The 450,460-nt window shown below is 60.2% G+C and carries 402 protein-coding genes, 2 tRNA genes, 6 rRNA genes and 10 pseudogenes (2 of these 420 cut by a window edge); 209 read left to right on the top strand and 211 right to left on the bottom strand.

Translation table 11 applies throughout. The features are described 5' to 3' along the window. From ACEN8Q_RS11470 to ACEN8Q_RS11440, 7 genes are all read left to right on the top strand, one after another. On the top strand, positions 1-764 hold the 3' portion of the coding sequence (locus tag ACEN8Q_RS11470; protein WP_413421313.1) for a TIM barrel protein. 58 nt of this gene lie to the left of the window's left edge; only the last 764 of its 822 coding nucleotides appear in the window; its start codon lies beyond the left edge, outside the window; it ends in the stop codon at positions 762-764. Positions 765-917: 153 nt separating this feature from the next. Next, positions 918-2,849 (top strand): 3D-(3,5/4)-trihydroxycyclohexane-1,2-dione acylhydrolase (decyclizing), encoded by a 1,932-nt coding sequence (iolD, locus tag ACEN8Q_RS11465; RefSeq protein WP_413421315.1) that lies wholly within the window; start codon positions 918-920, stop codon positions 2,847-2,849. 39 nt (positions 2,850-2,888) lie between these two features. Next, complete coding sequence (locus ACEN8Q_RS11460; protein ID WP_413705199.1) at positions 2,889-3,899, top strand: Gfo/Idh/MocA family protein; 1,011 nt, start codon at positions 2,889-2,891, stop codon at positions 3,897-3,899. Positions 3,900-4,030: 131 nt separating this feature from the next. Then, positions 4,031-5,068, top strand: coding sequence for a Gfo/Idh/MocA family protein (locus ACEN8Q_RS11455; RefSeq protein WP_413705198.1), 1,038 nt, complete (start codon positions 4,031-4,033; stop codon positions 5,066-5,068). A gap of 172 nt (positions 5,069-5,240) precedes the next feature. Next, positions 5,241-6,167: a sugar ABC transporter substrate-binding protein gene (locus tag ACEN8Q_RS11450; protein ID WP_007994285.1), complete on the top strand. Its 927-nt coding sequence runs from the start codon at positions 5,241-5,243 to the stop codon at positions 6,165-6,167. Between the two features lie 70 nt (positions 6,168-6,237). Next, positions 6,238-7,803 (top strand): sugar ABC transporter ATP-binding protein, encoded by a 1,566-nt coding sequence (locus ACEN8Q_RS11445; protein WP_413705197.1) that lies wholly within the window; start codon positions 6,238-6,240, stop codon positions 7,801-7,803. Between the two features lie 56 nt (positions 7,804-7,859). Then, positions 7,860-8,882 (top strand): ABC transporter permease, encoded by a 1,023-nt coding sequence (locus tag ACEN8Q_RS11440; RefSeq protein WP_057396421.1) that lies wholly within the window; start codon positions 7,860-7,862, stop codon positions 8,880-8,882. 106 nt (positions 8,883-8,988) lie between these two features. Here the strand turns inward: ACEN8Q_RS11440 and ACEN8Q_RS11435 are convergent, their stop codons facing one another. The 3 genes from ACEN8Q_RS11435 to ACEN8Q_RS11425 are packed head-to-tail and all read right to left on the bottom strand — an operon-like array spanning position 8,989 to position 10,969. Further along, positions 8,989-9,474, bottom strand: coding sequence for a MaoC family dehydratase (locus tag ACEN8Q_RS11435; protein ID WP_413705196.1), 486 nt, complete (start codon positions 9,472-9,474; stop codon positions 8,989-8,991). A 13-nt stretch (positions 9,475-9,487) separates the two neighbouring features. Further along, positions 9,488-10,330, bottom strand: a complete 843-nt coding sequence (gene panB, locus ACEN8Q_RS11430; RefSeq protein ID WP_413421326.1) for a 3-methyl-2-oxobutanoate hydroxymethyltransferase — start codon at positions 10,328-10,330, stop codon at positions 9,488-9,490. A gap of 21 nt (positions 10,331-10,351) precedes the next feature. After that, positions 10,352-10,969, bottom strand: a complete 618-nt coding sequence (locus ACEN8Q_RS11425) for a LysE family translocator (protein WP_413421328.1) — start codon at positions 10,967-10,969, stop codon at positions 10,352-10,354. A gap of 189 nt (positions 10,970-11,158) precedes the next feature. Here ACEN8Q_RS11425 and ACEN8Q_RS11420 point away from each other — a divergent pair, with 189 nt between their 5' ends. Next, on the top strand, positions 11,159-11,611 hold the full coding sequence (locus ACEN8Q_RS11420; protein ID WP_413421330.1) for an Lrp/AsnC family transcriptional regulator: 453 nt from the start codon (positions 11,159-11,161) through the stop codon (positions 11,609-11,611). 158 nt (positions 11,612-11,769) lie between these two features. Here ACEN8Q_RS11420 and ACEN8Q_RS11415 read toward each other — a convergent pair whose 3' ends face one another. Continuing rightward, positions 11,770-11,982: a hypothetical protein gene (locus ACEN8Q_RS11415; RefSeq protein WP_008021224.1), complete on the bottom strand. Its 213-nt coding sequence runs from the start codon at positions 11,980-11,982 to the stop codon at positions 11,770-11,772. Between the two features lie 396 nt (positions 11,983-12,378). Between ACEN8Q_RS11415 and ACEN8Q_RS11410 the strand changes: the two genes are divergently transcribed. Then, entirely contained in the window at positions 12,379-12,900 is a 522-nt protein-coding gene (locus tag ACEN8Q_RS11410) for a DUF3016 domain-containing protein (protein ID WP_413421332.1), read from the top strand. Between the two features lie 199 nt (positions 12,901-13,099). Here the strand turns inward: ACEN8Q_RS11410 and ACEN8Q_RS11405 are convergent, their stop codons facing one another. The 10 genes and pseudogenes from ACEN8Q_RS11405 to ACEN8Q_RS11360 form a co-directional block, all read right to left on the bottom strand. Next, positions 13,100-14,254, bottom strand: coding sequence for an alginate O-acetyltransferase AlgX-related protein (locus ACEN8Q_RS11405; RefSeq protein ID WP_413705195.1), 1,155 nt, complete (start codon positions 14,252-14,254; stop codon positions 13,100-13,102). After that, a complete protein-coding gene (locus ACEN8Q_RS11400; RefSeq protein ID WP_413705194.1) occupies positions 14,254-15,663 on the bottom strand; it encodes an MBOAT family O-acyltransferase in 1,410 nt (469 codons plus the stop codon). Before ACEN8Q_RS11400 ends, ACEN8Q_RS11405 begins: the two co-directional genes overlap by 1 nt. A gap of 18 nt (positions 15,664-15,681) precedes the next feature. Then, positions 15,682-16,356, bottom strand: a complete 675-nt coding sequence (locus tag ACEN8Q_RS11395; protein WP_413421338.1) for an alginate O-acetyltransferase AlgF — start codon at positions 16,354-16,356, stop codon at positions 15,682-15,684. Then, positions 16,353-17,021 (bottom strand): SGNH/GDSL hydrolase family protein, encoded by a 669-nt coding sequence (locus tag ACEN8Q_RS11390; protein WP_111282033.1) that lies wholly within the window; start codon positions 17,019-17,021, stop codon positions 16,353-16,355. Before ACEN8Q_RS11390 ends, ACEN8Q_RS11395 begins: the two co-directional genes overlap by 4 nt. A 17-nt stretch (positions 17,022-17,038) precedes the next feature. Continuing rightward, the gene (locus ACEN8Q_RS11385) at positions 17,039-20,902 is read right to left on the bottom strand and encodes a cellulose synthase subunit BcsC-related outer membrane protein (RefSeq protein ID WP_413705193.1); all 3,864 of its coding nucleotides are present in this window, start codon (positions 20,900-20,902) and stop codon (positions 17,039-17,041) included. Next, positions 20,878-22,104 (bottom strand): cellulose synthase complex periplasmic endoglucanase BcsZ, encoded by a 1,227-nt coding sequence (gene bcsZ, locus ACEN8Q_RS11380; RefSeq protein WP_413421342.1) that lies wholly within the window; start codon positions 22,102-22,104, stop codon positions 20,878-20,880. The genes ACEN8Q_RS11385 and bcsZ overlap by 25 nt, the downstream gene beginning before the upstream one ends. Before the next feature lie 22 nt (positions 22,105-22,126). Continuing rightward, positions 22,127-24,385 carry a cellulose biosynthesis cyclic di-GMP-binding regulatory protein BcsB gene (gene bcsB, locus ACEN8Q_RS11375; protein ID WP_413421364.1) on the bottom strand — a complete coding sequence of 753 codons (2,259 nt, stop codon included), beginning with the start codon at positions 24,383-24,385 and terminating at the stop codon, positions 22,127-22,129. Between the two features lie 41 nt (positions 24,386-24,426). Next, on the bottom strand, positions 24,427-26,658 hold the full coding sequence (gene bcsA / locus ACEN8Q_RS11370; protein WP_413705192.1) for a UDP-forming cellulose synthase catalytic subunit: 2,232 nt from the start codon (positions 26,656-26,658) through the stop codon (positions 24,427-24,429). Then, positions 26,655-27,821, bottom strand: a complete 1,167-nt coding sequence (bcsQ, locus tag ACEN8Q_RS11365) for a cellulose biosynthesis protein BcsQ (RefSeq protein WP_413421346.1) — start codon at positions 27,819-27,821, stop codon at positions 26,655-26,657. Before bcsQ ends, bcsA begins: the two co-directional genes overlap by 4 nt. A gap of 846 nt (positions 27,822-28,667) precedes the next feature. Beyond that, positions 28,668-28,760: pseudogene (locus tag ACEN8Q_RS11360) on the bottom strand (hypothetical protein); the annotation flags it as partial. A gap of 485 nt (positions 28,761-29,245) precedes the next feature. On the opposite strand from ACEN8Q_RS11360, the gene ACEN8Q_RS11355 reads away from it, so the two are divergent. Further along, positions 29,246-29,476 carry a hypothetical protein gene (locus ACEN8Q_RS11355; protein ID WP_413421348.1) on the top strand — a complete coding sequence of 77 codons (231 nt, stop codon included), beginning with the start codon at positions 29,246-29,248 and terminating at the stop codon, positions 29,474-29,476. A gap of 64 nt (positions 29,477-29,540) precedes the next feature. On the opposite strand, the gene ACEN8Q_RS11350 is transcribed toward ACEN8Q_RS11355, so the two are convergent. Continuing rightward, on the bottom strand, positions 29,541-30,932 hold the full coding sequence (locus ACEN8Q_RS11350; RefSeq protein ID WP_413705191.1) for an aldehyde dehydrogenase family protein: 1,392 nt from the start codon (positions 30,930-30,932) through the stop codon (positions 29,541-29,543). A 100-nt stretch (positions 30,933-31,032) separates the two neighbouring features. Here ACEN8Q_RS11350 and ptrR point away from each other — a divergent pair, with 100 nt between their 5' ends. The 7 genes from ptrR to rrf (ACEN8Q_RS11315) all read left to right on the top strand — a co-directional run bounded on the left by ptrR (position 31,033) and on the right by rrf (ACEN8Q_RS11315) (position 40,114). After that, a complete protein-coding gene (gene ptrR, locus ACEN8Q_RS11345) occupies positions 31,033-31,911 on the top strand; it encodes a putrescine utilization regulator PtrR (protein ID WP_413705190.1) in 879 nt (292 codons plus the stop codon). Between the two features lie 77 nt (positions 31,912-31,988). Then, complete coding sequence (locus ACEN8Q_RS11340) at positions 31,989-34,193, top strand: OsmC domain/YcaO domain-containing protein (protein WP_413705189.1); 2,205 nt, start codon at positions 31,989-31,991, stop codon at positions 34,191-34,193. Between the two features lie 698 nt (positions 34,194-34,891). Beyond that, a 16S ribosomal RNA gene (locus ACEN8Q_RS11335) occupies positions 34,892-36,428 on the top strand. Between the two features lie 121 nt (positions 36,429-36,549). After that, a tRNA-Ile gene (locus tag ACEN8Q_RS11330) sits at positions 36,550-36,626 on the top strand. 9 nt (positions 36,627-36,635) lie between these two features. Then, positions 36,636-36,711: transfer RNA gene (locus ACEN8Q_RS11325), tRNA-Ala, on the top strand. Between the two features lie 240 nt (positions 36,712-36,951). Further along, a 23S ribosomal RNA gene (locus tag ACEN8Q_RS11320) occupies positions 36,952-39,843 on the top strand. A 155-nt stretch (positions 39,844-39,998) separates the two neighbouring features. Beyond that, positions 39,999-40,114: ribosomal RNA gene (gene rrf / locus ACEN8Q_RS11315) — 5S ribosomal RNA — on the top strand. Together the 16S, 23S and 5S rRNA genes with 2 tRNA genes alongside form the textbook arrangement of a ribosomal RNA operon. Positions 40,115-40,273: 159 nt before the next feature. On the opposite strand, the gene ACEN8Q_RS11310 is transcribed toward rrf (ACEN8Q_RS11315), so the two are convergent. The 3 genes from ACEN8Q_RS11310 to ACEN8Q_RS11300 all read right to left on the bottom strand — a co-directional run bounded on the left by ACEN8Q_RS11310 (position 40,274) and on the right by ACEN8Q_RS11300 (position 42,277). After that, positions 40,274-40,690, bottom strand: a complete 417-nt coding sequence (locus tag ACEN8Q_RS11310) for a VOC family protein (protein WP_413428753.1) — start codon at positions 40,688-40,690, stop codon at positions 40,274-40,276. Between the two features lie 89 nt (positions 40,691-40,779). Further along, entirely contained in the window at positions 40,780-41,439 is a 660-nt protein-coding gene (locus ACEN8Q_RS11305) for a TetR/AcrR family transcriptional regulator (protein WP_413428752.1), read from the bottom strand. Then, on the bottom strand, positions 41,426-42,277 hold the full coding sequence (locus ACEN8Q_RS11300) for a 3-hydroxybutyryl-CoA dehydrogenase (RefSeq protein ID WP_413428751.1): 852 nt from the start codon (positions 42,275-42,277) through the stop codon (positions 41,426-41,428). Before ACEN8Q_RS11300 ends, ACEN8Q_RS11305 begins: the two co-directional genes overlap by 14 nt. 163 nt (positions 42,278-42,440) lie before the next feature. Here ACEN8Q_RS11300 and ACEN8Q_RS11295 point away from each other — a divergent pair, with 163 nt between their 5' ends. Then, positions 42,441-43,493, top strand: coding sequence for an AraC family transcriptional regulator (locus ACEN8Q_RS11295; protein ID WP_413705188.1), 1,053 nt, complete (start codon positions 42,441-42,443; stop codon positions 43,491-43,493). Here the strand turns inward: ACEN8Q_RS11295 and ACEN8Q_RS11290 are convergent. The 3 genes from ACEN8Q_RS11290 to ACEN8Q_RS11280 form a co-directional block, all read right to left on the bottom strand. Next, complete coding sequence (locus tag ACEN8Q_RS11290) at positions 43,472-44,428, bottom strand: alpha/beta hydrolase (protein ID WP_413705187.1); 957 nt, start codon at positions 44,426-44,428, stop codon at positions 43,472-43,474. The genes ACEN8Q_RS11295 and ACEN8Q_RS11290 overlap by 22 nt on opposite strands. Positions 44,429-44,551: 123 nt before the next feature. Next, positions 44,552-45,550, bottom strand: a complete 999-nt coding sequence (locus ACEN8Q_RS11285; protein WP_413428748.1) for an NAD(P)H-quinone oxidoreductase — start codon at positions 45,548-45,550, stop codon at positions 44,552-44,554. Position 45,551: 1 nt separating this feature from the next. Next, positions 45,552-46,778 carry a YbfB/YjiJ family MFS transporter gene (locus tag ACEN8Q_RS11280; protein ID WP_413705186.1) on the bottom strand — a complete coding sequence of 409 codons (1,227 nt, stop codon included), beginning with the start codon at positions 46,776-46,778 and terminating at the stop codon, positions 45,552-45,554. Positions 46,779-46,890: 112 nt separating this feature from the next. Between ACEN8Q_RS11280 and ACEN8Q_RS11275 the strand changes: the two genes are divergently transcribed. Continuing rightward, positions 46,891-47,766, top strand: coding sequence for a LysR family transcriptional regulator (locus ACEN8Q_RS11275; RefSeq protein ID WP_413705185.1), 876 nt, complete (start codon positions 46,891-46,893; stop codon positions 47,764-47,766). A gap of 131 nt (positions 47,767-47,897) precedes the next feature. On the opposite strand, the gene ACEN8Q_RS11270 is transcribed toward ACEN8Q_RS11275, so the two are convergent. Together ACEN8Q_RS11270 and ACEN8Q_RS11265 are read right to left on the bottom strand one after the other, a co-directional pair. After that, positions 47,898-48,620 (bottom strand): pirin family protein, encoded by a 723-nt coding sequence (locus tag ACEN8Q_RS11270; RefSeq protein ID WP_413705184.1) that lies wholly within the window; start codon positions 48,618-48,620, stop codon positions 47,898-47,900. Positions 48,621-48,686: 66 nt separating this feature from the next. Beyond that, positions 48,687-48,905: a hypothetical protein gene (locus ACEN8Q_RS11265; protein WP_413705183.1), complete on the bottom strand. Its 219-nt coding sequence runs from the start codon at positions 48,903-48,905 to the stop codon at positions 48,687-48,689. A 34-nt stretch (positions 48,906-48,939) separates the two neighbouring features. Between ACEN8Q_RS11265 and ACEN8Q_RS11260 the strand changes: the two genes are divergently transcribed. Together ACEN8Q_RS11260 and ACEN8Q_RS11255 are read left to right on the top strand one after the other, a co-directional pair. After that, on the top strand, positions 48,940-49,890 hold the full coding sequence (locus ACEN8Q_RS11260) for a GlxA family transcriptional regulator (protein WP_413705182.1): 951 nt from the start codon (positions 48,940-48,942) through the stop codon (positions 49,888-49,890). A 152-nt stretch (positions 49,891-50,042) separates the two neighbouring features. Then, positions 50,043-51,527, top strand: coding sequence for an ATP-binding protein (locus ACEN8Q_RS11255; RefSeq protein ID WP_413705181.1), 1,485 nt, complete (start codon positions 50,043-50,045; stop codon positions 51,525-51,527). On the opposite strand, the gene ACEN8Q_RS11250 is transcribed toward ACEN8Q_RS11255, so the two are convergent. Further along, on the bottom strand, positions 51,492-54,296 hold the full coding sequence (locus ACEN8Q_RS11250) for an ATP-binding protein (protein ID WP_413705180.1): 2,805 nt from the start codon (positions 54,294-54,296) through the stop codon (positions 51,492-51,494). The two genes, ACEN8Q_RS11255 and ACEN8Q_RS11250, sit on opposite strands and share 36 nt — an antisense overlap. A gap of 380 nt (positions 54,297-54,676) precedes the next feature. On the opposite strand from ACEN8Q_RS11250, the gene ACEN8Q_RS11245 reads away from it, so the two are divergent. Together ACEN8Q_RS11245 and ACEN8Q_RS11240 are read left to right on the top strand one after the other, a co-directional pair. After that, on the top strand, positions 54,677-55,252 hold the full coding sequence (locus ACEN8Q_RS11245; protein WP_413428585.1) for a flavodoxin family protein: 576 nt from the start codon (positions 54,677-54,679) through the stop codon (positions 55,250-55,252). A gap of 35 nt (positions 55,253-55,287) precedes the next feature. Further along, complete coding sequence (locus ACEN8Q_RS11240) at positions 55,288-56,112, top strand: alpha/beta fold hydrolase (protein ID WP_413428586.1); 825 nt, start codon at positions 55,288-55,290, stop codon at positions 56,110-56,112. Here the strand turns inward: ACEN8Q_RS11240 and ACEN8Q_RS11235 are convergent. Then, positions 56,102-56,563, bottom strand: coding sequence for a helix-turn-helix domain-containing protein (locus tag ACEN8Q_RS11235; protein ID WP_413705179.1), 462 nt, complete (start codon positions 56,561-56,563; stop codon positions 56,102-56,104). The genes ACEN8Q_RS11240 and ACEN8Q_RS11235 overlap by 11 nt on opposite strands. A 265-nt stretch (positions 56,564-56,828) precedes the next feature. On the opposite strand from ACEN8Q_RS11235, the pseudogene ACEN8Q_RS11230 reads away from it, so the two are divergent. From ACEN8Q_RS11230 to ACEN8Q_RS11200, 7 genes and pseudogenes are all read left to right on the top strand, one after another. Next, a pseudogene (locus tag ACEN8Q_RS11230) lies at positions 56,829-57,815 on the top strand (MBL fold metallo-hydrolase); the annotation flags it as partial. A 953-nt stretch (positions 57,816-58,768) separates the two neighbouring features. After that, positions 58,769-58,945 (top strand): annotated as a pseudogene (locus ACEN8Q_RS11225) (LysR family transcriptional regulator); the annotation flags it as partial. A gap of 1,009 nt (positions 58,946-59,954) precedes the next feature. Continuing rightward, positions 59,955-60,371, top strand: a complete 417-nt coding sequence (locus ACEN8Q_RS11220; protein ID WP_413428847.1) for a DoxX family protein — start codon at positions 59,955-59,957, stop codon at positions 60,369-60,371. After that, positions 60,364-60,972 (top strand): antibiotic biosynthesis monooxygenase, encoded by a 609-nt coding sequence (locus tag ACEN8Q_RS11215; protein WP_413705178.1) that lies wholly within the window; start codon positions 60,364-60,366, stop codon positions 60,970-60,972. Before ACEN8Q_RS11220 ends, ACEN8Q_RS11215 begins: the two co-directional genes overlap by 8 nt. Then, positions 60,972-62,810: an amidohydrolase gene (locus ACEN8Q_RS11210; protein ID WP_413428849.1), complete on the top strand. Its 1,839-nt coding sequence runs from the start codon at positions 60,972-60,974 to the stop codon at positions 62,808-62,810. Before ACEN8Q_RS11215 ends, ACEN8Q_RS11210 begins: the two co-directional genes overlap by 1 nt. Positions 62,811-62,874: 64 nt before the next feature. Continuing rightward, entirely contained in the window at positions 62,875-63,501 is a 627-nt protein-coding gene (gene ycaC / locus ACEN8Q_RS11205) for an isochorismate family cysteine hydrolase YcaC (RefSeq protein ID WP_007991021.1), read from the top strand. Positions 63,502-63,808: 307 nt separating this feature from the next. Beyond that, positions 63,809-64,705, top strand: coding sequence for a LysR family transcriptional regulator (locus tag ACEN8Q_RS11200; RefSeq protein WP_413428850.1), 897 nt, complete (start codon positions 63,809-63,811; stop codon positions 64,703-64,705). 164 nt (positions 64,706-64,869) lie between these two features. Here ACEN8Q_RS11200 and ACEN8Q_RS11195 read toward each other — a convergent pair whose 3' ends face one another. From ACEN8Q_RS11195 to gspG, 3 genes are all read right to left on the bottom strand, one after another. Continuing rightward, positions 64,870-65,424 carry a hypothetical protein gene (locus tag ACEN8Q_RS11195; RefSeq protein ID WP_413705177.1) on the bottom strand — a complete coding sequence of 185 codons (555 nt, stop codon included), beginning with the start codon at positions 65,422-65,424 and terminating at the stop codon, positions 64,870-64,872. A gap of 154 nt (positions 65,425-65,578) precedes the next feature. Beyond that, positions 65,579-66,766, bottom strand: coding sequence for a type II secretion system F family protein (locus tag ACEN8Q_RS11190; RefSeq protein WP_413428311.1), 1,188 nt, complete (start codon positions 66,764-66,766; stop codon positions 65,579-65,581). 14 nt (positions 66,767-66,780) lie between these two features. Beyond that, positions 66,781-67,215, bottom strand: a complete 435-nt coding sequence (gene gspG, locus ACEN8Q_RS11185; protein ID WP_085718840.1) for a type II secretion system major pseudopilin GspG — start codon at positions 67,213-67,215, stop codon at positions 66,781-66,783. Positions 67,216-67,410: 195 nt separating this feature from the next. On the opposite strand from gspG, the gene ACEN8Q_RS11180 reads away from it, so the two are divergent. The 15 genes and pseudogenes from ACEN8Q_RS11180 (at position 67,411) to ACEN8Q_RS11110 (ending at position 80,088) form a co-directional block, all read left to right on the top strand. Then, the gene (locus ACEN8Q_RS11180) at positions 67,411-68,019 is read left to right on the top strand and encodes a lytic transglycosylase domain-containing protein (RefSeq protein ID WP_057397278.1); all 609 of its coding nucleotides are present in this window, start codon (positions 67,411-67,413) and stop codon (positions 68,017-68,019) included. 462 nt (positions 68,020-68,481) lie between these two features. After that, positions 68,482-69,135, top strand: a complete 654-nt coding sequence (locus ACEN8Q_RS11175) for an SCO family protein (RefSeq protein WP_413428312.1) — start codon at positions 68,482-68,484, stop codon at positions 69,133-69,135. 11 nt (positions 69,136-69,146) lie between these two features. Next, a pseudogene (locus ACEN8Q_RS11170) lies at positions 69,147-69,419 on the top strand (SCO family protein); the annotation flags it as partial. Positions 69,420-69,455: 36 nt separating this feature from the next. Continuing rightward, entirely contained in the window at positions 69,456-71,006 is a 1,551-nt protein-coding gene (locus tag ACEN8Q_RS11165) for an ABC transporter substrate-binding protein (protein WP_413428310.1), read from the top strand. Between the two features lie 13 nt (positions 71,007-71,019). Continuing rightward, positions 71,020-71,958: a peptidylprolyl isomerase gene (locus ACEN8Q_RS11160; protein WP_413705176.1), complete on the top strand. Its 939-nt coding sequence runs from the start codon at positions 71,020-71,022 to the stop codon at positions 71,956-71,958. A gap of 223 nt (positions 71,959-72,181) precedes the next feature. Further along, the gene (locus ACEN8Q_RS11155) at positions 72,182-72,715 is read left to right on the top strand and encodes a response regulator (RefSeq protein WP_413428308.1); all 534 of its coding nucleotides are present in this window, start codon (positions 72,182-72,184) and stop codon (positions 72,713-72,715) included. Positions 72,716-72,799: 84 nt separating this feature from the next. Beyond that, positions 72,800-74,506 (top strand): GspE/PulE family protein, encoded by a 1,707-nt coding sequence (locus ACEN8Q_RS11150; RefSeq protein ID WP_413428307.1) that lies wholly within the window; start codon positions 72,800-72,802, stop codon positions 74,504-74,506. Then, the gene (locus tag ACEN8Q_RS11145) at positions 74,487-75,290 is read left to right on the top strand and encodes a hypothetical protein (RefSeq protein WP_413705175.1); all 804 of its coding nucleotides are present in this window, start codon (positions 74,487-74,489) and stop codon (positions 75,288-75,290) included. The genes ACEN8Q_RS11150 and ACEN8Q_RS11145 overlap by 20 nt, the downstream gene beginning before the upstream one ends. A gap of 1 nt (position 75,291) precedes the next feature. Beyond that, positions 75,292-75,837, top strand: coding sequence for a PilN domain-containing protein (locus ACEN8Q_RS11140; RefSeq protein WP_413705174.1), 546 nt, complete (start codon positions 75,292-75,294; stop codon positions 75,835-75,837). Continuing rightward, positions 75,824-76,372 carry a GspMb/PilO family protein gene (locus ACEN8Q_RS11135; RefSeq protein WP_413428304.1) on the top strand — a complete coding sequence of 183 codons (549 nt, stop codon included), beginning with the start codon at positions 75,824-75,826 and terminating at the stop codon, positions 76,370-76,372. The genes ACEN8Q_RS11140 and ACEN8Q_RS11135 overlap by 14 nt, the downstream gene beginning before the upstream one ends. Further along, the gene (locus ACEN8Q_RS11130; RefSeq protein WP_413428303.1) at positions 76,372-76,896 is read left to right on the top strand and encodes a hypothetical protein; all 525 of its coding nucleotides are present in this window, start codon (positions 76,372-76,374) and stop codon (positions 76,894-76,896) included. The genes ACEN8Q_RS11135 and ACEN8Q_RS11130 overlap by 1 nt, the downstream gene beginning before the upstream one ends. After that, positions 76,893-78,719: a secretin N-terminal domain-containing protein gene (locus tag ACEN8Q_RS11125; protein ID WP_413428302.1), complete on the top strand. Its 1,827-nt coding sequence runs from the start codon at positions 76,893-76,895 to the stop codon at positions 78,717-78,719. The genes ACEN8Q_RS11130 and ACEN8Q_RS11125 overlap by 4 nt, the downstream gene beginning before the upstream one ends. 2 nt (positions 78,720-78,721) lie before the next feature. Then, positions 78,722-79,195, top strand: a complete 474-nt coding sequence (locus tag ACEN8Q_RS11120) for a type II secretion system protein (protein ID WP_413428301.1) — start codon at positions 78,722-78,724, stop codon at positions 79,193-79,195. 4 nt (positions 79,196-79,199) lie between these two features. Then, positions 79,200-79,574, top strand: a complete 375-nt coding sequence (locus tag ACEN8Q_RS11115; RefSeq protein WP_057397270.1) for a type II secretion system protein — start codon at positions 79,200-79,202, stop codon at positions 79,572-79,574. Further along, complete coding sequence (locus ACEN8Q_RS11110) at positions 79,549-80,088, top strand: type II secretion system protein (RefSeq protein ID WP_413428300.1); 540 nt, start codon at positions 79,549-79,551, stop codon at positions 80,086-80,088. The genes ACEN8Q_RS11115 and ACEN8Q_RS11110 overlap by 26 nt, the downstream gene beginning before the upstream one ends. Positions 80,089-82,227: 2,139 nt before the next feature. Here the strand turns inward: ACEN8Q_RS11110 and ACEN8Q_RS11105 are convergent. Then, a complete protein-coding gene (locus tag ACEN8Q_RS11105; protein WP_413705173.1) occupies positions 82,228-82,668 on the bottom strand; it encodes an NUDIX hydrolase in 441 nt (146 codons plus the stop codon). An 89-nt stretch (positions 82,669-82,757) separates the two neighbouring features. Continuing rightward, positions 82,758-84,131, bottom strand: coding sequence for a nucleotide 5'-monophosphate nucleosidase PpnN (gene ppnN / locus ACEN8Q_RS11100; protein ID WP_413428298.1), 1,374 nt, complete (start codon positions 84,129-84,131; stop codon positions 82,758-82,760). Between the two features lie 234 nt (positions 84,132-84,365). On the opposite strand from ppnN, the gene ACEN8Q_RS11095 reads away from it, so the two are divergent. Both ACEN8Q_RS11095 and ACEN8Q_RS11090 read left to right on the top strand, forming a co-directional pair. Then, complete coding sequence (locus ACEN8Q_RS11095) at positions 84,366-84,893, top strand: DUF3087 domain-containing protein (protein ID WP_413428297.1); 528 nt, start codon at positions 84,366-84,368, stop codon at positions 84,891-84,893. 84 nt (positions 84,894-84,977) lie between these two features. After that, positions 84,978-86,522, top strand: a complete 1,545-nt coding sequence (locus ACEN8Q_RS11090) for a diguanylate cyclase (RefSeq protein WP_413705172.1) — start codon at positions 84,978-84,980, stop codon at positions 86,520-86,522. A 10-nt stretch (positions 86,523-86,532) separates the two neighbouring features. Here the strand turns inward: ACEN8Q_RS11090 and ACEN8Q_RS11085 are convergent, their stop codons facing one another. The 4 genes from ACEN8Q_RS11085 to ACEN8Q_RS11070 form a co-directional block, all read right to left on the bottom strand. Next, entirely contained in the window at positions 86,533-87,450 is a 918-nt protein-coding gene (locus tag ACEN8Q_RS11085; RefSeq protein ID WP_413705171.1) for a LysR family transcriptional regulator, read from the bottom strand. Between the two features lie 30 nt (positions 87,451-87,480). Beyond that, positions 87,481-87,843, bottom strand: a complete 363-nt coding sequence (locus tag ACEN8Q_RS11080; protein WP_413705170.1) for a DUF2784 domain-containing protein — start codon at positions 87,841-87,843, stop codon at positions 87,481-87,483. Positions 87,844-87,903: 60 nt separating this feature from the next. After that, the gene (dapA, locus tag ACEN8Q_RS11075; RefSeq protein ID WP_413705169.1) at positions 87,904-88,779 is read right to left on the bottom strand and encodes a 4-hydroxy-tetrahydrodipicolinate synthase; all 876 of its coding nucleotides are present in this window, start codon (positions 88,777-88,779) and stop codon (positions 87,904-87,906) included. A 285-nt stretch (positions 88,780-89,064) separates the two neighbouring features. Further along, positions 89,065-90,000 (bottom strand): GGDEF domain-containing protein, encoded by a 936-nt coding sequence (locus ACEN8Q_RS11070; protein WP_413705168.1) that lies wholly within the window; start codon positions 89,998-90,000, stop codon positions 89,065-89,067. Between the two features lie 168 nt (positions 90,001-90,168). Between ACEN8Q_RS11070 and ACEN8Q_RS11065 the strand changes: the two genes are divergently transcribed. From ACEN8Q_RS11065 to ACEN8Q_RS11055, 3 genes are all read left to right on the top strand, one after another. After that, on the top strand, positions 90,169-90,867 hold the full coding sequence (locus tag ACEN8Q_RS11065) for an AzlC family ABC transporter permease (protein ID WP_008021878.1): 699 nt from the start codon (positions 90,169-90,171) through the stop codon (positions 90,865-90,867). After that, positions 90,867-91,178, top strand: coding sequence for an AzlD domain-containing protein (locus tag ACEN8Q_RS11060; protein ID WP_178076748.1), 312 nt, complete (start codon positions 90,867-90,869; stop codon positions 91,176-91,178). The genes ACEN8Q_RS11065 and ACEN8Q_RS11060 overlap by 1 nt, the downstream gene beginning before the upstream one ends. A gap of 66 nt (positions 91,179-91,244) precedes the next feature. Continuing rightward, positions 91,245-91,391, top strand: coding sequence for a hypothetical protein (locus ACEN8Q_RS11055; RefSeq protein WP_413428291.1), 147 nt, complete (start codon positions 91,245-91,247; stop codon positions 91,389-91,391). Between the two features lie 228 nt (positions 91,392-91,619). Here the strand turns inward: ACEN8Q_RS11055 and ACEN8Q_RS11050 are convergent, their stop codons facing one another. Then, the gene (locus ACEN8Q_RS11050) at positions 91,620-92,300 is read right to left on the bottom strand and encodes an SOS response-associated peptidase family protein (RefSeq protein WP_413428290.1); all 681 of its coding nucleotides are present in this window, start codon (positions 92,298-92,300) and stop codon (positions 91,620-91,622) included. A gap of 197 nt (positions 92,301-92,497) precedes the next feature. On the opposite strand from ACEN8Q_RS11050, the gene ACEN8Q_RS11045 reads away from it, so the two are divergent. Further along, entirely contained in the window at positions 92,498-93,397 is a 900-nt protein-coding gene (locus ACEN8Q_RS11045) for a polysaccharide deacetylase family protein (protein WP_413428289.1), read from the top strand. A gap of 85 nt (positions 93,398-93,482) precedes the next feature. On the opposite strand, the gene ACEN8Q_RS11040 is transcribed toward ACEN8Q_RS11045, so the two are convergent. After that, a complete protein-coding gene (locus tag ACEN8Q_RS11040; protein ID WP_413705167.1) occupies positions 93,483-94,370 on the bottom strand; it encodes a LysR family transcriptional regulator in 888 nt (295 codons plus the stop codon). 124 nt (positions 94,371-94,494) lie between these two features. Between ACEN8Q_RS11040 and ACEN8Q_RS11035 the strand changes: the two genes are divergently transcribed. The 10 genes from ACEN8Q_RS11035 to ACEN8Q_RS10990 all read left to right on the top strand — a co-directional run bounded on the left by ACEN8Q_RS11035 (position 94,495) and on the right by ACEN8Q_RS10990 (position 103,325). Beyond that, entirely contained in the window at positions 94,495-95,634 is a 1,140-nt protein-coding gene (locus ACEN8Q_RS11035; protein WP_413705166.1) for a muconate cycloisomerase family protein, read from the top strand. 10 nt (positions 95,635-95,644) lie between these two features. Continuing rightward, positions 95,645-95,935 (top strand): muconolactone Delta-isomerase, encoded by a 291-nt coding sequence (gene catC, locus ACEN8Q_RS11030; RefSeq protein WP_007978984.1) that lies wholly within the window; start codon positions 95,645-95,647, stop codon positions 95,933-95,935. Positions 95,936-95,990: 55 nt separating this feature from the next. Beyond that, positions 95,991-96,920: a catechol 1,2-dioxygenase gene (gene catA / locus ACEN8Q_RS11025; RefSeq protein ID WP_413428285.1), complete on the top strand. Its 930-nt coding sequence runs from the start codon at positions 95,991-95,993 to the stop codon at positions 96,918-96,920. Between the two features lie 171 nt (positions 96,921-97,091). After that, complete coding sequence (locus ACEN8Q_RS11020) at positions 97,092-98,051, top strand: AraC family transcriptional regulator (RefSeq protein ID WP_413428284.1); 960 nt, start codon at positions 97,092-97,094, stop codon at positions 98,049-98,051. 288 nt (positions 98,052-98,339) lie between these two features. After that, positions 98,340-99,704, top strand: a complete 1,365-nt coding sequence (gene benA, locus ACEN8Q_RS11015; protein WP_413428884.1) for a benzoate 1,2-dioxygenase large subunit — start codon at positions 98,340-98,342, stop codon at positions 99,702-99,704. Further along, positions 99,701-100,189, top strand: a complete 489-nt coding sequence (gene benB / locus ACEN8Q_RS11010) for a benzoate 1,2-dioxygenase small subunit (RefSeq protein ID WP_413428883.1) — start codon at positions 99,701-99,703, stop codon at positions 100,187-100,189. The genes benA and benB overlap by 4 nt, the downstream gene beginning before the upstream one ends. Before the next feature lie 10 nt (positions 100,190-100,199). Next, positions 100,200-101,213 carry a benzoate 1,2-dioxygenase electron transfer component BenC gene (gene benC, locus ACEN8Q_RS11005; protein WP_413428882.1) on the top strand — a complete coding sequence of 338 codons (1,014 nt, stop codon included), beginning with the start codon at positions 100,200-100,202 and terminating at the stop codon, positions 101,211-101,213. Between the two features lie 279 nt (positions 101,214-101,492). Further along, a complete protein-coding gene (locus tag ACEN8Q_RS11000) occupies positions 101,493-102,266 on the top strand; it encodes a 1,6-dihydroxycyclohexa-2,4-diene-1-carboxylate dehydrogenase (protein ID WP_413428106.1) in 774 nt (257 codons plus the stop codon). A 42-nt stretch (positions 102,267-102,308) separates the two neighbouring features. After that, the gene (locus tag ACEN8Q_RS10995) at positions 102,309-103,007 is read left to right on the top strand and encodes an alpha/beta hydrolase (protein ID WP_413428105.1); all 699 of its coding nucleotides are present in this window, start codon (positions 102,309-102,311) and stop codon (positions 103,005-103,007) included. A gap of 117 nt (positions 103,008-103,124) precedes the next feature. Then, positions 103,125-103,325, top strand: a complete 201-nt coding sequence (locus tag ACEN8Q_RS10990; RefSeq protein WP_413428104.1) for an SPOR domain-containing protein — start codon at positions 103,125-103,127, stop codon at positions 103,323-103,325. A 151-nt stretch (positions 103,326-103,476) separates the two neighbouring features. Here ACEN8Q_RS10990 and osmE read toward each other — a convergent pair whose 3' ends face one another. Both osmE and ACEN8Q_RS10980 read right to left on the bottom strand, forming a co-directional pair. Beyond that, on the bottom strand, positions 103,477-103,827 hold the full coding sequence (osmE, locus tag ACEN8Q_RS10985) for an osmotically-inducible lipoprotein OsmE (protein WP_413428103.1): 351 nt from the start codon (positions 103,825-103,827) through the stop codon (positions 103,477-103,479). Positions 103,828-103,840: 13 nt separating this feature from the next. After that, the gene (locus tag ACEN8Q_RS10980) at positions 103,841-104,080 is read right to left on the bottom strand and encodes a hypothetical protein (RefSeq protein WP_085718877.1); all 240 of its coding nucleotides are present in this window, start codon (positions 104,078-104,080) and stop codon (positions 103,841-103,843) included. Positions 104,081-104,275: 195 nt separating this feature from the next. On the opposite strand from ACEN8Q_RS10980, the gene ACEN8Q_RS10975 reads away from it, so the two are divergent. Continuing rightward, the gene (locus ACEN8Q_RS10975) at positions 104,276-104,611 is read left to right on the top strand and encodes a hypothetical protein (RefSeq protein ID WP_413428102.1); all 336 of its coding nucleotides are present in this window, start codon (positions 104,276-104,278) and stop codon (positions 104,609-104,611) included. A gap of 56 nt (positions 104,612-104,667) precedes the next feature. On the opposite strand, the gene ACEN8Q_RS10970 is transcribed toward ACEN8Q_RS10975, so the two are convergent. Then, entirely contained in the window at positions 104,668-105,228 is a 561-nt protein-coding gene (locus ACEN8Q_RS10970; protein ID WP_413428101.1) for an RrF2 family transcriptional regulator, read from the bottom strand. 319 nt (positions 105,229-105,547) lie between these two features. On the opposite strand from ACEN8Q_RS10970, the gene ACEN8Q_RS10965 reads away from it, so the two are divergent. The 4 genes from ACEN8Q_RS10965 to ACEN8Q_RS10950 all read left to right on the top strand — a co-directional run bounded on the left by ACEN8Q_RS10965 (position 105,548) and on the right by ACEN8Q_RS10950 (position 110,121). Further along, the gene (locus ACEN8Q_RS10965) at positions 105,548-106,750 is read left to right on the top strand and encodes an NAD(P)/FAD-dependent oxidoreductase (protein WP_413428100.1); all 1,203 of its coding nucleotides are present in this window, start codon (positions 105,548-105,550) and stop codon (positions 106,748-106,750) included. 134 nt (positions 106,751-106,884) lie between these two features. Continuing rightward, positions 106,885-108,174 carry an NAD(P)/FAD-dependent oxidoreductase gene (locus ACEN8Q_RS10960; RefSeq protein WP_413705165.1) on the top strand — a complete coding sequence of 430 codons (1,290 nt, stop codon included), beginning with the start codon at positions 106,885-106,887 and terminating at the stop codon, positions 108,172-108,174. Between the two features lie 25 nt (positions 108,175-108,199). Beyond that, positions 108,200-108,754, top strand: a complete 555-nt coding sequence (locus tag ACEN8Q_RS10955; RefSeq protein ID WP_008021279.1) for a helix-turn-helix domain-containing protein — start codon at positions 108,200-108,202, stop codon at positions 108,752-108,754. 20 nt (positions 108,755-108,774) lie between these two features. Beyond that, complete coding sequence (locus ACEN8Q_RS10950) at positions 108,775-110,121, top strand: glutamine synthetase family protein (protein WP_413705164.1); 1,347 nt, start codon at positions 108,775-108,777, stop codon at positions 110,119-110,121. A gap of 183 nt (positions 110,122-110,304) precedes the next feature. Here ACEN8Q_RS10950 and ACEN8Q_RS10945 read toward each other — a convergent pair whose 3' ends face one another. The 5 genes from ACEN8Q_RS10945 to ACEN8Q_RS10925 form a co-directional block, all read right to left on the bottom strand. Further along, on the bottom strand, positions 110,305-111,669 hold the full coding sequence (locus ACEN8Q_RS10945) for a purine-cytosine permease family protein (protein ID WP_413428097.1): 1,365 nt from the start codon (positions 111,667-111,669) through the stop codon (positions 110,305-110,307). 5 nt (positions 111,670-111,674) lie between these two features. Further along, a complete protein-coding gene (locus tag ACEN8Q_RS10940; RefSeq protein ID WP_413705163.1) occupies positions 111,675-112,352 on the bottom strand; it encodes an isochorismatase family cysteine hydrolase in 678 nt (225 codons plus the stop codon). Between the two features lie 91 nt (positions 112,353-112,443). After that, the gene (locus tag ACEN8Q_RS10935; RefSeq protein ID WP_008021288.1) at positions 112,444-112,596 is read right to left on the bottom strand and encodes a hypothetical protein; all 153 of its coding nucleotides are present in this window, start codon (positions 112,594-112,596) and stop codon (positions 112,444-112,446) included. Between the two features lie 165 nt (positions 112,597-112,761). Then, positions 112,762-113,805 carry an LLM class flavin-dependent oxidoreductase gene (locus ACEN8Q_RS10930; protein ID WP_413428094.1) on the bottom strand — a complete coding sequence of 348 codons (1,044 nt, stop codon included), beginning with the start codon at positions 113,803-113,805 and terminating at the stop codon, positions 112,762-112,764. A gap of 231 nt (positions 113,806-114,036) precedes the next feature. Then, entirely contained in the window at positions 114,037-114,522 is a 486-nt protein-coding gene (locus ACEN8Q_RS10925) for a flavin reductase family protein (RefSeq protein ID WP_008000480.1), read from the bottom strand. A gap of 324 nt (positions 114,523-114,846) precedes the next feature. Between ACEN8Q_RS10925 and ACEN8Q_RS10920 the strand changes: the two genes are divergently transcribed. Further along, the gene (locus ACEN8Q_RS10920; RefSeq protein ID WP_413705162.1) at positions 114,847-116,253 is read left to right on the top strand and encodes a purine-cytosine permease family protein; all 1,407 of its coding nucleotides are present in this window, start codon (positions 114,847-114,849) and stop codon (positions 116,251-116,253) included. A 162-nt stretch (positions 116,254-116,415) separates the two neighbouring features. Here the strand turns inward: ACEN8Q_RS10920 and ACEN8Q_RS10915 are convergent, their stop codons facing one another. Together ACEN8Q_RS10915 and ACEN8Q_RS10910 are read right to left on the bottom strand one after the other, a co-directional pair. Further along, entirely contained in the window at positions 116,416-117,036 is a 621-nt protein-coding gene (locus tag ACEN8Q_RS10915) for a glutathione S-transferase family protein (RefSeq protein ID WP_413705161.1), read from the bottom strand. Then, complete coding sequence (locus tag ACEN8Q_RS10910; protein WP_413705160.1) at positions 117,033-117,281, bottom strand: hypothetical protein; 249 nt, start codon at positions 117,279-117,281, stop codon at positions 117,033-117,035. Before ACEN8Q_RS10910 ends, ACEN8Q_RS10915 begins: the two co-directional genes overlap by 4 nt. Positions 117,282-117,392: 111 nt before the next feature. Between ACEN8Q_RS10910 and ACEN8Q_RS10905 the strand changes: the two genes are divergently transcribed. Together ACEN8Q_RS10905 and ACEN8Q_RS10900 are read left to right on the top strand one after the other, a co-directional pair. Beyond that, positions 117,393-118,718, top strand: a complete 1,326-nt coding sequence (locus ACEN8Q_RS10905; RefSeq protein WP_413705159.1) for an OprD family porin — start codon at positions 117,393-117,395, stop codon at positions 118,716-118,718. Positions 118,719-119,033: 315 nt separating this feature from the next. Next, positions 119,034-120,134 carry a polyamine ABC transporter substrate-binding protein gene (locus tag ACEN8Q_RS10900; RefSeq protein ID WP_413428090.1) on the top strand — a complete coding sequence of 367 codons (1,101 nt, stop codon included), beginning with the start codon at positions 119,034-119,036 and terminating at the stop codon, positions 120,132-120,134. 252 nt (positions 120,135-120,386) lie between these two features. Here ACEN8Q_RS10900 and ACEN8Q_RS10895 read toward each other — a convergent pair whose 3' ends face one another. Next, a complete protein-coding gene (locus tag ACEN8Q_RS10895; RefSeq protein ID WP_413428152.1) occupies positions 120,387-121,175 on the bottom strand; it encodes an AraC family transcriptional regulator in 789 nt (262 codons plus the stop codon). An 85-nt stretch (positions 121,176-121,260) separates the two neighbouring features. Between ACEN8Q_RS10895 and ACEN8Q_RS10890 the strand changes: the two genes are divergently transcribed. Then, positions 121,261-122,259, top strand: coding sequence for a bile acid:sodium symporter family protein (locus ACEN8Q_RS10890; RefSeq protein WP_413705158.1), 999 nt, complete (start codon positions 121,261-121,263; stop codon positions 122,257-122,259). A 145-nt stretch (positions 122,260-122,404) separates the two neighbouring features. On the opposite strand, the gene ACEN8Q_RS10885 is transcribed toward ACEN8Q_RS10890, so the two are convergent. The 6 genes from ACEN8Q_RS10885 to ribBA form a co-directional block, all read right to left on the bottom strand. After that, positions 122,405-124,120 (bottom strand): amidase, encoded by a 1,716-nt coding sequence (locus ACEN8Q_RS10885; RefSeq protein ID WP_413428150.1) that lies wholly within the window; start codon positions 124,118-124,120, stop codon positions 122,405-122,407. Between the two features lie 481 nt (positions 124,121-124,601). Next, positions 124,602-125,756, bottom strand: a complete 1,155-nt coding sequence (locus ACEN8Q_RS10880; RefSeq protein ID WP_413705157.1) for an ABC transporter ATP-binding protein — start codon at positions 125,754-125,756, stop codon at positions 124,602-124,604. 16 nt (positions 125,757-125,772) lie between these two features. Continuing rightward, positions 125,773-126,582: an ABC transporter permease gene (locus ACEN8Q_RS10875; RefSeq protein WP_007976227.1), complete on the bottom strand. Its 810-nt coding sequence runs from the start codon at positions 126,580-126,582 to the stop codon at positions 125,773-125,775. A gap of 6 nt (positions 126,583-126,588) precedes the next feature. Continuing rightward, complete coding sequence (locus tag ACEN8Q_RS10870; RefSeq protein ID WP_413428148.1) at positions 126,589-127,533, bottom strand: ABC transporter permease; 945 nt, start codon at positions 127,531-127,533, stop codon at positions 126,589-126,591. Then, positions 127,530-128,555 carry an ABC transporter substrate-binding protein gene (locus ACEN8Q_RS10865; protein WP_413705156.1) on the bottom strand — a complete coding sequence of 342 codons (1,026 nt, stop codon included), beginning with the start codon at positions 128,553-128,555 and terminating at the stop codon, positions 127,530-127,532. Before ACEN8Q_RS10865 ends, ACEN8Q_RS10870 begins: the two co-directional genes overlap by 4 nt. 293 nt (positions 128,556-128,848) lie before the next feature. Continuing rightward, positions 128,849-129,958 carry a bifunctional 3,4-dihydroxy-2-butanone-4-phosphate synthase/GTP cyclohydrolase II gene (ribBA, locus tag ACEN8Q_RS10860; RefSeq protein WP_413428147.1) on the bottom strand — a complete coding sequence of 370 codons (1,110 nt, stop codon included), beginning with the start codon at positions 129,956-129,958 and terminating at the stop codon, positions 128,849-128,851. 70 nt (positions 129,959-130,028) lie between these two features. On the opposite strand from ribBA, the gene ACEN8Q_RS10855 reads away from it, so the two are divergent. After that, complete coding sequence (locus ACEN8Q_RS10855) at positions 130,029-130,322, top strand: DUF1330 domain-containing protein (RefSeq protein ID WP_413428146.1); 294 nt, start codon at positions 130,029-130,031, stop codon at positions 130,320-130,322. Positions 130,323-131,047: 725 nt separating this feature from the next. Here the strand turns inward: ACEN8Q_RS10855 and ACEN8Q_RS10850 are convergent. Continuing rightward, positions 131,048-131,983: a DMT family transporter gene (locus ACEN8Q_RS10850; protein ID WP_413428145.1), complete on the bottom strand. Its 936-nt coding sequence runs from the start codon at positions 131,981-131,983 to the stop codon at positions 131,048-131,050. A gap of 84 nt (positions 131,984-132,067) precedes the next feature. Here ACEN8Q_RS10850 and ACEN8Q_RS10845 point away from each other — a divergent pair, with 84 nt between their 5' ends. Together ACEN8Q_RS10845 and ACEN8Q_RS10840 are read left to right on the top strand one after the other, a co-directional pair. After that, positions 132,068-132,631: a helix-turn-helix domain-containing protein gene (locus ACEN8Q_RS10845; RefSeq protein ID WP_057399748.1), complete on the top strand. Its 564-nt coding sequence runs from the start codon at positions 132,068-132,070 to the stop codon at positions 132,629-132,631. 14 nt (positions 132,632-132,645) lie between these two features. Further along, on the top strand, positions 132,646-134,052 hold the full coding sequence (locus ACEN8Q_RS10840) for an FAD/NAD(P)-binding protein (protein WP_413428143.1): 1,407 nt from the start codon (positions 132,646-132,648) through the stop codon (positions 134,050-134,052). A 657-nt stretch (positions 134,053-134,709) separates the two neighbouring features. Here the strand turns inward: ACEN8Q_RS10840 and ACEN8Q_RS10835 are convergent. Beyond that, positions 134,710-136,959: an Ig-like domain-containing protein gene (locus ACEN8Q_RS10835; RefSeq protein ID WP_413705155.1), complete on the bottom strand. Its 2,250-nt coding sequence runs from the start codon at positions 136,957-136,959 to the stop codon at positions 134,710-134,712. A gap of 35 nt (positions 136,960-136,994) precedes the next feature. After that, complete coding sequence (locus tag ACEN8Q_RS10830; RefSeq protein ID WP_413428141.1) at positions 136,995-138,341, bottom strand: hypothetical protein; 1,347 nt, start codon at positions 138,339-138,341, stop codon at positions 136,995-136,997. A 283-nt stretch (positions 138,342-138,624) separates the two neighbouring features. Here ACEN8Q_RS10830 and ACEN8Q_RS10825 point away from each other — a divergent pair, with 283 nt between their 5' ends. The 4 genes from ACEN8Q_RS10825 to ACEN8Q_RS10810 all read left to right on the top strand — a co-directional run bounded on the left by ACEN8Q_RS10825 (position 138,625) and on the right by ACEN8Q_RS10810 (position 144,391). After that, the gene (locus tag ACEN8Q_RS10825) at positions 138,625-140,070 is read left to right on the top strand and encodes a sensor histidine kinase (protein ID WP_413705154.1); all 1,446 of its coding nucleotides are present in this window, start codon (positions 138,625-138,627) and stop codon (positions 140,068-140,070) included. 174 nt (positions 140,071-140,244) lie between these two features. After that, entirely contained in the window at positions 140,245-141,393 is a 1,149-nt protein-coding gene (locus ACEN8Q_RS10820) for an SCO family protein (RefSeq protein WP_413705153.1), read from the top strand. Positions 141,394-141,495: 102 nt separating this feature from the next. After that, complete coding sequence (locus ACEN8Q_RS10815) at positions 141,496-142,989, top strand: sensor histidine kinase (RefSeq protein WP_413428758.1); 1,494 nt, start codon at positions 141,496-141,498, stop codon at positions 142,987-142,989. Further along, complete coding sequence (locus ACEN8Q_RS10810) at positions 142,958-144,391, top strand: sigma-54-dependent transcriptional regulator (RefSeq protein WP_413428759.1); 1,434 nt, start codon at positions 142,958-142,960, stop codon at positions 144,389-144,391. The genes ACEN8Q_RS10815 and ACEN8Q_RS10810 overlap by 32 nt, the downstream gene beginning before the upstream one ends. A 29-nt stretch (positions 144,392-144,420) precedes the next feature. Here the strand turns inward: ACEN8Q_RS10810 and ACEN8Q_RS10805 are convergent, their stop codons facing one another. Then, positions 144,421-144,801, bottom strand: coding sequence for a hypothetical protein (locus ACEN8Q_RS10805; RefSeq protein WP_413428760.1), 381 nt, complete (start codon positions 144,799-144,801; stop codon positions 144,421-144,423). 171 nt (positions 144,802-144,972) lie between these two features. Between ACEN8Q_RS10805 and ACEN8Q_RS10800 the strand changes: the two genes are divergently transcribed. After that, positions 144,973-145,779 carry a class I SAM-dependent methyltransferase gene (locus ACEN8Q_RS10800; protein ID WP_413428761.1) on the top strand — a complete coding sequence of 269 codons (807 nt, stop codon included), beginning with the start codon at positions 144,973-144,975 and terminating at the stop codon, positions 145,777-145,779. Between the two features lie 881 nt (positions 145,780-146,660). Here ACEN8Q_RS10800 and ACEN8Q_RS10795 read toward each other — a convergent pair. The 15 genes from ACEN8Q_RS10795 to ACEN8Q_RS10725 form a co-directional block, all read right to left on the bottom strand. Beyond that, a complete protein-coding gene (locus ACEN8Q_RS10795; RefSeq protein ID WP_413705152.1) occupies positions 146,661-147,455 on the bottom strand; it encodes a ChbG/HpnK family deacetylase in 795 nt (264 codons plus the stop codon). Further along, positions 147,427-148,641, bottom strand: a complete 1,215-nt coding sequence (locus ACEN8Q_RS10790; RefSeq protein WP_413428875.1) for a GNAT family N-acetyltransferase — start codon at positions 148,639-148,641, stop codon at positions 147,427-147,429. The genes ACEN8Q_RS10795 and ACEN8Q_RS10790 overlap by 29 nt, the downstream gene beginning before the upstream one ends. A gap of 4 nt (positions 148,642-148,645) precedes the next feature. After that, positions 148,646-149,332, bottom strand: coding sequence for an N-acetyltransferase (locus tag ACEN8Q_RS10785; RefSeq protein WP_413428874.1), 687 nt, complete (start codon positions 149,330-149,332; stop codon positions 148,646-148,648). 83 nt (positions 149,333-149,415) lie between these two features. After that, entirely contained in the window at positions 149,416-151,335 is a 1,920-nt protein-coding gene (locus ACEN8Q_RS10780) for a hypothetical protein (protein ID WP_413705151.1), read from the bottom strand. Next, positions 151,332-152,636, bottom strand: coding sequence for a lipopolysaccharide biosynthesis protein (locus ACEN8Q_RS10775; protein ID WP_413705150.1), 1,305 nt, complete (start codon positions 152,634-152,636; stop codon positions 151,332-151,334). The genes ACEN8Q_RS10780 and ACEN8Q_RS10775 overlap by 4 nt, the downstream gene beginning before the upstream one ends. Next, positions 152,633-153,634, bottom strand: coding sequence for a polysaccharide deacetylase family protein (locus ACEN8Q_RS10770; RefSeq protein WP_413428429.1), 1,002 nt, complete (start codon positions 153,632-153,634; stop codon positions 152,633-152,635). Before ACEN8Q_RS10770 ends, ACEN8Q_RS10775 begins: the two co-directional genes overlap by 4 nt. A gap of 12 nt (positions 153,635-153,646) precedes the next feature. Beyond that, complete coding sequence (locus ACEN8Q_RS10765; RefSeq protein ID WP_413705149.1) at positions 153,647-154,783, bottom strand: glycosyltransferase; 1,137 nt, start codon at positions 154,781-154,783, stop codon at positions 153,647-153,649. Then, the gene (locus ACEN8Q_RS10760) at positions 154,776-155,744 is read right to left on the bottom strand and encodes a glycosyltransferase family 2 protein (protein WP_413705148.1); all 969 of its coding nucleotides are present in this window, start codon (positions 155,742-155,744) and stop codon (positions 154,776-154,778) included. Before ACEN8Q_RS10760 ends, ACEN8Q_RS10765 begins: the two co-directional genes overlap by 8 nt. Beyond that, the gene (locus tag ACEN8Q_RS10755) at positions 155,741-157,108 is read right to left on the bottom strand and encodes an O-antigen ligase family protein (RefSeq protein ID WP_413428432.1); all 1,368 of its coding nucleotides are present in this window, start codon (positions 157,106-157,108) and stop codon (positions 155,741-155,743) included. Before ACEN8Q_RS10755 ends, ACEN8Q_RS10760 begins: the two co-directional genes overlap by 4 nt. Beyond that, complete coding sequence (locus ACEN8Q_RS10750; RefSeq protein ID WP_413705147.1) at positions 157,105-158,199, bottom strand: glycosyltransferase family 4 protein; 1,095 nt, start codon at positions 158,197-158,199, stop codon at positions 157,105-157,107. Before ACEN8Q_RS10750 ends, ACEN8Q_RS10755 begins: the two co-directional genes overlap by 4 nt. Then, positions 158,196-159,788 carry a GumC family protein gene (locus ACEN8Q_RS10745; protein ID WP_413428434.1) on the bottom strand — a complete coding sequence of 531 codons (1,593 nt, stop codon included), beginning with the start codon at positions 159,786-159,788 and terminating at the stop codon, positions 158,196-158,198. Before ACEN8Q_RS10745 ends, ACEN8Q_RS10750 begins: the two co-directional genes overlap by 4 nt. Before the next feature lie 14 nt (positions 159,789-159,802). Next, on the bottom strand, positions 159,803-160,840 hold the full coding sequence (locus ACEN8Q_RS10740) for a polysaccharide biosynthesis/export family protein (protein WP_413428435.1): 1,038 nt from the start codon (positions 160,838-160,840) through the stop codon (positions 159,803-159,805). A 22-nt stretch (positions 160,841-160,862) separates the two neighbouring features. After that, positions 160,863-161,510 (bottom strand): CpsD/CapB family tyrosine-protein kinase, encoded by a 648-nt coding sequence (locus tag ACEN8Q_RS10735; protein ID WP_413428436.1) that lies wholly within the window; start codon positions 161,508-161,510, stop codon positions 160,863-160,865. Continuing rightward, positions 161,511-162,257 carry a sugar transferase gene (locus ACEN8Q_RS10730; protein ID WP_413705146.1) on the bottom strand — a complete coding sequence of 249 codons (747 nt, stop codon included), beginning with the start codon at positions 162,255-162,257 and terminating at the stop codon, positions 161,511-161,513. Positions 162,258-162,398: 141 nt separating this feature from the next. After that, positions 162,399-163,751 (bottom strand): UDP-glucose dehydrogenase family protein, encoded by a 1,353-nt coding sequence (locus ACEN8Q_RS10725; RefSeq protein ID WP_413428438.1) that lies wholly within the window; start codon positions 163,749-163,751, stop codon positions 162,399-162,401. Positions 163,752-164,607: 856 nt separating this feature from the next. Between ACEN8Q_RS10725 and ACEN8Q_RS10720 the strand changes: the two genes are divergently transcribed. The 4 genes from ACEN8Q_RS10720 to ACEN8Q_RS10705 all read left to right on the top strand — a co-directional run bounded on the left by ACEN8Q_RS10720 (position 164,608) and on the right by ACEN8Q_RS10705 (position 169,521). Then, positions 164,608-165,276 carry an ABC transporter ATP-binding protein gene (locus tag ACEN8Q_RS10720; RefSeq protein ID WP_413705145.1) on the top strand — a complete coding sequence of 223 codons (669 nt, stop codon included), beginning with the start codon at positions 164,608-164,610 and terminating at the stop codon, positions 165,274-165,276. A gap of 1 nt (position 165,277) precedes the next feature. Next, positions 165,278-167,749: an ABC transporter permease gene (locus tag ACEN8Q_RS10715; protein ID WP_413705144.1), complete on the top strand. Its 2,472-nt coding sequence runs from the start codon at positions 165,278-165,280 to the stop codon at positions 167,747-167,749. Then, positions 167,739-168,812, top strand: coding sequence for a lipocalin-like domain-containing protein (locus tag ACEN8Q_RS10710; protein WP_413705143.1), 1,074 nt, complete (start codon positions 167,739-167,741; stop codon positions 168,810-168,812). Before ACEN8Q_RS10715 ends, ACEN8Q_RS10710 begins: the two co-directional genes overlap by 11 nt. Positions 168,813-168,942: 130 nt before the next feature. After that, on the top strand, positions 168,943-169,521 hold the full coding sequence (locus tag ACEN8Q_RS10705; protein ID WP_413428041.1) for a hypothetical protein: 579 nt from the start codon (positions 168,943-168,945) through the stop codon (positions 169,519-169,521). Between the two features lie 366 nt (positions 169,522-169,887). On the opposite strand, the gene ACEN8Q_RS10700 is transcribed toward ACEN8Q_RS10705, so the two are convergent. The 3 genes from ACEN8Q_RS10700 to ACEN8Q_RS10690 form a co-directional block, all read right to left on the bottom strand. After that, the gene (locus tag ACEN8Q_RS10700; protein WP_413705142.1) at positions 169,888-171,294 is read right to left on the bottom strand and encodes a VOC family protein; all 1,407 of its coding nucleotides are present in this window, start codon (positions 171,292-171,294) and stop codon (positions 169,888-169,890) included. A gap of 373 nt (positions 171,295-171,667) precedes the next feature. Next, on the bottom strand, positions 171,668-172,624 hold the full coding sequence (locus ACEN8Q_RS10695) for an alpha/beta fold hydrolase (RefSeq protein ID WP_413705491.1): 957 nt from the start codon (positions 172,622-172,624) through the stop codon (positions 171,668-171,670). 22 nt (positions 172,625-172,646) lie between these two features. Continuing rightward, the gene (locus ACEN8Q_RS10690; RefSeq protein ID WP_413428043.1) at positions 172,647-174,101 is read right to left on the bottom strand and encodes a flavin-containing monooxygenase; all 1,455 of its coding nucleotides are present in this window, start codon (positions 174,099-174,101) and stop codon (positions 172,647-172,649) included. Positions 174,102-174,300: 199 nt separating this feature from the next. On the opposite strand from ACEN8Q_RS10690, the gene ACEN8Q_RS10685 reads away from it, so the two are divergent. Beyond that, positions 174,301-175,374: a diguanylate cyclase gene (locus tag ACEN8Q_RS10685; protein WP_413705141.1), complete on the top strand. Its 1,074-nt coding sequence runs from the start codon at positions 174,301-174,303 to the stop codon at positions 175,372-175,374. Between the two features lie 212 nt (positions 175,375-175,586). On the opposite strand, the gene ACEN8Q_RS10680 is transcribed toward ACEN8Q_RS10685, so the two are convergent. The 3 genes from ACEN8Q_RS10680 to ACEN8Q_RS10670 form a co-directional block, all read right to left on the bottom strand. Further along, the gene (locus tag ACEN8Q_RS10680; RefSeq protein WP_413428045.1) at positions 175,587-176,456 is read right to left on the bottom strand and encodes an isocitrate lyase/PEP mutase family protein; all 870 of its coding nucleotides are present in this window, start codon (positions 176,454-176,456) and stop codon (positions 175,587-175,589) included. 142 nt (positions 176,457-176,598) lie between these two features. Beyond that, the gene (gene astA, locus ACEN8Q_RS10675; protein WP_413428046.1) at positions 176,599-177,633 is read right to left on the bottom strand and encodes an arginine N-succinyltransferase; all 1,035 of its coding nucleotides are present in this window, start codon (positions 177,631-177,633) and stop codon (positions 176,599-176,601) included. Positions 177,634-177,688: 55 nt separating this feature from the next. Beyond that, positions 177,689-178,705, bottom strand: coding sequence for an arginine N-succinyltransferase (locus ACEN8Q_RS10670; RefSeq protein WP_413428047.1), 1,017 nt, complete (start codon positions 178,703-178,705; stop codon positions 177,689-177,691). A 565-nt stretch (positions 178,706-179,270) separates the two neighbouring features. On the opposite strand from ACEN8Q_RS10670, the gene ACEN8Q_RS10665 reads away from it, so the two are divergent. Both ACEN8Q_RS10665 and cobF read left to right on the top strand, forming a co-directional pair. Next, positions 179,271-179,843, top strand: a complete 573-nt coding sequence (locus ACEN8Q_RS10665; protein WP_413428048.1) for a histidine phosphatase family protein — start codon at positions 179,271-179,273, stop codon at positions 179,841-179,843. Beyond that, entirely contained in the window at positions 179,843-180,598 is a 756-nt protein-coding gene (gene cobF, locus ACEN8Q_RS10660) for a precorrin-6A synthase (deacetylating) (protein WP_413705490.1), read from the top strand. Before ACEN8Q_RS10665 ends, cobF begins: the two co-directional genes overlap by 1 nt. 108 nt (positions 180,599-180,706) lie before the next feature. Here cobF and ftrA read toward each other — a convergent pair whose 3' ends face one another. Continuing rightward, complete coding sequence (ftrA, locus tag ACEN8Q_RS10655) at positions 180,707-181,681, bottom strand: transcriptional regulator FtrA (RefSeq protein ID WP_413705140.1); 975 nt, start codon at positions 181,679-181,681, stop codon at positions 180,707-180,709. A 101-nt stretch (positions 181,682-181,782) separates the two neighbouring features. On the opposite strand from ftrA, the gene ACEN8Q_RS10650 reads away from it, so the two are divergent. Beyond that, positions 181,783-182,217: a rhodanese-like domain-containing protein gene (locus ACEN8Q_RS10650; RefSeq protein WP_413428050.1), complete on the top strand. Its 435-nt coding sequence runs from the start codon at positions 181,783-181,785 to the stop codon at positions 182,215-182,217. A gap of 17 nt (positions 182,218-182,234) precedes the next feature. Here the strand turns inward: ACEN8Q_RS10650 and ACEN8Q_RS10645 are convergent, their stop codons facing one another. After that, positions 182,235-182,876, bottom strand: coding sequence for a type 1 glutamine amidotransferase (locus ACEN8Q_RS10645; protein WP_413705139.1), 642 nt, complete (start codon positions 182,874-182,876; stop codon positions 182,235-182,237). A gap of 330 nt (positions 182,877-183,206) precedes the next feature. On the opposite strand from ACEN8Q_RS10645, the gene ACEN8Q_RS10640 reads away from it, so the two are divergent. The 3 genes from ACEN8Q_RS10640 (at position 183,207) to ACEN8Q_RS10630 (ending at position 186,222) form a co-directional block, all read left to right on the top strand. Continuing rightward, on the top strand, positions 183,207-183,986 hold the full coding sequence (locus tag ACEN8Q_RS10640; protein ID WP_413428052.1) for an ABC transporter substrate-binding protein: 780 nt from the start codon (positions 183,207-183,209) through the stop codon (positions 183,984-183,986). Between the two features lie 195 nt (positions 183,987-184,181). Next, positions 184,182-185,294: a succinylglutamate desuccinylase/aspartoacylase family protein gene (locus tag ACEN8Q_RS10635; protein ID WP_413428405.1), complete on the top strand. Its 1,113-nt coding sequence runs from the start codon at positions 184,182-184,184 to the stop codon at positions 185,292-185,294. 211 nt (positions 185,295-185,505) lie between these two features. Further along, on the top strand, positions 185,506-186,222 hold the full coding sequence (locus ACEN8Q_RS10630) for an alpha/beta hydrolase (RefSeq protein ID WP_413428406.1): 717 nt from the start codon (positions 185,506-185,508) through the stop codon (positions 186,220-186,222). A gap of 3 nt (positions 186,223-186,225) precedes the next feature. On the opposite strand, the gene ACEN8Q_RS10625 is transcribed toward ACEN8Q_RS10630, so the two are convergent. The 3 genes from ACEN8Q_RS10625 to ACEN8Q_RS10615 form a co-directional block, all read right to left on the bottom strand. Further along, positions 186,226-186,795 (bottom strand): hypothetical protein, encoded by a 570-nt coding sequence (locus ACEN8Q_RS10625; protein WP_413705138.1) that lies wholly within the window; start codon positions 186,793-186,795, stop codon positions 186,226-186,228. Positions 186,796-186,889: 94 nt separating this feature from the next. Next, positions 186,890-187,561, bottom strand: a complete 672-nt coding sequence (locus tag ACEN8Q_RS10620; protein WP_413705137.1) for a glutathione S-transferase family protein — start codon at positions 187,559-187,561, stop codon at positions 186,890-186,892. Between the two features lie 97 nt (positions 187,562-187,658). After that, positions 187,659-188,465, bottom strand: coding sequence for a hypothetical protein (locus ACEN8Q_RS10615; protein WP_413705489.1), 807 nt, complete (start codon positions 188,463-188,465; stop codon positions 187,659-187,661). A gap of 168 nt (positions 188,466-188,633) precedes the next feature. Here ACEN8Q_RS10615 and ACEN8Q_RS10610 point away from each other — a divergent pair, with 168 nt between their 5' ends. After that, on the top strand, positions 188,634-189,164 hold the full coding sequence (locus ACEN8Q_RS10610) for a chalcone isomerase family protein (protein ID WP_413428409.1): 531 nt from the start codon (positions 188,634-188,636) through the stop codon (positions 189,162-189,164). Positions 189,165-189,359: 195 nt separating this feature from the next. On the opposite strand, the gene ACEN8Q_RS10605 is transcribed toward ACEN8Q_RS10610, so the two are convergent. Genes ACEN8Q_RS10605 through ACEN8Q_RS10595 form a run of 3 tightly spaced genes read right to left on the bottom strand, consistent with a single transcriptional unit; the run spans position 189,360 to position 191,953 of the window. Then, the gene (locus ACEN8Q_RS10605; RefSeq protein WP_413705136.1) at positions 189,360-190,541 is read right to left on the bottom strand and encodes an acetyl-CoA C-acetyltransferase; all 1,182 of its coding nucleotides are present in this window, start codon (positions 190,539-190,541) and stop codon (positions 189,360-189,362) included. 11 nt (positions 190,542-190,552) lie between these two features. After that, positions 190,553-191,218 (bottom strand): CoA transferase subunit B, encoded by a 666-nt coding sequence (locus tag ACEN8Q_RS10600; protein ID WP_057399619.1) that lies wholly within the window; start codon positions 191,216-191,218, stop codon positions 190,553-190,555. A gap of 36 nt (positions 191,219-191,254) precedes the next feature. Then, a complete protein-coding gene (locus ACEN8Q_RS10595) occupies positions 191,255-191,953 on the bottom strand; it encodes a CoA transferase subunit A (protein WP_046816298.1) in 699 nt (232 codons plus the stop codon). 174 nt (positions 191,954-192,127) lie between these two features. Between ACEN8Q_RS10595 and ACEN8Q_RS10590 the strand changes: the two genes are divergently transcribed. After that, positions 192,128-193,024, top strand: coding sequence for a LysR substrate-binding domain-containing protein (locus ACEN8Q_RS10590; RefSeq protein ID WP_413705135.1), 897 nt, complete (start codon positions 192,128-192,130; stop codon positions 193,022-193,024). 120 nt (positions 193,025-193,144) lie between these two features. Here ACEN8Q_RS10590 and ACEN8Q_RS10585 read toward each other — a convergent pair whose 3' ends face one another. Both ACEN8Q_RS10585 and ACEN8Q_RS10580 read right to left on the bottom strand, forming a co-directional pair. Continuing rightward, on the bottom strand, positions 193,145-193,987 hold the full coding sequence (locus ACEN8Q_RS10585) for an NAD-dependent protein deacetylase (protein ID WP_413705134.1): 843 nt from the start codon (positions 193,985-193,987) through the stop codon (positions 193,145-193,147). Positions 193,988-194,121: 134 nt separating this feature from the next. After that, the gene (locus tag ACEN8Q_RS10580) at positions 194,122-195,168 is read right to left on the bottom strand and encodes a class I SAM-dependent methyltransferase (protein WP_413428415.1); all 1,047 of its coding nucleotides are present in this window, start codon (positions 195,166-195,168) and stop codon (positions 194,122-194,124) included. Positions 195,169-195,578: 410 nt separating this feature from the next. On the opposite strand from ACEN8Q_RS10580, the gene ACEN8Q_RS10575 reads away from it, so the two are divergent. The 3 genes from ACEN8Q_RS10575 (at position 195,579) to ACEN8Q_RS10565 (ending at position 198,674) form a co-directional block, all read left to right on the top strand. Then, entirely contained in the window at positions 195,579-196,913 is a 1,335-nt protein-coding gene (locus ACEN8Q_RS10575) for an acetamidase/formamidase family protein (RefSeq protein ID WP_413705133.1), read from the top strand. A gap of 170 nt (positions 196,914-197,083) precedes the next feature. Continuing rightward, a complete protein-coding gene (locus ACEN8Q_RS10570) occupies positions 197,084-197,926 on the top strand; it encodes a DUF692 domain-containing protein (protein ID WP_413428417.1) in 843 nt (280 codons plus the stop codon). Next, on the top strand, positions 197,919-198,674 hold the full coding sequence (locus ACEN8Q_RS10565; RefSeq protein WP_413705132.1) for a DUF2063 domain-containing protein: 756 nt from the start codon (positions 197,919-197,921) through the stop codon (positions 198,672-198,674). Before ACEN8Q_RS10570 ends, ACEN8Q_RS10565 begins: the two co-directional genes overlap by 8 nt. Before the next feature lie 932 nt (positions 198,675-199,606). Here ACEN8Q_RS10565 and ACEN8Q_RS10560 read toward each other — a convergent pair. Both ACEN8Q_RS10560 and ACEN8Q_RS10555 read right to left on the bottom strand, forming a co-directional pair. Further along, positions 199,607-200,923, bottom strand: coding sequence for an ATP-binding protein (locus ACEN8Q_RS10560; protein WP_413428489.1), 1,317 nt, complete (start codon positions 200,921-200,923; stop codon positions 199,607-199,609). Then, entirely contained in the window at positions 200,920-201,660 is a 741-nt protein-coding gene (locus ACEN8Q_RS10555) for a response regulator (RefSeq protein WP_008023822.1), read from the bottom strand. The genes ACEN8Q_RS10560 and ACEN8Q_RS10555 overlap by 4 nt, the downstream gene beginning before the upstream one ends. A gap of 306 nt (positions 201,661-201,966) precedes the next feature. Between ACEN8Q_RS10555 and ACEN8Q_RS10550 the strand changes: the two genes are divergently transcribed. From ACEN8Q_RS10550 to ACEN8Q_RS10540, 3 genes are all read left to right on the top strand, one after another. Next, complete coding sequence (locus ACEN8Q_RS10550; RefSeq protein ID WP_008050460.1) at positions 201,967-202,230, top strand: DUF2790 domain-containing protein; 264 nt, start codon at positions 201,967-201,969, stop codon at positions 202,228-202,230. Positions 202,231-202,278: 48 nt separating this feature from the next. Next, positions 202,279-202,533 (top strand): hypothetical protein, encoded by a 255-nt coding sequence (locus ACEN8Q_RS10545; RefSeq protein ID WP_413428490.1) that lies wholly within the window; start codon positions 202,279-202,281, stop codon positions 202,531-202,533. 147 nt (positions 202,534-202,680) lie between these two features. Next, positions 202,681-203,898, top strand: a complete 1,218-nt coding sequence (locus ACEN8Q_RS10540; RefSeq protein WP_413705131.1) for a cytochrome c biogenesis protein DipZ — start codon at positions 202,681-202,683, stop codon at positions 203,896-203,898. 17 nt (positions 203,899-203,915) lie between these two features. Here the strand turns inward: ACEN8Q_RS10540 and ACEN8Q_RS10535 are convergent, their stop codons facing one another. Continuing rightward, positions 203,916-204,377: a GNAT family N-acetyltransferase gene (locus ACEN8Q_RS10535; protein WP_413428492.1), complete on the bottom strand. Its 462-nt coding sequence runs from the start codon at positions 204,375-204,377 to the stop codon at positions 203,916-203,918. A gap of 76 nt (positions 204,378-204,453) precedes the next feature. Beyond that, a complete protein-coding gene (locus tag ACEN8Q_RS10530; RefSeq protein ID WP_413428493.1) occupies positions 204,454-205,431 on the bottom strand; it encodes an AraC family transcriptional regulator in 978 nt (325 codons plus the stop codon). Positions 205,432-205,611: 180 nt separating this feature from the next. Between ACEN8Q_RS10530 and ACEN8Q_RS10525 the strand changes: the two genes are divergently transcribed. Next, positions 205,612-205,881, top strand: coding sequence for a DUF4242 domain-containing protein (locus ACEN8Q_RS10525; RefSeq protein WP_218484132.1), 270 nt, complete (start codon positions 205,612-205,614; stop codon positions 205,879-205,881). 44 nt (positions 205,882-205,925) lie between these two features. Further along, positions 205,926-206,738, top strand: a complete 813-nt coding sequence (locus ACEN8Q_RS10520; RefSeq protein ID WP_413705130.1) for a class I SAM-dependent methyltransferase — start codon at positions 205,926-205,928, stop codon at positions 206,736-206,738. A 126-nt stretch (positions 206,739-206,864) separates the two neighbouring features. On the opposite strand, the gene ACEN8Q_RS10515 is transcribed toward ACEN8Q_RS10520, so the two are convergent. Together ACEN8Q_RS10515 and pcsA are read right to left on the bottom strand one after the other, a co-directional pair. Further along, entirely contained in the window at positions 206,865-207,251 is a 387-nt protein-coding gene (locus ACEN8Q_RS10515) for a DUF488 domain-containing protein (protein WP_413705129.1), read from the bottom strand. Between the two features lie 2 nt (positions 207,252-207,253). Next, the gene (gene pcsA / locus ACEN8Q_RS10510) at positions 207,254-207,976 is read right to left on the bottom strand and encodes a phosphatidylcholine synthase (protein ID WP_413428501.1); all 723 of its coding nucleotides are present in this window, start codon (positions 207,974-207,976) and stop codon (positions 207,254-207,256) included. A 259-nt stretch (positions 207,977-208,235) separates the two neighbouring features. Here pcsA and ACEN8Q_RS10505 point away from each other — a divergent pair, with 259 nt between their 5' ends. Beyond that, positions 208,236-208,958 (top strand): tellurite resistance TerB family protein, encoded by a 723-nt coding sequence (locus tag ACEN8Q_RS10505; RefSeq protein ID WP_413705128.1) that lies wholly within the window; start codon positions 208,236-208,238, stop codon positions 208,956-208,958. 99 nt (positions 208,959-209,057) lie between these two features. Here ACEN8Q_RS10505 and ACEN8Q_RS10500 read toward each other — a convergent pair whose 3' ends face one another. The 8 genes from ACEN8Q_RS10500 to potE form a co-directional block, all read right to left on the bottom strand. Then, on the bottom strand, positions 209,058-209,732 hold the full coding sequence (locus ACEN8Q_RS10500) for a DUF3313 domain-containing protein (protein WP_413427632.1): 675 nt from the start codon (positions 209,730-209,732) through the stop codon (positions 209,058-209,060). Between the two features lie 50 nt (positions 209,733-209,782). Next, positions 209,783-211,051: an OmpP1/FadL family transporter gene (locus tag ACEN8Q_RS10495; protein WP_413427631.1), complete on the bottom strand. Its 1,269-nt coding sequence runs from the start codon at positions 211,049-211,051 to the stop codon at positions 209,783-209,785. Between the two features lie 68 nt (positions 211,052-211,119). Beyond that, positions 211,120-211,242, bottom strand: a complete 123-nt coding sequence (locus ACEN8Q_RS10490) for a hypothetical protein (RefSeq protein WP_413705533.1) — start codon at positions 211,240-211,242, stop codon at positions 211,120-211,122. A 159-nt stretch (positions 211,243-211,401) separates the two neighbouring features. Beyond that, positions 211,402-211,680 (bottom strand): DUF3303 domain-containing protein, encoded by a 279-nt coding sequence (locus tag ACEN8Q_RS10485; protein WP_413427630.1) that lies wholly within the window; start codon positions 211,678-211,680, stop codon positions 211,402-211,404. Positions 211,681-211,884: 204 nt separating this feature from the next. After that, positions 211,885-212,424, bottom strand: coding sequence for an HD domain-containing protein (locus ACEN8Q_RS10480; protein ID WP_413427629.1), 540 nt, complete (start codon positions 212,422-212,424; stop codon positions 211,885-211,887). Further along, positions 212,424-212,825, bottom strand: a complete 402-nt coding sequence (locus ACEN8Q_RS10475) for a hypothetical protein (protein WP_413427628.1) — start codon at positions 212,823-212,825, stop codon at positions 212,424-212,426. The genes ACEN8Q_RS10480 and ACEN8Q_RS10475 overlap by 1 nt, the downstream gene beginning before the upstream one ends. Before the next feature lie 184 nt (positions 212,826-213,009). Further along, positions 213,010-215,295 carry an Orn/Lys/Arg decarboxylase N-terminal domain-containing protein gene (locus ACEN8Q_RS10470; RefSeq protein WP_413427627.1) on the bottom strand — a complete coding sequence of 762 codons (2,286 nt, stop codon included), beginning with the start codon at positions 215,293-215,295 and terminating at the stop codon, positions 213,010-213,012. Beyond that, positions 215,292-216,701, bottom strand: a complete 1,410-nt coding sequence (potE, locus tag ACEN8Q_RS10465) for a putrescine-ornithine antiporter (protein ID WP_413427626.1) — start codon at positions 216,699-216,701, stop codon at positions 215,292-215,294. The genes ACEN8Q_RS10470 and potE overlap by 4 nt, the downstream gene beginning before the upstream one ends. A gap of 182 nt (positions 216,702-216,883) precedes the next feature. On the opposite strand from potE, the gene ACEN8Q_RS10460 reads away from it, so the two are divergent. Together ACEN8Q_RS10460 and ACEN8Q_RS10455 are read left to right on the top strand one after the other, a co-directional pair. Continuing rightward, complete coding sequence (locus ACEN8Q_RS10460) at positions 216,884-217,213, top strand: hypothetical protein (RefSeq protein WP_413427625.1); 330 nt, start codon at positions 216,884-216,886, stop codon at positions 217,211-217,213. A gap of 124 nt (positions 217,214-217,337) precedes the next feature. Beyond that, positions 217,338-217,754 (top strand): organic hydroperoxide resistance protein, encoded by a 417-nt coding sequence (locus ACEN8Q_RS10455; RefSeq protein ID WP_413427624.1) that lies wholly within the window; start codon positions 217,338-217,340, stop codon positions 217,752-217,754. Positions 217,755-218,622: 868 nt separating this feature from the next. Here ACEN8Q_RS10455 and ACEN8Q_RS10450 read toward each other — a convergent pair. The 6 genes and pseudogenes from ACEN8Q_RS10450 to ACEN8Q_RS10425 form a co-directional block, all read right to left on the bottom strand. Beyond that, positions 218,623-219,132, bottom strand: coding sequence for a copper chaperone PCu(A)C (locus ACEN8Q_RS10450; RefSeq protein WP_413705127.1), 510 nt, complete (start codon positions 219,130-219,132; stop codon positions 218,623-218,625). A 1-nt stretch (position 219,133) separates the two neighbouring features. Next, positions 219,134-219,739: an SCO family protein gene (locus ACEN8Q_RS10445; RefSeq protein ID WP_057398495.1), complete on the bottom strand. Its 606-nt coding sequence runs from the start codon at positions 219,737-219,739 to the stop codon at positions 219,134-219,136. 189 nt (positions 219,740-219,928) lie between these two features. Continuing rightward, positions 219,929-220,816 (bottom strand): ChaN family lipoprotein, encoded by an 888-nt coding sequence (locus tag ACEN8Q_RS10440; RefSeq protein ID WP_413427622.1) that lies wholly within the window; start codon positions 220,814-220,816, stop codon positions 219,929-219,931. Between the two features lie 52 nt (positions 220,817-220,868). Further along, entirely contained in the window at positions 220,869-221,636 is a 768-nt protein-coding gene (locus ACEN8Q_RS10435) for a heme ABC transporter ATP-binding protein (protein WP_413427621.1), read from the bottom strand. Next, positions 221,636-222,619, bottom strand: coding sequence for a FecCD family ABC transporter permease (locus ACEN8Q_RS10430; RefSeq protein ID WP_413427634.1), 984 nt, complete (start codon positions 222,617-222,619; stop codon positions 221,636-221,638). The genes ACEN8Q_RS10435 and ACEN8Q_RS10430 overlap by 1 nt, the downstream gene beginning before the upstream one ends. A 143-nt stretch (positions 222,620-222,762) precedes the next feature. Further along, positions 222,763-222,957, bottom strand: a pseudogene (locus ACEN8Q_RS10425) (hemin-degrading factor); the annotation flags it as partial. Positions 222,958-223,081: 124 nt separating this feature from the next. Here ACEN8Q_RS10425 and ACEN8Q_RS10420 point away from each other — a divergent pair. After that, a complete protein-coding gene (locus ACEN8Q_RS10420; RefSeq protein ID WP_413427620.1) occupies positions 223,082-223,453 on the top strand; it encodes a nuclear transport factor 2 family protein in 372 nt (123 codons plus the stop codon). A gap of 142 nt (positions 223,454-223,595) precedes the next feature. Next, positions 223,596-225,884: a 5-methyltetrahydropteroyltriglutamate--homocysteine S-methyltransferase gene (metE, locus tag ACEN8Q_RS10415; RefSeq protein WP_413705126.1), complete on the top strand. Its 2,289-nt coding sequence runs from the start codon at positions 223,596-223,598 to the stop codon at positions 225,882-225,884. Positions 225,885-226,122: 238 nt separating this feature from the next. Here metE and ACEN8Q_RS10410 read toward each other — a convergent pair whose 3' ends face one another. The 8 genes from ACEN8Q_RS10410 to ACEN8Q_RS10375 form a co-directional block, all read right to left on the bottom strand. Beyond that, the gene (locus ACEN8Q_RS10410; RefSeq protein ID WP_413705125.1) at positions 226,123-226,794 is read right to left on the bottom strand and encodes a class I SAM-dependent methyltransferase; all 672 of its coding nucleotides are present in this window, start codon (positions 226,792-226,794) and stop codon (positions 226,123-226,125) included. A 123-nt stretch (positions 226,795-226,917) separates the two neighbouring features. Continuing rightward, a complete protein-coding gene (locus ACEN8Q_RS10405; protein ID WP_413427617.1) occupies positions 226,918-227,136 on the bottom strand; it encodes a DUF4287 domain-containing protein in 219 nt (72 codons plus the stop codon). A 116-nt stretch (positions 227,137-227,252) separates the two neighbouring features. Then, positions 227,253-227,774, bottom strand: a complete 522-nt coding sequence (locus tag ACEN8Q_RS10400) for a cytochrome C (RefSeq protein ID WP_413705124.1) — start codon at positions 227,772-227,774, stop codon at positions 227,253-227,255. 224 nt (positions 227,775-227,998) lie between these two features. Continuing rightward, positions 227,999-228,520 carry a methylamine dehydrogenase light chain gene (locus tag ACEN8Q_RS10395; protein WP_413427615.1) on the bottom strand — a complete coding sequence of 174 codons (522 nt, stop codon included), beginning with the start codon at positions 228,518-228,520 and terminating at the stop codon, positions 227,999-228,001. A gap of 18 nt (positions 228,521-228,538) precedes the next feature. Next, positions 228,539-229,165, bottom strand: a complete 627-nt coding sequence (gene mauD / locus ACEN8Q_RS10390) for a methylamine dehydrogenase accessory protein MauD (protein ID WP_413705123.1) — start codon at positions 229,163-229,165, stop codon at positions 228,539-228,541. A gap of 5 nt (positions 229,166-229,170) precedes the next feature. Next, a complete protein-coding gene (locus ACEN8Q_RS10385; protein WP_413427613.1) occupies positions 229,171-229,710 on the bottom strand; it encodes a MauE/DoxX family redox-associated membrane protein in 540 nt (179 codons plus the stop codon). A gap of 11 nt (positions 229,711-229,721) precedes the next feature. Beyond that, positions 229,722-230,870 carry an amine dehydrogenase large subunit gene (locus tag ACEN8Q_RS10380; protein ID WP_413705122.1) on the bottom strand — a complete coding sequence of 383 codons (1,149 nt, stop codon included), beginning with the start codon at positions 230,868-230,870 and terminating at the stop codon, positions 229,722-229,724. Between the two features lie 242 nt (positions 230,871-231,112). Next, entirely contained in the window at positions 231,113-232,603 is a 1,491-nt protein-coding gene (locus ACEN8Q_RS10375) for a sensor histidine kinase (protein ID WP_413705121.1), read from the bottom strand. 338 nt (positions 232,604-232,941) lie between these two features. Between ACEN8Q_RS10375 and ACEN8Q_RS10370 the strand changes: the two genes are divergently transcribed. The 9 genes from ACEN8Q_RS10370 to feaR all read left to right on the top strand — a co-directional run bounded on the left by ACEN8Q_RS10370 (position 232,942) and on the right by feaR (position 240,900). Further along, positions 232,942-234,111 (top strand): acyl-CoA dehydrogenase family protein, encoded by a 1,170-nt coding sequence (locus tag ACEN8Q_RS10370; RefSeq protein WP_413705120.1) that lies wholly within the window; start codon positions 232,942-232,944, stop codon positions 234,109-234,111. Positions 234,112-234,142: 31 nt separating this feature from the next. After that, a complete protein-coding gene (locus ACEN8Q_RS10365) occupies positions 234,143-234,514 on the top strand; it encodes a hypothetical protein (protein ID WP_413705119.1) in 372 nt (123 codons plus the stop codon). 3 nt (positions 234,515-234,517) lie between these two features. After that, complete coding sequence (locus tag ACEN8Q_RS10360) at positions 234,518-235,003, top strand: nuclear transport factor 2 family protein (protein ID WP_413705118.1); 486 nt, start codon at positions 234,518-234,520, stop codon at positions 235,001-235,003. Next, the gene (locus ACEN8Q_RS10355) at positions 235,000-236,121 is read left to right on the top strand and encodes an amidase (RefSeq protein WP_413705117.1); all 1,122 of its coding nucleotides are present in this window, start codon (positions 235,000-235,002) and stop codon (positions 236,119-236,121) included. The genes ACEN8Q_RS10360 and ACEN8Q_RS10355 overlap by 4 nt, the downstream gene beginning before the upstream one ends. Before the next feature lie 50 nt (positions 236,122-236,171). Then, a complete protein-coding gene (locus tag ACEN8Q_RS10350; protein WP_413705116.1) occupies positions 236,172-237,455 on the top strand; it encodes an aromatic ring-hydroxylating oxygenase subunit alpha in 1,284 nt (427 codons plus the stop codon). Continuing rightward, on the top strand, positions 237,452-237,952 hold the full coding sequence (locus ACEN8Q_RS10345; RefSeq protein WP_413705115.1) for an aromatic-ring-hydroxylating dioxygenase subunit beta: 501 nt from the start codon (positions 237,452-237,454) through the stop codon (positions 237,950-237,952). The genes ACEN8Q_RS10350 and ACEN8Q_RS10345 overlap by 4 nt, the downstream gene beginning before the upstream one ends. A 10-nt stretch (positions 237,953-237,962) precedes the next feature. Further along, complete coding sequence (locus ACEN8Q_RS10340; protein ID WP_413705114.1) at positions 237,963-238,703, top strand: SDR family NAD(P)-dependent oxidoreductase; 741 nt, start codon at positions 237,963-237,965, stop codon at positions 238,701-238,703. Between the two features lie 173 nt (positions 238,704-238,876). Further along, positions 238,877-239,827, top strand: a complete 951-nt coding sequence (locus tag ACEN8Q_RS10335; RefSeq protein ID WP_413427136.1) for a PDR/VanB family oxidoreductase — start codon at positions 238,877-238,879, stop codon at positions 239,825-239,827. 152 nt (positions 239,828-239,979) lie between these two features. Next, complete coding sequence (gene feaR, locus ACEN8Q_RS10330) at positions 239,980-240,900, top strand: transcriptional regulator FeaR (RefSeq protein ID WP_413427134.1); 921 nt, start codon at positions 239,980-239,982, stop codon at positions 240,898-240,900. Positions 240,901-241,021: 121 nt separating this feature from the next. On the opposite strand, the gene ACEN8Q_RS10325 is transcribed toward feaR, so the two are convergent. Next, positions 241,022-241,651 carry a response regulator transcription factor gene (locus tag ACEN8Q_RS10325; protein ID WP_413427132.1) on the bottom strand — a complete coding sequence of 210 codons (630 nt, stop codon included), beginning with the start codon at positions 241,649-241,651 and terminating at the stop codon, positions 241,022-241,024. A 259-nt stretch (positions 241,652-241,910) separates the two neighbouring features. On the opposite strand from ACEN8Q_RS10325, the gene hpaC reads away from it, so the two are divergent. Both hpaC and ACEN8Q_RS10315 read left to right on the top strand, forming a co-directional pair. After that, a complete protein-coding gene (hpaC, locus tag ACEN8Q_RS10320) occupies positions 241,911-242,420 on the top strand; it encodes a 4-hydroxyphenylacetate 3-monooxygenase, reductase component (protein ID WP_413427130.1) in 510 nt (169 codons plus the stop codon). 473 nt (positions 242,421-242,893) lie between these two features. Beyond that, positions 242,894-243,187 carry a DUF6124 family protein gene (locus ACEN8Q_RS10315; RefSeq protein WP_413427128.1) on the top strand — a complete coding sequence of 98 codons (294 nt, stop codon included), beginning with the start codon at positions 242,894-242,896 and terminating at the stop codon, positions 243,185-243,187. 168 nt (positions 243,188-243,355) lie between these two features. On the opposite strand, the gene ACEN8Q_RS10310 is transcribed toward ACEN8Q_RS10315, so the two are convergent. Genes ACEN8Q_RS10310 through ACEN8Q_RS10300 form a run of 3 tightly spaced genes read right to left on the bottom strand, consistent with a single transcriptional unit; the run spans position 243,356 to position 246,968 of the window. Then, a complete protein-coding gene (locus ACEN8Q_RS10310; protein ID WP_413705113.1) occupies positions 243,356-244,372 on the bottom strand; it encodes a phosphotransferase enzyme family protein in 1,017 nt (338 codons plus the stop codon). Between the two features lie 9 nt (positions 244,373-244,381). Further along, positions 244,382-245,662, bottom strand: coding sequence for an aspartate aminotransferase family protein (locus ACEN8Q_RS10305; RefSeq protein WP_413427124.1), 1,281 nt, complete (start codon positions 245,660-245,662; stop codon positions 244,382-244,384). Further along, on the bottom strand, positions 245,655-246,968 hold the full coding sequence (locus tag ACEN8Q_RS10300) for an amino acid permease (protein ID WP_413705112.1): 1,314 nt from the start codon (positions 246,966-246,968) through the stop codon (positions 245,655-245,657). Before ACEN8Q_RS10300 ends, ACEN8Q_RS10305 begins: the two co-directional genes overlap by 8 nt. A gap of 361 nt (positions 246,969-247,329) precedes the next feature. Between ACEN8Q_RS10300 and ACEN8Q_RS10295 the strand changes: the two genes are divergently transcribed. After that, positions 247,330-248,481, top strand: a complete 1,152-nt coding sequence (locus tag ACEN8Q_RS10295) for a hypothetical protein (RefSeq protein ID WP_413705111.1) — start codon at positions 247,330-247,332, stop codon at positions 248,479-248,481. Positions 248,482-248,628: 147 nt separating this feature from the next. Here ACEN8Q_RS10295 and ACEN8Q_RS10290 read toward each other — a convergent pair whose 3' ends face one another. From ACEN8Q_RS10290 to ACEN8Q_RS10280, 3 genes and pseudogenes are all read right to left on the bottom strand, one after another. After that, a complete protein-coding gene (locus ACEN8Q_RS10290) occupies positions 248,629-249,882 on the bottom strand; it encodes a methyl-accepting chemotaxis protein (RefSeq protein ID WP_413705488.1) in 1,254 nt (417 codons plus the stop codon). Between the two features lie 144 nt (positions 249,883-250,026). Beyond that, positions 250,027-250,536, bottom strand: a pseudogene (locus ACEN8Q_RS10285) (cache domain-containing protein); the annotation flags it as partial. Positions 250,537-250,809: 273 nt separating this feature from the next. Then, on the bottom strand, positions 250,810-252,132 hold the full coding sequence (locus tag ACEN8Q_RS10280; RefSeq protein ID WP_413705110.1) for a hypothetical protein: 1,323 nt from the start codon (positions 252,130-252,132) through the stop codon (positions 250,810-250,812). A gap of 281 nt (positions 252,133-252,413) precedes the next feature. On the opposite strand from ACEN8Q_RS10280, the gene ACEN8Q_RS10275 reads away from it, so the two are divergent. Both ACEN8Q_RS10275 and ACEN8Q_RS10270 read left to right on the top strand, forming a co-directional pair. Further along, positions 252,414-252,803 carry a c-type cytochrome gene (locus ACEN8Q_RS10275; protein ID WP_413705109.1) on the top strand — a complete coding sequence of 130 codons (390 nt, stop codon included), beginning with the start codon at positions 252,414-252,416 and terminating at the stop codon, positions 252,801-252,803. 48 nt (positions 252,804-252,851) lie between these two features. Further along, positions 252,852-254,342: an aldehyde dehydrogenase family protein gene (locus ACEN8Q_RS10270; RefSeq protein WP_413427114.1), complete on the top strand. Its 1,491-nt coding sequence runs from the start codon at positions 252,852-252,854 to the stop codon at positions 254,340-254,342. Between the two features lie 30 nt (positions 254,343-254,372). Here ACEN8Q_RS10270 and ACEN8Q_RS10265 read toward each other — a convergent pair whose 3' ends face one another. The 4 genes from ACEN8Q_RS10265 to ACEN8Q_RS10250 all read right to left on the bottom strand — a co-directional run bounded on the left by ACEN8Q_RS10265 (position 254,373) and on the right by ACEN8Q_RS10250 (position 259,318). Then, positions 254,373-256,676 (bottom strand): DUF3772 domain-containing protein, encoded by a 2,304-nt coding sequence (locus ACEN8Q_RS10265; protein WP_413427112.1) that lies wholly within the window; start codon positions 256,674-256,676, stop codon positions 254,373-254,375. 189 nt (positions 256,677-256,865) lie between these two features. Next, on the bottom strand, positions 256,866-258,296 hold the full coding sequence (locus ACEN8Q_RS10260; RefSeq protein ID WP_413427110.1) for a heavy metal sensor histidine kinase: 1,431 nt from the start codon (positions 258,294-258,296) through the stop codon (positions 256,866-256,868). Between the two features lie 8 nt (positions 258,297-258,304). Then, a complete protein-coding gene (locus ACEN8Q_RS10255; protein ID WP_046040381.1) occupies positions 258,305-258,976 on the bottom strand; it encodes a heavy metal response regulator transcription factor in 672 nt (223 codons plus the stop codon). 84 nt (positions 258,977-259,060) lie between these two features. Then, complete coding sequence (locus ACEN8Q_RS10250) at positions 259,061-259,318, bottom strand: DUF2790 domain-containing protein (RefSeq protein ID WP_413427108.1); 258 nt, start codon at positions 259,316-259,318, stop codon at positions 259,061-259,063. A 378-nt stretch (positions 259,319-259,696) separates the two neighbouring features. Here ACEN8Q_RS10250 and ACEN8Q_RS10245 point away from each other — a divergent pair, with 378 nt between their 5' ends. Genes ACEN8Q_RS10245 through ACEN8Q_RS10235 form a run of 3 tightly spaced genes read left to right on the top strand, consistent with a single transcriptional unit; the run spans position 259,697 to position 262,670 of the window. Further along, positions 259,697-260,662, top strand: a complete 966-nt coding sequence (locus ACEN8Q_RS10245; RefSeq protein WP_413427106.1) for a Bug family tripartite tricarboxylate transporter substrate binding protein — start codon at positions 259,697-259,699, stop codon at positions 260,660-260,662. Between the two features lies 1 nt (position 260,663). Then, positions 260,664-261,146: a tripartite tricarboxylate transporter TctB family protein gene (locus ACEN8Q_RS10240; protein WP_413705108.1), complete on the top strand. Its 483-nt coding sequence runs from the start codon at positions 260,664-260,666 to the stop codon at positions 261,144-261,146. 15 nt (positions 261,147-261,161) lie between these two features. Beyond that, positions 261,162-262,670, top strand: coding sequence for a tripartite tricarboxylate transporter permease (locus tag ACEN8Q_RS10235; RefSeq protein ID WP_413705107.1), 1,509 nt, complete (start codon positions 261,162-261,164; stop codon positions 262,668-262,670). 125 nt (positions 262,671-262,795) lie between these two features. On the opposite strand, the gene ACEN8Q_RS10230 is transcribed toward ACEN8Q_RS10235, so the two are convergent. Then, the gene (locus tag ACEN8Q_RS10230) at positions 262,796-263,683 is read right to left on the bottom strand and encodes a LysR substrate-binding domain-containing protein (RefSeq protein WP_413427101.1); all 888 of its coding nucleotides are present in this window, start codon (positions 263,681-263,683) and stop codon (positions 262,796-262,798) included. Between the two features lie 163 nt (positions 263,684-263,846). Here ACEN8Q_RS10230 and ACEN8Q_RS10225 point away from each other — a divergent pair, with 163 nt between their 5' ends. Both ACEN8Q_RS10225 and ACEN8Q_RS10220 read left to right on the top strand, forming a co-directional pair. Next, positions 263,847-265,148 carry an NAD(P)/FAD-dependent oxidoreductase gene (locus ACEN8Q_RS10225; RefSeq protein ID WP_413427099.1) on the top strand — a complete coding sequence of 434 codons (1,302 nt, stop codon included), beginning with the start codon at positions 263,847-263,849 and terminating at the stop codon, positions 265,146-265,148. 54 nt (positions 265,149-265,202) lie between these two features. Further along, positions 265,203-266,291, top strand: coding sequence for a polyamine ABC transporter substrate-binding protein (locus tag ACEN8Q_RS10220; protein WP_413705106.1), 1,089 nt, complete (start codon positions 265,203-265,205; stop codon positions 266,289-266,291). Positions 266,292-266,296: 5 nt separating this feature from the next. Here the strand turns inward: ACEN8Q_RS10220 and grxC are convergent, their stop codons facing one another. Together grxC and ACEN8Q_RS10210 are read right to left on the bottom strand one after the other, a co-directional pair. Then, complete coding sequence (gene grxC / locus ACEN8Q_RS10215) at positions 266,297-266,548, bottom strand: glutaredoxin 3 (protein WP_413427095.1); 252 nt, start codon at positions 266,546-266,548, stop codon at positions 266,297-266,299. A gap of 26 nt (positions 266,549-266,574) precedes the next feature. Further along, entirely contained in the window at positions 266,575-267,093 is a 519-nt protein-coding gene (locus ACEN8Q_RS10210) for a carboxymuconolactone decarboxylase family protein (protein WP_413705105.1), read from the bottom strand. Positions 267,094-267,227: 134 nt separating this feature from the next. Between ACEN8Q_RS10210 and ACEN8Q_RS10205 the strand changes: the two genes are divergently transcribed. Beyond that, entirely contained in the window at positions 267,228-268,043 is an 816-nt protein-coding gene (locus ACEN8Q_RS10205) for a cupin domain-containing protein (RefSeq protein WP_413427091.1), read from the top strand. A gap of 538 nt (positions 268,044-268,581) precedes the next feature. Here ACEN8Q_RS10205 and ACEN8Q_RS10200 read toward each other — a convergent pair. Then, positions 268,582-269,013, bottom strand: a complete 432-nt coding sequence (locus ACEN8Q_RS10200) for a nuclear transport factor 2 family protein (RefSeq protein ID WP_413427089.1) — start codon at positions 269,011-269,013, stop codon at positions 268,582-268,584. A gap of 157 nt (positions 269,014-269,170) precedes the next feature. On the opposite strand from ACEN8Q_RS10200, the gene ACEN8Q_RS10195 reads away from it, so the two are divergent. From ACEN8Q_RS10195 to ACEN8Q_RS10185, 3 genes and pseudogenes are all read left to right on the top strand, one after another. Then, the gene (locus ACEN8Q_RS10195; protein ID WP_413705104.1) at positions 269,171-269,845 is read left to right on the top strand and encodes a DUF2238 domain-containing protein; all 675 of its coding nucleotides are present in this window, start codon (positions 269,171-269,173) and stop codon (positions 269,843-269,845) included. Between the two features lie 76 nt (positions 269,846-269,921). Next, a pseudogene (locus ACEN8Q_RS10190) lies at positions 269,922-270,698 on the top strand (MCP four helix bundle domain-containing protein); the annotation flags it as partial. Next, positions 270,693-271,556 carry a methyl-accepting chemotaxis protein gene (locus ACEN8Q_RS10185; RefSeq protein ID WP_413427146.1) on the top strand — a complete coding sequence of 288 codons (864 nt, stop codon included), beginning with the start codon at positions 270,693-270,695 and terminating at the stop codon, positions 271,554-271,556. The pseudogene ACEN8Q_RS10190 and the gene ACEN8Q_RS10185, both read left to right, overlap by 6 nt. Positions 271,557-271,676: 120 nt before the next feature. Here ACEN8Q_RS10185 and ilvD read toward each other — a convergent pair whose 3' ends face one another. Beyond that, complete coding sequence (gene ilvD, locus ACEN8Q_RS10180; RefSeq protein WP_413705103.1) at positions 271,677-273,359, bottom strand: dihydroxy-acid dehydratase; 1,683 nt, start codon at positions 273,357-273,359, stop codon at positions 271,677-271,679. 459 nt (positions 273,360-273,818) lie between these two features. Here ilvD and mqo point away from each other — a divergent pair, with 459 nt between their 5' ends. The 3 genes from mqo to ACEN8Q_RS10165 all read left to right on the top strand — a co-directional run bounded on the left by mqo (position 273,819) and on the right by ACEN8Q_RS10165 (position 278,729). Beyond that, entirely contained in the window at positions 273,819-275,465 is a 1,647-nt protein-coding gene (mqo, locus tag ACEN8Q_RS10175) for a malate dehydrogenase (quinone) (RefSeq protein WP_413427083.1), read from the top strand. A 1,349-nt stretch (positions 275,466-276,814) separates the two neighbouring features. Beyond that, a complete protein-coding gene (locus tag ACEN8Q_RS10170) occupies positions 276,815-278,074 on the top strand; it encodes a molybdopterin-dependent oxidoreductase (RefSeq protein ID WP_413705102.1) in 1,260 nt (419 codons plus the stop codon). A 10-nt stretch (positions 278,075-278,084) separates the two neighbouring features. Then, complete coding sequence (locus tag ACEN8Q_RS10165) at positions 278,085-278,729, top strand: c-type cytochrome (RefSeq protein WP_413705101.1); 645 nt, start codon at positions 278,085-278,087, stop codon at positions 278,727-278,729. Positions 278,730-278,802: 73 nt separating this feature from the next. On the opposite strand, the gene ACEN8Q_RS10160 is transcribed toward ACEN8Q_RS10165, so the two are convergent. Both ACEN8Q_RS10160 and ACEN8Q_RS10155 read right to left on the bottom strand, forming a co-directional pair. Beyond that, a complete protein-coding gene (locus tag ACEN8Q_RS10160) occupies positions 278,803-279,609 on the bottom strand; it encodes a glycosyltransferase family 2 protein (RefSeq protein ID WP_413705100.1) in 807 nt (268 codons plus the stop codon). A gap of 127 nt (positions 279,610-279,736) precedes the next feature. Next, a complete protein-coding gene (locus ACEN8Q_RS10155) occupies positions 279,737-280,369 on the bottom strand; it encodes a dihydrofolate reductase family protein (RefSeq protein ID WP_413705099.1) in 633 nt (210 codons plus the stop codon). Between the two features lie 323 nt (positions 280,370-280,692). On the opposite strand from ACEN8Q_RS10155, the gene ACEN8Q_RS10150 reads away from it, so the two are divergent. Beyond that, on the top strand, positions 280,693-281,667 hold the full coding sequence (locus ACEN8Q_RS10150; protein WP_413705487.1) for a quinone oxidoreductase family protein: 975 nt from the start codon (positions 280,693-280,695) through the stop codon (positions 281,665-281,667). Beyond that, positions 281,664-282,590 (top strand): LysR family transcriptional regulator, encoded by a 927-nt coding sequence (locus ACEN8Q_RS10145; protein ID WP_413705098.1) that lies wholly within the window; start codon positions 281,664-281,666, stop codon positions 282,588-282,590. The genes ACEN8Q_RS10150 and ACEN8Q_RS10145 overlap by 4 nt, the downstream gene beginning before the upstream one ends. Before the next feature lie 154 nt (positions 282,591-282,744). Here ACEN8Q_RS10145 and ACEN8Q_RS10140 read toward each other — a convergent pair whose 3' ends face one another. Continuing rightward, positions 282,745-284,028, bottom strand: a complete 1,284-nt coding sequence (locus ACEN8Q_RS10140; RefSeq protein ID WP_413705097.1) for an MFS transporter — start codon at positions 284,026-284,028, stop codon at positions 282,745-282,747. 136 nt (positions 284,029-284,164) lie between these two features. Here ACEN8Q_RS10140 and ACEN8Q_RS10135 point away from each other — a divergent pair, with 136 nt between their 5' ends. The 4 genes from ACEN8Q_RS10135 (at position 284,165) to rrf (ACEN8Q_RS10120) (ending at position 290,095) form a co-directional block, all read left to right on the top strand. After that, positions 284,165-284,623 (top strand): winged helix-turn-helix transcriptional regulator, encoded by a 459-nt coding sequence (locus ACEN8Q_RS10135; RefSeq protein ID WP_413705486.1) that lies wholly within the window; start codon positions 284,165-284,167, stop codon positions 284,621-284,623. A gap of 460 nt (positions 284,624-285,083) precedes the next feature. Next, positions 285,084-286,620 (top strand): 16S ribosomal RNA (locus tag ACEN8Q_RS10130). 311 nt (positions 286,621-286,931) lie between these two features. Next, a 23S ribosomal RNA gene (locus tag ACEN8Q_RS10125) occupies positions 286,932-289,823 on the top strand. A gap of 156 nt (positions 289,824-289,979) precedes the next feature. Beyond that, a 5S ribosomal RNA gene (rrf, locus tag ACEN8Q_RS10120) occupies positions 289,980-290,095 on the top strand. A gap of 176 nt (positions 290,096-290,271) precedes the next feature. On the opposite strand, the gene ACEN8Q_RS10115 is transcribed toward rrf (ACEN8Q_RS10120), so the two are convergent. After that, positions 290,272-290,937: a LuxR C-terminal-related transcriptional regulator gene (locus ACEN8Q_RS10115; RefSeq protein ID WP_413705096.1), complete on the bottom strand. Its 666-nt coding sequence runs from the start codon at positions 290,935-290,937 to the stop codon at positions 290,272-290,274. A 202-nt stretch (positions 290,938-291,139) separates the two neighbouring features. Here ACEN8Q_RS10115 and ACEN8Q_RS10110 point away from each other — a divergent pair, with 202 nt between their 5' ends. Further along, the gene (locus ACEN8Q_RS10110) at positions 291,140-291,427 is read left to right on the top strand and encodes a PilZ domain-containing protein (protein WP_413428837.1); all 288 of its coding nucleotides are present in this window, start codon (positions 291,140-291,142) and stop codon (positions 291,425-291,427) included. Positions 291,428-291,516: 89 nt separating this feature from the next. Next, complete coding sequence (locus ACEN8Q_RS10105) at positions 291,517-302,283, top strand: beta strand repeat-containing protein (RefSeq protein WP_413705095.1); 10,767 nt, start codon at positions 291,517-291,519, stop codon at positions 302,281-302,283. A 138-nt stretch (positions 302,284-302,421) separates the two neighbouring features. Here ACEN8Q_RS10105 and pcaG read toward each other — a convergent pair whose 3' ends face one another. The 4 genes from pcaG to ACEN8Q_RS10085 form a co-directional block, all read right to left on the bottom strand. Then, positions 302,422-303,024: a protocatechuate 3,4-dioxygenase subunit alpha gene (pcaG, locus tag ACEN8Q_RS10100; RefSeq protein ID WP_413705094.1), complete on the bottom strand. Its 603-nt coding sequence runs from the start codon at positions 303,022-303,024 to the stop codon at positions 302,422-302,424. 12 nt (positions 303,025-303,036) lie between these two features. Then, positions 303,037-303,756, bottom strand: a complete 720-nt coding sequence (pcaH, locus tag ACEN8Q_RS10095; protein ID WP_413422443.1) for a protocatechuate 3,4-dioxygenase subunit beta — start codon at positions 303,754-303,756, stop codon at positions 303,037-303,039. A 126-nt stretch (positions 303,757-303,882) separates the two neighbouring features. Beyond that, the gene (gene pcaQ, locus ACEN8Q_RS10090; protein ID WP_413705093.1) at positions 303,883-304,812 is read right to left on the bottom strand and encodes a pca operon transcription factor PcaQ; all 930 of its coding nucleotides are present in this window, start codon (positions 304,810-304,812) and stop codon (positions 303,883-303,885) included. Between the two features lie 20 nt (positions 304,813-304,832). Continuing rightward, positions 304,833-305,789: a LysR family transcriptional regulator gene (locus ACEN8Q_RS10085; protein WP_413422439.1), complete on the bottom strand. Its 957-nt coding sequence runs from the start codon at positions 305,787-305,789 to the stop codon at positions 304,833-304,835. A gap of 149 nt (positions 305,790-305,938) precedes the next feature. On the opposite strand from ACEN8Q_RS10085, the gene ACEN8Q_RS10080 reads away from it, so the two are divergent. From ACEN8Q_RS10080 to ACEN8Q_RS10065, 4 genes are read left to right on the top strand one after another with little or no spacing between them, the layout of a single operon-like run. Then, on the top strand, positions 305,939-306,772 hold the full coding sequence (locus ACEN8Q_RS10080) for an amidohydrolase family protein (protein ID WP_413422437.1): 834 nt from the start codon (positions 305,939-305,941) through the stop codon (positions 306,770-306,772). A gap of 59 nt (positions 306,773-306,831) precedes the next feature. Further along, positions 306,832-308,178, top strand: a complete 1,347-nt coding sequence (locus ACEN8Q_RS10075; protein ID WP_413705092.1) for an MFS transporter — start codon at positions 306,832-306,834, stop codon at positions 308,176-308,178. Next, complete coding sequence (locus ACEN8Q_RS10070) at positions 308,178-308,918, top strand: SDR family NAD(P)-dependent oxidoreductase (RefSeq protein ID WP_413705091.1); 741 nt, start codon at positions 308,178-308,180, stop codon at positions 308,916-308,918. Before ACEN8Q_RS10075 ends, ACEN8Q_RS10070 begins: the two co-directional genes overlap by 1 nt. After that, positions 308,915-309,709, top strand: coding sequence for a sugar phosphate isomerase/epimerase family protein (locus ACEN8Q_RS10065; protein ID WP_413705090.1), 795 nt, complete (start codon positions 308,915-308,917; stop codon positions 309,707-309,709). Before ACEN8Q_RS10070 ends, ACEN8Q_RS10065 begins: the two co-directional genes overlap by 4 nt. A gap of 24 nt (positions 309,710-309,733) precedes the next feature. On the opposite strand, the gene ACEN8Q_RS10060 is transcribed toward ACEN8Q_RS10065, so the two are convergent. Further along, on the bottom strand, positions 309,734-310,375 hold the full coding sequence (locus tag ACEN8Q_RS10060) for a TetR/AcrR family transcriptional regulator (protein ID WP_413705485.1): 642 nt from the start codon (positions 310,373-310,375) through the stop codon (positions 309,734-309,736). A gap of 173 nt (positions 310,376-310,548) precedes the next feature. Between ACEN8Q_RS10060 and ACEN8Q_RS10055 the strand changes: the two genes are divergently transcribed. After that, on the top strand, positions 310,549-311,214 hold the full coding sequence (locus ACEN8Q_RS10055) for a M24 family metallopeptidase (RefSeq protein ID WP_413422428.1): 666 nt from the start codon (positions 310,549-310,551) through the stop codon (positions 311,212-311,214). A 17-nt stretch (positions 311,215-311,231) separates the two neighbouring features. Continuing rightward, positions 311,232-311,351, top strand: a pseudogene (locus tag ACEN8Q_RS10050) (gamma-glutamylcyclotransferase); the annotation flags it as partial. A gap of 33 nt (positions 311,352-311,384) precedes the next feature. On the opposite strand, the gene ACEN8Q_RS10045 reads toward ACEN8Q_RS10050, so the two are convergent. Beyond that, entirely contained in the window at positions 311,385-312,389 is a 1,005-nt protein-coding gene (locus ACEN8Q_RS10045) for an amidohydrolase family protein (protein ID WP_413705089.1), read from the bottom strand. A gap of 339 nt (positions 312,390-312,728) precedes the next feature. On the opposite strand from ACEN8Q_RS10045, the gene ACEN8Q_RS10040 reads away from it, so the two are divergent. From ACEN8Q_RS10040 to ACEN8Q_RS10030, 3 genes are all read left to right on the top strand, one after another. Further along, a complete protein-coding gene (locus tag ACEN8Q_RS10040) occupies positions 312,729-314,066 on the top strand; it encodes an MFS transporter (protein ID WP_413422424.1) in 1,338 nt (445 codons plus the stop codon). Between the two features lie 25 nt (positions 314,067-314,091). Beyond that, positions 314,092-315,354 carry a gallate dioxygenase gene (locus ACEN8Q_RS10035; protein WP_413422422.1) on the top strand — a complete coding sequence of 421 codons (1,263 nt, stop codon included), beginning with the start codon at positions 314,092-314,094 and terminating at the stop codon, positions 315,352-315,354. Between the two features lie 137 nt (positions 315,355-315,491). Further along, the gene (locus ACEN8Q_RS10030; RefSeq protein WP_413422420.1) at positions 315,492-316,739 is read left to right on the top strand and encodes an OprD family porin; all 1,248 of its coding nucleotides are present in this window, start codon (positions 315,492-315,494) and stop codon (positions 316,737-316,739) included. 304 nt (positions 316,740-317,043) lie between these two features. Here the strand turns inward: ACEN8Q_RS10030 and ACEN8Q_RS10025 are convergent, their stop codons facing one another. Then, the gene (locus ACEN8Q_RS10025) at positions 317,044-318,261 is read right to left on the bottom strand and encodes a LysR family transcriptional regulator (protein WP_413705088.1); all 1,218 of its coding nucleotides are present in this window, start codon (positions 318,259-318,261) and stop codon (positions 317,044-317,046) included. A 158-nt stretch (positions 318,262-318,419) separates the two neighbouring features. Between ACEN8Q_RS10025 and galB the strand changes: the two genes are divergently transcribed. The 3 genes from galB to ACEN8Q_RS10010 are packed head-to-tail and all read left to right on the top strand — an operon-like array spanning position 318,420 to position 320,958. Next, complete coding sequence (gene galB, locus ACEN8Q_RS10020) at positions 318,420-319,154, top strand: 4-oxalmesaconate hydratase (protein ID WP_413422415.1); 735 nt, start codon at positions 318,420-318,422, stop codon at positions 319,152-319,154. Then, positions 319,151-319,867: a 4-carboxy-4-hydroxy-2-oxoadipate aldolase/oxaloacetate decarboxylase gene (locus ACEN8Q_RS10015; protein ID WP_413422413.1), complete on the top strand. Its 717-nt coding sequence runs from the start codon at positions 319,151-319,153 to the stop codon at positions 319,865-319,867. The genes galB and ACEN8Q_RS10015 overlap by 4 nt, the downstream gene beginning before the upstream one ends. Before the next feature lie 2 nt (positions 319,868-319,869). Further along, positions 319,870-320,958 (top strand): 4-oxalomesaconate tautomerase, encoded by a 1,089-nt coding sequence (locus ACEN8Q_RS10010; RefSeq protein WP_413422409.1) that lies wholly within the window; start codon positions 319,870-319,872, stop codon positions 320,956-320,958. A 110-nt stretch (positions 320,959-321,068) separates the two neighbouring features. Here the strand turns inward: ACEN8Q_RS10010 and ACEN8Q_RS10005 are convergent, their stop codons facing one another. Further along, positions 321,069-321,980 carry a LysR family transcriptional regulator gene (locus ACEN8Q_RS10005; protein ID WP_413422407.1) on the bottom strand — a complete coding sequence of 304 codons (912 nt, stop codon included), beginning with the start codon at positions 321,978-321,980 and terminating at the stop codon, positions 321,069-321,071. Positions 321,981-322,089: 109 nt separating this feature from the next. On the opposite strand from ACEN8Q_RS10005, the gene ACEN8Q_RS10000 reads away from it, so the two are divergent. The 9 genes from ACEN8Q_RS10000 to ACEN8Q_RS09960 all read left to right on the top strand — a co-directional run bounded on the left by ACEN8Q_RS10000 (position 322,090) and on the right by ACEN8Q_RS09960 (position 331,335). Next, the gene (locus ACEN8Q_RS10000) at positions 322,090-322,929 is read left to right on the top strand and encodes a hypothetical protein (RefSeq protein WP_413705087.1); all 840 of its coding nucleotides are present in this window, start codon (positions 322,090-322,092) and stop codon (positions 322,927-322,929) included. A gap of 155 nt (positions 322,930-323,084) precedes the next feature. Beyond that, a complete protein-coding gene (locus ACEN8Q_RS09995) occupies positions 323,085-324,053 on the top strand; it encodes an ABC transporter substrate-binding protein (protein ID WP_413705086.1) in 969 nt (322 codons plus the stop codon). A 108-nt stretch (positions 324,054-324,161) separates the two neighbouring features. Next, positions 324,162-325,280 (top strand): S-(hydroxymethyl)glutathione dehydrogenase/class III alcohol dehydrogenase, encoded by a 1,119-nt coding sequence (locus ACEN8Q_RS09990; RefSeq protein ID WP_413422401.1) that lies wholly within the window; start codon positions 324,162-324,164, stop codon positions 325,278-325,280. A gap of 92 nt (positions 325,281-325,372) precedes the next feature. Continuing rightward, the gene (locus tag ACEN8Q_RS09985; protein WP_102669643.1) at positions 325,373-325,756 is read left to right on the top strand and encodes a VOC family protein; all 384 of its coding nucleotides are present in this window, start codon (positions 325,373-325,375) and stop codon (positions 325,754-325,756) included. A 277-nt stretch (positions 325,757-326,033) separates the two neighbouring features. Further along, a complete protein-coding gene (locus ACEN8Q_RS09980) occupies positions 326,034-327,248 on the top strand; it encodes an SfnB family sulfur acquisition oxidoreductase (protein WP_413705085.1) in 1,215 nt (404 codons plus the stop codon). A 10-nt stretch (positions 327,249-327,258) separates the two neighbouring features. Next, positions 327,259-328,632, top strand: a complete 1,374-nt coding sequence (locus ACEN8Q_RS09975; RefSeq protein ID WP_413422397.1) for an LLM class flavin-dependent oxidoreductase — start codon at positions 327,259-327,261, stop codon at positions 328,630-328,632. Next, a complete protein-coding gene (locus ACEN8Q_RS09970) occupies positions 328,629-329,294 on the top strand; it encodes a methionine ABC transporter permease (RefSeq protein WP_413422395.1) in 666 nt (221 codons plus the stop codon). The genes ACEN8Q_RS09975 and ACEN8Q_RS09970 overlap by 4 nt, the downstream gene beginning before the upstream one ends. A gap of 98 nt (positions 329,295-329,392) precedes the next feature. Then, positions 329,393-330,163, top strand: coding sequence for a MetQ/NlpA family ABC transporter substrate-binding protein (locus tag ACEN8Q_RS09965; RefSeq protein WP_413422393.1), 771 nt, complete (start codon positions 329,393-329,395; stop codon positions 330,161-330,163). A gap of 110 nt (positions 330,164-330,273) precedes the next feature. Continuing rightward, on the top strand, positions 330,274-331,335 hold the full coding sequence (locus tag ACEN8Q_RS09960; RefSeq protein WP_413705084.1) for a methionine ABC transporter ATP-binding protein: 1,062 nt from the start codon (positions 330,274-330,276) through the stop codon (positions 331,333-331,335). Between the two features lie 31 nt (positions 331,336-331,366). On the opposite strand, the gene ACEN8Q_RS09955 is transcribed toward ACEN8Q_RS09960, so the two are convergent. The 5 genes from ACEN8Q_RS09955 to ACEN8Q_RS09935 all read right to left on the bottom strand — a co-directional run bounded on the left by ACEN8Q_RS09955 (position 331,367) and on the right by ACEN8Q_RS09935 (position 336,248). After that, on the bottom strand, positions 331,367-332,470 hold the full coding sequence (locus ACEN8Q_RS09955; protein WP_413705083.1) for a sigma-54 interaction domain-containing protein: 1,104 nt from the start codon (positions 332,468-332,470) through the stop codon (positions 331,367-331,369). A 12-nt stretch (positions 332,471-332,482) separates the two neighbouring features. After that, positions 332,483-333,718, bottom strand: coding sequence for an acyl-CoA dehydrogenase family protein (locus tag ACEN8Q_RS09950; protein ID WP_413422387.1), 1,236 nt, complete (start codon positions 333,716-333,718; stop codon positions 332,483-332,485). Further along, entirely contained in the window at positions 333,715-334,860 is a 1,146-nt protein-coding gene (gene ssuD, locus ACEN8Q_RS09945; RefSeq protein ID WP_413705082.1) for an FMNH2-dependent alkanesulfonate monooxygenase, read from the bottom strand. The genes ACEN8Q_RS09950 and ssuD overlap by 4 nt, the downstream gene beginning before the upstream one ends. A gap of 11 nt (positions 334,861-334,871) precedes the next feature. Next, positions 334,872-335,432, bottom strand: a complete 561-nt coding sequence (msuE, locus tag ACEN8Q_RS09940) for an FMN reductase (protein WP_413422383.1) — start codon at positions 335,430-335,432, stop codon at positions 334,872-334,874. 330 nt (positions 335,433-335,762) lie between these two features. Then, positions 335,763-336,248 carry an adenosine-specific kinase gene (locus ACEN8Q_RS09935; protein ID WP_413422381.1) on the bottom strand — a complete coding sequence of 162 codons (486 nt, stop codon included), beginning with the start codon at positions 336,246-336,248 and terminating at the stop codon, positions 335,763-335,765. A gap of 261 nt (positions 336,249-336,509) precedes the next feature. Between ACEN8Q_RS09935 and ACEN8Q_RS09930 the strand changes: the two genes are divergently transcribed. From ACEN8Q_RS09930 to ACEN8Q_RS09900, 7 genes are all read left to right on the top strand, one after another. After that, the gene (locus ACEN8Q_RS09930; RefSeq protein WP_413705081.1) at positions 336,510-338,168 is read left to right on the top strand and encodes a bifunctional 3-(3-hydroxy-phenyl)propionate/3-hydroxycinnamic acid hydroxylase; all 1,659 of its coding nucleotides are present in this window, start codon (positions 336,510-336,512) and stop codon (positions 338,166-338,168) included. Positions 338,169-338,170: 2 nt separating this feature from the next. Further along, positions 338,171-338,818 carry a TetR/AcrR family transcriptional regulator gene (locus ACEN8Q_RS09925; RefSeq protein ID WP_413705080.1) on the top strand — a complete coding sequence of 216 codons (648 nt, stop codon included), beginning with the start codon at positions 338,171-338,173 and terminating at the stop codon, positions 338,816-338,818. A 276-nt stretch (positions 338,819-339,094) separates the two neighbouring features. Then, the gene (locus ACEN8Q_RS09920) at positions 339,095-339,709 is read left to right on the top strand and encodes a TetR/AcrR family transcriptional regulator (RefSeq protein WP_413422375.1); all 615 of its coding nucleotides are present in this window, start codon (positions 339,095-339,097) and stop codon (positions 339,707-339,709) included. An 86-nt stretch (positions 339,710-339,795) separates the two neighbouring features. Next, positions 339,796-340,887, top strand: a complete 1,092-nt coding sequence (locus tag ACEN8Q_RS09915; RefSeq protein ID WP_413422373.1) for a VOC family protein — start codon at positions 339,796-339,798, stop codon at positions 340,885-340,887. 140 nt (positions 340,888-341,027) lie between these two features. Then, positions 341,028-341,984, top strand: a complete 957-nt coding sequence (locus ACEN8Q_RS09910) for a fumarylacetoacetate hydrolase family protein (RefSeq protein WP_413705079.1) — start codon at positions 341,028-341,030, stop codon at positions 341,982-341,984. Positions 341,985-341,986: 2 nt separating this feature from the next. Beyond that, a complete protein-coding gene (locus ACEN8Q_RS09905; protein WP_413705078.1) occupies positions 341,987-343,888 on the top strand; it encodes an acyl-CoA synthetase in 1,902 nt (633 codons plus the stop codon). A gap of 158 nt (positions 343,889-344,046) precedes the next feature. Then, entirely contained in the window at positions 344,047-345,366 is a 1,320-nt protein-coding gene (locus tag ACEN8Q_RS09900; RefSeq protein WP_413422367.1) for an outer membrane protein transport protein, read from the top strand. Positions 345,367-345,991: 625 nt separating this feature from the next. On the opposite strand, the gene ACEN8Q_RS09895 is transcribed toward ACEN8Q_RS09900, so the two are convergent. Next, the gene (locus tag ACEN8Q_RS09895) at positions 345,992-347,380 is read right to left on the bottom strand and encodes an amino acid permease (protein WP_413422365.1); all 1,389 of its coding nucleotides are present in this window, start codon (positions 347,378-347,380) and stop codon (positions 345,992-345,994) included. A gap of 267 nt (positions 347,381-347,647) precedes the next feature. Between ACEN8Q_RS09895 and ACEN8Q_RS09890 the strand changes: the two genes are divergently transcribed. The 4 genes from ACEN8Q_RS09890 (at position 347,648) to ACEN8Q_RS09875 (ending at position 349,840) form a co-directional block, all read left to right on the top strand. Continuing rightward, a complete protein-coding gene (locus ACEN8Q_RS09890; protein ID WP_413422363.1) occupies positions 347,648-348,106 on the top strand; it encodes an Lrp/AsnC family transcriptional regulator in 459 nt (152 codons plus the stop codon). A 304-nt stretch (positions 348,107-348,410) separates the two neighbouring features. Then, positions 348,411-349,310: a DMT family transporter gene (locus tag ACEN8Q_RS09885; RefSeq protein ID WP_413422361.1), complete on the top strand. Its 900-nt coding sequence runs from the start codon at positions 348,411-348,413 to the stop codon at positions 349,308-349,310. A gap of 142 nt (positions 349,311-349,452) precedes the next feature. Continuing rightward, positions 349,453-349,680 carry a hypothetical protein gene (locus tag ACEN8Q_RS09880; protein WP_413422359.1) on the top strand — a complete coding sequence of 76 codons (228 nt, stop codon included), beginning with the start codon at positions 349,453-349,455 and terminating at the stop codon, positions 349,678-349,680. Positions 349,681-349,687: 7 nt separating this feature from the next. After that, positions 349,688-349,840: a hypothetical protein gene (locus ACEN8Q_RS09875; protein ID WP_413705077.1), complete on the top strand. Its 153-nt coding sequence runs from the start codon at positions 349,688-349,690 to the stop codon at positions 349,838-349,840. Between the two features lie 285 nt (positions 349,841-350,125). Here the strand turns inward: ACEN8Q_RS09875 and ACEN8Q_RS09870 are convergent, their stop codons facing one another. The 9 genes from ACEN8Q_RS09870 to ACEN8Q_RS09830 form a co-directional block, all read right to left on the bottom strand. After that, a complete protein-coding gene (locus ACEN8Q_RS09870) occupies positions 350,126-352,249 on the bottom strand; it encodes a TonB-dependent receptor (protein ID WP_413705076.1) in 2,124 nt (707 codons plus the stop codon). A gap of 239 nt (positions 352,250-352,488) precedes the next feature. Further along, on the bottom strand, positions 352,489-352,941 hold the full coding sequence (locus ACEN8Q_RS09865) for a thiol-disulfide oxidoreductase DCC family protein (protein WP_413422353.1): 453 nt from the start codon (positions 352,939-352,941) through the stop codon (positions 352,489-352,491). 111 nt (positions 352,942-353,052) lie between these two features. Next, positions 353,053-353,259 (bottom strand): co-regulatory protein PtrA N-terminal domain-containing protein, encoded by a 207-nt coding sequence (locus ACEN8Q_RS09860; protein WP_413422351.1) that lies wholly within the window; start codon positions 353,257-353,259, stop codon positions 353,053-353,055. Positions 353,260-353,383: 124 nt separating this feature from the next. Then, complete coding sequence (locus tag ACEN8Q_RS09855) at positions 353,384-354,031, bottom strand: hypothetical protein (protein WP_413422349.1); 648 nt, start codon at positions 354,029-354,031, stop codon at positions 353,384-353,386. A gap of 276 nt (positions 354,032-354,307) precedes the next feature. Beyond that, entirely contained in the window at positions 354,308-354,586 is a 279-nt protein-coding gene (locus ACEN8Q_RS09850; protein ID WP_413422347.1) for a DUF2790 domain-containing protein, read from the bottom strand. Between the two features lie 424 nt (positions 354,587-355,010). Continuing rightward, positions 355,011-355,784 carry a DeoR/GlpR family DNA-binding transcription regulator gene (locus tag ACEN8Q_RS09845; protein ID WP_413422345.1) on the bottom strand — a complete coding sequence of 258 codons (774 nt, stop codon included), beginning with the start codon at positions 355,782-355,784 and terminating at the stop codon, positions 355,011-355,013. 56 nt (positions 355,785-355,840) lie between these two features. Further along, positions 355,841-356,842 carry a 4-hydroxythreonine-4-phosphate dehydrogenase PdxA gene (gene pdxA, locus ACEN8Q_RS09840; RefSeq protein ID WP_413422343.1) on the bottom strand — a complete coding sequence of 334 codons (1,002 nt, stop codon included), beginning with the start codon at positions 356,840-356,842 and terminating at the stop codon, positions 355,841-355,843. A 5-nt stretch (positions 356,843-356,847) separates the two neighbouring features. Then, entirely contained in the window at positions 356,848-358,128 is a 1,281-nt protein-coding gene (locus ACEN8Q_RS09835) for a four-carbon acid sugar kinase family protein (protein WP_413705075.1), read from the bottom strand. Next, positions 358,125-359,138 (bottom strand): 2-keto-3-deoxygluconate permease, encoded by a 1,014-nt coding sequence (locus tag ACEN8Q_RS09830; RefSeq protein WP_413422339.1) that lies wholly within the window; start codon positions 359,136-359,138, stop codon positions 358,125-358,127. The genes ACEN8Q_RS09835 and ACEN8Q_RS09830 overlap by 4 nt, the downstream gene beginning before the upstream one ends. A 448-nt stretch (positions 359,139-359,586) precedes the next feature. On the opposite strand from ACEN8Q_RS09830, the gene ACEN8Q_RS09825 reads away from it, so the two are divergent. The 9 genes from ACEN8Q_RS09825 to ACEN8Q_RS09785 all read left to right on the top strand — a co-directional run bounded on the left by ACEN8Q_RS09825 (position 359,587) and on the right by ACEN8Q_RS09785 (position 369,248). Next, entirely contained in the window at positions 359,587-360,360 is a 774-nt protein-coding gene (locus tag ACEN8Q_RS09825) for a ParA family protein (RefSeq protein ID WP_413422337.1), read from the top strand. Positions 360,361-360,473: 113 nt separating this feature from the next. Continuing rightward, positions 360,474-360,689: a hypothetical protein gene (locus tag ACEN8Q_RS09820; RefSeq protein WP_413422335.1), complete on the top strand. Its 216-nt coding sequence runs from the start codon at positions 360,474-360,476 to the stop codon at positions 360,687-360,689. Between the two features lie 256 nt (positions 360,690-360,945). Next, positions 360,946-361,287: a hypothetical protein gene (locus ACEN8Q_RS09815; RefSeq protein ID WP_413422333.1), complete on the top strand. Its 342-nt coding sequence runs from the start codon at positions 360,946-360,948 to the stop codon at positions 361,285-361,287. Positions 361,288-361,386: 99 nt separating this feature from the next. Next, positions 361,387-362,643: a TolC family protein gene (locus ACEN8Q_RS09810; RefSeq protein WP_413705074.1), complete on the top strand. Its 1,257-nt coding sequence runs from the start codon at positions 361,387-361,389 to the stop codon at positions 362,641-362,643. Then, positions 362,640-364,124, top strand: coding sequence for an efflux RND transporter periplasmic adaptor subunit (locus tag ACEN8Q_RS09805; protein WP_413705073.1), 1,485 nt, complete (start codon positions 362,640-362,642; stop codon positions 364,122-364,124). The genes ACEN8Q_RS09810 and ACEN8Q_RS09805 overlap by 4 nt, the downstream gene beginning before the upstream one ends. Further along, on the top strand, positions 364,121-367,279 hold the full coding sequence (locus tag ACEN8Q_RS09800) for an efflux RND transporter permease subunit (protein ID WP_413705072.1): 3,159 nt from the start codon (positions 364,121-364,123) through the stop codon (positions 367,277-367,279). The genes ACEN8Q_RS09805 and ACEN8Q_RS09800 overlap by 4 nt, the downstream gene beginning before the upstream one ends. After that, positions 367,276-367,626, top strand: coding sequence for a copper-binding protein (locus ACEN8Q_RS09795; protein WP_413705071.1), 351 nt, complete (start codon positions 367,276-367,278; stop codon positions 367,624-367,626). The genes ACEN8Q_RS09800 and ACEN8Q_RS09795 overlap by 4 nt, the downstream gene beginning before the upstream one ends. 221 nt (positions 367,627-367,847) lie before the next feature. Then, positions 367,848-368,183, top strand: coding sequence for a DUF190 domain-containing protein (locus ACEN8Q_RS09790; protein WP_413705070.1), 336 nt, complete (start codon positions 367,848-367,850; stop codon positions 368,181-368,183). 261 nt (positions 368,184-368,444) lie between these two features. Next, positions 368,445-369,248 (top strand): alpha/beta fold hydrolase, encoded by an 804-nt coding sequence (locus ACEN8Q_RS09785; protein WP_413705069.1) that lies wholly within the window; start codon positions 368,445-368,447, stop codon positions 369,246-369,248. Positions 369,249-369,388: 140 nt separating this feature from the next. On the opposite strand, the gene ACEN8Q_RS09780 is transcribed toward ACEN8Q_RS09785, so the two are convergent. Next, a complete protein-coding gene (locus ACEN8Q_RS09780; protein ID WP_413705068.1) occupies positions 369,389-370,444 on the bottom strand; it encodes an alpha/beta hydrolase family protein in 1,056 nt (351 codons plus the stop codon). A gap of 264 nt (positions 370,445-370,708) precedes the next feature. Between ACEN8Q_RS09780 and ACEN8Q_RS09775 the strand changes: the two genes are divergently transcribed. After that, positions 370,709-371,278: a DJ-1/PfpI family protein gene (locus ACEN8Q_RS09775; RefSeq protein ID WP_413705067.1), complete on the top strand. Its 570-nt coding sequence runs from the start codon at positions 370,709-370,711 to the stop codon at positions 371,276-371,278. A 141-nt stretch (positions 371,279-371,419) separates the two neighbouring features. On the opposite strand, the gene ACEN8Q_RS09770 is transcribed toward ACEN8Q_RS09775, so the two are convergent. Then, a complete protein-coding gene (locus tag ACEN8Q_RS09770) occupies positions 371,420-372,043 on the bottom strand; it encodes a DUF4157 domain-containing protein (RefSeq protein ID WP_413422315.1) in 624 nt (207 codons plus the stop codon). Positions 372,044-372,246: 203 nt separating this feature from the next. Further along, positions 372,247-373,326 carry a saccharopine dehydrogenase family protein gene (locus ACEN8Q_RS09765; protein WP_413705066.1) on the bottom strand — a complete coding sequence of 360 codons (1,080 nt, stop codon included), beginning with the start codon at positions 373,324-373,326 and terminating at the stop codon, positions 372,247-372,249. A 195-nt stretch (positions 373,327-373,521) separates the two neighbouring features. Between ACEN8Q_RS09765 and ACEN8Q_RS09760 the strand changes: the two genes are divergently transcribed. Then, positions 373,522-374,325 (top strand): type 1 glutamine amidotransferase domain-containing protein, encoded by an 804-nt coding sequence (locus tag ACEN8Q_RS09760; protein ID WP_413705065.1) that lies wholly within the window; start codon positions 373,522-373,524, stop codon positions 374,323-374,325. A gap of 153 nt (positions 374,326-374,478) precedes the next feature. Continuing rightward, entirely contained in the window at positions 374,479-375,483 is a 1,005-nt protein-coding gene (locus tag ACEN8Q_RS09755; RefSeq protein WP_413422309.1) for an acetoacetate decarboxylase (ADC), read from the top strand. A 54-nt stretch (positions 375,484-375,537) separates the two neighbouring features. Here ACEN8Q_RS09755 and ACEN8Q_RS09750 read toward each other — a convergent pair whose 3' ends face one another. Beyond that, positions 375,538-375,987 (bottom strand): MerR family transcriptional regulator, encoded by a 450-nt coding sequence (locus ACEN8Q_RS09750; RefSeq protein WP_413422307.1) that lies wholly within the window; start codon positions 375,985-375,987, stop codon positions 375,538-375,540. Between the two features lie 251 nt (positions 375,988-376,238). Here ACEN8Q_RS09750 and ACEN8Q_RS09745 point away from each other — a divergent pair, with 251 nt between their 5' ends. Continuing rightward, a complete protein-coding gene (locus ACEN8Q_RS09745) occupies positions 376,239-377,069 on the top strand; it encodes an alpha/beta fold hydrolase (RefSeq protein WP_413422305.1) in 831 nt (276 codons plus the stop codon). A 169-nt stretch (positions 377,070-377,238) separates the two neighbouring features. Here the strand turns inward: ACEN8Q_RS09745 and ACEN8Q_RS09740 are convergent, their stop codons facing one another. The 4 genes from ACEN8Q_RS09740 to ACEN8Q_RS09725 form a co-directional block, all read right to left on the bottom strand. Then, entirely contained in the window at positions 377,239-377,664 is a 426-nt protein-coding gene (locus tag ACEN8Q_RS09740; protein WP_413422303.1) for a GNAT family N-acetyltransferase, read from the bottom strand. Between the two features lie 78 nt (positions 377,665-377,742). After that, entirely contained in the window at positions 377,743-378,219 is a 477-nt protein-coding gene (locus ACEN8Q_RS09735) for a DUF6130 family protein (RefSeq protein ID WP_413422301.1), read from the bottom strand. Between the two features lie 269 nt (positions 378,220-378,488). Continuing rightward, positions 378,489-379,325, bottom strand: a complete 837-nt coding sequence (locus tag ACEN8Q_RS09730; RefSeq protein ID WP_413422299.1) for a lytic transglycosylase domain-containing protein — start codon at positions 379,323-379,325, stop codon at positions 378,489-378,491. A gap of 102 nt (positions 379,326-379,427) precedes the next feature. Continuing rightward, on the bottom strand, positions 379,428-379,703 hold the full coding sequence (locus tag ACEN8Q_RS09725) for a hypothetical protein (RefSeq protein WP_413422453.1): 276 nt from the start codon (positions 379,701-379,703) through the stop codon (positions 379,428-379,430). A gap of 20 nt (positions 379,704-379,723) precedes the next feature. Between ACEN8Q_RS09725 and ACEN8Q_RS09720 the strand changes: the two are divergent. Continuing rightward, positions 379,724-379,816, top strand: a pseudogene (locus tag ACEN8Q_RS09720) (LysR family transcriptional regulator); the annotation flags it as partial. Between the two features lie 213 nt (positions 379,817-380,029). Beyond that, the gene (gene arsN2 / locus ACEN8Q_RS09715; RefSeq protein ID WP_413705064.1) at positions 380,030-380,482 is read left to right on the top strand and encodes an arsenic resistance N-acetyltransferase ArsN2; all 453 of its coding nucleotides are present in this window, start codon (positions 380,030-380,032) and stop codon (positions 380,480-380,482) included. 494 nt (positions 380,483-380,976) lie between these two features. Here arsN2 and ACEN8Q_RS09710 read toward each other — a convergent pair whose 3' ends face one another. After that, positions 380,977-381,207: a hypothetical protein gene (locus tag ACEN8Q_RS09710; RefSeq protein WP_032828974.1), complete on the bottom strand. Its 231-nt coding sequence runs from the start codon at positions 381,205-381,207 to the stop codon at positions 380,977-380,979. Positions 381,208-381,381: 174 nt separating this feature from the next. On the opposite strand from ACEN8Q_RS09710, the gene ACEN8Q_RS09705 reads away from it, so the two are divergent. After that, complete coding sequence (locus tag ACEN8Q_RS09705; RefSeq protein ID WP_413422295.1) at positions 381,382-383,043, top strand: SulP family inorganic anion transporter; 1,662 nt, start codon at positions 381,382-381,384, stop codon at positions 383,041-383,043. Between the two features lie 21 nt (positions 383,044-383,064). Here ACEN8Q_RS09705 and ACEN8Q_RS09700 read toward each other — a convergent pair whose 3' ends face one another. From ACEN8Q_RS09700 to ACEN8Q_RS09690, 3 genes are all read right to left on the bottom strand, one after another. Next, positions 383,065-383,253, bottom strand: a complete 189-nt coding sequence (locus ACEN8Q_RS09700; protein ID WP_057399463.1) for a ribbon-helix-helix protein, CopG family — start codon at positions 383,251-383,253, stop codon at positions 383,065-383,067. Positions 383,254-383,643: 390 nt separating this feature from the next. Next, the gene (locus ACEN8Q_RS09695; protein WP_413705063.1) at positions 383,644-384,549 is read right to left on the bottom strand and encodes an amino acid ABC transporter substrate-binding protein; all 906 of its coding nucleotides are present in this window, start codon (positions 384,547-384,549) and stop codon (positions 383,644-383,646) included. Positions 384,550-384,598: 49 nt separating this feature from the next. After that, on the bottom strand, positions 384,599-385,519 hold the full coding sequence (locus tag ACEN8Q_RS09690; RefSeq protein ID WP_413705484.1) for a universal stress protein: 921 nt from the start codon (positions 385,517-385,519) through the stop codon (positions 384,599-384,601). 274 nt (positions 385,520-385,793) lie between these two features. On the opposite strand from ACEN8Q_RS09690, the gene ACEN8Q_RS09685 reads away from it, so the two are divergent. The 4 genes from ACEN8Q_RS09685 to ACEN8Q_RS09670 all read left to right on the top strand — a co-directional run bounded on the left by ACEN8Q_RS09685 (position 385,794) and on the right by ACEN8Q_RS09670 (position 389,460). Beyond that, positions 385,794-386,867, top strand: a complete 1,074-nt coding sequence (locus ACEN8Q_RS09685) for an NAD(P)-dependent alcohol dehydrogenase (RefSeq protein WP_413422290.1) — start codon at positions 385,794-385,796, stop codon at positions 386,865-386,867. Positions 386,868-386,905: 38 nt separating this feature from the next. Next, the gene (locus tag ACEN8Q_RS09680) at positions 386,906-387,148 is read left to right on the top strand and encodes a hypothetical protein (protein ID WP_413422288.1); all 243 of its coding nucleotides are present in this window, start codon (positions 386,906-386,908) and stop codon (positions 387,146-387,148) included. A gap of 45 nt (positions 387,149-387,193) precedes the next feature. After that, a complete protein-coding gene (locus ACEN8Q_RS09675; protein ID WP_413705062.1) occupies positions 387,194-388,432 on the top strand; it encodes an MgtC/SapB family protein in 1,239 nt (412 codons plus the stop codon). 104 nt (positions 388,433-388,536) lie between these two features. After that, positions 388,537-389,460: a universal stress protein gene (locus tag ACEN8Q_RS09670; RefSeq protein WP_413705061.1), complete on the top strand. Its 924-nt coding sequence runs from the start codon at positions 388,537-388,539 to the stop codon at positions 389,458-389,460. 54 nt (positions 389,461-389,514) lie between these two features. Here ACEN8Q_RS09670 and ACEN8Q_RS09665 read toward each other — a convergent pair whose 3' ends face one another. Further along, positions 389,515-390,090, bottom strand: a complete 576-nt coding sequence (locus ACEN8Q_RS09665; protein ID WP_413705060.1) for an N-acetyltransferase family protein — start codon at positions 390,088-390,090, stop codon at positions 389,515-389,517. A gap of 225 nt (positions 390,091-390,315) precedes the next feature. Between ACEN8Q_RS09665 and ACEN8Q_RS09660 the strand changes: the two genes are divergently transcribed. Further along, the gene (locus ACEN8Q_RS09660) at positions 390,316-391,227 is read left to right on the top strand and encodes a universal stress protein (RefSeq protein ID WP_413422449.1); all 912 of its coding nucleotides are present in this window, start codon (positions 390,316-390,318) and stop codon (positions 391,225-391,227) included. 85 nt (positions 391,228-391,312) lie between these two features. Here the strand turns inward: ACEN8Q_RS09660 and fnr are convergent, their stop codons facing one another. Then, complete coding sequence (gene fnr / locus ACEN8Q_RS09655; RefSeq protein ID WP_413422280.1) at positions 391,313-392,056, bottom strand: fumarate/nitrate reduction transcriptional regulator Fnr; 744 nt, start codon at positions 392,054-392,056, stop codon at positions 391,313-391,315. Between the two features lie 381 nt (positions 392,057-392,437). On the opposite strand from fnr, the gene ACEN8Q_RS09650 reads away from it, so the two are divergent. Beyond that, positions 392,438-393,322, top strand: a complete 885-nt coding sequence (locus ACEN8Q_RS09650) for a universal stress protein (RefSeq protein ID WP_413705059.1) — start codon at positions 392,438-392,440, stop codon at positions 393,320-393,322. Positions 393,323-393,394: 72 nt separating this feature from the next. Here the strand turns inward: ACEN8Q_RS09650 and ACEN8Q_RS09645 are convergent, their stop codons facing one another. After that, positions 393,395-393,820 carry a potassium channel family protein gene (locus ACEN8Q_RS09645; RefSeq protein ID WP_413705058.1) on the bottom strand — a complete coding sequence of 142 codons (426 nt, stop codon included), beginning with the start codon at positions 393,818-393,820 and terminating at the stop codon, positions 393,395-393,397. A gap of 360 nt (positions 393,821-394,180) precedes the next feature. Here ACEN8Q_RS09645 and ACEN8Q_RS09640 point away from each other — a divergent pair, with 360 nt between their 5' ends. Further along, positions 394,181-395,101, top strand: a complete 921-nt coding sequence (locus tag ACEN8Q_RS09640) for a universal stress protein (RefSeq protein WP_413422274.1) — start codon at positions 394,181-394,183, stop codon at positions 395,099-395,101. 260 nt (positions 395,102-395,361) lie between these two features. On the opposite strand, the gene ACEN8Q_RS09635 is transcribed toward ACEN8Q_RS09640, so the two are convergent. Then, a complete protein-coding gene (locus tag ACEN8Q_RS09635; RefSeq protein ID WP_413422272.1) occupies positions 395,362-396,132 on the bottom strand; it encodes a DeoR/GlpR family DNA-binding transcription regulator in 771 nt (256 codons plus the stop codon). A 264-nt stretch (positions 396,133-396,396) separates the two neighbouring features. On the opposite strand from ACEN8Q_RS09635, the gene ACEN8Q_RS09630 reads away from it, so the two are divergent. Then, positions 396,397-397,677: a haloacid dehalogenase-like hydrolase gene (locus tag ACEN8Q_RS09630; protein WP_413422270.1), complete on the top strand. Its 1,281-nt coding sequence runs from the start codon at positions 396,397-396,399 to the stop codon at positions 397,675-397,677. 320 nt (positions 397,678-397,997) lie between these two features. Here ACEN8Q_RS09630 and ACEN8Q_RS09625 read toward each other — a convergent pair whose 3' ends face one another. After that, positions 397,998-398,438, bottom strand: coding sequence for a DUF2628 domain-containing protein (locus ACEN8Q_RS09625; protein WP_413705057.1), 441 nt, complete (start codon positions 398,436-398,438; stop codon positions 397,998-398,000). Between the two features lie 1,745 nt (positions 398,439-400,183). Between ACEN8Q_RS09625 and ACEN8Q_RS09620 the strand changes: the two genes are divergently transcribed. Together ACEN8Q_RS09620 and ACEN8Q_RS09615 are read left to right on the top strand one after the other, a co-directional pair. Beyond that, a complete protein-coding gene (locus tag ACEN8Q_RS09620) occupies positions 400,184-400,705 on the top strand; it encodes a hypothetical protein (RefSeq protein ID WP_413422266.1) in 522 nt (173 codons plus the stop codon). A gap of 336 nt (positions 400,706-401,041) precedes the next feature. Next, positions 401,042-401,497: a hypothetical protein gene (locus ACEN8Q_RS09615; RefSeq protein WP_413428199.1), complete on the top strand. Its 456-nt coding sequence runs from the start codon at positions 401,042-401,044 to the stop codon at positions 401,495-401,497. A 46-nt stretch (positions 401,498-401,543) separates the two neighbouring features. Here ACEN8Q_RS09615 and ACEN8Q_RS09610 read toward each other — a convergent pair whose 3' ends face one another. Further along, complete coding sequence (locus ACEN8Q_RS09610) at positions 401,544-402,926, bottom strand: purine-cytosine permease family protein (protein ID WP_413705056.1); 1,383 nt, start codon at positions 402,924-402,926, stop codon at positions 401,544-401,546. Between the two features lie 337 nt (positions 402,927-403,263). On the opposite strand from ACEN8Q_RS09610, the gene ACEN8Q_RS09605 reads away from it, so the two are divergent. Further along, on the top strand, positions 403,264-403,752 hold the full coding sequence (locus ACEN8Q_RS09605; RefSeq protein WP_413428201.1) for a GNAT family N-acetyltransferase: 489 nt from the start codon (positions 403,264-403,266) through the stop codon (positions 403,750-403,752). Positions 403,753-403,961: 209 nt separating this feature from the next. On the opposite strand, the gene ACEN8Q_RS09600 is transcribed toward ACEN8Q_RS09605, so the two are convergent. The 10 genes from ACEN8Q_RS09600 to ACEN8Q_RS09555 form a co-directional block, all read right to left on the bottom strand. Beyond that, complete coding sequence (locus ACEN8Q_RS09600; protein ID WP_413428202.1) at positions 403,962-404,657, bottom strand: TetR/AcrR family transcriptional regulator; 696 nt, start codon at positions 404,655-404,657, stop codon at positions 403,962-403,964. Positions 404,658-404,689: 32 nt separating this feature from the next. Continuing rightward, positions 404,690-406,318: a methyl-accepting chemotaxis protein gene (locus ACEN8Q_RS09595; protein ID WP_413428203.1), complete on the bottom strand. Its 1,629-nt coding sequence runs from the start codon at positions 406,316-406,318 to the stop codon at positions 404,690-404,692. 65 nt (positions 406,319-406,383) lie between these two features. Next, positions 406,384-407,535, bottom strand: coding sequence for an acyl-CoA dehydrogenase family protein (locus ACEN8Q_RS09590; RefSeq protein WP_413428204.1), 1,152 nt, complete (start codon positions 407,533-407,535; stop codon positions 406,384-406,386). An 18-nt stretch (positions 407,536-407,553) separates the two neighbouring features. Then, positions 407,554-408,642 carry an enoyl-CoA hydratase/isomerase family protein gene (locus ACEN8Q_RS09585; protein ID WP_413428205.1) on the bottom strand — a complete coding sequence of 363 codons (1,089 nt, stop codon included), beginning with the start codon at positions 408,640-408,642 and terminating at the stop codon, positions 407,554-407,556. Positions 408,643-408,644: 2 nt separating this feature from the next. Continuing rightward, positions 408,645-409,535 (bottom strand): 3-hydroxyisobutyrate dehydrogenase, encoded by an 891-nt coding sequence (mmsB, locus tag ACEN8Q_RS09580; protein ID WP_413428206.1) that lies wholly within the window; start codon positions 409,533-409,535, stop codon positions 408,645-408,647. Between the two features lie 110 nt (positions 409,536-409,645). Further along, positions 409,646-411,154 carry a CoA-acylating methylmalonate-semialdehyde dehydrogenase gene (locus ACEN8Q_RS09575; RefSeq protein ID WP_413705055.1) on the bottom strand — a complete coding sequence of 503 codons (1,509 nt, stop codon included), beginning with the start codon at positions 411,152-411,154 and terminating at the stop codon, positions 409,646-409,648. A 102-nt stretch (positions 411,155-411,256) separates the two neighbouring features. Then, positions 411,257-412,960 (bottom strand): AMP-binding protein, encoded by a 1,704-nt coding sequence (locus tag ACEN8Q_RS09570; protein ID WP_413705054.1) that lies wholly within the window; start codon positions 412,958-412,960, stop codon positions 411,257-411,259. A gap of 287 nt (positions 412,961-413,247) precedes the next feature. Beyond that, positions 413,248-414,498 carry an OprD family porin gene (locus tag ACEN8Q_RS09565; protein ID WP_413428209.1) on the bottom strand — a complete coding sequence of 417 codons (1,251 nt, stop codon included), beginning with the start codon at positions 414,496-414,498 and terminating at the stop codon, positions 413,248-413,250. Between the two features lie 172 nt (positions 414,499-414,670). Continuing rightward, positions 414,671-416,320: a cation acetate symporter gene (locus ACEN8Q_RS09560; protein ID WP_413428210.1), complete on the bottom strand. Its 1,650-nt coding sequence runs from the start codon at positions 416,318-416,320 to the stop codon at positions 414,671-414,673. Then, positions 416,317-416,646, bottom strand: coding sequence for a DUF485 domain-containing protein (locus tag ACEN8Q_RS09555; RefSeq protein WP_413428211.1), 330 nt, complete (start codon positions 416,644-416,646; stop codon positions 416,317-416,319). The genes ACEN8Q_RS09560 and ACEN8Q_RS09555 overlap by 4 nt, the downstream gene beginning before the upstream one ends. Positions 416,647-417,067: 421 nt before the next feature. On the opposite strand from ACEN8Q_RS09555, the gene ACEN8Q_RS09550 reads away from it, so the two are divergent. Beyond that, a complete protein-coding gene (locus ACEN8Q_RS09550; protein ID WP_413428212.1) occupies positions 417,068-418,018 on the top strand; it encodes a LysR family transcriptional regulator in 951 nt (316 codons plus the stop codon). Positions 418,019-418,025: 7 nt separating this feature from the next. Here the strand turns inward: ACEN8Q_RS09550 and pqqE are convergent, their stop codons facing one another. The 7 genes from pqqE to ACEN8Q_RS09515 form a co-directional block, all read right to left on the bottom strand. Continuing rightward, a complete protein-coding gene (gene pqqE / locus ACEN8Q_RS09545; protein ID WP_413705053.1) occupies positions 418,026-419,201 on the bottom strand; it encodes a pyrroloquinoline quinone biosynthesis protein PqqE in 1,176 nt (391 codons plus the stop codon). Then, positions 419,173-419,448, bottom strand: a complete 276-nt coding sequence (pqqD, locus tag ACEN8Q_RS09540; RefSeq protein ID WP_008017387.1) for a pyrroloquinoline quinone biosynthesis peptide chaperone PqqD — start codon at positions 419,446-419,448, stop codon at positions 419,173-419,175. Before pqqD ends, pqqE begins: the two co-directional genes overlap by 29 nt. Then, the gene (gene pqqC / locus ACEN8Q_RS09535; RefSeq protein ID WP_057398272.1) at positions 419,445-420,197 is read right to left on the bottom strand and encodes a pyrroloquinoline-quinone synthase PqqC; all 753 of its coding nucleotides are present in this window, start codon (positions 420,195-420,197) and stop codon (positions 419,445-419,447) included. The genes pqqD and pqqC overlap by 4 nt, the downstream gene beginning before the upstream one ends. Positions 420,198-420,349: 152 nt before the next feature. Continuing rightward, complete coding sequence (pqqB, locus tag ACEN8Q_RS09530; RefSeq protein WP_413705052.1) at positions 420,350-421,261, bottom strand: pyrroloquinoline quinone biosynthesis protein PqqB; 912 nt, start codon at positions 421,259-421,261, stop codon at positions 420,350-420,352. Between the two features lie 127 nt (positions 421,262-421,388). Next, on the bottom strand, positions 421,389-421,460 hold the full coding sequence (gene pqqA, locus ACEN8Q_RS09525) for a pyrroloquinoline quinone precursor peptide PqqA (RefSeq protein WP_008365141.1): 72 nt from the start codon (positions 421,458-421,460) through the stop codon (positions 421,389-421,391). Positions 421,461-421,578: 118 nt separating this feature from the next. After that, complete coding sequence (locus tag ACEN8Q_RS09520) at positions 421,579-423,666, bottom strand: PQQ-dependent dehydrogenase, methanol/ethanol family (RefSeq protein ID WP_413428557.1); 2,088 nt, start codon at positions 423,664-423,666, stop codon at positions 421,579-421,581. Positions 423,667-423,739: 73 nt separating this feature from the next. Continuing rightward, a complete protein-coding gene (locus tag ACEN8Q_RS09515; RefSeq protein WP_413705051.1) occupies positions 423,740-424,672 on the bottom strand; it encodes a transporter in 933 nt (310 codons plus the stop codon). 256 nt (positions 424,673-424,928) lie between these two features. Here ACEN8Q_RS09515 and ACEN8Q_RS09510 point away from each other — a divergent pair, with 256 nt between their 5' ends. After that, complete coding sequence (locus ACEN8Q_RS09510) at positions 424,929-426,830, top strand: sigma-54-dependent Fis family transcriptional regulator (protein WP_413705050.1); 1,902 nt, start codon at positions 424,929-424,931, stop codon at positions 426,828-426,830. Between the two features lie 55 nt (positions 426,831-426,885). On the opposite strand, the gene ACEN8Q_RS09505 is transcribed toward ACEN8Q_RS09510, so the two are convergent. From ACEN8Q_RS09505 to ACEN8Q_RS09490, 4 genes are all read right to left on the bottom strand, one after another. Further along, the gene (locus tag ACEN8Q_RS09505) at positions 426,886-427,158 is read right to left on the bottom strand and encodes a DUF4242 domain-containing protein (RefSeq protein ID WP_413428552.1); all 273 of its coding nucleotides are present in this window, start codon (positions 427,156-427,158) and stop codon (positions 426,886-426,888) included. Positions 427,159-427,249: 91 nt separating this feature from the next. Continuing rightward, on the bottom strand, positions 427,250-428,740 hold the full coding sequence (locus ACEN8Q_RS09500; RefSeq protein ID WP_413705049.1) for an aldehyde dehydrogenase family protein: 1,491 nt from the start codon (positions 428,738-428,740) through the stop codon (positions 427,250-427,252). A 197-nt stretch (positions 428,741-428,937) separates the two neighbouring features. After that, positions 428,938-429,468 (bottom strand): DUF3885 domain-containing protein, encoded by a 531-nt coding sequence (locus ACEN8Q_RS09495; protein ID WP_413428550.1) that lies wholly within the window; start codon positions 429,466-429,468, stop codon positions 428,938-428,940. Positions 429,469-429,541: 73 nt separating this feature from the next. Then, complete coding sequence (locus ACEN8Q_RS09490) at positions 429,542-429,751, bottom strand: hypothetical protein (protein ID WP_413428549.1); 210 nt, start codon at positions 429,749-429,751, stop codon at positions 429,542-429,544. Positions 429,752-430,204: 453 nt separating this feature from the next. Between ACEN8Q_RS09490 and ACEN8Q_RS09485 the strand changes: the two genes are divergently transcribed. Then, positions 430,205-430,774, top strand: a complete 570-nt coding sequence (locus ACEN8Q_RS09485; protein ID WP_413428548.1) for a YSC84-related protein — start codon at positions 430,205-430,207, stop codon at positions 430,772-430,774. 157 nt (positions 430,775-430,931) lie between these two features. Here ACEN8Q_RS09485 and ACEN8Q_RS09480 read toward each other — a convergent pair whose 3' ends face one another. Continuing rightward, positions 430,932-431,876: a LysR substrate-binding domain-containing protein gene (locus ACEN8Q_RS09480; protein ID WP_413705048.1), complete on the bottom strand. Its 945-nt coding sequence runs from the start codon at positions 431,874-431,876 to the stop codon at positions 430,932-430,934. A 181-nt stretch (positions 431,877-432,057) separates the two neighbouring features. Between ACEN8Q_RS09480 and ACEN8Q_RS09475 the strand changes: the two genes are divergently transcribed. From ACEN8Q_RS09475 to ACEN8Q_RS09465, 3 genes are all read left to right on the top strand, one after another. Continuing rightward, complete coding sequence (locus ACEN8Q_RS09475) at positions 432,058-433,287, top strand: CaiB/BaiF CoA transferase family protein (RefSeq protein WP_413705047.1); 1,230 nt, start codon at positions 432,058-432,060, stop codon at positions 433,285-433,287. Further along, positions 433,284-434,078, top strand: a complete 795-nt coding sequence (gene scpB / locus ACEN8Q_RS09470) for a methylmalonyl-CoA decarboxylase (RefSeq protein WP_413428571.1) — start codon at positions 433,284-433,286, stop codon at positions 434,076-434,078. Before ACEN8Q_RS09475 ends, scpB begins: the two co-directional genes overlap by 4 nt. Positions 434,079-434,246: 168 nt before the next feature. Then, positions 434,247-435,599, top strand: coding sequence for an SLC13 family permease (locus ACEN8Q_RS09465; protein WP_413705046.1), 1,353 nt, complete (start codon positions 434,247-434,249; stop codon positions 435,597-435,599). A gap of 20 nt (positions 435,600-435,619) precedes the next feature. Here ACEN8Q_RS09465 and ACEN8Q_RS09460 read toward each other — a convergent pair. Together ACEN8Q_RS09460 and ACEN8Q_RS09455 are read right to left on the bottom strand one after the other, a co-directional pair. Continuing rightward, positions 435,620-435,817 (bottom strand): annotated as a pseudogene (locus ACEN8Q_RS09460) (amidohydrolase); the annotation flags it as partial. 124 nt (positions 435,818-435,941) lie between these two features. Beyond that, positions 435,942-437,051 carry an NAD(P)/FAD-dependent oxidoreductase gene (locus ACEN8Q_RS09455; RefSeq protein WP_413428573.1) on the bottom strand — a complete coding sequence of 370 codons (1,110 nt, stop codon included), beginning with the start codon at positions 437,049-437,051 and terminating at the stop codon, positions 435,942-435,944. A 178-nt stretch (positions 437,052-437,229) separates the two neighbouring features. On the opposite strand from ACEN8Q_RS09455, the gene ACEN8Q_RS09450 reads away from it, so the two are divergent. Both ACEN8Q_RS09450 and ACEN8Q_RS09445 read left to right on the top strand, forming a co-directional pair. Continuing rightward, on the top strand, positions 437,230-437,808 hold the full coding sequence (locus ACEN8Q_RS09450) for an NAD(P)H-dependent oxidoreductase (protein ID WP_413428574.1): 579 nt from the start codon (positions 437,230-437,232) through the stop codon (positions 437,806-437,808). 135 nt (positions 437,809-437,943) lie between these two features. Beyond that, entirely contained in the window at positions 437,944-438,327 is a 384-nt protein-coding gene (locus tag ACEN8Q_RS09445) for a MerR family transcriptional regulator (RefSeq protein WP_413428575.1), read from the top strand. A 17-nt stretch (positions 438,328-438,344) separates the two neighbouring features. On the opposite strand, the gene ACEN8Q_RS09440 is transcribed toward ACEN8Q_RS09445, so the two are convergent. After that, on the bottom strand, positions 438,345-439,556 hold the full coding sequence (locus ACEN8Q_RS09440) for a patatin-like phospholipase family protein (RefSeq protein ID WP_413705045.1): 1,212 nt from the start codon (positions 439,554-439,556) through the stop codon (positions 438,345-438,347). A gap of 573 nt (positions 439,557-440,129) precedes the next feature. Here ACEN8Q_RS09440 and ACEN8Q_RS09435 point away from each other — a divergent pair. Continuing rightward, a complete protein-coding gene (locus ACEN8Q_RS09435) occupies positions 440,130-440,516 on the top strand; it encodes a YkvA family protein (RefSeq protein WP_413705044.1) in 387 nt (128 codons plus the stop codon). Positions 440,517-440,764: 248 nt separating this feature from the next. Here the strand turns inward: ACEN8Q_RS09435 and ACEN8Q_RS09430 are convergent, their stop codons facing one another. Further along, positions 440,765-440,983, bottom strand: a complete 219-nt coding sequence (locus ACEN8Q_RS09430; RefSeq protein WP_413428578.1) for a GDCCVxC domain-containing (seleno)protein — start codon at positions 440,981-440,983, stop codon at positions 440,765-440,767. A 147-nt stretch (positions 440,984-441,130) separates the two neighbouring features. Between ACEN8Q_RS09430 and merR the strand changes: the two genes are divergently transcribed. Both merR and ACEN8Q_RS09420 read left to right on the top strand, forming a co-directional pair. Then, positions 441,131-441,529: an Hg(II)-responsive transcriptional regulator gene (merR, locus tag ACEN8Q_RS09425; RefSeq protein WP_413428579.1), complete on the top strand. Its 399-nt coding sequence runs from the start codon at positions 441,131-441,133 to the stop codon at positions 441,527-441,529. A gap of 231 nt (positions 441,530-441,760) precedes the next feature. Next, on the top strand, positions 441,761-442,555 hold the full coding sequence (locus ACEN8Q_RS09420) for a hypothetical protein (RefSeq protein ID WP_413705043.1): 795 nt from the start codon (positions 441,761-441,763) through the stop codon (positions 442,553-442,555). Between the two features lie 149 nt (positions 442,556-442,704). Here ACEN8Q_RS09420 and arsH read toward each other — a convergent pair whose 3' ends face one another. Genes arsH through ACEN8Q_RS09400 form a run of 4 tightly spaced genes read right to left on the bottom strand, consistent with a single transcriptional unit; the run spans position 442,705 to position 445,566 of the window. After that, complete coding sequence (gene arsH, locus ACEN8Q_RS09415; protein WP_413428168.1) at positions 442,705-443,400, bottom strand: arsenical resistance protein ArsH; 696 nt, start codon at positions 443,398-443,400, stop codon at positions 442,705-442,707. Positions 443,401-443,411: 11 nt separating this feature from the next. Next, positions 443,412-443,882, bottom strand: a complete 471-nt coding sequence (locus tag ACEN8Q_RS09410) for an arsenate reductase ArsC (RefSeq protein ID WP_413705042.1) — start codon at positions 443,880-443,882, stop codon at positions 443,412-443,414. A 29-nt stretch (positions 443,883-443,911) separates the two neighbouring features. Continuing rightward, positions 443,912-445,195: an arsenic transporter gene (locus ACEN8Q_RS09405; protein ID WP_413428170.1), complete on the bottom strand. Its 1,284-nt coding sequence runs from the start codon at positions 445,193-445,195 to the stop codon at positions 443,912-443,914. 23 nt (positions 445,196-445,218) lie between these two features. Then, entirely contained in the window at positions 445,219-445,566 is a 348-nt protein-coding gene (locus ACEN8Q_RS09400) for a metalloregulator ArsR/SmtB family transcription factor (protein WP_413428171.1), read from the bottom strand. A gap of 159 nt (positions 445,567-445,725) precedes the next feature. On the opposite strand from ACEN8Q_RS09400, the gene ACEN8Q_RS09395 reads away from it, so the two are divergent. Beyond that, a complete protein-coding gene (locus ACEN8Q_RS09395) occupies positions 445,726-446,226 on the top strand; it encodes a GNAT family N-acetyltransferase (protein ID WP_413428172.1) in 501 nt (166 codons plus the stop codon). Between the two features lie 52 nt (positions 446,227-446,278). Here the strand turns inward: ACEN8Q_RS09395 and ACEN8Q_RS09390 are convergent, their stop codons facing one another. The 4 genes from ACEN8Q_RS09390 to ACEN8Q_RS09375 all read right to left on the bottom strand — a co-directional run. After that, positions 446,279-447,121, bottom strand: coding sequence for a DUF2950 domain-containing protein (locus ACEN8Q_RS09390; RefSeq protein WP_413428173.1), 843 nt, complete (start codon positions 447,119-447,121; stop codon positions 446,279-446,281). 80 nt (positions 447,122-447,201) lie between these two features. Further along, the gene (locus ACEN8Q_RS09385; RefSeq protein ID WP_413705041.1) at positions 447,202-448,737 is read right to left on the bottom strand and encodes a DUF3300 domain-containing protein; all 1,536 of its coding nucleotides are present in this window, start codon (positions 448,735-448,737) and stop codon (positions 447,202-447,204) included. A gap of 159 nt (positions 448,738-448,896) precedes the next feature. Beyond that, positions 448,897-450,174 (bottom strand): flavohemoglobin expression-modulating QEGLA motif protein, encoded by a 1,278-nt coding sequence (locus ACEN8Q_RS09380; RefSeq protein WP_413428175.1) that lies wholly within the window; start codon positions 450,172-450,174, stop codon positions 448,897-448,899. A gap of 71 nt (positions 450,175-450,245) precedes the next feature. Then, positions 450,246-450,460, bottom strand: the end of a protein-coding gene (locus tag ACEN8Q_RS09375) for a LysR family transcriptional regulator (protein ID WP_413428176.1). 688 nt of this gene lie beyond the right edge of the window; 215 of the gene's 903 nt are visible here — the last part of the coding sequence; the start codon falls outside the window, past its right edge — the gene reads right to left on this strand; the stop codon is at positions 450,246-450,248.

Below are 450,460 nucleotides of genomic sequence, written 5' to 3'. Positions count from 1 at the left end.
CCGCGTTCATCGAGTTGGCGGTGACCCTGAAGGCGGACGCCATCGAGATCCGCAACGACCTCAAAGGCGTCGAGATCGAGGACGGCACCGCGCCCGAGCGTGTGCGCGAGTTGTGCGCAGCCAAAGGCATCACCGTGCTGTCGATCAACGCGCTGTATCCGTTTGATGTGTGGAGTGACGAGCGCCGTGCGCAAACCTTGAAGCTCGCTGCCTATGCCAGGGACTGTGGCGCCCAAGGGCTGGTCATGTGCCCGTTGAACGATCGTGCCGACCTGCGTACCGAAGCCGAGCGCGCTTCAGGCCTGCGCACGGCATTGAGTCAGCTGGCGCCGATCCTGCGCGATCACGGCATCCTCGGTTTCATCGAGCCGCTGGGTTTCGAAGAATGTTCGCTGCGCCGCAAACGCACGGCCGTCGATGCGATCAAGGTCATCGGCGGGCTGGATGTGTTCCGCCTGGTGCATGACACCTTTCACCATCACCTGGCCAGCGAGCATGAGTTCTTTCCCGAGCTGACCGGGCTGGTGCACATCTCCGGCGTCGAGGATGCCGAGGCGCCGCTGGCGACCATTCGTGACGGCCATCGGGTGCTGGTGGGCGAGGGTGACATTCTCGGCAACGCGGCACAAATCGACACCTTGCTCAGCAGCGGCTACAGCGGCTACCTGTCGTTCGAACCCTTTGCTGACAGCGTCCATGGCCTGACAGATATCGAACGGGCGATCGGCGCGAGCATGGATCACCTGCAGAAATCTCAAGGTTGATGGAGATCCCCTGTGGGAGCGGGCTTGCCCGCGATGACGGCAGCACATTCAAGATTGATGTGTCAGGTAGATCGCTATCGCGGGCAAGCCCGCTCCCACAGTGATTGGTTTTCACCGCACACCCCGGATTCGGCCTCAAAGGAAGGTGCAAGCATGACCACAACAAGACTGACCATGGCCCAGGCCCTGGTGAAATTCCTCGACAACCAGTACATCGAGGTCGATGGGGTTCAGAGCAAGTTCGTCGCCGGGATCTTTACCATCTTCGGCCACGGCAACGTGCTGGGCCTGGGGCAGGCCCTGGAGCAAGACAGCGGTGACCTGATCGTCCATCAGGGCCGCAATGAGCAAGGCATGGCTCACGCGGCGATCGGTTTCGCCAAACAACACCTGCGGCGCAGGATCTACGCCTGTACTTCATCCGTGGGGCCAGGTGCGGCGAACATGTTGACCGCTGCCGCCACCGCGACAGCCAACCGCATTCCATTGCTTTTGTTGCCCGGTGATGTCTACGCCTGTCGCCAACCGGACCCGGTGCTGCAACAGATCGAGCAGTTCCACGACCTGAGTATCAGCACCAACGATGCATTCAAGGCTGTGAGCAAATACTGGGATCGCATCAACCGTCCCGAGCAACTGATGACGGCGGCAATCCACGCCATGCGTGTGCTCACCGATCCGGCCGAAACCGGCGCCGTGACCCTGGCCTTGCCGCAGGACGTGCAGGCCGAGGCGTACGACTATCCCGATTACTTCCTGCAAAAACGCGTGCACCGCATCGAGCGTCGTCCAGTCACCGAGGCCATGCTGGGTGATGCGCTGGCGCTGTTCAAAGGCAAGCGCAAACCGCTGGTTATTTGCGGTGGCGGGGTCAAGTACTCTGGCGCCAACAGCGCGTTGCAAGCGTTTGCCGAGCGCTTCGATATTCCCTTCGCCGAAACCCAGGCGGGCAAGAGTGCGCTGGTGTCCAGCCATCCGCTGAACGTCGGAGGCATTGGTGAAACCGGTTGCCTGGCGGCGAACCTGTTGGCCAGGGATGCTGATCTGATCATCGGTATCGGCACCCGTTACAGCGATTTCACCACCGCTTCGAAATCCTTGTTCAAACACCCCGAGGTTCAGTTCCTCAATCTTAATATCAGTCCCTGCGACGTTCTGAAACTCGACGGGGTGCAACTGCTGGCCGACGCCAAAACCGGCTTGAACGCCTTGGCTGATGCCCTGGGTGACTATCGCTCCAGTTGGGGTGATCAGCCGCGTCAGGCCAAGGCGCAACTGGATGAAGAAGTCGATCGCATCTATCAGGTGGAGTATCAGGCAAAGGATTTCGTCCCGGAAATCAACGACCACATGGACCCGGCCGTCCTGCGCGAATTCATCGAACTGACCGGTTCCTGCCTGACCCAGAGCCGCGTGCTCGGCGTGCTCAATGAAACCCTGGCGGACGACGCAGTGATCGTCGCCGCTGCCGGCAGCCTGCCTGGCGACTTGCAGCGCAGTTGGCGCAGCAAGGGTGTGAACACCTACCACGTCGAGTACGGCTATTCCTGCATGGGTTACGAGGTCAACGCCGCGTTGGGTGTGAAGCTCGCCGAGCCGGAGCGTGAGGTCTATGCGCTGGTCGGCGACGGCTCTTACATGATGCTGCACTCGGAGCTGGCGACCTCGATTCAGGAACGACGCAAGATCAACGTGGTGTTGCTCGACAACATGACCTTCGGTTGCATCAACAACCTGCAGATGGGCAACGGCATGGACAGCTTCGGCACCGAGTTCCGGTTCCGCAACCCGCAAACCGGCAAGCTCGACGGCGGGTTCGTGCCGGTGGATTTCGCCATGAGCGCAGCGGCTTATGGCTGCAAGACCTACAAGGTGACCACGGTCGAAGAACTGAAGGCGGCATTGGCCGATGCGCGCTTGCAGACGGTGTCGACGCTGATCGACATCAAGGTGCTGCCCAAAACTATGATTCACGGCTACCTGTCGTGGTGGCGGGTCGGCGTGGCGCAAGTCTCCACCAGCGCCCGCACCGAGGCGGTGGCCAAGACCCTGAATGAACGACTGGCCAAAGCCCGTCAGTACTGATTGCCCTGAACGAACAGCAACAAATCTAGGAGTCATTAAATGTCTTTGAAGCTTGGCGTCATCGGTACCGGGGCCATCGGCCAGGATCACATTCGTCGTTGCAGCCAGACCTTGCTCAATAGTCAGGTCGTCGCTGTAACCGACATCAACTTGCAGCAAGCCGCGAAGGTCGTTTCCGACCTGAAACTGACCGCCGAGGTCTATCCCGACGGCCACGCGTTGATCAAAGCGCCGGAGGTTGAAGCGATCCTCGTCACCTCCTGGGGCCCGAGCCACGAAGAGTTCGTATTGGCCGCGATTGCCGCTGGTAAGCCGGTGTTCTGCGAGAAGCCGCTGGCGGTCACCGCTGAAGGCTGCCGCAAAATCGTCGAGGCCGAAGTGGCCTACGGCAAACGCTTGGTCCAGGTCGGTTTCATGCGCCCGTATGACGAAGGTTATCGGGCACTGAAGGCCGTGATCGACAGTGGTCAGATTGGCGAGCCATTGATGTTGCACTGCGCGCACCGCAACCCGACCGTGGGTGAAAACTACAAGACCGACATGGCGATCACCGACACGCTGATCCATGAGCTGGACGTGTTGCGCTGGTTGCTCGACGACGATTACGTGTCGGTGCAAGTGGTGTTCCCACGCAAGAGCAGCAAGGCGCTCGCGCATTTGAAAGACCCGCAGATCGTGCTGCTGGAAACTGCCAAGGGCACGCGCATCGACGTGGAAGTGTTCGTTAACTGCCAGTACGGCTACGACATCCAGTGCGAAGTGGTGGGGGAGACCGGCATCGCCAAGCTGCCGGAGCCGTCCCAGGTTCAACTGCGTAGCGGGGCGAAGCTGTCCAACGCGATTCTGATGGACTGGAAGGATCGGTTCATCGCGGCGTATGACGTTGAGTTGCAGGCGTTCATCGATGGCGTGCGCGCCGGGCAGGTTGGCGGGCCTTCGGCGTGGGATGGCTTCGCAGCGGCGGTGGCGGCGGATGCGTGCATCGAGGCGCAGAACAGCGGAGCGATTGTCAAAGTTGCACTCCCTGATCGCCCCCGCTTCTACGGCTAACCGCAATACCTGTGGGAGCGGGCTTGCTCGCGAAAGCGGTCCTTCAGTCGACAAAGATGTTGCCTGACACACCGCCTTCGCGAGCAAGCCCGCTCCCACAGGGTCCGCGTTCTTTCAGGGGAAATACTTTCATGCGTATCGGACTTGTCGGTTACGGCCATGGCGGCCGGTTTTTCCATGCTCCGCTGATCAGCAGTTTGCCGGGTGCAACCTTCGTCGGTGTGGTTACCCGTTCAACGGAGCGGCGCCAGTTGCTGGCGGCAGAACACCCCGGCGTGCCGGCCTTCGACAGCATCGGCCAACTGGTCGAAGCCGAGGTTGATGTGCTGGTGGTGTCCACGCCGCTCAAAGGTCGCCCGGCGCTGGTGCTCGACGCCATCGAACACAATGTTGCGGTGGTCAGCGACAAGCCGTTCGCCGCCGACGCGCAACAGGCGCAAACCTTGATCACCATGGCCGAGCGCCAGGGTGTGCAACTGAGCGTCTACCAGAACCGGCGTTGGGACTCGGACTTTCTCACCGTGCGCAAACTCATCGAGTCCGGTGCGCTGGGCCAGGTCACCCGCTTCGAATCGCGAATCGAACGCTATTCGCCATCGTCGGTGAACAACGGCAGTGGCGGCGGTTTCCTGCGCGATCTGGGTAGCCATCTGGTGGATCAGGCGCTGCTGCTTTTCGGCCCCGTCACTCGGGTGTACGCCGAACTGGATTACGTCGAAAAAGGCCAGGTCTTCGACAACGGCTTCTTTATGTCCCTGGTTCACGTCAACGGCGTGACCTCGCACCTGGGTGGCAGTTGCCTGCAAAACACTCCCGGCCCGCGCTTTCGCGTGACCGGAACTCAGGGTTGCTACAGCGTCGATGGCCTGGACGGGCAGGAGGCGTCGGTGCTCGCCGGGCTCACACCGAAATCCGAAGGTGAACGCTGGGGCGTGGAAGAGCATCGCCGCTGGGGCTGGTTCGAACAGGGCGAAGTGCGCGAAAGGGTTTCCTCCGAGCGCGGTTGCTGGAATCAGTTCTATTTACAGCTGCAAACCGCATTGCAGAGCGGTGGCCCAATGCCTGTGGACGCCCGTGATGCACTGGCGACCACCCGTGTGCTAGACGCTGCGCGGCTGAGTGCCGAGCGCCATCAGGTGGTGCAATTGAGCCCACTCGAACGTCAATGAACAAAATCATAATAAAATTCTAAAATGAGTTGATATGGAAAATATTTTCCAATAAAGTCATTTCCAGTGAGCTGCCTCGCTCCCGGTTCCGACTCTTTTCCCGCTTGTCCGCTTACTGAAATCGTCACGCCTTATCCATAAAAACCAACAAGAATGTGGAGAAAGACTTTTCATGAAGACCAAGATCCGTTTCGCCTCACTCGCCTTGTCCCTGATGTTCGCCAGTGGTGCCGCACTCGCTGACATGAAGATCGGCGTCAGCATGTCGCAGTTCGATGACACCTGGCTGACCTACCTGCGCGAATCCATGGACACAAAAGCCAAATCCTATCCCGATGGCGTCAAGCTGCAGTTCGAAGACGCGCGCAGCGACGTGGTCCGGCAGTTGAGCCAGGTGGAAAGCTTCATCAGTCAGAAGGTCGACGCCATTGTGGTCAACCCGGTGGATACCGCCGCGACCAAGAAAATCACTGAATCGGCGGTCAAGGCCGGCATTCCGCTGGTGTACGTCAACCGCCGTCCCGATGACCTGAACCTGCCCAAAGGCGTGGTCACCGTCGCCTCCAACGACCTGGAGGCGGGGCAGATGCAGATGCAATACCTGGCCGACAAAATGGGCGGCAAGGGCGACATCGTGATTCTGCTGGGCGACCTGGCGAACAACTCCACCACCAACCGTACCAAGGGCGTCAAAGAGGTGTTGGCCAAGTACCCCAACATCAAGATCGAGCAAGAGCAAACCGGCATCTGGTTGAGGGACAAGGGCATGACCCTGGTCAACGACTGGCTGACACAGGGCCGCAAGTTCGATGCGGTCGTCTCCAACAACGACGAGATGGCCATCGGTGCCGCGATGGCTCTGCAACAGGCCGGAGTGGAAAAGGGCAGTATTCTGATCGCCGGTGTCGACGGTACGCCTGACGGTTTGAACGCCGTGAAGAAGGGGTCTCTGGTCGTCTCTGTGTTTCAGGACGCCAAGGGTCAGGCAGACGGTTCGATCGAGACAGCAGTGAAAATGGCCAAAAACGAGCCGGTCGAGCCGGCCGTATGGGTACCGTATCGCTTGATCACGCTGCAAAACGTTGACCAGTTCAAATAGTCCGTCCGTTCAATAACAACAATAAACACGCAAGGTGGCAACCGCGACCTTGCTGATGGAGTACCTGATCATGTTCGCTTCAGCGACTGCTTCGAGCACCCCGTTGATGGGGGGGCAGCCAACCGCAATACCTGTCGATGAGCCGTACCTGTTGGAGATCGTCAACGTCAGCAAGGGATTCCCCGGGGTGGTGGCCTTGTCCGACGTACAACTGCGGGTACGCCCCGGTTCCGTGCTGGCCCTGATGGGCGAGAACGGCGCTGGCAAATCCACCTTGATGAAAATCATCGCCGGCATCTACCAGCCGGACGCCGGCGAACTGCGCCTGCGGGGCAAGCCGGTGGTGTTCGAAACGCCCCTGGCGGCGCTGCAGGCCGGGATCGCGATGATCCATCAGGAGCTCAACCTGATGCCGCACATGAGCATCGCCGAGAACATCTGGATTGGCCGTGAGCAGCTCAACGCTTTCCACATGATCGACCACCGGGAAATGCACCGTTGCACGGCGAAGCTGCTTGAGCGCCTGCGCATCAACCTTGATCCGGAAGAACAGGTCGGCAACCTGAGCATCGCCGAACGGCAGATGGTCGAGATCGCCAAGGCAGTGTCCTACGATTCCGACATCCTGATCATGGACGAACCGACCTCGGCCATCACCGTCAAGGAAGTCGCCCACCTGTTTTCGATCATTGCCGACCTCAAGCGCCAGGGCAAAGGCATCATCTATATCACCCACAAAATGAATGAGGTGTTCAGCATCGCCGACGAAGTGGCAGTGTTCCGCGACGGCGCCTACATCGGCCTGCAACGGGCCGACAGCATGGACGGCGACAGCCTGATTTCGATGATGGTCGGGCGTGAACTGAGCCAGTTATTCCCGGTGCGCGAGACGCCGATCGGCGATCTGCTGCTGTCGGTACGCGACCTCAGGCTCGATGGCATTTTCAAGGACGTTTCCTTCGATCTGCATGCCGGCGAGATCCTCGGCATTGCCGGGTTGATGGGCTCGGGACGGACCAACATCGCCGAGGCGATCTTTGGCATCACCCCGAGCGACGGTGGCGAGATTCGCCTCGACGGTGAAGTGGTGCGCATTACCGATCCGCACATGGCCATCGAGAAGGGGTTCGCCCTGTTGACCGAGGATCGCAAGCTCAGCGGCCTGTTCCCGTGCCTGTCGGTGCTGGAGAATATGGAGATGGCGGTGCTGCCGCACTACGCCGGCCACGGTTTCATCCAGCAAAAAGCCCTGCGCGCCCTGTGCGAAGACATGTGCAAGAAGTTGCGGGTGAAAACCCCGTCGCTCGAGCAATGCATCGACACGCTGTCCGGCGGTAATCAGCAGAAGGCCTTGCTGGCGCGCTGGCTGATGACCAATCCACGAATCCTGATTCTCGACGAGCCGACCCGCGGCATCGATGTCGGCGCCAAGGCCGAGATCTACCGGCTTATCTCCTACCTCGCCAGCGAAGGCATGGCGGTGATCATGATTTCCTCGGAGCTGCCGGAAGTACTCGGCATGAGTGATCGGGTCATGGTCATGCATGAGGGCGACCTGATGGGCACCCTCGACCGCAGCGAAGCGACTCAGGAGCGAGTGATGCAACTGGCCTCGGGCATGTCCGTGGTTCACTAATGGATGCCGGCGCTGGCTCGGCCAGCGTCGACGATGCGATAGAAGGGTGAGTGGTTATGAACGCGATACTGGAAAACAAGCCAGCAACGGCACCGGTCAAGAGTCGTCGGCGCTTTCCGACCGAGCTGAGCATCTTCCTGGTGCTGATCGGCATCGGCCTGGTGTTCGAAATGTTCGGCTGGATCGTGCGCGACCAGAGCTTCCTGATGAACTCCCAGCGGCTGGTCTTGATGATCCTGCAAGTGTCGATCATTGGCCTGCTGGCAATTGGCGTGACCCAGGTGATCATCACCACCGGCATCGACCTGTCGTCGGGCTCGGTGCTGGCCTTATCGGCGATGATCGCTGCCAGCCTGGCGCAGACCTCGGATTTCGCTCGGGCAGTATTCCCGTCTCTGACCGACTTGCCGGTGTGGATTCCAGTGATTGTCGGGCTCGGTGTCGGGCTGCTGGCGGGGGCAATCAACGGCAGTATCATTGCGATCACCGGGATTCCACCGTTCATTGCCACCTTGGGCATGATGGTCTCGGCCCGTGGCCTGGCGCGTTACTACACCGAAGGCCAGCCGGTGAGCATGCTATCGGATTCCTACACGGCCATCGGTCACGGCGCGATGCCGGTGATCATTTTCCTGGTGGTGGCGGTGATCTTCCACATCGCGCTGCGCTACACCAAGTACGGCAAATACACCTACGCCATCGGCGGCAACATGCAGGCGGCGCGTACGTCCGGTATCAACGTCAAACGCCATCTGGTCATCGTCTACAGCATCGCCGGGTTGCTGGCGGGACTGGCGGGCGTGGTCGCTTCGGCCCGTGCTGCCACCGGGCAGGCCGGGATGGGCATGTCCTATGAACTGGATGCGATTGCCGCAGCGGTTATCGGCGGTACCAGCCTGGCGGGCGGGGTGGGGCGCATCACCGGCACCGTCATCGGTGCACTGATCCTTGGGGTGATGGCCAGCGGGTTCACTTTCGTCGGGGTCGATGCCTACATCCAGGACATCATCAAGGGCCTGATCATCGTAGTCGCGGTGGTTATCGACCAATACCGTAACAAGCGCAAACTCAAGCGCTGAATTTGACTGCAAAAACAGCGAGGGCCAGTTCTGGCTCTCGCTTTGCATTACCCCCCATCACGTATTGAAGTAAAACTGGAAACTGCTTGCCATCGATTCCAGGCTATCAACTGGGGGATCGGGCGGCACCGTTGGCGGAATCTCCCTCAGCAATCATCTGCTTGAGGCATTCACGCTCTTCAGCTCCGGGTAGCACTCCGGTCGTAGTCGCCTCCAGCACTGTGATTCCCTCTGCGTTGAGTATTCTGACCTCGGCTTTTGCGTGACCGCGTTCATCGATGTCAGTGATGAGCCAGTGGCAGGTGATCTGTTCTCCCGCATACACCGGTCGTTTGAATGCGAAAGTCATCCCGGTTGCCAGCCAACCGATTTGCCCGCCAATTTCGGTGACGAGGCTGGCTGTCAGAAGTCCGTGGGCGATGGGCTCCTTGAACCTGCATATCACGGCGTAGCGCGTATCACAGTGAACCGGATTGTAGTCTCGTGAAATCTGCGCGAATTGACGAATATCGTCATCTGAAAAGCAGCGGACTATCGTGAAGCGGTCTCTGACCTGGAGGCCTTCGGCAGCGCGTTCTCTCGGACTCTTCATAACGACTTCCTGGCTAAAAAGTGTGTTCGGGGCCAGGAAATGTTCCTGCCTCCACCTCAAGTGCAAAATCCCTTGCCGCGGTGTGAAGTACCGAACGAAGGTCGGCGTACTGTTTGACGAATCGCGGCATGCGGCCGGTGCGTAGTCCAGTCATGTCCTGCCAGACCAGAACCTGAGCGTCGCACTGGTTGCCAGCGCCAATCCCGACGGTCGGAATTGAAATCGCTTCGGTGATCGCTCGACCTACATTACCCGGCACCATTTCGATCAAGATAGCGAATGCGCCAGCTGCTTCTAACGCTTTGGCACTGTCTATCAGTCGCTGCGCGTCCTCACCCCGGCCCTGAACGCGATAGCCACCTAATTGATGCTCCTGCTGTGGTGTGAAGCCGATGTGCGCCATGACGGGTATGCCTGAACTGGCGAGTTTCTCGACTTGAGGTAGTACTTCGATCCCCCCCTCAAGTTTGACCGCATGCGCACCGGCCTCTTTCATGAATCGCACGGCAGTGTGGAAGCATTGCTCCACCGAGCCCTGGTAAGAGCCGAAAGGAAGGTCGGCAATCACCAGTGCCCGTTGAGTCGAGCGGGTGACGGCGCGAACCAGAGGGATCAGTTCGTCAACGGTGACGGATAACGTGGACTCGTTGCCATAAACGTTGTTGGAGGCCGAGTCGCCTACCAGCAGGACGGGTATTCCGGCTTCTTCGAAAATGGCTGCGCTGTACATGTCATACGCGGTGAGCATTGCCCATTTCTGGCCCTCCACTTTCATCTGTTTCAGGTGCGGTATTCGGATGCGTGTCGTCTGCCGGGCGAGAGGGGTGTTGCCATAGGGTGAAGGCTGATCGTTCATGGGAGGCTCGTTGAAGGTGAATTAACCCAGCAGTTGTTCGGCAAACAGAGCCACTGCGATGAGGATCATGGCCGCTCCAGAAAAACGACTGACCAGGCGTGCGGCGGCCGGGCGTGCCCGAAGAACAACCTGCGAGCCAAATCCGACCAGAAGGTAGATCACGCCACAACTGAAAGTGTGGACGAGCCCGAGTGCAATCATCTGCATCGGTACAGGCCAGGGTGCAGTGGCGTCGGCAAATTGAGGCAGGAGCGCCAGGAACAGCAGAAACACTTTTGGATTCAGCCCGCTGACGCAAAGCCCTTTGAGCGCCCAGCGCTTCCATGAGCCTGACGCCTGAACCTCATCCGCGTGCGGTGTGGCGGGGCGCACGAGCATGTTGATACCCAGCCAAAGCAGGTAACCCGCCCCGGTAATCGTTAGCACGGACATGGCCACGGGGTGGTTGGCGACCAGAGTGCCAACACCGCCGGCTACCACCATTGTGGCGATCAAGTGGCCGGACAACAGTCCGCCGACAGCGGGTATGACGACTCGATGCTTCAAACCGGCCGATATCGCGTAGGCCCAATCGGCTCCGGGTGTGATGACGAACAAAATCGACACCGCCCAGAAGGCAACAAAAACACTGAAGGTCATGGCGTCACCTGCGCCGGTTCATCATTCACCGCGTAATTCATCATCCCGTCTCTCACATCTAAGGCCGCCCCTCTTGTTTTCTGAAGAGGGGTACGGTTGTTAATGATCGGAGGAAGATTAATGAAATATGGTTAGAATTATCTTTCAAAGATGGTCGTTTTTAGTTTGTAGATTGGGAGATTGTTCTGCGTGGACAGAATTGACCGGAAGATTCTTGCTGAGCTGCAAAAGGATGGCCGTCTTTCGGTCACTGAGCTTGCCGAGCGAGTTGGGTTGAGCCTTTCCCCTTGCCATCGGCGAGTACGGGCACTGGAAGAGTCAGGTGTGTTGCTTGGCTACAGGGCACAGCTGGACCCAGGCGCACTCGGCCTGAATTTTTCAGCGATGGTGTTTGCCACGCTTCGTGAGGGCGACCGGCAGGCTGTCGAGGCTTTCGAGACGGCGCTCGTTGAGATCCCGCAAGTGGTCGATGCCCAGAGGTTATTTGGGGAGCCGGACTACCTGCTGCACGTCATCACTCAGGATTTGCCAGCCTTCCAACAGCTATACGATGAGAGCCTTTCGACCTTGCCCAACGTACAACGGTTGACCTCGACCCTCGTTATGAAACGGGTCATTCAGGATAGGCCGCTTCCTTTGTGATGGTGGTAAAACGCAGGTACAGGCGGCGTGTCGTCTTGACGTCGTCTAGAGAGGGCCTTACGGTTTTTTAATCGGGCCTGGCAATCACCCACCGGCTTGCCTACCACTTTCACGTCCACATGCCCATCATCCTGCTTGTTGGGAAAGCCCCGACAGAACTATCGATCATTCAACAACTCGGCGACCCCGCGCGTGATGAATTCCAGGTTTTCATCCAGCTTGGTCAGTGAGTTGCGGATTCTGGCTCCGTCTTCAGCGGGCCCATGCAGCTGTTCAATCCAAACGGACAGATCTTCCACGGCCGCAGCTATGGCGAGTTGGTTTTCGTTGAGTTTGTAGATCAGGGAAGGGACGAGGTCGTTGGTCGGCATGGCTTGATCCTCCTGTAGGAGCGAGCTTGCTCCGGGCGGCGTTCCGACGATGGTCGTTAACGATGCCGCGTGTTTACTGACTAAACGCAGCGCTCTTGAGCCATAGCTTGGCAGGCAGCAAAAAGCCCGCGCGGTGGCGGGCTTTTTGTGTGGGGTCAAGTCCTTTTGTCCGTTTAATCTGCGCTCCATTCTGTGAGCGTTTCGTGAAAAGCATGTCGCTGGAATGAAAAAAACCTGCTCAGTGGCCGCCTGTCTGCGATGTAGCACTGATCCATCAGTCGAGGTCGCCACCTGGAAGAAGGACCATGGATCATGTCAGTGCCCTGACATGCACCTCAGGCGTAAACTAAACACGGTGCAGCATGCACTGAAAAGCGCTGCACGTGGAGGTGAGCCATGCGCTCAATACCCGTTTGCACCTCGATCGCACTGGTTGCGCTGTTTATGGTGCCAATTGCCACCGCAGCGTCTTCGGTCGAAGTCGAATTCAAGAACCCCGAAAAATTCAGCGATGCCAGCCTGGATAGTCCAGGTTATGAGCGTGGTGCCGATGCTTTTGTCATGAAAGAGCTGCGCAGCTACATCCAGAAGCTTGGCGAACGGTACCTGCCAGCCGGCCAGCAGCTGCAAATTGAAATACGTAACATCGATCTGGCCGGTCGTTACGAACCCTGGAGGCTAAATGCCTATCAGGTGCGCTTCATGCGCGACATTACCTGGCCGAGCATCGATCTGCATTACGTGCTCAAACAAAACGGCCAGATCGTGAGCCAGGCCGACGCCAGGGTCATGGATCAGCTCTACCTCCAACGTCCGGGGCGCGCCAACAGAAGTGACAGACTCTACTCCGAGAAGGCCATGCTCTCGGACTGGTTCCACAGACAATTCGCCGGGCAACATCAGACCGGGTTGAATTGAACCACTCTGCATTGTGAATCACCCTTGCGACATGGGAGGCATGGGGCAGAAACGAAAAGCCCGGCACTGGCCGGGCTTTCTGTAGATGGGCCAAATCCCTTTGGCTGAGTGCATTGTGCCTGGCAGGTGTGACGAAGGTGTGACAGGGCAGATACGAAAAGCCCAGTACCGGGTGTCGGTTCGGCTGGTTGCGATTGGCCTACCGCAACGAGCGATAGGTAATGGGGTCGACGTAAGGCGTCTGCAGGTCCCGCTCCGGGATCTCCCAGATGATTTGCCTTGGCGGCGTTTCCTTGGAGGCCGGGTTGTTCAGGTAGCTGTTGGCAGCGCCAGAGAACGCTCCGCCGTCTTTGGCGAAGTTGCCTATGGGGGCGCCCAGCGCCTGCTGCAGAAACCCGGCGAAGTTGGAGTTGCGTGAGAATGAAGTGCCGATGAGCACGGTATCGGGGAGGTCGGCATCGCCAAAGAGGTCTGCCTCTGTGTCAGGGCTGGTGGCTGATGCTACGGGAAGTTCGTGGGTGCTGGTCTGGGCGACCATTTCGGGGGCGGGTTGCCATTTGAGCGGCAGCCAGTCGATGCCCGCCAGATGGACCAGATCGCCAGGTCGCACCGCGAGCGGGGCATGACTTTCGTTGAACGACCTGCGTGGCGTTGCGCTGATGCCCAGGGTCTTCAGGCGCTGCGCGATGGCCTCGGCCGCCGCCTTCGCGCCGGATTCGCTCCAGTGCGTATCGGTGCGCAACCAGGCACTGGCCCCCAGTGGCGTCAGCGCAGCGGTGAGGTCCAGATTCGACACGCCAGCCACAGCCAGCTTCGAGGTCCAGGCCTGGATGCGCCCTTCGAGAGCGGCTGGGCGGTGCAGTGCGCAACGCTGCTCAGCAGCGATGCGGCTCTTGTCTGGAACGATGACCACCAACAGGCGGATGCCACGCTGGGAGAGCTGCTGCTGCAGATCGATCACTGCCTGGACTTTGGCCTCGGCATTGCGCTGCGCGTGATGATGGACCTTGAGCTCATCGGCCAAAAACAACCAGTCAGGACAACCCGGGCGAACCCTCGGCCCGGTGTCACCGAGGAGCAGCCAACTGACACCGCGCTCCAGTTCGGCGAAGGTCGTGGGGAGTTGAGCGTTCGACAGTTCCTTGGCGATCCGATGCGTGATATCGCCATCAAAAAACTGCGGAGCCTGCACTTTATCGGCCGACAGCGAGATCTGCCCTGAAACGATCAGGCTGCCAGAGGACAGCAGTCCGACGAACAGGAATATCAGCAGCGCCACGCCTGCCAACCGACTGCTGCGTGTCGCCAGATCATCTGGCTGATTGGGGGGCGGGGTGTGCCTTGGGATCGTCATCAGAATTGGAAGTACAGGAAGGGTACGGTTTCGCGACTGGCGATCAGGGCGAACGACAGCATGAAACCGGCGATGGGCCAAAGGGTGGCGGCGAAGAGCACAAGGCCGCCCGGTCGTTTCTCACAGTAAGGGCGCAGCAGCGGTGCGACGATACCGAACACCCCCAGCAACCCCGCGAGGCCGAGTACCGGGCGCAGGGTCGCGGACAGTTCGTCACCGAGGGCGATGCCCTGCAGGCCGAACTGTCCGGCGTACAGGTTCAGCGCGCCATGAAAGTCGGGGGCGCGGAACAGTGTCCAGGCCAGGCAGACGAACAACAATGTCAGTCCATGGGACAGCACCGGCGGTACTGAGGGCAGGGTGGAACGGCTCCAGGCACGATCAACGCATAACGCCAGGCCATGGGCGCAGCCCCACAGCAGATAGTTCCAGCTGTCGCCACCGTGCCAGAGTCCGGCGATGGCCATGATCAGGAACAGGTTGCGGTAGGTTTTCCAGGTGCCGTTGCGATTGCCGCCCAGCGGAATATACAGATAGTCACGTAGCCAACTGGACAGCGACAGGTGCCAGCGGCGCCAGAAGTCCTGGATGCTGTTGGCCAGATACGGACGGTCGAAGTTCTCGGGAAAGTGAAAGCCCAGCATCAATCCCAGCCCAATGGCCATGGCGCTGTAGCCGGCGAAGTCGAAGAACAGTTGCAACGAATAGGCAAGGCAGCCAACCCAGGCGTCGAGGAAACTGGGGGCCGGCAAACTGAACGCCACATCGACCACGGGCGACAGGGTGTCGGCCACCAGGACCTTCATGCACATCCCGACCATACACCTGCGTGCGCCCAGCGAGAAATTCTGCAGGTTGAAGTAACGTTGATTCAGCTCACGCCGAACCCAGTCATAGCGAATGATGGGGCCGGCGACCGAATGGCCGAACATCGAAATATAGGTGGCGTAGTTGATGAAGCTGCGTTCAACCGGCACGGTATGGCGATGCACATCCACCAGATAGGAAATCGCCTGCAAGACGATAAACGACAGCCCGGCCGGCATGATGACCCGCTGCCAGTCCAGGGGCATGGCGCCATACCAGGTGGCGGCATCGATCAACGTGCCGGCTACGATGTTGGCGTACTTGTACCAGCACAGCACCGCCGTATTGAGCACGATCAGCGTTGCGAGCAACCGCACGCGGCCCTTGCCTTCTTCCCGCAAGGCGTCAATCAGCAAGCCGCCGACCCATGCCGTGATCGTCAGCGCCACATGCACAGCGAGGAACCGTGGGCTCAACCAGCCATAGAACAGCCAGCTGCCGATCAGTAGCGTGACGTTGCGCCAGGCGGCCGGGCACAGTGCATAGGCACACAGGAACAGCGGCAGGAACAACGTCAGAAACTCGAGAGAAGCAAAAACCATGGTGGTGGCGCGATCCGATCAGTGGGCCAGGACGTCAGTCGCGAGCAACAGGTAAGGGCCATTTGCGCCAGGCAGCAGCACAACGCTGTAGCGCTCGCCAGCCTTGAGCTGACCCAGGTCAAGCGGGGCACCGACGTTGGTTTGGGCGCAGACCAATTGAACCGACAGGCTGACCGGGTTGATTGCGCGACGTTGCACGCTGCCGTCGGCCACCTCCTTGAACAGCTCGGCGTTTTTCCCGGCAGCGCGCAAACCGGCCTGGGTGCACGCGGGATCGGCGCTGATAAACGCCAGTGAGGCTCTCAGGCTATTGAAGTCGTCGGGTTGCTCACGGATGACGACCTGGCGGATACCTTGTGCGCTGTCCGGCAAGGCGATCACGCTGGCGAACTCGCCTGCCGCCACCTGGATGTCCAGCGGCTGGCTCTTGCCGTTGCGTTCCAGGGTGCCCTTGATCGGCTGGTTGGCGGGCACGGGCAGGTAGTCGGACACGGCATTGCTGCCTTCCAGCTTGAGGCTTGCCCGCGAGCCTTCGGCCAGCAGGTGCAGGGGGCGGTCGGCGGCGTTGATAAAACGCAGGAAGGCCGAGTCCTGATCCGGGCCCGTCGGGTACAGGGCAATGTCGGCGGCCTCGGCGTGCAGGCTGAGCATCAAGGGCGCGAACAGCGCCCAGCTGAATGCGGATCGGATCATTTGCCGGCTCCCGTGCTGCTGACGCGCTCGGCGGGCAGTTTGGCCAGGGCATCACCGATTGCATTGCCCCAGGATTGATAACCGGCGACGGTGAAGTGCTGCCCGTCGGTGGTGATCCACTGCCCGGGTTTGGAGAGCGTCAGCGAATCGATATAGGTACAAGGCGCCACGTTCGCGGCCAAAAACTGCGACATCAATTGAGTGCGGGCATCATTCTTCTGGTACATGCCACCGGCTTTGCCCCAGGCCGGGCCCACCCAGGCGCAACGGGTCCCGGTGGCCGCGATGGCCTTGGCCAGGCCGGTGACGCTTTGCCACGCCCAGGCCTTCGGGAACACCGGCTTGTCATAGGACGCCATGGTGTCGCCGATGACCAGTACCACCAGGTCGGGCTTGTCGGCGGCGATCAGGTCCTGGATCGGTGTGGTGGTTGCCTCGCGCCCTTTGATCACAATCTTGTCGTTGCCTTTGCGCTCGGCACCGCAGTCGACCTTTTTGCTGATCAGCCAGTCACCGGCGCTGGCGCCGCAGGCACCGATGGAATGGACCTGGGCGCCTTGGCGAGTCAGGTTGTCGTGCAGCGGCTCCAGCAAATGGTCCGCGAGGCTCATATGGCTCTCCCCAAGGACAAGGAGAGTCAGACCGGCAAGGGCAGAAGTGGGCATCGAAAGCTCCAGAATGATCAGTTGGAATAAGGCGAGGTGTACGGGCTGACCGGCAGGCTCATGGGGCCGCCGATCTCTTCGAACTGGTAGCGCAAGGACAGGGCACCGCTGAGTTGTTGGTAGTCGCGGGCGTTGTCCAGGCCCAGATTGGCGCCCAGCAGGAAGTTTGAAGCGACCTTGTATTCAGCCGCCGCGGCGACGCTGTAGCCGATCCCGGTTTTGTTTTGCCCTGCGTAGCGCAGGCCCGAGGCCGCCTGCAGGGCTTTGTCGGTCGGGAAATAGTCGACGCTGTCCTGCTCGAAATGCTGCACGCCGACCGAGCCCTTGACTTGATACGTCAAGCGCCCGGTGCGTTGTGCCCAGGTCACCGGCACACCCAGGGCGAAGAACGTCTGCGGGCTGAAATAGCCGCCGTGGCCGTAGGTGAAAAAGTCCTGATTGTTGGCGTAGCTGATGCCGGTCATGCTCAGGCCGACGGTCAGCTTGCTGTCCGTTGCATTTTGCAGGTACCAGTACACACCGCTGCCCAGTTCACTGCGGCTGTTGGATTCGACATGGTTGCCCAATAGCTGGTGCCAGGAGGCGTAGCCATAGGCGCCGACTTCGTTGTCGTCATAGCTCAACTGGCCACGCCCGCCGTTGGCGGTCACACCGCCCCAGGACTGCCCGCTGCGTTTGTCCGTGGCGCCGGCAAACGAGGTGAGGCTGTCAGTCACCGGACGCCGGGAAACGCTCACCCCGTAGCGGACATTGGAGGCGTCGCTGATGGGGCGATCAACGCTGATGCCGCCGGTGGCGGTGGTGTATTTGAAGCCGAGCGGGGTGGTGCCGAGATCGGCTTTGAGCCCATCCGCGGGCCGTTGCATGGCGACGGAAAGGCCGACACCCTCGGCTTTCTGCGAGCCGACGCTGCCGCTCTGCGCACCGTTACCGAAACGCGACAGCGCCTCGCCGCTGGCACTGCCGGCGTTCAGCCAGACCGGCGTCACGCGCAGGGCGACGCGGCTTTCATCCAGCGGAATACTGATTTCCAGCGGTGTTTCAACATCGGTCAGTTTGCTCAACCCCGACTCACTGTTGTTGCTGCGAATGCTCACGCCCTGGGTGACGTAGGCACTGCGCTCCTGAAGGATTTTATTCAGCGCCAGTTGCGCGGGGCTGATGTCCTCGCTCACCAGTGCTGCGCGCGGCAGCTGCGACTCGAATGGATTGCTCGCCTGCTGCGGCCTTGGCGGGGCGTCGATGCCAAAAGGGCTGTGAGACCTCACGCTGCCCGGCATCTCCTGAGCCGGTGGCGGGATCGCTGCCAACAAGGTGTCGCGACTGACCTCGCTACGTGGACCCGACACCCCGGCAAAAGGGTTGGGCGCCACTGTCGAACCTGCCAGTTGGCCGCCCTGGTTTCTGCGTTTCTCGCTCTGTTCGATGGCCACTGCCTTGCGCAGCAGATCGGCGGCCATGCCGGTCTTGCCCATGTTCTGGTAGAGACGTGCGGCCTCGGTCAGCGTTTGAGGGTTACCGGATTCGGTCTTGAGCAGCTGTTGCAGCGCCTGTTCGGCAAAGGCCGTGTCATGTGCCAACACCGCCGCGTCGGCAGCACCCAGCAGCAGTTGCGGGTCGCTGGGCTGGCGCTGCAACAGCGGTTTGTAGAGTTCGAGGGCTTTTGCCGTGTCGCCGTTGGCCGAGTACATCCGCGCCAGGGCCGCGACGGCAGCGCTGTCACCGGGACGTTGCGCCAGTGCGGGCGCCAGCGTGTCATAGGCGTTGGCCAGATCGCCGCGTTCACGCAGCTGGTCAGCCTGGCGGATGCGATAGCGATACAGCAGGTCGTCGAAACGCTTGCGCGCGGGCGCGTTCAGGGGCCTGTTCTGAAGGTCGCGCAGAATCTCGTTGACCTGGGCGTCTTCTCCGGATTCAAGCAGGACAGCGGCGTATTGCAGGATGAAGTCCGCCGAGGGCGCCGTGGTGTTTTGCAACTGGCCGCGCATGAGGGCCAGTGCACGGGTCGGCTCACCGACGGCGACATAGGCCGAGGCCAGGCTCGCGGTGCGATCCGGGCTGTTGTTGGCCATCGGCTGAATACGCTCGAGCAGGGTCAGGGCTTCCTGGCGCTGTCCGCGCTTGCCCAGGTCGATCGCCTGGCTGAGTTGCAGGTTGAGGCTGACATCTGCGGCCAGCGCTTGCATGTCCGGGGTGCGCTGGTCGGGACGCACGCGTCCCAAGGTGGTCTGGGCGGCTTTCCACTCACCCATCTGGACCGACAGCAAGGCGCTGACGTAAAGCGCATCGGCATTGTCGGGGTGGGCCTGGAGCATGGCGTTGATCAGGTCCCGAGCCTTTTGCGGTTCGCCCATCGCCAGGTTCAGGCGGGCCAGGGCGAAGCGCGTCCAGATGTTGTCCGGTTCGTAGCGCAGCGCGTCTTGCAGGGCGTTGCGCGCAGCGGGCAGATCGTTGCGCTGTTCGGCGAGGGCGGCCTGTTGCGTCGCGCGCAAGGCTTGCAGGCGTGCGGACTGGCCGTTCCTGGTCTGTCCAGTGGCTGGCAGAGTGTTGATCAGTTGCAGGGCTTCATCGTTCTTGCCGCTCTTGAGCAGCACGTTGACCAGCCCTTCCTGTGCTTGCGGGTCGTCGCGGCGCAGGCTCAGCACCTGGCGATAGTTGCCCTGAGCGTCATCGAACTGGCCCGCGCTGGCCTGAATGTCCGCCAGGGCGAGGCGAGCGTCGACCCCGTTCGGGGTAAGGCGCAGCGCCTGGTTTACCAGGGCTTGTGCCTGGGCTGTCTGGCCTTTGGCCTGGGCGTCCCGAGCCTGCTGCAACGCAGACCAGTAGCGCACTTCGTTCAACGCGACTTGCCACTGGCTGCCGCCAGGTTGTCGCGTGGCCTGACCCAGGAGCTTTTCCGCTTCGGCCAATCGGTGTTGCTGCTGGCGAACAACTCCAAGGCCACCCAGCGCGTCGGCATCGTCGGGGCGGGTTTTCAGGCGCGCTTGAAAAGCCTGTTCAGCGGTGGCCTGATCACCTTCTTTGAGCGCCTTCAGGCCGCGCGCGACTTCGGCGGGCGGTTGCCATGCCTTGCTGGCCGTCGTTGCCAGCTGTTGCTTGCCCTTGTTCATCTGCGCGCGGATTTCCGCGTCATCCGGATGCGTCTTGAGGTACGCCTCGAACAATGGCACTTGTGCCGGATTGGGCGGGCCGATCCAGGTCAGCGCCAGGCGCCAGCTTTCGTCGGCATCACCGGCAATGTCGGTACGCTGGGTCAGCGCGGCCAGGGCGCGGATGCCCTCGGCACGACTGTCTTCATGGCGCACCAGATGCTTGGCGTAAAACAGCGCGACGATCGAGTCATTGGGCATCTCACGTTGCAGGCGCTGAAATCCGCCGCGTGCTTCGGCCCAGTCAGCCTGATTGAAGGCAAGGTTGTTGTAATACTCGCGGCCGATCGTACCTTGAGGCGGACGGCCATCGAACAGCGAGCGAAACAAGACGGTCGCCTTGTCACGCTCACCGGCATCGACGAGGCGCCGAGCCTCTTCCAGGCGCTGCTGGTTCTGCGGTTGTGCCAGGGCGATGTCCTGCGCCAGTTGCAATGCCTGCCGAGGCGCTGGCTGGATGGCCTGCAAGCGGGCGAGGTATTGCTGCGCCTGTTGTGGCTTGCCCTGTTGCACGCCGATCAAGCCCAGGCCATACAGTGCGTCAACCTGGACCGGGTCCAGCAACAGGACTTTCAGCCAGACTTCCGCCGCGCGTTGAGGGTTGTTGTGCAACTGCCAGTACTGCCCTTGCTCGACGAGTAATGTCTGTGGCGTCGGACTTTGAGCGTGGGCAGCAGCGGCCGTCCACGCGCTCATGACGGCGATGGCTAGCGTGCGGTGGTGCGGGTGCATGCGGTCTCCCAGGAGAGTTTCAGCGTTCCGTCTTCCCGGAATCGATATTGTTTATCGGCCCAGCCGAGCGCGAACAGGCTGAGCATCAAGTCGTAGTAACGCGGCGCACCGGCGGCGGCATCAGGCCTGGCCAGCGCTTCGCGCAGGGCGAGTTCCACGCGGCTTCGTTGTTGATCGGCCAACTTGGGTTGCCCCTTGGCCTGAAGGTAGGGAATCAGTGCGGCCCGGAATCCGAACGGGCTCTGACCCTGAACACTGCCGTGGAGAACCTGGACTGTTTCCGGGGGGGAACCCGTCGCGACAGTGCTGCGGGCCATACCGTCCAGCCGCTTGAGCAGCAGCGCTGCCAGCGGTTCGGAGGTATCACTCATGCCCAGCCAGAGGTACACGCGAATGGCGTCGTAGCTGCCCGTGTCGCCATTGACCGGATCGCTGACGAAGACACCCGATTGCGCTGAAGTGCCTTGATAACCGACCCAGTCGGCGACGAAGCCGTGGCGGCTGGATTGGGCAATCATCGTCGCGGTGTTGTGGGCAATCGCTTGCCACGGCCCGGACGGTGCTTCCTTGGCCAGCCGCCGTAACAGCGGCAGTGGCAGGTAGCTGGGGTTCAGGCGCCAGAGTGCGTCCGGCTGGACGAAACCCTGTGGTCCAGGCAATACCATCGGGCCCAGCCCGGGTAGGTTGATGACCAATTGCGCTTCGATCGTCGCCATCAGGTGCAGGGCGTCCTGGCGATAGTCCGGCCGATGCCACAGGCGTGCGGCTTCGAGCAGGGCGTAGGCGATCCACAGGTCGGCGTCGGCGGCCGAATTGGCGTCTTGCAGGCGCCACTGACCGTCCGTGCCTTGCCCCCATAACCAGCCCGGCAGGCGTGTGGCGATGTCTGCGCCGGCGAGGTTGGCCGAGGTCCAGCGCCAGAGCGTGTCGAAGCGTGGCTGATCGTTGCCGATCAGCGCAAAGAGCATGCCGTAGGACTGCCCTTCAGAGGTGCTGTGATTGCTCTTCAGGCTCGATTCGAGAACCCGGCCGTCGTCCTGGACAAAGCGCGTTGCGTAGGTTTGCCAAAGTGGCCAGGCTGGCGACTCGCAGGATTGTGCGGCCGCTATCGCCGGCGCCAGCAGGGCAAGCGCAAGCACGGCGCTCAGCCTGCGCGCGTTACCGCGCAGGCCCTGGCGAAGTGAAGTACCCCGGCTGCTCATGGACGACACAGGCCTGTGCGGCTCATTGGCCAAGACGACGTTTGGCCCGCAGGCGCAGGGCCAGGTAGGCCATCGAAGCCAGCAGCAGGACCCCGAGGAGGGTGAACAGCATGAGCGCCATTACGTTCTGCGAGAGGTACCACTGCAGATAGCGCAACGGACCCAGGCGCCCGACGTAGTAATCCTGTTCGGCGACCAGCGATTCGACATGCTTGCCCCTGACAACCACCAGGCTGCCTTGCAAATCCTGGGCATTTTCTTCGCTGCTGAGCAGGGCGTTGGTCACGTCGGCCAGGCCGCCTGGCCTTGTGCCGGCGATAAACACCACGCTGCGCCCACTCTTGAGCGGCGATTCGAATCCGGTCAGATAAGCACTGCCGTCTTCGGCACTGAACCTGAAGCTGCTGCGCGCTTCACGCAGATTGGTCTTCGTATCCGGGCTGATCCAGTTGCGCAGGCGCAAGGGCAGGTCAGACAGTTCAAAGTACTGCGCAGCATCTACGTCCCTGGCCGGCAGAAGGTTTTGCCATTGCTCCAGCAGCGGCTGATTGTTGCCCGAGGCGAGCACCAGCAAATCCCGGTCGCTTTGCTCGGCCACCTGGTCGGCGTGGACCACCTTCACGCCGGTGGCCGGATAACCGGTGGAGTCGCCGAAGCGGCCCAGCAGGGTCAGATAGGCACTCAGCTCGGCCGGGGCTGGCTCGTTGGGCAGGATCACCGATGTTTCCGACAGGTCGGCCATGCGGGTGAACGGGAAGCCACTGTCCTTGAACACCCCGAGGTTGGGCATGGCCATGAAATGCTCGTACTGGCTGAGGTCCAGGGTCGAGTCCGGGTCGATCACGCCGCGCATGTTGTCGATGATGATGTCGCGGCATTCGCCCTGTTTGATGTAGTCATACATGAAGCGAAATTGCAGGCGCGATTGCAGCGCGACTGAATTGAGTGGCAACAGCATGCGCGACGTGCGGGCCAGGCTGTCGTCGGTCTTGAGCATCGACAGCAGGCTATCGCTGTTGCCGAGTTTCTCGATCGAAGGCAGGTCGATCGACTTGATGAAGGTGTCGTTGAAACTGATCAGCAACGAAGAGTTGGTGGAGACCGGTTGCGGCGTGTAGCGGTATTTCAGGTCAAGTTGCGCACCGGGCTCACGCCAGTTGAACAGGTCGGGTGGCAGGCGTAGCGCAACCGTCATTTGTCCCGGGTTATATCCCGACACATTGAGTTCTGCGGGCTTCGCCAGTTCACCCAGGCGAACCGGGCGATCGGACGGCAGCCAGTTTGGCGCGTCGTACGGTTGGCGTGGCTTGAGCGAGTCGATCCGGTCGATCACCACGCTCTGCCCGGAAAAAGCCGAGCCGCCGAGGGCCAGCGCTGTCGCGGCGACCTTGAGATCGGCGCCATCGCGCCCGGAGACGATCAACAGTTTGCCCTGGGCATCATTCGGGTTGCTCACCAGGGTCAACGTCGGCCCCGTGGCCTCTTTGATCGGCAAGCCGCTCAAGGCCGTTGATTCGCTGCCGCTGACAAACACCACCGCGTTGCCTTTGGCCGGCAGGCTGGTGAGGCTGGCGGGGAAGGTTGCGCCACGGTAGCTGGCCAGGGCGCCAAACCAGGACGACAGGATACCGGCGGCCTCAAGCTCAGGACCGCCCGGGCGCGCGGCGAACACGAAGGGCAGTGTCAGGGGCGAGGCGTCTCGACGATCGAACAGGGGCAGCGGCAGAGCGGACAGATCGTTGGGCTGTTTAATCGACGACACCTGAAGGCTCAACTGGCTCTCGTTGCCGATCCTGGCCCAGAGGCTGGAGTGCAATGGGTCTTCACATTGCATCGTGTAGTGACCGATGAACTGCAGGCTGAGCCGGTTGAATTCGGTGATGGTCTGCGGCGGAATCTGCACGGTCCGGGTCTGCAGTTTACCGGCCTCTTCCTTCGGGAGGGGCAGGCTGGCGGCCACTTGATCGTTGATCAGCACGTTGATTTGCGAAAGGTCGGCCAGCAGTGCCGGTGAGTAGCTGTACTGCAGCGTGACCTGGGCAGCCGTGACGACTTCATCGGCGCGCACATCGAAATTCACACTGTCGGTAGCCTCCACGCCTTTAAGGGTCATCGAATAGCTTTTGCCCAGCTCCTTGAGGGTGCGGGTATAGCTGTTGCCCGGGGCATCGGCCACGGGCAACGATGCGGCCGGCAACACCGCCGGCTCTGTGGCGCTGATTTGGGTGGCAGCACTCAACGCCCAGCCGCTCCAGCCCATTAGCGAGCAGGCAATCAGCAGGAGTGAGCGACGAGGAGGAAAGGTCCGGCGAGTGGAAGGCTTCAAGATCGTTGCGTGTCCGCGGTGGAGTCGATAGGTGATGGCGCGCCCGGGCGTTTGCGCAGCAGCGCCCGGCTGTCTTTCAGGGTTGCAACAAACAGGCGCAGGATGGCGCGCAAGCCAATGCTGCTGACCTCGCGCAACGCCGACATGGGCGCGTCGAGGCGGCCGTTACCCCAGGTATTGGCCCAGGTGTCGGCCCGTGAAAAGGTCAGTCGCACCAATTCACTTTGCTGGCGCAGGGTCAAACCCTCGAATTGCACGCCCGCAACGCCATCGTTGCTGAAGATCGTTGTTGCGGGAAAGAGGCTTGAAGGCGGCGTGCGCAGAATGCACAGCCGCAGCTTCTCATCGACGCTGAGCTGAACCTGCGGTGGCAGCGCCAGACCCACGCCGTTTTGTGAGAAGTCCTGGGTTTTGCAATCGAACCAGGTGCCGTCTTCGCGGTAGACACGCAGGGGCAGGTCAGCGGGCACCCTGGGTTCGTTGCGCACCTGAGAGGACTCAGTGGCCACCGCTATGGCGGTGCTGACGATGATGATGTTGTACAGGGTCCAGGCCAGGTTGATCAGCAGGGTCGTGGCCTCGGCCGAATCACTCGCGATCAGCTTCACCACGCCAATCACCAGACCGGTCATGTTCAGGGTCAGCAGCACGATGTAAGGCCGTGCGAGCTTCCAGTCGAAATAGTCCTTTTCGATGGTGCCGCCCTTGTCAGTCACGTTGAACTTGCCCAGCGAAGGGCTGATCAGGGCCATCAGTACGGGCCGCATGATGTACCAGGCCAACACCGACTCATACACTTCGTTCCAGAAGGAATGGCGGAAACGCCCCTGGATGGCGGAGTTGGTCAGGTTGGAATGCAAAATATGCGGCAGTACATAGACCGCGACCATCAACGCCGAGGCATGGAAAATCTGCGCGTCGAAAAACAGGTAGGCCAGGGGTGCGGTCAAGAACACCAGGCGGGGCAGGCTGTAGAAAAAGTGCATCATGGCGTTGAGGTAGCAGATGCGCTGCCCCAGGTTCAGTCCTTTGCCAAACAATGGATTGTCGGTCCGGAAAATCTGCGCCATGCCCCGCGCCCAGCGTATGCGCTGGCTGATGTGTCGGGAAAGGCTTTCGGTGGCCAGGCCCGCCGCCTGTGGAATGGCGAGGTAAGCGGTATTGAAACCACGGCGATTGAGCTTGAGTGCCGTGTGCGCGTCCTCGGTCACGGTTTCGGTGGCGATGCCGCCGACTTCCAGCAAGTGAGTCCGCCGGATGACCGCGCAGGAGCCGCAGAAGAATGCCGCGTTCCACAGGTCGTTGCCGTCCTGCACCAGGCCGTAGAACAGCTCACCTTCATTGGGTACCGAGCGAAAGGTATCGAGGTTCTTTTCGAACGGATCGGGTGAATAGAAGAAGTGCGGCGTTTGCAGCAACGCCAGGTTCGGGTCCTTTAAAAACCAGCCCATGGTGATTTGCAGGAAGGAGCGGGTGGGCACGTGGTCGGCGTCGAATATGGCGATGAACTCGCCATCGGTGACCTTGAGTGCCTCGTTGAGGTTGCCGGCCTTGGCATGTTGATTGTTGTCGCGGGTGATGTAGTTGACACCAATCTGCTGACAGAAAGCCTTGAACTCCTCCCGGCGTCCGTCATCGAGCACGTGCACCCGCAGTTTGCCCTCGGGCCAGTCGATGGCCTGAGCGGCGAGCACCACCAGTTTGACGATGCCCAACGCTTCGTTATAGGTGGGAATGAAGACATCCACCGTTGGCCATTGCGCGGGCGGCTGTTGCAGAAACTGCGGTTTGCGGTGCAGCGGCCAGGCGGTCTGTACGTAACCGAAGACTAGGACGAGCAAGGCATACAGCTCGGCCAGCACCAGCCCGTAGCCAAATACGGCATCCTGCCAGTTGTCGAAGCCCAGGGTGTCGGTCAGGCGCCAGTACATGTAGCGCAGCGAAGCGATCAGCGAGAGGGTGATCAGGGTCAGGATCGCCAGACGCCCGGCTCGCTTGCGGATGATCAGGCTGGTGGCGAAACAGACGGCGGCAAACGCAGCCTGGGAATACAGGTTCAGCGGCGCAATGAGGATACCCAGCACCAACAATGCGGCGATCAGCCCGGCCGAGAGCTTCAGGCCCTGGCGCCAAAGCAGGGGCCATCGACTGACGCGAGCCTGGAAACTATCCAATAGTTCTTCCAGCCACCACGCCTTCGCGGGTGCCTGATCAAGCCGGGCGGTCATGGCGTGCCCTGCTGGCTGGAATCATCCGCGCATAGCAGCGCATGGACCGCGCCTGTCAGCGAGAGAATATCCTGGCTGCCAATGCTCCCGGGTGCGTACTGCAGCAGGTCCCGACCATAGGCAAGCGACTCGTTGAACTGGTGATCGAGGCGAATCGTGCCGATCAGGTTGGCGCCGAGCCGCCGCCGAAACAGCACGCCCATGTCCCTGCAGAACGAACGCGACTCATCCCGTTGGTTGAGCACATACCGGTGCTGCTGCGCGCGTCGCCGGCTGGTTTCCAGCCACTGGGTCATGGAGTCCAGTGCCAGGTAGGAGGCCGCGTCAGCCACCGTCATCACCAGCACCAGATCGGCGGCATCGAGTGCCTGTTGCGAATAGACGGTCGCACCCGAAGGGGTGTCCAGGATCACGGTATCGTTTTCGCTGAGGTTCATTGACGCAAGGTGCTCATTCAACCAGGCAGAATCTTCAAGCATCAACTGCTTGAGCAGTCGGCGATCGTTCACCTCGCCAGTGCCGAAGGGCAGGCACTCGCTGTCGCTGAAGCCCGGCAGGCGATGAGCGCCCCAGTCGGCGTCCTGCTCTTTGAGCTGGATCAGCCCGGGAACCTGCCGGGTGATACCCAAGTGGCTGGACAGCGCGTTCTGAGGGTCCAGATCAATCGCGATGGTTCGCCCGCCAGGGCGCCGAAGTGTTTTTGCGAGGCCGGCGGCGACGGTGCTTTTACCCACCCCACCATTCGCCGAAACGATAGCGATGACCTTCGCCCTGGTCCGCTTGCGAGTCGTTTCTGGCAGACCGTCTCGACGAACCTGGTTGAGTTCGCGCAACAGATCGCTCAATCGCTGACGGTCACCCGTAGCAGAACTTGCAGGTGGCTTGGCCAGAGGCGGGGATTTGGGCGAAGGTTGCGAGAGTGCAGCATTCTTCACAGGCTCGACCGGCGCGCCAATCAATAAAGAAGGCTGTGGCTGGTCCAGTAGAAATACAGGGGATGCTGGTGTTGGGGGAGGCAAGGCCGCCGACGGTTCTGGCTCAGCCAGCGCAGGTGTAGCCGGATCGTCTTTGAAATCTTTGTAGTTCGGTTGTATTTCCTGGTAGCTCTCCGCATTGGCGCCAAAACGTGTGAAGAGTTTCGCAATATCGTCTACATATTTCATGCGTTGTACCAGGAATGGAATAACTCAGAAACTCAGCATTCCATTAACTTTAAATCATCAACTTGAAAAGTTTATGTGTCGTCTGGATGTTGGCAGAGTGCCATTAATCTAGAGTGTCTAAATCTAAGTGTCAACGAATGTTATAAGAAGTCAGCGATGTTTGTTGCTGTGGGGTTGGGCGTTATTGGGGTGTTATATTGCTCGTGGAAAGTTTGAATGTTGGAGTGCGCTCGGTAATGACTGTTCAAAGTGGTGCAGTGTAATGATGGGTAGTGGGGGCGGGGCGATGACTTTCGGTGCGGCGGTGCGTGAATGTTGATCGGCTTTGATGGTTTTATGCCGGCTTATGTATTAAAGAGGTTGGCTGGTATTTATTAAGGAATAGTGGTGGTTTTAAAATAATACTCTTCCGTTTTTACCGGGTGTCGAGTGATGGGCGTCTGATGGCGAGAGTTTCAAGGGAAATACGCGGCCCCGGTTGGCTGGTGTTCGGTGAGGATCCGACTCCAGCGCTATTGATACCGTCAGCCTGATGAGTGCTGTTTCGATTGGTTGTAAATAGAACTTGGTGACATGGCTTGCGATCATTCCATTGCGCAGGTGTTGTGATCTTCATGTAGGGTTGGAATGATGGTGAAAATAACTATCAATTACAGTGTGTCGCCGATACCAAGAGCATGATTTGCTTTTTTTAACCGGCCTTGTCAGAGCGTTCCAAGCGTCAACTCCATCGCCAGTACAGTGGACAACGCCAGCGCAATCAACAACGCTATAAACATCAGGCTCAGCTGAGCGACATGCTTATAACGGGGTATCGGTCTATTCGTGATTCGAGCAATTGATTTATTAGTGGAAGCCATCGCCAATCCTCACTTTTCCGCGGAACACGTAATGGCTGCAGAGGGTGTACATCAGGATCACCGGCAGGATGAGCAGTGCGCGCCAGTCAGGGCGAACCGCTGACTGGTGGTGTCGCGCGTTGCATATTTCACCCCTCGCGTCATGCCGACTCTGGCAAGCCCCGCCGTCTCCATGATGTCCCGGACGGCAGCTGTTACGGGTACGAGGAGGGGGTGCAACTAATGAGCCATTTCAATAGAGCGAAAAAAGTTCAACTTAATTAATAGACTGCTTCCGGGCGTTTCGAGCTGGAGAAAGGGTGAGTGGGGAATATTCCTCAAATCAGGTGGTAAACGCCCGGTTGGGTGGGTGTATTGCCCCATTTATGGAGACAGTAGCGGCCCTGTTTCACCGACCGCTCTTGGTAGGGGCTGCTTGCCCTGAGGCAACAGTTTTGGATTGCTGGATTTCAAAAATGAATCATTGAGTTACTGAGTGGTCATAATTACGGCTGGATGCTGTCCGGATGAAATTCCCGGAGAGCGACAACCGTCCCTGTAGCCCTGACCATTTAGGACGTTCAAATGAAGCGCGCAGTAATGATGATCTTGGCCATTTCAGGTTTGCTCTTGCTGGGAGGCTGCGGTCCTCACTGGGAAGACGGAGGGAGGTACGGTCGGGATTATGATCATGATTATCGTCGTGGATACGACCAGGGGAATGACGATGATCAAGGTTATTATCGTCGACATGATCGTCGTGACTATGATCGCTACCACCGCCAGTATCGCGATCGCGACGACAGAGACGATTGATCCTCCCGCTCATTGAGCTAGCGCTGTTACTGCAGGAGCGAGCAAGCTCGCTCCTGCAGAACCCTTAACGCCGATCCAGCCAGACCGTTTGTGCGTTACAGAATTCGCGCACCCCGAAATGCGAGAGTTCCCGGCCAAAGCCACTCTTCTTCACTCCACCAAAACTGACGCGCGGATCGCTGGCGCTATAGCCATTGATGAACACGCCGCCGGTTTCAAGTTCGCCGGCCATCTGCCGCGCAAGTTCGACATTGCGCGTGTAGAGGGTGGCGGTGAGGCCGAATTCGCTGTCATTGGCCAGTTCCAGTGCATGGGCTGCGTCTCTGGCGGTGATGATTGCAGCCACAGGACCAAACAACTCCTGTTTGAATGATGTCATCTGGTCGGTCACGTCGCCGAGTACAGTGGGTTCATAGTAATTGCCGGGGCCTTCGGCCTTCTTTCCACCCATCAGCAATGTCGCGCCTTCTTCCAGCGTGTCGCGCACCTGTTGATCCAGTTCGTCGCGCAGATCGAAACGAGCCATCGGGCCGATGTAGGTGTTGGCGGCCAGTGGATCACCGACGACCAGTTGTCGGGTGGCCTCGACGAACTTGCGGGTAAATTCCCGGGCAATGCCTTGCTCGACAATCAGGCGTTTGGCGGCGGCGCAGACTTGTCCGGTGTTCTGATAGCGCCCGATCACGGCGGCTTTTACCGCCTCATCGAGGTCCGCGTCGTCGAGCACGATAAACGGGTCGGAGCCACCCAGTTCCAATACGCATTTCTTCAGTGCTGCTCCAGCCTGAGCACCGATGGCCATGCCCGCACGGACGCTACCGGTGAGGGTGACAGCTGCGATACGTGGATCGGCGATCGCCCTGGATACCCCCTCCGGCGTGACATTGATGACCTCGAAAACACCTTCGGGAAAGTCCGCTTGCTTGACGGCTTCCAGCAGCAGGTAGGCGCTGCCCATGACGTTTGGCGCGTGCTTGAGCACGTAGGTATTGCCGGCGAGCAGGGTGGGGACCGCACCGCGCAGGACTTGCCAGATGGGGAAGTTCCACGGCATGACGGCGAGAATCGGGCCGAGCGGGCGATATTCAATGCGTGCCTTGCCGCCTTCAACCAGGGTCGGTTCCGGGTTCAGCATGGCGGGGCCGTGCTCGGCGTACCATTCGCAGAGCTGCGCGCATTTTTCAATTTCACCGCGGGCCTGAGTGATCGGTTTACCCATTTCCCGGGTGATCATGTTCGCCATGGCCTCTACGTTGTTGCGCAAGGCCTGGCCGAGGTTGATCAAAAGCTGTGCGCGTTGTTCAACCGGTTTGCTGCGCCAGCTACGAAACCCGGCAGCGGCCCGCGCCAGCGTGGCCTGCAATGCTGAATCGGATTCGAAAGGGTACTGGCCGATCTGTTCGCCGGTAGTCGGGTTGATCGAAATGGCATGGGTAAGGCTGGAAACGTTGGTCATGGCACCGTCCTGCGAGGTGGGGATGGGCTCAGGTTATGGGGCTATATGTTTTATGGAAACTGAATAATACTGAGCATAACGTTCACGTTTGGAGAATGACTTGGATCTGGTTCAGCTCGAAATCTTCAAGGCTGTTGCCGAGCACGGCAGCATTAGCGTGGCCGCCCAGCATATTCATCGGGTGCCATCGAATCTCACGACCAGAATCAAGCAGCTTGAGCTGGACCTGGGGGTGGACCTGTTTATCCGCGAGAAGAGTCGCCTGCGCCTGTCGCCGGCCGGCTGGAGCTTTCTGGATTACGCTCGACGCATTCTCGACCTGGTCCAGGAGGCCCGGGCCACAGTGGCGGGTGAAGAGCCGCAAGGAGCATTCGCCCTGGGGTCGCTGGAAAGTACTGCAGCGGTACGTATCCCGGAGCTATTGGCCGCCTATAACCAGAAACACGCCAAGGTCGAACTGGACCTGTCCACCGGGCCCTCCGGGACCATGATCGATGGGGTGCTGTCAGGGCGGCTGGCCGCTGCATTTGTCGATGGCCCGGTGTTGCATCCGGCGCTGGAGGGGGTACCGGCGTTCGAGGAGGAAATGGTCTTGATCGCACCACTCAATCATGACCCGATTCATCGGGCGAAGGATGTGAATGGCGAAAACATCTATGCGTTCCGCTCCAACTGCTCCTATCGCCATCATTTCGAAAGCTGGTTCGCCAATGGCGCGGCGGTGCCCGGCAAGATTTTCGAAATGGAGTCCTATCACGGCATGCTGGCCTGCGTCAGCGCCGGTGCCGGTCTGGCGCTGATGCCCCGCAGCATGCTCGAAAGCATGCCTGGATGCACGACGGTCAGCGTCTGGCCATTGTCGGAGTCGTTCCGCTATTTACGCACCTGGCTGGTGTGGCGCAGGGGGACGGTGTCGCAGAGTCTGACGATGTTTGTGCGCTTGCTTGAGGATCGCGGGGTGGTGTTGGTCGAAAAATAGTGGAAAGTTAACGGTCTGTGCTGAAAAACCGGATAATGGCGGCCAAATCGTATAGCTCGTTATTCTGGTAAGCACGCATGGAAATCAAGGTCAACTTTCTCGACAACCTTCGACTTGAGGCCAAGTTCGACGACTTCACGGTGATTGCCGATCAACCCATTCGCTACAAGGGCGATGGCTCGGCACCGGGGCCGTTCGATTACTTCCTGGCTTCGTCGGCGTTGTGCGCGGCGTATTTCGTGAAGTTATATTGCGAAACCCGCAATATCCCCACCGAAAATATCCGCCTGTCGCAGAACAACATTGTTGATCCGGAAAACCGCTACAACCAGATTTTCAAGATTCAGGTCGAGTTGCCGGCGGACATCTCTGCCAAGGATCGGCAGGGGATCTTGCGCTCCATCGACCGTTGCACAGTAAAAAAGGTGGTGCAAACCGGGCCCGAGTTTGTGATTGAAGAGGTCGAAAACCTCGACGCCGATGCCCAGGCATTGCTGATGCCACACTCGACTGGCGTAGCGGGCACCTACATTGCGGGCAAGGACCTGCCACTGGAACAGACCATCGCCAACATGTCGGGCATCCTGGCCGACCTGGGCATGAAGATTGAAATCGCTTCGTGGCGCAACATCGTTCCCAATGTGTGGTCGCTGCACATCCGCGATGCGCACTCGCCGATGTGTTTTACCAACGGCAAAGGCGCGACCAAAGAAGGCGCGCTGGCATCGGCACTGGGCGAGTTCATCGAGCGGCTCAACTGCAACTTCTTCTATAACGATCAGTTCTGGGGCGAGGACATCGCCAATGCGGCGTTTGTGCATTACCCGGACGAGCGCTGGTTCAAGGCTGGCCCGAAGGACGAACTGCCGACCGAAATCCTCGACGAGTACTGCCTGAAGATTTACGACCGGGACGGCGAGTTGCGTGGCTCGCATCTGTACGACACCAACTCCGGCAACACCCAGCGTGGCATTTGTTCACTGCCGTTTGTGCGCCAGTCGGACAATGAGGTGGTGTACTTCCCGTCCAATCTGATCGAAAACCTGTTCCTGAGTAATGGCATGAGTGCTGGCAACACGCTAGCCGAAGCCCAGGTGCAATGCCTGTCCGAGATCTTCGAGCGTGCGGTCAAACGCGAAATCCTCGAAGGCGAAATGGCCCTGCCGGATGTGCCGCAGGAAGTGCTGGCCAAGTACCCGGGCATTCTGGCGGGTATCCAGGCCCTGGAAGAGCAGGGCTTCCCGGTGCTGGTCAAGGATGCGTCGCTGGGCGGGGAGTTCCCGGTGATGTGTGTCACCTTGATGAACCCGCGTACCGGGGGCGTGTTCGCCTCGTTCGGTGCGCACCCAAGCCTGGAAGTGGCTCTTGAGCGCAGCCTGACGGAACTGCTGCAAGGCCGCAGTTTTGAAGGCTTGAACGATCTGCCCCAGCCGACCTTCGAAGGTCAGGCGGTGACTGAGCCAAACAACTTCGTCGAGCACTTTATCGATTCCAGCGGTGTGGTCTCGTGGCGTTTCTTCAGCGCCAGGCCGGATTTCGAATTCGTTGAGTGGGATTTCTCCGGTCAAGGCGAAAACTCCAATGCTGAAGAAGCCGCAACGTTGTTCGGCATTCTCGAAGACATGGGCAAGGAAGTGTACATGGCGGTCTATGAGCACATCGGTGCCAAGGCCTGTCGCATTCTGGTGCCGGATTATTCGGAGATTTACCCGGTAGAAGATTTGATCTGGGATAACACCAACAAAGCGCTGCAGTTCCGCGCCGACATCCTCAATCTGCACAGCCTGAGCAAAGTCGGTCTGAGAACGCTGGCCAAGGGTCTGGAAAACAGCGAGCTGGATGATTACACCGACATCACCACTCTGATCGGCATCGAGTTTGACGACAACACGCCTTGGGGCAAATTGACGATCCTGGAGCTGAGGCTGCTGATTTATCTCGCCTTGCAGAAGTTTGATCAGGCGAAAGATCTGGTGGAAGCCTTTTTGCAATACAACGACAACACCGTCGAACGCGGCTTGTTTTATCAAGCCGTGAACGTCGTGCTGGAAATGCAACTGGACGATGATCTGGAGCTGAGCGATTACGAAGCCAACTTCCGCCGGATGTTCGGCAACGAGCGGATGGACGCGGCGATAGGGTCCGTGGATGGCAGCGTACGTTTCTACGGCCTGACACCGACGAGCATGAAACTGGAAGGGCTCGACAGGCACCTTCGGCTGGTCGACAGCTACAAGAAGCTGCATATGGCGCGGGCCAGGGTGGCGGCTTTATATAGCTGATGGCAGCAACAAAAAAGCACCTTGGGTGCTTTTTTGTTTTTTGGCGGCCAGCCAATCGTCTGCGCGCGTTGGCCTTGTTTTTTTGGCTATGTCAGGGGTAGTGGCTGCCTATGAGGAAGTCCTTCTATATAGAAGGAGCATTTTGGCTCCTCTATACAGGCTTCCTTTGGGCGTTCTGGTGCTTTCTGCAAGTTATTGATAGAAAAGCGGAATCAGTGCTTGACGGCAGATTCTGGAGGCCTATAATTCGCCCCACTTCCGGCGCAGTCGAAACGGAAAACTCCTTGGAAAACAAAGAGTTACCCAGGTTTCGGCAGCAGGTTGCTTCAGGTCATCGAAGCCGAAAGGAAGTTGAAAAAGAGGTGTTGACAGCAGCGTGTAACGCTGTAGAATTCGCCTCCCGCTGACGAGAGATCTGAAGCGCAAGTGGTTGAAGTTGTTAAGGATTCCTTGAAAACTTCTGAAAATAATCACTTGACAGTAAATGAGGCTGCTGTAGAATGCGCGCCTCGGTTGAGACGAAAGATCTTAACCAACCGCTCTTTAACAACTGAATCAAGCAATTCGTGTGGGTGCTTGTGGAGTCAGACTGCTAGTCAACAGATTATCAGCATCACAAGTTACTCCGCGAGAAATCAAAGATGTAACCAACGATTGCTGAGCCAAGTTTAGGGTTTTCTCAAAACCCAAAGATGTTTGAACTGAAGAGTTTGATCATGGCTCAGATTGAACGCTGGCGGCAGGCCTAACACATGCAAGTCGAGCGGATGACGGGAGCTTGCTCCCGAATTCAGCGGCGGACGGGTGAGTAATGCCTAGGAATCTGCCTGGTAGTGGGGGACAACGTCTCGAAAGGGACGCTAATACCGCATACGTCCTACGGGAGAAAGCAGGGGACCTTCGGGCCTTGCGCTATCAGATGAGCCTAGGTCGGATTAGCTAGTTGGTGAGGTAATGGCTCACCAAGGCGACGATCCGTAACTGGTCTGAGAGGATGATCAGTCACACTGGAACTGAGACACGGTCCAGACTCCTACGGGAGGCAGCAGTGGGGAATATTGGACAATGGGCGAAAGCCTGATCCAGCCATGCCGCGTGTGTGAAGAAGGTCTTCGGATTGTAAAGCACTTTAAGTTGGGAGGAAGGGCATTAACCTAATACGTTAGTGTTTTGACGTTACCGACAGAATAAGCACCGGCTAACTCTGTGCCAGCAGCCGCGGTAATACAGAGGGTGCAAGCGTTAATCGGAATTACTGGGCGTAAAGCGCGCGTAGGTGGTTTGTTAAGTTGGATGTGAAAGCCCCGGGCTCAACCTGGGAACTGCATTCAAAACTGACAAGCTAGAGTATGGTAGAGGGTGGTGGAATTTCCTGTGTAGCGGTGAAATGCGTAGATATAGGAAGGAACACCAGTGGCGAAGGCGACCACCTGGACTGATACTGACACTGAGGTGCGAAAGCGTGGGGAGCAAACAGGATTAGATACCCTGGTAGTCCACGCCGTAAACGATGTCAACTAGCCGTTGGGAGCCTTGAGCTCTTAGTGGCGCAGCTAACGCATTAAGTTGACCGCCTGGGGAGTACGGCCGCAAGGTTAAAACTCAAATGAATTGACGGGGGCCCGCACAAGCGGTGGAGCATGTGGTTTAATTCGAAGCAACGCGAAGAACCTTACCAGGCCTTGACATCCAATGAACTTTCCAGAGATGGATTGGTGCCTTCGGGAGCATTGAGACAGGTGCTGCATGGCTGTCGTCAGCTCGTGTCGTGAGATGTTGGGTTAAGTCCCGTAACGAGCGCAACCCTTGTCCTTAGTTACCAGCACGTTATGGTGGGCACTCTAAGGAGACTGCCGGTGACAAACCGGAGGAAGGTGGGGATGACGTCAAGTCATCATGGCCCTTACGGCCTGGGCTACACACGTGCTACAATGGTCGGTACAGAGGGTTGCCAAGCCGCGAGGTGGAGCTAATCCCACAAAACCGATCGTAGTCCGGATCGCAGTCTGCAACTCGACTGCGTGAAGTCGGAATCGCTAGTAATCGCGAATCAGAATGTCGCGGTGAATACGTTCCCGGGCCTTGTACACACCGCCCGTCACACCATGGGAGTGGGTTGCACCAGAAGTAGCTAGTCTAACCTTCGGGGGGACGGTTACCACGGTGTGATTCATGACTGGGGTGAAGTCGTAACAAGGTAGCCGTAGGGGAACCTGCGGCTGGATCACCTCCTTAATCGACGACTCAGCTGCTCCATAAGTTCCCACACGAATTGCTTGATTCATTGAAGAAGACGATAGAAGCAGCTTTAAGCTCCAAGCTGATAGCTCACGCTAACAGTTACAAGCTCGAAATTGGGTCTGTAGCTCAGTTGGTTAGAGCGCACCCCTGATAAGGGTGAGGTCGGCAGTTCGAATCTGCCCAGACCCACCAATTTTGTATGGGGCCATAGCTCAGCTGGGAGAGCGCCTGCCTTGCACGCAGGAGGTCAGCGGTTCGATCCCGCTTGGCTCCACCATAAACTGCTTCAACGTGTCGAAGAGTTTAGAAATGAATATTCCGCGATGAATATTGATTTCTAGTCTTTTGATTAGATCGTTCTTTAAAAATTTGGGTATGTGATAGAAAGATAGACTGAACGTTACTTTCACTGGTAACGGATCAGGCTAAGGTAAAATTTGTGAGTTGCTCTTAGAGCAAGTGCGAATTTTCGGCGAATGTCGTCTTCATAGTATAACCAGATTGCTTGGGGTTATATGGTCAAGTGAAGAAGCGCATACGGTGGATGCCTTGGCAGTCAGAGGCGATGAAAGACGCGGTAGCCTGCGAAAAGCTTCGGGGAGTCGGCAAACAGACTTTGATCCGGAGATGTCTGAATGGGGGAACCCAGCCATCATAAGATGGTTATCTTGTACTGAATACATAGGTGCAAGAGGCGAACCAGGGGAACTGAAACATCTAAGTACCCTGAGGAAAAGAAATCAACCGAGATTCCCTTAGTAGTGGCGAGCGAACGGGGACTAGCCCTTAAGTGGCTTTGAGATTAGCGGAACGCTCTGGAAAGTGCGGCCATAGTGGGTGATAGCCCTGTACGCGAAAATCTCTTATCAATGAAATCGAGTAGGACGGAGCACGAGAAACTTTGTCTGAATATGGGGGGACCATCCTCCAAGGCTAAATACTACTGACTGACCGATAGTGAACTAGTACCGTGAGGGAAAGGCGAAAAGAACCCCGGAGAGGGGAGTGAAATAGATCCTGAAACCGTATGCGTACAAGCAGTGGGAGCCCACTTTGTTGGGTGACTGCGTACCTTTTGTATAATGGGTCAGCGACTTATTTTCAGTGGCGAGCTTAACCGAATAGGGGAGGCGTAGCGAAAGCGAGTCTTAATAGGGCGTCTAGTCGCTGGGAATAGACCCGAAACCGGGCGATCTATCCATGGGCAGGTTGAAGGTTAGGTAACACTGACTGGAGGACCGAACCGACTACCGTTGAAAAGTTAGCGGATGACCTGTGGATCGGAGTGAAAGGCTAATCAAGCTCGGAGATAGCTGGTTCTCCTCGAAAGCTATTTAGGTAGCGCCTCATGTATCACTGTAGGGGGTAGAGCACTGTTTCGGCTAGGGGGTCATCCCGACTTACCAAACCGATGCAAACTCCGAATACCTACAAGTGCCGAGCATGGGAGACACACGGCGGGTGCTAACGTCCGTCGTGAAAAGGGAAACAACCCAGACCGTCAGCTAAGGTCCCAAAGTTATGGTTAAGTGGGAAACGATGTGGGAAGGCTTAGACAGCTAGGAGGTTGGCTTAGAAGCAGCCACCCTTTAAAGAAAGCGTAATAGCTCACTAGTCGAGTCGGCCTGCGCGGAAGATGTAACGGGGCTCAAACCATACACCGAAGCTACGGGTATCACGCAAGTGATGCGGTAGAGGAGCGTTCTGTAAGCCTGTGAAGGTGAGTTGAGAAGCTTGCTGGAGGTATCAGAAGTGCGAATGCTGACATGAGTAACGACAATGGGTGTGAAAAACACCCACGCCGAAAGACCAAGGTTTCCTGCGCAACGTTAATCGACGCAGGGTTAGTCGGTCCCTAAGGCGAGGCTGAAAAGCGTAGTCGATGGAAAACAGGTTAATATTCCTGTACTTCTGGTTATTGCGATGGAGGGACGGAGAAGGCTAGGCCAGCTTGGCGTTGGTTGTCCAAGTTTAAGGTGGTAGGCTGAGATCTTAGGTAAATCCGGGATCTTAAGGCCGAGAGCTGATGACGAGTTACCCTTTGGGTGACGAAGTGGTTGATGCCATGCTTCCAAGAAAAGCTTCTAAGCTTCAGGTAACCAGGAACCGTACCCCAAACCGACACAGGTGGTTGGGTAGAGAATACCAAGGCGCTTGAGAGAACTCGGGTGAAGGAACTAGGCAAAATGGCACCGTAACTTCGGGAGAAGGTGCGCCGGTGAGGGTGAAGCATTTACTGCGTAAGCCCACGCCGGTCGAAGATACCAGGCCGCTGCGACTGTTTATTAAAAACACAGCACTCTGCAAACACGAAAGTGGACGTATAGGGTGTGACGCCTGCCCGGTGCCGGAAGGTTAATTGATGGGGTTAGCTAACGCGAAGCTCTTGATCGAAGCCCCGGTAAACGGCGGCCGTAACTATAACGGTCCTAAGGTAGCGAAATTCCTTGTCGGGTAAGTTCCGACCTGCACGAATGGCGTAACGATGGCGGCGCTGTCTCCACCCGAGACTCAGTGAAATTGAAATCGCTGTGAAGATGCAGTGTATCCGCGGCTAGACGGAAAGACCCCGTGAACCTTTACTATAGCTTTGCACTGGACTTTGAATTTGCTTGTGTAGGATAGGTGGGAGGCTTTGAAGCGTGGACGCCAGTTCGCGTGGAGCCATCCTTGAAATACCACCCTGGCAACTTTGAGGTTCTAACTCAGGTCCGTTATCCGGATCGAGGACAGTGTATGGTGGGTAGTTTGACTGGGGCGGTCTCCTCCTAAAGAGTAACGGAGGAGTACGAAGGTGCGCTCAGACCGGTCGGAAATCGGTCGTAGAGTATAAAGGCAAAAGCGCGCTTGACTGCGAGACAGACACGTCGAGCAGGTACGAAAGTAGGTCTTAGTGATCCGGTGGTTCTGTATGGAAGGGCCATCGCTCAACGGATAAAAGGTACTCCGGGGATAACAGGCTGATACCGCCCAAGAGTTCATATCGACGGCGGTGTTTGGCACCTCGATGTCGGCTCATCACATCCTGGGGCTGAAGCCGGTCCCAAGGGTATGGCTGTTCGCCATTTAAAGTGGTACGCGAGCTGGGTTTAGAACGTCGTGAGACAGTTCGGTCCCTATCTGCCGTGGACGTTTGAGATTTGAGAGGGGCTGCTCCTAGTACGAGAGGACCGGAGTGGACGAACCTCTGGTGTTCCGGTTGTCACGCCAGTGGCATTGCCGGGTAGCTATGTTCGGAAAAGATAACCGCTGAAAGCATCTAAGCGGGAAACTTGCCTCAAGATGAGATCTCACTGGGACCTTGAGTCCCCTGAAGGGCCGTCGAAGACTACGACGTTGATAGGTTGGGTGTGTAAGCGCTGTGAGGCGTTGAGCTAACCAATACTAATTGCCCGTGAGGCTTGACCATATAACACCCAAGCAATTTGTGAACTCGAAAGAGGCCAGATTGCGGTGTGTGAAGACGAAAGAACCGAAAGTTCGACGCTCACAAAACACCGATTTCCATCACATACCCAATTTGCTGAAGCGAGGCCAACCGGTCACGACTCAGTACCCGAATTTCTTGACGACCATAGAGCGTTGGAACCACCTGATCCCATCCCGAACTCAGCAGTGAAACGATGCATCGCCGATGGTAGTGTGGGGTTTCCCCATGTGAGAGTAGGTCATCGTCAAGATTAAATTCCGAAACCCCTATCTGCATCTGCAGGTAGGGGTTTTGTTTTTACCCCCCCAATCCCCTGTAGGAGCGAGCTTGCTCGCGAAAAAACCGAGCGCACCGCGGGGCCTCAGGTTTCCCGCGTCATCGTTAACGTCCATCGCGAGCCAGCTCGCTCCTACAACTGATCCTTTTCGCAGTTAACCATCCACGACACACCAAAACGGTCGACCAGCATGCCGAAGCGCGCCGCCCAGAACGTGGCCTCCAGTGGCATTTGCACGGTGCCGCCGCCAGCCAGCGCATTGAAGACCCGTTCGGCCTCGGCAATGCTGTCGACGTTGAGTGAAATCGAGCAGGCGCTCATTTTATCGACGGGGCGATCAGGTGTGGTATCCGACCCCATGATGGCCTGATCGCCCACTATCAGGCGGGTATGAATGATCAGGTTGTGCAGATCCTTGGGGACATGCCCAGCGGCAGGGGTTTCACCGAAGGACAACATGGCTTCGAGCTGGCCTTGCAGGCACTGCGCATAGAACGTGAAGGCGTCTTTGCAGTCGCCGTTGAAGATAAGGTAGGGATTGATTTTCATGGTCGGCTCCAGGTGCTCAAGTGCACACATCGGTTTGGACGCCGGGATTGTCGGCGAATTCCGATTGTGTCGAGCCGACAAGCAAAGCGCTAAATCGTCGCTGGAGCCTGGGTTTCTTTAGACGTTTTTTCTATAGGCCGCGCCAGGCTTATCGCCTCCGGCGCACGCCGCGGCGCAAGCACGCGTTCGATGGCGCCGCTGACCATGCTCTCCAGCAGCTCATCACGTTCCTGCTCGTCCAGCACATGGGGCGTCAGCCAACTGGGCGCGCTGTTGAGCAGGGCGCCAATGGCATGTCCGGCGGCCAGCAGGCCTTGCTCGCTGAAACGGGACTTCGCGCCCAGCATCTTCAGCAGCGTGCGTTCGTATTGCTCGCGCAATTGCCGGACCCGAGCCTGTTGCTCTTCGTTCAGGCAACCGCTGTCGCGCTCCACCAGGCGAAAATGCCAAGGCATCTCCCGATGCAGATTCAAGTGCGCGCGGATCAGGCTGTTGAGCTTGTCGCGTTTGGCCGGCGCTTTCTGCTGAATGCGCCCCAGGGTGGCCAGCAACTCCTCGTAGAACTCCTCGATCAGGTCGAGCAGCAGATGCTGTTTGCTGGGGTAATGGTGATACAGCGAGCCTGGGGAGAGCCCCAGGCTCGTCGCGAGCTCACGCATGCCGACCTGGCCGAACCCCTTGCAGGCAAACAGCTCCAGGACCTTGTCCCGGTACTCGGCAAAGCGCGAGCAACGCTCAGGCATAGGCATGGAAGCCGCGCCCCGTTTTGCGCCCCAGGTAACCGGCCGCGACCATTTCCTTGAGCAGCGGCGCGGGGCGATATTTGCTGTCGTTGAAACCGTCATAGAAGGCTTCGAGGATCGACAACAGGGTATCCAGACCAATCAGGTCCGCCAGGGCCAACGGACCGATAGGCTGATTGCAACCCAGACGCATGCCAGCGTCGATGTCTTCGGCGCTGGCCAGGCCTTCCTGGAACACCAGGATCGCTTCGTTGATCATCGGCACCAGGATCCGGTTGACCACGAAGCCCGGACGGTTGCCGGCGGTAATCGCGGTTTTGCCAAGGGTGGTCGCCATGTCCAGCGCCAGTTTGTGGGTCGCGTCACTGGTTTGCAGGCCGCGGATGACTTCGATCAGGCCCATCACAGGCACCGGGTTGAAGAAATGCAGGCCGATGAAGCGCTCGGGCTGGCTGACACTGGCGGCGAGTTGAGTGATCGACAGCGACGAGGTATTGGAGGCAATCACGCATTCGCTGCTGACTTGCGCGGCGATCTGTTGCAGCACACGCAGTTTCAGGTCGAGATTTTCCGTCGCCGCTTCGATGACCAACTGCGCATTTTGCAGACTGCTGTAGTCGGTGCTGGTGCGGATTTTGTCGAGGGCGGCCTGTTTCTGCTCCTGCGTCAGGGTTTCCTTGGCGATCTGCCGGTCCAGGTTTTTACCGACTGTTGCGACGGCTTTTTGCAAAGCGCTTTCGGAAATGTCGAGCAAGGTCACGTTGAAACCGGCCATGGCGCAGACTTGTGCAATGCCATTGCCCATGGTGCCCGCACCAATCACCCCGATGTTTTGCAGATTCATGTTCCCATCCTTCGATCAAACCCTGCGATACCTTGGCCGCGACGGCAGCCGAAGGCGTACTATTGCCGCGAGTCTAGAGCCGGCAGGGCCGTTGTCCTATGCCAAAACTGTTCAACGGCAATGATGTTTTTTGCCATTCGGGTGATGAGAGAGAAGCGTACCAATGCGGGAAAAGGACTCGGTTGCCGCCTATTTCGTGCAGGCAATGATCCATGGGCTGAGGGATGATCCGCAGCGCGTGACGGCGATGCTCGAACAGGCGGGCATTGATCCGGCGGTCATGAACGAACCCACGGCGCGGGTGCCGGCCAATGCGTTTGCCGCCTTGTGGCTGATTCAGATCCGCGAACTCGATGACGAGTTTTTCGGGCTCGATTCCCATGGCATGCCGCCGGGCAGTTTCGCCCTGATTTGCCGAGCACTGATTCAGGAACCCGATCTGCACAAGGCCATGCGTCAGTGCCTGGCCAACTTCGGGTTGTTCCTGCGCGATTTTCGCGGCTCGCTGGCCGTACGGGGCAAGCGTGCGGTCATCAGCCTGGAAACCTGTTCGACGGACAACGACGCCAGCCGGTTTGGTGAAGAAACGTTCCTGGTGTTGATGATCAGTCTGATGTGCTGGCTGGGCGGCCGGCGCATTCCCATAGACCGCGCGGACTTCCGCCATTCGCGCCTGTCGCTTGGCGACGACCGTCTGCTTTGGGGCCCCAACCTGACCTTTGGTGCCGAGCGCACCGAAATCGAATTTGCCAGCCATTACTTGCGCCTGCCGGTGGTTCAGGATCTGGCCTCGCTGAAAGTGTTTCTGCGTACCGCGCCGCAATGGCTGGTGATCCGCTTCCGAAACCAGCATGGCCTGGCCTCGCAGGTTCATCAGCGCTTGCGCGGCAATCATTACAGTGAATGGCCGACGTTGCAGGCCTTTGCCCTGGAACAGCATCTGAGCCCCAGCACCTTCCGCCGCAAACTGGAGCGTGAAGGCTGCTCCTATCAGGAGATCAAGGACGAAGTACGGCGCGGTGTGGCCTTCGAGCAATTGCGTGAGAGCGATGCGAGCATCAGCGATATCGCCGAGCGACTGGGGTTCCAGGAACCCAGCGCCTTCCATCGGGCATTCAAGAAGTGGACCGGGGAAAGTCCGGGGCGCTATCGGGCCCGTTATCAGGGGGAGCGGGGCGCAGAAGCGACCAACCTTCAGGAGTCCTGCGAGCCCTGAACCAGCGCCTGTCCGGCCACCTGATGGGGGCTTGCCTTCAGCAAGCCATCAAGTGCCTGGCGATACTGGCTGCCACCCAGGCTCATGCTGTTGTTGTGTGTACCGCCGGGTATCAGCAGCAGGCGCTTGGGTTCATGGGCGGCATTGAACAGTTGCTGGCTGAATCGTGAGGGCATGAACGGATCAGCCAGGCCGTGCACCACCAGCAGCGGCATATCGATGTCGACGATCTTGTCGATTGAGTCGAACTTCTGCGACAACAGCCAGCGCACTGGCAACCCGCTCATCGGCAGGTTGTTGTTGGCCACCTCCGCGACCGCATCGCCCAACGAGGTGAAAGAAGACTCGATGACCAGACCGCGCACCGGCACCGGGACGTGCTGCTGCTTAGCCTGTGCAGCCAGGTCCGCCGCGAGTTCGATGGCCACTGCACTGCCCAGTGAGTGTCCGTAGATCAGACGCTTGCTGGCATCCGGTTGCATCGCGACAAAGCGTTCCCAGGCGACGTGCGCGTCTTCATACACACTGGCTTCCGAGGGCAAATCGCCTTTGCTCTGACCGAAGCCACGGTAGTCGATGGCCAGCACCGAATAGCCCATGGCCCGCAATTGCTCGATGCGAAACGCCTGGCCCGTGAGGTTCCAGCGCACGCCATGCAGGTAGAGAATTGCCGGCGCATCGCGGCGGGCGGCCGGCCACCACCAGGCATGCAGGTTTTGCCCGGCCTTGAAGCTGGCGGGCTGGATATCGAATTCCTGAACGTCCTGCGGCAAGCCGCGATACCAGCCTGCCGTGCCCGGTTCGATGCGGAACAGCAACTCGCGCTCTTTGTATTTGAGCGCCCCACAACTCACCGGCAAGCCGACGACCAGCACGGCCATGCACAGCAACGACAACCAGCGTCGGCGCAAGAGAGCGAGGAGGGGAGCAGACATCGGACGGTCCATCAGAATGGGAAGCACGGGTTTTAACAGATGAACCCGTGCACCAGGAGATTTTTCCGACCACCGTTGAGGCGCAATGGTTAAACGTCGCTGCCTGCCGAAGTTGGCACCGGCTCAGTCCACCCGCAGGACAATCTTGCCGATGTGCTCTCCCGCTTCCATCCGGGCATGGGCCTGTGCCGCTTCAGCGAGTGGGTAAACCTGGTCGATCATCGGCAGGCAGCGTCCGGCAGTCAGCACCGGCCATACGTGTTCGTGCAGTTGTCGGGCGATGGCGGCTTTTTCTTCCCCGGTTCTTGAGCGTAACAGGGAGCCGGTGACAACGGCGCGTTTGGCCATGATCGCCAGCAAGTCGACATCCCTGGCGTAAGCACCACCGAGGAAACCGAGCATCACCAGGCGACCTTCCAGGGCCAGGGCGGCCACATTGTTGTTGAGGTACGAGCCGCCCATGATGTCGAGTACCACGTTGACGCCCTGGCCCGCGGTTTTTTCCGCGATGACCTGCACAAAGTCCTGATCGCGATAGTTGATTGCCTCAGCGCCCAATTCGCAGATCGCTGCGCATTTTTCTTCACTGCCGGCGGTGGCGAATGCTTCGATGCCGAGCTCGCGGCACAGCATCAACGCGGTGGTGCCGATGCCGCTGGTGCCACCGTGGATCAACACACGCTGACCCTGGCGTGCACCGCCAAGACCGAACAGGTTGGCCCACACCGTGAAGTAGGTTTCCGGGATGGCCGCCGCCTGCAACCAGTCCATGCCTTTGGGGATCGGCAGGGCCTGACTGGCCGGGACCACGCAGTATTGCGCGTATCCGCCGCCATTGGTCAGGGCGCAGACCTTGTCACCCGGCGCAAACTCGCTGACGCCCGCGCCAATCGCCACCACTTCACCGGCCACTTCCAGTCCCGGAATCGGGTTCATGCCGGGTTTCAACGGGTATTTGCCGGCCCGTTGAAGCGCGTCCGGGCGATTGACCCCGGCGGCGTGCACGCGGATCAGAATCTCGCCGGCCGCTGCAACGGGCACAGACGCCTGGCGCGGTTGCAGGACGTCGGGGCCACCGGGTTCGGTGATTTCGATCAGGGTCATGGTCTGGGGCAGTGTCATTTCATATACCTGTATTGAGTGTTAATGATTCGGAAGAACGGCTGAGCAGTCGGCTGCCAAGTTCCAGCAACAGCGCTACAACAATGGCACCGGCGGCGATCACGAACATCAAGGCATGCTGGCCGCCACTGGCGTTGAACAGCGCCGAATAAGCGAACCCGGAGAGGGCCTGGAAGGTAGCGAACGAAACGGTGGCACGACTCCAGGCAACCTGTTGCCGGTGATGCTCCGGGATCAGCTCATGCACCCGCGCCAACGCCAGCGGCACGATGCCTGGCGGGAAGGAGCCGAGGATCACCGCCAGTACAGCCAGCGCCGCGAACGAACTGCTGATCGATAGCAGGCCAACCGCCAGCGCCTGCACCACCAGCACGATGCGGATACCCGTTTTCGCGCCCAGTTGGTCGGCCAGAAAACCGTAGCTCACCGGCCCGACAATCGCGCCCAGGCCATACATCACCCAGATCAGCGCGCCGACATGCGCCCCGGCATTGAGCCCTCGGGCGACGTAATCCACCAGGAACACCATGGCCGGTACCAGCCCGGCGGCCATGAACGCGTATTGGGCGAACAGCAGGTAAACGCTCGGGTCGGTTGGGCTCGACGACGATGTATTCGACGGCGCAGCGGCTGTCGGGTGCGTGGCGGGTGGCCAGCCAAACCAGCTGGCAGCGGTCAGAATCAGAGCCAGCACACCAAGGCCGAACCAGGTTTGCTGCAAGCCGAGGCTCAGCAGCGGCGGCACGATTGTCCCCGACCCGGCAATGCCCAAGCCGATGCCCAGGAAAATCGCGCCGCTGGCCAGGCCTTTGCGGGCCGCCGGCACGTGGGGCAATACGGTTGCCGCCACCAGTACCATGATCGCGCCACCGGCAATACCCGACAGCAGGCGCCAGCCGAAGAACCAGCTCACCGACAACGGAAAACCACAGGCGAAAAACGCCAGCGTCACTGCCAGCATCATCAGGCGCAGGGCGGTCTTGTTCGAGGTTCGGCGTGCCAGTGGATGGCCGATCAGTGCGCCGATCAGGTAACCCACCAGATTGGCGGCACCGAGGTACACCACGTCGCTGGCGGAAAACCACTGAGCCTGGATCAGCGAAGGTATCAACGGTGTATAGGCGAAACGCGCCAGGCCGATGCTGACCAGGCTGGCGCAGAGACCGGCGAAGATCGGCAGCCAGATCGAGCTGCGTGCAGGGGTAACCGGAGGCGATGAACTGTGCATGCGCATTGTCCTGTGGGGTAACTCAGGCTTTCAGCATATCGAGATTCTTCGAAGCATTAATGCAGCGATTACGCGCTATGCTGATGCGTAATTGCATCATCAGGAGAGCGGTATGAATTGGGATGACGCCCGGGTATTTCTCGCGGTTTGCCGCGAATTCACGTTGCGTGGCGCGGCGCGGGTGTTGGGGGTCGATCAGGCCACGGTCGGCCGGCGCATCACGGCGCTGGAGAAGTCATTGAGCGCGACCTTGTTCCTGCGCACCTCCGAAGGTTACGCGCTGACGGCTGTTGGCGAAGCGGCGCTCAAGGCGGTGGAGAAGATGGAACATTCGGCCCTGGAGCTGGAACGCCGGATCCAGGGCCTGGACGATCGCTTGAGTGGCACGGTACGCGTCAGTACCACCGATACCCTGGCGATTGATTTCCTGATCCCGGCGATTGCCCGCCTGCATCGACAACACCCGGATGTACGGGTGCAACTGGACGCCACCACACAGATTCTCAGCCTGGCCAAACGCGAGGCGGACATCGCCGTGCGCAACACCCGACCGGACAACCCGGACCTGATTGCCCGGCGCATCGCGCGCTGGCCGGTGGGTCTGTTTGCCTCGCAAGCCTATGTCGATGCCCACGGCGTACCGGAGCCTGGCTCGGCGTTCGCCGGGCATGATTTGGTGGTGTATCAACCGTACTTGCAGGGCAACAAAGACCTGACGCTGGTCTCTGAGCCGGTGGCGCGCGGGCGGATTGTCGCGAGCCTCAGTTCCAGCCTGCTGGTGCGCCGTTCGATTGCGGCGGGGATCGGGGTCGGGGAGGTTCCGGTGTACATGGGGGAGCGAGACGGACTGGTCAGGCTGTGGCCAGAACGCGCACGACCGTTGCCCTATGACATCTGGCTGGTGACCCACGCGGACCTGCGGCATACGGCCCGGGTCCGGGCGGTGATTGATGAGATTGTCGCGGGGTTCGCCGGGACCGGCGAATAAATCCGGGGACCACACAACCTGTGGGAGCGGGCTTGCTCGCGAAGGCGGAGTGTCAGACGACATCTCTGTTGAATGACACTGCGCCTTCGTCGGATCGCCGCCCGGAGCAAGCCCGCTCCCACAGGGTTTTGTCATGGCATTTCCGGCAATTCCTGTGGGCGCAGGTCGAAGACCAGTACTTCAGCGTCCACGCCGTTGCTCAAGGTCAGCGCCTGTTCTTCGCGGACCCGCACACCGTCGCCTTCCTGCAACAACACTCCGTTGAGTTCGACGCTACCTCGGGCCACGTGTACATAGGCGTAGCGGTTGGCGGCGAGCTCCAGGGTGGCGCTTTCCTTGCCGTCGATCAGGCCGGCATACACCCGCGCATCCTGACGCACCTTCAGCGAACCCTTGGCACCGTCCGGCGAGATGATCAGTTGCAGGCGCCCGCGTTTCTTCTGGGTGCTGAAGTGCTCTTGCTGATAGCGCGGTTTGGCGCCGCTGACGTCGGGCACGATCCAGATCTGAAGAAAGTGCACCGGCCGGGTGGTGGAGTGGTTGAACTCACTGTGGGCCACGCCGCTGCCGGCGCTCATCAGTTGCACGTCGCCGGGTCGGATCACCGAACCGGTGCCCAGGGTGTCCTTGTGTTCCAGGGCTCCTTCAAGCACGTAGGAGAAAATCTCCATGTCGCGGTGCGGGTGCTGGCCGAAGCCTTTACCGGCGGCGACGCGGTCGTCGTTGATCACCAACAGGTCAGAAAAACCCTGCTCTTTCGGGTTGCGATAGTTGGCGAAGGAAAAGGTATGGAACGACTTCAACCAGCCGTGATTGGCCAGGCCACGATCCGAGGCTTTGCGAAGAGTCAGCATGATGAAATCTCCTGTGGGGACGTGAATTCGTCCGACTGAGGAGAAGGTTAATGTTTACCTGTTGGTTCAATAAGTAGATGAAAATTGAAATACTGTCTCTGTCAGGTTGACAGTTGTTTGTAAAATGAGCCACCGGTATTTGAGGCATAATCTGCCATAAATCACGGCAACCAAACCTGTGGGAGCGGGCTTGCCCGCGATGACTGACTTCCAGTCGACATTGATGTTGGCTGACACACTGCTATCGTGGGCAAGCCCGCTCCCACAGGTTTCAATACCGGTCAATGTTTCCGCCTTTGATCCCAGTGAATTCCAATCCATGAAAACCGTGGCAATGGTGCTGTTTCCCGACTTTCTCCTGCTCGACATGGCCGGGCCCATGGAAGTGTTTTCCATCGCCAACCGTTATCTGAAACCCGAAGATCACTATGTGCTGACGACCATCGGCACCGAGCCCGGCGCACTGCGGGCGTCCAACGGAGTGAGCGTGCACGCCGACCGGCACATCGATCAGGCCTGCGAGGGTTTTGATTTGCTGCTGGTACCCGGTGGCCCCGGCGCCTACAACGAAAAGCATCCGCCATTGCTCGACTGGCTCAGGCACAACGTCAGCCGGTCCGCCGGTTATGGTTCCATCTGTACCGGGGCGTTCGTGTTGGGGCATGCCGGTTTGCTCGATGGCTATCGCGTCACCACCCACTGGCACTACACCGAGCGACTGATCAAGGCCTTTCCGAAAGCGACTGTCGAGACCGATCAGATCTTTGTTCAGGACCGTAGCCTGATCACTTCCGGCGGCGTGACTGCCGGAATCGACCTGGCGTTGTCGGTGGTGGCGCAGGACCACGGCAAGAAGGTCGCCCAGGATGTGGCCAAGGTGCTGCTGGTGGTGATGAAGCGCCAGGGCGGGCAGGCGCAGTTCAGCCCGTTGATGGCAGCGGTGGCCCCCCAGGAAACGGCGATTACCCGCGTGCAGAACCATGTGCTTGAGCACCTTGATGAAACCTACAGCATCGAGTCCATGGCCGGGCTGGCCAACATGAGCCCGCGTCATTTCGCCAGGGTGTTTGCCAGGGATGTGAACATGACGCCAATGGAGTTTCTGCAAAGCGCCCGCATCGATTGCGCCAGGAACCTGCTGGAAACCACGGAATTGCCGCTCAAGACCGTGGCGTTCAAAAGCGGCTTCGGCAGCGTGCGGCACATGCGGTTTCTGTTCAGTGAAAAACTTGGCCTGACCCCGACTCAATACCGCGAGCAGTTCAGCTAGCTGGCGCGTGTCCGTCGCGCGCACCGCAATGGCCGTGACGCTCCTCCCGTGACAGTTGTACGGTCACCGAGGCCTGCCAAGATACCGCTGAACTTATTGCAAGGAAGATGTGGAGCCAGGATACAAGCCAGGTTTCCAGCGGGTGACAGCCCATGAACAGCCTCAGAGATGTAAACAGCGAAGCGGTGCTGCGATTTGGTCCCTACGTCTTTCACCTAAGTCAGCGACTGGTGCTGGACGGCGATCGACCACTGCGCCTGGGCGGCCGTGCCCTTGATGTGTTGCAGGTGCTGGTCGAGCACGCGGGCTCGGTGGTCAGCAAGGAGGAGTTGATTGCGCAGGTCTGGCCGCGCTCGGTGGTCGAAGAGATCAACCTGCGCGTACACATTGCTGCCCTGCGCCGTGCCCTGTGCGACGGGCAGAACGGCCAGTGCTACATCGTCAACATTCCCCAGCGCGGCTACAGTTTTGTCGCCCCGGTACAGCACTCGCCAGAGCCTGCATCGTTCCCGAGCGAGACCGTACAAAAACCTGTGCACAACCTGCCGACACGGCTCACGCCGATTACCGGACGCGATGCCGTTGTCGGCAGTCTGGTGCGGCAATTACCGGTGCGGCGATTCATGACCCTGGTCGGGCCATGCGGGATTGGCAAGACCACCGTAGCCCTGCGTGTGGCCGAACTGTTGTTGCAGCACTATCGGCACGGCGTGTGGCTGGTGGACCTGGCGGCAATCGATGACCCGGCGCAAGTGACCGATCACCTCACGCGAACCCTTGAACTGAAGGTCGGCACCACGTTGGAAGCGCTGTCGCAACGGCACGCCTTGTTGGTCCTGGACAACTGCGAGCATCTGCTCGAACGCTGCCGGACGCTGATCGGGACACTGCTGCATTCGATGCCTCGACTGTCGATCCTCGCCACCAGCCGCGAGCCGCTCAAGGCGGCGGGTGAAACCGTGTTGCGTCTGCCACCGCTGGCGGTGCCGCCGGCATCAGCGCTGCGCAGTGTTGCCGAGGTCATGGGTTATACGGCGGTGCAGTTGTTTGTCAGCCGTGCCCGGGCCCGTCAGCAAGGCTTTAACCTGCGTGAACAAGACCTCAAGGTCGTGCGCGAAATCTGCTGGCGCCTGGATGGCTTGCCACTGGCGATTGAACTGGCCGCGGCGCAGATCGATGCGTTGGCGCTGGTGGGGTTGCAGGCCCAGCTCGACAACTGTTTTCAGTTGCTGACCCAGGGCCGTCGCACGGCCGTTCCCCGGCATCAGACCCTCAAGGCCGCGCTGGACTGGAGCTACGAGCGGTTGGCTGCAGTGGAACAAACCGTGTTGCAGCGCCTGGCGGTGTTCAAAATGGCGTTTACCCAGGACGCAGCGATTGGCGTGATCTGTTGCGACAGGCTGCTCGCCGCCGACTTGATCAAGGTGCTGGAAAGCCTGGCATTCAAGTCACTGCTGTCCCGGGAGCAGGTGAGTGGAGTGATCCGTTACCGCTTCCTCAACACCACCCGCACCTACGCGCTGGAAAAACTCGAACTCAGTGGTGAGTTGCGCACCCTCGAAGTGCGTTATGCCGGTTACATCAGTCAAATGCGCTGGCCTTCAGGCGGGCAGGCGGCATTGCAACTCGTCGAGTAACTGGCGAACCGTCATCAGGTCTGGCGTGGCAAAACCTTCGGTGAAGCGCTGGTAGACCGGTGCCAGCAATTGATACGCCCGTTGGGAGTGGCCCTGACGCTGCCACATCTGCGCCAGCGAGGTGGCGCTGCGCAGCTCCCAGGCCAGGGCACCCTGGGCCTTTGCCACGTCGAGTGCATTGAGCAGCACCGCTTCGGCCGTCGCGGCCTTGACCGGACAATCCGTTGCGAGCAACGTCCTGGCTTTGGCCCGCAGAATCTCTGCCGTGCTCCAGCCCGACGCACCGCTTTGCGCGCGTTCGAGCAAATCATCGTCGACGCAGGTCGGATCCAGCGTGACCATGATGTCTTTGATCAAACCGACACTTTGGCGGCCGGTTGGCCGAACATCGGTGCCGCCGATCACCTGCGCATAGTGTTGCGCCCAGTTGTAGAACAGAGGAACCGAATGTTTCTGCGCCTGTTCCAGCAGCAGGCGCAGGAGTTCGCGGGCACTGCGGGTGTCGCCGTTGTAGTAGGCGATCAGGCAGCCGGAGAGCGCCAGGGTGTAGCAGATCGACGTGCCGTGGTTGATCTGCAACGCGATGTCCAGCGCCTGCCGGGCCGTGCGCCAGGCCTGTTCCGGTTGGCCTTGCAGCCAGAGGACGCGCGCGTGGATGGTCAGCGCCGCAACGCCCTGGTCGTATTGCACGCCGAAACCATGGGTGAAACGGTTGAGATGGCCGCTGTGGGCCATGCGTTGCAGCACCTGTTCGGCATGCTCCCGAGCCTGATGCTGGTCGCCGGAGAAGTGCAGGGCCAGCACGCGCAATCGGTTCGTGCTGAGGGACATCAGGGCGTCGTCATGCAGCCCGAGCTGATCGAATTGCCCGCTCTGTTCCAGGGCCATCTGGTAATGACCGCAGCTGAGATTGACGGCCAGGTGACCGGAAATCGCCCGCAGCTGACCCGCCACATCGTCAAGTTGTCTGGCCAGGGCTCTGGCGCTGACAAAGGCGCCAACGGTTTCGGCGCTACCACCCTGAGCGTGGTAACAGGCACTGCCCAGGGCCAGCTTGAGGGCCATCTTCAAGCGCGGGCAAGGCTCGGGTGACTGATCGAGCAAGGCCAGCGCCTTGCGCACATAACCGCCATGTTCCTTGAGCAGTGACAGCTCCTGCCACAAGGGGGTGGACGCCGCGGCCAGGCGTATCGCCAGTGCCCTCGGCCCTTGCGCGTGCAAACCCCAGTCGAGGGCCGCGCGGATATCGTCCAGGGCGCGGCCATAGCGCTCGATCCACAGGCCGGTCGAGGTTTTCTCCCAGGCGTCCTGCGCCTGTTGCATCAGCGCCAGGCAGCGCTCGGCGTGCCGCTCCCGCGTGCCGGACAGGTCGGTGGTTTGCGTGAGCTTTTCCAGGGCGTAGTGGCGGGTGGTATCGAGCAAGCGGTAGTACACGTCTTCGTCGCCCACCTCCACGTTCAATAACGACTTGGCGACCAGTTGCGTGATTGAGCCGAACACCACGCGGGGTTCGATGTGTTCGCCGACAATCACTGCCGCTGCCGACTCCAGGGTGAAGCCACCGCGAAACACACTCAGTCGGCACAGGCAGGTCTTTTCGCAGGCGTTGAGCAGTTCGAAGCTCCAGTCCAGGGTTGCGCGCAAGGTCTGATGGCGCGCCAGGGGCGTCTGGCAGGGCTGGGTCAGCACCCGGAAACTGCTTTGCAACTGCGCCAGCAAGCCGTGCAATCCGAAGTTGCCCACTTGCGCCGCTGCCAGTTCGATGGCCAGTGGAATGCCGTCCAGACGGTGGCAGATGTCGATCAACAGCGGCAGCTCATCGTCCGTCAGTTCAAAGCTGTCATGGCTGGCCATGGCCCGTTCGACGAACAGTTGCACGGCGGAAAAGGTCATGGCCTGGGCGCGGTCGAGGACGGCGATGGGCGGCGGGCAGTCGAGTGACTCCAGACGCTGGACGAATTCCCCTTCGGCCCGCAGGCTCTCGCGGCTGGTGGCGAGGATGTGCACTTGCGGCGCACTGCGCAGAATGTTTTCGCTGAGCTGGGCAATGGCGTCGACCAGGTGCTCGCAATTGTCGATGACCAGCAGCATGTGGCGGTCGCGCAGGTAGTCTGCAAGCCCGCTCAGGGGTTCATCGTCGTGCAGGGCCAGTTCGAGCAATGTCGCCAGATGGCCGTCGATCATCAGCGGGCAGTTGACCGGGGCCAGGTCCAGCAGGCGAATGCCGTCCCGGTAGCGACCGATCATCTGTTCGGCGACCCGCAGGGCTACGGTGGTCTTGCCGATGCCGCCGGGACCGACGAGGGTGATGAAGCGCTGGCGTGGCAGTTGCATCATCAGATGGTCGACCAGCGTCTGCCGGCCGATCATGCGCGTACGGCGCACCGGCAGGTTATGTCGGCTCGGCGCATACGCCTCGGGCGCTGGCGGTTGCCCGGCCTGCTCCAGTGAGTGCGGTGCGACGAAACTGTACCCGCGCTGGGCCACGGTGATGATATAGCGCTGGCCGGCCTGGCCGTCGCCGAGCGCCTTGCGCAACGCGGCCATGTGCACCCGCAGGTTGATGTCTTCGACCACGCTGTCGGGCCAGACCCGGGCGATCAATTGTTGCTTGCTGACCACGTTGCCGGCGTGTTCCAGCAGGATCAACAGGATGTCCATGGCGCGCCGACCCAGGCGCAAGGGCTGGTCAGCCTCCATCACCAGGCGTTGTCCGGGGTAGACCCGGTAGGGGCCGAAATGCACAACCTGTTCGGGGGATAGGGTCAACGAGTCACTCCTGGAGCATCCGTCTGGTACGCGGTTTTCGAGCATATTCCTCAGGTTTTTCACTAAGCGCAATGCGCCGACCGGGTGACTGTCGGGTGCAGGCAATGACTCTAACGTACAGGCCCGGGACCGTCAGCCCCGAGATCATTGGGCGCGACAGATGGACAGCGATTGCCGGGGCTTTTTGCGCACCATGGAAAATTAACAACGTTTAACTCGTCCTGCGCCCGACTGCGCCCAAAACTCTCTACCTGTAGGAGCGAGCTTGCTCGCGATGGTGTGTCAGCCACATTGGTGTCGACTGATATTCCATCGTCGGAACGCCGCCCGGAGCAAGCTCGCTCCTACAAGGGAATTAAATCCATCTCAAGGACAAACCAATGAGCAACGTGGTGGTGGTCTATCACAGTGGCTACGGGCACACCCGGGTCATGGCCGAAGCTGTGGCCGGGGGCGTGGAACGGCACCTGGGCAGCACCTGCCAGTTGATACCGGTCGAGGAAGTGCACGAGCACTGGGAGCGCCTGCACAACGCCGATGCCATTATCTTCGGCGCGCCGACCTACATGGGCAGCGCCTCGGCGGCCTTCAAGGCGTTCATGGAGGCCACGGCGGCGTTCTACCTGGCCCAGCCCTGGCGCGACAAACTCGCCGCGGGGTTCACCAATTCCGGCTGCCTGTGCGGCGACAAACTCAACACCTTGCTGCAGATGGCGGTGTTCGCCGCCCAGCACTCGATGATCTGGGTCGGCCTTGACCTGTTGCCGGCGCGCTCCAGCACCGGCGCGTTCAACGGCCAACTCAATCGCTTGGGCAGCTCACTGGGCGCCATGGCCCAGTCGAATGTCGAGCAATCCCCCGACGATGCCCCTCCGCCCGAGGATCGCTGCACCGCCGCGCACCTGGGCGAGCGTGTGGCGCGCCTGGCGGATCGCATGAAGCAACTACCGGTTTGATTCCCCCCCCAACCCTCGTTTAGGAGGCATCACCCATGAGCACCTTTACCACCCGCGACGGCGTCGAGATTTACTACAAGGACTGGGGCACCGGACAGCCGATTGTCTTCAGTCACGGCTGGCCATTGAATGCTGACAGCTGGGAATCGCAGATGATCTTCCTGGCCTCCAGGGGCTACCGGGTCATCGCTCACGACCGTCGCGGTCATGGACGTTCCAGCCAGCCGTGGTCGGGCAATGACATGGACCATTACGCCGACGATCTGGCGCAGTTGATCGAGCTGCTCGATCTGCAGGACGCCGTGCTGTTCGGCTTCTCCACCGGCGGTGGCGAGGTGGCACGATACATCGGTCGCCACGGCACCGGCCGCGTGGCCAAGGCCGGGCTGATTTCCGCCGTGCCGCCGCTGATGCTCAAGACCGAAGCCAACCCCGGTGGCTTGCCGCTGGAGGTGTTCGACGGCATCCGCCAGGCCTCGCTGGCCGATCGCTCGCAGCTGTACATCGACCTCGCCAGCGGCCCGTTCTTCGGCTTCAACAAAACTGACGCAAAACCATCCCAAGGCATGATCGACTGGTTCTGGATGCAGGGCATGATGGCCGGCCACAAGAACGCCTATGACTGCATCAAGGCGTTCTCGGAAACCGACTTCACCGAAGACCTGAAGAAGTTCGACGTGCCGACCCTGGTGGTGCATGGCGACGCGGATCAGGTCGTGCCGTACGAGGCGGCGGGCGTCTCCAGCGCCAAACTGGTGAAGGGCTCGACCCTGAAGATTTACCCGGGTGCCCCTCACGGTTTGACGGACACCCATAAGGATCAGCTCAACGCGGATCTGCTGGCGTTCCTCAAGGGGTGATATCCGACTGAAAGATCGCAGGTGCAGCCTGCGATCTTTTACCGCTCGACGAGGTGCCGCGGACAAACTGACAGCGCCAGGCAAACGGGGTGATGCCTTCGCTGCGGGTGAAAATGTGGCAGAAGTGCGCCTGATCGCAGAAGCCACACTCGAGGCTGATCTGCGTAAGGCTCATGTCGGTATACTGGATCAATTGCTTGGCCAGGGTAATGCGTTGCTGGCGAATCCAGTCCTGCGGCGAGAGGCCGGTGCTGCACTTGAAAGCGCGGGAGAAGTGACTGCGCGAGAGGGCGCAGGCCTGTGCCAGATCGGTGACTTCCAGGCTGTCACCGAGGCGATCGAGGATCAGTTGCTTGACCAGTTTTTCGCGCTGCGGGCTGAGGCCGCCGGTACTGGTCTTGCGAGGCTCGCTGGCAAGTGCGCGGGTAGTGATGTGCTGTGGGTAAGCCATGGCCATTGTCCGTTCGGGGGAGGAAAAGCACTGGCGCCCGGCTTGAGCGATCAGCACCGTTACTCTGGAAAAAAAACAGTTCTGCGCTGAGGGCTTCATTGTTGGAGTTGCCCTCAGCGTCTGACGAGTTAAACGTTGTTAATTCCATCCCCCGAAGGTATGAACACAGCACATCGCTGCAAGTGTGAGCAACGGCGATGGGCACAAGATGCGCAGCATGGAGCGGGCCATCTCGGACCGCTGGCTGGCTTGAAAAGGTGAGCAGATGAAACGGACATGGCAGGGAACGCTGGGGGCCATTGGCCTGGTTCTGATATCCACCAGCGCGCTGGCCCAGGCGCCCGCGCAGGCGGGTACGCAAGTACCCGGGTACTTCCGGCTGGCGCTGGGGGATTACGAAGTGACGGCGCTGTTCGATGGTTACAACGACCTGTCGCCGAAGCTGTTGCAAGGCATGAGCCAGAGCCAGATCCGCGCTCTGCTGGCCCGTCGTTCGATTGAAACCCCGGGTGTGCAGACCGCCTTCAACGCGTTTCTGGTCAACACCGGTAAACAGCTTGTGCTGATTGATACCGGGGCAGGGCAGTGCATCGGTCCTACCGCCGGCCAGCTCCCGGCCAATCTGCAAGCGGCCGGCTACAAACCTGAGCAGGTGGACGCCATCCTGATCACTCACCTGCACCTGGATCACGTCTGCGGTCTGGTGGACGGCCAGCAACAACCGGTGTTCGCCAACGCCACGGTGTATGCGGCCAAGGCCGAAGCCGACTACTGGCTCGATCCGCAAGCATTGACCAAGGCGCCGGAAGCGGCCAAGGGCTACTTCAAGATCGCTCAGGATTCCACGGCCCCTTACGTTACCGCCGGTCGTTTCAAGACCTTCACCCCCGGTCAGTCACCACTGCCGGGTGTGGTCGAGGCGCAACTGGAAGCCGGGCACACGCCGGGCAGCACCACGTACCGTTTCACTTCCCAAGGGCAAAGCATCCTGTTCATAGGGGACCTGGTGCACAACCTCGCCGTGCAGTTCCTGCACCCTGAGGTATCGATCGGTTTCGACGTCAACAGCCAGCAAGCGATCAACAGTCGCAACCAGGTGTTCAGTGCCGCGGCCGCCAGCAAGACCTGGGTGACGGCGGCGCATCTGCCGTTCCCCGGCATCGGTCATATCAGCGCACAAGGCAAGCATTTCGAGTGGGTGCCGGTGGAGTACGGACCGTACAAACGCGCGGCGAACGTGCCGTTGATCGAGTACAAAAGTCACACACACACACACACGTGTGTGTGTGCCCGCCCCCCACACACACACACACACACACACACACACACACACACACACACACACACACACACAAAAAAAAATAAAAAATAAAAAAAAAAAATAAAAAAAAAAAAAAAAAAAAAAAAAAACAAAAAAAAAAAAAAAAAAAAAAAAAAAAAAAAAAAAAAAAAAAAAAAAAAAAAAAAAAAAAAAAAAAAAAACAAAAAAAAAAAAAAAAAACAAAAAGCAGCATTTTTACTAGCCCACACACACACAAAAAATTACAAACTTATTTCTTACATATGAGCTCTTCTTCCATCGTATGTTTGTGATAATTTTCAGCCCTGTCCTAAAGAACCCAACCACTCTTCTGGCGCTTCTTCTTTGGTGACAGCGTGAAAACGCTGCATTTTCGAACATTTGCAATCTGTTATTAAAACAATACTTTGCTGTCTTGTTGCTGTTTCTTTTGTGGATAAAGATTGCGTAGACGTCAGGCCTGGCCTTCAGCACCGTCGATCGGTTAAAATTAATCCGGCGACCAGTTGTGATATCGCTCACCGTCGACCTCGGTTGTTGAACCGAACATTTCCATCCCACCTGCGCCAGATAAAAGCTTCTTCCGTTTTCCTCGTCAATGTTGGCAGAACCAGCCCTGTAAACCATACCGTCGAGAGAGACCTGAATGAGCAACCACGCGGATACCGTAATGCCAGCACCAGACTTCGTCTCCCATGCCAGCGCGCATCGCGTCTGCCCATTGAGGTATTCAGGTAAAATTTTAACGGCCATTGCCGGTGAGCCGCTCTTCTCCGGGAACCCGTGCGACCACCAGTGAATCCAGCGAAGAATAAGATAATAATCAGCAGCGGTGAATTTGCGGCGTTCGTTGATTGTGGTGCATTGTCCATAGACTGCCAGTTGTTCTGCCGTGCCTGATTGCCGCGGCCTGTGCGTTGGTGGAGGGGTGTGGGTTGCGGGCTGAGGATCCGCCGTTCGAGATTGAGGCGGCGCAGTTGTCGATGGCCTGGAGCGGGGTGCATGACAATGATCCGGCTGAGCGGTGGTTGCGGGCGCGGATCAGTCAGTTCATGTCTGCTTCTTTGGATATTCCCTCCTGACTGCGTACATATCCGTTTTTTTGTTATGGCGGCTTATGGTTTCGCCCTTACGGCGAGTCCCTTTTGGCAAACGCCCCAAAAGGAACCAAAAGGTCTCGCCCCGAACGTCCGGCCCCTCGCTTAGGCTCGGGGTTCCTTCGCTCCGGTATTCATCCGGGGGCATTGCCCTCCGGTCGGCTGCGCGCGACCTGCATGCAATGAGTTCGACTGCGTCGAACGGCGCTGCGCGCCATTCCCCGGATGAACACCTCCGCTCAGCCTGCCGAGGGGGCGGGTGGATCAAGATCAAGAGCGGCAGGCGAGCTAACGCTCGGCCTGTTGAATGGTGAAAAGCGTGGGGGTATGCCGACCTGCTTTTGCTCTGCTCTGCTCTTCTGTAGGAGCGAGCTTGCTCGCGATGGTCGGCAACGATGACGTGGGCTGCCTGAATGCCCGCGGTGTCCTGGCGTTTTTCGCGAGCAAGCTCGCTCCTACAGGGGAAGGGCGTTCGGTTGTGGTCAGGCCGCCTCGCTTTTGCTTTTGCTTTTGCTTTTGCTTTTGCTTTGGCTTTTGATCTGCTTGCCCCCTCGAGAGGCCGAGCGCAGGTTCTGCGCAGTGGGCAACCCGGCATGGATGCCGGGTTAGCCGCGTACGGCCAGGGATGGCCGATCGCGGCGGGCCCACGGAGCAGGACCGGAGCGAGGGAATGCCGAGCCTTGGCGAGGCACCGAACGTCAGGGGCAAGAGCGTTTGGTTACTTTGCGCTTTTCAAAGTGACCCGCCGTAAGGGCGGAACCCTAAGTGGCCGTTACCGCAGCAATGGATATGTACACCCTCAAAAATCCACACCACCCAACAATCCACCATCGCGAGCAGGCTCGCTCCCACAGGGATCTGCATCGCTGGGCAGTTCTCGGCCCACATTGCAAACAGAGCACGTACATTCAATTTTTCCCCCTCCTGCCCCGGCACTATTTAACCCTGTGCCGGCGGCTGGTCGCCGGTGGTTATTCATTTGTGCGGGTAGGCCATGGACGCTTCGCGACGTGATGATCGGGCGCAAGACTGGGGGCTGCTGTTCCTGCGGGTCAGCGGCGGGTTGTTCCTGTTGTGGGTACATGGTTTGCCCAAGCTGCTTCACTACAGTGCCGAGTTGCAAAACATCGAAGACCCTTTCCATCTGGGCGCGAACCTGACGCTGGTGTTGGCGATTTTCGCCGAGGTCGTATGCCCGCTGCTGATCGTCGTCGGGTTGCTGGTGCGTCTGGCGTGTTTGCCTATTCTGTTTCTGCTGTGGGTGTCGATGTTGATTGTGCATCCGCAGTGGACACTCTTCGAAGGCCAGTTCGGCTGGCTGTTGTTGATTGTGTTCACCAGCATTTTCATCGCCGGGCCGGGACGCCTGGCACTCAATGTCCGTTTCGCCGGAGCCTTGCGTTATGTCTGAATCCAATCGCCGTGAGCCGGCAAGTCCGGGGCCTGATGAGGTGGTGACGCTGATCGTCAAACACCGGGTCAAGGCCGGTTTCGAAGTGCCTTATGCAGCCTGGCTGCGCAACATTGTCAAGGTGGCCGCGCAGAGCGACGGGCACCTGGGCGTGGATGTGGTGCGCGGCAAGAACGCCGGCCTCGACACCTACACTTGCGTGCTGCGCTTTTGCTCGACCGAGGCGATGCAGAACTGGCTCGATTCACCACAGCGCCAGGCGCTGGTCGACGAAGCTGCGCAGATGCTGGCCGATGGCGACCAGACCGAGGTCAATCCGGTCAACGAGTTCTGGTTCTCGCCCCAGGCCGAAGCCGGTACGCCACCGCCGCGCTGGAAGCAGGCGGTGGTGACGCTGCTGGTGATCCTGCCGCACACCTTGCTGGTGCCGCTGCTCTGGGGGCCGCTGCTCAAACTCAACATCTTTCTGTCCAATTACGTGGTCGCCACGTTCCTGATCACCCTGACCATCGTGGTTTCTGTGGTCTACCTGTTCATGCCCATGGCGACGCGCCTGTTCGCGCCCTGGCTGTCTCCCGCCGCTTTACACGAGGAACCGTGATGAACGCCGATCTGATTCTGTTCAATGGTCAATTCCATACCGTTGACCGCGAAAAACCGCTCGCCAGCGCCGTTGCGATCAGCGACGGGCGCTTCGTCGCGGTCGGCAACGATGCACAAGCCATGGCCCTGCGTGGCGCGAACACACAGGTGATCGACCTCAAGGGTCGTTGTGTGATCCCCGGGCTCAACGACTCGCACCTGCACCTGATCCGTGGCGGCTTGAACTACAACCTCGAACTGCGCTGGGAAGGTGTGCCGTCCCTGGCCGATGCCATGCGCATGCTCAAGGAGCAGGCCGATCGCACGCCGACGCCGCAGTGGGTGCGGGTGGTCGGTGGCTGGAACGAATTCCAGTTCGCCGAGAAGCGCATGCCGACTCTCGAAGAACTCAACCAGGCGGCACCGGACACGCCGGTGTTCGTTCTGCACCTGTACGACCGCGCCTTGCTCAACCGCGCCGCGCTGCGTGTCGCCGGTTACACCCGTGACACACCCAACCCACCAGGCGGCGAGATCGTGCGTGATGCCAACGGCAACCCGACCGGCATGCTGGTGGCGCGGCCGAACGCAATGATTCTCTACTCGACGCTGGCCAAGGGGCCGAAGCTGCCGCTGGAGTATCAGGTCAACTCGACCCGTCAGTTCATGCGCGAACTCAATCGCCTGGGCCTGACCAGCGCCATCGATGCCGGCGGCGGTTTCCAGAACTACCCGGACGATTACCAGGTCATCGAGCAACTGGCCAAGGACGAGCAACTGACCGTCCGTATCGCCTACAACCTGTTCACCCAGAAACCGAAGCAAGAGTTGACCGACTTCAAGAACTGGACCGGCAGCGTGAAGCTGCACCAGGGCGACGATTTCCTGCGGCACAACGGCGCCGGGGAAATGCTGGTGTTTTCGGCGGCGGATTTCGAAGACTTCCTCGAACCGCGCCCGGACTTGCCGCAGACCATGGAAGCCGAACTGGAGCCGGTGGTGCGCCACCTGGTCGAGCAACGCTGGCCGTTCCGTCTGCATGCGACTTACAACGAATCCATCAGCCGCATGCTCGACGTGTTCGAGAAGGTCAACCGCGACATTCCGTTCAACGGCTTGCCGTGGTTTTTCGACCATGCCGAAACCATCACCCCGCAGAACATCGAGCGGGTGAGGGCGCTGGGGGGCGGCATTGCGATTCAGGATCGCATGGCGTTCCAGGGTGAATATTTTGTCGACCGCTACGGCAAGCAGGCCGCCGAAGCCACGCCGCCGATCAAGCGCATGCTCGCCGAAGGCGTGCCGGTCGGTGCGGGTACCGACGCCACCCGAGTCTCCAGCTACAACCCATGGACATCGCTGTACTGGATGGTCAGCGGCCGTACCGTCGGCGGTCTGGCGCTGTACGAGGAAGGGTTGCCGCGCACCACGGCACTGGAGCTGTTTACCCACGGCAGCGCCTGGTTTTCGTCGGAACAGGGCAACAAAGGCCAGATCAAGGTCGGGCAACTGGCGGACCTGGCCGCACTGAGCGCGGACTTCTTCAGCGTCGAGGAAGAAGCGATCAAGTGGATCGAGTCGGTACTGACCGTGGTCGGCGGCAAGATTGTCTACGGTGCCGGCGACTTCGAAAAACTCGGGCCTGTCAGCCTGCCGGTGCTGCCGGACTGGTCGCCGGTGGCGAAGGTTCCGGGGCACTGGCGGCCGAACGCGCCGCTGCAGGCGCAGGTTCACCAGTGCAGCGGCCCGTGCGCCGTGCATACCCACAGCCATGAGAAGGCCCGTATGTCGAACGTGCCGGTGAGTGACTTCGCCGGTTTCTGGGGCGCCTTCGGCTGTTCCTGCTTCGCGTTCTGAGTCTCAACAAAGCGTCGGCCATCGTGGTCGACGCTTCACCTCACCACCCTCCGAGGAGTTTCAAATGAGCAACGTTCCTTACAAACGCCTGAACAAAGACGATGCCGTTGTGCTGCTGGTCGACCACCAGACCGGTCTGATCTCGCTGGTACAGGATTTCTCGCCCAACGAGTTCAAGAACAACGTGCTGGCGCTGGGCGACATCGCCAAGTTCTTCAAGCTGCCAACCATCCTCACCACCAGCTTCGACAGCGGCCCGAACGGCCCGATCGTGCCGGAGCTCAAGGCGCAGTTCCCGGACGCGCCGTTCATTGCACGCCCGGGCCAGATCAATGCCTGGGACAACGAAGATTTCGTCAAGGCGATCAAGGCTACCGGCCGCAAGCAACTGATCATCGCGGGTGTGGTGACCGACGTGTGCGTGGCGTTCCCGACCCTGTCGGCCATTGCCGAAGGCTTTGAGGTGTTTGTGGTGACCGACGCTTCCGGCACCTTCAACACCACCGTGCAACAAGCGGCCTGGGCGCGGATGTCGGCTGCCGGTGCTCACCTGCTGAACTGGTTCGCTGTGGCCTGCGAGCTGCAAGGCGACTGGCGCAACGACATGGAAGGCCTGGCCAACCTGCTGTCGGAACGCCTGCCGAACTACCGCAACCTGATCAACAGCTACATGAAATTTACCGCCAAGTAAGACCTGACCTGTGGGAGCGGGCTTGCTCGCGAAGAGGGAGTGTCAGTCACAGCAATGTTGCCTGACACACCGCTTTCGCGAGCAAGCCCGCTCCCACCGGGTTTTGTGTTCACAGTCGCTCAGCGACTCAGCAACCACCCCGGAAAACCACCTTTCCTGACCGCCACCGAGTGCGCCGATGACATCCTGCTACAGCCGGCCACCACAGAAAAGCCCGTCGCCACACCGCGCCTTGAACACAGATTAATAGTGTGTCTGGAAGGGAAAAACAGCTATAAAATGCTTGACTGTCAACCGGGAAGTGACAATGAACCCCTTCGAAGATATGCGCATTTTTTGCCAGGTGATGGACTCCGGCAGCTTCACTTCGGCCGCCGATCAATTGGGCCTGTCCAAGCAGTTTGTCAGCCGCCGCTTGATGCAACTTGAAGAGCGCCTGGGCGTGCGATTGCTCAATCGTTCGACCCGGCGGCTGGATGTCACGCCGCTGGGGCAAAGCTATTACGAGTCAGCCTTGCGCCTGCTCAGCGAAGTCGAACAAGTGGAACAGGGCATTGCCGGCCAGACCACCGAGCCACGGGGAACCATTCGTGTGAGTGCGCCGCTGTCGTTCGCACTGGCACATCTGGGGTGCCTGCTGCCGGTGTTTTTGCAGCGCTATCGCGACGTGACGGTGGAGATGGATTTGAGCGATCGGCCTGTGGATTTGCTGGGTGAGGGTTACGACCTGGCGTTGCGCATCGGTACGCTCGAGGACTCGACGTTGATTGCCCGGCGGATCGCGTCGATCCAGCGGGTGTATTGCGCCAGCCCGGCGTACCTGGCCGAACGCGGTACTCCGCTCAAACCTGAGGATTTGCACGGTCATGACTGTCTGCCGTACGGCCATGGTCGACAGGTGCAATGGCGTTTTGCCGGGCAGGGCAAGCCGCTGACGGTCAACGTCAGCGGGCGGATGCGGGTCAACAATGGCGAAGTACTCAAGGATGCGGCCATCGCCGGGCTGGGGATCACGTATTTGCCGACGTTCATTGTCGGTTCGGCACTGAAGGATGGACGGCTGGTGCAAGTGCTGGGGGATTTCCGGCCGGAGGCGCTGACGTTGTCTGCGGTGTATCCGCAACACCGGCAGAGTTCGCGGCCGGTGCAGGCGCTGGTTGAGTTCTTGCGCGAGCGCCTGGATCGGGTTGAGGGTGGGGTGTAAAAACGCGGAGTGCCTGACTCAAGCGAACCTGTGGGAGCGGGCTTGCTCGCGAATGCGGTGTGTCAGTCGACATCAATGTTCGATGACCCACCGCATTCGCGAGCAAGTCGGATCGCCGCACCACCGCTCCCACAGGGTTTTGTGTGTATGGGGATCAGTTGGAATCAGGTCCTTTTGTCATCGCCGGGCTCGACATGGACACCCCGTTTATCCCCTGGCTGGGCATGGACGCCACGGTCATCCCCTGGCTGGGCATGGACACCTCGGTCATCGCCGACTTCGCCGTTGGCATGAACGCCTCGGTCATCGCCGACTTCGCCGTTGGCATGAACGCCACGATCGTCGCCGACTTCACCAGCGCGATGCACGCCGCGGTCATCCCCGGGTTCATCATGGGTGCCGCTGCGTCCTGAGGACGAGGCCGATCCGGAGTGACCCGAACCGCTGTTGGCACTGCCATGGCCGCTGTTGCTGCCATGGTCGCCACCGTGGCCGCTGCCGCCACCACTGCCACCACCGCCACTTCCGCCGCCACCGCCGCTGCCTCCACCGCCGCCTCCACCGCCGCCTCCACCACCACTGCCGCCACCACCACCGCCACTACCCCCTTCCTTGGCCTGAGCACTGGATACCCCGGACAGGTGGTCCGGAATCAGTACGGTAGACGCCGACAGAACCGCGCCAATAGCTACTGCGAGTAAAAGCTTATTGATGTGCATGTCGTTCTCCGTCTCTTGTTCAGATTGGAACGTTGATGAACATTGCTACGTGCTGCTTTCTTCCCATGGGAACTTGTTAAACACCTCGCTGGACTGATTTATTCAATTGGCGGTTGAAAAAATGCAACGGGCAGCGCGACCCTGTTGCATAAGGTCAGTGGATGCTCGAGGCCAGCTCGAAAATCGGGATGTACATCAGGATCACGATCACCCCGATCAACAGGCCGATGAAGGTCATGAGCAAGGGTTCGAACAGCCGCACGAACCACTCGATCCAGCGGCTGATTTCTTCGTCGTAGAAGTCGGCGCTGCGCTCCATCATCTGCCCGAGATTGCCGGACTGTTCGCCAGCGCGCAGCAGGCGCAGCGACACGGGGGTCACCAGGTGGTTGAGTTCCAGCGCGGTAGAGAGTGACTGCCCCTCGCGTACCCGCTCGCACGCCTGGTCCAGGCGCGCGCGGGAGGCGACGGTGAGCAAGCCACGGACCATGCCCATGGCGGTGACCAGAGGAATGCCGCCTTGCAGCAGAATCCCCAGCGAACGGTAGAAGCGCGCCAGCTCATACATGAAGATGCGCTGGTGCACCGCCGGGAGCTTTTCGATCAGGCGGTCCAGCCCCCGACGAAAGGCCGGTTGGCGCTGGAGCAGGACGAGGGCGACGATGATGGCCAGCAGGCCGCCGAAGAATTCGCCCTGGTGGGAGTGAAGGAACATGCCGCTGCTCATCAGGATCTGCGACATCCATGGCAGGTTCGACCCCAGCCCCTCGAATACCAGACTGAAGCGCGGTACGACATAACCCATCAGAAACAACACCACGCCACCGCCCACCACCAGCAACAGCATGGGGTAGATCGACGCGCTTACGATCTTCTGGCGAACCTCGTCCATGCGTTGGCGATAGCTGACATACCGGCCCAGGGCATCGCCCACGGCACCGGTCTTTTCACTGGACTGCACCAGCGCAACGTACAGCGCAGGGAAAACGGCCGACAGCTGACTCAAAGCCTGGGAAAACGATTTGCCCTCGTAAAGCAAACGCACCAGCTCGCTCAAGGTTTTACGGGCCTGTGGCGCGGTTTCTTTTTCCGCCAGGCTTTCCAGCGCATCGATCAACGGCAGGCCGGCGTTGAGCAAGGTGGTCAGTTCCTGGCTGAACAACACCAGGTTGAACGTCTCGCGCCGGTGCAGGCGCAACGCGCGCCAATGTCGCTCGGCGTGCAGGCTGACGACGCGCAGGCCCTGGTCTTCGGCGATGCGCCTGGCTTCGCTGTGCCCTGGTGCCTCGACGGTCATTGACACGACACCTGCCTTGCCGACGGCTTTGAGATGAAAGCGCATGGTCGCCATTCCCGTCAGTTCCAGTTGGTGACTTCGGCGTTCTCGCCTTCACCGCCGGGTTGTCCGTCCTTGCCCATGGACAGCAGGTCGTACTCGCTGTTTTCACCCGGGTAGCGATAGGTGTAGTTGTGGCCCCAGGGGTCTAGCGGGAGTTTTTTCTGCAGGTATGGGCCGGTCCAGCGCGGTTCGTCGGCGGGGGCAGTGACCAGCGCCTGCAAACCCTGTTCGGTCGACGGGTAATGGCCGACCTCCAGGCGATAAAGGTCCAGGGCTTTGCTCAAGCCTTCTATTTGCGCCTTGGCCACTTTCACTTCGGAACGACCCAGTTGGGCGAAATACTTCGGCGCCACGATGCCAGCCAACAACCCCAGCACCACCAGCACCACCAACAGTTCGAGCAGGGTGAACCCGCTTTGGGTCCGCCGGGCATAACACAGTCGCTGATTCATGATGACCTCACACAGTCGGCGGCACAGTTGTCATGTATACGCATGCAATTGCCATGCTCACGTTTGGTGATCCTTCTGCACCCCCCGTACTACGGGCCTTCTCACTTACGGCACAGTGCTTGCGTATGGCTGTTGCACGACTGGCCATTGGGGCAATACCCCCATTTTTCGGGGCCGGAAAGGGGAGGTATAACAATGAAATCACTCACCACCGGGTTGCTGGGTCTGCTTGTGTTGACCGGCGCCGCACAGGCCGATGTGTTTGTTTCCGTGGACGCCAATGGCAGCTACGTCCTGTCCAATGTCCACCGCCCCGGACGCCACTATGAACGGGTGATCCATGAACCTGATGCGGCGGTCGTCAGCCTCGACCAGCAACCGCAGATGATCGCCGCGCAACCCTATGCCGAGCTGGTGTCGGCGGCGGCCACGGCCAACGAACTCCCGGCGGCGCTGCTGCACGCAGTGATCAAGACCGAATCCAGATACAACGCCCGCGCAACCTCACCCAGGGGCGCTCGCGGGCTGATGCAATTGATGCCCGACACCGCCCGCGAAATGGGCGTGACCAACGTCTACGACCCCAAGGCCAACATCCAGGGTGGCGCCCGTTATCTCAAGCGCCTGATGACGATGTTCGACAACGATATCCGCCTCGCCGTGGCGGCCTACAACGCCGGTCCGCAAGCGGTGCTCAGCCGGGGCAACGTGGTCCCGCCGTTCGCCGAAACCCAGCGTTATGTGCCCAGCGTGCTGAACCAGTATCGGCTTTTGCAGGGGTTGTCCGCGGATGCGCCGCTGTGATCGAAACCCCGGGGCGATTTTCCCCAATAGTGGGGAATAGTGGCCCCAGCGAGAAAGTGGGGGTTGGGTGGGGAATATCCCCCCCGGTTTATCAAGTCATTATCATAACTAGATGATTAATAACGTAATTTTTTGTGGCATGCAGATTGCTCTGGACGATTTATCGAGAAGCTCACCCCGGATGATCCGCAACGAGGCCCGAGACTATGATCGGCATATCTCGCGCCCCGTCCCTGATTGATTTGCCGTTGTTGGTGACATCGATGCCCGGCATCGGGATTGCCTGCGCAATTGCACGTTGCGAGCGCAAGCGACGGTATTCATGAAGCCCCGGTGACCCTCGACCAGAACGGTGCCTGGTACCTGCACGTGCCGGTGGCGTCCCTCGGTTCGAGTTTCGACGACAAGACCATTGCCAGCGTTCGGGTCATACCCGGCGATACCCACCAAGAGGAAGCTGACATGAACCGATTCGCACATTGCGGCCTGCTGACGTTCTGTCTGTTGGCCATCGGTATCGGCCAGGCGCTGGCTCACTCGTCGGATGAACATGACGGGCACGACATGGCCGCCGGGAAGGCCAGTCCGGAGACCACCCGGATCAAGTTTGCCGACGTGGACCTGCTGGACCAGGACGGCAAGGTCGTCAGTCTGGAAAAAGACCTGGTGAGGCACAAGATCGTGGTCATGGGCTTCATCTACACCAGTTGCACCACGGTCTGCCCGATGGTGTCCTCGATCATGGGCAAGGTGCAGAAGCAGTTGGGTGCGCGGGTCGGCACCGAGGTGCAACTGGTGTCGATCAGCATCGACCCGCAGCGTGATGATCCCCAGCGCCTGAGCGACTACGCCCGCACGTTCCAGGCTGGGCCGGGCTGGAGCTGGCTGACCGGTTCGCCGCAGTCGGTCGATGCCACCCTCAAGGGGCTCGCCTACAGCGGTGACTTCAAGAATCACTCGCCGCAGATTCTGGTGGGGGACGGCAACAACCGTTTCTGGACCCGTTACTACGGACTCACCGACCCGAAGGAGCTGGCCCGGGCCGTCGAAAAGCTCAGTGGTGAACGCAACACCCACGCCAAGCACACGGCCATCGCCTTGGAGCAGCAGCCATGAGAGCCATCGACTGGTTTGCCGACGCGCCGTTGCAGGACCAGGTGGTGCTGCGCAATGTGATTTTCACCCGTTGCAACGATGCTTGCCCGCTGATTGCCCGCAAGCTCAATAAAATACGTGAAGCGTTGGGCGACAAGGCCGACGGCATCTCCTTTATCTCCCTTACCAGTGATCCGCTGCGGGACACCCCGGCGGTACTCAAGGTTTACACCTTGAAAGAGGGCATCGATGGGCCCCACTGGTTTTTTCTTACCGGCGACAAGGCGCAAATGGACCTTGGGTTGTTGACAATGCCTGTGGCCGGTCGCTGAGCCATGGCCATGAATACTGCCCTGGTCCTTGGCCTGCTGCTCCTCGGGAGCCTTACGTTCAGCGCCCAGGCGCTGCCGCTGAGCCTCAGCGAAATTGCCGGCAAGCGGTTGTACCGCGAAGGTGTGTCGGCCAGTGGCGAGCCGATCATGGCCCGGGTTGGCGTATCCAACATGGTGCTACCGGCCACCCAACTGCCGTGCGCCAGTTGTCATGGCGACGACGGCCTCGGTCGCCCGGAAGGCAGGGTGCGACCACCGGACTTGAGCTGGTCGCGGCTGGCCAGCACTCCCGGCCAGCAGCAGGTCAACGGCCGCAGTTATCCGGCCTACAGCGACAGCACCCTGGCGCGGGCGGTACAGGAGGGGCGCGACCCCGGCAACAACCGGCTCGATCCGACAATGCCACGGTTCGTGTTGTCGACGAACGATCAACGCAACCTCACGGCGTACCTCAAGCGTCTGGCCGAAGACCGCGATCCGGGCCTGAGCCCCGACACTCTGCACCTGGGCACTTTGTTGCCGGGTGCCGGGCCATTGAGCGAGGAGGGGGCCACGGTGGCGGCGGTGCTCAACGGCTGCGTGGCGCGTATCAACGAGGCGGGCGGAATTCATGGCCGGCAGTTGCGCCTGACCATCCTTGATCCCGGCACCGACCGCGTCAGTGCCGAAAAGGCGTTGGACCGGTTGATCGATGAGGAGCAGGTGTTTGCCCTGATTGCCCCGCTGGCGCCAGCATTGGACATGGACCTTGCCGCGCGTCTGGAAGAGGCCGGCATTCCCCTGATCGGGCCGCTGTCCTTGCAGGGCACGCCCCACACCAGCCCGCAGATATTCGAACCGCTGCCGGGGCTTCGCGAGCAATTGATCGCCCTGGCCGAATACGCCGGTGCCAGCCTGCGGGTGCTTCAGGGGCCGACGCTGATCGCCTATCCGGACGAATCCGGTCAACGGCTGGCGGCGCAGGAACTTGGCCGGTACTTGCAGGGGCACGCCTGGCAGAAGGTGCGCCTGCAAGCCTATGACCCGACCGGGGATGATTTGCCCCTGGGGTCGCGCTCGGTGTTTTACCTGGGCAGCAGCAGCGGTTTCAGTCGACTGGCCGAGCGCTTGCAAACGGCGGGGCAGGTGCCTTACCTGTTCGCCACCTCGAACCAGGTGGCGGGCAATCTGACGCAGGTGCCCAGTGGATTTTCCCGGCGGGTGTTCCTGGCCTATCCGTTCGTGCCCAGCGACTGGACCCTGGCCGGGCGCCTGGCCCTGACCCAATTGCGCGAACACCAGGGCCTCGGTGGCCAGCACGCGGTGCTGCAAGTGGGGGCGTTCAGTTCGATGATGCTGCTCAGCGAAGGCATGAAGCAGGCCGGGCGGGATGCCAGCCGCGGCAAGCTGGTCAGTGCCCTGGAAGGCCTGCATGACTTCGATACCGGGCTGACGCCACTGATCAGCTTTGGTCCTGGCCGACGCCTGGGCTTGAGCGGTGCCCATATCGTCACGGTGGATCTGCCGGACCAGCGTTTTTATCTGGTCGCCCCCTATAAGCCCATTGCTGCCACGCCCTGACGGGAGGCCGATCATGAAACTCAACACTTTGCTGGTCCTGTTGACGCTGTGGGGGCCCGTGGCGTGGTGCAGCAATGGCCCGGCCGCGGCGCGGGTCAATGGCGAGGAAATTTCCCGGTTACGCCTGGAGCGCTATTTCGCCGAATACCTGGAAGACCAGGGCCGGGTGGAAGGCAGCATTGACAATCCCAAAGCCTACCGGCAACTGCGCAAGGCCGCGCTGGATGCCTTGATCGACCGCGAATTGTTGTGGCAGGAAGCCATCAAGCGCGGCGTGGTGATCAGTGATGCCGTGGTCAAGGACCGGATCGATCAGACCCGCCAGGCCATGGGCGGTGCCGAGGTGTTTGCCAGGCGTCTTGAAGATGCCGGTTACACCGAATACACCCGCCGTGAACTGGCGGCCCGGCAAGTGTTCAATGACCTCACCCAGGCCGGTGAGCCAGACGAAAAACAGGTCCGGGCGTTCTACGAAGAGCACCGTGCCGAGATGAACCGGCCCGAAGCAGTGCAGGCCCGGCATATCCTGGTCAAGGTAGGGCCCGGCGCAGACCCTTCCACTGTCGAAGCCGCGCGGCTACGCTTGATGGGAATGCGGGCGTCCATCGTTGCCGGGGCCGATTTCGCCAGCCTTGCCCGCAGCGGGTCCGAAGACGCGTCGGCCAGCGAAGGTGGCGACTTGGGCTACTTTCCCCGTGGACGGATGCTGCCGGAGTTCGAGGCTGTCGCGTTTGCCCTGGCACCGGGGGCTGTCAGCGAACCTGTGCGTACGTCGGTGGGCTGGCATTTGATTTATCTGGAAAACCACATGGAGGCGACCAATGTCCCGCAGGAGCAAGGGCTTGAAATGGTTCGGGCTTACCTCGCCCGGCAACAACAGGTTCAAGCGCGCTTGCAGGCACTGGCGCAATTGCGCTCGCGCAATCGAATCGAGCGGATTGACGATGAATAGGGGGGTTCCCCAAAAGTGGGGGAAAAACGTCAGCGACGATCCGATCGCTTCCCCCGTGTTTGGGGGGATCGAATGCCTGTACGAGAAGGCATTGTTTTTAAATTCAAGGACATGAAGACCTGACATTACCGGCGCTCAGCCTGGCATGAAGTGTGCGTAAGTCCTGTCAAGGCGCGCACTCGGCCAGGTTCAATCCCGGACCTGCGGTTTCAAGGAGTCGACCTTGTTGAACAAAGTACTGGTTGTTGATGACGAACAGTTGCTGGCGGAAAACCTCCAGGGTTACCTGCAGGCGCAAGCACTGGAAGTCCGGATTGCTCACGACGGTGCACAAGGAATCGCCGAAGCTGACGATTTCGCACCCGATGTGATGGTGTTCGATTACCGCTTGCCCGATATGGAAGGCTTTCAGGTGCTCGATGCCGTCCGCCAGAACAGGAATTGTCATTTTGTGCTGATCACTGGGCATCCAACCGCGGAAGTTTGCGAGCGGGCCCGGCAACTGGGAGTCAGCCATATCCTGTTCAAACCGTTTCCACTGGCGGAACTGGCCCGTGCAGTACTTGATCTTCTGGGCAGGAAGCGCGAACCCAGACCGGGTGTGAGCACTTGCGAAGGATTCGTCGAACGACGCCAGAGCAGGACCGAAAGTTTCCCGCTGCAGTTGTACGACGGTAGTTGGGTGCTTGCAGATCGCCGAAAAAATACATCGGCCTCCATGGCACCGGACGACGAACAATTGCTCACCGGGGAGTAGTGGCGCGACACGCCGTTCCGGCCCCCGCCGAAATTGCTCGTCGCGCCGACAGGGCTCAAAGCCCCGGGCGTTGGAGAGCATGCCATGGACCGTCTATCCCTTGTTGTAGAACCGGCGCAACAGGAATGTGTACCGACTCGATTTACCAGTGAACAACTGGCCCAGGCCCGGGCCCAGGCCACCAGTTCCGGCGAGCGGATGCTGGACACCCTCGGGGAGTTGAGTGGACTGGCTCCCATGCCTTTCATCCAGTGCCTGGGTGTAACCCTGCACTATCCGGTGCTCGACACCGACAGCCTGTTCAACTCCACCCCGGTGTTCGACCGGGTGACCCTGGCCCAATGCCTCAAGCGCGAATTCATCCTGCTGCGCCATGACGATGCGGTCATCGGTGTGTTCGCCGACCCTTTTGACAGTGCGCGCCTGGCCTGGATCGATGAATGCCTGCACGGCGCGCCGCTGTACCTGGTGCATGCCGACGACCTGAAGGCCTACCTGGCGCGGCACGAAGAAAGTTTCCATGCGGTGGAGTCGCTCAACGCCCAGGCCGAGGCCGGAACCGAAATCGACACCGTGCAAAGCCTGTCCCTGACCAGCATCAGCGAAGACTCCAGCGTGGTGGTCAAACTGGTCAACTCGACCCTGTACGACGCGCTGAAAATGCACGCCAGCGACATCCACCTCGGCACCACCGGCAGCGGCCTGGTGATCAAGTACCGGATCGACGGCGTGCTCAACAACATCAGCAAGATCCAGGGCAGCGAGTTCGCCGAGCAGGTGATTTCCCGGGTCAAGGTCATGGCCGAACTGGACATCGGCGAAAAGCGTGTGCCCCAGGATGGTCGTTTCAAAGTCGGTATCAGCGGCCGGCAGATCGACTTCCGGGTGTCGATCATGCCGAGCATCTTCGGCGAAGACGCGGTACTGCGGGTACTCGACAAACAAGACCTCGCCGACAAGGTCTGTGGCGTGCAACTGCAGGCCCTGGGCTTTGAAGACGAAACCCTGCGCCAGCTGCGCCGGCTGGCCGCCGAACCCTACGGCATGGTGCTGGTGACCGGGCCTACCGGTAGCGGCAAGACCACCACCCTGTACGCGATGATCACCGAGATCAACCATGGCGTGGACAAGATCATCACCATTGAAGACCCGGTGGAATATCAACTGCCGGGCGTGCTGCAAATCCCGGTCAACGAGAAAAAAGGCCTGACGTTCGCCCGGGGCCTGCGCTCGATCCTGCGGCATGATCCGGACAAGATCATGGTCGGTGAAATCCGCGACCCGGACACCGCACAGATCGCCGTGCAATCGGCGCTCACCGGTCACCTGGTGTTCACCACCATTCACGCCAACAACGTGTTCGACGTGATCAGCCGTTTCACCCAGATGGAAATCGACCCCTACAGCCTGGTCTCGGCGCTCAATGCCGTGCTGGCCCAGCGTTTGATCCGCCTGGTCTGTACCAGTTGCAGCGCCCCGTACAGCCCGACAGTCGAAGAGCTGGAGGTCTCGGGGCTCGATCCGCAAAAGGTCGCTCACTTCCAGTTCGTCCACGGCAAGGGCTGCGGGCATTGCCGCGGCACCGGTTATCGCGGGCGTAGCGCGATTGCCGAGCTGCTGCACCTGGACGACGAGCTGCGGCAAATGATCGTCGAGCGCCAACCCATTTCCAGAATCAAGGCCCATGCCTGCAAACATGGCTTGCGTCTGTTGCGCGAGTCGGCGCTGGAACTGGTGGAACAAGGCCGGACCACTCTCGAGGAGATCAATCGTGTCACTTTTATCTCGTGAGCAATTTGTCGCCGTGCTCGGCGCCAGCGGTGTCGGCCTGGGGCAACGGCAGGGCAGTGCAACCCACTGGCTGGGCAGCGTCGGCTACATCGACGAAGGTTTCCAGGCCTGGACGGTGGCCCTCGACACCCTCGACCGTTTGCTGGCCGAACATGCCGTTGCCAGGGCAGAACTGACCGTGGTGATCTCCGGACACTTCAGCCGCTATTGCCTGGTGCCCTGGAGCGAGCAGATCAGCAGCCCGGCCGAATTGCTCGGCTTCGCCCAACTGTGTTTCGAAGACCTCTACGGTGCCCCGGCGCAACCCTGGAGCATGGTGCTGTCGCCCGAACCCGCCGGTTACGACCGTATCGCCACCGCGCTGCCACAGGACTTGCTCGAACGCCTGCGCGCCGTGGTCAGCGCTCGCGGCCTGCGCTTGCGTTCGGTGCAGCCGTACCTGATGGCGGCGTTCAACCATTTCGATAAAAGCCTTGATGCCGGAGACTTCCTGTTCGTGGTCGCCGAACCGGTACGCAGCATTTTGCTGCTGGCCCGGGAGGGGCGCTGGACCTCGGTGCGCTCGGTGGGCAGCAGCGACAGCGATGCCGCGCTGAGCGCACTGATCGGCCGTGAAAACCAGTTGCAGGCATCCACCAGCGATCGGCCGTTGAATGTCTACCTGCATGCACCGGCGCGCATCGATTCGCCCCCTGACGTGCCCGGTGCGCATCTGCGCACCCTCGAAGAGGACCGGACAGCCGTACGCGATTGCCTGTACGTCATGTCTCGGGCGGTGGCCTGACATGCGCCCCCTGATGCTCGACTTTCAGCCGCGTCGCCGTTGCGGTCCTCTGGGCTGGAGCCTGCTGGCCGGTGGCGTGGTGCTGACACTGACTTGCCTGCTGGTGCAGCAGCACCTGAGCAACGAGGCCGAACAACAGCAAGGCCACCTGCAAACCACACAGCGGGTGCTCACTGGCGATAACGGCAGCAAGGTCAGCCTGACCCCGGCGCAAATCCGCGAGCAGGCACAGAACCTGGCTGAAATGCGCAAGGTCTCGCAGCAGCTGCGCCGCCCCTGGGAACGCTTGTTCGCCACCCTCGAAGCCATGCCGCGGGACAACATTGCCCTGCTGAGCCTGACCCCCGATGCCCGCAAGGGCCAGGTGCGGATCAGCGCCGAGGCGCTGGACCTGGACGCCATGCTCGATTTCCACCGCCGCCTCGAAGCCAGCGGCGAGCTGTCCGACGTGTCGCTGCTGGACCACGAAATTGTCGCCAACGTGCCGGAACACCCGGTGCAGTTCAACCTGTCGGCTACCTGGGAGATCGGCGATGCAAATCCATAAATTGATCGTCCACGAATACCTGCAAGGCCTGGGCGTTCCGGGGCTGGCAGGGCTGGGCATGCTGGTGCTGGCGCTGAGCTATGGCCTGGTCGGGTTGCTGCCGGACTGGGAGTCGCTGCAAAACCTCAACCAGCAGACCCGCGAAGCCACCGAGTACCTGGCCAAGGTCGAAGACGGCACCGTGGCTGCACCGGTTGTGCCGCAGCGCCAGCTCGACGACTTCCGCAGCAAGTTACCGTCCCAGCCTCAGGCCACGGTGGTCATCGACAGGATCTATGCCCTGGCCGCCCAGGAGCGCATCACCTTGTCCCGGGGTGAATACTCCCTGGGCGTGGACCCCAAGACGCACCTGGCCCGTTATCAGATCCTGCTGCCGGTACGGGGCAGCTATCCGCAACTGCGGCGTTTCCTGCACGCCTTGCTTGGCCAGTTGCCGGCGGTGGTACTGGAGGATGTGGAGTTCCAGCGCAAGAACATCGCCGAAACCGACCTGACCGGGCGAATCCGCATGACCCTTTACCTGTCGAGGTCATGATGAATACCAAACGAGTGGTGGGTTGGGTGGTGTTCTTCGGTGTAGCGGCAGCGCTCGCCTGGTTCCCCGAATACTTCAAACAGGCTGACGACAGCGAGCCCGCGGTGGCCACCGTAGCCACGCCAACCAGAGACAAGACCCCTGGCGCATCGGCGGCGGCATCGACTGCCGCTGCGGTGACGCCGATCAAGGATCTGAGCCCGGCCGGCGACCTGTTCGCCGCCCGCAGCTGGAAAGCGGCAGCGGCCCCCGGCACCGGCACCGTCACTGAACAATCGGAAATCGTTAATCCGGTGGTGCAAACCCCCACTGCACCGCCGTTGCCCTTCCAGTTTGTCGGCAGGCTGGATGACCGTTCCGATCTGCAGGTGTTCTTGCAGAACGGCGAAAAAATATACGTCGTGCGCAAAGGGGATGTAATCGACGACACCTGGCGGATCGAGCGGATTTCCGATGAGGAGCTGAGCCTGGTCTACCTGCCTCTGCGTTTAGCGCAGACCTTGCCTGTGGGGAGTACGGAATGAACAAATCCCGTTTGCTGATGAGCCTCTGCCTGTGCGCAGGGTTGGCCGCGTGCAGTTCGGCGCAGGTTGCCAGGGACGAAGCTTCGGCCCTGATGGAGTCGGGTCAGTACGAAGCCGGTCTGGCCCGCATCGAACAGGGATTGCGTGAAAACCCTCGCGATACCGATCTGCACATGGCCCTCAACAGCGGTCGGGCCCGCGCCGTGACGGCGCTGCTGACCCAGGCTGACATGGACCGGGCCCAGCGTAATTTCGCCGGGGCCCGCATGACTTACAGCCGGGTATTGACCATCGAACCGCACAACCGTCGTGCCCAGGATTCCCTGCACCAGCTCGACTACCTGCGCAGCATGGATGAGAAACTCGAACTGGCCCGTGGCGACCTGCGTCGCGGTGACATCTACGGAGCCGACCGCCAGGTCAAACAGATTCTCGAACTGGACCCGAATAACCAAGGTGCCCTGGAGCTGCAAGACAGCATCCGCCTGGTGCAGAGCCGCAATGTGGTGCAGTACCCGCAGTTGCGTACGCGCCTGGACCGGCCGGTGACCCTGGAATTTCGCGATGCCAACCTCAAGACCATTTTCGAAGTGCTGTCCCAGGTCGCCGGCCTGAACTTCATCTTCGACAAGGATCTGCGCCCGGACATGAAAGCCACGATCTTCGTACGCGACGTACGTATCGAAGACGCCGTGGAGCTGCTGCTGCAACAGAATCAGCTGCATCAGAAAGTGGTGAATGAAAACACCCTGCTGATCTACCCGGACTCGCCGCAGAAGCTCAAGGATTATCAGGAGCTGGTGATGCGCACCTTCTACCTGACCAGCATCGATGCCAACACGGCGCTGAACATGATCAAAACCATGCTCAAGACCCGCGACGTGTTCGTTGACGAGCGCCTCAACACTCTGACCATGCGCGATACCGGTGACGCGGTGCGCATGGCGGAAAAACTCCTGCAGTCCCAGGACCAGTCCAACCCGGAAGTGGTGCTGGAAGTGGAAGTGATGGAAGTCGCCCGTCAGCGCATTCTCGACCTTGGCCTGCAATGGCCCAACACCTTCGGTGTGATCAACAGCGACGGCTCGCCAGTGTCCATTCTTGACCAACTCAAGGGCATCGACTCCAGCCGGATTTCCATCTCGCCAGCGCCGCAGGCCAAGATCAATGCCCAGGACAAGGACATCAACACCCTGGCCAGCCCGGTGATTCGGGTGAGTAACCGTGAACAGGCGCGCATCCACATCGGTCAGCGTGTGCCGATCATCAGCGCCACGTCGGTGCCTTCGACCCAGGGCCCGGTGATCACCGAAAGCGTGACCTACCTCGACGTCGGTCTCAAGCTCGAAGTGCAACCGATCGTGCACCTGAACAACGAAGTGGCGATCAAGGTCGCGCTGGAAGTCAGTAACGCCACGCCGCTGGAACCGACCCGCCAGGGCACCATTCCGGTCCAGGTCGATACCCGCAACGCCCAGACCACCTTGCGTCTGCATGACGGCGAAACCCAGATCCTCGCCGGTCTGGTGCGCAACGACCATGGCGCCACCGGCAACAAGATTCCCGGCCTGGGTGACATTCCCGGCCTGGGTCGCCTGTTCGGCAGCAACAAGGATGACGTCAGCAAGTCCGAGCTGGTGCTGTCGATCACCCCGCGGATCGTGCGCAACCTGCCGTACCAGAGCCCGTCGGATATGGAATTCCCGACCGGTACCGAAACCAGCATGCACATCCAGGCACCGGACCGCTCGATGAGCACGACGGTTCAGACGAACCCCATGAGCACACCGATCGCCACCACGGTTACTGTCGGGAAGCCTTGATCATGAACGCCTCGCAACGCGGTTTCAGCCTGATCGAAGTCGTGGTGACGCTGGCCCTGGTGGGCCTGCTGGCCAGCATGGCCGCACCGCTGACCGAGACCGTGGTGCGCCGGGGCAAAGAACAGGAACTGCGGACCGCGCTGTACCAGATCCGCGACGGCATCGACGCCTACAAACGTGCCTTCGACGCCGGCTACATCGAGAAGTCGCTCGACAGCAATGGCTACCCGCCGAACCTGAAAGTGCTGGTCGACGGTGTGCGTGACGTGCGTAGCGCCAAGGGTGCCAAGTTCTATTTCCTGCGGCGCATCCCCCGTGACCCGTTGGCCACCATCAAGCGTGACGACAATGGTGGCTGGGGCCTGCGTTCCTATGACAGTTCCGCTGAGAACCCGCGGGAGGGCCAGGACGTCTTTGACGTTTACTCCAAGGCCCGGGGCAAGGGTCTCAACGGCATCGCCTACCGAGAGTGGTGAGCATATGCGTCGGCAAAAGGGTTTTACCCTCATTGAACTGATGGTGGTCCTGGCAATCATCGCGACCCTGATGACGATTGCCTTGCCACGCTACTTCAACAGTCTGGAGGCCTCGAAAGAGACCACCCTGCACCAGAGCCTGTCGTCCATGCGCGAGGCGCTGGACCACTATTACGGGGACACCGGGCGTTATCCCGACTCCATCGAACAGCTGGTCGAACTGCGCTACCTGCGTAACCAGCCGCTGGACCCGATTGTCGAGCGCAAGGACGCCTGGGTTGTGGTTGCACCACCGGATGGCGTGGCGGGCGGGGTGGCTGACATCAAGAGTGGGGCCAAAGGGAGGGCACGTGATGGCAGCCTTTATTCCGAGTGGTAAGCCATCGGACCAGGATGGCTTCACCTACCTGGGGGTGCTGTTTCTGATCGTCGTGATTGGCATGGGCCTGGCCAGTGCCGGCGAGTTGTGGGCCACCGCCGCGCGCCGGGATCGCGAAAACCAGTTGCTCTGGGTCGGTACGCAGTATGCCCAGGCGCTGCGCAGCTATTACCGAAGTTCGCCCGGTGTGGCGCAGTACCCGAAAGAACTCGCGGACCTGTTGCAGGACGAGCGTTTTCCGTCGGCCAGGCACCATATCCGGCAGTTGTACCCGGAGCCGATGACAGGTGGCGAATGGGAGCTGATTCGCGGTATCGACGGGCGTATCAGCGGTGTGTATTGCCCGTCCACGGAGAAGCCGCTCAAGCAGGTGAACTTTCCCAGCCAGTGGTCGGACTTCAACGGCATGGCCAGCTACAAGGACTGGCAGTTCGTGGCCGAGAAAGCCTCCCTCGAGGAAACCGAGGGGCCGCCGAAAGCACAGTCCACCGAGCCCCAGGCTTTGCAGCCATGAATCGTCGCTGACTGGGGGCATTTGTGTATGCCGATCTGCCTTCGCTCTGCTCTTCTGTGGGAGCGGGCTTGCTCGCGAAGGCGGCCTGACTGGGTACATATCCGTTTTTTGGGTTACGGCGACTTAGGGTTTCGCCCTTACGGCGACTCACTTTTTTACAAGCGCCTAAAAAAAGTAAGCAAAAAAACGCTCGCCCCGAACGTCCGGCCCCTCGCCAAGGCTCGGGGTTCCTTCGCTCCGGCATTCATCCGGGGGCATTGCCCTCCGGTCGGCTGCGCTCGACCTACATGCAATGAGTTCGACTGCGTCGAACGGCGCTGCGCGCCCATCCCCGGATGAACACCTCCACTCAGCCTGCCGAGGGGGCGGGTGGATCAAGATCAAGAGCGGCAGGCGAGCTAACGCTCGGCCTGTTGAATGGTGAAGAGCGTGGGCGTACGCCGATCTGCTTTTGCTCTGCTCTTCTGTAGGAGCGAGCGTGCTCGCGATGGGCGTCAACGATAACGCGGGCGGCCTGAATCCCCGCGTTGTCCTGGCGTTTTTCGCGAGCAAGCTCGCTCCTACAGGGAAACGCGTTCAATTGCGATCAGGCCGGCCAGTAGGCCGCCTCGCTTTGGCTTTTGATCTGCTTGCCCCTCGAGAGGCCGAGCGCAGGTTCTGCGCAGTGGGCAACCCGGCATGGATGCCGGGTTAGCCGCGTACGGCCATGGATGGCCGATCGCGGCGGGCCCACGGAGCAGGACCGGAGCGAGGGAATGCCGAGCCTGGGCGAGGCACCGAACGTCAGGGGCAAGAACCCTTGGTTACTTGGGGCTTTTCCAAGTAACCCGCCGTCAGGGCGGAACCCTAAGCCGCCGTTGCCGCATAAACGGATATGTACACCGGTAAAAGACACGTCACCCAACACCCCGGCATCGCGAGCAGGCTCGCTCCCACAGGGATCTTCAGTGGCCACAAGTATCGAGTAAAAACCGGGAACCCGATTGTGGGAGCGAGCCTGCTCGCGATAGCGGCCTAGCATCAACGAAAATTTTCAGGCTCACACCCGTCATGTGGCGAGGGAGCTTGCTCCCGTTCGGCTGCGCAGCAGTCGTAAAGCCGGAGCGTTTACAGTGACTTTGATCTTTGATCTTTGATCTTGGCGGCTTTCGGGCCGACCAGGCTTTTGTGGGTGAATGCGATCCCCTGTGGGAGCTAGCCTGCTCGCGAAGGCGGGCTGACTGAGTACATATCCATTATTTGGGTAGCGACGGCTGGCGGTTTCGCCCTTACGGCGACTCACTTTTTTTACAAGCGCCTAAAAAAAGTAAGCAAAAAAACGCTCGCCCCGAACGTCCGGCCCCTCGCCAGGGCTCGGGGTTCCTTCGCTCCGGCATTCATCCGGGGGCATTGCTCTACGGTTTGCTTCGCTGCACCTCCCTGCAATGTGTGCGGCTTCGCCGCACGGCGCTGCGCGCCATTCCCCGGATGAACACCTCCACTCAGCCTGCCGAGGGGGCGGGTGGATCAAGAGCTGCAGGCGAGCTAACGCTCGGCCTGTTGAGTGGTGAGGAGCGTGGGGGGACGCCGATCTGCCTTTGCTCTGCTCTTCTGTAGGAGCGAGCTTGCTCGCGATGGACGTCAACGATAACGCGGGCTGTCTGAATGCCCGCGGTGTCCTGGCGTTTTTCGCGAGCAAGCTCGCTCCTACAGGGAAACGCGTTCAATTGCGATCAGGCCGGCCAGTAGGCCGCCTCGCTTTTGCTTTTGCTTTGGCTTTTGATCTGCTTGCCCCCTCGAGAGGCTTCGTTCCGGTTCTGCGCAGTGGGCAACCCGGCATGGATGCCGGGTTAGCCGCGTACGGCCAGGGATGGCCGATCGCGGCGGGCCCACGGAGCAGGACCGGAGCGAGGGAATGCCGAGCCTTGGCGAGGCACCGAACGTCAGGGGCAAGAGCCCTTGGTTACTTGGGGCTTTTCCAAGTAACCCGCCGTAAGGGCGGAACCCTAAGTAGCCGTGACCGCAGAAACGGATATGTACACAACAAAACGTCGCCCAACACTCCGCCATCGCGAGCAGGCTACTCGCGAAGGCGGCTTGGCATCTAACGAAAATCTTCAAGCTCCCTCACCACTGAGGTTGGGGATGTCTGTACGATCTTCAGACGTTTTCCAGCATCTCGATCAACTGCTCCGGCCACACCGTTTCGCGGGTCTCCCGTAGCTCTGCCACCGACCACCATTTATGGTCCGCCATCACCCGAACCTCGTGAGCCGTCCACCCCTCACGGGACAGGCGTTCACTATCGGTATGAACCACGAAATAGCGCTCAACGGACAACACCGTTTCACCGCTTGGCAGCATCATTGGAAAACTGCGATCGGCAATGCTCGAACCTATGGTGTCGACGTGGAGGCCCGTTTCTTCAAACAGTTCACGGACCGCCGCAGCCTCAAAGGATTCACCCTGCTCGAGCCCACCACCGGGTGTCGCCCAGTGGCTTTTGCCGGCGAGGGCATCGTTTGTGTGCTGGAAGTGAAACAGCAGAACCTGTTGCGAGGGATTGATCACCAGCAGTCTGGCGGACTTGCGTTGGCGCATTTTTTTCTTTCCATAGAGTGCCGCGAACCGCAGCTTTCACTGCGGTCCGCGACGGTAAAGCTCATGTTGGCGTTGCTACACCGATTTTGTTACGCCACCACCCGATAACACGGCACATACGCCGCGCCGCCCGGCAGTTTCATGCGGTGCTGGGCGACGAAGGCCTTGAGCAGCAGGTCCAGCGGCTGCATGATCGCCGCGTCGCCACGGATCTGGTACGGCCCGTGTTCTTCGATCAGACGGATGCCCTTGTCCTTGACGTTGCCGGCGACGATGCCGGAGAACGCGCGGCGCAGGTTGGCCGCCAGTTCATGGGATGGCTGGTCGAGGCTGAGTTTCAGGTTGGCCATGTTTTCGTGGGTCGGGTCGAACGGGCGCTGGAAGCCCTCGTCGATTTTCAGCAGCCAGTTGAAGTGGAACGCATCGTTGCGCTCGCGACGGAATTGCTTGACCGCTTTGAGGCCCTGGGTCATTTGCCGCGCCACTTCGGCCGGGTTATCGATGATGATCTGGTAGTGCTGCTTGGCGGCGTCACCCAGGGTGGCGCCGACGAACGCGTCCAGTTGTTCCAGGTACGGCGCGGCATGTTTCGGCCCGGTGAGGATGACCGGGAAGGGCAGGCCTTCGTTGCCCGGGTGCATCAGGATGCCGAGCAGGTACAGGAACTCTTCGGCCGTCCCGGCGCCGCCCGGGAAGATGATGATGCCGTGGCCGACGCGGACAAAGGCTTCCAGGCGTTTTTCGATATCCGGCAGGATCACCAGTTCGTTGACGATCGGGTTCGGCGCTTCGGCGGCGATGATTCCGGGTTCGGTCAGGCCCAGGTAGCGGCCGCCGTGGATGCGTTGCTTGGCGTGGGCGATGGTCGCGCCTTTCATTGGGCCTTTCATCACGCCGGGGCCGCAACCGGTGCAGATGTCCAGGCTGCGCAGGCCCAGTTCGTGGCCGACTTTCTTGGTGTATTTGTATTCTTCGGTGTTGATCGAGTGCCCGCCCCAGCACACCACGATCTTCGGCTCGACGCCGGGGCGCAGGGTGCGGGCGTTGCGCAGCAGGTGGAAGACGTAATCGCTGATGCCCTGGGAATTGCTCAGGTCGATGCGTTGGCTGTCGAGTTCGTTTTCGGTGTAGACGATGTCACGCAGGGCGCTGAACAGCATTTCCCGGGTGCTGGCGATCATTTCGCCGTCAACGAAGGCGTCGGCCGGGGCGTTCAGCAGTTCGAGGCGTACGCCGCGGTCCTGTTGGTGAATGCGGATTTCAAAATCTTTATAGGCTTCAAGAATGGTCTTGGCGTTGTCGACATGGGCGCCGGTATTGAGGATGGCCAGGGCGCACTGGCGGAAGAGGGTGTAGGTGCTGCCGGAACCGGCTTCGCTCAACTGCTGGACTTCCCGTTGCGAGAGCGTTTCCAGGCTGCCTTTGGGGCTGACGGAGGCGTTGATAACTTGGCGTTGGGTCATTCATTGATCCTTAAAACGATGTCATTCACACAGCAACCACGAATGGCATCCGAATAATGTGTATTCATGAAAGAAGATGGCACGAACTGCACGGTCTCGCCATGTCCCCCGCTTGACGATGAAAAGATGAAAAGGAGCCCCAGCATAGCTAAATCCCTCGCAGAGGCGATAATGGCCCGCAGTCTTTTTACTTCAGACCCCTTTTTACCATTGAAGCTCAGGAAACCCGACGCAATGTTCGAAATCCAGCCGATGAACGCCGATACCTACCGGCAACAGACGCGGCGCAGCACGATCATCATTGCCCTGATCTTTCTGGCGCTGGCGATGGGCCTGTCCACGGTGGCGGTGGCTCTGTTCGGAGTGCCAGGGGGTGACAATCTGCGCTTCAACGTCGGTGGCGTGTTTGTCGCGGTGCTGGCGATGGCGGCGCTGATGCGCAAAGTGTTCTGGCACCAGGAATGGATGGCGCCGGCGGTCTACGCTTGGCAGCTCAAGCGCAGCCTGATGAGCATCACCAATGTCATGCATCATGTAACGGCGGCCGTGGAGAAGGGTGATCCGGTTGCCATGAAGCTGTTGCGTTTCTACCATCTGGGGCTGGACCAGATGCATCAACTGGACGGCAACTCCAGTGACCACAGCCAGTTGATCCGCGAAATGGACCGGCACAAGGAGCGGATGCAGGCGCTGGGCATCGATACCGGGCAGACGCGCCTGGATCCGGCGTGGCTGGAGGCGGTAAAGCCAGCGTCGCGCTAACATCATCGCGAGCCTGGACCAGGCATAGTGAGCAAAAGAGGCGATCAGGAAGATTCGCCCTGTCACAGACAATCAGGGAGCACCATGGGACATCCGTCGATCAACGATAATATTGAAATGCTCCGGCCAGCGGTGCCCCGGCTCAAGGTCCGCTCGGCGGTGATCCTGCTGCTCGCTGTGTGCCTGTCGATGGTGGTTATCGTGATCTGGGAAGCCTGGAGCTCACGCCAGTACCGTCTGCATGACAAGGAAGTGGTGATGTCCAACCTTGCGCAGACCCTGGCTTCGCAAGCGCAGGCAACAATCAAGCAGGCCGACACGCTGCTGTTCACTCTGGTCGACCGTCTGGAGCACGACGGTATGGATCAGTCCCGGCTGCCGCAATTGCTCAACGCCCAACGCAGTGAGTTGAGCCAGCTCCACGGCCTGTTCGTTTTCGACGAAAAAGGGCAGTGGATCGCCAATTCCAATGGCGTCGGCCAAACCGGCGTCAATAACTCCGACCGCGAATATTTCATCTTCCATCGCGACAACCCCAGCCGCGGGCCCCACATCGGACCGTCGATCAAGAGCCGTTCGAGCGGTGAATGGATCGTGACGGTTTCGCGCCGGGTCAATCATCCCGATGGCAGCTTTGCCGGCGTGGCACTGGCGTCGATTTACCTCAGCCATTTCCTGCAACTCTACGACAGCATCGACATGGGCAGTAACGGCGTGATCAACCTGATCGCCGACAATGCCAGCATTGTCATTCGCAGACCCTTCAAGGAGACGGATATCGGTACCAGCCTTGCCAAAAGCCCGTTGTTCACCCGGTTGTTGCCCAAGGGCGACTCGGGCACGGCCACGATCACTTCGATCGTCGACGGTGTCGAGCGGGTGACGGGGTACCACCGGGTCGAGGGTTACCCGTTAATCGTTTTTACCGCGTTGAACAAGGATGAAGTGCTGGCCGGTTGGCGCCGGGAAACCCTGCTCAGCGTCTGCATCGTCACGTTGTTGCTGAGTGTTCTCGGGGTACTGGGGTTTCGGCTCATCAAGTTGATGAAGCAGCAGAATCTGGTACAGGTCGAGTTGCTGGACACCCAGGACAAGCTCCTGGAGGTCAATCGCAACCTCGAAGGCCTGGCCCTCAAGGATGCGCTGACGGGGCTGGCCAACCGGCGTCAGCTCGATGCGTTCATCGATGCCGAAATGGGGCGTGCCCGGCGCAGCCAGACCGGATTAGCGCTGCTGATGATTGATGTCGATCATTTCAAACCGTTCAATGACCGCTACGGCCATCTGGCCGGTGATGAGTGTTTGCGCAAGGTCGGTGCGATCATCACGGACAACATCAATCACCCCGTTGACCTGGCCGCCCGTTATGGTGGCGAAGAGTTTGCCGTGGTGCTGCCCGGAACCGACTACGTGGGGGCATTTCTGATGGCGGAGAAAATCCGTCGCGCGGTGCTACAGGCCGAATTTGCCCACAGCGACAGCCCGGAAGGCAGCGTGACGGTCAGTGTCGGTGTGTGTGCCAGCAATGCCACTTCCCAGGTTCGCCCCGAAGACCTGATCGGTGCGGCAGACAAGGCGCTGTACGTGGCCAAGGCCAGCGGGCGCAACATGAGCGTGATCGCCAACTGAACGTCAGGCGTCAGGCAAACCGGTCCGTTCCCTGAACCAGCCGGGTAGCCAGGTTGGGCTTTTCAAGCTGCTCCAGCCACCAGCCCAGGGCGCGACCGTCATGGTCGCCACGCCAACCGGCGTACAGGATGTTCGGTTCGCGCGGGTCGGCCATCGGCTTTTCAACCAGCATGCCGTTTTTCAGCAGCGAGCCAACCCGGTGTCGCGGCAGCCAACCTACCCCCAGCGCATTGCACTGGGCGAGGATCTTTGCGCGCATGGTCGGCACGGCCAGCACCGGTTGCCCCCCGGTGACGCCGTAGGTGCTGCCCTCGGTGGCTCTGGAGGAATCGGCCACCACAATCGCCCGGTGCTGCGCGACCATGGCCCGGGTAATCGGGCCTTTGGCCTTGGCCAGCGGGTGTTTGGGCGACACCGCAAACACCCACTCCATTTCCCCCAGTTGCATCCAGCGCAAGGACGGGATCGCCGGAGGCTCGTTGGTGGCGCCGATGATCAGGTCCGCGCGGCCTTCGCGCAGGGCTTCCCAGACCCCTTTGAGCACTTCCTGGGTGATGCGCAGCGGTACGCCCGATTGCAGCGCATCGAATTGGTCGATCACCGGGATCAGGGTTTCGAACTCCAGCAGTTCGTCGGTCACGATCCACAAGCGACTCTCCCAGCCGTTGGCGACTTGCCGGACCCGCTGGGTCAGGCGCGAGACGTCCTGCATCAGCCGCGCCGCTTCGTTGACCAGCAACTCACCCGCCGGGGTCAGTTGCAAACGGTAGCGGCGGCGGTCGAACAGCAATGCATCGAAACGCTCCTCCAGCTGCCGAGCCGCATAGGACACGGTCGACGGCGCCTTGCCCAGGTGGGCCGCCGCCCGCGACAGACTGCCGGTTTTGCGGATGGCCTCGAGCAGTGCCAGGTCTTCGGTCGACAGCATGTGTTCAGTCCTTGGCGGGTGGTTGAAGTTTCAGGCGGCCCATTGCCGGATCAATCGAAGATAGACCAGCACGTTGATCGCCAGCACCACGGCGCCCAGGCCCAACTGAATGCCGGGTGTCAGGCCGGCGGGATAGATGACCGGCCAGAGGTAATGCTCGATGAATCCACCACCATAGCCGGATTGCCCGGCCCCGTGGCGCAGACGGTTTTCCCAGTCGGTCAGCGGGCAGGGCAAGTGGAAGAATTCCACCGCCATGCCCCACAGCGCTGCAGGCGGATGCCACCAGATCAGGTGGCGCCATTTGAGCACCAGCAACCCGCCGAACAACATAAACACAATGAACAACAGGTGAAACAGCATCAGCCCATCGGCTGCGATTCGGTACAGCATATCGGTGCCCCTGAAGGCTGAACGAATCGCTCCATGGTACTCGGACCGGTGTCGGGCGCTCTAGCGATTGTCGCGACCCAATGCGCTGAGCACGCCTTTCATACGTTCGGTCATCGATTCACTGCTGCGTTGCATCGGCGCACGCAGTTCGTCACCGATCAAGCCTTGCAGGGCCAGCGCGGTTTTCACCGGGGCCGGGTTGGGCTCCAGGAACAGGCTGTTGATCAACGGCAGCAAACGGAAAAACGTGGCGCGGCCGTCCGCCAACCGGTTGTCGCGGATCTGCCGGTGCAACTGCACGAACAGTTCGGGATGAACATGCGCCGACGCGGCAATCGCGCCTTTGGCGCCCAGGCACAGGGCATTGAAGATCTGGTTGTCCTCACCGCACAGCACGTCGACTTGGCCGCTATCGAGCAAGGCCAGGGTGTTGGAAAAATTACCGCCGCAATCCTTGATGGCGACGATGCGCTCGTGGGCGACGATGTTCAGCAGGGTCGCCTGTTCGAAGGCCACGCCGGTACGGTAGGGGATGTCGTAGAGGATCAGCGGAACGCTGGAGGCATCGGCGACCGTGCGGAAAAACGCTTCCAGGCCAGCCTGGGAAGGGCGGATGTAATACGGCGCCGGTACCAGCAGGCCAGCCACCGGGCGCTTGAGAATCTCGCTCTGGAACTGCAACAACTCGGTCAGGTTGTTACCCGCCAGACCCATGACCACCTGCTGTGCCGGCACAAGTTCGAGCACCGCATCGAGCACCGCCAGTTGCTCATGTTTGTCCATGGCGGCCGGTTCGCCGGTGGTGCCGCAAACGATGAGGCCGTCGACGCCTTTTTCCAGCAGATGGCTGACCAGCCGGCGCAAGCCGACGAAATCGATGGCGCCGTTGTGGAATGGTGTGACCAGTGGAACCCAGATACCTTGAAACGCAGACATGCACTTTCTCCTGATGGTTGACCGATTTCGTCACCGTCAGGAGCGTAGAAGGAGAGTAAGCAAGGGGAGGGTGGTCCGTCGCGCTCAATGTCCTGTCAGCTCATCTGACGGGACAGCGCGCCCCGGTCACATGAGCGACTGTTTCTTCGATTTGAGGGCGTGCGCAACGCAACCTTGCGCCTTGGCAATCAAGCCAAAGACAGAAAAGTTGAAGTTGAAGGTTGCGGACATGCTTGCTTACACCCTGAGTGAGGCGCCCAGTTTTAAAAGCCGGCGCGCTGTTTGTCAATCACGAAAATCAGCGAACTCGGCGCGCATCCGACCCTCGTGCTTGGCCTTGTAGAGCAATTGATCGACCTGGTCGACGAACTCCAGCGCCGTGGCATGGATCGAAACGGCGGTGGTGCCGACGCCCAGGCTGACGCTCAGCAGGTTCGACACGTTCGAGAATTCATGGGGGATCTGCTGCTGGCGAATCAGGTGCAGGCATTTGTGCGCCACCAGCCTGGCGGATTCGGCATCGCTTTCCGGGAGTAACCAGACGAACTCTTCGCCGCCGATCCGGGCGATGAAGTCCCGTGGCCGGTTCGCCGCCAGGGACAGGGTTTGCGCGACGCGGCGCAGGCATTCGTCGCCCTTGATGTGGCCGTAATGGTCGTTGTACTGCTTGAAGTAATCGATATCCAGCACGATCACCGACAACGGCGAGCCCGTGCGCTGGGCATTGCTCCACTCGCGTTCCAGCACAGTGTCGAACATGCGCCGGTTGGCGATGCCGGTCAGGCCGTCCTGGAAGGAATACTCTTCGAGCTGCTTTTGCAGGCGGCTCAGGTGTTCTTCGGTTTTCTTGCGCTCGCTGATATCGAACATGAAACCCACCAGCGCTTCGACTTCGCCGTCCTTGCGCACCACGTGCACCACATCGCGAATCCACACGTACTCGCCGCTGTCGGTCAGCGCCCGATAGTCAGCCTCGTGATCGAGACCGGCGCGCGATTGCGAGACGCAGAAGTCCATCACGTAGTTGCGATCATCAGGGTGCATGCGTTCGACCCAGTCGTTGACCGTGGTCCAGCTGTCCTGCTTCCAGCCCAGCAGCTCCTCGATCTGCGGCCCGATATAGCTGAAAGTCATGGTTTTCCAGTCGATGCGCCAGGGAATCGCCCGGGTTGACTCAAGCAGGGTTTTATAAACGTCGCTGTCGGTTTCGACTGAACTCATGAAGGGACTGCCTCGATGAAAATGCAGCGCCATCATGTTGTTGTCACTTTGGCGAATCAAGCGGGCAGCCGATGAATGGCACGCAGTCCTGTCAGTGAGCAAGATTGTTCAAGCCATTGGCCGCCATAGCTGGCAAAGTCTGGGGTCTTTCCCTGTCTGTAGAACGTCATGTCCAACTCAATGATGCCGCGCAGTGCCTTTCTGCGTGGCGCTGCGGCGATCATGCCGCTGTCCCTGGCCACCGCGCCCTGGGGCTTGCTGGCCGGCTCCATGGCCATCGAGGCCAACCTCACGCCCCTGCAAGGCCAGGGGCTGTCGAGCATTGTGTTTGCCGGAGCCGCGCAACTGGTGGCCATCGGCATGCTCAAGGGCGGAGCCGGGATCTTTTCGATTCTGCTCACCACGTTGCTGCTGACCTCCCAGCATCTGCTTTACGGAATGAGCATGCGTTCGGTGATTTCTCCGTTGCCGGGGCACTGGCGTGCAGGCCTGGGTTTTTTGCTCACCGATGAGTTGTTCGCCCTGACCAGCCAGCACGACAAGCAGCAATTCAACCGTTGGTACGCCTTGGGCGTGGGGTTGACGTTCTACATCGCCTGGAACCTGTTCACCTTGGCGGGCATTGTGCTTGGCAGCAGCATCCCGGGCCTCGAACACCTGGGCCTGGATTTCTCCATCGCGGCCACCTTCATTGCCCTGATCACCCCGGTGGTCCGTAACGTGCCGACCGTGGTGTGCGTGGCAGTGTCGCTGTTCTGCTCGGTGCTGTTCAGCTACTGGCAATGGGGCTCGGCGCTGGTGTTGTCGGGGCTGGCGGGCATGACCGCCGGGTTTGTCTGCAATAAATTCCATGGTGGACGCACATGATGGTCTGGGCAGTGATTGTCGGCATGGGCGTGTTGGTGTTCCTCAATCGCTATGTTTTTCTGGAGCCGCGACTGCCGGTGCGCCTGAGCAGCAATGCCCGGCAATTCCTCGGGTTTGCCGTACCGGGCATGTTGACCGCCATCTGCGGGCCGATTGTGTTCATGCCGGAAAAACAGTTGAACCTGCAATGGGACAACCCTTATCTGATCAGTTCACTGGTCGCCGTCGGCCTGGTGCTCTACACCCGCAACACCTTGCTCAGCATGCTGTTGAGCATGGGCTTCTTCTTTTTGCTGCGCTGGTGGCTGTGAGCCGGTCGACGGAAACTGTTCTACGCTTAAAGTGGATGACCGATCCCTTCAGGAAGAGAGGTGAACATGGCCAATGACCCCAAGCGTCCGGATCTGGAAGAAGAAGAGGACGAACCCACGGAAGAAGAGATTGAGCAACAGAAGCGCTCGGTACCGGACTGGAAGCATCCTGACGACGGCAAGGAACTGTCAGAGCCTGACCGCAAATTTTGAGCTGCACGCGAATACAACAAAGCCCCGCCATTGTGCGTAATGCTGCTGTAGGAGCGAGCTTGCTCGCGATGGACTCAAGAGCACCGCGTTTAGCCAGTAAACACGCGTAATCGTTAACGTCCATCGCGAGCAAGCTCGCTCCTACAGCAATTCCGCTAGTGAGCGGGGCTTTGTCATGTGATGTTGTTGAATTTCAGTTTGCATGCGCAGCTGTCGTTATTGATAAGTTCATGGAACTTCTTTAATCAGCGCGGCGCCCTGGTTCCTGACATTGCCAACCGCCTTGTCGACCTTGTACCACTCAAATACGTTACTGGCCTCGCCCTGGGACAGCGCCATTTCCTCGGCTCGTTCCTTGGGCGTGGCCGGGTCCAGCCATTCCCGCGCCAGCTCGGGCGAGAACACCACCGGGCGTCGGTCATGCACGTCAAGCATCCCGCCCGCGCTGTCGGCCGTGAGGATGACGAAACCGTCGTGCTCCCGGTGAGGGGCTCCGCCGATCGGGTACTGGCCGATGGCCGCGCAAAAAGCCGGTGCCCGGTTGCGTCGCCGAATCAGCCACGGTTGTTTGTTACCGTCACCGTCGTCGACCCATTCGAACCAGTTATCGATCGGGCAGATCGCGCGATGGGGCCAGATCGCCCGGAAGTACGGGCCGTGGGCGACTTTCTCGACCCGGGCATTGATCGGCGCCACGCGATCCGTCGCCCAGTGCGGTCGCCAACCCCAGCACACGGCGTCGGCGTGCAGCCGCTCATTCTCAAGGTGCAACAGGGCGAGTTGCGTGGTGGGCGCAGCGTTATAGTGCGCCAGGGGTTCGTTGCCGACGCGGTTGACCAGCGCATCGGGGATGCTCAGCACCGCCACGAAGTCGTGGATTCCACGGTATTGCGACAGTCGTCCGCACATGGCCTGACACTCTGGTTGAGCGTTTTTTTCAGTTTAGTCGGTGGCGACGAAATGGGCCTGGCAAGCACTGGAACCAAACTCTGTGTACCTTATCCAACCTCGGCTCGCCGTCTCGATGCGGGCTGACGACGGATGAACGGGCGAAGGATTCTTGCCAGTTGACGTATCGACCGTGATGGTCTGGCCCAAGGCAGAAGATGAAACAGTTGTTCAAATGTTTAACGGTGTGCGCTTTGGCAGTGAGTCTGCTGGGCTGTATCGCAGCACCGATTGAAATGACTCCACAGACCGAACAGCGTTTGCGTGAGCAACCCCCCGTCCGGTTTCTGCTGACCTTCGATGACGGCCCCAGCGCATCGAGCTGGTGGAATCCGACTGTCACAGTGCTTGAGAGCCTGGCGCAAAACCCGCTGCAACCGGGCATCAAAGCCGTGTTCTTCGTGCAAACACGCGCACCGCGAGCCGGCGGCAGCGAGTTGGGCCGGGACATCATGCGGCGCGAAAACGCCGAAGGTCACATTCTGGGGTTCCACACGGCGACGCCCTGGCACACCAACCATCGCTCGCTGGAGCCGCAAGAGCTGGAACAGGCCCTGACCGATGGCAGCGCCGACATCGCGGCGATCACCGGCGCCCCCCCGATCCTGCTGCGCCCGCCATTCTGGAACTACGACAAACGCACTTTCGCCGCCTATCAGCAGCATGGCCTGCATGTACTGCTGACGGACTTGAGCGCCAATGACGGCAAGATCTGGGGCTTCAACGCCAGCCCCCGCCGCCGGTCGCACATGCTGCGCTCGATGTCCGAAGTACGCGAACGCATTGCCCGTGGCGAATTGCCAGTGGTCGATGGCGTGATTCCGGTGGTGGTGACCTTCCACGACCTCAACCGGTACACCGCCCGGCATACCCGTGAGTACCTGCAGATACTGCTCGACAGCGCCCGGGAGACCGGGGTGAAAACCGCGGACAAGCCATTCTACGAGGATCAGGCCGCGTTGCTGCGGGCCGCCATGGCGCGAACCGTGCGCGACGATTCACAGCCTGTCGAGTTGCCGGGGTTCTGGAACTGGATCTGGGGCGGGAACACCCATTAGAAAACGTGCAGATAGGGCCGCTGCGCGCAGGAGCACCAGCCCGGCCCAGCGGGAGCAAGCTCCCTCGCCACAGGTATTTATTGCCTTAAATCCCTGGTGGCAGCAGTTCATCAATCATCCGCAAACAATGGTTCAACCCCGGCGACACATCGCCCACCCGTCGGCTGAGAATGATCGGCGAGGTGGCGTTGTCTTCCAGCAGCGGGGTGAAGCCGATGTCGTCGCGGTGCAGCAACTGCACCGAGGCCGGCACCAGCGTGACCCCGATTCCTGCCCCCACCAGACCGATCGCCGTTTGCAACTCGTTGGTCCATTGCGCGACGTGGATGCTCACGCCATAGGACTCAAACAGGGCAATCACATGGTCGGCGTAACTCGGCCGTGGATTGCCGGGGTACAGCACAAAGGGTTCCCTTGCCAGTTCCCGCAGGCTGATGGGGCCTGCGAGCAACGGGTGCCCGGCGGGCAGGGCGGCGACCAGGCGGTCTTCGGTGAGCACGGTCTGGATAATGGCCGGGTCGTCGATACGGATTCGGCCGAAACCGATGTCGATGCGCCCGGCCTTCAATGCCTGCACCTGTTGCAGGGTGGTCATTTCCGACAGACCCAACTCCAGCTCCAGCGGCTCGCCACTGCGTAACCGCCGGATCAGTTCCGGCAGCACGCCATACAGTGTCGATGGCGCAAAGCCGATACCCAGCCAGGTTTTCTCACCCGAGCCGATACGCCGCGTGTTGTCGCAGACCTTGCTCAGTTGTTCGAGCAGGGCAGTGGAGTGCTCGTGGAAAAACCGCCCGGCGTCAGTCAACTTCAGCGGTCGGCCGCGCTCCAGCAGCATCACCCCCAACTCGTCCTCCAGTTGCTGGATCTGCCGGCTCAACGGCGGTTGGGCAATGTGCAGGTGCTCGGCGGCGCGAGTGAAGTTGAGGGTTTGAGCCAGCACCTGAAAGTAACGCAGGTGACGCAGTTCCATGGGGCCTCCGGATTTTCAATTGAATACCTTTAAGGTATCAAGCCAGACCAATTCTATATTGGCCGCCCGGAAAAAGCCGTATGAGAATCCGACTCAGAACTTCAAGAACCTGACGGGTATCGAAATGCTAGCAACCGCCATTGAGTCGATCGAGACGATCATCGTCGATCTGCCGACCATCCGCCCGCACAAGCTGGCGATGCACACCATGCAGAACCAGACCCTGGTGATCATTCGCGTGCGTTGCGTTGACGGCATCGAAGGCATTGGCGAATCCACCACCATCGGTGGCCTGGCCTACGGCAATGAAAGCCCGGACAGCATCAAGACCAATATCGATACGCACTTCGCACCGCTGTTGATCGGCCAGGACAGTGGCAACGTCAACGCCGCCATGTTGCGCCTGGAGCGCAGCATCCGTGGCAACACCTTTGCCAAATCCGGTATCGAAACCGCGCTGCTCGACGCCCAGGGCAAACGCCTCGGCCTGCCGGTCAGCGAATTGCTCGGCGGCCGTGTTCGCGACTCGCTGCCCGTGGCCTGGACCCTGGCCAGCGGTGACACCGAAAAAGACATCGCCGAAGCGGAAAAAATGCTCGACCTGCGCCGCCATCGCATCTTCAAACTGAAGATCGGTGCCGGTGAGGTCAACCGCGACCTGGCCCATGTGATTGCCATCAAGAAAGCCCTGGGTGATCGCGCCAGCGTGCGGGTCGACGTCAACCAGGCGTGGGACGAAGCCGTCGCGATACGTGCCTGCCGAGTCCTCGGCAGCAACGGAATCGACCTGATCGAACAGCCGATCTCGCGCAACAACCGCGCTGGCATGGCCCGCCTGAACGCCATGAGCCCGGCGCCGATCATGGCCGATGAATCCATCGAAAGCGTGGAAGATGCGTTCAACCTGGCCCGCGAAGGCGCGGCTTCGGTGTTCGCCCTGAAAATCGCCAAGAACGGTGGCCCACGCGCCGTGTTGCGTACCGCCGCCATCGCTGAAGCGGCCGGCATCGCTCTGTACGGCGGCACCATGCTTGAAGGCGGCCTGGGCACCATGGCTTCGGCCCATGCCTTCGTCACCCTGAACAAACTGGCGTGGGACACCGAGCTGTTCGGCCCGTTGCTGCTGACCGAAGACATTCTCAGCGAACCGCTGGTGTATCGCGATTTTGAACTGCACGTGCCGAAAACGCCGGGCCTGGGCCTGAGCCTGGATGAAGAGCGCCTGGCGTTCTTCCGCCGCGACAAGACCATTCATCAAGCCTGAGGAGAGCATTATGCTGTTCCACGTAAAAATGACCGTGAACCTGCCGGTCGACATGAATCCTGAAGCGGCCGCCAGGCTCAAGGCTGACGAAAAAGCCCTGGCCCAGCGCCTGCAAGAGCAGGGCAAGTGGCGCCACCTGTGGCGCATCGCCGGGCACTACGCCAACTACAGCGTGTTCGATGTCGACAGCGTTCAGGAACTGCATGACCTGCTGATGCAATTGCCACTGTTCCCGTACATGGCCATCGAAATCGACGCGATGTGCCGGCATCCTTCTTCCATCCGTGACGATGACCGCTGAGCCCAGCCTGTTCAGTTCGCTACGCTAATAATTACAAGATGAGGAACCCTGCAAAATGAACGTCAAGATTTCCCACACTGCCGAAGTCCAGAAATTTCTCGAAGAGGCCAGCGGCCTGCTCAATGACGCCGGCAACCCACGGACCAAGGCGCTGGTCTACCGCATCCTGCGTGACTCGGTGAACATCATCGAAGACCTGGCGGTGACCCCGGAAGAATTCTGGAAAGCCGTCAACTACCTCAACGTGCTGGGTGCGCGCCAGGAGGCCGGGCTGGTGGTGGCCGGTCTCGGTCTGGAGCATTACCTCGACCTGCTGATGGACGCCGAAGACGAACAGGCCGGCAAGTCCGGCGGCACGCCGCGAACCATCGAAGGCCCGCTGTACGTGGCGGGCGCGCCGCTGTCGGTCGGCGAAGCGCGCCTCGACGATGGCGTCGATCCGGGTGTGACCCTGTTCATGCAAGGCCGCGTGTTCAACACCGCTGGCGAGCCCCTGGCCGGCGCCGTCGTCGACGTCTGGCACGCCAATACCGGTGGCACCTACTCGTACTTCGATACCACGCAATCGGAATTCAACCTGCGTCGCCGTATCGTGACCGACTCCGAAGGCCGCTATCGTTTGCGCAGCATCGTGCCGTCGGGCTACGGCTGCCCGCCGGACGGTCCGACCCAGCAACTGCTCGATCAACTGGGCCGTCATGGCCAGCGCCCGGCGCATGTGCACTTCTTCATTTCCGCGCCGGATCACCGCCACCTGACGACCCAGATCAACCTCGACGGTGATCAGTACCTGCACGACGATTTCGCCTACGCCACCCGTGACGAGTTGATCGCCAAAATCACCTTCAGCGACGATCAGCAGCGCGCGGCGGCCCATGGCGTGAGCGGTCGCTTTGCCGAAATCGACTTCGACTTCACCCTGCAGTCGTCCGCCCAGCCCGAGGAACAACAGCGCCACGAACGGGTCCGCGCACTCGAGGACTGATTGTCCCGATCCCCTGTAGGAGCGAGCCTGCTCGCGATGGACGTTAACGATGACGCTGGGTGCCTGATTCCCCGCGGCGTTCTCAAGTCCATCGCGAGCAAGCTCGCTCCTACAGAGGGTTCGGTTCTAGAATGGATCGACGCAACCGATAACAAAAACGAGAGTGACCCGATGATGCAAGCGCAACTGTTGAGTCAGCGCAGCGCCGTATTCGACCACGCCGACCCCTACGCGGTGTCGGGCTACGTCAATCAGCATGTCGGTAATCATTGCATCCTGATGCCCCGGGCCGGGCGCCCGCTGGCCAGCCTCAATCATCGAAAGTTCGCCAGCCTCGACCTGTGCCGCATCAGCTACGGCGGCAGCGTTCGCGTCACCTCGGGCGCGCTGGAAAGCATCTATCACTTGCAAGTGTTGTTGCAGGGCAATTGCCTGTGGCGCGGTCACGGGCAGGAGCATTACTTCGCCCCCGGCGAGTTGCTGCTGATCAACCCCGACGATCCGGTCGACCTGACGTACTCGGACGACTGCGAAAAATTCATCCTCAAAGTCCCCACTTCATTGCTCGAATCTGTCTGCAACGAGCAGCGCTGGCGATATCCGGGGCAGGGCGTACGGTTCCTGGAGAACCGTTATCAGCTCAATGAACTGGAAGGTTTTGTCGGCCTGCTGGCGATGATTTGCCAGGAGGCCGAGGCCACCGAGCAGATTCCCCGGGTGCAGGAACATTACGCGCAGATCATCGTCAGCAAGATGCTGAGCCTGATGAAAACCAACGTCAGCCGCCTCGAAATCGGCTCGCAGGCCGCCACGTTCGAAGCGATTGCCGATTACATTGCCAGGAATCTCAAGCAGGACATCGACAGCGAAGAGCTGGCGCGCCAGGCCAGCATGAGCCTGCGCTCGTTGTATGGCCTGTTCGAACGCAACGCGAGCACCACACCGAAAAACTACATCCGCCAGAAACGCCTGGAACGCGTCAACGCCTGCCTCAGCGACCCGACCTGCAACGTGCGCAACGTCACTGAAATCGCAATGGACTACGGCTTCCTGCACCTGGGGCGATTCTCCGACAGCTACCGCAAGCAGTTCGGCGAATTGCCGTCGGATACCCTCAAGCGCCGGCATTGAGTGGGGCCCTCATACGACTTGCGCAGCCGCCTCGAAAACCTGTGGGAGCGGGCTTGCTCGCGAAGGCGGTGTGTCAGGCAAGGTCAATGCCGGCTGACACTCCCTCTTCGCGAGCAAGCCCGCTCCCACAGGTTCCGAGTCTTGATGGATGTGCATGGCGGCAAACCTGGTCTCTACAAAAAATCCCCCTGCACAAAACGGATAAAGGTCTGCACCCAGCGGATATTCCAGCCTGATCCCCCGTCCTAGCATGGCCCTGCCTGAACAATAACAATGGAGGCGGCGGCCATGTCCCTGCGACCCGAATATTTGCATTCCCTGCTTGAAGACGATCCCGAGCAGGGCCTCTATCGCTGCAAGCGCGAGATGTTCACCGACCCCCGGTTGTTCGATCTGGAGATGCAGCACATCTTCGAAGGCAACTGGCTGTATCTGGCCCACGAAAGCCAGATCCCCAACATCAACGATTTCTACACCACCACCATGGGGCGTCAGTCGATCTTTATCGCACGCAACAAGGACGGTGTACTGAACGCGTTCATCAATGCCTGCAGCCATCGCGGCGCGACCCTGTGCCGGCACAAGTCCGGCAACAAAAGCTCCTACACCTGCCCGTTCCACGGCTGGACGTTCAACAACTCCGGCAAGCTGCTCAAGGTCAAGGACCCGGCGAACGCCGGCTACCCGTCGAGCTTCAACTGCGAAGGCTCCCACGACCTGACCCGCGTGGCGCGTTTCGAGTCGTATCGTGGCTTCCTGTTCGGCAGTCTCAACGCCGATGTACTGCCGCTGGTCGAGCACCTTGGCGAGTCGGCGAAGATCATCGACATGATCGTCGACCAGTCCGCCGATGGCCTGGAAGTGCTGCGCGGTTCTTCCAGCTACATCTACGAAGGCAACTGGAAGCTCACCGCCGAAAACGGCGCCGACGGCTACCACGTCAGCTCCGTGCACTGGAACTACGCCGCCACCCAGAACCAGCGCAAACAGCGCGAAGCCGGTGACGAAAACCCGACCATGAGCGCCGGCAGCTGGGCCAAGCAGGGCGGCGGTTTCTATTCCTTCGACAAGGGCCACATGTTGCTCTGGACCCGGTGGGCCAACCCCGAGGACCGCCCGCTGTACGAACGTCGCGACGAACTGGCCCAGGACTTCGGCAAGGCCCGCGCCGACTGGATGATCGAGAACTCACGCAACCTGTGCCTGTACCCCAACGTGTACCTGATGGACCAGTTCAGCTCGCAGATCCGCATCGCCCGGCCGATCTCGGTCAACCGCACGGAAATCACCATCTACTGCATCGCGCCCAAAGGCGAAAGCGACCACGCGCGGTCCAGCCGGATTCGCCAGTACGAAGACTTCTTCAACGTCAGCGGCATGGCCACGCCGGACGATCTGGAAGAGTTCCGCTCCTGCCAGACCAGCTACCAGGGCAGCGTCACCACCTGGAACGACATGTCCCGTGGCGCTGAGCACTGGATCGAAGGCGCCGACGAGGCAGCCAGGGAAATCGACCTGCATCCGCTGCTCAGTGGTGTGCGCACCGAAGACGAGGGCCTGTTCGTGCTGCAACACAAGTACTGGCAGCAGACCATGCTCAAGGCCCTGGCCGCCGAGCAGTCGAAGTTGATCGCCGTGGAGGACGTGCAATGAGCATTTCCTTTGATACCGTGCGCGACTTTCTCTACCGCGAAGCCCGTTACCTCGATGACCGGCAGTGGGACGAGTGGCTGGAGCTTTACGCCCCGGACGCAACGTTCTGGATGCCGTCCTGGGATGACAACGACGAGTTGACCGAAGACCCGCAGCGGGAAATCTCGCTGATCTGGTACGGCAACCGCACCGGCCTGGAAGACCGTATCTTCCGCATCAAGACCGAGCGCTCCAGCGCCAGCGTGCCGGACACCCGCACGTCTCACAACATCAGCAACATCGAGCTGCTCGAACAGGCCGACGGATTGTGCAAGGTGCGCTTCAACTGGCACACCCTGAGCTTTCGCTACAAGACCGTCGACAGCTATTTCGGCAGCAGTTTCTACACCCTCGACGTGCGCGGTGAAAACCCGCTGATCCTGGCCAAGAAAGTGATCCTGAAGAACGACTACGTTCGCCAGGTCATCGATGTTTACCACTTGTGAGGCGGCCGTCATGACCCATTCCATCGCGTTCAATTTTGAAGACGGCGTCACCCGTTTCATCGACGCCAATGCCGGCGAAACCGTGGCCGACGCCGCGTATCGCCAGGGCATCAACATCCCGCTGGACTGCCGCGACGGCGCCTGCGGCACCTGCAAGTGTTTTGCCGAGGCTGGCACCTATGATCTGGGCGAGGAGTACATCGAAGACGCCCTCAGCCCCGAAGAGGCCGAGCAGGGTTTTGTCCTGACCTGCCAGATGCGCGCCCGGAGTGACTGCGTGGTGCGGGTGCCGACGTCCTCGGAAGTCTGTCGTACCCGCCAGGCCAGTTACGACGCGACCATCAGCGCCGTGCGCCAGTTGTCCGACAGCACCATCGCGCTGTCGATCAAGGGTGAGTCCTTGAGCAAGCTGGCGTTCCTGCCGGGGCAATACGTGAATCTGGGGATCCCCGGCAGCGAGCAGACCCGGGCTTATTCATTCAGTTCGTTGCAGCGCGATGGCGAGGTCAGCTTCCTGATCCGCAACGTGCCGGGCGGCTTGATGAGCAGTTTCCTCACCGGCATGGCCAAGGCCGGCGACAGCATGCGCCTGGCAGGACCGTTGGGCAGTTTTTACCTGCGTGACATTCGCCGTCCATTGCTGCTGTTGGCCGGTGGCACCGGGCTGGCGCCGTTCACCGCAATGCTGGAGAAGATCGCCGAGCAGGGCAGCGATCACCCGCTGCATCTGATCTACGGCGTGACCCACGATTTCGATCTGGTGGAGCTCGATCGTCTGGCAGCCTTCGCCGCGCGCATCCCCAACTTCACCTTCAGCACCTGTGTCGCCAGCCCCGAGAGCCAACATCCGCTCAAGGGCTACGTGACCCAGCACATCGAGCCAGGGCATTTGAACGATGGCGACGTCGACGTCTACCTGTGCGGCCCGCCGCCGATGGTCGAGGCCGTCAGCAAGTACATTGGCGAGCAAGGCATCAAGCCGGCGAACTTTTACTTTGAGAAATTCGCCGCCAGCGCGGCTTGAGTCGCGCACAAATACCCAATGTGGGAGCGGGCTTGCTCGCGAAGAGGCCAGAGCATTCAACATCGATATTGCCCGTTAGACCGCTTTCGCGAGCAAGCCCGCTCCCACAGTTGGTAGTGGTCGTACACAAATGCCGTGCCCGACACAGGACGCATGTGGGAGCGGGCTTGCTCGCGAAGAGGCCGGAACATCCAACCTTGATATTGCCCGTGACACCGCTTTCGCGAGCGGGTGATTGAAACCGTACACAGATATCGGGCCCGACAAAGAGAGGTACACATGAACAGATTTCACGAAAAAGTCGCACTGATCACCGGCGCCGCCCAAGGCATCGGGCGGCGGGTGGCCGAGCGTATGGCCGCGGAAGGGGCGAAGCTGATCCTGGTGGATCGTTCCGAACTGGTGTTCGAAGTGCAGCAACACCTGGCGCCAACCGGCCAGGTTCTGGCCCTGACCGCCGACCTTGAGCAATACGAGGAATGCTGCCGGGTGATGCAAACCGCCGTCGAGCGATTCGGACGCCTCGACGTGTTGATCAACAACGTCGGCGGCACGATCTGGGCCAAGCCGTTCGAGCACTATGAAGCGTCGCAGATCGAGGCCGAGGTTCGCCGTTCGCTGTTCCCGACCTTGTGGTGTTGCCATGCGGCGCTGCCGTTCATGCTGGAGCAGGGCAGCGGGGCGATCGTCAACGTATCGTCCATCGCCACCCGCAGTCTCAACCGCGTGCCCTACGGTGCGGCAAAGGGTGGGGTGAATGCCTTGACCGCTTGTCTGGCATTCGAAACCGCCGGTCGTGGTGTGCGGGTCAACGCCACTGCACCTGGCGGCACCGAAGCACCGCCGCGACGCATACCGCGCAACGGTGCCGAGCAGAGTGAGCAGGAAAAACACTGGTACCAGCAGATCGTCGACCAGACCCTCGACAGCAGTTTGATGAAACGCTACGGCACCCTGGATGAGCAGGCGGGGGCTATTCTGTTTCTGGCCAGCGACGAAGCGTCCTATATCACCGGCATGGTCATGCCCGTGGGCGGCGGCGATCAGGGCTGACGCGAGCGACAGACAACCCCATCCGCAATCGGAGACATGATGATGAGTGTCAAACCCACGATCGTGCTGGTCCATGGTTTTTGGGGCGGCGCTGCCCACTGGAACAAGGTCATCGTCAAATTGCTCGGCCGGGGTGACACGCACATTCGTGCCGTCGAGTTGCCGCTGACGTCCCTGGCCGAGGATGCCGAGCGTACACGCAAGATGGTCGCCCAGCTGCCCGGTCCGGTGCTGCTGGTGGGGCATTCCTATGGCGGTGCGGTGATCACTGAAGCGGGTGATTTGCCGAATGTGGTTGGGCTGGTGTACATCGCCGCCTTCGCGCCGGACGCTGGTGAAAGCCCCGGTAGTATCACGGAACGGCATCTGCCTGCGGCGGCGGCCAACCTGGCTCCCGACAGCGATGGATACCTGTGGGTCAAGCCTGAGCTCTATCACGAAAGCTTCTGCCAGGACCTGCCGGCGACCGAAGGGTTGGTCATGGGGGTCACCCAGAAAGCGCCGCTGGCCAGGACCTTCGGTGACGTCATCAGCAAGGTGGCCTGGAAGAAAAAACCATCGTGGTATCAGATTTCCAGCGCAGACCGGATGATCGCGCCGCAAAACCAGCAATGGATGGCCGAGCGGCTCAACGCCCGGGAGATTCTGACCTTGAACGCCAGCCATGCGTCATTGGCGTCGATGCCCGCCGAAGTGGCGGCATTGATCGACAGGGCAGCGACGGCGTTGGCCGAGGGTTAAGGTCCAAATGCAACCGGAATGGGGAATTTCCATGGCGACATCTGGTCGGTATTTCACAGAAGGGTGGGTGTAAGGTAAGCAAGTCAACCTGAGAACACTGCCCAGGAGGAGGTGACTATGAGCGTTCCGATGTTGAACAAAATGCATATGAACGGTTACGACGTACTCAGCGTGAACAACGGCCCCTGGCGGGTATGCACCCAGGGTGACCGGCTTGGCTCGTTTGGCAGTCGGGAAGAGGCACTGGCGTTTGCCGCGTCGTTGCCCGGCTACAGGGCTCGTGCAGGCAGGCCAGCGGGCAGCCATCAAACAAAATGAACTCATGCCCGAAGCCTCGGTTCGCCGGTAATCGCCTGTAGGAGCGAGCTTGCTCGCGATGGTCGCTAACGATAACGCGTGTTTCCTGGCTAAACTCGGCGCGTTTGAGTCCATCGCGAGCAGGCTCGCTCCTACAAAATCCGTGAGGGCGCTAGTAGCCACCGCCTCCGCTGGGGCGGGAGGGTTCCCGGGCTTTTTGCTGCATGTGGCTCCATTCCGCGCAGGTCATGAAGCTCTTGTGGTCAACCATGCCACGGCCGTCGAAGCTGACGTTGTACGGCTGCTGATGGCCGGCCTGAGTCAGCCTGTAGTCAAAGCACGTACCGGGTTCGACGGTACGATCGGTGACCGCCATGGGCTGGCCGCCGATTTGCCGGACTTGCTCCTGAGTCATGCCGGTGTTGACTTTCGCAACCAGCGGCTGGTCCTGGTAGATCGAGTTGGTGCTGCAGCCTGTCAACGCCGTCAGTGCAACGACCAGCGTGAATAGAGGCCTGTTCATGGCAGCGCTCCCGCTATTGAGCCTTGTTGCGGCTAATGACCTTGGCTTTCACTTCCTCGGCATAGCCGGACAGTTTTGCTTCATCGCCCTGAAATAAAGAACACAGTCTTTTAACGGCTTGCGCGTCGGCTTCGCTCCCGAGCAGGCGCAATTGCTCCTCTATGCGCAGAAGCTCCACTGCCGACCAGCGCAAATCTGACGCAAGCCCTTGCAGATCACGCCGAAGCTGCTGTTCCGATTCGTTAAGCCACATGATGACCTCCTGAATACTACACTCCGGAATTTTAGACCCGTTTACCGGATGTTGTGTTCGTCTGAATCAGCCGGGCTTCCTTTGGTCGGGGAACTAACCGAGAGAAGCGATATCAATGACAGTCGCCGAATCGTCGGGATGGCTGTACGGCCGACGGCAAGCTACATTTTCTTATTTCGAATTCAAGGAAACAGCATGCGGATGTTGATGGGGGGAGTCGCGCTGGCATTGCTGGCCGGGTGTTCGTTGCCGGCATCGCTGGTTCCGGGCGAGCCGAATGTCAGCAAGCACAGCGCGAAGGCGCCAAAAGAGTATGCGGCGTGTGTGTTGCCTGCCTGGCAAAAGGAAGTAGCGAATACGACCCAGGTTTCGATATCCAACGGATATCGGATCACCGCGCCCAGCGTGATCACGGCCGACGAAGTGCTGGATATCGTGAAGTACAAGGATGGCAGCCGGATTTCGCTGTATCAGGGGCCACCCTGGGCCAAATCCGGCGACCTGCGCCAAATCGTCCGCGACTGTTTGTAAGCGCGCAAGAGTGAAAAAAACCGGATGCCTGGCGTGCATCCGGTTTTTTGTGTGGGTCAGTCTGAAAGATCGGTCGTCGGGATGAGTTGCTCACTGCCCTGGGCGGCACTTTTGCGCTCCCGGCGCTCGTTCATCCAGTTTTCCACCTTTACACCGAATTCCGGCGGGGCTTTGCGCCCGAGCTTCCTGGCGATGTCCAGGATGGTCTGTTGGGCGAGGGCCTCTTCCATGCGTTTTTGCGCAACCATCATTGCGCCATGGACCGCGCACGGACCGTCCAGTGCCCATTCAGGCGGGGCACCGTCAAACACGGCGCAACGGCCACGGATCTCCCGACAATCGAAAATCGACTTGCGACCGTCGATGGCGTTGACGATATCCAGCAGGGTTATTTCGTCAGCGGGCCGGGCCAGCTTGAAGCCGCCGCGCATGCCCTCGGTGGCGACCACCAGTTTGCCTTTGGCCAGTTTGGTGAAGATTTTCGCCAGATAGTCCAGGGGAACGCCTTGCAGTTCGGCAAGGTCGCGCACGCTCGCCTCGCGAGAGTCGCCGCCATTGCCTACGAGAAAAAGCAGGCAGTGGATGCCGTACTCGACACCCGCGCTGTAAAGAGACATACAGATCTCCGACTTGATTAGTCGCCAATTCTAACAGCCGAAAGCAAGCCGGGCAACGAATCGTCGCGTCCTGAATTTTCTTTTCCAGCGTGAAACGCCGGCGCCATACGCGTTCTTGAGCCTTTTCTGAGAAGGCATCGTTGCTTTCGATGCCTGTCATCAAAAAATACGGGTTGCAGAATTTAACTTGGATCAATACAGTCGTAGTTATTCGAGCGGCACAGGTGAGCGATTTTCGAACGACACCGACCTCATGCCCGCTCCCGATGAGCGTGACCCATCACGATCGACAACACTTGTTTATCCTCTGGAGTTAAAAATGAAACAGCACATTCTGGTGATCGGCGCAGGTTTCGGTGGCATGTGGACCGCTTTGAGTGCCACGCGTCTGTTCGACATTCATGGCCACAACGATGTTGAAGTGACCGTGCTGGCTCCTCAGGCCGAACTGCGTGTGCGTCCGCGCTTCTACGAGCCGAACGCCCATCAACTGGCCGCGCCGATTGGCGATCTGTTCGATGCTGTAGGGGTCAGGTTCATCAAGGGTGCGGCGCAGACCATCAACGTCGCGCAGAAGCAGATCGGCTATGTCGATGCCGCAGGGACCCCGCAAGTCTGCAGCTACGACAAACTCGTTCTGGCTACCGGCAGTCGCCTGGCTTCGTCGAACACCCCGGGCGTGGCCGAACATGCCTTCGACGTCGATCAGATCGAACAGGCCGTGCGCCTGGAAAACCACCTCAAGGCGCTGGCCAATCAGCCCGAAAGCACGGCACGCAACACGGTGGTAGTGGCCGGTGGCGGTTTCACCGGGATCGAAACCGCGACTGAAATGCCGACCCGCCTGCGGGCCATCTTCGGTGACCGTGCCGACATCAATGTGATCATCGTTGACCGCGGCGACAAGGTTGGCGGCTCGATGGGTGAGCAAATCGCAGAGTCGATCGTCGAGGCCAGCGTGGCGACCGGCGTGAAATGGCACTTGAAAGCCTCGGTCGTGTCGGTCGATGCCAACGGCGTGACCCTGTCCGACGGTGCGCGAATCGATACCAAGACCGTGGTCTGGACCACCGGCGTTCGCGCCAGCTCCCTGACCGAGCAGATTCCGGCCGAACGCGATCACCTGGGCCGCCTGCATGTCGACGCACACCTGAAAGTCATTGGCCAGGACGACATCTTCGCCACCGGCGACGTTGCCTGTGCGGCCAGTGACGAGATCGGCAACTACGCCTTGATGACCTGCCAGCACGCGATTTCCCTGGGCCGCCATGCAGGTAACAACGTCGCGGCGCAGATTCTCGGTGTCGACCCGACGCCGTACAGCCAGCCGAAATACGTGACCTGCCTCGATCTGGGCGCCTGGGGCGCGGTCTACACCGAGGGTTGGGATCGTCAGGTCAAGTTGGTCAAGCATGAAGCCAAGGCATTGAAGACGCAGATCAACACCCAGTGGATCTACCCGCCAGCGGCTGACCGTGTCACTGCATTGGCTTCGGCGGACCCGATGATTCCCGTGGCCTGATTCGAATATCGCGTCTGAAGAAAAAATCCCGCTCGGGTTCGCCTGAGCGGGATTTTTTTACGCCCTGATTGCCTGTGTGAAATTTACCGTGTATTTTTTCATGAAATTATAAATACAAAATTTCACGAGGCCGTATGTTTCAGCAATCCACCCGGCATGTCGCCAGTTACTACGCCCATTCCTGCGCCGATCGTCTGGTCGATCGAGCCGCACTGGAAGGTGAGCAAGACACTGAAGTGCTGATCATCGGGGCCGGTTTCAGCGGTTTGCACACGGCGTTGCGCCTGGCGCTGGCCGGCAAGCGCGTGACCTTGCTCGAAGCCAGCCGGGTGGCCTGGGCCGCGTCCGGGCGTAATGGCGGACAGGCGATTCTCGGCTGGTCGTGCGACATGCCACCGCTGGAAGCGGCGCTGGGATACGAACGGGCGCGACGACTGTGGGACGGCATGCGCTGGGCCGCGCGCGAACTGCGTGATTTGCCCGGTCGCCATGAATTCGATTGCGACTACCGCGCCGGCCATCTCTGGACTTCGGTGATGCCGCGGCGAGTGGGGCTGCTGACCGAGTGGCAAGACGAGGCGAGCCACAAGTGGGGCCATGACAAACTGCAATTTATCGAGCGCAGCGATTTGCCGCAGTGGGTCGCCAGCGAGCGTTATCAGGCCGGCCTGTTCGATCCCGAGGGCGGGCATTTGAACCCGCTGAAACTGGCCCTGGGCCTCGCAGATGCGATTGAGCGGGCCGGTGGCCGCATCCATGAGCAAAGCAAGGCGCTGAGCTATGGCGAGGAGGGCGACGGCTTTGTGGTGACCACCGAGCGCGGTCGCATCCGCGCCGATGTGCTGGTGCTGGCGTGCAACGCTTACCTCGATCGACTCGACCCGCAACTGGCCAGTTGCGTGTTGCCGGTCGGGACGTATCAGGTCGCGACCGCGCCGCTGACGACGGAGCAAGCCACCGCGCTGCTGCCGAGCAACGTGTGTGTGACCGACAACCAGTTCGTGCTCGACTATTTCCGGCGCACCCCGGATAACCGCCTGCTGTTCGGTGGCGGTTGCACATACCTGGGCGGGATGCCAAAGGACATCGCAGCGGCGACCCGGCCGTTCCTGGAGCGCGTGTTTCCGCAGCTCACGGGCGTCGAACTGGAGTTTGCCTGGGGCGGACACATCGACCTGACCCTCAAGCGCACACCGGATATCGGACGGCGCGGCGACCTGTACTGGATGCAGGGCTATTCCGGGCATGGCGTGCTGCCGACGCTGGCCGCGGCGCGGGCGGTGTCCGACGCGGTACTTGGTCAACCCGACGAGCTGTCCCTGTACCAGGGCCTGAACAACGGCAGTTTTCCCGGCGGCAAATACCTGGCCGCGCCGCTGGAAGCCATCGGCAAGGCCTGGTATCGACTGCGCGACAGTATTTGAAGCGACACTTTCTGGAAGCCTCAAGATGGACATGCAAGAAGAAATCTCGGCGCTGGCGATCCTGATCCAGGACCTGCGCAAACACAAGAAGTACACCCTGAAGGAACTGGCGGACAAAATCGGTCGCTCCGTCGGTTTCCTGTCCCAGGTCGAGCGCGGACTGTCGCGCCCGACGGTGGCGGACCTGACCGCCATCAGCGAAACCCTGGGCGTGCCGACCACCTATTTCTACAGCCTGCCCAAACCCATGGCCCTGTCCTGGGTCACCCGCCCGGACGAGCGCCGCACGCTGTACTACGCCGACGGCATTACCGACATCCTCGTTTCGCCAAAAATGCGCGCCTCGTTCTCGATGCTCGAAAGCCGGCTCGAGCCCGGTGCCAGCAGCGGCGACCGGCACATGAAGGACAGCTCGGAGCAGGGCGGTTACGTCCTGGAAGGCGAGTTGACCCTGTGGCTCGACGACAACCAACCGGTGACCCTGCATCCCGGCGACAGCTTTCAACTGGCCAGCCATGCGCACTGCCGCTACGGCAACCTGTCCGACCAACCGACCCGCGTGCTCTGGGTTTACACCTGATAACAACAAGGAACAAATCGATGGATGCTGTGTGCTCTGAACTGCTGGCCGAGGTTCGCAACTTCCGCCACTGCAACCCCGAAGTGCGTTACGTCGACCTGATCTCCCTGGACATTCCGGGGCATTTCTACGGCAAGCGCTACCCGATCGAGATGCTCGAAAAAGTCGCTGCCGGCAGCGTGCTCAAGCTACCGCAGAACTGCGTATTGCTCGGCACCCAGGGCGGGTTGTTCAAGATCGGTGATTACTGCTTCAACGACGGCGACCCGGATGCGCCCCGTCGCCTGGTGCCCGGCACGCTGAAACGGGTGAATTGGGAAAAACAGCCATTGGGCCAGATGCTGATCACCTCCGACGGCACGCAAAAACCGATTGTCTTCGAGCCCCGCGAGGTACTGGCGCAGGTGCTGGAGCGGCTCAAGCGCAAGGGTATTCATCCGGTGGTGGCGTTCGAACTGGAGTTCTACCTGTTCGACAGCCGCCTGAAGGACGGCTTGCCGCAATTTCCCCGTGACGAGCTGACCGGCGATGCCGATGATCAACCGAACATGCACATCGAACGCTTGTCGCGATTTGCCCCGGTGCTCGATGAAATGGTCGAGACCGCGCGTGAACAAGGCGTCGATGCCACGGTGATCACTGCCGAGCTCGGCCCGGGGCAGTTCGAAATCAACTTCGGCCATTGCGATGACGGCCTGCGCGCCGCCGATTGGGCCGCCCTGTTCTGCCGCAGCACCCGGGGCGTGGCGCTCAAGCACAACCTGCGCGCCAGCTTCATGGCCAAACCTTACTTGCAGCACCCCGGCAGCGGCATGCACGTGCATGTCAGCCTGTATGACGAGGCCGGCAACAATCTGTTGGCAGCGAACGGGCAGCGGGCGCTGCGTCATGCGGTGGCTGGTTGTCTGGATGTGTTGCCGCATTGCATGCCGATTTTTGCCCCGAACCACAATGCCATGCGCCGCCTGAGCGGCACGGTGAACGTCGCGTCGCGCGCCAGTTGGGGCTTCGAGGATCGCGATGCGTGTTTGCGCATACCGGAGTCGGACGTCAAGAACCTGCGCATTGAACACCGCCTGGCGGGCGCCGATGCCAACCCGTATCTGGCGTTGGCGGCGATTCTGGTGGGGTTGGAGCAAGGTCTGGAAGCGGAGCGCGAGCCGATTGCGCCGCTCAACGAAGACCGCAGCAGTGGCATCGACTTTCCGTTGGAAATGCTCGAAGCGGTGCAGTCCATGCAAAGTCATGCATCGCTGCGCGAAGGCTTGGGGGCGGAGTTTGTGGACGTCTATTGCGAAAACAAACGTCAGGATCATCTGGCATTTCTGCATGACATCAGCGCGCGGGAATATCGCTGGTTCCTCTAGTCAGCCTTAGAAAATATGTGGATATTTAAGGACTTGGAACGTTTATTAACTAGATAGTGAATAAAAATATCTTGTTACAGCGTGAAATATTCCGTAATATCCGCGCCGCGTTCACCACCACGGTTTATGCATTTTTAAATCCCAGGCGTCCATCAGCTGCCTGGGATTTTTTTTGCCTGGAATTTAGTCGGCTGCTGACTCCAGCATCGGTGCATGCTTGCCGAGCTTCATCAGCCAGTAATAACTCAGCGCCGGCACCAGCAGCCCGACGATCCACGCCAGGTCCACCCCGTCCAGCGCCGTGGCCACCGGGCCGACGTACAGCGTGGTGTTCATGAACGGAATTTCCAGGGCAATCGCCAGCAGGAAGCTGCCGCAGGCAATCCGGTTAACGCACCCGTAGATCCCGTTAACGTCGAAGATGTCGTCAATCCGGTACTGGCCTTTGCGCAGGCAGTAGTAGTCCACCAGGTTGATCGCCGTCCACGGGATCAGGAAGTAGCTCATGAAGAAGATGAAGTTCAGGAAGAAGTTGATGAAGTCGTCCTGACCGATGGTGCACAGGGCCGTGGCCACCAGGCTGATCAGCAGCATGAACACGCCGCGTACCCGCGGGGTCACCTTGAGTCGGGCGAAAGGTTCGATCACGGTGATGGTCGACATGAACGCGCCGTACAGGTTGAACACGTTGATCGACACCTGGCCGTAGACGATGAAGGCGAATAGCAGTACCGCGCCACTGCCGAACAGACCGGCGACATGCCCGCCGACGTTGCTGGAAAAGTCGCCGATGCCGACGCTCAGGATCGCCCCGAGAATCATCATCCACGCGCCGCCGCTGACCGTGCCCGCGTAGCTGTACCAGAACACCCGGGCGGTCGGCGTGCTGCTCGGCAGGTAGCGCGAGTAGTCGGCGACGTAAGGCGCATAGGACAGTTGCCAGGTCACGGCAATGCTCACCGCCACCAGGAACTTCGACAACGAGAAGCCGGTCGGTAGCCACTGTTCGGTCGGGATCGGCAACTGCAAGGCGAGCACCGTGGCGGCCACGAACACCACCAGCGACAGTATCGACAGCAGCTTCTGCAAGCGGTGAATCAACCGATAGCCATAGAGCGCGACGACGAAGCACAGCGCGCCGATCAGGTAGATGTTGCCGGACATCGGCAGCGGGCTGACGGACTCCAGTGCCTGGGCTGCGAGCAAGGTGTTGCTGACGAAGAAGCCCAGGTAAATCAGCATCACGAACAGCAGCGGCAACACGGCCCCCAACACGCCGAATTGCGCCCGGCTCTGGATCATTTGCGGAATGCCCAGCTTCGGTCCCTGTGCCGAGTGGGAGGCCATGAAAATCGCCCCCAGCAACGAGCCGACGATGATCGCCAGTGCGCTCCAGAACAGGTTGAGCCCCATCACCACCGGCAACACACCGGAGGCGATGGTGGTGATGTTCATGTTGGCGCCGAACCAGATGTAGAACAGCGAGCCCGGCTTGCCGTGGCGTTCGGTCTCGGGGATGAAATCGATGCTTCTTTTTTCGACTTGCATGGCGATCACTCCTGAGTCCGGACGAGGTGGGAATGCAGGCGGGCGATGGTGCCGGGCAGCTCATGGGGCTGGTGGGCAAACAGGTCCGGACGCTCGGGGATCAGGCTCAGGTAGTCGCGCTGTTCCAGGGCGCGCTGGCACTCGGTGGTGGTGAGGATTTCCAGCGAGTAGACCCAGTTGGCCATGATCAGCAGGGCCGAATAATGCCCGGCCTCGCTGGTCGTGGTGCAGGCATCACTGACCAGGCGCACGCGATAGCCCAGGGCGAAGGCATCGAACACGCTGGTCAGCACGCAGACGTCCGTCAGCACACCGCAGACGATCAGCGTATCGACCTCCAGTGCCTTGAGTCGGGCATCGAGGTCGGTGCGGTGAAAGGCACTGTAGCGGCCCTTGTCGATGATCAATTCACCGGACTGCGGCGTCAGCGACTCGATGATTTCCACTTGCCGGGTGCCGGCGCGGTAACTGCCGGGGCCACCGTCGGCGGCCAGGGGTTCACCGTGGGGCAGGTCACTGCCATCGGCCTGATTGATGTGGCGGGTATAGATGACCGGCATCCGCTGGTTGCGTGCGGTATCGAGCAGGGCGGCGGTATGGGCGACCACCCTGTCGAAGTTTTCCAGGACGAAACCGTCCTCCTGCTGCATGTCGATGATCAACAGCGCGTTGTTATTGTTCATTGGGCAAACCTGATCAAAGGCGAAACACAAGGCACCGCACACGCCATGCAATGGCGAGACGTAGGGTGCGTGATTGGCTGTTCGGGTGGGCTCAGTGAACTATTTGCCAGAAGCCGTTCTGCTTGGCCGAAACGCTGGCGCGCAGGCGCTTGAAATGCAGGTGCGAAGCGGTCCATTCACCGCGCAGGTAAGCCCGCGCGGCGCCGGAGGGAAGGGCGAGTGATGGGAGACGACCAGTCATCATTGGAATCGACCCTTGTAGGAGCGAGCTCGCTCGCGAAAAACTCTAGACAACGCAGTCATCCAGACGGCACGCATTATCGTTGGCGTCCATCGCGAGCGAGCTCGCTCCTACAGTTGAGGTGTTCTGCAACCCCGGCTTCGCGTCCGGGGGAGCAGGGTGGCGCATTCAGCGGAACGCTGGCACCACATGCTTGATGAACAGCTCCAGGGATTTTTTCTTCTCCGCGTGGGGCAGGCTGTTATCGCACCAGAAGCTGAATTCGTCGACCCCCAGTTCCTGGTAGTACTTGATGCGCGGAATGATTTCTTCCGGGGTGCCGATCATGGCGGTCTTGTGCAGGCTTTCCAGTTCGAACTCGGGGCGACCGGCGAATTTCTCTTCCGGACTCGGCGCGAGGAAGCCGTTGACCGGGGTGGTCTTGTTGCCGAACCAGGCATCGAACGTGCGGTAGAACTTCGAGATCGCCCGAGCCCCGACTTCCCAGCCTTGCGGGTCGTCGGCGGTGTGCACGTGGGTGTGACGCAGCACCATCAGTTGCGGGCGCGGCACGCCAGGATTGTTGTCCAGGGCAGCCTGGAATTTGTTCTTCAGGTCGAGGACTTCTTCGTCGCCTTTCATCAGCGGCGTGACCATGACGTTGCAGCCGTTGGCCACGGCGAAGTTGTGCGAGTCCGGGTCGCGGGCGGCGATCCACATCGGCGGGTTCGGCTGCTGGATCGGCTTGGGCACGCTGGTGGACGTCGGGAATTTCCAGATATCGCCGTCATGGGCGTAATCGCCGTTCCACAGTGCGCGCACCACCGGCACCATTTCGCGCAATGCCTGGCCGCCGGAGGAGGCTGGCATGCCGCCGGCCATGCGGTCGAATTCGATCTGGTAGGCGCCACGGGCCAGACCGACTTCCATGCGGCCATTGCTGATCACGTCGAGCAATGCGCATTCGCCGGCCACCCGCAGCGGGTGCCAGAACGGCGCGATGATGGTGCCGGCGCCCAGGTGAATGGTGGTGGTCTTGCCCGCCAGATAAGCCAGCAGTGGCATCGGGCTTGGCGAGATGGTGTATTCCATGGAGTGGTGTTCGCCAATCCACACGGTGCTGAAACCACCGGCCTCGGCCATCAGGGTCAGTTCGGTCAGGTCTTCGAACAACTGGCGGTGGCTGACGCTTTCGTCCCAACGTTCCATGTGTACGAACAGGGAAAACTTCATGACGTTTACCTCGGATCTTTTGTTATCGGCCTGTCGACTGCGGGCTCGTTGAATATTGGTATACCATAATACATATTTTCCGCAAATGACTTCTCATCGCGGCTAACGCTAACCAGTGTGGGAGCGGGCTTGCTCGCGAAGACGGAGTGTCAGTCAACACATATGCCGCCTGGCAGTTCGCTTTCGCGAGCAAGCCCGCTCCCACAGGGGTATGCGGTGATATCAGAGGGATCAGGCAAGCACCGGTAAAGCGCCCATCTTGCCGTGGCAATACACCAGTGGCCCGCTGCTCTGGCGGGGCACGATCAGGTTTTTCACGGCGCCGACCATGATGGCGTGGTCGCCACCTTCATATTCGCGCCACAGCTCACATTCGATGACCGCCGTGGCATTGGCCAGAATCGGGTTGCCCAGTTCGCTGAGCGTCCACTCGATCCCCTGGGCCTTGTCCTTGCCTTTGCGCGCGAAGGCATAGGCTTCGTTTTGCTGGCCGCCGGAGAGCACGTGGATGGCAAAACGCTTGTTCTTGATCAAGACCGGGTAGGAGTCGGAGCTGTAGTTCGGGCAGAACAGCACCAGGGCCGGGTCCATCGACAGCGAGCTGAAGGCGCTGGCGGTCAGGCCGACGATTTGCCCATCGTCATCCAGGGTGGTGATCACGGTCACTCCGGACGGGAACGAACCCATGACTTGTTTGTAGATGGCGGCATCGATCATTGGACGGTCCTCGGGTGGTGTGACGCGTTTTTTATGTGTTTGTAGGTCTGATGGTATACCGTAATACATCGATTGCAAGGTCTTTTTGGGTGAACCGATAAACGTACGTCTTTCGTCGGGAACTCAATGATTACGGGGCTTTAAGCTATCCAGAGCTGGCGTGAATCGGGCAGGATGCCGGTTCAGATGCGTGCTCAAAGACCGGTTCAGTCTTGTTTAAAGTTTGGAATACCATAATATGGTCGGCATCTGAGGGGCGGCCAGAGAGTCCCCCCGGTTTGGCTTCATACAAAGATAAGAACAGACCAACTCGAGTTCATGCACATGTCCCAGATGTCCCGGCAAGATCCGTTGATCGAGAATCACACGGTCGACTACGTTCCACTCGCAGAGCGCCACGGGAAGGCCCGCGATCTTTTCACCCTGTGGTTCAGCACCAACATCGCGCCACTGCCCATCGTCACCGGCGCCATGGTGGTCCAGGTGTTCCACCTCAATCTGTTCTGGGGCCTGCTGGCGATTGCGCTCGGGCACATGGTCGGTGGCCTGGTGATTGCGCTCGCGTCGGCCCAGGGGCCGTGCATGGGCATTCCGCAGATGGTGCAGAGTCGTGGTCAGTTCGGCCGCTATGGCGCGCTGCTGATCGTATTCTTCGCGGCGTTGATCTACATCGGGTTCTTCATTTCCAATATCGTGTTGGCCGGCAAGTCGATTGTCGGCATTGCGCCGTCGGTACCGGTACCGGCCAGCATTCTCATCGGAGCCCTCAGCGCCACGGCCATCGGGGTGATCGGTTATCGCTTCATCCACACCCTCAACCGCATCGGCACCTGGGTCATGGGCAGTGCCTTGCTGGCCGGCTTCCTCTATATCTTTGCCCATGACCTGCCGGTGGACTTCTTCACTCGTGGCGGGTTCAACCTGTCCGGCTGGCTGGCCACGGTCTCGCTGGGCATCATCTGGCAAATCAGTTTCTCGCCGTATGTGTCGGACTACTCGCGCTACCTGCCGGCGGATATCGGCATCACCCGGCCGTTCTTCGCCACCTATCTGGGGGCGACTTTGGGCACGATCCTGTCATTCACTTTCGGTGCCGTGGCGGTACTGGCTACCCCGGAAGGCACCGAGGCGATGGCAGCGGTGAAGCAGTCCACCGGTTGGCTGGGGCCGATCCTGATGGTGCTGTTCCTGCTCAACATCATCAGCCACAACGCCTTGAATCTGTATGGCGCGGTGCTGTCGATCATCACGTCGATCCAGACCTTCGCCAGCCAGTGGACGCCCAGCATCAAGGTGCGCGTGGTGTTGTCGAGCATCGTGCTGGCGGGTTGCTGCGTGGTGGCGCTGGGTGCCTCGGCGAATTTCATCTCGCAGTTCATCGGCCTGATCCTGGCGCTGTTGCTGGTGTTGGTGCCGTGGGCCTCGATCAACCTGATCGACTTTTACCTGATCAAGGGTCGTCGCTATGACATCGCGTCGATCTTCCGGGCCGACGGCGGCATCTACGGTCGCTTCAACCTGCACGCGATCATTGCCTACTTCATCGGCATCATCGTGCAGCTGCCATTCGCCAATACTTCACTGTACGTCGGCCCGTACGCCAATCTGGTAGATGGCGCGGACCTGTCGTGGCTGGTGGGGCTGGTGGTGACGTGCCCGTTGTATTACTGCCTCGCTACGCGAAGCCAGGTGCAGGAAAGTCGCTCGGTGAAACTCGGCTACGCCGACTGAGGCGAAATCGTTTCGTGTTCGTGAGAAAATGCCCGGCATATTACGTCACTGTAGGAGCGAGCTTGCTCGCGATGGACTCAAGAGCACTGCGTTTAGTCAGTAAACACGCGTAATCGTTAACGACCATCGCGAGCAAGCTCGCTCCTACAGTGACGGCGACTCTCAGGAATGGTTGAACACATTCAGGCCGCGTTGCAGCGCCGGCCTGGCTTCGACCCTGTCGAACCAGCGCGATAGCTGAGGCAGTTGCGTCCAGTCCAGTCGATCACGGAACGCGGTGGCGATGGTGAACGCCATAATGTCGGCCATGGAGAACTGCTCTCCGGCCATGAATTCGTCCGTCAAAAAACCTTCCGACCAGGTCAGTTGCTCGATCACCCGCAGATCGATGATCGCCGCCGCCTTATCCTGCCCCGCCTGGTGCAGGAAAAACGCGGCATGGCTGGGGGCGATGACATCGGTCACGAAAAAGAAATAGCGGTCGATCACCCGGATGCGCTCGGGCCCTGGCTGCGCCGGTGCCAGCCGTCCAGGCACCTTGGCATCGGCGTACTGGATGATGGCGTTGGACTGGTTGATGATCAGCATCGGCGTAGTCCCGTGATCGATCAGGGTCGGGACTTTCCCGGCCGGGTTTAGCGCCAGGAAGGCCGGCCCACGCTGCTCCTGTGCATACAGGTCCAGCTTGCGTGCCGTGTAGGCGATGCCCGACTCTTCCAGGGCAATCGCTGCCCGCAGACTGTTGCCCGTGTTGGCACCGAACAGCTCGATTTGATCGTTCATGAGTCATTGCTCTTGTCGGGACATGCAGGCAGTCGCCGAACACTGCCGATGAAATCAGTATGGTGAAAATTCGCCACACCGATATGCAAAAACAGTGACCGTCCATACCCCGGCGCGACAAGCCGTATCCCTCCACGAAAACTACTTTCGTCGCGTTTGATAATAGCCTCTCGAAATGTTTTAAGAGTTTCACAAGCCAGCCAGTCAACCCTCACCTCGAACGTCCCATGACTGATGTCACTCATCGAGCGCGCCTGATTTCGCGCCCGTGTTGAGCGCTGTTGCGTGGGCGGAAATCGGGTCCTGTCTGGCGGTGAAACCTTCAAATAACGATAAGAAACACCCAGGAGCACCGTATGTTCAAACGAGCGATTCCCACTGCAGTCCTGCTGGCCACCAGTTCGCTGTGCGTACAGGCCGCCGATAGCGCAGCCCATGGTTTTCTCGAAGACAGCAAGGCCAGCCTCTCGATGCGTACCCTGTACTTCAACAGCGACAATCGCGACGGCACGGCTGATCCTTCGAAAACCGAAGAAGCGGCCCAAGGGTTTGTGTTGCGCTATGAATCCGGGTTTACCCAGGGCGCGCTGGGGTTCGGGCTCGATGCCCAGGCATTGCTCGGCATCACACTGGACAGCGGAGCGGGGCGCCACGTCGGTAGCGGCATGATTCCTTCTGACGGCGACGGCGCGGCCGACGCCTGGAGCAGCTTCGGCCCTACGGCGAAGATGCGCCTTGCCAGGACAGAATTTCGCTACGGCACCTTGCTGCCAAAGTTGCCGATCCTTCTGGCGAACGATGCGCGTGTGTTGCCGCAATCGTTTACCGGTGCGCAGGTCACCTCGAACGACATCGATGGCCTGACGTTGACCAGCGGTGTGCTTGAACACGCGGTAGGGCGCGCCTCGACGGACCGCACAGGTTTGTCGGTCGCCGGCAGCACGCGCGAGAGCAACAAGTTCTATTACGCCGGTGGTGACTACAACCTCACCAAAACGCTTAAGACCCAGTATTACTTCGCGCAGCTGGAGGACTTCTACAACCAGAACTTCCTCGGCCTGACGCACATCCTGCCAATCGACAGCGCCAACTCACTGACCACCGACCTGCGCTACTTCCGCACCACCTCGAGCGGTGCCAACAGCTCGGCCTCCGGCCGCGCGCAAGGCTATCGGGTATCGGGCTACACCGACGACAACGACGGTGAAATCGACAACAGCACCTGGTCGGCGATGGTCACCTACACCCATGGCGGCCACGCGGTGTCGGTGGGGCATCAGCGTGTGGGCGATGGCAGCAACTTCGTCCAGCCCAACCAGGGCAGCCTGGTGGACAAAGGGGCGGGCGGCGGCAGTGTCTACCTGCCCACCGACAAGATGATCCAGAACTTTGCCCGGGCCGGCGAACAGACCAACTTCGGGCAGTACACCTACGACTTCGCGCCCTTGGGCGTGCCGGGCCTGAAAGCCTCGATCGTGTATTTGAAGGGCACGGACATCAAAGCGCAAAACGCCAGCGATCAGTCCGAGTGGGAGCGCGACATGACCCTGGACTACGTGTTGCAGTCGGGCACGTTCAAAGGGGTGGGTTTCACACTGCGTAACGCCAGGTCGAACACTGACACGGGCCGCAACGTGGATCAGAACCGGTTCATCATTAATTACACCTTGTCGCTGTTGTAGTCACATCACAACCCCAGTGGGAGCGAGCCTGCTCGCGAAGCGATGTGTCAGGCAGCACACCTAAGGTTTGCGGACCACCGCGGCGCTGATCAATACGGACACGTATTTTGGCCGTTTCGGTCTCCTTTTGGCCTGCCTCACGCTGTGAACCGGCCACGCCGTCAGCAAGAATCAGACGCGGGTTGCCGGTTCGGCAACCCCAGGTCAAATCACAACCAGACGCTTCACTTCCTTGCCCTTGGCAATTTTCAAGGCTGCTGCCGTGTACAGAACATAAAAACCATCGTACTCACGCCACACTTGGGGAAATGATCCATGGACTCAATGAAACGCATACTGGGCGCCACCGTTTGCGGGCTGTCGCTGCTGGCCAGCGCGGTGCAAGCCGAACAGCACGAATTGCGGGTGTACAACTGGGCGGACTACATCCTGCCGTCCGTGCCCAAGGATTTTGCCAAGGACACCGGGATCAAGGTGACCTGGGACACCTTCGACACCAACGAGTCCCTGGAAGCCAAGCTGCTCACCGGCAACTCGGGCTACGACCTGGTGGTGCCATCGAACCAGTTCATCGAAACCCAGATCAAGGCGGGGGTGTTCCAGAAACTCGACAAGTCCAGACTGCCGAACTGGTCGCACCAGGACCCGGCCTTGCTCAAGCTGCTGGACAAGAACGACCCCGGCAACCAGTACGGCGTGCCCTACATGTACGGCACCGTGCTGATCGGTTTCAACCCGGCCAAGGTCAAGGCGGCGCTTGGCGAGAATGCGCCGGTGGACAGCTGGGACCTGGTGTTCAAGCCCGAGAACATGGAGAAGCTCAAGGCCTGTGGCGTGGCGATGCTCGATTCGCCGTCGGAGATCCTGCCGCTGGCCCTGCATTACCTGGGGCTGGACCCGAACAGCCAGAACCCGGATGACTACGAAAAGGCCAAGGCGCTGATGCTCAAGGTTCGCCCTTACGTCACCTACTTCAACTCCGCCAAATACATGACCGACATCGCCAACGGCGATATCTGCGTGGCCATCGGTTACTCAGGCAGCTTCTATCAATTCGGCAATCGCGCCAAAGAGGCGGGCAACGGCGTGGTCGTCGACTGGCGCCTGCCCAAAGAAGGCGCGCCGATCTGGTTCGACACCTTCGCCATCCCGAAAAGCGCGAAGAACGTGGTCGAAGCCCACGAGTTCCTCAACAACCTGCTGGACCCGAAAGTCATCGCGCCGATCAGCGACTTCCTCGGTTACCCGAATGCCAACAAGGACTCGCTGGCGCTGATCGACAAGGACATCACCGGCAACCCGAACCTGACGCCGACCAGCGAGGCATTGAAGACGCTGTACGTCGTGCAGCCACTGCCGCAAAAGCTTGAGCGGGTGCGTACCCGGGTCTGGACCAGCATCAAGTCCGATCAGTAACACCAGGATCCTTGTGGGAGCGGGCTTGCTCGCGAATGCGGGGTCTCAGTCAATACATGTGTCGACTGACCCACCGCTTTCGCGAGCAAGCCCGCTCCCACATTCAATTGATGTCGAACACAAATCCCATGTCCGACAAAAAACACTGTGGGAGCGGGCTTGCTCGCGAATGCAGAGTGTCAGTCAATACATGGGGGACTGACCCACCGCTTTCGCGAGCAAGCCCGCTCCCACGGGGTTCTGTTTGAGCAGTCAGCGGAAGAACTCCCCCGGTGTTTCGCCGAACTGCTGGCGGAAGGCGGCGATGAATGCCGACGTCGAGTCATAGCCACAAGCCAATGCGACGTCGGTCACTCGTTCGCCCTGTTCCAGTGGCGTCAGGGCGCCGAGCAGGCGCAAGCGCTGTCGCCAGGCGCGAAAGGTCAGGCCGGTGTCGCGCAGGAACAGGCGACTGAGGGTTTTCTCGGTGACGCCGAATTTGTCGCTCCAGTGACTGAGCGTGGTCTGTTGCTCCGGGTGCGACTCCAGGCTCTGCGCGATCTGCCGCAATCGGCTGTCCTGGGGCAGTGGCAGCATCAAGTCGATCTGCGGCGCCTCGGCCAACTGATCCAGAATCACCTGGGCCAACCGACCGTGCGGACCGTTCTGATCGTATTCCACCGGAATCTGGCTGAAGGCACGGATCAACTCGCGCAGCAAATCGCTGACCCCCAACACATGACAGCCCGGCGACGCCCAAGTCGAGACGCTGCAGTCGATGTACAGGCTGCGCATTTCCGTACGCGGCGAACTGAACACCCGGTGCGGCATGCCCGCCGGAATCCACACCGCACGCTCCGGCGGGGCCACGAAACGCCCGGCGCCGGTCTGTATTTCGAGCACGCCCTGGATCGCATAGGACAGCTGCACCCAAGGGTGGCTGTGGCGCCGGGTCAATGCGCGATTGGGCAGCGATTCGGTCCGGCCGTAGAGTGGCCGTGGCAGGCTGGACAGCCCGGGAATACTGCGCCGGATACTTTTGTCATGTCCTTTAGGCGGCATCTGCTGGCTCATCGGCGTTAGTCGGTAATTCACAAGCACGTTAGAGTCGCTTTCACGTACTGGCAACCCCCGGATGATCAAACCCATGACTCGCCCCCGCTTGTTACCCGACAACTTCACCCTGACCCTGATCGGCGTGGTGACGCTCGCCAGCCTGCTGCCCGCCAGCGGCCAGGTTGCGGTCGGTTTTGGCTGGTTGACCAACATCGCCATCGCGCTGTTGTTTTTCCTGCATGGCGCCAAGCTGTCCCGCGAGTCGATCATTGCCGGTGCCGGGCACTGGCGCCTGCATGTGCTGGTGTTCAGCCTGACTTTCGTGGTGTTTCCGTTGCTCGGTCTGGCGCTCAAGCCGCTGCTGTCGCCGCTGATTGGCAATGACCTGTACATGGGTATGCTTTACCTGTGTGCGCTGCCCGCCACGGTGCAGTCGGCGATTGCCTTTACTTCACTGGCGCGGGGCAACATCCCGGCGGCGATTTGCAGCGCGGCGGCGTCCAGCCTGTTCGGGATTTTTCTCACGCCGTTGCTGGTGACCTTGCTGCTGAATGTGCATGGCGAAGGCTCCTCGACCCTCGACGCCATCCTCAAGATCAGCGTGCAGTTGCTGCTGCCGTTCATTGCCGGGCAAATCGCGCGGCGCTGGATTGGCAACTGGGTGGCGCGCAACAAGAGCTGGCTGAAGTTCGTCGATCAGGGCTCGATTCTGTTGGTGGTCTACGGCGCGTTCAGCGAGGCGGTGATCGAGGGCCTCTGGCATCAGATTCCATTGCTGGATCTGCTCGGGCTGGTGGTGGCGTGCTGCGTGGTCCTGGGGCTGGTGCTGGTGGCCTCGACCGTACTGGGCAAGGCATTCGGTTTCAATCAGGAAGACCGCATCACCATTCTCTTCTGCGGCTCGAAGAAAAGCCTGGCAACCGGTGTGCCGATGGCGCAGGTGTTGTTTGCCGGTAGCACCATTGGCGTGCTGATCCTGCCGCTGATGCTGTTCCACCAGATTCAACTGATGGTCTGTGCGGTGCTGGCGCAGCGTTTTGCCAATCGGCCGGAATCGATTCCGGAACTGATGGCTCAGGTTGATCCCTGATAATCCCGGGAAGCTGTAGGAGCCGGCTTGCCGGCGATGGACTCAAGTACGCCGCGTTTATCCAGCTCGAACGCGTTATCGTTAACGACCATCGCTGGCAAGCCAGCTCCTACAAGGGAGCGTCCAAACCAGTGAAAGAACCTTTTTACTGTTGGTCAGCCGCCAATGGCGGGGTACGCGGCGGGATCATGCGTTTGCTGCCGGTCGACTCGAACGCCGACGCCAGGTGCAGCAGCCTGGAGTCGTCATAGGCGCGACCGGCAAACGTCAGGCCGACCGGCATGCCGATGTCCGGCATCACGCCCATCGGCACGGTGACCGTTGGCACGCCGAGGTGACGGATGGCGAGGTTGCCGTTGGCGACCCAGACGCCGTTGCTCCAGGCGATATCTGCCGATTGCGGATCGACATCGGCATTCGCCGGGCCCACATCGGCGACCGTCGGGAACAGCACCGCGTCGAGGCCCAGGCGATCCATCCAGTCTTCCAGATCGATCTTGCGGGTCTTTTCCAGTCCGCGCAGGCCGTCCGGCACCGTGCTGATCTGGTCCCACGGGGTGATGCCGCGTTCGGCCATGCGCACGTATTCGTCCATGCCGGCGGCGAGGTCGCCCTCGCGGTTGGGCAGGGTGCCCGGGTCGTGAGGGAAGATCTGCGGGCCGTCGACATCGACGAGGCGATTCAGTTTGGGATCGCCGTTCGCTTGCAGGAAATCATCGAAGGCCCAGGCAGTCAGGTCCCACAGTTCATGGTGTAAAAATTCCTTGGAGACGATGCCGCGATTGAACACGGTCGGTGCGCCAGGGCGATCGCCTTCGCAATTGGAAACCAGCGGGAAGTCCACTTCGAGCACTTCGGCACCCGCGGCTTCGAGGGCCTTGCGCGCCTGTTCCCAGAGCCCGATCACCGAAGGACGGGTGTTGATGCGCTGGCCGGTTGGCCCGCCGATGCCCGGCGCTTCGGAAGTGCCCGCTTCAGGGTCGGCGTTGATGTACATGCGCGGAATGCCGAACTTCTTGCCTTTGAGCGCTTCGCTGTTCGCCGCCAGCGCGGCATAGGATTCAGGGCGTACCTCAGACGATTTCGGAATGGGCACCCAAGGCTGCAAGCGCCACAGGTCACCGCGGGTGTCCGGGTCATCGGCCACTACCACGTCGAGCACTTCGAGCAGGTCGGCCATGGTCCGGGCAAACGGCACGACCACGTCCATGGTCGGGGTCAACGGCCAGTTGCCGCGTACCGAGATCACCCCGCGTGAGGGGGTGTAGGCGCACAAACCATTGTTCGAGGCCGGGCCACGGCCGCTCGACCAGGTTTCTTCCGCCAGGCCGAAGGCCGAGAAACTGGCCGCGGTCGCCGTACCGGCACCGTTCGACGAGCCGGAAGCGAAAGGGGCGGTGAGGTAGTCGGCGTTGTACGGGCTTTCGGCACGGCCGTAGACACCGCGCTGCATCCCGCCGTTGGCCATCGGCGGCATGTTGGTCTTGCCCAGGCAGATCGCCCCGGCGGCGCGCAGGCGTTCGATGGTGAACGCATCGCGATAGGCGACCAGGTCCTTGAAGGCCGGGCTGCCGGAAGCGGCGGTGAGGCCCTTGACCAGATAACTGTCCTTGGCGGTGTAAGGGATGCCGTCCAGCGGCCCCAGCACCTGGCCCTTGGCGCGACGGGCGTCGGCGGCCTGTGCTTCGGCGAGGGCCTCGGGGTTGCGCACTACAACTGCGTTCAGCGCCGTGGCGGTTTCGGGGCCGTCATAGGCGTCGATTCGCGCAAGATAAGCCTGGACCAGCTCAACCGAGGTAGTCTGGCCGGATTCGAGCGCGGCGCGCAGCTCGGCAATGGAAACTTCGGTGACTTCGATCATGCTGCCACCGCCATTTGCAGGTGGAGGGTCCCAAACACTTCACTTTTCTCGAAATGGACATTCATATCGTTATTCTCGTTGCACTGTGTGGCACGACAGGGTCGGGTGTTAAAAATACTGAGCACTATTTAGCATTAAACCGGGATTTTAGGAATCCGTTGTCCAATTTATCTTACAGGCGACAGAAAAAAGGTTCTTCACTCATTCTCGGGAAACACCGATAACGCAATACCTGTAGGAGCCGGCTTGCCGGCGATGGACTCCAGTGCGCCGCGTTTATCCGGTTTACAGCGTTATCGTTAACGACCATCGCTGCGATGCGGCGACCCGACAAGCCAGCTCCTACAGGGGACCGCGTCCGAGTCGAAAATGATGTGAACTCCAAAGCCGTGAAAGAACCAGAAAAAAGGCCACCACAACCCGACGTTGTGGTGGCCCGAGGGTGACTCATTATAGTGGCCCGCACGCGCAGGCCAATGGATCAGTGAGCGCCGGCGGCCTTGTTCAGGTCGCTTTCGGCCCATTCGGTGTACACGCAGGCGTCCGCCGTGGCCCAGCGCACCCGCACCGGGTCACCGGACTTGAGCGGCATGCCGGCAGCGGACAGTGCCTTGACCGTCATCGAGGTGCCGCCAGCGGTGACCACGCTGCAGGTCTGGCTTTCGCCGAGAAACAGCACTTCCACGACCTTGGCCGAGACTTCGTTCCAGCCGGCGGCCAGCGGTTCGGCAATCGCCTGGTCATTGCTCAGGGCCAGGGCTTTTTCCGGACGCACCATCAGCAGCACGTCCTGATTGGTTTGCAGGCCGGCGGTGAGCCGGATCGACAGCGCCTGACCTTCGAACGTTGCCACCGCATTTCCCTGGGCCTTGAGCTTGAGGAAGTTCGAATTGCCGAGGAACGATGCGACAAAGGCGTTCGGCGGGTTCTGGTAAAGGTCGTAGCCGCTGCCCAGGCCGACGATCTTGCCGTGGCTGAAAATCGCGATGCGCTGGGACAGGCGCATGGCTTCTTCCTGATCGTGGGTCACGTAGACGATGGTGATGCCCAGGCGCCGATGCAGCTGACGCAGTTCATCCTGCAAGTCTTCGCGCAGTTTTTTGTCGAGTGCTCCCAGCGGTTCGTCCATCAGCAGGATGCGTGGCTCATAGACCAGTGCCCGGGCAATGGCGACCCGTTGCTGCTGGCCACCGGACAGTTGCGAAGGGCGGCGATGGGCGAATTGCTCCAGCTGCACCAGTTTGAGCATCGCGTCGACGCGCTTGTCACGTTCGGCGGCGGCGAGTTTGCGGATTGCCAGCGGGAAGGCGATGTTGTCGCGCACCGACAGATGCGGGAACAGCGAATAGCGCTGGAACACCATGCCGATGTCGCGCTTGTGCGGCGGCACGTTGACCAGCGACTGGCCGCTGACCAGGATCTCGCCGCTGCTCGGGGTTTCGAAGCCGGCAAGCATCGACAGCGTGGTGCTTTTGCCCGAGCCGCTGGAACCGAGGAAGGTGAGGAATTCACCGTCCTTGATGTCCAGCGAGATGTTGTCCACGGCGGCAAAGTCGCCGTAGTGCTTGTTCAGGTTACGCAGGCTGACCAGGGGCTTGTCATTTTGCTGCGCGGAATCTTTGATCACTGCACTCATGTCGTACTCCTGGCGCTCAGGCGCTGATTTCGTTGCGCCGGCGCAGAGCGGCGGCGATCACCATGACCAATACCGAGAGGCCGATCAGCAGCGTCGAGGCGACGGCGATCACGGGCGTCAGGTCCTGGCGCAGGGTGGTCCACATTTTCACGGGAAGGGTTTGCAGGGTCGGGCTGGCCATCATCACGCTCAGCACCACTTCATCCCACGAGACGAGGAAGGCGAAGAGGGCGCCGGCCACCATGCCCGGACGGATCGCCGGGAAGGTCACCTTGAACACCGCTTGCAGGCGCGAGGCGCCGCAGATCACCGCCGCATCCTCGATCGACTGATCGAACAGCTTCAGCGAGTTGATGATCGAGATGATGGTGAACGGCAGCGCGACGATGACGTGGCTGACCACGAAGGCGAACATGGTCCCGGTGTAGCCGAGTTTCAGGAACAGCGCGTACACCGCCACGGCAATGATCACCAGGGGCACGATCATCGGCAGGGTGAACAGGCCGTAGAGCATTTCCCGGCCGGGGAAACGGCCGCGAACCAGGGCGAACGCAGTCGGCAGGCCCAATGCGACGGCGAAGAACGTCGTCAGCACCGCGACCTTGAGGCTGGCCATCGCCGCGTTCATCCAGTCGGCATTGGAGAAGAACTGGCCGTACCATTTCAGCGTCCAGCCTGGTGGCGGGAACACCAGCCATTGTGAGGAACCGAACGACAGCAGCACGATGAACACGATCGGCAGCAGCAGGAACAGCCCGATCAGCCCGGTGGTGGCATACAGGCCGAAGCGCATGCGCCGGCTCATGGCATTGGGAGTCAGGAGCATGACGGCTTACCTCGCGTTGCTGGCGCCAACCGGGGATTCCGGCTGAAGCTTCAGGTAGAAGTAGAACAGCACCAGCGTGATCACGATCAGCAACGCGGCGCCGGCGCTGGCCAGGCCCCAGTTGAGGAACGACTGCACCTGCTGAATGATGAACTCGGGGAGCATCATGTTCTGCGCGCCGCCCAGCAAGGCCGGGGTCACGTAGTAACCGAGGGACATCACGAACACCATCAGGCCGCCGGAGAACAGCCCCGGCCGGCACAGCGGCAGGAACACCCGGAAGAAGTTGGTCCAGGGGCTGGCGCCGCAGATGGAACCTGCCTGCAGGATCATCGGGTCGATGGCCTGCATGGTCGCCTGCAACGGCAGCACGATGAACGGGATCATGATGTAGCTCATGCCTATCACCACGCCGGTGAGGTTGTGCACCATCTCCAGCGGTTGATCGATGATGCCCAGCGCCATCAGCGCCTTGTTGATCACCCCGGAGGCTTGCAGCAACACCAGCCAGGAGTAGGTGCGGGCAAGCAGGCTGGTCCACATCGATAGCAGCACGATGTTCAGGATCCAGCGACCCCAGCCGCGCGGCACCAGGGTGATCGCCCAGGCCAGCGGGAAGCCCAGCAACAGGCTGAACAACGTCACCAGGCCGGCCACCGAGAAGGTGTTCAGCAGTACCCGTGCGTAGGCCGAGTTGGCGAACAGTTGCTCGTAGTTGCCCAGGCCCGGCACCGGTTCCAGCACGCCGCGCAACAGCAGGCCAATCAGCGGCGCGAGAAAGAACAGGCCAAGAAACAGCAGCGCCGGGACCAGGTTGCTGGCGCCACGCCAACGCTGTTTCAGCGACGGCGAGGGTTGCCTGGCTAGGGGCTGGCCTGGTGCCGAACCGGCAGCGCCAGTGGCGCTCCCGGTGGCGGTGGATGGATGAGACGCGGTTGCCGTCATTTTCATTTGACCAGCCATTCGTTCCACCGTGTCGCGATGGCCGGACCGTTCTTGGCCCAGTACGCGAAATCAAGAGTGATCTGATCCTTTGCGTAAGCGGTCGGCAGGTTAGGGGCCAGCACCGAATCCAGGCGCGCCACGCTGTCGACGTTGACCGGGGCGTAGGCGGTCAGGTTGGAGAAGTCCGCCTGACCCTTGGCACTGCTGGCGTTGGCCAGGAACTTCATCGCCGCGTCCTTGTTTTTCGAACCCTTGGGAATGACCAGGATGTCGGCCATGACCAGGTTCTGCTGCCAGCTTACGCCGACCGGGGCGCCGTCTTCCTGCAGCGCATGAATCCGGCCGTTCCAGAACTGGCCCATGCTTGCTTCACCGGAGGCCAGCAGTTGCTGCGACTGCGCGCCGCCACCCCACCAGACGATGTCTTTCTTGATGGAGTCGAGTTTTTTGAACGCGCGGTCCAGGTCCAGCGGGTAGAGCTTGTCGGCCGGCACGCCATCGGCCAGCAGCGCCAGTTCGAGCACGCCAGGGCTTGGCCATTTGTACAGGGCGCGTTTGCCGGGGTAGGTCTTGGTGTCGAACAGGGCGGACCAGTTCTGAGGTTTGCTGGCGCCGAGCTTGCCTTCGTTGTAGCCGAGGACGAAGGAGAAGAAGAACGAGCCGACGCCGTGATCGGAGACAAAACGCGGGTCGATCTTGTCACGTTCGATGACTTTGAAATCGAGGGGTTCGAGCAAGCCTTCGGAGGCGGCGCGCAGGGCGAAGTCGGCTTCGACGTCAACCACGTCCCACTGCACGTTGCCGCTTTCGACCATGGCCTTGAGCTTGCCGTAGTCGGTCGGGCCATCCTGCACAACGGTGATGCCGGTGGCTTTGCTGAACGGATCGGCCCAGGCCTGCTTTTGCGCATCCTGGGTGCTGCCGCCCCAACTCACGAAGTTGACGCTTTCAGCCGCCAGCAATGCCTGGCTGGTCACACTCAGCAGTCCCGCAAAAAGAACCGCGGTCGCACGTTTGTTCAACACCATTTTCACGCCCTCATTGTTGTGTTTATGAGCGGGGCTTTTGAGTGCCCGCCTATCGGGAGCAACAGGTCCGTCAAGTCAGCTTCGACTGTCCGGTCTATGGAATATCATATTATGGTATTCCAAACTTTGTGCAAGCACTTTGCCGTACCGGCTATCAGCCAAAAACGCAATTTTCAGCGTCGACACATTCTTCCTGTGGGAGCGGGCTTGCTCGCGAAGGCGGTGTAACAGTCAACGAAGATGTTGGATGTACCGGCCTCTTCGCGAGCAAGCCCGCTCCCACAGGGGATGCGTCAACCCGCGAATGGAATACTCTCCACCACCTCCAGGTCGTAGCCGGTCAAGCCCGCATATTTCAGCGGCGGCCCAAGGTGGCGCAGCTTGCCCACGCCAAGGTTTTGCAGGATCTGCGCACCGGTGCCCACCTCCGAGTAGATCCGCGACTGCGAACGGCTGAATTGCCGGGATGACTGGGTCAATTGCGGCACACGTTCGAGCAACGCTTGCGAGGATTCGTGATTGGCCAGCACCACCACCACGCCGTGGCCTTCGGTGGCGACACGCTGCAAGGCCGCCCACAAGGTCCAGTTGCTCGGCCCGCTGTACTCGGCACCGACCAGGTCGCGCAACGGGTCAATCACATGCACGCGCACCAGCGTCGGCTCATCGCGGCGCAGATCGCCCATGACCATGGCCATGTGGACACCGCCTTCGATGCGATCCTCAAAGGTGATCAGACGAAAGGTGCCGTGTACGGTTGGCAGATCACGTTCACCGATGCGCACGATGGTGTGTTCGGTGCTGAGGCGGTAGTGGATCAGGTCGGCGATGGTGCCGATCCTGATCCCGTGCTTGCGTGCAAACACTTCCAGGTCGGGGCGGCGGGCCATGGTGCCGTCGTCGTTCATCACTTCGACGATCACCGAAGCGGGCGTGAAGCCGGCCAGGCGGGCCAGGTCGCAACCGGCCTCGGTATGACCGGCGCGGGTCAGCACGCCGCCTTCGCGGGCGCGCAACGGGAAGATATGACCGGGTTGCACGATGTCGGCGGGGCCGGCGTTGGCGGCGACGGCGGCGGCGATGGTGCAGGCACGATCTGCAGCGGAGATGCCGGTGGTCACACCGACGGCGGCCTCGATGGACACGGTGAATGCGGTGCTGAACACACTGCCATTGCTCGGCACCATCTGCTCCAGGCCCAGGCGTTTGCAGTGTTCGTCGGTCAAGGTCAGGCAGATCAGGCCGCGGGCTTCACGGGCCATGAAGCTTATCGCCTCGGGTGTGCAGCAATCGGCGGCCAGCAACAGGTCGCCTTCGTTTTCCCGGTCTTCGTCGTCGACCAGCAGGACCATTTTGCCGAGGCGGTAATCTTCGATGATTTCTTCGATGCTGTTGAAGGCCATGCTGGAGTCTCGGTTTTTGTTGGATGGATAATGTGGTATACCATAATACAAAATAAACCGAGAGGTCACTATGAAGGCGTACTGGATTGCTCATGTGGATGTCACTGATCCCGATCAATACAGCCAATACACGCAGCGCGCGCCGAAGGCGTTTGCCTTGTATGGCGGTCGGATTCTGGCGCGGGGTGGGCGTAGCGAGGCGATGGAAGGCCGATCGACGCCGCAACGCAGTGTGGTGATCGAGTTTGATTCCTATGAGCAGGCGGTGGCTTGCTATCACTCGGCGTTGTATCAGGAGGCTAGGGGGTATCGCGAAGGCGTGGCTTTGGCTGAGGTGATTATTGTCGAGGGGGTACATATCTGATTTTTTGGTAACGGCGGCTGGCGGTTTCGCCCTTACGGCGAGTCCCTTTTGGCAAACGCCCCAAAAGGAACCAAAAGGTCTCGCCCCTTACGTCCGGCCCCTCGCCTGGGCTCGGGGTTCCTTCGCTCCGGCATTCATCCGGGGGCATTGCCCTCCGGTCGGCTGCGCGCGACCTGCATGCAATGAGTTCGACTGCGTCGAACGGCGCTGCGCGCCATTCCCCGGATGAACACCTCCACTCAGCCTGCCGAGGGGGCGGGTGGATCAAGATCAAGAGCTGCAGGCGAGCTAACGCTCGGCCTGTTGAATGGTGAAAAGCGTGGGGGTATGCCGACCTACTTTTGCTCTGCTCTTCTCTCTTCTGTAGGAGCGAGCTTGCTCGCGATGGTCGTCAACGATGACGCGGGCTGTCTGAATGCCCGCGTTGTCCTGGCGTTTTTCGCGAGCTAGCTCGCTCCTACAGGAGAACGCGTTCAATTGCGATCAGGCCGGCCAGTAGGCCGCCTTGCTTTTGCTTTTGATCTTCTTGCCCCCTTGAGGCACCGAACGTCAGGGGCAAGAGCCCTTGGTTACTTGGGGCCGGGCGGTGCTCCGCTCTTCCAAGTAACCCGCCGTAAGGGCGGAACCATAAGCCGCCGTTACCGCAGAAACGGATATGTACACCTTCAAAAACCCACACCGCCTGCTCGCGAAAGTCATTCAACAGACAAAACAGAGGCTACAGCTTAACCCTGTGTTTCCTGTTCCAGCTCTTCCTCGACCGCAGCCGTCTTACCCTTGGTCTTCAACTCGCTGACAATCACCGCCGCCACAATCAATCCGGCGCCGACCAGGGCAATCGCCGGCAGGCGTTCCCCGGCGATGCGCCCGACTATCCCGGCCCATACCGGCTCACCGGCATAGATCAGGGTGGCGCGGGTCGGTGACACGCTTTTCTGTGCCCAGTTCATCGCCACCTGAATCGCCGCACTCGCGGCCCCAAGGCCCAGTGCGCTGCACAGCAGCAACCAGGAGAAGTCCGGAATCGCTTCGTTGGTCGGCACCACCATCAGGAACGACAGTACCGAAGTGACCGCCAGTTGTACCGCTGTCACCCGGCGCACATCGACCTGGCCGGCATAGGTGCTGATCAGGATGATCTCGGCCGCGATGGCCACGGCGCTGATCAAGGTGGCGATTTCACCGGGGCTGAAGTTGAACGACGCACCGGCCGGCCCGGACAACAGCATCAGCCCGGTAAAGGCCAGCATGATGCCGATGCTGGGCATCAACCCCGGACGCCGTCCCAGCACCAGCCATTGCAGCAACGGCACAAACGGGACATACAGCGCGGTAATGAACGCCGATTGGCTGCTGGGAATGCTCTGCAACCCGACCGTCTGCAAGCCGTAGCCGAGCATGATCGCCACGCCGATGAATGACCCGGCCTTGAGTTCGAACAGGGTCAGGTCGCGCAGGTGGCGCCAGGAAAACAGCGCGACAATGCTCGCGGCGGCGGCAAAGCGCAGGCCGACGAAAAACATCGGGCCGCTGACGGTCATCGCATGCTGCACCAGCAGGAAGGTACCGCCCCAGACCATCGTGATCAGCACCAGCACGCATTCGGCCTTGCTGAACCTTGTAAAACGGGAGGAAGCCTTTGGGGAATTCACCGACGTCATGACCTTGCACGCTACTGGAGGGAGACGCACAATGCGCCGAATGTTGCGCAGTATACTGCCCAACCCCACTCAGTGAGCAATATAGTGCACAAAGATTCTACCCAACGGGCATCGGTCCTCCAGCACGTCAGTCAAAACGTCCGTCGCTTGCGTCATGCCGCCGACCTGAGCCAGACCGCGCTGGCGGAAAAGTCCGGTGTCAGCCGTCGAATGCTGGTGGCGATCGAGGCGGGGGAAAAGAACGTCAGCCTGACCACCCTCGACCGGGTGGCCGAAGCCCTCGACGTTGCCTTCAGTGATTTGATCCAGGCCCCCGACGCCCGCGATCCGAGCCGTATCAATGAACTGGCCTGGACCGGCACGATTCCCGGCAGCAAGGCGGTGCTGCTTTCCAAGGCCCAGGCCAGCCGCGAAGTCGAGCAGTGGGAGTGGTGCCTGCAACCGGGCGAGGTGTATCCGTCGGAGCCGGACGCCGATGGCTGGAGCGAGCAGATTTATGTCTTTGAAGGTTGCCTGACCGTTATGCTCGGCGACCAGCCACAGCATATTGCGGCAGGTGAATTCTTCATGTTCGCCAGCAACCAGCCGCACTGTTATCGCAACGACGGCGCAGTGGCGGCGCGGTTTGTGCGAAATGTAGTGATCTGAACAGGGAGTGCACGATGGACCAGACCTTGACCAATGACGCGGACATCCTGATTGTCGGCGGCGGCCTCAGTGGCGCGATGCTGGCGGCGCAGTTGATGCGTTTGCCGGGCCAGCGCCGGGTGCTGGTGATCGAGCCCCGGGCCGAGCTGGGGCGGGGCGAAGCCTACAGCGCGGTGGAGCCGGGCCATACGCTCAACGGCAATGCGGCGCGGATGAGTGTCGACCCGGACAACGCCGACGACCTGACCCAATGGTTGACCGAGTACATCGAGGCGGGCGGCTGGCCGGAATCGGATCAGCAGCACGTACCGGTCAGCGAGCTGTTTCCACCGCGGGGCGTTTTCGGCCTGTATGCCCGGCAGCGCCTGGCGGAAGCGCAGGCGGTGGGTGCCTTGAACGGTTCGACGGTCGGGCATGTGCAGGCCGAGGTGGTCGATCTGCAAACCGATGCCGACGCCGTACGATTGACCCTGAGCGATGGCCGATGCGTGCAGGGCGCTTTTGCGGTACTGGCCACCGGGATGTTTCCCGCCGCGCGCACGCCACAAACCCGGTCCAGTGGTTTGAACGCGGCGGCCCTCGATCCGTGGGATGTGGCGGCCATGCAGCAACTCGATCCGCAATCGACGGTCATGATCATCGGCTCGGGCCTGACCATGGTCGACGCCGTGGTGTCCCTTGAACAGGCCGGACACCGTGGGCCGATCGAAGTGTTTTCCCGCCATGGACTGTTGCCCCATGTGCGGCGCCAGCCACCGGCCTGGGTGGATTTTCTCGCTGAGGACCCGAGCATCCGCACACCCCGCCAGTTGATGCGCGAGCTGCGTCGACACTGCCGGGACGCCATCGCCCAGGGCATCGATTGGCAGGCGCCACTGGACACGGTGCGAGCACACATTGGCCGCTTGTGGCATCAGGCGACGGATGAGCAGCGTCGGCAGTTCGTGCGGCATGTGCGGCCGTGGTGGGAAAGTCATCACCACCGCTCGCCACCTCTGAGCGCCGAATTGGTGGAACGCTTGTATAAAGAAGGGCGGCTACGTATTCACGCAGCCTCGTACAAGGGCCTTGAGCCTGCGATGAATGGCGGGGTGAGTATCCGCCTTCGGCGGCGCGGCGAGGCGCAGACCTGTGTGGTCAGCGGTGCCGCCCTGATCAACTCCAGCGGTATCGAATACGACTGGCGCCGGGTCGCGCGACCGTTGCCCCGGCAACTGCTTGCCCGAGGCCTGGTGCAGCCGGGGCCGTTGGCCCTGGGCATCGCGGCAGAGGTTGATGGCGCGGTCCTGAACGCCGAGGGGCAGCCGGCCCGCCGTCTGTTTGCCATGGGGCCGCCGTTGCGTGGCATGTGGTGGGAAAGTACTGCCGTCACCGATGTGGCGAGCCAGGCCAAGGCGTTGGCCGAGCGGTTGGTGCGCTAATCAGGTTGTGGGGCTGAGTGCATATCCGTTGCTTGGGTAACGGCGGCTGATGGTTTCGCCCTTACGGCGACTCACTTTTTTTGACAAACGCCTCAAAAAAAGTAAGCAAAAAAAAACGCTCGCCCCGAACGTCTGGCCCCTCGCCGGGGCTCGGGGTTCCTTCGCTCCGGCATTCATCCGGGGGCATTGCCCTCCGGTCGGCTGCGCGCGACCTGCATGCAATGAATGGTGAAAAGCGTGGGTCTACGCCGACCCATTGTAGGAGCAAGCTTGCTCGCGATGCACGTCAACGATGACGCGGTCTGCCTGAATCCCCGCGGTGTCTCGGCGTTTTTCGCGAGCAAGCACGCTCCTACAGGGGAACGCGTTCAATTGCGAACAGGCCGGCCAGCAGGCCGCCTCGCTTTTGCTTTGGCTTTTGATCTTCTTGCCCCCTCGAGAGGCCGAACGTCAGGGGCAAGAGCCCTTGGTTACTTGGGGCCGGGCGGCGCTCCGCTCTTCCAAGTAACCCGCCGTAAGGGCGGAACCATAAGCCGCCATTACCAAAGATCCGGATATGTACACCTTCAAAGCGTAAGCTGCCCCCCACCCGAGGTCGCGGTTTTCCATAGGGTTGAAGCCAGCCCCATCAGCCAGCGTGGCTGATGGGGCGCAGGCTCAGTTGGCGATCACCGGCACCGTCTGCACGGAGCCTTGGGACGAGCTGACCGTGGCGGTCGGGTTCGCTGACGGAACGACCGTGGTGGTGTTGTTCACCGTCAGCTTCCAGCGACCGTTCGCCGGTACGGCGGTGGTGCCCAGGGTGACCAGTCCGGTCGGAGTGGTGACCTTGATGGTGATGGTGTTGCCGGTGGTCACCGATGAGGTACCGGCAAAGTTCCAGGTGAAGCGGTTGTTGGAGCGGGCGCTCACCGTTGCGGTAGTCACTGCGAAGGTTTCCGCAACAGGCCGTGGCGAGACCTGCACCGTGACCGTGGCCGGCGACGTCGACTGGGCACCGAAGCTGTCCCGGGCGATGTAGGTGAAGGTCGTGGTGAAGGCCGTGGGGAAGGTGGCCGGTGGGGTGTAGGTGAGCACTGTGCCGTTACTGCTGACGATGCCGCGACCTGTCGGTGGTTGAGTGAAGCTGGCGACCGCTAGCGGCAGGTTGCCTTCCGGATCGGTGTCGTTGGCCAGCACGTTGATTGGAATCGCCACACCCAGTGTGGTGACGGCATCGGCGACTGCCACCGGTGGCCGGTTAGGCGCCACGGTGATGGTCACGGTTGCCGCCGTCGTCGAGGCCAGGCCTTTGACGTCCTGGGCCTTGTAGGTGAAGGTCGTGGTCAGCGGCGCGTTGACCACAGCGGGAGGGGTGTAGACCACCGCCGTAGTGCCGCTCAATGCTACGGTGCCCTGGCCGGCGGTCGGCGGGGTCAGCGCGGTAATGCTCAGCGGCGTATTGCCGTCCGGGTCCCTGTCGTTGGCCAGCAGGTTGAGGGTGATCGGCACGCCGAAGCTGGTGCTGCCGGTATCGGCGACGGAGATCGGTGCCTGGTTCGCGCCGGTGTCCGGTGCGGTACCGACCACTACGACCGGCTCGGTGTCACTGCCGCCGGCAGCGGATTTCACCGTAACGGTTGCAGGGGGTTGGCTCAGGTCAGCCACCGTCAGGCGTTGCAGGGTGCCGGTTTTCGATAGCCTTCCGTAGCCCTGGGCGACCATGTCCGGTACCACCACTTCGTCTGTGGAGGTGGCCTCGATCAGCAGGCTGTGGTTGCTCCAGTTGTAAAGGGCGGTCTGGATTTTCACCACGTCCGAGAGCTTGCTCGACACCGCGGTCGGGCGGGTGGTCCCTGCCGGGTTGGTGGCAGTGACCACCACGACCGGAGGCACGGTTGCGTTGGTCAGCAGATGTTGGGCGAAGAACACGCCGTTGTTATCGCTCAGCATGTTGGTCTGGCAAGGCGATACAGGCGGGCCGGGCACCAGCGCGATGCTTTCACGGAAGCACAGGGTCGAACCGTTGGCGGCTTTGGCAAACACTTCGACCCGGGTGGTGTTGCCGCCCGTGCCTGCTGTGCGGCGGTAGGTGGCTCGGGTCATGTCCACCGCGGTTTGCGCGCGGTTGTCGAGCACCTTGCCGGACAGGGTGAAGAGGTTGGTCTGGATGGTCCCGGCCGGACCCTGGATGCGCACGAAGTTGGTGTTGTTGGGGCTGCCGGTCACGGCTTCGGTGAGGTTCGGGTCGCCGACGAAGGTCTCGATGGCGCCGGTGTCCGGGTTCACCGCGGTATAGGGGCCGTTGACGCTGCGCAGGAACGGCCCGATCGCTCCGTTCACTGCACCGCTGAAAACCCCCGGTGCACCGACGCCGACGTCCCGGGTGATGTTGATCGCACGACGGCCTGGGGTGGTGACGTTGACCGTTTCCACGCCGTAGGGGTGGGTAATGGTGTAGGTCCCGGCAGTGGGAATGTTCACCCGCATACGAATCCGCGCGAAGCTGATCTGGTCGCCGTCGACCGGATTACCGCCAGCAAAGGCAGCCTCGATCCCGGCGACATAAGCGTCCATGCCATAGCCGGCGGCGTTGTTGGGGATGCTGGTCTCGGCGAGGAACCAGAAGGCTTCGTCTGGCCAGTTATCCGGGAACACCATTGGCAGGGTGTCGTCGAAAATGCCTGGTGTCGGCAACAGGGTGCACATGTAGGCCGGTGGCACACTGGCTGGCACCCGTGTGCTGACGGCTCGGGACTGGCACAGCTCCATCGACAGCTGGTTCTGGTCCTGATACCAGATCGGGAATTTCCCGGTGGCAAAGGTGTAAGGGCCGGGATCGACGGCGGCAAGTTGCGCGAAAGCACTGCCGGACAGCGATAGAGTCAGTCCCAGGGCGTTGAGCGCCAGGCGTGGCCAATTGTTCATGATGCCTCCTGATGAGGATCTGGGCATGTGAGCGTTCATTGCACGATGACCACTTCTTCGGTATCGCTGCCGCCATTGGATGACGTCACGCGAACCTGGGCTGGCGGAATCGGCGAGATGCCGGTGGCCAGGCTTTTCACTGCACCGTCGCCACTCAGGGCGCCGATGGCGAGACCGGTGCCAGTGGTAGCGGTGAGTACCGGTGGCGACGTTTCATCGCTGGTCGAGGCCGTGATGGTGATTTGCCCGGTGCTCAGGCTGTATTCGGCACGTGAGATCGTCACCAGGTCGGTCAGCGGCATGGGCAGGGTGGTCGGCGTGCTGCTGGCGATGGCCAGGTGGTTGTCGGCGGTTACCTGCAAGGTGCTCGGCAGCGTCGGATCGTTCGGTGACTGCGCATACCAGTGGCCGGTGGTGTTCGCTTCGGTGAAGTTCAGGACCGGGTTGTTGCTGGCCAGGGTCACAGTGGCCGGTGGTGGCGGGGCCAGCACGAACACGTCCTGCTGGGCCACCGGTGCACTGGTACCGGCATGCCGCGAGTAGGTGCTGCGCTCGGCGATCACCGGGGTTGGCCGGACCACCGACGACAACTTGCCGGAAACGGCAAAGAGGGTGGTGCGCAAGTCCAGGCCATTGGGGCCTTCGATGCGCACGTAGTTGGTGTTGAACGGGCTGCCGGTGACCGCTTCATTGAGGTTCGGATCGCCGACGAACTGTTCGGCCTGGCCCGTGGTCGGATTGGTCTCGGTATAGGGGCCATTGACGCTGCGCAGAAACGGCCCGACGTCGCCTTTGAGCGCACCATCGTAGGTTTTTGGCGCACCGATGCCGATGTCCCGGGTCATATTGATCGCCCGTCGGCCGGGGGTGTCGACATTGAACACTTCGACGCCGTAGGGGTGGGTGATGACATAAGTGCCGGCGGTAGGCACGTCGATGCGAATACGGATACGGGCGAAGCTGATCTGGTCGCCCTCCAGTGGATCACCGCCACTGAAGGCGGCTTCGAGCGCCGACACATAGGTCAGGTCGATGCCTCGGGCGGCATCGACGATGGTCGTTTCGCCTGTAGCCCAGAACGCTTCGTCGGGGAAATTGGTCGGGAAGACCAAAGGTTTGGTGTCATCGAAAATGCCGGGATTAGGGATCAACGAGCACATGTAAGTCGGGGCGCCTGGTGCGCTGGCAACCCTGGAACTGACAGCCTTTGATAAGCACAGGTCAAGGGTTCGGCCGTGGCTATCCTGATACCAGGCGGCGAAATTGCCATTGGCTGGCAGGTAGGGTCCGGGGTCTACGGCAAACAGCGCTGCCTGGGCAATGCCTTGGGCTAGAGCGGTAAAAACCAGGGCGGTCGCGGTTTTGCACAGTAAAGGGTGCATGAGTATTCCCTCTATCGAAGTACCTGCCCCTTGGGGATGGGTCAGTTGGCTGGGAGTTTGGCAACTTCCATACCAATCAGCGAAAACGCCCGTGATAGGCCCGAACTACAGGCGTTGGCGCAGTCGCGGGTGACAGACTGGAAAGTTCGAGATCGGGCGGTTTTCCCCAACATTGGGGGTGGATTGGGCGGCGGGGCGGATGGGGAGTCGCAGTACCCAGGTTCGGGCAAACCGCCATGGGTGGGCTATAAACCTATAGGGGGGTAAACCGGGAACCGTGTCCATGACCACAATCGCCAAAGTGCTTGCGACCGAAAGCGAAGTCCGCTTGAACACGCGCAAGCAGCCGTTCGATCTGCTGCGCTGGTTTTCGCTGGTCAGCATGGCGGTGATCGGGACTGTGGCGGTGGCGCTGGGGGCGGTATCCACGCGGTTCGTGATTACCGAAAGCGTGCAGCGCGATGCGCTATTGACCTCACAATTCATTCAGGCGATTGCGTGGGCCGAGGTGCGCCATGCACCGATTCCCAACATCCGGACCATGGGCGACTTGCTCGACCCACGAAAAGACAAGGACTTTCCAGACGTCGACCCGCTGGCCCGCGCCAGTGCCCGTGGTGATTTCCTCGACCATATCGAAAATTTGCCGGACGTGATCCTGGTCAACATCTATGCCCCCGACCGCATGGTGATCTGGTCGACCAACCCGGCCTTGACGGGCACCACGATCCAAGGCGATGAGGACCTTGAGCGGGCGTTCAGCTCGAAGCTACCTGTGTCGACCAGCTACCACGATGTCGACAAAACCCGCATGGAGCAGAAGTTCAGGGTGCCACCCAAATACCTCTTCATCGAAAACTACATTCCCCTGTTCGATGTCGATGGCCGCACCGTCACGGCGATGGTCGAGGTATACAAGGAACCGCAGGACCTGATCAACCGCATGGAGCGCGGCCTGGTGCTGATCTGGCTGGCGACCGCCCTGGGCGGCGGTCTGATTTACCTGGGCCTGTACTGGATCGTGCGGCGGGCAGCGATCCTGCTGGCGACGCAGCAGAAGCAATTGATCACCAACGAAACCTTTGTGGCCCTGGGGGAAATGTCCTCGGCGGTCGCCCACAGTCTGCGCAATCCGTTGGCGACCATCCGTTCAAGCGCCGAGCTGGCGATAGAGTTCGACAACGGTCCGGCACACGGGAATATCAACGACATCATTAGCCAGGTCGATCGCATGTCGACATGGGTCCGGGATTTGCTCCAGTCCCTGCGACCGCTCAATGACGAGGCTGAGCCCGTGAACCTGGTGGCGGCACTGCATGACAGCCTGATGGCTTTCGAGCACCAGATCAGCAAGGCCAGGGTCAACGTGGTGTTCGAGCCGGACCAGACGCCCATGGTCCTGAGCCAGCAGGTGCAACTGACCCAGATCCTCAACAGCCTGCTGTCCAACGCGGTGGAAGCCATGGACAACGGCGGTACGCTGACCATCCAGATCGAGCCGCCAGATGCGCAGCGCGTCAGCGTGAGGGTGAGCGATACCGGCAAAGGCATGAGCGAAGAACAGCGCACCATGGCCTTCCGGCCGTTCTTCACCACCAAGCAGGGCGGGCTGGGCGTCGGGCTGGTGCTGGTCAAGCGGATCATGGAGCGTTTTGGTGGTGTAGTGACCCTCGACAGTCGCGAAGGCGCGGGCACCACTGTTCGTCTGTCGTTCAAGTTGGCCCCATGAACATTCCCCGTTAGTGGGGGTCAGTCCCCGGTCATTTCCATGGTCAATGGCATATTGATTTTGATAAGTCATTGTTTTATCGAGTGTTAATGCTTTTATATAAGTCAGTCAAAAAGTTGGCGAGGTCCTTGCATCGTCACCATCACCTCCTACACGATTGCGAGGCGGCTGGTGATGGCAAAAAAAGCGCGCTACAACTTCAAGCGTTCAGGAGCGTTTACGCCTTTGAAGCTGCATTCACCACGCTCGCGGGCCTTGGGCATGCACCTGGTGCTGATGCTGGTGACCGGTTTGCTGGCCAGCCAGCTGCTGGTCGCCAGCCAGCCATTATCGACGCCCGAACCTGCTCCGGCATCCACTCCCGTACCCGCTGTCGCTGAAGCCGATACCCCGTGGGGCGGCAACTATTTCCCCAACACCCTGCTGACTGACCAGGACGGCCAGCAGCTGCGTTTTTTCGATGACATGATCAAAGGCAAGGTGGTGGTGATCAACTTCATCTTCACCTCGTGCAGTGACTCCTGCCCGCTGGAAACCGCGCGCCTGCGCCAGGTGCAGAAATTGCTGGGGGATCGGGTCGGCAAGGACATCTTCTTCTATTCCATCAGCATCGACCCTCTGAGTGATACACCCGAAGTGCTGAAGGCTTATGCGCAACGCTTCCAGGTCGGGCCGGGCTGGAAATTCCTCACCGGGGAGTTCGCCGACGTCACCGATCTGCGCAAGAAACTGGGATTGTTCATTGAAGGCATCGATAACGGGCGCAACAAGGACCACAACCTGAGCCTGATCGTCGGCAACCAGGAAACGGGCCGCTGGATGAAAGCCTCGCCGTTCGAAAACCCGTGGATGCTGGCCGACCAACTGGCCAATACCCTGCAGAACTGGAAGCAGCCCAGCGTCGAAGAAAGCTACGCCGATGCTCCGCAAATCCGCCCGCCGAGCAATGGCGAAGAGCTGTTCCGCACCCGTTGCGCGTCTTGCCACAGCCTCGGTCCGCTGGATGGACAGGGCATCGGCTTGCGCAGCATCGGCCCGGACCTCATCGGCGTGACCCATAGGCGCGAACTGGCCTGGCTCATCCGCTGGATCCGCGAACCGGATCGCATGCTCGTGGAAAAGGACCCGATTGCGATGGAACTGTTCGATAGCTACAACAGGATCCCGATGCCCAACCTGCGGCTGGATGAGCATTCCGCCCGGTCCATCATCGATTTCCTGCATGAAGAGACTGACCGTCAGCATTCGCCAGCGGCCAGTGGTAACGAGGAGCCTGAGCACCATCATTCGGTCGCGCAACCCGAGATGAGCCAGGCGCAATAGTGTCAAGAAAATTACATTGGCCAGTCAGTTGCTATCAATGCCACCTACACTGATGCAGACAGCGGCTGAACAGGCTCGATTTCAAGCATCCAGGACACCGCCATGCAGATACTGGAACAACAAAAAGTAGCTGCGCCGCAGGCTCCGGCAGCACCGCGCAAGGGGTGGCGGCCGCAGTTCAACCTGCTCCGCTGGTTCTCCCTGGCAAGCTTTTTCATCATTGCCGCGGTGGCGTTGGGGCTGGGTTACATCTCCACGCGCTTTGTGGTCGATGAAAGCATCGAGCGCGATTCAATGCTGACCGCGCAGTTCATTCAATCCATTGGCGAGGCCGAAATCCGTCATGCCGGGATTCTGCCGGGCAGAACCATGGGTGAAATGCTCGACCCGCGCCTGGACCATGCCGATCCCGACATCAACCCCGAATCCCGGGCCGCCGCGCGCGTCGAGTTTCTCGACCATGTGGAGCATCTGCCGGACATCCTGCTGGCGACGGTATATGCCCTGGACCGCACCGTGGTCTGGTCGACCAACGCCGAGTTGATCGGCGTGCGCATCGAAGACGACAGTGAGTTGGACGAGTCCTTCGAAATGAAATCGCCGGTGTCCACCAGCTACCACCAGATCGATGAGGAACGTCCCGAACAGCGTCTGCTGCGCGAACCGGAATACCTGTTCGTCGAGAACTACATTCCGATGTTCAACGCCGACAGAAGCAAAGTGATTGCCATGGTGGAGATCTACAAGGAACCGGTGGACCTGGTGGAACGCATCCAGCGTGGCTTCAAGGCGATCTGGCTGGCCACCCTGATCGGTGGGGCGGCCATTTACCTGGGGCTGTTCTGGATCGTCCGGCGCGCGGCAATACTGCTGCAGAGCCAGCAAAAACAACTGATCGCCAACGAAACCTTTGTCGCCCTGGGGGAAATGTCCTCGGCGGTGGCCCACAGCCTGCGCAATCCGCTGGCGAACATCCGTTCCAGCGCCGAACTGGCCCAGGACATCGCCAGCCAGACCGCACAGAAAAACATTGGCGACATCATCAGTCAGGTCGACCGCATGTCGCGTTGGGTCCGTGAATTGCTGGTGTCGTTGCGACCGATGAATGACGACTTCGAAACGGTCGACCTGGTACTGGCCCTGGAAGACACCTTGAGTGCCTTTGAGTCCTTGATCAAACGTTCGAACGTCGAGGTGCGCTTTTCTCCCGCCAGCGTGCCACCGGTCGTCAGCCAACAGGTGCTGCTCACGCAAATACTCAATAGCCTGTTTGCCAATGCACTGGAAGCCATGCCCAAAGGGGGCGTGCTGAAGATCGAGATCGACTCCTCGGTTCCTGGCGACGTGAGCATGATCCTGACCGACACCGGCAAGGGGATGTCCAAACAACAACAGCAAATGGTCTTCAAGCCGTTTTTCACCACCAAACAAGGCGGATTGGGCGTTGGCCTGGCCCTGGTCAAAAGAATAATGGAGCGGTTTGACGGTTCGGTCGAACTGACCAGCCGGGAGCAGGAAGGAACCCGCGTTTGTCTCAATTTCAGAGTGGCAACGGGAGGGGAGTATGGAGCACAGCATTCTGCTGGTCGAGGATGACGAAATCCTCGCCGAGAATATTCAGACTTACCTGGAGCGCAAGGACTTCGAGGTGACCGTCTGCCACTCGGCTGAAGATGCACTGGAGCAATTGGGTTCTTTCGCTCCTGACGTGGTACTGACCGACAACTCGTTGCCGGGCATGAGTGGTCACGACCTGATCCAGAAGCTGCGCATCAGTGCGCCGGATCTGAAAGTGATCATGATGACCGGCTACGGCAACGTCGAAGACGCCGTGGTGGCGATGAAAGAGGGCGCTTTTCACTACGTCACCAAGCCGGTGGCCCTGCCGGAGCTCAAACTGCTGCTGGACAAGGCCCTGGCCACCGACCGCATGGAGCGCACGCTGTCGTTTTACCAGGAGCGCGAGGCCCAGAAGTCGGGGGTGCAGGCACTGATTGGCGAGTCGGCCCCGATGGCGTACCTCAAGAGCACCATCAGCCAGTTGCTCGACGCCGAACGGCGGATGGCCAACAGCGATCTGCCGCCGGTGCTGGTGGAAGGCGAGACCGGCACCGGCAAGGAACTGGTGGCCCGGGCCTTGCATTTCGACGGCCCGCGCAGCAAGGGCCCGTTCATTGAATTCAACTGCGCTTCGATCCCGTCCAATCTGGTGGAATCAGAGCTGTTCGGCCACGAGAAGGGCGCCTTCACCGACGCCAAGGATCGTCGCATGGGGCTGGTGGAAGCGGCCGATGGCGGCACGTTGTTCCTCGACGAAATCGGTGAAATGGACCTGCTGTTGCAAGCCAAGCTGCTGAAACTGCTGGAAGACCGGACCATTCGCCGGGTCGGCTCAGTGAAGGAGCGCAAGGTCGATCTGCGGGTGATCAGCGCCACCAACTGCAATCTCGAACAAATGGTCCAGCAAGGCAAATTCCGCCGCGATCTGTTTTTCCGCCTGCGCATCATTTCGATCAAGGTGCCGCGCCTGTATGCCCGTGGCGCCGACATCCTGCTGCTGGCCCGGCACTTCCTGGCACTGCATGGCAAACGCTACGGCAAGCCGAACCTGCATTTCAGCGACCAGGCCGAAGAGTTGCTGCTCAGCTACAGCTGGCCGGGCAACGTACGCGAATTGCGCAACATGCTGGAGCAAACCGTGCTGCTGGCGCAAAGCGACACCATTGCCGCCCATCAACTCAACGTTTGTTTGAGCCTGGTGGATGAGCCACCGAAGTTTCATCATGAACCACAACACTTCAGCGAACCGCGTCCGTCCTACAACAGCAGCGAATCCATGAACCTGCCGGAAGTGGAGCGCGACATGGTGCGCAAGATGCTCGACAAGACCGACTGGAACGTCACCAAATCGGCACGCCTGCTGGGTCTGAGCCGCGACATGTTGCGCTACCGGATCGAAAAACTCGGCCTCGCCCGCCCGGACAAACGCCAGTGGTAGGGAAACTGATTGAGAACGCCCCCTGGTGCTCACTGCAACACCGGGCCCTGCCTCAGGCAGGACAGCATGCAATCGGGATTCTCGACTTCCTGGTTCACGTAGACGCCATGCTCCGGATCGTAGGAGCGGATAAACACCCGAACCGTGGCGTCGGCCACGGTCGGCAGGCGCGAATCGTAGAACACATGCTCGCTTGAAACCGGGATGAAATCCCCGGGTGCGGTCGGAATGTATGTGCCCGGCGGCACGCTGCTCATGGACGGTGGTACGGGGTGTGCGAAGGGTTGGTCGGCGCCGTAATAGTTGAATTCACTGCTGTAGTCAGTGGTGGCTGGCAAGTCGTCGGCACGGGCGACAGCGGTCGCGCTCAGGCAGACGGCGAGCAAAAGCCTCAGGTCGATTATTTTCATGGCAACACCTGCGAAATCGGTTTAACCGCATGTCCCCAAGGTCATTAACTATAGCTGTCGCCGTGGGCAGTCGTCGGCGCTGCGCGGATTACAAGTTCGCAACATCTGCCAGGATGGGGTTGATCTAGACTTCGGCCGGTCAAATCGACGACCCGAACCCTGGAGCGTGCAATGGAAATGCCGACAAAAGAACAAGCCATCGCCAGTAACCGCGAGGCCTGGAATGACTCTGCCCGTCACCACAAGGATTCCGGCGAATGGCAAGCCTTGTTGAAGGATGTGGCGCACGCGGATTTTTCCTGCCTGGATGAGACCCTGACCGCTTTGCTGACCCAGACAGGCGTCGACGGCAAGGAGGTGGTGCAACTGGGCTGCAACAACGGCCGCGAAAGCCTGTCACTGTTCGCCTTGGGCGCGCGCAGCGTGGTGGGTGTCGACCAGTCTGAAGCATTTCTCGAGCAGGCTCGGGAGCTGGCGTCCCGCTCGCCCCATGCGCCGCAATTCATCGAAGCGGACATTCACCACCTGCCTGCGCAACTGCAGGAGCGCTTTGACCTGGCGCTGATCACCATCGGGGTCTTGAACTGGATGCCTGACATCGGCGAATTCTTCCGCCATGTGGCGAGCACGCTGAAGCCGGGTGGGGCGCTGGTGGTGTACGAAACCCACCCGTTCCTGGAAATGTTCGACCCCGAGGCAACCGATCCTTTTCGCCTGGACAGTTCATATTTCCGTCGCGAACCGTTCGTGCAACACGAACCGATCGTCTACGAAGGCAGGATCGAACAGCCATCGGCGGCATCCTACTGGTTCGTCCATACCCTGAGCGACCTCTTCAGCGCCGCCATTGCGGCAGGGCTGCAGATTCGTCACTTCAAGGAATACCCGCACTCCAACCGCGAAGAACTCTATGATCGTTATCAGCAGCAGGCAGCGCAGTTGCCGTTGTGTTTTACGTGGGTGGTGGTGAAGAGCTGAGTAGCGGCTGTTGACTGTGTACATATCCGGTTTTTTGGTAACGGCGACTTGGGGTTTCGCCCTTACGGCGAGTTCCTTTTGTCAAACGACACAAAAGGAACCAAAAGGTCTCGCCCCGAACGTCCGGCCCCTCGCCAGGGCTCGGGGTTCCTTCGCTCCGGCATTCATCCGGGGGCATTGCCCTCCGGTCGGCTGCGCTCGACCTACATGCAATGGGTTCGACTGCGTCGAACGGCGCTGCGCGCCCATCCCCGGATGAACGCCTCCACTCAGCCTGCCGAGGGGGTGGGTGGATCAAGATCAAGAGCTGCAGGCGAGCTAACGCTCGGCCTGTTGAGTGGTGAGGAGCGTGGGGGGACGCCGATCTGCTTTTGCTCGGCTCTTCTGTGGGAGCGAGCTTGCTCGCGATGGACGTCAACGATGACGCGGGCTGTCTGAATGCCCGCGGTGTCCCGGCGTTTTTCGCGAGCAAGCTCGCTCCTACAGGGGCACGCGTTCATTTGTAGTCAGGTCGGCTGTCAGGCCGCCTCGCTTTTGCTTTGGCTTTGGCTTTTGATCTTCTTGCCCCCTCGAGAGGCCGAGTGGAGGTTCTGCGCAGTGGGCAACCCGGCATGGATGCCGGGTTAGCCGCGTACGGCCAGGGATGGCCGATCGCGGCGGGCCCACGGAGCAGGACCGGAGCGAGGGAATGCCGAGCCTGGGCGAGGCACCGAACGTCAGGGGCAAGAGCCCTTGGTTACTTGGGGCTTTTCCAAGTAACCCGCCGTAAAGGCGGAACCTTAAGTGGCCGTGACCGCAGCAACGGATATGTACACTATTAAAAACACGTCGCCTAATACACCGACATAGCGGGCAAGCCACACTCCCACAGGGATTGCGGATTACTCCAAAACAGCCTGCGCACGGCGAGGTGCCGCGTCGCCCGCAGCGGTATAGGCCACTCGCGGTACACCCGGCAAACGCTGTTCCAGCAACGCGCTCAAGGACTCTCCCGGTTCCAGGTAGGCATCGCCGAAGTCGGCGCCGAGCTGGTTCGGGTGGGCGACGATTTCCAGCAGTCCGTCGGCTGGCGGCTCGGCGTTGCGCAGATCCACCGGGGTGCACACGTAGTCGGCGGTGGCGCCGGCCAGGTTACTCAGGCGCCGATTGAGCAGGTCCTTGAACACGCGCTTGGGCAGGCTGAGGTTTTGTCCCAGGTTGCGCGCCAGTCGCACCGGCACCCCCTGGCGGGCGGCGAAGCGCGCGACAATCTCGCCGATCGGCCAGATGTTGTGCACGTGTTGATGGGAGTCCAGGTGACTGGGGCGCAAACCGTTGTCCAGGCAGCGCTGCCACTGGGCTTCGAGTTCTTCCAGTACGGCGTGGCGATCCCGGCGCCCGAGCCAGAGACGGGTACGGGGCAGGTTGAGGTCGAACACGCCGGCACCGTCGCAAAACGTCGGGCGCTGCACAATGCTCTGGCTCAACGGACGGCCATAGGTCAGGTTGAAGTGCAGGCCGATGCGGCCTTCGAGTAACGGATGCCGGGCCAGGACGCAGGCCGCTTCGAATGCCGGCATGTTGGCCATGGCGGTGGCGGAGCTGATGAGCCCGGCCTGGAACGCGCCAAGGATCACCGCGTTTTCGCAGGCACTGAGGCCGAAATCGTCAGCGTTGACTATCACTTGCCGAGGCATGTCCACCCTCCTTGAGTTTTTCCGTAGGCGCAGGCGTTTTGACCGCCGGTGTCGCGACAGGCGCCGGGGTTGCTGCGGTCGCCGCGCGTCGGGCGCGCCATTGCTGCAATCGGGGTTTCAAGCGTTGCCAGACCCGCAAGGCCAGCCCCAGCACCAGGCCGCCTGGACGCCAGGAGTAAAAACTCCAGCGCCAGTGTTCCAGTTGCCCGGTCATGCGTTCGTGCAGTTGATGGCTGGAGTTTTCCAGGCTGACCCGGGACGCATCGATCCAGCACCAGTTGTCTTCCAGGCCCCAGCGAATCCACTCTTCGAGCAGCACCCGGCCGCTGCCCAGGTCGGCATATTGCGGCAGGAACGCCAAATTGTAGTCGTACAGTCGACCCTGTTCCAGCAAGCCAAGGCGATAGCTGATGCAGCGCCCCTCCAGTTCCAGCACCACCACGCGCACCAGGCCTCGGGCCGCGAGGGCGGTGAAGGCGCGGTCCATCCACTGGCGATGGCGCGCATCGGAAAAGATCCCGACGCCTTCATCGCCTTTCCAGCTCACCGCTTCGACCTCACTGATTTCCTGCAACAGCGGCCCCATGGTCAGGGCGTCGGGAGTAATCCGCCGCACCTGGGCACCGCACGCGGCAATGCGTTTGCGTGCGCGGCGCAGTTTGTAGCGCGGGTCGCCGGAGACTTCCTGATGGTCGGCCTCGCTGATCAGGTGCACCGGCACTCGACAGCTCAGGCGTTGTTCGAAGGTCGAACTCAGCGCCTGCCACGGTGCCAGGGCCTGTGCCTGGGCCGTGGAACCGGCCAGTTCGTTGAGTTGCAGCACGGCATGGGGCAGGCGTTGACGGATCTGCGTCAGCGCCTTGCGTAAATTGTCACTGTCCAGCCTTGTCAGCAGTGCGAGGCGGTCGGCGAGGGGATAGCCCAAATGATGCAGGACCCGAAACGGCAAACGCGCAAAGCGCTCCATGGATGCCACCAGCGGCAGGCACAGCGCCAGTTCGTCACCCTGCCAGCCGAGCAGCACGTGCAACTGCGCGTCGGGCTTGAGTGCCAGTTCCGATGCGTACAACCAGGCCAGGGTGTTGAACGGCGTGTGGTCCGTTACGCGCTGGCGCAACGCTTCGTAAGCCGCTACCGGAAAATCGTCGGTGCACAGGGAAGTGCGCCATTCGAATCGTGCAGACATAAGGTCAGCTCGCCTCGGCCGGAACAGGAGAGGGTGCCGGTTTGCGCAAGGCATCCAGGCGTGAACCGCTGTAGCGGGTTTCGCGGAAGAAGCGCCAGCCGAACAGGTGGTAGATGTTCATGATCCGTCCTTGCTCGCGATACCCCATGCGCATGTGCAGCTTGAGCGCGGGAATGTTGTGGGACTCGCAGATATCCACCACTTTGTTGCAGCCTTGATCAGCCATGGCTTTCCACAGGTTCAGCTGGAAATCGACCGACAGCGTGGTGCCCCGGTAGGCAGGAATCTGCTCGAGAGCGAACTCGAAGAACTCGCCTGGCTTCACCGGGAACAAGCAGCCGTAGTAATGACGGTCGAGATAATCGCGTGTGCTGCCCCAGATAAAGGCCACGGCATCGCCGTTTTCATCCAGGTACATGTGCCCGGTGTACCCTTCGCACGCCAACTCGGCCATGGTGCCCACGCGATCACCGAAGTGCCTGGCGAACGCTACGGCGTTTTGTGGAGTGATGGTTTCCAGTCGCAGCGGTGAATAGGGCCGAAGCTTGTGTGGCGGTACCGGGCTCACCAGGTCGCGCTCCATCCACAACAGTTCTTCGTGGAAAAACACGTAGTGTTTCCACAACTTGCCGACGGTGGCGCGCAGGCCTTTTTGCTTGATGTGGTCGCTGAGTTTTTTCAGAACATTCATGTTTTTGACTCCTCACGGTGTTGGTCGCGAGTGGAGTGACTCAATGCACGACGAATCGTCTACACGGCAAAAATCAATGACGTTCATGTGGCGCTCCAGCTGAGGGTAAACAGGGTTTCTCCTGGCAAATCGAAGCTGATGCGACCCTCCAGGCATTTGAAAGATGCGTCGCGACTGCGGTTGTCGGCGCCGAAATAGCGCAATGATCCCAGGGTCAATGGGCATTGCGCGCCAGCCAGGCTCACACGTTGCAAGCGCGAGCCTTTGTTGACGCCAAGCAGGCTGCGTTGCTGCCCGGCAGACATGGCCAGCACGTCAACCTCGAAGGCGTCGTTATCCAGGCGCATGACATCCTGCAGCCAATGCTGGCGGATAAATTGCTGCGCCAGGCCTACGGGCTTGAGCTCGAATTCATCCTTGCCGAGCACGCGGAACATGCCCTTGGGATACTCGGGTTCGTCGTCGGCCTGGAACCAGCCGAGCATGTCGAGCAAGCCGTCCCGGGACGCATTGATGATGACCGAGGCCCACCATAACGAGGCGTAGTGAGTTTCCTGATCGTAAGGGCTGAGGCTGGCCCCGCTGGACATGTTGGTCTGGTCCAGCAACAAGGCCTTGCGCGGTCGTCCCTGGGCGTCGAGCCCCACCAGCTCTGCCGCTTTGCGTACGCTATCGCGGTAGACACGGGTCGCCAGCAGGTCGCGGACCATCCATTCGTGCCACGCCAGCGCATCGATCCTGTCGCCGGACTCGGCCAGCAGGCGTCGGGCCCAGTCGATGCCGCGCTTGTCGGCGGCATTGTCGACGAACGGGCCATTGACGAACCGGGAGCTGGCCGGCATGGCGATGCGTACGCCGGCTTTGGCGTTGTCCGGGTTGCTGCGCACTTGCCAGGCCATGCTGTTGAAGATGCGCTGGTAGCTGGCGTAGTCCGGGTAGTTGAGGTTCGGTTCGTCGGCAAAGCTGATGTAGTGCGTGCCCTTGCCGCCCAGTGCGCGCGTGGCGGCGAGCCAGGCGTCGAGGCCGGCGTTGCTGGTGGCGTCGGCGCGCAGTTTGGCCTGGCGCTGACTGCCGGCCAGCAGGGTGATGTCCTGAATGATGCCGAAGCGATCCTGATACAGGCGGCGGAACACGTCTTCGTAATGTGGCCGCGTGGCCATGATGTCGACCAGGCTGTAATAGGTTCCAGCCTGTGGTTGCAGGGCATCGAGCACGGTGAAACTGGAATCCGGCGGCCGCGCATAGGGCAGGGCGATACCCAGGTTCGGGGTCTTGCCGAGCACCTCCTGGTGCAGCGTCAGCCGGGTCTCGCCCTCGTCTTCGCGCAAGGGTTTGAGCTGTTGCGGATTCCGGGCGAACAGGTTGGCCGTGCCGTCGAGCCAGAATGCGACCTTGCCGCTGCCGAGCAGGTGCAGGCGCCAGACTTGATCGGTGGTTGCAACGGGCAACCCGACTTTGTCGAACTGCCAATAGGCGGGGTAAGGCTTCAGAGGCAGCGAAAGTTGTTGGCCGTCACTCACGCGCTGCGCTTGCAACGCGCCGACGCCGCCGTGGAATTTGCCGGCCAGCACCGCGTGTTCACCGGCCGCGACCTTGAAATACAACTCGTCACCGTCCCGGGACTCGGTGCTGAAATGCACCTTGGCCGGGGCGAACAGTGCGACGGTGCGGTCGTCGTGCTCAACGGTATAACGACGGAAGCTGTAGCCAGGAATTTCCAGTCGATAACTGGCGGCGCCCGGCGCCAGGTCCCAGCGTTGACTGCCGCGGGGCTCGTTGGCGGCAATCAGGCGTTCGCTCTGGAGTTTGCCCTGGCCGTCGAGCAAGTAGAGGTGTTCTTCGTTGGCTTCAGCCTGCCACGCCGGGGCCCAGAGCACGGTCAGGCTGTCGGGGCGGTCCGTTTGCAGGTACAGGCTGCCGTCGCGGATATCGGCCCAACGCATGGGCGCAGCTTCGGCGCTCAGCCCCAGGCCAAGACTCACCAGCAATAACAGGTGCTTCATGCCGATTTCCGTTGCAGCATCAGCAGCATCGGCGCGATGTCGCCAGGCAGGACGATGAGCGTTTGCCAGACCGGCACGTGGCTCAACCGGCAATACACCACCAACAGTGCCAGGGTCACGGCCAGGTACGCGATAGAGGACGCGGCTGCTGCGCCGACGATGCCATAGGTGGGGATCAGCAGCACATTGAGCGCCAGGTTGAGCAGGGCGCTGAGGCCCATCAACAGCGAAATCGTGCCGGGCCGGTTTTTGCCCAGCAGGTCCAGGCGCAGAATGCTCGCGTAGCACAGGCCCAACAGGCCTGGCAGCAGCGCCAGCAACGCCGGGTATGCAGGCTGATAGGCCTCGCCAAACAGCGTCACGATCAACCATTCACCGACCACTGCCATGGCCAGGCAAGCGCCGATCATCACCGTAGCGGTCAAGCGCAAGGCCAGTGGCGTGACTTTTTCGATGCCTTCCTCCTGTTGCAGCAGGCGCTTCATCAGCGGCGTGGTCACTGCTTCCGGAACGATCAGCAGCAACTCGGCGGCCGCGCTGGCCATGGCGTAGTGACCCAGTGCCGTGGTGCCGAGCAGGGCGCCGATGAACAGGTAGTCGGAGCGCAGGATCACTTGCTGGAACAGCAGGTCCGGATGGCTGCGGGCGCTGTAGCGCAGCAGTTCGTTTTGACTGGCGCGGTCCCATTGCAGGCTCAGCGGATGCACGCGCCTGAGCCAGACCCAACCGGTCAGCACCACCAGGCCGATCCCCGCCAGCCAACTGATCAACGCCGCCTCCAGGGCCGCGCTTTTCCACATCCAGAACAGGGCAAGGAACACCAGCAGCGGTGCCAGCGACTCGATCAGGCGCAAGGCATTGAAGGCGACCACGCCGCCCGAGGCGTTGTGCAGGGTCAGCAAACCGCTTTTGAGCACGGTCAGCGGCACCGCCAGCAGCAACAGCCAGGCGAGCAGGCCCAATTGCGTGGTGATTTCCAGTTCGCTGCCGAACTCGCGAGTCAGTGCCACCACCAGCAAGGTCAGCAACGCCGCCAGCAGACAACCGAACAGCAGCACCTGGCTGAGCAGCAAGCCCATTGGTCGTTGCTTGGCCGCCTGATAGCCCACCGCTGAATTCAGGCCGCCGCTGGTGGCGGCGCTGATCAGGTCGGGCAGGGCGCTGAGCAAGGCAAACAAGCCACGTTCGCTGGGGCCGAGAATCCGTGCCAGCAACACGTTACGCAGCAAGCGCAGGGCGATCATCGCCAGTTTGGTGCCCATGCTCAGGGCCAGGTGCCTGAGGTAGTTGTTGCGGCTCATGGACGTGCACCACGATAGATGCGCCAGGACAGCAACTCGGGATTGCGCGCGGTACGCTGGCTGACGCCGAAGCGTGGCAGGGCCAGTGGATCTTCGGCCCCTCGATAAATCCCGGTGCCGGTACCCAGGGCAAACGGGAAGTCATGCCTGGCCACCTGTTGGCGCACCCGCGCATCGTTGTCGCCATTGGGGTAGCAGTAAACCGGCAACGGCCGGTTGCAGCCATGGAGCAGCGCGTCGCGACTGCGGCTCAGTTCTTCATCCAGGCGTTGATCGTCGAGGCCGGTGAGGATGGCGTGGCTGGCACCGTGGGGGCCGAAGCGCACCAGGCCGGAGGCTTCCAGGTAACGCACTTGCTGCCAGTCCAGCGCCTGGGGCAACGACTCGTGCGGGCAGTCGTCGGTCAGGCGATTGAGGTCCAGCGGCGACAGGGTTTTGAGGCTCTGCAAAAAGTTCAGCAACGCCAGGCTGCGGCGTTGCGGATCCGGGTCATCGCAGCGTGTCGGCAACGGGCGCCCCAGGTGCTGCAAGCGTTCGACCAGTTTCTGCCGTGCCTGTTCGCCATGGCTGTTCCACAGGGTTTCGCCGATGCTTTCCCACCAGAACCGCTGGCGGCTACCGATGAAGTCGGTGGACAGAAAGATGCTCGCCGGCACCTGGTGTTTCTGCAGCAACGGGAAGGCGTTCAGCGCGTTGTCGCGCCAGCCGTCGTCGAAGGTCAGCGCCACTTTCGGCCGCTGCCAGCGCTGCGTATCGGGTTGCAGAATGTCCATCAGCGGCACGCAGTCGAAGTGTTTTTTCAACCACACCAGTAAATGTTCAAACGCCTTTGGCCCGACGCACAGTTCATTGCGGTGGGGCAGTTCGGCGGCCTGGTCACTGGCCAGCACCCGGTGCAGCATCAGGATCACACCGGCGCCGTGCAGTTGATTGCGCCCGACCGGGGAGTTGAGGTACAGCCAGCCACTGGTGCGTTTCAACAGTTGTTTGATCGCCACGGCACGCACCTCTCATCGATTTTGCTCGGGATTCCATTGGGCGTAACGCTGACCGCGCAGGAACTGCCACAGGCCGATGCTCATCCCGGCCAGGGTCACCAGGAGGAACGCGGCCAGGCGAAAGGGTTTGGGCAAGCGGTGTTGCGAATCCAGCAGGCCGGCAATGGCCGCCGTGTAACCGAGCAGTTGTGCGATCAGGCTCAGGCGATAAAAGCCGTGATCCTCCCACAGCCAGAAATTGCTCAGCAGCAACGGCAACAACAGGATCGGCGCCAGCCGACGGATCAGCTTGTGGCTGATCAAGGCAATCGCATACAGGCCGTGGGTCAGTGGATTCAGCAGCTCCCGGCGCTGGGCCAGGCTTTGCAGGCCGCCCACCGTGACCCGCTGACGGCGGCGGAATTGCTTGTCGGCTTCGTCCACACCCTGGTCGATTACCCGGGCCTGGGGCACGTAGACAATGCGCTTGAACGCGACCGGCGCGCAGGTGCTGATAAAAAAATCGTCGTTGACCTCAGCCGGCACGTTCTGGAACAGCTCGCGGCGCAGAGCGAGCAATGCGCCATCGGCGGAGACCATGCAGCCGGTGCGATTTTCCACGTAGCGCAGCCAGCCTTCGTAGTGCCGATACAGGCTGTCGCCAATGCTCAAACCCTTGCCGGTCACCGGGATCTCCATGTGCCCGGCGCAGCCACCGACTTGCGGGTCGTTGAGCGGCGCGAGCAAATGGCCGAGGGTGTCGGTCGACCACTGATTGTCGGCGTCGGTGAACACCAGGATCGCGCCGCAGCTGATCGCGACTCCGGCATTGAGCGTCGCCGCCTTGCCCTGGCGGGGCAGATCGAGCACGGTGATGCGCGGGTCCTCGACCCGGTGCGCGCAGGCCACTGTGTCATCGGTCGAGCCGTCGCTGGCGAGGATGATTTGCAGCGAGCGTGCCTGATAATCCTGGGCCAGCACGGTGCGCAGTTTTTCTTCGATATGCCGTGCTTCGTTGTGCGCGGCAATCACGATGCTCACGTCCATCGGTTGTGCCGGTCCATGGCGCGGTGCCGGGTAAAACGGTGCCAGCAACGTTAATAACAGGGGATAACCGAGGTAGGCGTATACCGGTAGCAACAGGCACAACCAGAAAATGAATTCAGCCACGGGCGGGCCTCCTGGCATTCCAATGACAAAGGCTGAGGATTAACCCGGCGCCCGCCAGGTGCAGGCGCACCCAGTGCAGGCCCCAGAGTTGCAGGGTCAGGAGCGTGTCGCGGTGCCTGGCGCTCTGACGCAGGCTCAATGCCAGGGCGGGCAGGACGGTCAGCAGCAGCATCAGCACGGTATGGCGGGGGAAACCGTCGAACAGGGCGGAAATGGCCATGAAGTCGATCACCCAGACGGCAATCGACAGCAGCGGAAAACGCAGCAGGCGCAGGCTCGGGCCATGGGTGCGCAGCAATTGCAGATGACTGCCCTGACGCCACAATTCCTTGCCCACCCATTCCCGCCAACTGCCTTCGTAGCCCCAATGCAGCGCCACGCTTTGGTTGACCGAGAGCAGTTTCGCGCCCGCGTCGGACAGACGCATGGTCAGGTCCTTGTCCTCGCCGGTGCGCAGTTGTTCATTGAAACCACCGACCTTGTCGAACCAGCGACGACGCATCAGCAGGTTGGAACTGGGCAGCCATTGCGCGACATGCAGCGGCTGCGTCTCGGGACGCAAGGTGCGGCGCTGCCAGGCGTCGGCGTACCACGGCGCTTCGGCGGGGGTGTGCAGGTCAAGGCCGAAGACATCGGCCTGGCCGCCGGACTCGAGGTCGAACAGCAGCTTGAGCCAGTTCTCGGGCATCTCGATGTCGGCATCGATGAAGGCCAGCCACTCGCCACTGGCGATCGCCGCTCCGCGATTGCGCAATGCGCCGATGAGCAGGCCGGGCAGGACCAGAACCTGGACGCCGAACTGTCGGGCAATGTCCGGGCCCAGGTCGTCGGAGCCGTTATCGACCACGATCAACTCGCATTCGACGTTGGCCGCCTCGGCGGCATGGCGTGCCGCGAGCAGGGTTCGGGCGATGTGCCGGGCCTCGTTGTACATCGGGATGACGATGCTGATGCGGTTCATGCCCTGACCTCCGTCAGAGGAGCTTCTTCGGCTTTAGTGCGCAGCACGCTGCTCAACGCGAGCATGATCCACAGGTACTTGTGGTTCGGCGCGCTGAGGAACGCCAGGAACAGGGTCAACGACAGAAAACTCATGCTCAGGTGGGTCATCAGATCGGCCTGATGCCCGTCTCGTCGCAACAGCCAGGCGCGGCGGGCGCGAATCAGGTTGTACAAACCCACGGCCAGCATGCCGACGAACATCAGGCCGGCGGGAATCCCCAGTTCACTGAAGATCTCCAGGTAGGTGTTGTGGGCGCGACGGTACAGGTCTTCGATCTTGCCGGTCATGGCAAAGGTCTTGGCATAACCGGTAGTGGCGTAGTGCAGCGGGAACGTGCCGGGGCCGGTGCCAAGCAAGGGGTTCTCGGCGATCATGGCGCTGCCGACCACAACGTAGGAGGCGCGACGGCCAAGTGACTGGTCCTGACTCTTGGCCCCGGAGCTGAGGATGCTCAGCGACTGGATACGCTCCACGTAACCGGCCGGCATCGCATAGAGCCCAAGCGGAATCACAATTGCCAGGCCGAGCATGGCAAAGCCCAGGTGGCGCGGACGAATGCCTGGCAACTGCGCGCGGTAATGCCACGCGCCGATCAACAGGCTGAGGAGCAACACCACCAGCCCCGAACGGGATTCGGTCTTGGTCATGCCGCCCAGCAGCAAGAGGGCACAGGCCCCCCAGAACAGCCGGTGCAACCGGTTCGGGCTGCGGACCACCAGCCACAGCGCCATGGGCACGGCGAAGGCGATCAACAGGGCAAAGTGGTTCGGGTCGTTGAGCATGCCCGACGCACGGCCATCGTCCTGGTATTTGGCAGAGAACATCGCCATGGCGCAGGTCACCGCGACACTGATGGCAACCAGTTTGGCGAACATCTCGAGGTTCAACTCACGCCCGACCAGCAGGGTGATGACAAACAGAATCAGGCCGACGCTCAATTCGCGCAGGTGGTCCAGGGAGAAGCCCATGTCGTCGGTGTTGAGCATGCTGAGCAGGTACAACGCCATGAACCCGATCAGCAAACGCCAGATATTGCTGCGCAGGCGCTCGGCCGGCAGTTGGTGAATCGCCAGTTGCAGCATCAGGATCAGCGCCAGCGAAGCCCCGAGGAACTTGGAACCCGACAAGGCGTTGTCCTTGAACAGACCTTCGAAAGGCAGGATGGCGACAATGCCCAGCAGGCCCCAGGCCGGCTTGCGGTACAGCGCCACGACGCCCACCAGGCCCAGCACCGCCCCCGGTGCCAGATACGGATAAGGGCTGGCCAGCAAACCGAGGCAGACCAGGCCAAGCAAGCTGACGATCGAGAGCGGAACAATCACGCGCGCGGCTCCCGTGCAGTCCGGATGTAAAGCTGCGACCAGCGTTCGGCCAGGGCCTTGATGTCGTAGCGATCCCGTTGCGTACGTTTTGCGTTGTCGATCAACTCGCCAGCCAGGGCCGGGTCATCCAGCAGCGCGCCGATCTGGCGGGCAAGGGCGGCACTGTCGGTGGGCGCGGCGAGCAGGCCGTTGTGGTGGTCCTGCAAGACATCGGGAATCCCGCCGACGCCGAAGGCCACAACCGGTACCCCGGCCTGCATCGCTTCGAGCAGAATCATTGGCGTGCCTTCGGTGCGCGAGCTGATCACCAGCGCATCGAGTTGCTGCCACCAGGCGCGCATGTCGGTCTGATAGCCCGGCAATGTGATGCGCGCCTGCAAGCCTGCCTCGTCGATCCGTGCCTGCAGGCTTTCGCGCTCCGGCCCATCGCCGAGCATCACTGCATCAAGTTGCGGGTACTGCTGACACAACGGGATCAGCGCATCGAGAAACAGGTCAGGGCCTTTTTCGCTACTCAGGCGCCCGACGTATCCGGCCAGCCAGCGTTGACGTTCGCCACTGTGCGGCAGCAAATCGTGGGTCGCCGGCAGGCCATTGGGGATCACTTGCAGTTTGTCCGCGCGCACATTGGCCTGACGGTGCAGCGCGGCAATGCTTTCGGCGACACACACTACCCGGTCCACCGAGGCTGTGCGGCACAGTTGCAGGCTCAGCCAGGTGTAGAACTTCTGCTTGCGACTGCGCGGGGTGAAGCCGTGCTGGGTGATCACCAGTGGCAGGCGCAACAGCGTCGCGCCGACCCAGCCGAACAACAGGCCCTTGAAGTTGTGCGTATTGATCAGTGGCCGCTGGTCCCGTCGCCGGCGCAAATGCCCCAGCAACGCGACCAGGCCTGCACAGCCGAGGCAATCGACGCCGGCCTCGCGAAAACGCGCGATCAGTTCTGGCGGCGCATCAAGAAACAGCACCTGGTGCTGCGCCGGCGTCGCCAGGCAATGATCCAGCAGCATCCGCTCGGCCCCATAGAAGCCGCCACTGCTGAGCAAATGAATGATCGGCAGGTCGTGGGTGGTGCCGAGCGGCGCGTTCAATTGCGCACCCAATGCACGAGGGCCGGCACACTCCATTTCTTGTGCGGGTTGTTCGCCAGGGTGCTTTGATCGTTGATCACCAGCAGCACCGGCAAGCCCAGTTCATGGGTGATTTGCGCAGGGTGCTTGAAGCGGTGGTCGAAGAACTCACGCACATAGACCAGGGCGATCGCCAGCAGCAAACCGGTGAACAGCCCGAACGGAATGATCAGCATCGGCTTGGGGAACGCCGCTTCGGTCGGTTCGAACGGCGGGCTGAGCACCCGTGCGTTGGACAGGTCGTTGTCCAGCGCGCGCGCCGTGCTGCTTTCGGCGAAGCGCTGGGCATAGGTGCCGAACGCCTTGTGCAGCGCGTTGATTTCGGTGTCCATCTGCCGCAGCTTGCTCCGGGTTTCCTGCAACTGGTGGATGCGGTTCTTGAACTCGGCAATGCGTGCGTTTTTCTGTTCGATGACCGAGCTGATCGTCGCCAGGTCGCTGGAGCGCTCCTGAATCCGGTTGCTGACAATCTTCAGGAATTGCCCACGGGCCCGGATGATTTGTTCGCGGGCCCTTTGCATCGGCTCACTGCCGGGCTGAAAGACCGCCAGGTCGTCCCTGTAGCGGCTGACCAGGGTCGTCAGTTGCTCACCCAGTTGCTTGATCTCGCGGTCTTCGAAAGCGACGTTGTCGACCGTGGTGGTGAAGGTGTAGGGGAAGGTGTAGTCGTTGAACCGGGCGTTGTTGGCGGTCGCCAGGTTGGTTTTCAGGTAATCGAGCCAGCGCTGGCTTTGCAGCAGTCGGTCCTGATACAGGTTGAGTGCCTGCTCCTCGGTGTTGATCGCATTGAGGCGGAACGTGATTTCTTCCTTGGGGTCGGACGAACCGATGCTTTCGAGCAAGGCCAGGCGATTGGCTTCCAGGCCATCGAGACGCACCTGGTACTGCAACTTCTTGGTTTCGTAGAAGCTCTGCGGCAGGTCGATGGATTGCATTTCCTGGCGGCCGACCAGGTAATTTTGCAGCAGGGCGCTGACGAATCGGGTGCCTTGGGCCGGGTCGGGGAACCTGTAGACGATCGAGATCACGTTGGAGCCCGACAAGGTTTCAACCTTGAGGGCAGCGGACGCTTGCTGCGTGAGGGCATCGAGCGCGGTGTCGCGTACCGGGTCGGTCTGCAGCCCGAGCAGACTGCGAACCGGGTTGATCACGTGCTCGCGGACGGGGTTGCTCACAAACCGTTTGAACGGCTGCACCAGCAGTTTGTTGAAGGCGCTCACGGGCAGCGTGTACTCACCCTTTTCGCGTAACTGGCCGATGGTCTGGCGGATCAAGGCCGGCGAACGCAGGATATTGCTCTCGGTTTCCATGTCCGCCAGCGACGGCGGAATGAAGGAAGCGTTTTCCTGGTTGAGGGTGCTGGTGGCATCCCCCTGGGAGATTTTCTTGGACTGCACTATCACCTGGGCGGTGATATCAAAGCTTTGCTTGAGCAACAGCGGCAAGACCACGGCGATCACTGCAAAGACCAGGAAGACTCGCTTCACCAACTGCTTGTTGGCGAAGAAGATCCTGAAGAACTCATGCAGGTAGTTTTCCTTTGGATTCATGGGTCACCTGAGAGTCAGTTGTTGCCGCTGCTGTCGTTTTTATTGTCGACGCGGTAGCTGAAGCTGAAGCCCACGCCCTGGAACAGCACGACGTCCGCCAGTTGCCGCGCGAGCTCACCGGCGCTGGCCAGTTTGGTCTTGGGCACGTACAGCATGTCGTCCGCTTGCAGGTAGGCGATCTGGCTGGCGTCGCCGGACAAGGCCTTTTCCACGTCGTAACGGTGCGCGACCACCTGGTTGCCGTTACGCCGCATGATCATCACCGAGTCCAGGCGTGCCTTGACGTTGGAACCGCGGGCCATGGTCAGGGCTTCGAGCACCGACACCGGGCGGCGGATCGGGTAGGAGCCCGGCTGGCCGACTTCACCCAGTACATAGATTTCGTTGCCGGCGGTGGACTTGAGCAGTACGTCCACGGTCATGCGCCCTGGCAGGGTGGCGTAGCGTTTATTGAGGTAGGCCTGCAGCTGGTTGAGGGTCATGCCTTGCAGCGGTACGGCGCCGATTTCCGGGAAACTGGCGTAGCCGTCGGTGCCCACGGTGATTTCCCGGCTCATGCCGGTGGTGGGGTGGTTGAGCACGGACTTGAGGTTCCACTCATTGGCCAGCGGGTTCACCACCATCACTGACAGCTGATTGCGGTTGGGCTGGAACAGCTGTTTGCGATCGTAGGCGCGCTGAATCTCGTCCCGTGCTTCATCGCGGGTCAGGCCCTCGATTTTCACCGTGGTATTGGCCCCCGGCAGTTCGATGGTGCCATCGGGCAGCACCAGCTGGTTGCCGTTGAACTGGCTGGCAGCGGTGAAGTTCAGCGCGATCGTGTCCCCGGACTGCACGCGATAGGCGGCCGAGCCACTGGTGCTGATGTGGAAGATCACGTCCAGCACATCCTGTGGGCGCAGGGTCTGCTCGACCTTGGGCACGTCAGTGGCCTGGGCGTTGGCCGGTGGAGCCGTGAGGATTTGCACCGGCATGCTTTGGGATTCGTCGGAGGAAGTGCTGGAGCAACCTGCAAGGGGCAGCAAAAGCAGGACAAGCATCTTGGCGTTCATGGCGTCATCCTTGTCTGATTGCTCACAGGTTTCTGTACAGCCATTCGGGCATGTAGTACTTGCGTCGGTTGAACACGCTGCCGACCAGCTTCGCGCCCGCCTGGCTCAAGCGCTGGGCGGCGGCCTGGGCCACTTCCCAGCGGGTGTCTTCCGCGCGCACGACCAGGACCACGCCGTCCACCTGGGTGCTGATGACCAGGGTGTCGGTGGCCGAATACACCGCGTCGCCGTCGATCACCACGAAGCGGTAGCGGATGCCGAGTTGATCGAGCAGCGGGCTCAGGCGCTCGGGTGTCAGGTGTTCGTTGCCACGGAAGTAGCGGCCGAATGGCAGAACGTGAAAGGGCAGGCTGGAGACGTCCACCACGCAGTCCTGCAACAAGGGCGGGCTCTGGGTGTTGAACAACAAGTCGCGAAACCCCCGTTCCTTGCTCAGCCCCAATTGTTGCGTGAGGTTGGTCGCCGACTGGCTGGCATCCACCAGCAGCACCAGGCCGCTGCTCATCTTCGCCAGTTGACTGGCCAGCGCCAGGGCGCTGGTGGTGGTGCCTGCGCCGGGGTTGGCGGCGGTCAGGAAAAGGATCCGCAGGTTCTGGTCGAGCACGGTCGATGTCAGGTTGGACTCGCTCGGGCTGGCAATGCTTAGGCTTTTGGCCGTTGAACCATCCATCTAACTCGCTCCGTGGCCGCTGAAAACCTTGAAGGGAGTTTTCAGCAGAATCTTCAAATCAAGCTGCAGGCTCTGCTGTGCGATGTAGGTGAGATCAAGCTCGACGCGCTGGTCGAAATCGATATTGCTGCGCCCGGAGATTTGCCACAGGCCGGTCATGCCGGGGTAGATGCTCAGGCGCGCGAGGTGTTTGTTCTTGTAGCGGTAGGCATTGAACGAAGTCGGCCGGGGGCCTACCAGGCGCATGTCGCCCGTCACCACGTTGATCAGGTTCGGTAGCTCGTCGAGACTGGTGCGCCGCAGGAAGCCGCCAATACCGGTGATGCGCGGGTCCTTGTCGATCTTGAAGTCGATGGCGTCGGCGCCGTGCTTGTTCAGGTGCCGCAGGGACTCCTTGAGCTCCTCGGCGTTGACCACCATGGTGCGGAATTTGTACATGCCGAACATGCGGCCGCGATAACCGGTGCGTTTCTGCACGAACATCACCGGCCCGGGGCTTGTGAGCTTGATGGCCAGCGCCAGCCCCAGCAGCACCGGGGAAATCAGCACCAGGACCAGCAGCGCGCCGAAGCAGGCCAGGACGCGGTTGGTGCGCGACAGGGTCCACGGCCGGCCACCTTCGCGACCGGTTATCCAGCCACAGCCCTGCATATGGATGGCGGCATCCATGCGCATGCGCTGCTCGGGGTCCAGGCGCTTGTCCCTGCGCATATTGGTAACAGGCACACTTTTTTCGTGTCCGGACATAAATCCTCCGCAGTGTTCAGCCGCACGCGGCGTGGGCGACGGGTAGTCAATAGTCAGTGCGGAACCAGGCAACGAAACGCCCCGGTCCCTCATCCAGTTCGATACACGGCTGGAAACCGGCCGCTGTGGTGACGAGAGTCTTCATGGACGTACGGCCTCGGGCACGATGTGACGCAAGCCAATGCCGCTGTAGTGCAGGCCGGCGGCCGCCACCTGTTCCGGGCTGTACAGGTTGCGCCCGTCCACGATCACCCGTTGACGCAGTTTGTTCGCCAACATGTCGAAGTCGACCACGCGGAAGTTCTTCCACTCGGTGCAGATCACCAGGGCGTCAGCGTCTTCGAGGGTGTCATCGCGGGTGGCGCACAGGTGCAGGTCGTCGCGGTAACCGTAAATGCGCCGGCATTCGGACATGGCTTCCGGGTCGTAGGCCTGCACGCTCGCGCCTTCGGCCCAGAGCGCTTCCATCAGGTAGCGGCTGGGTGCTTCGCGCATGTCATCGGTGTTGGGCTTGAACGCCAGGCCCCACACGGCGATGGATTTGCCAGCCAGCCCACCGGGAAATTGCGCCTTGAGTTTGCTGAACAGAATATGCCGCTGGTGGTCGTTGACGTCGGTTACGCTACGCAGCAACTTCAGGGGCATGCCGGCGTGTTCGGCGGTGTGCAACAGGGCGCGCAGGTCCTTGGGGAAACACGAACCGCCGAAGCCGCAACCGGGGTAGATGAAGTGGTAACCGATGCGCGGGTCCGAACCGATGCCTTTGCGTACGGCTTCGATATCGGCCCCCAGCAACTCGGTGAGGTTGGCCAGTTCGTTCATGAAACTGATGCGCGTGGCCAGCATCGCGTTCGCCGCGTACTTGGTCAGCTCGGCGCTGCGGTTGTCCATGAACATCAATTTGTCGTGGTTGCGGCAGAATGGCGCGTAGAGCTCGCTCATCTGAGCACGGGCGTGATCGTCACCGGTGCCGACGATGATCCGGTCCGGGCGCATGCAATCGGCCAGGGCACTGCCTTCCTTGAGAAACTCCGGGTTGGATACCACCCGTACCTTCAGCGAACCTTTGCCGCCGCGCTGCAACTCCTCAATGGCAGTAGCGCTGACCTGGTCCGCCGTACCCACCGGCACCGTAGACTTGATGATCAGGGTGCGGTCGGCCTCCATGAAACTGGCGATCTGCCGGGCCACGTTCAGCACATGGCTGAGGTCGGCTGAACCGTCTTCGTCGGCGGGCGTACCGACGGCGATGAAAATCAGCTCGGCGTGCTCCACCGCATCGCTGGCCTGGGTGGTGAAGAACAGGCGACCGGCCTTGATGTTTTCTTCAAGGGTGCCCGACAGCCCCGGCTCACTGATCGGTGGCACGGCCTGTTGCAGTTGCCGGATCTTGTTCGGATCGATGTCGACACACAGGACGCGATGTCCGACATCGGCCAGTGCAGCTGCTTGTATCAGGCCAACATAGCCTGTACCAAATACGCTCACGTCCATATTTGCGTGCCTCGTAAGACGGTGGAGATTTGCAACAAAAGACTGTCAAAAGGGGGTATAGACCAGCTTCGGCGAATCGTGTCGGCAGACCGGTATGTCAAATGGGCAAGCCCCCCCGATTTTGGTAGTTCGGCGAAAATCCCAAGAAAGCGCCAGGCGGTCGTGGGCCTTGAAATACAAGGGTTGTAGCTGAGTGTGTCAGGTTTGAGTCACCGGGTTAATAACGAATTCATCGCAAAGTCCGACAGTTTTTAACGGTGGATGGCGTAGTGCTGTTATCTAAAAGCGGCCGACAATTCATTGGCCAGTTCAGCTTGCTCGCGAAGGCGGCCTGACTGGGTACATATCCGTTTTTTGGGTGACGGCGACTGGCGGTTTCGCCCTTACGGCGACTCACTTTTTTTACAAGCGCCTAAAAAAGTAAGCAAAAAAACGCTCGCCCCGAACGTCCGGCCCCTCGCCAGGGCTCGGGGTTCCTTCGCTCCGCTCAGCCTGCCGAGGGGGCGGGTGGATCAAGATCAAGAGCGGCAGGCGAGCTAACGCTCGGCCTTGTAGGAGCGAGCTTGCTCGCGATGGACGTCAACGATGACGCGGGCTGCCTGAATGCCTGCGGTGTCCTGGCGTTTTTCGCGAGCAAGCTCGCTCCTACAGAGGGAACGCGTTCAGTTGCGATCAGGTCGGCTGTCAGGCCGCCTTGGTTTGGCTTTTGCTTTTGATCTTCTTGCCCCCTCGAGAGGCCGAACGTCAGGGGCAAGAGCCCTTGGTTACTTGGGGCCGAGCGGGGCGATGAGCGTCACCGGACAAATACCATTGCGGGCCGCTATCCTTGGGCCAAGCATATCCAACAGGTTGCCCCATGCTTGAAGTCCACGGCGTTTTCAAAAGCTACGCCACACCGCAAGGGCCGCTGCCGGTGCTGCAAGGCGTCGACCTCACGCTCGGGCCCGGCAGCAGCTTGGCGCTGATGGGCGAGTCGGGCAGTGGCAAAAGCACCTTGCTGCACTTGATCGCCGGGCTGGACAAGGTCGATCGCGGCAGCATCCGCAGTGGCGAGCATCGTCTGGAGCAGATGAATGAAGGGCAACTGGCGAACTGGCGCCGTACGGAAATCGGCCTGGTGTTCCAGCAATTCAACCTGATCGGCAGCCTGCGGGTCGAAGACAACCTGGCGATTCAGGCGCGACTGGCGGGACGCCATGACTCACGCTGGCAAGCGCATCTGGTGCGGCGCCTGGGCTTGGGCGAGTTGCTGCGGCGCTACCCGGAGCAACTGTCCGGCGGTCAGCAGCAACGGGTCGCACTGGGCCGGGCGCTGGCGTCACGCCCGCCATTGCTGCTGGCCGACGAGCCCACCGGCAGCCTCGATGAAACCACCGGCGCCGAGGTGTTGCAGTTGCTTCTGGAATTGCTCGACGACAGCCCCACCAGCCTGTTGATGGTCACCCACAGTCCCGGCGTGGCGGCGCGGCTGGCGGAAAAAGCCTTGCTGTGCGGTGGTCGCCTGGCCAGTGCGGGCGAGCGCTGACATGCGCATCTTTGGCGAAACCCTGCGCGCACTACTCAGCCACTGGCGGCAGCACCCGGTGCAGTTTTTCAGTGTGCTGACCGGGTTGTGGCTGGCCACCAGTCTGTTGACCGGCGTCCAGGCACTCAACAGCCAGGCCCGCGACAGCTATGCCCGCGCCAGTCAGTTGATCGGCGGCGAACCTCAGGCCAGCCTCGGTGCGCCCGGTGGCGGCTCCTTCCCTCAGCAATGGTTTATCGATCTGCGCCAGGCGGGGTGGCCCGTGTCACCGGTGCTGCAAGGGCGGGTCACCCTCAAGGGGCACGAAGAACAGCGCTTGCAGCTGATGGGCATCGAGCCGGTGTCGCTGCCGGCCGGCGCGGCGGTGGCCGGGCAGGCCTTGGCGATTGAGCAGGTTGTCGGCTTTTTCAGCCCGCCGGGCAGTACCTGGATCTCGTCACAGACTTTGCAGGCACTGGGTTTGCGCGAAGGTGACCGGCCCTTGAACCTGGCTGGCGTGGCACTGCCGCCGCTGCATGTGCAGGCCGATATGGCGCCTGGTGTGCTGCTGATGGACATCGGTTTTGCCCAGCAGATTCTGGGGTTGCCGGATCAACTGTCGCGACTGCTGTTACCGAAGGGTTTCACCGCGCCGCTGCCGGAAGCGTTCAAGGGACAGTTGCAACTCAAGAGCGCCGGTGAAGAAAACAACCTGACGCGCCTCACCGAAAGCTTTCACCTGAACCTCGATGCCCTGGGGGTACTGTCGTTCGTGGTCGGTCTGTTCATCGTGCACGCGGCCATCGGGTTGGCACTGGAGCAGCGGCGAAGCTTGCTCCGGACCTTGCGTGCCTGCGGTGTGAGTGCGCGGATGCTGATCGCTTGCCTCACCGTCGAACTGGGCGGATTGGCCCTGATCGGCGGTGTGGCCGGGGTGGTCAGCGGCTACCTGCTGGCCGGCATGCTGTTGCCGGATGTCGCCGCCAGCCTGCGCGGCTTGTACGGTGCCGAAGTGGCGGGGCAGTTGAGCCTCAGCCTGGCATGGTGGTTCAGCGGTATCGGCCTGAGCTTGATCGGCGCGATGCTGGCCGGGGTCAACAGTCTGCTGCGGGCAGCGCGTTTGCCCTTGTTGGCGCTGGCCGACCCGCAGGCCTGGCATCAGGCCCATGCCCGCTGGTTGCTGCGCCAGGGCGCGGTGGCGGCAATGGCCGGGGTGATTGCGCTGCTGGCGCTGATCTTCGGCGACAGCCTGGTCAGTGGCTTCGTCTTGATGGCGGCGCTGTTGATCGGCGCCGCACTGGCACTGCCGGTGGTGCTCAGTTCGCTGCTCAATTTCGGCTCGCAGCGCAGTCGCTCGGTGCTTGGCCAATGGTTTGTCGCCGATTGCCGCCAGCAATTACCGGCGCTGAGCCTGGCATTGATGGCACTGCTGTTGGCCATGGCGGCGAATATCGGGGCCGGCAGCATGACTGCCGGGTTTCGCCAGACCTTCAGCGACTGGCTCGAACAACGGCTGACGGCCGAGCTTTACCTCAACCCACAGAACCCGGCCCAGGCCCGGGAGCTGCACAGCTGGCTCAACCAGCAGCCGCAACTGGCGGCGGTGCTGCCCAACTGGCAGGTGTCGATCCAGTTGCAGGGTTGGCCGACGGACCTGTCCGGGATCATCGACCACCTGACCTATCGCCAGCACTGGCCACTGCTCGAAGCCTTGGGCGATGACCCTTGGGAGCGACTGGCCAAGGACGATGCGGTGATGCTCAGCGAACAACTGGCCCGGCGCCTGCACGTGCGACTGGGCGATCACCTGACGCTGCCGACGCCCCTGGGCTCGTGGTCGCCACGAGTCGTCGGGATCTACGCCGACTATGGCAATCCCAAGGGCCACATTCTGGTGAATATCGGCCACCTGTTGCGCGGCTGGCCGCAACTGACTCCGAACCGCTTCAACCTGCGCATCGATCCGGCGTCGATCCCGGCGTTCGTCACGGCGTTGCAGGCGCGTTTTACCCTGGACGACAGCCGTATCGTCGATCAGGCGCGGCTCAAGGGCTGGTCCACGCAAGTCTTCGAACGCACCTTCGCCGCCACCGCCGCGCTCAACAGCCTGACGCTGTGTGTGGCCGGGGTGGCGTTGTTCATCAGTCTGTTGACTCAAAGCCAGAGTCGTCTCGGGCAACTGGCGCCGCTGTGGGCGCTGGGCGTGACACGTCGGCATCTGATGTTGCTCAACCTCGGGCAGACATGGTTGCTGGCGCTGCTGACCCTGGTGCTGGCGTTGCCGTTGGGCATCGCCCTGGCGTGGTGCCTGGACACGGTGATCAACGTGCAGGCCTTTGGCTGGCGCCTGCCGCTGCGGGTGTTTCCATGGCAACTGCTGCAGTTGATGGGGCTGGCGCTGGTGGCGACGTTACTGGCCTCGGCCTGGCCGTTGTACCGTTTGTACCGCACGCAACCAGCGGATCTGCTGCGGACGTTTGCCCATGAAGATTAAGCTCGGCGTGTTGCTCCTGGCGCTGCTGGCGAGCGGTTGCGATCAACCGGCACCGGCAGAAAAGGGTTTTGCCGGGCTGGGCAACCAGGCTGCTGCGTTCACCCCGGTGGTGCCCGGTCGGGTGTTCAGCTTCCCGGCGGATCACGGCCCGCACGACGGCTTTCGCATCGAATGGTGGTACATCACGGCCAACCTCAAGGACGATCAGGGGCATGAGTTCGGCGCACAATGGACGTTGTTCCGCAGTGCCTTGAAAGCCGCCCCCGAACTGACAGGTTGGCAGAATCAAACAATCTGGCTCGGTCACGCGGCGGTGACGTCGGCGACGGCGCATCACGCGGCTGAGCGTTATGCCCGTGGCGGCGTCGGCCAGGCCGGTGTCAGCGTCGCGCCGTTCAATGCATGGATCGACGACTGGCAATTGCGCAGTCAGGCGACTGCCGACAATCCGTTGGCCGACCTGCTGCTCAGCGCTCGCGACCAGCGTTTCAGCTACCGCTTGCGGTTGACCTCGACAGGTCCGCTGGTGCTTCAGGGGGACCAGGGCTTCAGCCAGAAATCCGAACAGGGCCAAGCCTCCTATTACTACAGCCAGCCGTTTTTCCAAGCCAGCGGCACCCTGGACATCGATGGCCAAACCTATCAGGTCAGCGGCCCGGCCTGGCTCGACCGCGAATGGAGCAGCCAGCCCCTGACGGCCAACCAGAGCGGCTGGGACTGGTTCTCCCTGCACCTGGACAGCGGCGAGCAGGTGATGCTGTATCGCATGCGGCAAAAGGATGGCGCGCCTTACCTCACCGGCACCTGGATCGACGCCCGGGGCCAGACACAATTGCTCCACGCCAGCGACATCAGCCTGACGCCGCAAGACACCGCCCGCGTGGCCGGGCGCGAAATGCCCGTGCGCTGGTTGATCAAGATCCCCGCCAGACACCTTGATATCGCCATCACCGCGCTCAATCCCCAGGCCTGGATGGATTTGCGCATTCCTTACTGGGAAGGCCCGATACGTCTCAGTGGCAGCCATGCCGGGAACGGATATCTGGAAATGACCGGGTATTAGTACCCTGCGCCACGAAAGTCAGCGGCCCGCCGCGACCACTCGCTAAACAGCGTCTATGCTCATCGCACACATGGCGTTGAGCCTGTTTCAACGTCGTCTGTTGCCATCTATCACAGGGAACGTTCTGCCTATGAAACGCCACGTACTGACCAAAGCCATCACCCTCGCTACTTTGCTGTCGACCGCCAGTTTTGCCGCGGTAGCCGCCGATATCCCGTTGTCCGAAGTCGTGGTGGTTGATAAGGTTTCCACCAAAGTCGTTTCCGTAGATACCGCGAACCATTCCGTGGTCCTTAAAGGCCCGCAGGGTAATGAGTTCCCGGTGCAATTGACCGAAAAGGCGAAAAACCTCAAAAACCTCAAGGTCGGCGATACCGTCGATATCAAGGTCACCAGCGCCGTTGCAGCCTACCTCGACACTGACGTCGACAAAGGCCTGCCAGGCACCGCCGAAGCCAGTGGCGAAGTGCGCGCAGCACCCGGTAGCGCCAACCCCGGCGGCGAAGCTTACCGTCAGGTGAAAGTGCAGCTGAAAATCACCCATATTGACCTGAAGAAAAACCAGGTGACCTTCGAAAACCCGGAAGGCAAGTCCAAGACGGTTGACGTCAAGCGACCTGAAGTTCAGGCCAAACTCAAGGACCTGAAAGTCGGGCAAAGCGTGAACGTGGTTTACACCGATATATTGACGGTGACCAGCAAGCACTGAAATTGAATATTGGCTCTAAACGGGTTGATTGTTTTTGTGCGGGTTTTGTATAGGAATAATCAACTCTATTGGTCGAACTGGTGAGTTCGTTGTTCTGTGCTGGATTGGATTTAAATCGACATCTAATTAAATATGGTGTCGATAAATTTCATGTTCAGCACACGGACATATTTAGCTACTTCTACTAAAATGCTTTCCGTTCGCCCAGTGCAGGGCTCTTTACCAGTGCATGGATTGCCGAGGCCAGTGCACTGGGCGAACCCTTTGTATGCTGTATTGAAAGTTTCGGATATAAAAAAACGGGCGTCCTGCAGGTCGCCCGTTTTTTTTGCCGAGTCCTGTTTTTACACAGTTGTGAAATGTCGTTCAGTCCTGTTTTTTATTGACTTGAACAACATCGGCCAACGCGGCGAAACACTGTTCGATCGAACGCTGCTGGCTCTGGGCATACAGCCCCAGTTCATCGATCGTCGGCCGGCCCAGGGCCTTTTCGAACGCCTGCTGATTGGAGTGCACACCGTAGCGGGCCTGCGCCGCGTCCCCCAGGTTTGACTGGAAAATCCCCGCCGCGCTGACCGGCAGGAAATCTTCGTACACCAGCGGTTCAACCCGCAGGTAACCGCCGCTGAGCAGGTCTTCCAGGGCGGCGTTTTTCAGGTCGCCTGCCGCCAGGCCTTTTTCCGTCACGAAGTAGCGGAAGTAAGCCAGGTCCTGTTGGCGCATGCCTTCCCAGGTGTCGGGGAACTCGTTGAAATGCTGCGCCATCAGGGCGTTGTAGCGCGCGGCGTTGGCTTCGCTGGGGAAGTCCTTGAGTTCGTCCCGTGCGGCATTGAGCAAGCGGTCGTACAGTGCGCGGCCCTTGGGCGTGAGGGCGGCACCGCGCTGTTCGATCTCGCCGAAGCGGGCGCTGTGACTGCCGCGAGCCTCGTTTTGATCGGTGAAGGCAATCGGTTCGTCGAGGGCCTTGAAACTGGTCTGGCGCAGCAGGATCGGGCACTGGCGGCGGGGCGGGCCTTCGATCACCGCTTTGGGGGTGATGCCATGGACCGGCATTTGCGCCTGGACGATGTCAATGTCCAGGGTCCGTGGTGTCAGGTGATTGATGTGCGGTCCCTTGAACGCCACCACGTCGGCGATCAGCCGATGCTGGGCGCTGAGCTTTTGATACTGCTCGGCGGTGACAGTGGCGCTGTGGTGCCAGCGAAAGGTTTCCAGGGCCTGTTCGACGAACTCCAGGGCTTCCTGTTCGGTCAGGCCACCCCGGGTTTCGGCACGCTCGATGAGCGTGAGGGCCGTGGGGGTGAAGATCGAGCGCTGGTCGAGCATCGACTGGGCAAACGCACGCAGTTCCAGGTCTTCGATCAATTCCAGGCGCAGAAGCGAGGTGAACACCCGGAACGGGCTGACCTGCAACGACGCTTCGTGCACCGCGCGAAACGCCGTGGAATGTACCGGCACGCCGGCCGGTGTCAGGTCGTAGTAACCCACCGGTTGCATGCCCATCACCGCGAACAGGCGGGCGAGGGTCGCCAGTTCATCGGCCGTACCGACACGGATCGCCCCATGTCGCTCCAGGTCCAGGCGCTCGATTTCGCCGGTACTCGTGAGCTGCTGCAGGAGTTGCGGGTCGCTTTCCAGCGCGTGACGGTTGGTCTGTTCCACCAGTTCCATCAACGCGCCGTACAACGGCACTTCCTCGCGGTACATGTCGGACATCGCTTTGGAGAAGCGTTGGCGGATCAGGTCAGGGCTGACGAAGTTCGGGTGATTCATGAACAGGATTCCTGGCGCGGTGACGTAAAGGATGGACGAAAGATCGCAGCCTTCAGCGACGCCGACAAACGAAGTTTCTGACGAACTTCATTCTGCAAAGGACTGCAAGGGGGCGTTCTCAATTAGTTTCCCCACCGCGTTGTCGCCTTAAAGCTGGCCAGGCAAGGCGTAGGCCGCTGGGAATGGTTGTTCCCTTTCCAAGGCCTGCAACGCAGCATGGCCAGCTTTAAGGCACAACCCGAAGGGCCGGGCCTGCTGTTGTGCAGGGCTGTGTTGCTCGAAGCTGATTTGGAATGACCAAACTGCGCTTCTCGCGCCTTGCCCTGCACAACAGCAGACCCGGCGCGGTGGGGAAACTAATTGAGAACGCCCCCTAATGCTGTCGTTGATCCTGTGGGCTCTCCGAGCGCAGCGATGCCAAAAACTCGCGATACAGACGCGCCGAACCGGTGGGGGCTTCCACCATGGGCATGTGCCCGATGGCGTCCCAGATATGCACGCGCAAGTCGACGATGCCCTTGCTCCAGACCGCTACGCTGCTGACATCGATCAGCCGGTCCTTGCGCCCCCACAGCAACAGCGCCGGGGCGCTGATGTCGGACAGGTGCGGTTCCATCGGCGGGCTGGCACGGAACTCCCGGAAGATTTCTTCCAGCTCCTCGCGGGACTGTTCATAACGCTGGGCGACGGCATCGAGCACCAGCTTCGGTACCCAGGGTGGCGAAGCCATGGTCATGGCGTAGAAACGCCGGAATTCTTCCCGCGAATGAATCAGAAACGGGTTGTGGCCCTTGGCCAGATGCCGCTCGAGGTCACTGGGCTCGGGCGAGGTGACGCCGGCCGGGTCGATCAGGGCCACGGACACAATGCGCTCCGGGTAGTTGGCCGCGAGCCACGCGGCCATGTAGCCGCCCATGGAGTTGCCGATGACATGCACTTTCTCGACCCCGCACACGTCCAGCAGCTGGATCATGCGCTTGGCCTGCAGCGGGATGTCGTAGCCGCCGCCGGCCTTGAATCCGGTTTCGCCATGGCCGGCGATGTCCGGGATGATCACCCGATGGCTGCCGACAAAGTGCCGGGCGAAACGCAGCCAGAGGTTCTTGTCGGCGCTGAAGCCATGGAGCATCAGCACATTGCTGGTGGCTTCGTATGGCCCGCCTTGCCAGGTCGAGACGGTCATCTCGGGGATGGGCACGACGATTTTGTGCAACCGGTACAGCTTGGCCTCGGCCGCCATGTTCAAGTCGTAGAGCCAGTAGCCGATGGCCGGGTAGGTCAGCCAGCTCCAGGCGACGAAAACTGCGAGAACGACGAATAACAAAAGCATCATGCGTCTCCCTTCTATCTGCTCAGGACAAAATGTGATCGGCGGGTTTCAGCGCTCGGGTCAAGCGATGAAAACTGAAGCTGAACCCCGGAAACATGGCAATCACATGACCGCTCTTGCTTTGGTACCAACTGTGGCAACCACCGGACTTCCACACGGTACGTTCCATTTCCCGGTGGATCATTTCAGTGTAGGTACGTTCCGCCTCATGGCGAACTTCGATGCTGCGTAAACCTCGAGTCTTCAAGGTGCGAATGCAATCGAGGATGTAGTTCATCTGGGATTCGATGATGAACAGCGCCGAGGTGTGGCCGATGCCGGTGTTCGGCCCGGTGACGATGAACAGATTGGGGAAGTCGGGCAGGGCGGTGCCGAGGTAGGCCCGCGGGTATTGCGCCCAGACCTCTTGCAGACGGGTACCGTTTTTGCCCGTTACCGGGTAGGAAATCACCCCGTCGGTGGCGTCGTAGCCGGTGGACCAGACGATCAGGTCCAGGTCGATGTGGTGGCCATCGAGGCTAACGATGCCTGTTTCGTCGATGGACGCGATGCCTTGCTCGCGGCTGTGCAGCGTCACGTTGCGGCGGGCCAGTGCCGGGTACAGCGTGCTGGACAGGATCACCCGTTTGCAGCCGATGGTGTAGTCCGGCGTCAGTTTGCGCCGCAGTTCGGCGTCCGGTACCTGGCGTTTGAGAAAGCGCAGGGCCTGGCGCTGGACCATGTGCACCGCCGGCTTCGAATACTTGAAGGCGATCACCCGGGTTTCGAATTGCCAGTAGATTCCCCAGCGCAGCAGCTTGTAGGCGGGCTTGAGCCCCAGCAGCCAGCGCTGCAAGCGGCCGAAGCTGCGGTCAGCCCGAGGCAGTACCCAGTGAGGCGTGCGCTGGAATACATGCAAGTGCCCGACGTCCGGGGCAATCGCTGGAATGACCTGGGCCGCACTGGCACCGCTGCCGACGATGGCCACGCGTTTTTGCCGGTAGTCGCAGGTGTGATCCCAGTTGTTGGTGTGGAAAGTCTTGCCCCGAAAGCGCTCCTGTCCGTCGAAGTGCGGCACCACCGGTTGACTCAGCGGCCCGGTCGCGTTGATCAGGAACTGCGCGCAAAACGTGCCTTTGCCCGCGGTGAACACCGTCCAGCGCCTGTTGGCCTCGTCCCATTCGATGCGCACGACATTGGCGTCCAGTTCCACTTTGTCCCGCAGGCCGAAGTGTTCCACCACATGGCGGGTGTAGCGATGCAGTTCGGCCTGTCCGGCGAACATTTGCGTCCATTGATACGGGGCGAAAGACAAGGAGTACAGCGGCGAGGGCACGTCGACTGCCGCGCCGGGGTAGGTGTTCTGGCACCAGGTGCCACCGAAGAAGTCCCGTCGCTCCAGCAGGCGGAAATCGTCGATGCCGGCCTTGAGCAAATTGATTGCGGCACATTGGCCACCAAAACCGCTGCCGATGATCAATACTTGAAAGGTCTGCATGGGCCTCCTCTTATGGTCATTGATCAATCCCTTCTTTCATGTATAGCCGTTTCTGGAGACGAGGCTTTTGCTTTTATGCGAGCGTGATGCAGCGATATTCAGCCCGCAAGCCGGTGATGGCTATTTAATCTCACCCTGATAGACTCCAGAGCAGAGGCACAGGCTGTTATCGCATTCCGTCGAGTGGTACAGAGGCCCTATGGCAAAAACGGGAGGAAGGGGGGTTTCATTAGCCAGGAGGCTCTATACATCGCGAATCCTGGGGTTGGCCCTGGGATTGGTGTGCGTGAGCGCGGCGATGTATCCACTCGATCCAGCGCCTTGGGTCTGGGGTTTCATGTGGTTCAATGGCCTGGTCTGGCCGCACCTGGCATACCAATGGGCGCGCCGGGCCAGGACGCCCTATCATGCCGAACACCGCAACCTGCTGATCGATGCCTTTCTCGGTGGCTTCTGGATTGCCGCGATGCAATTCAATCCACTGCCCAGCGCGACCACCATTTCCATGATGGCCATGAACAACGTGGCCATCGGCGGCTTGCGCTTCCTGCTGGCCGGGACGGCCGCGCAAGTACTGGGCATCTGTGTCGGCCTGCAGATTTTCGCCCCGGCGTTCATTCCTGCCACCAGCCCGGTGCAGCTCTATGCCTGTTTGCCGTTGCTGTGCCTGTATCCGCTGGCGCTGGGCTGGATCTGCTTTCGTCAGGCCCATACCCTTGGCCGTCAAAAACGTGAGCTGCTGGCACTGAGCCGCACCGACAGCCTGACCGGCCTGCTGAACCATGGCGCCTGGAAGGACCAGCTGGAAGTCGAGTTCCAGCGTTGCAAACACCAGCAAAAAGGCGGGGCGATTGCCCTGATCGACATCGACCATTTCAAGGCCATCAACGACACCTGCGGCCATGTTGCCGGCGATATCGTCTTGCGCCAATTGAGCAAAATGCTCAAGCAGAACCTGCGGGCGACCGATGTGGCAGGGCGCTACGGCGGTGACGAGTTCTGCGTGATCCTTCCGGACCTGCCCCTGAACCGCGCCGCCGCCGTCATGGATGCCCTGCGTGATCGCTTCGCCACCTTGGGGTACGAGCAGAGCCCGGCGCTGAAAGTCAGCCTGAGCATTGGCCTGGCGTCATTCAATCCGGCCCATTGCGACGCGACGCTTTGGCTCAACGACGCCGATCATGCGCTATACGAAGCCAAGACCACCGGGCGTAACCGGGTGATCTGTTGCGGTGACGGGAAACCCTATCGCGAACTGCTCGACTCGGCGTGACCGCTCACCGCAAAACCTGTGGGAGCGGGCTTGCCCGCGAAGGCGGTGTGTCAGGCAGCGTGGGTGTTGGCTGTGATGGCCTCTTCGCGAGCAAGCCCGCTCCCACAAATGATCGCGGGTGGACCCAAATGATCTGCTCACCGCAAGCCCACTGTGGGAGCGGGCTTGCTCCGGGCGGCGATCCGACGAAGGCGGCGTGTCGGTTTAAAGCGTCATTCCTTCACGCTCATGAACTCCTCCGCGTAGCGGATGTATTCCTCCGGTTGCGTGTAGGTGTGCGTCAGCTCGGTCGCGCTCAGGTCCGATGTCTGGGTGAGGATCTGGCGTTGCTCGCGCAGGCTGTCGTAGGTCGCCTTGATCGCGGCGAAGTACGCGCCATGGCCGTCGATGGTTACGCGCACACCCAGTTCGGCCAGGCGCTTGTCATCGCGTAGCAGCGGGTTGCCGTAGGTCACCAGCATCAGCGGCACGCTCAGGTGCTCGGCGATCTGCTCCAGATGGTCGAAGTCCTTTACACCCACCATGCAGATGCCGTCGGCCCCGGCGCGCTGGTATTGGCGTGTGCGGCTGATGATTTCCTGAACCGGCAGGATCCCCGCGTGGGTACGGGCGATGATCGCCATTTCCTTATCGCAGCGGGCTTCCAGTGCCGCACGGATCTTGCCGACGCCTTCGGCGACCGTGATCAGGTCGGTGGATTTGCGGCCGAACTGCGCGGGCAGCAGGGTGTCTTCGATGGTCAGCGCGGCGACGCCGGCACGCTCGAGTTCGACGATGGTGCGCATGACGTTGAGCGCGTTGCCGTAGCCGTGGTCGGCGTCGGCAATCACCGGCAACTGGGCGACGCGGCCGATACGGGTGGCCTGTTCTGCGAACTCGCTGAGGGTGATCAGGGCAAAGTCAGGGGCGCCCAGCACTTGCAACGAGGCAACCGAACCACCGAGGATCCCGACTTCGAAGCCCAGGTCGGCGGCGATACGGGCCGACATCGGGTCGAAAACCGAGGCTGTGTGGTAGCAGGTGTCGGAGGCGAGCAGTTGGCGAAAATTGCGGCGCAAATCTTGATGGGAAAGCCTGGACATATGAGTTCCACCAATGGAATGGAAGGGCTTGAGCAAAAGTGTCAACGCCGAAGAAATAAAAGGCTATCACGCGCGTAGGGGGAGAATGATGACGAATTTGCCGGGTTCGGCAGATTGACGTTGCAACGATGAACCTGATGAGTCACGCCGCCACGGTCTGTTGCCGTTGGTCAAGCAACGGCACGGCGCGCACCGAGTCACCGGGTTGCAGTTGCAAGCGCTTGGCGGTCAGGCGATCAACCACCAGGCTGTTGCCCGCCTGTAGGGCCGTGGCGCAGGTAATGCGACAGTTTTCCAGGCGGCGATTGTGAATCAGCCAGATCGGCGCTTTATCGTCTGGCGAGCCGATGACCAGAGACAGCGGTTGGCTGTCGCGCACGGTGCGGATCGCGGAAACCGGGGCTTCAATGACCGGTCCGCCGTCGAAGATATCGATGTGGCCCTTATGGGCAAAGCCTTCGGCGCTGAGGATTTTCAGGGCCGGCGCGGTATTCGGGTGGGCCTTGCCGATCACCGCTTGGGCCTGTTCGGTGAGCAGGCAGGTGTACAGCGGCTGGCGTGGCATCAGTTCGGCGATGAACGATTTGTTGCCCAGCCCGGACAAGTGGTCGGCATGACTGAAATCCATCTTGAAAAAGTGCCGGCCGAGGCTGTCCCAAAACGGTGAGCCACCTCGTTCGTCGGCACTTCCGCGTAATTCGGCGATGAGCCGGTCGCCAAACAGCTGGGTAAATTCGGCCACAAACAACAAACGCCCGAGCGACAGCAAGCGACCGTTGCTTCCCTGGCGCTGATCGGGGCGCAGGTACAACGAGCAGACTTCCGATTGCCCAGTCAATTCATTGCTCAGGAACAGGGTCGGGATCTGGCGCTGGATACCCAGGTCCGGTGAAGTACTGACCGTCAGTCCGACCCGGTAGTTGTACCAGGGCTCGCGCAGGCCGACCCCACCTTTCAGGGCGCTGACGCCCACCACTTGCTGCTCGTCGTCCTCGAGCACGAACAGATAATCGGCATCGGCCCGATCGACCTGCCCGGCGAAAGTACGTTGGGCCCAGCGGATCCGATGGGCCAGGCGTTCTTCGTCGGCCGGCAGGCTGGTCAGCCCCGGAGCCGCCTGACGCACCAGTATGAGTACGGCGGGCAGGTCGGTGATCTGGACCGGACGGACAATCATGCGGCTGTTCCTTGTTCGCGTGTGCTCGGGCGTTGGCGTTGACCCTGGCGGGTATTCACAGGGCGATCAGCCTGATCGGGCTGCCCTCGGTCACCTTCAGCGCCTCACACATGGCCGCATCCAGTGTCACGGGTTGCCCGGCGGTGTAATCAAGATCGGCGACGATGGCCCGATAGTCCTTCAAGGATTCGTTGCTCACCAGAAAGCGGCCACGAGCATCGATCACCGGCCCAGGCAGCGTGACGCCGCGCTGGCTGTGGGCGATGGAACGAATACCCGACGTGCGCGCAAACAGCGTGGGGCCTCCATCGAACAGATCGATGTAGCTGTTGGTTTCGAAACCTTCACGTTCGAGGATATCGAAGGCTTCCTGGCCATCGGGATGGATGCTGCCGATGCAGTCCTGTGCCGCCTGGGGCAGCATTGGCACGTAAATCGGATAGTGTGGCATCAGTTCGGCGAGAAACGTGCGGCTCTGCAGGCCGCAAAGCCGTTCGGCCTCGACGTAGGGCAAGTCGAAGAAATGCTTGCCTACGGCATCCCAAAATGGCGAGTGGCCTTCATCACTGCTGTAGCCCACGATCTCGGTGATCACCGTTTCGGAAAAACGCCGGGCGTGGGCGGCGATGAACAACAGGCGCGCCCGCGACAGCAGCTCGGAGTGCGCGGTGCGTACCCGCGCGGCATCGATATGGAAACCCCGCAACAAGGTGTGGCCACTGAGGTCGTGACACAACGACAGGGCCGGTACGCCGTGCTCAATGTTCAGTTCCCTGGAGGCACTGGTGAAGTGTCGGTTGCGCAGGCTGTAGAACGGCTCGTTGTACCCGGCCGTGGCGAGGATTTCCGAGCAGCCGACCAGGTGTTGCGTGGTCAGGTCTTCGAGCACGAAGAAATAGTTTTCCGGGCCATGACCCTCGATGTCCTTCTCGAACGAGGCACAGGAATCAAGGATTTTTCCGCGTAATCGTTCGCTATCGTCGGGCAGGGATGTGACGCCTACGAGGCTTTCACGAGCCAGCTTCTGCAACTGGGGCAGGTCGGCCAACTCGACTGGACGCAAGACCAGCATGGAGACACTCCTGTATCAAACGATTCGGCGGTTTGAGCCGAACCTGACTATCACTGTCGGTTTTTCCACACATCAAATCGGTGGTCGTCTGAACGTAGTCAGGCGCCACTGTTATTCTTGTCAGATGTTCTTGAGAGGGGCCGAGTTAAACAAGGATCGGGCGCTTCGGCCGGATGCGATACCTGGCCAGGCGCGTTGATCGGGGGTTCGAGAAAGGGCATCCGGGCTCCTGCTGGATGAGTGTGGCTCATGTTTTAACAGTCCGTTGAAAGGAGTATTTAATTATCGCGCACTGCCTGTCTAGTTAATTTTCGCAGGGTCTGGCCGTGCCCGAAAAAGCGGCGAAGTGCCTATACCAAGGGACTACAGCGATCTCGTAAAGTCTTGTAGGTGATTGCCTCTATTGCAGTCAGCCATCACAGAAAACCTGGCAGGATTTGACTGAACGAATCCGTTTCATGCAGGAATATTAAACACCCCCCCAAGGCGTGCTTTCTTGCGGCACAATTGCGCAATGGCGCTCACCTGACGCCGTCGTTCCTTTCCATCCATGGAGTGATTGCCGGTGCAGGCAACCCGTTTAACCCTGATTTGTCACGCTCGAACCGTCGCCCAGAAATTGGCGCGCTTTCCATTGGACGAGCCTCTGGAGATGGATTGGCACGCGTTCAGGCTTTCCCGTTGCAATCAGTTCAAGGGCGCCGCGCGTCTTGTCTGCGGCCCGGAATTGCGCACCCGGCAAACCGCTGAACTGTTCGGCAGTGCGCCGCAGATTGTCGATGCGTTGAAGGACTGCGATTTCGGGCGCTGGGGCGGTGAGCGCATCGGCGACCTGCAAAAAAACGACCCGGAGGCGCTCCAGCATTGGCTGGGGGATCCCGCTTCAGCACCCCACGGTGGCGAGTCGCTGGTGCAACTGGGCGAGCGAGTGGGCGCCTGGTTGACAGCGTTGCAGTCGACGCCAGGGCACATCGTTGCCATTACACATCCCTTTGTCATCCGCGCCGCGCTGACGCAGGTGTTGCAGGGTGGATCGTCCAGCCTGATCGACGTCGAGCCCCTGTCGGCGCTCGAGTTGAGGTTTCATGGTCGCTGGCGCCTGCGCTTGCCGGGCACTGATGCCGAGGAGCTGCCATGATGAAAAAACTCCTGGTCATCGGCATCGGTGCCGGCAATCCCGACTACATCACGATGCAAGCGGTGAAGGCGCTGAATCGGGTCGATGTTTTTTTTCTCATGGACAAGGGCCAGAGCAAGGACAAACTCATCGATCTGCGGCGCGAAATCTGCGAACGCTACATCACCGACCACGATTACCGTTTTGTCGAAGCCCACAGCCCTGAGCGCGAGCGCGGTGAGGTGGACTACAAGACCAGTGTCGACGACTTGAACCTGGCCAGGCAGCAGACCTTCGAACGGCTGATCAATGAAGAAGTGTCCGATGGCCAGTGTGGTGGTTTTCTGGTGTGGGGCGACCCTGCGTTGTACGACAGCACCATTCGCATCCTGCAGGCCATCCAGGCTTCCGCTGCCTGCACGTTCGAGTTCGAGGTGGTCCCCGGCATTACCAGCGTCCAGGCGTTGGCGGCACAGCACAGGGTGCCGCTCAACCAGATTGGCCGCTCCGTTGAAATCACCACGGGCCGGCGCCTGGCGGCAGGGCAGGTGAGCGATGCCGACAGCCTGGTGGTGATGCTCGATGCTCAGGATGCTTACTGTCAGGTGGTGGATCAGGACACCGAGATTTACTGGGGGGCGTACCTGGGGACGCCAGATGAAATCCTGATCAGTGGCAAGCTCAAGGATGTGGCGGATGAAATCGAACGGGTGCGCAAGGCCGCGCGGCTGGCCAATGGCTGGATCATGGATACCTATCTGCTGCGAAAACCCTGAGGTTTGTGGTAGCCAGACCGACGTCTTCGCGAGCAAGCCCGCTCCCACATTTGAAATGCATTTCCCAGTGGGAGCGGGCTTGCTCGCGAAGAGGTCCTCGAGAACACCTCAAGAAGCAGCATTACCCCCACGCCCAAACCGCTCCCGATACACCGACGGCGGCACGCCGACCACCGTGCGAAACGCCACCCGGAAGCTTTCCACCGAGCGATAACCACAACGCTCGGCAATCTGCTCGGTGTTCTGGTCGCTGCTTTCCAGCAGTTCGCGGGCTCGGCCCAAACGTTCATGCTGCAACCAGGTTTTCGGCGACTGCCCACTGGCTTCGCTGAAGCGGCGCAGGAACGTGCGTTCGCTCATTGCAGCTTCGCAGGCCAGGTCGCGCACCTCCAGCGGTTCGTGCAAACGCTCACGTGCCCATTGCATGACGCGGGAAAGATCGCTGCGCGGTGTGGGGCTGACAGGCGTCGGAATGAATTGTGCCTGGCCACCGCTGCGTTGCGGCGACATGACCAGGCGCCGGGCCACGGAATTGGCCACCTGCGTGCCGAAATCCCGTGCCACCAGATGCAGGCAGGCATCGATGCCCGCCGCGCTGCCGGCGGAAGTGATCAATTGGCCGGAATCGACATACAGCACGTCCGGGTCCACCAGGATGCCGGGAAACCGCTCGGCCAGTTCCGAGGTGTAGCGCCAGTGCGTGGTCGCGCCGCGCCCGTCGAGCAACCCGGTGGCGGCGAGGACGAAAACACCGGAGCAGATCGACAGCAACCGCGCCCCCCGCGCATGGGCCTGGCGCAGGGCGGCGATCAACTGCGCAGGCACCGCGGCGCTACGGTCGCGCCAGCCGGGAATGATGATGGTGCGGGCATCGGCGAGCAATTCCATGCCGCCATCGGCCAGTACCTGGATGCCGCCCATGGCCCGCATCGGGCCTTGATCGACAGCGACGATACGATGCTCGTACCACGGAAAATCGAATTCAGGTCGGGGCAGGCCGAAGATCTCCACGGCAATGCCGAACTCGAACGTGCAGAGGCCGTCGTAGACCAGAATCGCCACCATTCCAGGGGTAGGGTGCATTTGGCGGAAAGTTCCCGGTGAGTGTCTTGTGCGCCACTGTAGCCGCAAGTGACGGACGGATAAAGTCTTCCCACACCCACCGCTACTTTGGAGTACAGCCCATGACCAGCCTGGTTCGCGAAATTCCCGCCGCCCCATCGGCCATCGCCCTGATGCACTTCAGCAACCGTCTGACGTTCGAAACCGATTGTTCCGACGTCCACGCCAGCCAGCAGGGCGGTGAAGTCGATTTCGTTCTGGTGGATGTTCGTGGCCCACTGGCGTTCGAACGCGGACATGTGCCGGGAGCGATCAACATTCCCGGGCGCTTGCTGAGCGCCGAAGGCTTGGCGGCTTATCCGAAAAACAGCCTGTTTGTGGTCTATTGCGCCGGGCCTCATTGCAACGGTGCCAACAAGGCAGCAGTGAAACTGGCGGCCCTGGGTTATCCGGTCAAGGAGATGATCGGCGGCGTGACCGGATGGCTGGATGAAGGGTTTGAGTTGAGTGTCGAGGTGCCACGGCCGGCGAATGCTGCGATCGGTTGCGAATGCTGATCTTCAAACGCCATTGATCAGTGTGACTTGGAGGCCGCCCACCACTCATCCAGAGTTACCTGCAACCACGCCAACACATCGGCGTAGGCAGCAGCGTCCTGCGGCCCTCGGGGCAACGGCGACTCATCGCCAAAATGCGCATTGAGCATGGCCACCGACTCGGCGTTCCACTCTGGATGAAACTGCAACCCCAGCAGCGTTGGCCCGGCGCGGTACATCTGTTGCACACAGTGTTCGCTGCTGGCCAGCAGTTGCGCGGCAGGCGGCAGGTTGATGGCGTCTTCGTGCCACTCCAGTACCTTCAGCGTTTGCCCATCGATAAATCTCACCGTGGTCCATCCGGTTTCGCTGTGCTCCATCCGCCGTACATTGCCGCCCAGACTCAATGCCAGCAACTGAGCCCCCAGGCATATGGCGAACACGGCCCCACCCAGATCCAGACTGCCTTTGAGCCATTGCCGTTCGGCCTCCAGCCAGGCCGGACCGGCATTGGATTCGTAAGGCCCGCCCAACAGGATCACCGGATCGGCGCTGACGGCCGGCAACTCACCGAGGTCGGCGCGAAACACCTTCAGCGTCAGCCCCCGGGACTCGGCCCAAAAGGCAATGGCACCCGGACCTTCGGCGGGGTGGTGCTGGATCAGGTTCAACGTGGGCATCGCGCTACTCTCGATGGGACGCAAGGGGGCTCAATGTGCCGTAAAACATCGGGTATCGCCAGTCGGTTCATTTCATTGGAATAGGCCGAAAAACCTCAGGGTCCGGGCTGAAAACGCGATATGTCTGACAGACATTTCACTGTCATTGAGGCTTAACCTCAATACCTCCGTCTTGGTGCCACTTTTCTGTAAATATTTGTCGCCTCGGCGTAATTTACCCTCCTGTAGCCGCTCTAGACTGCCGGCCACTTCGGTTCCCGCCCACAAAGCGATGACCGAACGCTGCCAATCGAAGCTGCCAATAAAAGCCTCCGCGCACAGGAGTTATAAATGAAGAAGCTAGTGATGTTCGGTGCCCTGGCACTGTCGATGTTGTCCCTGACCGCCGTGGCTGAAGACGCCAAGCCGATCCGCATCGGTATCGAAGCCGGCTACCCGCCATTCTCGATGAAAACCCCTGACGGCAAACTCACCGGTTTCGACGTGGACATCGGCGACGCCCTGTGCGAGCAGATGAAAGTGAAGTGCACCTGGGTCGAGCAAGAGTTCGACGGACTGATCCCTGCGCTCAAGGTCAAGAAAATCGACGCCATCCTGTCGTCCATGACCATCACTGACGACCGCAAGAAGAACGTCGATTTCACCATCAAGTACTACCATACCCCGGCACGCTTCGTGATGAAGGAAGGTTCCAGCATCAAGGACCCGCTGACCGAACTCAAGGGCAAGAAAGTCGGTGTGCTGCGCGCCAGTACCCACGACCGCTTCGCCACGGAAGTGCTGGTACCCGCCGGCATCGACCTGGTGCGCTACGGCTCCCAGCAGGAAGCCAACCTGGACATGGTCTCCGGCCGCATTGACGCGCTGCTGGCCGACTCGGTCAACCTGGACGACGGTTTCCTGAAAACCGACGCCGGTAAAGGTTTTGCCTTCGTCGGCCCTGAGTACAACGATCCGAAATACTTCGGTGGCGGCGCCGGCATTGCCGTGCGCAAGGGCGATACCGCCCTGGCCGAGCAATTCAACAAAGCCATCACCGACATCCGCGCCAACGGCAAGTACAAGCAAGTGCAGGACAAGTACTTCAAGTTTGACGTTTACGGCGAGTAAGCGAGCGGGTTGAAAAAATGGCAACCGTTGGCGCGGTTGCCATTTTTTTTGTGCTTTCTTTCTATTGAAACGAGAAACCTGTGGGAGCGCGAAGGCGTCGTGTCAGGCAACATCGATGTTGAATGTACCGACGCCTTCGCGAGCAAGCCCGCTCCCACAGGTGATCTCGCCGTTCTGACATCAGGAGTTCCCCCTATGCAACGCATCGACCACCAGCTTCCCTGGAGCCACCTGGGCACAGAGCGCACCCTCAGCGTGTTCCGTTATGGCGCGGGCCCGCGCAAGGTGTACATCCAGGCCAGCCTGCACGCTGACGAACTGCCGGGCATGCGCACGGCCTGGGAGTTGAAGAAACGCCTGGCCGAACTTGAACGACAGGGACAATTGAACGGTGTGATCGAACTGGTGCCGGTGGCCAATCCCATTGGCCTCGATCAGCACCTGCAAGGCAGCCACATGGGGCGTTTCGAGCTGGGCAGCGGCAAGAACTTCAACCGCTCGTTCGTTGAGCTCAGTGTGCCGGTGGCCGAGTTGATCGGTGATCGCCTCGGCAACGATGCCCAGGCCAACATCGCGCTGATTCGCCAGACCATGGGCCAGGTCCTCGGCGACTTGCCGGCAGCGACATCGCAGCTCGAAGCGATGCACCGCCTGTTGCTGCGCCATGCCTGCGACGCCGACATCACCCTCGACCTGCATTGCGATTTCATTGCTGCGATTCACCTCTACGCCTTGCCGCAGCACTGGCCACAATGGCAATCCCTGGCGGCGCGCTTGAAGGCTGGCGTGGCGTTGTTGTGCGAAGACTCCGGCGGCAGCTCGTTCGATGAGTCCTGTTCTTCGCCATGGTTGCGTCTGGCCAGGGCGTTCCCGGCGGCGGCGATTCCACCGGCGAACCTGGCGACCACGCTGGAGCTGGGCAGCATGGGTGATACCCGCGTCGACCAGGCCCAGGCCAATTGCGAGGCCATTCTCGGGTTCCTCGCCGAGCAGGGCTTCATCTCCGGCAGCTGGCCGGCGGCACCGGACGAATGCTGTGAAGGCATGCCGTTCGAAGGCACCCAATACCTGTTCGCACCGCACCACGGCGTGGTCAGTTTCTTGCGTGAAGCCGGGGAATGGGTGGAGAAGGGCGATGCGCTGTTCGAGGTGGTCGATCCGTTGAACGACAAGGTCACCACCGTGCAGGCCGGTACCAGCGGTGTGCTGTTTGCCATCGACCGTGGGCGCTACACCCAGCCCGGCACCTGGCAGGCGAAAGTCGCCGGGCGCGAGCCGATTCGGGTGGGGAAGTTGATCAACGACTGATCCGGGAATTTTTGCCGACTGTTCGGGCCTCTTCGCGAGCAAGCCCGCTCCCACACTGGATCTTCAGTGAACACAGAATAGGTGTGCAACGACGATCCAGTGTGGGAGCGGGCTTGCTCGCGAAGGCGGCATCAGACACACCCGAGATGTTCCTGTCTGATTCTCAGTGTTAGGCTCTTCCCCGAATCCTGCATTCCGTGAAGGAAGACCCATGTTGAAGATTCTCGCGCTGCTCACGCTGTTGGCATCCACTGTCGTTCACGCCCAAACCCCGCTGCAAACCGACTTGCCGCTCAAGTACCTGGAGCAGGCCAATGCCGATTCGAACCATCAACCCCTGGTGATTTTCCTCCACGGTTACGGCAGTAACGAGCAGGATCTGTTCGGCATCAAGGATGACTTGCCTGCGTCCTACACCTACCTGTCGGTGCGGGCACCTTTGGTGATGGAGGCGGGCAGCTATCAGTGGTTTCGCAAGAAGGGCGAAGGGGCCTACAACGGTGAGACCGATGATCTGAAGTCCAGTGGCCAGGTGCTGCTGGATTTTGTCGCACAGGCCACGAAGAAATATCACACCGAACCCGAGAAGGTGTTCCTGGTCGGCTTCAGCCAGGGCGCGATCATGTCCTACGAAGTGGGCCTGCGGCATCCCGAGGCGCTTGGCGGGATCGCTGCGTTGAGCGGGCGGGTTCTGCCGGTGCTCAAGGCCGAGCTCACACCGGATGAAAAACGCCAGTCGCTGGCGATTTTCATCGGTCATGGCGAGCAGGACAAACGCCTTCCCTACAGCGACGGCACGGAAGCCAACAGCCTGTTGCAGAGCGTGTCACTCGAACCCGAGTTTCACGGCTACCCCGGTGTCGGCCATAACATCAGCGCCGAGGAGATACAGGACTTGAGCGCCTGGTTGCAGCGCTTGAACCCCTGAGCCTCATTTTCCGCTGACGATCTGTTTGATCAGGGTTTCGTGGGCCGCCATGTCGCCGGGACGGGAGATCACCTGGATTACCGTCATGCGGGTGCCGGATGCCGCCATCAGCGTGGTGGTAAGGGTCATGCCGCCGCCCTGTGTGGCGGTGCCGTCGACCTGGCGCAGGCCCAATCCGCTTTTCCGGGTCAGGGACTTCTCGCTCAGTTTGTTGTAGTCGGGCAGGGATGTGTGTTGCGCCGAATCGAAGTCGGCCACGGTGCTGTCGAGGAACTGGCCGTCGTTGTCTTTGACACTGATGCCATCGGGCAGGTTGTTTTCCGCGGCTATGACCACGGTCTTGGTCGTCGCGTTGCTGTACAGGGTGCCCGTCGCACCGCCCGGGTTGGCGGGCAGCGGGTTGGCGATGAAACCCTTGGGCAGGTTGAACGTGAACTTGCCGCCGAGCATCGAGATTTGTTGGGCGGGCGCGTTATCGCTGGAAGTGGCCTTGGCGGCCTGCGCATTCAAAGCCCCCAGGCCGGTAGCCGCGGCCAGTAGCAGGACAAGGGCTTTTTTACTCAACAATGACATCGGAATCTCCAGGGATGGGCGCGCGGTGGGGCGCGATCATCCCACGGAGGTTGTGCTGCATTCCAGTGTGCGCTAACGAGCGGTCGCTTTGTGCTTACGCCTGGTTTTGCGGGAACAGGTTGCGACGGGTTTCTTCGTCGAATTCGGCCTTGAGCACCAGTTTCTCTTTCAGGCCGTGGGCGCGTCGGGCGGCCGGCCGGGCGCTGATTTCATCGTACAGGCGCTGGACGTTCGGGTACGCCGCCAGACCGCTCTCGCCGAGGATGTAGGGCGCGTAGTTGGCCCAGCCCCACAGGGCCATGTCGGCGATGCTGTAGGTGTCGCCAGCCAGGTACTGAAGCCGGGCCAGGCGCTCGTCGAGGATGCGGTAGTGGCGTTCGACTTCCTTCAAATAGCGGTTTTTCGCGTAAGGCAGATCTTCCGGTGCGTGGTGCAGGAAGTGCACCGCCTGGCCGGAGAACGGCGACAGGCCGGTGCCGATGAACATCAGCCACGAGAGCATTTCGGCCTGGCCGGCAATGGACGTGGGCAGGAAGCGCTGATGTTTCTGCGCCAGGTGCAGCAGGATCGCCTGGGAGTCGAACACGCTGGCATCGCCATCAACCAGTGCGGGTACCTTGGCGTTCGGGTTGATCGCCAGAAAGGCCGGTTGGTGTTGCTCGCCCTTGAAGGTGTCGACGCCGATCAATTCGTAAGGCGTTTGCAGCTCTTCGAGCAGCAGGGCAACTTTCATCGGGTTCGGCGAAGGGTGGAAAAAGAATTTCATGGTGCAGGCCTCAGTCGGGTAGGGGTTGGAACTGAGGCTGATGTTGAAGCAAACCCGTTCGATTGACGTGCAGGGTTATTGTTCTGGTCGTGCAAAACTATCGAACGGGTTTCGGTGCTTTGACGGTTCCTTCAGCGTCCGTCGTCGGGCCCACGGGCCGTGCCAGCAAGCGTTTGGTCACACCCAGCATGGCCACCGACACGGCGATGCCCAGGACAAAAGCGTTCATTCCCATCGTCGGCAACGCCAGCGCCAACACCAGGCAGAAGGCGGCGAACGAGTACATGCCGGTGGCGGTGGCGCGCAGCAATGCGGCGGTAAAGGCCGGGCCACGGGTTTGCTGGGAGAACACCGCCATGACGCTGCCCAATACCGGGAACACCGCCAGCAAGCCGCTCCAGCGGTCGCCGACGGTGCTGGCCAGCAGCGTCACGACCAGCGTGAGCAATGCACCGGCCACCATGCGCAGCAGGAGCTTGTCGGATTTCGGCACAGGACCACTGGGCACCGGTTGCACGGTTGGGAACAGGTAGGGTGCGGCGAGCAGCGCGCTGGCGGCGGCGCACACCGAAAACACCAGGGATGTCGGGATCAGCGACAGCACAATTGCCACCACCGCCCAGACCGACAGTGAGACCATCAACGCCAGCGGCCATCCGGCCCGTTGTGCGACCTGGGCGTAGGTCACGCAAAACGCAATCATCGCGAACATGGCCGACAGCGCAGCGGTGGCCGATTGCGCAGCGAACGCCTGGCCTTGTTCAAGGGCGAGGAACAACAGAATCGGCCCGACTACCACCGGCAACCCCGATAACCAGCCGGCCACGCTCGGCCCCCAGCGTTTGCCAGCCAGGGAAATCAGCAGCAGGAAGCCTGGGATCACCAGCAGTTTGAGAATCAACACGCGCACGTCTCCGACCTGTGTGAGGTGGCAACGGTAACATTGCGTCGGGTAGATTGCTTTATGTGTGTGCGAGTTTTGTATACAAAAATAAGGCTCGTTCGAAATTTGTACGGAAGGGTCTTTTGCGCCTACGACTTATCCGGGCATCCACAAAGAGGCCAACCCGCCATGAACCATCAACGATCGCTGCTGCGCCATGGCCTGTGGCTACTTGTTTTGCTGAGCTGTCAGGCCCTGGCCAATTGGCAGGAATCGCTGCCCGGCGCGCAAGTCCTCGGCAGTGGCGAGTTTCGCAAGTACGGCTTCGATGTCTACAGCGCGCGGCTCTGGAGTACGTCGCGGCCCTTGGCGAACGATCAGCCGTTTGCCCTGGAGTTGATCTACCAGCGCAGCATTTCCCGTGATGACCTGGTAAGCGCCAGTGTCAGGGAAATCAAGCGGCTCGCCGGTACCGCGATCAGTGCCGGGCAACTGGCGTCCTGGCAGGCGCAGATGCAACAGTCGTTCGTCGATGTGCAGGCTGGCACGCGGCTGACCTGTGTCTATCTGCCAGGGCAGGGCGCGCGGTTTTTCCTCGGCCAGCAGTTGTTGCGTGAAGTGACGGACCTGCAATTCGCCCAGGCATTTTTTGCCATCTGGCTCGATCCGCGAACCAACAACCCCGAGCTGCGCCAGCAGTTGCTGGGTGTGGTGCCCTGAGCCTGTTGATTCTGCGATTTTTGGGGTGACGGATCTGGCCCCTTCGCGGGCAAGCCCGCTCCCACAGGGGATTTGTGACCTCTGATAAACACGCGGGCAAAAAAGAACCCGGTGCAACTTGCGTCACACCGGGTGTTTTTCCAGGCGGCGACGGTTCTTCGTGGGTCCCCGTGCCGTCTGTTGAACGCTGTTGGCTTACGCCCGCTCGAGCGCCAGCGCCACGCCCTGACCACCACCGATACACAGGGTGGCGAGGCCTTTTTTGGCGTCACGCTTGAGCATTTCATGCAGCAGCGTCACCAGCACACGGCAACCCGAGGCACCGATCGGGTGACCCAAGGCGATGGCGCCGCCGTTGACGTTGACCTTGTTCAAGTCCCACTCCAGGTCCTTGGCCACGGCCAGGGATTGTGCGGCGAAGGCTTCGTTGGCTTCAACCAGCTCAAGCTGGTCGATGGACCAGCCTGCCTTGTCCAGGCAACGGCGAGTGGCCGATACCGGGCCGATGCCCATGATTGCCGGATCGACGCCCGCGTTGGCGTAAGCAGCGATTTTCGCCAGTACCGGCAGGCCGAGGGCCTTGGCTTTGTCGGCGCTCATCAGGATCACGGCGGCGGCACCGTCGTTCAGTGACGAAGCGTTGCCGGCTGTCACCGAACCATCCTTCTTGAAGGCCGGCTTGAGCTTGCCCAGGGAGTCGGCGGTAGTGCCGGTCCGTGGCTGCTCGTCGGTGGCGAAGGACAGTGGATCGCCCTTGCGCTGCGGGATCAGGATCGGTGTGATTTCGTCAACGAAACGCCCGGCTTCGATGGCGGCCACGGCTTTCTGCTGCGAGGCGGCGGCGAACGCGTCCTGCTGCTCGCGGCTCAGGCTGTATTTCTCGGCCAGGTTCTCGGCGGTGATGCCCATGTGGTAGTCGTTGAACGCATCCCACAGGCCATCGCTGATCATGGTGTCGACGATTTGCGCGTGGCCCATGCGCAGGCCGGTGCGGGCACCTGGCATGACGTAGTTGGCCAGGCTCATGTTTTCCTGGCCACCGGCGATGATCACCTCGGCATCGCCGCAGCGAATCGCCTGGGCGCCCAGGTGCAGGGCCTTGAGGCCCGAGCCGCAGACCTTGTTCAAGGTCATGGCCGGTACGGCGAAGGGCAGGCCGGCCTTGATGGCTGCCTGGCGCGCAGGGTTCTGCCCGGCGCCGGCGGTCAGCACCTGGCCCATGATCACTTCATCGACTTGCGCCGGGTCCAGGCCGGTCTGGGCCAGCAGCTGGCGGATTACCGCGGCACCCAGTTCGACGGCGGAGACATTGGCCAGGGAACCCTGGAAGCTGCCGATCGCGGTGCGCGTGGCGGCAACAATGACGACTTCTTGCATGGAATGATTCCTCACTGGGCAGCGAACTGCATTTCCGGTACATGGTCCGGCACGATCAGTTTACCGGCAGTCTTGGCGACGATCTCTTCGACGCTGACACCCGGCGCACGTTCTTTCAGGATGAACGCACCGTTTTCGATTTCCAGGTAAGCCAGGTCAGTCAGCACGCGCTTGATGCACCCGGCGCCGGTCAGCGGCAGGCTGCATTGGGACAGCAGCTTGGATTCACCGTCCTTGGACGCATGGGTCATGATGACGATGATGTTGTCTGCGCCGGCCACCAGGTCCATCGCGCCGCCCATGCCCTTGACCAGTTTGCCGGGGATCATCCACGAGGCGATGTTGCCTTGCACGTCCACTTCAAAGGCGCCCAGCACGGTCAGGTCGACATGACCGCCGCGGATCATCGCGAAGGACTCGGCCGAGGAAAAAATCGAAGCACCGATACGTGCGGTCACGGTTTGTTTGCCGGCGTTGATCATGTCGGCATCGATGGTTTCTTCAGTAGGAAAGGGACCCATGCCCAGCAGGCCGTTTTCCGACTGCAGCATGACTTCCATGCCTTCGGGGATGTAGTTGGCGACCAGGGTCGGAATGCCGATGCCCAGGTTCACGTAGAAGCCGTCCTGCATTTCGCGGGCGACGCGTTGAGCCATTTGTTCGCGGGAAAGTGCCATTGTTGTTATTCCTTCATTCGGTCCGGGGGCAGGGGATCACTTACGCACGGTGCGCTGTTCGATGCGCTTCTCGAACGTGCCGCAGATGATCCGGTCGACGTAGATGCCAGGGGTGTGGATCTGCGCCGGGTCCAGCTCGCCGGGTTCGACGATTTCTTCGACTTCGACCACGGTGATCTTGCCGGCGGTGGCGGCCAGCGGATTGAAGTTCTGCGCGGTGTGGCGATAGATCACGTTACCGAAATGGTCGGCTTTCCAGCCTTTGACGATGGCGAAGTCGCCGGTGATGGACTCTTCCATCAGGTACTTGCGGCCATGGAATTCGCGGACTTCCTTGCCTTCTGCGACCGGAGTGCCGACGCCGGTGGCGGTGAAGAAGGCCGGAATGCCGGCGCCGCCTGCGCGCATTTTTTCCGCGAGGGTGCCTTGCGGGGTCAGGATGACTTCGATTTCGCCCTTGAGCAGTTGCTCTTCGAACAGCTTGTTTTCGCCGACGTAGGAGGCCACCACCTTGCTGATCTGGCGGTCGGTCAGCAGTACGCCCAGGCCGAAACCGTCGACGCCGCAGTTGTTGGAAACTACCGTGAGGTCGCGAGTGCCCTTGCGCTTGATCTCGTTGATCAGGTTCTCCGGAATCCCGCACAGGCCGAAGCCGCCGGCGATCACGGTCATGCCGTCTTCAAGACCTGCCAGAGCTTCCTCATAGGAACTCACGCGCTTGTCGAAACCTGCCATATGCACCTCTTTTATTCTTTGTGGGCGGCTGGCTAGCCGAATGGAGTTGAGTGTCGCGCTGCTTGATTCATTTGTTAAGTTGATTTTTAAGGTTGATTGATAGATAAAACTCAACAAACCGCTGCTCTAAACTTGCAGCTTGAAGCTAGCAGCTTACAACTTGAGCGTAGCGAGATGACCATCAAGCAGATCCGCGCCTTCCTGGCCGTGGCCCAGAGCCTGAGTTTCGCCGTGGCCTGCGAGCGCCTGCACCTGTCGCAGTCGGCCCTGAGCCTGACCATCAAGGCGCTGGAGGAGGGCCTGGGCGGGCGGCTGTTCACCCGCAACACCCGTAACGTCGCGCTGACCGCCGAAGGCGAATCCCTGCTGCCGTTGGCGCGCCGGCTGATTGCTGACTGGGACAATGCCGAGGACGAGATGCGCCAGCGCTTCACCCTGCAACGCGGCCGCGTGACCCTGGCGGCCATGCCATCGTTCGCCGGCAATCTGCTGCCGCCGATCCTCAAGACATTCCGCGCCCGCTATCCGAACGTCAACGTCACGGTCAACGATGTGATCAACGAGCAGGTGCTGGAAATGGTCCGGGATCGGCAGGTGGAACTGGGGGTGGCGTTCGAGCCGACGCAGAGTTCGTCGCTGCAATTCACGCCGTTGTACATCGACCGTTTCGTCGCGGTGGTGCCCCTGGATTCGGCGCTGGCCGGGCTGGATGACATCGAATGGCAGACCCTGCTCAAGGAGCCGTTCATTACCTTGCAGCGACCTTCCACCGTGCGGGTAATGTTGGAAGAGCACTTGCAGGCCCGCGGCATGAAGCTGCCGGTGGAGTTTGAAAGCCATCAACTGGCGACGGTCGGGCGCATGGTCGCCAGTGGCCTGGGCGTAAGCGCGGTGCCGGCCTTGTGTGCCGGGCAAATGCGTGAGCTGGGCGCGCGTTGCATCACGTTGCGTGACCCGGTAGTGGAGCGGGCACTTGGGGTGCTGACATTGCCGGGGGGAGAGCTGTCGGCGGCGGCGCAGGCGATGTTTGATGTGCTGAAAGCGGAAAATTTCAGTCACCAACTTACATGAACAAATCAAAATGCCCCTGTGGGAGCGGGCTTGCTCGCGAAGGCGACGTGTCAGTCGACATCTACTAACCTGATACACCGCTTTCGCGAGCAAGCCCGCTCCCACAGGGATTGGGTCTTGTCAGTTGTTGAGTCGTTCGGCCAGCAGCGGTAAAAGCTGCTCGCACGACCCCTCGATCTTCACATCCAGCATCTCGTCTGCCCGGGTCTTGCCCAGGTTGATCGCAATCAACGGCTTGCCCTGATCCACCACCGCCCGGCACAAGCGAAACGCCGAATAGGCCATCAACGACGAGCCGACCACCAACAGCCCGGCAGCCTGCTCGACGGTGGCCATCGCCCTGGCCGCCGTGGCCTGTGCGACGTTTTCGCCAAAAAACACTACATCCGGCTTCATCCGTTCCCCGGCGCAATGCGGGCAGTGCGGGACCTGGAAGCGTGCCTCGAAAGCCGGGTCGAGCAAGGTGTCGCCGTCCGGCGCCTGTACTGCGTCGACGCCGGCCAGGTACGGGTTCTGTGTTTCCATCAAGCGCTGGATCGAATCGCGCTCGCTGCGCCGGCCGCAATCCAGGCACAACACCCGGTGCAAACTGCCGTGGAGTTCGATCACGTCATGGCTGCCGGCCTGGTCGTGCAGGGTGTCGACGTTCTGGGTGATCAACCCGCTGATCTGGCGCGTGCCTTGCAGACTGGCCAGTGTGTCGTGGGCCACGTTCGGCTGCGCCTGACGCACCCGTGGCCAGCCGAGCATCGCCCGCGCCCAATAGCGTCGCCGGGATTGCGCTGCAGAGAGAAACTCCTGGTACATCATCGGCTGCCGGCCACGGCGCACGCCCTGGTTGTCGCGATAATCCGGGATGCCCGAGGGCGTGCTGATGCCAGCCCCGGTCAGGACCGCGAACGGCGCGTCGGCCATGAGCCGGTGGAGGCGATCGAGCTGTTCGTGGATCAGGTTGTCGAACATGTTGTGCAGGCCTGTAGGAGCGAGCTCGCTCGCGATGGTCGTCAACGATAACACTGTAATCCTGACACCCCGCGGCGTGATCGCGTTTATCGCGAGCAAGCTCGCTCCTACACCTACAGAGATGGCGGGGGTGTTTATTTACGCGCCTCCAGAATCAGGTTGAACGGCGTTTCGGTGGCCCGGCGAAAGCGCGTGAAACCAGCCTCTGTAAACACTTTGCGCAACCGCGCTTCGCCGGCCTGGGCGCCGAGGCCGAGGCCGACTTCCTGGGACAGCGAGTTCGGCGTGCAAATAAACGTCGAGGCGGCGTAGAACAGGCGTCCGACCGGGTTGACGTTGTCGTCGAGCAAGTCGTTGGCGTAGGGCTCGACCAGCAGCACCGTGCCGTCGTCTTTCAGCGATTCATAAGCATGTCTGGCCGCGCCCACCGGGTCGCCCATGTCGTGCAGGCAGTCGAAGTAGCAGATCAGGTCGTAGTCGTTGCCGGGGTAGCTTTTGGCCGTGCCCTGGAAGAATCGGGCCCGACCGGACACACCGCCTTCTTCGGCCCTTTGGGTGGCGACGGTAATGGAGGGCGCGTGGTAGTCGAAGCCGACGAATCGCGAATCCGCAAACGCCTGGGCCATGATCACCGTCGAGGCGCCATGGCCGCAGCCGATGTCCGCCACTTTGGCCCCGGCTTCCAGTTTGGCCACCACGCCGTCGAGGGCCGGCAACCATTCGGCGACCAAATGGGCTTTGTAACCTGGGCGGAAGAAGCGTTCGGTTCCGCTGAACATGCACGGATGGTGTTCTCCCCAAGGCAGGGCGCCGTTGCCGCGCATGGCGTTGACCAGCTTGTCCTTGTCGTGGAAAAACGACGCGACGACACCGATGCCCCCGGCGATATAGACCGGTGAGTCTTCGATGGCCAAGGCCATGGCTTGCTCTTCGGGCAGGCGGAACTGGCCGTCGTGGTGTTCCATGTAGCCGGAGGCGGCATGGGCGCTGAGCCATTCGCGCAGCAGGCGGGTGTTGCAGCCGGTTTTCGCGGCAAGGGTTTCGGGGGTGATTGGCTGACTGTCGGCCATCGCCCGGTACAGGCCGAGCTCTTCGCCGAGGATGACGTTGGCGAGCATCGCCGCGCCGCCCATGTCGTTCACCAGTTTGCCCATGAAATCGTTGAGTCTGGCCTCGTCCATCACGTGTGCTCCTTCAACGGGATCACGGTCCAGGGGCATTATCTGGCGAGGCGCTCGCCGCTGGGCGGTGGTCGTGGGAATGTGCAGGGCACCAAGCGGGTCCTGTGTGCATACAGTTTAGTTCGGGCCTTGTACTGCGCGGTCTGGCGCGACGAAAGCGACGTTTTCCCTGCGGGCACATGACTCTGTAGGGGGGATGTATCTCACTGTATCTCACCCGCCTTTCGATACAGTCCCGCGCAACTTCAGGCACCAGCCGAACACAGACCCGATACAAACCTGCGATGAACTGTGAAGGCCGTTTTGGCGCCGCTATTGCGTGGCGGCCAAAACTCTTTCCCTGGCCGTCGCAACCGACGGTCGTACGCTCCTGACTCTGTTCCGCGCCTGATGCGGTCAAGGGGATTTCCATGACAACGCTTGTGTCTCAGCCCGATCCCAACGTCACACCCGTGGATCGCCTGCGGGTCGATCACTACACCAATGGCATCATCGGCCCAAGCCAGCCGATGCTCGGGCCATTGGCCGACGGCGGCACGCTGATCACCGGTACACCACCGGGCTGTTGGGGGCCAATGATCACGCCAGCCTTCGAGGGCGGGCATGAAGTGACGCAACCGGTGGCGATCGCCGGGGCGCAAATCGGTGATGCGGTGGCCATCAAGATCAAAAGCATGCGCGTGACGTCGCTGGCGACTTCGTCCGGGGTCATGAAATTTGTCGAGGGGCGGTACAACGGCGATCCGTTCGTCTCGAAATTCTGCTCCACCTGTGGCACCGATCATCCCGCCAGCCATGTCGAAGGCATCGGCGCCGAGGCCATTCGCTGCAACCACTGTGGTGCCGAGGTCAGCGCGTTTCGTTTCAGCCACGGTTATGTGATCGTGTTCGATGCGCAGAACCAGGTCAGTCTGACGGTCAATCAGGACATCGCCAATCGTCTGGCGGGTAACGCTTCGGAAATGTCGGCACTGCCGGAGTTCGCTGCCCAGCATTCGATCCTGTCCCTGGCCCGTGCCGACATCCCCGGCGTTGCGGCTCACATGCGGCCGTTTCTCGGCAACATCGGTACCCTGCCATCCCGGGACTTGCCCGACTCCCACAACTGCGCCGACTTCGGCCAGTACCTGATCAATGCGCCGCACCGTTTCGGCATGACCCGCGAAGAACTGCACGCGGCGAAAACCGACGGCCACATGGACACCAACTCGATCCGCGAAGGCTGCGTACTGATTTGCCCGGTGAAAGTTTCCGGTGCCGGGGTGTACATGGGTGACATGCATGCCCAGCAGGGCAACGGCGAAATCGCCGGACACGCCACCGATTGCTCCGGGGAAACCGAAGTGGTGGTGGAAGTGGTGAAGAACCTGACCCTGGAGGGGCCGATCCTGTTGCAAAACCTGGATGACTTGCCGCCGATGGCGCGGCCAATGAGCGCCGGACAAAGGGCAAAAGTCCGTGAACTGGGCGAGCGTTGGGGCCAGCACGAGATCGAACAGAGCGGGCCGATCACCTTCATCGGCAGCGGCGAGAACCTCAATCTGGCGGTGGAAAACGGCCTGCAACGCGCCGCTTCCGTCACCGGCCTGCCTTATGACGAAGTCCTCAACCGCGCCACTATCACCGGCTCGATCGACATCAGTCGCCTGCCGGGCACCGTGCGCGTGACGTTCCTGTGCCCGATGGCGGTGCTCGATCGCATGGGCATCGGCCATCTGGTGCGTGAGAAATACGATCTGGCCTGACAGCCAATGGCGGGTTTGTACCACAGTGTGTATGGACTTGCCGGCGATACAGACGCTGGCATTTTCCGGCACAAGTGAACACAGGCCCGATACACCCCTTCGATTAACTGTGTCTGACGGCGAGCATCCATACGGTGCTCGCACCCCAGACACCGTTTGAGATCGATATCATGCAGACATCCATTCCCCCTGTAGCCAAGGCCAGCGCAGGGCTTGGCCTGCGTCGCGGTTTACTCAAAGACCTCCAGGCTGCACCGACAGGCGATTTCGACTTTCTGGAAGTCGCGCCGGAAAACTGGATCGGCATCGGCGGCGCCCATGGTGCGGCGTTGCGGGCACTGGCCGAGCGTTATCCGTTGTCCTGTCACGGCCTGTCCCTGTCCCTGGGCGGACCGTCGCCGCTGGACGTCGGGTTCTTGCAGGAAGTCCGGGGTTTTCTCGATCACTACAACGTGCCGCTGTACAGCGAGCATTTGAGCTATTGCAGCGATGACGGCCACCTGTACGACCTGTTGCCGCTGCCGTTTACTGAAGAAGCGGTGCACCACGTCGCCGCGCGGATTCGTCAGTCCCAGGACATCCTGGGTCGGCGTCTGGCGGTGGAAAACGTTTCCTATTACGCCGCTCCCCGACAGGACATGGACGAGGTGACCTTCACCAATGCGGTGTTGCGTGAGGCCGATTGCGACCTGCTGCTGGACGTCAACAATGTCTACGTCAATTCGATCAACCACGGTTTCGATCCCCAGGAATTTCTCGCCGGAATCGATTCGGGGCGGGTGGTGGCCATGCACATTGCCGGGCATTTCGACGAGTCCGATACCTTGAAGATCGACACCCATGGTGCTTCGGTAAAACCGGCGGTGTGGTCGTTGCTGGCCCAGGCGTATGCCCGGTTCGGTGCGCAACCGACCTTGCTGGAGCGCGATTTCAATTTTCCGGCATTCGCCGAACTGGTGGCGGAATTGCAGACCATTCGCCGTTTGCAACAGGAGGGCGTGAGCCGTGGATAAGTCGGGTCTCTTGCATCAGCAAACCACGATGGGCCTGTACCTGCGCGACCCTGAACACAACGCGCCACCCACCGGTATGGACCCGGCGCGGGCACAGGTTTACCGCGATCTGGTGTTCGCCAACCTGTCTTCGCTGCTCAGTGGCACCTTTCCGGTGTTGGTGAAGATTATCGGCAATGAACGCTGGGGTTCGCTGGTGCGGATCTTTTTGCGGGACTACCGGGCCCGCACACCGAAATTTGGTGAAATCGCTGAGGAGTTTGTCGAGTTTCTCGCGAGCGGGCCTGAGGCATTGAGCGATGGGGCGTGGCCGCCGTTCATGGTGGAGCTGGCGCATTACGAGTGGGTGGAAATGGTGTTGCAACAGTCCGATGCGCAGCCGCTGGTTGGTGGTGATGCGGCGTTGTTGCTGGATCGGCCTTTGCAGGTGTCGCCGCTGGCCTGGCCGTTGGCGTATGCCTGGCCGGTGCAGTTGTTGGGGCCCGATTTTCAGCCGGATGCTTTGCCTGATCAGCCGACGTTTTTGTTGGTGCGTCGGGATATGGACTGGAGTGTGAGGTTTTCCGGGTTGAGTCCGTTGGCGTGGCGGTTGTTGCAGCGGATTGTTGAGTTTCCGGAGTTGACCGGGGGGGCGCAGTTGCAGGGGGTGGCGGTGGAGGCTGGGCAGGTGGGTTCTTCGGTGTTTTTCGAGGGTGGTTTGGGGTTGTTGCGGCAGATGCATGAGGAGGGGGTTGTTGGGGGTGTTTGACCTTGGCGGCCTTTGGGCCGACCAGGTTCTTGGTTGATGGCGTACATATCCGTTTTTTGGGTGATGGCGACTTAGGGTTTCGCCCTTACGGCGACTCACTTTTTTTACAAGCGCCTAAAAAAAGTAAGCAAAAAAACGCTCGCCCCGAACGTCCGGCCCCTCGCTTGGGCTCGGGGTTCCTTCGCTCCGGCATTCATCCGGGGGCATTGCCCTCCGGTCGGCTGCGCGCGACCTGCATGCAATGAGTTCGACTGCGTCGAACGGCGCTGCGCGCCTATCCCCGGATGAACGCCTCCACTCAGCCTGCCGAGGGGGCGGGTGGATCAAGATCAAGAGCGGCAGGCGAGCTAACGCTCGGCCTGTTGATTGGTGAAGAGCGTGGGGGTATGCGGCCCTGCTTTGCTCTGCTCTTCTGTGGGAGCGGGCTTGCTCGCGATGGACGTCAACGATAACGCGGGCTGTCTGAATCCCCGCGGTGTCCCGGCGTTTTTCGCGAGCCAGCTCGCTCCTACAGGGGAACGCGTTCAATTGCGATCAGGCCGGCCGGTAGGCCGCCTCGCTTTTGCTTTGGCTTTTGATCTGCTTGCCCCCTCGAGAGGCTTCGTTCCGGTTCTGCGCAGTGGGCAACCCGGCATGGATGCCGGGTTAGCCGCGTACGGCCATGGATGGCCGATCGCGGCGGGCCCACGGAGCAGGACCGGAGCGAGGGAATGCCGAGCCTTGGCGAGGCACCGAACGTCAGGGGCAAGAGCCCTTGGTTACTTGGGGCCGGGCGGCGCTCCGCTCTTCCAAGTAACCCGCCGTAAGGGCGGAACCGCCAGCGGCCTTTACCGTAGCAACGGATATGTACACCCGTAAAAAACACGTCGCTCAACATACAGCCATCGCAAGCAGGCTTGCTCGCGAAGACGCCCTGCCAGCCAACCATTTCCTTACGCCTGGCCCGGCAACCTCAGCTCCGCACACAACCCACCGCCTTCACGATTGCTCAAGGTCAACGTCCCGCCAATCGCGATCGCCAGTTGCTGGGCAATCGCCAACCCCAACCCGGTGCCGCCGGTGCTGCGGTTGCGGGAGTTTTCCACGCGGTAGAAGGGTTCCATCACTTGCTTCAGTTCGTCCTCGGCGATCCCGGGGCCGCGGTCGAGGATTTTGATCGACAGGTTGCCATCGGCCTGTTTTTCCACCCGCAATTCGGCAGCACCGGCAAACTTCAGCGCATTGTCCGTCAGATTGACCAGCACCCGGCGCAAGGCGTGGGGGCGGGTGTCGATCACGGCGGCACTCTTGCCTGTGAGCTGTACGTCCTTGCCCATGTCCTGGTAGTCGAATACCAGGCTGTCGAGGAACGAGTCGAGGTCGGTGCGGCGGCTTTCTTCGGTGGCGCCGTGGATGCTGCGGGCGTAGGCCACGCCTTCGCGTACCAGGTGTTCCATCTCGCCCAGGTCGTTCCACAGTTTGTCTTTTTCGCTGGAGTCGTCCATGAATTCGGCGCGCAGTTTCATGCGGGTGATCGGGGTTTGCAGGTCGTGGGAAATCGCCGCCAGCAATTGCATGCGTTCCTTCAAGTACGCCGCGATGCGTGCCTGCATCGAGTTGAAGGCTCTGGCGGCATGGGCGACTTCAGTCGGGCCTTTTTCGTTCAGGAGCACTGGATGGGCATTGGGGTCCAGGTTCTCGACAGCATCGGCGAGGCGGGTGAGGGGGCGGATGGCGATTCTCACCGCCAGCCAGGAGCAGGCAAGCATCAGCGCCAGTTGTCCTAGCAACACGATGGGCAGCCAGGGCGACAACGGGACCATCGCCGGGCGGACGTCGATGGTCAGCGGGCTGCCATCGGCCAGGTTCAAGTGCACTTGAAAATGTTTGTTCGGCCCGGGGATGTCGGTAAAGGTCATCGGGTAATCGTGACCGATGGCGTCCTTGATCGAGGCGATGGCGATGGGCGCATCGGGCATGTCGGTGCGTATGGGCGTGCCCGGCGAACCTTCATTGAGCAGGTAACGGTAATTGCGTCGTTCCAGTTGTTGCAGCCATCCGGCTCGCTCATTGGCGGGCAAGCGGTCGAGGATGGCAATGGACGTGGAAACGTCGGTTTCCAGATTGCCGAGCATGGTGTTTTTCGACGATTCGTAGCGCTCGTAATATTGCGCGCCGAAGGACAACGCCTGGGCGAGGATCAGGCCGATCAGGAAAATCAGCGACAGCCGTGAGGCCAGGGTGCGCGGCCAATGCAACGCCTGCGTCATGATTGATCGCCCAGGATTTCCACCGGTAGGGAAAATACATAGCCTTCGCTACGCACGGTCTTGATGTAGGCCGGTTCGCGGGCGTCGTCCAGCAGGCGCTGGCGCAGACGACTGACCAGCAGGTCGATGGAGCGGTCGAACAGGTCGGCGTCGCGGCCCTGGGTCAGGTTGAGCAATTGATCACGGTTGAGCACCCGTTGCGGATGATCGAGAAATACCCGCAGCAATCGATATTCGGCGCCGCTCAAGGCAACCATGGTGCCGTCTGCATCGAGCAGGTGACGCGCCGAGGTGTCCAGGCGCCAGCGACCGAAGGCCAACAGGCGGCTGGCTTCGGTCACCACCAGGTTCGGCGGCAGCATGCGGGTGCGCCGCAGCACCGCGTTGATCCGCGCCAGCAGTTCACGGGCCGCGAACGGCTTGACCAGGTAGTCGTCGGCGCCCATTTCCAGGCCGAGGATGCGGTCGGTTTCATCGTTGCGGGCGGTGAGCATCAGCACCGGCGTGGCCTTGTGTTTGCCGGCGCGCAATTCGCGGCACAGCAGCAGGCCATCGTCACCCGGCATCATGATGTCCAGCACGATCAGGTCCACCGGGGTGGTTTCCAGAAAAGCGCGCATCTGCCGTCCATCCGCCACGACGGTGGTGCGCAGGCCGTTCTTCTTCAGGTAGTTGCCTACCAGCTCGCGGATTTCGCGGTCATCGTCAACGATGAGGATGTGATCAACGTGATCCATTGGGCCAAACCTCTGATGAATGGGGATTGCCACACAGTCTATCGAGCCAGGGCGGAGTCGCCTGCCGCCCTTTGTATTGCAGTGTATCCGGCTTGCCTGCGGATACACACGAAGGCAAAAAAGCCGGTTTCCGGCGGTTTTGTATTGCTTTGTATCCAGGCACCGTTCTGATACGTACCGATTGATTCTCGCCGATTCCCGACACAGACGAGATACCTCGCAGGCTTTTAATAGGTTCCATCGAGGCAAAGCAGAGCGCCTCGGCCCAACGAACAGTTGACCTGTTGAAACCTTGAGGAATCCGCCATGAACACCAAAGCCATCTACGCCGCCTGCCTGTTTGCCGCACTGAACATCTGCACCTTGTCGGCCCGTGCCGAAGCCGATGTCGCCCCCAAAACCTACACCTACGGCACCCAACTTGACATCAGGAAGGTGGTGTCGCTGACCGAAGACGCTACGCCTTCCTGCGGCGTGGTGAATGCGCGGCTGACGTACCTCGACGCTCAGTCCAAAACCCAGGTGCTGGATTACCGCAAATTCGCTGACAACTGCAACTCGGAAAACTGAGTGTTGCGATCAACCACCGCTTAATCCATTTGAAACAGGAAGGACATCATGAACAACTTTTCCCGCTACCTGACCGCCATCGCCTTTACCGTCGCCGGTGCGGCAGCCCATGCCAACGCCGCTGTCGAGCAAAGCGCCTGCGCCAGCAACACCTGCTTCCAGCTCACGCCGGTAGCAGAGAAGGGCACCCAGGGCTTCCTGGCGCAAGACGGTTCCAGCCGTACGCCGCAAGGGCAGATGCTCGCCGAGAACGGCACCAGCCGCACGCCTCAGGGGCATTTGCTGGATGAGCAAACTGCTTGAGAACACCCTCAATCCACTGTGGGAGCGGGCTTGCTCGCGAAAGCGGTGTGTCAGGCAATACATATGTCGACTGACACACCGTCTTCGCGAGCAAGCCCGCTCCCACATGGGTTGTGTGTCGCCCTTTAACCTGTATCTGGTGATCCCATGTTACTCATCGCTTTCCTGGGCGGCATATTGACCGTCCTCAGCCCGTGCATCCTGCCAGTCGTGCCTTTCCTGTTCGCCGGAGCCGACCGCACACGCTCTTCGATCCTGCTCACCCTCGGCGGCATGGTCCTGACCTTTGCCCTGGTCTCCAGCCTGGCCGTGGTCAGCAGTGAGTGGGTGATTCAGGCCAGCAACACCGGCCGCCATGTAGCGCTGGCGGTGATGGTGCTGTTTGCCCTGTCGCTGATCTCCGCCCGGGTCGGTGACTGGCTGGCCCGTCCCTTCGTTTTGCTGGGCAATCGCATCGACCCGGACTCGCGCAAGATGTCCGGGCCGCTGGCTTCGATCATGATCGGTGTCGCCACCGGGCTGCTCTGGGCGCCCTGCGCCGGGCCGATCCTCGGGGTGATTCTGACCAGCGCCATGCTGCAAGGCGCGAACGCCGGCACCAGTCTGTTGTTGGTGGCCTATGGCGCGGGCAGTGCACTTTCCCTGGGTACCTTGATCTTTGCCGGTCGCGGCCTGGTCAATCGCTTGAAACCGTCGATTCCGGTCACCGGCTGGTTGCGTCGCGGCGCCGGGGTTGCGGTGCTGGCCGGTGCGGCGGTGATTGCAACGGGGGCCAATGACGTGTTGCTGGCCAACACCTCATCCGAAGGTGTCAGCCGTGTCGAGAAAGGCGTGCTGGAAACCGTGCCGAAAGTCGTCGATTACCTGGTCAGCAAGGTCAAGGCCGACAGCTCCATGGACAATGCCCAGGGCGCGATGCCGTCGCTGTCCGGCGCAGTGGACTGGCTCAACTCGCCTGCACTGACCAACGAAGCCCTGAAAGGCAAAGTGGTGCTGGTGGACTTCTGGACCTTCGACTGCATCAACTGCAAGCACACCTTGCCGTACGTGAAGGACTGGGCGAAGAAGTATGAAAAGGACGGACTGGTGGTGATCGGCGTGCACACGCCTGAATACGGCTTTGAACGCATCATCGACAACGTCAAGGCCAAGGTGAAGGAGTACGGCATCACCTACCCGGTGGCGATCGACAACAACTACGCGATCTGGCGCAACTTCGACAACCAGTACTGGCCGGCGCACTACCTGATCGACGCCAAGGGGCAGGTGCGTTACACCCACTTTGGTGAAGGCAGCTACGACACTCAGGAAAAAATCATTCAGCAGTTACTCGAGGAGGCCAAGGCCAGTGCGCCAGCGGCGTAATCCGCTCGATCAATGGCTCACAGGTCTCGCGCCATGAGCCGTTGATCTTTTTCCCACGCCTGAAAATGCTCCAGCAACACCCAGCCGCGCTTGGCGTAATAAGCGCTCTGGTCTTGGGTGTGCAGGTAGATCCTCTTCTCGCCGCCGGCTTTGGCTTGCGCGCAAATACCTTCGATCAAGCGCTCTGCCAGGCCCTTGCCGCGTGCCTCGGGGGTGATGAATACGCAAGCGAGCCACGGCCCCAGATCCGGGCGATGGGCCAGGTCGGCCCTGGCCAGTGCTGCGCCGCCCAATAGCTCGTCGTGGTCGAGGGCGATCAGGCATTTCCAGTCGCCATTGTCCTGGCCTTCGGCGAATTCCCGTTGCCAGTCGGGCAGGGGCTGTGCGGCGTATTCGTAGTGGAACTGCTGGTGGATCCACGAAGCGAATGTGTTGCTGTGTTGCATATGTCGAGCAAGCCAGTCCAGGCGGAGTGCCATGTTGTGAGTCCTTTCAGAGGTCAGTCGCTGGGTAGCGAGAGTAGCGGGCCCGAACGGTGCTGTCGCCTCCCCTGGCTCAGCGACCGTTCAACTGATTCGAGGCCGCCTGACCGCGTCGCCATGCCGCCGGCGGTGCTCCAAACTCGCGACGGAAAGCCCGGCTGAAGGCGGTATCGGTCTGGTAGCCGACTTCTTCGGCGATCCGCGTCAATGAGCTGTTGCTGCTGCGTAACAGATTGGCGGCGAGCAACATGCGCCATTGCGTCAGGTACTGCATCGGTGACATCCCCACCAGTTGCTGGAAGCGTTCGGCCAATACCGATCTTGAGGTGCTGGCGGTGCGCGCCAGTTCGTCCAGCGTCCAGGCGTGACAGGGTTTTTTGTGCAAGGCGTTGAGGGCGGCGCCGACGATGCGGTCACGTACGCCGGCCAGCCAGCCGGTGCGGCCTTCGCCTTGTTCATTCATGTACAGGCGCAGCACTTCGATGAACAGCACTTCGGCGAGTTTGGCCAATACCCCTTCGCCGCCGGGGCGGGGCGAACGGGCTTCGGCGAGGGCATAACGCACGGAGGACTCCAGCCAGACACCGGCACTCGAACCGCGCACATTGACCCGCACCGCGGCCGGCAATCCCTTGAGCAACATGCCCGCCAGCCGCGTGTCGCACGCCAGGTAGCCGCACACCAGGCGGGTGACCGCGCCACCGCCGCCATAACTCAACTGCCGGGGCCGGCGCGCCAGCACCGCATCCAGTCGCGCACCCGTGGCCGGGGGCAATCCCGGTCGGGAGCACATGCGATGGGCATCGCCCTGGGGGAAGATCACCACGTCGCCCGCGCTCAGCAGCAGCGGCGGGTCATCGCCCAGTTCGACGTAGCACTCGCCCTCGGTGATCAGGTGAAAGATCACCACCCGTTCCGCATCGGGCTCCAGAAACGGCGCCGCCGTGTCGGCACTGGGCGACTGGTAGCACCAGGGCGCGGTGAACCGGGCGTTGATGAAGATCGCGCCGACCAGGTGCACGACTCGCAGGGTCTGTGACAGGGCGTCCATTGGGGATTTCCCGTGGAAGGAGTTCTGATTGTGAGCGCCTCGGCGTGCAACGTGGAATCTCCGGACGATCGGGCAGGCTTGGGCGACGATCGGACAGGACGCGAGCGTCCGTCAGGACGATAGTTGGTTCACAGGGTCTGTACCGGCCCTGCCACCCACAACAAGAAAAGAGAGGTTGCCATGCCGAAGTTCGTGATTGAACGTGAGATCCAGGGCGCCGGAGCTCTGTCGGAAAGGGATTTGAAAGCCGCTTCGCTAAAGTCTTGCCAGGCTTTGCGTGAGCTGCCGGAGGTGCAGTGGCTGCAGAGTTATGTCACCGGTGACAAGCTCTACTGCGTGTATATCTCGCCGAGCGAGGCGCAGATCCAGGAGCACGCCAGAATCAGTGGTTTTCCCGCCAACCGCATTTCCCAGGTCATGAACATCATCGATCCGACGACGGCGGAGTAACCGCGGTCAGGCCCGATTCGTGTTTCAACCCAGAGACCGTCTCCATGAGTACACCCATTGATCTGACTGCCTTGAAAAACCGCCAGATGGCCTCCTGGGCCAGCGGCGACTACGCCGTGATCGGCACCACCCTGCAAATTGTCGGCGAGCAACTGGCCGAAGCCTGCGACCTGTTGTGCGATGAGCGCGTGCTCGACGTTGCCGCCGGCAACGGCAATGCGACCCTCGCTGCGGCGCGTCGTGGCTGCCAGGTGACGTCCACCGACTATGTCGCTGCCTTGCTCGAACGCGGCGAAGAGCGGGCCCGGGCAGAACGCCTGAACGTCGCCTTCCAGGTCGCCGATGCCGAAGCCTTGCCTTTTGCGGATGCGAGTTACGACGCCGTACTGTCGACCTTCGGCGTGATGTTCACGCCGGACCAGCCCAAAGCCGCCGCGGAGCTGGCGCGAGTCTGTCGCCCGGGTGGGCGGATCGGTCTGGCCAACTGGACGCCGGAAGGCTTCGTCGGCCAGATGTTCAAGACCCTGGGCCAACACCTGCCACCCCCGCCGGGAGCGAATCCACCCTCGCGCTGGGGCACCGAAGCCTGGCTGCACGAGCATTTTGACGAGCGCGAATTTCTGCTCCAGGTGACGCGCCGCACGTTTAATTTCCGCTATCGCTCGGCGGTGCATTTCATCGACACCTTCCGCGACTGGTACGGGCCGATGCACAAGGCCTTCGCCGCGCTGCCCGCCGACGGCGCCAAGGCCCTGGAGAAGGACCTGACCGAGCTGATCAACCGGATGAACCGGGCGGGTGAAAAGTCGCTGGTGGTGCCGAGTGAATACCTGGAGGTGGTGATTACGCGGCGTTGAGTGGCCATGCATAACCCCTTGTAGGAGCGAGCTTGCTCGCGATGGTCTTCCAGTCGCAGTTTCTGTGGCTGATACACCGCTTTCGCGAGCAAGCTCGCTCCTACAAAGGGCCCGTGTCAATGCCAGCTAAATGACCTTCGCACCACGCGCCACCAGCAACTCGCGCAACACCGACCGGTGACAATGCGCTTCATCCTCGCAATAACAGCCCACGGCCAGTGAAGTCTGATGGGACAGCGCGGCCAGCAGGTCGAGCATCTGACTGGCAGCGGGCTGGTTCATCTCGGCCTTGAACTTGCGTCTGAACACCTCCCAGGCCTTGGCATCCTGCGCAGCCTTGGCCTCGGCCACCAACTCCGTACTGGGCGACAGCAGCGGTTGCCAGACATCATAAAAATCCCGACAGGCGAATTCGGCTTTCGGAACGCCCCGGGGAGGGCGGCGTACCGTGCCCAGGCGCAATCCTTCGTCGGGGCGACGGGGTGATCCGAGTTGAACGATATGGACCGGCATGGCTACTTGAGCCGCGATTCGTCGAACCACTCCAGCGCGGTGCGCCAGAAGCAGATGCCCAGGAAATACGCCGACATCAGCAGCCACAGCCCCATCACCAACGGGTTGATCACTGGATGGTTGAGCACCAGCGACAGACTGCACAGCAGCCAGATCGCCGTCACCGCAATGTTGATCGGCATGAACCGGCGCACCCGAAACGGGTGCAGGAATTTCATCCGGGTCACGGTCAGCAGGGCCAGGCCAATGACCGTAATGAAGGTGATCCACGGCGACGGGGCAATGATGTACAGGCACAGGGCAACCACGTTCCAGGCGGCGGGGAAGCCCTGGAAGTAGTTGTCCTTGCTCTTCATGTTGACGTTGCAGAAGCAGAACAGCGACGACACCAGAATCACCGACACGCTCAGCAGCAAGGTGTAGTCCGGCAACGGGATGTAACGATAGATGAACAGTGCCGGGATAAACACATACGTCAGGTAATCGATCACCAGGTCGAGGATCGAGCCATCGAAGCTCGGCAACACCGTCTGCACGTTGACCTTGCGCGCCAGCGCACCGTCCAGTCCGTCGACGATCAGGGCGACGCCCAGCCACAGCAGGCAATGGGTCGGTTGGTTGTCCAGCAGCGACAGGGTGGCGAGGAAAGCGGTGACCACGCCAGTGGCAGTGAAACCATGGGCGCCCCATGCTTTGAGTCTGGCGATGTGCAGGGTTGAGATCACGGGGGCGTTCTCCAGTGAATGAAGCAAGCCGGTTGTCACCCCGCGAACGGGGGCGCTGGCAAAGCGGGTCGGGTTGCAGGTATCGACCGGGTATTGGGGAATAAGGTTCACCACCTATGAATCTTAGCTGCACGGCAAAAAAACACCCCGGACAAATCCGCGGTAGCACGGGCATGTCGGCCCAACGGTGCTGGTACATTCGCCTGCGAGGTCTATCGTTGCCTGACTGGATAAACCCCTTGCCAAGAGGACAAGCGTCATGAACACCAGCGATCTGCTCGAACAATTATTGCGCGCCGGCCAGGGTTCGATGGCGCAACAAGGCGGCACCTCGGCCCAAGGTGGGCTCGGCGACCTCGGTGGATTGCTCGGCGGGTTGTTGGGCGGTGGCGCAGGCGCGGGTGCTGGCGGCGGTGGCGCAGGGTTGGGCGGTTTGCTCGGTGGTTTGCTTGGCGGCGGTTCGCCGATGGGCGGTGCGCCGCAAGGCCGGTCCGGCGGCGGTACCAACTACGCGGCGCTGGCGTCCCTCGGCATGATGGCGTTCCAGGCGTACCAGGCCTGGCAGCGCAGTCAGGCGTCGGCGCCGCAAGAAGCGCCACGGACCGTGGACTTGCTGGCCGGCCCGCAAGTCGAGGAACACAGCCATGCGATCCTGCGGGCGTTGATTGCCGCGGCCAAGGCCGATGGCCGGATCGATGACGCCGAGAAGCAGATGATCAGCACTGAAATCGGGCGTCATACCGATGATCCGCAATTGCAGCAATGGCTGGACGATGAAGTTGCCAAGCCACTGGACGCCAGTGAAGTGGCGCAGTCGGCCACCGACCCTGGCATGGCTTCGGAGATGTACCTGGCCAGTGTGATGCTGGTGGACGATCAGCAGGACGCCGAGCGCAGCTATCTGGATGAACTGGCTGCGGCGTTGCAGATCGAGCCGGAACTGCAAGTGCATCTGGAGCAGCAGGCCAGGGGGACTGCCTGACGGGGTGCATCTCGGCGGGTCGGAATGAAAAAGTGATGGCTACGGTCAGGGGGGAACCCCATGTGGCGAGGGAACTTGCTCCCTCGCCACAAGAGCGTGTTACTTGAGGAACGCCTGGAAGTCGGTACCCATTTTGTCGATCGCCGCCTTGAAGTCCTTGGCGGTAACCTTCTGGCTCTCGTTTTCCAGGGCAGTGCCAAATACCTTGCGCACCACTTTGGCCACGGTCTGGTTGCTCTTTGCGTCGATGAACTCGGCTTCGATGAACAGGATGGTTTCCTGGTCACGGTGACCGGTGGCTGCCTGCGTTGCCCCGACTGCGGCCGCGATGGGGACCACTTCATACCACTTCATGCCTTCGTTTTCGGCGGTCACCCCGGTGATCGCCGCACGCATGATCAGGGGGCGGGAACCCGCCGGTGCAGCGGAGGAGTTAGGCACTACACGGTACTTCTGACCCAGCGTTGCCTTGGCCTTGCTGGTCATGTAGTTCTGAATGTCGGCCAGCGTCTGCTGGTTGACCCGCTCATTGGGTTTGGGCGCCGGGTACAGCTCCAGCTTGTTGAACACCACGGTGTCATAAGCGTTCGGGTTCCACGAAGGGCTGACCCAGCGCATCGCGGTTCCACCGCTCGGCGTCTGGACTTCCTGCAGGTTGTTGTAGTTGGACAGGAAACCTGAGTATTGCGCTTTCTCAGTCACTTTCGAGGTGCAACCGCCTAGCAACAGACTTGCCAGCGCAGCGCCGACCAGCAGTTTTCGGGACAGATTCATAGTGGTGTTTACTCCTTGGATGAAATCGTCGTTCTTTCGTTTGCAGTGCATCAGAATCGCCAGGTCATGTTCCCGGCCAAGGCTTGAATCCAGGCATTGTCGAATTGACCGGAAACTCGATTGCCCGATACGGATTTGGCCTGGTCCACCGGCATGTCGCCGAGCCAGACCATGGCCCAACTGACGTTGACATCGGTGTCCTCGTTCAGAGCATAGGTGGCTCCTGTCGCAATGCGCCAGGATTCGCTCATCGGCACGACCACGCTGCGATTGCTGTCCGAGACGGCACTGCTGTCGTAGGCCACGCCGAAGTTCCACAACCACTGCTCGGTGGCCTGGTATTGCGCGCCAAGGGAAAGATGCCAGGTGTCCTTGAAGCCGGCGTCGACGGTTTTCGATTGCGCTCCCAATGCCGTGGTGTCGACCTCTACGGCGATGTCGCCGAACCCGGACCAGTCCTGCCAGTTGGCCGAGGCCAGCAAGGCCCATTGTCGGTCCAGTTGCTGGAACAGGCTCAGGGTGACGGTCTGCGGCACCTGCATGTCGAGTTCGGTATCGGTGTTGTTGACGCGCTCGAGCAGGCGGCCGTCGCCCTTGACGTCCAGCCGGTCCTCGAAGTCCAGGTCGACCTGGCTGGTATAGGTCAGGCCGATGCGTGTGTCGGGTTGCGGGGCGTAGATCACCCCGACGTTGGCGCCATAGCCCCAGGTGTTGTCCCGGTATTTGAATTGACCGTCAGAGCGGTCGGTGAAGCCGAAAGGGGAGCGGTCGATAGCCGTGTCTGCCTTCAACATGCCGTACATGGCCTTGATGCCCAGGCCGACCGACCACTGTTCGTTGAAGCGATAAGCCACGCTCGGTACCAGCGACAAGCCGAGCAGGCTGGAGTTCTGCGCGAAATAGCGGCCCGACCAGTCGTTGTCGTAATTGACCGCCAGCCCGAAGTCGCCGTACTGGCCGAAACCGACGCTCCAGTGCTCGTCCAGTTCATGGCTGATGAAGAAGCTGCCACCTGGAATCGGATCGAGGGCATTGCCGCTGCCGCTGCCCGGGACGTTGGTGCCGGAGTCGCGGTCGAAGCTCAAATCGCCGTACAGGACCTGCAAGCCGGCAGTGATTTGCGTGCCGGGCAGGTAGCTCATGCCTGCCGGGTTGCTGGCGATGGTCGAGGGGCCCTGGGCTCGGGCGGCGGCACCGGCGTTGGCGAGGCCTGCGTTATCGGTGCCGATTTCGTACAGCATGATGCCGCCGGCCCAGGCCTGTTGACAGCACAGGGCGAGTAGCGCGCAAGCAGGCTGGGCAAGTGTTCTGGTCGGCACGTATCTACCTCGACAAATGTCCATTTCGAATACGGGTAACCTGTGCCGGCCACCCTGGATTCGGCTGTTTACCTGGCACCCGGCTGGTCGATGAAGCGGTACTTGAAGTCATCGATACGGATCGCGCCCAGGGCACTCTCTCCAAAGTAGAAGATTTCATGCCGGTTCGACGGACTTTTTCCCGTGATCATTGCCGTCCAAGTGAACCTTGAGCGTAGGTTTGAAATGAGAAATATCCAGTAATGAGTAGTCAGAAAGCGTTGATTCAAGTGCATCTAACCGAAAGAGTGCTCCGTCAAAGACACCGGCCAAATCGGGGCGGCGAGCGGAACTCGCCGCCTCAATCGCCATTACCGACCGGCAGTGGCGGCCAGCAATGGTGCGATTTGCTGATCGGTCAATGCGGCATGCACGTCCATGCTCATCAGGTCGTTCCACTCCAGCACCCATTTTTGAATCGGCACCAGATCGCTCGCCTCGGCAATGCCGAAGCCGGCCGAGCTCCCTACGGCGTGCCAGCGTCCGTGCATGGTGACGCCTTCGGGCGGCGCACCACCGGTCTTGAGAAAACGTGCGATTGCGGCATCACGGTTGTCCGGGCTGATTGTCCAACTGACGATGAATAACATTGGCCACCTCCTGTTACGGATTGGCACCGGTTTTCATGCGCGAACCTGGCTGGCGCCGGGGCCGTGGCCGCGCTTGGGTTTGCAGATCCGTGCTGGCTGGTTTGCGGCGGAATCTCCCATGGAAGGCATAGCAGCGCCCCGCGATTCATGTACGACCGCTGATCCTGTTCAGGTGGCTGTTCGAGGGGGTAACGGATGCGTGTTTCACCAGCGAAACATGGGCAGCGGCCGCAGCGGCGAGCGGATGAATTGTCGGGCTGAACGCTTTATCAGCATCGAGTGAAAACCATGGTCGGGAAAGATCGACTGTATGGTCTTGATGAAGCTTCGGGGCAAGCCGAAACGGACCAGGCCCAGGGACACATCCACCAGATCGGCCTGGCGGAAGAATTCGACGCTGTCGGCACAAGCGCCGCGATACCGGCGCACCTTGTGATGCTCAAGTATCAACGCACGGACTTCATCCTTCAGTTCCGGTCGTTGTTGGTGGTCGAGGTACTCGGTGGCCAGGGCAATGGATGGCGGCAGGTAGTCCAGGGTGTCATCGGTCCAGATACCCAGGTCGTGAAACGCCGCCGCGATCTGTACGGCATCCGAGGGCAAGCCTTCGGCACCGCTGAGGGCACTATGGAAATTCAGCACCCGGTAAATGTGGTTGCGGTAGCCCTGCAGGTCGGCACCGATGGCCAGGGCGAACGAGGTGAGGATCTCGTCGGTGCGAGGGAATTCGAGAATGGGCTTCATCAGGCGTCACGCAACAGGTCGTTGGCATTGAGCAGCTCGTAGGCTATCTCCGGGCGCTTTTCCATGGCACGGCGAATGGCTGCGGGGATGTTGGCGCGGGTCTTGCGGCACAGACCCGGCAGTTCGCCAATCTGGATACCGATGCCGCGCATGGTGCGCACTTCATTGAAGCCGGGGGCGATGTCCACGCGGATCCCCAACTGTTCGAACATGCGCCGTTGCACGTGCTCGAGATCGCTCAGGCTCTGCAGGTTCTCCAGGCGTTCGATCAGGCGTTTTTCTTCGTTGCGGGTCAGAAACAGAATGCGCAGGTCCGCCCCCGGTGTTTCCAGCAACGGGTCACGCCCGCAGTCGCAGGCACCGGGCGGGCAGGGTTGGCGAATCGGAGTGGAGACGTTCATGTGATTCAATCATAGAGCGCCGTGATCGAATTTGCCCATGGGTTTTTGGCGTGAGGGCGCTCCAAAAAAATGTGGGAGCGGGCTTGCTCGCGAAAGCGCCCTGTCAATCGACATTTGCGTCGACTGACACTACGCCTTCGCGAGCAAGCCCGCTCCCACAGGGGTTGCGGTGAACCTGCCTGACTTACTTCAGTACCAGCATCCGGTAAACGCCGTCTTCGACTTCGATCCCGTGGGTGTCATGAGTGAAGCCCGGGAAGGATTTGTCGAAGGCTTCCAGTGCCTTGAGATACGCCAGCAACGGACCGTCCGCAGGCCCTGCGTTCTCACCCGGCATGAGCAGCGGGATGCCTGGCGGGTACGGCACGATACCGGTGGCGGCCAGGCGCCCGGCAGCTTCGTTGAGGGTGACCAGTTCGATGTCGTTGCGCACCAGTTTTTCGTAGGCCTCCACCGGGCTGAATTCGGCTTTTGGCAGGGTGCCGAAGGCCTGGGACATGTTGGCGGTGGTCTTGTGTTTCTTCATGGCGGCGAAGATTTCGTCGGCCAGATCCTTCAGGCCCATGCCGGCATAGCGTTGTTGGTGGGCGTTGTACAGGTCGGGCAGGCACAGCTCGAGTTCGGCGTTGTCGTCGTAATCACGCTTGAAGTCGAGCAGGGCGTTGAGCAGCGTGCCCCACTTGCCTTTGGTGATGCCGATCGAGAACAGGAACAGGATGGTGAAGTCGGTGGTTTTCTCGACCACGATCCCCTGGCGGCCCAGGTACGCCGTGACCACGCAAGCGGGGATGCCGGACGCGAGCAGGGTGCCGTCGTCGCCCATGCCCGGGCTGAGCACCGAGACCTTGATCGGGTCGAGCATGCAGTAACCATCTTCGATGTCACCGAAACCGTGCCATACCGCGTTCGGGTGCAGGACCCAGCAGTTCGGATCGGTTTTAAGCGTAGCCGGGTCGACCTCATGGAACGGCACGGTCGCTGCGCCCACCTGTACGGTCGGTGGCTGCCAGCAGGTGAAGAACCAGTTGTCCTTGCTCAGCATCTCGTTGTGCATGCGCGAGAGCACCTGGCGGAAGCTGATGGCCTCTTCGATCGATTCGCTGGTGAGGATCTGCCCGCTCGGTGCTTCCATCATCGCCGAGCTGACGTCGCAAGACGCCATGATCGCGTAGTTCGGCGAGGTCGAGGCGTGCATCATGTACGACTCGTTGAAACGCGCATGTTCGATCGGGTTACGGCCGTCGCGTACGTGGATCATCGAGGCCTGGGACAGGGCGGCCAGCAACTTGTGGGTCGACTGGGTGGCGAACACGGTCGGCTTGGACTTGTCGTGATCGCCCGGGTCGCCGTGCATGGCATGGCGCCCGCTGTACAGCGGGTTGAAGCGCGCATAACCGTACCAGGCTTCGTCGAAGTGCAGGCGGTCAACGCTTTCGCCCAGCAGCTCTTCGACGCGGGTGACGTTGTAGGTCAGGCCGTCGTAAGTGGAGTTGGTGACAATGGCGTGCACCGGCGTCGGGTCGATGCCTGTCTTGACCAGCGGGTTGTTGGCGATGGCGGCTTTCACGCCTTCGGCGCTCAGGGTCTGCGGCAGGATCGGGCCGATGATGCCATAGCGGTTGCGGGTCGGCACCAGGTAGGTCGGAATCGCCCCGGACAGGGTCATCGCATGTTCTGCGGACTTGTGGCAATTGCGGTCGCACAGGGCGATCTGGTTGCGCGTGACGCTGGCCATGAGGATGACGCGGTTGGACATCGACGAACCGTTGGTCACATAGTACGTGCGGTGCGCGCCGAAGACCTTGGCGGCATAGCGTTCGCCCTGGCCGATGGGGCCGCTGTGATCGAGCAGGGAGCCCAGTTCGCCGACGGAGATCGACAGGTCGGAACGCAGCAGGTTCTCGCCGAAGAACTCGTAGAAGGCACGCCCGGCAGTGCTCTTGAGAAACGCCGTACCGCCGGCATGGCCGGGGGTGTGCCAGGAGTATTCATAGGTGCGGGCGAACTTCACCAGCGCGCCGAACATCGGCGGCAGGGCGGCCTGACGGTAACGTTCGATAGCGGCCAGGATGCGCCCGCTGAGGAAGCGTGAAGTGTCTTCGGGCAGCCAGATGAAGTCGTCGGCGTGTTGCATGACCAGCAGTGGAATGCTCGACGCGGTGGTGCGGTCGCTGATCAGGAACACCGGCACGCGTGTGTTGCGCTCGCGCAGCTTGACCAGCAGTTTGATGCAGTCGGCGTGGCCTTCGCTCGCGTCCATTTCCCATCGGATGAGCACGCATTGAACGGCAGGGTCCGAACGCAGGATCGAGGCGGCATCACTGAGGCTTTCCGAGGCCAGGACACTGACGCCACGTCCCTCCACGTCGTGGACCAGTTGATCCAGGGCGCGGCCGAACACCGTTCGCTTGTCCGGCGGACTGCTGACCAGTAGTGCCAGCATTCCGAGCGAGTGTTTATATTCCGTCATGATTGAACCTCCAGAATGGCTTTATTCAGATTGTTCACCGGCACTGGCTCGGCAGTGAGGTGCTGCGCGCTGACGGTTTGCGTCGGTACGCTGTTGTTGAGAGCTTCAAGGCGGATCAGGCGGTTGTTGACGAAGCCGAACAGGGTGTAGCCAAAGATGGTGGCCACGCCGCCCAGCATCAGCGCCTGCTCACCGGAGCTGTACAGCGCCAGATAGCTGTAGGCTGCCGCGACCAGGGCGATGACGTTGGTTGCCAGTGCCTTGCCTTCCGGCACGTTGGAGACTTTCTGCATGGTCATCAGCGCGGCCATGGACAGGATGTAAGGCACCAGGTTGGTGACCACTGCAAGGTTGACCAGGGTGTCGAACTGCTTGCTCAGGTCGGGACTGATGGTGAGCAGCGCCAGCGCGGTCTGTGCGGTGAGCAGTACCATCATGCCGACAATCGGCGTTCCCGCCTTGTTGGCCTTGGCGAAGATCGACAGGAAGTAACCGGTGTCAGCCGAGCTTTTGTACACCTGGGCGATGGTGAACTGCCAACCCAGCAGCGAGCCGATACAGGCGAGCACCATTGCCGCCATCACGATGTCGCCGACCATCGGGGTGAACATCTTGGCGAACACCAGGCCGAAAGGTGCGGTGGACGCGACCAGTTCTTCGTTGCCGACGATACCGAAGATGACGTTGGTGGAGACGATATAGATCACCGCAGCACCCAGGGTGCCGCCCAGCACGGCAATCGGTACGTTGCGCTCGGGGTTTTCCACCGCGTCGGTGTTGGCGCAAGCCGATTCCAGGCCGAGGAAGGCCCACAGGGTGATCGCCACCGAGGCACCTGCCGCTTCGAACCAGCTCTTGTCGTGGGGGTTCCAGCCGGCGGCGTAGACGCTGCTGTCGAACCAGAACCAGCCAACCGTGGATACCAGCACCACCGGTGCAATCACACCCCAGACCGTCACCGCGCCGATCCGGCCGGTAATTCTGGCGCCGCCAAAGTTGGCGAAGGTGGTGATCCATAACAAGGCGATGGTCGCCAGGCCTACTTGCAGGGAATCAAGCTTTATCCCGAACAACACCTGGATATAACCAACCGCAGTAATACTGATCGCCACGTTGGCAATCAACAGTGAGAGGCCGTAGGTGTAGTTGGTGATGTAGTTGCCAGCTTTACCAAACGTGTATTCGGCATAGCCGCCCATGCCGCCGGTCTTGCGGCTGAGCATCCCGCATCGCGCAAAGGCGTAGGCCAGAGCGAGGGAGCCGGTGGCCGTCACCAGCCAGGAAAGAATCGAAATTGCACCGACTTCCGCGAGTTTCGTCGGTAGCAGCACAATGCCGGAGCCCAACATGTTGACGGCAGTCAACATTGTCAGTTGCCCCACACTCATTTTCTTTGCGACTGACATTCCGTTGCCTCACTTAGTTGGCGATTGAGAGTCTTAGCTATAGCAAAGGATTGAAAACTCGCAAGAAATGGCGTCACTCATTTCGTTTTTGCACTAAATCGCAAAAAAGGCAGGATGCTGGCCCCCAAGTTTAAAAATCCTCCGCAAAATTAGTTCATTTTCAGCCAGTTAAATAGGTCAAGATGCGCAAGATATGGATCGCATTAATCCCGCTAGTTGTTGCGGGTACAGCCAATTCGGCTCACGCCAAAGAACTGGCCACCAATGATCAGTACATGTGCAGTTGGGGCGCGGGCACGGCTGCAAGGGCACAGGAACTCAAGCTTTCAGGCGTTTCTCTGTACGCCGCACGGCAAAAAATCCAGGCCTACAAGTTTGCCAAAACATGGATGCGCATGATGGCACTTGGCATTACCGAGCAAACTTATGACAGTTCGTCGCGATTGAAACCGACTGCTGTACGGCAGAGTTTTTATGAAGACTGCGTCAGGTACAAATTGGCGCGTAAGTAGAAAAGAAGCGAACGTCGGTCGGATCGACCACGGTATGGGCCTGTGACGTCTATATTGATTGACCATCCCAGCGACCGGATGGGGTGTTAAAACCGGTTTCTTACAACTCAATCAGGAGGTCACCATGAACCAGATCGATAAAGTGTTGTACACCGCCAAAACCCACACCACCGGCGGGCGTGACGGCGCCTCCCGCAGCTCCGACGGAATCCTCGATGTGAAGCTTTCGTCCCCGGGCGCGGGCGGCGGCGGAACCAATCCGGAGCAACTGTTCTCTGCCGGCTGGTCAGCCTGTTTTATCGGTGCGATGCAAGTGGCGGCCAGGGAAATGAAAGTGGCGCTGCCCAAGGATGTGGCCGTCGATGCCGAAGTCGACCTGGGCACCAACGAAGGCGGCTATCTGTTGCAGGCGCGGCTTAACGTCAGCCTGCCGGGGCTGGATCGTGAAACCGCGCAGAAAATCGTCGAGACTGGGCACCAGTACTGCCCGTACTCGAAAGCCACGCGCAACAACATCAACGTCGTGCTCAAGCTGGTTTGAGTTGACATGAAAAGGCCTTGGCGAACGACATGGGTTGTCGCCAAGGCCTGAAGTGCTTGCTGCCCCGATCCGACCTGCTCGCGAAGGCGGTGTTTCCGTCAGCCTGTCTCTTGTTGACGGTGTACATTTCCGTTGCTGCGGTAACGGCGACTTAGGGTTTCGCCCTGATGGCGACTCACTTTTTTTACAAGCGCCTAAAAAAAGTAAGCAAAAAAACGCTCGCCCCGAACGTCCGGCCCCTCGCCAAGGCTCGGGGTTCCTTCGCTCCGGTGTCCATCCGGGGGCATTGCCCTCCGGTCGGCTGCGCGCGACCTGCATGCAATGGGTTCGACCGCGTCGAACGGCGCTGCGCGCCATACCCCGGATGAACACCTCCGCTCAGCCTGCCGAGGGGGCGGGTGGATCAAGATCAAGAGCGGCAGGCGAGCTAACGCTCGGCCTGTTGAATGGTGAAAAGCGTGGGGGTATGCCGACCTGCTTTTGCTCTGCTCTTCTCTCTTCTGTAGGAGCGAGCTTGCTCGCGATGGTCGTCAACGATGACGCGGGCGGTCTGAATCCCCGCGGTGTCCTGGCGTTTTTCGCGAGCAAGCTCGCTCCTACAGGGGAACGCGTTCAATTGCGATCAGGCTGGCCAGCAGGCCGCCTCGCTTTGGCTTTTGATCTTCTTGCCCCCTCGAGAGGCCGAACGTCAGGGGCGGGTGGATCAAGATCAAGAGCGGCAGGCGAGCTAACGCTCGGCCCTGTAGGAGCGAGCCTGCTCGCGATGGACGTCAACGATGACGCGGGCTGTCTGAATCCCCGCGGTGTCCCGGCGTTTTTCGCGAGCAGGCTCGCTCCTACAGGTTCTGTGTGTTAGCTGGCGGAGCGATCAATTCATCTTGCTGTGATCATGCGTCATCGTGCTGTGATCCATGGTGCCGATCGCCTTGGCAACGGCTTCAACCTGAATCGACTCTTTCTCGCCCCTGGCGTCTTCCACGGTCAGGGTCAGCGGCACCTTGTCGCCTTCCTTGATCTGGGCCGTCAGGTTCATGAGCATGATGTGGTAGCCGTGGGGATCGAAGCTCACCGCCTCACCAGCCGGCAGCGCGACAGACTGAACCTGCTGCATTTTCATCACGTCGTCTTTCATGCTCATTTCATGAATCTGCACAAGTTTGGCAACCGGCGTTTGCACGCTCAGCAACTTGCTGTCGCCGCTCGCGGTGACGGTCATGAAGGCGCCACTCGACGGCTGGCCGGCTACGGTTGCGCGGACCCAGGCGTCTTCGACCCGGGTTTGTGCCGACACCTGAAAGGCCAGGCCGACCAGGGACAAGCCCAGCGCCAGTTGCTTGCAACGTTGCACGAAACGGTTTTTAGCCTGCGGGGCATTCATTTCAGCAAACCTCCATCACGGTGAGCAGGTCTTCTGCACACTCTTTGGCCGTCAGGGACGTGGACAGTCCCAGGCGCAGAGTGCCCCGGGAGTCGAAGACATAACTGGTCGCGGTATGGGAGAGGGTATAGGTGTCGCCGCTCGGCACTTTTTCAAAGAACACGCCGAATTCCTTGGCGGTGGCGGCGGTTTCTTCCAGGGTGCCGTACAGCGCTTCGAAACTCGGGTCGAAAGCCTTGACGTACTTGTCGAGCATCTCTGGCGTGTCGCGCTCAGGGTCCAGGGTGATGAAGATCACCTGCAGCCTTTCGCCATCGCGACCCATCAATTTCTTGGCCTGGGCCGCACGGGCCAGGGTGGTGGGGCATACGGCCGGGCACTGGGTGAAACCGAAGAACACCATCGGCATCAGGCCGCGATAGCTGCCCAGCATCCGGGTTTCGCCCTCGGCGTTCTTGAGCTTGAAGTTACGCCCCATGATCTTGTCGCTGAGGTCTTTTCCGTACTTGAACGACAGCTTGCTGCTGTCGTCGCAACCGGCGAGCAGGCCCAGGCTCAACAGGCCCATGCCTTGCAGGACGGTTCGGCGGGTATACAAGGTACTCATGAAGGAAAGCATCCTGTTGAACAGGCTGAAATGACAGCGTGATGACTGTACAGACGAAAAAATCCCGGGGATGTTAACAAACTGTGCCGGTGCCGGAGGGGGGGATACGACCATTGGACCGACGCAGAGGCGTGACATAGTGTCGCGCCGGAGCGAGGGGGCAGGACCAGCCGCCCCCTTGGGGCGAGCTTAACGACGCAGCTGCGCGCAGTGATCCTGTTCCGGTTGCGCCGCGGTGTACCAGACATAGTCCGCGCTCTCGCCAGTCACGGTCTTGCCCGCTTCGGCCAGGATCAGCACCGCATTGTCTGCACCGGCACCGAGGTCTTTCAGGTGCAGTGGCACCCCCAGGTCCTTGCGCACGTGGAAGGCACCGGCCAGCAGCAACGCTGGCGCCGGCGCGGCCATCAGGCGCTCGGCCATGCGCCGGTCGCGCTGTTGCTGCACGGCGAGCATGGCCGGCATCTGTGCTTCGGGCAGCAGGCCGCAATGGGATTGGCGGATGTCGTCCAGCAAGGTCGTCTGCACCTGTTGGGTGGTGGACGCTTCACCGGTGAGTACCGGGCGCTGTTTGTAGATCTGCATGATCTGCGCGCGGTCCAGGTTCGCCGCCAGCAGCGGATACGGTTGTCGCAGCGCGTAGGTGACGAGGGCGCCATAAACACTCCAGTCCCAATTGGCCTGCCAGGCCAGCGCCTCGAACGCATCGGCCGGTGGCTGGCCGGCGCGGGCCGCGGCTTGCGCGGCATCGACCCTGGCCTGTTGATCGGGGTTGAGCATTTCCATCAGCAGACTGCCCTGAGGGCGTTGTGCCGCCAGTTCGCGCAGCAGCCACAATTGCAGGGCGTGGTGGTCCGGGTTGTCGTGCTGTTCACCGACCAGGACACGCGGTGCAACGGCCAGGCGTTCGACCAGTTCCCGGGGCGTCAACGTGCGACCGGTCGCCAGTTCGCGGATGACTCCCAGGTCAGCGTGATCACGGCCTTGCGGAGCAATGGGCGCCGGGGGCGGTGTGACCTGATGGGTGGTTTGGCAGGCAGCCAGCAGGCTGAATGCACAGAGCAACAGAAAGCGCATCGGTTTTCCTTATTGGGCAGGTGCCCCCTCGATGACAGAGGAGGGGGCGATATCAGCGCGCGATGATCAAAGGGTGGCCGCGTTCCGGATGCTGATGAATCAGCACCTCCAGCCCATACACCGCCGCCAGTGCCTCGGCAGTCAACACGTCTGCCGGTGGGCCGTAGGCGTGGGGCAGGCCTTGTTGCAACAACAGTAGTTGATCGCAGTAACGTGCGGCCAGATTGAGGTCGTGCAGGATCACCAGTACGGCTGCCCCGCGCTCGGCGAAGTCGCGCACGGCTTGCAAAATGGTGTGTTGGTGCAGTGGATCGAGCATTGACGTCGGTTCATCGAGCAGCAGGGTCTGTCCTTCGGCCCCCGGCCAGAGTTGCGCGAGCACCCGCGCCAGATGCACGCGCTGGCGTTCACCGCCGGACAGGGCCAGGTAGCTGCGTCCGGCCAGATGAAGCGCATCGGCAGCCTTGAGCGCCTCGGCGACGATTTCGGCATCGCGCACGCGGCCGCTGGCGTGAGGCAAGCGACCCATGCCGACGACCTCATTGACCGAGAACGCAAAGTTCAGGCTCGAACTCTGCGGCAGCACGGCCAGGCGTTTGGCCCGTTCCTGACCCGGCCAGTCGGCGAGTTGACGTTCGTCGAGGCTGACCGTGCCTTCGCTGCTCGCCAGTTCGCCGCATAAAGCAGCGAGCAGGGTGCTTTTGCCGGCGCCATTGGGTCCCAGCACGCCGAGCACTTCACCGGGGCGCAATTGGATATCGATGTTCGCCAGTACCGTGCGGTTACCACGGCGAACCAGCAAGTTGTTTGCCCGCAGCATCAGGAGCGCCCTCGTACCAGCAGATAAAGAAAGAACGGAGCCCCGATCAGTGCCGTCACGATGCCGATGGGCAATTCAGCCGGCGCCAACAGCAGGCGCGCGGCCAGATCGGCCAGCAACAGCAGGCTCGCGCCGGCCAGCAACGATGCGGGCAACAACACCCGGTGATCCGGGCCGACCAGCAGGCGCATCAGATGCGGCACCACCAGGCCGATGAAACCGATCAGGCCGGCCGCCGCGACGGCTGCGCCGACGCCGAGCGCCGTGCACAGCACCAGCTCAAGCTTGATCCGCTCGATGTCGAAACCCAGGTGACGGGCCTCCGACTCACCCAGCAGCATTGCATTGAGTGCCGCCGCCCGACGTGGCAACCACAACGCCACGCCCACGGTGACGATCAGCAACGGCCACAGGCGCGGGTAGCTGGCACCGTTGAGGCTGCCCAGGTTCCAGAACGTCAGGGTGCGCAACGTTGCGTCATCGGCCAGGTAGGTGAACAGCCCCACGCCGGCACCCGCCATGGCCGTCATCGCCACACCCGCCAACAGCATGGTCGCCACGTCGGTTTGCCCGTCCCGGCGGCCGAAGCGATACACCACCGCCGTGACGATCAGGCCACCGGCGAAGGCACTGACCGACAGCAGATAAGGCTCGATGGCCGGTGGCACGCCACCGAGCAGGCTGCCGCCGACGATGGCAAGGGCGGCACCGAGTGCCGCGCCACCGGAAACGCCGACCAGACCCGGGTCCGCCAAGGGGTTGCGGAACAACCCCTGCATCGCCACGCCGGACAACGCCAGTACCGAACCCACGGCGATGCCGAGCAGGCTGCGCGGCAGACGAATCTGACCGAGGATCAGCTGCGCTTGCTGCGTGTCACCACCGTCGAGTGGCAACCCGAGCAGGCGCATCCCGGCCAGCAAGGTATCGCTCAGCGGCAGGCTGACCGGCCCGAGGGCCAGGGACAACCAGAACACCAGCACCAGCAACAGCAGCAAAAAGATCAACGTCGGACGCGGCCGGAAAATGGCCGTCATTGGCTGAGCCCGACGGTCTGCGCTTTGGCGTCCGGGTAGAGCGCCGTGGCACAGGCCAGAAGTGTTTTGATACGCATCGGGACTATTCCTTAGCCGATCAGAGCGGTGGCGGTTTCAGCCAGGGCACGCCAGTCGCCACGCTCAGGGATGCCCGGTTTGCGCACGTCGAACAACTGGATGACCAGTTCGCCTTCGGCATCGAAACCTTCGTAGCGGGTGATGATGCCATCGACGCTCGGCTTGCGCACACGCCACAGTTCGGTCACGCCAGTGGTTTTGCAGTGCCTCCGGTCGTAAAGCCGCGCAATTGAACTGGCGGTGCCTAGACTTTCAGCTTGATCAGCCTTGGGGAGACTGTCGGTCAACCTGCGCGAGCGGTGCGCGGACATGCAAACCAGAGGTTAAAACATGACTACTCAATCGATAGATACCGAACAGATCAACCAGGTGGTTCGCCATTACGTGGAAGGTATGGTCTTTGCCGATGAAGCGTTGCTGCGGCAGGCCTTTCATCCAGACTGTCGCATCATCGGTCACTTCCAAAAGGTGCTTGAATGGGCATCCCTGGATGAATTTGTCGTGGCCATCAAGGCCGAAATCCCGGCGCGTGCCGGGACGCAGCCGTTTTGGCAGGTGATCAATCTTGATGTCACCGGCGATGCCGCCGCAGTCAAGGTCATCGATGATTTCGCCGGGATACGGTTTACCGATTACCTGTCGTTGCTGAAGGTGGACGGGCGATGGGTGATCATTAACAAGCTCTACTACTACGAGGAGTAGTGCCTGGTTGCGACACATTCGACGCAAAGGCTTACGTCTATCTTCATGAAATAATCTCGTGATCATCACGATTTAAATGAGTTTGTCTCACTAAGGCTCGATTGCCGACAATGACGCCATTAACCACATGGAGTTTTTCGTCATGGCATTGGCCCATTCCCTTGGATTTCCGCGCATTGGCCGCGACCGCGAACTGAAAAAAGCCCAAGAGGCGTTCTGGAAAGGTGAATTGGACGAAGCCGGTCTGCGTGCCATTGGCCGCGACCTGCGCAAGACCCACTGGGACTTGCAGAAAAACGCCGGGATCGAACTGTTGCCGGTCGGCGACTTCGCCTGGTACGACCAGGTCCTGACCCACTCGCTGATGTTCGGTGTGATCCCGGAGCGTTTTCGCCCGCACGACGGCAAGGCCAGCCTGCAAACCCTGTTCGGCATGGCTCGCGGCGTAAGCGACAGCTGCTGCGGCGGCGCGCACGCCCAGGAAATGACCAAGTGGTTCGACACCAACTATCACTACCTCGTCCCCGAATTCAGCGCCGATCAGCAGTTTCAGCTTGGTTGGGAGCAGTTGTTCGAGGAAGTCGAGGAAGCCCGCGCACTGGGCCATAACGTCAAGCCGGTCATCATTGGCCCGCTGACTTACCTGTGGCTGGGCAAGGCCAAGGGTGTCGAGTTCGACAAGCTCGAACTGCTCGATCGCCTGCTGCCGCTGTACGGCCAGATCTTCCAGCGCCTGGCGGCACAAGGCGTTGAATGGGTACAAATCGACGAGCCGATCCTGGTTCTCGACCTGCCGCAAGCCTGGAAAAACGCCTTTGAGCGTGCCTACAACCTGATTCAGCGCGACCCGCTGAAGAAACTGATTGCCACTTACTTCGGTGGTCTGGAAGAAAACCTGGGCCTGGCCGCCAACCTGCCGGTGGACGGTCTGCACATCGATCTGGTGCGCGCCCCCGAGCAGTTCCCGACCATCCTCGATCGCCTGCCAGCCTACAAAGTGCTGTCGCTGGGCGTGGTCAACGGCCGTAATGTCTGGCGCTGCGACCTGCAAAACGCTTTGGCCACCTTGCAGCACGCAAACGAGCGTCTGGGTGATCGGCTGTGGGTCGCGCCATCCTGCTCGCTGCTGCACAGCCCGGTCGACCTGGGGCGTGAAGACCAGCTCGATAGCGAACTGAAAAGCTGGCTGGCGTTTGCCGTGCAGAAGTGTGAAGAAGTCGCGCTGCTGGCCCAGGCAGTCAACGAGCCGGAAGCGCAGAAGGTGCTTGAAGCGCTGACTCAAAGCCGTGCCGTGCAGGCCAGCCGTGCGGCATCGCCACGCATTCACAAGCCAGCCGTGCAGGCGCGTGTTGCCGCCATCACCGCCAGGGACAGCCAGCGGCACTCGCCGTTTGCCCGACGTATCGAGAAACAGCGCGCCGGCCTGAACCTGCCACTGTTCCCGACCACCACCATCGGTTCGTTCCCGCAAACCGCGTCGATCCGTCTGGCTCGCCAGTCGTTCAAGCAAGGCAAGCTGACCGAGGCCGAATACACCGAAGCGATGCACAGCGAGATCCGTCACGCCGTGCAAGTGCAGGAAAACCTGGGCCTGGACGTACTGGTGCACGGTGAGGCCGAGCGCAACGACATGGTCGAATACTTCGCCGAGCAACTCGACGGCTACGTGTTCACCCGTTTCGGCTGGGTCCAGAGCTACGGTTCGCGCTGCGTGAAACCAGCGGTGATCTTCGGCGACCTGAGCCGTCCGAAAGCCATGACTGTGGAGTGGATCCGCTATGCCCAAGGCCTCACCGACAAAGTGATGAAAGGCATGCTGACCGGTCCCGTGACCATGCTGATGTGGTCGTTCCCGCGTGAAGACGTGAGCCGCGAAGTGCAGGCCCGCCAGCTGGCCCTGGCCATTCGCGACGAAGTGGTGGACCTGGAAGCCGCCGGCATCAAGATCGTGCAGATCGACGAAGCCGCGTTCCGCGAAGGCTTGCCGTTGCGCCAGGCGCAGTGGCAGCACTACCTGGACTGGGCCACCGAAGTGTTCCGCCTGTGCGCCTCGGGGGTGCGTGACGAAACCCAGATCCACACCCACATGTGCTACAGCGAGTTCAACGATGTGATCGAGTCCATCGCCGCCATGGATGCCGACGTGATCACCATCGAAACCTCACGCTCGGACATGGAACTGCTGGATGCGTTCGAAGCCTTCGCTTACCCCAACGAAATCGGCCCGGGCGTGTACGACATCCATTCGCCACGGGTACCGGACTCCTCGGAAATGGCCAACCTGCTGCGCAAGGCAGCCAAACGCATTCCCGCCGACCGCCTGTGGGTCAACCCGGACTGTGGCCTGAAAACCCGCGGCTGGGCGGAAACCGAAGCGGCGCTGGTGCATATGGTCAATGCGGCGCGTCAACTGCGTAAAGAATGGGCCTGACGCTTTAGCAGCATGAGCAGGCCGGAGTACTTCACAGTGCTCCGGTTTCTATGTTGGCTGTGCCGACGTCTTCGCGGGCAAGCCCGCTCCCACAGTGATCGATGTCGACCACAAATATCGAGGCCGGCAAACAACCCTTGTGGGAGCGGCGGTGCGGCGATCCGACTTGCCCGCGAAAGCGGTAGGCCAGTCACCGATAATGTTGGCTGTGCAAACGCCTTCGCGGGCAAGCCCGCTCCTACAGCCGGGGCTCGGCCACCAGCAGCAACGACTGAGGTACGGGGCTTTGCGGGTGCTGTGGTTCCTGCAAGCTGGTCAGTGCAAAACCTGCCATGTCCAGTGCATTGAGCCAACTGGACAAGGTGCGGTAATACCATGGCATGGGTTGCCATTGCCCCTTGAACCCGGCGAAAGTCTCTTCCCGCCAGCCATCCTGATAGTCGCCGGCTGCAGCTGTCCACGGGTGCAGCGTCTGGATCAGCAGCGCGCCGCCAGGGGCGAGCAGGCTGTTCATGGCGGCGAGCAGGGGGATGATGTCCTGATGCAGCAGGGCGAAGTTGGCGCAGATCAGGTTGTAGCCGCGGCCGATGTCGACTTTCGCTTCTGCCAACTGTTCATGGCTCGCCAGATGCACCGGCGCAGTGCCCGCCGCCCGCGCCGCCTCCACCAGCGTCGCATCGCCATCAACACCGACTGCATCGATGCCACGTTCAGTCAGTGCACGCAATAACCAGCCTTCGCCGCAACCCAGGTCGAGCACACGCTCGGGCTGACGACCCAGAACCGCCAGCAGGATCGCCTGGTCAGTGACCTTGAGGCGGCTTTCGATGCTACCCGTGCGGATGGCGTCGATCCAGGCCTGGGCATTGTGGTGCCAGCTGTCGAGGAGGGTGGATTCGGGGGCGGGCATGGCGTTGTCCGGCGTGGTGGGTTGGATGAAAGGATAGGGCAAAGGCGCCGATCAGCCATTTCCAGTACAGATGATTTGCCGGTGGAACTGGCTCCACCGGCAGCGCAGCGAACGCCGGGCGGGCTAGCCGCTTTTGGTGGCTGCCAAATGATAGGCAACCAACGCGTTGGCGTGACCATGACCCATGCCGTGTTCGGTCTTGAGCCAGGCCACCATTTCCATGTGCTTCTTGTCGCTGACGGTCTTGAGCAGATCCAGCCAATGGGCGATCGGCTGACCATACTTCTTTTCGATTGACGGGAAATACGAAGCCGGTCCTTTGGTTTTTGTCTCTTCGGTCACGATGCAAACTCCCTTTTCGATTTTCCGGGTGTGAAAGCAGCGCCGGTTACGTTACTTATTTAACGTCAGAGAGTCCATCGTCCGGGTGGTCGAAGGTTTGTCCGGGACACCCCGCGTCAATAATTCATCCCGTCTTCGATAGCGATGCCCTGGGCACGCATGGCCTTGATCAATTCGCTTCGGGTGCCGGGCAGGTTGAGCATGGTCCTGGCGCGCAACTCCGTGACTTCCTCGGCGGTATACGGCTGATAGTCGGCCGGCAGGCTGTCGCCCGCCATGCCGTCTTTGCGCATCAGCCAGTTGAGCAAATCTGCCAGTTGCGCGTTGTTCAACGCCGACTGCGACATGCCCGGCACCCGCACGAGGAATTCGCGGCCACCGGGTACTTTCAGGAAGTTGCCGACAAAGCCTTTCATCCGCGGTGTGTCGTTGGCGGCGGAACCCGTGCCGTCGCCCAGGTGGCAACCGGCGCATTGCAATTGATAGTTCACGCCGACGCTGTACCCGGCCTGGGCAATCGGGGTTTGCAGTGATTCATTGCCCGGCGCGTGATGCTGGTTCGGGTCGGGAATGGCCCGGGCGAAAGCGAGCGGGGTGCTCAGGGCACAGACAAGACCGAGCAATATCAACCTACGCATAAAAAATCTCCGCTGATGACCGGTTTGGCACTTGTAGGTGTAGGAGCGAGCTTGCTCGCGATGGACGTCAACGATAACGCGGGCTATCTGGTTTAACGCGTCGCCCTTGCGTCCATCGCGAGCAAGCTCGCTCCTACAGGTACACATTCAAAGCAGTAAAAAAAGAACAGCAGCCACAGAAAAAAAGCCGCCGATTGCGCGAGCAACCGGCGGAAAGTGCGCGTTTATACGGCGACGCCGCGGATCACCGAAACGGTGCAGTGGTAGATGTGCGACTTGGCGGCCAGGCACCAGTTCACATCGTTGTTGTTGAACGGGCGGTAGGCCGGTTCTTCACTGTCGTTACGGGTACAGGCGCATTGCGCGCAACTCTGCTTACCGCAGCAGTCGTTGTACGAAATGATGTAGTCCTTGCCATCGGCCGGGTTGCGGCAGGTACCGATCCAGGTCACTTGCGAGGCTTCGGTGCCCGGTGGGCAGGAGGTCACCGACCCGCCGCAGCAGCTGCACAGGAAACCGTCGATGGAGCAGTAGCGCCAGTAGTCGCAGCTGTTCGGATCGCCAGGGTCGCCGGCTTTCGGGTCAGTGGCGGCCAGCGCCTTGCTGGTGCGATCCAGCGGCAGCAGTACGGGCAGAGCGGCACCGGCAACGATCAACGAGCCCATGCGTGCCAGCAGTTTGCGGCGCGAGGTAGTGTCGGCAACACGGCGCGAGGAGCGCTCGAACAACAGATCCAGCAGTTTCATAAACGTCTCCCTGCCTTATCAGTGGCTATGGCCGTGGCCGTGGCTGTGGTCGTGGGTGTGCGGTTGGGCATTGAGGTACTGCTGCAGCGTGGCGTGCTTGAGGTGCTCGACTTCGAACAGGCTGTCCAGGTGCTCGCGGGAGTTGACCAGGCCCTTGGCGCGCAGGGTGCCGGCCTTGTCGATCAGCGCGGCGTACGGCAGCTTGCCGATCTGGTAGGTCATGCCCACTTCCGGGCCGACCACATAGGTGGCGTCTTCCAGTTTGTGTTCACGGATCAGTGCTTGCTGGGCGTCCATGTCGCCATCGCTGACGAACACCACGTCAAGGCGATCAGCTTGTTCCTTGGCGATGGACTTGATCGCCGGCAGCAACGACTTGCAGATCGGGCAGGTCGGCGAGAGGAAGAACAGCAGTTGCGATTTCTCACCGGCATAACCGAAGTTCACCGGGCGACCGTTACGGTCGGCGGCGGTGATTTGCGGGGCGGCTTCGTTCACCGCCACGCCTTTGTCGACCATCAGCGCGCCAGCCGGGGCCAGGCGACCGTGCAATACGCCAATCTGCCGCACCAGACCCATGACGACAAACGCCACGGCCACCAGCAGCACCCAGAGCAGAACGTTGGAAACTATCAAGCCTTCCATTTCGATTACCTACCAATCAATTTGAGCAGAAAAGGGGAATTCGCCAGCAAGCCATCGGCGGCGGCGTAGATGAGCAGCGCGACGGCGGCGGCAGCCAGGGTCACGAAGCCATCGAATACAGTCATGTCGCGGACCACCGGTGCGACGCTTGCCAGCAGCGCCAGCGCCACCAGCACGCTGTTGCGCAGCAGCAGGACCGGGCGCAACGGTTGTGCCTGGTCGGGACCTGCGCAACCGCAGTCGATGTCCGCACGACCGCGCCACAGGTTGATGCCGATGGCGACGGCGTACAGCGCCAACAGGCTGGCGGCCCCCAGCGCGGCATAACCACGGCTGACCGGTACCAGCAAGGCGAAGGCAATGGCCAGTTCCAGCATGGGCACCAACCGTGCCGTCGGGCGCACCAGCGCTTGGGGCAGCAGTTGATAGTCCGCCAATTGCCGGGCGAAGCGGGCCGGCGCGCGCAATTTGTGGGTCGCGGCGCTGGCCAGCAACACCGCGATGGCGATGGCGTTGGCAATGATGAAGATCGGATCTGTGTGCATGGCCGAACCTCTTAGTAGCTCAGGACCTGAGTCGCGGTCTTCGCGACTTTCGGCATGCTGCCGGTGAGCTTGTTGGTCTTCAGATCGAAAATCTGCAAGCCACCTTCCACATCGGCACCGAGCAGCAGCGGCTTGTCGTCGTCGGTGGCCTGCATGCTCCAGATCGGGGCCGGGGCTTCCAGGGTGGCGATTTTCTTCTGAGTCTTGAGATCGAAGGCCCAGATCAGGGTGCTCGGGTCTTCCCACTTCATCGGTTCGTGGGCGTCATGCATCAGCACGTACAAGCGGTTCAGCTTCGGCGCGACTGCCATCAGCTGCCAGCCACCTGGAGCCCAACCCGCCTTCTTGTCTTCGTCGGAAACCAGCGACCAGCTCGGCAGGACCTTCGGTGCGTCGCCGCTGAAATCCACACCGCGTACGGTGCCGGTCGTGGTGGTGAAGTAGTAGGTGTCGCCGACGTTGACTGCGCGCTCTACCAGTTTTTCCGCGTTCGGATCAAAGAACGGCGTGCGGCTGCGCGCGGTTTCCTGGCCCTGATCGTTGAGGGTCACCACCTGCAGGCTGCCGTCGCCGCACAGCGAGGCGAAACGGCGGTTGCCGATCGGGTAGTTGAGCACGCAACCGGGGATGGAAATTTCCGTGGCAACCGCTTTGGCCTGGGTGTCGACCACGGTGACCGAAGTCGACGGGGTGAAGTTGTAGACGTAGACGAACTTGTCGTCGCCGCTCGGCTTGAGCGAGTAACGCTGGGTCAGCGACTCGGCGCGCTTGTTTGGAATCAGCACTTCCCAGGCCGGCGACAGGGTCGAACTGTCCCATGCGGTGAGCACGTCGGTGCGGGTGCCGCGGGTGCCGCGCGAATACCAGATGTCCGCACTGTAGATGGTTTTCTTGTCGTGACTGAGGGTCGACGGCGCAGCAAAGCCGGTCGGCACCATGCCGAGGATGCGCTTCTGGTCCGGATCGACCACGGTCACACGGCCTGCCACGAAGCTGTCGAACTCGACGTCGATGACGAACGCGCGGTGAGCTTCCGGGGGGAACGCCAGAACGGTCTGGCCAATCGTACCGGCGGGCAAGTCCGCGCGGGCACTGTTCAAACCTAGTACAAGCAGGCTCAGGCCAAGCGCTGACTGTACGGAGATCCTGTTTGTTCGCATAAGGGGAACTTCCTGAATTGTTGGTAACGCGGATCGCGGGTGCTTTGGCAGATTTTTACCCTTTGATTCTGCCGTGCCCCGCGATTGGGAGAATTGCCCTGCCTGCCAAGTGTTTGTGTGTCTGTGCCAGTGTCAGAAAACGCTTTATGTAGGAGCGAGCTCGCTCGCGAAAAACCCAGGGGCGCCGCTGGGCATCTGGTTTTACGCGTTATCGTTTACGACCATCGCGAGCGAGCTCGCTCCTACAGGGGGCTGGGAGAAGTAGCGAGGGGGAGGGAAAAACTGAACACGGCACCACAAGGCTCGAGGTTTTGCGCCCAGATATCGCCACGGTGGCGGCCGATGATGTTCTTGCACAACGCCAGGCCGATGCCGTTGCCGCTGACCTTTGACGAGAAGAAACCGTCGAACAGCTTCTCTTGTGCCTGGGCCTGGATGCCACGGCCGCAGTCTTCGATGCGCACTAGCGCCACGTCGTTGTCGCGGCTGGCATGGATGCGCAGCAACCGGCGTTCAGTCGGCAGGTCGGCCATTTCTTCAATCGCGTTGAACGCCAGGTTGAGGATCACCTGGCCGATCAGGACTTTCTCGCAACTGACTTGCAGCGGTTCCGGCGCGGTGACGATTTCCACGCGCACCAGGCTCGGATCGGCCCGCAGGCTGATGAAGTAGCGGGTTTCGCGCAGCAACTCGTTAAGGTCGACCAGCTCTTCGGTCTGCTCCAGCTTGACCACGTAGTCGCGCACGCTCTTGATGATCACCGACGCATGCTCGATTTGCCGCACCGCGCTCTGCAAACCCCAGGCGACGGCTTGATCGGTTTCGCCAGCACTGCCCAGGCGAATCACCGTGCCTTCGATGAAGTTGCGGGTGGCGGCCAGGGGCTGGCTCAGCTCGTGGGCGATGGCCACGGCCATTTCGCCCATGGCGTTGTAGCGCGCCAGGTACTCGAGTTTCTGCTCGCTGACCCGCCGCGCCTCTTCGGCCTGCACCTGCTCGGTCACGTCGCGGAACAGCAGCAGATGGCCGACCAGATCGTCTTCAATCTCGATGTAGCGGCAGGTTGCGTCATGCCAGCGCCATTCGCCGTCCCGGCGCTGCACCTTGTAGTGCACGCTGAAAGGCGCGTGCTCCGGCGTCTCATGGGCGAACTGTTGCAACAGGCGCTGGCGCGAAGCGTCGTCGCACCAGGCCAGGAAGTTCTTGCCCATCAGTTGGTGCACTTCGCTGTCGAGCAGGTGCGCGCCGGAGTCGCTGATAAAACCGATATCGCCCTCGGGGCCGAGCACCGCCACGCCTTCGGCCAGGTCCTGCATGAAGGCCTTGAGCCGGCTCTCGAAACGCTTGAGGTCGCGCTTGACCTTGTCCTCTTTGGAAATGTCGCGGAACTGCACCATCAACACATCGCGACCGTCCAGGTGCACCAGGGTCGCCACCGCTTCGGAAAGAATCTCCACCCCTTGCTTGGAGCGATAGCACCACTCGATGGCCCGTTGCCCGGTGCGCGCGGCCCGTTCGAGCCAGCGCAAACCTATGGAGCGCCGGTATTTCGGCGCATCGCGGGTCATGTCGGAGGCCTTCAGCGGCGTCAGTTCCTCCAGGGTAAAGCCCAGCGCCGCCAGGGCAGCGGCGTTGGCCCAGAGAATTTCCTTGGTGTGCGCGTCATGAAGAATGATGCACAGCGGCATGGCTTCGATCAGCGCATGAAAGTCGTTCGGTTTTGGCAAGTACATCGCACGGCCCTTGGCGGCAGAGTTTGCAGTATGGCGTTTTATACCTGCTCGCACAGAGGGATGCGCTCAGAGGTAACCGGCGTGGACCTAGGGGTTTTCTTTAGCGAGGGGGCTGCACGCCCCAATAGTGGTGCCCGGATGCGGTTTTTACACTGGACCTCAATGCAAGGGCAGCACCCCTTTCACTGTAGGAGCGAGCCTGCTCGCGAAAAACGCCTCGACAACGCGGTCATCCAGACAGGGCGCGTAATCGTTGGAGTCCATCGCGAGCAAGCTCGCTCCTACAGAGGTCGGTCGCGGTGTCGCCCCACTAACAATAAGCAAAACGGAGAAAGCCCATGCTGCGTTCAGCTGTCGCGCAAAAAGACCCCGTGTCCGGCCCGGTCGTGCCAATGGTCGAGAGCGAGCTATTTCAGCAGGTGCTGGATGAGGTTCGCCAACGCCGCGACGAATTCGACGCTGGCTCCCACGTGCCTCGGGACATGATCGAGCGCTTCAAGCAGGTGGGCATCTATCGCGCTGCCACGCCGAAATGCTTCGGCGGCGACGCCCTGGCACCGGCGCTGTTCCTGCAAATGATCGAGCGCATCTCCGAAGCCGACGGCTCGGCGGGCTGGGTGGCCAGCTTCGGCAGCGCCGGCGTCTACCTGGCGGCCTTGCCGCCGCAAACCCTGGCTGAAATCTACGCCGAGAGCCCCGACCTGGTGTTCGCCGGCGGGCTGTTCCCGTTGCAGCCTGCCGAAGCGGTCGAAGGCGGCTGGCAGGTCAACGGCACCTGGAAATTCGCCAGCGGCAGCAAAGGCGCGGACCTGCTGGGTGTCGGCATCGGCGTCAGCGCAGCGGGCGGCAAGCCACGCACGGCGGTGTTCCCGGCCAGTCAGGTCGAGATCGTCGAGAACTGGGACGTGGTCGGCCTCAAGGGCACCGGCAGCCACGATCTGCGCGTCACCGATAAATTCGTCGAGGACCGCTGGACGTTTATCCGGGGTGGGGCGGCAACCATTGATGAGCCGCTGTTCCGCTACCCGACGATTGCCTATGCCGCGCAAGTGCTGGCGGTGGTCAACCTCGGCCTGGCTCGTGCAGCGCTGGACGAAATCAGCCGCATGGCCGGTGCCGGCGGCATTACCGGCGCGCCGAAAATGGCCGACCGCGCCTACGTGCGCATCGAAATCGCCAAGGCCGAAGCCAGGCTCGCCGCCGCCCGCGGGTTCTTCTACAACGCCACCGAACAGGTATGGAACTCGATCCTGGCCGGCAACCCGGTGACGCCGGAGCAGACCAGCCTGCTGCGTCTGTCCGCGATTCACGTGTCCCAGGCCGGTGCCGCCGTGGTGCAGAGCGCCTACAGCCTGGCCGGGACCACCGCCATTTACCTGCGTCATCCGCTGCAACGTTACCTGCGCGACTCGATGGTGGTGACCCAGCACGCCTTCCTCAGCGAAGGCCTGTACGACGGCGCCGGCTCGGTGTTCCTCGGCGTGCCGCCGTTCCCGGGCTACATCTGAATTCCCTTCAACTTTTCAAGGATCCAGCGCCATGTCGCAAACCACTCAAGAACCGTTGCGCGTCGTCTTCTGCATCGGCATCACCCAGAACTTTTTCGACCTGCCCACCGGCGAAGGCCTGAGCGTCTGGAAAGGCTTCAGCCAGATGATGGGCTCCCTCGGCGCGATGCCCGGCATCACCGTGCTCGGCGCCATGGATGACGACCGCCTGATGGTCGGCCCGTCCACCACCTCGCCCTGGACCGTGTACATCATGGCCGACGTCGACTGCCACCAGTCGGTGATCGACGCCTGCAACCTGTTCCGCACCACCCCGGTCGGCGAATACAGCCTGTGGCGCTACGCGAAGGTCGAAGCACGCATCGGTCGTCCGCTGACCATCCCTGACGCGGCCAGGGTGTAAGCCATGGACGAGGCCTTGCTGCAGCGTCTGGCGACGCTCGAAGGGGAAAGCGCAGTGCGTCGCTTGATGGCGAGCTACATGGACCTGTGCGATGTGCCGCGGGCGGCGATTCATCTGAGCCAATTGGCGCAGTTGTTCACCGAGGATGCGATCTGGGAAGGCCTCGGCACCCAGACCGCGCAGACCTTCGGTCAGCATCACGGACGTGCGGCGGTGGCGACGTTCATCGGTGGTTACCTGCCGCCATCCGATCACTTCAAGTTGAACCTGCATTACCTCACCAGCGAGTCGATCGTGGTCGACGGCAAGGCTGCGCAGGGACAGTGGATCATGCAGCAGATCTCGACTTATGCCGATGGCCGCAACGAACTGTTCGGCACGCGCCTGAACATCGATTTCCGTTGTGTCGACGGTGTCTGGCTGATCGCGCATTTCCGCACGCAACGCTTGTTCAGCTCTCATTTATCAAAGCAGGAGCTGAGCGCATGAGTACCTTCATCAGCGAATTTCTGCTCGGTGGCAGCGGCAAACGTGTTGCCATCAAGGATTCCATCGACATCGCCGGCCACGCCACCCAATCCGGCAGCCGCGCCTTTGCCCGTGCTTTGCCAGCCCTGCGCAACGCTGAGGTGGTCGATGCGATCCTCGCGGCGGGTTGGCAGATCGTCGGCAAGACCAACATGCACGAGCTGGCGTTTGGCGTCACCGGCATCAACGACTGGACCGGCACACCGATCAACCCGCAGGCGCCGGATCGGGTGCCTGGCGGTTCGTCCAGCGGTTCGGCCGCCGCCGTTGCGGCGGGGCTGGCGGACATCGCCATCGGTTCTGACACTGGTGGTTCCGTTCGGGTACCAGCCGCCTGCTGCGGCATTGCCGGGTTGAAACCGACCTATGGTCGCGTCAGCCGAATGGGTGCACATCCGGCCGAATCCAGCCTCGATTGCGTGGGGCCATTTGCGGCCGACATGAATGACCTGATCGCTGCGATGCAAGTGATTTGTCCCGGTTTCCAGGCTCAGGGCTTGCCGTCGAGCAACGCCTCAGTCGGCTTTCTCGACGTTGCCTGCGACGCGCATTTGCAAGCGTGCCTCGGCGCTGCCGCCGACCGCGCCGGCTGGCGCCGCAGCAGCGTGCAGTTGAGTGAATTCGAAGCGGCGTTTGCCGCCGGTTTGACGGTGATCAACTTTGAAAACTGGGCCGCGTTCGGCCACCTCACCGGCCAGGGCCTGATCGGTGCGGACGTCGAGCTACGCCTGTTGGCCGCCAGCCGCACCAGCGCTGCCGATTTGGCGCAAGCCGAACAGGTCCGCACGCGCTTCAGCCAACAGGTGGATGCCGCGCTGGAGCAATTTGAAGTGCTGCTGTTGCCGACGATGCCGAGCCTGCCACCGACGCTGGTAGAAGCCCGCAGCGCAAGCAAGGCCGTGGCCGGGATGACGCCGCTGGTACGCCCCTTCAACTTGAGTGGCCACCCGGCGCTGACGGTGCCGGTGGAAATCGATTGCGGCGGCTTGAAAGTCGGCCTGCAAATCGTCGGCCGTAAAGGTCAGGACGAAGTGGTCTGCGCCTTCGGTGCGCAGCTGCAACAGAGCATGGCCCGTTAAGGGCCGGTCTCTACAACGAAATCATAAAAACAAGCCATGAGGAGAACCGCATGAGCACTTATGAATACCGGCTGATCGCAACGTCGAAAAGCCCCGAAGACCTGGTCCAGAGCGACCGCGTCGATGTCTCGCTGTACAACGATCCGGCGCTGTTCGAAGCCGAGCTGGAAAAGATTTTCTACCGCACCTGGGTATGGGTTGGCCACGAAAGCGAAGTGCGCAACAGCGGCGACTTCAAGACCGCCACCATCGGCCGTCGCCCCGTGATCGTCGTGCGCGACAAGAAGAACAACATCAACGTTCTGGAAAACCGCTGCCGGCACCGTGGCGCCACCGTGTGCGAGAAGCACAAGGGCAATGCCAGCGGTTTCACCTGCCCGTATCACAGCTGGTCCTATGGCCTGGACGGCAAGCTGCGGGCGCTGCCTTATCCGGATGGCTACGAAGGCATCCTGGAGAAATCCGAACTGCCCCTCACCAGCCTGCGCGTCGAAAGTTACGCCGGCATGGTCTTCGCCAGCTATAACGACGAGATCGAACCGCTGGAAGACTTCCTCGGCGGCGCGAAACACTGGATGGACCTGTTCATGAAGCAGGGCGCCGGCTACCCGATCAAGACCCAGGGCGAACACAAGTTCAGCTTCAAGGGCAACTGGAAGATCCAGCTGGAAAACACCACCGACGGGTACCATTTCCCGATCGTGCACAAGTCGTTCATGTCGTCGGTGGATGAAGAAACCTCGGAAATGCTCTCGTTCATGACCGACGAGCAAGCCGTGACTCACTCCTTGGGCAACGGCCACAGCGTGATGGTGATGGTGCCGGAGCACGTCGACCTCGATCACGATGACGGCACCGAGCAGTTGCAGGAGCGCTTCGCTCACGTCACTGAAGAGCTGTCGAAAAGCATGCCGGCCGATCAGGTACGTCGCATCGTGCGTTCGTTGCACGGCGCCGGGTTCAACCTGAACCTGTTCCCCAATGTGGCCATGTCGATGTCGTTCTTCCGCGTGCTGCGCCCGGTGTCGGTCACCGAAACCGAGATTCGCCACGTTGCCCTCGGCATGGATGGCGGCCCGGAAATCGCCAACCGCGAACGCATGCGCATCCACGAACACTTCCAGGGCCCGTTCGGTTTTGGCAGCCCTGACGATGCCGAAGCCTGGGACCGCGTGCAGCGCGGCTCGTATGCCGGCGTCGATGCGCCAATCCTGGTCAACCGCGGCCTGAACCGCGAAATCACCGCTGAAAACGGCGACAAGGTCAGCCACGCCACCGACGAAGGCGGCATGCGCGGAGCCTACGACATGTGGAAAAGGATGATGAGCCAATGAGCAATCACGACACCCTGAACGGTTTTGCAGGTCCCTTGGCCCAGGCCATCGAATTCATCTGGCGCGAAGCCGAACTGCTCGACCACAAGAACTACGTCGAATGGGCGACCCTGTGGAGCGAAAGCGGTAAGTACATCGTGCCGATCGACCCGGACACCGAAGATTTCGAAGCAACCCTCAACTACGCCTACGACGATGCGCGCATGCGTGATCTGCGCATCGAGCGCCTGACTGCCGGTTACTCGCCGTCGGCGGTGGATGCAGCTAAAACCATCCGCACGATTTCGCGTTTCCGTCTGGTGGAAGCGGCCGGCGACATCGTCGAAGTCAATTCGGCGCAGTTGCTGTACGCCTACAAGCGCGGCGTGCACACGCCGTTCGTGGCCGACCTGAACCACCGCATCCGTTTCACCGACGGCGTGCCGTCGCTGGAGCGAAAAGTGGTGCGCCTGATCAACTCCACCGACAGCCTGAGCGCGCTCGGCTTCCTTTTGTGAGGGCAGAATCATGAGTCGAGTAGCCCTCGTAACGGGTGCCTCGCGCGGACTGGGCGAGTGCATCGCCCGACGTCTGCACGCAGCGGGTTATCGCGTCGGCCTGGCGGATGTGCGTCTCGATGGCGTGCGGCAACTGGCCGCCGAGCTGGATGGCAGCGGCACCACTGCCGTCGCCATCGAGCTGGATGTGCGCAGCAAGGCCGACTTCCAGCGCGCCCGTGACCTGCTCGCCACGCACTGGGGCGGCACCGACATTCTGGTGAACAACGCCGGTGTGTCGAAGGTCGCGGCGCTGATGGACATCACGCCGGAAGAGTTCGACGAGTCGATGGCGATCAACCTGCGCGGCACCTTCGTGGCCTGCCAGGTATTCGGCGCACATTTTGCCGAGCGTGGCTTCGGGCGCATCGTCAACATCGCGTCCCTGGCCGGACAGAACGGTGGCACCGCAACCGGTGCGCACTATGCGGCGGCCAAGGGTGGCGTGGCGACCCTGACCAAGGTCTTTGCCCGTGAACTGGCCCCGCAAGGCGTGACGGTCAACAGCATCTCGCCAGGTCCGTTGGACTTGCCGGTGGTGCGCGAAACCGTGGCGCCTGAGCGTCTGGAACAGATCCTGAAAATGATCCCGGCCGGCACCCTTGGCGATCCGTCGTACATCGCCGACAGCGTATTGCTGATGGTCGCCGACAACGCCGCCTCCGTAACGGGCGCGTGCTGGGACATCAACGGCGGCCTGTTCATGCGCTGAGACGCAGAAAAATGCCCCCCTGTAGGAGCGAGCCTGCTCGCGATGGTCGTCAACGATGACGCTGGAAACCTGGCACCCCGTGTTGTTCTCAGGTTCATCGCGAGCAAGCTCGCTCCTACAGGGGATCGGCCCAAGTCGTACCGTTAAACAAAAACAAGTATTCAGGTGATGCAATGATGAAGGTGAAGATCGAAAGGATCGTCGACGAAGCGCTGGATATCCGTTCCTTTCGCCTCGTGCGCAGTGACGGCCAGCCGCTCGACACCTATGAGCCGGGTGCCCACGTCGACCTGACCGGGCCGACCGGGGTGACCCGCCAGTATTCGCTGTGCAGCCCGCCCCAGGATCGCCGTGCGTATCTGGTGGCGGTAAAGAAAGAAGCGCAGTCGCGCGGTGGTTCGCTGGCGTTGCATGAGCAGGTTGAAGAGGGCATGGAGCTGGAAATGGGTGCGCCGCGCAACCTGTTCCGCCTCGATGAAAGTGCCGGCGAACACGTGCTGTTCGCCGCCGGTATCGGCGTGACGCCGCTGTTGAGCATGGCTTATCGACTGGCGGAAAGCGGTCAGCCGTACCGTCTGCACTATTTCGCCCGTTCGGCGCAGTACGCTGCGTTTACCCAGCTGTTGGCGACGAATTTTGCCGATCACGTGGAGTTCCACTACGGCGTGGAGCCTGCGGATCTGGACGGCGCGCTGAGCGAATGCCTGGAGCGCGCCGGCAGCGCCGCCCATGTCTACACCTGCGGCCCGGCACCGTTCATGAACAAAGTGGTGGAGGTGGCTTCGCGCAGTCGCCCGGATGATGCCATTCACCTGGAGCATTTCGCGGCGGCCCCGGCGGCCAACAGCGCGCCGGCCGGCACGTTCGAAGTGGAACTGGCCAGTTCCGGCGTGGTGCTGCAGGTGCCCGCCAACGCCAGTCTGGTCGACGTACTGCAGGCTCACGGTTGCGACATCGACACCGAGTGCCGTGAAGGCATTTGCGGCACCTGCATCGTCGAGGTCCTGGACGGTGTGCCGGAGCACCGCGACAACTGCCTGTCGAACAAGGAAAAGGCGTCCAACAAGCAGATTTGCGCTTGTGTATCACGGGCGCTTTCCGCTCGTCTGGTATTGGACCTTTAAGACCAGGAAGGCTGGAAAGCCTGCGCCGGAGCCTGTTGAATGGGCGCCCGGCGGCCGTCGAGGGAGGCGATGGCTACAGAAACAACGGTTTTGACGAACCGCTCGATGAAGCGGTCGAAAAATAACAACAAAAAACGTGAGGCATTGCGGACATGATTACAGCATCGACGGTGCGCAACGAGGCGTTCGAAAGCTGGTTGAGCCAGGTGAACCAGGCCTGTGGGCGTTTCGATGCCCGGGCGCTGGATACCGATTTCTACGGCGAACTGGCGGAATTTCGCAGCGGTGCGATCAACCTCAGTGTGGTCGACATGGCGCACGTGCATTTGTATCGCACCAGCAAGGACGTCAGCACCAGCAGCGACGGCCACTACTACGCGGTGTTCCAGATGCGGGGCAGCTCGCAACTGGAGCAGGGCGACAACCGTGCTCAATTGGGTTGTGGTGACATCGCGCTGATCGACGCCAGCCGTCCGAGCGACATGATCTACAACGACGATTGCCGCCAGCTTTCGTTGATTCTTCCACGCCAGGTGGTCGAGCGTGGTTCGCACTTCAATGCCGTCAACTGTGCCACGCGAATCGCGGCCAGCAGCCCTCTTGCGGCGATGGCCAACAAGCTGGTGCAGGGCACCCGCCAGCAGGAAGGGCTGGACATGCAGGAGAGCGAAGCCGTGCTCGATGCCCTGGCCAGCCTGTTGCTGCCGGGCATCAGCGCCCGCGACAGTGGCGCGGACCCGCACGAGCGACAATTTCGCAAGATCATCGCCTTCATCGACGCGCACCTGAGCGACGAAGAACTGTGCCCCGAACTGATTGCCCGTGAAGTGGGGATTTCCGTGCGCGGCCTGTACCGGATGTTCTCCAAGCGTGGCCTGGTGGTGGCGCAATACATCAAGCACCGACGCCTGGACTTCTGCGCCGAAAACCTGCGCCGCGCCGATGTCGAGCAGAAGCTTTCGGCACTGTGTTATGCCTGGGGCTTTTCTGACTCCAGCTATTTTTCCTCAGCGTTCAAATCACGCTTCGGCGTGTCGCCGGGTGCTTATCGCAAGCGTTATAGCCACAATTGATGTTGGATGTGCTGGCCCCTTCGCGAGCAAGCCCGCTCCCACATTGGATCTGCGCCGTACACAGAGCCAATGTGGGAGCGGGCTTGCTCGCGAAGGCGGCCTCATGACCGCCGCAGATCACTCAGTGCCGCACCGGCTCTTCAGTCGGCAAATGCAGCACCTCGCGCACCAGCATCGCAATGCTGGTCACGCCCATCTTTTCCTTGATCTTGGTGCGGTGCACGTCAACGGTCTTCACGCTGATGTTCAGCTCCCGCGCAATCACCTTGCTGGCCTTGCCATCGATCACCAGCATCAACACTTCCCGCTCACGGCTGGTCAGCAGTGCCAGTTTGCCTTGCAGGTTCTGCCGCTGCTGCTGATCGGCCTGGGCGTGTACGGCGGTCTTCAGCGCGGCCTGGATGCGGTCGATCATCTGCTGCGGGTTGTAGGGCTTCTCGACGAAATCCAGCGCACCGTTCTTCATCGCCGTGACCGACATCGGAATATCGCCATGGGCCGAGACGAAAATGGTCGGCAAGGTGCTGCCGCGCTGGTTGAGGATTTCCTGCAGCTGGAAGCCGCTGGTCTCCGGCATGCGCACGTCGAGCACCAGGCAGGCGGGCTGCCTGGGGTCGTATTGGCTGAGGAACTCTTCGGCGCCGGCAAAGCACTGCGCCTGCACGCTGACCGACTCTAGCAACCAGGCCAGGGAAGTGCGAAGGTCCTTGTCGTCGTCAACGATATAAACAATCGGTTTACGGGTTTCCATCGGGGCTGCCACGATAATTTCTAATTATTGTTTTCGCACGCGAACGCACGGCACGCATCGGCTCATCGTTCTGGAGCCTGTATGCAGAATACCCACTGTGGCCGGCCCTTGCGATAAAGAAACCACCTAGTCGACTAGCGGAAACCCAGCCTCACCATGGGGATCGTCAGAATGGTTGTGCCGCGCCCGCAGCCGTAGTCTTGTTCCATCACCTACGGGCCGCTTTCGACGCGGTCCTCCTGAAGGAAGGGGCATCGACATGGCCGACCTGAGCCAGCAGCAAATCGACTTTCGCAACGCCATGGCGCAGCTGCCGGCGGCGGTGAACATCATCACCACCAACGGCCCGGGCGGGCGCTGCGGCATCACCGCCAGCGCCGTGTGCTCGGTGACCGACTCGCCGCCCACCGTGCTGGTGTGCGTCAACCGCAACAGCGCCACCCACGACGTATTCCGCACCAACGGCCGGTTGTGCGTCAACGTGCTGTGTGGCGAGCAGGAAGAACTGGCCCGGCACTTCGCCGGCATGACCCAGGTGCCGATGGCCGAGCGTTTCGCCTGGGACCTGTGGGACGATGGCGCGGCCGACGTGCCGGTGCTGCGCGATGCCCTGGTGCAGCTGGAAGGGCGGATCAGCGAGTGCAAGGAAGTGGGGTCGCATTCGGTGATGTTTGTCGAGCTGGAAAAGGTCGGGGTGCGGGAGCCGCGCGATAGCCTGGTGTATTTCAACCGGTTGTTTCATCGCCTTGAGCATGCCAGCGCGGCTTGATCGGGACCGCGTTATCGTTCTTCGCGAGCAAGCCCGCTCCCACAATGGTTTATGTCGTACGCAAATGTTGTGTACATCAGAGATCCCTGTGGGAGCGGGCTTGCTCGCGAAAGCGGTATCCGTTCGAAGTACATGTTTAACGGCTGTCAGATTAACTTCCTGCAAGCTACAGCGCCTTGCGTCATAGCCTACAGGTACGCCAGAATCCGCCGGCTTGTGCGCCCTGGAGGCCATCGGTAACTTGGTCCGTGTCACTGATTCCCAGTGATCGGGTTTAGCAGCCCGTGGTATTTGAAGGTCGTACGAGTGTCCGTCAGGCAGGTATTCCATACCTGCATTTGATGGTGGCTGTGCGTAGGGCGCCCTTGGGCGCGCCGGCTTTCTTCTTTTCCCCGGTCTGCTAACCTGCGTACAGCCGCCACCCCCTCGTTTAGCAGCGACGGCGTGGCTGCATCACAACGGAAAAGAACATCATGTTCAAGGTTACGCCTGATCCACCAGACAACGATTCCTGCCCCAACCCGGCCGCTCATATCATGGCCACCCCGCATAAACCCTCCACACTGTTCACCATCAACCCCGACATCGACACCGAAACCCTGCTGGCCCACGCCTGCGAGTCACTCGCTTCAGCCAGTGTCATGGCCAACGATCTGGCGGGATTTCTGCAAGGCACGCACCGCAACACCCTGCTGGGCATCGCGCAAGTGATCATGCTGGGGGAGTTGGCGGTGAACCGGGCGCTGGATCGTCTCGATCCGTCTTGAGCGTGATCCGGGTTGCCCGCGATAGGGGTGTGTCAGTCGATATGGATGTTGGATGTGAGGGCCTCTTCGCGAGCAAGCCCGCTCCCACACTTTGATCACCGTCGCACACAGGATTTGTGTTCGCTGGAGATCCAGTGTGGGAGTGGGCTTGCTCGCGAAAGCGGTATATCAGGCCTGCAAATATTCCCGAGTCAACAAGCAAGCCCGTTCAATCAGCATCGGCGCCATTTCAATCGCCGTCGGCGTGCCCTGGCGGGTGTGAATCCAGCCCAGGTAGGTGGTGCCGCGCAGCATCAGAAACAACGCCAGGGTCTTGCGATCCGTCTCGGTCAGCGGCTTGACCGCGTTGTAGCCGTCGAGCAGCGCCGCCTTGATCTGCTCATAGCGCGGGTCATCCAGGCAGAAGTACAGCGCCGTGGCCAGCTCGAACATGTGCCAGCCAAACCCGGCATCGTCGAAGTCGATCAACCGCAGACGCGGCCCTTCGATCAGCAGGTTCTCGGGCACCAGGTCGGCGTGAATCATGCCGAAGTTGCCCAGGTGCCGACCATACTGGCGCAAGTCCTTGCGCGCCCTGCGCCGGGCCTGTTGCAGCAGATCCCGCTGCTCATCGCTGAGCTGTTCCAGTTCCCAGAAACGCCCCCAGAACGGGTTGGCGCCAATCAGGCCTTCCTCGTCCCAGGCATGTCGGACAAACTCGTCTGGCTGCTGCCAGTCCGCTGAATGCAGGTGAATGCGCGCGGCAATGGCGCCGGCTTCACTGAACAGGAAATCGATTTCGGTATCGGCCTGCACCCCGTTCTCCGAGGTGCCGGCGGTCGCGCCGGGCAGCCAGGCGAGCATGTCGATGTGGCGCGGTTCGCCGATGGCCTGATGGGTGACTTCGACCAGGTGACTTTGATCTTGCGCACGGATGATCTGCGGCACGGTGATGCCGGCGCCGGCCAGCGCTTCCATCCATTGCAGCTCGGAGCGCAGCGCGGCTTCGCAGTGATAGCCATTGCGATGGATGCGCAGGGCCACCCGCTGGCCGTCGTGGCGGTGGGCGGAAAACACCGCGTTCTCGCGAAACTTCACCAGTTCGATGTCGGCGAATTCGCCGTCCCACTGTTGCAGGGCATGGCGCGCCAGTTCGTGCAGACGGGCCACTTGCTGGTCATGGGACAAGGTGTGGAATTCAGTCATGGCAGGGCCTCAAATCGCGCTGAGCGCGCTGTCCAGGGTGTCGACGAACAGGTCCGCGTGGTCGCGGCCGAACACCAGCGGTGGGCGAAGCTTGAGAATGTTGTCGCCGGCGCCGATCTTGCTGATCAGCACGCCGTTCTCGCGCATGTCGTTGACCACCTTGCGCGCCTCCAGTCCGGCCGGCTCTTTGCTTGCGTGGTCGCGCACCAGTTCCATGGCGAAGAACAGGCCCTTGCCGCGCACGTCGCCGATGATCGAGTGCTTGTCGGCCAACACTTGCAGGCGTTGCTGCACATAGGCACCGACGCTTTGTGCGTTTTTCAGCAGTTGCTGCTCTTCGATCACATCCAGTACCGCCATGCCGACCGCAGCCGCCACGGGCGAACCGCCGAAGGTGTTGAAGTACATGGCGTGGCGCCCGAAGGATTCGACCAGCGCCTTGTGGGTGATCAACCCGGCCAGTGGATAGCCGTTACCCATCGGTTTGCCGAGGGTGACGATGTCCGGCACCACGCCGTGTGCCTGGTGGCCCCACAGGTGATCGCCGGTACGGCCAAAACCCGATTGCACTTCGTCGGCGATGAACAGACCGCCAGCGGCACGGATCAGCGCCGCGGCCTTGTTGACGAAACTGGCCGGCACCCGCGGCAGGCCTTCGTTGGCGAACAGGGTATCGATCAGCAATGCGGCCGGGCGAATGCCCTGGGCCTGCATCGAGGCAATCGCCGCTGCGATGTTGGCCGCATACTCCTCGGCCAGTTGTGCCTCGGTGGTGCCGGCCGGTGCGCGGTACAGGCACGGAATCGGCACGGCGCGCGCATGGGCGGCGAAGGGCTCCGGTGAGGGCAGGGCGGTGGTGACTTCTGCCAGCGATGCCGAATTGCCGTGGTAGTTGTAGTCACTGACGATGATGCCGGTGCCGCCACTGGCGAACCGCGCCAGGCGCAGCGCCAGTTCGTTGGCTTCGCTGCCGGTGCAGGTGAACATGGCGGTGTCCAGCGGCGCGGCGAAGGTCGCGGTCAGACGTTCGGCGTAGCGCACCACGTGTTCATCCAGGTAGCGGGTGTGGATGTTCAGCGTGGTGGCCTGGCGGTGCATGGCCTCGGTCACGTGGGGGTTGCAGTGACCGACGCAGGGCACGTTGTTGTAGACGTCGAGGTAGCGCCGGCCGTCGACGTCGAACAGCCAGACACCTTCGCCGCGCACCAGGTGCAAGGGCTTGTCGTAGAACAGCGGCGAGGCGCTGCCGAGTACGCGATGACGGCGGTGCAGGAGAGAGTCTTCAGGCATGGTCTGGAACCTCGATGACGGTGGTGCGGCGGTTGCGCAGCAGGTAATTGAAAATGCACAGGGTGAAGGTCACGGCGAGGGCGATCAGCATCAGCATGTCGAGCTGGAAGCAGGCGGCGATCACCACCAGCGTCAGGGCCAGGCCCAGCCACGCAACCAGTTTGCCGCCGACCAGGGTGAACGGCCGTTGCAGGTCCGGTTGGTTGCGCTTGATGTGCAGGTACGCGCCGAAGATGAACAGGTAGCAAACGTTGAGCAGCAGCACGACCGCGAGCATCACCGTAGCCGGGTCTATTTCGGACAGCGGTAGGCCGATGGCGCCGATCAGCAACAGCGCCGGGTAGGGCGTGCCGCGTTTGCCGGTCTTGCCCAGCCATTGCGGGAACAGGCCGTCGCGGGCCATGGCGAACAGTTGCCGGGAGGCGGCGTACACCAGGGAAAAGAAGGTAGCGATCAGGCCGAACACCGCGCCGCAGCCAATCACCCTGGCCAGCCATGAACCTTCACCGAAGGCGCTGTTGCTGGACATCGCGGCATACAGCGGGTCGCCAGCCGAGCCGACCAGCTCGACACCACCGGCACCCGGTGCACACACCAGCACCACCAGCGCGGTCACCAGCAAGGTGCCAATGGCCGCCAGAATGCCGCGGGGCATGGTGCGACCGGGGTTGTGCGCCTCTTCGGCGGCCGAGCCGGTTTGCTCAACGGTGATGAACAACCAGATCGCGAATGGCACGCAGGCGAAGATGCCGCCAAGGCTGACCGGTGTTGCGACGCTGGCGGGCAACTTCAGCAAGTTGGCCAACTCGACATGGGGCGCCATGGCCACGCCAAAAGTGAGCAGGGCGACAACGGCGATCACACCGGCAATGAACGTCAGGCCCATGGCTTCACCGACGCCACGCATGTGGATGCCGATGATTACCGCGAACAGGGCAATCTTCACCGGCCAGCCACCGAGGCCGAAAATCGATTCGGTGTAAGCGCAGATAAAGGTGGCCGCCGCGCCGGTGCCGATAGTCAGTGCCAGGGCACAGGCGAAACCGACGAGGTAACCCACGAACGGCCCGAACGCACTTTGCGCATACACGAACACACCACCGGCACTCGGTAGCGCCGTGGACAGTTCCGCCACGCACAAGGCCAGGCCGCCGCAGAGCAGGGCCATCAACAATGTGGCGACCAGCATGTTCAGCCAGCCACCGGCCGCCAACCCGAAGTTCCAGCCGGAAAACTGCCCGGCCACCACCAACGCAATTCCGAGGCCGGCAATCTTTGGCCAGCCCAGCGCACTTTTCTTGAGCACAGAAGTCTCCCGCGACCCGAAGGCCGAATTATTGTTTTAGTGAGGAATGGAGGGGTTCAGCGTTGCTTTGCGCCCATGGAATGGGGCTGGTCTCGATACTACGCGCGGGGCGCGGCGCGGCATGTTTGTGCGCATGCCATGTCGTTGGTTGTGGGTGCCAGATTTGATCCCGATGGTGATCCTCTTCGGGAGCCTGCATGCGAAGGCAACACCTCGGTCCAAGACGAGCAGAGATCTGCGCATCCCACCTGCAATGTCAGACCCGCCTGTCAGTTCATTCTGATTTTTCCAGCTCTAAGGATATGCAGGCCAACGGCTGTGTACTGTGTTGGCACTGTGTTTTAAGGAGGAGAGGAAGAGCATGGACACGTCTTCAAAGAAAACCGTATCAGGAGGTGCATTCCAACAAGCCCTGCTGCAGATCGATCTAACGGAAGCTGCCACGCCGGATCACGCTGTTCGGTTATTGCTGAAGGAAATCCTTCAAAAACTGACTGAAAAAGGCTGGCCGCAAGCGCAGCTACTGACAGGGCCACGAATTGTGTCCGCTGAAGAAAACTACGGGTTACTCGGTTATGACTCGTCAGAAGTTACGCTAGGGAGTGCACACACACGCTGGGTCGACGAGTGCTCGTTGTTGCGCACGCAAACCACCAGTCAAATTCCAGCAGCACTTCAGCGTGCGGCTCAAGTACGACAACCAGGAGAGACAATATTACTGGCCGCACCCGGCATCACTTTCCGCCGCGACAGTCGGGATCGTTGGCACTGTGCGGAACCACATCAGATGGATATCTGGGTGCTGGGTGATCCCGAGTTGTCGACGCATGAACATTTGCTGCGTCTGGTTAGCGATATCCTCAAATCAGCGGTGCCTGACAAGTCCTGGATCTACAACCAAAGTCCGCATCACTACACGGAGGGTGGAATCGAAGTGAATGTGTTGAACGACCGCGCTCAGGTCGAGGTGCTGGAGTGCGGTCGAATTGCGAAATCCTTGCTGGACCGACTGAAGATAGATCCTGTGCGTCATGGCGGGTTGGCGCTCGGAATGGGATTGGATCGTCTGACCATGTTGCGCAAAGGAATCCCGGATATTCGTTTGTTACGCGACAAGAACGAACGAGTGCAGGCGCAGATGCATGATTTGAATCCGTGGAGTGTTGTATCACGGTTGCCTTCGATTACTCGTGATATTTCGTTAGCGGTAACGCCGGGTTTGAGCGAGGAAGTGTTGACCGAAAGGATGTTGCAGGCTGCTGGCGACTGTTCTGACTGGATCGAAGAAATGCAGGTCAAGGGGCGTTGGCCATTCTCGGATTTACCTATGCAGGCAATTGAGCGCCTGGGGCTTCTGCCGGGACAGGAAAATGTGCTGCTGCGCGTTGTACTGAGGGATTGTTCGCGATCCATCACTACTGCTGAGGCGAACGCCTTGTATTCGAAAATTCAGTCGGCGCTGCATGAAGGTGCACTGGGCGCGGGTTATAGGATGGATCTTCCCAATGTTTAGTCGAGATTGATGTTGGATGTGCTGGCCTCTTCGCGAGCAAGCCCGCTCCCACAGGGATTTTCAGTGAACACAGAGTTTGTGTGCGACCTGGATCAAATGTGGGAGCGGGCTTGCTCGCGAAGGCGGCAGATCAGGCAACATCAATCCTCAGATCCGAAAACTCCCCACCAACTGATTCAACCGCGCCGCCTGTTGCTCCAGCTCGGTACAAGCGCGCAATGTCGATTGCAAATTCTCCACGCCTTGCTGGTTCAGGGTGTTGATTTGCGTGATGTCGACATTCAGGGCCTCGACCACCGCGGTCTGTTCTTCGGTGGCGGCGGCGACGGACTGGTTGACGTTGTCGATTTCGCCGATGCGCTGGGTCACGCTGCCCAGGCGGGAGCCGGCGAGGTTGGCGATGGTGACGCTTTCTTCGCTGTGGCGCTGGCTCTCTGTCATGGTGGTGACCGATTCCCGCGCGCCCACTTGCAGTTCCTCGATCATCTGCTGGATCTCCAGCGCCGATGTCTGGGTGCGTCCGGCCAGGCTGCGCACTTCGTCAGCGACGACAGCAAAACCACGGCCCGCTTCACCGGCCCGCGCCGCTTCGATCGCCGCGTTGAGCGCCAGCAGGTTGGTCTGCTGGGAGATGCCCTTGATCACCTCGAGGATCTGCCCGATGTTCACGGTCTTGTCGTTGAGCACTTCGATGTTGGTGCATGACGCACTGATCTTGCCAGACAGTTCGTTCATCACCTCGATCGTGCGCTGTACCACCTGGCGCCCATCCTCGGCCTGTTGCCGGGCATTGGAGGCCTGATGCGAGGCATCGGAGGCGTTATGGGCGATCTCCTGTGCGGCCGCGCCCAACTGGTTGATTGCCGCCGCCACGCTGTTGGTGCGGGTGGATTGATCGTCGAAATTGCTCATCGACGAGTTTGACGCATCCAGTACCCGCCGCGCGCCTTCGTTCACCCCCAGCGCCGCCGATGACACCTCGCGGATCGAATGGTGGATGCGCTCGACAAAGCGGTTGAAAGCGGTCGCCAGTTGCCCGATTTCATCCCGCGATTGCACTTGCAGGCGCCGGGTCAGATCGCCTTCGCCGAGGGAAATATCCTCCATGACCCGGGTCAGTACTTGCAGCGGCCGGGTGATGCGCAGCGCCGTGTACCAGATCAGCAGCAGGCCGAGCAGGGCCGAGCCGCCACCGAGCAGCAGTTCAAGCGCAGTGCTTTGCACGCCTTGGGCATCGAGTTCGTTTTGCAGTGTGGCGACTGGTGCCAGCAACACGTCCTGCGGCACACCGACCAACACACCCCATGGCGCGGCACCGGCAATCGGCGACAGCGGCTCAAGGACCTTGATCTGCCGGGCGTCGACAAACACTTCGGGTTTGCCCTGGCGCAAGGCGTCCATGACCTCGTTGCTGTCCATCGGTTGGCCCAGGCGATTGACATCCTGGCTGTTGGCGGAGATTACCCCACGCGGGCTGACGATGCTGATCCGACCGTTGCCATCGAACAGCGCACGGGCACTGGTTTCGCTGTTTTGTTGCAGGGCGGCGAGGTTGATATCCAGTCCCACCACGGCAATGACCTTGCCGTTTTCCAGCAGCGGGAAGGCAACGCTGGTCACCAGTTTGCGGCTGCCGGAGGCTTCGTCGAAATAGGGCTCCAGCACACAGGCCTGGCGGGTGTCGCGGGCGCAGGTATAGAAGGCGTTGTACGGCGCGCCGCTCGGCCCCGGCTCGGTGTTGGCGAGCAGGCCTTCGTCGCCGATCACCGCTTGCAGTTCGCCTGGTTTGCTCTGCACCCAATACAGCGAAAAGCGTCCGGTTTCATTGCTGCCAAGTTCCGCCTGGTTGGCGAAACCGGCGTCGGCGCCATCGAGTGCACCGGGTTCAAAAATGACATAAAGCCCGAGCAGGTCGGGCTTGTCGATCAAGGCCTGGTGAAGCTGGGTGCTCAGCTCCTGGCGCAGTTGTTGGCGGGTCAGGTTGCCCTTTTGTTGCAGTTGTCGCAGGTACAACAGGTAGCGCGATAACCCCTGGCCGTATTCGTGGGTCTGCATGAAGGTGCGTTGCACTTGCATGGCCTGCACTTTGCCCAGCGCTTGCATGTGTTCCCTGGCCGCATTGGCGAGCATGTCGCCGCTGGCTTGCGCCACTTGCTCGCTGCTCTTGTGGGTCTGATAGAGCGACAAACCCATCAGCAAGCCAACGACCAGCAGCAGGCAGAGGCCGGCGAGGAGGGCGATCTTGCTCTGGATCGTCAGGAATTTTTTGTGCATTGGAAATACCTTTTTCCACACGGGCAACGACAGCGCCGTTGCCCGTGACCGACATTAGAAACCAGTGACGAACAGCAGTTGGGCGTAGACGTTCCGGTCGTTGTTACCCAGTTGCGTGCCGCCGTTGTCAGCACTCTTGTCCGGTTGGTAGAAGCCCACCAGCGGCATCACGGTCAGGTGATCATTGACGTGCCATTCGGCATACAGGTCGACTTCGTGGCCGTCGGTGTTGCCCAGGCTGCGGTCGATGGTGTCGTAGTTGAAGTACAGCGCGCCGAGGTTCAGGTTCTCCAGCGGCGAGACTTTCAGCCCGACGTTCTGGATGCGCGAGTTGGTGTTGAACGGCCCGGCGTAGTTGCCTGCCACTTCGCCCTGGAACCAGGTGCCGTAACCACGGCTCATGCCGTAGAACAAGGTGTCGTAGCCTTCCGAGAAGCGGCTGTAGCGGTAGCTGACGTTCGGCGTCCAGGCAGCGTCGGAAAAGGTCCAGCCGGCTTCCAGGTACCAGGCGTTTTCGTCGGAGGCGTGGGGCTTGTCCTGCCTGGCGTATTCGCCGGAGAGGAACAGGTCTTTCACCCCGGCATTGCCTGCCGCGCGTACGCTGTAGGTTTTCATGCCGTCGCGTTCGAGTTGCGCCGGGGAGGCGAACTGTTCGTCGATGTCGGTGGTCTTGATGTAGGTCAGGCCGACCGTGCCGGCCTCGGCCACGTGCTCCAGGGTGCCGACGTACATTTCGGTCTTGGCCTGGGCGCGGTTGTCGGACTTGAGCCACATCAGGTCGCTGCGCCAGCCTTCCTTGCCACCCAGACGCAATATGGCGGTTTCGTCGAAGGCCTTGCGCGCCGCCAGGTAGTAGGCGCCGCCACGGTTGAATTCGCCGTCGGCCAGGCCTTTTCCTATGTTCAGCGCGTCGCCATTGATCAGGAAACCATCGCCGATCATGATGTTCTGGCGACCGAATGACAGGTCGACGCCGTCCTTGCCCAACGCCCCGAACAGGTCCGCGGAACGCCAGCCGAGGTAGGCATCTTCGAACTTGGTGGTGCGTTCCGAACCGTCGCTGAAGCCGGCGGCATCGCCGTCGCCCCAGGTGCCGGAGCTGAGCAGGTTGCCCGCGCCGTAAGCCGTGCCCGCACCGCCCAGGCCCTTGTCGAAACTCAAACCGTATTTGATGTAGCCCTCGCGCCACGACGACGAACCTTCGTCGAGGCGGCCGGACAGGGCGTAGTTTTCCTGGCTGTGGAAAATGCCGAACGCCGCTTCCAGGGTGGCGTTCAGATGGCTGTCGTCATCGGCGTACAGCTCATAGGCGCTGGCCTGGCCGGCGCTGATCATCAGCGCGAGAGTCGAGAGACGAAGCAAGGGGGACTTGAGCATGGTGTGGCATCCGTTCTTGTTCTTGAGCGCAGGTTTGCGGTCTTTTTAGATACTAAGGCCCGACTTTTCCCTGCCCTTTTCCCTGTTTGCCAATAAGTTGGCTGTGCATGCCAGATTCCCCGGTTTGGCAGCCCGGCCAATACAACTGGCACGCAGGGCAAAACCTGCGGGCCGGCGACCACCGACAATCCCTGACAACCTGCCGAAGCTCCCAGCCTCGGCATTATTAGTGTTGGCGTTCGCCTGCCGGCGAGCGCGCGGATTTTCAAGGTCGGTTTCTTATGTTCACTTCGCTGCGTTTGCCCTTGATCGGTTTGCTGTCCTTCACCCTGGTTCAGGCGGTGTCCGCTGCCGAGTGCGCCACCGATACCCACCGTGGTGCCGAAGTGTTTGCCACTGAATGCAGCGTCTGCCACGCGGTGACCAAGGGCACGACCGGCATGATGGGGCCGAACCTGTTCGGTGTGTATGGACGCAAGTCCGGCTCGCTGCCGGGCTTCAGCTACTCCCAGGCCATGCGCGACAAGGACGTCGACTGGCAAGCCGAGAACATCACGCAATTGATCACCCAGCCCCAGGCCTACGTGCCGGGCACTTACATGCCGTACATGGGCCTGGCCTCCGCCGACGACCGTCAGGCAGTCGCATGCTTCCTCAAAGAACAACACTGATCAGGCCGGATCTGCGCCTGAACACATCGTCTGAATGAAAGGTGAATTATGAGCAACGTTGAAATCCTGCCCCAGGTTGCTGCATTCCTCGAACGTCGCCACGGCTGCTTCATCGATGGCCAGTGGGTGTTTGCCGAGGGCGACAGTATCGCCGTGGTCAACCCGGCCACCGGGCAAACCCTGTGCGAAACCCTGGATGCACCGCTGGAAATCGTCGAGCGCGCCGTGCAGTCGTCCCACAAGGCCTTCAAGTCTGGCGTGTGGTCGGGCCTGCGTCCGGCGGACCGTGAGCGCATCCTGCTGAACTTCACCCGTCTGGTCGAAGAGCACGCCGAAGAACTGGCGCAGCTGGAAACCTTGAGCCAGGGCAAGTCTATCAACATGGCCCGCGCGCTGGACCTGAACGCCACCGTGGAATTCATGCGCTACATGTCCGGCTGGGCGACCAAGATCGAAGGCCAGACCTTCGATGTGTCGATCCCGTTGCCACCCGGTGCGAAGTTCACTGCCTTCACCAAGCGTGAGCCGGTGGGTGTGGTGGTCGGCATCGTGCCGTGGAACTTCCCGCTGCTGATCGCGGCCTGGAAACTGATGCCGGCCCTGGCCACCGGCTGCACCGTGATCATCAAACCGGCCATGGAAACCCCGTTGACCGCCATGCGCCTGGCTGAACTGGCGCTGGAAGCGGGCATCCCGGCCGGCGTATTCAACGTGGTCACCGGGGGTGGCGCTTCCGTCGGCGGCGCGCTGACCCAGCATCCTTTGGTGAACAAAGTGTCGTTCACCGGTTCCACCGCCGTGGGCAAGAGTGTCGGCGTGGCGTGCATGGAGAACATGACGCGCTTCTCCCTGGAACTGGGTGGCAAGAACCCGATGATCGTGCTCGCCGATGCCGACATCGAGAAAGCCGTGCAAGGCGCGATCCTCGGTGGCTTGCTGAACAACGGCCAGGTCTGCGCAGCGGCCTCGCGTTTCTATGTGCACCGTTCGATCCATGACCAGTTTGTCGAAGCCCTGGCGGCCGCCGTCTCGGCGATGCCGATTGGCGCGGGCATGAACTGCGAAGCGGCGATCAACCCGCTGGTGTCGCGCAAGCAACAGCAAAGCGTACTCAAGCACATCGAACTGGCCCGCAAGGAAGGTGCGCGGGTGGTGACGGGAGGTGAGTTGCTGCAAGGCGACGGCTTCTTCGTGCAGCCGACCATCCTGGCGGACATCGACCACAGCATGGCCGTGGCCCGCGAAGAAGTATTCGGTCCGGTGCTGGGCGTGATGCCGTTCGACGACGAAGACGCCGTGATCGAATTGGCCAACGACAACCGCTACGGCCTGGCCGCCAGCCTGTGGACCAACGACCTGGGCAAGGCCATGAACCTGGTGCCACGCATCGAGGCCGGCACCGTGTGGGTCAATGCCCACGTGCTGCTCGACCCGGCGATGCCGTTCGGCGGCGTCAAGCAATCGGGCATGGGCCGCGAGTTCGGCCGTGCGGTGATCGAGGCGTACACCGAGCTCAAGTCGGTGTGCATCGCGCATTGATGTAGCGACCGCCTGCCGCGTGATCGAATATCACGCAGCAGGCGGTTTCGCCAGTTCAATGCCAGCGGCACCCAGCCGCTTGAGAATTTCAAACAGCAGCTGGCTTTTGATCGCGCCGACCGTGCGGGGACTGCCGACATAGCCGGTGATAGTCAACGTGATGCCTTCGGGTTTCAGCTGGCTGAAGCGCAAAAATGGCACCGGTTTATCCAGAATGGATTCGTGTTCGGTGAAGGTGTCGTAGAGCAGGTTCTGTACTTGCTCAGGGTCGATGTCCAGCGGGAACATCAGTTCGAGTATCACCACGCCCTGGGCGCTGCCGCCGAGGGTGACGTTGCGCAGGTTCTGCGAAATCAGATGCGAGTTAGGCACGATCATGATCGAGCGGTCGGCGAGTTGTATTTCCGTGGCCCGCACGTTGATCCGTCGTATATCGCCTTCAACACCACTGATGCTGATCAGGTCGCCGACTTTCACCGGGCGCTCGGTCAGCAGGATCAGGCCGGAGATGAAGTTCTTCACGATCTCCTGAAGGCCGAAGCCGATGCCGACCGACAAGGCACTGACGATCCAGGCCAGGTTGGTCCACTTGATCCCCAGCGACGACAGCGTCAGCAGCACCACCGATGCGTAACCGATATTGGCAAACAGGGTGCTGAGCGAGGCGCACATGCCCGGGTCCATCTCGGTTTTCGGCAGGAACTCCTTGTCCAGCCAGCGGCGTAACGTGCGGATCAGATAGACACCGATCATCAGTGTCAGGACGGCACGCATCAAGTTGTCCGGGACGATGTTCAGCGCGCGCAGCCCTTCACCGCCGAGTACGGCCACAGTGCCGGTGACCAGTTGCCCCAGTGTCGTACCGATCCCGCCGACAAACAACGCAATGAGGCCAATCAGTATCAGGATCGCGCGTCCTGCCCCGGACAATACGGTGCAGATCTGCTCCAGGCGCGGATTGCCGATGCCCAGCAGCTGTTTGATGGTCCTGCCGGTGGGTTGCCGGGCTGAAAAAAGGTAATCGCAAGTATCCTGGTAAACCTGTGTGAGCAGGTAGAAACCGGCGAAGATGATGAATATCCAGACCAGTTCATAGGTGATGAACCGGGCCATCGTCACGTAGCCGATCACCAGGGCGAACAGCGACCCCACCACGGCAGCGCCGGTAAACGCATAAATCAGGCCGGCAAAGGTTGTGACACCTTCGGGGGCTTCTCCGGCAACGATCAGGTCTCTGCGGGTCTTGCTGACGCGCAACAGGAGCGCACCGATCACCAGGGCAGCGACCAACGCCACGATGCCCCGACCGAACAACACCACTTCGGCGCTCATGCCGGTGACATTACTCATCTGCACCAGTGTCACCAGCACCAGCAGCAGGCTTGCCAGCAACCTTGGATAGGGCGCCATCGCCAGGGCCACCGGATCGGCAATATCGGGCAGGCGCCATGAGGGATGTTTGGTCGACAGCAGTGCTCGGCTCAATCCGGTGATCAGCACGCAGGTATAGGCCAGCTTTTCCAGATACTGCGCCAGATCGGCCAGCAGCGGGGTGTAGGGCAGTTGCCGGGTCCCGGCAAAGTGCAGCAATTGCAAGGCTGCGCCGGCGGTCAGCACCGTCGCCAGTACCGACGCCAATGCAAGGGAGCTGCGCCGCAACCGGCCTTCAGGCATTCGATGGATGCACAGCCACGCCAGGCCCCGCCCGGCGAACCGTCGCCCAACGGTCCAGATGGCCAGGGCCAGTATCAGCAGTGCGGCCGTGATCCCGCGTTGTCCGGGTTGCCAGGCCGCCCGGTGCGTGGCCCCGAGTTGCTCGATGAGGGCACTGAAACGCTGGCGGTCTTCTGCCGGAAAATTGAACAAAGGTGACCAGAAAACCGGGTTCAGGATACTGGTGGTTTGCTGGGTCACCTCCGCTTCCAGCAGGCTGCGGCGAATACTGGCTATCTGGGTGATCAGCTCGGCGGCACTTTTTTTCAGCGCTTCCAGGGTTTTGAGTTGGCTATCGATCCTGTTTTTCTGCTCGCCGAGGGTGTCTCGCTGGGTGGTAATGGCAGACGTCACCTGTGCATTCTCGGCGAGGGGCACGGGCCCCAGCACGTTGAGTTGCGCCTGCAACTGCGCCTGCCCGGGCAGTAGCGATGCAGACAGGCTATCAATATCCTGGATCAGTACTTGCACCTGATCCTGTGCGCTTTCCAGTTGGGTGTAATTGGTGGCCAGGGAAACCTGCTGCTTGAGGCTGTTCAACTGGTTTTGCAGCCCCAGCAGATCGTTATCGGGGATGCTGATGACCGCGGGGGTGGCGGCGGGGGTAAGGGCGTCGGCCATGGGTGTCGCCAACAGCCAGCCCGGGCTTGCCGCCAGAAGCGCGAAGGCGATGCAGATCATTGACTTGAATACGTTGCACATCGGCGTGCTCGACGGGTTGTTGATCACTTAGCCAATGAGGTTAGGCCATGACACGCACCCTCGAGCGAAGTTTTGTCGCAAGTGACCCGGGTGGTTTTCGTTCAGGCGTTACTCATGCTGTTGTCGCGCCGGGAAAAACAGCTCGAAGCAGGTGATGCCGTCGGCACTGCTGACATGGCAGGCACCGTTGTGCAGTTGCATGATCGTCGCCACGATCGACAGGCCCAGGCCATTGGACTGGGACGAGCGTTCGCGGGACTCATCGACCCGGTAGAAGCGTTCGAACAACCGTGGCAGATGGTGCGGCGCGATGGTCGGACCGTGGTTGCGCACTTGCACCTGGATGCCGTCGGCAGTCGGGTTGGCGTGGATGCACAGCTCGGAATGCGGGGCGCCGTACTTGATGGCGTTGGCGCACAGGTTGGCCAGGGCACGGCGCAGCAACATGGGCTCGGCCCAGATCAGACCGCTGCCCTGGGCATTGATGCAGATGCCAACGTCGCCCGCCGGGCCTTCGAAGTAGTCGGCCATGCGTTGCATTTCGTCGGCGGCATCCAGTTCCTGACGCTGGCGCAAGGCGCTGCGCGGATCGGTGCGGGCCAGAAACAGCATGTTGTCGAGCATGCGCGCCAGGCGTTCAAGTTCTTCGACGTTCGAGGCCAACAGTTGCTGATAGGCGTCGGTGCTGCGGTTCTGCTGCAAGGCCACCTGGGTTTCACCCAGCAGGTTGTTGATCGGCGTGCGCAGTTCGTGGGCCATGTCGGTCGACACCTGGCCCAGTTGTATGAAGCCTTTGTCCAGCCGGTCGAGCATGGCGTTGAAAGCGTCGATCATCGGCAACAGCTCCAGTGGCGCGCCCTGGCTGTCGAGGCGTTCGTTTAGGTTGCCGACGTCGATGCTCTGGGTGTGACGGGCCAGGCGCCGCACGGGCAACAGGCCACGATGCACCAGCACATAACCGGACAGCGACAGCAGAATCGCCGCGACGCTGGCGAACAGGTACACGTTGAAGCGGTAGTCGGCGAGCACGGCGGTGCGTTCGGTCATCAAGCGCCCGGTCACCACTTGCAGGCTGCCCAGATCACCCGAGTCGATGGTCGCCGCCAAGGCGGAAAACGGCACGCCATTGACGTTGGGCAAGTGCTGCACGTCATTCAGGGTCAGGCGATGATCCATCGCCACCGGGGTCAGCACCGGCATTTTCAGGTTGCCCGGGTTGACCACCAGCAACGGCGGTTGGCCTGGGGTGCCGATGGTCAGCAGGGCCTCGCGGTTGCCCATCATGTTCTGGAACAGCGCCGGCTTGGCCTTGATCAGGTCCAGGGTATTGCTGTCGTTGAGGAAGGTACGCAACTGGTCGATGCGGGTGATCAGGGCAATGTCGTCGCGACGGATCAACTCGCGCTCCAGGTCGCGGTACAGCGCGACACCCAACAGCGCCAGCGAGACAAACGCCAGCAGGGCAAACACCAGCGCCAGACGCAAGGTCAGGGAGTGACTGAGGCGGGAAGCGGATTGCAGCGGTGTCATCGCATTCATGGCGGTATTCAGGGTTGAGTGTCGAAGCGGTAGCCGATGCCGCGCACGCTGTGGATCAACTTGAGCGGGAACGGATCATCGATTTTCAGGCGCAGGCGGCGCACCGCGACATCGACGACATTGGTGTCGCTGTCGAAATTCATGTCCCAGACCCGCGAGGCGATCATCGAGCGTGACAGCACTTCGCCCTGATGCGTGGCGAACAGGTGCAGCAGGGCAAATTCCTTGTTGGTCAGGGTGATGCGATTGCCGGCGCGGCTGACGCGTCGCTTGAGCACGTCGATCTGCAGGTCGTCGACGTGCAGGTGTTCTTCTTCCCGGGTAGGGCCGCGCCGGGTCAGGGTGCGCAGGCGTGCCACCAGTTCAGCGAAGGAAAACGGTTTGATCAGGTAATCGTCGGCGCCAAGTTCCAGGCCTTTGATGCGGTCGGCGATGTCGTCCCGGGCGGTGAGGAACAACACCGGTGTGTCGGCTTCCTTGCGCAAGCGACGCAGGACTTCCCAGCCATCCATCTTCGGCATCATGACGTCCAGCACGATCACATCGAAATCGTGTTCAAGGGCCAGGTGCAAACCATCGACGCCGTCGCGCGCCAGGCTCACGGTGTATCCGAGTTCCTGCAGGCCGTTGAGCAGGTAATTGCCGGCCTTGGGTTCGTCTTCGACTACGAGGATGTTCATGAAAGTCTGCCTGATTCGGTCGGGCTACAGGGGCAAGCCAGTGGCGCAAGTGTAGCCCGATCAATCGTCAATACAGGCATCCGATCAGTTCTCGCCAATGCAATTCACGCCCTGGACCTGATAGTCCAGCTGGTGCTCGCGCCCCTGGTGGTCGAGGTAATTGAACTGCGCCGGCACGATGCCGCACTTGCCATTGAGGTCGGTCATGGACAGCACTTTGGCGACATCCACGTCCACATAAAAACCGTCCTTGTCGTGGATGACGGGTGAAGTGGATTGAGTCGCGGCAAACGCCGAACCGGTGGCGAGCAGGGCGGCAAAACCAAGGATCAACATTTTCATGACGAATCTCTCTCTACAAGGGCAGGGTGGCTGCCGGTGGTTGGCCTGACAGTGAGTTCAGGTTAACGAGGCGATCCGGACAGCCGACCAACAGCTTGATGACAAAGTTGTAATGAAAGGATGGCGGGAGCACCCGGGACCCTGTGGGAGCGGGCTTGCTCGCGAAGGCGGTGTATCAGCCAACATCAATGTTGAATGTGATGGCCTCTTCGCGAGCAAGCCCGCTCCCACAAGGGGCAGCAGCGACATTGGAAAGTGGTTTCAGCAAAACGGACCGACCCACGGATCCATGGCCTAAGCTTGTTCGCAGGCCGATGTTCATCGAGTACGTCGATGGGCAAACGGCACCTATAAAAACAATGCAATCAGGAGATGCCCATGTCCGCTTTGATCCAACGTTTGAGTCGCTGCATGGCCGCCGGTTTGACCGCTGCCGTGCTGGTCGCACCAGCCTTCGCGCTGGATACCGTGAAATTCATGGCCCCGGGCTCCGTGGGCGGTGGTTACGACCAGACCGCCCGGGTACTGGGCAAGGCCATGCTCGAAGCCAATACGGCCAAGGCCGTGACCTTCGAGAACAAGGGCGGGGCCGGTGGGACCCTGGGGCTGGCACAGTTTGCCAACAGCACCAAGGGTGACCCGAACGCATTGCTGGTGGTTGGCGCGATCATGGTCGCGGGCATCGAACAGAACAAACCGCAGATCAGCCTGAAGGATGTGACGCCGATTGCGCGCCTGTTTACCGAATACAACGTGATTGCCGTGCGCAAGGATTCGCCATACAAGACCCTCGATGACCTGATCAAGGACTTCAAGGAAAAGCCCACTAGCGTCACTTTTGGCGGTGGTTCCAAGGGGTCGATCGACCACATCGGCATCGCCGAGCTGGCGGGCAAACTGGATGTCCCGGTCAACAAGGTCAATTACATCGCCACCGGCGGTGGGGGTGAAATCGTCGCCCAGACCCTGGGCGGCCAGATCAAGGTGCTCACCGGGGGCTACGCCGAACTGGGTCAATACATCAAGGCCGGCCAGATCCGGGTGCTGGCCATCGGTGCGCCCGAGCGTGTCCCGGGGATCGATGCGCCGACCCTCAAGGAAAGCGGCTACGACGTGATCATCGGCAATTGGCGCGGTGTCTACGGTGCTGCGAACCTCACAGCCGAGCAGCGTAAAGAAGTGACCGACGCGGTCGTGGCCGCCAGCAAAAGCAAAGTCTGGCAAGAGAACATCAAAACCAATGCCTGGACCGAGAGCGTGCTGACCGGTGATGACTTCGGCAAATTCGTCGACGAAGAGCACGTGCGTCTGCGGGCGATGCTGGTCAAGGTCGGGCTGCTTTGAGATGGCCGGGTCACGCGCAATCGTGCCGACGCAATTGGCGATCGGCCTTGGACTGATCGCCCTCAGCGCCTTGCTGGCCGTGGGAGCCAACCGCTTTCCGCCCGAGATGGGCTTCGTGATTCTGCCGGCTTACGTCTATCCCTGGATCGTCGCCGGCTTTCTCGGCGTGGTGGGCCTGCTGCTGAGTTATCAGGCGCTAACCGGCGGTTTTCGCGAACTGGACAGCGGCAATGGTGTGATCCCTGGCGGAAAATCCGGGGCCGCCTGGGTCACTGGCGGGTTGGTTGGGGTGGCGGTGCTGATCAACCTCATCGGCTTTGTGCTGGCCGCCGGGCTGCTGTTCGCCTGTTCGGCGCGGGGGTTTGGCAGTCGTCATCCGGTGCGGGACCTGGCCATCGGCATTGCCTTGACCCTGCCGATCTACTGGCTGTTCAACGCCGGGCTGGGGGTTTCCCTGCCATCGCTGATCAACATCTGGCTGTGAGAGGAGATCGACACCGTGGACATTCTTTCAAGCCTGATGATGGGGTTTTCAGCGGCGCTGACGCCGATCAACCTGATGTGGGGGTTCATCGGCTGCCTGCTCGGCACCGCCATCGGCGTGTTGCCGGGGATCGGTCCGGCGCTGACGGTGGCACTGCTGTTGCCGATCACCGCCAAGGTCGACCCGACCGGTGCGCTGATCATGTTCGCCGGGATTTATTACGGCGCACAGTTCGGTGGCTCCACCACCTCGATCCTGCTCAACACCCCCGGTGAATCGTCTTCGATGGTCACGGCCCTGGAAGGCAACCTGATGGCGCGCAACGGTCGGGCGGGACCTGCGTTGGCAACGGCGGCGATAGGTTCATTCGTCGCTGGGACCATCGCGACGATTTTGCTGACGCTGTTTGCACCCATCGTCGCCAGGCTGGCACTGAATTTCGGCCCGACCGAATATTTCGCGATCCTGGTGCTGTCGTTCACCACCGTGTCGGCGGTGCTTGGCGCTTCCATGCTCCGAGGGTTTGCTTCGCTCGGCGTCGGGCTGACCATCGGGCTGATCGGCCTGGACTCGACCTCGGGCATTGCCCGCTACACCCTCGGCGTGCCCGAACTGGTGGACGGGATCGAGGTGGTGCTGGTGGCGGTCGGGTTGTTCGCGGTTGGCGAGGCCTTGTACAGCCTGCTCTATCAAGGGGAATCAAACGAAGGACGGCACCGCCTGACTTCGTTGTGGATGACCCGCGCGGACTGGAAACGCTCGGTGCCCGCATGGCTTCGGGGCACGCTGATCGGTTTCCCGTTTGGTTCGATTCCGGCCGGTGGCGCCGAGATTCCAACCTTTTTGTCCTACTCCACCGAGCGCAAGCTCAGCCGCTACCCCAAGGAGTTTTCCGCCAACAAGGGCGAGGGCGCCATCGAAGGTGTCGCCGGCCCCGAAGCGGCCAACAACGCCAGCGCGACCGGATCCCTGGTGCCGTTGCTGACCCTGGGCATCCCGACGTCCGCTACCGCTGCGATCCTGCTGGCCGCGTTCCAGAACTACAACCTGCAACCGGGGCCGATGCTGTTCGAAACCTCCGCCGACCTGGTCTGGACGCTGGTGGCCTCGCTGTACATCGGCAACGTGATCCTGCTGGTGTTGAACCTGCCGCTGGTGGGACTGTGGGTCAGACTGCTGCAAATCCCCCGGCCGTACCTGAATGCCGGCATCCTCGTGTTCGCCACCATCGGCGTGTATGGCATGCGCCACTCATCCTTCGACCTGATCCTGATGTTGGCGATTGGCTGGGGCGGGGTGCTGATGCGGCGGTTCGACTTCCCCGTCGCCCCGGTGATCGTCGGCATGCTGCTGGGGCCGATGGCCGAGAAGCAACTGCGTAACGCCTTGTCCATCAGCCAGGGCGACTGGATGGTGTTCGTCACGCAACCGATCTCGGCGTTCTTCCTCGCCCTGACGCTGTTGGTGCTGGTGGTGCCCTATGTGTTGCATAAACGCGGCATCAAGTTGCATGAGGATGATTGAGGGCGATGAATGCCTGTCAGTCGAGTGCATACCTGTGGGAGCGGGCTTGCTCGCGAAAGCGGTGTGTCAGTGAAATAAGTGTCAACTGACCCGACGCCTTCGCGAGCAAGCCCGCTCCCACAGGGTCATGTGGTGGCTTGCGCGGTGAACCACTGCATCACCGCCCCGCAGGCCGGATGCGCGGCGGCCGAGGGTTGCAGGCACAGCGAATAGATCCCCCGGGTCTTCAACGGTTCGCCGAACGGAATCACCAGTTCGCCGCGTTGAATCGATTCGCCTGCCAGGGTCATGTCGGTCATCGCCACCCCCAGGCCACGCGCAGCGGCATCGAGTGCCAGTTCGTCGAGGTTGAAGGGGATATGCCGATAGTCCTGTAGCGACAGGCCGCCGTTGGCCAACAGCCAGGCCTGCCAGTCATGCTGGTCGGAAGAGCGGTGCAACAGGGCGAACCCCGATAAATCTTCCAGCGATGACATCGGCCGACCGGCGTTGCCCAGGCCCGGCGCGCACACCGGCACCAGGGCTTCCTCGAACAGGGTCAGGCAATCGGGCGCTGTGGATGGCTCTGGCAGATAGAGAATATAGGCGTCACTGTCACTGGCCGGCTCAACCACTTCGGTGGCCACGGTTTCGATTGCCAGGGATACGTCCGGGTGATGCCGGTAGAAATCGCTCAGTCTGGGCAGCAGCCAGCGCACCGCCAGTGACACGTGCATGCGGATGCGGAACGGGCGTTCCTGCGGCGCGAGCCGCTCTTCGAGGGTCCGTAGCTGTTCAAGGATGCTGCGGGCGCTGGCCAGTACCTGTTCACCCTCCGCGGTCAGTTGAATGCTGCGGCTGCTCCTGACAAACAGCGGTACGCCGAAGTGGCTCTCCAACTGCTGGATCTGTCGGCTCACGGCGCTTTGGGTCAGGCAGAGCTTTTGCGCCGCCTGGGTGAAGCTGCCTGACCCGGCGACCTCGACCAAGGCCTGCAAGCCCTGCAACGAGGGCACGTGGCGAATTTTATCCATGCGTTTTCAGAATGCCTCGATGATTTAATAACGTTGGTTGTCCGTGTTTTGACCCTTTAGATTCTAGTCATTGCCACCGTACTCGAAAACCACTTATGCGAATCCTGCATGCAGTGTTGTTTTGGATCGAGACGGCCGGCAGAACAAGAACCTGAGGTGACGCATGGAAAATATCTGTGGCTGGATTGCACAAGCGGGGAGTTCTCCGTTGCGCGATCCGCTCAAAGGCACGCAACAAGCCGACTGGCTGGTGATCGGTGGCGGCATTACCGGCCTCAGTGCGGCGCACGCTCTGGCGCAAATGCACCCCAAGGCCCGCATTGTGGTGGTTGATCGCCAGCGGGCTGCGCAAGGGGCATCGGCGCGCAACTCCGGTTTTGTGGTGGCCCATGAGCATCCCGCTGCTGGCGAACTGGTGGGTAGTGCCGGATTCGCCGGGTATCAAGTGGATACGGCCATCGGCCGCGCAGCCGCCGACGAAGTCCGCAAGCAGATTACCCGCCACGGTATCGAGTGCGACTTCAGGGAATCGGGTTATTTCTTCGCCGTCAGCGATCCACGCAAGCTGACCCACGTCGAGGCCAAGCTGCAGACCCTGCGTGCCGTTGGCGCCAGCGCGCATTTTCTGCAGGGCCAGGCATTGATCGAGAAACTCGGCAGCCGGCACTACCGCGCCGCGATCTGGTGCGGTAACGGCAATGCGCTGCTGCAACCGGCGAAGTACGTCAGGGGCTTGCTCGAGGCCTTGCCGCAGACAGTGACGGTCTGTGAAAACACCGACATCACCGGCCTTGAGCGCCTGGGCGATGGCCGAATTCGCGCCCGTAGCCAAAACGGCTGCGTCGAGGCAAGGCAAGTACTGGTCTGTCTGAACGCCTTTGTGCCTCGGGCGGGTATCGAAGACAGCGGCACATTTGCCATGGAGCTCAGCGCCAGCCTCACGCGACCGCTCAGCGATCAAGAGTTTCAGGCCATGGGTGCGCCCGCGTCCTGGGGCGTGCTGTCGACCCGCCCGTTGGGCGCCACGGTGCGCCTGACGCCGGATCGCCGGGTGATGATCCGCAACACTGCGGAATACCGCGCCCGGGATCTGTCCCTGGGCGAATTGTCGAGCCGCCGCCAGCACCATGTGCTGGGGTTGCAGCGGCGGTTCCCGATGCTCGGTGAGCAGGACATCGAATACACCTGGACCGGCCATCTCAGCGCTTCGCGCTCCGGGCAAGCGTATTTCGCCAAGGTCGAGGAGGGCGTTTTTGCCGTGGCCGGGTGCAATGGCTCCGGCGTGGCCCGGGGCACGCTGTGGGGCCGCTTGCTGGCGGAGTGGGCCTCGGGTCGCGAATCGCCGCTGCTGCACTCGGTCATCCAACGGGCGCAGCCCGGCTGGCTGCCGCCCAAGCCGTTGCTCGATATCGGTGCCATGCTGCGTATGCGCGTGGAAGCGGTCCGGGCCAGAAGCGAAATATGAACACACCCGTTTAACGACAAGAACAAAAGCACTTCCCATCGAAGGTGATTCAACATGCGCGTCAATACGCTTTCCCTTGTGGCCCTGATCTCGACCTTTTCCGCCTCGACCTATGCAGACGAAACCGTCAACATTTCCAACTGGAACGGCTACATCGCCGACGACACCTTGCCCAGCTTCACCAAGGCAACCGGGATCAAGGCGACCTACGACATCCACGACAGCAACGAAGTGCTGGAGTCGAAGTTGATGACCGGCAACACCGGTTATGACGTGGTCAGCCCGTCGAACCACTTCCTGTCGCGCCTGATCAAGGCCGGGGCCATCCAGAAGCTCGACAAGAGTCAGTTGCCCGACTGGAAGAACCTTGACCCGGCGTTGATGAAGAAACTCGAGGTCAACGACCCGGGTAACCAGTACGGCTTCCCTTACATGTGGGGCACGGCGGGCATCGGTTATAACGTCGAGAAGATCAAGGCGATCTTCGGCAACACCGATGTCACCCATTCCTGGAGCCTGTTCTTCGACGAGAACAACATCAGGAAACTCAGCGAGTGCGGTGTGGCGATCATCGACAACCCGACGCAGATCCTGCCGATTACCCTCAATTACCTGGGCTTGCCACCCCACAGCCATGAGCCCGCCGATTACAAGAAAGCCGAGCAGGCCCTGCTGAAGATCCGCCCGTACGTGCAGTATTTCCATGCGTCCAAGTACATCAGCGACCTGGCCAACGGCAATGTCTGCGCGGTGATCGGTTTCAACGGCGACATCGTGCAGGCCGCCGCCAGCGCCAGGGAAGCCAAAAACGGGATCGATATTGCCTACTCGATCCCGGACGAAGGTTCCACGCTGTGGCTCGACATGGTGGTCATGCCCAAGAGCGCGCCCCATGAGCACAACGGCTACGCCTACATGAACTACCTGCTGCAGCCGAAGGTGATCGCCAACATCAGCAACAGCATCCACTACGCCAACCCCAACAGCGCGGCGGATGCCTATGTCGACCCGGCGGTGAAGCAGGACCTGGCGATTTACCCGCCGAAAACCGTGATGGACAAGCTGTTCACCGTCGAAGACTTGCCCGCGGCCATCGCACGTCTGAGCACGCGTTTGTGGACCAAGCTGAAAACCAATACCTGACCTGGTCAGGCCAGCATCGACATCAACCCACCCTGACGATCCAGTCTGGCCAGGTCGTCGAAACCGCCGATGTGCGTGTCGCCGATGAAAATCTGCGGCACGCTGCGGCGGTTGCTGCGGCTGAGCATTTCTTCGAACTTTCCGGGCTCGCTCTGGATGTTGATTTCTTCCATTACCGCGCCTTTGCTGGCGAGCAACGCCTTGGCGTTGCGGCAATAAGGGCAGGTGTCGGTGGTGTACAAGGTCACGGTATTCATGGTGGATTCTCCGTCGCTCAAGTCATTCAGGCGTCGATAGCCGGGAAGTCGATGTCGGTCAGCACAACGTTGTTCAGGTAGTTGGTCAGCGTCTGCGCAGCCACGTGGGCGATCACTTCAATGATCTTGCCGTCGCCGATACCGGCAGCACGGGCTGCGGCGATCTGCTCGACCGTCAGGTGGCCACGGCTTTCGGTGACCTGGCGGGCGAGGCTGGCATAGGCATTGAGTTCCCCCTGACGCGCGCTGAGGATGTCCTGGCCTGACAACCCGGCCTTGCCGGCGAACAGCGTGTGAGCCGCCAGGCAGTAGTCGCAGCCGTTGACCTGGGAAGTGGCGAGGAACACCGCTTCTTTTTCCGTGGCACTCAAGGACGTCTTGCCCAGTGCGGCGGAGTTTTGCAGGTACGAGGCCAACACCGCCGGGGCGTGGGCCAGTACCTTGAAGACGTTGGGCAAAAAGCCGATTTTCTTCTGCACGCCTTCCAGCAGCGGGCGGGTGGCGTCGGTGGCGTGTTCCAGGCTGATCGGGGCAATGCGGCTCATGGTGATACTCCGTGGTGTGAAGCGCGGAATGCGCTGGGTACGGAGCTGATGTTAGGGAGAGTGTCTGGCTTGTTGGGTGCAAATCGTCGAGGATATGCGACAGATCGTCCAGAACTGCCCTCGGGAGCCTTGTCATGGATCGCTTGTCCACGTTGCTCACACACTTTGGCGTCAATGCCGGCACGTTCCATAGCGGTACGTTTTGCGGTACCGCCGCCTTCGACGGCCAACAGGCCGGCGGTCATTTGCACCTGCTTCAGGCGGGTGAGTTGCTGCTCAGGTTGGGTGATCAGCCGGATCTGCAACTGACCGAACCGACCCTGATCTTTTTTCCTCGGCCCTATCGGCATCGCCTGCTCGCTTCAGAAGCGTCCGGCACGCAACTGGTCTGCGCGACCCTGGATTTCGACGGCGGTGCGGGCAATGCCCTGGCGGCGGCACTGCCTGATTACCTGGTGCTTAAGCTCGATGAAATCCCGGCGATGGCCGGGACCCTGGAATGGCTGTTCAACGAGGCGTTTGACGGTACATGCGGGCGTGAGGCGGTAATGGACCGGTTGTTTGAACTGCTGGTGATTCTGTTGCTGCGGCACATTCTGAGTACCGGTGGCCAGCAACCGGGCATGATGGCCGGCCTCGCCGATGCGCGCCTGGCGCGCCCTCTGAGCCTGATGCATCAAACCCCGGCCAAGGCCTGGAGCGTGGCCGAACTCTCGGTCGCCGCCAACATGTCGCGGGCCAGTTTCGCCGAACACTTTCGCCGGGTGGTCGGGCAGACGCCAGTGGATTACCTGGTGAGCTGGCGCATCAGCCTGGCGCAGAAACGCTTGCGCGAGGGCCGGCCGATTGCGCTGATTGCCGAGGAGGTTGGTTACGAGAGCCCCTCGGCACTGGCCCGGGCGTTTCGGCGCAAGACGGGATTGAGCCCGCGGGAATGGAAGGGCAGCTGACCACCGCCTATTCCCTTTGTGGGAGCGGGCTTGCCCGCGAAGAGGCCGGCGCATCCAGCAGGGAGGTTGACTGACACTCCGTCTTCGCGAGCAAGCCCGCTCCCACAGTTTGATCTCCAGTGAATGCCAATCCAGCGGCCGGCCAAAGTACCTGTGGGAGCGGGCTTGCTCGCGAAGAGGCCGGCACATCCAGCAGGGAGGTTGGCTGACACTCCGCCTTCGCGAGCAAGCCCGCTCCCACCGTTTGATCTCCAGTGCATGCCAATCCTGCGGCCGGCCAAAGTACCTGTGGGAGCGGGCTTGCCCGCGAAGAGGCCGGCACATCCAGCAGGGAGGTTGGCTGACACTGCGCCTTCGCGAGCAAGCCCGCTCCCACAGTTTGATCTCCAGTGCATGCCAATCCAGCGGCCGGCCAAAGTACCTGTGGGAGCGGGCTTGCTCGCGAAGAGGCCGGCACATCCAGCAGGGAGGTTGGCTGACACTCCGCCTTCGCGAGCAAGCCCGCTCCCACAGGTTTTGTGGTTGCCTTACGCGTGCATCAGAACTTGTACGCTTGCCGTCCCACCAACAGCCATTTGCCGTTCTGCTTTTGCCAGATCTGCAGGTTCTCGATTTCGGTTGGCACCACTTCGGTACCTTTGAGCGCTTGCGCCGAGAAGTGGTGGCGGACCAGCGCGACATCGCCCGAGACGGTGATGGTCTGGTTTTGCATCTCCAGGGTCTTGAAGGCGCTCTTGCCGGTTTCGATGTCGGCGATGAATGCCTGCTTGTCCTGGATCTTGCCGCTGGAGTGCCCGTAGGTCAGGTTCTCGGCGGTCAAGGCGTTCAGCTCCGGGATGTCTTTGTGCAGCATGGCCTGGGTCAGGTGGTCGACAGCCTGGGCGACGTCTTTGTCCGCGGCAGCCGGGGTGGCGGCGACGTAGCCGCTGAACAGGCACAGAAAACCAATCAGCACTGTTGTTTTTTTCATGGGTGTTTCCTTGTTGTTGTAGGGATGGCGCTATGACTGCTCGAGTATTCGTCAGTCATCGTACAACCTATCATGCGATGGAGGGAAAAAGCGAACTTGCCCTGCGGCCATGCCTCGAAGTTAAAAGGGCGATGCCCTGACTTCGAGGTATTGCACCATGCAGCCTGACCCGCGTTTACGGCACGACCTGACGTTGCTCATGGTGTTTCTGGTGATCGTCGTGGTGTCGGGTTTTGCTCCCCGCAGCCGGGTGGACTGGGCGCTGGAAAACCTGCTGGTGCTGTTGCTGGTGGGCACGCTGGTGGCGGTTTCGCGGCGGTTCCGTTTGTCGGCGACATCCATCACGCTGGTGTTTGCGTTTCTGTGCGTGCATGAGTTGGGTGCCCACTACACCTATTCCCTGGTGCCTTACGAACGCTGGTCTTCGGCGTGGTTGGGTTTCAGTTTCGAGCAGGCGTCAGGCGTTCACCGCAATCACTACGACCGACTGGTGCATCTGAGCTACGGACTGCTGCTGGCTTATCCGGTGCGCGAAGTGTTGTTGCGCCTGACCCCGCTACGCGGGTTCTGGCTGTTTTTCGTGACCCTGAACATCATGCTGTCGACCTCCTCCATGTATGAACTGGTGGAGTGGATCGGCGGTGCCTTTCTGGGCAATGACACGGCGAACGCCTTCGTCGGCGCACAAAACGACCCCTGGGACTCGCAAAAGGACATGGCCATCGCGCTCGCCGGTGCATTGGTCAGCCTGTTTCTGGTGTCCCTGCGCGGCATGGCGCAAAAACAGCCGCTGACGACCGCGTGTCGTAAAAAAAGCAATCTGTGGGAATAGGCTTCAACTACTGCTCGAACCCGTCGATACCCTCTTGAAGCGTGCCACCCGCGCGGGGCAAACCCCGTCGCCAAACGTGCCAGAGAGGAACCACAGAGTGTCCATAAAACTGCGTTTAATATTGTTGATCGGCACCGGATTGCTCACTGCGTTGATCATGAGCCTGGTCAGTTATCTGGGAAACACCCGGATGGCCGAGGCCGTGGACGACAACAACGTCAGCATGGCCGCGCTGCGCAATCACCTGGAAGGCGACATGATGCACGACGCGTTGCGCGCCGACGTGTTGTCGGCCATGTTGGTGGGCTTGAACAAAAGCACCAGCAGCAAGGCCGAGGTGCGCAGTTCCATCGAAGAGCACGCCCAACGCTTTCGCGAAGTGCTCGGGGAAAACCTCAAGCTGCCGGTCCACGACACCATTAAGGCCGGCCTGAACAAGATCAAGCCGAGCCTCGACACCTACATCAGTGCCGCCGAGCGCATCGCCGGGCTGGCGCTGGAAAACCCGGAAGCGGCACAACAGCAGCTGGGCACCTTCAACAACGCCTTCAGCCAGCTGGAAGACCAGATGGAGGCTCTCAGCGAGTTGATCGAAAGCAATTCGCAACAGACCAGCCAGGGTACGGCGCAAGTCATCAGCAACGCCAACCTGACCCTCGGCGGCATGCTGATCGCCGGTTTGTTGCTGCTGTTGGCCCTGGGGCGTTCGGCGATCCTGAGCATCATGGGCCCGCTGCAAACCGCCAGTCGCATTGCCCAGAGCATCGCCCATGGCAACCTCGGCGAGCCGATTGTCGAGCCCACCCGCAAGGACGAAGCCAGCGCATTGATTCGTAGCCTGGCAACCATGCAGCGGGATTTGCGCGGCATGATCGAGGTGGTGCGCAGCAACGCCCACGGTGTCAGTGGCATGAGCGCGCAACTGAGCAACGGTTGCCATGAGGTGGCCGGCAGCAGCCAGCAGCAAAGCGCGGCGGCCAGCACCATGGCCGCGGCCGCCAGCGAAATGACGGCGAGCATCGAGGAAATCACCCGGCATGCCGAGCGGGCGCTGAACATGGCCAATCAGGCCGAGGCGCTGGCCAAGGACGGTGGCCGGGTGATCCACCAAGTGGTCAGCGACATGGACGGCATCGCGCGTTCGGCGCAGCACTCGGCGCAGGTGATCCGCACGCTGGACAAAGAGTCCGAGGGGATCTTTAACATCATTCAGGTGATCAAGGGCATCGCTGACCAGACCAACCTGCTGGCCCTGAACGCCGCCATCGAAGCCGCCCGTGCCGGCGAGCAGGGCCGTGGTTTTGCCGTGGTGGCCGATGAGGTCCGCAGCCTGGCGGGGCGCACCAGCGCTTCCACCCAGGAAATCGCCAGCATGGTCGCACGCATCCAGCAAAGCACCCGCGAGGCGGTGATCAGCATGGAGGAGGGCGTGGCCCAGGTCGACAAAGGCATGGCGGTGACGGCCGATGTCGAGCGCGCCATTCGTGAAATCCTCGATGCCACGCTCAACACCACGCAACTGGTCAATGACATCAGCCGCACCATCGGCGAGCAAAGCCTGGCCAGCAACGAGATCGCCCATCAGGTGGAGATGATTGCCGGCATGTCGCAAGGCAACAGCAAGGTGATCGGGCAGACGGCTTCGACCACCGATGAGTTGTCGAGCCTGGCGGGGCAGTTGGCGCAGTCGGTGGATCGGTTCAGGCTTTGAGGTAGAGGTTGCCTGACAAGACGCCTTCGCGAGCAAGCCCGCTCCCACATTTGATCGCGGCCTAATGTGGGAGCGGGCTTGCTCGCGAAGGCGGCAGACCATACAACGCAAAACTACGGGCTACAGGTATTTGTCCGTCACAGCCCCCTCCGAAGCACTGGACACCGTCTTCGCATACTTGGCCAGCACCCCCCGTGTGTACTTGGCGGGCGGCGGCACCCAACGCGACTTGCGCTCGGCCAGCACAGCCTCGGAGACGTCCACGGTAATCTGCCGGGTTTGCGCATCGATGATGATCCTGTCGCCATTTTCGACCAGCGCAATCGGTCCGCCTTCGAAGGCTTCCGGCGTGATGTGGCCGACCACGAAACCGTGGGAGCCGCCGGAAAAACGCCCGTCGGTGATCAGCGCCACATCCTTGCCCAGGCCCTTGCCCATGACCGCCGAGGTCGGCGAGAGCATTTCGCGCATGCCCGGCCCACCCTTGGGGCCTTCGTAGCGGATCACGATCACTTCGCCGGGCTGTACCTCGCCATTGAGGATGCCGGCCAGCGCACCTTCCTCACCGTGATAGACCCGGGCCGTGCCTTCAAAACGCAGGCCTTCCTTGCCGGTGATCTTGGCCACGGCGCCGTTGGGCGAGAGGTTGCCGCGCAGAATGACCAGGTGGGAATCCTTTTTGATCGGCTGGTCGAAAGGCCGGATCACGTCCTGGCCGGCCGGGTAATCGGGCACGTTTGCCAGGTTTTCCGCCAGGGTCTGGCCGGTGACGGTCAGCACATCGCCGTGCAGCATGCCGGCATCGAGCATGCGCTTCATCAGCGGTTGAATACCGCCGATGGCCACCAGCTCGCTCATCATGTATTTGCCACTGGGGCGCAGGTCGGCGACCACCGGGGAAATCTTGCCCAGCTCGACGAAGTCATCCAGGGTCAGTTCGACATCCACCGCATTGGCCATGGCCAGCAAATGCAGCACGGCGTTGGTCGAGCCGGCGAGGGCGATCACCACGCGGATGGCATTCTCGAAGGCTTTGCGGGTCATGATGTCGCGGGGTTTGAGGTCGAGCTTGAGCAACTCCATGACCTGCTGGCCGGCCCGGTAGCTGTCCGATGCCTTGTCGGCGCCGATGGCGTCCTGGGAGCTGGAGCCGGGCAGGCTCATGCCCAATGCCTCAATGGCCGAGGCCATGGTGTTGGCGGTGTACATGCCGCCACAGGAACCGGGACCGGGAATCGCCACTTCCTCGATCTGCTTGACCTGAATCTCGTTGATGTCGCCCCGCGCGTGCTGGCCCACGGCCTCGAACACGGAAATGATGTCGGTATGACCGGCCCCCGGCTGGATGGTGCCGCCATAGACAAAGATCGACGGGCGATTCAGCCGCGCCATGCCGATCAGGCACCCCGGCATGTTCTTGTCGCAACCGCCGATGGTCACCAGGCCGTCGAAACCCTCGCAACCGGTGACCACTTCAATGGAGTCGGCGATCACCTCGCGGGACACCAGCGAATACTTCATGCCTTCGGTGCCGTTGGCGATGCCGTCGGAAATGGTAATGGTGTTGAAGATCAAGCCCTTGGCACCTGCGGCATTCGCGCCTTTTTCCGCTTCGAGCGCCAGCTTGTCGATGTGCATGTTGCAGGGGGTGACCATGGCCCAGGTCGAGGCGATGCCGACCTGCGGCTTGCTGAAGTCTGCATCGGTAAAGCCCACGGCCCGCAACATGGCGCGTGCGGGGGCGGCTTCCACGCCGTCGATCACTTGAGAGGAGTACTTGCGCAGATCGTCTTTGTCGCTCATGACTTGTCCTCACCTGCTCATCTGAAGACCACTGAGTATAGTCGCCGATCCGCCGTAACCTCGTGCACCGGAACCTGTAGGAGCCGGCTTGCCGGTGATGGCGGCCTCTGATGCGATACAACACTCAAGGCCGCCATCGCTGGCAAGCCAGCTCCTACAGAGTCGGGAACAGACGCGCGGGTAAGCCTTGTCGTGATATTCTTCGCGCCCACTTGGTTTGACCTGTTCAGTCGGCGTGTCCTCGAGACGTGCCGGCAGAATCACTGTCGCTCAAGTAGCTGAAGCCAATAAAGATAAAAAGTCAGTTCAGAAGGGACATTAAACGGGGGTCGACGCGGTTCGTCGGCCTTGTGTGCCCACCCTGCAATCCTTGAGTGCCGCACCCGTGACTGCCGTGAAACATGGGGCTGTGCGCGTGAGGATGGAAGGGCGGATGGCGTTTTATCATAGGTGCTACAGATGTTTAAGAAAGTGAACACGGCCCTGCTGGGGCTGGCGTTGTCGATGGGGATGACTTCCGTCCACGCAGAAGAGGCAAAGAAAGTCGATGTACTGCTGATTGGCGGCGGCATCATGAGCGCGACCCTGGGTGTGTGGCTCAATGAGCTGGAACCCGGCATGTCGATGGAAATGGTCGAGCGCCTCGACGGCGTCGCCCAGGAAAGCTCCAACGGCTGGAACAACGCCGGTACCGGTCACTCCGCCCTGGCCGAGCTGAACTACACCCCGGAAGACGAGAACGGCAAGGTCTCGATCCAGAAGGCCGTTGAAATCAACGAAGCGTTCCAGATCTCCCGTCAGTTCTGGGCCTGGCAGGTTCAGCAAGGCGTGCTGAAGAACCCGCGTTCGTTCATCAACTCCACTCCGCACATGAGTTTCGTGTGGGGCGATGACAACATCAAGTTCCTGAAAAAACGCTACGAAGCCCTGCAGGCGAGCCCGCTGTTCGCCGGCATGCAGTATTCCGAAGACCCGGCCGTGATCAAGCAGTGGGTACCGCTGATGATGGAAGGGCGTGACCCGAACCAGAAAATCGCGGCCACCTGGAGCCCGATCGGCACCGACATGAACTTCGGCGAAATCACGCGTCAGTTCGTTGCACACCTGCAGACCACGCCTAAATTCGACTTGAAGCTGTCCAGCGAAGTGCAGGACATCACCAGGAACGAAGACGGCAGCTGGCGCGTCAGCTACAAGAACCTGAAAGACGGCAGCAAGACCGAAACCGACGCGAAATTCGTGTTCATCGGCGCCGGCGGCGGTGCCCTGCACCTGCTGCAGAAGTCCGGCATTCCGGAAGCCAGGGAATACGCAGGCTTCCCGGTAGGCGGCTCGTTCCTGGTGACCGAGAACCCGACCATCGCCGAGCAACACCTGGCCAAGGCCTACGGCAAGGCTTCGGTAGGCGCTCCGCCGATGTCGGTTCCGCACCTGGACACCCGCGTGCTGGACGGCAAGCGCGTGATCCTGTTTGGCCCATTCGCGACCTTCAGCACCAAGTTCCTGAAAGAAGGTTCGTACCTGGACCTGCTGACCACCACGACCACGCACAACGTGTGGCCAATGACCAAGGTCGGCATCAAGGAATACCCGCTGGTCGAGTACCTTGCAGGCCAGTTGATGCTGTCTGACGAAGACCGCATGAACGCCCTGAAAGAATACTTCCCGAACGCCAAGGCTGAAGACTGGCGCCTGTGGCAAGCCGGCCAGCGCGTGCAGATCATCAAGCGTGATGAAGCGGCCGGTGGCGTGCTGAAACTGGGCACCGAGATCGTTGCTTCGCAAGACGGCAGTATTGCCGGCCTGCTGGGTGCCTCCCCAGGCGCTTCGACCGCTGCGCCGATCATGCTGACCGTGCTGCAGAAAGTGTTCAAGGACAAGGTTGCGACTCCTGACTGGCAGGCAAAACTGCACCAGATCGTGCCGAGCTACGGCACCCAGCTGAACGCCAGCCCGGAGAAAGTCGCTGAAGAGTGGGCTTATACCGCCAAGGTGCTGGAGCTGACTCCGCCACCAGCGGTGATCGCGCCGGCTGTGAAGCCAGTGACGGTCGACACGGCTGTAAAAGCGCCGAAGGCTAATGCTGCGAGTGATATGGCTCTGTGATTCGGATGTCCTGCCGTTGAGGTGGGGTGTTTGGGTTAGCTGACCCGTATAAAAGAAAGCCCGCTGAACCGGTTACGGTTGGCGGGTTTTTTTTTGCGTACATATCCGTTTCTGCGGTCACGGCCACTTAGGGTTCCGCCCTTACGGCGGGTTACTTGGAAGAGCGGAGCGCCGCCCGGCCCCAAGTAACCAAGGGCTCTTGCCCCTGACGTTCGGTGCCTCGCCAAGGCTCGGCATTCCCTCGCTCCGGTCCTGCTCCGTGGGCCCGCCGCGATCGGCCATCCCTGGCCGTACGCGGCTAACCCGGCATCCATGCCGGGTTGCCCACTGCACAGAACCTGCGCTCGGCCTCTCGAGGGGGCAAGCAGATCAAAAGCCAAAGCGAGGCGGCCTGACAGCCGACCTGACCGCGATTGAACGCGCTTCCCTGTAGGAGCGAGCCTGCTCGCGAAAAACGCCGGGACACCGCGGGGACTCAGACAGCCCACGTCATCGTTGACGACCATCGCGAGCAAGCTCGCTCCTACAGGCTGGCGTTCATCCTCTCCGGCCCTGAATGCAATTTGGCGCAGGGGATTCAATAGATGATTACCTTGGTGGCGATGTTGTTTTTGTGTGCGTATCCGTTTCTGCGGTCACGGCTACTTGTGGTTCCGCCTTTACGGCGGATTACTTGGAAGAGCGGAGCGCCGCCCGGCCCCAAGTAACCAAGGGCTCTTGCCCCTGACGTTCGGTGCCTCGCTCCGGTCCTGCTCCGTGGGCCCGCCACGATCGGCCATCCCTGGCCGTACGCGGCTAACCCGGCATCCATGCCGGGTTGCCCACTGCGCAGAACCTGCGCTCGGCCTCTCGAGGGGGCAAGCAGATCAAAAGCCAAAGCGAGGCGGCCTGCTGGCCGGCCTGATCGCAATTGAACGCTTCTCCCTGTAGGAGCGAGCTTGCTCGCGAAAAACGCCGGGACAACGCGGGCATTCAGGCAGCCTGCGTTATCGTTGACGTCCATCGCGAGCAAGCTCGCTCCTACAGGCTGGCGTTCATCCTCTCTGGCGCTGGGGATTCAACAGGCGATTGCCTTGGCGGTAGCAGGCGAGGGCAGTTTTTAGGCTAATGTGAAAAATAGCCACTGAGAGGGTGCCTCTCAATGCCGCTCCTTTCGGCTGCTCCTGTCATCAATTGCCAAGTCCCTGACGTTTAATGCGAAGCAACCCATGTGCACCTGACGATACTGGTTTGTTTATCGACATCGAACAATAAAGAGAACCCGCACTGGCACATCAAGGCTGATGCCTCTTCATCCTGACGAGGGACTGTCAGTTGCATCTCGATAAAACAATCAAGGAGAGCGTGCAATGAAGTTCAGTTTTGTAGACAGCAGCCAGCCGAGCCGGCGGCGGGTTTTACGCGATGCATTTACTCTGGCTGTGGCGGCTTCGCCGTTGGCCAATCTCGCCAGGGCAGCCGAGGAAAGCGGGGCAGCCAGTGAATCCGCCGAGGATGTGACCTTTGCCGCTGGCCCACGACCGCTGGTGCAATACCCGCAAAAGCGCCCGTTGACCCTGGTGACCACTCGGCCGCCGCATCTGGAGACGCCGTTCTCTGTCTTTAACGAAGGACCGATCACGCCCAATGACGCCTTTTTCGTGCGTTACCACCTGGCCAATTTCCCGACCAGCATCGACCCCGACACCTACCGCCTGACGATCAAGGGTGTGGTCGACACGCCGCTGTCACTGTCCCTCGCCGAGCTCAAGGCCCTCGCCGAGCCGGTGGAAGTGGTGGCCGTCAATCAGTGTTCGGGCAACAGCCGCGGCTTCTCGATGCCGCGCGTGTTCGGCGCTCAGTTGGGCAATGGCTCCATGGGCAATGCGCGTTGGCTGGGGGTGCCGCTCAAGGCGGTGCTGGAAAAGGCCGGCGTCAAGGCCGAGGCCCGGCAAGTAACTTTCCGTGGGCTGGATAAACCGGTGCTGCCGAGCACGCCGGAGTTCATCAAGGCGCTGGACATCAGCCATGCCATGGACGGCGAGCCGATGATTGCCTGGTCGATGAATGGCACCGACCTGCCATTTCTCAACGGTTATCCGATTCGTTTGGTGGTGCCTGGCTATTTCGGCACGTATTGGGTCAAGCACCTGAGCGAGATCGAAGTCGTCGACCATACCTACGACGGTTTCTTCATGGCCAAGGGTTATCGGGTTCCGGATAACGACTGCTTCTGCGTTGCTCCCGGCACTACGCCGGCGAAAACCCAGCCGATTTCAAAATTGCCGGTACGCAGTTTCATCACCAGCGTCAAGCACGGCGATGTATTGCCGCTGAACAAAAGCGTGGTGCTCAAGGGCATCGCGTTCGACGGCGGCGTCGGGGTGAACAAGGTGGAAGTGTCGATCGACGGCGGAAAAACCTGGCGCGAATCCGCCCTCGGGCAGGACCTTGGCCGTTTTTCCTTCCGCGAGTGGACGCTGCCGATCACCTTTACCAGCAAGGGTGCCACCCAGTTGATGGTGCGGGCCAGCAACAGTGCCGGCGAGACGCAACCGTTGCAAGCCGACTGGAACCCCGGTGGCTACCGCCGCCACGTCGTAGAAACCAGCCACGTCACCGTCGCCTGAGGAGGGCCGCATGAAACCAATGAAGTTCATGACTGCCTTGCTGTGTGCGGCTCAGGTCGGTCTGGCCAGCATGGCTGGCGCAGCACCACTTTCGATTACGCTGCCGCCCGAAACAGCTGCTTTGAAGCCCAGTACACTGCCTGGCTACCCATTGGCCCAGCAGAAGTGTTCCATCTGCCATTCGGCCGACTACATCAACTTCCAGCCGCCTGGCATGAGCCTGGCGCAGTGGACCGCCGAGGCGGGCAAGATGCAGCACGTGTACGGTGCGCCGATCAGCGACCAGGAGGTGAATGTCATCGGCGCCTACCTGGCGGTGACCTACGGCAGTGCCCAGGCGAGCGATGCCGATGTTCAGGCGGCCTCGAACCCGCCGGCGGATCAGCCACCGACGGTGTCGGTCGCGAAAGTCGCCTCGGCCTTGCTCAAGGACAACGCCTGCCTGTCCTGTCATGCGGTCGACCACAAGGTCGTCGGCCCGGCCTATCACGATGTGGCGACCAAATATGCCAATGACCCGCAGGCACTGGCCCGGGTCATGTCCAGCATTGAGCACGGCGGCAGCGGAAAGTGGGGGGATGTGCCCATGCCGCCTTTTGCGCAGTTGAGCTCGGACGACTTGAAAAGCCTGGCGACGTTCATCATGAGCCAGTGAGCCTGATGCAAAAAAGCCCGCTGAACCGGCGACGGTCAGTGGGCTTTTTTGTGGTCGGGTATGTGAGGTTCGTTCAAGACACCGAGGTGTTGTCCGCACTGAAGCGCTTGAGAATGTCCTGGTACATTCTGGTCCTTCGGTGATCCTGGCCATATCCGCCAGCGGCGGCGACGGTGCCGGCCTGAACGTGGTCCAGGTACTTGAATATTTTGCCCGGCGACAGAAACACTACCTTGTAGCCAAGCCCGATCACCCGATCCTGCAGTTCATAGCCGGGCACACGATCGTCGATCTGAAAATGCAGACCCTGTTGCTTCATCAGCCTGCAATTCCATAGCGTGCAAAAGCTTTTCAAGTGGGTTTCCCGGTAGGGTTTCGGTTCTTTTGATCGCAGGCCCAGCGACTGCTTCAGGCGTCGGTAATGGTGTTTGCAAAGGCGTGAACTGAAACGCCACGCGGTCCTTGGCAGTCCGCGATTGAGTTGCTCGGTGCATCCGACCGCTGCGACGTTTCGATCCTTTGTGCAGTGCTCCATCATCATCGCAAAGACATTGGCATCGAAGACGAAGGTGTCGGTGTGCATCAGGAACAGGTAGTCGGTATCGATCCTGGCCAGCGCCATATCCAGTGCCTTGCCATGGGCGATGTGCCCCGGCTCTTTGGTGGGCGCATCGCGTTCGATCAGGTTGATCCAGTCGAGTGAGCGCAAATACTCGACGCTGGCGTCCGCCGAATCGTTATCCACCACCCAGACGGCAATTCCGGCTTTTTGTACAGGCTCGCGCAAGAGGTCCAGGCAGATCCTGGTCAAATCAAGGGTTTTGTAATTAACCAGAACGATGCTGAACGGTGGTTTGGCGTTTGTATCGACACTACCCATCTGCGAAATGCTCGACGACTCAAAAGCGTCGAAGATTAAACAGGCAACCTTAGCCCAAGCTTAATTTCAGCCGGGCCGTTGGTATCGAGGCGGGTGCACGGTTTTGAGCCGTTGCCAGGGGCGCAGGCTATTGCTGCCTGACGCCCTCGAACGTACCTGTTCGCACCTCGCCGCTGCGGATGTAACGGGCGATCAGCACGCCCCCGGGCGAGCTGATCGAGCTCAGCATGGTGAAAGCCGATGCTTGGGCGTTGTCGTCGAACAGGCGCTTGCCGCGCCCCAGTAGGATCGGGTGAATCATCAGCCGCAATTCGTCCACCAGGCCGACGGCAAGCAGCTGGCGAACCAGATCGCCGCTGCCTTGTGTCAACAACCGGGGACCGTCCTGACGCTTGAGGGCGCTGATCGCGTCGACCAGGTTGCCCGGCAGCGCATGACTGTTCTGCCAGTCCAGCGAATCGGCGCGGTGCGTGGCCACATGCTTGGGCACGCCGTTGAACAGGTCGGCAATTGTTCGGTTGGTTGAGTCGGGCTGAATGCGCGGCCAGTAGGAGGCGAAGATGTCGTAGGTGCGACGCCCCAGCAACAAATCGAATGGCTGTGAGAACAGGTCCTGCACGGCCTGGCCGGTGGTTTTGTCGGCGTAGGGGACGATCCAGCCACCGAACCGGAATCCGCCAGCGCGATCCTCTTCAGGCCCGCCGGGCGCCTGCATGACACCGTCCAGACTGATGAACGCGGCAACGGTCAGTGTGCGCATGCTCTTCTCCTGATTCATCCGGGTGAAAGTGTCTATGCAGGGATATCTGCGACCCCTTGAGATCATATCCCTGTTAGATAGTCGAACCAGACGCTGCGAAATCGACACCAGGATGCGCGGTTTGTATTCAGCCCGGATAAAGTGAAGATCAAGTATCGCTACGACCCGCATTGTTCCACGCAATGACGCGTGGTATCTGTGATGTGATTGCTGCAATCTATGCACTAATGATCTGCACGCAACCCGTCTTGTTCATTGGAAGGTCAGTTCTCACACTGGCGGCATCTATGTGAAGGCAGCTTCTGACTGAAGGGGAAATGACAATGGTATCTGCGATCAGGTTTAACCAGTGCGGCAATCCTGAAGTACTGAACCTGGAGACACTGAGCGAACAATCGCCAGGGCCAGGCGAGGTCTGGCTTGAGCAGGAAGCCATTGGTGTCAACTTCCTCGACGTCACCCAGCGCAAGGGCGCGGTGCCCATTGCGTTGCCGTCCGGGCTTGGGCTGGAAGGCGCCGGGCGTGTCGCTGTTGTAGGTGCCGGTGTCAGCAATGTGCGGGTAGGGGATCGTGTCGTCTATGCCACCGGCCCCGTCGGTTCCTATGCTTGCGCCCGGCTTTATCCGGCGGAGCGCCTGGTCAGGATTCCGGATGCGCTCTCGTTCGATGATGCCGCAGCCGTCATGTTCAAGGGCATCACTGCGCAGTACCTTTTGAAAACCACCTATCCCGTAGGGCAGGGCACAACCATTCTCCTCTACGGTGTGGCTGGAGGGGTGGGGGAAATCATGGTGCCGTGGGCCAGGCACTTGGGTGCCACTGTGATTGGCGTGGTTTCAAAACAGGCCAGTGTCGAAAAGGCCAGAGCGTCGGGATGCGATGAAGTCCTGGTGTTTGATGCTGACAGCCTGGCATCGGATGTCGCACGGATCACCGGCGGGAAAAAGGTCGACGTCGTCTATGACCCGATAGGGCGTGTTTCTTTCCAGGCATCCCTGGACAGCTTGCGACCCCGTGGCCTGATGGTATCGTTCGGCGCTTCATCCGGTGCGCCGTCAGCCGTGGAGCTGTCGACACTCAACGCCAAGGGCTCGCTGTTCCTGACACGCCCCTCGTTGGCAGCCCATACGGCGAGTGTCGCGGAGTACCAGGAGCGTGCACAGGATGTTTTGGCCGCGATAGGCGCGGGAATTATCAAGCCCCGAATCCGGGCCAGCTACTCGCTGGCTGATGCAGCGTTGGCACATGCCGATCTGGAGTCGGGGCGTTCTTCGGGGGCGATCATTCTAAAACCATGAATCCTGATGTTCTGAACAATCAGCACAGTGACGAAATCGCTGCGTTTCTGGCCGTGGCCTCGCAAGGCTCATTTGTCGGTGCCGGCCGGCTATTGCAGCGACACCCCACAGTCGTTTCAAAGCGGCTCGCGGCAATGGAGAAGCGCCTTGGCGTTCGGCTCGTGGAGCGCTCGACCCGGCAGGTGCGAATCACTGAAGTCGGTGTCAGGCTGGAGCAGCGTCTTCGCTCAGCCATCGGGTTGATGAATGAAGCGCAACAGCAGGCGGCCGAAGGTGCCAGCGAAATTCGCGGTACTTTGCGAATTGCACTGCCAGCCGCCATGGGACGGCGTTGGCTCGGCCCGATGCTTCCGGAGTTTCTTGCGGCTCATCCTCATGTCTCGATCCATGCAGACTATAGCGAGCGTCTGGTGGACATCATTGATGAAGGATTTGACGCTGCAATCCGGATTGGAGAACTGGAAGACAACAGGTTGATCGCCAGGAAGCTGAGCGACCATCGCCGGATTCTGTGCGCCTCGCCTGCCTACATCAAAAAGCACGGCATGCCCGAAACCCCACAGGATCTGATCAAGCACAATTGCCTTCGCTTCAGTGGTCTTGCGTCTTTTCCCCTGTGGAGACTCCATCGCGGCAACGAACTTCAAGGGGTTTCTCCTAAAGGAAACCTGACTGCCAATGACAGCGAATCATTACTTGCCGCGGCCCGCGCCGATGCAGGAATCCTGGGGGCGGGCGACTGGTTGATGAGTCGTGATATTGCTGCCGGGAAACTGTTGCATGTGCTTCCTGACTGGCAACTGGATGCCGCAGGTGGGGTCTATCTGGTCAGGCCATCGGCCAAGTTTCCCGGTGCCGTGGTTGTCGCGTTCAAACAATGGATCGAGTCAAAGTTTATCCCTTCGCCTCCGTGGGCCATTTGACTGCTGCCATTGAGCCTGTCTGGTTTGCCGGGTCATGTTGAACCGCTGTTGAGGGTTGCAGTGGCCCTGGCCCCGGGTGAACAGATCAGGACAGAGCAGTGGATGACATGCCTTGCAATCTGGAGGGCGGTGGGTTGTTTGCGGTGCCTGACTCTCATGTTGATCTTCCTTTATTGGCCGTTGAGCAATGACGCGTGAGAAACCACAGAGTCAGGGCACTGGCGCTGATCAAGGCGCCCAGCAGGCTGACTGCCATCCAGCCCCATAGCGCATACACCTGGGTCGCGGCTGCGGCGCCCAGTGCGCTGCCAACCGAGTAGAAGCACATGTAGGCGCCGACCATGCGACTTTGAGCGTCGGGTCGTGCAGCGAAAATGATGCTCTGGTTGGTGACGTGTACTGCCTGCACCGCGAAGTCGAGCAGCACTACGCCGCAGACCAGCGCGACCAGGGATGTCTCGGCAAACATGATGGGCAGCCAGGACAACGTCAGGAGCCCCAGCGAAATACCGGTCACCCGTTGCCCCAGCCCTTGATCGGCCCAGCGACCGGCTCTTCCGGCAGCAAGCGCGCCGGCGACGCCAGCCAGGCCAAACAGGCCGATGGCCGTGTGTGAAAGCGACAGCGGCGGGGCGCTCAATGGCAGCACCATGGATGTCCATAGCACGGAGAAAGCGGCAAAGATCAGCAGGGCCAGCAGGCCCCTGACGCGCAGCGTGCGCTCGCTGATGAAGAGTTTGAAGAGCGAACCCACGAGCACCGGATAGGCGTCTTGATGCCTTGGCGACGCTGTGACAGGAACCGCTCTCCACAACACTGCCACGAGGATCAGCATCATTGCCGAGGACACAAAGTAAACGGCGCGCCAGCCAGCGATGTCCGCAATCAGGCCAGAGGTAAACCGCGCCAGCAGAATGCCCAGGACAATGCCACTGGTTACCGTCCCCACGGCCTGCCCGCGTTGTGATGGCGTTGCCAGCACCGCGGCGTATGCCACAAGCACCTGAACGACCACTGCCAGCAAGCCCATCACGATCATGGCCCCCAGCAGTGCCAGCCATTGCTGTGATGCGCCGACTGCCGCCAGCGCAATGGCAGACAGCAGTACTAGAGTCAGGATCAGCCGCTTACGGTTGACCAGATCGCCGAGCGGGACGATGAACAGCAACCCCAGCGCGTATCCAGCCTGAGTCGCAGTCACCACAACCCCGATCGTTGATGAGGCCACACCCAGACTCTGAGCCATGGAGTCGAGTAATGGTTGTGCGAAATAAACGTTGGTTACCGCAAGCGCGCAGGTGAAAGAAAACAACAACGTGAGCGACGGAGAAAGCCCCGGAGATCGCTCGGCCCTGCCGCTTTTTTCAATGTCCGCAGGCGGCAATGCCGAAGGCTGACTGGAGAAACGCGTGGTAGCTGAGTCGGCATCTGCTGTCATGTACGCCTCCATGGCGCTAAACTGGTTTCAATTCAAAACCTGTTCGATTGTTGTCGAATCTTGTTTCAAAATGCAACCACATTGTGCCGGGCCGGTGGACAGACTTGGCAAATCGAAATTCCGGAAGGTCAAAAAGATGGTCGCAGACACTTCACCGCAAAGCAGCGAATGCCCGGTAGCAAGAACACTTGAGGCCATCGGTGATCGCTGGTCGCTGATGATCATCCGCGACGCCTTTGACGACATTCGCCGCTTCAGCGAATTTCAAAAGAGCCTGGGCGTAGCCAAGAATATTCTGGCATCGCGACTGAAAACCCTGGTTGAAGTCGGGGTATTCGATGTTAGACCGGCGTCAGATGGCAGCGCCTACAAGGAGTACGTGCTGACGGAAAAAGGGCGGGAGATCTTTCCGGTTGTGGTCAGTATGAGGCAGTGGGGCGAACGTTTCCTGTTCAAGCCAGAGGAGGCGCGCTCTGTACTGCTGGATAACGAGTCCGGCCAGCCTCTGATGCCGCTTGATGTTCGTTCATCAAGCGGTCAGAAACTTGGCCCCTCTGATTGCCACAGGGTGAGACTCGTTGATGGCGGGTCTTGAGGCGACAACAGACTTGCTTCACACCTGAACGATCCTGGGGAATTCACGTCGGTATCCGTATATGAACTTGAACCAGGATGAAAACTGCAGTGGGTGCGCTGGAAGGAAAAGAATTTTTAGTGGGGGGTTGACCGCGTATTTTAATGCTGTAGTATTCGCCTCCCGCTGACGAGCAGTTTGCTGCTGGTCTGGCTTAAGTAGCTGATTTTATTAAGTAAAAACAGAAACTTTTAAGGTTGCTTTTTGAAAGAGGTGCTGTAGAATGCGCGCCTCGGTTGAGACGAAAGATCTTAACCAACCGCTCTTTAACAACTGAATCAAGCAATTCGTGTGGGTGCTTGTGGAGTCAGACTGCTAGTCAACAGATTATCAGCATCACAAGTTACTCCGCGAGAAATCAAAGATGTAACCAACGATTGCTGAGCCAAGTTTAGGGTTTTCTCAAAACCCAAAGATGTTTGAACTGAAGAGTTTGATCATGGCTCAGATTGAACGCTGGCGGCAGGCCTAACACATGCAAGTCGAGCGGATGACGGGAGCTTGCTCCCGAATTCAGCGGCGGACGGGTGAGTAATGCCTAGGAATCTGCCTGGTAGTGGGGGACAACGTCTCGAAAGGGACGCTAATACCGCATACGTCCTACGGGAGAAAGCAGGGGACCTTCGGGCCTTGCGCTATCAGATGAGCCTAGGTCGGATTAGCTAGTTGGTGAGGTAATGGCTCACCAAGGCGACGATCCGTAACTGGTCTGAGAGGATGATCAGTCACACTGGAACTGAGACACGGTCCAGACTCCTACGGGAGGCAGCAGTGGGGAATATTGGACAATGGGCGAAAGCCTGATCCAGCCATGCCGCGTGTGTGAAGAAGGTCTTCGGATTGTAAAGCACTTTAAGTTGGGAGGAAGGGCATTAACCTAATACGTTAGTGTTTTGACGTTACCGACAGAATAAGCACCGGCTAACTCTGTGCCAGCAGCCGCGGTAATACAGAGGGTGCAAGCGTTAATCGGAATTACTGGGCGTAAAGCGCGCGTAGGTGGTTTGTTAAGTTGGATGTGAAAGCCCCGGGCTCAACCTGGGAACTGCATTCAAAACTGACAAGCTAGAGTATGGTAGAGGGTGGTGGAATTTCCTGTGTAGCGGTGAAATGCGTAGATATAGGAAGGAACACCAGTGGCGAAGGCGACCACCTGGACTGATACTGACACTGAGGTGCGAAAGCGTGGGGAGCAAACAGGATTAGATACCCTGGTAGTCCACGCCGTAAACGATGTCAACTAGCCGTTGGGAGCCTTGAGCTCTTAGTGGCGCAGCTAACGCATTAAGTTGACCGCCTGGGGAGTACGGCCGCAAGGTTAAAACTCAAATGAATTGACGGGGGCCCGCACAAGCGGTGGAGCATGTGGTTTAATTCGAAGCAACGCGAAGAACCTTACCAGGCCTTGACATCCAATGAACTTTCCAGAGATGGATTGGTGCCTTCGGGAACATTGAGACAGGTGCTGCATGGCTGTCGTCAGCTCGTGTCGTGAGATGTTGGGTTAAGTCCCGTAACGAGCGCAACCCTTGTCCTTAGTTACCAGCACGTCATGGTGGGCACTCTAAGGAGACTGCCGGTGACAAACCGGAGGAAGGTGGGGATGACGTCAAGTCATCATGGCCCTTACGGCCTGGGCTACACACGTGCTACAATGGTCGGTACAGAGGGTTGCCAAGCCGCGAGGTGGAGCTAATCCCACAAAACCGATCGTAGTCCGGATCGCAGTCTGCAACTCGACTGCGTGAAGTCGGAATCGCTAGTAATCGCGAATCAGAATGTCGCGGTGAATACGTTCCCGGGCCTTGTACACACCGCCCGTCACACCATGGGAGTGGGTTGCACCAGAAGTAGCTAGTCTAACCTTCGGGAGGACGGTTACCACGGTGTGATTCATGACTGGGGTGAAGTCGTAACAAGGTAGCCGTAGGGGAACCTGCGGCTGGATCACCTCCTTAATCGACGACTCAGCTGCTCCATAAGTTCCCACACGAATTGCTTGATTCATTGAAGAAGACGAGAGACGAGCCTTTAAGGCGGTCTGTTTCGTTAGAGTTTAGAAATGAATATTCCAGTGTGAATGTTGATTTCTAGTCTTTGACTAGTTCGTTCTTTAAAAATTTGGGTATGTGATAGAAAGATAGACTGAACGTTACTTTCACTGGTAGCGGATCAGGCTAAGGTAAAATTTGTGAGTTGCTCTATGAGCAAGTGCGAATTTTCGGCGAATGTCGTCTTCATAGTATAACCAGATTGCTTGGGGTTATATGGTCAAGTGAAGAAGCGCATACGGTGGATGCCTTGGCAGTCAGAGGCGATGAAAGACGTGGTAGCCTGCGAAAAGCTTCGGGGAGTCGGCAAACAGACTTTGATCCGGAGATGTCTGAATGGGGGAACCCAGCCATCATAAGATGGTTATCTTGTACTGAATACATAGGTGCAAGAGGCGAACCAGGGGAACTGAAACATCTAAGTACCCTGAGGAAAAGAAATCAACCGAGATTCCCTTAGTAGTGGCGAGCGAACGGGGACTAGCCCTTAAGTGGCTTTGAGATTAGCGGAACGCTCTGGAAAGTGCGGCCATAGTGGGTGATAGCCCTGTACGCGAAAATCTCTTGGTCATGAAATCGAGTAGGACGGAGCACGAGAAACTTTGTCTGAATATGGGGGGACCATCCTCCAAGGCTAAATACTACTGACTGACCGATAGTGAACTAGTACCGTGAGGGAAAGGCGAAAAGAACCCCGGAGAGGGGAGTGAAATAGATCCTGAAACCGTATGCGTACAAGCAGTGGGAGCCCACTTTGTTGGGTGACTGCGTACCTTTTGTATAATGGGTCAGCGACTTATTTTCAGTGGCGAGCTTAACCGAATAGGGGAGGCGTAGCGAAAGCGAGTCTTAATAGGGCGTCTAGTCGCTGGGAATAGACCCGAAACCGGGCGATCTATCCATGGGCAGGTTGAAGGTTAGGTAACACTGACTGGAGGACCGAACCGACTACCGTTGAAAAGTTAGCGGATGACCTGTGGATCGGAGTGAAAGGCTAATCAAGCTCGGAGATAGCTGGTTCTCCTCGAAAGCTATTTAGGTAGCGCCTCATGTATCACTGTAGGGGGTAGAGCACTGTTTCGGCTAGGGGGTCATCCCGACTTACCAAACCGATGCAAACTCCGAATACCTACAAGTGCCGAGCATGGGAGACACACGGCGGGTGCTAACGTCCGTCGTGAAAAGGGAAACAACCCAGACCGTCAGCTAAGGTCCCAAAGTTATGGTTAAGTGGGAAACGATGTGGGAAGGCTTAGACAGCTAGGAGGTTGGCTTAGAAGCAGCCACCCTTTAAAGAAAGCGTAATAGCTCACTAGTCGAGTCGGCCTGCGCGGAAGATGTAACGGGGCTCAAACCATACACCGAAGCTACGGGTATCACGTAAGTGATGCGGTAGAGGAGCGTTCTGTAAGCCTGTGAAGGTGAGTTGAGAAGCTTGCTGGAGGTATCAGAAGTGCGAATGCTGACATGAGTAACGACAATGGGTGTGAAAAACACCCACGCCGAAAGACCAAGGTTTCCTGCGCAACGTTAATCGACGCAGGGTTAGTCGGTCCCTAAGGCGAGGCTGAAAAGCGTAGTCGATGGAAAACAGGTTAATATTCCTGTACTTCTGGTTATTGCGATGGAGGGACGGAGAAGGCTAGGCCAGCTTGGCGTTGGTTGTCCAAGTTTAAGGTGGTAGGCTGAGATCTTAGGTAAATCCGGGATCTTAAGGCCGAGAGCTGATGACGAGTTACCCTTTGGGTGACGAAGTGGTTGATGCCATGCTTCCAAGAAAAGCTTCTAAGCTTCAGGTAACCAGGAACCGTACCCCAAACCGACACAGGTGGTTGGGTAGAGAATACCAAGGCGCTTGAGAGAACTCGGGTGAAGGAACTAGGCAAAATGGCACCGTAACTTCGGGAGAAGGTGCGCCGGTGAGGGTGAAGCATTTACTGCGTAAGCCCACGCCGGTCGAAGATACCAGGCCGCTGCGACTGTTTATTAAAAACACAGCACTCTGCAAACACGAAAGTGGACGTATAGGGTGTGACGCCTGCCCGGTGCCGGAAGGTTAATTGATGGGGTTAGCTAACGCGAAGCTCTTGATCGAAGCCCCGGTAAACGGCGGCCGTAACTATAACGGTCCTAAGGTAGCGAAATTCCTTGTCGGGTAAGTTCCGACCTGCACGAATGGCGTAACGATGGCGGCGCTGTCTCCACCCGAGACTCAGTGAAATTGAAATCGCTGTGAAGATGCAGTGTATCCGCGGCTAGACGGAAAGACCCCGTGAACCTTTACTATAGCTTTGCACTGGACTTTGAATTTGCTTGTGTAGGATAGGTGGGAGGCTTTGAAGCGTGGACGCCAGTTCGCGTGGAGCCATCCTTGAAATACCACCCTGGCAACTTTGAGGTTCTAACTCAGGTCCGTTATCCGGATCGAGGACAGTGTATGGTGGGTAGTTTGACTGGGGCGGTCTCCTCCTAAAGAGTAACGGAGGAGTACGAAGGTGCGCTCAGACCGGTCGGAAATCGGTCGTAGAGTATAAAGGCAAAAGCGCGCTTGACTGCGAGACAGACACGTCGAGCAGGTACGAAAGTAGGTCTTAGTGATCCGGTGGTTCTGTATGGAAGGGCCATCGCTCAACGGATAAAAGGTACTCCGGGGATAACAGGCTGATACCGCCCAAGAGTTCATATCGACGGCGGTGTTTGGCACCTCGATGTCGGCTCATCACATCCTGGGGCTGAAGCCGGTCCCAAGGGTATGGCTGTTCGCCATTTAAAGTGGTACGCGAGCTGGGTTTAGAACGTCGTGAGACAGTTCGGTCCCTATCTGCCGTGGACGTTTGAGATTTGAGAGGGGCTGCTCCTAGTACGAGAGGACCGGAGTGGACGAACCTCTGGTGTTCCGGTTGTCACGCCAGTGGCATTGCCGGGTAGCTATGTTCGGAAAAGATAACCGCTGAAAGCATCTAAGCGGGAAACTTGCCTCAAGATGAGATCTCACTGGGACCTTGAGTCCCCTGAAGGGCCGTCGAAGACTACGACGTTGATAGGTTGGGTGTGTAAGCGCTGTGAGGCGTTGAGCTAACCAATACTAATTGCCCGTGAGGCTTGACCATATAACACCCAAGCAATTTGACTACTCGAAAGAGCATCAGATTGCGGTGTGTGAAGACGAAAGAACCGAAAGTTCGACGCTCACAAAACACCGATTTCCATCACATACCCAATTTGCTGAAGCGAGGCCAGCTGGCCACGACTCAGTACCCGAATTTCTTGACGACCATAGAGCGTTGGAACCACCTGATCCCATCCCGAACTCAGCAGTGAAACGATGCATCGCCGATGGTAGTGTGGGGTTTCCCCATGTGAGAGTAGGTCATCGTCAAGATTAAATTCCGAAACCCCTATCTGCATCTGCAGGTAGGGGTTTTGTTTTTGCCCCCCCAATCCCCTGTAGGAGCGAGCTTGCTCGCGAAAAACCCGAGCGCACCGCGGGGTACCAGGTTTCCCGCGCCATCGCTAACGTCCATCATCGAAACGCCGCCCGGCGTGCCACCGCAGTCCTCAGTCACTTGTGAAAAGCCCATGCTTGTGTGCGTAGGCATACAGATCCACGCGGTTCGTCAGGCCCAGCTTGCTGTAGATCGATGTCAAATGGTTGCGCAGCGTGTGCTCGCTGATGTGCAGCTTCTCGGCCACCAGCTTGCCAGGGGCTGAGGGGTCGCTGGCCAGCGATGCAATGGTCTGCTGCTCGCGACGCGTTAGCCTGGCGATTTTATGTTGCTCCGGATCTATATCCCGCTCGGCTTTCTTGCGCGCCAGTTCAAGGAAGATACGACTGGTCGCATTGCGGTCGATCCAGAGTTCGCCGTCATGCACTTTTTCTATGGCTTTGAGCAATGTTGAGGCGGATGCCGACTCCCGCTTATCCACTACACCACGTGCGCCCGCCAGCACCGCACTGTCATGTAGCGCCACGTCGCTCGACCCTGTCACTACCAGAATCTTGGCTTTGGTCTGGCTGTGCAAGTCGGCCAGCGACTCGATACAGTCCTCGCTGTCCAGGTCCAGTACCACCACATCTGGCGTGTATTGGTGCAGCGAAAGCAGGTATTGCGCCACCGACGACACCGAACCCGCCAGCATCAACCTCGGTTGAGCGCTTTCCACCAGACGCTCAAGACCCCAGGCCACGAGCGGTAGAGCAACTAGCAGGACTTGAATTGGCATGCGGTTCGCTGCCTCTTTAGGCGGGTTGTGTTAGCTGATCATGATAGCAATCGTTGCAGCCTGTAGCTTTTTTCTATAGCGCTTCGGGCAACCCCTCCCATGACATTTGTCCCGTAAAACACTGTTTTCATGGCTGATTGACTCCCAGAAAAAAGGGATAGCGCGCTCATGTAAAAAACAAGGGTCCTTTTAGACTGCAGCCATGAAAGGCACATACCGAGTTGAGCCCCGTGAACAAGTCACCCTGTCGCTGAAACTGACCGGTGGGAGCCACGGTGTCACCCGTGACATCAGCGCCTCCGGTTTGTATTTCGAAACCGATAGCGAGCAGCAACTGGGTAGCTTGATTGAATTCGAGATCGAACTCGACACTCCCGGCGGCCCCATGAAGTTCAAGGCGCAAGGACAAATCGTGCGCATTGAGCCACAGGGCGGCAGGACCGGGGCGGGCGTGAAACTGCTGACCAGCCGGCTGGTGCCGGTTGAGTGAGGTGTTCGTGGGGTGAGGAAGAATCGGCCTGTGGCTGTTAGCGGCCCACAGCGGTTTTTTGCTCAGGGTGACATTCTTGGGAGAAAGACATGGCTAGCACTACAACTACCAGCGGCGGAACCGTTACCTCGTTTTCCAACACGCCGCAGGCGAAGGATGACATCTTCAGCACCACTGAAAACCTGTTGGGGGTCGTCTATTGGGACGTCATGTCCAATGACCTCGGTGGAAACGCGAAGACACTCTGGTCACTCGACAACGCGGACAGTCTTTCTACGGCCACCAAGACTTATGCTCCGGCCGACCTCCTGACCCAGGATTCGGCGAGGGCCGAGGCGACAAGTTCTGACACCAGTTTGAATGGTGCAAAGATCTGGATCACCTCGGACGGTAAGGTCGGCTACGACGCCGCCACTTTCTCATCTGCGTTCAAGGAACAACTCCAGGCGCTTGCCACTGGCGAGCTCCTGACGGACAGCTTTACCTATGCGATTCGCCTCGGCAACGGAACGCTCAGTTGGGCTACTGCGACGGTGCAGTTTTCGGGCGTGAATAATGGTGTGACGATCAGTCTCGGCGCACAGGCCGGCACGGTGACCGAAGACGCCAACACCACTGCGAGCACGACCGACTCGCTGACGGCCAGCGGCACGATTGTCTTTAACGACGTCGACCTGAGTGACACGCACATGGTGACGTTCGCGCCGGCGGGGGGCAACGCTACTCATCTTGGTACGTTCATGCTCTCGTCGGTAAGCGAAGCCGCGAATGCTGCCAACGGTTCGGTGCAATGGACGTACAACCTGAACAATGCGGCAGCGCAGTACCTGGCCCAGGGACAGACAGTAACCGAAACTTACCTGGTCACCATCAGCGATGGTCATGGGTCGTCGGCAACGCAGAATGTGACCATCACTATTACCGGCACCAATGACGCACCGACGGTGACGGCGGCAGAAGTCGAAAGCGGGGCAGTGACCGAAGACGGCACCACGGTGGCCAGCGGCAGCTTCGCCTTCGGCGACGTCGACCTGGCTGATGATGCCCATGTGGCCAGCGTGAGTGCACCGTCCGGTGCGCTGGGTACGCTGGTGGCCAATGTCAGCGACGAGAGCACCGGCGACGCGGCGGGTAGCGTGGGCTGGACCTATACCCTGAACAACAGCGCGGCGCAGTACCTGGCCGCGGGCCAGACCAAGAGCGAAGTGTTCACGGTGACGCTGGCCGATGACTTCGGGGCGACGGTGAGCAAGAACGTGACGATCACCCTGACCGGCACCAATGATGCGCCGACAGTGACCGCGGCCGAAGTCGAAAGCGGGGCGGTGACCGAAGACGGCACCACGGTGGCCAGCGGCAGCTTTGCCTTCGGCGACGTCGATCTGGCCGATGACGCCCATGTGGCCAGCGTGAGCGCACCGTCCGGTGCGCTGGGTACGCTGGTGGCCAATGTCAGCGACGAGAGCACCGGCGACGCGGCGGGCAGCGTGGGCTGGACCTACACGCTGAGCAACAGCGCGGCGCAGTACCTGGCGGCGGGCCAGACCAAGACCGAAGTGTTCACGGTGACGCTGACCGACGACTTCGGGGCGACGGTGAGCAAGAATGTGACGATCACCCTGACCGGGACCAATGACGCGCCGACGGTGACGGCGGCAGAAGTCGAAAGCGGTGCGGTGACCGAAGACGGCACCACAGTGGCCAGTGGCAGCTTCGCCTTCGGCGACGTCGACCTGGCCGATGACGCCCATGTGGCCAGCGTGAGCACACCGGCCGGTGCGCTGGGTACGCTGGTGGCCAATGTCAGCGATGAGAGCACCGGCGACGCGGCGGGCAGCGTGGGCTGGACCTATACCCTGAACAACAGCGCGGCGCAGTACCTGGCCGCGGGCCAGACCAAGAGCGAAGTGTTCACGGTGACGCTGACCGATGACTTCGGGGCGACAGTGAGCAAGAGCGTGACGATCACGCTGACCGGGACCAACGACCGGCCAACGTTGACCATCGGCGACACGACCGGGGCGATGAGCGAAGGCAACGGTGTCGCCACCCTGAGCGACACCGGGGCACTGAGCTTCACCGACCTGGACAGCAATGACGTCGTCACGGTCAGTCAGAGTTCGAATCACGATATCGTCTGGAGCGGCGGCACCCTCGGTGCGGCGCAGGCCGCGGCGCTGGTGGCCGGCTTCTCGGTCGATCAGCACAACTGGCACTACAGCAGCAGCGAGAACCTGGACTTCCTGCGCGCTGGCGAAACCATCAGTTTCTCCTACAGCGTGGTCGCCAGCGACAACAGCGGCACGGCCAACGCCGTCTCGGCAGCGCAGACGGTGACCATCACCCTGACCGGCACCAATGACCGGCCGACGCTGAGCATCGGCGACACGAGCGGTGCGATGAACGAAGGCGACGGCGCGGCTACGCTGAGCGACAGCGGGGCGCTGAGCTTCGCCGACCTGGACAGCAATGACGTTGTCACGGTCAGTCAGAGTTCGAACCACGATATCGTCTGGAGCGGCGGCACCCTCGGTGCGGCGCAGGCTGCCGCGTTGGTCGCCGGTTTCTCGGTCGACCAGGTCAGCTGGCATTACAGCAGCAGCGAGAACCTGGATTTCCTGCGTGCCGGTGAAACCATCAGCTTCTCCTACAGCGTGGTCGCCAGCGACAACAGCGGTGCGGCCAACGCCGTATCGGCAGCGCAGACGGTGAGCATCACCCTGACCGGAACCAACGACCGGCCGACGCTGAGCATCGGCGACGCGAGCGGAGCGATGAACGAAGGCAACGGCGCCGCCACCCTGAGCGACAGCGGGGCCCTGAGCTTCGCCGACCTGGACAGCAATGACATCGTGACGGTCAGCCAGACCGCCAATAACGATCTGGTCTGGAGCGGCGGCACCCTCGGTGCGGTGCAGGCCGCCGCGCTGGTGGCCGGCTTCTCGGTCGATCAGTCCAGCTGGAGCTACAGCAGCAGCGAGAACCTGGATTTCCTGAGCGCCGGCGAAACCATCAGCTTCTCCTACAGCGTGGTGGCCAGCGACAACAGCGGCGCGGCCAACGCCGTCTCGGTAGCGCAGACGGTGACCATCACCCTGACCGGCACCAACGACCGGCCAACCCTGAGCGTCGGCGACGCGAGCGGAGCGATGAACGAAGGCAACGGCGCCGCCACGCTGAGCGACAGCGGGGTGCTGAGCTTCGCCGACCTGGACAGCAATGACGTCGTCACGGTCAGTCAGAGTTCGAACCACGATATCGTCTGGAGCGGCGGCACCCTCGGTGCGGCGCAGGCTGCGGCGCTGGTCGCCGGTTTCTCGGTCGATCAGACCAGCTGGCACTACAGCAGCAGCGAGAACCTGGATTTCCTGCGTGCCGGCGAAACCATCAGCTTCTCCTACAGCGTGGTGGCCAGCGACAACAGCGGTACGGCCAACGCAACCTCCGCGGCGCAGAGCGTCACCATCACCATTACCGGCAGCAATGACGCACCGGTACTCAGCTTCGCGACCGGCAACGATGTTGGCACCGTGCAGGAAGACACCACCCTCAGCGTCAGCGGTCAGTTCAGCTCGACCGACATCGATCACGATGCCACGACCAGCTGGACCATCAATGGCTCGCCAACTGGAACCTACGGCGCGATCGCGGTGGACAGCACCGGCCAATGGACGTACACCCTGGCCAACGGCACCGATGGCGTTGCCAGTGCGGTGCAGTCGCTGCAGGCCGGCGAGAGCCACGATGACGTGTTCAGCGTGCAGGTCAGCGATGGCCTCGGCGGGGTGGACACCCAGCTGGTGACCGTCACCGTCACCGGCAGCAACGATGCGCCAGTGCTCAGCTTCGCGACCGGCAACGATGTTGGCGCGGTGCAGGAAGACACCACGCTCAGCGTGAATGGCCAGTTCAGCTCGACCGACATCGACCACGACGCCACGGCGACCTGGAGCATTGCCGGGTCAAATACCGGCACCTTTGGCTCGATCGCCGTGGACCACACCGGCAAGTGGACTTACACCCTGGCCAACGGCAGCGACGGTGTCGCCAGTGCCGTGCAGTCGCTGCAGGCCGGCGAGAGCCATGATGACGTGTTTACCGTGCAGGTCAGCGACGGCCTCGGCGGGGTCGACACCCAGCTGGTGACCGTCACCGTCACCGGCAGCAACGATGCGCCAGTGCTCAGCTTCGCGACGGGCAATGATGCCGGCGCGGTGCAGGAAGACACCAAACTCAGCGTGAATGGCCAGTTCAGCTCGGCCGACATCGACCATGACGCCACGGCGACCTGGAGCATTGCCGGTACGGATACGGGCACCTACGGTTCGATCGCCGTGGACCACACCGGCAAGTGGACCTACACGCTGGCCAATGGCACCGACGGTGTCGCCAGCGCGGTGCAGTCGCTGCAGGCGGGCGAGAGTCACAACGAAGTGTTCAGCGTGCAGGTCAGCGACGGCCTCGGCGGGGTCGACACCCAGCTGGTGACCGTCACCGTCACCGGCAGCAACGATGCGCCAGTGCTCAGCTTCGCGACGGGCAATGATGCCGGCGCGGTGCAGGAAGACACCACGCTCAGCGTGAATGGCCAGTTCAGCTCGGCCGACATCGATCATGACGCCACGGCGACCTGGAGCATTGCGGGTACGGATACGGGCACCTACGGTTCGATCGCGGTGGACAACACCGGCAAGTGGACTTACACCCTGGCCAATGGCACCGACGGTGTCGCCAGTGCGGTGCAGTCGCTGCAGGCCGGCGAGAGCCACGATGACGTGTTCAGCGTGCAGGTCAGCGATGGCCTCGGCGGGGTCGACACCCAGCTGGTGACCGTCACCGTCACCGGCAGCAACGATGCGCCAGTGCTCAGTTTCGCGGAGGGCAATGCGGCCGGCGCGGTGCAGGAAGACACCACGCTCAGCGTCATCGGTCAGTTCAGCTCGACCGACATCGACCACGACGCCACGGCGACCTGGAGCATTGCCGGGTCAAATACCGGCACCTTTGGCTCGATCGCCGTGGACCACACCGGCAAGTGGACTTACACCCTGGCCAATGGCACCGACGGTGTCGCCAGCGCGGTGCAGTCGCTGCAGGCGGGCGAGAGTCACAACGAAGTGTTCAGCGTGCAGGTCAGCGACGGCCTCGGCGGGGTGGACACCCAGCTGGTGACCGTCACCGTCACCGGCAGCAATGACGCGCCCGTGCTCAGTTTCGCGGAGGGCAATGCGGCCGGCGCGGTGCAGGAAGACACCACGCTCAGCGTCATCGGTCAGTTCAGCTCGACCGACATCGACCACGACGCCACGGCGACCTGGAGCATTGCCGGGTCAAATACCGGCACCTTTGGCTCGATCGCCGTGGACCACACCGGCAAGTGGACTTACACCCTGGCCAACGGCAGCGACGGTGTCGCCAGTGCCGTGCAGTCGCTGCAGGCCGGCGAGAGCCATGATGACGTGTTTACCGTACAAGTCAGCGACGGCCTCGGCGGGGTCGACACCCAGCTGGTGACCGTCACCGTCACCGGCAGCAACGATGCGCCAGTGCTCAGCTTCGCGACGGGCAATGATGCCGGCGCGGTGCAGGAAGACACCAAACTCAGCGTGAATGGCCAGTTCAGCTCGGCCGACATCGATCATGACGCCACGGCGACCTGGAGCATTGCGGGTACGGATACGGGCACCTACGGTTCGATCGCGGTGGACAACACCGGCAAGTGGACTTACACCCTGGCCAATGGCACCGACGGTGTCGCCAGCGCGGTGCAGTCGCTGCAGGCGGGCGAGAGTCACAACGAAGTGTTCAGCGTGCAGGTCAGCGACGGCCTCGGCGGGGTGGACACCCAGCTGGTGACCGTCACCGTCACCGGCAGCAATGACGCGCCCGTGCTCAGTTTCGCGGAGGGCAATGCGGCCGGCGCGGTGCAGGAAGACACCACGCTCAGCGTCATCGGTCAGTTCAGCTCGACCGACATCGACCACGACGCCACGGCGACCTGGAGCATTGCCGGGTCAAATACCGGCACCTTTGGCTCGATCGCCGTGGACAACACCGGCAAGTGGACCTACACGCTGGCCAATGGCACCGACGGTGTCGCCAGCGCGGTGCAGTCGCTGCAGGCGGGCGAGAGTCACAACGAAGTGTTCAGCGTGCAGGTCAGCGATGGCCTCGGCGGGGTCGACACCCAGCTGGTGACCGTCACCGTCACCGGCAGCAACGATGCGCCAGTGCTCAGCTTCGCGACGGGCAATGATGCCGGCGCGGTGCAGGAAGACACCAAACTCAGCGTGAATGGCCAGTTCAGCTCGGCCGACATCGACCATGACGCCACGGCGACCTGGAGCATTGCCGGTACGGATACGGGCACCTACGGTTCGATCGCCGTGGACAACACCGGCAAGTGGACCTACACGCTGGCCAATGGCACCGACGGTGTCGCCAGCGCGGTGCAGTCGCTGCAGGCGGGCGAGAGTCACAACGAAGTGTTCAGCGTGCAGGTCAGCGACGGCCTCGGCGGGGTGGACACCCAGCTGGTGACCGTCACCGTCACCGGCAGCAACGATGCGCCAGTGCTCAGCTTCGCGACGGGCAATGATGCCGGCGCGGTGCAGGAAGACACCAAACTCAGCGTGAATGGCCAGTTCAGCTCGGCCGACATCGACCATGACGCCACGGCGACCTGGAGCATTGCCGGTACGGATACGGGCACCTACGGTTCGATCGCCGTGGACAACACCGGCAAGTGGACCTACACGCTGGCCAATGGCACCGACGGTGTCGCCAGCGCGGTGCAGTCGCTGCAGGCGGGCGAGAGTCACAACGAAGTGTTCAGCGTGCAGGTCAGCGACGGCCTCGGCGGCGTCGACACCCAACTGGTGACTATCACCGTCACCGGCAGCAACGACGCCGCCGTGCTGTCCTCGGCCAGCGTTACGCTGAGCGAAACCAATGCTCCGCTGACCACCGGCGGCAGCCTGACCATTAGCGATATCGACAGCCCGGAAAGCTTCCAGGCGCAGTCCAACACCGCCGGCAGCTACGGCCAGTTCTCCGTCGGCACCGGCGGTGCCTGGAGCTACGTCGCCAACTCCGCCCACAACGAGTTCGCCGCCGGTACCACCTACACCGACACCTTCGCGGTGAGCAGTGCCGATGGCACCCTCACTTCGGTCACCGTGCATATCCTCGGCACCAATGATGCGGCCGTGCTGTCCGCCAACATCGCCAACCTCACCGAGACCAATGCTGCGCTGACCACCGCCGGCACCCTGACCATCAGCGACGTCGACAGCGCCGCAACCTTCGTCGCGCAAACCAACACCGCCGGCAGCTACGGCCAGTTCTCCATCGGCACCGGCGGTGCCTGGACCTACGTCGCCAGTTCCGCCCACAACGAGTTCGCCGCCGGCACCACCTACACCGACACCTTCGCGGTGAGCAGTGCCGACGGCACCCTCACTTCGGTCACCGTGCATATCCTCGGCACCAACGATGCGGCCGTGCTGTCCGCCGACATCGCCAACCTCACCGAGACCAATACCGCCGTCGACATTTCCACCGGCGGCACCCTGACCATCAGCGACGTCGACAGCGCCGCAACCTTCGTCGCCCAAACCAACACCACCGGCAGCTACGGCCAGTTCTCCATCGGCACCGGCGGTGCCTGGACCTATGTCGCCAGTTCCGCCCACAACGAGTTCGCTGCCGGTACCACCTACACCGACACCTTCGCGGTGAGCAGTGCCGACGGCACCCTCACTTCGGTCACCGTGCATATCGCCGGCAGCAACGACTCACCGACGATCACCTCCAACGGTGGCGGTGCGACGGCTTCGATCAATGTGGCAGAGAACACCACGGCGGTCACGACGGTGGCGGCGACCGATGCTGATCTGCCGGCGCAAACGCTGGGCTACAGCATCGTCGGCGGAGCGGATGCCGCGAAGTTCTCGATCGTTTCAGGCACAGGCGTGCTGAGCTTTATCTCTGCACCCAACTTTGAAGCACCGACTGATTCGGGAACGAACAACGTTTATGACGTGATTGTGCGGGCGTCGGACGGCACGCTGTTTGACGACCAGGCGATCGCGGTAACCGTGACGGGAGTCAACGACAACTCCCCGGTGATCACCTCCAACGGTGGCGGTGCGACGGCTTCGATCAATGTGGCAGAGAACACCACGGCGGTCACGACGGTGGCGGCGACCGATGCTGATCTGCCGGCGCAAACGCTGGGCTACAGCATCGTCGGCGGAGCGGATGCCGCGAAGTTCTCGATCGTTTCAGGCACAGGCGTGCTGAGCTTTATCTCTGCACCCAACTTTGAAGCACCGACTGATTCGGGAACGAACAACGTCTATGACGTGATTGTGCGGGCGTCGGACGGCACGCTGTTTGACGACCAGGCGATCGCGGTAACCGTGACGGGCGTCAACGACAACTCACCGGTGATCAGCTCCAACGGTGGTGGTGCAACGGCTTCGGTCAACGTGGCGGAGAACACCACGGCGGTCACGACAGTGCTGGCGACCGATGCTGATCTGCCGGCGCAGACGCTGAGCTACTCGATCCTGAATACGGCCGGGACGGACTTCAGCAGGTTCTCGATCAGTTCGAGCGGGGTGCTGACGTTCACTTCGGCGCCCGATTACGAGAATCCCCAGGATATCGGTGGCACCGACGGCGACAACGCCTACGTTGTGGACGTTCAGGTGGCCGACGGCAATGGCGGAACCGACACGCAGACCATTACGGTAAACGTGCAGAACGTCGTTGAGACGCCAGTTGATACCGTGGCTCCAACAGTGACTTCCATTACTGCGTCCCCAATGTTAGAGAACAACGTAAGCGGCAAAATAACCATCACATTCAGTGAAGCTGTGATTAACTTCGATATCAGTGATTTCAGTGTCACCGCAGGCCGCGGAACCCTCAGCAACTTCTCCGGTAGCGGCACTACTTATACAGTGGATTTCACAAGAACCGGCAATGGATCTGTAAAAGCCAGCATTGCAAACACCTACACGGACTTGGCTGGTAATACGGGTGTTGCGTACACCTCTAGCGCAAATCTCCCGGCAGGTGTGGCTGGCGAACCCATCAATCTAGCCCTCAACGTTCCGTCGGCCGATATCAGCGGCCCGATAACGGTGGCCATCAGCGGTGTTCCCTCGGGCTGGAGGTTCAATGCAGGTACCGACAACGGCGACGGCACCTGGACCGTGCAAACCAGCGATCCCGGCGCATTGACTGTGACAACTCCAAGCGACTTCGCCGGTGCGTTGGTGCTCGATGTCAACATGCACTGGAGCAACAGCGATGGCAGCACCGCCAGCGCCAATGTGTTCAACAACGTCGAAGTCTATGCCCCGGGCACGCCGATCTTCGCCTTGTCCGCCGACGACAACCTGACCGGCTCGTCCGGTGCCGACACCTTCGTCTTCGCCCAGCCGATCGGCAACAACGTCATTTACAGCTTCGACGCGGCGGCGGACAAGATCGACTTGATCGGCTTCACGGGCGTCAACGATTTTGCGGATGTGAGTATCGTCAACGACGCGAACGGCAATGCCGTGCTCAGCATCAGCGCCGACCAGACGATCACGGTCAAAGGTGTGGATGCGGCGGCGTTGAGCGGGGCCAACCTGCTGTTCGATGTGGACCCGGTCACGACCAATACGGGCACCATCACCATTGCCGACGGCGCGATCATGCCGTTCGGTGGCCGCATCGACAACAGCGGCACCATAGCGCTCGGCTCCACCGGCCGCGGGACCGATCTCGAGATTCTGTTCCGTGGCGCGACGTTGACCGGTGGCGGCCAAGTGGTTCTGTCCGACAGCGCACATAACGTGATTTTTGGAGGCAGTGCAGACACGGTGCTCACCAATGCCGACAACACCATCTCGGGTGCCGGCCAGTTGGGTGCGGGGCAGATGATGCTGGTCAACTCGGGCCTGATCCTGGCCAGCGGCGTCAATGCGCTGGTGATCGATACCGGTAGCAACGCCGTCACCAACACTGGCGTGCTGCAAGCGAGCGGCAGCGGCGGATTGGTGATTGAAAGTGCGCTCGTCAACAGCGGCAGCCTGTGGGCGAACGATGGCAATATCACCATCCACGGAGATGCCACAGGCGCAGGAAACGCGACTATCAGCGGTTCGGCGATGCTGGAGTTCGGTGCTGCCTCCGATCAGCATGTGACGTTTGACAGCGGTGCGGCAGGCACGCTGAAGCTCGACATGTCGACGGCGTTCAGTGGCAGCGTCAGCGGATTTGCCGAAGGTGACAGGCTGGATTTTGGCGATATTGCGTTCGGCGCCAATACGCAGATTACCTATGCAGCGAATGACGCAGGCACCGGCGGCCTGTTGATCGTGAACGACGGCGCGCACGCGACGCAGGTCGCGCTCAATGGCCAATACGCGGCGGCGGGATTGCAGGCGAACACCGAGGGCAGCGGCAGTGAGCTCGCCTACGATGCAGCGGCGGCAAACCACACGATGCTGGGCGGCCTGGCCAACGACATTCTGGTCGGCGGTGCGGGTGACGATCTGTTCATCGGCGGGCTGGGCGACGACACGCTCAACGGCGGCCTCGGCAACGATACCTTCGCGTTTGCTGCCGCAGGCTTCGGCAACGACTCGATTCAGGGCTTCGACGTCGATCCGGCCGGAGGGCAGGACTTGCTCAACATCGCGGGGCTGGGGATCAGCAGCGAGACGTTCGCTGCCAACGTGAGCATTACGGCTGATGGGGCGGACACGCTGATCGGGATCGGAATGGACTCTATTCGCCTTGTCGGTGTTAACAGTGCGGGTATCGATCAGGCGGACTTTATCCTGTCGGCATGATGCGTTTGCTGCTGGTCGCACATTGATGCGCGGTTGCAGAGCCCATCGCGGATAAATCCGCGGTGGGCTCTGTGCGTGACGCTGGCAACTGCGCTCGCGCAAAGGCGGATCGGGTATCTCAACACGGTGCGTGCGTCGTTAGAAATCGAAGAACACCGTTTCCGATTCGCCTTGAAGGCGGATATCGAAGCGGTAGGCCAACTTCCCGTCAACCGTGCAGCGCCTGGCGATCAGGGATTCACGCCGATGTGGCTGTTCGATCAGGTTCAATACGGGATCCACTGCATTGGCCTCGGATTCGTCGTCGAAGTACATTCGCGTCTGCAAGTGAATGTTGATGCCCCGAGCGAACAGCGACACATTGATATGCGCTGCCATCGGCACACCCGAGGCGTTCTTCACCAGGCCAGGTTTCACGGTTTCGATCGTCCATTCACCGACATCCGTGGTGGCCGTACGGCCAAAGCCGTTGAATGGTTTTTCCTGATCGTAAGCGGTGTCGTAGAGGCCGTCGTGGTTCGCCTGCCAGAACTCCAGAAATGCGTCACGAATCAAATGCCCATTGCCATCGTAAACGTGACCCATCAATAGAATGTGCTCACCGGGCGCGCCCGGTTTAGCCATGACGTTCCAGATTTCCTGCTCGCGCGGCGGGTTGCCGGCCGCCTCCAGTGCCAGTCCGATATGCACATAGGGACCGGCTGTTTGCGACGGGGTTTCAGGCAGCAGTTGAACGGGCATGTGCAGGCCTCCTCAGCAGTTTTCGAAGTGAGTCTTGCGCTGGCCGCGCAGGACGATATCAAAGCGATAAGCCAGGCAATCCATAGGATTGGCCATGCTCATATCAAGCCTGGCGATCAGGCTCTGCACCGCGTCCGGATTGGCGATCGACTTGACGATCGGGCACATGGGGATGAGCGGATCACCTTCGAAATACAGCTGGGTAATCAGGCGCGTGGAAATTGACGGGCCACTGATGGAGACATGGATATGGGCCGGCCGCCAGTCGTTGGGGCCGTTGCGCCATGGATAGGGGCCGGGCTTGACCGTGCGGAAGCTGTAGTTGCCATCGCGGTCGGTCAATGCACGGCCGACGCCGCCGAAATTCGGATCAAGGGGAGCCAGATAACTGTCTTTTTTATGCCGGTAACGGCCACCGGCATTGGCTTGCCACATCTCCACCAGGGTATGGGGAATCGGCTTGCCGTACTGATCGCAAACCCGACCCGCGACAATGATGCGTTCGCCAACGGGCAAGCCGCCATGATTGAAGTTCACCAGCAGATCGTTATCGTGCCGGCCCAGTTTCAGGTGGGAAAAATCCGGACCGCTGGTTTCCGATAACGATTGAGGGATGCTCACCAGTGCCTGGCGGGGGGATCGCGGGATCGAAGTCTTGTAGTCAGGCGTCAGGGCTTTGGGGTGCCAGTTACGGTCACGAATGACGAAGCGGCTGTCATGCGCATCAGACATGTCGGTCTTCCTGTTGTCAGGGTTAGTCAGAGGCAAGCGCTACATTGGCGGCTACCTGTGGCTCAGTCTCCCTCGTTGCGCCCCAACCCGAAATTGAAAAAACCGACTTTATCCATATCCAAAAGGTTATGGATATTTCCCCTCACGATATTCTTGCCCGACCTCCCGCAGAGCCTCCACGCACCACTGCGCTGCCGGTGTCACAGGCATCGCAGGGTTTGTACATAACCCTACAGAACCGCCTGGCTCACGCATCCTCAGATCCAACTCCACCAACTCACCTTGCCGCAAGTCCTGTCGGACTGCGTCGAGAGGCGCGATCCAGATTGCCTGACTGCATTGCACGTAGCGCCGGCTCAGGGCTACCGACAGGGTTTCCAGGCGTTGGCGTGACGGGGTAATTCCGTGCTGCACAAACAGGCCGTCGGCGAATTTCCGGATCGTCGTTCCCGCCAATGGCAATACCACTGGATAGTCTTCGAGGTTTTTATGCCCCAGTGGATCGGTCAGCAGCGGATGGCCGCAACGTACCACCAGGGTCATGGATTCGCTGTAAAGGTGCTCGAACGACAAGCCGAGAATCGATGGGCTATCGGTCATTCTGCCAATCACCAGATCCAGCTCACCGACACGCAGTTGGGACAATAGGTAAGCGCTTGGCCCGGTCACGACACTGACCGTCAACGCGGGTTGTCGGTCGTGCAGACGGCAGACAACTTCAGGAACCAACAGGCTTTCGACGGTGGATAGCACGCCCAGTCGTACGGTAATCGGCTCATGTACACCGGAGCGCAGGCTGTTGACCCCTTCACGTAGCGATTGCACGCTCGGTCCCGCATAGTGCAAAAAGGCCACTCCGGCCTCGGTCAGTGTCGAGCCCTTTTTTCCCCGCTCAAACAACGTGGCAGCCAGCAGGGTTTCCAGTTCCTTCAGCGTTTTGGAGAGCGCTGGCTGGCTGATTGCCAACTTGTCGCAAGCTCGTGCCAGGCTGCCCTGGCGCGCGACCTCGAGAAAGCAGACAAGATGACGGAATTTGATTCGGGTATCGATGTTCAATCTGTGCGCTGCCTTCGTGGTTATCGGTCGACATTCGGCAGTTCGCAGCCGGGGATCACTCGTCCCAGTTTGACCGCCTGGCGATAAAGCACCTGCATGAGCTGCATGGCGGATTCGCCAAGCGGCTCAAACCGCGAGTAGACAAAGCTGATATCGAAATGAATCGCCTCAACCAGCGGTACGACGATCAGGCCACTGTCCTGGGCCACGAACTCATCAATGATGGTCAGTCCCATGCCTTGCTTGACCAGGGCGACCGCTTCGTTGGCATTGGTGAAATTCAGCATGGAGCACAGGTTCAGGCCCTGGCGTTCGATCTCGTCGGCCAGCAGCCGGCCAAAAGGCATGTCGGGGCGAAACAGCAACAACGGCTGGTCGACCAGTTCGTGCAGTGACAATGAAGATCGGTGGGCAAAGGGGTGATCAGCCGGCATTACACAGACCATGCGTGCGCGCATGAAGGCCAGCGAGTGCAGGTGGTCATGGATCAGCGGCAGCGCCGAAACAGCCAGGTCGACTTTCTTCGAGAGGATCTGGTTGGGCATGTCGCCCATCAGCGTGGTTTGCCATTCAATGTTGAGCGATGGCAATTCCCGCTTGAGTCGGGCCAGGGCGAACGGGATGACCACCGTCGACAGTGAAGCACTGCAGCAGATGCGCAGCTGACGGTGGGGGCCGTTGGCCAGGGCCAACGCACACTCATTGACGGCCAGCGCAGCCTGGTAGACACGCTCGACTTCCCGGTAAAGGGTCACGGCTTCGGCGGTGGGCACCAGGCGATTGTTGATGCGCTGGAACAGGCGGTAGACCAGCCGACTCTCGATATAGGTGATCAGCTTGCTGACTGCCGGCTGTGACACGTAGAGCATTTTTGCCGCACCGCTGATCGAGCCGGTCAGCATCACCGCCCGGAACACTTCCATGTGCCGCAGTTTGAACAGCATCGTGTTGGCGTCCGGGCCTTCGCCGTAGGGCATGGGTCATTAACCTTTGGTTATTGTTCGTGCGATCTCTGTATGAGCGCTATTGATCGCCTGGTCGTATCTTCACTGCCACGGCATCGCCCACGCGGCGAACAATAACAAAGATCAGTGAGCAGGCGCAGTGACGCTTGGCGGGAGCAGCCTTGAGCATCTACGACGAACCCAAGATCGATTGCCATAACCATCTGTTTGACCCCGCGCGCTTTGCCTATCGCGCCGACACGATTTACGCACCCGCCGGGCAGGAGGTCGCGACCCTGGAGCAGTTCGGCCGGGTCATGGGCGCCTATGGTGTGCAACACGCTTTGCTGGTGGGGCCGAGCAGTGGCTACCGCACGGACAATCGTTGCCTGCTGCATGCGCTGGGGCAAAGCGAGGGCCGCTTCAAGGGGATTGCCGTTGTCGACCATGACACCGGCCTGGATGAACTGGCCGCGCTCAAGGAACAGGGCGTGGTGGGCATTGCGTTCAATCCCGCGCTGGAAGGCGTGGACGTCATGAGTGATGCGGCCGGGCTTTTCGGGCGGCTCGCCGAACTGGACCTGTTCGCCCAGATCCAGGTCCATGGCAACCAACTGGTCGAGTTGCTGGGCTTGATTGAATCGACTGCGCCGCGGCTGCTCATCGACCACTGTGGCCGTCCCGACGTCCGCGCAGGCCTCGGTCAGCCAGGGTTCCAGGCGCTACTGGGTCTGGCCGCGAGCGGCCGGGCCTGGGTGAAAATCTCCGGCATGCAGAAGTTCGCCGCTCACGATCATCTCGATGAGCAAGCCGGTGCCTACGTGCGGGCGCTGCTCCAGGCCTTTGGCCCGGATGCGTGCGTGTGGGGTTCGGATTGGCCGTTCATTCGCGAGCAATCGCGCGTGGACTACGGGCCGCTGCTCAAACTGGCCGAGCGACTGATGCCCGATTGCAGTGTAAGGCGAAAGGTGATGTGGGACACGCCACGGCGACTGTTCGGTTTTGGCGAGCATTGAGCCGACCCAGGGCAACAGCGCTACCTGTAATACCCCCGATAACAACAAGGAACAAAACGATGACGACCGACAATAGATTTGCGGCGGCAACGCTCGCCTGTCCGACGGCGCAAACCGCCAGAACCCGCACCCGATTCATGATCCTGGCGCTGATTTCCGGTGGCACCATGATCAACTACCTGGATCGCAGCGTCATGGGTATCGCCGCCCCCAGCATCAGTGCCGACCTGGGCCTGAATGCCGTCATGATGGGGCTCATCTTCTCGGCATTTTCCTGGACCTATGCCGCCGCGCAGATTCCCGGCGGCATCCTGATCGACCGGTTGGGCACGAAGTTCACCTATTGGCTGGCGCTGACGTTATGGTCGTTGTTCACCGGCCTGCAAGGTCTCGCCCAGGGATTTCTCTCGTTGCTGGGGTTTCGCCTGTTGGTGGGCGCCAGCGAAGCACCGTGCTTTCCCACCAATAGTCGGGTGGTCGCGACCTGGTTCCCGCAGAGCGAGCGCGCTCGGGCGACCGGCATCTATACCTTTGCCGAATACGTCGGGCTGGCGTTTCTCACGCCGTTGCTGTTCTGGGTGCTGCACGCCCATGGCTGGCGCGTACTGCTGATGGCGGTGGGCATCCTGGGTGTTCTTTATGGCCTGGTGTGGTGGCGCAAGTACCACGAGCCCCATGAGTCGACCACCGCCAATCAGGCTGAGCTTGACTACATCGCCGAAGGCGGCGGGGTGGTCGATGGGGGCCAGAAGGCCACGCGGTTCTCCTGGTCGCAGATTCCTGCATTGCTCAAGCATCGCAACATGCTGGGGATCTGCCTGGGGCAGTTTGCCTGTAACTCGACGAACGTGTTCTTCCTGACCTGGTTCCCCACGTATCTGGTCACCGAGCGGCACATGCCCTGGCTCAAGGTAGGCTGGGTGGCGGTGCTGCCGTTCATCGCGGCTTCCCTGGGTACCCTGGCCGGAGGCTGGCTGTCGGACGCACTGCTGCGCCGCGGTTACTCGTTGAATGTCGCGCGCAAGTTGCCGGTGATCGCAGGTCTTTTGACCGCATCGGTGATCGTGCTGGCCAATTACGTGGACTCCGACGCACTGGTGATCGCCATTCTGTGCGTGGCCTATTTCGCCCAGGGCATGTCGGCGCTGGCCTGGATGATCGTCTCCGATATCGCCCCCAAAGGCTTGCTCGGCTTGAGCGGTGGTGTGTTCAACCTGTTCGCCAATGCCGCCGGCATCGTCACCCCGTTGACCATCGGCGTCATTGTCACAACCACGGGCTCGTTCGTCTGGGCCCTGGCTTTCGTCTCCTCGATCACTGTACTGGGGGCGCTGTGTTACCTGTTCATGGTGCGCGATCTGCGCCGCCTGCCCGAAATCCAATCCGTTCAACAAGGAGCACTTTGATGACCCGATACCTTGAAGGCCAGACGGCCATCGTTACCGGCGGCATGCGTGGCATTGGCCTGGGCATTGCCCGTCGCTTGCACACGGCTGGCGCGCAGATCGTCATCTGGGACCTGGCGGTCGATGGCTGGGACAGCGTCGCCAACGGCTTTGAACCGGTGATGCGGCAAGCCGTCAATGTCGCCTCACTGGCGTCCGTCGAGGCGGCTTTCGGCGAGGTCGTTGCCCAGCAGGGCGGCGTCAAAATCCTGGTCAACAATGCCGGTATCAATGGACCGGTAGCCCCTTGCTGGGAGTACCCGACAGCGGCCTGGGACCAGGTCATCGCCATCGACCTGACGGGCGTGTTCCATTGCTGCCGCACGGTCATCCCGCACATGCGCAAGCGCGGCTACGGGCGCATCGTCAATGTCGCCTCAATGGCCGGCAAGGACGGCGTGCAATACATCTCCGGTTATTCGGCGGCAAAGGCCGGTGTCATCGCATTTACCAAGGCAGCGGCCAAGGAGTTGGCCCAGGACGGCGTGCTGCTCAATTGCATTGCTCCGGCCATGGTGGAAACCGGGCTGATGGCGGAAATGACCCCGGAACACATTGCCGCGAGCAAGGCCAAGATTCCCATGGGGCGTTTCCTGCAAATCGAGGAGATCGCCAACATGGTGACCTGGATCGCCGGGCCCGAGTGCAGCTTCACCACAGGCTTTGTGTTCGACCTCAGTGGCGGCAGGGCCACCTATTGAGTGGCCTGGGTGTCGCGCACCTCACCGCGCTGGAGCTGGCGCCCGATGCCCTGGTACGAGAGGCGGCGCGCGCCGGTTTCAGTTCGGTCGGCCTGCGCCTGCACCCGGCCATGGCGGGTGGTGTCGCTTACCCGCTGGCGCCGGGCAGTCAGGCGCTGCAGCAGTTGAAGACGATGCTGGATAGCGAAGGCGTGGTGGTCAACGAGATCGAATTCGTCGAGCTGACGCCGCAAGTGGACGTCGCCGGGTTTGCGTCGCTGCTCGAGTCCGGGGCACAACTGGGGGCGCGTTGCCTCACTGTGTCGGGCGACGATCCGGAGCAATGCCGGCTCACGGACAATTTCGCTGCCGTGTGCGAGTTGGCTGCCGCTCATGGCCTGCGTGTGGATCTGGAATTCATGCGCTGGCGTCACATTGGCAACCTGCAACAGGCCGTCGCTTTGATCGCGGCGGCGGGGCAGGCCAACGGCGGCGTGCTGCTGGATGCGTTGCACCTGTTCCGCTCCGGCGGCAACGCCGCTGCCGTGGCTCAACTGGATCGGCGTTACATCCACGGTGTGCAGTGGTGCGATGCGCCGGCGCTGGCGCCCACGGGGGAGGGGATCATCCGCGAAGCCCGCGAGGGTCGCCTGCCGCCCGGTCAGGGACAGTTGCCCTTGGCCGAGTTGCTCGATGTCCTGCCACCCCGGCTGCACTGGAGCGTGGAAATCCCATGCCCCGCGACATTCGCACCTGAGCGGCTGGCTCAGGCTTTCTCGATCACCCGGGCCTGGTTGGCCAGCCATTCCTGATCCCCGGTGTTGGCAGGCTGTCGTTCAAGTTATAAATGCTGCGGCTTTAAATCCGTTCCCGATTTTTGGAACAACGCCGCTCAGCACCATCCGGGTAATGGTCGCCGCTGCGCACTTGTAGTCTGCGTCGTTCGGTTTTTGTGTGCCGGTAATGAGTGACATCTGCCATCCCAGATTGGTATAGGTTCGGGTTGCCGACCAAATGAAGAGCATCAAATGTTCGGGATCAGCCGGCGCGAGCAGACCACGATCAATCCAGCTGCGCAGGCAATCGACGTTGCGCTGGGCCTCCACTTGCAGCAAGTTCTTGCACTCCTCAGGTAAATGTTTTCCACCAAACAACAGTTCGTGGCTAAAGACTTTTGAACTGAGAGGGTTTTCTTGAATGATGCGAATCCGGGTGTGTATGTAGGCCTGCAAGCCAGCCACCGGGTCGTCGCTTTCTCTTAATGCCGCTGAAGCTTTGAGCAGTGGCTCGACAAAACTCAGCAGTACTTGAGCGTATAGATTCTCTTTGCTTTGAAAGTAGTAATAGAGATTGGCCTTGGGAACCCCGGCACGGGCTGCGATATCACGGGTCTGGGTTGCGTCGAAGCCAGTCGCTGAAAACTCTTCGCTGGCGGCCTTCAGGATCAGGTGCTGATTGCGCTGGCGGATGCGAGTCACTGCGGGCTTGAGAGAGTGATCCAGCGCGCTGCATTGGTCACCGGTTGCGGTGTTGGCGATTGTCATAAGGTTGGGTCGAAGCCTGGGTCATGGCTTTATCTTTGAAATCAAGTATCGCAATATACAAAACTATATAGCGCATGGCCTGCACTTTCTTACCAAGGGAATGAATGATGAGTACGTTTTTGAGCGGCAAAGAAGCGGTAGGTGAGCGTTACGAACTGGAAACGATGCGTCATGCGCAGCAGATGACCTGGAAGGCTATCGACCGGATCGCCCGTGTCATCACACCCGGTATGCGTGAATCCGAGGCGCAGTTGCGAGGCAAAGAGATTCTGGCGGAACTGGGCATGGACCGGATCTGGCACCCGTTGCTGGTTCGCTTTGGCGCCAACACGCTCAAGACTTTCAAGCAACGCTCCGATGGCGACCCCGAGCTGGGGGCCGACGACATTTTCTTCATCGACATGGGGGTGGTGTGGCAAGGGCACGAAGGCGATGCCGGCGCGACCTTCACCACCGGCACCGATCCAGAAATGCTCGCCTGTGCCGCAGCGGCCAAGGAGCTGTTCAACCGGGTCGAAAGTTTCTGGCGCAGCGAGCGTGTTTCCGGGGTGGCGCTTTATGACTTTGCGGACGCTCAGGCACAGGCCATGGGATGGAAGCTCCACCTCGACATCAAAGGCCACAGAGTCAGCGATTTTCCCCACGCGATTTACCGGGGCGGCGACCTCGGGGATCTGGATCATTACCCGAACACCGGCCTGTGGATTCTGGAAATTCAGATCACCCATCCCGAGCGTCCGTTTGGCGCGTTCCATGAAGACTTGCTGATCTGAACAACTTCGGAGCTTCCATGTTCCATCCAACCGAGCAACCGGTAATGCTTTTCTCCTATGGCACCCTGCAAGATCAAGCCCTCCAGTTGTCCACTTTCGGGTTTGAGTCAAAAGGGCGGCCGGACAGCCTGCCGGGTCAAGTCAGGCTGAGTTTTCCGTGATGTTCCGGGTCAGGCGGTAAAGCCGAACAGGCGTTTTGGGGTTTCCCAAAGAATCTGCTGGCGGTCACTGGCATTCGGGAACATCTCGCCGAAGTTTGTCAGAACGGTACCTAACTCCATGTGTTGGTGCGCGCGCAAGAACGGCCAGTCCGTGCCCCACATGCAGTTTTCGGCAGTGAACGCCCGCAAAAGTGCAAGCTGGTATGGCTGGGCATCGGCATACGGGTAGCTCTGCCTGGAGTATTGCGACAGCCCGGAGAGTTTGACGAAGGTGCGTCCGTTGCCGGCAAGAGCCAGCAGTGCCTGGAAGGCCGGCTGTTGCAAGCCGACGCTGGCATCGGGCCGGCCGGAGTGGTCGATCAGCACGCGGGGGCGTGTGCGCTGCAGCAAGGGCAACAGTGCAAGCAGTTGATCGTCTTTCACCTGGATCTGGGCGAACAGGTCCAGCTCGGCCAGGCGTCCCATCAGGGTGTCGACCTTCAGGAAACGCTCGGGACCCAGCAGTGCCGCATTGAGCGCCACGCCGACTACACCTTGTGCCTTGTACTGCGCGAGCGTCTCGCTGGAGACATCGTTCGGCACCACGACGACACCTTTATGGCGGCCCTTGTTGCGCGCCAGCGTGTCCAGCAGACAACGGTTGTCGTAGCCATAGGCGGAGGTCGGCTGCACGATCACTGAATGGCGAATGCCATAGGCCTGCATGACCTGTTCGTAATACGCCGCGGGTCCGACCTCAGGCCCTGCCGGTTGGTAGGTGGAGTCAGTGGGGTAGGGGTATTGGGCAGGGTCGATCACATGATGGTGGCAATCGATCTTGGGTTGCGACAACAGGCTCAGTAGTTGGGAATCCATGACGGTGCCTGGCAATTGATGGGGGTCTTCCTTGTTGTTGAGTGAGGTGGCCTGGCTCAGGATCGGCATGCCGAGCGCGGTGCTGGCTGTCAGCACAATGGAGCTTTTCTTGAGCAGCGAGCGGCGGGAAAAACCGCCGTCATCGAGACGCGTGGTCATGTTCAAACCCCTGTTTTATTGGTATGTGCGGCTACAGAGCGTCAATCACCGCTACCGCCGTCAAGGCAGTAGCGTCGACCTTAAGGCAAGCGTTTCCCGATCGTCGCCTGTGAAGTCATTAAGCAGTTATCGGTTTTTTTTATCGGCATTCCTGTATGGCCGCGCGGCACGCCTCAAATATCCGATAAACAAAACAGATACCCGTTTAAGGATTTCCCAGAGGCGCGGCAGGCACCTGCGGCTTTAAAGTCACGCTCAACGTTCGGCTGTCGGGCGGCCTCTGGCCTGCGCCAATCCCCAAGCCGTTCGGCATTTCTATAAAAACAACAAGGTGAAAACATGAGTCACGAAACGGTCGACATCAAAGCGTGGATCGATAACCGTCCGGTTGCCAGGTACCAGTGGCTCATCATGAGCCTGTGTTTCTTCATTGTTCTATTCGATGGCCTCGATGTGGCGGTCATGGGGTTTATCGCGCCTTCACTGATTCAGGAATGGGGGTTGTCAAAAGCCGCATTCGGCCCGGTCATGAGCGCGGGCATGGTCGGGCTCGCCATTGGTGCGTTGACGGCCGGCCCTTACGCTGATCGCTTGGGACGCAAGAAGGTGCTGCTGTTTGCGGTGACCGGATTCAGCGTGCTGAGTCTTGCCTGTGCATTCGCCCGCAACCCCTACGAACTTGCGGCCTTGCGGCTGTTGACCGGCGTGGCCCTGGGCGCCGCGATGCCGAACACCACCACGCTGCTTGCCGAATACCTGCCAGAGCGCAACCGCTCGCTGTTCATCACCATCATGTTCACCGGTTTCAACATGGGCTCGGGAATGGGCGGTTTGGTCGCCGCCTGGTTGATTCCATTGCACGGCTGGCAATCGGTGTTGCTGGTCGGCGGCATCCTGCCACTGGTGTTGCTGCCTTTCCTCTGGTTGCTGTTGCCGGAATCCGCACGTTTCCTGGCGGCCCGCAATGCACCTGCTGCACAGATCGCCAAAGTGCTGAACAAGTTGGGTGGCACCTTTTCGGCCACCACGAAATTCACCATGACCGAGCCTCAGGCACAGCATAAAGCGCCGGTGCGCATGCTGTTCACCGAGGGCTTTCGGTTCGGCACTGTCGCACTGTGGATGACCTACTTCATGGGCCTGCTGGTGATCTACCTGACCATGGGCTGGATGCCGACCCTGTTGCGCGAAGGTGGCCTGTCCATCGAGCGGGCGGCGACCATCACCGGCCTGTTCCAGATTGGCGGTACGGTCGGCGCGATTGCGGTAGGTTGGGCCATGGACCGGCGCAATCCGAACAGGGTCATCGCCACGTCCTATGCCTTGGGCGGCGTGTTTATCCTGCTGTTGGGGGCGTTCAGTCTGGAATCGAGTCTGTTGGCGTTCGGTGTAGTCGCGGCAGGTTTTTGCATGAGCGGCGCGCAGACCGGACTCAACGCTTTTGCTCCCGGTTACTACCCGACCGATTTCCGCGCCACAGGCGTGAGCTGGATGCTGGGCATCGGTCGCTTCGGCGCTATCTTTGGTTCTCTCATCGGTGGTGCGGTGCTCAGTCTCGGGTTGGGCCTGCCGTTGCTGTTCGCCCTGTTGAGCGTGCCGGCCTTCATCGCCGCACTGGCGATCCTGGCCAACGGTCATGCGCGGCGCCAGGCCAACCAGGCCTTGCTGACGCAATAATCTTCTTCGCAAAAAGGAACTCATCATGGCACGCATCATCGGTGGCCTCGCTGTATCCCATACACCCACCATCGGCTTTGCCGTCGATCACGACAAACAGAATGAGGCCGCCTGGGCGCCGATCTTCGAAGGCTTCGAACCGATCAAGCTGTGGTTGAAGGAGCAACAACCGGATGTGTTGTTCTACATCTTCAACGACCACGTGACGTCGTTTTTCTTCGATCACTATGGTGCGTTCTCCCTCGGGGTCGATGAGCGTTACGAGGTGGCGGACGAGGGCGGTAACCCCCGCTCGCTGCCAGCGGTCGGCGGGCATGCGGCGCTGTCGCGGCATATTGGCCAAAGCCTGATGGCTGACGAGTTCGACATGAGCTTCTTCCGCGACAAGCCGCTGGACCACGGTTTCTTCTCGCCGATGTCGGCGCTGCTGCCTTGCGAACCTGAATGGCCGGTGGAAATCGTGCCGCTGCAGGTCGGCGTGTTGCAGTTCCCGATCCCCAGCGCCTTGCGCTGCTACAAGCTGGGCCTGGCCTTGCGCCGGGCCATTGAAAGCTATCCCGAAGACCTGAAAGTGGCCATTGTCGCCACCGGTGGCGTGTCTCATCAGGTGCATGGCGAGCGTTGCGGTTTCAATAATTCGCAGTGGGACGAGCAGTTCATTGATCTGCTGGTCAACGACCCGGTACGGCTGACCGAGATGACCCATGCCGAGTACGCCACCCTCGGGGGCATGGAGGGTTCGGAGGTGATCACCTGGTTGATCATGCGTGGCGCCTTGTCGGCCACGGTGAAAAACCTGCATCAGGACTATTACCTGCCGTCCATGACCGGCATCGCGACACTGTTGCTGGAGAACCAGGATCGGCCGGTTCCGGCTGATGTGAACACACGCCATTTGCAGCATATGCAACACCAGTTGGTCGGTATCGAGAAACTTGAAGGGACCTATCCGTTCACCCTGGAGCGCAGTGCCAAGGGTTATCGCCTGAACAAATTCCTGCATCGCATGATCGAGCCGCAATGGCGTCAACGCTTTCTCGATGCCCCGGAGGCGCTGTTCGAGGAAGGCCGCTTGAGCGAAGAGGAACGCGAACTGCTGCGGCGCCGTGACTGGCGCGGATTGATCCAGTACGGGGCGATCTTCTTCGTATTGGAAAAGCTTGCTGCGGTACTCGGCATTCCCAACTTGCAGGTCTACGCGGCGATGCGTGGGCAGAGCCTGGACGAGTTCATGAAAACCCGGAACCAGCAGGTGCTCTACTCGGTGGCGGGTAAAGCACCGCGCTGATCATCAGGGGCGACGGCCCCGTCAGTTCTCGGCGACCCTGCCCGGGTCGCCATCACCCATTTTTCGCTTGATCTCACCGTGCCCGGCAAATAAGGGCGCAGGGCATTCCTTTACCCAAAAACCGGAAAACAATAACAATGAAAATCACCGTTAATCATCGAGTCGTTTGCTCGCTGGCAGTTGCTTGCGTGTTACCTCTGGAAGGACAGGCTTCAGGTTTTATCGAAGACGCCAGCGCCAATCTGAACCTGCGTAACTTCTACATCAACCGCAACTTCACCAACCCGGCGTACCCGCAAGGGAAAGCCGAAGAGTGGACGCAGAACTTCATCCTCGATGCTCGTTCCGGTTTCACCCAAGGCACGGTGGGATTTGGCGTGGATGTGTTGGGGCTCTATTCGGTCAAGCTTGATGGCGGGCAGGGCACGGGGGGTACGCAGCTGTTGCCACTCGATAGCGATGGGCGTCCTGCCGATGACTTTGGCCGTCTGGCGGTCGCCGGAAAAATGAAAGTGGGGAAAACCGAACTGAAGGTCGGCGAGTGGATGCCGGTGCTGCCGATCTTGCGGTCCGATGACGGCCGCTCGTTGCCGCAAACCTTTCGCGGCGGCCAGGTCACCTCGCAGGATATCGATGGCTTGACCCTGTATGGCGGCCAGTTTCGGCAGAACAGCCCGCGCAACGACTCGAGCATGGAAGACATGTTCATGCAGGGTAAAACCGCGTTCACGTCCGATCGCTTCAACTTCGTCGGCGGTGAATACAGCTTCAACGACAAGCGTACCTTGATCGGCCTGTGGAATGCCGAGCTCAAGGATATCTATCAGCAGCAATACTTGCAGCTGGTCCACAGCCAGCCACTCGGTGCCTGGACGTTGGGCGCGAACCTCGGTTACTTCTGGGGGCGCGAGGATGGCAGTGCGCGGGCCGGCGATCTGGACAACCGTACCCTCTCGGTACTTCTCTCTGCGCGCTATGGCGGCAACACCTTCTACGTCGGCCTGCAGAAACTTAGCGGTGATGATGCGTGGATGCGGGTCAACGGCACCAGCGGCGGAACACTGGCCAACGACAGCTACAACAGCAGCTACGACAACGCCCGGGAGAAATCCTGGCAACTGCGCCATGACTACAATTTCGTCGCGCTGGGCATTCCCGGCCTGACCTTGATGAACCGCTACATCAGCGGCGACAATGTGCACACGGGCAGCGTCACCGATGGCAAGGAATGGGGGCGTGAGTCCGAACTGGGCTACACGGTACAGAGCGGCACCTTCAAAAGCCTCAGCCTGCGCCTGCGCAACTCCAGTATTCGCCGCGACTACAGCAGCAACGAGTTCGACGAAAACCGCCTGATCGTCAGCTATCCCTTCAGCCTGCTGTAGGAGCGAGCTCGCTCGCGATGGACATCAACGATAACGCGTGCAGTCTGAATGAACGTGTTTTCCGGACGTTTTTCGCGAGCAGGCTCGCTCCTACAGGGGATTGGCGTTGTATTCAAACGCTGCGCACGAACAACAACCAATGTAGGAGCGAGCCTGCTCGCGATGGACATCAACGATAACGCGTGCTGTCTGAATGAACGCGTTGTCCGGACGTTTTTCGCGAGCAGTGGATTGGCGTTGTACTCAGGCCCGGTGTACGACGAATAACCATTGTAGGAGCGAGCCTGCTCGCGATGGCTGTGCGTCAGTCACAAAGCAGATTTTGCTGTTCGCGGATCACCCGGCGAATCACATCCATCAGGGCTTGCGCCACGGGCGAGTGCAGACAACCACTGCGATAAGTCAGTCCGATGGCCCGGGTGGTCTGTTTCAACTCCAGCGGCAGGATGCACAACTCGCCCGAAGCAATCTCCTGTTCCAGTTGGTGGGCGGACACTGCCGCGAGCATGTCCGAGCGCAGCAACAGCCCGCGAATGATTGCCATGTCGCCGCTTTCCACTACCGGCCGGGGCGGCGCAATGCCGAATCGGGTGAAGCACTCATCGAGCATCCGCCGGGCTGGCGAGCCGGCACGTGGCAGCACCCACTGGGCCGCGCCGAGTTCATCGTGCAAGGTCGTTTTTGAATAGAGCGGATGATCACGCCGTGCCAATACCACCATGTCTTCCGTGAGCAGCGCCTCGCCGGTAAGGTCACTGGCATAGGCTTCCGGGCGCAGGGCGCCGAAAATGAAATCAACATCGCCAGCGCGTAGATCGGTCGCCAGCAAATCAAACGGACTTTCGTTGGTGATCACCCGGATCTGTGGATGATCGGCCATCATGCGCACAATGGCCTCGGGCAATATACGGGTGCGACCCAAGGGCAGGGCACCGATATGCACCACGCCTTGCAAGACGCCGCGCAGAGCGGTGATATCGGTCTCGATATGGCGCAATTCGTTCAGCGTCCGGCGGATCGGAAAGAGGATTTCCTGGCTGGCGCGGGTTGGCTGCAATCCGCGAGGCGTGCGCTCGAACAGCGCTTGGCCGCAGCCGTTTTCCATGACCTTGATGGTCGAACTGATCGCCGGCTGGCTCAGGCCGAGCAGGCTGGCGACGGTCTGCATATGCCGGGTTTCGCAGAGTTTGACGAACACTTGCAGGCGCCGGGCCTGGAACAGGTACAGCGGCTCGACCGCTCGTTTGTCCGCGCCATCCAGCATTCGCGGCACACTGTCCAGCTCGGCCAGCACGCGACGCGCCCGAGGCAGCAAGCGCTCGCCGAAAGCGGTCAAACGCATACCGTTGGCGTGGCGTTCGAACAAAGGCACATCGAGACGGCTCTCCAGCTCGGAGATCGACCGGGTCACGACTGACTGAGCACGAAATAGCGCCACAGAGGCCCTGGAAACACTCCCGTGATCAGCCACCCGGACAAAGGCGCGTACGTGCATCAGGCTGGGCAGTTCGGTGGATTCCATGGGGCGCGGACTCTTCAAATAGTCATTTCGAGCTGGACTATGCCGCCGCCCTGATTGAGTAGCAATAAAAAAAACGCATACCTCCAACACTTCAACGCATTACTCCTGGAGCAGGTCGCGGTGCGATGCTCGTTCGAAACGCAGGAGGAGTATCCGCAATGGTCGATTCACCGAAAAACGCGCTGGTCGTCAGCGCCCACTCTGCCGATTTCGTCTGGCGCGCGGGCGGTGCCATCGCGCTGCATGCACAACAGGGTTATGCCGTGCACATCGTCTGCCTGTCCTTCGGTGAGCGCGGTGAGTCCGCCAAGCTGTGGCGCAAGGGTGAGATGAGCGAAGAGAAAGTCAAAACCGCCCGGCGCCAGGAGGCTCAGGCCGCAGCGGATATCCTCGGTGCCAGTGTCGAGTTCTTCGACATCGGCGATTACCCGATGCGTGCCGACAAGGAAACGCTGTTTCGCCTGGCGGACGTGTTTCGTCGCGTCCAGCCCGAGTTCGTCCTCAGCCACTCGCTGAAAGACCCGTACAACTACGATCACCCGTTGGCCATGAACCTGACGCAAGAGGCACGTATCGTCGCCCAGGCCGAAGGCTACAAGCCGGGTGAGAAAATCGTCGGTGCACCACCGGTCTACAGCTTCGAGCCGCACCAGCCCGAGCAATGCGAATGGCGCCCCGATGTGTTGCTGGACATCACCTCGGTCTGGGACAAAAAGTACGCCGCCATCCAGTGCATGGCCGGTCAGGAACACCTGTGGGAGTACTACACTCGTGTCGCCCTGCAACGAGGTGTGCAGGCCAAGCGCAACGTCGGCATCACCTCCAGCCGTGACATCGTTTATGGCGAGGGTTACCAGAGCATCTTCCCGCGCGTGACGGAGAATCTGGCATGAGCGAGCTGATCGGAAAAACCGGTGTCGTCGTGTGTAACATCGCCAGGGCCGAGCAGGTTTTGGTCGATGAGCTGGGGCGCTTCGGTGTCGCGACCATCCACGAGTCGCAGGGGCGAAAAGGCCTGCTGACGTCTTCGATCACACCGATTCAACGAGGGGCGGCCATCAGCGGCTCGGCGGTGACGGTGCTGGTTGCCCCGGGCGATAACTGGATGTTCCATGTGGCGGTGGAGCAGTGCCGGCCCGGCGATATTCTGGTGGTTGCTCCCAGTTCTCCGTGCACCGACGGTTACTTCGGCGACCTGCTCGCCACTTCGCTCAAGGCCCACGGCGTGCGCGCCCTGGTGATCGATGCCGGCGTGCGTGATACCCACACCCTGCGCGAGATGGGCTTCCCGGTCTGGTCCCGCGCCATCAGCGCCCAGGGCACGATCAAGGAGACCCTTGGTTCGGTCAACCTGCCGCTGGTGTGCGGCGGTCAGTTGGTCAACCCCGGCGACGTGGTGGTAGCCGATGACGATGGTGTGGTCATCGTGCGTCGCGGCGAAGTTGCGCAGGTTGTCGAAGCCAGTCGTGCGCGCGCCGACCTCGAAGAGCAGAAGGCGTTGCGTCTGGCCAAGGGCGAATTGGGGCTGGACATATACAACATGCGCCAGCGGCTCGCGGAAAAGGGCTTGCGCTATGTCGACAGCCTTGACGAACTCGGAGATTGAGCATGGGCCAGACACGTATTCCTTGCCTGTTGATGCGTGGCGGGACGTCGAAAGGCGTTTACTTCCTGGCCCGCGACTTGCCCGATGAGCAAGCGCTTCGAGATCGCGTACTGCTGGCGGTCATGGGCTCGCCGGATGCGCGACAAATCGATGGCATTGGTGGCGGCGACTCACTCACCAGTAAGGTGGCGATCATCAAACCTTCCGCGCGCGCCGAAGCCGACGTCGACTTCCTTTTCGCCCAGGTACTGGTCGATGAACCGCGTGTCGATTACGGCCAGAACTGCGGCAACATTCTCGCCGGTGTCGGGCCGTTTGCCATTGAGCGCGGACTGGTGCCCGCGGCGGGTGATGTGACCCCGGTGCGCATTTTCATGGAAAACACCGGGCAGATCGCGATTGCTCATATACCGACGCCGGAGGGTACCGTCAGCTATTCTGGCGAAGCACGTATTGACGGTGTGCCCGGCAGCGGTGCGCCGCTGGTCGTTGAGTTCAAGGACATCGCCGGCTCCAGTTGCGGCGCATTGCTACCCACCGGTAACGCTGTCGATGTGTTCGATGGTGTCGAGGTCACCTGTGTCGACAATGGCATGCCGGTCATTGTTATCCGCGCCGAAGACCTCGGGCTCAGTGGCTACGAGCACCCTGAGCAACTGGATGCCGACACCGGGTTGAAGGCCCGACTTGAATCGATCCGATTGCAGGCCGGTCCACGCATGGATCTGGGGGACGTGAGCCAGCGCAATGTGCCCAAGATGTGCCTGATTGCGCCAGCACAAGCGGGTGGGGCACTCAGCACCCGCACCTTCATTCCGCACCGATGCCATACCAGCATCGGCGTGTTCGGTGCGGTCAGTGTGGCGGTTGCCTGCCTGGTCGAGGGCAGTGTGGCGGCGGGTGTGGCGTGTGTCGTTGAGGGTGACGTCAAGCAACTCTCGGTTGAACACCCCTCGGGAGAGTTCACCGTAGAATTGCGTCCTGGGCATGATCGTCTGATGAGTTGCGGTCTGATGAGAACAGCCCGATTGCTACTGGATGGGACCGTATGTATTCCGCGGACGCTATGGCCAGGCAACCAGGGCAGTTGAGCGTTGTGTTCAAGGGGGCAGTGGGTGGACGAGCGCTTCTGGTCGGTAGCTACCTGATGCGAAAGACTGTAATTGACCCAAAGAAACGATTTTCACGCGCTAACCCGGAATTAGCCATGCCCGGTATTTCCTGCATATTTAATCCAGGTATCAAGCTCTGTAACCATTTTACTGACCTCACTATCTTCCCGTTCCGAGGGGCGAACGATTGCGTTCCAGGCGATATCCAGGCCGTCATTCAGGGCGGCCCACGCAAGCTCCCCACGCTCCAGGCTGGGGGTTACCAAATCCCGTTGTAATATGCTGATTCCGTATCCCGAACGGACCAGTTCGACGATGGCTTCGATCAACTCCACCGTGATCATGCGGCGCGGCAAGATGCTGGCGGGGGCGAAGAAACGGTCGTACTCCCAGCCACTGGCGCGATCGGTCGAATACGTCACCAGGTTGTAAGTCTTGAAGTCTTGCGCGTAGATATTTTTCCTTCCCGCAAGGGGGTGATCGGTTGCCATGATTGCAATCAGGTCGTCCCGAAAAAGCGGCAACCTGGCGACACCGCTAGGCACCATGCCGTCATCGATAATGGACACATCCAGTCTGCCTTGCATCAGGCTCGCGTAAACGTCGTTACGGGGCACGGTCACCAGTGTGATTTCGATATCTGGTCGAAGACTTGAGTAGTGCTTGATGAACTTTGGAATCCAGCGAAACGGGCCGTAGGAGGTGACACCCATACGGACAAACGCTGTGACGCCACCGGCCATGGACCGGGCCTCGGACTCAGCCTCATTGAGTATGGCGATGATGTCTTTGGCGGCCCGTTCCAGGCGCACGCCGGCAGGGCTGAGCCTGAGCTTTCCTCCCGATCTTTCCGTCAGGCTCACACCTAGCCGCCGCTCCGCTTCGCGTATGCGGTGACTGACGGCTGAAGGTGTCAGCCATAAACGTTCGGCCACCGCGGTTATCGAATCGACTTCCGACAGGGTTTGCAACATCACCAAGTGATCCAGCGTCAGTCTCATGGGAATACGACCTGAAAATAATTCACAAAATTGCGTAAAATTATGAGCGTGACTTGTTTTTGGTGCCGATGCAATCTGAATCCAGCAGAGCCAACGGAGACCAACAACAATGACTACCCTGCCTTTCACACCTGCGCTAACCCTGGGCGATCTCGTCGATCTCGAGCGTTACCCAATCACCAATCGCACCAGCCCCGCTTATCTCGCACTGGTCACTCACAGTCAGTCGTTGCTGGGACAAGAGGGCGTTGCGATCTTTCCGGGTTTTGTGCGCGATCCATCGGTTGTCGCGATGGCGCAGCAGACACTTACACTGCACTCGCGCATGTTTCATTTTCGGGAAAACCACACGGTTTATTTCAAACCCCAGGATGAAAGCGTTGATCCGCAACATCCGCTACGACGCTTGATGAACACGGCAAAAGACACGGTTGCCTATGCCGATATTCCTGCCGACCATTTGATCCGGCAGATCTATGGGTCGGACGAAGTCCTTGCTTTCATCAAAGATGTTTTGGCTCTGGACACGCTCTATCGTCATGCCGATCCATTGGCCGCCCTTAACTTGCAGGGCTTCACGGCAGGGCAGGAGTTGGGGTGGCACTTTGATCGTTCCGACTTCAGCGTCACGCTGTCCCTTCAGGCTGCAAGCGCCGGTGGGGATTTCGAGTATGTGCGGATGCTGCGCAATGAAAGCGACGATTGCTATGACGCGGTCAGGCAATTCCTCGATGACTCGCAAACACAGCAGGTAGAGGTCCTGCCTCAAGTGCCTGGCACCCTGACATTGTTCCGCGGCCGCTATTCATTGCACCGGGTCACGCCGGTGGAAGGGGACAGGCTGAGGCTCAACGCGGTGTTTGCGTACGTGGACCAGCCCGATGTCGAATTCAGTGCTTATGCGCGCCAATTGTTCTACGGGCGTACGTCTGTAGATCCATTAGCTTGAGCTTCGCCAATAACCATAAAAGCAATTGATTCACGCCTTCGCCTCACGTGTTTGCGCACGTACTTGTCCATACTGAATCTGATGGACTCGTTTGCTCCTGTGTCGCACACAACAGTTCGCCCCCCCCCAATAATAATGATTCGGAGCGTCTGATCATGAAAAACAGGAAGAGTTTGTTGGCCTCTTTGCTCACCCTTGGCTTGCTTGTCGGTAGTGCTTCAAGCCAGGCATCAGGGTGGTGTGAATCGGGCAAGTCGGTGAAATTTGCCGGTCTGAACTGGGAGAGCGGGATGCTCCTTACCGACATCATGATGATCGTGCTCAAGGATGGTTATGGCTGTGCAACGGATCAGTTGGTGGGTAACACCATCATTCTTGAAACCGCACTGGCCGGCAATGACATTCAGGTGTTTGGCGAAGAGTGGATGGAGCGCAGCGAAGTCTGGAAAAAGGCGGCGGCGGCCGGAAAGGTTGTCGGGGTTGGCGCTCCGATCATTGGTGCGACTCAGGGCTGGTATGTGCCGCGTTACGTCGTTGAAGGGGACGCTAAACGTAACCGGCCAGCGCAGGCGCCCGACCTCAGGACCGTCGCTGACCTGAGCAAGTACGCGAGTGTTTTTCACGATGCGGAGGAACCGTCCAAGGGCCGCTTCTACAACTGTCCTGCGGGCTGGATTTGTGAGCAGGACAATACCGAGATGTTGAAAGAGTATGGCCTTGAAAACACGTTCACGAATTTCCGTCCAGGCACTGGTGCCGCATTGGATGCGGCTGTCTTGTCCAGCTATAAGCGCGGTGAACCGGTACTGTTCTACTACTGGTCACCGACGCCGTTGATGGGGCAGATCGATGCGATAAGGCTGGAGGAAAAGACCGGCGCCAACAAAGACGTCATCACCATGGTTGGACTCTCCAAGGCTTTTCATGAACAGGCTCCTGAACTGGTCTCGGTACTGGAGAAGGTCAACATTCCCATCGACTTGTTGAATCAGAATCTGGCGAGGATGACCCGGGAACGCATCGAATCGCCGAAGCTGGCCAGAATGTTCCTCAAGGAACACCCGGAAATCTGGCATGCCTGGGTCGACGAAGCCGCAGCAAAAAAGATCGAGGCATCGCTCTAATCGGCCTCAAGGGCAAGGACGCCCGCCCTCTGTTACGCCCCTCTGAACACCATCTCTTGACTGTTTCTACACAGGAACGGCGTCTCTTTGCGTCCGGGAATCATGAACATGATCAAATCACGAGCGGCCGTCGCCTTCGCGGCGAACCAGCCTCTGCAAATCGTCGAAGTCGATGTGGCACCCCCGCAGGCCGGGGAAGTGCTGGTGCGGATCATCGCAACCGGCGTCTGCCATACCGATGCGTTTACGTTGTCTGGCGCCGATCCCGAAGGGATCTTCCCCGTCATTCTTGGCCACGAAGGCGGCGGTATCGTCGAAGCGGTTGGCGAGGGGGTCACTTCACTGGCGGTGGGCGACCATGTGATCCCGCTCTACACCCCGGAATGTGGCGAGTGCAAATTCTGCACATCCGGCAAGACCAATCTTTGTCAGAAGATCCGTGCCACTCAAGGCAAAGGCTTGATGCCCGATGGCACCAGTCGGTTCTCTTATGAGGGGCGCCCAATCTTCCACTACATGGGCACGTCGACTTTCTCCGAATACACCGTGCTTCCCGAAATTTCCCTGGCCAAAATCCCCAAGGATGCGCCACTGGAGAAGGTCTGCCTGCTCGGTTGTGGTGTGACCACCGGCATTGGCGCGGTGATCAATACGGCCAAGGTGGAGGAGGGAGCCAGCGTGGCAATCTTCGGTCTGGGAGGCATCGGCCTGGCAGCCATTATCGGTGCGACCATGGCCAAGGCCGGCCGGATCATCGCGATCGACATCAACCCGGCCAAGTTCGACATTGCCAGGCAACTGGGGGCTACCGATTTCATCAATCCCAAGGATCATGACAGGCCGATCCAGGACGTGATCATCGAGATGACCGAGGGCGGTGTGGACTACTCCTTCGAATGCATTGGCAACGTCCATCTGATGCGCGCCGCCCTGGAGTGCTGCCACAAGGGCTGGGGCGAGTCGGTGATCATTGGCGTCGCCGGCGCAGGACAGGAAATCAGTACCCGTCCTTTCCAGCTGGTGACCGGGCGCGTCTGGCGCGGCTCGGCATTTGGCGGTGTGAAAGGACGTAGCGAGCTACCCAGCTATGTCGAGAACGCGCAAAAGGGCGAGATTCCTCTGGACAGTTTCATTACCCACACCATGGGGCTCGAGGAGATCAACAAAGCCTTCGACCTGATGCACCAAGGCGAAAGCATCCGCACCGTTATCCATTTCGATCGCTGACTCAACAGATTGGCGAAGCCCGTCAGGGCGAGTCAAAGGCGCGAAAACCTGCAACATCAACCCACCGTATCTACACTAAAGAGAGCACAAAGATGACCATTTTCACTCATGTGACCGTCGGTACCAACGACCTGCAAAAAGCGCGCAGCTTCTATGACAATGTCCTGGGTACCCTGGGCCAAAAACGCATCGCTGATCTGGACGAGAATGGATCGATCTGGGGTGAGAGCGCCCCGTCCTTCTTCGTTCTGAAGCCGGCGAACGGCGCCCCGGCCAGCGTGGGTAACGGTGTCACCATCAGCTTCGAGGCGCCGAATCGTGCCGCCATTGACGCTTTCCACGCCGCGGCGCTGGCCAGTGGCGGCACCGACGAAGGTGCACCGGGTCCGCGAGGCTGGGCACCTGACGCCTATGCGGCTTACGCGCGGGATCTCGATGGGAACAAACTGGCTGCGTACTGTTTCAAGCCGGCCTGAGTTTCAAGACGAGGCCGCATTGGCGCAACCGTTCGCGCTGTTTTCCCGCTGAATTGGCGTAGCCGGGAATGGCCAGCCACTGTTGGATACTCAACAGTGCTTCAACAGCAAGTGTCTGGCTGGCTATTCCGGTTTCCGCTGTTTTTTATAAGATATTGATATTTAACGATTAAATGTCATGGCATGGATCGTGCTCCATCCGGGTAAGGCTCCGTACCGACAGTCATTTGCAGGACTGTGCGGCCGTTGGCGGAGCCACCGATAGAGTGAGGAATCCATGTCAGTTTCAGCCGCATACCCGATCAATCCACCTTCGGCCCATGTGATCCGTGATGATGCCGAAGCCATTCGCATTGCCCATGAAATCGCTGCGCTGTTGCAGGCTGGCGCCTCCGAGCGCGATCTGGCGCGACAGGTGCCGGCCGAGGTGGTCGATGCTTTTTCCAACAGTGGACTGTGGGGCATTACGGTGCCTCGGGAGTACGGTGGCGCGCAGGTGTCTTATGCGACCCTGGCCCGGGTCATCGCGATTGTCTCGGCGGCCGACCCATCCCTTGGCCAGATACCGCAGAACCATTACTGCCTGCTGGAAGACATCCGTTTGCAGGGCAGTCACGATCAGAAGCGGTTCTTCTTCGACCTGGCACTTGCGGGTAATCGCTTCGCCAACGCGCTGTCGGAAACCGGTGGCAAGAACGTGCAGGACATCCGTACCCGGCTGGTCGCAGAGGGCGAGGGTTATCGCATCGATGGGCGCAAGGGTTACTGCACCGGGTCGCTCTATGCCCATTGGTTGGGTGTATTGGCCCTGGACAGCGAAGACCGTGCACAACTGGCCTTCGTACCGCGCCATGCCGAGGGTTTGAACGTAGTGGACGACTGGGACAGCATCGGTCAGCGCACCACCTCCAGCGGCACCGTGCTGGTCGAGGGGCTGTGGGTGCCGGCCTTCAACCTGTTCCCGACTTACCGCTCCTATGAACGCCCGACCCTGGCCGGGCCCTTTGCGCAGATCACCACGGCGGCCATTGATGCGGGCATTGCCCGTGCGGCAATGCACGACACCATCGGCTTTGTGCGTGAGCAGGCGCGGCCATGGATCGATGCCGGGGTGGAAAAGGCCAGTGAAGATCCGTTGACCATCATTCAGGTCGGCGCACTGGATATCCGTCTGGAAGCTGCCGAGGCGTTGCTGGAGCGTGCGGGCCTTGTGCTCGACCAGGCCCGGTCGGCGCCCGATGAGCAGTCAGTCGCGCAGGCATCGCTGGCGGTGGCCAGGGCGAAGGTGTTGACCACCGAAATCGCCATCGAGGCCAGCAACAAGCTGTTCGAACTGGGTGGCACCCGGTCGACGCTGCGCAAGCACAACCTCGATCGCCATTGGCGTAACGCGCGGGTTCATACCCTGCACGACCCGGTGCGCTGGAAGTACCACGTGATTGGCAACTGGCTGCTCAACGGCATCAAGCCTCCTCGCCATGACTGGTCTTGAGGTCGCGCAGATGCCCAAGCAAATTCGTCTCAACGCCTTCAGCATGAATACCGTAGGGCATTTGTCGCCCGGCCAGTGGCGGCACCCGCGTGATCAGTCCACGCGCTACACCGACATCCATTACTGGATCGAACTGGCGAAAACCCTGGAGCGCGGCAAGATCGACGGCCTGTTCATCGCCGATGTGCTCGGCGTCTATGACGTCTACCAGGGGAGTGCCGACGAGGCGCTGCGCAGTGCGGCGCAAGTGCCGGTCAACGATCCGTTGCAGCTGGTGCCGGCAATGGCCGCAGCCACTCGCCATCTGGGCTTTGGCGTCACCGCGTCGGTGTCGTTCGAGCATCCGTTTCCGTTCGCCAGGCGCATGTCGACCCTCGATCACCTGACGTCGGGACGTGCAGGCTGGAACATCGTCACCTCCTACCTGAGCAGTGGCGCGCGAAACATGGGCCAGGAGCGGCAATTGTCCCACGATCAGCGCTATGCGCTGGCCGAGGAGTACCTGCAGGTTTGCTACAAGCTCTGGGAAGCCAGCTGGGAGGAGGGCGCGGTGCAGGCCGACCGCGCCAGCGGAGTTTACGCCGATCCGCGCAAGGTGCACGGCATCGATCATCAGGGCGAGTTCTTTACCGTGCCCGGCTTCCACCTCAGCGAACCATCGCCACAGCGCACTCCGGTGATCTACCAGGCCGGCGCGTCGAGCCGTGGTCGGGTGTTCGCAGCGGCGAATGCCGAGTGCGTGTTTGTCGCCGCGCCGAGCAAGGTGGTGCTCAAACAACAGGTCGCGCAGCTGCGCGCCGCGGTTCAGGCGGCCGGTCGCAAGGCCGATCAGGTGCTGGTTTTCGAGCAGCTCACGGTCATCGTCGCCGCGACGGACGCCGAGGCCCTGGAGCGCTTGCGCGAGTACCGCGAGTACGCCAGTGCGAGCGGTGCCCTGGCCTTGATGTCGGGGTGGACCGGGATCGATTTCGGCGAATACACGCGGGACCAGGTGCTGCGTGAAGTGCCCAGCGATGCCATCCAGTCGGCCGTCGAGGCGTTCACCCGCGCCGACCCGAATCGAACCTGGACCACCGCGGAAATTGCCGACTACTGCGCGATCGGTGGTGACGGCCCGATCCTGGTGGGCTCGGCGCAGACGGTGGCGGATCAGCTACAGGAGTGGGTCGAGGAGACCGGTGTTGACGGCTTCAACCTGGCCAGCGTGGTCGCACCCGAGACCTTTGAGGCAGTGGTCGATCTGCTGGTGCCGGAGTTGCAGGCACGGGGGCTGTTCAAACATGAGTACGAGGAGGGCACCCTGCGTCACAAGCTCTTCGGTCAGGGCGATCGGCTGGCTGCGCCGCATCCGGTAGCGGCCTTGCGAGCGGGAGAGCGGCGATGAACGAGTGGTTCGCCCATGTCAACTGGAGCGAAGTGGCCGAGGCTTGCCTGGACACCTCGAGCATGCTCGGCGTGGCATTGGGCTGCACGGTGTTGCTGGGGATGCCGCTCGGCGTGCTGTTGTACCTGACGGGCCAGCGCCAGTTGCTCGAGTCGCCTCGGCTCTACCGGCTGTTGTCGGTGGTGGCCAACGTGCTGCGCTCGATGCCATTCATCATCCTGTTGATCGTGCTGATCCCGGTGACCACCCTGGTCACCGGAACTTCGCTGGGCGTACGCGGCGCCATTCCGCCACTGGTGGTCGGGTGTACGCCGTTCTTTGCCCGGCTCGTGGAAAGTGCCTTGCGCGAAGTCGATCGCGGTCTGGTTGAAGCCGTGCAATCAATGGGCGCGAGTACCCCGCAAATCATCCTGTACACACTGCTGCCTGAAGCCCGCACCGGGCTGATCGCCGCAGTCACGGTGACCGCCATCGTGCTGGTGGATTACACCGCCATGGCCGGGGTGGTGGGCGGTGGTGGCCTTGGGGACCTGGCGATTCGTTTCGGTTACCAGCGTTTCCAGACCGATGTGATGGTGGTCACCGTGCTGCTGCTGATCCTGCTGGTGCAGGCGTTGCAGATGAGCGGCGATCGCCTGGTACGACATTACACAAGGCGCTGAGCGCCCTGCATACCCGAACGCAGCAGCCGGGTACCGCTGCTGCAGGCCTTACGTCCACCTCACGACGGCCACTTTTCGATCATTCTGGAGTCATGAGCATGAAAAAGACCCTGGCCGCCCTCGCTGCCGTTTTATCCCTGAGCGCCCACGCCAACGAAAAGCTGGTGGTGGGTGCCACCCCGGTTCCGCACGCGGAGATTCTGGAATTCGTCAAACCGGCGCTCGCCAAAGAAGGTGTCGATCTGGATATCAAAGTCTTCAGCGACTTCATCCAGCCCAACCTGCAACTGGCCGAGAAAAACCTGGACGCCAACTACTACCAGTACCGGCCGTTCCTCGATGACTTCAACAAGACCCGCCATACCGATCTGGTGCCGGTAGTGGGTGTGCACATCGAGCCTTTCGGTGCCTATTCGACCCGGATCAAGAAACTGGCCGATCTGCCGGAAGGCGCCAGTGTCGCCATCCCCAACGACCCGGTGAATACCGGGCGCGCACTGGTGTTGTTGCACGAGGCGGGGTTGATCAAGCTCAAGGACCCGAGCAATACCCTGTCGACGCAACACGATATCGCCGAAAACCCGCACAAGCTGAAGATACGTGAACTGGAAGGTGCGTTGCTGGCCCGTGCGGTCAGCCAGGTGGATCTGGCCTTCGTATTTGCCAACTACGCACTGGAGGCCGGTATCGACACCAACAGCGCGCTGATCGTCGAGAAGGGCAAGGACCTGTACGTCGAGTTCCTGGTCGCCCGCCCGGACAACATCAAAGATCCCGGCATCCAGAAACTGGCCAAGGCACTGAACTCGCCGCAAGTGCGCGATTTCATCCTGACTCGCTACAAGGGCCAGATCGCTCCCGGCTTCTGACCGGTGGCCGGCGTGCCACCGGTGCCGTGAGGTGCCGGTGCACGCGTTTTAGCGTACGCCCCGCGGGTGTCGGGGGCGTGGTCACTTTTGTTTGTGCAGGACTTTCATTCATGGTCAGTTTCAATCCGCAGGCCCTGGCCGCTGCCGTGCATATACGCCTGGTGGGGCTGGGCAAGCATTACCGGGTCGGGCAGCAGAGCGTGCAAGCGTTGCACGACATCAATCTGGACATTCGCCGCGGTGAAGTGTTCGGCATCATTGGTCGCAGCGGCGCCGGAAAATCCTCGCTGCTGCGCTCACTCAACCGTCTGGAACAACCGAGCAGCGGCCAGGTATTGATCGAGGGCGAGGATATCGTCGGCTTCGATCGCGCACGCCTGGCCGGTTTGCGCCAGCGCACCGGGATGATTTTCCAGCATTTCAACTTGATGGCCTCCAGGACCGTCGGCGACAACGTTGGCCTGCCGCTGCGACTGGCGGGCATCGGGCGCGCCGAGCGCGAGCGAAGAGTTGACGAACTGTTGCGTCTGGTGAGTCTGGAGGACAAGCGTGACGCTTACCCGGCACAACTCTCCGGCGGGCAAAAACAGCGGGTCGGCATTGCCCGTGCGCTGGTGTTGCAGCCCGATTTGCTGCTGTGCGACGAGGCAACCTCGGCACTCGATCCGGAGAGTACCCAGGCGATTCTGGCGTTGCTGCGCGATATCAATCGGCGCCTGGGGCTGACCATCGTGCTGATCACCCACGAGATGGAGGTGATCCGCGATCTGTGTGACCGTGTGGTGGTCATGGAGCATGGCCGGGTGGTGGAGCAGGGCGACGTCTGGCAAGTGTTCGGTGACCCTCGACACCACGTCACCCGCGCCTTGCTTGGCACGTTGCTGCCTGCTGATCATGACGTGTCGTCAGCGCCGGAGCCATCAGCACAGGAACCGGCCGAAATACTGCTGGATCTGCACTACACCGGTGCCAGCGGCCACGAGCCGGAGCTGTCGGCCATCGCCGCGCTGTTCGGCTGCCGGACGCATTTGGTGCAAGGTGGTATCGAGCGCATCCAGGGTCGCGCGCTGGGTTGCCTGCGGGTGCGCGTGGAGGCCGCCGTTGGTGGGTTGGACGTGTTGCTGCAACAGGCACGACAGATTGCCGATCGGGTCGAGCAGGCCGGCGCCTGAGTCGGCCTTCGGCGGCGGCAGTGCCGGGCAATCAAATCGATAGCTGGATAACCCGATTGTCCGGCTCGTGATCGGTGGTGCGACGTTTGTTGACCACCAGTTCACCGATGGCAATCAGGCGTGCCCGGGTCACGTTGCGCGAGAGACCGAGCAAGCTGGCGGTATGCACCTGGTTGTGATGGCAGAACTGGTAGGCGGCGCGCAGCAAGCTGTCCTCGACCTTCTCGTAAAGCGCCCCCTGGTGTTCTTCGAATAGCCGTTTGAACGCCCGTTGCAGCAGCGCCTGGGCCGATTCTTCGGCGGTGCTGACTCTTTCTTCCTGGCGCTCGATACGCAAGTTCGACAGGCGCAGATCCTCCTGCCGCACGAGACCGTCGCGGCAGATCAGCAAGGTGTGGTGGATGACGTTTTCCAGTTCGCGAATGTTGCCGGGCCAGCCATAGTCAGCCAGCTTGCATTCGGCGTCGGCACTCAGGGCAATCTGCCCATATCCCAGGCGTTCGCTGTAGGTGCGGATGAAGTGTCGGGTCAGGGGCAGAATGTCGCCGGGGCGGTCACGCAGCGGATGCAGATGCAGGCTGACCACGTTGAGGCGGTAGTAGAGGTCCTCGCGGAAATGTCCGGCGTTGATCGCTTTCTCCAGCTGCACATTGGTCGCCGCCAACACCCGGACGTTGATCGCGATGCTCTTGCGCGACCCCAGCCGAACCACTTCACGCTCCTGCAGCACACGCAGCAGCTTGACCTGTACAGGCATTGGCAGATCGCCAATTTCATCGAGGAACAAGGTGCCGCCGTTGGCCTCTTCGAACCAGCCCGGTTTGGCGCTGATGGCGCCGGTGAAGGCGCCTTTCTCATGGCCGAACAGTTCGGCCTCGACCAGTGATTCGGAAAAGGCGCCGCAGTTGACGGCCACAAACGGACCCTGGCTTCGCCGGCTGAGGTTATGGATATGGCGTGCGACCAACTCCTTCCCGGTTCCGGTTTCACCAATGATCAGGACGCTGGCCTCGCTCGGCGCAACCTGTTGCAAATGGGCGAGCAAGGCTTGCGACTTGGGGTCTTCGAAGACCTGGGCGGTGGCGCGGATCGACGTCGCCAACGATGGGGATGGGGGCAGAGTCAGCAGTTGCATGGGCTCCCTCGCTCATGAGTAAAAAGTAGGGGTAGGGCGGTTCTGGTTCAGCGCCCAGTCACCCAGTTCGTGAATCTTGTAGTCCACCGGGTCATGCAGCGTCTGGGTGCGCAGGTTGCGCCAATAACGGTCGAACCGCAGTGAGGCATGAGTCGCCCGCGCCCCGGTGACTTCAAACAGACGGGTGCACAGATCGAGGCCGGTACGGGTCGCTGCCACTTTGGCGCAGGCGATCGAAAGCGCCAGTTGCGCACGCTCTTCGCTGCCCAGGCCGTGTCCCTTGCGCCAGGCTTCGTCGAGTTGTGCCGCGGCACGCTCAACCAGCACACGCACGCTTTCCAGGCCGACCCAGAACTCGCCGTAGTGGCGCAGGATGTAGGGATCCTCGCTGACATGGCGGGCCTTGGAGGTGAACCACGGGCGTCCCTCCTTGAGGGTGTAATGCCGTGCTTCCTCGAACGCCCCTTCGGCGATGCCGAGGAAAATGTGGGCAAAGTGCAGTTGGGCGATCAGTGGGCGCAGACAGGCAAACGGCGTACTCAGGGGGCCTGGATCAAGCAGCAGCTCAGACTCTTCCACCCGTACGCGTTCAAAGGTGGCGCTGCCACTGTCCGTCTGCCGCTGGCCCATGTTGTCCCAGTCGCCATGCAGGGTGATGCCGGTCCGGCCACTGGGAATGGCAGCGATCAGCAGCTTGCCGCCGGCGTTTTCGTCGACCGCTGAAGCGATCAGCATTTCCGAGTCGCTGGCACCGGAGCAGAAACTTTTCTTGCCGGAAAACTCACGCCATCCATCAAACGATTTCACCACGGTGCGGGTGTCGAGCGGGTTGAGGGCATTGCCCCAAAACCAGTTGTTGCGGGCGGTCTGTTCGAACCAGGGTTGCCATTGTTCGGGCCGCGAGAACAGGCGCACGGTTGCCAGCATCAGGTGCTGGAAGCCGAAGACGTGGGCGATCGAGCTGTCGACCTTGGCAAACTCACGGACTACGCCGAGTGTCTCGCTCCAGTCGGCACCCAGGCCACCGAACCGGGTGGGGATGCTCAGGGCCAGCAAGCCGCTGTGGCGAAGGGCATCGCGCTCGGCCTTCGGCGTACCGCCGTGCTCGTCCCGTTCGGCGGCGGTTTGCGCGAAGGTGGCGGCCAGTTTGCGCGCGATCTGCAAGGGGCTCAGTACAGTCGTTTGTGGTTGGGGGCTCACGCGCAATTCCTCGTTGGTTCTGTGGTGGCTGGTGGGTGACAGGTTCATGCGTTCTGTGTCCGTGGCAGGACATCATTGGCGATCATTTCGCCGAAGGGCCCGGTGAGATTGGTCACTCCCCGGCCTGCCAGGTTGGCATAAGGTTCGGGTAGCAACGGGAACACCAGTTCGGCAAAGCGATAGGCTTCTTCGAGGTGCGGATAACCGGAAAAGATGAAGCTTTCGATGCCAAGGTCTGCGTATTCCTTGATGCGTGCGGCCACCTGTTGTGGATCGCCGACCAGTGCCGTGCCTGCGCCACCGCGCACCAGACCGACGCCAGCCCACAGGTTGGGGGCGATTTCCAGGTTGTCCCGGCGACCGTCATGCAGGGCGGCCATGCGACGCTGGCCTTCGGAGTCGAAGCGTGCGAATGACTTTTGCGCAGCGCTAATGGTCTCGTCGGATATGTGCTCGATCAGTCGGTCGGCGGCCTGCCAGGCTTCGGCTGCGCTCTCGCGCACGATGACATGCAGACGGATACCGAACTTCACGGTCCGTCCATGCCTGGCTGCACGGGCGCGGACATCGGCGATCTTTTCGGCCACCGCAGCCGGCGGCTCACCCCACGTCAGATAAACATCGAGCTGCTCGGCCGCCAGGTCATGGGCCGCGTCCGAAGAGCCACCGAAGTAGAGCGGGGGGTAAGGTCGCTGCACGGGTGGATAGAGCGCCTTGGCGTTTTCCACCTGGAAATGCTTGCCATGGAAATCCACGGATTCACCTTGCAGCACCCGGCGCCAGATCTGCAGGAATTCGTCGGTGACTTCATAACGCTCGGCATGGCTGAGGTGGATGCCATCGCCACGGTTTTCGTCGGGGTCACCACCGGTCACCACATTGATCAGCAAGCGCCCGCCAGATAACCGGTCAAGGGTGGCGGCCATGCGTGCGGACACCGTTGGCGAGATGATCCCCGGGCGAATCGCCACCAGATAGCGCAGGCGTTCGGTCAGCGGGGCCAGGGCCGATGCAATGACCCACGAGTCCTCGCAGGAGCGCCCGGTCGGAATCAACACCCCGTAATAGCCCAGGCCATCCGCCGCCTGGGCAATCTGCTTGAGGTAGTTGAGGGTCACCGGGCGAGCGCCCTGGCTGGTGCCAAGGAAGTGCCCGTCGCCGTGGGTTGGGAGGAACCAGAAAACATTCATCGTTCTGCTCCTCAGGCGCTCTGGCGCAAGCGTTGGTGGCTGCTGAAAAATGGCAGGGCGCGTTCTACGGCCAGGCCGATGCGGGCCTGGAGCAGGTCGCAGTTGATACGGTAATTGCTGAAGTCGGATTCGCTTGCATACACGCCCAACGGCAGGGTCAGCGATTGGAAGAAGCTGAACAGCGGCCGTAACTGGTGATCGATCACCAGCGCGTGACGAGGGCTGCCGCCAGTAGCGGCGAGCAGCACCGGCGTGTCGATCAGGGCGTCCTGGCCGATCAGGTCAAACAGGTGCTTCAACTGGCCCGGATAGGAACCGCGATAAACCGGCGAAGCGACAATCAACAGGTCGGCGTTTTCGATGGCCTGCAACTGTGCCTCGACTTCGGCAGGTAGCTCTTTGCGGCTGAGGGCGCCACCCACGGCGCGGGCGAGATCGGCAAGCTCGATGACCCGGCCAACGATATTCAGACGGTTTGCGACCTCGTCGAGAATGGCCTGGCTGAGAACCTGGGTACGAGAAGGGCGGTAGGCACCGCCGGATACTGCGATTACGTTCAAGGGGGCAGTCATTGTCTGATTCCTGTGCTGTCGCTCTACAAACAGAGTCGGTGGCAGTACTCAGCAAGAACCGAACCAATATTTATCTATATGAAACTAAAGGGTTTTATTTGATTTTTTTTGGTTGGTGTGTTGCTGCCGGGCAATTTTTGTTGAAGTGCTGTTTGCCAGGGAACACTTGCGAGGTGTCCGGTTTCGGACAGTTATAGGAGATTGTTTATATTCTTCAAAGGAATTAATAATTATTTTATTATTCCTATTGGTTTTATATGAGGGACTGCTTGACCGGCGCGGTGGGGGGCGGTTCATCGGAGACGAATCAGTCGAGACCCGGCACCCGCCTCACTGCTTGTAGCCAATCTGCCGCAACAGGTTCTTGCGCCACAGGATGTCTTCATCGCCTTCAATGTCAGTGGCACGCAAACCATCCACGACGCCCAGGATGGCGCGCCCTTGTTCCGTCTCGGCGAGAACCACCTCGGTTGGATTGGCCGTTGCACAAAAAATACGGCATACCTCCGGGACCATTTTGAGGGTGTTCAACACGTTCAGCGGATAGAAACCGTCGCCCAGGAAAACGATGAAGCTATGGCCTGCGGCGATGGCTTTTGCATTCTTCTGCGCAAGCTCGATCATTGAGGCATCGGTGCCAGACCACCGCACCAGGCATTTGCCGGAGGCTTCACAAAAGGCCACGCCAAACTGGATACCGGGCACGGCATTGACCAGCGCTTCGTGGATGTCCTCGACGGACTTGATGAAGTGCGTCTGACCCAAAATGAAGTTCGTCACTTCCGGCTTATCGATTTTCAACGTGATGAGTTGCATTTCAAACACCTCCTTTCACGATGTTGCTATCAGGGGCTGGCGACACATCAAGCATAGCTACTCATTGGTTATTGCTCCGTTCACGGACTCGATTCGCAAGTCCCTGGCGCTCCTGAATGCCTCTTCCTGTGGATTGGCAATGATTGAAAGCTTAATGACAAAAGCGTCAATATTGAAATATCTCTCAATATTGCATACCTTGGTGATGCCTGACGATGAGACCTGCGCGCCTCACGACTTCAATCACAACAAGGGCTCGAGATGAACAACAACAAAAAAGTTTCCCAATTGCCTCCCTCCGCCGTCGATGTGCTGGTCGTCGGTTACGGTCCGGTAGGTGCGACAATCGCGGCGCTGCTCGGCCGTTACGGGGTTACGACCCTGGTGCTGGACAAGCTCCATGAAATCGTACTGATGCCTCGTGCCATTGCTCTGGACAACGAGGCCCTGCGTATCCTGCAACTCGCCGGATTGTCGGAGGACGCTTTCGAGAAGATCGTTATCCCGGAAGTGAAGATGCACTCTCCGGTCCTCGGGCAATTCGGTCGAGCCAATACAGAAGGGTGTATCGACGGCCATCCCAAGCTTGTGACCTTCTATCAACCCGACCTCGAGCGAGCGATGCGTGGCCAGGTTTCCCGACTGAAATCAGTGACCAGCCTGGGTGGTTTCGAACTGGAGGGTCTGGTCGAGGAAGCCGATTGCGTGGTCGCCACCGTACGGGATCAGGATGGGCACTCGCATGCTGTTCGCGCCCGGTACCTGATCGGTGCGGATGGCGCCAGTTCCAGGGTCAGGGCGCTGATCGGCCAGGAGTTCGAAGGACAAACCTATGCAGAGGACTGGCTGATTGTCGATGCGAAAAACCGGCATCAGTCAGCCATTGATCACATTGAGTTTATCTGTAATCCGCAGCGGCCCACGCCACACATGCCTGCCCCCGGTGGAAGGGAACGCTGGGAATTCATGTTGCAACCCGGTGAATCCCGGGAGGAGCTGGAAAGCCCGGAAAGCATCGCGCGGCTCATTGCGCCATGGGTCAATCCGCAGGAACTGGAGATCGAGCGCAAGGCGGTGTATCGGTTCCACGCGCGTTGCTGCAAGCGATTCAGCAAGGGACGTACGTTCCTCGTCGGTGACGCCGCGCACATTACCCCTCCCTTCGTCGGACAGGGTCTCGTAGCGGGCCTTCGTGATGGCGCCAACCTTGCCTGGAAACTGGCTTGGGTCCTTCGTGGCCACGCCGCGCCGGCGATACTCGATACCTACGATGTAGAGCGTCGCCCGCATGCTCAGGCGATGATCAATCTGGCAAAAATGATGGGCCGTCTGGTCATGCCCAAGAACAGGATCGCAGCGTTCTTCATCCACGGCTTGATGCGCATGCTGGCGTTGACTCCCGCGACCAGAAGGTACTTCGAGCAGTTGGACATCAAACCGAAGAACACCTTCAAGCACGGCCTGTTCGTGCAACATCGTCGGGGTGACAAGCTGGTACGTGGCAGCCTGTTTCCCCAAGCCTGGATTCGCACCCTGCAAAAGCAGATCAAGCTGAGCGACGATGCACTGGGAGACAACCTGACCCTGGTTGGATTCGGTGTCGACCCGTTGTCACTGCTCACTACTGATCAGATCGTTTGCTGGGAAAAGATGGGCGGTCACTTCCTGGAGGTCCGTTCCCGCGGTCAACGCTCCGGCGGCCGTTGTGACTTCATCGAAGACATGAACCATGACATCCTGCCGCTGGCTGCGAAAGGAACGCTGGTCGCGGTTCGTCCTGACCGTATCATCATGCACCACGCCCCAGGCACAGAGGCCAGCAAGCTCCTTCGAGACTGTCGGGGCCTGCTGATGAGTGATGACGCCACTCCTGACGGCGTTTCCATTACTATCAACGAGCCGATTAAATTACGAGCTTGATCATGGATTTCCCCACACCTCCTTCAGAAGCTGCTGCGCCAGAACCTCTCACCAGGGGGCACAAGAAGCGTGAGCGTACCCGTCGCGGTCTGATGGACGCGGCATTGCGACTTGTCGCACGCAAGGAGGTGGGGGAGATCGCATTGTTCGAAGTCGCCGCCGAGGCGGCGGTATCCAACGGCACCATCTACAACTATTTCCGAACGCGTGATGAAGTCCTCGAAGCGGTGGGCATTGCCATGGCCGCCGAGTTCTCTGACGCCATTTCCGTCCTGAGCACGGACGTGCAGTGCGGAGCACAGCGGCTTTCGATTGGCGTACGCATGTTCGTGTGTCGGGCCGCTGCTGACCACCAATGGGCGAATGCGTTGCTGCGCATCATCCATTACGACCAGGCCATGCGCTCGCGTTTGGCTGACCATGTGCTTGGCGACCTGCGTGCAGGGCTGCGGGAGGGCATTTTCACTTACGAGGAAGAAGGCATCGCCCTGGATATGGTCGTATCGTGCACAACCGGGGCAATGCGCGCGATTGTCGAGGGCCGTGCAGTGCTGGAGCACGATGTGCGGGTCGCCGAAATGATCCTCCAGGCGCTGGGCGTAACGCCTCCCAAAGCCCGGAAAATCGCTGCAAAGCCACTACCTGCCTGATCTGGGTTCTTGCCTGATCAACGACGCGACTGGCATCAGGCGACTTGATGGACCGCCCTGCGACTGCATTAGCTCCTGAACATGCGTGTTCAAATATTTCAGTGCGAACGTATCTAAAATTCGCCCTATCGCCTTGAAAGCCCTTCGCTAAATAAGACAAATAAAGGGCGGTCGCGATTTTTATTCGAAAAAATAGCCTCTCATTGCAAAAACCAGATTGACGTCAATCGAACATGCGTGTTCAATTGACCCATAAGGCAATTCTGGAGAGAGACCGTGGAACTTCTGAATCCAACACAGCGCCGCATTCACCAGGCCGCTTTTCGCCTGTTCGCGGAAAAAGGCACCTCGCAAGTGAACATCCTCGACCTTGCGCAAGAGGCAGGGGTGGCGCGCGGCACGGTTTATAGCAACATCGAGAGCATGGAAGGCCTGTTCGAGGCGGTCGCCAGCCATCTCGCGAGAGAGATGCATGAACGGGTCAACAAGAGCTTCAACTCCCTCTCCGATCCCGCTCAACGCCTGGCCAATGGCATCCGGTTCTTCATCCGTCGGGCTCACGAAGACTCCCACTGGGGGGCATTCATCCATAAGTTCGCCATGAGCAACGCTTCGTTGCGTGAAATGTTTTCCAGCCAGGCGACGACGGATCTTCTGAGTGGACTTTCCACCGGCCGGTACCAGTTTCAGCAAGAGCAATTGCTCTCGGTTCTTACGCTGATATCGAGCAGTGTCCTCGGCTCCATTTTCCTGGTTCTGGAAGGGCACAGAACATGGCGCGAATCGGGATCTGACACGGCCGAACTCGTGCTGCGGGCCTTGGGCGTGCCTCTCGAGGAGGCTAGAGCGCTGGCGACCGTAGAGTTGCCGACGCTTCCTCCGATCGACTAAACGCAGTAACCGACACCACGAACAAACCCCTGGCATTTTCAGGGGTTCGGGGACGCTTTGCCCGAAAAAACCGGAAAACAAGAACAATGAACAACAAAAATGAAATCCCCCAGTTGACGACGCCACAACCTGCCCGACATCCGCAACCGACGGTGAAGGCCCAGGGTCTGACTCATCTGATTTTTCAAAGGCCGGACTTGAATGAGGCGGCGCACTTCCTGACGGACTTCGGTCTGACCGTCAGTCATCAGAACGCCGAAATGCTCTATCTGCGCGGCACAGCGCCAACTGCCTATTGTTACCGCGTGCACCGTGCAGAAAAGGCAGGTTTTATCGGGTTCGGCCTGGCAGTTCGATCGCTCAGGGATCTGGAAAAGCTGACGCAAATTCCAGGGGCATCTTCTGTCGAGGCCCCGACCCACCCTGGTGGCGGCCACTACGTCAGGCTGACCGATCCTTCCGGTTTTATTGTCGAGGCTGTTTGCGACCAGACGCCCAGTGAAAACCTGGAACACAGAGCTCCGCTTCCCTGGAATCTGGCGCAACAGCAATCGCGAATCAACGCCACGCAGCGCACGCCGATTGCACCGCCTGAAGTCATCAAACTGGGTCATATCGTCGTCGAAGTGGCCGACTATCAGGCGACCTGTGCCTGGTACACCCGGCATTTCGGGTTCATTCCCAGCGATGTGCAGGTACTCCCCGACGGCACGCCCATCGTCGCTTTCATGCGCCTCGATCTCGGTGACAAGCCTGCGGATCACCATACGCTCGCGATCGCCCAGGGGTTCATGGCGACCTACAGCCATAGCGCCTATGAGGTCGTCGACGCCGACGCGGTGGGCATGGGGCAACGGGTCCTGCGAGAGCGGGGTTGGGAGCACTCATGGGGAATCGGCCGGCACATCCTGGGCAGTCAGATCTTCGATTACTGGCAAGACCCCTGGGGTGACAAGCACGAGCACTACTGCGACGGGGATATTTTTACCGCCATGCAACCTACGGGCATCCATCCCGTGAGCCCCGAGGCAATGGCGCAGTGGGGCCAGCGCATGCCCAAGAGCTTTACCAAACCCAGGATGAGCTTCAGCAATGTACGAGCGCTGATCCGCAACCTGCGGCGCAGCCCGGACTTGACGATTCGCAAGTTGATCACGCTGATGCGGATGTTCGGGTAGAGCGGCCGCCATGTCGGGCAACGCTACACGGTATGGCCGGCGGCCCGTTGATCGACAGCGTCGCCAACTCACCCTCAGAACAACACCACAGTTCTCGCGCCATCGAGCGCGGGACAAACGCTGCTCCAGGAGTACCTTCAATGTCTGCTGTACACGTAGTCCGCTTTGAGTATGAGAACGGTATCCACTGGGGCGTGTTGCGCCAAGACCGTATCACGATTGTCCCGGGCACTTTTGAGACCACGGGTGACTTCATCTGCCAGAACAGTATCGATGACCTCGCTCAACTGAATGGTACTCAGTTGGAGGCGCACAAAGTGAAGCTGCTGTCGCCGGTGACCCGCAATCAACAGTTCGTCTGCCAAGGGGCCAACTACCGACAGCACATGATCGAGTCGGGCATGGACCCGGATGCGAAGAAATACAACATGATGTTCACCAAGGCGACCAGTTGCCTGGTGGCCGCAGACAGCGTCCTGATCAAGCCGCGCAACGTCCGTTTCCTTGACTATGAGATCGAACTCGGGCTGGTGATGAAACGCGTGATCAGCGGCGCAGTGACCGTCAACGACGCCAACCTGCATGAGTTCATTGCCGGTGTGGTCATCGTCAATGACTACTCGGCACGCGACATTCAGATCCCGCAGATGCAGTTCTACAAGGGCAAGAGCTTCCGCACGTTTGGCCCGGTCGGCCCGTATCTCTGCCTGCTGGGCGCCCAGGACATGCGTTACCTGAAAGCATTGCAGTTGCGCCTGACGGTCAACGGCGAGGTGCGACAAAGCGACAGCACGGCCAACCTGGTGTATGGCCCCGCTGAAACCCTGACCGAACTCTCCTCTGTCCAGGATCTCGCCCCCGGCGACCTGATCGCCACCGGTACTCCGGCGGGATGCGCGCTGACCATCCCTTCGCCCGCCAAACAGCGCATTGCGGCCCTGATGCCGGAAGCCACCAAGTGGAAGCTGTTCCTCAAGGCGCAGGAAGGGCGGACGCAGTATCTCAAGGCAGGAGACGTGGTCGAGGCACGCATTCGCAGTGCGGATGGCGTGATTGACCTGGGTGTGCAACGCAACCGAGTCGTAGAGGAAGCCTGAAGATGATGGTGCGATCTCTGAACGACATTGAAAGTATCGAGCAGGCTCCATTATCGGAGCGTGGCTTGGCTTGCAGCACCTATGAAGCACTGGCGCGTACGGCCGGGCTTTCTCCCAATGCGCCCGCACTGAGTTTCTTCGCCGACGCCACGTGCTTCAGAAACACCCACCGCTGGAGCTACTCCGAACTCGTCGAAGATATCACCCGCGCGGCGAATGCCTTCCACGACCTGGGCATTACCCCGGGTGAAGTGCTGGCCTTCATCCTGCCCAACCTGCCGGAAACCCACTTCACTATCTGGGGGGGGGAAGCGGCCGGTGTCGTCATGGCGATCAATCCGCTGCAGGAGGCCAAACAGATGGCGGCCTTGCTACGGGCCGCCAAGGCCAGCGTGGTGGTAACGCTCGCACCGACGCCGGGCAGCGACCTGTGGCCCAAGCTGGCCTCGCAGCTGGATCAACTTCCCGAGATCAAGCACGTCGTTTGGGTTGGCATGGGCCCCTATATCGATGTCGCTCAGCGCGAATCCCTTGAATCCCTGGCGGAGAAAGAACGTGAGTTGCACAGGGGGGCCACGATTCATGAATTACGAACGTTGATGGATGCTCAGCCAGGCTCGCACCTGAAGAGTGCCCGGCTGTTCCGCCCTGAGGATCGTTCCTCTTACTTCTGCACCGGCGGTACCACCGGGTTGCCCAAGATTGCGATGCGTACCCATGGGGCGGAGGTCTTCAACGCGTGGGCCATGGCCACTCACATGCAACCCCATGGCGGGGGTCAGGTCATTTTTTGCGGGTTGCCGCTGTTCCATGTAAATGCTCAGCTGGTGACAGGCCTGATGCCCTGGACGCAGGGTGATCATGTCATCCTCGGCACGCCGCAGGGTTATCGCGGTGAGGGTGTGATCCCACGCTTCTGGGAGATGGTCGAGCACTTCGGCATCAACTTCTTCTCCGGCGTTCCAACGGTCTATTCCGCACTGTTGCAAAACGATCTGGAAGGCCGCGACCTGTCCAGCCTGCGTTATGCCATGTGTGGTGCCGCGCCGATGCCGGTCGAACTTTTCCGGGAGTTTGAAGGCCGGACCGGGGTGAAGATCCTCGAAGGCTATGGACTCACGGAGGGCGCGTGCGTCTCCTCGGTCAATCCGCCCCATGGCGAGCGCCATATCGGCTCCATCGGTATACGGATTGCCTACCAGGACATGCGTGCAGTCATGCTCGATGACGCGGGAGATTATCTGCGCGACGCCGACATCGACGAAATTGGCCTGATCAGCATCACGGGTCCGAACCTGTTCGAGGGTTACGTTGAGGAAAGCCATAACCGGGGCCTGTGGATCGGGATCAATGGTCAGCGCTGGCTGAATACGGGCGATCTGGGGCGTCAGGATGAAAATGGCTACTTCTGGCTGACCGGGCGCAAAAAGGAACTGATCATCCGCGGCGGCCACAATATCGATCCCAAGCAAATCGAGGAAGCACTGCAAGCCCATCCAGCGGTGGCGTTGGCGGCTGCCATCGGCAGCCCGGACGCCTATTCGGGTGAAGTGCCGGTCGCCTACGTGCAACTGCGACCAGGTCACATCTGCGACGTTGAAGAACTTGAGCAGTTTGCCCAGCGTCACATCAGTGAGCGAGCGGCTGTTCCCAAGCGGATCGAAATCCTCGAGGCACTGCCATTGACGGCGGTGGGCAAGATCTTCAAACCCGCCTTGCAGCAGCATGAGGTCGCCCGAGTCATTCGGCAGGAAGTGCAGCGCATGTGCCTGAAGGACATTGCGGTCGAGGTGATTCAGCATGAACAACGTGGATTGGTCGCGTGCATCCGGGCCGGGCGAGAACAAGAGTCGCTGGCCCTTCTTCTAGGTCGCTACAGCTTTCAGGTGGAGTGGCTTGAATGATCCTGACGTTGTCTTCGTAAATTCGATACTCCGCCCCTGGTACTAATCCGCCAGGGCCTTTTTCGCAACTTCGATCAACGCCAACCGGCACTGCCAAGTGCACCGGAAGGCGAAGCTTTGCCTGCGCACCAATCAATAAAAACAATTCGAGGTGGGAAATGAAACTGAGCAACCGTGCAACCCAGTGTCTCTGCGCTGTGCAAAAAATGTCTTCCTGGATCAAATTCACAGGTGCCGCGGCAATACTCAGCGTTTCAACAAGCGCGGGCGCCAACGGCATTGCCTTGAACGAGCAAAGTGCAAGTAGTGCGGGTACTGCTTATGCGGGGAGGTCGTCTTCCGCGTTGGACGCCAGCACTATCTTTGGAAACCCTGCAGGTTTGACCAAATTGAAACGTGCCGAGGTTTCCGGCGGAGCCGCGGTCGTTTCGGTGAACGTTGACATCAGTGATGCGCAGAGCAGTGCCCAGGGAACGAATAAAGGGGACTCGGTCCCTTTGGGGGTTGTGCCCTTTGCCTATATGTCGACGCCGCTTGACGATCGTTTTTCGATTGGTCTGGGCCTGTATGCCCCGAGTGGTCTGATCAATGATTACGAGAGCAGTTTTCAAGGCCGTTACCATGGATCCTATAGCACGACCAAGGAAATAACCCTGCAGCCCACCATTGCCTGGCGGATCAATGATTACGTGTCCATTGGTGGCGGGCCGACCATAAACCACTTCGATGCAAAGCTTCAGAACTACCTGGCCACCGGCGCCCTGAACAACGGCGAAGACACGCTGGTCACCATCAAGGGCGATGACACGGCACTTGGCTACAACGTCGGGGTTTTGTTTGACTTGAGTGATGCCACCCGTTGGGGGATTAACTATCACTCGAAGGTGGATTATGAACTCAAAGGGCATACCGAGGTTAGCGGCTCCCCGAGCGTAATTCCGCTGGACGGAAAGTATGACAACAAGATAGACCTCACGATGCCCGAATCCGTCGACACCTCTATCACCCATCATTTCAACAGTCGCTGGACGGGATACCTGGGGGCCACCTGGAAGCGTTGGAGCCGGGTCAAGAAGGTCGAGGCAGTCAACAGCGGACTTTCCCCCCTGGGCCAGGCGGCGGGCCTGGGAAGTGTGACCGAAGAAATGAACTGGCATGACACTTGGGCCACCGCCGTTGGCGCATCCTTTCAATTGAACCGGCAATGGCTGCTGCGCGCAGGCTACGCCTATGATCCGTCGCCAATCGGCAATGCCGATCGTAGCGTGCGCGTTCCCGTCGGGAATCGCCAGGCCGTGACCCTGGGTGGCGCTTATTCGCCGAGTTCCGATCTGACGATCGACTTTGCTTACGGTTATCTCTGGGATTCCAAAGTCTCGGTGAAGCAGTCGAACAACTCAGGTCTTCAACCGGAATACAGTGCCAAATACGACAACAGTGCGAATGGGGTTTCAGTGCAGGCAACCTATCGGTACTGATCGGCTTGACCCAGAGCATTTCCACTACGAATTGATTGAATGGTTTTTCCAGCGCCCATAACTGAACTTGTCATGGGGGCTCCTTACAGCGGGCGGACGCTACGCGTTCCACGGCGTTAGTAGCCATGCCAAATCGAGGCGCTTCACCAGGCGCCTTGCTGTCGGTGCACTCTCCACAAGAGGGTCTCTGCTTTGTCTCTGCGCCTGTCTGAGGGTCGTCGCTATCCGTGGCGATCTGGAAGACCCCGAACTCGTGCTCCGCGAGTTCGGGACGGCGCCACCGAATCAGCAAATCAAAGTCTGCAGGTGTTGGATTGCCAGGCCACTGCGATTTACTTACGTGAAAGGTAGCTTTTGGCCTGTTTTTGCCTGTCACCAAGGGCAGCAATCGACCCTTTAAGCTACCTGCGATCCCTGTTGCGCGAACTACAGAGTGGCCAGGGCGACCACGCTCAACACCGGCCAAGTACTAGAATGCAATCGCACTGACGACAGGGCTGGCCCCATTGAAGAAGTGTTGCAATCCTCACAGCGGATCCTGATGACAAGTTCTGCTCGCTTTGACAAAAAACAGGACAAATGAGGTGAGGATTGACACTCCAGAGTGACCTGACGAAATGCCGGATTAATGCAACAACGAGCGGCGCCTCGCATAGGCGAAGTAGATCACCAGGCCAATTGCCAACCACGCCCCAAATACCAGCCAGGTCGTCTGCTTGAGGAAGGTCATCAAGGTTACGCAGAACACGATGGCGAGCAACGGAACAACGGGCACGCCCGGGCATCTGAATGCGCGAGGGAGATCGGGTCGGGTCTTGCGCAATACGATCACTGCCACCGAGATCAGACTGAACGCGGCCAACGTACCGATATTGATCAGCTCGGCGAGGACGTTCAGCGGAATCAGTGCCGAGATCAGCCCGAATGCTATTCCGACCATCCAAGTGGCGAAAAACGGGGTACCGAATCGTGGATGAACCCTGGAAAGGCGCTGGGGAAGCAGTCCGTCGCGCGACATCGCGTAGATGATCCTGGTTTGACCGTAAGCCATAACCAGAATGACAGTCGTCATGCCAATGATTGCGCCTAAATCGACGAACCCGGCAACCCAGCTTTCACCGGCATGTTGCAACGCCAATGAGACCGGGTGATCAACGCCAAGGAATTGGGCATAGGGCACGATGCCGGTCATGATCATTGAAACGGCAACGTACAACACCGCACAAACGGCCAGGGAACCGATAATGCCGATGGGGAGGTCACGCGCCGGTTTTTTCACTTCTTCGGCGGCAGAGGAAACTGCATCGAAACCAATAAAAGCAAAAAAAACCAAGGCCGAAGCACTCAAAATGCCTTGGCCACCGAAGGGAGCGAAAGGTTGCCAGTTAGCCGGCTGAACATGTCGCGCACCAACGGCGATGAAGAGCAGCACCACGGCGATCTTGATGATCACCATCACGTTGTTTACGCGCGCGGATTCCTTGATGCCCATGGAAAGCATCCAGGTAATTGCCAGCATAATCACCAGCGCGGGCAGGTTGAACCAGGTTTCCACACCGGGCAAAGAGCCTGGAGCCGCCGTAAGCACAACCGGAAGATTCAGCCCAAATCCGCTCAGCAGGGACTGGAAGTAACCCGACCACCCAACAGACACAGCCGAACTGGCCAGTCCGTATTCGAGCATCAGATCCCAGCCGATCATCCAGGCCACCAACTCTCCCAGCGTCGCGTAGCTGTAGGTGTAAATCGAGCCTGCTACCGGTACGGATGAGGCGAACTCGGCATAACAGAGCGCTGCAAATGCACAGGCCAACGCCGCTAACAGGAATGAAACCATGAGGGCCGGTCCCGCAGTCAATGCGCCGGTTCCGGTCAATACAAAGATGCCCGTCCCCACGATTGCACCGATACCAATCAGGACCAGATCCATCGGCCCCAGCACTTTTTTCAACCCGGAAGGCGCTCGGGCAGCAGCAATCATTGCGTCCAGGTCTTTTGTTCTGAAAATGCTCAATATTGCCTCCGTTGTTACTTGTTTTTATTGTCAGGGCGTGTGGCTTGGGTGTCGGAAGTGACAAGAAATTGTATTTCAGCGCCTCGAAAATTAGCTTTCGAAACGGATCTGTATTTAATTATTTTCAGACGTTAATTATCCAAAATGTGTTCGTTACGTAATTTTCTTTCTAATATCCGTTGTTTCTAGAAATGGATGCTTGATCAAGGACCTGCGGGATGGGGCCGATCGCCCTGCCGCGTACTCATTGTTAAAGGGAGAGAACACATGATGGAAATGGATAAGGTTGATCGTTCAATTCTGGAAATTCTGCAAACGAATGGTCGCCTGACGAACGCCGAGATCGCCGCTCGTGTCTGCCTGTCAGCGCCAGCCTGCTGGAAGCGCCTGAAGCGCCTGGAAGAGGAGGTGATTGTCGGGTATCACGCGCACTTGAACCCAAAGACCATGGGGCTGGGACTTTTTGCTTTCATCAGCGTCACCCTCGATAGTCACTCCGAGGACGCCATGGAGCATTTCGAAGCGGGCGTTCTGGCGCTGCCCAACATTATTGCCTGCCATAAAGTGTCGGGGAAATACGACTACCTCTTGCAGGTAGTCGTCAAAGACATGGAGGCATTCCATGAACTCGCCATGCATCGCATACGTACACTCGGCAGTATCAAGGAAATGTACACCGGGTTTTCGGTCAAGGAGATCAAGCACTGTAATACCTTGCCACTGTAAGTGCCGGGACTTGCCCCTTGCTCAGGACGAGTCAAGCATTACAAAAAAACCGGCAAGAGATCCTGAGGGTGTGACTCACCTACATAGGTAACAAAACAGTTCAAGCACATAGGTAACAGTTTTTACGTGCATGGGCAGGACGCCCACTGGAATCTCAAGAAGGCCCACAGGATTCTGCCGGGCGATCCGGTTTATGCCACAATCAATGCCGGGTTTGGCGGGGTCTTTGTATCCTCGAACTTGGTGCCGTCGATGTGGGCCGGCATTCTATCTAACGACAAAGCAACGACAGGGACCGTCATCAATGCAATCCAGTTTCAGCAAAGGCGTCATGTTTGCACTCTCCGCCGCGGCACTGAACGCGACGATCGGTGTGCTTAGCAAAGTCCTCATGAGTAATGGCTTCACTGCCAGCAGTGTGGCTGTCATCAAGACCCTGCTGGGTTGCATGCTACTTTCGATCCTGTTGCTTTTCCTCAAGCGCCCGGCGTCCACGGCCAAATGGACTCAGGCGGCAATCTGCGCCTTCCTGGGCATCTTCGTGCTGTTTCACTTCGAAACGTCCGCCTATCGGCATTACGCTGCGGCAGGTGTAGTGGTGGTGCTGATGGCCAGTGCCTCGATTTCCTCGATCATCCTGGGGCGCATTTTCCTCAAGGATGCCATCACCGCGAACGCGACCGTGGGCGCTGCACTGGCCATCGCCGGGATCGCGGTGATCTTTGGCGCCGACCTGCAACAGGGCTTTACCCTGCAAGGCGCTGCGCTTGCCTCCATGGCCGGCTGCGGCTATGGGGCCTTTTCGGTTGCCATGAAGCGGATGGGCGTGTCCGGGGGGCTGCACCTCACCCGGCAATTGCTGTTTTTTGGCAGTCTGTACCTGCTGATGCCGGCTGCGGCCGATGGTTTCGTGATCGGCGAGCTGTCGCCATTGGCGATCGCCGCACTGCTGGCGCTGGCCGCGCTGCCGACCATCCTCGGCTTCTTTTGCACCACCAAGGCCATCGAATATCTCAAGCCATCCCAAGTGCAGGCGCTGGAACTGACCGAGCCGCTGTTCGCCGCGCTGCTGGCGTTTGTGGTGCTCCATGAAGTACCACGCGAAAGCCTGTTCGCGGGGGCGGCACTGATCATCGTCGGACTGTGTTTCTCCAATGAGCTGATCCGCTTGGGCAGCAAAGCCCCGGCCCCGACGACTGAGTGAGCGATTGTCGGGTCCTTTGCTGGCATATTGATTTCAACGCTCCCTGTCACTACGTCACCACCCCACTTTAATGACGGGGCTCGATTTCCCTCGTTCTATATCAGGATGAGAGCACCGTCGAACAGTGTGACCATGGAAGGGAATGACCATGCTGGTAATGGATGATCTGGTACAACTCGGTAAGACGGAGCGCTTCGAGGACTGGCTGGGGAACCTCAAGACACTGACGTGTAGACTGGGTTACTCGAATTTCCTGCTGGGCGTAAAGCCTGGTCCTGTTGCGCCTGACGAGCAGGTATCGATTCAAAGCAACTACCCGGTAACCTGGCTGGCGCAATCATTACGACAGCCAGGCCTATGTCGCGATTGACCCGATCGTGCATCACTACCTCAACTCTGACCTGCTGTTGCCCTGGAACCGGGAGAACTATCGACAGCCCGCAGAATCGGCGTTCTTCGAAGAAGCCGCGATGCATGGGCTCCAGTTGGGGCTGGCAGCCATTTGCAACGGATTTGACCCGCCCCTCTAGCAACCATGACTGGCAGTGAACGGCCAGTTGCTGCCTGTCGCCACCTCCGGCTTGTGCAGTTTTCTCAAGTTCATGGCTCTGATGGGTAATTGCATCTGCTCTTTCGGCCAGGTGAAATACCCACCGATTCAAGCGCGGCGAGAATGTTGTGGACAGGAGATAAACCGGGCTGATGCGCTGTGGCTGTTTTGATACAACAACCGCACACATCAGACGCATGTGGAGCCTCTATCAATAAAAAGCCCGGCAGTGTCGCACTACCGGGCTTTGTTCTCAGTACCGCACTCAGAATCGATAGTTGGTGCTCAATTCCAGAGTCCGTGGCGCACCGGGTGTGATCAGGTCCACGGAGCCATGCGCCGAGGCGTAATAGTCCTTGTCGAAGACGTTACGCAAACGCAGGGCCATGTCCCATTTCGGCAGGTCGTAGAGCAAGGCTGCGTCCACGGTGGTGTAGGCCGGCATGACCACTTGGTTATCCAGGGAGGTGTAACGGTCATCGACATAGTTCGCCCCCATGCCTACACGCCATTGCTGTGTCAAAGAGCGTACCAACCACACATTGGCGCTGTGGCGCGGGGTCAGGGTCGGAGTCTGGCCTTCGTTGGCGACACCGTTGGTTCGGCTGTTGGATTTGGTGATCTCGGCATCCAGATAGGCGTAACCGGCATAGACCTGCCATTTGTCGCTCAACTGTCCGCTGGCGGTCAGTTCGAGGCCATCGGTACGCTGTTCACCCGCCAGTACCAGTTTGCTCGGGTTCGCCGGATCGCTGGTTTTCATATTGGTGCGTTCCAGACGGAACAGCGCCGCCGTCAACGCCAGGCGATTGTCGAGCAGGTCCCACTTGCCGCCGATCTCGAAGTTGGTGGTCTCTTCTGGTTCCAGGTCCTGGTTCGTCGTACTCAGGGCGAACATTTCAGCGGAAGGCTGGTAGGAACGACTCACCGAGACGTAATAGGACTGAACCTGATCAGGCTGATAAACCAGGCCGACTCGCGGGCTCCAGGTGGTATCGGTTCGGGACAGGGAGCTGTGCGTCAGGTCGTCGGAATATTCCTGGTCGAACACGTCATAACGCACGCCCACCAGCGCCTTCCACTTTGGCGCCAACTCGATGAGATCCTGGACGTAGAAACCGGCCGTGTCCTGGGTATTGGTGCCCTTGGCGGTTTGCCGGTTGGCCTGGAACGGCACGTCGACCAAGCCATCGCGGTACACCGGAACCTGCGCCACGTTGTTCTGGCTGAACACGGATTGGTCCTTGACCTGGCGCCCCAGTTCCACGCCATAAAGCAGGTTGTGGTTCATCCCGGCGAGCGTAGCCTGTTGCTTGAGCTCGGTCTGGTTGAACCAGCCATCCTCCTTGCGCTGCACATTGCCGCGGTTGAGCTTGACCAACAGTTCGCCATTGGCGGCGGTGACGAAGCGTGTCGGGCTGGAGTCGGCGAGTGTATTGTTGCGATCCAGGTCGTAGTGGTAGTAGCGGCTGGTGTTGCTCAGGCTGAAGTCGTCGTTGATCCGGTAGTCGACACCGGCCGTGAACGAAAACACCTCGCTGCGGGTGTAGTCGTCATCCGGGTCGGCAGCACCGAAGCGTTTGCCACGATCCACATCGACCGGACGATCGCCTCGCGCCGGGATGCCGAAGTCGATCAGGCGCCTGTCATACAGATAGCTGGCACCCAGGTTCAATTCCAGATCGTCGGAGAGCTTGAAGTAAGCCGAAGGTGCGATGGCCTTGCGGTCGATATAGCCGTCATCGCGGAAGGTGTCGCTGTTTTCCAGCGCACCGGTCACCCGGAACGCCTTGTCGTTCTGCTGTTGATCGGCCCAGCCAGCGTCGAACTGCGTGCGCTTTTTACCTTCGCTGTCGAAGCTGACACCCACTTCCTGTTTGGGGTCGAAGTTGGGCTTTTTGCTGATGCTGTTGATCAGGCCACCGGATGAGCCGCGGCCATAGAGCACCGCTGCGGGCCCCTTGATCACTTCCACGCGCTCGACGTTGGACAGATCGCGGAAGTACAGGGCGTCGTCACGGATACCGTCGATGTACATGTCGCCGATGGCGCTGAAGCCGCGGATGGTGACCTGGTCGCGCTGGCCATCGCCATTGGACAGACCGATCCCCGGAACATTCTTCAGCACGTCTTCCATCGACTGCGCGCCCTGGTCCTTGATCACGCTCTGGGGAATCACGTTCACCGTTTGCGGAATATCACGTAGCGGGGCATCGATCTTCAATGCACTCCTGCTCTCGGTCGACATATAGCTCTGCTCGTTGTACTCACTGTTTACAGCGGTTGCCGGCAGGGTCAGAGCAGTCTCGGTTTCTGCCTGTAGATCAGGTACGACCAGAACGCCCAGCAACGACAGAGAGGCTGGGTAAATGCGCGATAGAGCCACCATGGACACCTTTTGTGTGAATTTTCGCGCGAATAATAACGATTATCTTTTGTAAGTAAATACATATCATTTCGATACAAGCGACCGACACGAATCAGAACATTCGTCTCAATTTCGCCTGGCGGCTGTACTTTCAGAGGGAGGGTCGGTGGACGGCGTCGTGCGCAGGAATCAGGCTGTGGTAGCCAAACATGAACGCCGGCCGGCCACAGGCGATCCAGTCAATGCGTTTGAGGGGGGGGTTATAGGGGCGTTTTCAAAAAGCGCTGTTCATGATCAGGATCAGGCAACAGGCAGGTGTCGTATTTCCCGAAGAGACGATAACGATTGAGCGCAATGCGGTCGTATGCCCAGTCTCGAAGCTTGCGAGGGAAGATGCGCAACAGGTTCACGGGGCGCCAGCGTGCGGGAAACCGGGCAATGACTTCGAAAAATGCTTCCGAACGTTCCCAGTAGTGCCGGTCGCGGATCACCGCCATGGTGTTGAATTGATCCAGGGGTAAACCTGCCCACGCGAGCAGAGCCTGCCCCTCGGGTGACTGAACCGCCGCCAACCGCACGCGCCGCTGGCGGTCATGGCGAATCAGGAACCTCACCCAGCCATTGCACAGCTTGCAGATACCGTCGAACAAGACGACCGTTTCTCCAGGTTTGAGCAGTGGCGCGGGTAAGGGGCGGATATGCGAGGCTGGCATAAGCATGGTTCCAAGGGGATCTCGGTCAAACCAGCGCCAGCAGCACCTTGGGTGCTGCATTTGAGGGTTGAGGCCGCACATTTGCGGCGGCCTCCTGGCGCGTTACACGGATCAGCTGTTGCTGTGATCGGAGACCTTGGCTTTGCTTTGGGCTACAGCGGCTTCAGCTTTCTGTTTCTGGGCAACCTGGAAGGCTTCCATCGAGACTTTTCGGGCCGACTCCATGCGAGTGAAGGTGCGATCACCGCCACCTGTGGCCATTGCCAGAGAAGAAGCGGTCAGAGCGGCGGCTACGAAGAGAACTTTCATGGATTTCATTTGGGTTTCCTCAAATTGAGAGTTGGTAAATAACTAGAACTTGTAAATAACTAGAACTTGTAAATAACGAATAGCGGTATGTATTTGCTAACGCAGAACCTGCCTGTTCAACCTGGCCTTACCATCAAGCCAGGGCGGCGTTTCGTGCGATCCCGGTGTCTTGCTCCAGACGCCCTTCGCTGCCTTTGTTTTTTGCATAGGCGGTGAGCAGTACCATCATCGCGAATCCACCGACGATGAGAACCGGATAGGCTGCCAGCAACTCGACCAGCGAGTACTTCCAGGCCAACGGACGACCAACACCGAGCATGGCGGCATAGAACCACGACACGGCAGAGAGCGCACCGGAGAACAGCGCCAGCATGCGCAGGCTGAAGGAAAGATTAAGTATCGAACCGGCTTTTTTCAGCGCCGGCAATACAGCGCTATGCAACAGGAAGCCGTTAAAGGTCAACAGTACAACGATCCCGATCTTGGCCTGCAGTTTTGGATTGAGGAAGTATTCCATTCCTTTACCGGCATAATCGATCCCGACAATACCAATGCCGGTAATCCAAAGAGCCCAAAGTGCAAGTACTACGGTTTTTTGCAGGCTTTCCATGTGCGCGTCATCATGGTGACCTGACGCATCTCCCTTCAGGAGTTGCTTGACCATTGCGACGTCACTGGTCAAGACCAGGCCAATTGCAACACAGCAGGCGATTAGGTGGAAATATACAACGCCCAAACGAACATATTCCACGGTGGACGAAGAAAACATACTAAGTTCCATGGTGACCTCTTGGCTTCAATAGTGAATCAGCATGACGCTCGGCACGGCATGATTGGCGTTTGCCGTTGCTGATTGCAATTAAGATTCAGTAATCACTATTCATTAGTCTTGCGGCATTAGGCGGGCAAGATAATAGCGATTTTCGCGAATGAACTTTTAATCATTCGGTCATGTAAGTTTTCAGGTTACAAAAACATCAATTCGCACTGGGTGAATATGAAGTTCAACTTGCGCTTGCGGGGTAGGGCGTGGCCCGGAACCCTGGCGGCGAGCGGATCAGACAATGCTGGTTGGACTGGCAGGGCTTCCACCCCATTCGAGGAAACGGATCTTGTGGACCTCACCCTCGCTGTCTTCGTAGACCAGGGTCACCGGTACCATACCGGTCTTGTCGGATGTATCGGTGCGCTGCAGTACCCGCTTTACATCGATTTCCATTCCGTAGTGGTATTCGACGGCCGAGACATGCGCGCCGGGTTCTTGCAGGCCGTTCTGGTCAAAGACACTTGGGGCGAGACTGGAAATTACTGCACTTACTACTGTGGCGATGTTCATTAGGCTTTACCTCTTCTGAAGTTCGCTTGACGAGGACCTAATGTGACACGTGATGAACGCGAAGTTCACTAAACCGCGACGAACGCACCCAACCTGAGTCGCCTGTAGTGGCTTCAGGCTCCCGGCTATTCCCCGCGCTTGACGCCTTACGACCATTCGTCCATTAAACGCCGTATTTGTTGGGCGAAACGCCTTTTTTTGATGAGGTCATAACATGTCATGACGGATTTTTGCGCAAGATTTCACGCAGTAGATGTGACAGGACATGGACCGAAAATGACTGCAATCGGGCCACGGATCCACTCTGGGTTATCAACATCCGAGTGGCTCAAGCGACGTTCCGTTTGGCAATGAGACGGCGCAACCACCCATTCAGTCACAGACCGGCTGACCGGAGCATGTTTACGGAGGGCGGGGCAGGCAATCAGGCGAGGTCCACGGTTTCTACAGTGATTTGCGCAATCGCGTGAAACGGTGCGAGGGCAGCGTCATCGGCAGTTGCACAAGTAATCAATCGCCATTCGCGTTCGATAGGCGTCCAATGCTGCTGCCGCGCTCGCCCGAGTTTGTCGGTGTCGGCGAGAACGACGATCTGCGCAGCCCGCTTGATGATGCATTCCTTGAGATAAGCCTGCTGCGCACTCGCCTCGCACAAGCCGAATTCCGCGACGACGCCGTCTGCGCCGAGGAAGGCTTTGTCCACGCTCAGGCGGCTCAACGTCAGCTCGGCCAATGGCCCCAGGGTGCTCATGCTCGAACCGCGCAAATCACCGCCGATCAAGGTCAGGCGCACGCCCGGCGCGTTGGCCAGGGTCATTACGGCGAGCAGGTTGTTGGTCACCACATGCACGTCCTGGCGCGAGCACAAATGATGAGCCAGTGCGGCGCAAGTGGTGCCGCCGTCGAGCAGGACGGTGTCGCCGTCCTGGACGTGGGCAGCCGCTGCAAGGGCGATGGCGTCTTTCTGTTCCCACTGGCTGGTTTTGCGCTCTTCCAGCGAGGCTTCGGGTTCATGGACACCCACCACGGCGGTGGCGCCGCCGTAGGTGCGGACCAGGTGCCGCTGCTTGGCGAGCATGGTCAGGTCGCGCCGCACGGTCGCCTCCGAAACGCCGAGGGCCGCGCTCAATTGCTCGACGTTGGCATCGCCGATGCGTACGAGATCGAGGATGGCGCGGTGGCGTTCGGACACTTTCATGGCGGGGGCTCGTTGGTTGGGCGGTGGTCGATCTTACACGACAGTGCCGCTGCACCTCATCCCCGTCGTGTGGCCAGCTCAGCGCCCTGGCGCAGTGCTTCGAGCAGGCTGCGCTCATCGGCGATGCCCTTGCCGGCGATGTCGAAGGCGGTGCCGTGATCGACCGAGGTGCGGATCACTTCAAGGCCGACGGTCACGTTCACCCCGGCTTCGAGCCCCAGTACCTTGACGGGACCGTGGCCCTGGTCGTGATACATCGCCACCACCAGATCGAAGTCGCCACGCCCGGCGCGGAAGAACAGGGTGTCGGCCGGCAACGGGCCGGTCACGTCGAGGCCGCGTTCCTGCAGCAGCTTCACCGCCGGGATGATTTTCTCTTCCTCCTCGCCATAACCGAACAGGCCGTTTTCACCGGCATGCGGGTTGATCCCGCACACGCCAATCCGCGGACGGGCGATGCCTGCCTTGATCAGTGTGGCGTTGCCGCGCTCGATAGTGCGCTGGACCAGGCCCGGTTCGATCTTGCGGATCGCATCGATGATGCCGATGTGGGTCGTGACGTGAATCACCCGTAGCTGCGGTGCCACCAGCATCATCGACACTTCGTCGACGTGGGTCAGGTGCGCGAGCATTTCGGTGTGGCCGGGGTACTTGTGACCGCCGGCGTGCAACGCTTCCTTGTTCAGCGGCGCGGTGCAGATCGCATCGATCTGTTTGGCCTCGGCCAGTTCCACGGCGCGGGCGATGTATTGATAAGCAGCGTCACCGGCAATGGGTGACAGCTCGCCGAACGGCAGGTCATCGGGGATCAGGTCGAGATCGATGCAATCGATGGTGCCGGCCTCGTACAACGCCTGGGAGGCGTCTTCGATACGGCGCACTTTGGCGCTGCCGCCGACAATCACGTTGGCCTGCTCCAGGCGCCGCGCATCGCCGATCACCAATGGCCGGCATTGTTGGTAGACGATGTCGTGGGTCAGGCTCTTGACGATGATTTCCGGACCGACACCTGAGGCGTCGCCCATGGTGATGCCGATGATGGGGAGGTAGTTGCTCATAGCGTTCATTGGAGTCCTTGGATTCGGGTACGTTGGGGCGGGGAGCGATCGGCGCGTTCGCTCAAGTGCTGCCATGCCGCATACAAGGCGCGGTCAGTGCCGAATGCACCGGCCTTGGTGACAATGCCGGGACGATGCCCTTGCCGGGAAACGGTGGGGCGCGCGAAAGCCACGCCGGCTTCGATTTCCGTGAGCAATTGCAGGCTGTCGATGCCGACGGTGGTCAATATGGCCCGCGCCGTCTCGCCACCCGTGGCAATCAGGCCGCCGACCTTGGCGAAGTGCGGTTCTACCAGCACGGCCAATCGGGTTGAGAGTCGAGCGCCCTCCAGGGGATCGAACGCCTCGTCGCGTCCAATGCGCAGCAGCAGGTCGCTCCAGCCGTCCAGCCGCTCGCCGATGCGCGCTTGCCACAGCGCCCAATCGACGTGCGTCGTGCCTTGGCGCAGGACTTCGGGCGGGACCACCAGTTCGCTGACCCCGCCGCGCTCCTTGAGCAGTGCGCATTGCCGCTCGCAGACACCTGACAGGCTGCCGACCATGATCAGAATCGGTGCCTGGCTTTTTTCCTGTGCTGTGGGTTCGATTGCCGTGAAGCGTGCTTCGGAAAAATCCGCGAGACTGGCGATTTCCCGCGCCAGCCCACCCGAGCCGATCCAGAACAGCGGCTGTTCCATGGACGCGGTCAGGCGAGCGATCGTCAGCAGGTCGTCTTCGGTTTGTGTATCGACGATCAGCGCCTGGGTACCCTTGCTCGCCACTTCAGCGATGTGACGCACGAGTGTTTCTTCATTCCCGCGCAAGGTGTCGAGATCAAGCCTGGCAGTGCTCAGGCCTGCGGCCACCAGCATCGCCTCGACATCCGCCGGGCGATCGGCGTTTTCGAGCTTCCAGGTATCGGTGGTTTCCAGCGGCTGGCCGTTGACGAACACCCGGCCACCGCGCAACGTGCGCCCGGTTGCAGGAAACGCCGGGGCGACGATGGCCAGGCCCGCCAGCGGTTGCAGGGCGGCCACTTCCGCCGCCCAGTTGCCGCGCAAGGTCGAATCAATTTTCTTGTACAGCCGCTGACCGGGACGCTGCAGCGCCTTGTACGCAGCGACCGTGCGTTCGGCGGCTTGCGCCGGGGACAGGCGCCGTGTGTCCGTATCGGCGGCAATCACCTGGGCGTCAGCCTTGTCATGCAAAGGGTCGAGCGTGACGACCGTTTGCATCCCCGCGCTGGCAAAGCCGATGGCACAATCCGCCGCGCCCGACAGATCGTCTGCGATGATCAGAATGCTCATCGCAGGGCTTCCTGCTTTTGCGCCTGTAGGTCCGACTCGGGGATGACGGCGGGTTTGCGCTGTTGCACGCGTTTGGCCACCGCTGCGGTGAGCAACGGTGCGAGGATCGCGGTGACCACGACGCAGGCAGCCACCAGAATCGTCGCGCTCTTGGCCGCTTCGGCGTACACCGGATTCGCCGCTGCGATCAACGCCGGAACGGCGGCGGCATTGCCCGCTGTAGTGGCTGCCGCCACGCCGGCAACACCGGTGCCGCCGGTCAAACGATCGGCGAAGAACAGCGGAATGCCGGTCAGCACGACCACCGCGACACCCATGCCGAGCCCCAGCAAACCAGCCTGCCAGACGTTATGCAGGTCGAGGCTGGCACCCAGTGCGAGGGCGAAGAACGGGATCATCACCGGCACGGCCTTGGCCAGGAAGTCGCGCATGTCGCGGTCGAGGTTGCCCAGCAGCATGCCCAGGGCCAGCGGCAGGATGCTGCCTACCAGCGTCGGCCAGGGGAAGGCTGACAAGCCGGCAATGCCGAGGGTCACCATGGTCAGAAAAGGCCCGGATTCCAGCGACATCACCGAATAGGCGCCGACGTCTTCGGAGCGGCCGTACTGCCCCATCAGCGCCATGTACAAGCCGCCGTTGGTGTCGTTCATTGCGGCGACCACCGCCAACGTGGAGATACCGGCGAAAAGCCCGGAGGATATGGGCTGCTCACCCAGGAAGTGGCCAAGCACGATGCCGATGAGCACGGCGATGCCGACTTTGGTGACGAGCAGCGTGCCGCCCTTTTTGAGCAGGTAAGGCGTGGCCTTGATATTGATGCTCGCGCCCATGCACACGTAGAACACCGCCAGAATGGGCAGTGCGCCGGTGAACAGCGCATTGGTGAATGATCCGAAAAATTTGGGCGTGTCAGGCAGGAATGTCGCCACGAGCGAGCCGATCAGCAGAGGCACGATCATCATGCCGCCGGGGATGCGTTCAATGGTGCGCTTGATAGGAATCTGGGCCACGAGGGTCTCCTTTTATAATTGTTTGGCAAGACGTGTTTCACCTCGAATCTGACTGAATCGATCATTGCGTGATTGATTCAGTCAGATTGATCTTAAGCCAACCACTGAAACTGCGCAATTCAATCATTCAAATGATCGTTTCGCTCATTTCTGATAAGGATTCCGATCAGTGCAAGCGGTTCGAACCCTCCTGTGGTGCGGGCCAGAGCCTTGCAACGCCCATAAAAAACCCCTCGTCACAGGTTTCCTGCTCGCCTGAAAATTGTCTTGGGTGAACAGCAATGCTGCGATTCTTCTCGCTTGTTGCTTTAAGCGCAGTGCTAAAGAGCTGAAATTCGATTGGCTTGGTTGTTGTCGCAAAACTGAAATATATCGGTCATAGAATTGACACGAGAGCTTACATTTCCTCAAGTCGGCCTTTGGCCGTTTTCATGGATGAGAAAACCCTATGCGTCGTGTTGTGTTCAATCAGAAAGGGGGCGTTGGGAAATCCAGCATTGCCTGCAACCTTGCCGCAGCGAGTGCTGCCGAAGGCTACCGAACGCTGCTGGTTGATCTCGATCCCCAGGCCAATTCGACTCACTACCTGACAGGCCTGATCAACGAAAGCATTCCAACGGGCATCGCTGACTTTTTCAGACAGACACTATCCGGCGGCTTCGAAGGCAGAAGGAATCGAGTGGTCATCACCGAGACCTCTTACGACAACCTTCACTTGGTGACTGCCTGCTCCGATCTGACGGACCTTCAGTCAAAACTCGAGTCCAAATACAAGATCAATAAGCTGCGCAAGCTGCTGGTTGAACTGTCCGAGGACTACGAGCGCATCTATATCGATACACCAGCGACACTCAACTTCTACACATTCAGTGCGCTGGTGGCGGCGGACAGATTGCTGATCCCATTCGATTGCGACAGCTTTTCGCGCCAGGCGCTGTACCGCGTCATCGCTCAGGCAGAGGAGCTACGTCTTGATCACAATGAATCACTGATAGTAGAGGGCGTGGTGGTCAACCAGTTCACCGGGCATACCGGCTTGCACCAGAATCTCGTTGATGAGTTGTTGGCCGAAGGTTTACCTGTGCTGCCGGTTTACCTGAGCAGCTCCATCAAGATGCGCGAGTCGCACGAAGTCTCAGTACCCCTTGTTCATTTGGCTCCCCGGCATAAGCTTTCGCGGGAATTTTTTGGATTGCTGGATACCTTGGAGCGGGCGGCCTAGCGTCATCACTGACGGGCCGACCCTTAAGGTCGTCCCTCCATCTCGTTCAGCTGAAACACTGACGAAACATTCCAGCCATATGATTCGCGTCACCGAAACCCAGGGGATTGGAGATGAATCGGCCATCAAGAAGCATGCGCAAACTGCTCGACTCAGTCGCCACTCACAATGAGGTAGCGGCGCTCGATGTGATGCGCGCAGCAGAGCAGCTCCAGGACGAGGTGCTTCGTCAACGCTTGCTCAACATGATTCACCAGCTCAACCAGGACGCCAATGATTTGCGAATGGCGCGCGACGATATCCAGGGCGGCACCATAAAGCTCGCGTGATCGGTCAGGGAAGCGTTTCCAGGTCGCTCTTTCGTGTCAACGAGGCCGAAACTTTCATCGGCCCTGGCGCAGGCGCACTGTCGACCCTTTTCAACGCCATTGCCGATGCCGGGCTGACGAACCATTTTCCTGTCAGTAATGCTGGCTTAATTCTGATCCGCTGAGATCGTGCGCAATCGGCGCTTTGTGCAAGGCAACCGAGAGCGTGTGTTCAATTGATTGTTAGTACTATTTCCGACGGCTACACTCCAACCCCATGAAACGCTACCTGCGGTTTTGCCTCATTTTCGTGATCAGCCTGGCGCTTCCCCTCAGCGGGATGGCGGGCGTTCAGGCGCCGACAGAGCCGTGCCCGATGAAAGCAATGGGCATGGCGATGATGGACGACATGGGGATGGACTGCTGCAACGATATGAAAAGCCCGACCGAGCACGGCAAACCCTGCAAGCCGGGGCAGGAGTGCAAGACGGGTGGCATGTTGCAAGTCTCGATCATCAAGCCTCCTGTTACGTTGTTCAGCCCCGTAGTGCTTTCCCTCATCGGCGATTCCGTACCTGTATCGACCCCTTCCGGGGTATGGCGACCGCCCCGCGTTTGATTCCTGACCCACATTGAGCGTCATTCCGTTTTAGCGGGATGGCATGGCTGTGCGCGTGTCCTTTGATGCGTGCAGTGGATGATCACAGGAATCGTAAACATGAACTCCAAGTGCTATTGCACAGGCTGGTCCCTCGTGGCCGGCCTGGCGGCAAGCGTACTGGCATTGCCGAGCTTCGCTGGCGCCTTGACACTCGACGAAGCGTTGCGGCTGGCGGAAAACAATGCGCCGTCGCTGACGGCACAAGACGCGAAAATTCAGGCTGCCAGCAGTGCAGCTATTCCAGCCGGTGAGCTACCCGACCCCAAGCTGCTGCTGGGTGTGCAGAACTACCCCGTGGGTGGTCCGGATCGCTGGAGCATCGACCAGGACTTCATGACCATGCAAATGGTCGGAGTCAGGCAGGAGATGCCCAACGGCGACAAGCGCAAAGCGCGCATTGAAGTTGCCGATGCGGCCGTTGATCGAGCTGCTGCAGAGCGGCGGGTCGAACGTCTGAACGTTCGTCAATCCACGGCATTGGCCTGGATAAATAGCTACTCGGTTGAGCGTAAAGACGCGCTATTCCAGGACTTTTACAAAGAAAATCGCCTGCTGACCGAGACCGTCCGGGCGCAGATTGCCGGTGGCCGCGCTCAACCCGCCGACGCAGTGACGCCCAGGCAAGAAGCAGCTCGGTTGGAGGAACAACAGGACGAGCTGATTCGCCAGAGAACGCAAGCACGAGCGGCGCTCAAGCGCTGGATCGGTCCTGCCGCCAACGATAAGCCTGTGGGCAGCTTGCCTGAATGGCCTGTCGATACCTCAAACTACACCCATAAGCTGCAACACCATCCCGAGTTGGCAGCGTTTGCGCCGATGACCCGCGAAGCGCAAGCCAAGGTTCGTGAGGCCATGTCGGAGAAGCGGTCGGACTGGAGCTGGGAAGTGGATTACCAGCACCGTGGCCGTGAGTTCGGCGACATGGTCAGCGTGCAGTTTTCCTGGGATCTGCCGCTGTTCCCTGACGCTCGCCAGAACCCCAGAATCGCCGCCAGACAGGCTGAACTCAGCCAGCTTGAGGCCGAGCGCGAAGCCCTGTCACGTGAGCATACCCAGCAACTGGAGAGCGAACTGGCCGACTACGAACGCTTGAATCGTGCAGTACAGCGAAACCGGCAAAGCCTGTTGCCGCTGGCCAGGGAAAAGGTCGAACTCAGCATGGCCAGTTATCGTGCCGGCAAGGGCGATTTGAATGCCGTTGTTGCCGCCCGACGTGAACTCATCGAAGCCCGCCTCAAACAGATCGACGTGGAAGAGCAACGAGCGCTGACCAGCGCGCGACTGTATTTTGCCTATGGGGAGTCCAGCCAATGATCCTGAATAAATGGAACGGGGCACTGCTGGTGGGCATCTCGCTGGCATTGGGGGTTGCCGGTGGTTATTGGTTCGCTCACCAGCGCATGGGCGAAGTACCCGTTGCCGCCCCGCAGCTGAGCCCCAATGCACCGGACGAACGCAAGGCGCTGTATTGGTACGACCCCATGTACCCGCAGCAAAAGTTCGATAAGCCGGGCAAGTCTCCCTTCATGGACATGCAACTGGTCCCGCAATATGCCAGTGGCGGCAGCGACCGTGCGACGGTCAGTATCGATCCGGGCCTGACTCAGAATCTCGGTCTGCGTTTTGCGACAGTCAGTCGCGGGATCTTTGATTCCAGTCTCGATGTGAGCGGTGTCCTGACATTCAACGAACGGGATGTCGCCGTGATACAGGCCCGCACTCCTGGCTTTGTGGAGCGGGTCTACGCCCATGCTCCAGGTGATGTGCTCAAAGCCAACGCGGCGTTGGCGGATATCCTGGTGCCCGAGTGGGTCGCCGCCCAGACCGAGTTCCTGGCGCTCAAGCGCAACGGCGATGCGGACTTGCTGGCTGCGGCCCGCCAGCGACTACTGCTCACAGGAATGCCGGCAACACTGATCACTCAGGTGGAGCGGGGCGGTAAGGTCCAACCCTACCTGACGCTGACCAGCCCGATTGGTGGTGTGCTGCAAGAGTTGAATGTCCGCACGGGAATGACCGTTGCAGCGGGCGAGACGCTGGCTCGCGTCAATGGTTTGAGCAATGTCTGGATGGCCGTGGCCGTTCCAGAGTCGGAGGCAGGAACCATCTCCGTAGGGCAAACGGTTGAAGCGCAATTGCCCGCATTCCCGGGGATAAAGCTCAATGGCAAGGTCAGCGCCATTCTGCCGGAGACCAATCCGGACAGCCGTACCCTGCGTGTGCGGGTGGAACTGCCCAACCCGGTCGGACGCTTCAGGCCGGGTTTGACCGCGCAGGTACGCTTGAACCGCTCAACGCAGCACAGTGTGTTGTGGGTGCCGAGCGAGGCCGTCATCCGCACGGGCCGGCGTGCCTTGGTGATGCTTGCCGAAGACGCGGGCCGCTACCGGCCGGTGGAAGTGCAGCCCGGGCAGGAAAGCGACGGCAAAACGGAGATATTGCAAGGCCTGGAAGATGGCCAGAAGGTCGTTACGTCCGGCCAGTTCCTGCTCGACTCGGAGGCCAGCCTGAAGGGCATTGTCGCAAGCCCGGAGCAAGAGTCGCCACCCGACGCAGCCGCCTCCGGCTTGCATGAAGCGGATGGGCAGATCGTCGAGATCAACGACAAGGAAGTCACGCTCGCCCATGGCCCTTTCAAGACGCTGGGCATGCCGGGTATGACGATGACGTTCCCGCTCGCCAATCCGGCGCTGACGCAGGGCCTCAAGCCGGGCGACAGGGTTCGGGTCGCGGTGAGCCAGACTGACGATGGCCTGCGGGTCGAGCGCCTGGAAAAAACCGGAGGCCAGCCATGATCGCCGCCCTCATACGTTGGTCCGTGGCCAACCGGTTCCTGGTGTTGTTGGCGACGCTGTTCGTCACGGCCTGGGGCATCTGGTCGGTGCAGAACACGCCCATCGATGCGTTGCCGGACCTCTCTGATGTCCAGGTCATCATCCGTACCCCTTTCGCGGGGCAGGCACCGCAGATCGTCGAGAACCAGGTGACCTATCCGTTGGCCACCACCATGCTCTCGGTGCCGGGGGCCAAGACGGTGCGTGGTTACTCGTTCTTTGGCGACAGCTTTGTCTATGTGCTGTTCGAGGACGGAACCGACCTGTACTGGGCTCGCTCGCGGGTCCTGGAATATTTGAGCCAGATACAAAGCCGCTTGCCAGCGAGTGCCAAACCGGCATTGGGGCCGGATGCGACGGGGGTGGGCTGGATCTATCAGTACGCACTGGTGGATCGCAGTGGCGGGCACGACCTGGCACAGCTGCGCGCACTTCAGGACTGGTTCCTCAAGTTCGAGCTCAAGACCCTCGCGAACGTCGCCGAGGTGGCGACAGTCGGCGGGATGGTCAAGCAGTATCAGGTGCAGCTGGATCCGCTCAAACTGGCCAGCCTCGGCATCACTCAGGCTGAGGTGACCGAGGCTATCGGCAAGGCCAACCAGGAAACGGGTGGCGCGGTGCTGGAGATGGCGGAGACCGAGTTCATCGTGCGGGCTTCCGGTTACCTGAAGTCGCTCAATGACTTTCGGGCGATCCCGCTCAAGCTCGGCGCGGGTAGGGTGCCCGTGACCCTCGGCTATGTCGCCACGATCCAGACGGGACCGGAAATGCGTCGTGGTATCAGCGAACTCGACGGCGAAGGGGAGACGGTCGGCGGCGTAGTGATCTTGCGCAGCGGCAAGAACGCTCGCCAGACCATTGCGGCGGTCAAGAGCAAACTTGACGAACTCAAAGGCAGTCTGCCGGCCGGCGTGGAAATCGTCACCACCTATGACCGCAGCAAGCTGATCGACCGCGCAGTGGAGAACCTCAGCCACAAGCTGCTCGAAGAGTTCATCGTTGTCGCGCTGGTGTGTGGCATCTTCCTCTGGCACTTGCGCTCATCCCTCGTGGCAATCATTTCCCTGCCGGTGGGGGTGCTCATTGCCTTCATCGTCATGCACTACCAAGGCATCAACGCCAACATCATGTCCTTGGGCGGGATTGCCATCGCCATCGGCGCCATGGTCGATGCCGCTGTGGTGATGATCGAGAACGCCCACAAGAAGATCGAGGCCTGGCACCTGGCCAATCCCGGGGAAGAACTGAAGGGGGAGCGTCATTGGCACGTCATGACCGAAGCGGCGGCAGAGGTGGGGCCGGCACTGTTCTTCTGTCTGTTGATCATCACCCTGTCGTTCATTCCGGTGTTCACCCTGGAGGCGCAGGAAGGGCGTCTGTTCGGTCCGCTGGCCTTCACCAAGACCTACGCCATGGCCGCCGCGGCGGGATTGTCGGTGACTTTGGTGCCAGTGCTGATGGGTTACTGGATTCGAGGACGAATCCCCAGTGAGCAACAGAACCCGTTGAACCGCTGGTTGATCCGGATCTATCAGCCAGCCCTGGATGCAGTCCTGCGTCGGCCAAAGATCACGCTGCTGCTGGCGCTATTGGTGTTTGTCAGTGCGCTATGGCCAATGTCTCGCTTGGGGGGCGAGTTTCTCCCGCCGTTGGACGAGGGCGACCTGCTCTATATGCCTTCGGCTCTGCCGGGGTTGTCGGCGCAGAAAGCGGCGCAACTGCTGCAACAGACCGACCGCTTGATCAAGACCATCCCGGAGGTCGAACATGTCTTCGGTAAAGCCGGTCGTGCCGAAAGCGCTACCGACCCGGCACCGCTGGAGATGTTCGAAACCACCATTCAATTCAAGCCCCATGCGCAATGGCGCCCGGGCATGACCCAGGAAAAACTGGTGGAGGAACTGGACCGTGTGGTGAACGTTCCCGGTTTGACCAACATCTGGATACCGCCGATTCGAAACCGTATCGACATGCTGGCGACGGGTATAAAGAGCCCGATCGGTGTGAAGGTTGCCGGCACCAATCTGGTGGAAATCGATGCGGTCACCCAGGCGGTCGAGCGAGTGGCCAAGGACGTGCCCGGTGTCAGTTCGGCGCTGGCCGAGCGGCTGACTGGCGGGCGCTATATCGATGTGGATATCGACCGCAAAGCCGCCGCCCGCTATGGGCTGAACATTGCCGATGTGCAGTCCATCGTCGCCGGTGCCATCGGTGGTGAAAATGTCGGCGAGACCATTGAAGGGCTTGCTCGCTTCCCGATCAACGTACGTTACCCACGAGAGTGGCGCGATTCGCTCGGTGCCCTGGAGCAACTGCCGATCTATACCCCGCTGGGCAGTCAGATCACCCTGGGCACGGTGGCGAAGGTCAAGGTCAGCGACGGTCCGCCGATGCTCAAGAGCGAAAACGCACGACCTTCGGGCTGGGTGTACATCGATGTGCGGGGTCGGGACATTGCCTCGGTGGTTGCCGATCTGCGTCGGGTCGTCAATGAACAGGTCAAGTTGCAACCGGGCATGAGCCTGAGTTACTCCGGGCAGTTCGAGTTTCTCGAAAGGGCCAACGCACGCCTCAAACTGGTGGTGCCGGCCACGCTGTTGATCATTTTCGTGCTGCTGTACCTGACGTTCGCCCGCTTCGACGAGGCCTTGTTGATCATGGCCACTCTGCCGTTCGCGCTGACTGGCGGGGCATGGTTCCTCTATCTGCTGGGGTTCAACCTGTCGGTCGCCACCGGGGTCGGCTTTATCGCCTTGGCCGGCGTTTCTGCCGAGTTTGGCGTGATCATGCTGCTCTATCTGAAGAACGCCTGGGCCGAACGTGAAGACCTCGGCGACAGCACTGAGCGCGGACTGGTGGCGGCGATTCGTGAAGGTGCCGTACAGCGTGTCAGACCCAAGGCCATGACCGTGGCCGTCATCATCGCCGGCCTGCTACCCATCCTGTTGGGCAGCGGAACGGGTAGCGAAGTGATGAGCCGCATCGCCGCACCCATGGTCGGCGGTATGGTCACGGCACCCTTGCTTTCCCTGTTTGTCATTCCGGCGGCGTATCGCTTGATGCGTCGCCGGCAACTCCAGATTGTACCCACCAATGTTCAAGGAAAAGTCGTATGAAACTGACCCTTATTGCAGTTGCAAGCACCGTATTTGCGCTATCGCTTTCTGCCCGCGCGGAGCATATGCCAGGTATGCAAATGGATGGTATGGAGGGCATGGAGATGAAGCAGGAGTCGAAGCAGGCTCCAGTCGCCAGCGCCGAGGGAACGATCAAGGCCATGGACACTGCAAAGCAAACGGTGACTCTCGCTCACGGTGCCGTTCCAGCTGTGCAATGGCCTCCGATGACCATGGCCTTTTCAGTGACGCAAGATCAGCTCAAAGGGCTGAAGGTTGGAGACCATGTATCGTTTTCCTTTCAGCTGGAGGGCGGTAGAGCCACGATTGTTTCCATAAAAAAATGAAGTATTGATATTGCTTGTGGCCGGTTGTCGCCTTTCGCGGGGCTGATACAGGATGCCCCAAGGAGACGGACAGCTATGCTGAAATCACTACTTGCTATCGCTATCGGCGCATCCCTCGGGGACCGGTAACGCGGGCTACACGTGGCAGGTTCGCTGGCGATGACCGTTGCAGGGCTTGTATCGCTTCAATTGATTGGCACACGCTAGAGAGGTGATGAGTCATGAAAGGCTTTTTGGTGATTTTCATTACCCAACAGAGCCGTCGACATCACGGAAAAATGCTGGGTGATTGGCTCGTCGACCTGGCCCAGGAGATGGGGCTGCGCGGTGCCACCCTGGCAACCGGTATCGAAGGCTTCGGGCATTCAGGGAAACTGCATTCCTCGCATTTTTTTGAGCTGGCCGATCAGCCTACCGAAATCCATATGGCAATTACCGAAGAAGAGTCAGTTCGCCTGTTTGAGCGACTTGAGGCCGAAGACATCTCCCTGTTTTACATAAAGACCCCGGTTGAATTCGGATCTGTCGGCAGGCAGGCGAACCAGCCCGCCATTTAGCGTAATGCAGTTCGGTCAAGAACTCTGTAGGAGCGAGCTGGCTCGCGATGGACTCAAGAGCGCCGCGTTTAGCCAGTAAACACGCGTAATCGTTAACGACCATCGTCGGAACGCCGCCCGGAGCAAGCTCGCTCCTACAGAGCCCTTGACTGAGCCGCCACTGACCTATTTGCCGATTTCCCCAGTCGTGCTGATAGCTGTCCTCGCGACCGCAACACTTCGTTTACTCTTACCCGCCTGAATGATCAGTCGAGGATTCCAATGTCATCGTTTGTCTGTGCCGAAACCCTTTGGATCGATACGCCACATGGGCGACTCTTTACCCGACGCTGGTTTCCGGCGGGCGTGGAATACAGCCAGGTAAAACCGCCGATCATTCTTTTTCATGATTCCCTGGGATGCGTCGAACTGTGGCGAGACTTTCCTGAACGACTCTGTCAAGCCACAAAACGCGAGGTGATTGCCTATGACCGACTCGGCTTCGGGCAGTCGGATCCGTACCCGGGGATCTTGCCCATGCATTTCATTCGCGACGAAGCCGAGCGCTTCTTCGCGTATGTAAGGGCCGAATTCCAGTTCGATCAGTTTGTCGCCCTGGGTCATAGTGTTGGCGGCGCGATGGCAACGAACTGCGCCTTTTTGTACCCGCAGAGCTGCGTTGCATTGATCACCGTTTCAGCACAAGCGTTCGTTGAAAAGCAGACGCTGCGCGGCATTCGGGATGCCAAGGCGCAGTTTGAGGCGCCGGGGCAAATGGCGCGTCTTGAGAAATATTATGGCGATAAAGCGCAATGGGTGCTGTCAGCCTGGACGGATACCTGGCTGTCGGAGGCATTCAGCGGCTGGACGATTGAAGATGCCATTGACTCGATTCACTGCCCGCTGCTTGCGCTTCATGGAGAGCAAGACGAGTACGGATCCGTTCTGCATCCCATGCGCATCGCCAGACTTGCGACCGCGCCCGGGGAATACCTGATACTGGAAAATTGCCATCATGTCCCCCATCGAGAGGCCCCGGACGTCGTTCTGGATGCAGTCGCTCGACTCCTTCGAATCAGCCATTGATGAATGACTGATTCTGGGCGATTGCTGTTTGTCACGAATGGCCGCTTTCGGCCCTGCCCTCATCCCGGACCAACAATCCGAGAGATTGCGTGGGCGCCTACGGCGTTTTCGGTGAGCCGCGGCAAGTCAGTACTGTCAGTTTACAAACTGTCTTTTTTGTAGCCAGGTGATTGCGCCAGAAACTCTGCTATCAGTGATGTAACTTGTTGCTGAATCAACCCACGAGCGCGACCGTTATCGCCATCCCGGCAAATGATGCCATCGCCTGGCACGTCTTCTTCGAGCATTGCTTGCGCACCAGGTTTGCACATCGACATGAAGCTGAAATGGCTTGCGTCGCTGATCTCGACGTAATGGCTTGACGCCGCAGGCAGGCGTTTGGCCAGGTTGGCAGACTCCAACTCCGCAGGAAGGTCGTGCGACGGTACGCCGGCAGCGATCACCAGAGCGGGTACAGGCAGTGCGGCCAGGCTTTCGTTGGTCAGGCCCCGTGAAAGGCCCAGGTCCAGTGTAACCACGGCAGTGACGCGTTTATCGCGCCAATCGGCGGCCAACGCGGCCTTTGATTCTGAGGTGTCTGCGGGGTTTATCTGTCCGTAAACGGTGCAACCGGCTAACTGCGGGTGGGCTTTGCAGTCATGGGCGAAGAGGTCTGGATCGAAACGAGCACCGGCGATCTCCAGGGCGGTCCAGCCGCCGAGTGAATGGCCCACTACTGCAATTCGGCCATTGGCGACCAGGCCAAATTTTTCAGGTTGAGTCGTGACCCTGTCAATGGCTCGGCGCAGATCAACCGGCCGCTGCCATAACTGTGCAGCTGCTTGAGGGCTGCGGTCATGGGTCGTGGTGCCAGGGTGATTGATTGCGGCGACGATGTAACCCTTTTTGGCCAGGGAACTGGCAAGCCAGGTCTGGTTGCCCCAGTTACCCCTGTATCCGTGGGATAGCACCACCAATGGATGTTCGCCGGCAGATGGCGGCGCGTTACGAACGGCAGAAGCACCGACAAACACCGCAGTGTCGGCGATCAGTTGCGTGGCTGCGGTAGTTGCACTCGGGTACCAGACCACCATCTCCAGTGCGCGGTCATTGTGCGAATCCGGCAGTGTGGAAGACTGGAAACCGACGGGGTACTCGTCAGCAAATGCGGTAGTCGTCAGCCAAGCCAACAACAGGGCGCCGAAAGATATTTTCAATGTCGTTTCTTCCTTGATCAGACAAGTGCATAGCACCTGACCCCGCCGTTAGGCGCATCCACCGTCCTGCGGAGTCGAAATTAATGGGGTTGCCTCTAAGCACGGACATTAAAGCCCAGATTCGAACCGCCGCGCATAATTTTCATCGTTAACTCTATTCGCGGTGTTGGCGAGAATCCTGACGTTCGCTTTTAACCCGAAGCAGCCGTTGAGATCTATTTGTTGTCGCTTTATGTTATTCGCTTTCATGGAGGATTCTGACTGATGGCACGCTTGGGCTTGATACTGACACCCGGTTTTGCGGACTGGGAATACGCTTTCATTGCAGGAACCGCATCGCCGTTTTACGGGATCGACGTCAGGTTTTTCGCCTCGACTACGGGGCAGTTCCGCTCGCAGGGTGGATTGGCTGTAACTGTGGATAGCAGCTTGCAACAATGCCTGGACTGGAAGCCGGACGTTGTTGCAGTCATCGGTGGAATGATCTGGGAGCGTGCAGATGCACCGGATATTCCGGACTTTCTTCATACCAGTCGTTCAAGTGGAGCGACAATTGCCGGTATCTGTGGAGGAACGCTGGCACTTGCGAGGGCCGGGCTTCTCGACACGGTTCCTCATACTTCGAACAGCGCTGACTTTTTACAACAGAATGCCGTAGGTTATGACGGGGCCGCGCTTTATCGAAGCAGTCAGGTTGCTGTGGTTGCTGACCGCATCATCACTGCTCCAGGTCCTGCCCCTGTTAGCTTTACCTGCGCAGTATTCGAAGCTGCCGGGTTATCTTCAGAGATCATTTCGCAGTTCAGGTCATTGTTGGCAGCGGAGCACGGGTGACCGCTTCGTCCTACAAAAACAGCCGATCAAGTTATGTGTTCGAGTGTCCGCTCTTTGGCTTTGCGGACATTAGAAAACGTCTGCACAGGGTCGTTTCAAGTAACTCACCCGTGATAGCTGGCCAGGTTAAAACCTTTGAACTCAAGGATGCCGAGGAGGTTCTGACTGGACCACGCTGGCTCTTAGCGCTTTGGCTACCTGGGTTTGAATCTCGTAAGCAGGCGCCTCGACGGCGGTGTAATCACGGGTATAGCGCGTAGAAAACTCCCGAACACCCCATTGCAGGTACTGCTGCACGTGCTTCAATTCATGCGCCCACAGCGCGACATTGTTAAGTGCATCATCGGCACTGCGAAAGACGATGATGTCTATAAGGGTGACTGCACTTACATCGGGATTCTGTAGCATGGTGTTTGCGGCGTTCAGCTCCACATCGTCGCCTACCTTGTAGCGAGCCGAATCAAGCACTTGAATGTCATAGTAGGGTTCGAGTTGGGCTCGGATATTCAGCGGGATTGTCTGAATATCGCCAGTTGCCGCGGTGTTGCGCGATTGCACAATCCAACTCTGTAATCCAGAGGAAGCCATTTGGTTCATGCTTTCAAAGATCGCCCCCGTTTCCTCTTTGGAGCCTGGAGCACAAAAGCAAGCGACCACGCAGGCTTCGTACTGCCCTTTTGGGCAGGCGTAAACAGAAAATGATGTACCTACGGAAAAGAACAGTACCGCTAAGCGGAAGACTTGACGCAAAAAGACAGCTGACAATTGGTTCTCCCAGAGGTAGTGGCGGTCGGCAGGTGATGCTTCTGGTATCTCGCACCCGGTGTCCAGCCACGCGTATGACCGCTGCGGCCACCGTTTGTTGCCTTAGCCCGGATTCATCCGCATTCAAACGCCAGTTCGGCACATCACCCAGTACTTGGCGCAGACAATCAGCATGAGAAGTTTCGGTGCCTGGCTCCCAATTGCTATTCGACCTTCAAGGCTCCCGACCCTGGCAAGTCCGTCACCAGATCGGCCCCCAGCAGCCTCGCGGGTGTGTAAGTGCCGCCAGCCGGACGCACCTGCAACAGGTAATCGACCACGGTCAACGCACCGTAGATCGTCAAGCTGTAGACGTTCGCGGTGTGCACGCGTGCCACTTTGCATTCTCCACGAGCGTTACGGGCTTCGCCCCACACGTAAGTGCCTTGATCTGCACGCTTTTCGTCATCCGGGCCGATCACCGTCTTGGCGATGCGTGCCTTTAGCAGCCTCTGCACGAACGACAAACCCAGCAGCGGACGAATGAAGTTGGCGAACCTGGCGCCGCGAATCATGCCAGCAGAGCCCGGTATGAACACCTTGATGTTGGGAATGCCGGTGGTGTGCCAGGCCGTGGAAACGTCACCCCAGGGAATGGTCATCGCCAGCTTCTCGCCGTCGCCGAAATCGATACGACGCACCTGATAGGCCAGCGGTACAGACACGATTTTCCCGTCGCGACGTATCTTGCCGCCTTGCGCCATGCCTTCGATTGACGTCTTGGCAGTGCCAGGCGAAAAGCTGGAGCGGGAATCAAAACCCAGTGCCAGATGCGTTGCATCCGGCAGCGCACTCTTGAGTGCAGCGGCGACACAGTCAGTGGGGATCACGTCGAAGCCGACGCCAGGGCAAATGACTACGCCCGCCGTTTGCGCACGTTCTTGCAGGGACTGGGCATGTTCGAAAACGGCAATTTCGCCGGTGATATCCAGGTAGTGCGCATTGGCACGCAAGCAAGCGTCCATCATCGGGGCGGCGGTCGCCGAAAACGGTCCTGCGCAATGCAGAACCAGACCATGGCCCTTGATCTGGGCGAGCAATCGCGCCTCGTCATCCAGTCCGAAAACACGGGCTTCAAGACCCAGCTCCCGGGCCAGGGCTTCGATCCTGTCGCGGCTTCGTCCCGCCAAAACCGGCCTGAGTCCGCGCTTGACGGCTTCGCGAGCGATCAACTCGCCGGTATAACCGTAGGCGCCATAGATCATCCATTTCATCTGCGTCACAGGGTTGTCTTGCTGACTCATGCATTGCTCCTGACAGGATTGATGAAGTGCGTCATTGCCTTGCCCAATCAGCGTCAGACGCTAACGTTAAAGTCAGGTTTAGAGTCAAGCAGAAGTGTGCCAGCGCCGGCAGGAAACTTTCAGAGGTGCAGGGGTTGACCTTAAAGTAAGGTTTAAGGTGAGCATGCGCGGACATGCATGACTGTTGGAACCCGGATGATGTTTAAGACCTTTCTTTCTTGTGCGTTGGTATTGATAGGCGGTGCTTTCATGACCTTTTCAAATGCTGAGCCGAACGCTTCCATTGCTATTGCAAAGGACCGCCAGATACTGGTGATCATGACCAATCACGCCAGCTATCCCTCACGAACCGATACCACGGGGCTGTGGCTGACCGAGCTGACGCATTTCACCGATGTTGTGGAAGCGGCAGGCTACACGACGGTTTTTGCCAGCCCCAAGGGTGGAGCTGTTCCTTTGGACGAACGCAGCCTCGGTTGGCTCTATATGGACAAGGCAGCCCGTGAGCATTTGCAGTCGCCGGCCTTTCGCGCTCGACTGAAAAACACGATTCCGGTTGCCGATATCGACCCGTCTCGATTCAGCGTCATCTATTTCACGGGGGGGCACGGTGTCATGTGGGACTTCCCCGCAAACCCGGACCTGCGTCGGGTCGCCGAAAAAATCTACAACCAGGGCGGCATCGTCTCTGCCGTCTGCCATGGCGTAGCGGGACTACTGGATCTTAAGGACGAGCAAGGCCAGTTGATCATCAACGGCAGAAACATCACCGGATTCTCTGATCGCGAAGAGCTGTTTTCAGGCATGAAGAGTCAGGTGCCTTTCTTCCTGGAGGACCGGCTGGTGAGCCAGGGTGCGCGTTACCGCAAGGCCTGGCTGCCCTTCACGCCATTTGCCATTACCGATGGAAGGCTCGTGACGGGCCAAAACCCTCAGTCGCCCAAGGCCGTGGCTGAAGCCGTATTGGCCTTGCTCTCCGCCGACACTGTAACTCGCTAAGCCTTTGTCGATGACACGCTGAAAACACGGCAGCGAGCGAACCAAAAAATCTGTCTCCCTGACGCTTGACATTAAAGTTAAGTTTAACGTTAAGGTTTCTTTCGGCAGGCCTTAAATCCATCAAGCAGATGCAATCACCGGGAGAGAGAAAGATTGAAACTCGCAAGCGCCGTTTTAACAGGATTGCTTTTCAACACTGTTGCCAACCATGCGTTGGCGGGGATGCCTGAAATGCCCAGCCAGACCGACACCACCATGATCGATATCGCAGGTCACCAGGTGCCTGTCGTCAAGGGCGGCTTGTACGACCGCTTTCGCTCCAACCCGCCTTTGTCGGTGATTGCGGCAGAAGTACCGGGCGTTGATTTAGGCTGGTTCAAAGGATTGGAAAAGAACAAGGTCGACATTGGCTTTGAATCGTACTCGCCAAACTTTTACTACGAGAACAGCCGCGTGACGGCGGTTTATACGGCGGATCTGGAAAAGCTCCGGGAACTCATGCCACCCGAGATACTGGCAACCGTCCAACCTCTGCAGATCTGGCCAGGCCGAGGCTTGATCGCATTTACCGCGTACACCTATGAGCACTGCGATAACGACGCTTATAACGAAGTCGCTGTATCGATCATCACCAACAAACCTGGCAAAGCCAATCTGGGTCCGTTCACGCTGATTGGCCAGTCGATGTCTGGAGATTTCTGGGGTTATGTGCTCAAGCTGCCGGTCAATACCGAGCTGGCGAGGGTTCGCGGTGTCGTCGGTTACAACCTGCCGAAATGGCTGACGGGCATTGATCGAAAAGAGGATGCCCAATCGGTGGTCTATGACATTACTGATAGCCAGACCGGCAAAGTGGACGTGTCTTTCAAAGCGAAGAAGCTCGACGACCTGTCCAGTGACGTCGATATTGTCACCAGCAGTTTCACCAATCTCGATCATCAAGGCCAACTGGCCTATGGGTATGCCGTTTCCCGCCAGCTCAGCCACGGCTCCAGCAGGAACGAGGATTCGGCAACCCTCACGCTGGGCGACGGCAGCCTGTCGAACTACATCCGCTCCTTGAAGCTGGGGAAAATGATGAAGTACGAATACGTGCCAGCGTTCCAAAGTGCGCTCTACGCGCCGAAGCCGTTAGCGGCACTGGCTAACGCGCATTGATTCAACGATCCGGCAAAAAACCTGTCAGGTTTCACTAGCCTGACAGGCCACGCTTCACTTGGACGACGCGATATCGCGGCCACGCGGTGCTGTCGCCGCACCTTCCTCGCGCAGACGATGCAATAACAACTGGGTGTTATCCACGCAGCCCATGCCTTCGGGCTTGCTTTCAACACCCTCGATCACCAGCAGCAGTTGCGCTTTGTTCCGGGCCAGCCGTTGCTGGAGGATTTCGATTTCCTCGACCTTGCGCTTGAGCCCGCTGAGCAGCTCTTCATGCTTCCAGCCGTTCGCATTCATCGGCAGTAATTGTCGGATTTCGTCCAATGAAAAACCCGCGGCCTGGGCGCCCGTGATGATCTCCAGAACCCATTCCGTGTCAGGTGCATAGTCGCGATACCCATTGGCTTTGCGCGCGACAGATTTGATCAGGCCGCTCGCTTCGTAAAAGCGGATGCGTGAAGGCGCCAGCCCACTGATTTTCGCCAGTTCGCCTATTCTCATATTCCCCCCCAAAAAGCCATTGACCTTAAAGTTGACTTTAAACCTAAAGTGATTTGGCGGCCAAGTGGCGCAGAGGTGATGCGTTGCTGAGACGCCATGGAATTCAGGGGTAGGGAAAACCAGACCAGGACCATTCCCTAGGAACCGCCTATTGGATGGACTGCACGTTATTCACCAAGGGCGAGGCTCAGCAAGGGTCAAGATCAGAACACGATTGGTCATGCCCTCCATTTCATTCGGGAGATGTGAACATGGGTTATGTCACTACGCAGGACGGTGTTGAGATATTTTACAAAGACTGGGGTCCACGCGATGCCCAGGTGATCTTCTTTCATCACGGATGGCCACTCAGTGCGGACGACTGGGATGCGCAGATGCTGTTTTTCCTGGCGAACGGCTACCGGGTCATTGCACACGACCGGCGTGGCCACGGGCGATCCAGTCAGGTCTGGGACGGGCATGACATGGATCACTATGCCGATGACGTCGCGGCCGTGGTCAACCATCTTGGGGTGCAAGGTGCAGCTCATGTGGGGCACTCCACCGGCGGTGGTGAAGTCATCCATTACATTGCGCGCCACGGCGAAGATCGAGTGTCGAAGGCCGCCATCATCAGCGCCGTGCCACCCTTGATGGTTCAGACGCCGAGCAATCCAGGCGGTTTGCCAAAGTCGGTTTTCGATGACTTGCAGGCACAGCTGAAGGCCAACCGCGCACAGTTCTACCATGACGTTCCAGCTGGACCTTTCTACGGTTATAACCGCCCTGGTGCAAAACCGTCCGAGGGCATCATCCGGAACTGGTGGCGACAAGGCATGATGGGCTGCGCAAAGGCACACTATGACGGGATCGTGGCCTTTTCCCAGACCGACTTTACCGAAGATCTAAAAAGCATCACGATCCCCGTGCTGGTGATGCATGGGGATGATGACCAGATCGTGCCTTATGAAGATTCTGGACTGTTGTCGGCCAAGCTATTGCAAAACAGCACGCTGAAAACCTATTCGGGCTTCCCGCACGGAATGCCTACGACGAACGCCGATACAATCAATGCCGATTTGCTCGCTTTCCTGCGAGGTTAGGCAACTTGGGGGGCAGGTAAAAAACTGCCCCCTGTTTTCTTCAAAGCCAAAAAATCGATGCGTTGAAGATTCGACCAAGTGGCTAAAAGTTGAGCTGACCGAGTGTCGGCTCGTGGCCGATAGCTACCCACTACAAAGCGCAGCTATCACCCCAAAATCCGCCCCACCATCAGCCCAACCTCTTCTGATAATAAAACCGCATATGCCCCGGCGGATAATCCGCCAAACGCCCGAATTCAACGTAACCAAGTTTTCGATAAAACCCGGGCGCCTGGAAACTGAAAGTCTCCAGCCAGATGCCAACGCACTGCTTCTCCCGCGCAACTTCTTCGGCCTTGCGCATCAACTGTTCTCCGATGCCTTGGCCGCGCATCGACTCGGGGACGCTGACCAGATCGATGAGCAGCCATCGATAAGAGATCTTCCCGTACAGCCCGCCAATGACTTCGTTACTGTCAGGGGCCCGAAGCAACAGGGCGAAAGTTTCATGGGCGTCGTCACCACCGTTGGCCAGGTTGTGGGCCAGCAACGGTGTCAGGATTGCCAGCCGCTCTGCTTCAGTCACATTTTCCGAACGTTCGATTTTCACAGACATGCTGCTCTCCCTGAGCAATGAGGAACGGGGTCGCCAAGGTATCCCATTCCGGTCATCCAAGGGAGAACCAGGGTATTGTCATGGCTTTACTCCTTGGCCATCGTCAGTGTGAGGGGCGTCGGTTGATTTCTTTTCCGGAACGCTGAAACTCACTGTCGTGCTGGTGAGGATCCTGTGATTCGGGTCGGCCACTTCCAGAAGAAGCTTGTGACTGCCGGGCTTGAGTCCGACCAGGATAATCGGGTCTTCACTGGTGTGTGCCCATGTGCCGCTCCAGTTGTCGACGGTCACGTGAAGGTGGCCGAGGCGGGGTGATACTTCTACAGCCTCTTTACCAAACACCGGCATGATCCTGGCGTGCTCGGTTCGATACTGGATAATCACAACGCCGCGAGCGAGCGGCTCGGCAAGTGGCGGATAGGCGGTGAGTATTGGCGCCGTTTCGGATTGCAATGGCAGTATCGCCGGTGGGGCGATGGAGTCTGCACTGCATGCGACTGTGCAAAAGAAGGCACCCATGGCAAGAACGGACAGATTTCCGAGAGCGAGGGACATGGTGTTTCTCCCGCAGGATGTCATTCAAGCCTAGATCAATCTTCGGACGCGCTCCTGCTGTAAAATCGTAGACATTGCAGTGTGCAAGCAAAGACGCACAGCTACACGACCACTCTCAAGACTCCGGGTCAAACCCAAAGACGCGCAGCTCTTGGTTGCAGCGACAGGCCCTCGCGATCCGCGCGGCCCATGCGACAGCCTCATCGCGCGAAGATAGCTACCGGTGAGCGTGGAAGTTCGGTTGAGCCATTCCCCGCCCGCCGTATGACCTATTGCGGGTTATGCGCCCTACGGTACTCGCGATCGTTGCGATAGCGTTCGGTCAAGGACTGCACGAGGGTGACGTAGGATTGCGTCTCGGCGTAGGGAGGCACCCCGTTGTACTCGACCACGGACGCTTCGCCGGCGTTGTAACCTGCCAACGCCAGCACCTGGTTGCCGTTGAAGCGCTTGAGCAGCCAGGCCAGGTAGCGCACGCCGCCACGAATGTTCTGTCGTGCGTCGAACGGATTGTCCACGGCGAAGCGCTCGGCGGTGGCGGGCATCAACTGCATCAGCCCCTGGGCGCCGGCTTCGGAAATGGCGTTGGGGCGAAACGCCGATTCGGCATGCATCACCGCGCGGATCAGCGCCCTGTCGACACCATAATGATCCGAAGCAGCTTCGATCTCCCGCCGATAGGAATGGGTGTCCAGGCGCAGTGAGGCGACCTTGAAATCCTTCGGCGCCATGCACAGATAGCAGCCCTTGATGTAATAGAGCTCAAGGACATCGACCCGTGCGGAGATCCCGACGGGGCGCCGGCTCACATATTGACGAATACCCTTGTGGATGAAGGTCCACACCCGAATCCGCACCGCGTCCGGGTTGTCGTCCCGCACAAGCCGTGGCAGGGCCATTGCCTTGGCGCCGACACCGGCGCCCGCCATGCCATTCAGGCGAGTGCAGCGGGCGCTGGCGATGGCTTGGCTGGTGTAGCTGATGGCTCCGTCCCTGGCCTGGCACTTGAACATGGCACTGGCGCACAGTGGAGCGACCAGCAAGGCCAGCTCTATGCAGCCAACAAGAAGGCTCTTGCGAGCCCATCGCCATGTTCTGGAACTCATCACATCGCTCCGCGCCGCAGGCGCCGATCAGGCTTGGGGCGCCTGGCCCGGGCGCTGCCTTTGGAGGGCCTGTTCCGGGTGACCCGCCTTTTGTTCTGATAGTTATACCCCTTGTAACCGGCCTTGGAACTTGCGTTGACGTACGGGCTGCCGGCGTTCCCAGGCGAGGCGCAGGCCTGATTGCTCGCACGACGCATCGTCCCGGCTTGCCAGGGCCGAACGCATCCGCGAATGAAATACACCTTGCGCCCCCGCGTGATGTTTTCCCGGGTTCCCTTGAACCCCGCCGCCACCACGAACGAATCCCCCCGGCCCGAAGGTCTTCGCCACGCCGTCCGCATCGGTCAGGCGCACGGTGCCTTCGAGGATGTGGCACATCTCGTCGTAGTCGCACTCGCATCTCGGTCTACGCACTGACCGAAACACGGCTGCTTCCTGCGAAGCCCCGGCGGTTCATCGAGTTCATACGCGACCATCTCAACAGTGCTTAATGCCTGACGACTGAATAGGGGGCATCCCGACGCAAACGAATGTCTCCTTCTGGCCGTTTTCTGCCTGTCATGAAGGGCGGCAAACAGCCGTTTTCTGCCTGTCATGACTAACAGAAATCGACCCAAAGGGACCAATACCGCGTCGACCGGCGACAAGGCCACAACGGCTAAGTCTGCTAGCGTTGAGTGCTTTGGGAGCTAATAGAAGGACTGATGATGCAGATGTTTAAAATCGAGGCGAGCGGATTGAGTCAACTCCGTGAGGCTCTGAGTCAAGCCGCATTGCCCTTTGATGATTTAAGCGAACCGGGTAGGCAGTTTTTCCGTTTTGAGATGGACGGAAAATGGATCGCGTACGGAGGACTGGAGGGTTGTGATCAAGACATGCTGCTTCGCTCACTAGTCGTTAGTGATTCGCATCGCGGGAAAGGGCTTGGCAAAGCAGTGCTGTCAGAGCTGGAGCGATATGCTGCCTTCCAAGGTGTGCTTCGGTTGCATTTGTTAACTCAAAGCGCGACTGGACTTTTTACAGCCAACGGGTATGAAATTTTCGATAGGGGTGAAGCGCCGGTCGCTATCAGTCAAACCCTCCAGTTCAAGCATTTGTGTCCTGCATCGGCAACCTATCTACGAAAGTCGTTAGGTACCGCGGTTGTTACGGAGTAGTTCGTCGATTCGCGCTAATGGACGGAATCCGTGTGTTCGCACTTGGTCGATTTCTGTTGCGTCGACCGGTTGAATCCACAACCCAAAGCTGCCTGTCATATCAGGCATCAACCGGCCAAAAACAGTCACCCCTTTGTAGTAACACGCCTATCTGTTACAGATTTCAAGACTGGCGATTGGGCTGCTCGGCCTTTTTACCGAAGGTCGCGAGTTCAACCAGATCCTTTGTACAACAAGCAGATAGACATGCCAGGTGGGGTTCGACCTTGCCTGTCTCTATAAGCTATGAATTTTCGCTGGCTCACAACGTCGAGGGAAAACATGCGGAGCCCCGATTCTCTCCTTGAGCCTGGTTGCATGGTCCTGAGCACTTTTTTCATGCCGAAACTGCACTCGTCGGATGCCAAGCCATACAGACCTAAGAGCTTTGCTTTGACTGGATAGAAGCTCGACCTTCACTGACATGATCATGTCTCCAGGGCGTAACCCGAGGGTTAAAAATGGATTTCAGCGGTCTTGAGTCCCAAGTCTCGAAGTTCGGCGATCAAGTCATCCAGATGCCCGAAAGACTCGACCTCCTCGTTGTCATCAACCAAGAAATAACTTCTGCCGGCGTCCTTCTTGAAGAACACAATCCACTCTTTGGGGTTGGTCGGGTTTGCGATCACATGGGTGTCAAAGGTCACGCCTTCGGCATGTTTGCTTTTCACAGCTTTACGATTCATGTCAGTCACCACGCTACACGCGCTCTCGAATTTTCTATTTGCAGTGCGCGCCCGTTCAGCCTCATGCGAGTCTTCGCTATAAACATTTCCAGCCGCACGACGCAGTGGGTCTAGGGTATTTCAATTAACACTGCATGTTAATATTATGCACATGCATCCACTGAGGAGCTAGCCATGATTGCGATAGGCGAGGCATGGAAGGCGGGGTTGTTGGGGCGAGGACACTGGCTTCGCAATATGGTGTCTGGCGTGATCGTAGGGGTAGTGGCACTCCCCCTGGCAATGGCGTTTGCCATTGCGTCTGGCGTCAAGCCAGAGCAAGGCATCTACACCGCAATCATCGGCGGCCTGCTGGTTTCACTCTTTGGGGGAAGCCGCCTGCAGATTGCCGGGCCGACAGGTGCGTTCATCGTGATTCTGGCGGGAGTCACGGCCAAGCATGGCGTTGACGGCCTGCAAATCGCCACGATGATGGCGGGGGCCATGTTGTTTTTGCTGGGTATTTCCCGGCTCGGTGCAATCATCAAGTTTATCCCCGATCCAGTGATCGTCGGATTCACCGCGGGCATCGGCGTGATCATCTGGGTCGGGCAGTGGAAAGACTTTTTCGGTTTACCGACGATCAGTGGAGAGCACTTCCATGAAAAGCTCTGGCATTTGCTACAGGCACTCCCGGATCTTCATATGGCCACCACCCTGCTGGCTGCGCTCAGTCTTTTCCTGGTAATCACCGCTTCCAAAATTCCCGGTCTCAAACGGGTGCCTGGCCCGCTAGTCGCAATGGCGGTCGCTACAGCGATACAGACAACCTTTCATTTCGAGGGAGTCGCCACGATTGGCAGCGCATTTGGTGGCATACCTCAAGGTCTTCCCGCGTTTAGCCTGCCTGAAATCACGTTGTCCCGCGTCATCGATTTGATTGGTCCGGCGTTCACTATCGCCATGCTTGGAGCAATCGAATCGCTGCTGTCCGCAATGGTGGCCGATGGTATGGCGGGCACTAAGCATAATTCCAATCAGGAACTGATCGGTCAGGGGGTGGCCAACCTGGTCACGCCATTGTTTGGCGGCTTCGCAGCTACCGGAGCCATTGCCCGTACTGCAACCAATATCCGTAACGGCGGCACGAGCCCACTGGCCGGCATTACGCACGCGGTCACCTTGGTGCTTATTATTCTGTTCCTGGCACCTCTAGCCTCAAACATCCCACTGTGCGCCCTGGCCGCCATTCTTTTCGTGGTCGCGTACAACATGAGCGAGTTGAAACACTTCAAGCGCATGGTCCAGCGAGCCCCACGCGCAGATGTATCCATCCTGCTCATCACCTGCAGCCTCACCGTGTTCAGTGACTTGGTGATCGCCGTGAATATCGGCGTCATTCTCGCGATGCTGCACTTTATGCGCCGCATGGCCTCATCTGTGGAGGTGCAGCAGATAGTCGAACACGAACTTGAAGAAGAGCTGAGGGCCAACGGGCATGCTCGCCTGCCGCCAGGGATACTGATTTATACGATTGAAGGGCCATTGTTCTTTGGCGCGGCTGAGACCTTCGAGCGTGTGTTAGCACAGACCCATACCGACCCACGCCTGCTGATTATTCGTCTGAAGCGCGTACCGTTCATGGATATCACGGGCTTGCAAGTGCTGGAGGAGGTTATTCAGCAGCTGCACAAGCGGAATATCGTGGTGAAACTCTGCGAAGCGAACACAAAGGTGCTCGGCAAACTCGATAGGGTGGGGATCCTGCAAGAAATCGGCCCGGAGCATTACCACGCCGATTTCAACATCGCACTGGCCAACGCGGTCAGTCACGTAGAGGGTACGTCGACTCTCTAGAGGCTAACTGTCCGTGTTGGATTATGACTTGGTGTTGGTGGCATGCTTACTCTTGGTCGAATAGCTGGCACCGTGAGTATCCAGGTAGTCACGAATCAGTTGACGGACCACCTGTGAAGGCGTCAGGTCTTGTGCTGCACAGAGTTCCTCGAAAGCTTTTTTCTTGATGGGGTCAATGAGTACAGTGAGGCGCGCAGTCTTGCTTTCCATGGGGTATTCAATCGCTTAAGTCGCTGGATGTTAATCAAATTGTAATTGCCTTGTTCTGTGCTGTCACTGTACAGGCGGCTTGCTGCTCGGTAGCTCGACTTTACTCACAAGTAAAGATTTGGTTCTCACGGTGGGTGATGAGCCGGATCTGCTTCGACTCAGCATGGATCCCCATCCGCGAGAAAGGGAACAGATTCATTCCACGCTGGCCGCCTGCCTGCACCGGGTCGACTGTGATCAGTCACGAGCGACCGGAAATGGCCGTTTTCTACCTGTTGCGACAGACTGAAAACGGCCAATTGCCGCTTGTTGCGAAGGGCAGCAAGCGATTCATCTGTCGATATGCGCTGAGACTCTTTTCAACGCATACAGAAATGCTGGTTGCCGCTTTCAAGGCAGGGCATAGAGCTTGAACAGCATCCGGGATGTGTCGCTGGTACCCCCTAAATGTTTGTCGTATGCGTGCTCAACCTCACCCGAGCGATACATCTCGCTGAGCGCGGTATCGACGAGCAAGCGGAAGTTTTCATCGTCTCGATCAACCATCAGCGAGGTCGCTGAATACTCAAATATTCGATCGAGCAGTACAATTTTTTCGTTGGAATATTTGTCGGCCAGGTCATGCGTGAGCATCGTGCGTTCGGCAAAGAAAACATCCGCCTTGCCATCGGCAACACGCTTGAGACCCGCGCTGGCGTCTGCCACCGTGACGAGTGTAGCGACCACGCCCAAGGACCGCATTTGTTGATTGATCCACTGCTCGGTTACCCCGCCAGCGATCGTGGCATAGGTCATGTTGGCCAGTGCGCGGTTGATGTCTGTGCGCCAGGTCGGGCCGGTTTTAGATACTTCACCTTTGAGAACCCTGAGCAACGCGTTGGGCGCATTTTTGCTGACAACGGCTGATAAGCCGGCAGTGTAGACAGGAATCGAGTAGCTGACTGTTTTACGGCGTTCCAGCGTTGCTGGCGTCGGTGTGCAGAGAATGTCGATTTTTCCCGTACTGACGGCGCTGGTTTCTTCGCCCAATTGAACGGGTTGGTAGCGCACTTGCAATGAAGGCAGGTTCAGCTCGGTCTTTATTGTGTTGACGATGTTCAAGCAGAGATCAATCGCATAACCGTTGGCTTTGTCACCCTGCTGGATACTGAAAGGGGCGAAGTCAGGCACATACCCCAGAACGACTGACTGATTGTTTCGTATCCGTTCAAGGGTCTCGGCGCCGGCGATCGCTGGCACGAATGCCAGCAGGCACACAAGAAACCGATGGGTAGCTTTGGTCAATTGAGCGTTCACTCCTCATTCTCCCGTTACCTGTTTTGTTGAAACGCGCTTTATCCATCGTTCAGATTTTTTCTGGGGAAACCACCCACACGCTGCAGGGTAACTTGTACAGCAGATGTTCCACCGTACTGCCAACCAACCGCTCCATGCCGCGGTGTCCAACGCGCCCCATGACAATCACATCGGTGTCATAGGCCCCCGCGTAGCTGGAAAGCACCTTGGCCGGATTGCCCATGATCATGTGCTGGTGTTCCGGCGGGATGCCATTGCGTTCAGAAAGGTCGCGAAACGCATCAGTCTGCGCATCGAATAATGTCTTGGCTTTTCCCGAGGAGAAAAACGCCGAGCCATTACTGAAACCGAATTCGTCCGCACTGATACTGGAAAGGTCATGGGCGTAGATCACGTCCAGTTTTGCGTTACAGGTGCTCGCCAGTTTGGAGGCCTCACGCAGAATTCTGTCGTTGAAGCCTTCGTATTGGTCATCAGAATGAAAAGGGTCAACGGCGGCGACGATCTTGCGCGGCAAAGCGTTGTGTAAATGACTGACAAAATGCAGGGGCACCGGGCATTCACGTAGCAGGTGGATATCCAGTGGCGTAAACATCAGGCGTGACAGCAGCGATTCGTGTTCCAACGCCTTGATCAGTACGGCCATCGGCTGTTCTTTGAGATGAATGAGGATTTCCTGCAAGGGCCTTTCGACCCAGATGACTTCCGTGGTGACATGCACACCGATCTTGCGCAAGGGGCGGGCCTGGTCTTCCAGCCACTGACGATGGCGCTCGACATAGCCCCGTCGCATCTGTTCCAGCGCCTGTTCGTTGACCATTCCGGCAGTCGCCAGCCCTTCAAGATAGTCGAACGCCACGATGTGCAGGGCAGCACCTGAAGCCTTGGCCAAAGCAGCGGCCCGGTCGAAGGCGGGGCTGTTTTCCATCAGCGGCGAGACGACCAGCATGAAGCGTAATTGATCAGACATGACGGATCTCCGGTAGGTAATCGCGCAATCGCATTGCCCCAATGCTGCGGCGTTATTGGGCAGTAAAGCCTTGCTCTTAGCCTGCCGCTGATTAGGGCGCCGGGTTTGATCTTTGTCAAAGGGAAGGGAATGGATGGTGTTGCCCGACGTGCGGTTGTCCGGGCTTTGTCCAGTGACGAAATTGTTGACCATTATCAATCTTTCGCCTGGCTCCCCGGTGCAGTCTTTGGGCTCGTGCTGAACTTTGGCTTACGCACTTAAAGAAGGGATCACCGTGGCAACCATGAGAGCGGCTGTTTTCGTTGAAAAGAACCGGATCGTGCTGGAAGACAAACCCGTCCCTGAAGTCGGACCGCTGGATGCATTGATCCGTATCACCACCACGACCATTTGCGGCACCGACGTGCACATCCTGCGCGGTGAATATCCAGTGGCCAAAGGGCTGACCGTGGGCCACGAGCCAGTGGGCGTCATTGAGCGACTGGGGTCGCAGGTGCGCGGTTTTTTCGAAGGGCAGCGGGTTATTGCCGGCGCCATCACGCCCAGCGGACAAAGTTACGCTTGCCTGTGCGGCTGCGGTTCCCAGGATGGGCCAGATACCCGCCATGGCTTTCGTGCTACCGGCGGCTGGAAGTTCGGCAACAGCATTGACGGTTGCCAGGCCGAGTACGTGCTGGTACCGGACGCACTTGCCAATTTATGCCCGATTCCCGACGGACTCAGCGACGAGCAGGTATTGATGTGTCCGGACATCATGTCCACCGGGTTTTCCGGTGCAGAGCGGGGCGAGGTGAATATCGGCGATACCGTTGCCGTGTTTGCCCTGGGTCCCATCGGCCTGTGCGCGGTGGCGGGAGCACGGCTCAAAGGCGCGACGACAATCATTGGCGTGGATGCCGTGGCCGAGCGGATGAGCGTCGCGCGACGGTTGGGTGCGACCCATGTCGTCAACTTCAAGGACGGCAATGTGGTCGAGCAGATCATGGCGCTGACCGATGGCCGTGGTGTTGATGTGTCCATCGAGGCATTGGGTACCCAGGGAACTTTCGAATCCGCGTTACGCGTGCTACGCCCGGGTGGTCGACTATCCAGCCTTGGCGTTTACTCCAGCGATCTTCGCATTCCCCAGGATGCCTTTGCCGCAGGATTGGGCGACTACAGCATTGTCACCACCCTGTGCCCGGGGGGGAAAGAGCGCATGCGCCGCTTGATGGCCGTAGTGCACAGTGGTGGTGTGGACCTGTCGCCACTGGTGACCCACCGCTTCAAACTCGATGATATTGAAGCGGCCTATGAATTGTTTGCCCACCAACGGGACGGTGTGATGAAGGTCGCAATCACCCCTTGAGGATGTCCGCGCTTACTCGAAGCAGTACGGAGGTATCTATGATCATTGATATCACGGAGAAGCCGGCAAGCCATTGCTGGGTCGTGTGCATGGATGCCTTGAAAGTGAACTTCAACAGCTTGGGAGAAGCACAGGCGTTTGTTGGCCTGCTCAAGGCACGTATCGAGGCGCCCCATGTCTGGCCAGTTGGTGCTCGCCTGGCAGACGACACAAGACGGATGTCTGGCTGTCAAATGGCTTATCCCAATGGCAAACGGGTTTGCGCCGACCGCATGGAGTAACAACGTGGACCAGTGCGGGGCGCAGTTCAAGCAGATGAAGATCCAATGAACGGAGCCATTGGGCTGACAGGAGCAGCCGCAGCGCTGGGGATTGGCATGCTCATCGGTCTTGAACGCGAACGGCATAAGGATCAGGGCGAGACCCGCGCTTGTGCCGGTTTACGGACGTTCGCCATTACGGTGTTGCTGGGTTATGTGGCGATGCAGGTCGGTGGCGGTTTGCTGGTGGGCATCGTGGTCATCGCTCTGGGATTGCTCGTCACTGTGGCTTATTGGCGAAGCCTGAGCGACGACCCCGGGGTGACCAGTGAAGTAGCATTATTTACGGTGCTGGTATTGGGGGCGTTGTGTGGCATGAACCCTGAGCTAGCGATTGCTATCGGCGTGGTGATGGCAGGGCTACTGACTTATCGAGAGAAGCTGCACCACTTTGCCCGCAGCCAATTGACTGATGCGGAATTAGGCGACGGCCTTATCCTCCTGACGGCTGCTCTTGTCGTGCTGCCCTTGGCACCGGACCGCTTTATCGGTCCCTACGTTGCCATCAATCTACGCACCATTTGCAGCCTGACCGTATTGCTGATGGCGGTGGGGGCGATTGGACATATTGCCGTTCGGACCCTGGGGACGCGGTACGGATATGCGATCAGCGCGATTGCCTCCGGTTTCGCTTCCAGCACCGTGACGATCGCTGCCATGGGCCATCTCGTCGCCCGGCAGCCCGACAATATCAAGGTCCTGAGTGCGGCAGCGATCCTGTCCAATATGGCCACCGTTACGCATGTCGGCTTGATTCTGGGGGCGGTCGACCCCGGTTTACTGAGCCATATGTGGGGGCCATTGATGTCCGGAGCGGCCGCCACGACGTTGTATGGGGTATGCCTGATGTTTCCCAAGTCAGCGACCGAGGCCAACCAGCCGATCAAAGTCGGTGGGGCGTTCAACCTCAAGTTGGCCCTGATCGTCACATTGACCATGACCGGCATTACCTTTGTTTCGTCTGTGATGCTCAGCCATTTCGGCCAGCTGGGGGTGATGTTGACGGCCACATTCAGCGGTTTTGCTGATGCGCATGCTTCCACGGCGTCGATTGCCACGCTGGCCAAGTCCGGTCAGTTGCCCTTCGATGCCATTGTCGGGCCTGTGCTGATTGCGATCAGCAGCAACTCCGTCAGCAAATGCGTGGTGGCGTGGGTAAGCGGCGGGCGACGCTTCGCCGCTTACGTGATCCCGGGCCAGGTGTTGCTGACCCTGGCGTTGTGGGCGGGGATGGGGCTGCTCTGAAGGATATCGCGTGCGCAACTGATAAAAATCAAGTGGTCGGAACAAGGAGCAATCAATCTGTGGTTCTACTCCTGGATTGAAATGGCCGTGTGCCGAGGTGCCCTATGTCGCAATCTCAGCGTTTACTCTTGATTGCTCCTTCAGCCATGACTCGGACACCGGCATTCGACCGGGCTGCCGCGCTTGCGCTTGTGATGCAATTGCCGTTACACATCGTTGCGTTCGACTATTCACAGGCCCTGGCGGTGGCCGGGCTGTTCGCCCCGGAACAATTCAGTCTAGCTCGGGACGGCTATCTGCAAACCCATCGCCAATGGCTCGTGGAGCAGGCCGGACTGATGAGCAAGCACGGCGTCGAGGTCACCAGCGAAGTGGTATGGGTACAGCATCCTTATGAGGAGATTCTGAACTTCATCAATGAGATGCCGCTGATGCTGATCATCAAGGACGCCCAGGAAGAATCGGCGCTCAAGCGCGTGTTTTTTACACCGCTGGATTGGCAGCTGCTGCGCGATTGTCCTGTGCCGGTGCATCTGGTGACTACTCCGCTGAATGCCCGACCACGCAACGTACTGGCCATCATTGATGTGTTGCGCGATGAGGATCAGGACCGTGTGTTCAACGACCAGATTATCGACGCTGCGGCGAAACTGGCCGCGGTCTGTGATGCCAGTCTTGAGTTGCTGCATGTGTATGACTGGACGGCTGTATACGTCCAGGACATGGGCTTTGCCGCATTGCCGTTGGACACCGGAACTTATGAAATGTTGGGAGCGGTTCAGCGTGAAGCATTTGCGGCCATCGCTGAACGCCACGGCGTGTCACCGGAGCGTCGTCACTTCATAGAGGGGGCACCCGTGCCGAGTATTTGTGAGTTTGTCTTCGAGTACCGCAGCGATGTCATTGTCATGGGCACGGTGCAGCACAAGGGCTTGAGCAAATTACTCGGAACCACGGCCGAGCAACTCCTGCATCGGGCGCCGTGCAGTGTGCTGGCGATCAAGCCAGGAAGAATACTGCAATCCTGAGGGATTGATCGCCCCTCGATGAGCCGTTGGCCGGAACATCGCGGGGGCGATTTTCTACAGGTAAAGACGATGAATCACCTGACGGCTGTCGTCGGGATCATTGTGCGTCTCGAATCCGAGCGCCTTGACCAGGTCGCGCATTGGGGTATTGCTGGAGGCGTCCACCGAATACATCTGGCGAAAGCCGTTTTTGCGGGCCGCCTTGATCAGATGTTCCATCAGCAATGTGCCCAGACCCAGGTACTGCCATTCATCGGCGACCGTTACGGCACATTCACATTCACACTCACACTCATGCTCGCGAGTGGCCGCGTAACGGCTGATGCCGATCTCGACCAGATGCCCGTTGTCATGGACCAAAGCGATGTAGGCCACACGCTGGTTATGATCCGTGTCCATCAACTGATTGAGCATCGCAGCACCGGGTTCGTTGATCTGCGCGAGAAAACGCATGTGGCGGGACTCGGGAGACAGCCGTTTGATGAATGCGTATTCACGGTCGCGATCCTTCTCCGCCAGTGGCCGAATCAGCAGGTATCGCCCGTCCCTGAGCGCTTCGATCCAGTATTGGCCGTCGACCGCGGCGGAGGGTGCCGCGGCCCGATCATTGTGGTCTTTGACGGTAAGCATGGGGTGTTCCTCCTGTGCGGTTTGAAAGGTTGGCATGCGGCAAAAGAACCGCGTTTGAATCCTTTTCTGCACCGCTGTCGATGCTTGAATCTGATCTGGATCAGACAGCTGTGCCGGCGGCACTGGTTTGCGTGTGCTTGATGTAAATCAAACCGCACGAGGTGATAGAGCGCAGTCTTGAAAGCATGCTGGCACTGTATGACCGGAGTCGAACGGAGGTGTGTGATGGGTCAATATCTACGTTTTCTGCTGATCTCTGACCAAACCCTGCATCAGTCTCCCGCCCAGTTGCGTGCCGTCGCATTGGCTAAGGCAGCCGGGGCCGTACTGGATGTGCGGGCCTTTGTCGAACCGGCGCCGGTGGTTCATTTATGGCAAGAAAAAGTCGACGACGCAGAGCAACAGCGGTACTTGCGTCACTACCGCCGCTGGGAGGCCGAAGAGCTCGATCGACTCAGCGACCTGGGGCTGGACGTGACGGTCAAAGCCGTCTTCACCACCCATCCGCTGCTGGATATTTTGAAGACGGTCGGAGATCTCAAGCCCGACCTGTTGATCAAGGATGTGACCTTTGAACCTGTGCTCAAGCGGGTGTTCATCACCCCGCTTGATTGTCACTTATTGCGTGAATGCCCGATCCCCGTGCATCTGGTCAACCATGTCCGGTACAGCTTGCCGCACCGAATCGTGGCAGCAGTGGATCCGTTCGATCCGTCGACACAAATCAGCGGATTGAACGACACCATCATTCAAACCGCCAACGCCCTGGCTCTGCAATGCGATGCGCCGTTACACCTGCTTTACGCCTATGATTTATCGCCCGCTTTCAACAGCGACGCGCCATTGGCCGGGGGCGGTTGGGGCGTGGATCTCAGCGAAGAGCTGCGTCAATCCTTGCACCAGGCGTTTGTTGCACTGGCGGAGCGCTACGGGGTGCCACCGGAGCGACGGCATTTCGTCATGGGACTGCCGGTGCCGGTGATCAGTGAGTTTGTCGAGCAATACCTGGCCGATGTAGTGGTGATGGGCACTGCGCATCGGGTGGGGCTCGACCGGTTGATCGGTAGCAACACAGAGCGAGCGCTGTACTCTGTGGCGGGCAGTATTTTGGTGGTCAGGTCGCGTGTCAGGGAATGAGCACTATTGCGCCGTTGAACTGACCTGTGCGCAACAGCGCCAGCCAGAACCATGGCACGCATGAAGGTTCTCCAGTCAACAGGTGTCAGCGGAGATTGCGATGGCAGCCCATGATCAGTTGCTTAAGCTCGTCCATGTTCAGGATGTTGACGTCGCGTCCGTTTATTTCCACCACTCCCTGGTCACGCAGGTGCGCGATGCCCCGACAGATGGTTTCAAGGCGCAGGCCCAGGTAAGAGCCAATTTCCTCCCGACGCATTTTCAGCACAAAGCTGCTGGACGAATAACCGCGGGTATTCAAGCGCTGCGACCAATTCAGGAGAAAAGCGGCCAAGCGTTCATCCGAGTTCATGTTACCCAGCATCATCAGCATGTCGTGATCGCGAACGATTTCCCTGCTGAGGATTTTGTTCAGGTTGTGCTGCAATGAAGGCAGTTCTCGAGCAAGTTTTTCCAGGTGAGAAAAATGGACGGGGCAGACCTCGCTATCTTCCAAGGCAACTGCATTACATGCATGCAGATCGGTGCTGATGGCGTCTAGACCAAGCATTTCGCCGGGGATCTGGAACCCTGTGACTTGCTCGCGACCATCGACCGAAAGCACGCTGGTCTTGAACGAACCGATTCGCACCGCATACAGCGAACGCAAAGGGTCGCCTGCGCGGTAAAGCGCCGCGCCCTTTTTGACCTTCAATCGTTGCACGATCAGTGTGTCCAGGCGTTCGATTTCCAGACCGGTAAGGCCAAGCGGCAGGCACAGTTCCAGGACGCTGCAGTTGGAACATGCAGACTTGAGGTTTTGACTTTGAAACGGCCTGGCTTCAGACATGACCTAAATGCCCCGAAATGGATGGGATAAGCATAGGTGCTACCTGCCCAAACCACCTTTTGTTCCAAACTATTGTGGGCGTAACAGACAAGCGGGTAAAAAACCGTTCCGTCGGCTGGCTCACATGCGCAATTCAGTTCATATGCAATCTTTGAGACTTGATGCAAATCAAGTCATGAGCGCTTCAGACTCTCAGAATCGAGGAAAAACCTGCTGGTTGCCTGATCCTCTGGCGGAGAAGTTCATGAGCGATTATCTAAGTGCCGAGCAACTGTAGGGACATGAAGCCTAGGCTGAGCCGGCAATGGACATTGATGGCCAATCACTGACGTCTACACAGAGTCGGCCTGCGTCGAATATCCACCCCACGGGAGATTTATCATGAGCCAGTATCAAAGCCTGTTACTGATCATCAACCCGGCCTTGCGCCATTCTCCAGCCATGAATCGTGCAGCGGCGCTGGCCAAGGCTAGCGGTGCAAGTTTGCATATCGCGGCGCTTATCCCCTCGTTCAAATGGTTATCGCTGCTTGAAGAGGGCGATCGAGAATCGGCTCGGGAGCGATACCTGCAGGACCATCGCGGCTGGCTTAAGGCTCAGGCCGAAAATTTGCGTGACAGGGGGATAGAGGTGACCTCCGAGGTGGCCTGGGTTGAAGACATGAAGCAAGACATCATTGATCACGTCACGGACATGCAGCCCGACTTGTTGATCAAGGAGGTTCAGCATGAGTCCGTGCTCAAGCGAGCCTTCTTCACCCCGTTGGATTGGCACTTGTTGCGTCACTGTCTGGTGCCGGTCTATCTGGTAGGCGGGAGCAGCTTCGTTTTGCCCCGCAAGGTTGTAGCAGCGGTCGAGGTATCGGATATCGAGTCAACCGACAATGGACTGAACGACCGAATCATCAAACAGGCTTGCAGCCTTGCGATGCAGTGCAACGCCGAGCTGCATTTGCTATACGCCTGCGATATCTCGGCCGCTTTTCTGGCGGACATGGGCGGCCTGACACTTGCTGACCTGACCAAAGCGCTTCGCAGAGACCTGGAAAATTCTTTTCTGGGGTTGGCAGGTCGGTTCGGAGTGCCCTCCGATCGTCGACATTTCATTGAGGGAAACCCGGTCACAGCGTTGAGTGAGTTTGCTAATGAACACAATGTGGATGTGATCGTGATGGGCAGAGTTCAGTCCCACGGTGTGGACAAGCTTCTGGGCAGCACGACCGAGCATATTCTGTATCAGGTGCCATGCTGCGTTCTGGCCGTCTAGATCGAGTCTATACCAGGCTTGATGGCACACCGTCAGTTCGACAGTTGAGTCTGATACGAGTCAGAAAGGGGATTATTTGCGCTTCCAGTACTTCTGCATTTCCAGAAACAGGAAGGATGCGGTCCACGTGATGAGCACCAGCCCGGTAAGGGCTTGTAGACCGGTCAAGTATTTGAGGTTACCCACAGGCGAAATATCGCCGAAGCCGATCGTCGTGTACGTCGTAAAGGAAAAGTAAACGCAGTCCATCAGCGAACCGTCGAAGTTTCCCGTCAGGCTGCCCCATCTCCCTGAGTGCACCATCAGGTAATAGACCAGCGCAAAGCACCAGACCTCTATTGCGTGGGCCAGGAGGGCGCCGAACACTCCAACTACGATTCTGAAGCGGCTCCACAGCTTGAGCCGGGGTAGCCAATCATTCAGGCGTAACAGGCATTCATAGTGGATCAATACGGTGATGATGACCACCAGCGTATTGATCAGCGTGACTGCCAGCATGGCAAATCTCCAGTGAAAGGGGAGACGGTGAATCAGAGTATTTCTACGCCAAGAAGCCGGAAAATCGTTGAGCTGAATCAACAAGGGTTTTAGTAATCGAGAGCCAGTCGTTCCGTTAACGATAGCTGCTGATTAGTTGATAAAAGTCAGGTTCCCCACGGCATAACTCCAAATAATCGAACTACCGCTTTCCAGTCGTAACAAGTCGACGGGACGATTATGAAAACGTACTTGTTCGTCGTATTGCCGGATATTTTGCTGGCTGCAGTCACGAGCTCACTCGAAGTAACAGGCGTTTGATTCAAGGCCCCGACAGCCAGGCGGGTTCGCACTCAGGCAGGTTTCAGGGCGAGGTATGTGATGCTCAAACTCAAACGCATTCTATTGATAGCCCCCAGCGAAATGACCCTGACCCCGGCGTTTGAGCGTGCACATGCCTTGGCTGGTGCAACCGCTGCCTTATTGCACATTGTCGCGTTCGATTATGTCCAGGCACTGGCGGTAGCCGGTCTGCTTGACCATGATGCGATGGCTCAGGCACGAGAAGGCTACCTGCAGGTGCACCGTCATTGGCTGGAGCAGCAGGCCCGGTTTCAACGATGTGGCGGCATACAGGTGACCACCGAAGTGGTCTGGGCCAAGTCGAGCCTGACAAACCTGCTTGAGTACGTGAACGACTTTCTTCCGGACCTGGTAATCAAGGACACCCATTATGTGCCGGCACTTGACCGTGCCTTTCACCGGCCTGTGGACTGGCGACTGCTACGCGAGTGTCCGACTCCCCTGCACCTGGTTACCAGCGCCAAAAATCCTAAACCCTTGAAAATTCTCGCGGCGATCGATTTATCCCATCTGGAAGAGCTGACTCGGGGATTAAATGACCGAATAATCGACCTGGCATCTACTCTGGCGGCCAGTTGTGGTGCCCAGTTGCACTTACTTAACGTCAGTCGTTGGTCAGAGATAAGCGATGTGCCGATGAGTGTGCCGACAGGCAGTCTTGATAACAGTTTGAGGGACGCAATTGAAGATGCCCAACAAGAGGCTTTCGATGTGCTTGCCGAGCGCTATTGCATCAGCAATACACGCCGACACTCACTGACAGGCGTCCCCCACAAGGTCATCGGACTTTTCGCTCAACAGAATGCCTTTGACATGGTGGTGCTGGGCACGGTTTATCACCGTGGGCGTGACCGGTTTATCGGCGATACTGCCGAGAGCGTGTTAAACCGGGCACCGTGCAGTTTGATGATCGTCAAGCCATTAGTCTTGCCCGATTGAAAGGAACGCCGTCGAGCTTGCAGTTGATAAAAATCAACTGTCTGAATCGCCCCTGATTTTGTAGACAATGAATGACCGTTATTGGCTGTGGATTACTGCCCGTCACCAAGTGCAGAAATCGACCCATTGCAAGCGATCGCAGCCAATACAGTTACGGTCAGTTTGCCCGCGCCGAGAGTCGCGTCGTGCAAGATCTACCCGGTTGCGCCGCACTAGAGCATCACGCTGCGTCAATGCCTGTTGCAACCGCCGAGCCACTGCTACGCCAGGACAATACGTTTGAGCTTGGCGTTCAGTGCGGCGAACGCCGCTTCGGTACTGGCCTTGTGGTTGGTGATGAGCACGTCGATGCGTTCTGGCGGGCAGAAAGCGACGCGGCTCTCCACGCCGATCTTGCTGTAGTCGGCGAGGATGACCACGCCTTCGGCATTGTCGGCCATGGCGCGCGCCACTTCGGCTTCGCGGTGGTCGTAGTTGCTGGCACCGCGCTGGGCGTCGATGCCGACGGGAGATAACAGCGCGAGGTCGGCCCGATAGCGGCCAATTTCCGCCACCGTGGTGCCGCCAACCGTAGCGGGAGCTCGGTCGTCGAGCGAACCGCCCAGTACGATCACCTCGTTGTGCTGGCCGCCTGGCACAGCGGGATTACGCAATTGCAACGCCACGTTGAACGAGTTGGTGATCACGGTCAGCCCTCCCAGCTTGGCCAGCTCTTCGGCGAGGATGACGGTGGTGGTGCCCGCGTCGATAAACAAAGTCTGTCCGTGCGACAGCAGGCTGACCGCTGCGCGCGCGAGGTCACGCTTGAATTTGACGTTGATATTCGCCCGCTCGGCGATGGGCGCTTCGTCTTCAACGCGGATGGCGCCGCCGTGTATCCGCTTCAACTCCCCCTGTTCTTCCAGAGCGACCAGGTCGCGTCGCACCGTCTCGCGTGAAACGTTCAGCTCCGTGACGATGCGGTCGGTGGTGACGCGCTGCAAAGTCGATAGCAGTGCGCGGATCCGCTGGTAACGCTCTTCTTGCCACATACCGGGTGTCCCTGCTGTTCGAGTCGCTGTCCGAGCACGCATTGTGGAGGGGCGTCAGTCGCTGTCAAGTTTGGCGCGGCCTCATGATCATTGGGCTGGCGCAGCCTGCGCGTCATATTTGTGGAATGCTGAGGCATCATTGTTTTTTTGTGTATTTGGAGCTAGCCTCGTGGCCGGACGATTTCTTCCCCTCGTCCGCATTTCGAAACACGCTTTCGCCATCGCCTCGGTTGTAACCTCTCATCTAGAAGTAGGAGCTATGCCATGCAGCGTCGCCAGTTTCTGAACACCCTCGCCACCGTTTCCGTTGTCAGTCCGCTGTTGTTGTCATCCCGCATAACGCAAGCCGCCACGCCCCCGGCCACACCAAGTGCGCTGGACCCGGCGCGCTGGTCGCCGCTCAACCAAAAGCGTCTGCAGGCGGTGATCGATGAGCACGGCGTCAAGAGCGCGTCCTACCGCCCTGACCAGCGCCCGTACGCGGTGTTCGACTGGGACAACACCTGCATCATGAACGACTGTGAAGAAGCACTGCTGGTCTACCAGATCAATCATCTGCAGTACAAGCTGACGCCCGATGAGTTCGCTGAGGTGGTGCGTCAGGACGTGCCGAACGGCGCATTCATGAAGGACTACACCACGGTGGACGGCAAGCCGGTCAAGATGGAAGACATCGCCAGCGACGTAGAAGCGGATTACCGCTGGTTGCACGCCAACTACAAGGGGCTCGCCGGCGACAAGAGCCTGGAAGAGATTCAGGCCAGCGAGCAGTACAAGGATTTTCTCGCCAAGCTCTACTTCATGTACGACGCAATCTGCGACAGTTACCCGGTGGAGATCGGCTATAAGTGGATTCTGTATTTCTACAAGAACATGACCACGGCTGAGTTGCAGGCGATGGCCGAGGCTTCCAACAATTACGCCATCGGCGACGCGCTGCGCAAGGTCAAGTACGAGAGCTCACGCACGTTGCCGGGCAAGGCCGGGGTGGTGGCGGATACGCACTTTCATGGCATCCGCATCCATGAGGAAATCCGCGGCCTGATGCACACGCTGCGCGCCAACGGCATCGACGTCTATGTCAGCACAGCCTCGATCGACGATGTGGTACGCGTGTTCGCGGGCAATCCTCATTACGGATACGGCGTGCCGCCTGAGAACGTGATCGGCCTGCGCATGGCGATGGAAGGCGGCAAGTACACCACTCGCTATCAGCCGGACTGGCACTTCAACTACGGGCCGGGCAAGACCGTCGGCATCAAGAACGTGCTGGTTAAACAGAAGGGCTATGGCCCGGTGTTGGTGGCTGGCGACAGCGATGGCGATGCCTGGATGCTGCGCGACTTCAACGATACGGCGGTGGGGGTGATCGTCAACCGCATGAAGAAGGGCGAGATCGGCACCGACAGCCAGCAGGCCGCTACCCAGTTGGGCACCCCGAACGCCCGCTTCATCCTGCAGGGGCGCAACGAGCACACTGGCCTGATGATTCCAGACGAGAAATCGCTCAAGTACGGTAAAGACGAGCTTAAGCTACTGGCTTGATGGCACTGGCTCGCGGGTGGCCGGCGGCCATCCGCGAGCCGCAGTGCAACTCGCCTTGTACCTGCGGTAATGATGATTCTGCGTCGGAAAGTCGATACCGCTACCGGCCCGAGTAAGTCAGTCGTATCGAGTCAAAATTGTGAGTGGCCCTGGATTTACGAGGCGCGCCCCACAGACCGCTTTTGGCCGTTTTTTGCCCGTCGCGAGAGGCAGAAAGCGACCCAGGACTGCCGTCTTGGAGAGGCCGATTAGAGTAGAAGAAATAAATATGCGCCCAGTTTTCAAACGAAGTAAGCGGTGGTTGAGCGCATTGTTAGCTGTCACCACCATCCGTTGCTATGTAGGACGGTTTTTTTGTAAAAGTCTATGTTTGCGCGGAGTGCATAAAATGCACTTACTCCATATTTGAGGGCATTGGATAATTCGGGGTATCCGAGCGCATCTAGAAGAAAACTTAGGACTATAATAATGGCAACTGACAAGATTAAGTATGTGATTGATTTCTTCCACATTCCTTTTGATAGGTAATATATTGGGCCGAAGAGATACGCCAATATGTTAAAAGAGAAGGCTTTTCTTCGCTCCGGCTTTGGAAGATTTTTGAGGTTGGGTAGCTTTGGCCCGCCTGCATGAGCGATTGCCTTGAAGCGCTCTTTCCAAACTGCAGAAATCGGTAGGTTTTCTATCATTTCGTCAGTTGGTTGTTCGTTTAGTTCGAGAACCACTGCAGTGGGTGGGGAGTAGGGATTATGAGATTCCATGAGGCTTCCTTATTATAAGTAGACGGCAGAAGTGGCGTAGTATTTTCCGTCGTTTCTGTCGCATAACGTTCCTTGCTCATGCGTAACTCCCTGTTTTGCTTGAGTGTCGCGCCAGAAACACGAAATGAGGCGAGTAGGAATGGCGGCATTGTCTTTGGCCTCATTGCGGAGTCTAGCAGCGCGTCCGAGGTCTGCTATGTAATGGCCGGTTGCTGCCGGTCAAAAAGGTCAGCTTGCGAACCAAAGTACTCCTTCCCTATGGTGGCGCTTTCAGCACGGTTGGGCGTTTAGGGCGAGGGCTGTACCGTTCTACCTCTCGAATGTACTCGCGCGCTTCGCGAAAATAGTAGCGCATCAAATGAGTTCGCAGGTTCTGTCGTAGACGCCAAGTACTGTATGCACTTGCGCAAAGAAAGACGAAAAAATAGATCCACTCATTAGTGTCAGATAAAAATAAAGCCAGACAAGTAAGCAGTATGAAAATTAATTGATCAGATGTATTGAGCCATCCACTGTCTATTTCCCGCTTTCTCAGGGTCCGAAGCAACCACCTATACATGGCGAAAAAAAGTGCACTCAAGAAAAAGAATACGAATCCTATAATCCAGCTTCCTGGTATGGGCGAAAAAAAGAAACTGACCCCAAAGCCCGCAAGGATAATACTTGTGGCGAATGCACCAAGAAGAGCATCCCACTGTTGATCGGCGTAGCGATACAACCGTCGTTTGATCTCGGCCCGGTGTATCTCGTGATAGCGAGGGTTCATAGGCCTAACCTAGGCTAGCTAGCCAGAAAACAAAAACGTGCCTTTGTTTGCCAAGTGTATGGTAGGTAGTGCTTTTGTCCAGGTTGTGCTCCCTACACGGAAGAGAATGAGAGATTGCCGCTTCCGGCCGGTCTCAGCCGGTCGCGACCGGCTGAGACCCATTGCTGCCGGTGGCGACAGGCAGCAATCGAAAGACTTCATTCGTCACGCTACCTGGAAGCATCACGCAAGAGATGACGGCCCTGGCCGCATAACCCCAACCCCAACACCGTGATCACCGAGTCACTCATTCTGCCCGAAGTCGGGGTGATTGGATTCTTGAGATCGGCCTGTATGACGTCAGCGGCGATCTAGTCGCCGTAGTCACGGAGGCTGCGATGTTCAATGTGTGTCAGTTGAAAGAATCTTAGGATGTCTGTGACAGCGTTCTCGGAGCTACACACAATCGATGGAAGTACGGGCTATATCAAGCAGGGACTAGCAAGGATTAAAGCGCCAGGACTCAGGAATGCAATCGGGTGAGTAGTCCTCTTCGGCTTCTAAACAAAAGATTCAGTGATAGCATTTTGATCTAAGAGTTTTTAATTCATCCGGCGCGCCTAGTCTACGCTCGCATTAGTGTTCCTTCGTCAGGGGCAGAGTCGAGTGGTGTTCATTTTGGCGCGATTGTAGATAAGGACGGAGGTACAGTCGCCGACGCTGTCAGCGTGTCCAATGATGCGATCGAAGATTAAAGGCTTGGTCTTTTATATAAAATCAGGATCTTGAAAAATAAAGTTCGGGTGATGGGGTGGGATATTCAGCTGTCACTTTTGGTGTCAGTTGCAGCTGAAGTAAAATCTGATAGCGGAAGGGTGATTGATTGTGTGCTAATTCCTCTTGGTCGCCATGTTTCTGGAAGTGCGAGGGATCAATAGCTATGAGGTTTTATTTTCTGATTGCGTTAGTGTTAACTACTTTGTCGGTATGGGGTAGGGTTGTGACTGAAAGTCAGCAAGTGAATTATTTTTTGGTAGACGGTGTGAAGTATTGTTTAAATTCAGATTTGATGTCGAAAGGAGTTAGTTCTAAAGATGGGAGTCAGACGGTTTTTATCAACGGTGTAAATGTCGTTGGTAGTAATGTTGGGAAGGTTAAGGTGTTTGTTGATCGCAATGATATTGGCAAGAATGACCCAGGTAGGTCTGCTTTCGAATTCATCAAAAGTTGGGGTGGGACCTTGGAGGTGGTAGAAGCGACGAATGATTTCGTGGTCTATCGCTCTGATGAGGTTGCCCGCAAGAAAGAATGGATTTTTAAAGACTTGCGTGATGATGAATATTTTTACTATGACTGTATATTTCAGCTTACCTGCTCTATTAATGGGGCTTATGAAGAGGAAATTGGATTGCGAGTGGATTTTAATCCTGGTGAGAAAGTACTTTCTAACAAAGAAGTTTTGGAAATTTATCGGGCGATTAAACAAATAGTCTTCGGGGCTTTCGCGAACCACCAATGTTGAGCTCATCGCTAAAGTAGGTTTGTTGAAAATGCTACTGCCAAACTCTGGAGCAGCAGATCTTTGGCGTCTTCTTCGAGTAAATCCTCGGCAAATGTTGCAGCGGCAAGTCTTCTGATTCTTGCATGAATTTGGGAATGACTGCTTTTGGCCGTTTTCTGCCTGTCGCGACCAGTTGAATCCACAACCCATAACGGACACTGAGGACGAGCGCCAAATGACGGTACCTCGATACCGCTGGAGGCCTTGAAAATAGTGGAGTGGGTGAACTGCTGCGGGAAAAGCGTGCAGCGCTAGAGTTGTGGCATGCTGAAATATCGAGGGTAATTGGAGAAAATCATGGCGGCTAAATACAGCGGCCAGCACTGCGCTGAGATGGCCCTCCACTGGGTTGCATATCAGCTCGGGCGCTCTGGGCTGTCCACACTTCCAACCGCGCGCAATGCTGCAGGGGCCGATCTATTTGTCTACGGCGATGATTGCGCCATGGCAATCGGCGTTCAAGTGAAAGGCAGACAAACACGCGGTGACGTCCCACTCGGCCACGACTTGGGGAAAATCAAAGGCGCGTTCTGGGTTATTGCGAGCAATGTAGGTTCAGACTCGCCGGTGTGCCATGTCCTGACCCCCGACGAGGTAAAGAACCAAGCCACTCGCGACAGTAATCCAAGCAAAGGCTCCGGGAAGCATCACTACTGGTTAAAGCCGTCTGCATTCGAGCAGGAGCAGTTTGTTGAGGCGTGGGAGCGAATAGCCCGAGCCATCAAGCTGCAGGCTGAGAAGGTCGGAGTATGACGCCGGGAGAGCTGAACCGCCGCAATGCTGCATTTTGGGAGAAATGCTATTCGAGAGATCTTTGACCAAACATGCGCGAGCTTTTAACAACTGGTCGGCTGTTGACCGTACAGTACAGCCCCCCGGCCAACACCAACCCCATCGCCCAACTAATGTCGGCGCCTAGCCAGTTCGCTACAAAGCCTGTGTAGAACGAGAGTTTCATGAAGGGAATCGTGCCGATTATCGAAACGGCATAGACCATAAGGGTTCGCCCGTTGAAGCGGGCGTAGCGGCCTTTAGGGTCGTACAGGTCACCTACTTCATAGTGACCGCGACACACCCAGTAATAATCAACCAGGTTGATCGCACTCCAGGGAATCAGCAAATACAACTGACCGATCAGAATGTCCGCAAAAAACGTGTCAAAACGGTACTGGGTGGCTATGGCGATCAGGGTCGCAGCAACGGTCAACATGGCCATCACCAACGCTTTTGCTGGAGCCGTGACGTATTTGAGCCCTCCAAAGGCTCCGAATATCGTGACCGAAGACATATAGGCGCTGTACAAGCAGAGTACGTTGTACTGGATGACACCAAGCGCGATCACGCCCAGTACCAAAGGTGCCCACGGGCCAAACAATGTGGCAATGGCGGTTGCAGGGTCGTGTTCAAGCGCTGCAGGTATCGCTACTGCCAGTAAAGCGCCTAATGCCATCATGGCAAAAGAGCCCAGTGCGCAACCGCAATAGGTTGTCCAGAACGTGGCGCGGGTGCTCACGTTCGCGGGGAGGTAACGCGAGTAGTCTGCCACGTAGGGGCCGTAACCTAAAGTCCAGGAGGCCGCCTGCGCTATGACCAGGTTAAAGGCGGCCAGCGTAAAGCCCGTACCTGAGACGGTTGTTGATGCCGCGTCGCTGGGGTGCAGCAGGATCAAGGCCAAGGCGCTTGCAAACACCAGGGTAGATAACAGGCTCATCCACGCCCCCATACGGTGGATCAGCTCGTAGCCTATAAAACCAATGATGAAAGTCAGAACGCCAACCACCACAATGGCCTGGTCGTCGCTCATTGGCACCAGCGCCTTTAAGGCATCGCGCATCAAGACGCCGCTGGCGGCAAGAAATAGCACCGCCGCCGTGACCATTACCAGCAAGGGGATCGCGGCTCCGTAAACACCGAACTGTGCCCGGCTCTGGATCATTTGTGGAACCCCCAAGTGAGGGCCCTGGGCGGAGTGCGCGGCCATGAACACAGTGCCGACCAGATTGCCAATCAGCAGGCCCAGCAATGTCCAGCCGAAGCTCAACCCCGAGGCGATACCCAGCGTACCAACCATCAAAGCGGTCACTTGGAAATTGGAACTGAACCAGATGGTGAACAACCGCCGCGGCGTTCCGTAACGTTCACTGTGAGGGACAAACTCGATACTACGCTTTTCCAGCTTCACGACCGCCTCCTGATTTATTTTCGTGATTATCAGATAGGCATCGATAGCTTTTCGGCCCAGCTGCGAACGCCTCATAGCTAGTAGCGCCATACCCTCACTTAAATTGCAGGTGTTTTCACACAGCCTGGGTCGCGCTCTACCGGTCATGGATACGAAATGTGCAGGTCAAGTCCGATGCACATGGCTGGTCAGGTCGAATGCAAATGGGTGGTCAAGTCAGTGCAATTAACCAACTAACCTTCGCAGGTTGCGAGAGAATCACCCCTGGTTTCGTAGACAGACGGAATGACCACTTTTAGCCGCTAAAGTACTGACTCATGGAGCTTGGAGACGAGCAATGAAACTGAACCACAGGCCAGTGAAGGCTAGCGACGTAAAAATGATCTGCGGCTTTCCTCAGAACACTCAAGAGTTGTTTTTCATGTTTCCGAAGGCGCACTTTCCGCTAACGGAAACGCAGTTGAATACCGCGATCTCCCAACGCTTCGACTCTACTGTCGTGGAGATCAATGGGACTGTCGTTGGGTTTGCCAATTTCTATCGAGCTGAACGCAATGGCATTTGCTGTATCGGCAATGTCATCGTCTCGCCGAGCGCTCGGGGCGAAGGAGTAGCCACGTTTCTCGTAGAGACGATGACCGGCTTGGCATTCGAGCGTTACGGAGCCAACGAGGTGCAGATTTCCTGTTTTAACGAAAACACGGCAGGGCTGCTGCTCTACCCCAAGCTTGGGTTTGTGCCCTATGCCATTGAGGAGCGACCTTCTTCGGGAAACGGCCGATCGGCCCTCATACACATGACGCGCAGCAGAAGCTCGACAGATTGAATACACCGTCGATTGCTACCTTGGATGACAGGCAGAAATCGGCTGGTTCAGGGTGATGGAAAGCAATGGCATGTCCGCAAATGGCTGATGGCTGCCCTTGGTGAGAGGCAGCTTTTGGCTGTGGATTCAACCGGTCGACGCAACAGATTGGCTAAATCGTTCAGCCTGCTGTAATCGAACGTAAATACCGACATTTTCAGAGCGCTGTCTCACGAGCGGTAGATGATTGGTTTTTCCGGGAATTTGCAACCGGTGGCATGAGTCGCCTGCAATGCACCGTGGAGGGCACCCATGACGATCTCATGTAACAGCTTGCGCCGTGCTCCCTTGCTCGCCTGGGATTCTGCAATCCAGGCCGGCAGTTGGTTGAGCAGGGAAACGATGCTGCTCAAGGTATCACGCTGGGTGACGCTCAGCGGTGTACCCGTAAGCTGCTCTATCGTTCCCAACAGGTGTTCCTCATAGCGCCGACGTAAAGTCAGGATCAAGGCTTGCTGTTCGCTGCTTAGACAATGGAGGTCATACTCCGCCAGGCGGAAATGCGCTCCCATACGCTCATGCAGCAAGAGGTGCGCCTCAAGCAGGCCATGCAGCCGTACGGCGGGCGCGGATTTGCGACGGTTCACCTGGCTGGCGCCATGAAGCAACTGTTCGTAGAGTTCCTCGATCAGTTCGAACAGCAGTGCCTCCTTGCTTTCGATGTGGTTGTAAATGGAGCCGACCTTGATGCCCAGATAAGCAGCCAGGTCGCGCATGCTTACCCGGCTGAAACCACATCTGGCGAATAGCTCGAGTGCCTTGTGGCGGGTTTCCAGGTAGCGCGAGTGGTGCACGTGTTCGATGGGCCTCGCCAACAGTGCGTTCGGGCTGGCGCAACGGGGCGTGACTGGCTGGGGGGCAGTCATGGAATCAATACCTCCATCGTTGCTCATCCACCTCATACGCGAAACTGCCCCAATAACCGATTGAGCTGGCCCGCCAGCTGGCCCAATTCCAGGCTGGCCTCGTTGGACCGGTCTGCCGCCAGGGCATTCTCGTGGGCCAGCGAGGCTGCGCGGGTGACATTCTGGCTAATGTCCTCGACCACGTGGGACTGTTCCAGGGTGGCACTGGCGATCGAGGCGTTCAGTTCGGTGAGGTTGCGCAGCGCGCCGATGACCTGGTGCAGGCTTTCACCGGTTTCGCGGGCCTGTTCCACGGTTTGTTGAGCGGCTTGACTGCTGGCAGTGATGACATTGACCGCCGCTTCCGAGTTGCCCTGCAGGCGCTCGATCATGCCCTGGATTTGCGCGGTGGACTGCTGGGTGCGTTGTGCCAACAGGCGCACTTCGTCTGCCACCACGGCGAAGCCGCGACCCTGTTCGCCAGCGCGCGCCGCCTCGATTGCAGCGTTCAGCGCCAGCAGGTTGGTCTGCTCGGCGATGGCGCGGATCACTTCCAGCACGCTGCCGATCTGGGTGCTTTCCTGGGCCAGGCTCTGGATCACTTCGACGGCCTGGCCAATGGTCTCGGACAACTTATCGATCTGGTGCAGGCTGCTATCGATGTTGTGCTGGCCCTGGCGTGCCTGCTCATCGGCCTGGCGTACTTCGTTGGCGGCGTGCTCAGCGTTCTTCGCTACTTCCTGCACAGCGTAGGAAACCTCGTGAATGGCGGCGGCCACCAGTTCCATCTGCTGTGACTGCTGCTGACTGTGGCGCTGGCTGTCGCTGGCGATCTCACCGAGCGATTGCGAGGCCTTGTCCAGGCTGCCGGCACTCTGCATGGACTGGCCGATCACCGCGCGCAGCTTGCTGGTGAACGCATTGAAGTGGCCGCTCAAGGCGGTCAGCTCATCGCGCCAGCGACTGTCCAGGTTGTGCGTCAGGTCGGCTTCGCCGCTGGCGATGTTCTCCATGGCATTGACCACCTGCGCCAGTGGCGAGGCTATGCTGCGGGCAATCAGCAGGATCAGCACGCTGAGCAGCAGGGCGATCGTCACCAGAATGACGAAGGTCTGCATCAGCTGGCGGCGGAACTCGACTTGCACGTCGTCGATGTAAATGCCCGAACCCACAATCCAGCCCCAGGGCTTGAATAGTTCGACATAGGAAACCTTCTCCACCGGCGTGTCGGAGCCCGGCTTTGGCCAGCGGTAATGCACCAGACCGGAGCCGTCGCGCATTGCCACGGTCACCATCTCGTCGAACAGTGCCTTGCCATCAGGGTCGCGGGTGCCGGCCATGCGCTTGCCCTCGAGCTTGGCATTGGGGTGCATGACCATGCGCGTGTCGAGGTCTTCGATCCAGAAGTAGTCCTCGCGGTCGTAGCGCAGGTCGCGTATGACCGCGCGGGCCTGTTGTTGCGCCTGCTCACGATCCAGACCCTGGCTTTCCAGGTTTTGGAAGTGACGCAGGATGCCGCTGGCGGTCTCGACCACATGACGGGTTTTCAGCGCCTTGGCCGCGTAGAGGTCGTCATGGTTTTGCTTGAGCATCAGGCCGGCGAGAATCAGCAGCATCAGGATGGACGTCAGCAGGATCAACCATAGACGGTGGCTGATGGGAATATTGCGCAGGCCGGGCATGGGCAACTCCAGAAGGGGGTGGAAGAAGGGGCGGCCGGACGCAGCGGGCGCGTCCGGCCAACGGCTCAGAGCGCGTAGTGGGCCAGCTCGCGGGCGATCAGCAGGCGCTGGACCTCGCTGGTGCCTTCGTAGATCTGGGTGATGCGCGCATCGCGGTAATAGCGCTCTACCGGGTAGTCCTCCAGGTAGCCGTAGCCGCCATGGATCTGCATGGCGCTGGAGCACACGCGCTCGGCCATTTCCGAGGCGAACAGCTTGGCCTGGGACGCTTGCGACAGGCACGGTTGCCCGGCGCTTTTCAGGCGCGCGGCATGCAGCACCAGCAGGCGGGTAGCATTGAGCCGGGTGTGCATATCAGCGAGCAGGTTGGACACGCTCTGGTGCTCGATGATCGGCTTGCCGAACTGGATGCGTTCGCGGGCATAACCCAGGGCAGCCTCGAAGGCGGCGCGGGCGATTCCCAGAGCCTGGGCGGCGATGCCGATGCGACCGCCTTCGAGGTTGGACAGGGCAATGGCCAGGCCTTTGCCGCGCTCGCCCAGCAGATTGGCCTGGGGGATCATGCAGTCGCTCAGGGTCACCGCGCAGGTATCGGAGGCCTTGATGCCCATCTTGTGTTCGCTGCGGTCGACCACGAATCCGGGGTTGTCGGTTGGCACCAGGAAGGCCGACAGGCCCTTCTTGCCCAGCTCCGGATCGGTGACGGCGAAGACAATGGCCAGCTTGGCGCGTTTGCCGTTGCTGACGAACTGCTTGGCACCGTTGAGTACCCACTGGCCGTCGCGCAGCTCGGCGCGAGTGCGCAGGTTGTGTGCTTCGGTGCCGGCCTGTGGTTCGGTCAAGCAGAAGCAGCCGATTGCCTGGCCGCTGGCCAGAAGCGGCAGCCAGCTGTCTTGCTGGGACGGGGTGCCATATTTCAACAGAGGGCCGCAGCCCACTGAATTGTGGATGCTCATCAATGCGCCGAGGGCACCGTCGCCGGCCGAGATTTCCTCCACGGCCAGGGCGTAGGCCACATAGTCGGTGTAGCTGCCGCCCCAAGTGTCCGGCACCACCATGCCCAGCAGGCCCAGTTCACCCATCTGCGCCACCACGGCGTCATCGATCCAGCCTGCCTTCTCCCAGGCTTGGGCATGCGGGCCGACTTCGCTGCGGGCGAAGTCGCGTGCCATGTCGCGGATCATGCGTTGTTCTTCGGTCAATTCGATATCGTGCATTGCGTTGTCTCCTGCTGATCAGGCGATGCGAAGGGGAGGGCTGGAGGCTGGCCGGAAACCGCTGAAAAAGGCCTGCACCCGCGTTGGTGCCAGCTCTGCCAGGGTTGACGGATTCCAGCGGGGGCTTTTGTCCTTGTCGATGATCAGGGCGCGTATGCCTTCCATCAGGTCGCCCTTGTCGAACCACTGATAGTCCAGATGCAACTCCAGGGCGAAGCAGTCGGCCAGGTTCAGGAATCGACCGCGACGCAACAGCTCCAGTGTCGTGGCCATCGCCAGCGGCGAGCGGCTGTCGAGTAGCGCGACCGTCTGTTCGGCCCAGTCGCGCAGCTCGGGACGCTGCTCAAGTTGCAGCGCGTTGCGAATCGCCGACACATCAGGCAGGGCGAAATATTCATCGATTGCCTGGCGATACGCCTTGAGTTCCGACCCCGCTATACGCTCGGTAGCGAGGCCGTCGAGCAAGTCTCGCAGGTCTTCTTCAGGTGCACTGGTCCAACTCACATAGTCCAGAGCGGCATCCAGTTCCGCCAACCGCTCGCTGGACAGGCAGTAGTCAGCCAGATTGGCATAAAGCGCATCGGCGGCACGGACCTGGCAGCCTGTAACCCCCAGATAAATACCCAGCTCACCCGGAAGGCGCGGCAGGAAATAGCTGCTGCCGACATCGGGGAAAAAGCCGATGCCGACTTCCGGCATTCCCATCCTCGTGCGCTCGGTGATCACCCGCAGTGAGGCAGTCTGTGCCAGCCCCATGCCACCGCCCAGAACAAAACCATCCAGCAGCGCCAGCACCGGTTTGGAGTAGCCATGCAGGTACTCGTCCAGGGCGTACTCCTGCTCCAGGAACAGCTCGTGCAGATCGTCGCCGCCCTTGTGACTGTCGTACAGCATGCGGATGTCGCCACCGGCACAGAAGGCTTTTTCTCCGGCGCCACGGAGGGTCACGGCGACGATCTCCGGATCCCGTTCCCAGGCCGATAGATGCCGGTACAGCTGCGTCACCATGGTCAGGTCGAGGGTGTTCAACGCGCTCGGTCGATTCAGTGTCAGGTGGCCGATGCGGTTGCGCACACTGGCCAGCACCGGGGCTTGCTGCTCGCTCATGTTCAGGCTTCTCCGCGGAACAGTTTGATGATCGCGGAGAAGTCCAGGCCGCCATTACCCTGCAGGCTGAAGGTCTGGTACAGCTGCTGAGCGGCAGCACCGAGCACCACTGGTTGACGCGCATGTCTGGCTGCTTCGGTGGCCAGGCCGAGGTCCTTGAGCATCAGGTCGGTACCAAAGCCGCCACTGTAACCACGCGAGGCCGGCGCATTCTCCAGCACGCCCGGGAACGGATTGTTGATCTCCGAGCTCCAGCAGCGACCGGTGGAAGTGCCGATGACACCGGCCAGCACCTTGGCATCCATGCCCAGGGCCACACCCAGGGCCATGGCCTCGGCGACGCCGACCATGGAGATGCCGAGCAGCATGTTGTTGGCGATCTTGGCCACCTGACCGTTGCCTGCTGCGCCGCAGTGCACGATGTTCCTGCCCATGGCCGAGAGAATCGGCAGGGCCTGGTCGTACACACTGACCGGGCCGCCGACCATGAAGGTCAGGGTGCCTGCCGTCGCGCCGCCGGTTCCGCCGGATACCGGCGCGTCGAGCATCGGGTTGCCTTGGGCAAGGGCGAATTTGGCCACCTCGCGGGCACTGAGCGGGTCGATGGTCGAACTGTCGATCAACAGCACGCCTTGGCCAATATTGGCCAGCAGGCCGTCCTTGCCCCGATAGACCTGCTTCACGTGCTCGGCGGTTGGCAGCATGGTGATAATCACCCCGACCCCGGCTTTGGCCACGCCGGCAGGCGAGTCAGCGGCGCTGGCGCCGGCCTCGACCAGGGCGGCGACGGCTTGAGGGAAAGGATCGAAGACGGTCAGGCTGTGGCCAGCCTTGAGCAGGTTGCGAGCCATTGGGCCGCCCATGTTGCCCAGGCCGAGAAAACCGATATGCATGATGACTACCTTTAGCGAGTGGGGAGGCGCTACTGCGCATCGACCCGTTATGTCTGGTCTTGCACCGTTCAATTTCTGGCCGGCCGACGCTGGGCGCCGGCCGGCAGAGATCATTTAAGGGTGATGGTGGTGTTCACCGAGCCGCCGGTGTCATCCTCGTCGAACCAGCGCTGGGTGACCGTCTTGGTCTGGGTGTAGAACGTCACCACTTGCTTGCCGTAAGGGCCCAGGTCGCCGAGCTTGGAGGCGCGGGAACCGGAGAAGGAGAACAGCGGAACCGGTACCGGGATCGGCACGTTGATACCCACCTGGCCGACGTCGATTTCTTCCTGGAAGTGACGGGCAGCTGCGCCAGAGCGGGTGAACAGGGCGGTGCCGTTGCCATTCGGGTTGGCGTTGATGATCTCGATCGCCTCGTCCAGGCTGGCTGCGTGCATGACGCACAGTACCGGGCCGAAAATTTCTTCGCGGTACACAGACATTTGTGGAGTGACGCTGGAGAAGATGGTCGGGCCGACGAAGTTGCCGTCCTGGTAGCCAGGCACGCTTGGGTTGCGTCCATCCAGTTCGAGTTTGGCGCCTTCTTCGATGCCGCTGGCGATCAGGCTGTTGACGCGATCCAGCGCCGCGCAGGAGATCACCGGGCCGATGTCGGTGCCAGGCTCGGTGCCGCCATTGATCTTGAGGGTTTTGGTCCGCTCGATCAGGTCCGGCAACCAGGCCTGCGCTTCACCCACCAGGATCACCACCGGCAGGGCCATGCAGCGCTGACCGGCGGCGCCGAACGAGGCGCCCAGCAGGTTGTTCAGCGTCTGCTGTTTGTTGGCATCGGGCAGGACGATGGCGTGGTTCTTCGCGCCCATCATGCACTGTGCGCGTTTGCCATTCTGGGTGGCGCGGTTGTAGACATGGGTGCCGACCTTGGTCGAACCCACGAAGGACACGGCCTTGATGTCCGGATGATCACAAATCAGGTTCACCGCATCGACGCCGCCGTGGATGACATTGAGCACCCCCTTGGGTACACCGGCTTCCAGTGCCAGTTCGACCAGGCGCATGGTCACCAGCGGGTCCTGCTCGGACGGTTTGAGAATGAAGGTGTTGCCAGTGGCGATGGCCATCGGGAACATCCACAGCGGAATCATCGCCGGGAAGTTGAACGGGGTGATGCCGGCGCACACGCCCAGCGGCTGCATCAAGGTGTAGGTGTCGACGCCGTTGGCGACGTTGTTGGCCAACTCGCCCATCTGCAGGTTGCCAATGGAGGTGGCGTGCTCGACCACTTCCAGACCGCGGAACACATCGCCTTCGGCATCGGGCAGGGTTTTACCCTGTTCGGCGGTGAGCAGGGCGGCCAGTTCCTTGATGTTCTCGCGAATCAGTTGCTGGTATTTGAAGAAGATCCGGGAGCGGGCGCCGATCGGTGTCTTGCGCCAGGTCTTGAAGGCTTCCTTGGCGCTGGCGACGGCGGCGTCCATTTCCTCTGCGGTGGCGAAGGGCACGCGAGCGAGGACTTCCTGAGTGGCCGGATTGACCACGTCGCGCCACTGAGTGGTGCGCGATTCGACGAACTCGCCGTTGATCAGGAGCTTGACGCTTGGAACGATGGAAGTGGTCATTTTCGGGTCCTGCCTGGTTTCTTTGGGTCGAGTTAAGCCCCTCGGCCAGATTGGCCGAGCGGTCGGATTTGAATTCGGAAAGGCCGGCGTACCGGCCCCGGTTCAGCCCTTGAGCTGAGGGAAGTCTTCTTCGAAGTACTCTTGTGGGCCGCGCACGTCGCTCTGACGACGCTGCGTTTCCATCTGCCGCAGTTCTACCCGGCGGATCTTGCCGGAGATGGTCTTGGGCAGCTCGGTGACGAACTCGATGCGTCGTACCCGCTTGTAGGGCGCCAGGTGCTCGCGGGCGAAGGCGAGGATGTTGCCGGCCAACTCGGCGCTCCCGGGTTCGTCATGGGCCAGGATCAGAAACGCCTTGGGCACGGCCAGGCGCAGCGGGTCCGGGCTTGGCACCACGGCCACTTCCATCACCGCCGGGTGCTCGATCAGCGCGCTTTCCAGCTCGAAGGGGCTGATACGGTAGTCGGAGGCTTTGAACACGTCGTCGGCGCGACCGACAAAGGTGATGTAGCCATCCGCGTCGATCTGCGCGGTGTCGCCGGTACGGTAGTAGCCGTCGCGCATCACTTCGGCGGTTTTTTCCGGGCTGTCCTCGTAGCACAGCATCAGGCCGAGTGGTCGCACGTCCAGCGGCAGGGCAACTTCACCCTCATTGCCGGGGACGCCATCGGGGTCAAGCATTGTCACTCGGTAGCCTGGCAGCGGACGGCCCATGGAGCCCGCCTTGAGCGGCTGGCCGGGCGTGTTGCCAACCAGAGCGGTGGTTTCCGACTGACCGAACCCGTCGCGCAATGGAAGGCCCCAGGCATGCTGGATCTGCTCGATGATTTCCGGGTTGAGCGGCTCACCGGCTCCCACCAGTTCGCGCAGGCGCAGGCGTTCCTTTATACCAGCCAGATCCTCCTGGATCAGCATGCGCCATACGGTGGGCGGAGCGCACAGACTGGTGACGCCGTAGCGTTCCAGAGCGCCGAGCAGGGCTGGAGCGCTGAAGCGCGCGACATTGTGGATGAAGATGCAGGCGCCGGCGTTCCACGGCGCGAAGAGGCAGCTCCAGGCGTGCTTGGCCCAGCCCGGTGACGAGATGTTCAGATGCAGGTCGCCCGGCTGCAGGCCGATCCAGTACATGGTCGAAAGGTGGCCGACCGGGTAACTCTGGTGACTGTGCAACACCATCTTCGGCTTGGAGGTAGTGCCGGATGTGAAGTACAGCAGCATCGGGTCGGTGGCCAGCGTGCTGCCCTCGACTTCGAACTGTTCGGAGTGCTCGCTGGCGGCGCTGTGCGGCGTCCAGCCCGCGGGGGCCGGGCCGACGCAGATGCGGGTGCAGCCTTCACCCAGGCCGTCGAACTTGTCGACATGGGCGGCGCCGACCACCAAATGACGCACATGGCCACGCTCGATGCGATCACGCAAGTCTTCAGGGGTCAGCAGGGCGGTGGCGGGGATGACCACGGCGCCGAGCTTGAAGGCAGCCAGCATGGTTTCCCACAGGGCGATGTCGTTACCGAGCATCAGCAGGATGCGTTCGCCGCGGCGTACGCCAAGGGCACGCAGGTGATTGGCCACCTGATTGGAGCGCGAGGCCAGTTGCTGGAAGCTGTAGCATTGCTCGCTGCCGTCCTCTTCGACGATCCACAGGGCATTGGCCTGGTTACCCTCGGCCATGGCGTCAAAGTAATCCAGCGCCCAGTTGAATTCGTTCAGTTGCGGCCAGCGGAAGTCACGCACGGCAGTGGCGTAGTCGGTACGGTGGGCCAGCAGGAAGTCACGAGCGGCGAGGAAGGGTTGGCAGTTGTTGTTCATTGGAGTCTCCCGAGACGCGCGCGGGTACCTGAAAGTGGGGAGACGACGGTAAGCAAGGATGGCTTCACGGTGAGTGCCCTGTTTATTTTTATTGGGACTGACCTGGTTCATGACCAGGCGGTTGAATCGAGTATAGGCATGCATAAATCAAATAAGAACGCTCAAAAAATCCCGTGCGTTATGCAAAAAAACACAGGCTTGCGGCATCCCTGATGCGCCGCAAATGCACAAGGCGGGCGCTGCTCGCACCGTCAGGCGATGTGAGCGGCACCCGCCTTGTGCGGGGCTTACCAGAGCGCCAGGGTATAGCTGAGGATCAGGCGGTTCTCGTTGAGATCGTTACCGAAGTGGGCGGTGCGCACCGTAGCGTTGCGCCACTTGAAACCGAGGTTTTTCAGCGGGCCGCTCTGCACGACGTAGCCTATGTCGGTGTCGCGCTCCCATTCGCGACCGCCTGGCTTGCCGACGCCCAGATCGATGCTGTCGCCGGCCAGGTAGCGGGTCATGAAGGTCAGGCCGGGAATGCCCAGCGCCGCGAAGTTGTAGTCGTAGCGCGCCTGCCAGGAACGCTCGTCCTTGTTGGCGAAGTCGTTGATCTGCACGAAGTTGACCAGGTAAGCATCGCTGCCATTGACGTAGGCAAAGCCGGTGTCGCCGCTCATGCGTTGGTAGCCGAGACCGAAGGCGTGGCCGCCGAGGGCATAGGTGAACATGGCGCCGAAGGCGTTGTTGTCGATGTTGCTGCTGCCGTCGTCGGTGGAGCGGGCGTAGCGCAGGTCGCTCTTGAGCGTCTGGCCTGCGCCCAGCGGCAGCACGTGGACCAGACTGAACTGGTGTTGGTGGTAGAAGTTGTCCAGGCCGCCGTAGTTGTAGCCCGTGTTCAGCCGATCGTTCCACTGGTAGGCAAGGCCGGCGAAGTTGAAGGCGTCGCTGCGGGCCTGGCCACTGACAATGCCCTTGGCGCCGGTGGTGGTGATTGCCATTTTCTCGTAGTCCGAGGAGTCGCGCTGGTTGACCCGATCCACGCGCCCCGCATCGAAACTCAGGCCTTTGATCTCTTGAACGTTCAACTGGCCACCGCGAAATGTTTGCGGCAACAGGCGCGAGTCATTGGCCAGCAGTACCGGCAACTTCGGGGCAAGGGTGCCGAGCTTGAGCACGCTGTTGGACGCTTTGAACTTGGCCGTCAGGCCCAGTTCGCCATACTCGTCCTTGGCGCGCTTGGGCGGCTCGTTATCGCGTTTGAGCAGGCCGGAGCCGGCTCGATCGGGACTGGAGTCGAGCTTGATGCCGAGCTGGCCGAGGGCATCGATGCCGACGCCGATCATGCCGTCGGTATAGCCGGATTCGTAGCGCAGCAGGAAGCCCTGGGCCCATTCTTCTTGCTTGGACTGGGCGGCATTGGCCTGGCGGAAGTCGCGGTTGAAGTAGAAGTTGCGCGTTTCCAGTCTGGCCGTGCTGTCTGCCAGGAAGTCGGCGTGAGCCTGTGCGGCGAGGCCGCTGCCGGCCAGGAACAGGGTGAGGGTGGTGGGTTTCATTGGATGCCTTTTGTTATTTTTGTTGTCGACGAGCCGCTCCCGCGCCATTTGGAGTTGGCGAGGGAAGGGCGCTTTTGGGGTGTCCTGCGCCGAGTGGCGCAGGGCGGGCGTAAAAGAGCGCGAAGCAAAGGAGCGGACTCGCGCTCGGGGCGACAGCCCCGGAAAAGCAGGGTCAGTGACTGCTGGCCATGGCAGCTCCAAGGCCGGTCTGGGCACGGACGAACTGGTCGGCATAGGCGGCGCGTTCGCGGTCGGCGCGTTCGCTGCGGTCAAGCCTGGAAGCGACCACTATGACCAGGAAGGCCAGTGGCATGGAGAACAGCGCCGGCTGGTCGTAAGGGAAGAGCGCCTGGGCATGCCCCAGTACACCGACCCACACAGACGGCGAGCCGATCACCAGGGCCAGTGCGCTGACCAGGCCGGTCAGGCCGCCATAGAGAGCGCCGCGGGTGGTCAGGCCACCCCAGTACATGGCCATGATCAGTACCGGGAAATTCGCCGAGGCGGCAATGCCGAACGTCAGGCCGACCAGGAAGGCGATGTTCTGCCCCTCGAACAGAATACCGAGGGCAATCGCAACGATGCCCAGGCAGACGGTGGCGATGCGCGACACGCGCATTTCCTGTTTCTCGTCGGCGCAGCCCTTCTTCAATACCGAAGCGTAAAGGTCATGGGAGATGGCCGAGGCACCGGCCAGGGCCAGGCCAGCCACCACTGCGAGAATGGTGGCGAAAGCCACGGCAGAGAGGAAACCGAGAAACAGGTTACCGCCCACCGCCTTCGCCAGGTGCATGGCCACCATATTGCTGCCGCCAATCATGGTCCCACCGAGCTTGCCATCGACGTAGTACTGAGGATCCGTGCCGACGATGACGATGGCGGTATAGCCCAGGACGCAGACCACCAGGAAGAAGAAACCGATGAACACTGTGGCGAACAGCACGGATTTACGCGCCTCCTTGGCATTGGGCACAGTGAAGAAGCGCATCAGGATGTGCGGCAGGCCGGCAATGCCGAAGACCAGTCCAAGAGATAAGGACACCGCGTTGATCGGGTCGGCCAGCAAGGTGCCCGGGCCCATGATCTGCACGCCGCTGGCATGCACGGCCACAGCCTGGGCGGCCAGCGTCTCGAAGCTGAAGTCGAAGCGACTCAGGGCCATCAGCACCAGGGTAGTGCCGCCCGCCAGGAGCAGGACCGCCTTGGTGATCTGTACCCATGTGGTGGCGAGCATGCCGCCGAAGATCACATAGACCAGCATCAGCAGTCCGACTACCACCACCGCGGTGCGGTAGTCGAGACCGAACAGCAGTTTGATCAGTTGACCGGCACCGACCATCTGCACCACCAGATAGCAGCACACCACGGTCAGCGATCCGAGGGCGGCGAAGCTGCGCACGCGGGTTTGATCGAGGCGGTAGGAGACGATGTCGGCGAAGGTGTAGCGCCCCAGGTTGCGCAAGCGCTCGGCCATCAGGAAGGTGACGATGGGCCAGCCGACGAAGAAGCCGATGATGTAGACGAAGCCGTCGTAGCCCTTGGCGAAGACCAGGCTCGACAGGCCCAGCAGAGTTGCCGCCGACATGTAGTCGCCGGCGATTGCCAGGCCATTCTGGAAGCCGGTGATACCGCCACCGGCGCTGTAGAAATCGGCAGCGGAGCGGGTGCGTCGCGCCGCCCACCAGGTGATCAGCAGGGTGGCGAGGACGAAGACGAAAAACATGCCGATGGCGTGCAGGTTGAGCGGTTGCTTCTGCGCAATGATGGGCTCGGCATGGGCCAGCACAGGGCTGAGGGCGAGAAGGGCGGACAGGCGTTTCATGCGCGGGACTCCTGCAGGATCTGCGAGCTGAGTACGTCGAAGCGGGTGTTGGCGCTGTGCACGTACCAGGCGGTGAGTAGCCAGGACAACAGGATGATCGTCACGCCGATGGGCATGCCGAGGCTGAGGTGGCTGCCGTCGTACAGCGGCAGGTGCAGCCAGGCAGGGGCGAAAGCCACCACCATGATGAAGCTGTAATAGATAGCCAGGACCGCGGCGCTCAGCGTCCAGGCCAGCAGTGCACGCTGGCGCGCGAGCCGGTGGAACTTGGGGTTGGCCCTGACCCGTGCACAGGTCTGGACGTGGTTCGGATGGTCGGTCGTCATGGTGAGGCTCCGCATTTCTAGTTGTTTTTGTTGTTCGGCCTTTTGAGGGGCGTACGGGTACCCGGGCAGCGACCCGATGCGGGACGCCACCTGAATGCTGATGTGCTGGAGTTATTGCCGCCCGGATGACCTTGCGGTGGAGAGAGGGCGGTGCAGGAGGGCGGGGGCGATTCGCTGCGCTGCGAGCAGCGGATCGGGCCAACGGCAGACGAGAACCGTGGCCGCGATTGCGCTGTTGCGCAGCTGCTTGAGTCCGGCGTGCAAGCCGGTGTTTATCCATGCGCTCATGCTGTCAGCCCTCGATATTTATTATTGGGGTGGGGGGCTTTCCTGGCCTGAAAACGATGCTGGCCAAGTTGGGTGAGATGCGAGTATATAAGTGCATATTTCCCATATGTATTGGCGGAAAAGCCCGATGGATATGCAAAAATGCACAACGCAGAACCCACTGAACTGGGACGACTTGCGTTTCTTCCTCGAAGTTGCCCGTGCTCGCACCGCCAGCGGTGCGGCCCGTCGCCTGGGAGTGGACTACACCACCGTGTCGCGGCGTATCCGCGCACTGGAGCAGTGCCTGGGCGCCCTGCTGTTCGAGAAGTCGCGAACGTCCGGTTTTGTCCTGACCGTGGAGGGGCAGCGACTGGTCGGCCACGCCGAATCCCTGGAAAGTACGCTGCTGGTAGCCTGCGAGCAGGTTTTCGGCACCACCGGGGGGCTCGCCGGGCATCTGCGAATCGGCTGTACCGAAGCCTTCGGAACCTGTTTCATCACTGCGCAGATGAGCCACTTCCTTGAGCACTACCCGAATATCTCGGCGGATATTTTGCCGGTCCCGCATTTCATCAACCTGTCACGGCGCGAGGCGGATATCGCCATCACCCTGGAGCGGCCCGAGCGCGGTCCATACGTGTGCTCGCGATTGTGCGACTACCGCCTGCGCCTTTATGCGACGCCGGAGTACCTGGCGAATCATCCGCCGATCGGTTGCCGCGAGGACCTGGACGGCCACCCGTTTGTTACCTACGTCGAGGACCTGGCCTTCAGCTTCAAACTGCTCTACCTGAACGACCTGATGCCCGGAGCCATCAGCCGCCTGCGCAGCACCAGCGTGGTGGCCCATTACCACGCAGCCTTGGAAGGACGGGCGCTGGCCGTCCTGCCCTGCTTCCTCGCCGGCCCCGATCCCCGCCTGTGCGAAGTGCTGCCCGGTGAAGTGGAGATCACGCGACAATTCTGGATGTACTACAGCGAAGATCTGCGCAAGCTGAAACGGATCACCCTGGTGGCCGAGTACCTGCGCGCCTGCGCGGAACTGAATCGTCCGTTACTGATGGGCGAGTCACGCTTGATGAGCTATCTACCGTCACCCTGAGGGCGGTTCATCGGAGCCTGGCGATGAGGCGTGAGTTTCGTTCATTGCGAAAGGCCAGTTGGTCGATGGTCTGGGTTGCGTGTTCGGCTTCTTCGCGAGCCTTGAGGATCACGCCGTGTTGTGGCGACTTGCTGCACACCGGGTCGGCATTGCTGGCGTCACCCGTGAGCATGAACGCCTGGCAGCGGCAGCCGCCGAAGTCTTGTTCTTTCTCGTCACAGGAGCGGCACGGTTCGGGCATCCAGTCGTAACCGCGAAAGCGGTTGAAGCCGAACGAGTCGTACCAGATGTGTTGCATGCTGTGGTCGCGCACGTTGGGAAACTGTACTGGCAGCTGTCGGGCACCGTGACAGGGCAGGGCGGTGCCGTCGGGGGTGACCGTCAGAAAAATACTGCCCCAGCCATTCATGCAGGCTTTCGGGCGCTCTTCGTAATAGTCCGGGGTGACGAAAATCAGCTTGCACGGATGCCCTTCGGCTTCCAGTCTGGCGCGGTATTCATTGGTGATGCGTTCGGCGCGCACCAGTTGTTCTTTGGTCGGCAACAGCCCGACGCGATTGAGCTGTGCCCAGCCGTAGAACTGGCAAGTGGCGAGCTCGACAAAGTCCGCCTCAAGGGCGATGCACAGCTCGATGATACGGTCGATCTGGTCGATGTTGTGCCGATGGGTGACGAAATTCAGCACCATCGGATAACCGTGGGCCTTCACCGCCCGGGCCATTGCCAGTTTCTGCGCAAAGGCTTTTTTCGACCCGGCCAGCAGGTTGTTCACCTGCTCGTCGCTGGCCTGGAAACTGATCTGGATGTGATCGAGGCCGGCCTTCTTGAAGTCGCTGATTTTCTGCTCGGTCAGGCCGATGCCGGAGGTGATCAGGTTGGTGTAGAAACCCAGCTGGCGGGCTTCGGCAATCAGTTCGGCGAGGTCCTGGCGCACCAGCGGTTCGCCACCGGAAAAGCCCAGTTGCGCCGCACCCATTTCCCGCGCTTCGCGGAACACCTTGATCCATTGCTCGGTGCTCAGCTCCTGGCCTTGTTCGGCGAAATCCAGCGGATTGGAGCAGTAGGGGCATTGCAGCGGACAGCGATAGGTCAGCTCGGCCAGCAGCCACAGCGGCAGGCCGACTTCAGGTGTGGGCGGCACCTGCACCGATGCCTCAGGCAAGTTCGATCCAGTGCTGCGCACGGGCCACCTCCATGAATTGCTCGATGTCGTCACCGAGTTCGGGCACGCCGGGGAACTGTTGGTCGAGCTCATTGATGATCGCCGCGACATCCCGTTGCCCGTCAATCAAACCACCGATCAACGCGGCACTTTCGTTGAGCTTGATCATGCCTTCCGGGTACAGCAGCACATGGCCTTTTTGCGCCGGCTCGTACTGGAAGCGGTAGCCGGGGCGCCAGGTCGGGGTCTTGCTGCGATCGAAACTCATAAGGTGATTCCTTTGTGCCAGACCCGTTCCCCGGTCACGCTGTGATACGGCGGGCGTTTCAGTTCGTAGGCCATGCTCATGGCATCGAGCATGCTCCAAAGAATGTCCAGTTTGAACTGGAGAATTTCCAGCATGCGCTCCTGGCCTTCCCGGGTCGTGTAGTGCTGCAGGGTGATCGCCAGACCGTGCTCGACATCCCGCCGTGCCTGGCCCAGGCGCGTACGGAAATATTCGTAGCCGGCCGGATCGATCCACGGGTAATGCTGGGGCCAGCTGTCCAGGCGCGATTGGTGGATTTGCGGGGCGAACAGTTCGGTCAGCGAGCTGCTGGCGGCTTCCTGCCAACGGGCGCGGCGCGCGAAGTTGACGTAGGCGTCCACGGCGAAGCGCACGCCGGGCAGCACCAGCTCCTGGGAGCGTAACTGGTCCGGGTCGAGGCCCACGGCCTGGCCCAGGCGCAGCCAGGCTTCGATGCCGCCGTCCTCACCGGGCGCACCGTCGTGGTCGAGCAGGCGCTGAATCCACTCGCGGCGAATCTCGCGGTCCGGGCAATTGGCCAGAATGGCCGCGTCCTTCAGGGGAATGTTCACCTGATAGTAGAAGCGGTTGGCGACCCAGCCCTGGATCTGCTCACGGCTCGCCCGGCCTTCATACATCGCCACGTGGTAGGGGTGATGGATGTGGTAATAGGCGCCCTTGGCGCGCAGGGCCGCTTCGAATTCGGCGGGGGACAGCGGGGTGTCGGTCATTGCGGTTCTCCGGGGAACATCCGGTGGGTTCTTTGGTGTCTGGGCGGACGCCTTCGCGAGCAAGCCCGCTCCCACAGGGTTTTGTGTACGCCATAGACCCAATGTGGGAGCGGCGGTGCGGCGATCCGACTTGCTCGCGAAGGGGCCATCCGCTACAGCACAATACTCATGCCGTCATACGCCACTTCAACGTTGCGCCGCTCCAGCTCCGCCCGCTGCGGCGAGTCTTCGTCGAGAATCGGGTTGGTGTTGTTGATGTGGATAAGCACCTTGCGCTGTTCGGGCAGTTGTTCAAGCACTTCGAGCATGCCGCCGGGGCCGTTTTGCGCCAGATGGCCCATCTCCCGGCCGGTGCGGGTGCCGACGCCACGCCGCTGCATTTCATCGTCATCCCACAAGGTGCCGTCGACCAACAGGCAATCGCTGCCGGCCATGATCTCCAGCAGCGGCGCATCGACCTTGCCCAGCCCCGGCGCATAGAACAGCTTGCCGCCGGTGCCCCGGTCTTCGACGATCAGGCCGATGTTGTCGCCCGGATGGGGGTCGAAGCGGTGCGGCGAGTACGGCGGCGCGGCGCTGCGCAGAGGCAGCGGGGTGAAACGCAGGTTCGGGCAGGCGGGAATGGTGAAGCTTTGATCGAGCTCGATGCGGTTCCAGTTCAGCCCGCCGTTCCAGTGCGTCAGCATGGTGAACAGCGGAAAACCGCTGCTCAGGTCTTCGTGGACCATGTCGGTGCACCAGACCTGATGCGGGCACCCTTCACGCAGCATGAGCAGGCCGGTGGTGTGGTCGATCTGGCTGTCCATCAGGATGATCGCGCCGATCCCGGTATCGCGCAGGGTCCGGCCCGGCTGCATCGGGGCGAAGCTCTGGAGTTGGGCGCGGATGTCCGGGGAGGTGTTGCACAGCACCCAGTTCACGCCGTCATCGGAAATCGCGATGGACGATTGCGTCCGCGCGCTGGCCCGCAGGCTGCCGTCGCGAAAGCCTGCGCAGTTCACGCAGTTGCAGTTCCACTGGGGGAAGCCGCCGCCGGCGGCGGAACCTAGAATCTGGATAAACATGATTTGTTCCGACAAACAATCGCGTCAGGGCGCGACTGCGCAAAAAAAGTGCCCCGGCGCACCGGGGCCAAATTGATGCGGTGCCATGCCTGTGGAGTGGAGCAGCGCACAGCACCACGCTTGCGGGTCAGCGGCTGGCGAAGTACATGGTGACTTCAAAGCCGATACGCAGGTCGGTGTAGGCAGGTTTGGTCCACATGATCGAGTTCCTCACTATTGTTGGATGGTTCATCTCAAAAAGCTGTTGCGCATCCTTGCTCGACATGACGGCGAGCCCGGTCAGGCTGGCTCGCCGTCATCGCGTTAGCGAAGCGCGGTCATGGCGTGGCTTTGGCCGACTGTTGTGCCTTGAGGTAGTCCGCGTGCTCCCGGCTCATCACGTATTGCTTGATTTTCTCGACATCGGCGGGCTCCAGCGTGTCTTTGAATGAAGGCATGCCCAAAGGCTTCAACACGCCATCAAGGACGATCTGCTGGAACAGGCTGCGCCGCGACTCGTCGGACTTGCGCAGGTCGGGAATCAACCCGCCGCTGACTGCGCCCACGCCGTGGCAGACAGAGCAGTAGGTGCCGAACATCTGCTGGCCCGCGGCGAGGTCTGTGGCGGATGCGTCGACCGGCTTCGGAATGCGGCTGACGACCTGCGCTTTTTCGGGCAATGGCGGCAGTGAGTCTTTGCCGCCGAGTTTGAACACCAGCAGGCGACTGACGTTGCCCATCCCCGGCGCATTAGCGGCATCACCGCCGATCAGGGGCGCGACACCGCCCCAACCCGCCATCACGGCTATGTACTGCTCACCTTCGAAACGATAACTGATGGGGGCCGCGACGATGCCGGTCTGGGCGCCGAAGGACCACAGTTTCTTGCCTTTGTCCGCAGAGTAAGCGATGAGGTTGCCGTCTGCCGTTCCCTGGAAGACCAGATTGCCCGCGGTGCTCAGGGTGCCGCCGTTCCAGTAGTGCGAATAGGGCACGCGCCAGGCTTCTTTTTGCTTCACCGGGTCCCAGGCCAGCAGCGCACCGGATACAGCCTCACGCGGAATTTCAGTGGTGTCGGAGAACCCGGCGCCGGTGTTGAATGCCTTGCGCCTTACGAAGTCCTTGCCTTCGTTGCGGTAGACGCCCGGGATCTCCTGGTAGGGGATGTACACCAGGCCGGTCTGCGGGTTGAACGACATCGAATGCCATCCATGTGCGCCGAAGGGGCTCGGCCACATGACGACAGGTTTGTCGGTGTAACGCGCACCTGGGACCTCTACCGGCTTGCCGGTCGTCATGTCGATTTTTTCGGCCCAGGTCACCTTGCCGAATTTTTCAGCGGAGAGCAGCTTGCCGGTCTCGCGGTCCAGAACATAGAAGAAACCGTTCTTTGGCGCCTGCATGATGACCTTGCGTGGCTTGCCGGCAATGTCCAGCTCCGCCAGGGTCAGCTGTTGGGTGGCGGTGAAGTCCCAGCTGTCCCCTGGGGTGACCTGATAATGCCAGGCCAGTCGGCCGCTGTCGGGGTGGATGGCGAGGATCGATGACAGGTAGAGGTTGTCGCCGCCGCGCGGGCTGCGAATATTGCGGTTCCAGGGGCCGCCGTTGCCGGTGCCGATGTAGAGCAGGTCGAGTTGCGGATCGTAGGCCATGCTGTCCCACACGGTGCCGCCACCGCCAAACTTCCAGTACTGGTCACCGGTCCAGGTCTTGGCTGCCTCGGCCAGCTCCGGGTGCTCGTAGGGTTTGTTTGGGTCGCCCGGCACAGTGTAGAAGCGCCATTCCATTTTTCCGCTTTCGGCGTCGTAGGCAGAAAAGTAGCCGCGTACGCCATATTCGGCGCCGCCGTTGCCAATGATCACCTTGCCTTTGACCACCCGTGGCGCACCGGTAATGGTGTAGGGCAGGCTGTTGTCGGTTGTCTGCTGGCTCCACACCTGCTGACCGGTCTTGGCGTCAAGGGCGATAAGACGGCCGTCGAGGGTGCCGATATAGACTTTGCCGTTCCACAGTGCGACACCGCGGTTGACTGCATCGCAGCAGGCATCGCGGGCTTTGCCGCGATCAATCTGCGGGTCGAAGGACCATAGTTGCTTGCCGGTCTTGACGTCGATGGCGATGGCGCGGCTCCAGGACAGAGACGCATAAAGCACGCCGTCCGAGAATAGCGGCGTTGCTTCCAGGCCCCGGTGGTTATCGAGGTCCAGATGCCAGGCCAGGCCCAATTGATCGGCGTTTTGTTCGGTGATCTGCTTGAGCGGGCTGAAGCGCTGCTCGGCATAGGTACGACCGTGGCTGAGCCACTGGCTGCCGTCGTTCTCGCTGGCGACGATGGCGGCTTGATCGACCGGGGTGGCGCCGACCATCGGGGCCAGCAGAACCAGGGCAAGGCTGGCGATTTTCAGAGGTGCTGACTGCGTCTTGATCATTACGCAAGAGTCCTATTGTGCTTGTTGTAGGTAGATCGTTTTGCGTGCTGTGCGCGCGAACGCGTGAAAGCTAGAACAGTTGCAGGAGGCGTAGATTGATTCGCCTTTCCTCTTTGAAGCCATTGTCCACAGACATGTCCTGGCCGTAATTGACCATCAGCTGGGTGCTCGGCGTGACGAAGTAGGACGTGCCCACGGTGTATTTGCTGGTGCCGGGTTTGTCGTCCATGTCCAGCCCGGCGATTTCGCTTTCGCCGCCCCAGAGTTTCGATACTCCGGCGCGTACATCGAAGCGTTCGGTAAAGTTGTAGCGTAGAAAAGCCTGGCCCTGGTAGAGCGGATCCTGCTTTTGGGTAACGCCTGCGCTGCCGTAGTCATTGTTGTGGCCGAAAAGCGTTACATCGCCCACCAGATCGAGGGTCAGCTTGTCGGTCAGCCCAGTGATGTAGCCGCTCTGCAACGTGAACTTCCAGCGGTTCTCGCCCAAGTTGATCGCGTTGTGTTTGTCGTAGCTGCCGGTGGGCACGAAGAGAAAAGGGGTGATGCCGAAGTAGCGGCGTTTTTCGGGTTCATTCACCAGCCAGACGGTAGCGGCAAGGATCAGGTCGCCGATGCCGCTGTCGCTGCCCAGGTCCTTCAGGTCGTCCCTGGCCCGCAGGTTGCCGAATGGCAGGAGAAACTGTGGATCCACGATGTAATCGCCCAACTGCATGAAATGCACGCCACGCAGGATACCGATATCCGAATCCAGCCCGGCATGGATCGGCACCTTGTGGCCATCGGCATAGAGCGCATTGCGTTCGGCATGTTGGTAATAAAGCAGTCCCAGGTTGGTGTCCTTGGGAAGCGCGGTGTAATCGCCGGCATCGACATCCAGGGCCAGGGCGCCGCAGGAAAAACCGGCCATCAGGCTAAACAGCGAAGCGTGCAACAGATGCGCTTGAAGAAGCTCGCGCGATAACCGGCCCGGGTTGGCGCGAGCCGGCCCTGTGCTCATTTTCATGACATCACCTTTATTGTTTTTGTTTATGATTAACGCCAGGCCGGAGGGGATGTCCGGCTTGGTGATGTCATTGAGCAGGGCCTGTGCCAGTTTTTCTGTTTAGTGAAAAACTTCATATAAATCAATAATATGAATAACATTAAAAGTGATCGATGCAAGCGCGGGGGTTGTCCCGCTGTATCGCTGACTCAAACTGAGACAGTGGCTTGGGGTCAGGTCGACCCAGTTCGAGACACCCGCCCGCGAGATGCCTGCCATGCGCAAAATCAGCCACCCCTCTGAGACGCCTCCTTCGCGCAAACGATTCGTCGATTCCCAAGTTGTCGAACGCTCGTGGCAGCGTTCGCGGAACTACGGAATATGTCATCGCGACAACCTGCTTTTCGAAGCGCCGGTCGTCGCCAGCAGTTCGCAGATCGCCGAAAGCAATCGCCTGTTGTTGAGTTGTGCCACTCCTGAAATGGAACAACTGCACGCGGCCCTGTCGCCCAAGGACTGGGTGCTGGCGTGCCTTGATCTGGAAGGCGTGGTAATCAGCAGCCTGGGCCGACGCAACACAGAGAATCGTGAGTTGAACCAGGTCTTCCGGGTTGGCGCACAGATTTCCGAGCAGAATGTCGGTACTACCGCGCCCAGTTGCGTGCTGACCGAATGCGATTCGGTTTTTTTCGTCGGCGAGGAACACTATCTGGAAGAGGCACGCCAGTTTTCCTGCCTGGCCACGCCGATCTTCGGTCTGAACGGCAGCATCGTCGGTGTCCTGGATGCGAGCAGTAAGCAGGGGGCACCTTCGATCTACACCCTGGAGTCCCTGGTGTTTGCCGCCCGTGCCATAGAAAACCGCATGTTCGCCCAGCTTGGGGAGGTGCTGCTGGTGCATGTGCACCACCGCCTGGACATCCTTGGAACGCCCATGGAGGGGCTGCTGGCTTTCGACCCGGCCGGCAAGCTACGGTGCGCCAACCGCATCGCCGGTCAGTTGTTGAAGCTCGGAGAAATCCAGATCGGCCTGGATTTCTCCGAGCTGTTCGACATGCCCTTCATCCATGCCGCCTGCTACCGCCGTCACGACCTCAGCGCACCGCTGCGTCTGCGCAGCCACCATAACGGCGAGCTGCACGCTTGCATCACCATGACGCCTGGCCAGAAACCGGCGCGGCGCGAGCCTGCTAAGTTCCTGCCGGCCATCGTCGCCGAACAGCCTCCAGCGCCGCAATCCAGGCCCTGTCTGGAGGATCCTGCCTTGCAGGGTGCCCTGACCCGCGCACGCAAGGCCTTCGCCCACGACATCCCGGTGCTGGTCAACGGCGAAACCGGCACCGGCAAGGAGGTCTTCGCCCGACTGTTGCACGAAGGCAGTAACCGTGCTGGCGAGGCCTTCGTCGCGATCAACTGCTCGTCCATCCCGGCCAGCCTCATCGAGGCTGAGCTGTTCGGCCACGTTGAAGGTGCCTTTACCGGTAGCCGCAAGGGAGGCGCCAGCGGGAAGATCGAAGACGCCCACAAGGGCACGCTTTTTCTCGACGAGATCGGCGACATGCCCCTGGAGCTTCAGGGGCGGCTGCTGCGTGTTTTGCAAGAGCGCAGCCTGAGCCGTCTTGGCAGCAGCCAGTTGATCAAGGTCGATTGCGCGCTGATCTGTGCCACCCACCGCGACCTCAAACAACTCACGGACAACCGGGGCTTTCGAGAGGATCTTTACTACCGCATCAACGGCCTGCGTGTGTCCCTGCCAGCCCTGCGCGAACGCAGTGACCTTCAGGCACTGATCGGCCATTTGCTGCGCGCTGAAACCTCCGCACACCAGCCGGTTCAACTGAGCAACCAGGCGCTGCAGGCGCTGTTGGCCTACCGCTGGCCAGGCAATATCCGACAGCTTTACCAAACCCTGCGTCTGGCAGCCGCTCTGGCGGAAAATGAAGGGGAAATTGGCTTGCAGCACTTGCCGGATGAGGTCCTGGAAACCTGTACCGTTCAGACCGAAGTGGATCCTGACACACCGCATTCTCAGGAGCGGACGACCTTGCATGCCACCGAACTGCGTGCCATCAAGGCGGCGGTGGAAGCCAACGGCGGAAATCTCTCGGCGGCAGCGCGCAGCCTGGGTATCGGCCGGGCGACGCTGTACCGCAAGCTCAAAGGCATGGAGGAAGGTTGATGCTGTGAGCAAGGCTGCGCTCCAGCGGGGCGACAGCCTTGTTCACGCAGACGCTTTATTCGGCGGTGGTCGGGTCGATGATTTCAACCACTTCGGACACGCGGTTGGCCGGGAAGCCGCCCTGCGCGGCGTGCTCGCGAACCTGTTGCTCGTTCGGCGCGATGTACAGGCAGTAGATCTTGTCCTGCGTCACATAACTGTGCAGCCATTGAATCTGTGTCCCCAGGGTGCCAAGCACGGCACACGATTTTTGTGAGATCGCCTGGAGCTCTTGCGCCGAAAGTTTTCCGGCTCCAGGGATATCTCGTTCGATGACATATTTCGGCATGGTGGTTTCCTCGAAAGCAGTGAAGGGCGAGCCGCCCGGAATAAAAAACAGGCAGAGGCCGCGTGAGACGGCCCCGACCTGAAAGGGGGAATCAAAGTTTGATCATGACGGTTTTCAGTTCGGTGTAATGCTCGATGGCCGCCGCACCCATTTCGCGGCCGACACCGGAAAGCTTGTGGCCGCCAAAGGGCAGTACCGGGTCGAGGGCGCTGTGGCAGTTGACCCACACCGAGCCCGACTTGATGCGCGGGATCATGCGATGTACCGCCCCCAAGTCGTTAGACCAGATGCTCGCCCCCAGGCCGTAGGGGTTGTCGTTGGCCAACCGCACGACTTCGTCGATATCGTCGAAGGGCATTGCCACCAGCACCGGGCCGAAGATTTCCTCCTGGACCAGGCGATGTGTCTGGTCGACGTCGACGATCACCGTGGGTTTGACGAAGTAACCGGGGCCAGATTTCTCGCCACCGCAGGCGATGGTGGCGCCCGACTCGCGGCCCATCTCGATGTAGTGGTGCACCCGGTCCTGCTGTTTGGCGGAGATGAGCGGCCCCATGTCCACGCTCGGATCGAGGCCGTTGCCGAGCTTCATGCCATTGGCGACATCGACGATGTCACCCACCACCCGGTCGAAGTGCTTGCGCTGCACATACAGGCGCGAACCTGCGCAGCATACCTGGCCCTGATTGAAGAAGATGGCGTTGGCAGCGCCGGCGGCGGCCTGCTGCAGGTCGGCATCGGCGAGGACGATGGTGGGGGACTTGCCGCCCAGTTCCAGGGTAACGCGGGTCATGTTGTCCATGGCCGTCTTGCCGATCTGCTTGCCCACTTCGGTGGAGCCGGTGAACGTGAGCTTGTCCACGCCGGGGTGGCGGGTAAGGGCAGCACCGGCATTGAGCCCGGTTCCCGTGACCACGTTGAACACGCCGGCGGGATAACCAGCCTCCAGTACCAGTTCGGCCAGCTTGAGCGCACTGACCGGTGTCTCGTCGGCCGGCTTGAGTACCAGGCTGCAACCGGTGGCCAAGGCCGGGCCAAGTTTCCAGCACGCCAGCATGAAGGGAAAGTTCCAGGCAACGATGGCGCCGACCACACCTACTGCCTCACGACGGATGAAGGCGTGGAAGTCAGAATCGGGCATCAGCGGCAGAGACGGATCCACAGTACTGCCCGAGATTTTGGTCGCCCAGCCAGCCATGTAGCGCAGGAAGTCGATGGACAATTGCACGTCCACCGGGCGGGCCATCTGCACGCTCTTGCCGTTGTTCAGGCATTCGAGTTCGGCGATTACCTGGGCATCGCGTTCGATGAGTTCGGCCAGACGCCACAGCAGGTTTTGCCGCTCACGCGGGCGCATGCGACTCCAGGGGGAGTCGTCGAAGGCACGGCGCGCGGCTTGTACGGCGTGGTCCACATCGACATGGTCAGCGGATGGCACTTCCAGCAAGAGGTTGGCAGTAGCCGGATTGCGCACGGCCATGGTCGCGCCGCTGGAAGCAAACATCCATTCGGCGCCGATCAACATGCGCGGTTGCCTGGCAAGGAATTCGACGGTCTTGGGATGCAGCAGAAGATGGTCCATGGGTGAAGCCTCGTTGTTGTGGGTCTTGTTCGTGACCCTGGTGCAACGGGTGTGCCAGCCATGGGGAAGTGTCGTGGGAACCGGGCTCGGCTCTTGTCGGCAGACACCCAGGCAGTTACGGACGTGAAGGGGTTGTATCGAACCCGTACAACTGTCTCAGAAAGGGGCAGTCGCAAGGGATGCAGATACGATCATGTCTATGCATGATGATGGCGGTACAACTGTAAGAGCAGGCGTGTATTGGGGCCAACCACATCCATGCCCCTATCGTCATATGGAAAAGCCATGATGCGTTTTTTCAAATTGAACAGATAGAAATCACATCCGGGCTTAGGCTGTATCACGGCGAAGTCTTTAGCCAATGCACACCAAAGAATTGCTTGAAGCGGGATCACAGGCGCTTCAAATGCCACGTTGATCCAATGCTCCGGCTCATTTTCGCAGTACCACTCACCTGGATCTATTTCCTCGCTCCAGACTGACCGTTCAGTGGGTATGTCAATGCCAGCAGATCGAAGAGCGTGAATCGCGGCACGATGAGCAAATGGATTGCTTGCGGAGTGAATGCGTAGGCAAGCAACAAGTGTCGTTTCACCAACAAAGATATCGCTGCAAATCTTCGTTGATTTTCGCAGTGCCGAAAGGAACTGCTCTATCACCCAGCCGGTTTCGGAAAGTTCAAAGCGCAGCCCTCCTGGATACGAATAGAAAAGAGGTCTCTGCTTCATCTGCAACACTCCTTCTGCTCACACAGAATTTAGTTGTGTCGCATCGACCGGTTGAATCCACAACCGATTGCAGTCACTCCGGCGCCATCAACAGCGCGAGCGTCATCTTGATGAACTCTTCATTGCGGTCAATTGCTTCCAGAGCGCAGCGCACGTTTTCGGCGACCTCAGCTGACTCGCGTTGCTCGACCCAGTTGGAGAGATCAAGAGTTGCAGCCTCAAGGGCAAGCTGGTTTTCGTTGATTTTGAAAAGCAGGGAAGGGAGTAGGTCAGAATTTGGCATAACAGTTCCTCGGGTATGAGGTCAGCATAGCTCCAGACAGTAAAAGCAAAGCCCCGTAGGTTCGCGGCCACGGGGCTTCTATTTTCGCCTACATCCCTTAATGTCGAGCGAACGTGGCGGCGAGACTACCAGCGATTTTTTGATGGTTCACTACTGCGAAAGATGGATTGTGTTCAGTCGGCAGGACGCCGGAGGAAGGTAAATTTCGGTTGTCCTGGATTGGACGGACTTTCGAGGCAAGGAGGCCTGGCGGTTGAAAGAACTGAGTGCAACACCGCTATTGAGCTGATTTGAACATGCATCTGCATAGCATTTGACCAATCACGTATCAGGATTAAAGTCTATTGTCTGTGAGTAGCGACACAATAAAGGTCAGCTCCGTCAGTTTTTGATCCGTAGCGACTGTGATCACTCAGGCTCCTCAACGGCAAGTGCAGAAACGGAGTATTTCTCATGATCAAATACCTTCGAATGATGGCAATGATTTCAATCCTCGCAATCACTGCGGGCTGCCAAATGGATCAATCAACTTCCGCCTCTGGTACAAAGGCTGTGGACGCTGCGATGGACCAGGAAGCGAAAGCGGCGTTACAGAGTTTGTACACCAATACACCGAAATCCCGCGCCCTGGCGCAGCGAGCCAAGGGTATCCTCGTTTTCCCGGATGTGGTGAAAGCGGGGTTCATCGCCGGCGCTCACCATGGTGAAGGCGAATTGATCGAGAACGGCAAAGTCACGGGGTACTACTCGACTACAGCAGCCTCATACGGCCTTCAGGCAGGCGTGCAGAGGTTTGGGTACGTGATGTTCTTCATGAGTGATTCTGCGCTGCAGGATCTGAAAACTGGCAGTGGGTTTGAGGTCGGCGTGGGTCCAAGCATCGTGGTCGAAGATGCAGGCATGGCCAAGTCGCTGACTACTTCAACGATTCAGTCTGATATCTATGCGTTCATCTTTGATCAAAAGGGCTTAATGGCTGGGGTGGGATTGCAGGGTTCAAAGATTAGCAAGCTCAGTCGCTGAGACCGTCGGCTATGCACCGAGCTGATTTTTTGGGATGGTGTTGGTTCGGCAGAACGCCGGGGATGGCTGGGCCAATTCTTGGGCCAATCTTTCGGGGCGGGTCGGGGTAGTTCGGGGAATTGCGAGAGGCAGGAAACGACCCAATATAGATAGTCCGTCAGTAGTCTTGGAGGTTCTTTTCTTTGACCAGTTCATCGGCCCACCCCGGCTGCCGCTCGAATTCCTCGAACAGCTCGAAAATGGTCGACTTGACCTTCTGCACGGCATTGCTCTCTACAACCGTGTCATGCCAGCACAGCGAAAGATCCCGCTTGAACAGTCGATGATCGATCCTGGCCAGCTTGAGCCTGTGTTGCACAAGCTCAACATGGGCCGCGGCCCACGGCAGGATCGTGACACCGAGCTGCGCCTTGACGGCTGAGAACAACAGGTCGGTGGAGTTGGCTTCGAATTCAACCTCGCATTTCAGGCCGGCTTCCTGCAGTGCAAATTCGACCCGACTGCGAATGGAGTTCGGAGCACAAGGCAGCACCAGCGGCATCTTCGCCAATGCCTCAATCGACACCGGTTCATCCGATAATGGAAATTCCGGCCACGCCACCAAGTACAACGTTTCGGTTAACAGCCGCCGGAAAGCCATGCCCCGGGTTTCGACCGCATCGACATTCACCGCCAGAGCCACTCGCCCTACCGTGATCAGACGTCCGAGTTCGGCGCTCGGAGAATCGATCAATTCCAGCTTGATACCCGGATAACGGCTGCGAATTGTGCGCGCGAGCGGAATTGCCAGCATGCGCGCCGTACTCGACGGCATGCCGACCGAGACTTTGCCTCGCGGGAATTCGGCGTCCTGGCGCAGCAGTTCGTGGGTGCCGTCGGCCTGACGCAGAAGTTCGATGGCGTGCCGATAAAGCGTTTGCCCAGCCGCCGTGGGAACAACGCCATGCACGCTGCGCTCGAGCAGTTGCATGCCCATGTCCTGTTCCAGGTTGCGCATCTGCTGGCTGATGGCTGGCTGCGCGATATGCAGCGCTTCACTGGCACGGGTGATGTTGCCGCACTCGACCACTTTGATGAAATACCGCAATTGGCGCAGGTCCATGTGTACCCTCCCAAGCCATATGATTTTCCGATGAACTGAGAGGAATATCATATTTGAAGGATATGAGATACGGCGCCTAGACTCGCCTCACAACACGAAGCGCCAACGGCCGTCAAAGGCGAGCAGCGCTTCAAAGGCCTTGGCGCAATGGCCCGTATTCAACCCTTCAATGGAGAATCCCATGCAAGCTTTGCAAGGCGTGAAAATCGTCGACCTGAGTCGCGCACTGTCCGGGCCGTTCTGCACCATGGTGCTGGCAGACCTCGGTGCCGATGTGATCAAGATCGAGCCCGGCCCGACTGGCGATATGAGCCGCACCTGGGGCCCCTTCGACCGGGGCGTGAGCACCTACTATTTATCGTGTAACCGCAACAAGCGCGGCATGTGCATTGATTTGCGCAATCCCGAAGGGTTGACCACCATCCAGCAGCTGATCGATGACGCCGACGTCGTCATCGAGAACTTCAAACCTGGCACGCTGCAAAGCATGGGCCTCGGTTATGAGGTGCTCAGCGCCCGCAATCCGCGACTGGTAATGGGCAGCATCAACGCCTTTGGCGCCGACGGGCCGATGAGCAGTTGGCCGGGCTTCGACCAGATCGCCCAAGGCTACTCGGGGCTGATGAGCCTGACCGGTTTCGTCGATGGCGACCCGACACGCACCGGCACCGCCATCGGCGATTTGACTTCGGGCATGTGGTTGGTGACAGCGGTGCTGGCCGCGCTGCTCGAGCGCGAGCGCACCGGGCGTGGCCAACATGTCAGCACTTCGCTGCTGGCCAGTCTGGTCGGGTTGCTGAGTGTGCACGGCCAGCGCTACCTCAGCCTGGGGGATGTGCCGCGTCGCACCGGCAACGCCCATTCGGTGATTGCACCTTACGGCGTGTTCCAGACAAAGGATGGCCCGCTCAATCTGGCGCCGATCACCTCGGCCATGTGGGGGCGTTTGTGCATACTGCTCGATTTGCCCGAGCTGCCGGACGATTCGCGCTTCGCCACCAATGAAGCGAGGGTCGAACGTCGTGACGAATTGAGAGAGATTCTGGAAAGTCGTTTGAAAACCCGCAGCAAACGCGAGTGGACCTCGATGTTCGTCGACGCAGGATTGCCCGCCGGCCCGATCAACACACTCGATGAGGTCTTCGACGACCCGCAGGTGCTGCACAGCCAACTGACCGAGACACTCACGCACCCGACACTTGGTGCACTGCGTCAGGTAGTGACCCCGGTGTTCTGCGCCACTGACAGCGTTGTCAGCCGCCCACCGCCACTGCTTGGCGAACACACCGTCGAAGTATTGCGCGAAGCCGGTTTCGACGCTGCATCAATCAACGCACTGCTCGCCGCTAAAGTAGTGTTCCAGAACTCCGATGACGTGACCGGCGCGCAATCGACAGGAGCCGCACAATGAATCCAGCCTCTTCCACAACCGTGACCGTCAACCGGGTCGATGAACGCATCGCGCGGCTGGTCTTCAGCAACCCCACACACCGCAATGCACTCAGCGCGCAACTGCTGGCAGCGCTCGACGAAAGTCTCGTCGCCCTGGCGTCGCAACGCATCCCGGTGGTGATCCTCGGCAGCGAAGTCGGCCAACCCGTGTGGAGTGCCGGCCACGATATCCGCGAACTGCAACACGACCGCGACCCGATTGCCTATGGCAAACCGCTCGAACAGGTATTGCGCCGCATCCGCGCCTATCCCGGCGTGGTGATTGCCCTGGTGTCCGGCTCGGTGTGGGGCGGCGCGGTGGATCTGGTAATGAGCTGCGACATGGTCGTCGCGGACCGCAGCGCAAGCTTTGCCATGACGCCAGTGAACATTGGGCTGCCGTACACCACCAGTGGATTGCTGCGCTTCTTCAACAATTTGCCGATTCATGTGCTGAAGGAGATGTTTTTCACTGCACAAAAGCTCGATGCGGAGCGGGCGGAACGGTTCGGTCTGGTCAACCGGCTGGTCGACACCGATGTGCTGGAAGCGACCGCACTGGAACTGGCACACGGCATCGCCAGCAAAGCGCCGCTAGCCGTTGCGGCGGTCAAGGAACAGTTGCGTATCCTCGAAGACCTGCAACCGATTCCGGTGCAGGCGATGGAGCAGATTGCCGAACTGCGCCGACAAGCCTGCGAAAGTGCTGACTTTGGCGAAGGACTGGCAGCCTTTGCCGAGCGCCGGCCAGCAGCATTTAATGGCAATTAGCACGACAGATTTGAAAGCTTCTGTGTTTGTACGACCGACTTCGCAGGCAGCCACGCTTCCTCGTTTCGGCACGCTCGACCCGACGTGAGTCGATTGCTAAACATCCCGAAACAATAACAACAAGGACGGTACCTGCGGGACCGTCCGAATGCGGGGAGTCAGATTGAAATGAATAATGAAATTCTGTCGATTTTAGTGCTAGTGGTGATTTTCGGCATCGCCAGCGTGTTGCCCATCAACATGGGTGCGCTGGCGTTCGCGGCGGCCTTTATCGTCGGTTCGGTGATAATGGACATGACTTCGGCGACCATCTTCGCCGGCTTTCCCAGTGACCTGTTCCTGACGTTGGTCGGTGTCACCTATTTGTTCGGCATTGCCCAGAACAACGGCACCATCGACTGGCTGATCGAACGGGCAGTGTTGATGGTGCGTGGCCATGTCGCCTGGATACCCTGGGTGATGTTCGTGGTGGCGGCGCTGCTCACCGGTTTCGGTGCACTGAGCCCTGCGGTGGCAGCGATCCTCGCGCCTATTGCGCTCAACTTCGCCGTGCAGTACCGCATCAACCCGGTGCTCATGGGGCTGATGGTGATTCACGGCGCTCAAGGCGGCAGTTTCTCCCCTGTGAGTATTTTCGGTGGCATAACCAATCAGATCGTTGCGTCCTCCGGGCTGCCTTATGCACCGTTCACTCTGTTCATCGCCAGCCTGCTGTTCAACCTGGGGATTGCCATGGTGGTATTCGTAGCCTTCGGTGGTTTACGCAACGCTCGGCTGTCATTGGTGGTGGTCCCGTCCGGTCCCGAGTTGCATGCTTCCGGTGCATCGCTGGCCATTCTTGGCCACGGCGGTACGCCGGCGTCCCCTGCTTATCATCGTACTGACCTGACGGGTGCCGGTGCGCCGCTACATACCCTCAGCGGCCTGGACGGGGCCAAGCTGTCGACGCTGGTCGGGCTGTTGGCCCTGGCGATCTCGGCATTAGTGTTCAAGTTCAATATCGGGTTGGTGGCCATGACGGTCGCGGTAGTCCTGGCCATGTTCGCGCCCAAGGCGCAGAAGGCGGCCATTGACAAGGTCAGTTGGTCGACTGTTCTGCTGATCACCGGGATCATCACTTACATCGGAGTGATGCAGACCATCGGTACCATCGACTATGTCGCCCATGGCATCTCCGGCCTGGGTGAACCGCTGCTGGTCGCTTTGCTGCTGTGCTTCACTGCCGCAATCATCTCGTCCTTCGCTTCGTCCACGGCGTTGCTAGGGGTGATCATTCCCCTGGCCGTGCCATTCTTGAGCCAGGGCCACATCAGTGCGGTCGGCGTGGTCGCGGCTATCGCCATTTCCACCACCATTGTCGACACCAGCCCGTTCTCCACCAATGGTGCGCTGGTGGTTGCCAATACACCCCCGCAGGAGCGAGAAAAAGTGTTGCGCAGCCTGCTGATCTACAGCGCGGTGGTTGCCCTGGTGGGGCCCTGTGTTGCCTGGTTGACCCTGGTGGTGCCCGGGGTGCTCTGAGCTATCGGGTCAGGCCCTGATCAGCCTGATGGACTCAATTTTTCCGCCATCCGCCCTGGATAATTCAGCACAAACCGGACATGCGCCTTCACCCCTGTAGCCAGGGTCGCATCGTCCACGGTGAAGTAGGGGCTGTGATTGTTCGGGGCTTTCTGCATGTCCTGGTCTGTAGGCGTTGCCCCAAGGAGCACGAACAGACCCGGCACCTTCTCTGCGTAGACCGGAATAACGGCTTCTTTTCCGATTTCTGCCTGGCACGCCTGACCGGAAGCGATCCATGGCAGCCGGTGACAGGTTGCGAGATATGGCCAGAAGAGCGCCGCTTCGAACTCAGGCTGGTGATCACGAGTGTTGGACTGAAGACAAAGACAAGTGCTCCTGCGCCTGGAAGAATCGCTCAGGACGGCATGGGTCAAGGGCAGGAGATGCCTTGTCGTCGATGATCTCCTCGCTGGCAAGTCGGCCGACTATCGCCGCCAGAGTGACGCCAGGATGCATCGAGCAAACGTACACACCGCCAATATTGGGTAGATAGCCGATGATGGGGGTGCCATCGACAGGTATTGGCCTTAGTCCGACACACGCCAACTCAGGCTCAATGGAAACAACCCCGTAGAGTTCGTTCTGGATGGCCCAGGCAGTTCGTAGTGCTATCGCTTCCGGCTGGTTTTCCAGAGCGTCTCCCAAATAATCTTCCGCCGCCAGTAACGTACCGTCCGTGCTTTGCCTCACTTCCATTTCAGGGCTGGAGATGATGGTGTTCACGAGGTTGGGTTGTGTCTTGTAGCGGATGAATATTGCAGGAGAGGCTTCTATTGGAAGGGACGCGTTCAGCGTCTCTGTCAGCTGTGTGATGCCGGTCCCTGCTGCCAGTACGACAATGTCGGCCTCAATGTTGCCCATTACGGTTTCAACTCCGATCACCTTTGCACTCCGGGTCATGAAGCCGAGCACTCGAGTCTGTGTGAAAACCTTCGCCCCATGAGCCTGGGCACCTGCGATCAAGGCATGGGTTGCTTGCACGGCGTCCAGCGCGCCTTCTTCGGCTTCATACAAGGCATGCTGAGGGGGATTCCTGAGGTTCGGCTCCAAGGCGAGAATCCGGGAGCGGGATACCAGAGTTGCCGAAGGCTGTTGACCTGAGGCGGGCGGCACTTCACCCAGGCTCGCGCTGTAAGACAGGGACCCCGTCCATCGTATCTCCAGACTGGGCAGCTCGGTTTGGAGTTGGCGGTACTCTTTGATGGCTGCAGCGCGCAACTGTGCGATGGAGTCGGGCCCGTTGTGGGAGGTGTTGATCCATGCGAAAGAGCGTCCTGTCACGCCGGACGCTATGTCTTCAGCCTCGACCAGGATGACATTGGCACCTTTGCCAGCCAGGTGATACGCCAAGGACGCGCCCACTATGCCTGCGCCAATGACAACGACTCGTTTGCCTGCACCATTTCTCATATCAACCTCCGTTCTGTCGATCTGGCGATGGTACGACAGTCGGAGGATTGATTGACGTGAGAGCCTGGTCGTTCGTGACTTCTTTGAGTGCTCGCTTCTGGCTGTTCCTGCTACCGCCCATTGACTCTCCCGTTAAGGGCACACCCTATGTTGAAAGCTCCACTTTCAGGATGCAGTGATGATGAGCAAACGAGTACTGGTGATTCTGGGTCACCCCTCAATCGACAGTTTCTGTGGTGCGTTGACCGAGAGATATGTCGAAGCTGCAAGAAGTGCCGGGCATGATGTTCGTCTGTTACGACTGGATGCACTGAGCTTCGATCCGGTGTTGCACGATGGCTACATACAGACTCAGCAACTGGAACCCGATCTGCTCAAGGCCCAGGCCGATATCACTTGGGCTGAGCACCTGGCATTGGTCTATCCGATTTGGTGGGGGGGCATTCCGGCGTTGATGAAAGGTTTTTTCGACCGGGTATTCTTGCCCGGTTTTGCCTTCAAGTACCGCGAAGGTAAAGCCTTTCCCGACAAGCTTTTAAAGGGGCGGACGGCTCACCTGCTGGTTACGATGGATACTCCACCGTGGTACTTCAAATGGGTCTACCGCATGCCTGGCCTGCACCAGGTGCGCAAGACCACGCTGGAGTTCTGTGGCATCAAACCGTTGAAGACCCTGACGTTTGGGCCGCTGCTCGGCTCCAGACCCAACCAGCGGGAAGCCTGGCTCAAGCAAGCCGAGGATATCGCCAGTCACTGATACACACGATATGCAGCATCGTCCTTGCCAGTACTCTGCCATTTGACACCCTCGGGTTCCCGACTCCGCATCCGTATGCAAAGATGCGGCGCGCCAGTACACGCCCCCGTTCCTGTGCGAGAAAAAGGACTTTTCATGTATATCGGCAAAGCCGCCCGGTTGTCGGGCACGACCGTTAAAGCCATTCGCCACTATGAAGACATAGGCTTGCTGCCGCCGCCCCGGCGTGAAGGCAAATATCGGGTTTACAACCAGCAAAGCGTTGAACTGCTGACGTTCATCAAATGCGCTCAGCAATTGGGCTTCAAACTCAAGGAAATGCAGGCGATCCTCAAGGATCACCGGGGCCAGGAGCTGCCCTGGGATGTGGCGAACAAGGCGATCACCGACAAAAAACTGGAGCTGATGACCCGGATTCAAGGGTTGCAGAAGGTCTATGCGGGGCTGGAGGAATTTGAAGCCAGCCTCAAGGACGCCCGGTATCACTGCCAGTTTGAACATCTCGCCAAAACCGCTTGAACGATTCAGGCAATCTTTCAGCGGGTGTTTCGTAGTCTGGTGTTTTCCGAGGGCGGCGATTTATGCCACGGATAGCCCTTCGCGCTGAGTTGGAAAGCGTAATCGAATAAACGCTTCATGTACTCGCCATCGAATTTCTGATTGTGCGCAAAGTTAAAGTCGGAGCCAATGTACGCAAGATTGAAATCCGCTCCATCCTGCAGCGCCATACGGTAAATTCGCTCCAGGTCGCTGATCCCCTGAGTTTGAATCAACGCACTGATGGCTCGACCGCCGATGCTCAATGTACGGCGTTTCGTCCCGGACCACTGTGGCTCCAGTGTCCCATTGCGAATGACATAGAAATGACGTTCGAGTCGCAACGGTGCTCCGGTGGCTCTGTTCAGCGCCATCTTGGTGCCAGGTGGGTAAAGGAACACCTGAGTGATCACTCCTCCGTCCACGTGCATTTCCTGAAACTGTTTGCCGTCAACGTCCACATCGATCATCACGGGTGAGACTGCGCCGGGAATACTCATCGACGCGATCATGATGTTGCGGAAGAGGTCGAGCGCTCCCGGTGCTTCGCTAGAGGCAATGGTGCCCATGTTCCACGTGACTGGCCGCCCTGAATCAAGGTCGGTTGTGCCGATCAGCAGGATTCGTCCTTTGGCGTATTCCGTTGCAATCGCCGCAAGAATCTCCGCAGTGACGTACTTTGTAATGAGCCGTGACAGTGGCTTGCTGTCCGCTATACCGTCGCTGGCAAGACGGGTCAGCACGTTTCGCGAATGAAAAACGTCTTTTGGACCGATGGCGTTGGCGATATACCGAATGACGTCGTCGTACCCTGATCCCAGGTAAGCGAACGGGGCGAGCAGGGCGCCCGCGCTAATGCCCGTGACGACCTTGAACATGGGTCGAGTCCCATGCGTGGTCCACCCCGTAATGAGTCCCGCTGCGAATGTGCCAGCGTCACCGCCTCCCGAAACTGCCAGCATACTTGCCTGCGGCAGGACGTTGTTCGGTTTGCCAGCCCTGGCGAGAGCCTCGCTCTCGCGTTTGTTGCCCTCAATTGCATCCTGAATGAACAGAGTCAGGTCGTGGTCCAGCCAGTAGCGAGCATTTGGAATGCCTGGGATCACCGCTTTTTCCGTTAACGTTTGCGGCACAGCGTCACGGCGTGGCAATCCCCCTTGCAGGAACATGTTCAGAGTTGAGGCGCCAGGTCTTAGCGGGAATGGTTTCAAAACACCTCCTCCGGTCTCCTGTAGTCGACAGCAAGCGCGCTCATCGTGCCCGAGACTTTACCCATGGTGCCCGAGATGACTGCGCGCCAGTCGACTGCGACACGTCATTCGAACGCCAGGCAGCTCATTTTGCGCTCCTTTACATGATAAAAAAACTCATTGGCCGCGCGCTCCAGGTTCTATACGAAAGCCCTTGAAGTATCCAGGTTAATGGGCAGGGCGCGATATTCAGGACGGGTCACATCTTGAAAGGAGCAGTGTCTGCACAAACTTTCGGAGTTTCTTTGACGAGCTTCGCCATCAACTCGCGCGCGTTGTCGTGATGAATCAGAGGAGCAGACCTGCCTGCAGAGAAACGAAGTCATAGTGGCCTTGTCCCGGCCCTGCGTTTCCTGGCTTCCCCATAAACCAGACCTGGACAGGATACGGCGCGATTGGCTGACAGTTGCCCTTCGTGAGAGTCCGCTTCAGCCGTTTTCTGCCTGTCACCAAGGGCTGCAAGCAACTCATGGCAGCCGCTTTCCAATGGCGCTACGCTTGTGATCGCATCCCCCACGTTCTGATGACAACGACATGAACCGCCTTCTTTGTTGCCTGCGTGGCTGGGCCCGAAAGCTTAAACGGCAAACCATGGTGCTCCGGTTTTGTTATCAGCATCCGCAAACACCCTGGCTACCCAAGTGGGTCTCGGTTTTTGTCGTGGCCTATGCGTTGAGCCCAATCGACCTTATTCCCGATTTTATTCCAGTGCTTGGATACCTGGATGACGTGATTATTTTGCCGCTTGGCATTCTGCTTGCTGTCCGTCTGATGCCATCAGCGGTGCTGCAGGAGTGTCAGCTCAAAGCGGCGGAGTGGGAGGCTAGAGACTTGCAGTGCCCGGTGAACTGGTTTGCTGCGGTGCTCATCGTACTGACGTGGTCCATTGTCGCTATTGGGGCGTGGCGAGCGTTGGGGTGATTGGCAAAGGATCGACGCGAGTAGGGGGAGTGAAGCTGTCGTCCAGTTCGGTGAATGGTTGTAGCAGCACTTCTCCCGTCGGATCAAAACCAATGCAGGAGAGCAATGGTATACAACCAGCCGATGCAGAGAGTGATGATCAGGTAGATCACCACGAGCATCAGAGCGTAATTCCACATGACACTAACCTCCCATAATCGCGGTTTGAGGCGCGTTGGGGGCGTCTGATAAACCGAATAAACTTAAATCTATCCCGTACCACAGCATCCGCGCTGCTCCTGAATCGGTGGGCATTTCACCGTGCCAAACGAACAGAACACACAGCAGTCACCAGGATTCGGGCGTAGCAGGGTTTTGCAACTGCCACACTCGTAGAAGAACTGGCAGGCGTCCGTGGGCATGGCTTCCTGCTTGGCGAAGCCGCAATGCGGGCAGGTCAATATGGATTCGAGGATGACGGCGCTCATGGTTGCCTCACTTGTGCACGGTGGGGATTCTGAATGTCGAGCCTGATGGTTTCTGCTGGAGCCTGAGCCATCGTCTTCTCCATTGAATCGATCTAACCTAGAGTCACTCTACACTCCGTACCCGGGTACAGAATCAAGGGGCATGTGATGACAACAGGGCTGAGTATCGGCAAGTTGGCGCAAGCGGCCGGGGTGAACATCGAGACCATTCGCTATTACCAGCGACGCGGCTTGCTGGATGAGCCGGCAAAGCCGCTCGGCGGTTATCGGCACTATCTACCGGAGCAGGTCAAACGGCTGCGCTTCATCAAGAGGGCGCAGGCGCTGGGATTCACGCTGGATGAGGTGGGCATGCTGCTGACACTTGATGTGGCCTGCACCTGTAGCGAGACCCGGGCACTGGCCGTGCGCAAGCTGGCCATGATCGAGCAAAAGATGGCCGACCTTGCCGCAATGCAGCAGGTGCTGGGCGAACTGGTGCACAAATGCGATGCAGGCGACGGCGGGGCGTCTTGCCCAATCATCGATGTGTTGAACAGGGACTGATTCTTTTTTTGAACTCGGGCTGAAAGCACTTATCTAAAAAAAATGTGGGAATGTTTCCCACGTAACCATGCTGATTGGCTCTGAGGGATCGAGCGGATACCGCAGTTGCTCGTTATTGCTGCAGATTTATGTTCGGGCCGGTTGGCTGGCCGCTCCAAAGGGCGGCCGGAAACTCACTGGATATTGCGTTCAATACGGAGATGACGACGCAACTCCAAGCGGAGGTGCAACATGCTGCTCAAAAAATGTTTGTTGGCTCTGGCAATTGGCGGTGTCCTGTCGGCATCGACGATCCTGGTGCCCGATTACATCAGTAGTTTCTCCAGCGTGTACGCCAAAGATGGCGGCAGCGGTGGAGGTGGAGGCGGTGGTGGTCACGGTGGCGGTGGCTCCGGAGGCGGTGGTCACGGTGGCCACGGCGGTGACGGCGGAGGCGACCACGGTGGCAACGGCCATGGAGAGGGTGGCGATCATGGTGCTGCTGGCCATGGCGCTGACGGTCATGGAGGTCCAGGGCGTGGCGACGCTGATCATGGTGGTATGGCCGGGAACAGAGGCCCGGGCAATGCGCATGACAATGACAACGCCAATGACAATGACAACGACGCCGCCGATGCAGCGAGGGACGCTGCCCGAAACGACGCTGATGCAGCCAGGGACGCTGCCAGAGCTGATGCGGATGCAGCCCGGGACGCCGCCAAGGCTGATGCGGATGCAGCTCGGGACGCTGCAAAAGCTGCTGGCGTAGCAGGCGCCGATGCAGCCCGGGACGCTGCCCGGGCCGCGGCAGATGCAGCCCGGGATGCCGCCAAGGCAGACGCCGATGCGGCCAGGGACGCTGCCCGGGCTGCCGCAGATGCGGCCCGCAACGCTGCCAAAGTCGATGCGAAGGAAGCCAGAGAGGCTGCCAAGGTTGAGGCGAAGGAGGCCAGAGAGGCTGCCAAGGTTGAGGCGAACGAAGCCAGAGAGGATGTGGCGGACGCCCCGGACGCGCCGGATATCGACGTGGTTGAGGTAGAGCACTAAGCCTGCGCCTGATGTAATGAGCACGGCAGGCATACCCGCAGAAAACGTCCCGGGAGTCTGAGGGACGTATCGGCAAAGAGTCGCAAGCCCTGATGCATCGGGGTTTGCGACTTTTTTCGGCTATCGAGCCAAGGGGAAGACCTCTACATTCAGATCGACCGTTGATTCACGCGCTGAGTCAGTTCCTGCGCTGATTCTTTTCTTTCCGAGTAGCGGTCAACCAGATCGGGGCGATCCCGTAGCAGCAGGGTGAATTTCACCAGTTCCTCCATAACGTCCACCACCCTGTCGTACAGCGACGAGGGCTTCATGCGATTGGCGGCGTCAAACTCCAGAAAAGCCTTTGGCACGGATGATTGATTGGGGATTGTGAACATGCGCATCCAGCGCCCCAGCACACGGAGTTGATTCACCACATTAAAGGACTGGGAACCGCCGCAGACTTGCATGACAGCAAGGGTTTTTCCCTGGGTCGGGCGAATGGCCCCCAACGCCAACGGCACCCAGTCTATTTGTGCCTTGAATACGGCGGACATGGAGCCGTGGCGTTCTGGCGAGCACCAGACCTGTCCTTCAGACCACTGCATCAGTTCTAGCAGTTCCTGGACTTTCGGGTGATCGGTGGGCGCGTCGTCCGGTAACGGCAGGCCTGAAGGATTGAAGATCCGCGTCTCGGCGCCGAAGTGCTCGAGCAACCGGGCGGCTTCTTCGACCAACAGACGACTGAACGACCGCGCACGAGTGGAGCCGTATAGCAACAGGATGCGCGGCTTGTGCTGGTCGTCGCGTCCATCGGCGATGGGTTGAGTCAGTGAAGTGTCGAGATTGGGCAACGGATGGGTCATGGGGGCTCCGGTTACAGCGTGGCGATGCGGTCGAGTTCCCGCTTCAGCGCATCGCGGTCAAGTTGGGCAAAAGGCAGGTCCAGGAATGCCCGGCAGCGCGTTTCAATGTGCGCCAGGGTTGAGTGGAACGCCGCCGATACCGTTGCTTCATCGCCCTTTATGTCCGATGGGTCTTCCAGGCCCCAATGCGCTTTCAGTGCCGGTCCGAAGTACACGGGGCACACCTCGCCGGCGGCCTTGTCGCAGACCGTGATGACGATATCCGGAGGGTTGGTTTCGAAAGCGTCATTGCCTTTGCTGCTCAAGCCGTCGATGGCAATGCCGGCCTCTTGCAGCGTGCTCAGGCTGCGGGGCAGTACCTGTCCCCTGGGGAAGCTGCCGGCACTGATCGCCTGAAAACCTTGCGGGGCGAGATGGTTGAACATGGCTTCGGACAGGATGCTGCGACAGCTATTGGCGGTACACATAAACAGAACGCGCATGGTGACTCCTCTTTGCAGTCGCTCAGGGGCTAAACGCTCAGGCGCAGGGCCAGGGCGGACAAGGTGATGAGCAGGATCGGCAGCGTCAGGACCACGCCGACCCTGAAGTAGTAACCCCAGGTAATGCGGATGCCCTTGCGCTCCAGAACATGCAGCCAGAGCAGGGTAGCCAGGCTGCCGATGGGGGTGATTTTGGGGCCCAGGTCAGAGCCGATGACATTGGCGTAGATCATGGCTTCACGTACCACACCCGTGGCGTCGCTGGCTTGAATCGACAGGGCGCCCACCAGCACCGTGGGCATGTTGTTCATGCCCGATGACAGCAAAGCCGTGAGCAGGCCGGTGCCCAACGCGGCGCCCCAGATGCCGAATTCGGCCATGTGGTTCAGGGCCATTGTCATGGAGGTGGTCAGTCCGGCGTTTTTCAGCCCGTAAACCACCAGGTACATGCCCAGCGAAAAGATCACGACGTGCCAGGGCGCTTCACGCAGCACTCGTCGGGTGGAAATCACATGCCCGCGCGCAGCGACGGCGAACAGCATCGCGGCACAGACCGCTGCGATTGCGCTGATTGGAATGCCCAGGGGTTCCAGCGCAAACAGCCCGATCAGCAACAAGGCCAAAACAATCCAGCCGACGCGGAAGGTCAGGGGGTCTCGCACGGCACGTCGCGGATCCAGCACGTCTTCCAGTGAGTAGTGCCTGGGAATGTCACGCCGGAAAAACCAGTACAGCACCGCAAGAGTGGTCGCCACGGCAACGAAATTGACCGGCACCATGATCGAGGCGTATTCGCTGAAGCCCAGGTCGAAGTAGTCTGCCGAAACGATGTTGACCAGGTTGGACACCACCAGGGGCAAGCTCGCGGTGTCGGCAATAAAACCGGCCGCCATGACGAACGCCAGGGTCGACGCTGGCGAAAACCGCAACGCGAGCAGGATTGAAACAACGATGGGGGTCAGGATCAGCGCTGCACCGTCATTGGCAAACAGCGCGGATACGCCGGCTCCCAGCAGTATCGTGAATACGAACAGGCGCCGTCCGTCACCCTTGGCCCAGCGCGCCACATGCAATGCGGCCCATTGGAAAAATCCGGCCTCATCGAGCAACAAACTGATGATGATGAGCGAGATGAACGTCGCGGTGGCGTTCCAGACAATGCTCCACACCAGTGGAATATCGTCCAGCGTCACGACGCCCGCAAACAGGGCCAGAACGGCTCCCAGGGAGGCGCTCCAGCCGACACCCAGGCCCTTGGGTTGCCAGATGACCAGCACCATGGTGAGCAGGAAAATGCTAAATGCAGTCAACATGCACAGTCTCGACTAATGAAGGGTCAGCAGCAGGCGGAAGTGTTGAGAGGGCGGTCGCCCATCGCGTTCAGGCGAGTGTTGTTGTCTTCAAGCCAATCGGCGTTTGCCAGCAACGTTGTCTCGAGAACGTCACGAACCCACGCCGGCAGGTCAGGATTGAGCCGGTAATACACCCACTGCCCCTGGCGGCGGTCCAGCAGCAGGCCGCATCCGCGAAGCTGTGCAAGATGGCGGGAAATTTTAGGCTGGCTATCGTCCAGGGCACAGACCAGCTCACAAACGCATAACTCGCCTTCACGAGCGATGAGCAAGGTGGCCCGGGCGCGGGTTTCGTCGGACAGACATTTGAATACGGCGGCAGGATTGAGCATTTGCGGGGCTCGACACATATGGAAATACGAATATACGTTTATCCGTATATATTCTGCAAGCCGTTCGGGCTCTGGAAGGGGAAGGTCAGGCTCGGCAAGGTTGTTCAGGTATGAGATAAACTTGAGCCATTTCGGCGCACGACAAAGGAGAGGTGATGAATGGAATCGTTTAGCGTTCGCGAGCTGAAAAAGACTGACACTGAAGCGTTATTGGCGTTCGAAGTCCATAACCGTGAATGGTTTGAATCCCATATTGATGCGCGCGACCCTGCTTTTTACTCGTTGCGGGGTGTAGTCGATCATATCGAAAGCTATTTATCCGATTTTGCCATCGGCGCCTGGCACCCGTTTGTCATCGTGGACTCCAGTCAGACAATCGTTGGTCGAGCCAATCTGAAAAGTATCGACCTGGCGATGGGTTCTGCTGAAGTGGGCTATCGGATCGCTCAACGCGCGTGCGGGCAGGGCCTGGCAACGTTGGCGCTGAGGCATCTGATCCAGCAGGCTCAAGTGCGTTGGGGGCTTACGCAACTGGTTGCCTTTGCCTACAAGGAAAATGTGGGTTCAAGAACAGTCCTTGATCGGTGCGGTTTCAAGCTTGAGCAACCCACCTGTCACGACAACACGGGGAACGAAGAGCGATTCGTCCTGTTGATCTAGACAAGACCCCCCCTGCGATTCGGAGCGTCGCAGCAGGTCAGTGACGCCCCGGTCACTCCTGCGGCGCCTGATCTTCATCCACCTCTTTCCAGCTGTCATCCGGGTCAAAGCGCTTCATCGCTTTCGCCAGTTTTTCACCACCGGGTCCCAGGTCCTTCTCGAACACCTGGCCGTCATGGCTGATCATGAAACTCATCACTCCGGTGTCGTTGTATTTCGCTGGCCATGCGATCAGCGCAAAGCCTCGGCTCATCTTGTCACCGATGAGATAACTGTAGGCGCCACCCGGTGCCGAAGGTCCCTGGCCATCAAGGATGCGGAAGCGGTAACCATGCCAGTCTTCGTCGGCAATGGCTTTGCCGAACGAAGGCCCCAAGGGGCTGATCTGGTCGCTATCGTCTTCTGCCCAATAGAGTCCATCGTGCTTGCCGGGGGTGCTGAAGATTTTCTGCGCATACTCAAGAGCGCCATCACCGTCTCGATCGACTGACGCATAGTCCATCTGGGCGTCGTGATAGGCCAGCACCGACTGCACAGCGGCGAGTTCATTGCGGCCGATCTGACGTGCACGGATCTCGGCGCTACCGGCCTTCAAGTCAAAGCGCCAACCGTCGGTGGCTTTTGTCATGGGGATGGGCAGTGTCCAGTTCTTGCTGCCAACCGCCAGGACTGCCTTGCGGTCGCTGGTGTTTTCAATGTGATGTTGCTCACGGTATTGCTGCAAAAACGCATCCACATCTTCGCGCTGCACGCCTTCACGGGGGATGTAACTGTGCCAGTCACTGCCCAGCAGCTCGGTCAGGCGTGCCTGATCGGAATGTTCCGTGCCCAGCGCTTCAACGAACGCTTCAGCGGCCTTTTCTGGTGTTGGAAAGGCTTGCTGTGCCGTCGCCATGCACGACCACGCCAAGCCGACAGCTATCGCAAGGACATGAGGGAGCAAGCCCGTGAGTCCCTTCACTCGAGGATGGTTTTTCAACGGCGGCCCCCCCTTTGACGCGCTGGTGGACTGGACGGCCGACTGATCTGCTGACCAGCCGATCGTGAGGCACTGGGGCGCTGGGCGGATGCCTGGCTCGACCGGCCACGATTGGCCTGGAGGTTGGCCTGGGACGGTGAACGTGCGCCGGCGAAAGCATTGTTGCGGGCACTGCCGGCGCTGGCGGCCGGCCGCTTGTTGGTTCCTTGACGCGTCTGCACGGCGCCCTCTTTGCGCTGATTCAACTGGGCGCCCTGGTTCCTGGGTTGCTGATCGGCCTGACGATTCACGTTCCTGGGCTGCTGATTGTCCCGGGTGTTCCTGGCAGCACCCTGGCCTCTGTCAGCCGCCTTCGGTCTGTCTGCACCGGCCTGCAAGCGATTGCCGTCCGCAGTTCCGGACTGGAGTTTGCGCGCTTGATCACGGGCCTGGAGGTTGCTGGTGGCAGGTCGTTCGATACCGTGCCTGTCCATTGAGCTGCGGGCATTTTCACGGGCCTGAGCGCGCTGGGCGTTGTCCCCTCGATAGGCTTCACGCTGACTGGCACCGTTCAATTGGCGGCCGTACTGTTCGCGGCTCTTGTTGTCGCGATAGGGAACGCCATTGCGGTGCACCGGGTTGTGCTGCCATTTGTTCTGGTTGTTGGTGATGCGGTTGTTGGCGTTGATGTTGTTGTAGCGGTTGACGTCGATGTCGACGTCGTTATTGCCCCAGTCACATTCACCCCACAATGCCCCGACGATGGCCACGCCAGTGCCGAACGCCAGCCCCGCCATCAAGGCCTGACCGGGGTAATAGGCGGGCGGTGGTGGATAGTACACGGGCGGCGACGCCGGGTAGGCCCAGGTGCCGTAGGTGGTTGTCGGGTTATAGGTGGGGACGTACACCACCTGTGGATCTGAAGGCTGGATGATGATGGTGGAGCTGCTGGCCGGTGCCGCTTCCGGAGCTGGAGCCGTTGCCTGTGTTGTGGCGGTGGTTGCCTTGGCCGGTGCCGCGACATTCTGAATCGTCACGTTCTGGTATTGGTTGCTCTCCAGGTTGCCAGCAGCCTGGGCCTGACGACGCAAGCGTTGTACGCCGTTCATGACATCGTCGGGCTGCGCCAGGAAGGCATCACCCAGGCGTTGTACCCAGACGGGGTCCTGCCCCAGCGTTGCCAGAACCTGCGGGAAGGCGACCAGTGCCTGCACGCTCGGATCCCAGGGCTGGCTTGCGACTTGTTTGACCGCATCGTCACCCTTGGCATCGGGGTGCGCTTTGGACCAGCTGACCGCCTCACCGACTTCCCCGGGGTACGTGGTGGCCATCAGTACCTGTGCCAGCAGGGGGTCCGGGTAAAGCGCAATGGGCGCCAGCATTTGATCCAGTTGTTCTTGGGTGAACACGGGGTCCTTGGTCGCCGCTGTGACGGGCGCCGCATTGGCCGCGCTTGCCGGTGCCGGTGCGGCCGCGTCCGCACCCAGTGCCAGGCAGGAAGATCCGCTCAAAAGCAGTACAGCCGACAACGCGTAAAGTAATGGAATGTGCATTGCACCCCCCATGTGGTCAGGCAGGCTTGAAATGAGTGGATCATCCCTGGCAGGTGCAAGCCGGCTTTGCAAGCCACAGAGCTCGGCCTCGACACCGCTTCCTAATGGTAGCAGCTCATTTCAAGAACCCCGGTTGTCTTTAAAAGGCTGTGATCCCGATCAATGTGCGCTGGCATCGCTTTCGTGTTCTTCGGCGAATGCCATGAATACCTTCAGGTCCAGCACGTCCAGCTTGATCTGGGCGATGAACGCCGAGAAGGCCAGGTTGGCAGCCAGGATACGCAGATCAGAGGCCCAGGCCGGAAGGTAGACCGGTGCCTTGAGCCAGCCGGAGTCGAACAGTGGCGCCAGACGCAGGGTGTCAGCCAGGCTGAGGCGCCCTGCAAACAAATGCCCGACCAGTTCCGGCCGGTTATCGCGGATTGCAATGCGCAGCAGGGTGTGGACGCCGAGCAACCCGGTCAGGTAAGCGGCGTCCTTGGTAAACGCCGAACCGCCACGCAGATCGACGCCACGGAACACCCGTTGGGTTGAGCGGAAGGACTCTTCTTGTGTCTGCCCGGCCGCCAGGAAACCTTCGAACACCTGGATGAAGTCGGCGCCCTCCAGCGCCTGCTGGACGGCGAGTACGCGCAGGGCCAGGCGACGCAAGCGGTTGATGTCCATGCTGCCGGTGAACAGTTCGGCCAGGGTGGCAATGCCTTCCTGAGTCTGGGTCGTGCGCGGTGCGCCCAGACCCAGGCTTATGAGGTTGGGCTGCCGCGCGCCGTTTTGTGCCGTGGCGATATGCACGAAGGCTTCGTGTTGCAACAGCTGATTTTTGTCCAGCTCCGAGAACAGTGCGCTGGCCCGCAGGCGAATGCGACTCGATCCGGCGATGGCCTTGGCGGCCAGGTTCGGATCGAGCACGACCGTAATTTGTCCGACGCCGAAGAAGCGGTCCAGTTCCGGTTGAAGCCAGGCGGCGAACGCCTTGGCCGGAATTTCGGCCGGGCTTGGTGGAATCTGCGCACCGCCCAGCAGGGCGTCGGTGGTCTTGAGGAAGAAATTGGCCGCGTCGAGCATGCTCAGTTGCAAGCGCGTGTAATAGAAGTCCGGACGTCGGTACAGCGCTGACGAATAGTGGGTAAACGCCGGGGTTCCAATGGCGCCCAGCATGTGTCCGGCCGTGGCATAGCTACGGGCGGTCATGGCGAGGAAATTCCCGGCCGGATGCCCCACATCGCAGCGGCTGATAAAGGTTTCCAGGGCGGCGATATCGGCACTGTGGTCGCGGGGCTGCAACTCGACCCTGGGCAGTTCGGCACGCCCGCCGCGCCATTTCGCCAGGAAGTCTTCCTCGACCCCATCCGGCCAGGACAGGGCATCGAGCACGCGGATCTTGCGGGTCAGACCGGGCAGGGCAGCATCGAGCTCGGACAGGCTGGCGGCGCTCATGGATATCTCCTTGAGGGACGAAGTGACGTTACAAAAGCTTAGTCGTCGCGCGCAGTTACGTGTTGAGCTGGCTACGTGTTGAGCTGGCGGGTCGCCCGGGCGAAGTCGATGAATGCCTTGAGCGCTGCCGGCACATGGCGGCGACTCGGGTAATACAGGTGCAGGCCCGGATAGTAGGGGCACCAGTCGGCCAGCACCTGGATCAGGCGCGCATCGGCCAGATACCTGCCAACCATGTCCTCGAACACATAGGCCAAACCCACACCTTGCAATGCCGGCCCGATCA

The sequence above is a fragment of the Pseudomonas sp. Pseusp16 genome, assembly GCF_047324915.1.
In the GTDB taxonomy this organism is placed as follows: domain Bacteria; phylum Pseudomonadota; class Gammaproteobacteria; order Pseudomonadales; family Pseudomonadaceae; genus Aquipseudomonas; species Aquipseudomonas fluorescens_CD.
This window is presented reverse-complemented; position numbering and strand designations above follow the sequence as displayed.

Excerpts from the sequence above, each read along its gene's own strand:
- iolD (WP_413421315.1), top strand. The coding sequence starts at position 918 with ATGACCACAACAAGACTGACCATGGCCCAGGCCCTGGTGAAATTCCTC.
- ACEN8Q_RS11460 (WP_413705199.1), top strand. The coding sequence starts at position 2,889 with ATGTCTTTGAAGCTTGGCGTCATCGGTACCGGGGCCATCGGCCAGGAT.
- ACEN8Q_RS11455 (WP_413705198.1), top strand. The coding sequence starts at position 4,031 with ATGCGTATCGGACTTGTCGGTTACGGCCATGGCGGCCGGTTTTTCCAT.
- ACEN8Q_RS11450 (WP_007994285.1), top strand. The coding sequence starts at position 5,241 with ATGAAGACCAAGATCCGTTTCGCCTCACTCGCCTTGTCCCTGATGTTC.
- ACEN8Q_RS11445 (WP_413705197.1), top strand. The coding sequence starts at position 6,238 with ATGTTCGCTTCAGCGACTGCTTCGAGCACCCCGTTGATGGGGGGGCAG.
- ACEN8Q_RS11440 (WP_057396421.1), top strand. The coding sequence starts at position 7,860 with ATGAACGCGATACTGGAAAACAAGCCAGCAACGGCACCGGTCAAGAGT.
- ACEN8Q_RS11435 (WP_413705196.1), bottom strand. The coding sequence starts at position 9,474 with ATGAAGAGTCCGAGAGAACGCGCTGCCGAAGGCCTCCAGGTCAGAGAC.
- panB (WP_413421326.1), bottom strand. The coding sequence starts at position 10,330 with ATGAACGATCAGCCTTCACCCTATGGCAACACCCCTCTCGCCCGGCAG.
- ACEN8Q_RS11425 (WP_413421328.1), bottom strand. The coding sequence starts at position 10,969 with ATGACCTTCAGTGTTTTTGTTGCCTTCTGGGCGGTGTCGATTTTGTTC.
- ACEN8Q_RS11415 (WP_008021224.1), bottom strand. The coding sequence starts at position 11,982 with ATGCCGACCAACGACCTCGTCCCTTCCCTGATCTACAAACTCAACGAA.
- ACEN8Q_RS11410 (WP_413421332.1), top strand. The coding sequence starts at position 12,379 with ATGCGCTCAATACCCGTTTGCACCTCGATCGCACTGGTTGCGCTGTTT.
- ACEN8Q_RS11405 (WP_413705195.1), bottom strand. The coding sequence starts at position 14,254 with ATGACGATCCCAAGGCACACCCCGCCCCCCAATCAGCCAGATGATCTG.
- ACEN8Q_RS11400 (WP_413705194.1), bottom strand. The coding sequence starts at position 15,663 with ATGGTTTTTGCTTCTCTCGAGTTTCTGACGTTGTTCCTGCCGCTGTTC.
- ACEN8Q_RS11395 (WP_413421338.1), bottom strand. The coding sequence starts at position 16,356 with ATGATCCGATCCGCATTCAGCTGGGCGCTGTTCGCGCCCTTGATGCTC.
- ACEN8Q_RS11390 (WP_111282033.1), bottom strand. The coding sequence starts at position 17,021 with ATGCCCACTTCTGCCCTTGCCGGTCTGACTCTCCTTGTCCTTGGGGAG.
- ACEN8Q_RS11385 (WP_413705193.1), bottom strand. The coding sequence starts at position 20,902 with ATGCACCCGCACCACCGCACGCTAGCCATCGCCGTCATGAGCGCGTGG.
- bcsZ (WP_413421342.1), bottom strand. The coding sequence starts at position 22,104 with ATGAGCAGCCGGGGTACTTCACTTCGCCAGGGCCTGCGCGGTAACGCG.
- bcsA (WP_413705192.1), bottom strand. The coding sequence starts at position 26,658 with ATGACCGCCCGGCTTGATCAGGCACCCGCGAAGGCGTGGTGGCTGGAA.
- bcsQ (WP_413421346.1), bottom strand. The coding sequence starts at position 27,821 with ATGAAATATGTAGACGATATTGCGAAACTCTTCACACGTTTTGGCGCC.
- ACEN8Q_RS11355 (WP_413421348.1), top strand. The coding sequence starts at position 29,246 with ATGAAGCGCGCAGTAATGATGATCTTGGCCATTTCAGGTTTGCTCTTG.
- ACEN8Q_RS11350 (WP_413705191.1), bottom strand. The coding sequence starts at position 30,932 with ATGACCAACGTTTCCAGCCTTACCCATGCCATTTCGATCAACCCGACT.
- ACEN8Q_RS11340 (WP_413705189.1), top strand. The coding sequence starts at position 31,989 with ATGGAAATCAAGGTCAACTTTCTCGACAACCTTCGACTTGAGGCCAAG.
- ACEN8Q_RS11310 (WP_413428753.1), bottom strand. The coding sequence starts at position 40,690 with ATGAAAATCAATCCCTACCTTATCTTCAACGGCGACTGCAAAGACGCC.
- ACEN8Q_RS11305 (WP_413428752.1), bottom strand. The coding sequence starts at position 41,439 with ATGCCTATGCCTGAGCGTTGCTCGCGCTTTGCCGAGTACCGGGACAAG.
- ACEN8Q_RS11300 (WP_413428751.1), bottom strand. The coding sequence starts at position 42,277 with ATGAATCTGCAAAACATCGGGGTGATTGGTGCGGGCACCATGGGCAAT.
- ACEN8Q_RS11295 (WP_413705188.1), top strand. The coding sequence starts at position 42,441 with ATGCGGGAAAAGGACTCGGTTGCCGCCTATTTCGTGCAGGCAATGATC.
- ACEN8Q_RS11290 (WP_413705187.1), bottom strand. The coding sequence starts at position 44,428 with ATGTCTGCTCCCCTCCTCGCTCTCTTGCGCCGACGCTGGTTGTCGTTG.
- ACEN8Q_RS11285 (WP_413428748.1), bottom strand. The coding sequence starts at position 45,550 with ATGACACTGCCCCAGACCATGACCCTGATCGAAATCACCGAACCCGGT.
- ACEN8Q_RS11280 (WP_413705186.1), bottom strand. The coding sequence starts at position 46,778 with ATGCACAGTTCATCGCCTCCGGTTACCCCTGCACGCAGCTCGATCTGG.
- ACEN8Q_RS11275 (WP_413705185.1), top strand. The coding sequence starts at position 46,891 with ATGAATTGGGATGACGCCCGGGTATTTCTCGCGGTTTGCCGCGAATTC.
- ACEN8Q_RS11270 (WP_413705184.1), bottom strand. The coding sequence starts at position 48,620 with ATGCTGACTCTTCGCAAAGCCTCGGATCGTGGCCTGGCCAATCACGGC.
- ACEN8Q_RS11260 (WP_413705182.1), top strand. The coding sequence starts at position 48,940 with ATGAAAACCGTGGCAATGGTGCTGTTTCCCGACTTTCTCCTGCTCGAC.
- ACEN8Q_RS11255 (WP_413705181.1), top strand. The coding sequence starts at position 50,043 with ATGAACAGCCTCAGAGATGTAAACAGCGAAGCGGTGCTGCGATTTGGT.
- ACEN8Q_RS11245 (WP_413428585.1), top strand. The coding sequence starts at position 54,677 with ATGAGCAACGTGGTGGTGGTCTATCACAGTGGCTACGGGCACACCCGG.
- ACEN8Q_RS11240 (WP_413428586.1), top strand. The coding sequence starts at position 55,288 with ATGAGCACCTTTACCACCCGCGACGGCGTCGAGATTTACTACAAGGAC.
- ACEN8Q_RS11235 (WP_413705179.1), bottom strand. The coding sequence starts at position 56,563 with ATGGCTTACCCACAGCACATCACTACCCGCGCACTTGCCAGCGAGCCT.
- ACEN8Q_RS11220 (WP_413428847.1), top strand. The coding sequence starts at position 59,955 with ATGGACGCTTCGCGACGTGATGATCGGGCGCAAGACTGGGGGCTGCTG.
- ACEN8Q_RS11215 (WP_413705178.1), top strand. The coding sequence starts at position 60,364 with ATGTCTGAATCCAATCGCCGTGAGCCGGCAAGTCCGGGGCCTGATGAG.
- ACEN8Q_RS11210 (WP_413428849.1), top strand. The coding sequence starts at position 60,972 with ATGAACGCCGATCTGATTCTGTTCAATGGTCAATTCCATACCGTTGAC.
- ycaC (WP_007991021.1), top strand. The coding sequence starts at position 62,875 with ATGAGCAACGTTCCTTACAAACGCCTGAACAAAGACGATGCCGTTGTG.
- ACEN8Q_RS11200 (WP_413428850.1), top strand. The coding sequence starts at position 63,809 with ATGAACCCCTTCGAAGATATGCGCATTTTTTGCCAGGTGATGGACTCC.
- ACEN8Q_RS11195 (WP_413705177.1), bottom strand. The coding sequence starts at position 65,424 with ATGCACATCAATAAGCTTTTACTCGCAGTAGCTATTGGCGCGGTTCTG.
- ACEN8Q_RS11190 (WP_413428311.1), bottom strand. The coding sequence starts at position 66,766 with ATGCGCTTTCATCTCAAAGCCGTCGGCAAGGCAGGTGTCGTGTCAATG.
- gspG (WP_085718840.1), bottom strand. The coding sequence starts at position 67,215 with ATGAATCAGCGACTGTGTTATGCCCGGCGGACCCAAAGCGGGTTCACC.
- ACEN8Q_RS11180 (WP_057397278.1), top strand. The coding sequence starts at position 67,411 with ATGAAATCACTCACCACCGGGTTGCTGGGTCTGCTTGTGTTGACCGGC.
- ACEN8Q_RS11175 (WP_413428312.1), top strand. The coding sequence starts at position 68,482 with ATGAACCGATTCGCACATTGCGGCCTGCTGACGTTCTGTCTGTTGGCC.
- ACEN8Q_RS11165 (WP_413428310.1), top strand. The coding sequence starts at position 69,456 with ATGAATACTGCCCTGGTCCTTGGCCTGCTGCTCCTCGGGAGCCTTACG.
- ACEN8Q_RS11160 (WP_413705176.1), top strand. The coding sequence starts at position 71,020 with ATGAAACTCAACACTTTGCTGGTCCTGTTGACGCTGTGGGGGCCCGTG.
- ACEN8Q_RS11150 (WP_413428307.1), top strand. The coding sequence starts at position 72,800 with ATGGACCGTCTATCCCTTGTTGTAGAACCGGCGCAACAGGAATGTGTA.
- ACEN8Q_RS11140 (WP_413705174.1), top strand. The coding sequence starts at position 75,292 with ATGCGCCCCCTGATGCTCGACTTTCAGCCGCGTCGCCGTTGCGGTCCT.
- ACEN8Q_RS11135 (WP_413428304.1), top strand. The coding sequence starts at position 75,824 with ATGCAAATCCATAAATTGATCGTCCACGAATACCTGCAAGGCCTGGGC.
- ACEN8Q_RS11130 (WP_413428303.1), top strand. The coding sequence starts at position 76,372 with ATGAATACCAAACGAGTGGTGGGTTGGGTGGTGTTCTTCGGTGTAGCG.
- ACEN8Q_RS11125 (WP_413428302.1), top strand. The coding sequence starts at position 76,893 with ATGAACAAATCCCGTTTGCTGATGAGCCTCTGCCTGTGCGCAGGGTTG.
- ACEN8Q_RS11120 (WP_413428301.1), top strand. The coding sequence starts at position 78,722 with ATGAACGCCTCGCAACGCGGTTTCAGCCTGATCGAAGTCGTGGTGACG.
- ACEN8Q_RS11115 (WP_057397270.1), top strand. The coding sequence starts at position 79,200 with ATGCGTCGGCAAAAGGGTTTTACCCTCATTGAACTGATGGTGGTCCTG.
- ACEN8Q_RS11110 (WP_413428300.1), top strand. The coding sequence starts at position 79,549 with ATGGCAGCCTTTATTCCGAGTGGTAAGCCATCGGACCAGGATGGCTTC.
- ACEN8Q_RS11105 (WP_413705173.1), bottom strand. The coding sequence starts at position 82,668 with ATGCGCCAACGCAAGTCCGCCAGACTGCTGGTGATCAATCCCTCGCAA.
- ppnN (WP_413428298.1), bottom strand. The coding sequence starts at position 84,131 with ATGACCCAACGCCAAGTTATCAACGCCTCCGTCAGCCCCAAAGGCAGC.
- ACEN8Q_RS11095 (WP_413428297.1), top strand. The coding sequence starts at position 84,366 with ATGTTCGAAATCCAGCCGATGAACGCCGATACCTACCGGCAACAGACG.
- ACEN8Q_RS11090 (WP_413705172.1), top strand. The coding sequence starts at position 84,978 with ATGGGACATCCGTCGATCAACGATAATATTGAAATGCTCCGGCCAGCG.
- ACEN8Q_RS11085 (WP_413705171.1), bottom strand. The coding sequence starts at position 87,450 with ATGCTGTCGACCGAAGACCTGGCACTGCTCGAGGCCATCCGCAAAACC.
- ACEN8Q_RS11080 (WP_413705170.1), bottom strand. The coding sequence starts at position 87,843 with ATGCTGTACCGAATCGCAGCCGATGGGCTGATGCTGTTTCACCTGTTG.
- dapA (WP_413705169.1), bottom strand. The coding sequence starts at position 88,779 with ATGTCTGCGTTTCAAGGTATCTGGGTTCCACTGGTCACACCATTCCAC.
- ACEN8Q_RS11070 (WP_413705168.1), bottom strand. The coding sequence starts at position 90,000 with ATGAGTTCAGTCGAAACCGACAGCGACGTTTATAAAACCCTGCTTGAG.
- ACEN8Q_RS11065 (WP_008021878.1), top strand. The coding sequence starts at position 90,169 with ATGTCCAACTCAATGATGCCGCGCAGTGCCTTTCTGCGTGGCGCTGCG.
- ACEN8Q_RS11060 (WP_178076748.1), top strand. The coding sequence starts at position 90,867 with ATGGTCTGGGCAGTGATTGTCGGCATGGGCGTGTTGGTGTTCCTCAAT.
- ACEN8Q_RS11055 (WP_413428291.1), top strand. The coding sequence starts at position 91,245 with ATGGCCAATGACCCCAAGCGTCCGGATCTGGAAGAAGAAGAGGACGAA.
- ACEN8Q_RS11050 (WP_413428290.1), bottom strand. The coding sequence starts at position 92,300 with ATGTGCGGACGACTGTCGCAATACCGTGGAATCCACGACTTCGTGGCG.
- ACEN8Q_RS11045 (WP_413428289.1), top strand. The coding sequence starts at position 92,498 with ATGAAACAGTTGTTCAAATGTTTAACGGTGTGCGCTTTGGCAGTGAGT.
- ACEN8Q_RS11040 (WP_413705167.1), bottom strand. The coding sequence starts at position 94,370 with ATGGAACTGCGTCACCTGCGTTACTTTCAGGTGCTGGCTCAAACCCTC.
- ACEN8Q_RS11035 (WP_413705166.1), top strand. The coding sequence starts at position 94,495 with ATGCTAGCAACCGCCATTGAGTCGATCGAGACGATCATCGTCGATCTG.
- catC (WP_007978984.1), top strand. The coding sequence starts at position 95,645 with ATGCTGTTCCACGTAAAAATGACCGTGAACCTGCCGGTCGACATGAAT.
- catA (WP_413428285.1), top strand. The coding sequence starts at position 95,991 with ATGAACGTCAAGATTTCCCACACTGCCGAAGTCCAGAAATTTCTCGAA.
- ACEN8Q_RS11020 (WP_413428284.1), top strand. The coding sequence starts at position 97,092 with ATGATGCAAGCGCAACTGTTGAGTCAGCGCAGCGCCGTATTCGACCAC.
- benA (WP_413428884.1), top strand. The coding sequence starts at position 98,340 with ATGTCCCTGCGACCCGAATATTTGCATTCCCTGCTTGAAGACGATCCC.
- benB (WP_413428883.1), top strand. The coding sequence starts at position 99,701 with ATGAGCATTTCCTTTGATACCGTGCGCGACTTTCTCTACCGCGAAGCC.
- benC (WP_413428882.1), top strand. The coding sequence starts at position 100,200 with ATGACCCATTCCATCGCGTTCAATTTTGAAGACGGCGTCACCCGTTTC.
- ACEN8Q_RS11000 (WP_413428106.1), top strand. The coding sequence starts at position 101,493 with ATGAACAGATTTCACGAAAAAGTCGCACTGATCACCGGCGCCGCCCAA.
- ACEN8Q_RS10995 (WP_413428105.1), top strand. The coding sequence starts at position 102,309 with ATGAGTGTCAAACCCACGATCGTGCTGGTCCATGGTTTTTGGGGCGGC.
- ACEN8Q_RS10990 (WP_413428104.1), top strand. The coding sequence starts at position 103,125 with ATGAGCGTTCCGATGTTGAACAAAATGCATATGAACGGTTACGACGTA.
- osmE (WP_413428103.1), bottom strand. The coding sequence starts at position 103,827 with ATGAACAGGCCTCTATTCACGCTGGTCGTTGCACTGACGGCGTTGACA.
- ACEN8Q_RS10980 (WP_085718877.1), bottom strand. The coding sequence starts at position 104,080 with ATGTGGCTTAACGAATCGGAACAGCAGCTTCGGCGTGATCTGCAAGGG.
- ACEN8Q_RS10975 (WP_413428102.1), top strand. The coding sequence starts at position 104,276 with ATGCGGATGTTGATGGGGGGAGTCGCGCTGGCATTGCTGGCCGGGTGT.
- ACEN8Q_RS10970 (WP_413428101.1), bottom strand. The coding sequence starts at position 105,228 with ATGTCTCTTTACAGCGCGGGTGTCGAGTACGGCATCCACTGCCTGCTT.
- ACEN8Q_RS10965 (WP_413428100.1), top strand. The coding sequence starts at position 105,548 with ATGAAACAGCACATTCTGGTGATCGGCGCAGGTTTCGGTGGCATGTGG.
- ACEN8Q_RS10960 (WP_413705165.1), top strand. The coding sequence starts at position 106,885 with ATGTTTCAGCAATCCACCCGGCATGTCGCCAGTTACTACGCCCATTCC.
- ACEN8Q_RS10955 (WP_008021279.1), top strand. The coding sequence starts at position 108,200 with ATGGACATGCAAGAAGAAATCTCGGCGCTGGCGATCCTGATCCAGGAC.
- ACEN8Q_RS10950 (WP_413705164.1), top strand. The coding sequence starts at position 108,775 with ATGGATGCTGTGTGCTCTGAACTGCTGGCCGAGGTTCGCAACTTCCGC.
- ACEN8Q_RS10945 (WP_413428097.1), bottom strand. The coding sequence starts at position 111,669 with ATGCAAGTCGAAAAAAGAAGCATCGATTTCATCCCCGAGACCGAACGC.
- ACEN8Q_RS10940 (WP_413705163.1), bottom strand. The coding sequence starts at position 112,352 with ATGAACAATAACAACGCGCTGTTGATCATCGACATGCAGCAGGAGGAC.
- ACEN8Q_RS10935 (WP_008021288.1), bottom strand. The coding sequence starts at position 112,596 with ATGATGACTGGTCGTCTCCCATCACTCGCCCTTCCCTCCGGCGCCGCG.
- ACEN8Q_RS10930 (WP_413428094.1), bottom strand. The coding sequence starts at position 113,805 with ATGAAGTTTTCCCTGTTCGTACACATGGAACGTTGGGACGAAAGCGTC.
- ACEN8Q_RS10925 (WP_008000480.1), bottom strand. The coding sequence starts at position 114,522 with ATGATCGATGCCGCCATCTACAAACAAGTCATGGGTTCGTTCCCGTCC.
- ACEN8Q_RS10920 (WP_413705162.1), top strand. The coding sequence starts at position 114,847 with ATGTCCCAGATGTCCCGGCAAGATCCGTTGATCGAGAATCACACGGTC.
- ACEN8Q_RS10915 (WP_413705161.1), bottom strand. The coding sequence starts at position 117,036 with ATGAACGATCAAATCGAGCTGTTCGGTGCCAACACGGGCAACAGTCTG.
- ACEN8Q_RS10910 (WP_413705160.1), bottom strand. The coding sequence starts at position 117,281 with ATGAGTGACATCAGTCATGGGACGTTCGAGGTGAGGGTTGACTGGCTG.
- ACEN8Q_RS10905 (WP_413705159.1), top strand. The coding sequence starts at position 117,393 with ATGTTCAAACGAGCGATTCCCACTGCAGTCCTGCTGGCCACCAGTTCG.
- ACEN8Q_RS10900 (WP_413428090.1), top strand. The coding sequence starts at position 119,034 with ATGGACTCAATGAAACGCATACTGGGCGCCACCGTTTGCGGGCTGTCG.
- ACEN8Q_RS10895 (WP_413428152.1), bottom strand. The coding sequence starts at position 121,175 with ATGCCGCCTAAAGGACATGACAAAAGTATCCGGCGCAGTATTCCCGGG.
- ACEN8Q_RS10890 (WP_413705158.1), top strand. The coding sequence starts at position 121,261 with ATGACTCGCCCCCGCTTGTTACCCGACAACTTCACCCTGACCCTGATC.
- ACEN8Q_RS10885 (WP_413428150.1), bottom strand. The coding sequence starts at position 124,120 with ATGATCGAAGTCACCGAAGTTTCCATTGCCGAGCTGCGCGCCGCGCTC.
- ACEN8Q_RS10880 (WP_413705157.1), bottom strand. The coding sequence starts at position 125,756 with ATGAGTGCAGTGATCAAAGATTCCGCGCAGCAAAATGACAAGCCCCTG.
- ACEN8Q_RS10875 (WP_007976227.1), bottom strand. The coding sequence starts at position 126,582 with ATGCTCCTGACTCCCAATGCCATGAGCCGGCGCATGCGCTTCGGCCTG.
- ACEN8Q_RS10870 (WP_413428148.1), bottom strand. The coding sequence starts at position 127,533 with ATGAAAATGACGGCAACCGCGTCTCATCCATCCACCGCCACCGGGAGC.
- ACEN8Q_RS10865 (WP_413705156.1), bottom strand. The coding sequence starts at position 128,555 with ATGGTGTTGAACAAACGTGCGACCGCGGTTCTTTTTGCGGGACTGCTG.
- ribBA (WP_413428147.1), bottom strand. The coding sequence starts at position 129,958 with ATGGCCTTCAACAGCATCGAAGAAATCATCGAAGATTACCGCCTCGGC.
- ACEN8Q_RS10855 (WP_413428146.1), top strand. The coding sequence starts at position 130,029 with ATGAAGGCGTACTGGATTGCTCATGTGGATGTCACTGATCCCGATCAA.
- ACEN8Q_RS10850 (WP_413428145.1), bottom strand. The coding sequence starts at position 131,983 with ATGACGTCGGTGAATTCCCCAAAGGCTTCCTCCCGTTTTACAAGGTTC.
- ACEN8Q_RS10840 (WP_413428143.1), top strand. The coding sequence starts at position 132,646 with ATGGACCAGACCTTGACCAATGACGCGGACATCCTGATTGTCGGCGGC.
- ACEN8Q_RS10835 (WP_413705155.1), bottom strand. The coding sequence starts at position 136,959 with ATGAACAATTGGCCACGCCTGGCGCTCAACGCCCTGGGACTGACTCTA.
- ACEN8Q_RS10830 (WP_413428141.1), bottom strand. The coding sequence starts at position 138,341 with ATGCACCCTTTACTGTGCAAAACCGCGACCGCCCTGGTTTTTACCGCT.
- ACEN8Q_RS10825 (WP_413705154.1), top strand. The coding sequence starts at position 138,625 with ATGACCACAATCGCCAAAGTGCTTGCGACCGAAAGCGAAGTCCGCTTG.
- ACEN8Q_RS10820 (WP_413705153.1), top strand. The coding sequence starts at position 140,245 with ATGGCAAAAAAAGCGCGCTACAACTTCAAGCGTTCAGGAGCGTTTACG.
- ACEN8Q_RS10815 (WP_413428758.1), top strand. The coding sequence starts at position 141,496 with ATGCAGATACTGGAACAACAAAAAGTAGCTGCGCCGCAGGCTCCGGCA.
- ACEN8Q_RS10810 (WP_413428759.1), top strand. The coding sequence starts at position 142,958 with ATGGAGCACAGCATTCTGCTGGTCGAGGATGACGAAATCCTCGCCGAG.
- ACEN8Q_RS10805 (WP_413428760.1), bottom strand. The coding sequence starts at position 144,801 with ATGAAAATAATCGACCTGAGGCTTTTGCTCGCCGTCTGCCTGAGCGCG.
- ACEN8Q_RS10800 (WP_413428761.1), top strand. The coding sequence starts at position 144,973 with ATGGAAATGCCGACAAAAGAACAAGCCATCGCCAGTAACCGCGAGGCC.
- ACEN8Q_RS10795 (WP_413705152.1), bottom strand. The coding sequence starts at position 147,455 with ATGCCTCGGCAAGTGATAGTCAACGCTGACGATTTCGGCCTCAGTGCC.
- ACEN8Q_RS10790 (WP_413428875.1), bottom strand. The coding sequence starts at position 148,641 with ATGTCTGCACGATTCGAATGGCGCACTTCCCTGTGCACCGACGATTTT.
- ACEN8Q_RS10785 (WP_413428874.1), bottom strand. The coding sequence starts at position 149,332 with ATGAATGTTCTGAAAAAACTCAGCGACCACATCAAGCAAAAAGGCCTG.
- ACEN8Q_RS10780 (WP_413705151.1), bottom strand. The coding sequence starts at position 151,335 with ATGAAGCACCTGTTATTGCTGGTGAGTCTTGGCCTGGGGCTGAGCGCC.
- ACEN8Q_RS10775 (WP_413705150.1), bottom strand. The coding sequence starts at position 152,636 with ATGAGCCGCAACAACTACCTCAGGCACCTGGCCCTGAGCATGGGCACC.
- ACEN8Q_RS10760 (WP_413705148.1), bottom strand. The coding sequence starts at position 155,744 with ATGAACCGCATCAGCATCGTCATCCCGATGTACAACGAGGCCCGGCAC.
- ACEN8Q_RS10745 (WP_413428434.1), bottom strand. The coding sequence starts at position 159,788 with ATGAATCCAAAGGAAAACTACCTGCATGAGTTCTTCAGGATCTTCTTC.
- ACEN8Q_RS10740 (WP_413428435.1), bottom strand. The coding sequence starts at position 160,840 with ATGAACGCCAAGATGCTTGTCCTGCTTTTGCTGCCCCTTGCAGGTTGC.
- ACEN8Q_RS10735 (WP_413428436.1), bottom strand. The coding sequence starts at position 161,510 with ATGGATGGTTCAACGGCCAAAAGCCTAAGCATTGCCAGCCCGAGCGAG.
- ACEN8Q_RS10730 (WP_413705146.1), bottom strand. The coding sequence starts at position 162,257 with ATGTCCGGACACGAAAAAAGTGTGCCTGTTACCAATATGCGCAGGGAC.
- ACEN8Q_RS10725 (WP_413428438.1), bottom strand. The coding sequence starts at position 163,751 with ATGGACGTGAGCGTATTTGGTACAGGCTATGTTGGCCTGATACAAGCA.
- ACEN8Q_RS10720 (WP_413705145.1), top strand. The coding sequence starts at position 164,608 with ATGCTTGAAGTCCACGGCGTTTTCAAAAGCTACGCCACACCGCAAGGG.
- ACEN8Q_RS10715 (WP_413705144.1), top strand. The coding sequence starts at position 165,278 with ATGCGCATCTTTGGCGAAACCCTGCGCGCACTACTCAGCCACTGGCGG.
- ACEN8Q_RS10710 (WP_413705143.1), top strand. The coding sequence starts at position 167,739 with ATGAAGATTAAGCTCGGCGTGTTGCTCCTGGCGCTGCTGGCGAGCGGT.
- ACEN8Q_RS10705 (WP_413428041.1), top strand. The coding sequence starts at position 168,943 with ATGAAACGCCACGTACTGACCAAAGCCATCACCCTCGCTACTTTGCTG.
- ACEN8Q_RS10700 (WP_413705142.1), bottom strand. The coding sequence starts at position 171,294 with ATGAATCACCCGAACTTCGTCAGCCCTGACCTGATCCGCCAACGCTTC.
- ACEN8Q_RS10695 (WP_413705491.1), bottom strand. The coding sequence starts at position 172,624 with ATGCTTTTGTTATTCGTCGTTCTCGCAGTTTTCGTCGCCTGGAGCTGG.
- ACEN8Q_RS10690 (WP_413428043.1), bottom strand. The coding sequence starts at position 174,101 with ATGCAGACCTTTCAAGTATTGATCATCGGCAGCGGTTTTGGTGGCCAA.
- ACEN8Q_RS10685 (WP_413705141.1), top strand. The coding sequence starts at position 174,301 with ATGGCAAAAACGGGAGGAAGGGGGGTTTCATTAGCCAGGAGGCTCTAT.
- ACEN8Q_RS10680 (WP_413428045.1), bottom strand. The coding sequence starts at position 176,456 with ATGTCCAGGCTTTCCCATCAAGATTTGCGCCGCAATTTTCGCCAACTG.
- astA (WP_413428046.1), bottom strand. The coding sequence starts at position 177,633 with ATGATTGTCCGTCCGGTCCAGATCACCGACCTGCCCGCCGTACTCATA.
- ACEN8Q_RS10670 (WP_413428047.1), bottom strand. The coding sequence starts at position 178,705 with ATGCTGGTCTTGCGTCCAGTCGAGTTGGCCGACCTGCCCCAGTTGCAG.
- cobF (WP_413705490.1), top strand. The coding sequence starts at position 179,843 with ATGAAAAAACTCCTGGTCATCGGCATCGGTGCCGGCAATCCCGACTAC.
- ftrA (WP_413705140.1), bottom strand. The coding sequence starts at position 181,681 with ATGCACCCTACCCCTGGAATGGTGGCGATTCTGGTCTACGACGGCCTC.
- ACEN8Q_RS10650 (WP_413428050.1), top strand. The coding sequence starts at position 181,783 with ATGACCAGCCTGGTTCGCGAAATTCCCGCCGCCCCATCGGCCATCGCC.
- ACEN8Q_RS10645 (WP_413705139.1), bottom strand. The coding sequence starts at position 182,876 with ATGCCCACGTTGAACCTGATCCAGCACCACCCCGCCGAAGGTCCGGGT.
- ACEN8Q_RS10640 (WP_413428052.1), top strand. The coding sequence starts at position 183,207 with ATGAAGAAGCTAGTGATGTTCGGTGCCCTGGCACTGTCGATGTTGTCC.
- ACEN8Q_RS10635 (WP_413428405.1), top strand. The coding sequence starts at position 184,182 with ATGCAACGCATCGACCACCAGCTTCCCTGGAGCCACCTGGGCACAGAG.
- ACEN8Q_RS10630 (WP_413428406.1), top strand. The coding sequence starts at position 185,506 with ATGTTGAAGATTCTCGCGCTGCTCACGCTGTTGGCATCCACTGTCGTT.
- ACEN8Q_RS10625 (WP_413705138.1), bottom strand. The coding sequence starts at position 186,795 with ATGTCATTGTTGAGTAAAAAAGCCCTTGTCCTGCTACTGGCCGCGGCT.
- ACEN8Q_RS10620 (WP_413705137.1), bottom strand. The coding sequence starts at position 187,561 with ATGAAATTCTTTTTCCACCCTTCGCCGAACCCGATGAAAGTTGCCCTG.
- ACEN8Q_RS10610 (WP_413428409.1), top strand. The coding sequence starts at position 188,634 with ATGAACCATCAACGATCGCTGCTGCGCCATGGCCTGTGGCTACTTGTT.
- ACEN8Q_RS10605 (WP_413705136.1), bottom strand. The coding sequence starts at position 190,541 with ATGCAAGAAGTCGTCATTGTTGCCGCCACGCGCACCGCGATCGGCAGC.
- ACEN8Q_RS10600 (WP_057399619.1), bottom strand. The coding sequence starts at position 191,218 with ATGGCACTTTCCCGCGAACAAATGGCTCAACGCGTCGCCCGCGAAATG.
- ACEN8Q_RS10595 (WP_046816298.1), bottom strand. The coding sequence starts at position 191,953 with ATGGCAGGTTTCGACAAGCGCGTGAGTTCCTATGAGGAAGCTCTGGCA.
- ACEN8Q_RS10590 (WP_413705135.1), top strand. The coding sequence starts at position 192,128 with ATGACCATCAAGCAGATCCGCGCCTTCCTGGCCGTGGCCCAGAGCCTG.
- ACEN8Q_RS10585 (WP_413705134.1), bottom strand. The coding sequence starts at position 193,987 with ATGTTCGACAACCTGATCCACGAACAGCTCGATCGCCTCCACCGGCTC.
- ACEN8Q_RS10580 (WP_413428415.1), bottom strand. The coding sequence starts at position 195,168 with ATGGACGAGGCCAGACTCAACGATTTCATGGGCAAACTGGTGAACGAC.
- ACEN8Q_RS10575 (WP_413705133.1), top strand. The coding sequence starts at position 195,579 with ATGACAACGCTTGTGTCTCAGCCCGATCCCAACGTCACACCCGTGGAT.
- ACEN8Q_RS10570 (WP_413428417.1), top strand. The coding sequence starts at position 197,084 with ATGCAGACATCCATTCCCCCTGTAGCCAAGGCCAGCGCAGGGCTTGGC.
- ACEN8Q_RS10560 (WP_413428489.1), bottom strand. The coding sequence starts at position 200,923 with ATGACGCAGGCGTTGCATTGGCCGCGCACCCTGGCCTCACGGCTGTCG.
- ACEN8Q_RS10555 (WP_008023822.1), bottom strand. The coding sequence starts at position 201,660 with ATGGATCACGTTGATCACATCCTCATCGTTGACGATGACCGCGAAATC.
- ACEN8Q_RS10550 (WP_008050460.1), top strand. The coding sequence starts at position 201,967 with ATGAACACCAAAGCCATCTACGCCGCCTGCCTGTTTGCCGCACTGAAC.
- ACEN8Q_RS10545 (WP_413428490.1), top strand. The coding sequence starts at position 202,279 with ATGAACAACTTTTCCCGCTACCTGACCGCCATCGCCTTTACCGTCGCC.
- ACEN8Q_RS10540 (WP_413705131.1), top strand. The coding sequence starts at position 202,681 with ATGTTACTCATCGCTTTCCTGGGCGGCATATTGACCGTCCTCAGCCCG.
- ACEN8Q_RS10535 (WP_413428492.1), bottom strand. The coding sequence starts at position 204,377 with ATGGCACTCCGCCTGGACTGGCTTGCTCGACATATGCAACACAGCAAC.
- ACEN8Q_RS10530 (WP_413428493.1), bottom strand. The coding sequence starts at position 205,431 with ATGGACGCCCTGTCACAGACCCTGCGAGTCGTGCACCTGGTCGGCGCG.
- ACEN8Q_RS10525 (WP_218484132.1), top strand. The coding sequence starts at position 205,612 with ATGCCGAAGTTCGTGATTGAACGTGAGATCCAGGGCGCCGGAGCTCTG.
- ACEN8Q_RS10520 (WP_413705130.1), top strand. The coding sequence starts at position 205,926 with ATGAGTACACCCATTGATCTGACTGCCTTGAAAAACCGCCAGATGGCC.
- ACEN8Q_RS10515 (WP_413705129.1), bottom strand. The coding sequence starts at position 207,251 with ATGCCGGTCCATATCGTTCAACTCGGATCACCCCGTCGCCCCGACGAA.
- ACEN8Q_RS10505 (WP_413705128.1), top strand. The coding sequence starts at position 208,236 with ATGAACACCAGCGATCTGCTCGAACAATTATTGCGCGCCGGCCAGGGT.
- ACEN8Q_RS10500 (WP_413427632.1), bottom strand. The coding sequence starts at position 209,732 with ATGAATCTGTCCCGAAAACTGCTGGTCGGCGCTGCGCTGGCAAGTCTG.
- ACEN8Q_RS10490 (WP_413705533.1), bottom strand. The coding sequence starts at position 211,242 with ATGATCACGGGAAAAAGTCCGTCGAACCGGCATGAAATCTTCTACTTT.
- ACEN8Q_RS10485 (WP_413427630.1), bottom strand. The coding sequence starts at position 211,680 with ATGTTATTCATCGTCAGTTGGACAATCAGCCCGGACAACCGTGATGCC.
- ACEN8Q_RS10480 (WP_413427629.1), bottom strand. The coding sequence starts at position 212,424 with ATGAAGCCCATTCTCGAATTCCCTCGCACCGACGAGATCCTCACCTCG.
- ACEN8Q_RS10475 (WP_413427628.1), bottom strand. The coding sequence starts at position 212,825 with ATGAACGTCTCCACTCCGATTCGCCAACCCTGCCCGCCCGGTGCCTGC.
- ACEN8Q_RS10470 (WP_413427627.1), bottom strand. The coding sequence starts at position 215,295 with ATGACGGAATATAAACACTCGCTCGGAATGCTGGCACTACTGGTCAGC.
- potE (WP_413427626.1), bottom strand. The coding sequence starts at position 216,701 with ATGTCAGTCGCAAAGAAAATGAGTGTGGGGCAACTGACAATGTTGACT.
- ACEN8Q_RS10460 (WP_413427625.1), top strand. The coding sequence starts at position 216,884 with ATGCGCAAGATATGGATCGCATTAATCCCGCTAGTTGTTGCGGGTACA.
- ACEN8Q_RS10455 (WP_413427624.1), top strand. The coding sequence starts at position 217,338 with ATGAACCAGATCGATAAAGTGTTGTACACCGCCAAAACCCACACCACC.
- ACEN8Q_RS10450 (WP_413705127.1), bottom strand. The coding sequence starts at position 219,132 with ATGAATGCCCCGCAGGCTAAAAACCGTTTCGTGCAACGTTGCAAGCAA.
- ACEN8Q_RS10445 (WP_057398495.1), bottom strand. The coding sequence starts at position 219,739 with ATGAGTACCTTGTATACCCGCCGAACCGTCCTGCAAGGCATGGGCCTG.
- ACEN8Q_RS10440 (WP_413427622.1), bottom strand. The coding sequence starts at position 220,816 with ATGCGCTTTCTGTTGCTCTGTGCATTCAGCCTGCTGGCTGCCTGCCAA.
- ACEN8Q_RS10435 (WP_413427621.1), bottom strand. The coding sequence starts at position 221,636 with ATGCTGCGGGCAAACAACTTGCTGGTTCGCCGTGGTAACCGCACGGTA.
- ACEN8Q_RS10420 (WP_413427620.1), top strand. The coding sequence starts at position 223,082 with ATGACTACTCAATCGATAGATACCGAACAGATCAACCAGGTGGTTCGC.
- metE (WP_413705126.1), top strand. The coding sequence starts at position 223,596 with ATGGCATTGGCCCATTCCCTTGGATTTCCGCGCATTGGCCGCGACCGC.
- ACEN8Q_RS10410 (WP_413705125.1), bottom strand. The coding sequence starts at position 226,794 with ATGCCCGCCCCCGAATCCACCCTCCTCGACAGCTGGCACCACAATGCC.
- ACEN8Q_RS10400 (WP_413705124.1), bottom strand. The coding sequence starts at position 227,774 with ATGCGTAGGTTGATATTGCTCGGTCTTGTCTGTGCCCTGAGCACCCCG.
- ACEN8Q_RS10395 (WP_413427615.1), bottom strand. The coding sequence starts at position 228,520 with ATGAAACTGCTGGATCTGTTGTTCGAGCGCTCCTCGCGCCGTGTTGCC.
- mauD (WP_413705123.1), bottom strand. The coding sequence starts at position 229,165 with ATGGAAGGCTTGATAGTTTCCAACGTTCTGCTCTGGGTGCTGCTGGTG.
- ACEN8Q_RS10385 (WP_413427613.1), bottom strand. The coding sequence starts at position 229,710 with ATGCACACAGATCCGATCTTCATCATTGCCAACGCCATCGCCATCGCG.
- ACEN8Q_RS10380 (WP_413705122.1), bottom strand. The coding sequence starts at position 230,870 with ATGCGAACAAACAGGATCTCCGTACAGTCAGCGCTTGGCCTGAGCCTG.
- ACEN8Q_RS10375 (WP_413705121.1), bottom strand. The coding sequence starts at position 232,603 with ATGTACTTGCCAAAACCGAACGACTTTCATGCGCTGATCGAAGCCATG.
- ACEN8Q_RS10370 (WP_413705120.1), top strand. The coding sequence starts at position 232,942 with ATGCTGCGTTCAGCTGTCGCGCAAAAAGACCCCGTGTCCGGCCCGGTC.
- ACEN8Q_RS10365 (WP_413705119.1), top strand. The coding sequence starts at position 234,143 with ATGTCGCAAACCACTCAAGAACCGTTGCGCGTCGTCTTCTGCATCGGC.
- ACEN8Q_RS10360 (WP_413705118.1), top strand. The coding sequence starts at position 234,518 with ATGGACGAGGCCTTGCTGCAGCGTCTGGCGACGCTCGAAGGGGAAAGC.
- ACEN8Q_RS10355 (WP_413705117.1), top strand. The coding sequence starts at position 235,000 with ATGAGTACCTTCATCAGCGAATTTCTGCTCGGTGGCAGCGGCAAACGT.
- ACEN8Q_RS10350 (WP_413705116.1), top strand. The coding sequence starts at position 236,172 with ATGAGCACTTATGAATACCGGCTGATCGCAACGTCGAAAAGCCCCGAA.
- ACEN8Q_RS10345 (WP_413705115.1), top strand. The coding sequence starts at position 237,452 with ATGAGCAATCACGACACCCTGAACGGTTTTGCAGGTCCCTTGGCCCAG.
- ACEN8Q_RS10340 (WP_413705114.1), top strand. The coding sequence starts at position 237,963 with ATGAGTCGAGTAGCCCTCGTAACGGGTGCCTCGCGCGGACTGGGCGAG.
- ACEN8Q_RS10335 (WP_413427136.1), top strand. The coding sequence starts at position 238,877 with ATGATGAAGGTGAAGATCGAAAGGATCGTCGACGAAGCGCTGGATATC.
- feaR (WP_413427134.1), top strand. The coding sequence starts at position 239,980 with ATGATTACAGCATCGACGGTGCGCAACGAGGCGTTCGAAAGCTGGTTG.
- ACEN8Q_RS10325 (WP_413427132.1), bottom strand. The coding sequence starts at position 241,651 with ATGGAAACCCGTAAACCGATTGTTTATATCGTTGACGACGACAAGGAC.
- hpaC (WP_413427130.1), top strand. The coding sequence starts at position 241,911 with ATGGCCGACCTGAGCCAGCAGCAAATCGACTTTCGCAACGCCATGGCG.
- ACEN8Q_RS10315 (WP_413427128.1), top strand. The coding sequence starts at position 242,894 with ATGTTCAAGGTTACGCCTGATCCACCAGACAACGATTCCTGCCCCAAC.
- ACEN8Q_RS10310 (WP_413705113.1), bottom strand. The coding sequence starts at position 244,372 with ATGACTGAATTCCACACCTTGTCCCATGACCAGCAAGTGGCCCGTCTG.
- ACEN8Q_RS10305 (WP_413427124.1), bottom strand. The coding sequence starts at position 245,662 with ATGCCTGAAGACTCTCTCCTGCACCGCCGTCATCGCGTACTCGGCAGC.
- ACEN8Q_RS10295 (WP_413705111.1), top strand. The coding sequence starts at position 247,330 with ATGGACACGTCTTCAAAGAAAACCGTATCAGGAGGTGCATTCCAACAA.
- ACEN8Q_RS10290 (WP_413705488.1), bottom strand. The coding sequence starts at position 249,882 with ATGGACGCCTTGCGCCAGGGCAAACCCGAAGTGTTTGTCGACGCCCGG.
- ACEN8Q_RS10280 (WP_413705110.1), bottom strand. The coding sequence starts at position 252,132 with ATGCTCAAGTCCCCCTTGCTTCGTCTCTCGACTCTCGCGCTGATGATC.
- ACEN8Q_RS10275 (WP_413705109.1), top strand. The coding sequence starts at position 252,414 with ATGTTCACTTCGCTGCGTTTGCCCTTGATCGGTTTGCTGTCCTTCACC.
- ACEN8Q_RS10270 (WP_413427114.1), top strand. The coding sequence starts at position 252,852 with ATGAGCAACGTTGAAATCCTGCCCCAGGTTGCTGCATTCCTCGAACGT.
- ACEN8Q_RS10265 (WP_413427112.1), bottom strand. The coding sequence starts at position 256,676 with ATGGCCGACGCCCTTACCCCCGCCGCCACCCCCGCGGTCATCAGCATC.
- ACEN8Q_RS10260 (WP_413427110.1), bottom strand. The coding sequence starts at position 258,296 with ATGAATGCGATGACACCGCTGCAATCCGCTTCCCGCCTCAGTCACTCC.
- ACEN8Q_RS10255 (WP_046040381.1), bottom strand. The coding sequence starts at position 258,976 with ATGAACATCCTCGTAGTCGAAGACGAACCCAAGGCCGGCAATTACCTG.
- ACEN8Q_RS10250 (WP_413427108.1), bottom strand. The coding sequence starts at position 259,318 with ATGAAAATGTTGATCCTTGGTTTTGCCGCCCTGCTCGCCACCGGTTCG.
- ACEN8Q_RS10245 (WP_413427106.1), top strand. The coding sequence starts at position 259,697 with ATGTCCGCTTTGATCCAACGTTTGAGTCGCTGCATGGCCGCCGGTTTG.
- ACEN8Q_RS10240 (WP_413705108.1), top strand. The coding sequence starts at position 260,664 with ATGGCCGGGTCACGCGCAATCGTGCCGACGCAATTGGCGATCGGCCTT.
- ACEN8Q_RS10230 (WP_413427101.1), bottom strand. The coding sequence starts at position 263,683 with ATGGATAAAATTCGCCACGTGCCCTCGTTGCAGGGCTTGCAGGCCTTG.
- ACEN8Q_RS10225 (WP_413427099.1), top strand. The coding sequence starts at position 263,847 with ATGGAAAATATCTGTGGCTGGATTGCACAAGCGGGGAGTTCTCCGTTG.
- ACEN8Q_RS10220 (WP_413705106.1), top strand. The coding sequence starts at position 265,203 with ATGCGCGTCAATACGCTTTCCCTTGTGGCCCTGATCTCGACCTTTTCC.
- grxC (WP_413427095.1), bottom strand. The coding sequence starts at position 266,548 with ATGAATACCGTGACCTTGTACACCACCGACACCTGCCCTTATTGCCGC.
- ACEN8Q_RS10210 (WP_413705105.1), bottom strand. The coding sequence starts at position 267,093 with ATGAGCCGCATTGCCCCGATCAGCCTGGAACACGCCACCGACGCCACC.
- ACEN8Q_RS10205 (WP_413427091.1), top strand. The coding sequence starts at position 267,228 with ATGGATCGCTTGTCCACGTTGCTCACACACTTTGGCGTCAATGCCGGC.
- ACEN8Q_RS10200 (WP_413427089.1), bottom strand. The coding sequence starts at position 269,013 with ATGAAAAAAACAACAGTGCTGATTGGTTTTCTGTGCCTGTTCAGCGGC.
- ACEN8Q_RS10195 (WP_413705104.1), top strand. The coding sequence starts at position 269,171 with ATGCAGCCTGACCCGCGTTTACGGCACGACCTGACGTTGCTCATGGTG.
- ACEN8Q_RS10185 (WP_413427146.1), top strand. The coding sequence starts at position 270,693 with ATGCAGCGGGATTTGCGCGGCATGATCGAGGTGGTGCGCAGCAACGCC.
- ilvD (WP_413705103.1), bottom strand. The coding sequence starts at position 273,359 with ATGAGCGACAAAGACGATCTGCGCAAGTACTCCTCTCAAGTGATCGAC.
- mqo (WP_413427083.1), top strand. The coding sequence starts at position 273,819 with ATGTTTAAGAAAGTGAACACGGCCCTGCTGGGGCTGGCGTTGTCGATG.
- ACEN8Q_RS10170 (WP_413705102.1), top strand. The coding sequence starts at position 276,815 with ATGAAGTTCAGTTTTGTAGACAGCAGCCAGCCGAGCCGGCGGCGGGTT.
- ACEN8Q_RS10165 (WP_413705101.1), top strand. The coding sequence starts at position 278,085 with ATGAAACCAATGAAGTTCATGACTGCCTTGCTGTGTGCGGCTCAGGTC.
- ACEN8Q_RS10160 (WP_413705100.1), bottom strand. The coding sequence starts at position 279,609 with ATGGGTAGTGTCGATACAAACGCCAAACCACCGTTCAGCATCGTTCTG.
- ACEN8Q_RS10155 (WP_413705099.1), bottom strand. The coding sequence starts at position 280,369 with ATGCGCACACTGACCGTTGCCGCGTTCATCAGTCTGGACGGTGTCATG.
- ACEN8Q_RS10150 (WP_413705487.1), top strand. The coding sequence starts at position 280,693 with ATGGTATCTGCGATCAGGTTTAACCAGTGCGGCAATCCTGAAGTACTG.
- ACEN8Q_RS10145 (WP_413705098.1), top strand. The coding sequence starts at position 281,664 with ATGAATCCTGATGTTCTGAACAATCAGCACAGTGACGAAATCGCTGCG.
- ACEN8Q_RS10140 (WP_413705097.1), bottom strand. The coding sequence starts at position 284,028 with ATGACAGCAGATGCCGACTCAGCTACCACGCGTTTCTCCAGTCAGCCT.
- ACEN8Q_RS10135 (WP_413705486.1), top strand. The coding sequence starts at position 284,165 with ATGGTCGCAGACACTTCACCGCAAAGCAGCGAATGCCCGGTAGCAAGA.
- ACEN8Q_RS10115 (WP_413705096.1), bottom strand. The coding sequence starts at position 290,937 with ATGCCAATTCAAGTCCTGCTAGTTGCTCTACCGCTCGTGGCCTGGGGT.
- ACEN8Q_RS10110 (WP_413428837.1), top strand. The coding sequence starts at position 291,140 with ATGAAAGGCACATACCGAGTTGAGCCCCGTGAACAAGTCACCCTGTCG.
- ACEN8Q_RS10105 (WP_413705095.1), top strand. The coding sequence starts at position 291,517 with ATGGCTAGCACTACAACTACCAGCGGCGGAACCGTTACCTCGTTTTCC.
- pcaG (WP_413705094.1), bottom strand. The coding sequence starts at position 303,024 with ATGCCCGTTCAACTGCTGCCTGAAACCCCGTCGCAAACAGCCGGTCCC.
- pcaH (WP_413422443.1), bottom strand. The coding sequence starts at position 303,756 with ATGTCTGATGCGCATGACAGCCGCTTCGTCATTCGTGACCGTAACTGG.
- ACEN8Q_RS10085 (WP_413422439.1), bottom strand. The coding sequence starts at position 305,789 with ATGCCCTACGGCGAAGGCCCGGACGCCAACACGATGCTGTTCAAACTG.
- ACEN8Q_RS10075 (WP_413705092.1), top strand. The coding sequence starts at position 306,832 with ATGACGACCGACAATAGATTTGCGGCGGCAACGCTCGCCTGTCCGACG.
- ACEN8Q_RS10070 (WP_413705091.1), top strand. The coding sequence starts at position 308,178 with ATGACCCGATACCTTGAAGGCCAGACGGCCATCGTTACCGGCGGCATG.
- ACEN8Q_RS10055 (WP_413422428.1), top strand. The coding sequence starts at position 310,549 with ATGAGTACGTTTTTGAGCGGCAAAGAAGCGGTAGGTGAGCGTTACGAA.
- ACEN8Q_RS10045 (WP_413705089.1), bottom strand. The coding sequence starts at position 312,389 with ATGACCACGCGTCTCGATGACGGCGGTTTTTCCCGCCGCTCGCTGCTC.
- ACEN8Q_RS10040 (WP_413422424.1), top strand. The coding sequence starts at position 312,729 with ATGAGTCACGAAACGGTCGACATCAAAGCGTGGATCGATAACCGTCCG.
- ACEN8Q_RS10035 (WP_413422422.1), top strand. The coding sequence starts at position 314,092 with ATGGCACGCATCATCGGTGGCCTCGCTGTATCCCATACACCCACCATC.
- ACEN8Q_RS10030 (WP_413422420.1), top strand. The coding sequence starts at position 315,492 with ATGAAAATCACCGTTAATCATCGAGTCGTTTGCTCGCTGGCAGTTGCT.
- ACEN8Q_RS10025 (WP_413705088.1), bottom strand. The coding sequence starts at position 318,261 with ATGGAATCCACCGAACTGCCCAGCCTGATGCACGTACGCGCCTTTGTC.
- galB (WP_413422415.1), top strand. The coding sequence starts at position 318,420 with ATGGTCGATTCACCGAAAAACGCGCTGGTCGTCAGCGCCCACTCTGCC.
- ACEN8Q_RS10015 (WP_413422413.1), top strand. The coding sequence starts at position 319,151 with ATGAGCGAGCTGATCGGAAAAACCGGTGTCGTCGTGTGTAACATCGCC.
- ACEN8Q_RS10010 (WP_413422409.1), top strand. The coding sequence starts at position 319,870 with ATGGGCCAGACACGTATTCCTTGCCTGTTGATGCGTGGCGGGACGTCG.
- ACEN8Q_RS10005 (WP_413422407.1), bottom strand. The coding sequence starts at position 321,980 with ATGAGACTGACGCTGGATCACTTGGTGATGTTGCAAACCCTGTCGGAA.
- ACEN8Q_RS10000 (WP_413705087.1), top strand. The coding sequence starts at position 322,090 with ATGACTACCCTGCCTTTCACACCTGCGCTAACCCTGGGCGATCTCGTC.
- ACEN8Q_RS09995 (WP_413705086.1), top strand. The coding sequence starts at position 323,085 with ATGAAAAACAGGAAGAGTTTGTTGGCCTCTTTGCTCACCCTTGGCTTG.
- ACEN8Q_RS09990 (WP_413422401.1), top strand. The coding sequence starts at position 324,162 with ATGATCAAATCACGAGCGGCCGTCGCCTTCGCGGCGAACCAGCCTCTG.
- ACEN8Q_RS09985 (WP_102669643.1), top strand. The coding sequence starts at position 325,373 with ATGACCATTTTCACTCATGTGACCGTCGGTACCAACGACCTGCAAAAA.
- ACEN8Q_RS09980 (WP_413705085.1), top strand. The coding sequence starts at position 326,034 with ATGTCAGTTTCAGCCGCATACCCGATCAATCCACCTTCGGCCCATGTG.
- ACEN8Q_RS09975 (WP_413422397.1), top strand. The coding sequence starts at position 327,259 with ATGCCCAAGCAAATTCGTCTCAACGCCTTCAGCATGAATACCGTAGGG.
- ACEN8Q_RS09970 (WP_413422395.1), top strand. The coding sequence starts at position 328,629 with ATGAACGAGTGGTTCGCCCATGTCAACTGGAGCGAAGTGGCCGAGGCT.
- ACEN8Q_RS09965 (WP_413422393.1), top strand. The coding sequence starts at position 329,393 with ATGAAAAAGACCCTGGCCGCCCTCGCTGCCGTTTTATCCCTGAGCGCC.
- ACEN8Q_RS09960 (WP_413705084.1), top strand. The coding sequence starts at position 330,274 with ATGGTCAGTTTCAATCCGCAGGCCCTGGCCGCTGCCGTGCATATACGC.
- ACEN8Q_RS09955 (WP_413705083.1), bottom strand. The coding sequence starts at position 332,470 with ATGCAACTGCTGACTCTGCCCCCATCCCCATCGTTGGCGACGTCGATC.
- ACEN8Q_RS09950 (WP_413422387.1), bottom strand. The coding sequence starts at position 333,718 with ATGAACCTGTCACCCACCAGCCACCACAGAACCAACGAGGAATTGCGC.
- ssuD (WP_413705082.1), bottom strand. The coding sequence starts at position 334,860 with ATGAATGTTTTCTGGTTCCTCCCAACCCACGGCGACGGGCACTTCCTT.
- msuE (WP_413422383.1), bottom strand. The coding sequence starts at position 335,432 with ATGACTGCCCCCTTGAACGTAATCGCAGTATCCGGCGGTGCCTACCGC.
- ACEN8Q_RS09935 (WP_413422381.1), bottom strand. The coding sequence starts at position 336,248 with ATGCAACTCATCACGTTGAAAATCGATAAGCCGGAAGTGACGAACTTC.
- ACEN8Q_RS09930 (WP_413705081.1), top strand. The coding sequence starts at position 336,510 with ATGAACAACAACAAAAAAGTTTCCCAATTGCCTCCCTCCGCCGTCGAT.
- ACEN8Q_RS09925 (WP_413705080.1), top strand. The coding sequence starts at position 338,171 with ATGGATTTCCCCACACCTCCTTCAGAAGCTGCTGCGCCAGAACCTCTC.
- ACEN8Q_RS09915 (WP_413422373.1), top strand. The coding sequence starts at position 339,796 with ATGAACAACAAAAATGAAATCCCCCAGTTGACGACGCCACAACCTGCC.
- ACEN8Q_RS09910 (WP_413705079.1), top strand. The coding sequence starts at position 341,028 with ATGTCTGCTGTACACGTAGTCCGCTTTGAGTATGAGAACGGTATCCAC.
- ACEN8Q_RS09905 (WP_413705078.1), top strand. The coding sequence starts at position 341,987 with ATGATGGTGCGATCTCTGAACGACATTGAAAGTATCGAGCAGGCTCCA.
- ACEN8Q_RS09900 (WP_413422367.1), top strand. The coding sequence starts at position 344,047 with ATGAAACTGAGCAACCGTGCAACCCAGTGTCTCTGCGCTGTGCAAAAA.
- ACEN8Q_RS09890 (WP_413422363.1), top strand. The coding sequence starts at position 347,648 with ATGATGGAAATGGATAAGGTTGATCGTTCAATTCTGGAAATTCTGCAA.
- ACEN8Q_RS09885 (WP_413422361.1), top strand. The coding sequence starts at position 348,411 with ATGCAATCCAGTTTCAGCAAAGGCGTCATGTTTGCACTCTCCGCCGCG.
- ACEN8Q_RS09880 (WP_413422359.1), top strand. The coding sequence starts at position 349,453 with ATGACCATGCTGGTAATGGATGATCTGGTACAACTCGGTAAGACGGAG.
- ACEN8Q_RS09870 (WP_413705076.1), bottom strand. The coding sequence starts at position 352,249 with ATGGTGGCTCTATCGCGCATTTACCCAGCCTCTCTGTCGTTGCTGGGC.
- ACEN8Q_RS09865 (WP_413422353.1), bottom strand. The coding sequence starts at position 352,941 with ATGCCAGCCTCGCATATCCGCCCCTTACCCGCGCCACTGCTCAAACCT.
- ACEN8Q_RS09860 (WP_413422351.1), bottom strand. The coding sequence starts at position 353,259 with ATGAAATCCATGAAAGTTCTCTTCGTAGCCGCCGCTCTGACCGCTTCT.
- ACEN8Q_RS09855 (WP_413422349.1), bottom strand. The coding sequence starts at position 354,031 with ATGGAACTTAGTATGTTTTCTTCGTCCACCGTGGAATATGTTCGTTTG.
- ACEN8Q_RS09850 (WP_413422347.1), bottom strand. The coding sequence starts at position 354,586 with ATGAACATCGCCACAGTAGTAAGTGCAGTAATTTCCAGTCTCGCCCCA.
- ACEN8Q_RS09845 (WP_413422345.1), bottom strand. The coding sequence starts at position 355,784 with ATGAAAGTGTCCGAACGCCACCGCGCCATCCTCGATCTCGTACGCATC.
- pdxA (WP_413422343.1), bottom strand. The coding sequence starts at position 356,842 with ATGAGCAACTACCTCCCCATCATCGGCATCACCATGGGCGACGCCTCA.
- ACEN8Q_RS09835 (WP_413705075.1), bottom strand. The coding sequence starts at position 358,128 with ATGAGCATTCTGATCATCGCAGACGATCTGTCGGGCGCGGCGGATTGT.
- ACEN8Q_RS09825 (WP_413422337.1), top strand. The coding sequence starts at position 359,587 with ATGCGTCGTGTTGTGTTCAATCAGAAAGGGGGCGTTGGGAAATCCAGC.
- ACEN8Q_RS09820 (WP_413422335.1), top strand. The coding sequence starts at position 360,474 with ATGAATCGGCCATCAAGAAGCATGCGCAAACTGCTCGACTCAGTCGCC.
- ACEN8Q_RS09815 (WP_413422333.1), top strand. The coding sequence starts at position 360,946 with ATGAAACGCTACCTGCGGTTTTGCCTCATTTTCGTGATCAGCCTGGCG.
- ACEN8Q_RS09810 (WP_413705074.1), top strand. The coding sequence starts at position 361,387 with ATGAACTCCAAGTGCTATTGCACAGGCTGGTCCCTCGTGGCCGGCCTG.
- ACEN8Q_RS09805 (WP_413705073.1), top strand. The coding sequence starts at position 362,640 with ATGATCCTGAATAAATGGAACGGGGCACTGCTGGTGGGCATCTCGCTG.
- ACEN8Q_RS09800 (WP_413705072.1), top strand. The coding sequence starts at position 364,121 with ATGATCGCCGCCCTCATACGTTGGTCCGTGGCCAACCGGTTCCTGGTG.
- ACEN8Q_RS09795 (WP_413705071.1), top strand. The coding sequence starts at position 367,276 with ATGAAACTGACCCTTATTGCAGTTGCAAGCACCGTATTTGCGCTATCG.
- ACEN8Q_RS09790 (WP_413705070.1), top strand. The coding sequence starts at position 367,848 with ATGAAAGGCTTTTTGGTGATTTTCATTACCCAACAGAGCCGTCGACAT.
- ACEN8Q_RS09785 (WP_413705069.1), top strand. The coding sequence starts at position 368,445 with ATGTCATCGTTTGTCTGTGCCGAAACCCTTTGGATCGATACGCCACAT.
- ACEN8Q_RS09775 (WP_413705067.1), top strand. The coding sequence starts at position 370,709 with ATGGCACGCTTGGGCTTGATACTGACACCCGGTTTTGCGGACTGGGAA.
- ACEN8Q_RS09765 (WP_413705066.1), bottom strand. The coding sequence starts at position 373,326 with ATGAGTCAGCAAGACAACCCTGTGACGCAGATGAAATGGATGATCTAT.
- ACEN8Q_RS09760 (WP_413705065.1), top strand. The coding sequence starts at position 373,522 with ATGATGTTTAAGACCTTTCTTTCTTGTGCGTTGGTATTGATAGGCGGT.
- ACEN8Q_RS09750 (WP_413422307.1), bottom strand. The coding sequence starts at position 375,987 with ATGAGAATAGGCGAACTGGCGAAAATCAGTGGGCTGGCGCCTTCACGC.
- ACEN8Q_RS09745 (WP_413422305.1), top strand. The coding sequence starts at position 376,239 with ATGGGTTATGTCACTACGCAGGACGGTGTTGAGATATTTTACAAAGAC.
- ACEN8Q_RS09740 (WP_413422303.1), bottom strand. The coding sequence starts at position 377,664 with ATGTCTGTGAAAATCGAACGTTCGGAAAATGTGACTGAAGCAGAGCGG.
- ACEN8Q_RS09735 (WP_413422301.1), bottom strand. The coding sequence starts at position 378,219 with ATGTCCCTCGCTCTCGGAAATCTGTCCGTTCTTGCCATGGGTGCCTTC.
- ACEN8Q_RS09730 (WP_413422299.1), bottom strand. The coding sequence starts at position 379,325 with ATGAGTTCCAGAACATGGCGATGGGCTCGCAAGAGCCTTCTTGTTGGC.
- ACEN8Q_RS09725 (WP_413422453.1), bottom strand. The coding sequence starts at position 379,703 with ATGTGCCACATCCTCGAAGGCACCGTGCGCCTGACCGATGCGGACGGC.
- arsN2 (WP_413705064.1), top strand. The coding sequence starts at position 380,030 with ATGATGCAGATGTTTAAAATCGAGGCGAGCGGATTGAGTCAACTCCGT.
- ACEN8Q_RS09710 (WP_032828974.1), bottom strand. The coding sequence starts at position 381,207 with ATGAATCGTAAAGCTGTGAAAAGCAAACATGCCGAAGGCGTGACCTTT.
- ACEN8Q_RS09705 (WP_413422295.1), top strand. The coding sequence starts at position 381,382 with ATGATTGCGATAGGCGAGGCATGGAAGGCGGGGTTGTTGGGGCGAGGA.
- ACEN8Q_RS09700 (WP_057399463.1), bottom strand. The coding sequence starts at position 383,253 with ATGGAAAGCAAGACTGCGCGCCTCACTGTACTCATTGACCCCATCAAG.
- ACEN8Q_RS09690 (WP_413705484.1), bottom strand. The coding sequence starts at position 385,519 with ATGTCTGATCAATTACGCTTCATGCTGGTCGTCTCGCCGCTGATGGAA.
- ACEN8Q_RS09680 (WP_413422288.1), top strand. The coding sequence starts at position 386,906 with ATGATCATTGATATCACGGAGAAGCCGGCAAGCCATTGCTGGGTCGTG.
- ACEN8Q_RS09675 (WP_413705062.1), top strand. The coding sequence starts at position 387,194 with ATGAACGGAGCCATTGGGCTGACAGGAGCAGCCGCAGCGCTGGGGATT.
- ACEN8Q_RS09670 (WP_413705061.1), top strand. The coding sequence starts at position 388,537 with ATGTCGCAATCTCAGCGTTTACTCTTGATTGCTCCTTCAGCCATGACT.
- ACEN8Q_RS09665 (WP_413705060.1), bottom strand. The coding sequence starts at position 390,090 with ATGCTTACCGTCAAAGACCACAATGATCGGGCCGCGGCACCCTCCGCC.
- ACEN8Q_RS09660 (WP_413422449.1), top strand. The coding sequence starts at position 390,316 with ATGGGTCAATATCTACGTTTTCTGCTGATCTCTGACCAAACCCTGCAT.
- fnr (WP_413422280.1), bottom strand. The coding sequence starts at position 392,056 with ATGTCTGAAGCCAGGCCGTTTCAAAGTCAAAACCTCAAGTCTGCATGT.
- ACEN8Q_RS09650 (WP_413705059.1), top strand. The coding sequence starts at position 392,438 with ATGAGCCAGTATCAAAGCCTGTTACTGATCATCAACCCGGCCTTGCGC.
- ACEN8Q_RS09645 (WP_413705058.1), bottom strand. The coding sequence starts at position 393,820 with ATGCTGGCAGTCACGCTGATCAATACGCTGGTGGTCATCATCACCGTA.
- ACEN8Q_RS09640 (WP_413422274.1), top strand. The coding sequence starts at position 394,181 with ATGCTCAAACTCAAACGCATTCTATTGATAGCCCCCAGCGAAATGACC.
- ACEN8Q_RS09635 (WP_413422272.1), bottom strand. The coding sequence starts at position 396,132 with ATGTGGCAAGAAGAGCGTTACCAGCGGATCCGCGCACTGCTATCGACT.
- ACEN8Q_RS09630 (WP_413422270.1), top strand. The coding sequence starts at position 396,397 with ATGCAGCGTCGCCAGTTTCTGAACACCCTCGCCACCGTTTCCGTTGTC.
- ACEN8Q_RS09625 (WP_413705057.1), bottom strand. The coding sequence starts at position 398,438 with ATGGAATCTCATAATCCCTACTCCCCACCCACTGCAGTGGTTCTCGAA.
- ACEN8Q_RS09615 (WP_413428199.1), top strand. The coding sequence starts at position 401,042 with ATGGCGGCTAAATACAGCGGCCAGCACTGCGCTGAGATGGCCCTCCAC.
- ACEN8Q_RS09605 (WP_413428201.1), top strand. The coding sequence starts at position 403,264 with ATGAAACTGAACCACAGGCCAGTGAAGGCTAGCGACGTAAAAATGATC.
- ACEN8Q_RS09600 (WP_413428202.1), bottom strand. The coding sequence starts at position 404,657 with ATGACTGCCCCCCAGCCAGTCACGCCCCGTTGCGCCAGCCCGAACGCA.
- ACEN8Q_RS09595 (WP_413428203.1), bottom strand. The coding sequence starts at position 406,318 with ATGCCCGGCCTGCGCAATATTCCCATCAGCCACCGTCTATGGTTGATC.
- ACEN8Q_RS09590 (WP_413428204.1), bottom strand. The coding sequence starts at position 407,535 with ATGCACGATATCGAATTGACCGAAGAACAACGCATGATCCGCGACATG.
- ACEN8Q_RS09585 (WP_413428205.1), bottom strand. The coding sequence starts at position 408,642 with ATGAGCGAGCAGCAAGCCCCGGTGCTGGCCAGTGTGCGCAACCGCATC.
- mmsB (WP_413428206.1), bottom strand. The coding sequence starts at position 409,535 with ATGCATATCGGTTTTCTCGGCCTGGGCAACATGGGCGGCCCAATGGCT.
- ACEN8Q_RS09575 (WP_413705055.1), bottom strand. The coding sequence starts at position 411,154 with ATGACCACTTCCATCGTTCCAAGCGTCAAGCTCCTGATCAACGGCGAG.
- ACEN8Q_RS09570 (WP_413705054.1), bottom strand. The coding sequence starts at position 412,960 with ATGAACAACAACTGCCAACCCTTCCTCGCCGCTCGTGACTTCCTGCTG.
- ACEN8Q_RS09565 (WP_413428209.1), bottom strand. The coding sequence starts at position 414,498 with ATGAAACCCACCACCCTCACCCTGTTCCTGGCCGGCAGCGGCCTCGCC.
- ACEN8Q_RS09560 (WP_413428210.1), bottom strand. The coding sequence starts at position 416,320 with ATGAAACGCCTGTCCGCCCTTCTCGCCCTCAGCCCTGTGCTGGCCCAT.
- ACEN8Q_RS09555 (WP_413428211.1), bottom strand. The coding sequence starts at position 416,646 with ATGACGACCGACCATCCGAACCACGTCCAGACCTGTGCACGGGTCAGG.
- ACEN8Q_RS09550 (WP_413428212.1), top strand. The coding sequence starts at position 417,068 with ATGCAAAAATGCACAACGCAGAACCCACTGAACTGGGACGACTTGCGT.
- pqqD (WP_008017387.1), bottom strand. The coding sequence starts at position 419,448 with ATGAGTTTCGATCGCAGCAAGACCCCGACCTGGCGCCCCGGCTACCGC.
- pqqC (WP_057398272.1), bottom strand. The coding sequence starts at position 420,197 with ATGACCGACACCCCGCTGTCCCCCGCCGAATTCGAAGCGGCCCTGCGC.
- pqqB (WP_413705052.1), bottom strand. The coding sequence starts at position 421,261 with ATGTTTATCCAGATTCTAGGTTCCGCCGCCGGCGGCGGCTTCCCCCAG.
- ACEN8Q_RS09515 (WP_413705051.1), bottom strand. The coding sequence starts at position 424,672 with ATGAAAATGAGCACAGGGCCGGCTCGCGCCAACCCGGGCCGGTTATCG.
- ACEN8Q_RS09510 (WP_413705050.1), top strand. The coding sequence starts at position 424,929 with ATGCGCAAAATCAGCCACCCCTCTGAGACGCCTCCTTCGCGCAAACGA.
- ACEN8Q_RS09505 (WP_413428552.1), bottom strand. The coding sequence starts at position 427,158 with ATGCCGAAATATGTCATCGAACGAGATATCCCTGGAGCCGGAAAACTT.
- ACEN8Q_RS09500 (WP_413705049.1), bottom strand. The coding sequence starts at position 428,740 with ATGGACCATCTTCTGCTGCATCCCAAGACCGTCGAATTCCTTGCCAGG.
- ACEN8Q_RS09495 (WP_413428550.1), bottom strand. The coding sequence starts at position 429,468 with ATGAAGCAGAGACCTCTTTTCTATTCGTATCCAGGAGGGCTGCGCTTT.
- ACEN8Q_RS09490 (WP_413428549.1), bottom strand. The coding sequence starts at position 429,751 with ATGCCAAATTCTGACCTACTCCCTTCCCTGCTTTTCAAAATCAACGAA.
- ACEN8Q_RS09485 (WP_413428548.1), top strand. The coding sequence starts at position 430,205 with ATGATCAAATACCTTCGAATGATGGCAATGATTTCAATCCTCGCAATC.
- ACEN8Q_RS09480 (WP_413705048.1), bottom strand. The coding sequence starts at position 431,876 with ATGGACCTGCGCCAATTGCGGTATTTCATCAAAGTGGTCGAGTGCGGC.
- ACEN8Q_RS09475 (WP_413705047.1), top strand. The coding sequence starts at position 432,058 with ATGCAAGCTTTGCAAGGCGTGAAAATCGTCGACCTGAGTCGCGCACTG.
- scpB (WP_413428571.1), top strand. The coding sequence starts at position 433,284 with ATGAATCCAGCCTCTTCCACAACCGTGACCGTCAACCGGGTCGATGAA.
- ACEN8Q_RS09465 (WP_413705046.1), top strand. The coding sequence starts at position 434,247 with ATGAATAATGAAATTCTGTCGATTTTAGTGCTAGTGGTGATTTTCGGC.
- ACEN8Q_RS09455 (WP_413428573.1), bottom strand. The coding sequence starts at position 437,051 with ATGAGAAATGGTGCAGGCAAACGAGTCGTTGTCATTGGCGCAGGCATA.
- ACEN8Q_RS09450 (WP_413428574.1), top strand. The coding sequence starts at position 437,230 with ATGATGAGCAAACGAGTACTGGTGATTCTGGGTCACCCCTCAATCGAC.
- ACEN8Q_RS09445 (WP_413428575.1), top strand. The coding sequence starts at position 437,944 with ATGTATATCGGCAAAGCCGCCCGGTTGTCGGGCACGACCGTTAAAGCC.
- ACEN8Q_RS09435 (WP_413705044.1), top strand. The coding sequence starts at position 440,130 with ATGAACCGCCTTCTTTGTTGCCTGCGTGGCTGGGCCCGAAAGCTTAAA.
- ACEN8Q_RS09430 (WP_413428578.1), bottom strand. The coding sequence starts at position 440,983 with ATGAGCGCCGTCATCCTCGAATCCATATTGACCTGCCCGCATTGCGGC.
- merR (WP_413428579.1), top strand. The coding sequence starts at position 441,131 with ATGACAACAGGGCTGAGTATCGGCAAGTTGGCGCAAGCGGCCGGGGTG.
- ACEN8Q_RS09420 (WP_413705043.1), top strand. The coding sequence starts at position 441,761 with ATGCTGCTCAAAAAATGTTTGTTGGCTCTGGCAATTGGCGGTGTCCTG.
- arsH (WP_413428168.1), bottom strand. The coding sequence starts at position 443,400 with ATGACCCATCCGTTGCCCAATCTCGACACTTCACTGACTCAACCCATC.
- ACEN8Q_RS09410 (WP_413705042.1), bottom strand. The coding sequence starts at position 443,882 with ATGCGCGTTCTGTTTATGTGTACCGCCAATAGCTGTCGCAGCATCCTG.
- ACEN8Q_RS09405 (WP_413428170.1), bottom strand. The coding sequence starts at position 445,195 with ATGTTGACTGCATTTAGCATTTTCCTGCTCACCATGGTGCTGGTCATC.
- ACEN8Q_RS09400 (WP_413428171.1), bottom strand. The coding sequence starts at position 445,566 with ATGCTCAATCCTGCCGCCGTATTCAAATGTCTGTCCGACGAAACCCGC.
- ACEN8Q_RS09395 (WP_413428172.1), top strand. The coding sequence starts at position 445,726 with ATGGAATCGTTTAGCGTTCGCGAGCTGAAAAAGACTGACACTGAAGCG.
- ACEN8Q_RS09390 (WP_413428173.1), bottom strand. The coding sequence starts at position 447,121 with ATGGCGACGGCACAGCAAGCCTTTCCAACACCAGAAAAGGCCGCTGAA.
- ACEN8Q_RS09385 (WP_413705041.1), bottom strand. The coding sequence starts at position 448,737 with ATGCACATTCCATTACTTTACGCGTTGTCGGCTGTACTGCTTTTGAGC.
- ACEN8Q_RS09380 (WP_413428175.1), bottom strand. The coding sequence starts at position 450,174 with ATGAGCGCCGCCAGCCTGTCCGAGCTCGATGCTGCCCTGCCCGGTCTG.